General features: G+C 39.5%; 376 protein-coding genes, 6 tRNA genes, 9 rRNA genes and 18 pseudogenes (2 of these 409 only partly in view). 139 read left to right on the top strand and 270 right to left on the bottom strand.

Annotated features, from left to right (window positions below):
* The 6 genes from AC0VZ4_RS02610 to AC0VZ4_RS02585 form a co-directional block, all read left to right on the top strand.
* Positions 1-1,034: the 3' portion of a FecR family protein gene (locus tag AC0VZ4_RS02610; protein ID WP_306725119.1), read on the top strand. Its footprint begins 118 nt before the window's first position; 1,034 of the gene's 1,152 nt are visible here — the last part of the coding sequence; its start codon lies off the left edge, out of view; its stop codon occupies positions 1,032-1,034.
* Between the two features lie 40 nt (positions 1,035-1,074).
* On the top strand, positions 1,075-6,681 hold the full coding sequence (locus AC0VZ4_RS02605; protein WP_475440817.1) for an Ig-like domain-containing protein: 5,607 nt from the start codon (positions 1,075-1,077) through the stop codon (positions 6,679-6,681).
* 36 nt (positions 6,682-6,717) lie between these two features.
* A complete protein-coding gene (locus AC0VZ4_RS02600) occupies positions 6,718-7,518 on the top strand; it encodes an MBL fold metallo-hydrolase (protein ID WP_008136291.1) in 801 nt (266 codons plus the stop codon).
* Between the two features lie 137 nt (positions 7,519-7,655).
* A complete protein-coding gene (locus AC0VZ4_RS02595) occupies positions 7,656-9,758 on the top strand; it encodes a CHASE2 domain-containing protein (protein WP_306725121.1) in 2,103 nt (700 codons plus the stop codon).
* On the top strand, positions 9,730-11,391 hold the full coding sequence (locus AC0VZ4_RS02590; RefSeq protein ID WP_475440816.1) for an HD-GYP domain-containing protein: 1,662 nt from the start codon (positions 9,730-9,732) through the stop codon (positions 11,389-11,391). The genes AC0VZ4_RS02595 and AC0VZ4_RS02590 overlap by 29 nt, the downstream gene beginning before the upstream one ends.
* A 248-nt stretch (positions 11,392-11,639) precedes the next feature.
* Complete coding sequence (locus AC0VZ4_RS02585; protein ID WP_475439755.1) at positions 11,640-12,737, top strand: ISAs1-like element ISPsesp1 family transposase; 1,098 nt, start codon at positions 11,640-11,642, stop codon at positions 12,735-12,737.
* Between the two features lie 47 nt (positions 12,738-12,784).
* Here the strand turns inward: AC0VZ4_RS02585 and AC0VZ4_RS02580 are convergent, their stop codons facing one another.
* From AC0VZ4_RS02580 to AC0VZ4_RS02530, 11 genes are all read right to left on the bottom strand, one after another.
* The gene (locus tag AC0VZ4_RS02580) at positions 12,785-13,102 is read right to left on the bottom strand and encodes a hypothetical protein (RefSeq protein ID WP_475440815.1); all 318 of its coding nucleotides are present in this window, start codon (positions 13,100-13,102) and stop codon (positions 12,785-12,787) included.
* A gap of 44 nt (positions 13,103-13,146) precedes the next feature.
* Complete coding sequence (locus tag AC0VZ4_RS02575; protein ID WP_475440814.1) at positions 13,147-14,574, bottom strand: NAD-dependent succinate-semialdehyde dehydrogenase; 1,428 nt, start codon at positions 14,572-14,574, stop codon at positions 13,147-13,149.
* Positions 14,575-15,308: 734 nt separating this feature from the next.
* Entirely contained in the window at positions 15,309-15,647 is a 339-nt protein-coding gene (gene fdx, locus AC0VZ4_RS02570) for an ISC system 2Fe-2S type ferredoxin (RefSeq protein ID WP_007377671.1), read from the bottom strand.
* A gap of 11 nt (positions 15,648-15,658) precedes the next feature.
* Positions 15,659-17,521: a Fe-S protein assembly chaperone HscA gene (hscA, locus tag AC0VZ4_RS02565; protein WP_475440813.1), complete on the bottom strand. Its 1,863-nt coding sequence runs from the start codon at positions 17,519-17,521 to the stop codon at positions 15,659-15,661.
* Positions 17,522-17,562: 41 nt separating this feature from the next.
* Positions 17,563-18,090: a co-chaperone HscB gene (gene hscB / locus AC0VZ4_RS02560; protein WP_475440812.1), complete on the bottom strand. Its 528-nt coding sequence runs from the start codon at positions 18,088-18,090 to the stop codon at positions 17,563-17,565.
* A 95-nt stretch (positions 18,091-18,185) separates the two neighbouring features.
* The gene (iscA, locus tag AC0VZ4_RS02555; protein WP_007377674.1) at positions 18,186-18,509 is read right to left on the bottom strand and encodes an iron-sulfur cluster assembly protein IscA; all 324 of its coding nucleotides are present in this window, start codon (positions 18,507-18,509) and stop codon (positions 18,186-18,188) included.
* A 12-nt stretch (positions 18,510-18,521) separates the two neighbouring features.
* Entirely contained in the window at positions 18,522-18,905 is a 384-nt protein-coding gene (gene iscU, locus AC0VZ4_RS02550; RefSeq protein WP_007377675.1) for a Fe-S cluster assembly scaffold IscU, read from the bottom strand.
* Positions 18,906-18,946: 41 nt separating this feature from the next.
* Positions 18,947-20,164 (bottom strand): IscS subfamily cysteine desulfurase, encoded by a 1,218-nt coding sequence (locus AC0VZ4_RS02545; protein WP_002958425.1) that lies wholly within the window; start codon positions 20,162-20,164, stop codon positions 18,947-18,949.
* Between the two features lie 24 nt (positions 20,165-20,188).
* On the bottom strand, positions 20,189-20,680 hold the full coding sequence (gene iscR / locus AC0VZ4_RS02540; RefSeq protein ID WP_002958424.1) for a Fe-S cluster assembly transcriptional regulator IscR: 492 nt from the start codon (positions 20,678-20,680) through the stop codon (positions 20,189-20,191).
* A gap of 256 nt (positions 20,681-20,936) precedes the next feature.
* Positions 20,937-21,662 carry a tRNA (cytosine(32)/uridine(32)-2'-O)-methyltransferase TrmJ gene (gene trmJ / locus AC0VZ4_RS02535; RefSeq protein ID WP_007377676.1) on the bottom strand — a complete coding sequence of 242 codons (726 nt, stop codon included), beginning with the start codon at positions 21,660-21,662 and terminating at the stop codon, positions 20,937-20,939.
* A gap of 344 nt (positions 21,663-22,006) precedes the next feature.
* Positions 22,007-22,768 (bottom strand): IS5 family transposase, encoded by a 762-nt coding sequence (locus tag AC0VZ4_RS02530; protein WP_475439610.1) that lies wholly within the window; start codon positions 22,766-22,768, stop codon positions 22,007-22,009.
* Positions 22,769-23,215: 447 nt separating this feature from the next.
* Between AC0VZ4_RS02530 and AC0VZ4_RS02525 the strand changes: the two genes are divergently transcribed.
* Complete coding sequence (locus AC0VZ4_RS02525) at positions 23,216-24,211, top strand: LacI family DNA-binding transcriptional regulator (protein ID WP_008136301.1); 996 nt, start codon at positions 23,216-23,218, stop codon at positions 24,209-24,211.
* Here the strand turns inward: AC0VZ4_RS02525 and AC0VZ4_RS02520 are convergent.
* The 3 genes and pseudogenes from AC0VZ4_RS02520 to AC0VZ4_RS02510 all read right to left on the bottom strand — a co-directional run.
* Positions 24,183-25,397: an oligosaccharide MFS transporter gene (locus AC0VZ4_RS02520; RefSeq protein WP_342866146.1), complete on the bottom strand. Its 1,215-nt coding sequence runs from the start codon at positions 25,395-25,397 to the stop codon at positions 24,183-24,185. The genes AC0VZ4_RS02525 and AC0VZ4_RS02520 overlap by 29 nt on opposite strands.
* Before the next feature lie 61 nt (positions 25,398-25,458).
* Positions 25,459-27,471, bottom strand: coding sequence for a glycoside hydrolase family 32 protein (locus tag AC0VZ4_RS02515; RefSeq protein ID WP_342864800.1), 2,013 nt, complete (start codon positions 27,469-27,471; stop codon positions 25,459-25,461).
* Positions 27,458-28,267: pseudogene (locus AC0VZ4_RS02510) on the bottom strand (MFS transporter); the annotation flags it as partial. The pseudogene AC0VZ4_RS02510 and the gene AC0VZ4_RS02515, both read right to left, overlap by 14 nt.
* 77 nt (positions 28,268-28,344) lie before the next feature.
* Here AC0VZ4_RS02510 and AC0VZ4_RS02505 point away from each other — a divergent pair.
* Positions 28,345-29,442, top strand: coding sequence for an ISAs1-like element ISPsesp1 family transposase (locus AC0VZ4_RS02505; RefSeq protein ID WP_475439755.1), 1,098 nt, complete (start codon positions 28,345-28,347; stop codon positions 29,440-29,442).
* Here the strand turns inward: AC0VZ4_RS02505 and AC0VZ4_RS02500 are convergent.
* The 7 genes and pseudogenes from AC0VZ4_RS02500 to AC0VZ4_RS02470 form a co-directional block, all read right to left on the bottom strand.
* Positions 29,432-30,007 (bottom strand): annotated as a pseudogene (locus tag AC0VZ4_RS02500) (MFS transporter); the annotation flags it as partial. The gene AC0VZ4_RS02505 and the pseudogene AC0VZ4_RS02500 overlap by 11 nt on opposite strands.
* Before the next feature lie 50 nt (positions 30,008-30,057).
* Positions 30,058-31,767, bottom strand: a complete 1,710-nt coding sequence (locus AC0VZ4_RS02495) for a RagB/SusD family nutrient uptake outer membrane protein (RefSeq protein WP_475440811.1) — start codon at positions 31,765-31,767, stop codon at positions 30,058-30,060.
* Positions 31,768-31,800: 33 nt separating this feature from the next.
* Positions 31,801-34,254, bottom strand: a pseudogene (locus AC0VZ4_RS02490) (SusC/RagA family TonB-linked outer membrane protein); the annotation flags it as partial.
* Between the two features lie 421 nt (positions 34,255-34,675).
* A complete protein-coding gene (locus AC0VZ4_RS02485) occupies positions 34,676-35,710 on the bottom strand; it encodes an IS110 family RNA-guided transposase (protein ID WP_033031807.1) in 1,035 nt (344 codons plus the stop codon).
* Positions 35,711-35,800: 90 nt separating this feature from the next.
* Positions 35,801-36,274 (bottom strand): annotated as a pseudogene (locus AC0VZ4_RS02480) (TonB-dependent receptor plug domain-containing protein); the annotation flags it as partial.
* A 369-nt stretch (positions 36,275-36,643) separates the two neighbouring features.
* A complete protein-coding gene (locus AC0VZ4_RS02475; RefSeq protein WP_475440810.1) occupies positions 36,644-37,399 on the bottom strand; it encodes a class I SAM-dependent methyltransferase in 756 nt (251 codons plus the stop codon).
* A gap of 57 nt (positions 37,400-37,456) precedes the next feature.
* Positions 37,457-38,638, bottom strand: a complete 1,182-nt coding sequence (locus tag AC0VZ4_RS02470; protein ID WP_475440809.1) for a response regulator transcription factor — start codon at positions 38,636-38,638, stop codon at positions 37,457-37,459.
* Between the two features lie 297 nt (positions 38,639-38,935).
* On the opposite strand from AC0VZ4_RS02470, the gene AC0VZ4_RS02465 reads away from it, so the two are divergent.
* Entirely contained in the window at positions 38,936-40,114 is a 1,179-nt protein-coding gene (locus AC0VZ4_RS02465) for an IS4 family transposase (protein WP_475440808.1), read from the top strand.
* 220 nt (positions 40,115-40,334) lie between these two features.
* Here AC0VZ4_RS02465 and prlC read toward each other — a convergent pair whose 3' ends face one another.
* Both prlC and AC0VZ4_RS02455 read right to left on the bottom strand, forming a co-directional pair.
* Positions 40,335-42,374 (bottom strand): oligopeptidase A, encoded by a 2,040-nt coding sequence (gene prlC / locus AC0VZ4_RS02460; protein WP_475440807.1) that lies wholly within the window; start codon positions 42,372-42,374, stop codon positions 40,335-40,337.
* Between the two features lie 86 nt (positions 42,375-42,460).
* Positions 42,461-43,135, bottom strand: coding sequence for a DUF2461 domain-containing protein (locus AC0VZ4_RS02455; RefSeq protein ID WP_096792398.1), 675 nt, complete (start codon positions 43,133-43,135; stop codon positions 42,461-42,463).
* A gap of 78 nt (positions 43,136-43,213) precedes the next feature.
* Between AC0VZ4_RS02455 and gorA the strand changes: the two genes are divergently transcribed.
* Entirely contained in the window at positions 43,214-44,578 is a 1,365-nt protein-coding gene (gene gorA, locus AC0VZ4_RS02450) for a glutathione-disulfide reductase (protein WP_475440806.1), read from the top strand.
* A 345-nt stretch (positions 44,579-44,923) separates the two neighbouring features.
* Here gorA and AC0VZ4_RS02445 read toward each other — a convergent pair whose 3' ends face one another.
* Positions 44,924-45,235, bottom strand: coding sequence for a hypothetical protein (locus AC0VZ4_RS02445; protein ID WP_475440805.1), 312 nt, complete (start codon positions 45,233-45,235; stop codon positions 44,924-44,926).
* Between the two features lie 498 nt (positions 45,236-45,733).
* On the opposite strand from AC0VZ4_RS02445, the gene AC0VZ4_RS02440 reads away from it, so the two are divergent.
* The gene (locus tag AC0VZ4_RS02440) at positions 45,734-46,615 is read left to right on the top strand and encodes an IS982 family transposase (protein WP_475441605.1); all 882 of its coding nucleotides are present in this window, start codon (positions 45,734-45,736) and stop codon (positions 46,613-46,615) included.
* Between the two features lie 7 nt (positions 46,616-46,622).
* On the opposite strand, the gene AC0VZ4_RS02435 is transcribed toward AC0VZ4_RS02440, so the two are convergent.
* The 16 genes from AC0VZ4_RS02435 to AC0VZ4_RS02360 form a co-directional block, all read right to left on the bottom strand.
* Positions 46,623-46,850: a hypothetical protein gene (locus AC0VZ4_RS02435; protein ID WP_475440804.1), complete on the bottom strand. Its 228-nt coding sequence runs from the start codon at positions 46,848-46,850 to the stop codon at positions 46,623-46,625.
* 56 nt (positions 46,851-46,906) lie between these two features.
* Complete coding sequence (locus AC0VZ4_RS02430) at positions 46,907-47,488, bottom strand: hypothetical protein (RefSeq protein ID WP_475440803.1); 582 nt, start codon at positions 47,486-47,488, stop codon at positions 46,907-46,909.
* A gap of 23 nt (positions 47,489-47,511) precedes the next feature.
* Positions 47,512-51,348 carry a contractile injection system tape measure protein gene (locus AC0VZ4_RS02425; protein ID WP_475440802.1) on the bottom strand — a complete coding sequence of 1,279 codons (3,837 nt, stop codon included), beginning with the start codon at positions 51,346-51,348 and terminating at the stop codon, positions 47,512-47,514.
* 2 nt (positions 51,349-51,350) lie between these two features.
* Complete coding sequence (locus tag AC0VZ4_RS02420) at positions 51,351-55,973, bottom strand: hypothetical protein (RefSeq protein WP_475440801.1); 4,623 nt, start codon at positions 55,971-55,973, stop codon at positions 51,351-51,353.
* Between the two features lie 14 nt (positions 55,974-55,987).
* Entirely contained in the window at positions 55,988-58,687 is a 2,700-nt protein-coding gene (locus tag AC0VZ4_RS02415; protein WP_475440800.1) for a hypothetical protein, read from the bottom strand.
* A gap of 121 nt (positions 58,688-58,808) precedes the next feature.
* Positions 58,809-61,991, bottom strand: a complete 3,183-nt coding sequence (locus tag AC0VZ4_RS02410) for a hypothetical protein (protein ID WP_475440799.1) — start codon at positions 61,989-61,991, stop codon at positions 58,809-58,811.
* An 88-nt stretch (positions 61,992-62,079) separates the two neighbouring features.
* Positions 62,080-62,484, bottom strand: coding sequence for a GPW/gp25 family protein (locus AC0VZ4_RS02405; protein ID WP_008136319.1), 405 nt, complete (start codon positions 62,482-62,484; stop codon positions 62,080-62,082).
* A gap of 28 nt (positions 62,485-62,512) precedes the next feature.
* Positions 62,513-64,135, bottom strand: coding sequence for a phage baseplate assembly protein V (locus AC0VZ4_RS02400; protein ID WP_475440798.1), 1,623 nt, complete (start codon positions 64,133-64,135; stop codon positions 62,513-62,515).
* 1 nt (position 64,136) lies between these two features.
* On the bottom strand, positions 64,137-64,871 hold the full coding sequence (locus tag AC0VZ4_RS02395; RefSeq protein WP_007377696.1) for a CIS tube protein: 735 nt from the start codon (positions 64,869-64,871) through the stop codon (positions 64,137-64,139).
* Between the two features lie 2 nt (positions 64,872-64,873).
* A complete protein-coding gene (locus AC0VZ4_RS02390; RefSeq protein ID WP_007377697.1) occupies positions 64,874-65,077 on the bottom strand; it encodes a hypothetical protein in 204 nt (67 codons plus the stop codon).
* 24 nt (positions 65,078-65,101) lie between these two features.
* A complete protein-coding gene (locus AC0VZ4_RS02385; RefSeq protein WP_008136322.1) occupies positions 65,102-65,557 on the bottom strand; it encodes a phage tail protein in 456 nt (151 codons plus the stop codon).
* A 49-nt stretch (positions 65,558-65,606) separates the two neighbouring features.
* A complete protein-coding gene (locus tag AC0VZ4_RS02380; RefSeq protein WP_475440797.1) occupies positions 65,607-66,053 on the bottom strand; it encodes a phage tail protein in 447 nt (148 codons plus the stop codon).
* Between the two features lie 133 nt (positions 66,054-66,186).
* Entirely contained in the window at positions 66,187-67,626 is a 1,440-nt protein-coding gene (locus tag AC0VZ4_RS02375; protein WP_007377700.1) for a phage tail sheath family protein, read from the bottom strand.
* 671 nt (positions 67,627-68,297) lie between these two features.
* Positions 68,298-68,699, bottom strand: a complete 402-nt coding sequence (locus AC0VZ4_RS02370) for a 3TM-type holin (protein ID WP_007377701.1) — start codon at positions 68,697-68,699, stop codon at positions 68,298-68,300.
* Between the two features lie 63 nt (positions 68,700-68,762).
* Entirely contained in the window at positions 68,763-69,179 is a 417-nt protein-coding gene (locus AC0VZ4_RS02365; RefSeq protein ID WP_007377702.1) for a hypothetical protein, read from the bottom strand.
* A gap of 193 nt (positions 69,180-69,372) precedes the next feature.
* Positions 69,373-70,353: a transposase gene (locus AC0VZ4_RS02360; RefSeq protein WP_475440796.1), complete on the bottom strand. Its 981-nt coding sequence runs from the start codon at positions 70,351-70,353 to the stop codon at positions 69,373-69,375.
* Positions 70,354-70,557: 204 nt separating this feature from the next.
* Here AC0VZ4_RS02360 and AC0VZ4_RS02355 point away from each other — a divergent pair.
* Positions 70,558-70,737: pseudogene (locus AC0VZ4_RS02355) on the top strand (IS3 family transposase); the annotation flags it as partial.
* Between the two features lie 205 nt (positions 70,738-70,942).
* The gene (locus AC0VZ4_RS02350; protein WP_475441604.1) at positions 70,943-72,463 is read left to right on the top strand and encodes an ISNCY family transposase; all 1,521 of its coding nucleotides are present in this window, start codon (positions 70,943-70,945) and stop codon (positions 72,461-72,463) included.
* Between the two features lie 103 nt (positions 72,464-72,566).
* On the opposite strand, the gene AC0VZ4_RS02345 is transcribed toward AC0VZ4_RS02350, so the two are convergent.
* From AC0VZ4_RS02345 to AC0VZ4_RS02295, 11 genes are all read right to left on the bottom strand, one after another.
* Positions 72,567-73,565 carry a hypothetical protein gene (locus tag AC0VZ4_RS02345; RefSeq protein WP_475440795.1) on the bottom strand — a complete coding sequence of 333 codons (999 nt, stop codon included), beginning with the start codon at positions 73,563-73,565 and terminating at the stop codon, positions 72,567-72,569.
* 162 nt (positions 73,566-73,727) lie between these two features.
* The gene (locus tag AC0VZ4_RS02340) at positions 73,728-74,423 is read right to left on the bottom strand and encodes a hypothetical protein (protein WP_475440794.1); all 696 of its coding nucleotides are present in this window, start codon (positions 74,421-74,423) and stop codon (positions 73,728-73,730) included.
* Between the two features lie 312 nt (positions 74,424-74,735).
* The gene (locus AC0VZ4_RS02335) at positions 74,736-75,104 is read right to left on the bottom strand and encodes an eCIS core domain-containing protein (protein ID WP_008138021.1); all 369 of its coding nucleotides are present in this window, start codon (positions 75,102-75,104) and stop codon (positions 74,736-74,738) included.
* Positions 75,105-75,176: 72 nt separating this feature from the next.
* Positions 75,177-75,659, bottom strand: coding sequence for a hypothetical protein (locus tag AC0VZ4_RS02330; protein ID WP_337150684.1), 483 nt, complete (start codon positions 75,657-75,659; stop codon positions 75,177-75,179).
* A gap of 28 nt (positions 75,660-75,687) precedes the next feature.
* Entirely contained in the window at positions 75,688-76,182 is a 495-nt protein-coding gene (locus tag AC0VZ4_RS02325; RefSeq protein WP_337150683.1) for a hypothetical protein, read from the bottom strand.
* A 62-nt stretch (positions 76,183-76,244) separates the two neighbouring features.
* The gene (locus tag AC0VZ4_RS02320; protein ID WP_475440793.1) at positions 76,245-78,035 is read right to left on the bottom strand and encodes a hypothetical protein; all 1,791 of its coding nucleotides are present in this window, start codon (positions 78,033-78,035) and stop codon (positions 76,245-76,247) included.
* Between the two features lie 111 nt (positions 78,036-78,146).
* Positions 78,147-78,773: a Pvc16 family protein gene (locus AC0VZ4_RS02315; protein ID WP_008137318.1), complete on the bottom strand. Its 627-nt coding sequence runs from the start codon at positions 78,771-78,773 to the stop codon at positions 78,147-78,149.
* Complete coding sequence (locus AC0VZ4_RS02310; protein ID WP_475440792.1) at positions 78,751-80,736, bottom strand: ATP-binding protein; 1,986 nt, start codon at positions 80,734-80,736, stop codon at positions 78,751-78,753. The genes AC0VZ4_RS02315 and AC0VZ4_RS02310 overlap by 23 nt, the downstream gene beginning before the upstream one ends.
* 1 nt (position 80,737) lies before the next feature.
* Positions 80,738-81,169 carry a glycoside hydrolase family protein gene (locus AC0VZ4_RS02305; protein ID WP_007378997.1) on the bottom strand — a complete coding sequence of 144 codons (432 nt, stop codon included), beginning with the start codon at positions 81,167-81,169 and terminating at the stop codon, positions 80,738-80,740.
* Positions 81,170-81,171: 2 nt separating this feature from the next.
* The gene (locus AC0VZ4_RS02300; RefSeq protein WP_475440791.1) at positions 81,172-81,714 is read right to left on the bottom strand and encodes a UpxY family transcription antiterminator; all 543 of its coding nucleotides are present in this window, start codon (positions 81,712-81,714) and stop codon (positions 81,172-81,174) included.
* 164 nt (positions 81,715-81,878) lie between these two features.
* Positions 81,879-82,442, bottom strand: coding sequence for an RNA polymerase sigma factor (locus tag AC0VZ4_RS02295; protein ID WP_475441603.1), 564 nt, complete (start codon positions 82,440-82,442; stop codon positions 81,879-81,881).
* Positions 82,443-82,682: 240 nt separating this feature from the next.
* Between AC0VZ4_RS02295 and AC0VZ4_RS02290 the strand changes: the two are divergent.
* The 3 genes and pseudogenes from AC0VZ4_RS02290 (at position 82,683) to AC0VZ4_RS02280 (ending at position 86,207) form a co-directional block, all read left to right on the top strand.
* Positions 82,683-83,650: pseudogene (locus AC0VZ4_RS02290) on the top strand (IS30 family transposase).
* Positions 83,651-84,818: 1,168 nt separating this feature from the next.
* Positions 84,819-85,655 (top strand): mechanosensitive ion channel family protein, encoded by an 837-nt coding sequence (locus AC0VZ4_RS02285; RefSeq protein ID WP_007378994.1) that lies wholly within the window; start codon positions 84,819-84,821, stop codon positions 85,653-85,655.
* Positions 85,656-86,045: 390 nt separating this feature from the next.
* Positions 86,046-86,207 (top strand): hypothetical protein, encoded by a 162-nt coding sequence (locus AC0VZ4_RS02280; protein WP_475440790.1) that lies wholly within the window; start codon positions 86,046-86,048, stop codon positions 86,205-86,207.
* Positions 86,208-86,538: 331 nt separating this feature from the next.
* On the opposite strand, the gene tldD is transcribed toward AC0VZ4_RS02280, so the two are convergent.
* From tldD to AC0VZ4_RS02230, 10 genes are all read right to left on the bottom strand, one after another.
* A complete protein-coding gene (tldD, locus tag AC0VZ4_RS02275; protein WP_007378598.1) occupies positions 86,539-87,978 on the bottom strand; it encodes a metalloprotease TldD in 1,440 nt (479 codons plus the stop codon).
* Positions 87,975-88,814: a carbon-nitrogen hydrolase family protein gene (locus tag AC0VZ4_RS02270; protein WP_475440789.1), complete on the bottom strand. Its 840-nt coding sequence runs from the start codon at positions 88,812-88,814 to the stop codon at positions 87,975-87,977. The genes tldD and AC0VZ4_RS02270 overlap by 4 nt, the downstream gene beginning before the upstream one ends.
* Positions 88,811-92,668: a YhdP family protein gene (locus AC0VZ4_RS02265; protein ID WP_475440788.1), complete on the bottom strand. Its 3,858-nt coding sequence runs from the start codon at positions 92,666-92,668 to the stop codon at positions 88,811-88,813. The genes AC0VZ4_RS02270 and AC0VZ4_RS02265 overlap by 4 nt, the downstream gene beginning before the upstream one ends.
* Positions 92,668-94,140: a ribonuclease G gene (rng, locus tag AC0VZ4_RS02260; RefSeq protein WP_475440787.1), complete on the bottom strand. Its 1,473-nt coding sequence runs from the start codon at positions 94,138-94,140 to the stop codon at positions 92,668-92,670. The genes AC0VZ4_RS02265 and rng overlap by 1 nt, the downstream gene beginning before the upstream one ends.
* Position 94,141: 1 nt before the next feature.
* A complete protein-coding gene (locus tag AC0VZ4_RS02255) occupies positions 94,142-94,711 on the bottom strand; it encodes a Maf family protein (RefSeq protein WP_475440786.1) in 570 nt (189 codons plus the stop codon).
* Positions 94,712-95,191 (bottom strand): rod shape-determining protein MreD, encoded by a 480-nt coding sequence (gene mreD, locus AC0VZ4_RS02250; RefSeq protein ID WP_007378603.1) that lies wholly within the window; start codon positions 95,189-95,191, stop codon positions 94,712-94,714.
* On the bottom strand, positions 95,184-96,026 hold the full coding sequence (gene mreC, locus AC0VZ4_RS02245; protein ID WP_188085246.1) for a rod shape-determining protein MreC: 843 nt from the start codon (positions 96,024-96,026) through the stop codon (positions 95,184-95,186). The genes mreD and mreC overlap by 8 nt, the downstream gene beginning before the upstream one ends.
* Positions 96,026-97,069 (bottom strand): rod shape-determining protein, encoded by a 1,044-nt coding sequence (locus tag AC0VZ4_RS02240; RefSeq protein WP_002958401.1) that lies wholly within the window; start codon positions 97,067-97,069, stop codon positions 96,026-96,028. The genes mreC and AC0VZ4_RS02240 overlap by 1 nt, the downstream gene beginning before the upstream one ends.
* A gap of 134 nt (positions 97,070-97,203) precedes the next feature.
* Positions 97,204-99,246 carry an SUMF1/EgtB/PvdO family nonheme iron enzyme gene (locus tag AC0VZ4_RS02235; RefSeq protein WP_475440785.1) on the bottom strand — a complete coding sequence of 681 codons (2,043 nt, stop codon included), beginning with the start codon at positions 99,244-99,246 and terminating at the stop codon, positions 97,204-97,206.
* A 705-nt stretch (positions 99,247-99,951) separates the two neighbouring features.
* Positions 99,952-100,920, bottom strand: a complete 969-nt coding sequence (locus tag AC0VZ4_RS02230) for an IS30 family transposase (RefSeq protein ID WP_475441477.1) — start codon at positions 100,918-100,920, stop codon at positions 99,952-99,954.
* Positions 100,921-101,254: 334 nt separating this feature from the next.
* Between AC0VZ4_RS02230 and AC0VZ4_RS02225 the strand changes: the two genes are divergently transcribed.
* Entirely contained in the window at positions 101,255-102,163 is a 909-nt protein-coding gene (locus AC0VZ4_RS02225) for a 1-aminocyclopropane-1-carboxylate deaminase/D-cysteine desulfhydrase (RefSeq protein ID WP_475440784.1), read from the top strand.
* On the opposite strand, the gene AC0VZ4_RS02220 is transcribed toward AC0VZ4_RS02225, so the two are convergent.
* The 8 genes from AC0VZ4_RS02220 to AC0VZ4_RS02185 all read right to left on the bottom strand — a co-directional run bounded on the left by AC0VZ4_RS02220 (position 102,160) and on the right by AC0VZ4_RS02185 (position 112,846).
* Positions 102,160-103,842, bottom strand: a complete 1,683-nt coding sequence (locus tag AC0VZ4_RS02220) for an EAL domain-containing protein (protein ID WP_475441602.1) — start codon at positions 103,840-103,842, stop codon at positions 102,160-102,162. The two genes, AC0VZ4_RS02225 and AC0VZ4_RS02220, sit on opposite strands and share 4 nt — an antisense overlap.
* Before the next feature lie 460 nt (positions 103,843-104,302).
* On the bottom strand, positions 104,303-105,187 hold the full coding sequence (locus tag AC0VZ4_RS02215; RefSeq protein WP_475441601.1) for an ATP-binding protein: 885 nt from the start codon (positions 105,185-105,187) through the stop codon (positions 104,303-104,305).
* A 137-nt stretch (positions 105,188-105,324) separates the two neighbouring features.
* On the bottom strand, positions 105,325-106,584 hold the full coding sequence (locus tag AC0VZ4_RS02210) for an IS4 family transposase (protein ID WP_337119945.1): 1,260 nt from the start codon (positions 106,582-106,584) through the stop codon (positions 105,325-105,327).
* Between the two features lie 64 nt (positions 106,585-106,648).
* Entirely contained in the window at positions 106,649-108,106 is a 1,458-nt protein-coding gene (locus AC0VZ4_RS02205; protein WP_475440783.1) for a histidine kinase dimerization/phospho-acceptor domain-containing protein, read from the bottom strand.
* 246 nt (positions 108,107-108,352) lie between these two features.
* Positions 108,353-109,321: an IS30 family transposase gene (locus AC0VZ4_RS02200; RefSeq protein WP_475441477.1), complete on the bottom strand. Its 969-nt coding sequence runs from the start codon at positions 109,319-109,321 to the stop codon at positions 108,353-108,355.
* Positions 109,322-109,667: 346 nt separating this feature from the next.
* A complete protein-coding gene (locus AC0VZ4_RS02195; RefSeq protein WP_475440782.1) occupies positions 109,668-111,842 on the bottom strand; it encodes an AAA family ATPase in 2,175 nt (724 codons plus the stop codon).
* Positions 111,839-112,279, bottom strand: coding sequence for a hypothetical protein (locus tag AC0VZ4_RS02190; protein WP_475440781.1), 441 nt, complete (start codon positions 112,277-112,279; stop codon positions 111,839-111,841). The genes AC0VZ4_RS02195 and AC0VZ4_RS02190 overlap by 4 nt, the downstream gene beginning before the upstream one ends.
* Before the next feature lie 3 nt (positions 112,280-112,282).
* Positions 112,283-112,846: a recombinase family protein gene (locus AC0VZ4_RS02185; protein WP_475440780.1), complete on the bottom strand. Its 564-nt coding sequence runs from the start codon at positions 112,844-112,846 to the stop codon at positions 112,283-112,285.
* Positions 112,847-113,449: 603 nt separating this feature from the next.
* Here AC0VZ4_RS02185 and AC0VZ4_RS02180 point away from each other — a divergent pair.
* From AC0VZ4_RS02180 to AC0VZ4_RS02160, 5 genes are all read left to right on the top strand, one after another.
* Positions 113,450-113,599, top strand: coding sequence for a hypothetical protein (locus AC0VZ4_RS02180; RefSeq protein ID WP_475440779.1), 150 nt, complete (start codon positions 113,450-113,452; stop codon positions 113,597-113,599).
* A gap of 46 nt (positions 113,600-113,645) precedes the next feature.
* Positions 113,646-114,563: a hypothetical protein gene (locus tag AC0VZ4_RS02175; RefSeq protein WP_475440778.1), complete on the top strand. Its 918-nt coding sequence runs from the start codon at positions 113,646-113,648 to the stop codon at positions 114,561-114,563.
* Positions 114,526-115,668, top strand: a complete 1,143-nt coding sequence (locus AC0VZ4_RS02170) for a zinc metalloprotease (protein WP_475440777.1) — start codon at positions 114,526-114,528, stop codon at positions 115,666-115,668. The genes AC0VZ4_RS02175 and AC0VZ4_RS02170 overlap by 38 nt, the downstream gene beginning before the upstream one ends.
* Before the next feature lie 73 nt (positions 115,669-115,741).
* Positions 115,742-116,479 carry an alpha/beta hydrolase gene (locus tag AC0VZ4_RS02165; protein WP_475440776.1) on the top strand — a complete coding sequence of 246 codons (738 nt, stop codon included), beginning with the start codon at positions 115,742-115,744 and terminating at the stop codon, positions 116,477-116,479.
* Positions 116,480-116,626: 147 nt separating this feature from the next.
* Entirely contained in the window at positions 116,627-116,854 is a 228-nt protein-coding gene (locus AC0VZ4_RS02160) for a hypothetical protein (protein ID WP_475440775.1), read from the top strand.
* 27 nt (positions 116,855-116,881) lie between these two features.
* Here the strand turns inward: AC0VZ4_RS02160 and AC0VZ4_RS02155 are convergent, their stop codons facing one another.
* From AC0VZ4_RS02155 to AC0VZ4_RS02130, 6 genes are all read right to left on the bottom strand, one after another.
* On the bottom strand, positions 116,882-117,379 hold the full coding sequence (locus AC0VZ4_RS02155) for a hypothetical protein (RefSeq protein WP_475440774.1): 498 nt from the start codon (positions 117,377-117,379) through the stop codon (positions 116,882-116,884).
* A gap of 2 nt (positions 117,380-117,381) precedes the next feature.
* Complete coding sequence (locus AC0VZ4_RS02150) at positions 117,382-119,625, bottom strand: hypothetical protein (RefSeq protein WP_475440773.1); 2,244 nt, start codon at positions 119,623-119,625, stop codon at positions 117,382-117,384.
* Positions 119,618-121,225, bottom strand: coding sequence for a site-specific integrase (locus tag AC0VZ4_RS02145; protein ID WP_475440772.1), 1,608 nt, complete (start codon positions 121,223-121,225; stop codon positions 119,618-119,620). The genes AC0VZ4_RS02150 and AC0VZ4_RS02145 overlap by 8 nt, the downstream gene beginning before the upstream one ends.
* Positions 121,215-122,558, bottom strand: coding sequence for a tyrosine-type recombinase/integrase (locus AC0VZ4_RS02140; protein WP_475440771.1), 1,344 nt, complete (start codon positions 122,556-122,558; stop codon positions 121,215-121,217). Before AC0VZ4_RS02140 ends, AC0VZ4_RS02145 begins: the two co-directional genes overlap by 11 nt.
* A gap of 149 nt (positions 122,559-122,707) precedes the next feature.
* Entirely contained in the window at positions 122,708-123,418 is a 711-nt protein-coding gene (ssb, locus tag AC0VZ4_RS02135) for a single-stranded DNA-binding protein (protein ID WP_475440770.1), read from the bottom strand.
* Positions 123,419-123,438: 20 nt separating this feature from the next.
* Positions 123,439-124,806: an MFS transporter gene (locus tag AC0VZ4_RS02130; protein ID WP_475440769.1), complete on the bottom strand. Its 1,368-nt coding sequence runs from the start codon at positions 124,804-124,806 to the stop codon at positions 123,439-123,441.
* A gap of 162 nt (positions 124,807-124,968) precedes the next feature.
* Between AC0VZ4_RS02130 and uvrA the strand changes: the two genes are divergently transcribed.
* On the top strand, positions 124,969-127,788 hold the full coding sequence (gene uvrA, locus AC0VZ4_RS02125) for an excinuclease ABC subunit UvrA (protein ID WP_475440768.1): 2,820 nt from the start codon (positions 124,969-124,971) through the stop codon (positions 127,786-127,788).
* Positions 127,789-127,869: 81 nt separating this feature from the next.
* On the opposite strand, the gene AC0VZ4_RS02120 is transcribed toward uvrA, so the two are convergent.
* Positions 127,870-130,014, bottom strand: coding sequence for a winged helix-turn-helix domain-containing protein (locus AC0VZ4_RS02120; protein ID WP_475440767.1), 2,145 nt, complete (start codon positions 130,012-130,014; stop codon positions 127,870-127,872).
* Positions 130,015-130,295: 281 nt separating this feature from the next.
* Between AC0VZ4_RS02120 and AC0VZ4_RS02115 the strand changes: the two genes are divergently transcribed.
* Positions 130,296-130,661, top strand: a complete 366-nt coding sequence (locus AC0VZ4_RS02115; protein WP_475440766.1) for a hypothetical protein — start codon at positions 130,296-130,298, stop codon at positions 130,659-130,661.
* 36 nt (positions 130,662-130,697) lie between these two features.
* The gene (locus AC0VZ4_RS02110) at positions 130,698-131,618 is read left to right on the top strand and encodes a TraB/GumN family protein (protein WP_337150671.1); all 921 of its coding nucleotides are present in this window, start codon (positions 130,698-130,700) and stop codon (positions 131,616-131,618) included.
* A gap of 114 nt (positions 131,619-131,732) precedes the next feature.
* Here the strand turns inward: AC0VZ4_RS02110 and trpS are convergent, their stop codons facing one another.
* Genes trpS through rpe form a run of 3 tightly spaced genes read right to left on the bottom strand, consistent with a single transcriptional unit; the run spans position 131,733 to position 134,118 of the window.
* Positions 131,733-132,737: a tryptophan--tRNA ligase gene (gene trpS / locus AC0VZ4_RS02105; RefSeq protein ID WP_337150670.1), complete on the bottom strand. Its 1,005-nt coding sequence runs from the start codon at positions 132,735-132,737 to the stop codon at positions 131,733-131,735.
* Positions 132,738-132,769: 32 nt separating this feature from the next.
* Entirely contained in the window at positions 132,770-133,435 is a 666-nt protein-coding gene (locus AC0VZ4_RS02100) for a phosphoglycolate phosphatase (protein WP_096792373.1), read from the bottom strand.
* Complete coding sequence (gene rpe / locus AC0VZ4_RS02095; RefSeq protein WP_475440765.1) at positions 133,435-134,118, bottom strand: ribulose-phosphate 3-epimerase; 684 nt, start codon at positions 134,116-134,118, stop codon at positions 133,435-133,437. The genes AC0VZ4_RS02100 and rpe overlap by 1 nt, the downstream gene beginning before the upstream one ends.
* 216 nt (positions 134,119-134,334) lie before the next feature.
* Here rpe and AC0VZ4_RS02090 point away from each other — a divergent pair, with 216 nt between their 5' ends.
* Entirely contained in the window at positions 134,335-134,634 is a 300-nt protein-coding gene (locus tag AC0VZ4_RS02090) for a hypothetical protein (protein WP_096792371.1), read from the top strand.
* Between the two features lie 4 nt (positions 134,635-134,638).
* A complete protein-coding gene (locus AC0VZ4_RS02085; RefSeq protein WP_475440764.1) occupies positions 134,639-134,824 on the top strand; it encodes a DUF2970 domain-containing protein in 186 nt (61 codons plus the stop codon).
* Here the strand turns inward: AC0VZ4_RS02085 and AC0VZ4_RS02080 are convergent.
* The 9 genes from AC0VZ4_RS02080 to AC0VZ4_RS02040 all read right to left on the bottom strand — a co-directional run bounded on the left by AC0VZ4_RS02080 (position 134,769) and on the right by AC0VZ4_RS02040 (position 143,639).
* Complete coding sequence (locus tag AC0VZ4_RS02080; RefSeq protein WP_475440763.1) at positions 134,769-135,638, bottom strand: Dam family site-specific DNA-(adenine-N6)-methyltransferase; 870 nt, start codon at positions 135,636-135,638, stop codon at positions 134,769-134,771. The genes AC0VZ4_RS02085 and AC0VZ4_RS02080 overlap by 56 nt on opposite strands.
* Before the next feature lie 53 nt (positions 135,639-135,691).
* On the bottom strand, positions 135,692-136,990 hold the full coding sequence (locus AC0VZ4_RS02075; protein WP_475440762.1) for an AAA family ATPase: 1,299 nt from the start codon (positions 136,988-136,990) through the stop codon (positions 135,692-135,694).
* Positions 136,991-138,061: a 3-dehydroquinate synthase gene (gene aroB / locus AC0VZ4_RS02070; protein WP_475440761.1), complete on the bottom strand. Its 1,071-nt coding sequence runs from the start codon at positions 138,059-138,061 to the stop codon at positions 136,991-136,993. It abuts the gene before it with no gap.
* A 27-nt stretch (positions 138,062-138,088) separates the two neighbouring features.
* A complete protein-coding gene (aroK, locus tag AC0VZ4_RS02065; protein ID WP_006793103.1) occupies positions 138,089-138,607 on the bottom strand; it encodes a shikimate kinase AroK in 519 nt (172 codons plus the stop codon).
* Positions 138,608-138,791: 184 nt separating this feature from the next.
* Positions 138,792-140,885: a type IV pilus secretin PilQ gene (locus tag AC0VZ4_RS02060; RefSeq protein WP_475440760.1), complete on the bottom strand. Its 2,094-nt coding sequence runs from the start codon at positions 140,883-140,885 to the stop codon at positions 138,792-138,794.
* Positions 140,872-141,408 carry a pilus assembly protein PilP gene (locus AC0VZ4_RS02055; protein WP_007378658.1) on the bottom strand — a complete coding sequence of 179 codons (537 nt, stop codon included), beginning with the start codon at positions 141,406-141,408 and terminating at the stop codon, positions 140,872-140,874. The genes AC0VZ4_RS02060 and AC0VZ4_RS02055 overlap by 14 nt, the downstream gene beginning before the upstream one ends.
* Positions 141,405-142,010 carry a type IV pilus inner membrane component PilO gene (locus AC0VZ4_RS02050; RefSeq protein WP_475440759.1) on the bottom strand — a complete coding sequence of 202 codons (606 nt, stop codon included), beginning with the start codon at positions 142,008-142,010 and terminating at the stop codon, positions 141,405-141,407. The genes AC0VZ4_RS02055 and AC0VZ4_RS02050 overlap by 4 nt, the downstream gene beginning before the upstream one ends.
* Positions 142,000-142,572 (bottom strand): PilN domain-containing protein, encoded by a 573-nt coding sequence (locus tag AC0VZ4_RS02045; protein WP_475440758.1) that lies wholly within the window; start codon positions 142,570-142,572, stop codon positions 142,000-142,002. Before AC0VZ4_RS02045 ends, AC0VZ4_RS02050 begins: the two co-directional genes overlap by 11 nt.
* Positions 142,560-143,639 (bottom strand): pilus assembly protein PilM, encoded by a 1,080-nt coding sequence (locus AC0VZ4_RS02040; protein ID WP_475440757.1) that lies wholly within the window; start codon positions 143,637-143,639, stop codon positions 142,560-142,562. The genes AC0VZ4_RS02045 and AC0VZ4_RS02040 overlap by 13 nt, the downstream gene beginning before the upstream one ends.
* Positions 143,640-143,770: 131 nt before the next feature.
* Between AC0VZ4_RS02040 and AC0VZ4_RS02035 the strand changes: the two genes are divergently transcribed.
* The gene (locus AC0VZ4_RS02035) at positions 143,771-146,272 is read left to right on the top strand and encodes a penicillin-binding protein 1A (protein WP_475440756.1); all 2,502 of its coding nucleotides are present in this window, start codon (positions 143,771-143,773) and stop codon (positions 146,270-146,272) included.
* Positions 146,273-146,316: 44 nt separating this feature from the next.
* Here the strand turns inward: AC0VZ4_RS02035 and metL are convergent, their stop codons facing one another.
* Positions 146,317-148,662 carry a bifunctional aspartate kinase/homoserine dehydrogenase II gene (gene metL, locus AC0VZ4_RS02030; protein WP_475440755.1) on the bottom strand — a complete coding sequence of 782 codons (2,346 nt, stop codon included), beginning with the start codon at positions 148,660-148,662 and terminating at the stop codon, positions 146,317-146,319.
* Between the two features lie 5 nt (positions 148,663-148,667).
* The gene (gene metB, locus AC0VZ4_RS02025) at positions 148,668-149,915 is read right to left on the bottom strand and encodes a cystathionine gamma-synthase (RefSeq protein WP_475440754.1); all 1,248 of its coding nucleotides are present in this window, start codon (positions 149,913-149,915) and stop codon (positions 148,668-148,670) included.
* Between the two features lie 199 nt (positions 149,916-150,114).
* Here metB and metJ point away from each other — a divergent pair, with 199 nt between their 5' ends.
* Positions 150,115-150,435: a met regulon transcriptional regulator MetJ gene (metJ, locus tag AC0VZ4_RS02020; RefSeq protein WP_007378651.1), complete on the top strand. Its 321-nt coding sequence runs from the start codon at positions 150,115-150,117 to the stop codon at positions 150,433-150,435.
* Between the two features lie 72 nt (positions 150,436-150,507).
* Here metJ and AC0VZ4_RS02015 read toward each other — a convergent pair whose 3' ends face one another.
* A complete protein-coding gene (locus tag AC0VZ4_RS02015; protein ID WP_008137651.1) occupies positions 150,508-151,749 on the bottom strand; it encodes a malic enzyme-like NAD(P)-binding protein in 1,242 nt (413 codons plus the stop codon).
* A gap of 523 nt (positions 151,750-152,272) precedes the next feature.
* Positions 152,273-152,488: a 50S ribosomal protein L31 gene (rpmE, locus tag AC0VZ4_RS02010; RefSeq protein WP_007377245.1), complete on the bottom strand. Its 216-nt coding sequence runs from the start codon at positions 152,486-152,488 to the stop codon at positions 152,273-152,275.
* 232 nt (positions 152,489-152,720) lie between these two features.
* Here rpmE and priA point away from each other — a divergent pair, with 232 nt between their 5' ends.
* From priA to AC0VZ4_RS01985, 5 genes are all read left to right on the top strand, one after another.
* Positions 152,721-154,907 (top strand): primosomal protein N', encoded by a 2,187-nt coding sequence (gene priA, locus AC0VZ4_RS02005; RefSeq protein ID WP_475440753.1) that lies wholly within the window; start codon positions 152,721-152,723, stop codon positions 154,905-154,907.
* A 20-nt stretch (positions 154,908-154,927) separates the two neighbouring features.
* Positions 154,928-155,455 carry an SPOR domain-containing protein gene (locus AC0VZ4_RS02000; protein ID WP_007377247.1) on the top strand — a complete coding sequence of 176 codons (528 nt, stop codon included), beginning with the start codon at positions 154,928-154,930 and terminating at the stop codon, positions 155,453-155,455.
* Positions 155,456-155,534: 79 nt separating this feature from the next.
* Complete coding sequence (hslV, locus tag AC0VZ4_RS01995) at positions 155,535-156,053, top strand: ATP-dependent protease subunit HslV (RefSeq protein WP_002958366.1); 519 nt, start codon at positions 155,535-155,537, stop codon at positions 156,051-156,053.
* Positions 156,054-156,064: 11 nt separating this feature from the next.
* Positions 156,065-157,393, top strand: coding sequence for an HslU--HslV peptidase ATPase subunit (gene hslU, locus AC0VZ4_RS01990; protein ID WP_002958365.1), 1,329 nt, complete (start codon positions 156,065-156,067; stop codon positions 157,391-157,393).
* A gap of 62 nt (positions 157,394-157,455) precedes the next feature.
* Positions 157,456-157,830 carry a gamma-butyrobetaine hydroxylase family protein gene (locus AC0VZ4_RS01985; RefSeq protein WP_475440752.1) on the top strand — a complete coding sequence of 125 codons (375 nt, stop codon included), beginning with the start codon at positions 157,456-157,458 and terminating at the stop codon, positions 157,828-157,830.
* Between the two features lie 30 nt (positions 157,831-157,860).
* On the opposite strand, the gene AC0VZ4_RS01980 is transcribed toward AC0VZ4_RS01985, so the two are convergent.
* From AC0VZ4_RS01980 to AC0VZ4_RS01960, 5 genes are all read right to left on the bottom strand, one after another.
* The gene (locus AC0VZ4_RS01980) at positions 157,861-159,747 is read right to left on the bottom strand and encodes a methyl-accepting chemotaxis protein (protein WP_475441600.1); all 1,887 of its coding nucleotides are present in this window, start codon (positions 159,745-159,747) and stop codon (positions 157,861-157,863) included.
* Entirely contained in the window at positions 159,734-161,173 is a 1,440-nt protein-coding gene (gene tnpC, locus AC0VZ4_RS01975; protein ID WP_475439674.1) for an IS66 family transposase, read from the bottom strand. The genes AC0VZ4_RS01980 and tnpC (AC0VZ4_RS01975) overlap by 14 nt, the downstream gene beginning before the upstream one ends.
* Before the next feature lie 249 nt (positions 161,174-161,422).
* Positions 161,423-162,184 carry an IS5 family transposase gene (locus tag AC0VZ4_RS01970; protein ID WP_475439610.1) on the bottom strand — a complete coding sequence of 254 codons (762 nt, stop codon included), beginning with the start codon at positions 162,182-162,184 and terminating at the stop codon, positions 161,423-161,425.
* A gap of 115 nt (positions 162,185-162,299) precedes the next feature.
* Positions 162,300-163,331 carry an MJ1255/VC2487 family glycosyltransferase gene (locus AC0VZ4_RS01965; RefSeq protein WP_007377251.1) on the bottom strand — a complete coding sequence of 344 codons (1,032 nt, stop codon included), beginning with the start codon at positions 163,329-163,331 and terminating at the stop codon, positions 162,300-162,302.
* Entirely contained in the window at positions 163,328-163,867 is a 540-nt protein-coding gene (locus tag AC0VZ4_RS01960; protein ID WP_475440751.1) for a phosphatase PAP2 family protein, read from the bottom strand. The genes AC0VZ4_RS01965 and AC0VZ4_RS01960 overlap by 4 nt, the downstream gene beginning before the upstream one ends.
* A gap of 205 nt (positions 163,868-164,072) precedes the next feature.
* Here AC0VZ4_RS01960 and rraA point away from each other — a divergent pair, with 205 nt between their 5' ends.
* Positions 164,073-164,570: a ribonuclease E activity regulator RraA gene (gene rraA, locus AC0VZ4_RS01955; protein WP_007377253.1), complete on the top strand. Its 498-nt coding sequence runs from the start codon at positions 164,073-164,075 to the stop codon at positions 164,568-164,570.
* Between the two features lies 1 nt (position 164,571).
* Entirely contained in the window at positions 164,572-165,621 is a 1,050-nt protein-coding gene (locus tag AC0VZ4_RS01950) for a formimidoylglutamase (RefSeq protein WP_475440750.1), read from the top strand.
* A 41-nt stretch (positions 165,622-165,662) separates the two neighbouring features.
* On the opposite strand, the pseudogene AC0VZ4_RS01945 reads toward AC0VZ4_RS01950, so the two are convergent.
* Positions 165,663-166,751, bottom strand: a pseudogene (locus tag AC0VZ4_RS01945) (EAL domain-containing protein); the annotation flags it as partial.
* Between the two features lie 96 nt (positions 166,752-166,847).
* Between AC0VZ4_RS01945 and AC0VZ4_RS01940 the strand changes: the two are divergent.
* Positions 166,848-168,107: an IS256 family transposase gene (locus AC0VZ4_RS01940; protein ID WP_475440749.1), complete on the top strand. Its 1,260-nt coding sequence runs from the start codon at positions 166,848-166,850 to the stop codon at positions 168,105-168,107.
* Positions 168,108-168,117: 10 nt separating this feature from the next.
* Here AC0VZ4_RS01940 and AC0VZ4_RS01935 read toward each other — a convergent pair.
* Both AC0VZ4_RS01935 and hutI read right to left on the bottom strand, forming a co-directional pair.
* Positions 168,118-168,720 (bottom strand): annotated as a pseudogene (locus tag AC0VZ4_RS01935) (diguanylate cyclase domain-containing protein); the annotation flags it as partial.
* Between the two features lie 118 nt (positions 168,721-168,838).
* Positions 168,839-170,086, bottom strand: a complete 1,248-nt coding sequence (gene hutI, locus AC0VZ4_RS01930; RefSeq protein ID WP_149613925.1) for an imidazolonepropionase — start codon at positions 170,084-170,086, stop codon at positions 168,839-168,841.
* 119 nt (positions 170,087-170,205) lie between these two features.
* On the opposite strand from hutI, the gene hutC reads away from it, so the two are divergent.
* From hutC to hutH, 3 genes are all read left to right on the top strand, one after another.
* Positions 170,206-170,913, top strand: a complete 708-nt coding sequence (hutC, locus tag AC0VZ4_RS01925; protein ID WP_475440748.1) for a histidine utilization repressor — start codon at positions 170,206-170,208, stop codon at positions 170,911-170,913.
* A gap of 66 nt (positions 170,914-170,979) precedes the next feature.
* Complete coding sequence (gene hutU / locus AC0VZ4_RS01920; protein ID WP_475440747.1) at positions 170,980-172,653, top strand: urocanate hydratase; 1,674 nt, start codon at positions 170,980-170,982, stop codon at positions 172,651-172,653.
* Between the two features lie 2 nt (positions 172,654-172,655).
* Entirely contained in the window at positions 172,656-174,191 is a 1,536-nt protein-coding gene (gene hutH / locus AC0VZ4_RS01915) for a histidine ammonia-lyase (RefSeq protein ID WP_475440746.1), read from the top strand.
* On the opposite strand, the gene AC0VZ4_RS01910 is transcribed toward hutH, so the two are convergent.
* The gene (locus AC0VZ4_RS01910) at positions 174,188-174,958 is read right to left on the bottom strand and encodes a Rossmann-fold NAD(P)-binding domain-containing protein (protein ID WP_475440745.1); all 771 of its coding nucleotides are present in this window, start codon (positions 174,956-174,958) and stop codon (positions 174,188-174,190) included. The genes hutH and AC0VZ4_RS01910 overlap by 4 nt on opposite strands.
* A 567-nt stretch (positions 174,959-175,525) precedes the next feature.
* Here AC0VZ4_RS01910 and secA point away from each other — a divergent pair.
* The 3 genes from secA to AC0VZ4_RS01895 all read left to right on the top strand — a co-directional run bounded on the left by secA (position 175,526) and on the right by AC0VZ4_RS01895 (position 179,818).
* Positions 175,526-178,234, top strand: coding sequence for a preprotein translocase subunit SecA (gene secA, locus AC0VZ4_RS01905; protein ID WP_475440744.1), 2,709 nt, complete (start codon positions 175,526-175,528; stop codon positions 178,232-178,234).
* 68 nt (positions 178,235-178,302) lie between these two features.
* Positions 178,303-178,701 (top strand): 8-oxo-dGTP diphosphatase MutT, encoded by a 399-nt coding sequence (gene mutT / locus AC0VZ4_RS01900; RefSeq protein ID WP_007582062.1) that lies wholly within the window; start codon positions 178,303-178,305, stop codon positions 178,699-178,701.
* Between the two features lie 22 nt (positions 178,702-178,723).
* Positions 178,724-179,818 (top strand): phosphotransferase enzyme family protein, encoded by a 1,095-nt coding sequence (locus tag AC0VZ4_RS01895; RefSeq protein WP_475440743.1) that lies wholly within the window; start codon positions 178,724-178,726, stop codon positions 179,816-179,818.
* 41 nt (positions 179,819-179,859) lie between these two features.
* Here the strand turns inward: AC0VZ4_RS01895 and AC0VZ4_RS01890 are convergent, their stop codons facing one another.
* From AC0VZ4_RS01890 to pmbA, 3 genes are all read right to left on the bottom strand, one after another.
* A complete protein-coding gene (locus AC0VZ4_RS01890; protein WP_475440742.1) occupies positions 179,860-181,935 on the bottom strand; it encodes a M13 family metallopeptidase in 2,076 nt (691 codons plus the stop codon).
* 416 nt (positions 181,936-182,351) lie between these two features.
* The gene (locus tag AC0VZ4_RS01885) at positions 182,352-182,837 is read right to left on the bottom strand and encodes a DUF721 domain-containing protein (RefSeq protein WP_007377265.1); all 486 of its coding nucleotides are present in this window, start codon (positions 182,835-182,837) and stop codon (positions 182,352-182,354) included.
* 72 nt (positions 182,838-182,909) lie between these two features.
* Positions 182,910-184,259, bottom strand: a complete 1,350-nt coding sequence (pmbA, locus tag AC0VZ4_RS01880; RefSeq protein ID WP_475440741.1) for a metalloprotease PmbA — start codon at positions 184,257-184,259, stop codon at positions 182,910-182,912.
* Positions 184,260-184,403: 144 nt separating this feature from the next.
* On the opposite strand from pmbA, the gene yjgA reads away from it, so the two are divergent.
* Together yjgA and hemN are read left to right on the top strand one after the other, a co-directional pair.
* A complete protein-coding gene (gene yjgA, locus AC0VZ4_RS01875; RefSeq protein WP_002959930.1) occupies positions 184,404-184,937 on the top strand; it encodes a ribosome biogenesis factor YjgA in 534 nt (177 codons plus the stop codon).
* Positions 184,938-185,060: 123 nt separating this feature from the next.
* Positions 185,061-186,434, top strand: coding sequence for an oxygen-independent coproporphyrinogen III oxidase (hemN, locus tag AC0VZ4_RS01870; RefSeq protein ID WP_475440740.1), 1,374 nt, complete (start codon positions 185,061-185,063; stop codon positions 186,432-186,434).
* 53 nt (positions 186,435-186,487) lie between these two features.
* Here hemN and AC0VZ4_RS01865 read toward each other — a convergent pair whose 3' ends face one another.
* From AC0VZ4_RS01865 to AC0VZ4_RS01855, 3 genes are all read right to left on the bottom strand, one after another.
* A complete protein-coding gene (locus tag AC0VZ4_RS01865; protein ID WP_007377269.1) occupies positions 186,488-187,003 on the bottom strand; it encodes a DUF2489 domain-containing protein in 516 nt (171 codons plus the stop codon).
* A 16-nt stretch (positions 187,004-187,019) separates the two neighbouring features.
* Positions 187,020-187,613, bottom strand: coding sequence for a Der GTPase-activating protein YihI (gene yihI, locus AC0VZ4_RS01860; protein ID WP_007377270.1), 594 nt, complete (start codon positions 187,611-187,613; stop codon positions 187,020-187,022).
* 753 nt (positions 187,614-188,366) lie between these two features.
* A complete protein-coding gene (locus AC0VZ4_RS01855; RefSeq protein ID WP_475440739.1) occupies positions 188,367-188,999 on the bottom strand; it encodes a c-type cytochrome in 633 nt (210 codons plus the stop codon).
* A gap of 281 nt (positions 189,000-189,280) precedes the next feature.
* On the opposite strand from AC0VZ4_RS01855, the gene yihA reads away from it, so the two are divergent.
* Positions 189,281-189,949, top strand: coding sequence for a ribosome biogenesis GTP-binding protein YihA/YsxC (yihA, locus tag AC0VZ4_RS01850; protein WP_008137691.1), 669 nt, complete (start codon positions 189,281-189,283; stop codon positions 189,947-189,949).
* A 9-nt stretch (positions 189,950-189,958) separates the two neighbouring features.
* On the opposite strand, the gene AC0VZ4_RS01845 is transcribed toward yihA, so the two are convergent.
* The 3 genes from AC0VZ4_RS01845 to polA all read right to left on the bottom strand — a co-directional run bounded on the left by AC0VZ4_RS01845 (position 189,959) and on the right by polA (position 194,281).
* Positions 189,959-190,477 (bottom strand): DUF1285 domain-containing protein, encoded by a 519-nt coding sequence (locus AC0VZ4_RS01845; RefSeq protein WP_096792346.1) that lies wholly within the window; start codon positions 190,475-190,477, stop codon positions 189,959-189,961.
* Complete coding sequence (locus tag AC0VZ4_RS01840) at positions 190,474-191,061, bottom strand: YceI family protein (protein WP_008137693.1); 588 nt, start codon at positions 191,059-191,061, stop codon at positions 190,474-190,476. Before AC0VZ4_RS01840 ends, AC0VZ4_RS01845 begins: the two co-directional genes overlap by 4 nt.
* Positions 191,062-191,545: 484 nt before the next feature.
* Positions 191,546-194,281 (bottom strand): DNA polymerase I, encoded by a 2,736-nt coding sequence (gene polA / locus AC0VZ4_RS01835; RefSeq protein ID WP_475440738.1) that lies wholly within the window; start codon positions 194,279-194,281, stop codon positions 191,546-191,548.
* 523 nt (positions 194,282-194,804) lie between these two features.
* Between polA and elbB the strand changes: the two genes are divergently transcribed.
* On the top strand, positions 194,805-195,452 hold the full coding sequence (elbB, locus tag AC0VZ4_RS01830; RefSeq protein ID WP_149605663.1) for an isoprenoid biosynthesis glyoxalase ElbB: 648 nt from the start codon (positions 194,805-194,807) through the stop codon (positions 195,450-195,452).
* Positions 195,453-195,684: 232 nt separating this feature from the next.
* Positions 195,685-196,080, top strand: a complete 396-nt coding sequence (locus tag AC0VZ4_RS01825; RefSeq protein ID WP_475440737.1) for a c-type cytochrome — start codon at positions 195,685-195,687, stop codon at positions 196,078-196,080.
* 43 nt (positions 196,081-196,123) lie between these two features.
* Here AC0VZ4_RS01825 and AC0VZ4_RS01820 read toward each other — a convergent pair whose 3' ends face one another.
* Positions 196,124-197,449 carry an IS4 family transposase gene (locus tag AC0VZ4_RS01820; protein WP_475439637.1) on the bottom strand — a complete coding sequence of 442 codons (1,326 nt, stop codon included), beginning with the start codon at positions 197,447-197,449 and terminating at the stop codon, positions 196,124-196,126.
* A gap of 239 nt (positions 197,450-197,688) precedes the next feature.
* On the opposite strand from AC0VZ4_RS01820, the gene AC0VZ4_RS01815 reads away from it, so the two are divergent.
* The gene (locus tag AC0VZ4_RS01815) at positions 197,689-200,259 is read left to right on the top strand and encodes a bifunctional diguanylate cyclase/phosphodiesterase (protein WP_008137697.1); all 2,571 of its coding nucleotides are present in this window, start codon (positions 197,689-197,691) and stop codon (positions 200,257-200,259) included.
* A gap of 24 nt (positions 200,260-200,283) precedes the next feature.
* Here AC0VZ4_RS01815 and rep read toward each other — a convergent pair whose 3' ends face one another.
* Positions 200,284-202,305 (bottom strand): DNA helicase Rep, encoded by a 2,022-nt coding sequence (rep, locus tag AC0VZ4_RS01810; RefSeq protein ID WP_475440736.1) that lies wholly within the window; start codon positions 202,303-202,305, stop codon positions 200,284-200,286.
* A 161-nt stretch (positions 202,306-202,466) separates the two neighbouring features.
* Here rep and ubiK point away from each other — a divergent pair, with 161 nt between their 5' ends.
* Entirely contained in the window at positions 202,467-202,730 is a 264-nt protein-coding gene (gene ubiK / locus AC0VZ4_RS01805) for a ubiquinone biosynthesis accessory factor UbiK (RefSeq protein ID WP_007377280.1), read from the top strand.
* Between the two features lie 41 nt (positions 202,731-202,771).
* Here ubiK and AC0VZ4_RS01800 read toward each other — a convergent pair whose 3' ends face one another.
* From AC0VZ4_RS01800 to ilvG, 8 genes are all read right to left on the bottom strand, one after another.
* Complete coding sequence (locus AC0VZ4_RS01800; RefSeq protein WP_008137703.1) at positions 202,772-203,416, bottom strand: NAD(P)H-binding protein; 645 nt, start codon at positions 203,414-203,416, stop codon at positions 202,772-202,774.
* A gap of 4 nt (positions 203,417-203,420) precedes the next feature.
* Positions 203,421-204,083, bottom strand: coding sequence for a carbonate dehydratase (gene can / locus AC0VZ4_RS01795; RefSeq protein WP_007377282.1), 663 nt, complete (start codon positions 204,081-204,083; stop codon positions 203,421-203,423).
* A 30-nt stretch (positions 204,084-204,113) separates the two neighbouring features.
* Positions 204,114-205,289: a methyltransferase gene (locus tag AC0VZ4_RS01790; RefSeq protein ID WP_475440735.1), complete on the bottom strand. Its 1,176-nt coding sequence runs from the start codon at positions 205,287-205,289 to the stop codon at positions 204,114-204,116.
* A 62-nt stretch (positions 205,290-205,351) separates the two neighbouring features.
* Positions 205,352-206,386, bottom strand: coding sequence for an ABC transporter substrate-binding protein (locus AC0VZ4_RS01785; RefSeq protein WP_008137706.1), 1,035 nt, complete (start codon positions 206,384-206,386; stop codon positions 205,352-205,354).
* 97 nt (positions 206,387-206,483) lie between these two features.
* Positions 206,484-208,037: a threonine ammonia-lyase, biosynthetic gene (ilvA, locus tag AC0VZ4_RS01780; RefSeq protein WP_033028819.1), complete on the bottom strand. Its 1,554-nt coding sequence runs from the start codon at positions 208,035-208,037 to the stop codon at positions 206,484-206,486.
* A 2-nt stretch (positions 208,038-208,039) separates the two neighbouring features.
* Positions 208,040-209,896: a dihydroxy-acid dehydratase gene (gene ilvD / locus AC0VZ4_RS01775; RefSeq protein ID WP_475440734.1), complete on the bottom strand. Its 1,857-nt coding sequence runs from the start codon at positions 209,894-209,896 to the stop codon at positions 208,040-208,042.
* A 103-nt stretch (positions 209,897-209,999) separates the two neighbouring features.
* Positions 210,000-210,245: an acetolactate synthase 2 small subunit gene (gene ilvM / locus AC0VZ4_RS01770; protein WP_002959893.1), complete on the bottom strand. Its 246-nt coding sequence runs from the start codon at positions 210,243-210,245 to the stop codon at positions 210,000-210,002.
* A complete protein-coding gene (gene ilvG / locus AC0VZ4_RS01765) occupies positions 210,242-211,891 on the bottom strand; it encodes an acetolactate synthase 2 catalytic subunit (RefSeq protein WP_002959891.1) in 1,650 nt (549 codons plus the stop codon). The genes ilvM and ilvG overlap by 4 nt, the downstream gene beginning before the upstream one ends.
* Before the next feature lie 553 nt (positions 211,892-212,444).
* Between ilvG and AC0VZ4_RS01760 the strand changes: the two genes are divergently transcribed.
* From AC0VZ4_RS01760 to AC0VZ4_RS01735, 6 genes are all read left to right on the top strand, one after another.
* On the top strand, positions 212,445-214,115 hold the full coding sequence (locus AC0VZ4_RS01760) for a phosphoethanolamine transferase (protein WP_475440733.1): 1,671 nt from the start codon (positions 212,445-212,447) through the stop codon (positions 214,113-214,115).
* Positions 214,112-214,483, top strand: coding sequence for a diacylglycerol kinase (locus AC0VZ4_RS01755; protein ID WP_007377290.1), 372 nt, complete (start codon positions 214,112-214,114; stop codon positions 214,481-214,483). Before AC0VZ4_RS01760 ends, AC0VZ4_RS01755 begins: the two co-directional genes overlap by 4 nt.
* Complete coding sequence (locus AC0VZ4_RS01750) at positions 214,474-216,420, top strand: LTA synthase family protein (RefSeq protein WP_475440732.1); 1,947 nt, start codon at positions 214,474-214,476, stop codon at positions 216,418-216,420. The genes AC0VZ4_RS01755 and AC0VZ4_RS01750 overlap by 10 nt, the downstream gene beginning before the upstream one ends.
* Positions 216,421-216,483: 63 nt before the next feature.
* Entirely contained in the window at positions 216,484-217,158 is a 675-nt protein-coding gene (locus AC0VZ4_RS01745) for a response regulator transcription factor (protein ID WP_024591423.1), read from the top strand.
* Positions 217,139-218,575: a sensor histidine kinase gene (locus AC0VZ4_RS01740; RefSeq protein WP_475440731.1), complete on the top strand. Its 1,437-nt coding sequence runs from the start codon at positions 217,139-217,141 to the stop codon at positions 218,573-218,575. The genes AC0VZ4_RS01745 and AC0VZ4_RS01740 overlap by 20 nt, the downstream gene beginning before the upstream one ends.
* A 50-nt stretch (positions 218,576-218,625) precedes the next feature.
* Positions 218,626-219,504, top strand: coding sequence for a TraB/GumN family protein (locus tag AC0VZ4_RS01735; RefSeq protein ID WP_033028813.1), 879 nt, complete (start codon positions 218,626-218,628; stop codon positions 219,502-219,504).
* 47 nt (positions 219,505-219,551) lie between these two features.
* Here the strand turns inward: AC0VZ4_RS01735 and AC0VZ4_RS01730 are convergent, their stop codons facing one another.
* The 11 genes and pseudogenes from AC0VZ4_RS01730 to rph form a co-directional block, all read right to left on the bottom strand.
* Positions 219,552-220,961: an ATP-binding cassette domain-containing protein gene (locus tag AC0VZ4_RS01730; protein ID WP_475440730.1), complete on the bottom strand. Its 1,410-nt coding sequence runs from the start codon at positions 220,959-220,961 to the stop codon at positions 219,552-219,554.
* Positions 220,962-221,037: 76 nt separating this feature from the next.
* Positions 221,038-222,768 (bottom strand): response regulator, encoded by a 1,731-nt coding sequence (locus tag AC0VZ4_RS01725; RefSeq protein ID WP_475440729.1) that lies wholly within the window; start codon positions 222,766-222,768, stop codon positions 221,038-221,040.
* 132 nt (positions 222,769-222,900) lie between these two features.
* Positions 222,901-225,234, bottom strand: a complete 2,334-nt coding sequence (locus tag AC0VZ4_RS01720) for a fatty acid cis/trans isomerase (protein ID WP_475440728.1) — start codon at positions 225,232-225,234, stop codon at positions 222,901-222,903.
* Positions 225,231-225,593 (bottom strand): hypothetical protein, encoded by a 363-nt coding sequence (locus tag AC0VZ4_RS01715; RefSeq protein WP_457934194.1) that lies wholly within the window; start codon positions 225,591-225,593, stop codon positions 225,231-225,233. The genes AC0VZ4_RS01720 and AC0VZ4_RS01715 overlap by 4 nt, the downstream gene beginning before the upstream one ends.
* 86 nt (positions 225,594-225,679) lie before the next feature.
* Positions 225,680-226,476, bottom strand: a pseudogene (locus AC0VZ4_RS01710) (VOC family protein).
* A 518-nt stretch (positions 226,477-226,994) separates the two neighbouring features.
* A 5S ribosomal RNA gene (rrf, locus tag AC0VZ4_RS01705) occupies positions 226,995-227,109 on the bottom strand.
* Between the two features lie 150 nt (positions 227,110-227,259).
* Positions 227,260-230,150, bottom strand: a 23S ribosomal RNA gene (locus AC0VZ4_RS01700).
* Between the two features lie 297 nt (positions 230,151-230,447).
* Positions 230,448-231,983 (bottom strand): 16S ribosomal RNA (locus tag AC0VZ4_RS01695).
* Together the 16S, 23S and 5S rRNA genes form the textbook arrangement of a ribosomal RNA operon.
* Positions 231,984-232,554: 571 nt before the next feature.
* Complete coding sequence (locus tag AC0VZ4_RS01690; protein ID WP_008139662.1) at positions 232,555-232,935, bottom strand: diacylglycerol kinase; 381 nt, start codon at positions 232,933-232,935, stop codon at positions 232,555-232,557.
* Between the two features lie 56 nt (positions 232,936-232,991).
* On the bottom strand, positions 232,992-233,636 hold the full coding sequence (gene pyrE, locus AC0VZ4_RS01685; RefSeq protein ID WP_096792328.1) for an orotate phosphoribosyltransferase: 645 nt from the start codon (positions 233,634-233,636) through the stop codon (positions 232,992-232,994).
* Positions 233,637-233,654: 18 nt separating this feature from the next.
* Positions 233,655-234,368 carry a ribonuclease PH gene (rph, locus tag AC0VZ4_RS01680; protein ID WP_002958890.1) on the bottom strand — a complete coding sequence of 238 codons (714 nt, stop codon included), beginning with the start codon at positions 234,366-234,368 and terminating at the stop codon, positions 233,655-233,657.
* 179 nt (positions 234,369-234,547) lie between these two features.
* Between rph and AC0VZ4_RS01675 the strand changes: the two genes are divergently transcribed.
* From AC0VZ4_RS01675 to AC0VZ4_RS01635, 9 genes are all read left to right on the top strand, one after another.
* Positions 234,548-235,408 (top strand): YicC/YloC family endoribonuclease, encoded by an 861-nt coding sequence (locus tag AC0VZ4_RS01675; RefSeq protein ID WP_337150631.1) that lies wholly within the window; start codon positions 234,548-234,550, stop codon positions 235,406-235,408.
* Between the two features lie 182 nt (positions 235,409-235,590).
* A complete protein-coding gene (locus AC0VZ4_RS01670; RefSeq protein WP_475440727.1) occupies positions 235,591-236,841 on the top strand; it encodes a tyrosine-type recombinase/integrase in 1,251 nt (416 codons plus the stop codon).
* Entirely contained in the window at positions 236,834-237,196 is a 363-nt protein-coding gene (locus tag AC0VZ4_RS01665; RefSeq protein WP_475440726.1) for a hypothetical protein, read from the top strand. Before AC0VZ4_RS01670 ends, AC0VZ4_RS01665 begins: the two co-directional genes overlap by 8 nt.
* Positions 237,197-237,203: 7 nt before the next feature.
* Positions 237,204-237,992 (top strand): hypothetical protein, encoded by a 789-nt coding sequence (locus AC0VZ4_RS01660; RefSeq protein WP_475440725.1) that lies wholly within the window; start codon positions 237,204-237,206, stop codon positions 237,990-237,992.
* A 124-nt stretch (positions 237,993-238,116) separates the two neighbouring features.
* On the top strand, positions 238,117-238,350 hold the full coding sequence (locus tag AC0VZ4_RS01655) for a helix-turn-helix transcriptional regulator (RefSeq protein WP_475440724.1): 234 nt from the start codon (positions 238,117-238,119) through the stop codon (positions 238,348-238,350).
* Entirely contained in the window at positions 238,347-238,574 is a 228-nt protein-coding gene (locus AC0VZ4_RS01650) for a helix-turn-helix transcriptional regulator (RefSeq protein ID WP_475440723.1), read from the top strand. The genes AC0VZ4_RS01655 and AC0VZ4_RS01650 overlap by 4 nt, the downstream gene beginning before the upstream one ends.
* Before the next feature lie 196 nt (positions 238,575-238,770).
* A complete protein-coding gene (locus tag AC0VZ4_RS01645) occupies positions 238,771-239,679 on the top strand; it encodes a YagK/YfjJ domain-containing protein (protein ID WP_475440722.1) in 909 nt (302 codons plus the stop codon).
* Between the two features lie 153 nt (positions 239,680-239,832).
* Positions 239,833-240,375 (top strand): HGGxSTG domain-containing protein, encoded by a 543-nt coding sequence (locus AC0VZ4_RS01640; protein ID WP_475440721.1) that lies wholly within the window; start codon positions 239,833-239,835, stop codon positions 240,373-240,375.
* 160 nt (positions 240,376-240,535) lie between these two features.
* On the top strand, positions 240,536-240,793 hold the full coding sequence (locus AC0VZ4_RS01635; protein WP_024609406.1) for a helix-turn-helix transcriptional regulator: 258 nt from the start codon (positions 240,536-240,538) through the stop codon (positions 240,791-240,793).
* A 35-nt stretch (positions 240,794-240,828) separates the two neighbouring features.
* Here AC0VZ4_RS01635 and AC0VZ4_RS01630 read toward each other — a convergent pair.
* A protein-coding gene (locus tag AC0VZ4_RS01630; protein WP_475440720.1) for an IS3 family transposase occupies positions 240,829-241,997 on the bottom strand; the annotation gives its coding sequence in 2 pieces (ribosomal slippage) (positions 240,829-241,751 and positions 241,751-241,997; 1,170 coding nt in all).
* A 50-nt stretch (positions 241,998-242,047) separates the two neighbouring features.
* Here AC0VZ4_RS01630 and AC0VZ4_RS01625 point away from each other — a divergent pair.
* Entirely contained in the window at positions 242,048-243,292 is a 1,245-nt protein-coding gene (locus AC0VZ4_RS01625) for a type II toxin-antitoxin system HipA family toxin (protein ID WP_475441599.1), read from the top strand.
* A 133-nt stretch (positions 243,293-243,425) separates the two neighbouring features.
* Here the strand turns inward: AC0VZ4_RS01625 and AC0VZ4_RS01620 are convergent, their stop codons facing one another.
* From AC0VZ4_RS01620 to AC0VZ4_RS01585, 8 genes are all read right to left on the bottom strand, one after another.
* Positions 243,426-246,311, bottom strand: coding sequence for a type I restriction endonuclease subunit R (locus tag AC0VZ4_RS01620; RefSeq protein WP_475440719.1), 2,886 nt, complete (start codon positions 246,309-246,311; stop codon positions 243,426-243,428).
* 54 nt (positions 246,312-246,365) lie between these two features.
* Complete coding sequence (locus tag AC0VZ4_RS01615) at positions 246,366-248,360, bottom strand: ATP-binding protein (protein ID WP_475440718.1); 1,995 nt, start codon at positions 248,358-248,360, stop codon at positions 246,366-246,368.
* Between the two features lie 6 nt (positions 248,361-248,366).
* Positions 248,367-249,578 (bottom strand): restriction endonuclease subunit S, encoded by a 1,212-nt coding sequence (locus tag AC0VZ4_RS01610; protein WP_475440717.1) that lies wholly within the window; start codon positions 249,576-249,578, stop codon positions 248,367-248,369.
* Complete coding sequence (locus AC0VZ4_RS01605; RefSeq protein ID WP_475440716.1) at positions 249,575-251,146, bottom strand: type I restriction-modification system subunit M; 1,572 nt, start codon at positions 251,144-251,146, stop codon at positions 249,575-249,577. The genes AC0VZ4_RS01610 and AC0VZ4_RS01605 overlap by 4 nt, the downstream gene beginning before the upstream one ends.
* 60 nt (positions 251,147-251,206) lie before the next feature.
* Positions 251,207-252,130: a restriction endonuclease gene (locus tag AC0VZ4_RS01600; RefSeq protein ID WP_417655698.1), complete on the bottom strand. Its 924-nt coding sequence runs from the start codon at positions 252,128-252,130 to the stop codon at positions 251,207-251,209.
* Positions 252,131-252,410: 280 nt separating this feature from the next.
* Complete coding sequence (locus AC0VZ4_RS01595) at positions 252,411-252,998, bottom strand: hypothetical protein (protein ID WP_197113882.1); 588 nt, start codon at positions 252,996-252,998, stop codon at positions 252,411-252,413.
* Positions 252,998-253,609 (bottom strand): AHH domain-containing protein, encoded by a 612-nt coding sequence (locus tag AC0VZ4_RS01590; RefSeq protein ID WP_475440715.1) that lies wholly within the window; start codon positions 253,607-253,609, stop codon positions 252,998-253,000. The genes AC0VZ4_RS01595 and AC0VZ4_RS01590 overlap by 1 nt, the downstream gene beginning before the upstream one ends.
* Positions 253,587-254,846, bottom strand: a complete 1,260-nt coding sequence (locus AC0VZ4_RS01585) for an IS256 family transposase (protein ID WP_475439694.1) — start codon at positions 254,844-254,846, stop codon at positions 253,587-253,589. The genes AC0VZ4_RS01590 and AC0VZ4_RS01585 overlap by 23 nt, the downstream gene beginning before the upstream one ends.
* 664 nt (positions 254,847-255,510) lie before the next feature.
* Between AC0VZ4_RS01585 and AC0VZ4_RS01580 the strand changes: the two are divergent.
* From AC0VZ4_RS01580 to AC0VZ4_RS01545, 8 genes and pseudogenes are all read left to right on the top strand, one after another.
* A pseudogene (locus AC0VZ4_RS01580) lies at positions 255,511-256,270 on the top strand (IS5 family transposase).
* 313 nt (positions 256,271-256,583) lie between these two features.
* Positions 256,584-257,951: a GGDEF domain-containing protein gene (locus AC0VZ4_RS01575; RefSeq protein WP_475440714.1), complete on the top strand. Its 1,368-nt coding sequence runs from the start codon at positions 256,584-256,586 to the stop codon at positions 257,949-257,951.
* 114 nt (positions 257,952-258,065) lie between these two features.
* A complete protein-coding gene (gmk, locus tag AC0VZ4_RS01570) occupies positions 258,066-258,686 on the top strand; it encodes a guanylate kinase (protein ID WP_475440713.1) in 621 nt (206 codons plus the stop codon).
* Positions 258,687-258,811: 125 nt separating this feature from the next.
* Positions 258,812-259,087: a DNA-directed RNA polymerase subunit omega gene (gene rpoZ / locus AC0VZ4_RS01565; RefSeq protein ID WP_007378835.1), complete on the top strand. Its 276-nt coding sequence runs from the start codon at positions 258,812-258,814 to the stop codon at positions 259,085-259,087.
* Between the two features lie 365 nt (positions 259,088-259,452).
* Entirely contained in the window at positions 259,453-260,712 is a 1,260-nt protein-coding gene (locus AC0VZ4_RS01560) for an IS256 family transposase (RefSeq protein WP_475439694.1), read from the top strand.
* A 138-nt stretch (positions 260,713-260,850) separates the two neighbouring features.
* Positions 260,851-262,956 (top strand): bifunctional GTP diphosphokinase/guanosine-3',5'-bis pyrophosphate 3'-pyrophosphohydrolase, encoded by a 2,106-nt coding sequence (spoT, locus tag AC0VZ4_RS01555; protein WP_475440712.1) that lies wholly within the window; start codon positions 260,851-260,853, stop codon positions 262,954-262,956.
* A 12-nt stretch (positions 262,957-262,968) separates the two neighbouring features.
* Complete coding sequence (locus AC0VZ4_RS01550; protein ID WP_007378833.1) at positions 262,969-263,361, top strand: RidA family protein; 393 nt, start codon at positions 262,969-262,971, stop codon at positions 263,359-263,361.
* A gap of 144 nt (positions 263,362-263,505) precedes the next feature.
* A complete protein-coding gene (locus AC0VZ4_RS01545; protein ID WP_007378832.1) occupies positions 263,506-265,113 on the top strand; it encodes a DUF342 domain-containing protein in 1,608 nt (535 codons plus the stop codon).
* A gap of 47 nt (positions 265,114-265,160) precedes the next feature.
* Here the strand turns inward: AC0VZ4_RS01545 and asnA are convergent, their stop codons facing one another.
* Positions 265,161-266,156 carry an aspartate--ammonia ligase gene (asnA, locus tag AC0VZ4_RS01540; RefSeq protein WP_475440711.1) on the bottom strand — a complete coding sequence of 332 codons (996 nt, stop codon included), beginning with the start codon at positions 266,154-266,156 and terminating at the stop codon, positions 265,161-265,163.
* A gap of 215 nt (positions 266,157-266,371) precedes the next feature.
* On the bottom strand, positions 266,372-267,811 hold the full coding sequence (tnpC, locus tag AC0VZ4_RS01535) for an IS66 family transposase (RefSeq protein ID WP_475439674.1): 1,440 nt from the start codon (positions 267,809-267,811) through the stop codon (positions 266,372-266,374).
* Between the two features lie 90 nt (positions 267,812-267,901).
* On the opposite strand from tnpC (AC0VZ4_RS01535), the gene asnC reads away from it, so the two are divergent.
* Genes asnC through recG form a run of 3 tightly spaced genes read left to right on the top strand, consistent with a single transcriptional unit; the run spans position 267,902 to position 271,237 of the window.
* Entirely contained in the window at positions 267,902-268,369 is a 468-nt protein-coding gene (asnC, locus tag AC0VZ4_RS01530; protein WP_475440710.1) for a transcriptional regulator AsnC, read from the top strand.
* Between the two features lie 41 nt (positions 268,370-268,410).
* Complete coding sequence (gene trmH, locus AC0VZ4_RS01525) at positions 268,411-269,097, top strand: tRNA (guanosine(18)-2'-O)-methyltransferase TrmH (RefSeq protein WP_165743490.1); 687 nt, start codon at positions 268,411-268,413, stop codon at positions 269,095-269,097.
* 58 nt (positions 269,098-269,155) lie between these two features.
* Positions 269,156-271,237 carry an ATP-dependent DNA helicase RecG gene (gene recG / locus AC0VZ4_RS01520; protein WP_475440709.1) on the top strand — a complete coding sequence of 694 codons (2,082 nt, stop codon included), beginning with the start codon at positions 269,156-269,158 and terminating at the stop codon, positions 271,235-271,237.
* Positions 271,238-271,529: 292 nt separating this feature from the next.
* Here the strand turns inward: recG and rrf (AC0VZ4_RS01515) are convergent.
* The 5 genes from rrf (AC0VZ4_RS01515) to AC0VZ4_RS01495 all read right to left on the bottom strand — a co-directional run bounded on the left by rrf (AC0VZ4_RS01515) (position 271,530) and on the right by AC0VZ4_RS01495 (position 276,805).
* Positions 271,530-271,644: ribosomal RNA gene (gene rrf / locus AC0VZ4_RS01515) — 5S ribosomal RNA — on the bottom strand.
* A gap of 150 nt (positions 271,645-271,794) precedes the next feature.
* A 23S ribosomal RNA gene (locus AC0VZ4_RS01510) occupies positions 271,795-274,685 on the bottom strand.
* 305 nt (positions 274,686-274,990) lie between these two features.
* Positions 274,991-275,066: transfer RNA gene (locus AC0VZ4_RS01505), tRNA-Ala, on the bottom strand.
* Between the two features lie 50 nt (positions 275,067-275,116).
* Positions 275,117-275,193: transfer RNA gene (locus AC0VZ4_RS01500), tRNA-Ile, on the bottom strand.
* Positions 275,194-275,269: 76 nt separating this feature from the next.
* Positions 275,270-276,805, bottom strand: a 16S ribosomal RNA gene (locus AC0VZ4_RS01495).
* Positions 276,806-277,434: 629 nt separating this feature from the next.
* On the opposite strand from AC0VZ4_RS01495, the gene AC0VZ4_RS01490 reads away from it, so the two are divergent.
* Positions 277,435-277,914, top strand: a complete 480-nt coding sequence (locus AC0VZ4_RS01490; RefSeq protein WP_007378558.1) for an RNA recognition motif domain-containing protein — start codon at positions 277,435-277,437, stop codon at positions 277,912-277,914.
* Here the strand turns inward: AC0VZ4_RS01490 and murI are convergent.
* Positions 277,877-278,677, bottom strand: a complete 801-nt coding sequence (gene murI, locus AC0VZ4_RS01485; RefSeq protein ID WP_475440708.1) for a glutamate racemase — start codon at positions 278,675-278,677, stop codon at positions 277,877-277,879. The two genes, AC0VZ4_RS01490 and murI, sit on opposite strands and share 38 nt — an antisense overlap.
* 65 nt (positions 278,678-278,742) lie before the next feature.
* Complete coding sequence (locus tag AC0VZ4_RS01480; protein ID WP_475440707.1) at positions 278,743-279,882, bottom strand: DUF5610 domain-containing protein; 1,140 nt, start codon at positions 279,880-279,882, stop codon at positions 278,743-278,745.
* Between the two features lie 162 nt (positions 279,883-280,044).
* Between AC0VZ4_RS01480 and trmA the strand changes: the two genes are divergently transcribed.
* Positions 280,045-281,142, top strand: a complete 1,098-nt coding sequence (gene trmA, locus AC0VZ4_RS01475; RefSeq protein ID WP_475441598.1) for a tRNA (uridine(54)-C5)-methyltransferase TrmA — start codon at positions 280,045-280,047, stop codon at positions 281,140-281,142.
* A gap of 10 nt (positions 281,143-281,152) precedes the next feature.
* On the opposite strand, the gene AC0VZ4_RS01470 is transcribed toward trmA, so the two are convergent.
* The 5 genes from AC0VZ4_RS01470 to ccoG form a co-directional block, all read right to left on the bottom strand.
* Positions 281,153-281,605, bottom strand: a complete 453-nt coding sequence (locus tag AC0VZ4_RS01470) for a 2-thiouracil desulfurase family protein (RefSeq protein WP_475440706.1) — start codon at positions 281,603-281,605, stop codon at positions 281,153-281,155.
* A 59-nt stretch (positions 281,606-281,664) separates the two neighbouring features.
* Positions 281,665-282,303 (bottom strand): thiol:disulfide interchange protein DsbA/DsbL, encoded by a 639-nt coding sequence (locus AC0VZ4_RS01465; RefSeq protein WP_033031090.1) that lies wholly within the window; start codon positions 282,301-282,303, stop codon positions 281,665-281,667.
* A 15-nt stretch (positions 282,304-282,318) separates the two neighbouring features.
* Positions 282,319-282,942 (bottom strand): thiol:disulfide interchange protein DsbA/DsbL, encoded by a 624-nt coding sequence (locus AC0VZ4_RS01460; protein ID WP_475440705.1) that lies wholly within the window; start codon positions 282,940-282,942, stop codon positions 282,319-282,321.
* Between the two features lie 34 nt (positions 282,943-282,976).
* Positions 282,977-283,957: a serine/threonine protein kinase gene (locus AC0VZ4_RS01455; protein WP_475440704.1), complete on the bottom strand. Its 981-nt coding sequence runs from the start codon at positions 283,955-283,957 to the stop codon at positions 282,977-282,979.
* Positions 283,958-284,043: 86 nt separating this feature from the next.
* Positions 284,044-285,474 (bottom strand): cytochrome c oxidase accessory protein CcoG, encoded by a 1,431-nt coding sequence (ccoG, locus tag AC0VZ4_RS01450; protein ID WP_475440703.1) that lies wholly within the window; start codon positions 285,472-285,474, stop codon positions 284,044-284,046.
* 289 nt (positions 285,475-285,763) lie between these two features.
* Between ccoG and AC0VZ4_RS01445 the strand changes: the two genes are divergently transcribed.
* Positions 285,764-286,114: a hypothetical protein gene (locus tag AC0VZ4_RS01445; RefSeq protein ID WP_475440702.1), complete on the top strand. Its 351-nt coding sequence runs from the start codon at positions 285,764-285,766 to the stop codon at positions 286,112-286,114.
* An 8-nt stretch (positions 286,115-286,122) separates the two neighbouring features.
* On the top strand, positions 286,123-286,329 hold the full coding sequence (locus AC0VZ4_RS01440; RefSeq protein WP_475440701.1) for a hypothetical protein: 207 nt from the start codon (positions 286,123-286,125) through the stop codon (positions 286,327-286,329).
* Between the two features lie 102 nt (positions 286,330-286,431).
* Here AC0VZ4_RS01440 and AC0VZ4_RS01435 read toward each other — a convergent pair whose 3' ends face one another.
* From AC0VZ4_RS01435 to gspC, 13 genes are read right to left on the bottom strand one after another with little or no spacing between them, the layout of a single operon-like run.
* Positions 286,432-287,019 carry a UPF0149 family protein gene (locus AC0VZ4_RS01435; protein WP_475440700.1) on the bottom strand — a complete coding sequence of 196 codons (588 nt, stop codon included), beginning with the start codon at positions 287,017-287,019 and terminating at the stop codon, positions 286,432-286,434.
* Positions 287,020-287,041: 22 nt separating this feature from the next.
* Positions 287,042-287,800, bottom strand: coding sequence for a type II secretion system protein N (locus AC0VZ4_RS01430; RefSeq protein ID WP_149604926.1), 759 nt, complete (start codon positions 287,798-287,800; stop codon positions 287,042-287,044).
* A gap of 3 nt (positions 287,801-287,803) precedes the next feature.
* Entirely contained in the window at positions 287,804-288,277 is a 474-nt protein-coding gene (gene gspM, locus AC0VZ4_RS01425; RefSeq protein ID WP_007378570.1) for a type II secretion system protein GspM, read from the bottom strand.
* Positions 288,274-289,482: a type II secretion system protein GspL gene (gene gspL / locus AC0VZ4_RS01420; RefSeq protein ID WP_475440699.1), complete on the bottom strand. Its 1,209-nt coding sequence runs from the start codon at positions 289,480-289,482 to the stop codon at positions 288,274-288,276. The genes gspM and gspL overlap by 4 nt, the downstream gene beginning before the upstream one ends.
* A complete protein-coding gene (gene gspK, locus AC0VZ4_RS01415; RefSeq protein WP_475440698.1) occupies positions 289,479-290,465 on the bottom strand; it encodes a type II secretion system minor pseudopilin GspK in 987 nt (328 codons plus the stop codon). The genes gspL and gspK overlap by 4 nt, the downstream gene beginning before the upstream one ends.
* A complete protein-coding gene (gene gspJ / locus AC0VZ4_RS01410) occupies positions 290,465-291,133 on the bottom strand; it encodes a type II secretion system minor pseudopilin GspJ (protein WP_475440697.1) in 669 nt (222 codons plus the stop codon). The genes gspK and gspJ overlap by 1 nt, the downstream gene beginning before the upstream one ends.
* On the bottom strand, positions 291,134-291,508 hold the full coding sequence (gene gspI / locus AC0VZ4_RS01405) for a type II secretion system minor pseudopilin GspI (RefSeq protein ID WP_475440696.1): 375 nt from the start codon (positions 291,506-291,508) through the stop codon (positions 291,134-291,136).
* Positions 291,509-292,096, bottom strand: coding sequence for a prepilin-type N-terminal cleavage/methylation domain-containing protein (locus tag AC0VZ4_RS01400; protein WP_007378575.1), 588 nt, complete (start codon positions 292,094-292,096; stop codon positions 291,509-291,511).
* A 49-nt stretch (positions 292,097-292,145) separates the two neighbouring features.
* Positions 292,146-292,568 carry a type II secretion system major pseudopilin GspG gene (gene gspG / locus AC0VZ4_RS01395; protein ID WP_475440695.1) on the bottom strand — a complete coding sequence of 141 codons (423 nt, stop codon included), beginning with the start codon at positions 292,566-292,568 and terminating at the stop codon, positions 292,146-292,148.
* 52 nt (positions 292,569-292,620) lie between these two features.
* Positions 292,621-293,856 (bottom strand): type II secretion system inner membrane protein GspF, encoded by a 1,236-nt coding sequence (gene gspF / locus AC0VZ4_RS01390; RefSeq protein ID WP_475440694.1) that lies wholly within the window; start codon positions 293,854-293,856, stop codon positions 292,621-292,623.
* A gap of 2 nt (positions 293,857-293,858) precedes the next feature.
* Complete coding sequence (gspE, locus tag AC0VZ4_RS01385) at positions 293,859-295,424, bottom strand: type II secretion system ATPase GspE (RefSeq protein WP_475440693.1); 1,566 nt, start codon at positions 295,422-295,424, stop codon at positions 293,859-293,861.
* Positions 295,417-297,480 (bottom strand): type II secretion system secretin GspD, encoded by a 2,064-nt coding sequence (gene gspD / locus AC0VZ4_RS01380; protein ID WP_475440692.1) that lies wholly within the window; start codon positions 297,478-297,480, stop codon positions 295,417-295,419. Before gspD ends, gspE begins: the two co-directional genes overlap by 8 nt.
* Before the next feature lie 26 nt (positions 297,481-297,506).
* Positions 297,507-298,448, bottom strand: coding sequence for a type II secretion system protein GspC (gene gspC, locus AC0VZ4_RS01375; protein WP_007378581.1), 942 nt, complete (start codon positions 298,446-298,448; stop codon positions 297,507-297,509).
* 209 nt (positions 298,449-298,657) lie between these two features.
* On the opposite strand from gspC, the gene hslR reads away from it, so the two are divergent.
* The 4 genes from hslR to AC0VZ4_RS01355 all read left to right on the top strand — a co-directional run bounded on the left by hslR (position 298,658) and on the right by AC0VZ4_RS01355 (position 303,021).
* Positions 298,658-299,080, top strand: coding sequence for a ribosome-associated heat shock protein Hsp15 (gene hslR, locus AC0VZ4_RS01370; RefSeq protein WP_033031109.1), 423 nt, complete (start codon positions 298,658-298,660; stop codon positions 299,078-299,080).
* Positions 299,081-299,092: 12 nt separating this feature from the next.
* Entirely contained in the window at positions 299,093-299,938 is an 846-nt protein-coding gene (gene hslO / locus AC0VZ4_RS01365) for an Hsp33 family molecular chaperone HslO (RefSeq protein WP_002962025.1), read from the top strand.
* Positions 299,939-300,205: 267 nt separating this feature from the next.
* A complete protein-coding gene (locus tag AC0VZ4_RS01360; protein WP_475440691.1) occupies positions 300,206-301,744 on the top strand; it encodes a phosphoenolpyruvate carboxykinase in 1,539 nt (512 codons plus the stop codon).
* Between the two features lie 167 nt (positions 301,745-301,911).
* Positions 301,912-303,021, top strand: coding sequence for a PepSY-associated TM helix domain-containing protein (locus AC0VZ4_RS01355; protein WP_475440690.1), 1,110 nt, complete (start codon positions 301,912-301,914; stop codon positions 303,019-303,021).
* 607 nt (positions 303,022-303,628) lie between these two features.
* Here AC0VZ4_RS01355 and rrf (AC0VZ4_RS01350) read toward each other — a convergent pair.
* The 3 genes from rrf (AC0VZ4_RS01350) to AC0VZ4_RS01340 form a co-directional block, all read right to left on the bottom strand.
* A 5S ribosomal RNA gene (rrf, locus tag AC0VZ4_RS01350) occupies positions 303,629-303,743 on the bottom strand.
* 211 nt (positions 303,744-303,954) lie between these two features.
* Positions 303,955-306,845 (bottom strand): 23S ribosomal RNA (locus AC0VZ4_RS01345).
* A 297-nt stretch (positions 306,846-307,142) separates the two neighbouring features.
* Positions 307,143-308,678 (bottom strand): 16S ribosomal RNA (locus AC0VZ4_RS01340).
* 832 nt (positions 308,679-309,510) lie between these two features.
* Between AC0VZ4_RS01340 and tnpC (AC0VZ4_RS01335) the strand changes: the two genes are divergently transcribed.
* Positions 309,511-310,950, top strand: a complete 1,440-nt coding sequence (gene tnpC, locus AC0VZ4_RS01335) for an IS66 family transposase (RefSeq protein WP_475439950.1) — start codon at positions 309,511-309,513, stop codon at positions 310,948-310,950.
* 46 nt (positions 310,951-310,996) lie between these two features.
* On the opposite strand, the gene AC0VZ4_RS01330 is transcribed toward tnpC (AC0VZ4_RS01335), so the two are convergent.
* From AC0VZ4_RS01330 to AC0VZ4_RS01240, 19 genes are all read right to left on the bottom strand, one after another.
* Positions 310,997-311,965: an IS30 family transposase gene (locus tag AC0VZ4_RS01330; RefSeq protein ID WP_475439697.1), complete on the bottom strand. Its 969-nt coding sequence runs from the start codon at positions 311,963-311,965 to the stop codon at positions 310,997-310,999.
* Positions 311,966-312,346: 381 nt separating this feature from the next.
* Entirely contained in the window at positions 312,347-312,748 is a 402-nt protein-coding gene (gene rplQ / locus AC0VZ4_RS01325) for a 50S ribosomal protein L17 (protein WP_002959450.1), read from the bottom strand.
* A gap of 39 nt (positions 312,749-312,787) precedes the next feature.
* The gene (locus tag AC0VZ4_RS01320) at positions 312,788-313,774 is read right to left on the bottom strand and encodes a DNA-directed RNA polymerase subunit alpha (protein WP_002959452.1); all 987 of its coding nucleotides are present in this window, start codon (positions 313,772-313,774) and stop codon (positions 312,788-312,790) included.
* A 24-nt stretch (positions 313,775-313,798) separates the two neighbouring features.
* Positions 313,799-314,419 (bottom strand): 30S ribosomal protein S4, encoded by a 621-nt coding sequence (rpsD, locus tag AC0VZ4_RS01315; RefSeq protein ID WP_002959461.1) that lies wholly within the window; start codon positions 314,417-314,419, stop codon positions 313,799-313,801.
* Positions 314,420-314,440: 21 nt separating this feature from the next.
* Positions 314,441-314,827 carry a 30S ribosomal protein S11 gene (gene rpsK / locus AC0VZ4_RS01310; protein WP_002959471.1) on the bottom strand — a complete coding sequence of 129 codons (387 nt, stop codon included), beginning with the start codon at positions 314,825-314,827 and terminating at the stop codon, positions 314,441-314,443.
* A gap of 12 nt (positions 314,828-314,839) precedes the next feature.
* Positions 314,840-315,196, bottom strand: coding sequence for a 30S ribosomal protein S13 (gene rpsM / locus AC0VZ4_RS01305; protein ID WP_002959473.1), 357 nt, complete (start codon positions 315,194-315,196; stop codon positions 314,840-314,842).
* 125 nt (positions 315,197-315,321) lie between these two features.
* Positions 315,322-315,435, bottom strand: coding sequence for a 50S ribosomal protein L36 (rpmJ, locus tag AC0VZ4_RS01300; protein ID WP_002959476.1), 114 nt, complete (start codon positions 315,433-315,435; stop codon positions 315,322-315,324).
* Between the two features lie 22 nt (positions 315,436-315,457).
* Positions 315,458-316,786 (bottom strand): preprotein translocase subunit SecY, encoded by a 1,329-nt coding sequence (gene secY / locus AC0VZ4_RS01295; RefSeq protein WP_475440689.1) that lies wholly within the window; start codon positions 316,784-316,786, stop codon positions 315,458-315,460.
* Positions 316,787-316,796: 10 nt separating this feature from the next.
* The gene (rplO, locus tag AC0VZ4_RS01290) at positions 316,797-317,231 is read right to left on the bottom strand and encodes a 50S ribosomal protein L15 (protein WP_002959480.1); all 435 of its coding nucleotides are present in this window, start codon (positions 317,229-317,231) and stop codon (positions 316,797-316,799) included.
* A gap of 4 nt (positions 317,232-317,235) precedes the next feature.
* On the bottom strand, positions 317,236-317,418 hold the full coding sequence (gene rpmD / locus AC0VZ4_RS01285; protein ID WP_002959482.1) for a 50S ribosomal protein L30: 183 nt from the start codon (positions 317,416-317,418) through the stop codon (positions 317,236-317,238).
* Between the two features lie 2 nt (positions 317,419-317,420).
* Positions 317,421-317,927, bottom strand: coding sequence for a 30S ribosomal protein S5 (rpsE, locus tag AC0VZ4_RS01280; protein WP_002959485.1), 507 nt, complete (start codon positions 317,925-317,927; stop codon positions 317,421-317,423).
* A 9-nt stretch (positions 317,928-317,936) separates the two neighbouring features.
* On the bottom strand, positions 317,937-318,287 hold the full coding sequence (gene rplR, locus AC0VZ4_RS01275) for a 50S ribosomal protein L18 (protein ID WP_002959486.1): 351 nt from the start codon (positions 318,285-318,287) through the stop codon (positions 317,937-317,939).
* A gap of 9 nt (positions 318,288-318,296) precedes the next feature.
* The gene (rplF, locus tag AC0VZ4_RS01270) at positions 318,297-318,830 is read right to left on the bottom strand and encodes a 50S ribosomal protein L6 (protein WP_007376463.1); all 534 of its coding nucleotides are present in this window, start codon (positions 318,828-318,830) and stop codon (positions 318,297-318,299) included.
* A gap of 13 nt (positions 318,831-318,843) precedes the next feature.
* Positions 318,844-319,236, bottom strand: coding sequence for a 30S ribosomal protein S8 (gene rpsH / locus AC0VZ4_RS01265; RefSeq protein ID WP_007376462.1), 393 nt, complete (start codon positions 319,234-319,236; stop codon positions 318,844-318,846).
* A gap of 21 nt (positions 319,237-319,257) precedes the next feature.
* Entirely contained in the window at positions 319,258-319,563 is a 306-nt protein-coding gene (rpsN, locus tag AC0VZ4_RS01260; RefSeq protein WP_033016334.1) for a 30S ribosomal protein S14, read from the bottom strand.
* Between the two features lie 10 nt (positions 319,564-319,573).
* Positions 319,574-320,113 carry a 50S ribosomal protein L5 gene (rplE, locus tag AC0VZ4_RS01255; RefSeq protein ID WP_024610257.1) on the bottom strand — a complete coding sequence of 180 codons (540 nt, stop codon included), beginning with the start codon at positions 320,111-320,113 and terminating at the stop codon, positions 319,574-319,576.
* A gap of 16 nt (positions 320,114-320,129) precedes the next feature.
* Positions 320,130-320,444 (bottom strand): 50S ribosomal protein L24, encoded by a 315-nt coding sequence (rplX, locus tag AC0VZ4_RS01250; RefSeq protein WP_002959496.1) that lies wholly within the window; start codon positions 320,442-320,444, stop codon positions 320,130-320,132.
* A gap of 10 nt (positions 320,445-320,454) precedes the next feature.
* Positions 320,455-320,823: a 50S ribosomal protein L14 gene (rplN, locus tag AC0VZ4_RS01245; RefSeq protein WP_002959498.1), complete on the bottom strand. Its 369-nt coding sequence runs from the start codon at positions 320,821-320,823 to the stop codon at positions 320,455-320,457.
* A gap of 272 nt (positions 320,824-321,095) precedes the next feature.
* Positions 321,096-323,066 carry an AsmA family protein gene (locus tag AC0VZ4_RS01240; RefSeq protein ID WP_475440688.1) on the bottom strand — a complete coding sequence of 657 codons (1,971 nt, stop codon included), beginning with the start codon at positions 323,064-323,066 and terminating at the stop codon, positions 321,096-321,098.
* Positions 323,067-323,499: 433 nt separating this feature from the next.
* Between AC0VZ4_RS01240 and AC0VZ4_RS01235 the strand changes: the two genes are divergently transcribed.
* Both AC0VZ4_RS01235 and AC0VZ4_RS01230 read left to right on the top strand, forming a co-directional pair.
* On the top strand, positions 323,500-324,663 hold the full coding sequence (locus AC0VZ4_RS01235; RefSeq protein ID WP_475440687.1) for a hypothetical protein: 1,164 nt from the start codon (positions 323,500-323,502) through the stop codon (positions 324,661-324,663).
* 277 nt (positions 324,664-324,940) lie between these two features.
* A complete protein-coding gene (locus AC0VZ4_RS01230) occupies positions 324,941-325,627 on the top strand; it encodes a TorF family putative porin (RefSeq protein ID WP_306724723.1) in 687 nt (228 codons plus the stop codon).
* Between the two features lie 61 nt (positions 325,628-325,688).
* On the opposite strand, the gene AC0VZ4_RS01225 is transcribed toward AC0VZ4_RS01230, so the two are convergent.
* Together AC0VZ4_RS01225 and AC0VZ4_RS01220 are read right to left on the bottom strand one after the other, a co-directional pair.
* Positions 325,689-326,012: a Bor/Iss family lipoprotein gene (locus AC0VZ4_RS01225; protein ID WP_475440686.1), complete on the bottom strand. Its 324-nt coding sequence runs from the start codon at positions 326,010-326,012 to the stop codon at positions 325,689-325,691.
* Positions 326,009-326,320: pseudogene (locus tag AC0VZ4_RS01220) on the bottom strand (Bor family protein). The gene AC0VZ4_RS01225 and the pseudogene AC0VZ4_RS01220 overlap by 4 nt, the downstream one beginning before the upstream one ends.
* A gap of 149 nt (positions 326,321-326,469) precedes the next feature.
* On the opposite strand from AC0VZ4_RS01220, the gene AC0VZ4_RS01215 reads away from it, so the two are divergent.
* Positions 326,470-327,231 carry an IS5 family transposase gene (locus AC0VZ4_RS01215; RefSeq protein ID WP_475439610.1) on the top strand — a complete coding sequence of 254 codons (762 nt, stop codon included), beginning with the start codon at positions 326,470-326,472 and terminating at the stop codon, positions 327,229-327,231.
* Between the two features lie 230 nt (positions 327,232-327,461).
* Here the strand turns inward: AC0VZ4_RS01215 and AC0VZ4_RS01210 are convergent, their stop codons facing one another.
* Positions 327,462-331,037 carry an ABC transporter permease/M1 family aminopeptidase gene (locus tag AC0VZ4_RS01210; protein ID WP_475440685.1) on the bottom strand — a complete coding sequence of 1,192 codons (3,576 nt, stop codon included), beginning with the start codon at positions 331,035-331,037 and terminating at the stop codon, positions 327,462-327,464.
* Between the two features lie 11 nt (positions 331,038-331,048).
* Complete coding sequence (locus AC0VZ4_RS01205) at positions 331,049-331,927, bottom strand: ABC transporter ATP-binding protein (RefSeq protein ID WP_475440684.1); 879 nt, start codon at positions 331,925-331,927, stop codon at positions 331,049-331,051.
* A 112-nt stretch (positions 331,928-332,039) separates the two neighbouring features.
* Here AC0VZ4_RS01205 and AC0VZ4_RS01200 point away from each other — a divergent pair, with 112 nt between their 5' ends.
* The gene (locus AC0VZ4_RS01200) at positions 332,040-332,924 is read left to right on the top strand and encodes an IS982 family transposase (RefSeq protein ID WP_475441597.1); all 885 of its coding nucleotides are present in this window, start codon (positions 332,040-332,042) and stop codon (positions 332,922-332,924) included.
* Between the two features lie 183 nt (positions 332,925-333,107).
* Positions 333,108-333,785 carry a nitroreductase family protein gene (locus AC0VZ4_RS01195; protein ID WP_475440683.1) on the top strand — a complete coding sequence of 226 codons (678 nt, stop codon included), beginning with the start codon at positions 333,108-333,110 and terminating at the stop codon, positions 333,783-333,785.
* 26 nt (positions 333,786-333,811) lie between these two features.
* Here AC0VZ4_RS01195 and AC0VZ4_RS01190 read toward each other — a convergent pair whose 3' ends face one another.
* Both AC0VZ4_RS01190 and AC0VZ4_RS01185 read right to left on the bottom strand, forming a co-directional pair.
* Positions 333,812-335,194 carry a hypothetical protein gene (locus tag AC0VZ4_RS01190; protein WP_475440682.1) on the bottom strand — a complete coding sequence of 461 codons (1,383 nt, stop codon included), beginning with the start codon at positions 335,192-335,194 and terminating at the stop codon, positions 333,812-333,814.
* Positions 335,195-335,260: 66 nt separating this feature from the next.
* On the bottom strand, positions 335,261-335,431 hold the full coding sequence (locus AC0VZ4_RS01185) for a hypothetical protein (protein ID WP_475440681.1): 171 nt from the start codon (positions 335,429-335,431) through the stop codon (positions 335,261-335,263).
* A gap of 293 nt (positions 335,432-335,724) precedes the next feature.
* Between AC0VZ4_RS01185 and AC0VZ4_RS01180 the strand changes: the two are divergent.
* Positions 335,725-335,811, top strand: a pseudogene (locus AC0VZ4_RS01180) (nitroreductase family protein); the annotation flags it as partial.
* Here the strand turns inward: AC0VZ4_RS01180 and AC0VZ4_RS01175 are convergent.
* Positions 335,804-336,112 carry an ArsR/SmtB family transcription factor gene (locus tag AC0VZ4_RS01175; protein WP_096792289.1) on the bottom strand — a complete coding sequence of 103 codons (309 nt, stop codon included), beginning with the start codon at positions 336,110-336,112 and terminating at the stop codon, positions 335,804-335,806. The pseudogene AC0VZ4_RS01180 and the gene AC0VZ4_RS01175 overlap by 8 nt on opposite strands.
* 104 nt (positions 336,113-336,216) lie before the next feature.
* On the opposite strand from AC0VZ4_RS01175, the gene AC0VZ4_RS01170 reads away from it, so the two are divergent.
* Positions 336,217-336,405, top strand: a complete 189-nt coding sequence (locus AC0VZ4_RS01170; RefSeq protein WP_033023357.1) for a YgaP family membrane protein — start codon at positions 336,217-336,219, stop codon at positions 336,403-336,405.
* On the top strand, positions 336,405-336,749 hold the full coding sequence (locus tag AC0VZ4_RS01165; RefSeq protein ID WP_007376450.1) for a rhodanese-like domain-containing protein: 345 nt from the start codon (positions 336,405-336,407) through the stop codon (positions 336,747-336,749). Before AC0VZ4_RS01170 ends, AC0VZ4_RS01165 begins: the two co-directional genes overlap by 1 nt.
* A gap of 21 nt (positions 336,750-336,770) precedes the next feature.
* On the opposite strand, the gene AC0VZ4_RS01160 is transcribed toward AC0VZ4_RS01165, so the two are convergent.
* The 5 genes and pseudogenes from AC0VZ4_RS01160 to tnpC (AC0VZ4_RS01140) form a co-directional block, all read right to left on the bottom strand.
* Positions 336,771-337,166 (bottom strand): DUF1801 domain-containing protein, encoded by a 396-nt coding sequence (locus AC0VZ4_RS01160; RefSeq protein ID WP_007376449.1) that lies wholly within the window; start codon positions 337,164-337,166, stop codon positions 336,771-336,773.
* Positions 337,167-337,208: 42 nt separating this feature from the next.
* A pseudogene (locus AC0VZ4_RS01155) lies at positions 337,209-337,571 on the bottom strand (PH domain-containing protein); the annotation flags it as partial.
* 8 nt (positions 337,572-337,579) lie between these two features.
* Positions 337,580-338,329, bottom strand: a complete 750-nt coding sequence (locus AC0VZ4_RS01150) for an IS5 family transposase (protein WP_475439649.1) — start codon at positions 338,327-338,329, stop codon at positions 337,580-337,582.
* Between the two features lie 87 nt (positions 338,330-338,416).
* Positions 338,417-338,608 (bottom strand): annotated as a pseudogene (locus AC0VZ4_RS01145) (PH domain-containing protein); the annotation flags it as partial.
* Between the two features lie 106 nt (positions 338,609-338,714).
* Positions 338,715-340,154 (bottom strand): IS66 family transposase, encoded by a 1,440-nt coding sequence (gene tnpC / locus AC0VZ4_RS01140; RefSeq protein ID WP_475440680.1) that lies wholly within the window; start codon positions 340,152-340,154, stop codon positions 338,715-338,717.
* A 299-nt stretch (positions 340,155-340,453) separates the two neighbouring features.
* Between tnpC (AC0VZ4_RS01140) and AC0VZ4_RS01135 the strand changes: the two genes are divergently transcribed.
* Complete coding sequence (locus AC0VZ4_RS01135; protein WP_475440679.1) at positions 340,454-341,209, top strand: MipA/OmpV family protein; 756 nt, start codon at positions 340,454-340,456, stop codon at positions 341,207-341,209.
* 47 nt (positions 341,210-341,256) lie between these two features.
* On the opposite strand, the gene AC0VZ4_RS01130 is transcribed toward AC0VZ4_RS01135, so the two are convergent.
* Positions 341,257-345,513 (bottom strand): alpha-1,6-glucosidase domain-containing protein, encoded by a 4,257-nt coding sequence (locus AC0VZ4_RS01130; RefSeq protein WP_475440678.1) that lies wholly within the window; start codon positions 345,511-345,513, stop codon positions 341,257-341,259.
* Between the two features lie 148 nt (positions 345,514-345,661).
* Between AC0VZ4_RS01130 and tnpC (AC0VZ4_RS01125) the strand changes: the two genes are divergently transcribed.
* On the top strand, positions 345,662-347,101 hold the full coding sequence (gene tnpC, locus AC0VZ4_RS01125) for an IS66 family transposase (RefSeq protein WP_475440677.1): 1,440 nt from the start codon (positions 345,662-345,664) through the stop codon (positions 347,099-347,101).
* Positions 347,102-347,142: 41 nt separating this feature from the next.
* Here the strand turns inward: tnpC (AC0VZ4_RS01125) and AC0VZ4_RS01120 are convergent, their stop codons facing one another.
* From AC0VZ4_RS01120 to AC0VZ4_RS01110, 3 genes are all read right to left on the bottom strand, one after another.
* Positions 347,143-350,019, bottom strand: a complete 2,877-nt coding sequence (locus AC0VZ4_RS01120) for a TonB-dependent receptor (protein WP_475440676.1) — start codon at positions 350,017-350,019, stop codon at positions 347,143-347,145.
* Between the two features lie 171 nt (positions 350,020-350,190).
* A complete protein-coding gene (locus AC0VZ4_RS01115; protein ID WP_475440675.1) occupies positions 350,191-350,808 on the bottom strand; it encodes a LysE family translocator in 618 nt (205 codons plus the stop codon).
* A gap of 262 nt (positions 350,809-351,070) precedes the next feature.
* A complete protein-coding gene (locus AC0VZ4_RS01110) occupies positions 351,071-351,478 on the bottom strand; it encodes a DUF3224 domain-containing protein (protein ID WP_007376442.1) in 408 nt (135 codons plus the stop codon).
* Positions 351,479-351,566: 88 nt separating this feature from the next.
* Here AC0VZ4_RS01110 and AC0VZ4_RS01105 point away from each other — a divergent pair, with 88 nt between their 5' ends.
* A complete protein-coding gene (locus AC0VZ4_RS01105) occupies positions 351,567-353,345 on the top strand; it encodes an ABC transporter transmembrane domain-containing protein (RefSeq protein WP_475440674.1) in 1,779 nt (592 codons plus the stop codon).
* 41 nt (positions 353,346-353,386) lie between these two features.
* On the opposite strand, the gene AC0VZ4_RS01100 is transcribed toward AC0VZ4_RS01105, so the two are convergent.
* Both AC0VZ4_RS01100 and AC0VZ4_RS01095 read right to left on the bottom strand, forming a co-directional pair.
* Entirely contained in the window at positions 353,387-354,094 is a 708-nt protein-coding gene (locus tag AC0VZ4_RS01100; protein ID WP_475440673.1) for a hypothetical protein, read from the bottom strand.
* A 97-nt stretch (positions 354,095-354,191) separates the two neighbouring features.
* Complete coding sequence (locus AC0VZ4_RS01095; RefSeq protein WP_475440671.1) at positions 354,192-354,824, bottom strand: YiaD family glycine zipper/OmpA-like lipoprotein; 633 nt, start codon at positions 354,822-354,824, stop codon at positions 354,192-354,194.
* Positions 354,825-355,326: 502 nt separating this feature from the next.
* Here AC0VZ4_RS01095 and AC0VZ4_RS01090 point away from each other — a divergent pair.
* The 6 genes from AC0VZ4_RS01090 (at position 355,327) to chrA (ending at position 360,681) form a co-directional block, all read left to right on the top strand.
* Positions 355,327-356,586: an IS4 family transposase gene (locus AC0VZ4_RS01090; RefSeq protein ID WP_475440670.1), complete on the top strand. Its 1,260-nt coding sequence runs from the start codon at positions 355,327-355,329 to the stop codon at positions 356,584-356,586.
* Positions 356,587-356,645: 59 nt separating this feature from the next.
* Positions 356,646-357,146: a hypothetical protein gene (locus AC0VZ4_RS01085; protein WP_008138757.1), complete on the top strand. Its 501-nt coding sequence runs from the start codon at positions 356,646-356,648 to the stop codon at positions 357,144-357,146.
* A 192-nt stretch (positions 357,147-357,338) separates the two neighbouring features.
* Complete coding sequence (locus tag AC0VZ4_RS01080; RefSeq protein ID WP_008138756.1) at positions 357,339-357,968, top strand: DUF6058 family natural product biosynthesis protein; 630 nt, start codon at positions 357,339-357,341, stop codon at positions 357,966-357,968.
* A 320-nt stretch (positions 357,969-358,288) separates the two neighbouring features.
* Entirely contained in the window at positions 358,289-358,435 is a 147-nt protein-coding gene (locus AC0VZ4_RS01075; protein ID WP_008138754.1) for a hypothetical protein, read from the top strand.
* A 306-nt stretch (positions 358,436-358,741) separates the two neighbouring features.
* Positions 358,742-359,323 carry a hypothetical protein gene (locus AC0VZ4_RS01070; protein ID WP_475440669.1) on the top strand — a complete coding sequence of 194 codons (582 nt, stop codon included), beginning with the start codon at positions 358,742-358,744 and terminating at the stop codon, positions 359,321-359,323.
* Between the two features lie 203 nt (positions 359,324-359,526).
* Positions 359,527-360,681 (top strand): chromate efflux transporter, encoded by a 1,155-nt coding sequence (gene chrA / locus AC0VZ4_RS01065; protein ID WP_475441596.1) that lies wholly within the window; start codon positions 359,527-359,529, stop codon positions 360,679-360,681.
* On the opposite strand, the gene AC0VZ4_RS01060 is transcribed toward chrA, so the two are convergent.
* The 4 genes from AC0VZ4_RS01060 to speA all read right to left on the bottom strand — a co-directional run bounded on the left by AC0VZ4_RS01060 (position 360,638) and on the right by speA (position 365,660).
* Positions 360,638-361,897: a mechanosensitive ion channel family protein gene (locus AC0VZ4_RS01060; RefSeq protein ID WP_475440668.1), complete on the bottom strand. Its 1,260-nt coding sequence runs from the start codon at positions 361,895-361,897 to the stop codon at positions 360,638-360,640. The two genes, chrA and AC0VZ4_RS01060, sit on opposite strands and share 44 nt — an antisense overlap.
* A complete protein-coding gene (locus AC0VZ4_RS01055) occupies positions 361,894-362,814 on the bottom strand; it encodes an acetyltransferase (protein ID WP_182701648.1) in 921 nt (306 codons plus the stop codon). The genes AC0VZ4_RS01060 and AC0VZ4_RS01055 overlap by 4 nt, the downstream gene beginning before the upstream one ends.
* Before the next feature lie 25 nt (positions 362,815-362,839).
* Positions 362,840-363,718 (bottom strand): acyltransferase, encoded by an 879-nt coding sequence (locus tag AC0VZ4_RS01050; protein WP_475440667.1) that lies wholly within the window; start codon positions 363,716-363,718, stop codon positions 362,840-362,842.
* Between the two features lie 61 nt (positions 363,719-363,779).
* On the bottom strand, positions 363,780-365,660 hold the full coding sequence (gene speA, locus AC0VZ4_RS01045; RefSeq protein ID WP_306724711.1) for a biosynthetic arginine decarboxylase: 1,881 nt from the start codon (positions 365,658-365,660) through the stop codon (positions 363,780-363,782).
* Positions 365,661-365,858: 198 nt separating this feature from the next.
* Here speA and speE point away from each other — a divergent pair, with 198 nt between their 5' ends.
* Positions 365,859-366,722, top strand: a complete 864-nt coding sequence (gene speE / locus AC0VZ4_RS01040; RefSeq protein ID WP_149594691.1) for a polyamine aminopropyltransferase — start codon at positions 365,859-365,861, stop codon at positions 366,720-366,722.
* A 74-nt stretch (positions 366,723-366,796) separates the two neighbouring features.
* Here speE and AC0VZ4_RS01035 read toward each other — a convergent pair whose 3' ends face one another.
* The 3 genes from AC0VZ4_RS01035 to AC0VZ4_RS01025 form a co-directional block, all read right to left on the bottom strand.
* Positions 366,797-368,395 (bottom strand): methyl-accepting chemotaxis protein, encoded by a 1,599-nt coding sequence (locus AC0VZ4_RS01035; protein ID WP_475440666.1) that lies wholly within the window; start codon positions 368,393-368,395, stop codon positions 366,797-366,799.
* Positions 368,396-368,459: 64 nt separating this feature from the next.
* Complete coding sequence (locus AC0VZ4_RS01030) at positions 368,460-369,692, bottom strand: hypothetical protein (RefSeq protein WP_475440665.1); 1,233 nt, start codon at positions 369,690-369,692, stop codon at positions 368,460-368,462.
* Positions 369,682-370,308, bottom strand: coding sequence for a methylamine utilization protein (locus AC0VZ4_RS01025; protein WP_475440664.1), 627 nt, complete (start codon positions 370,306-370,308; stop codon positions 369,682-369,684). Before AC0VZ4_RS01025 ends, AC0VZ4_RS01030 begins: the two co-directional genes overlap by 11 nt.
* A gap of 161 nt (positions 370,309-370,469) precedes the next feature.
* Here AC0VZ4_RS01025 and AC0VZ4_RS01020 point away from each other — a divergent pair, with 161 nt between their 5' ends.
* The 3 genes from AC0VZ4_RS01020 to AC0VZ4_RS01010 all read left to right on the top strand — a co-directional run bounded on the left by AC0VZ4_RS01020 (position 370,470) and on the right by AC0VZ4_RS01010 (position 377,254).
* Complete coding sequence (locus tag AC0VZ4_RS01020; RefSeq protein ID WP_475440663.1) at positions 370,470-372,512, top strand: glycoside hydrolase family 97 protein; 2,043 nt, start codon at positions 370,470-370,472, stop codon at positions 372,510-372,512.
* A 571-nt stretch (positions 372,513-373,083) separates the two neighbouring features.
* Entirely contained in the window at positions 373,084-376,086 is a 3,003-nt protein-coding gene (locus AC0VZ4_RS01015) for a LodA/GoxA family CTQ-dependent oxidase (RefSeq protein WP_475440662.1), read from the top strand.
* Positions 376,087-376,099: 13 nt separating this feature from the next.
* On the top strand, positions 376,100-377,254 hold the full coding sequence (locus AC0VZ4_RS01010; protein WP_475440661.1) for a tryptophan 7-halogenase: 1,155 nt from the start codon (positions 376,100-376,102) through the stop codon (positions 377,252-377,254).
* A 304-nt stretch (positions 377,255-377,558) separates the two neighbouring features.
* Here the strand turns inward: AC0VZ4_RS01010 and AC0VZ4_RS01005 are convergent, their stop codons facing one another.
* From AC0VZ4_RS01005 to ompR, 3 genes are all read right to left on the bottom strand, one after another.
* Positions 377,559-378,443 carry an IS982 family transposase gene (locus tag AC0VZ4_RS01005; RefSeq protein WP_475441595.1) on the bottom strand — a complete coding sequence of 295 codons (885 nt, stop codon included), beginning with the start codon at positions 378,441-378,443 and terminating at the stop codon, positions 377,559-377,561.
* A 478-nt stretch (positions 378,444-378,921) separates the two neighbouring features.
* Positions 378,922-380,238, bottom strand: a complete 1,317-nt coding sequence (gene envZ / locus AC0VZ4_RS01000; RefSeq protein ID WP_007376426.1) for a two-component system sensor histidine kinase EnvZ — start codon at positions 380,236-380,238, stop codon at positions 378,922-378,924.
* Positions 380,239-380,243: 5 nt separating this feature from the next.
* Positions 380,244-380,963, bottom strand: a complete 720-nt coding sequence (gene ompR, locus AC0VZ4_RS00995; RefSeq protein ID WP_007376425.1) for an osmolarity response regulator transcription factor OmpR — start codon at positions 380,961-380,963, stop codon at positions 380,244-380,246.
* Between the two features lie 195 nt (positions 380,964-381,158).
* Here ompR and greB point away from each other — a divergent pair, with 195 nt between their 5' ends.
* The 4 genes from greB to AC0VZ4_RS00975 all read left to right on the top strand — a co-directional run bounded on the left by greB (position 381,159) and on the right by AC0VZ4_RS00975 (position 385,193).
* Positions 381,159-381,638 (top strand): transcription elongation factor GreB, encoded by a 480-nt coding sequence (gene greB, locus AC0VZ4_RS00990; protein ID WP_475440660.1) that lies wholly within the window; start codon positions 381,159-381,161, stop codon positions 381,636-381,638.
* Positions 381,639-381,754: 116 nt separating this feature from the next.
* On the top strand, positions 381,755-382,066 hold the full coding sequence (locus AC0VZ4_RS00985; protein ID WP_007376423.1) for a hypothetical protein: 312 nt from the start codon (positions 381,755-381,757) through the stop codon (positions 382,064-382,066).
* 50 nt (positions 382,067-382,116) lie between these two features.
* Positions 382,117-382,698 carry a CBS domain-containing protein gene (locus AC0VZ4_RS00980; protein ID WP_007376422.1) on the top strand — a complete coding sequence of 194 codons (582 nt, stop codon included), beginning with the start codon at positions 382,117-382,119 and terminating at the stop codon, positions 382,696-382,698.
* Positions 382,699-382,865: 167 nt separating this feature from the next.
* Positions 382,866-385,193, top strand: coding sequence for a Tex family protein (locus AC0VZ4_RS00975; protein WP_475440659.1), 2,328 nt, complete (start codon positions 382,866-382,868; stop codon positions 385,191-385,193).
* 72 nt (positions 385,194-385,265) lie between these two features.
* On the opposite strand, the gene AC0VZ4_RS00970 is transcribed toward AC0VZ4_RS00975, so the two are convergent.
* The 3 genes from AC0VZ4_RS00970 to bioH form a co-directional block, all read right to left on the bottom strand.
* Positions 385,266-386,111, bottom strand: coding sequence for a putative metalloprotease CJM1_0395 family protein (locus AC0VZ4_RS00970; protein WP_475440658.1), 846 nt, complete (start codon positions 386,109-386,111; stop codon positions 385,266-385,268).
* Positions 386,112-386,115: 4 nt separating this feature from the next.
* On the bottom strand, positions 386,116-386,424 hold the full coding sequence (locus AC0VZ4_RS00965; RefSeq protein ID WP_007376419.1) for a hypothetical protein: 309 nt from the start codon (positions 386,422-386,424) through the stop codon (positions 386,116-386,118).
* Between the two features lie 90 nt (positions 386,425-386,514).
* Positions 386,515-387,252, bottom strand: a complete 738-nt coding sequence (bioH, locus tag AC0VZ4_RS00960) for a pimeloyl-ACP methyl ester esterase BioH (RefSeq protein WP_475440657.1) — start codon at positions 387,250-387,252, stop codon at positions 386,515-386,517.
* A 74-nt stretch (positions 387,253-387,326) separates the two neighbouring features.
* Here bioH and AC0VZ4_RS00955 point away from each other — a divergent pair, with 74 nt between their 5' ends.
* Complete coding sequence (locus AC0VZ4_RS00955) at positions 387,327-388,004, top strand: ComF family protein (RefSeq protein ID WP_475440656.1); 678 nt, start codon at positions 387,327-387,329, stop codon at positions 388,002-388,004.
* A 9-nt stretch (positions 388,005-388,013) separates the two neighbouring features.
* Here the strand turns inward: AC0VZ4_RS00955 and AC0VZ4_RS00950 are convergent, their stop codons facing one another.
* From AC0VZ4_RS00950 to AC0VZ4_RS00935, 4 genes are all read right to left on the bottom strand, one after another.
* Complete coding sequence (locus tag AC0VZ4_RS00950) at positions 388,014-390,134, bottom strand: TonB-dependent receptor (RefSeq protein WP_475440655.1); 2,121 nt, start codon at positions 390,132-390,134, stop codon at positions 388,014-388,016.
* Between the two features lie 77 nt (positions 390,135-390,211).
* A complete protein-coding gene (locus AC0VZ4_RS00945; protein ID WP_008138725.1) occupies positions 390,212-390,517 on the bottom strand; it encodes a hypothetical protein in 306 nt (101 codons plus the stop codon).
* A gap of 143 nt (positions 390,518-390,660) precedes the next feature.
* Positions 390,661-392,028 (bottom strand): alkaline phosphatase PhoX, encoded by a 1,368-nt coding sequence (locus AC0VZ4_RS00940; protein ID WP_008138724.1) that lies wholly within the window; start codon positions 392,026-392,028, stop codon positions 390,661-390,663.
* 159 nt (positions 392,029-392,187) lie between these two features.
* Complete coding sequence (locus AC0VZ4_RS00935) at positions 392,188-394,737, bottom strand: M14 metallopeptidase family protein (RefSeq protein WP_475441594.1); 2,550 nt, start codon at positions 394,735-394,737, stop codon at positions 392,188-392,190.
* Between the two features lie 148 nt (positions 394,738-394,885).
* Here AC0VZ4_RS00935 and nfuA point away from each other — a divergent pair, with 148 nt between their 5' ends.
* Together nfuA and AC0VZ4_RS00925 are read left to right on the top strand one after the other, a co-directional pair.
* Entirely contained in the window at positions 394,886-395,461 is a 576-nt protein-coding gene (gene nfuA / locus AC0VZ4_RS00930) for a Fe-S biogenesis protein NfuA (RefSeq protein ID WP_475441593.1), read from the top strand.
* A 9-nt stretch (positions 395,462-395,470) separates the two neighbouring features.
* Complete coding sequence (locus AC0VZ4_RS00925; RefSeq protein WP_007376414.1) at positions 395,471-395,740, top strand: hypothetical protein; 270 nt, start codon at positions 395,471-395,473, stop codon at positions 395,738-395,740.
* Between the two features lie 13 nt (positions 395,741-395,753).
* On the opposite strand, the gene dinF is transcribed toward AC0VZ4_RS00925, so the two are convergent.
* A complete protein-coding gene (dinF, locus tag AC0VZ4_RS00920) occupies positions 395,754-397,088 on the bottom strand; it encodes an MATE family efflux transporter DinF (RefSeq protein ID WP_096792259.1) in 1,335 nt (444 codons plus the stop codon).
* Here dinF and AC0VZ4_RS00915 point away from each other — a divergent pair.
* Entirely contained in the window at positions 397,068-398,099 is a 1,032-nt protein-coding gene (locus tag AC0VZ4_RS00915) for a polysaccharide deacetylase family protein (protein ID WP_337119714.1), read from the top strand. The genes dinF and AC0VZ4_RS00915 overlap by 21 nt on opposite strands.
* Here the strand turns inward: AC0VZ4_RS00915 and AC0VZ4_RS00910 are convergent.
* From AC0VZ4_RS00910 to AC0VZ4_RS00850, 13 genes are all read right to left on the bottom strand, one after another.
* Positions 398,096-399,127: a protein-glutamate methylesterase/protein-glutamine glutaminase gene (locus AC0VZ4_RS00910; RefSeq protein ID WP_033030244.1), complete on the bottom strand. Its 1,032-nt coding sequence runs from the start codon at positions 399,125-399,127 to the stop codon at positions 398,096-398,098. The two genes, AC0VZ4_RS00915 and AC0VZ4_RS00910, sit on opposite strands and share 4 nt — an antisense overlap.
* An 8-nt stretch (positions 399,128-399,135) precedes the next feature.
* Positions 399,136-399,753 (bottom strand): chemoreceptor glutamine deamidase CheD, encoded by a 618-nt coding sequence (gene cheD / locus AC0VZ4_RS00905; RefSeq protein ID WP_007376410.1) that lies wholly within the window; start codon positions 399,751-399,753, stop codon positions 399,136-399,138.
* Positions 399,737-400,567 (bottom strand): CheR family methyltransferase, encoded by an 831-nt coding sequence (locus AC0VZ4_RS00900; protein WP_033030247.1) that lies wholly within the window; start codon positions 400,565-400,567, stop codon positions 399,737-399,739. Before AC0VZ4_RS00900 ends, cheD begins: the two co-directional genes overlap by 17 nt.
* Positions 400,568-400,641: 74 nt before the next feature.
* Entirely contained in the window at positions 400,642-402,948 is a 2,307-nt protein-coding gene (locus tag AC0VZ4_RS00895) for a methyl-accepting chemotaxis protein (protein WP_475440654.1), read from the bottom strand.
* Between the two features lie 55 nt (positions 402,949-403,003).
* Positions 403,004-403,489: a chemotaxis protein CheW gene (locus tag AC0VZ4_RS00890; RefSeq protein WP_007376407.1), complete on the bottom strand. Its 486-nt coding sequence runs from the start codon at positions 403,487-403,489 to the stop codon at positions 403,004-403,006.
* Entirely contained in the window at positions 403,486-405,573 is a 2,088-nt protein-coding gene (locus tag AC0VZ4_RS00885) for a chemotaxis protein CheA (RefSeq protein ID WP_475440653.1), read from the bottom strand. Before AC0VZ4_RS00885 ends, AC0VZ4_RS00890 begins: the two co-directional genes overlap by 4 nt.
* A 14-nt stretch (positions 405,574-405,587) precedes the next feature.
* Positions 405,588-405,950: a response regulator gene (locus AC0VZ4_RS00880; RefSeq protein ID WP_007376405.1), complete on the bottom strand. Its 363-nt coding sequence runs from the start codon at positions 405,948-405,950 to the stop codon at positions 405,588-405,590.
* Between the two features lie 8 nt (positions 405,951-405,958).
* Positions 405,959-406,231: an STAS domain-containing protein gene (locus AC0VZ4_RS00875; protein ID WP_007376404.1), complete on the bottom strand. Its 273-nt coding sequence runs from the start codon at positions 406,229-406,231 to the stop codon at positions 405,959-405,961.
* A gap of 165 nt (positions 406,232-406,396) precedes the next feature.
* Positions 406,397-407,014, bottom strand: coding sequence for an SCO family protein (locus AC0VZ4_RS00870; protein ID WP_007376403.1), 618 nt, complete (start codon positions 407,012-407,014; stop codon positions 406,397-406,399).
* Positions 407,011-407,940, bottom strand: a complete 930-nt coding sequence (gene cyoE / locus AC0VZ4_RS00865) for a heme o synthase (RefSeq protein WP_475440652.1) — start codon at positions 407,938-407,940, stop codon at positions 407,011-407,013. Before cyoE ends, AC0VZ4_RS00870 begins: the two co-directional genes overlap by 4 nt.
* 12 nt (positions 407,941-407,952) lie before the next feature.
* Positions 407,953-408,942 (bottom strand): COX15/CtaA family protein, encoded by a 990-nt coding sequence (locus tag AC0VZ4_RS00860; RefSeq protein WP_475440651.1) that lies wholly within the window; start codon positions 408,940-408,942, stop codon positions 407,953-407,955.
* Positions 408,943-408,970: 28 nt separating this feature from the next.
* Positions 408,971-409,465 carry a hypothetical protein gene (locus tag AC0VZ4_RS00855; protein WP_007376400.1) on the bottom strand — a complete coding sequence of 165 codons (495 nt, stop codon included), beginning with the start codon at positions 409,463-409,465 and terminating at the stop codon, positions 408,971-408,973.
* Positions 409,455-410,195 carry an SURF1 family protein gene (locus AC0VZ4_RS00850; protein WP_475440650.1) on the bottom strand — a complete coding sequence of 247 codons (741 nt, stop codon included), beginning with the start codon at positions 410,193-410,195 and terminating at the stop codon, positions 409,455-409,457. The genes AC0VZ4_RS00855 and AC0VZ4_RS00850 overlap by 11 nt, the downstream gene beginning before the upstream one ends.
* 14 nt (positions 410,196-410,209) lie before the next feature.
* On the opposite strand from AC0VZ4_RS00850, the gene AC0VZ4_RS00845 reads away from it, so the two are divergent.
* The gene (locus AC0VZ4_RS00845; RefSeq protein ID WP_475440649.1) at positions 410,210-410,518 is read left to right on the top strand and encodes a DUF2909 family protein; all 309 of its coding nucleotides are present in this window, start codon (positions 410,210-410,212) and stop codon (positions 410,516-410,518) included.
* On the opposite strand, the gene AC0VZ4_RS00840 is transcribed toward AC0VZ4_RS00845, so the two are convergent.
* From AC0VZ4_RS00840 to lexA, 5 genes are all read right to left on the bottom strand, one after another.
* Entirely contained in the window at positions 410,421-411,296 is an 876-nt protein-coding gene (locus AC0VZ4_RS00840) for a cytochrome c oxidase subunit 3 (RefSeq protein WP_002959610.1), read from the bottom strand. The two genes, AC0VZ4_RS00845 and AC0VZ4_RS00840, sit on opposite strands and share 98 nt — an antisense overlap.
* 35 nt (positions 411,297-411,331) lie before the next feature.
* Positions 411,332-411,862, bottom strand: coding sequence for a cytochrome c oxidase assembly protein (locus tag AC0VZ4_RS00835; protein ID WP_475440648.1), 531 nt, complete (start codon positions 411,860-411,862; stop codon positions 411,332-411,334).
* Positions 411,862-413,454: a cytochrome c oxidase subunit I gene (gene ctaD, locus AC0VZ4_RS00830; RefSeq protein ID WP_002959615.1), complete on the bottom strand. Its 1,593-nt coding sequence runs from the start codon at positions 413,452-413,454 to the stop codon at positions 411,862-411,864. Before ctaD ends, AC0VZ4_RS00835 begins: the two co-directional genes overlap by 1 nt.
* Positions 413,454-414,596, bottom strand: a complete 1,143-nt coding sequence (gene coxB / locus AC0VZ4_RS00825; protein ID WP_033039608.1) for a cytochrome c oxidase subunit II — start codon at positions 414,594-414,596, stop codon at positions 413,454-413,456. Before coxB ends, ctaD begins: the two co-directional genes overlap by 1 nt.
* A gap of 460 nt (positions 414,597-415,056) precedes the next feature.
* On the bottom strand, positions 415,057-415,674 hold the full coding sequence (gene lexA / locus AC0VZ4_RS00820) for a transcriptional repressor LexA (RefSeq protein WP_007376396.1): 618 nt from the start codon (positions 415,672-415,674) through the stop codon (positions 415,057-415,059).
* 263 nt (positions 415,675-415,937) lie between these two features.
* Between lexA and AC0VZ4_RS00815 the strand changes: the two genes are divergently transcribed.
* Together AC0VZ4_RS00815 and AC0VZ4_RS00810 are read left to right on the top strand one after the other, a co-directional pair.
* Positions 415,938-417,428, top strand: coding sequence for a M12 family metallo-peptidase (locus AC0VZ4_RS00815; protein WP_475440647.1), 1,491 nt, complete (start codon positions 415,938-415,940; stop codon positions 417,426-417,428).
* A gap of 234 nt (positions 417,429-417,662) precedes the next feature.
* Positions 417,663-418,103 carry a PaaI family thioesterase gene (locus AC0VZ4_RS00810; RefSeq protein WP_475440646.1) on the top strand — a complete coding sequence of 147 codons (441 nt, stop codon included), beginning with the start codon at positions 417,663-417,665 and terminating at the stop codon, positions 418,101-418,103.
* A gap of 10 nt (positions 418,104-418,113) precedes the next feature.
* Here AC0VZ4_RS00810 and AC0VZ4_RS00805 read toward each other — a convergent pair whose 3' ends face one another.
* Complete coding sequence (locus AC0VZ4_RS00805; protein WP_008138697.1) at positions 418,114-418,494, bottom strand: hypothetical protein; 381 nt, start codon at positions 418,492-418,494, stop codon at positions 418,114-418,116.
* Positions 418,495-418,917: 423 nt separating this feature from the next.
* Here AC0VZ4_RS00805 and AC0VZ4_RS00800 point away from each other — a divergent pair, with 423 nt between their 5' ends.
* Positions 418,918-421,629 carry a TonB-dependent receptor gene (locus AC0VZ4_RS00800; protein WP_475440645.1) on the top strand — a complete coding sequence of 904 codons (2,712 nt, stop codon included), beginning with the start codon at positions 418,918-418,920 and terminating at the stop codon, positions 421,627-421,629.
* A gap of 5 nt (positions 421,630-421,634) precedes the next feature.
* Here AC0VZ4_RS00800 and AC0VZ4_RS00795 read toward each other — a convergent pair whose 3' ends face one another.
* On the bottom strand, positions 421,635-421,775 hold the full coding sequence (locus AC0VZ4_RS00795) for a hypothetical protein (RefSeq protein WP_475440644.1): 141 nt from the start codon (positions 421,773-421,775) through the stop codon (positions 421,635-421,637).
* Between the two features lie 43 nt (positions 421,776-421,818).
* Here AC0VZ4_RS00795 and AC0VZ4_RS00790 point away from each other — a divergent pair, with 43 nt between their 5' ends.
* On the top strand, positions 421,819-422,472 hold the full coding sequence (locus tag AC0VZ4_RS00790) for an endonuclease (RefSeq protein ID WP_096794058.1): 654 nt from the start codon (positions 421,819-421,821) through the stop codon (positions 422,470-422,472).
* 95 nt (positions 422,473-422,567) lie between these two features.
* Here the strand turns inward: AC0VZ4_RS00790 and hmpA are convergent, their stop codons facing one another.
* Both hmpA and AC0VZ4_RS00780 read right to left on the bottom strand, forming a co-directional pair.
* Positions 422,568-423,749: an NO-inducible flavohemoprotein gene (hmpA, locus tag AC0VZ4_RS00785; protein ID WP_475440643.1), complete on the bottom strand. Its 1,182-nt coding sequence runs from the start codon at positions 423,747-423,749 to the stop codon at positions 422,568-422,570.
* Positions 423,750-423,769: 20 nt separating this feature from the next.
* Positions 423,770-425,002 (bottom strand): NnrS family protein, encoded by a 1,233-nt coding sequence (locus tag AC0VZ4_RS00780; protein WP_475440642.1) that lies wholly within the window; start codon positions 425,000-425,002, stop codon positions 423,770-423,772.
* Positions 425,003-425,281: 279 nt separating this feature from the next.
* Here AC0VZ4_RS00780 and norR point away from each other — a divergent pair, with 279 nt between their 5' ends.
* Positions 425,282-426,838: a nitric oxide reductase transcriptional regulator NorR gene (gene norR / locus AC0VZ4_RS00775; RefSeq protein WP_475440641.1), complete on the top strand. Its 1,557-nt coding sequence runs from the start codon at positions 425,282-425,284 to the stop codon at positions 426,836-426,838.
* A gap of 193 nt (positions 426,839-427,031) precedes the next feature.
* Here norR and AC0VZ4_RS00770 read toward each other — a convergent pair whose 3' ends face one another.
* The gene (locus AC0VZ4_RS00770; RefSeq protein ID WP_149613421.1) at positions 427,032-427,931 is read right to left on the bottom strand and encodes a LysR family transcriptional regulator; all 900 of its coding nucleotides are present in this window, start codon (positions 427,929-427,931) and stop codon (positions 427,032-427,034) included.
* Positions 427,932-428,050: 119 nt separating this feature from the next.
* On the opposite strand from AC0VZ4_RS00770, the gene AC0VZ4_RS00765 reads away from it, so the two are divergent.
* On the top strand, positions 428,051-428,617 hold the full coding sequence (locus AC0VZ4_RS00765; RefSeq protein WP_149613420.1) for an NADPH-dependent FMN reductase: 567 nt from the start codon (positions 428,051-428,053) through the stop codon (positions 428,615-428,617).
* 17 nt (positions 428,618-428,634) lie between these two features.
* Here AC0VZ4_RS00765 and AC0VZ4_RS00760 read toward each other — a convergent pair whose 3' ends face one another.
* Complete coding sequence (locus AC0VZ4_RS00760) at positions 428,635-429,075, bottom strand: tellurite resistance TerB family protein (RefSeq protein ID WP_475440640.1); 441 nt, start codon at positions 429,073-429,075, stop codon at positions 428,635-428,637.
* Between the two features lie 99 nt (positions 429,076-429,174).
* Here AC0VZ4_RS00760 and AC0VZ4_RS00755 point away from each other — a divergent pair, with 99 nt between their 5' ends.
* Complete coding sequence (locus tag AC0VZ4_RS00755) at positions 429,175-429,555, top strand: hypothetical protein (protein WP_475440638.1); 381 nt, start codon at positions 429,175-429,177, stop codon at positions 429,553-429,555.
* Between the two features lie 2 nt (positions 429,556-429,557).
* Here the strand turns inward: AC0VZ4_RS00755 and AC0VZ4_RS00750 are convergent, their stop codons facing one another.
* The 8 genes from AC0VZ4_RS00750 to fabR all read right to left on the bottom strand — a co-directional run bounded on the left by AC0VZ4_RS00750 (position 429,558) and on the right by fabR (position 437,838).
* Positions 429,558-430,151 (bottom strand): hypothetical protein, encoded by a 594-nt coding sequence (locus AC0VZ4_RS00750; RefSeq protein WP_475440637.1) that lies wholly within the window; start codon positions 430,149-430,151, stop codon positions 429,558-429,560.
* Positions 430,152-430,290: 139 nt separating this feature from the next.
* Positions 430,291-430,905 carry a hypothetical protein gene (locus tag AC0VZ4_RS00745; RefSeq protein ID WP_475440636.1) on the bottom strand — a complete coding sequence of 205 codons (615 nt, stop codon included), beginning with the start codon at positions 430,903-430,905 and terminating at the stop codon, positions 430,291-430,293.
* A 1-nt stretch (position 430,906) separates the two neighbouring features.
* On the bottom strand, positions 430,907-431,896 hold the full coding sequence (locus AC0VZ4_RS00740) for a hypothetical protein (RefSeq protein ID WP_475440635.1): 990 nt from the start codon (positions 431,894-431,896) through the stop codon (positions 430,907-430,909).
* Between the two features lie 228 nt (positions 431,897-432,124).
* The gene (gene leuD, locus AC0VZ4_RS00735) at positions 432,125-432,724 is read right to left on the bottom strand and encodes a 3-isopropylmalate dehydratase small subunit (protein WP_475440634.1); all 600 of its coding nucleotides are present in this window, start codon (positions 432,722-432,724) and stop codon (positions 432,125-432,127) included.
* Positions 432,724-434,124, bottom strand: a complete 1,401-nt coding sequence (gene leuC / locus AC0VZ4_RS00730) for a 3-isopropylmalate dehydratase large subunit (RefSeq protein ID WP_475440633.1) — start codon at positions 434,122-434,124, stop codon at positions 432,724-432,726. The genes leuD and leuC overlap by 1 nt, the downstream gene beginning before the upstream one ends.
* A 60-nt stretch (positions 434,125-434,184) precedes the next feature.
* Complete coding sequence (gene leuB, locus AC0VZ4_RS00725; RefSeq protein WP_007376376.1) at positions 434,185-435,261, bottom strand: 3-isopropylmalate dehydrogenase; 1,077 nt, start codon at positions 435,259-435,261, stop codon at positions 434,185-434,187.
* Complete coding sequence (gene leuA / locus AC0VZ4_RS00720) at positions 435,258-436,811, bottom strand: 2-isopropylmalate synthase (protein WP_002961090.1); 1,554 nt, start codon at positions 436,809-436,811, stop codon at positions 435,258-435,260. Before leuA ends, leuB begins: the two co-directional genes overlap by 4 nt.
* A gap of 403 nt (positions 436,812-437,214) precedes the next feature.
* Entirely contained in the window at positions 437,215-437,838 is a 624-nt protein-coding gene (fabR, locus tag AC0VZ4_RS00715) for an HTH-type transcriptional repressor FabR (protein WP_475440632.1), read from the bottom strand.
* Between the two features lie 126 nt (positions 437,839-437,964).
* Here fabR and AC0VZ4_RS00710 point away from each other — a divergent pair, with 126 nt between their 5' ends.
* Together AC0VZ4_RS00710 and sthA are read left to right on the top strand one after the other, a co-directional pair.
* Entirely contained in the window at positions 437,965-439,098 is a 1,134-nt protein-coding gene (locus tag AC0VZ4_RS00710) for an acyl-CoA desaturase (RefSeq protein WP_033030296.1), read from the top strand.
* A gap of 13 nt (positions 439,099-439,111) precedes the next feature.
* A complete protein-coding gene (gene sthA / locus AC0VZ4_RS00705) occupies positions 439,112-440,542 on the top strand; it encodes a Si-specific NAD(P)(+) transhydrogenase (protein WP_475440631.1) in 1,431 nt (476 codons plus the stop codon).
* A gap of 95 nt (positions 440,543-440,637) precedes the next feature.
* On the opposite strand, the gene hemE is transcribed toward sthA, so the two are convergent.
* Positions 440,638-441,702: a uroporphyrinogen decarboxylase gene (gene hemE / locus AC0VZ4_RS00700; RefSeq protein WP_002961084.1), complete on the bottom strand. Its 1,065-nt coding sequence runs from the start codon at positions 441,700-441,702 to the stop codon at positions 440,638-440,640.
* A 527-nt stretch (positions 441,703-442,229) separates the two neighbouring features.
* Between hemE and rsd the strand changes: the two genes are divergently transcribed.
* Positions 442,230-442,700 (top strand): sigma D regulator, encoded by a 471-nt coding sequence (gene rsd, locus AC0VZ4_RS00695; protein ID WP_475440630.1) that lies wholly within the window; start codon positions 442,230-442,232, stop codon positions 442,698-442,700.
* An 83-nt stretch (positions 442,701-442,783) separates the two neighbouring features.
* Here the strand turns inward: rsd and fkpA are convergent, their stop codons facing one another.
* Entirely contained in the window at positions 442,784-443,536 is a 753-nt protein-coding gene (gene fkpA, locus AC0VZ4_RS00690; protein ID WP_007378902.1) for an FKBP-type peptidyl-prolyl cis-trans isomerase, read from the bottom strand.
* A 214-nt stretch (positions 443,537-443,750) separates the two neighbouring features.
* On the opposite strand from fkpA, the gene AC0VZ4_RS00685 reads away from it, so the two are divergent.
* Positions 443,751-444,749, top strand: coding sequence for a WD40 repeat domain-containing protein (locus AC0VZ4_RS00685; protein ID WP_475440629.1), 999 nt, complete (start codon positions 443,751-443,753; stop codon positions 444,747-444,749).
* Positions 444,736-444,951 carry a SlyX family protein gene (locus tag AC0VZ4_RS00680; protein WP_004335946.1) on the top strand — a complete coding sequence of 72 codons (216 nt, stop codon included), beginning with the start codon at positions 444,736-444,738 and terminating at the stop codon, positions 444,949-444,951. The genes AC0VZ4_RS00685 and AC0VZ4_RS00680 overlap by 14 nt, the downstream gene beginning before the upstream one ends.
* 32 nt (positions 444,952-444,983) lie before the next feature.
* Here AC0VZ4_RS00680 and AC0VZ4_RS00675 read toward each other — a convergent pair whose 3' ends face one another.
* Positions 444,984-445,187, bottom strand: coding sequence for a YheV family putative zinc ribbon protein (locus AC0VZ4_RS00675; RefSeq protein ID WP_007378899.1), 204 nt, complete (start codon positions 445,185-445,187; stop codon positions 444,984-444,986).
* A 132-nt stretch (positions 445,188-445,319) separates the two neighbouring features.
* Here AC0VZ4_RS00675 and AC0VZ4_RS00670 point away from each other — a divergent pair, with 132 nt between their 5' ends.
* From AC0VZ4_RS00670 to AC0VZ4_RS00655, 4 genes and pseudogenes are all read left to right on the top strand, one after another.
* Positions 445,320-447,242 carry an ATP-binding cassette domain-containing protein gene (locus AC0VZ4_RS00670; protein WP_475440628.1) on the top strand — a complete coding sequence of 641 codons (1,923 nt, stop codon included), beginning with the start codon at positions 445,320-445,322 and terminating at the stop codon, positions 447,240-447,242.
* Positions 447,226-447,627: a TIGR02444 family protein gene (locus AC0VZ4_RS00665; RefSeq protein WP_475440627.1), complete on the top strand. Its 402-nt coding sequence runs from the start codon at positions 447,226-447,228 to the stop codon at positions 447,625-447,627. Before AC0VZ4_RS00670 ends, AC0VZ4_RS00665 begins: the two co-directional genes overlap by 17 nt.
* 288 nt (positions 447,628-447,915) lie before the next feature.
* Entirely contained in the window at positions 447,916-448,815 is a 900-nt protein-coding gene (locus AC0VZ4_RS00660; protein ID WP_475440626.1) for a hypothetical protein, read from the top strand.
* Positions 448,816-449,192: 377 nt separating this feature from the next.
* Positions 449,193-449,456, top strand: a pseudogene (locus tag AC0VZ4_RS00655) (transposase); the annotation flags it as partial.
* 9 nt (positions 449,457-449,465) lie between these two features.
* On the opposite strand, the gene AC0VZ4_RS00650 reads toward AC0VZ4_RS00655, so the two are convergent.
* Complete coding sequence (locus AC0VZ4_RS00650) at positions 449,466-450,146, bottom strand: IS30 family transposase (protein WP_306724683.1); 681 nt, start codon at positions 450,144-450,146, stop codon at positions 449,466-449,468.
* A 47-nt stretch (positions 450,147-450,193) separates the two neighbouring features.
* On the opposite strand from AC0VZ4_RS00650, the pseudogene AC0VZ4_RS00645 reads away from it, so the two are divergent.
* Positions 450,194-451,374, top strand: a pseudogene (locus tag AC0VZ4_RS00645) (IS3 family transposase).
* Between the two features lie 9 nt (positions 451,375-451,383).
* Here AC0VZ4_RS00645 and AC0VZ4_RS00640 read toward each other — a convergent pair.
* Positions 451,384-451,893, bottom strand: a pseudogene (locus tag AC0VZ4_RS00640) (transposase); the annotation flags it as partial.
* A 54-nt stretch (positions 451,894-451,947) separates the two neighbouring features.
* On the opposite strand from AC0VZ4_RS00640, the pseudogene AC0VZ4_RS00635 reads away from it, so the two are divergent.
* From AC0VZ4_RS00635 to AC0VZ4_RS00615, 5 genes and pseudogenes are all read left to right on the top strand, one after another.
* Positions 451,948-452,853: pseudogene (locus tag AC0VZ4_RS00635) on the top strand (IS3 family transposase); the annotation flags it as partial.
* Between the two features lie 176 nt (positions 452,854-453,029).
* The gene (locus AC0VZ4_RS00630; RefSeq protein ID WP_167368310.1) at positions 453,030-453,176 is read left to right on the top strand and encodes a hypothetical protein; all 147 of its coding nucleotides are present in this window, start codon (positions 453,030-453,032) and stop codon (positions 453,174-453,176) included.
* A gap of 110 nt (positions 453,177-453,286) precedes the next feature.
* Positions 453,287-454,279, top strand: a complete 993-nt coding sequence (locus tag AC0VZ4_RS00625; RefSeq protein ID WP_475440625.1) for a hydrolase — start codon at positions 453,287-453,289, stop codon at positions 454,277-454,279.
* The gene (locus AC0VZ4_RS00620) at positions 454,276-454,530 is read left to right on the top strand and encodes a YheU family protein (RefSeq protein ID WP_007582257.1); all 255 of its coding nucleotides are present in this window, start codon (positions 454,276-454,278) and stop codon (positions 454,528-454,530) included. The genes AC0VZ4_RS00625 and AC0VZ4_RS00620 overlap by 4 nt, the downstream gene beginning before the upstream one ends.
* A 64-nt stretch (positions 454,531-454,594) precedes the next feature.
* Complete coding sequence (locus AC0VZ4_RS00615) at positions 454,595-455,791, top strand: dipeptidase (protein WP_475440624.1); 1,197 nt, start codon at positions 454,595-454,597, stop codon at positions 455,789-455,791.
* A gap of 272 nt (positions 455,792-456,063) precedes the next feature.
* Here AC0VZ4_RS00615 and tuf read toward each other — a convergent pair whose 3' ends face one another.
* From tuf to murB, 8 genes are all read right to left on the bottom strand, one after another.
* Positions 456,064-457,248, bottom strand: coding sequence for an elongation factor Tu (gene tuf / locus AC0VZ4_RS00610; protein ID WP_149605746.1), 1,185 nt, complete (start codon positions 457,246-457,248; stop codon positions 456,064-456,066).
* A 128-nt stretch (positions 457,249-457,376) separates the two neighbouring features.
* Positions 457,377-457,452, bottom strand: a tRNA-Thr gene (locus tag AC0VZ4_RS00605).
* Positions 457,453-457,463: 11 nt separating this feature from the next.
* A tRNA-Gly gene (locus tag AC0VZ4_RS00600) sits at positions 457,464-457,538 on the bottom strand.
* Between the two features lie 44 nt (positions 457,539-457,582).
* A tRNA-Tyr gene (locus AC0VZ4_RS00595) sits at positions 457,583-457,667 on the bottom strand.
* Positions 457,668-457,707: 40 nt separating this feature from the next.
* Positions 457,708-457,783 (bottom strand) — tRNA-Thr (locus tag AC0VZ4_RS00590).
* Positions 457,784-457,909: 126 nt separating this feature from the next.
* Complete coding sequence (locus tag AC0VZ4_RS00585; RefSeq protein WP_033038557.1) at positions 457,910-458,620, bottom strand: type III pantothenate kinase; 711 nt, start codon at positions 458,618-458,620, stop codon at positions 457,910-457,912.
* A complete protein-coding gene (gene birA / locus AC0VZ4_RS00580; RefSeq protein WP_475440623.1) occupies positions 458,617-459,609 on the bottom strand; it encodes a bifunctional biotin--[acetyl-CoA-carboxylase] ligase/biotin operon repressor BirA in 993 nt (330 codons plus the stop codon). The genes AC0VZ4_RS00585 and birA overlap by 4 nt, the downstream gene beginning before the upstream one ends.
* Positions 459,606-460,616 (bottom strand): UDP-N-acetylmuramate dehydrogenase, encoded by a 1,011-nt coding sequence (murB, locus tag AC0VZ4_RS00575; protein ID WP_475440622.1) that lies wholly within the window; start codon positions 460,614-460,616, stop codon positions 459,606-459,608. The genes birA and murB overlap by 4 nt, the downstream gene beginning before the upstream one ends.
* Positions 460,617-460,758: 142 nt before the next feature.
* On the opposite strand from murB, the gene AC0VZ4_RS00570 reads away from it, so the two are divergent.
* On the top strand, positions 460,759-461,373 hold the 5' portion of the coding sequence (locus AC0VZ4_RS00570; RefSeq protein ID WP_475441592.1) for a M1 family metallopeptidase. 1,227 nt of this gene lie beyond the right edge of the window; only the first 615 of its 1,842 coding nucleotides appear in the window; the start codon lies at positions 460,759-460,761; its stop codon lies beyond the right edge, outside the window.

The following is a 461,373-nucleotide window of genomic DNA, read 5'->3' as shown; positions in this document are numbered from 1 at the left end:
ACTCCAAACAGCAAAGACAATTAAAACGCAGAGACACTGTATTTGGTGTAGATCGCATAACTACTGGTGAAAAAAGTAAGGCACAGTTTTCAATGTCTGACGGTGGCTTGATTGCGCTAAAAGAGAATTCGGTGCTCAATATTGCTAATTATGAATTTGATAGTAATACCCAACAAGGCTCTGCATCAATTGAATTACTTAAAGGTGGTTTGCGTTCGATTTCGGGAGTGATTAAAAAAAATGGTGGCTCTTATAGCGTAAAAACCCCTGTTGGATCTATTGGTATTCGCGGTACACATTTTGAAGTTCAGTTGGTCGAAGGCGATGTGTTTTTAGCTGTTTGGGACGGCGCAATAGATTTAACACTCGAAAACCAGCAAGTTGTTTCTTTAGGCAGCGATGAAGCGTTTTCCTTTGCGCAAGTAACGTCTTCTGGTGAAGTATTCACAAGTATTAGTGCGTCGCGCGTTTTTGATCAAAATATAACAAGTATCGATAGCCCAAGTGAAAGTGAGGATGAAGAAAGTGAACAACAAACGGCCACTGCCTCGCCCGATCCTGTTACTGAGATTGTAGTAGAAAGTAACTTTGATTCAGAGACAGTTATTATTGCTGATGTTTATTCTGAACAACAATATCAAACGGTTAGTGATGCATCTTTGGTTGATCAAATAGCACAACGCCAAGGCGTTTTTAACTATCAAGCGACAAGCTTTGGAGTGAATTCTAGTTTAGGTGCAGTGACTGACTTTGCAATGACCATGGCGGTTGATTTTGATAATGGTACAGTGCCCGAGGGTGAAATTAGCTTTAGCGATACTGGTGGTAATTGGTATGCAGCTTACAGCGGCCTAATAGATATAAGTAAACTTGATTTAGCTGTTACCTTTGCATCTCATGGCAATAATAAAGCGGCTGGCGATATTGAGGCGATTTTTTTGAATGGTTTAGATACGATTACCGGCAATTTTAATCTCAATGAAATAAATAATCCTAATGTAAATGCTAATGGCTCCTTTAGGTTAGAACCATAAACACATTGGACATAGCGCTTTTTATTATGGAGTATTTAAAATGATAGCAAAAAATATATTTTTGCTTGGTGTCATGGCGTTTATATTAAGCGCCTGTGGTGGCTCAGAAGACACCACTGCACCAGAAGCTTCACCAAGTTCGAGTAACGAAGCAACACCTCAGCCTATTTCAAGTAACCTCAACTTAACGGGAGTTACTGCTAGTAATCAATCGACCAAATTTAAAGTTTCAGGTGTTTCGACGTCAAGTAGAGCATTTGTTAGCGATGTAGTTGCTAATTCACAGGCTGATATTATATTTGCGCAAAAAAATGAAGTTGTTCAAGGTAATGTAACGTTTTCACTTGCGGTTTCAGATCCCGATGGTATTGCTACAGTAAGCTTGGTATTACCAAGTGTAGATAAAAGCATCGCACTTTGTTCTGAACTATGTGGCTTAAGCTTTGAACAATCAATTATCGGCTTTAACCCTTATTTTTATGGTGAAAAAGCGGGCGATCTTCGTTTAGAAATATGGATAACCGATAATTTAAATAACCAAGTACTTGCTGACGCGACTACATTTAGCTGGCAACCCCATCAAATTGAAGGCGTTACAGCGCAGCGTAATGATCAAAGTATTGATCTTTCATGGCAAGCCAATTCAGACCTCAATCGCTATAACGTTTATTTAGCAACTCAAGCTGGTGTGACTCCTGAAAATATTAATACGCTCGAAAATGGGCAACAATTTCTAAGCTTATCCAATTCAGCTTTTAGCTTTGATGGATCGCTTGTTGATAAAAGCTATCAAATACTGATCACTGGCATTGATGGCAGTGGCGAAAGTGGTTTTGCTGAAGCAATAAATATAGCCCCTATTGGTGGAGAACTAAATTTTGCCCCGAATGCGCAACCCGATCAATTTCAAATTAATGAAGATGAAAGCTTACAAGGCAATGTAGTTGCTAATGATACCGATCAATATATGGGTAAATTGCGCATAAATTTAGATGCGCTAGTGCAACCACAGCACGGTACGTTAAATATAAATGAGTCTGGTGAGTTTAACTACACGCCAACGGCCAACTTTAATGGTGAAGATGCTTTTAGCTATCAAGTGGTTAATGAGCTTGATATGACAGACATCGCTGTTGTTGAAATTGTTGTTAATCCGATAAATGATGCACCTATTGCACTTGATAACAGCTATAGCATTCCACTTGATGGTAATTTGAATATTGCATCACCTGGCTTACTTGCCAATGATAGTGATATTGATTTAGATAGCTTAACGGTTGATATCTCACCTATCACAGAGCCAAAAAGAGGACGTTTGACTTTACGCGCAGATGGTAGCTTTGAATACCTTGGTGAAGTAGATATGCGCGGGGAGGATAGCTTTCAATATCGTATTGTTGATAGTCAAGGTGAGCAAGCTATTGCCAATGTAGTTATCATCGGCGCAGCTGAAAATATGCCACCGATTGCGACTAACGATAGTTATAGTTTAAGTGAAGACAGTACATTAGTTGTTGAAGCTATTGCTGGTTTACTTAAAAATGATACAGATCCTAATAATGACAATTTTTTTGTTGATGAAAACTTTATTGTTGCACCTGTTCATGGCCAATTATTACTTGCAACTGATGGTAGCTTTACTTATATACCCGATGCTAATTTTTTTGGTGTAGATCAGTTTCAATATCAAATAATTGACTCTCAAGGTGCTACAGCTCAAGCCAGCGTAACGTTAACAATTAATAGTGAAGCTGATAATCCGATTGCCCAGAATGATGAGTATTTATTCAGACCGAATAAGTTGCTTGAAGTTAACGCTGAAAACGGCTTGCTAGTTAATGACATTAATATTGAAAGCGGTGATCTTTATGTTAATACCGTACCGGTTGTGGCTGTAAAAAATGGCGAGCTTAATCTTAATACTGATGGCTCTTTTACTTATCAACCGAATCAAAATTTTGTAGGTGTTGATAGCTTTACTTATTTAGTTTCAAATGAACAAGGCCTTGCGGCGAGTGCTCAAGTAATATTAAGTAAAAGTGGTGTGAATACTTTGCCAAGCGCAAATAATGATACCTTTACACTAAATGAAGATAGTCCAGCGACGTTACTTGATGTACTGGCTAACGATAACGACTTAGATGGCGATGTAATTAGTATATCTCGTATTGAAAACACGATTGCCCAAGCTGTTATTGTCGATAAAAAAATAGAATTTACACCACCAGTCAATTTTAATGGTGATATAACGCTAACTTATAGTATTACTGATGGAAAAACCTTAGAAAACACCAATGCTAATGATACAACAGCAACAGTAACTATCACGGTTATCCCAGTAAACGATGCGCCTATTGCGAACGCAGATACAGCAACAATGGCCGAAGATGCCGCCCCACTTCTAATTAATGTGCTCGCCAATGACACCGATATTGACGGAGATACCTTAACAATAACCTCTGCAGCTACTGACTTAGGGTCGGTATTAATTATTGGTAATCAACTTCAATATACACCTGCTATAAATAGTTATGGCGCAGCAACCGTTTTATATTCTGTAAGTGATGAAAACCAAGGCACTGCCTCGGCAAGTTTGTCGATTACAATCACACCTGTAAACGATGCGCCCATTGCAAATGCTGATACAGCAACAATGGCCGAAGATGCCGCCCCGCTATTAATTAATGTGCTCGCCAATGACACCGATATTGACGGAGATACCTTAACAATCACCTCAGCGACCGCCGACTTAGGGTCGGTATTAATTATTGGCAATCAACTTCAATATACACCTGCTGTAAATAGTAATGGCGTGGCAGCCGTTTTATATTCTGTAAGTGATGGAAACCAAGGCACTGCCTCGGCAAGTTTGTCGATTACAATCACAGCTGTAAACGATGCACCTACTGCATCAAATCAAACATTTAGTGTTAGTGAAAATTCGATAGACGGTGACGTTGTCGGCACCATTGTTGCCAGCGACATTGAAAACGAAAATTTAAGCTACACACTGGTCAGTGGCGACATAGGTTTGTTTAACATTAACAGCAGCTCAGGCCTATTAACAGCAAGCGGCCCGAGCCCTTTTAATTATGAAAATGCGACTCAGCATTTGATAACAGTAGCAGTTACCGACGATGGTACTCCTAATGAAACAACTTCTATTAATATTACTGTTAATGTAATTAATGCTGACGACTACCTTATACCTGTCGAAAGTGAAATTTTTGGACGCCCTGTGACTGGTGAGTTAGAGCTGTCTAGTGTTTTTTCAAACGGTGAATTTAACGACAGTATTGAGTTAAATAATAATCTTTATTTTGTTGGGTTTAGTCAAAACATAGACCAAGATATTGTCATTGCTTCATATACTAATAATGGTGCGGCCAACAATGCGTTCGATGAAGATGGCATAAAAATACTGGATTTAGGGCACGATGAAAAAGCAACGGCCATAATTTCAGGTGGCGGTGACTTGTTTATCGCCTTTTCTAGTTTTGATGGTACCAACACCGAAGCATGTTTATTAAAAATGAGCGTTACAGGCGTGATAAGCAACACCTCAGGTGACAATAATTCAGGTATTCACTGTACCAAAATGGCAAGTACGCTGGTTATTAATGATCTTGAATTTAGCGACAATAAAATTCAAGCTGTTGGCAAACAGTTTAATGGTAATGACGATGATAGTTTATGGATAAAATATGACATTTCGACATTAGCTTACGAAGCATCTAGCCCTAAAATTAAAGATGTAAGTGGTCAACAACGCGATGATGAAGCATTTGCCATTAAAAACTTTAATGGTTCTGATCTTATGGTTGTGGGGAGTGTTACCAGTGCAAACGGTGATAAAGATGCATTAATCCGTTACCTTATTTCAGATGGTGAAAATAACGGTAATTTTAATGATTATAATGCACTTAGCATCGATTTATCTGGGAATAACACCGACGATGAACTCTTTGCACTTGGCGGTTTAAATACAGCTGATTTTACCGCCTTTGTTGGCGGATATACCACTCGCCATTCAGGTGAAAAAGAAGCTGTTGTTCTCGCTATTGATAAAAAAGGCGATTTGGTAACGAGTATAGGTAATCATGGTATTGCCGTTTATGATATTGATGGTAATACAGGCAATGGTGGTAATACAGGCAATGGTGGTGCTGAAATTACAGGCGTAAAATATGAACCTATAAATAATCAAATTACTTTATCGGGCACAACGGGGAAAGGTGAGACTGAAAAGCTGTTTTCTACGCGTATTTTAGCAACCGATGGGGCACTTGATGACACCTACGGCATTAATATTATTTCGGATATTAACGGTAAACAAATAGCTAATACTGCAACAATAGATTTAAACGATACGCTTTGGGTATCAGGCATCAGCGATGATTCAAGTAGTCAGCCATTTATTGTAGCAATAGACAATCACGCGGCATTGTTTACTGGCTTAGCAGGATCAGGTTACCTTACATTGAGCAACTTAGGGACTGACTCTAATGATCAATCAAAGCAGGTGATACAGCTTAGCCATGGCACCCATGCTGGTAAATATATTATCGCATCAACAGCTCAGCAAGGCTCCGTAATTAAACTAGTATTAACGCGCCTGACCGGAGCCGGGCTGTTAGACACTAGCTTTAGTGAAAGTGGGCACAAGCAAATTGCAATCGACTTAAGTACATCTAATTTTGCATTAATTGAGCAAAATGATGGCAAACTTATTATCGCGGGTTCGCGTAAAACTGAAAACAATGAAGAAGGTTTTGTAGCAAGAGTAGATCAAAATGGTTATTTTGATACAGACTTTGCAACAGAAGGGATTTACGCCACTACAGCCGTAACGACGCAGAAGCTCAATCTAACTGACGCAGCACTGGATAACGATAACGATATTATTGCCGTAGGCTCGTTAACAGTGGCAGATACACCGAGCTCATTTGTTATGAAGTTAACGCCAGAAGGCTCACTGGAGAGCGACTTTGGTAACAATGGTAAAGTTATTGGAACCGCTTTCGAATCCTATAAAACTGTTTACATTGATAATAGCGATAAAATTTTTATTGGCGGAAAAGTTGTTTCGGGTTCTGATTCTCAGCTATTAGCAGTAAAGCTAAGTATTGATGGTGAACGCGAATTTAGCTATATAGACTCTGTAATGAGTTTAGATAACGACGATAGAATAGTTAAAATATTTGCTGATACCTTAAATAACCTGTATTTAATTGGTAATGAAACGAATACGCCAAACCAAGCTGTCATTGTTAAATTATCATCAGCAGGAATAAAAGAGACTAGTTTTGCTGAAGGTGGAGCTGGCCAGTACATACTGACGCAAACCGGTGACACTAAGGTAAAAGATGCCGCGCTTGATAGCATGGGTAACATTGTACTAAGTGGTATGGGTAATAATAAAGGTGTGTTAGCGCGCATTTTAAGTAATGGTGTATTAGATGGCACATTTGGCCACAACGGTGTTGGTTTTTACAAGGCCGAGCAATGTGCAAATGAACAAGTATTTACATCAATGATTTTACAAAGTGATACCCAAGTTATTGTTAGCAGCACCTGTAATAACGGTACTTCTAATAATATAAGTGCATCTAAGTTCAATTTTTATGTTGATGGAGTTACACCTTAATTTATGAGAGTTGAACTTTTTGGTGTTAGGGGCTCAATGCCCTCAACAGGAAAACATACGCACATTTTTGGTGGTAACACATCTTGCGTATATATAGAGCAGAAAAATGGCAAATCCCTTATTTTAGACTCAGGTACAGGTATTGTTGAACTAGGTAAACGTTTAGTGGTAAAAGCGGAACCTATCGCTATATTACTGACACATAATCATTGGGATCATATTCAGGGTTTCCCCTTTTTCACCCCTATTTATCAATCTAACCAAAATATAACAATAGTGGCTGGAAATGTAGATGACGAAGAAAGTAAAGATGCCATACTAAAACAAATGAGTGGCTCTCAATTTCCGGTTAAATACCAAGAGTTACCTGCAAATATTACGCTAAATACGACATTGTCGGCTAAAAAAACATTTAGCCTTAATAGTTTTTCAATTTCGACTGCGCCGCTTAATCACCCCGATGGCGGTACTGCGTATTGTGTTAACGCTGACGGCAAGAAAGTAGCATATGTTACTGATAATGAATTAAACCCCCCAGAAGATCTAAGAACCGATATCAACGAGTGGATTCACTTTATTAAAGGCGCTGATTTACTGATCCATGACGCACAATTTATAGATATCGACTTACCACTTAAGCATGGTTGGGGACACAGCACGATTAATCAAGTTGCCGATCTCGCCGTAAAGGCGAACATCAAAAACATTGTTATTATCAGCCACGACCCTGCAAGAAGCGATGATGAACTTCTTGCAATAGAAAACTCATTGCAAGCTAAATACGGTGACAAGTTACTGATAGAATGCGGCCGAGAAGGACGAGTTTTTGATTTTTAATCTATCAAGGATAAACGCCCATTAGATCTTTAAAGCCTATAATTTCCAGGCATTTTTTTATTGGTGCCGTTATAACTTTATTTATTGCATCAATAGAGTTATTTGCTACAGGAACATTAGCCAAATTAGTTAATCGTGTGGAAGGCATCATTTATGATTCTCGGCTCTTATTAACAACACCTGCAACACCTAGACATATCGACGAATCAGTAGTTATTATCGATATTGATGAAAAAAGTATGCGAGAGCAAGGTCGATTTCCTTGGAGTAGATCGAAAATAGCTGATCTTGTAACAAAACTCACCGATGCAGGTGTTATTGTTATCGCTTTTGATATATTTTTTGCCGAGCCTGAAGTAAATCCAGTTACACAAATCATTTCTGAAATACCTAACTTATCAAAGCAATATAGATTACCACTTGCCAAAATTAAACAGCAAGTAGACGCCGATACTAAGTTTGCTAACGCACTTGCTAAAAATGATACCGCCCTTGGATTTTTACTAACCGATGACCAACTTGCAGCCCACAGTCCACCAAAAAAAAGCAGCGTTTTATGGCAAAATGCTGAACATGCGAACTCACAAATAAGTGAGTTTTCGGGGGCTATTGTAAATATCCCACAATTACAAAATGCCGCTGCTGGTATTGGTTTTATAAATGCGCATAGCGACAACGATGGCTTTATCCGCAGAGCCGCTCTTATTAATAGAGTCGGTGATAAACTTTACCCCTCTTTAGCACTTGAAGTGGCTCGACTGTATGTCCTTGCTAATAAAATTGAAACGCGCTCAAATATTTTAGATGGTATTACTTTGTTTGAAGGAATTAAGTTTCAAGATAAATGGATTCAGACAGATGAGCACGGCCAAATACTCATTCCCTATAAAGGCCGAGCACATAGCTTCCCATATTATTCAGCAACCGATGTGCTGATGCAAAGAGTTGGCTCTGATGAATTAGAAGGAACAGTTGCCTTTATTGGTACTTCAGCTGTGGGCTTAGCTGACCTAAGGTCAACCCCAGTTGGTATGCAATATCCTGGTGTTGAAGTGCATGCCAATATATTTGAAGGACTGATGCACCCAGAGATACTGCCAGCCAAGCCCAACTGGTCTCTAGGTGCGAGCCTATTTATTATTGCGCTAACGGGTGTCGTTTTATCACTTTTTAGCCACGGCAGAAGTGCCCGATTTATTATTTTTCTTTCGTTAACTATTACGGTAGCTGTTATATCATTTAACGTGTATTTATGGTCAGTACAAAAAATTAGTTTGCCATTATTAATGCCACTCTTACTCATAATATTATTAGCTGGTTATTACATTATTGTTGGCTCTATCGCCGAGATGCACCACAGCCGAAAAATTAAATCTATGTTCAATCAATATGTCCCCCCTGCGCGTATTGAACAACTTATAAAACAAGGCAATGAGCTATCTCAAAGCAGTGAAAAAAGAAACATGACAGTATTATTTGCTGATATTCGCAGTTTCACCTCATTATCTGAAAACATGACTGCGCATCAATTAAGCGAGTACTTAAACCAATACCTTACTTCAATAACGCAAATAATATTTGATCATAACGGGACTATCGATAAATACGTTGGTGATATGGTGATGGCGTTTTGGAATGCTCCATTAAAAGATGAAAACCATGCACAAAACGGCGTTGAAGCAGCAATGGCTATGATTAACGGACTGACTCTCATTAATAAATTATTTGCCGAACAAAAACTACCTGCGGTCAAAATTGGTATAGGCTTAAGTACCGGTGATATGAATGTGGGCGATATGGGATCCGTTTATCGTAAAGCTTATACCGTACTAGGTGATACAGTTAATTTAGGTGCAAGGATTGAAAACTTGACCAAGTTTTACGGCGTAGCTATTCTAGTAGCTGAAGAAACAATGAATGCATGTCCACATATAACGTTTCGCTTGATAGATAAAGTGCAGGTCGTTGGAAAAACGACCGCAACGCAGCTATTTGAGCCCATTGGCTTAACAAATAAATTAGATACAAAACAATTCGCTGAAATAAAAAAATCATTTATCGCCATGACCCATTTTTATAATAAAGATTGGCCGCAAGCACTAAGTTTATTTACTGAATTACAAAGTACTACACTGTTTAGTTCGCATGTGTACGGTGTTTTTATCAAACGAATTCAAAATACTGATTTACAAGCACTCGCAAAGGATTGGAATGGTGCCTTTATTCATACCAAAAAGTAGTGGAAATATGCCGCAGCACATCAAAGATAAAATAAACCTACATCACTTTATTGATATCAGCGTTAGGTTAACAACCGAAAAAGATTCGAGTAAATTACTCGATGATATACTGCAAGTAATTATGTCTATAGCTAATTCAGATGCTGGGACTATTTATTCGATTACAGATAACAAACAACTTAAGTTTGAAACGGTTATTAATGAATCATTGGATCTGTATTTAGGCGGTCGTTTAGGTAAGCCTGTTGATTTTCCTAATATAGATCTTTTTATCGACGGAAAAGAAAATAAAACAGCGATTGTTGCTCATGCGGTTAATTCTGGGGAAGTTATTAATATTCCTGATGTTTATGCTGCACTGCCTTTTGATATGAGCGCAGCTCGCGCTATGGATGCTCGTACAGGTTATCGTACCCAGTCAATGTTAACTATTCCCTTAAAAGATCATGCTGATGATATTATTGGCGTTATCCAACTTATCAATGTAAAAGACGACGAAAATAATAATATTCCTTTTAGTGAGGAGCTTGTTACGCTAGTTCGTTCTTTCGCCTCTTTAGGTGCTATTTCGTTAACAAACTCTGCATTAATTAAAGATATGGAAGAGTTGTTTGCAACTTTTGCTGAGGCTATTGCCATGGCGATAGATGAAAAGTCACCTCATACAGGAGGTCATTGCAAACGAGTACCCGCATTAACATTGATGCTTGCCGATGCTGTTCATCTAATAGATAAAGGCCCACTTGCTACATTTAAAATGAGTGACGCAGAGCGCCATGAGTTAGATATTGCAGGATGGCTACATGATTGTGGAAAAATTGCGACTCCCGACCACGTCATGGAAAAATCAACAAAATTAGAAACTATTTTTGATCGAATCAAATTTATCGATGCAAAATTTGAAATAATTAGCAGAGATTTAAAAATAGCGTATCAGCAGAAAATAATCTCTGCGATGAAAAAAAATAAGCCAATTGAAGTACTCCAATTTGAACGATTACTTGATACCGAACTGAAACAACTCGCATTAGATCGTGCATTATTACAACGCGTGAACGTTGGCGGAGAGTTTTTAGGTGAGGAAGAACAAGCACATATCCAAAGAATATCAACCCAATATCAATTAAAAATTAATGGCGAAAAAATCCCATTACTTTCTGATAATGAAGTTGAAAACTTAATGATTCGGCGTGGTACGCTTACTCAAGGTGAACGTGACATTATGAAGCGCCACATGGATATAACTAAGAATATTTTAGATATCTTACCGTTTCCAAAGCATTTAAGTAATGTATCTGAGTATGCTCTAGGGCATCATGAAAAACTTGACGGTACAGGCTATCCTCGCGGATTAACGAAAGAACAAATGTCAGTACCTGCTAGATTAATGGCTATCGCTGATATTTTTGAAGCTCTTTCGGCTGTAGACCGACCATACAAAAAAGCAAAACCAGTAAGTGAATGTTTGCATATTTTAGGCTCTATGGTTAGTCAGAACCATCTTGATGCAGACATTTTTGCAATATTTATTGAATCCGAAGTGTATAAACATTACATCAATGAATATGCAAAGCCTGAGCAGCTAGATGAAGTCAACCTCGATAACCTTCCCGGTTACTCACCTATCCGTTGATCTATTTATTACAAAAAGCTGGTTTGTGTGATTTAAATAACACAGACCAGTTTGTAATAAAATTAAAAATCCTCACACGTTATACCAATTCGCTTATATAGGGTCTATTTAACGTTAAGAAAATCACGCTATAACTAGGCAAAAATTTATTATCCAAAGATCTGATTATTGGACAGGGCGGGATCACACTTTGTAAATAAACAAATTTTATGATCTAATACCATAAATTTCATCACCTTAAACTTATTATGTCACTCTTCTCACATTTAGAACTCGTCAAAGATAATCGTTCACATATAAATCAGCACCATAACTTAGTTGATGTGCTTTTTCTTATTATTACTGCCGTTACATCAGGGTGTGAAAACTGGCAAGACATTGAAGTCTATGGCGAAAGTAAGCTTAATTGGTTAAGAGGATTTCGTTCTTTCAAAAATGGCATACCCACTCGACATAGTATTGCTCGGATTTTTAGAACCGTTGATACTGACTCATTACTACTCGCGATGTATAGCTGGGTCAATCAAAACCGCGTTAAGTCAGCGCATCCTGTCATTGCCTTCGATGGCAAAACTATTCGCGGAGCAAGTAAACACATTGCTGATAAATTACACCTCGTCTCAGCATTTGATTGTGAGGCAGGTCTCACATTATTCCACCAAACAGTTGGCAGTAAGACGAATGAAATACCGGCAGTTCGGGATTTATTGAAAATACTCGATATCAATAACACCGTTATTACACTTGATGCTTTGCACTGCCAAAAAGAAACGCTAAAACAGCTAATTAGCAGACATGCAGATTATCTAGTGCAAGCAAAGGGTAATCAAAAGAAACTTTATAGCGCGATTCAAGATGCATTTACACACCAGTATGAATCTGAAAACTCAGAGATACTTAGTCATGTAACACAAGATGAAGGGCATGGGCGAAAAGAAGTACGCACGATAGATTGTCTTGATGCGCGTTTATTACCGAGTGAAATTAAAGAGAGCTGGCCATCAGTTAGAACAATCGTTGCGGTGCAGCGAGAGCGAACGAAGGGTAATAGAACGAGTATTGACACACATTACTACCTAACATCGTTGACAGACAATATATTGATAAGTAAAGCAATAAGACAACATTGGCTGATAGAAAATCAGCAACACTGGATACTGGATGTCGTATTTAAAGAAGATGCCTGTCAAATACATGAGCCATTAAGTGCGCAACATATGGCACTATTTAGACGCGTCGTTAGGAACATGATAAAGCAGCATACGAAAAGCAAGGGGTCAATAAGAAGTAAGTGTGTAAGAGCTTGTTATGATGATGCTTTTAGAGAAGAACTTCTTTTTGGTTAACATTTTTAACAAAGTATGCTCGCACCCTGGATTATTGGATGCTTTATTTAAAATTCTCTACCAGGTATTTTGCTAAAATTAACCTTTTTAAATTTTGAACAAAAAAATGCCACCTTACGGTGGCATTTACACACGGGGTTATTTCTACTTATAGAAATCCTTTTACTTTTTATTAGTTTTTGTCTTATTTTTTTAACAAAAAATATACTGCCAAAGGTAGCATTTAGTGCCTTGTGTGGCAACAGTAAAGGATAAAGATCATATATCTGCCACATTACTGTAATAAAAAATTGATTATAAAGATTTGCGTTTACAATCACTTGTACCCATATTGACAATATAGCTGTTAGTTTGTTTTTTGCCATAAATTAAGCGTTATAAGCAAATAAACCGCGTAAATAAGACGTTATTAAATTTTAATACACACGTACTTTTCTTCTAAGTACTCATCAAGTCCTTGATGGCCACCTTCACGCCCTAAACCTGATTGTTTAACGCCACCAAATGGCGCTACTGGATTTGATATAACACCTTCATTTACGCCAATCATACCAAATTCAAGCCCTTCACTAATTCGGTAGACTTGCTTAATGTTTTGGCTGTAAAAATAAGCTGCTAGACCAAATGGTACATCGTTGGCAAGCGCAAGCACTTCACTTTCTTCATCAAAAGGAATAACCGTTAACACTGGCCCAAATACTTCTTCGTGGTAAATATCCATGTCAGTGGTTACATTATTCACTATTAATGGGTTTTGAAAGCTGCCACCTAAGTCACTATTATCGCCAATCAGCGTCGCGCCCTTATCGAGTGCGTCTTGTACTAACTGTTGCACTTTCTCTTTGGCTTTAGGGTAAATGAGTGGACCAATATCAACATCGTCTTCAAAACCATTTGCCACTTTTAACGCTGCAACCTTAGGCGTGATTTTTGACAGTACTTTGTCGAGAATATTACGTTGTATAAAAATACGGTTTGCAGCAACACATGCCTGCCCACTATTTCTAAATTTAGCCGCCATTAGCCCTTCAACAGCTTCATCTAAATCTGCATTATCAAAAATAATAAAAGGCGCATTACCGCCAAGCTCCATCGAGGTGCGTTTAATTGTGCTTGCGCATTGCGATAGTAATTGCTTACCTACACCGGTAGAGCCAGTAAATGTAAACTTACGAACGACTTCTGAGTCGGTTAACATTTTGCCCACTGTTTTGGCTTCTTGTGATACAAGTACGTTAAATGCGCCTTTTACAAAACCAGCTTGATCGGCCAGATAAGCGAGTGCAATGGCGCAAAGCGGCGTATGTTCAGAAGGTTTAAGTATAAAGCTACAACCCGCAGCGTAAGCTGGAGCTACTTGACGAGTAACCATAGCAATAGGAAAGTTCCACGGCGTAATACCAGCTACAACACCTATAGGCTGCTTAAAGCTGGTTAAACGATGCGAGTCATCTGTTGGCGGAATTACATCTCCGTAACTACGTTTGGCTTCTTCTGCAAACCATTTGATAAAACTTGCACCGTAGTTAATTTCGCCAAGGGATTCTTTGAGCGGCTTGCCTTGCTCTTTAGTCATCAGCTCTGCAAGTGTTTGTTTGTGTTTTATAACTAGCTCATACCAGCGCATCAACGTTTCGCTTCGCTCAGTCGCATTCGTCGTTTTTAACTTAACAAAAGCCCCTTGAGCTGCGGTTATTGCGCTATTTACACCCTGCTCGTCAATATCGCTTACTTCAACAATACTTTTTTCGGTAGCGGGATCGTTAACACTAAAGCGCGTGTCAGTTTTATAAAATTCGCCGTTAATAAATGAGTCTGAGAAAGTTAAATTATTCAAAATAGATCTCCTAAAGGCTACGTATAAAAATTACAGGTACGTGTTAATTTAGTAACAAGCGAGGTGTAAAACCTCACCTACATCAACACATACGCCAAACTTGTAGGTGCGAATTTATTTCGCGCTTATGCAACATAGCGAGGTATAAAACCTCACCTACATCAATACATACGCCAAACTTGTAGGTGCGAATTTATTTCGCGCTTATGCAACATAGCGAGGTATAAAACCTCACCTACATCAATACATACGCCAAACTTGTAGGTGCGAATTTATTTCGCGCTTATGCAACATAGCGAGGTATAAAACCTCACCTACATCAATACATACACCAAACTTGTAGGTGTGAATTTATTTCGCGCTTATGCAACATAGCGAGGTATAAAACCTCACCTACATCAACACATACACCAAACTTGTAGGTGCGAATTTATTTCGCGCTTATGCAACATAGCGAGGTATAAAACCTCACCTACATCAATACATACACCAAACTTGTAGGTGTGAATTTACTTCGCGCTTATGCAACATAGCGAGGTATAAAACCTCACCTACATCAATACATACACCAAACTTGTAGGTGTGAATTTACTTCGCGCTCATGTAATTTGGTTTTAATGCAGCTTTAATGCAAAACAAAGCGAGATATAAAGCCTCACTTACAAAAATGAACGCATACAAACAAAAAAGCCGCTGTATCAAACAGCGGCTTTTAATAAATTTATCGTTAAAAACTAGTGCTCTTCATTAACGATATTGAGATTGTACTTAGGTATTTCAACCACTAGGTCTTCATCTCTTATAATTGCTTGGCAACCAAGGCGTGATTCAGGCTCTAAACCCCATGCTTTATCTAGCATGTCATCTTCTAGCTCATCACTTTCGTCAAGTGAGTCAAATCCTTCACGAATCACTAAATGACACGTAGTACATGCACACGACTTTTCACACGCATGCGCAATGCTAATACCATTTTTAAGTGCAGCGTCGAGTACCGTTTGACCTGTAGGAGCCTCAATTGCAGCGCCGTCAGGACATAATTCAGGATGTGGAAGAAAAACAATTTGTGGCATTCTAATCTCTCTTAAATGTTGTCTACTGACTGCCCTGTAAGGGCCTTTTTAATTGATGCATCCATTCTACGCGATGCAAAATCGCTACTCGCATTATCGACTTTTTCGATAGCTGCTTTAATTTCGCCAGGCTCTTGTGCATTTTCGCGCACTTTTACCAGTTCTGCAATTTCAGCGCGTAAGTTAGCAAGTTGCATATCGTCAAGTAATGCAGCATCGGCTGCAAGTGATGCATTAAGCGCTTCTATTACGCGCAGTGCTTCTACTTGTTGCTCTTTAAGCATACGTGCTTGCATGTCGCCTTTAGCGTTGCTCATTGACTCTTTTAGCATGTTAGCTACTTGGTAATCAGATAAACCAAACGAAGGCTTAACTTGAATTTCAGCTTGTACACCTGTTGATTTTTCCATAGCTGAAACACTTAATAGGCCATCTGCATCAACTTTAAAGGTTACACGAATATGCGCAGCGCCTGCCGCCATTGGTGGAATACCTTTTAAGCTAAACTTAGCAAGCGATCGACAATCATCAACAAGCTCACGCTCACCTTGCAGCACATGTAATGACATGGCTGTTTGACCGTCTTTAAACGTTGTAAACTCTTGTGCGCGTGCTACCGGAATCGTTGTATTACGCGGAATGATTTTTTCAACCAAACCACCCATAGTTTCAAGGCCCAGTGATAACGGTAATACATCAAGCAATAACATGTCAGAATCTGGCTTATTGCCAATTAACACGTCGGCTTGAAGCGCGGCACCTAAGGCTACAACACGATCAGGATCGATTGAAGTTAGCGGCTCTTTATCAAAAAAACTTTGTACTTGGCTACGTACTAATGGCATACGGGTTGAGCCGCCTACCATAATAACTTGCAGTATTTCTTCGTTTTCTATGCCAGCATCTTTTACAGCACGGCGACACGAGCGCAGCGTTTTTTTAATTAATGGCATAGCCATTTCGTCAAACGTTTCGCGCGTTACTTCTACTGTGTATTTTTGATCGTCAAACTCAAGACCCACGTTTACTTTAGCGTATTGGCTTAATGCTTCTTTACAGGCTTTTGCTTTATTGATGAATAAACGTAAAACTGAAGACGATAACGCCGACACACCAGTTTGCTGCTTAAAGTAATCAACAAGGAGTGAGTCAAAGTCATCGCCGCCGAGGCTTGAGTCGCCACCGGTTGCCATTACTTCAAACACACCTTGGTGTAATCTAAGTACTGATATATCAAATGTGCCACCGCCTAAATCGTAAACAGCAATAATACCTTCTTGACCTGAATCTAAACCATAAGCAACGGCTGCTGCTGTTGGTTCATTTAATAGACGTAGCACGTTAATACCAGCAAGCTCTGCGGCATCTTTAGTACTTTGGCGCTGTGCGTCATCAAAGTACGCTGGTACTGTAATTACAGCCCCTAAAATTTCTTGGTTGCCAAAACTTTGCTCAGCTCGTGCTTTTAATGCGGCTAAAATATGGCTTGATGCTTTAATTGGACTAATTTTACCTGCCGCAGTTTCTATTGCTAGCGCACCATTGTGCTCACAAAATTCATACGGTAGTTGGCCATAACTTTGCTCTATTTCAGCCTGAGTTTTACCTAAAAAACGCTTAACCGAAATAAGTGTATTCGCAGGGTCTTGCGTTGCAGCTTGCGCAGCTTCTGCGCCAACAGTAATACCGCCTGCTTGATAACGAACAACCGACGGTAACATAGCCGCGCCAAGATCATCAGTTAACGTGCGGGCTTCGCCACTTTGCACTGTTGCAACTAATGAATTGGTTGTACCAAGGTCAATACCAATCGCTAGTTTATGTTCGTGTGGTGCCGCGCTCTGCCCCGGCTCAGCAATTTGCAATAATGCCATAATGCTCTTTAAACTCGTGTTGCTCGCTTTGCAGCAAGTAATTAATCGTCAAATAAACTATCTTCAATACGTTCAAGTTCGTCGCGTAACTTATAAACAAACTTCAGTTTACGAATATTATCAGCGGCAAGTTGATATTGCTGCTCATCGTTACTTGCGAGTTGCTCGGCAAGTTGTGCACTGTACTGCGTGTTTAGTTGCTTAATTTGTTTTTCAAAATTTGCAATCGCAGTATCAGGATCGCTTGCTGATGTTAGCTCTTCAAGTTCTTCGCGAAGTTCCATTTGTTGCATTAAAAACATTGGATCTTGCAAGGTTTGCTGCTCTGCACGAATATCAACGCCTAGCTCGCTCAGCATATACTCGGCACGCTTTACTGGGTGCTTTAATATTTGCAACGCATCGTTAATTTCGGCGGCGCTTTGCACGGCCATTAACTTATCACGGCTACTCGCATTCGCGTGGCGATCTGGATGTACAGTACGCTGTAATTCCAAGTAGTGCTTGTTGATCGTTACTAAATCAATATTGTAGTCAACGGGTATTGCAAATAACTCAAAATAGCGCATAACTTCAACCAATAAAATTCAGAAATTAATTTCAAAAATAACAAAGCCCTACATTAACTGGCAGGGCTTATTTATACTACAAAGATATTTTAAGCTTAAACGGTAAAGCTTTCGCCACAACCACACTCATCTGCTTGATTAGGGTTTCTAAATTTAAACCCTTCATTTAAGCCTTCTTTAGTGTAATCGAGCTCTGTGCCGTCAATGTAAACTAAGCTTTTAGCGTCAACAATTAACGTGACACCTTTAGCCGCAAAAGTTTCATCGTCTTCGTTTAAATCGTCAACAAACTCAAGTACATAAGCAAGACCTGAACAGCCCGTCGTTTTAATGCCAACGCGCAGGCCTAAACCTTTGCCGCGGTTTGCTAAAAATGATTGTACGCGGTTTGCTGCCGCATCTGTCAATGTCACTGCCATGAGTTTCTCTTCTTACTTCGCTTGTTTGCTTTTGTAGTCTGCAATTGCTGCTTGAATTGCGTCTTCGGCTAAAATTGAACAGTGAATTTTCACTGGTGGTAATTCAAGCTCTGCACTGATATCAGTGTTTTTAATTGTCGCGGCTTCGTCTAGCGTTTTACCTTTAACCCACTCTGTTACAAGTGAAGATGAAGCAATTGCGCTACCACAACCGTAGGTTTTGAATTTTGCATCTTCGATAACGCCTTCGGCAGATACTTTAATTTGCAATTTCATTACGTCACCACATGCTGGTGCGCCTACCATACCCGTTGCCACTGACGGATCGTTCTTATCTAGAGTACCTACGTTACGTGGGTTTTCTACGTGGTCGATTACTTTATCACTATAAGCCATTATTCTATCCTCATTACCTGCTAGGGTATGTGCTCACACTATTAGTGGTGAGCCCATTCAACTGAATCTAAATCAATACCTTCTTGATGCATCTCCCAAAGTGGAGACATCTCACGTAGGCGACCGATAGAGTTTTTCATTAATTCGACGGTGTAATCAATCTCTTCTTCGGTAGTAAAGCGACCAATACTAAAACGAATTGAGCTATGTGCTAATTCGTCGTTACGGCCAAGTGCACGTAATACATAAGAAGGCTCTAAGCTTGCAGATGTACAGGCTGAACCTGACGATACTGCAATGTCTTTTACTGCCATAAGTAACGACTCACCTTCAACAAAGTTAAAGCTGATGTTTACAATGCCAGGTACTGATTGGTCTTGTGTGCCGTTAAAGTATACTTCGTCCATATCAGCCATAATGCCGTCGATTAAACGATTACGTAGTGCGCTGATGTGTGCGTGATCTTTTTCGAAATCTTGCTTAGCAATTTTAAACGCAGTACCCATACCCACTAATTGGTGAGTTGCTAGTGTACCAGAGCGCATACCACGTTCATGTCCGCCACCGTGCATTTGCGCTTCAAGGCGAGCACGTGGTTTACGACGAACGTAAAGTGCACCAACACCTTTAGGGCCATACACTTTATGTGCAGAGAACGACATAAAATCAACTTTAAGTTGTTGCACGTCGATTAATACTTTACCCGCGCTTTGCGCTGCATCTACGTGGAACATAATTTTACGTTCGCGACACATTTCGCCTATAGTCGCGATATCTTGAATTACACCTAGCTCGTTATTAACGTGCATGATGCTTACAAGTACTGTGTCGTCACGCATTGTGTCGGCAAGTTTTTGCAGATCAAGTAGGCCGTTTTCTTCAACGTCCATGTAAGTTACTTCAAAACCTTGGCGCTCAAGCTCACGACATGTGTCGATTACAGCTTTATGCTCAGTTTTAGCGGTAATAACGTGTTTACCTTTTTTCTTATAAAACTGTGCTGCACCTTTAATAGCTAGGTTATTTGATTCTGTTGCACCCGATGTGAAAACAATTTCACGTGGGTCTGCATTAATTAAATCAGCAATATCTGTACGTGCTTGGTCAACAGCTTCTTCTGCTTGCCAACCAAAACGATGTGAGCGTGACGCAGGATTACCAAACTTACCGTCCATTGTCAGGCACTGCATCATTTCTTTAGCAACACGTTCGTCAACAGGCGTGGTCGCTGCGTAATCTAAATAAATCGGTAACTTCATTTCTCTCTCCGCTGCAGGTCAACCTTAAAGTTGACAGCTTACTTGAATGTTTTCCAACTGCTTAATTGCATTATTGATACTGTTATCTTGGCGCGATGCTATTTCTTTCACATCTGATTTTTCCACCAATTCAGCAAGGGTAATATTATTCAAAAATTCTTCTATGCGTGCGCTTAAGTCTGACCACAAATTATGTGTTAAACAGCGCATACCACTTTGACAGCCGGTATCGGCACCTTGGCAACGTGTAGCATCGACCGATTCGTCTACGGCGCTAATAATATCGCCAACAGAGATAACGCCCGCTTCACGCCCTAGTAAATAACCACCACCAGGCCCACGAACAGAACTTACTAAGCCATTTTTACGTAAACGAGCAAATAATTGTTCAAGGTATGACAAAGAAATTTCTTGTCGCTGTGAAATATCAGCAAGGGCTACAGGACCTACACCTGTGTGCAGTGCAACATCCAGCATCGCTGTAACGGCATATCTGCCTTTTGATGTTAACTTCATAACGCCCCCTGCACAAAGAGTGCAAATTTTAATTACCAGAGTAAATTAGTCAAGTATTATCACTTGATAAAAATTTGATTTAAAACTCTTACTTATTAAATTGTAGAGTTAACAAATTTTTTAATACCTGACCTCTTTGGTCAAGTATTACAGCCATTGTAATTACCTGAGTATTTTAGTCAAGTATTAGCTAGTTATTTAACCACTGGTTTTTATAACTAATCGCTATACCTAAGTTACTTAACCTGAACTCTGGTTACTTAGGGATAGACTTATTAATTGAAGTGAGAATACCGCGTAGAATGTTCATCTCTGCATCTTCTGGACGAGCACGGTTAAATAAACGACGTAGTTTTGTCATTACAATACCTGGGTGCTGTTTTATGATGAAACCGGTGTTAAATAGTGTCTCTTCAAGGTGGTCATAAAACAACTCAGTTTGTTTTGAGCTTGGGTAAACAGTGTCATCTTCTTCAACCTTTTTAGGTTGTTGATTTAAAAACGCCATACGCGTTTCGTAACACAGAGTTTGCACAGCCATCGCTAAATTAAGCGAGCTGTATTCAGGGTTCGCAGGGATGCATACATGGTAATTACAAAGCTGTAATTCGTCGTTGCTTAAACCACTGTTTTCGCGACCAAATACTAATGCCACAGGGCCATTTACTGCTTCCGTAACTAGTTTTTCGCCACATTCACGAGGTTCAACCATAGGCCAAGAAAGCGTACGTGAACGTGCACTTGTACCAATTGTTAATGCACAATCGGCAATGGCTTCTTCAACTGTACCAACAATAACAGCATTACCTAAAACATCACTAGCACCTGCAGACAAAGCACTCGCGTGGCTGTCTATTTCACATGCAGGGTCAACTAAATACAGTTTTGATAAACCCATGGTTTTCATGGCGCGAGCCGCCGAACCAATATTGCCTGAGTGTGATGTGTTAACTAAAACAACGCGAATATCATCTAAGATCATTGCTATGCTACTTACCTATGCCAAAAAATTGCGCGAATTCTAACACGAAAGTGTAATAAGATCCTAGATTCAAAAGGCGAGATCCTAAGATCTGGCCTAATATAAGGCATCTTACGTGAGTGAATTCTTGTCGCTGAATTTATGAGATAACAACTGTGATATTAAAGAACAAATGCTTACATATACTTTAACAACCATACGATCATATAAAATAAAACGACATAGTTTACAGATCTAATGGAAATGGTTAGTAGACTCAGTACTGTAAACCAAATTCGTTAACAGCTGATTTTGAATATTTAATTTATTTTATCTAGGGGCTGTTGATCTTTGTAGTATATATATTAATCAGCCCATATTGGTAGCCACATCATAGTGAATGCTAAAGCGAGCATGGAATGATAATTCCGCTCAAGCTTTTCATACCGTGTGGCTATCCCTCTATATTGTTTGATCCGACCAAAGGCATTCTCAACTAAGTGCCTATATTTGTACATGCACCAGTCAATATCTTCATTACCCACTAAACTGTTATCCTTGCGTGGAATAACGGGTGTAGCGCTATTGTCACGAATAAACTCTCTTAGTTTTTCACTATCGTAGCCTTTATCTGCGACAACAACATTACTCGTTGGGCAATTGGCTACAAGTGACTCTGCATGGACGATATCATGCGTATTTCCACAGGATAATTCATAATAAACAGGCAATCCTCCGCTATCTACTGCAAGATGAATTTTAGTCGAATTACCACCTCGACTCTTACCGATTGATTCATTGTCAGCGGTTCTTGCACCGCAACTATGCTGGTGAGCCCTGACAATACTGCCATCAATAAAGATCCAATCCATATCAGCATAGTGGGATAACACTCGAAATAATTCATTCAAAATATCTTTTTTGGACCATAAATTAAATCGTCTATAAATAGCACTCCACGAGCCGAAATAAGACGGTAAATCTCGCCAAGGAATACCGGTACGCATCTTATAGAGTATGCCTTCGAGCGTTTTTCTATGCTCAGGCTTATTATAAATTCGACCACTTAAGTGCATTACTTTTGATAAGACATTCCATGTCGCGTCTGTTAACATTAATCTTGGCATGAGGGTTCGGTGTAACGTTTTTTAGCGAATTCAATTATACCTTATCCTTATGCTGTTTGTTTTTTATACCGCAAAGATCAACACGCCCTAGAAGTAATTTAATCGCGGTGTGAAATTTGTAAGCGAGTAGACTCGGTAACTCTGCTCCCACATCTATATAAAAAAAGGAAAATTTCCCCGAGGACGAACTCAAAGGGCTGTGTATGTTTGGCATTCATGCTGCATTATCACCTATTTGTGCGGATAGCCCACACACCATGAAAAAACCAAATATACGGCTGTAAATTTAATCTCTAAAAATGAACAAGCTCTAACAATTCCAAATATTTATTAATTCAATTTAAGTAAACTTATAGCTTATATCAAAGATAAACCTTTATAAAAACATATAAATAAAACGTAATCTGCTGTTATACTCTTTTTATTCAGAGAGGGTCTTATTCTAGTATGGTTACAATTAAACAAGTGGCTGCCCACGCTGGTGTTTCATTTAAAACAGTATCTCGTGTTGTAAATCATGATCCCACTGTCAAGGATGCTAACCGTGAAAAGATTCTTCGATCGATAAAAGAATTAGGTTATCGACCTAATCGCGCTGCAAGCTTAACACGACGTAAAAAATCAAATATTTACGCTATTATCGCAGATGAATTACTTAGTGTTCCTTATACGTTTGATATTATTCGTGGTGCCCAAGAAATTGCTTGGCAGAAAAATAAAGAACTATTGATCCTCAATGTTAACGAAACCCAAGCGAGTATAGATAGAGCGATTGAAAGTCTTTTAGAGTATCGTGTTGAAGGCGTTATATATTCAGCAATGTACCATCGCCAAGTTATTATCGCTGATGAATTAAAAAAAATACCCACTATTTTGGCCAACTGTTTTCCTGCTTCGAATAATTTCCCCTGTGTTGTACCTGATGAACAACAAGCAGGTGAAGATATTACCGACGCATTAATACGTAAAGGCTATCGTCGAATTGCTTTTTTAAACTTAAATGAGAATATAGTTGCAGCTAAAGGGCGAAAACAAGGCGTTATAAATTCATTTAAAAGGCATGGTTTACCATTAGAAGATTTGCTCATTGAATCGGTTATTATTAGCCAAGCAGACGGCAGTGAAATTTCTACCTCAAGAGAGTCAGCCGCGCGAGTGATAGACGAGTTTAAACCTGATGCAATTATATGTGGTCAAGATCCCATGGCGCTGGAAATTTACTTTGTAGTGCATGACAAAGGAATGGTCGTTGGTAAGGATATTGGTATTGCCAGTTTTGATGATTGGGGCAGTATTCCACAGTTATTACAACCGAACTTAACCACCATGGCACTTCCACATCTTGCAATGGGACGTTGGGCAATGGAGTATCTTATAGAGCAGCGCACTGATATTGTTCACCACCACTTAGCATTTAAATTGATTGCTCGCGATTCGTTTTAATAACGTCTTTTTTTAATGTGAAAAACGACAATACGATAAACACACTGATAACCAAACCCAAATACTGGTAGGCTAGCGCAAAGCCTAAATGATCATATACAACGCCTACCACGACAGCTAGAATTGACGCCATCAATTGAGTCGTAAATTGAAAGCCAATTATATAGATCATTGCTGAATAACGAGCGTCAAAATGCATGTTTATATATTTAAATAACGCAATCAGCATAAGTGGTAATTCAATTGCGTGTAACAATTTCAATACGCTAATACTGATAGAGTCACTAACAATCCCCGAGCAATATATTCGTACCGCCATCAATACTCCACTTAACAGCAACGAGTTTTTAACGCCTAAATAATTCACCCACTTTACAGCTAAATACAAAGCAGCAGCCTCAAGCATAACTTGCGCTGAAGTTAAATAGCCAAAAAACTCTCGACCTTGTTCTGGGGTGTCAAAAAAAGAAGTGTAATAAATAGCAAATTGCTGATCAAATACCGCATAAATACAACTTACACCGATCACAAATACACTTAAACGCCATAACCCCGTCGTTTTAAAAAATGACTTAAACTGTCGTGTAGAAGAAAAAGCCTGAGAAGGAACTCGCCCGTGGTTACTTTTTGCGACTTTAACAAAAACTAATAAACCAATTAAACAGAGCGCTGCAATGCTTGATAACCAGTAATTTAAGTTGGGCGCTAAATTATAAGATAAACCTGCGAAATAGCTTGCTGCAGCCCAACCTAGAGATCCCCACATTCGCGCCTTACCAAATTCAAAATACGTGATTCGACTTTGTTTATCTATATAACTCTCAATTACTCCCACTCCAGCCAAAAATGCACATGAAAAAATCCCACCACCTAAGATCGCAGCCAGGTAAAACTGCGTTTGTAGCAGTGGTGCGTATACATAACTAACAAACGGGCCAATCAACATCATAAAAAATGCAATGAAGTAAAGCAGTGTTTTTTGTAAACCAAGTCTATCTTGAAAAATGCCATAGCAAGGCATCACGAGTAAAGCCATGATGGAATTAATACTAAAGATAACCCCGACTTTAGCACTGTTGAGGCCTACCTCTTGACTAAGCCAAATCGGAAATAATGAAAAAGAAAAAGACCATGCCATAAAATAGACAAAGAAAATGACACTTAATAGCCGATAATTGCTACTCATATATCGCATAGCCTTGGAGAAAGGTTAATGACTCTATATTAATATAGAGTCATTTTTGAAGTTATTTTTCTATTGCTATATTATTTAAGCGAATGTCACTCAGTGATATGGACTGCTGAGCACTAACTTGTATTTTATCGTAAGGAGATGTTGGAAAAACAATCGAGGTCATAGAGCTAACTCCCTTATTTACAAACACTTCTATCGACGCTTTATCTACCCATATATCGACATCGTAAGATTTAAGCCCAGTCTGTAATGGCGCAGTTTGTAAAGAAGCAAAACCATCTTCAAAGTCTTTTAAACCTGATTGTCTGCGATCAAGTACAAGCTGTCCTTGAGCTGGATTTAGCTGTAACTTAGTGTACTCACCTGTTTCAGAGCTAAGCAAGATATCAATAACTTGTTCAGTATTTAATAAACTAAAGCTCACCTTAAATTGCCCAGGTTCAACAGTAAAAAACTCATCTAACTGATAGCTCTTTGCGCCAGTTAGGCTTGCCTTTTGTTGTGTCTTACTCAATAAACTATTTAGCTCTTTAATAGGTTGGGATGCCAAACGCACGCCTGTTGGCGTTTGCAATAACTTTAATTCTCTGGGAATAGTCATTGCGCTGCGCCATGCTTCTGTAGGTACTTGATTTGCATATTGCCAGTTACTCATCCACCCCATAAATAAGTGTCTACCGTCTTGAACATCAGAAAAAGTCACGCCAGCATAATTATCTGTGCCGTAGTCTAACCATATCGAAGGTTCATACTTTTCATTTGCTGCTTTATCCGAAAATACGATATCAGCAATTTTTATATGCCCCCAATCACCTCGTTCATTGTCTACCACTTTAATATAAGCTTGCTGACCTTTTAAATGACTCACGTTCCAAGAACGTTCAGTCATAGTACCTGTATTATTTCCGCTTGCGGTTTTAACTATCTCGTCATTAACTAACAGCTGTATTGCAGTACTATTGTGATGCTTTCCGCCTGCAATCTTGAAGTTAATGAAATCGTGATCGATCGCAAATGATTTTGAGGTTAACGTGCCAATTGCCTTATCCGAACCTTTAAAAGAACTAGCAATCGTATTTGACGGTTGAGCATTAACTATATGGAATGCTTCACCTGATACTTGCCAATTTTTTAAACCACTTTTGAAGTCAGAAAAATCAAGTCCATGGGGGAAAACTGCTGGCGTTGCTGTGAGCATTTTTTGATAATCGCTATCAAGTACAAATTTTTCACCGTCGAAATCGCCAACAAAGTATTGCGTACCAGAGCCGCCATTTGGAGCGCCAGGGTTTATACTCACTAATAAAACATATTTATATTCATCAGTGCCTTCAATACGCACGCGAATAAGATCTGGGCACTCCCATACACCGGCGTGACTGCCCCAATCAGCGCCAAAGTTACTTTCAAATTGCCATGTTTTCAAATCTTTTGAGCTGTAAAAGCCAATATGATCATCTTGAGCCAATACCATGATCCATTGCTGGGTACCCTCATGCCAATTTACTTTAGGATCACGAAAATCTCGGATCCCAGGGTTTTTCAATACCGGATTGTTCGCGTACTTTTTCCATGTACGACCCTTATCGATGCTATAAGCGATGCCTTGTGTTTGAAAATCAATTGCCCCCTGTGCAGCCTTTTTATCGTCATGATAGGTAAATATAGCCACTAATGGTGGATTTTCTTTACTGCCAAAACCGCTACTATTTTGCCAATCAACCACCGCACTGCCTGAGAAAATAGTACCGAGCTCATCAGGAGACAACTTAATTTCTTGGTGCTGCCAATCAACCATATCTTTACTAATCGCATGCCCCCAATGCATAGGTCCCCATACAGATGAATCAGGATTATGCTGGTAAAATAGATGATACTCACCTTGGTAATAAACCATACCGTTAGGATCATTCATCCAATGCTTTTTTGGAGTAAAATGAAAAGCAGGACGAAACGCCTCTTTACCAAGTTTATCTAAACCCTCATGGGTGGTCTTTTCAGTTTGGTTTGTCATACTACATGCTGCCAAAAATGATGAAATTAAAACTAAATTAACGGTTCGCATCTAATGCTCCATGTTTATTATTGGTATCTGATGAAATAGCTTCTAAAGAACGTCCTTTTGTTTCTGGCATGAACCACGCAACAAAAATCAACTGCCCTAACATCATTAAAGTAAAGAAAGTGAACACTTCAGTTGCACTAAAATGTTCTAAGAAAAATGGCATAAATAAAGTAATTGCAGCGGCAAAAAACCAATGCGTACCAGAGCCCAAAGACTGACCTTTAGAACGGACTTTGTTAGGAAATATTTCCGCAATGAAAACCCAAATAACGGTACCTTGACCAATGGCATGAGCGGCAATAAAAACAAAGACAAACGCAACAACCGTTAAGCCACCAGAATCTGTACCAAACGCCCACGCCACCATAGAAAGAGAAATAACGTAACCAATTGAGCCAATATACATCAGTGACCGTTGACCATACTTATCAATCAAAGATAAACCTAGCATGGTAAAACATAAGTTAACCACACCAATTCCTGCGCCTGAAAGTAATGATTGATTTACGTCCAGTCCAGCAAGTTCAAATACCCGCGGTGCATAATAAATAATAAAATTAATCCCTGATAACTGATTAAATGCAGCGAATAAAAATGCAAATAGTGCAGCCTTATTGTAACTACCTCCAAATAGTTTTGATTGACTGTTCTGTAACTTGTCCTGTTCAATTTCATTCAATACTTGGTCAGGATTTTCTTCACCTAAAGTGACTAAAATTGAACGCGCTTTCATTTTTTCATTTTTCTTTTGCACTAACCAACGAGGGCTTTCAGGTGCCTTAATAATCATTAATAAATCAGGGCGGGATCACACTTTGTAAATAAACAAATTTTATGATCTAATACCATAAATTTCATCACCTTAAACTTATTATGTCACTCTTCTCACATTTAGAACTCGTCAAAGATAATCGTTCACATATAAATCAGCACCATAACTTAGTTGATGTGCTTTTTCTTATTATTACTGCCGTTACATCAGGGTGTGAAAACTGGCAAGACATTGAAGTCTATGGCGAAAGTAAGCTTAATTGGTTAAGAGGATTTCGTTCTTTCAAAAATGGCATACCCACTCGACATAGTATTGCTCGGATTTTTAGAACCGTTGATACTGACTCATTACTACTCGCGATGTATAGCTGGGTCAATCAAAACCGCGTTAAGTCAGCGCATCCTGTCATTGCCTTCGATGGCAAAACTATTCGCGGAGCAAGTAAACACATTGCTGATAAATTACATCTCGTCTCAGCATTTGATTGTGAAGCAGGTCTCACATTATTCCACCAAACAGTTGGCAGTAAGACGAATGAAATACCGGCAGTTCGGGATTTATTGAAAATACTCGATATCAATAACACCGTCATTACACTTGATGCTTTGCACTGCCAAAAAGAAACGCTAAAACAGCTAATTAGCAGACATGCAGATTATCTAGTGCAAGCAAAGGGTAATCAAAAGAAACTTTATAGCGCGATTCAAGATGCATTTACACACCAGTATGAATCTGAAAACTCAGAGATACTTAGTCATGTAACACAAGATGAAGGGCATGGGCGAAAAGAAGTACGCACGATAGATTGTCTTGATGCGCGTTTATTACCGAGTGAAATTAAAGAGAGCTGGCCATCAGTTAGAACAATCGTTGCGGTGCAGCGAGAGCGAACGAAGGGTAATAGAACGAGTATTGACACACATTACTACCTAACATCGTTGACAGACAATATATTGATAAGTAAAGCAATAAGACAACATTGGCTGATAGAAAATCAGCAACACTGGATACTGGATGTCGTATTTAAAGAAGATGCCTGTCAAATACATGAGCCATTAAGTGCGCAACATATGGCACTATTTAGACGCGTCGTTAGGAACATGATAAAGCAGCATACGAAAAGCAAGGGGTCAATAAGAAGTAAGTGTGTAAGAGCTTGTTATGATGATGCTTTTAGAGAAGAACTTCTTTTTGGTTAACATTTTTAACAAAGTATGCTCGCGCCCTGATTAATAAATAGGCTAAGGCAGGTATTGCTTCCACACCTAACATTAAACGCCAATCAATTGCGGATGTACCAGCGATTAAAAAATTAGAAATAAACGCAACTAAAATACCAAATACAATTTGAAATTGATAAAGTGCGACCAGACGTCCTCGAAACTTAGCTGGAGCAATCTCAGAAATATAGGCTGGTACAACAATTGAAGAAATCCCCACTCCCACACCACCAATAAATCGCAATATTGCAAAGCTGTAAACTTCAGGAGCCATAGCAGAGCCAAGTGCTGAGATTAAAAATAACACCCCAACTAAAATCAATGTGGGTTTTCGACCCCACTTATCACACGGGTAATTACCTGTTAAGGCGCCAAGGAGTGTTCCCCATAAAGCCGAAGACATAATAAATAGGCCATGAAATAATGAACTCGTATTCCATAATGCTTGAATAGGTTTATCAGCACCGGATATAACTGCGGTATCAAAGCCAAATAAAAAACCAGCCACAGCAACAGTGACTGACCAGTAAATAATTTTTTTCATAATCACTCTTAAAACTTAACAATTAAAAGGTGGGCCGAAACCCACCACTATTAATAACCTGGGTTTTGTGTGTACGACCCGCCACTTAAAATCATTTGCTGGTTTGGAATAGGTAAATACTCATGCTTACCTTTAGTAAAAACAGCGTCAACTAAGTAAGGTTTACGTACAGCCTCAATTGCTAAATACTTATCAATAGTTTCTTTAGCTATCCCCCAACGAACTAAGTCAAAAAAGCGATGCCCTTCAAGTCCTAATTCTAAGCGTCGCTCAAAACGCAGTGCCTCTCTTGCTTGCTCTTTAGAATCAAAGCTTATATATGCGCCAATATTATAAATGCTGGCATTATGTAATTTATCGGTGCTTTGCTTAGCTCGTTCACGAATTCGGTTAATAATTGGCAATGCTTCGTCATACCTGTCTAACTCAATTAATGCTTCTGCTTTCCAAAGCAATACATCTGCGTAACGAATTAGCGGTGTATTTAATGAAAAAATAGGAAATGGTCCATTCTCACCGCGACAACTACAGTCTGGATGTTCAAGATCTTTCATTGCCGTAAAGTTGCCATATATGCCTGGAGCACGTGACCAACTATCACCGCCATGAATCAAGTTTTCGTCATACTTAAATGGCTTACCTTCCATTGCAACAGTATGATCTAGGCGAGGGTCAACTGAGTCAGTCGTCATGTCGTAGTTAAAATCGTTAAAAGAGTCAAATAACGGCAAGCCTTGTTGATCTGTTTTAAACGCATTAACAAAATTTTCTGTTGGAACGTGAAAACCACAACAACCAAAACCTCCAGCCATTGGTGCATTTAATGCACTAGGCCAACTACCACGACCATCTGGTGAACCGTCATTTAAAGAACGCTGAATAGCAAACACTGATTCTTTGCCATTCTCAGTTTCAAATAAAAAGTTATTTGCGTAATCATCAAACAAACCATATACATCGGCTTGTTCAATTTCATCAATGAGATTTACTACTTTTACAAGTTTATCTTTATTAATATTAATAACTTGATGTAATTCATTTTGCTCATAAGCCTGATAGAGCAATGTTTTAGCTAAATATGCCTTGGCTGATAACGCTGAAGCTCGCCCTACATCATCTTGGGTTTGTGGTAAGTTGCCTGCGGCAAACTCAAAGTCTGCTGCAATCTTATCCCATAGCTCCTGATCGCTTAGCTCACGATTAGTTGCTGTAAGTATCTGATCTTGAGTCATCGTTTCATCAATCCACGGAATATGCTTATGATGAATTTTTAAGTCAAAGTAAAAAACACTGCGAATGAAGCGCAGTTCGGATTGTTTTGCAGCACTGTTTTCAATGGCATCTGGCGCATTTGCGATTACCGCTAATGCTGAGTTTGCTCTTGAAATACCGGTGTAATTACGTACCCATTTTTTGTTGTTCAAATCAATTAAATCTGGCGGGAAAGACTCCATATCAGGCACTATTGGTTGATATAAAGACAAAGCATGATAAGCAAAGATATCACCAGGTCCATTACCGCCTTTATGGGCATCTCCTGCGCGTAAGTTTCCTGTCGGCCATAAAAAGTTAGGTGCGGTATAATGATCGTTTCCTAGATATGAGTAGGCAGCAATAATCAACGCATCTACATTTTCACTGTTAGAAACTTGTTCTTCGGTTAATACTCCTGAAGGTGCAACATCAAGATCAGAACCACCACACGATGCTAAAGAGAGAACAAATGTAGTTGCTGCAAATAGAGTTTTTATTTTTTTCATAATATGTGCTCGTATCGTTGTCGTTTTAATAAATCAAAAAGAAAGGTTCACGCCTAACGTGATACGTTTTGGAATTGGAAAGTTACTGTTTGGCGTCTCTGGATCCTGACTTAGCGTCCCGGATGGAGTAATGGTCAATAAGTTGCTTCCCTGCAAATAAATTCGCGCAGAACTAATACCGTATTGACTTAGCCACTGTTCATCAGGTGTATAACCGATAGATAAGTTACGGAGCTTTAGGTAGCTACCATCTTCCCAAAATAAGCTTGATTGACGGCCTTCGCCATTGTTATCAATTAAAGTTAATGCTGGTACATTGGTGTCAGTATTGTTAACTGACCATGCATCAAGAACTCGGTCGCCGTAGTTAGAGCCTATATTTAATGATGTGAAGTCAGTAAATCCACGCCAGCTATTACGTATTTCACCTCCCTCAACACCTTGCCAGAACATATTTAAATCCCAATTTTTGTATTTGAAATTCATGTTCAATCCATACATAAAGTCAGGATCAGTATCGGTGAAAAAGCTTTGATCGTTTTCATCAATCACGCCATTGCCGTCTAAATCTTTCCAGCGGACTCGACCTAAACCAGCCCCTGATTGCGCTGCGTGAGTATCTATTTCACCTTGATTTTGGAATAAACCATCGGCGACATAACCATAAATAGAGTTAATAGAATGACCAACAATCGTTTTATCATTGCCATTACCGCCGAATGAATTAACAACATCTTCTGGAAGTGATACAACTTTATTTTTAGCTGAAGAAATATTAAAACTAATATCGACATCAATATCACCATCTAAGCTATCAAAAGTAAGATAGTCGGCATATCCAATGAGAAACTCAAAACCAGAGTTTTCAATTGTGCCACCATTAACCCATTGCTGAGCGCCTTCGCCTAATGTTGCAAGTGGATTGGTTAAAGTTAAAATATCCTCTGTCGTTTTTTCAAACCAATCGATACTGCCGTATATGGTTTCGTAACGCATACCAAAATCAAGACCAATGTTTGTTTGCGTTGATGTTTCCCATTTTAGGTCATCATTCCCCGTCTGTGCTTTTACAAACCCAGAAGGTAGCGTGCCGCCATTAGCCCCGCCTATATCATAAGCCGTTCCTTCATCTTGCTGATCAGTGAATAAGGATTGCGTTGCATAACGACTTAAATAGGTTGTGTACGTTGCATCTGTAGGGATTTCTTGATTACCTGTTTTGCCCCAACTAGCACGAAGCTTTAGAGTAGATAAAAACTCAATATCGTAGAATGATTCGTTACTAATCACCCAACCTGCAGAAATAGCGGGGAAATTACCATAGTTATTATTACTACCAAAACGAGACGAACCGTCACGACGTATTGTCAGACCTGCTAAATATCGATCATCATAGTTATAGTCCATACGCGCAAAATAAGAATTAAGAGACCATTTATCACCATCCCCCTCCACACGAACATCACCAGTTGCTTGTGATAAATGAGCGTAATCGCGATCATCAGAAGCAAAACCAGAACCAAAACCAATAGACCCTTCATACTCGTAATCTATTTGTTCAGTACCAAGCAAAAACGTGAAATGGTTTGCATCTAAATCAAGCTTATACTCTGCGGTATTAGTCCAACTGAAACTGCTATTCCAATTTTCTGTCACTGACAGCTGATCACCATAGTTTAGTGAGCCAGCTTGAAAAGCACGGGTATAATTCCTGAAATAGTATTGTCCGTAATCTAAGCCGATAGAGCTTTTTAACGTTAAGCCCTCTATTGCTTCATATTCAACAAAAATATTCCCCATTAATTTATTGAATCTACTGACATTATCTCGATTCATTTCAATTAATCGAACTGGATTATCACGGTCAGTTACACCAGGAACCGGTCCTCCCCAGTCTCCATCTTCGTTATATACAGGAACGATAGATTGTTGCTCTATAGCCAAATTTAGAATATTACCGGCCAGATCATTAACCAAGTTTGACTCTTGGTTTGTCACTATAAAGTTCTCACCAATCTTAAGTTTATTTGTTAACTGATAATCCGAGTTAACGCGAAAACTAATTCGCTCAAATTCTGAGCCATCAACAATACCTTCTGAGCCGTAATATCCAAGTGAACTATATATCGAAGCTTTGTCTGAACCTCCTGAAACTGAAAAATTAAGATCCGTTACTTTTGCAGATCGCGTAACTTCATCAAACCAGTTTGTATCTGCAGGACGCTGCACCTGAGCAGCATCTGTGAACTCAGGTAAAACAACGTTGTTTAATTGAGGGTTATTAAAATCATTATTCCAATCATAAGTATAAAGAGAACTTGCTGCATTTGGATCTGACCTATCATTTACTGCAGCTTGCCAGACTGCTTGTGATCTTTGCTGTGTATTTAATGGATTTAACTCATAATTAAAATCATCATATGACTGATTAAAAGAAAAATTGAAGTCGAGCCCTTCATTCCCTTTTTTTGTTGTAATAACAATGACATATATGGACGCTCCCTTGAAGTCAAGACGAGCTAATGTATAAACATCAAAATTGATGCCTTTATTCTATTATCACGTATCTCATATCACAGTAATGATGCGTCACAAGCTTGCTGAAAAGCAAAGGTACTGACATATATTCGAGCTATGGTGTCATGGTTATCATGCGCCATGCTCCTAATGAGCTTCGTACCAAGGGACCTAAAAAATATTCACCCAAGCGAGATTAAATCTCGTGTCTTTATCTGGTTAACCTTGGTTAGCGTGCGCTTTTTATTTCATTATAAGTGAAGTACATACAGGATAAGTGTATGTTACGACTTAAGTGCCCAAACACCCACTCAGGTTTTAAAACCTATGTCATAACCAGGCTGTCTTAAGTCGTAAACTCGGGTGTGATTGGCGTGTAAAATACGCATAATTAAGCATCCTTCTGTGTATTTTGCACAAACTGAGGTGAGTAGAGAGTTTGCTTGGTCAGCAATATCCACATCAGTCGAGCCAATCTGTGTGCGGTGGCGACCACCACACAATTAAAGTGTTTTTTCTCGCGTAATTGATTTATCCACTGGCTTAGCGCATCTGTTTTATGGTGGCTTCTGGCGATAAGGGCGCGAGCACCGTGAATAAGTTGTTTTCGTAGGTAACTGTTGCCGCGCTTAGTAATACCAGACATTTTACTTTTATCGCCTGACGCATATTGTTTAGGTGTTAATCCTAGCCACACCCCGAGTTCTTTTGCGCTCTTAAATGCCTGACCGTTCCCGATTGATGCTGCATAAGCAGAGGCATTGAGTACACCCACGCCAGGAATGGAGTGAAGTATTTTAGCGTTTGTATCCCGTTCAACGTGTGCAGTAAGCATCGCTTCAATAGCTTTAATGCGTTTAACAAGGGTTTTGTACTCAGTGTAAATATCACTCACCATAATGCGCAGCTGAGGGCGAAGCTCAGAATCACTTTCTAACGCAATTATCCCTTGCTGAAACGCCTTAATACCGACAGGAAATACATACCCAAAATCGACCAATAAACCGCGTAATTGGTTGGTTGCAGCAATCCTGTTTTGCAGAAGTCGCTCACGTATCTTATGGAGCATGAGTATTTCTTGCTGAGCTTCGGTTTTAATAGGAACGAATTTAATATTAGGGCGTAAGCTTGCTTCATAGATAGCAAGGGCATCGTTACTATCATTTTTATTGCCGCGAACAAAGGGGGTAACGTGTTGTGCAGGAATAAGGTCAACGGTATGACCGTAAGACGTAAATACTCTCCCCCAGTAGTGGGAAGAATAACAGGCTTCCATCACCACGCGACACGGTGGGGCATTTGCCATGAAGGCGTTGAGTTTAGGTCTGTTTAAGCGTTTATTGCATTCTCTTTTGTGATGATGATTAAAGCCAGCGACTTGGAATACATTTTTTGCCAAATCAATTGATAATGTGCTAATTTTCATGATGGACGTTCCCTTTAACTGAATGTGAGTTAACCAGTTTGGCGCATTGACGCCGTTTAAGGGAGCGTCCATCTCATCACCATTACCAGAGCGAGCACCAAAAATACTTGCAGCTGCCGCATCCCTTAGTACCTGTATATCTGCAATATCGTGGCTATTTAGTTCATGCATGCCCGATTTAGTGGGTACACCATCAACAACATAAAGGGGATCGTTGTTACCTAAAGGTCCCAAACCTTGCCCCCGAATACGCACCGTTGCTGTAGAATCGGGTGAGCCACTCGTCGTAATTTGCAAACCAGGTACACGCCCTTGCAAATTTTTCATGATATTACCAGACGGCAAGTCAACGACATCTTCAAGGCTAACAGTGCTCACCGCACCTGTTAAATCTTTCTTTTTGACACTACCATAACCATATGAAACTTCTATTATTTCAATACCATCACTAGATATAGCTTTTTCTGGCAGCTGTTCAGCGGCAACAACACTGAGTGGTAACGTGCAGCCCAGTAGAATTGTATTAACACTAACTGCAAGTTTGTTTTTTCGAAATATGAGCATTGTGTGTGTCCTCATTTTAATTATTAATGTTGATTTCATCATACAAATTAACAACGTTGTCTTTTTATCGTGTGAATATATTTTCTGCACTAAAATTTTATGGTTACGCTTGGGCACAGAAAATAAACAACGTTGTCTTTTTAACATTTAAAAAACATCTAATCAATATAAATTAAAAATTATTAACGACAGCATTAATGCTTTTGAATGTTAATCTGGGATGGATAAATAATAATCAAGGTGTTATGAATTTATTGCGAAGTCAATTATCCAGCTTAAAGATAACGACTATCCTAGTGCAGGCAATTATTTTAAATTATGGTTTCAGCGACAAGACATCTATGTAGGAAGCTTATCGCGTTGTTATTTTTAAACCATTGCCGCCTTTACATACACATCAAAACGGTTCTTTTTGGTTTTAATTTGCATACTTGGGGTTTTGTCATTTAAAAATGGGGCGTAATCGGGACGTTTTACTACTACGCGCTTACTGGCGAGTGGGTAGGCGAATTCGAGTAAATCGTCAGCGTCGGTATCTGCACCAACAAGCTCTTGAAATACACGCATTTCTTTTTTTACTAATGCTGATTTTTCGCGATGCGGGAACATAGGATCTAAATAAACCACATCGGGCATGCTTTCACATTGCGATAGTAGAGTGTGGCTTGAACCAAATATAAGGCTCATGCTTTGCTTCATCCATGCGCCAATTTCAATGTCGTTATAAGCACGTTGCAAACCATCATACAATAACGCGGCGACTACGGGGTGGCGCTCATGTAATATAACGTTGCATCCAAGTGACGCAAGTACAAAACCATCACGCCCTAAGCCGGCAGTTGCATCAAGCACTACGGGCGTTGCGCCTTTATTTAAGCCAACCGCTTTGGCAATTGCTTGGCCTTTACCTCCACCAAACTTGCGCCTATGCGCCGCTGCGCCGGTTACAAAATCAACGTTGATCGCGCCTAATTTGGGTTCATCCGTTTTATATAAACTCAAGCCGCTATCGTCGTAATTCAGCCGAAAACCATTGTTTTGCTCTGCCCATTGAGCCAAACCAAAACTCGTTTCTAACTCATTTAAATAAGGGCGACACTCTTTAAAAGCACACTGAATAACCACTCTACACTCCGACGATAAAATACCTATTTAGTATATCAATCAGTACAGGTTAAAGCACTAAAATAGCTCTATATCGTTATTTTCAGTGGTATTTTGTAAGACAACTTCACTATAGTTACTACGCAAGCTAGCGAGTAGCCCATTACGAGTTTCACTAATTTGCTTAAGCTGACATTTAATAAATGCTAAATCGCTATTAGCAGAAGTAAACAACTGCATAGTTTTATCTAGCTTGGTAAAGTAAGACGTTAAATCACAAATATTATCACTCTCTTTTTGCACTTTAATTGCACTATCAAGCTCACTTAATTGCTCTATAAGCTGTTTAGCAATACTGTTTTTTGCCTGGCTCTGAGAATCTAATTGCTTCACTATGTCTTCAAGCACGATGCCTATTTGCGTGGCCTGTTCGTAGCTATTTTCATTATTTTGTATAGTGATTACTTTTTCATTGGTGATCTCCAATATGTGTGGAAACAAATCTTTGTAATGCCCAAATTTAGCGCTATCATCAACGGGCATGTTTTTTATCAGTAATGATATTTTAGGGTAATTAATAATTGTGCTGGAGCTAATATCGACAAACCGCTGTGCATGCCTATGTTGTTCTAATAACTCTTGTTCTAATGGGCACACTGCACTTTGCTGAGAATAAAATATGCCTCTACTTTCATACCAAAAAACAACAACAACATCTAAATCTAAATGTGTAAAAAATGCTAAAAAATATTCGCTTAATGATGAGAAATTATTAGCATGATAACTTTGCCCAACGTAGCGTATTATTCGGCCCATATCACCTGATTCAGTCATGGCCATTTCGGCTGTTTTATTTGCGTGCGCTACATCATATTTTAACTTTATGCCTTGCTGTCGATATTCGTAAAGCACTTTTATACGCGCCATTAATTCTTCTGCGTTAAAAGGCTTAGCTATATAGTCAGATGCACCAGCACTGTAACCTTTAACACGATCAGCCAACTCAATGTTGGATGATAAAAACATAACGGGAATATCTTTGGTTAGCTCATTTTTTTTAATCGTTTGGCAAACTTCAAAGCCTGATTTACCCGGCATTTCTATATCGAGCAAAATAATGTCTGGGTTATATTTATTAGCGAGCCTTAAACCTTCATCCCCATCTTTTGCATGAATAATTTTACAAAACCCTGCTAAAGACTCCTCTATTATATGGTGAACCAACTTATCGTCATCAATTGCCAATATTAGCTTTGCCATGCCCTAGTCCATTTTATTAGGTATGTTAAGAGCATAGCTCGGTAGACTGAATTTACTAAAAATATTAGGGAATAAGTTAAGGCGTATTGATCTTTGTGGATTGAAATTTGTTCAATCTAGGGGCGATTAAATCGCGGCGCGAGGTTTGTAACCTAGTGGGCTAAGTAAAAACCGAGCAACAAAGAGTTAATCGTCCCTAGAAAGAACCCAAAGGGCTGACGAATCCCCAAAACGTGACAGGCACAGCAATTTATGATCTTATGTAAATCACCACAACCCACATAAGTCACAACTGCTATGCCTGACACATCAGTTTGCCATAAGTACTTTAAACATGCATTAGCGCCATTCAATAATGCCAGAGTAAAAACATTACTAAGCTGCAGTAATGCATTAATTTCGGGCAATAAACTTACCTTAACTGAAATCGGCAGAAATTTGTCTGGCGCTGTGGATGTAAAACATAAAATAAAACGCGTTGATCGCTTCTTAAAAAATACTCACCTCTACAATGAAAGGGTCGCTATCTATAAAGCATTAGCTCATCCTATTATCGACTCTTTACCAATGCTTGCAATTGCCGTTGACTGGAGCGGTGCCTGCGGTCACGACTATCACTTACTGCGAGCAAGCTTACTTGTGGATGGGCGCTCTATCGTGATTTATAACATGATTGTTGAGCAGAAGAATTTTGATAGCCCAGCAACCAACAGCCTGTTTTTAGATGAACTTTATGAAGTGCTTGGACGACATCCTAGTGTCTATATTGTAACAGACGGCGGCTTTCTTACGCCTTGGTATAGTAAAGTACGCGAACTTGGTTGGCATATGATAGGTCGATTAAGAGGCTCAATGAAGTGTAAACTAGCCATGCAATCACAATGGCATACATTAAAACAACTTAGGGCTGGTGCCAGCGATATACCAAAGGCGTTAGGTCAAGCAAGACTAACTCAGTCCAGCCCGACAGCATGCGATACATTTTTACACGTATATCATGGAAAAAATAAAGGAAGAAAAGGAAAAAGCAGATTTACGAAAGATACAAAAATGTATCAAAACTTAGCGAAAGAGCCATGGTTACTCGCGACATCAGACAATACAATGACGAGTAAGCGAGTAGTTGGTTTATATAGTAAAAGAATGCAAATAGAGCAAAATTTCCGCGATGACAAAAGTTTGAGATATGGTTTTTCGTGGCGTTTTAGTAAAAGCACCGGCATAAATAGAATAGGAATATTATGCTTGATAGCCACAATAGCGAGCACTGCGTTATGGTTTATAGGGTGTGAAGCAGAAAAAAGAAAGTGGCATATAAAATTTCAAGCAAATAGTGTTAAGAATCGCCGAGTTCTTTCATTTTTAACCTTAGCCAAGCAAGTCATAAAGCTATGTAAGAGACGTATTACACAAAGCTATATAGAAAAAAGTTTAAAAAACTTTATTTTTAATTATCAAAAAGAGGCCGCTGGATAAAGTGGGGATCCCTCAGCCCAAAGGGCAGCGCATGTTTGGCATTTATGCTGCGTTATCGCCTATTTATGGGGAATAACCACACTACATAGGCTCTGCCTTGCCTAAATACCAAACAGTCTGCTGCAAATTCACCCACCAAAGATCAACACGCCCTAAAATTTAGATAATAAAAAAGCGCCATTTAGGCGCTTTACTTTGGTTTGTGCTAAATATTAGCTTTTTAAGCTGCAATACCGCTGTGGCGTAGTAACGCGTCAACATTAGGCTCACGACCACGGAACTTTTTAAATAATTCCATTGGCTCTTCACTGCCGCCTTTTTCTAAAATATTTTGCATGAAGGCTTGACCGGTTTGCGGGTTGAAAATACCTTCTTCTTCAAATTTAGAATAAGCATCAGCAGAGAGTACTTCAGCCCATTTATATGAGTAATAACCAGCGCTGTAACCGCCTGCAAAAATGTGGCTAAAGCCATGCTGAAAACGGTTAAACTCAGGTGGATTAACGACCGAGGTACGGCTACGCACATCGTTTAGTACGGCTTGAATTTGACACTCTTCACCCGCTTTATAATCATTGTGGATTTTAAAGTCGAATAACGAGAACTCAATCTGACGTAGCATTTGCATGCCTGAGTTGTAGTTTTTAGCCGCTAGTAGCTTATCAAGTAGCTCTTTAGGTAACGGCTCGCCCGTTTCATAATGGCCTGAAATAAAGCTCAATGCTTCTTCTTCATAACACCAGTTTTCTAAAAACTGACTAGGAAGCTCTACCGCATCCCACGCTACACCATTAATACCCGCAACAGGAGCAGCATCAACTTGTGTAAGCATGTGGTGAATACCATGACCAAACTCGTGGAATAAGGTTGTCACTTCGTCATGAGTAAACAATGCAGGTTTATCGCCAACCGCTTTATTAAAGTTACACACTAAATAAGCCACTGGAGTTTGTAGTTCGCCGTTAGCACGCACTTTACGACCCATACAGTCGTCCATCCACGCCCCACCGCGTTTACGGTCGCGTGCATATAAATCGAGATAAAAACGTCCACGTAAGGTATTGCTGCTATCTACAATTTCAAAAAAGCGTACATCTTTGTGATAAGTATCAAAGTCAGTAACTTCTTTTACGCTAATACCAAATAAACGGTTAACGGTTTCGAATAAGCCACTTAATACTTTATTTGCTGGGAAGTAAGGACGTAATACTTCATCTGAAATAGCGTATTTTTCTTGCTTAAGTTTTTCGCTGTAGTAACCAAAATCCCATGCCTGTAATTCAGAAATACCATGTTTTTGCTCAGCATAGGCTTTTAACTCTGCCACTTCTTGCTCTGCTTGTGGTTTTGATTTAGCAGCAAGGTCTTCTAAAAACGAGAATACTTGCGCTGGTGTTTCGGCCATTTTAGTTGCCAGTGACTTTTGAGCGTAGCTGTTGAATCCTAGTAACTGTGCAAGTTCATGGCGAAGCGCAAGCTCCTCGCTCATAATACCAGAATTATCAAATTCACCAGCGTTAGGGCCTTGATCTGACGCGCGCGTAGAAAACGCGGTGTAAGTTTCTCTGCGTAATTCGCGGTTATCTGCATAAGTCATAATTGGTAAATACGACGGAAAATCAAGGGTAAATACCCAACCGTCTAACTCTTTACTTTTTGCAGTATCAGCTGCAAGCGCTAAAGCAGATTCTGGCAAGCCAGCTAAGTCGCTTTCATCAGTAATGTGTTTGTGCCAAGCAAGTGTGGCATCCATTACGTTGTTGCCAAATTTTGAGGCTAGTTCTGATAAACGCGCGCTAATTTCGCCGTAGCGTTTTTGCTGCTTCGGTGCTAATGCAATACCCGATAATTTAAAATCACGAAGCGCATTAGTAATTGTTTTTTGTTGTGCTGTAGTCAGCGTTTTAAATTCGTCGCTGTTATAAAGCGTATTATACGCATTGTATAAACCTTGGTGCTGACCTACAAATGTTGAATATTCAGATATTAACGGTAAGCACTGCTCGTAAGCTTCACGTAATTCGTCGTTATTCATTACTGAATTTAAATGCGATACAGGGGAGAACATGCGCGATAATTTGTCGTCGGCTTCTTCAAGGGGTAATACTAAGTCATCCCACGTGTACGAACCTTTCGCTAACACGTCATCAATGGCTTTACGACAAAGCTCAATACCGTCTTTTAGTGCTGGTACTACGTACTCAGGCTTTATTTTTGAAAATGGTGGTAAGCCTTCAAGGCCAATTAGTGGGTTGCTCATAAATACTCTCTTTGCGTTAATGCATTACGTTTTAAATTGGGTCTAAAAGTAAAAAAACAACTCAGCCGCTTCTAAGTTGTTTAATTTTAATAAGGTTGCTCTAAAGCAAAGCACAAATAACCCATTAATGAGTCGGCCACTTTATAACGTTCTAACACCGTATCAACTAGGTTATTACTGCATATTTGCTTTTGAGTAAGTGGGCTAATGGCTATAAAGTCTTTTCGTTTGAGCTCATCTATTAAGGGGTGCTCTTTTTCAAAACCTCTTGGTGGGCGTTTTAGCGACTCTCCTGACATTTCAAATATAGATTTAAATTGCTCATCATAAATTGCTTTTTTATAGCTATTTGGGTTTTCATCTATGCAGGTTCTAATTGCATTAAGCGCCTTTGATTCTGGTCGCCAAATACCAGCACCTATAAAACATTCGTCATTTGCTAAGTGAAAATAAAAACCAGGGGCGTGTACGTCTTTTCCCATAAAATGGCGAAATTGAATTCCTACATTAATCTTATATGGGGTTTTATCTTTACTAAAACGCGCGTCTTTATGGATTCTCATTAAACTACCGCCGACTTTTTTATCTGATGCGACAAAATGGCTAGAAACCTCCGCAAGTGGTGCTTGCATTTGCCTAATGAAATCTAAAGCGGGCTCTCTTACGTATTCCTCATACTGTGATTTATGGTCGTTAAACCAGTCTCTATTATTGTTTTGATCAAGCTGAGCAAGAAATTCGAATGTTTTTTTACTAAACATAGGTCACCTAAACACTCTTTATTTTTAAAACTTAATGTTATGCTAATGCGCATAAAACTCAACGCCTAAGGACATAAAATGACACAACACTTTGATTATATTGCAATCGGTGGTGGCAGTGGTGGTATTGCCTCTGCAAATAGAGCGGCAATGCGTGGCGCTAAAGTAGCACTTATAGAAGCAAAACACATGGGCGGCACATGTGTAAACGTGGGTTGCGTACCTAAAAAAGTAATGTGGCACGGTGCTCAGGTTGCTGAAGCAATTAATTTATATGCCCCAGATTACGGCTTTAATGTTGAAGTTAAAGGCTTTGATTGGAGCAAGTTAGTAGAAAGCCGTGAAGCCTACATAGGCCGAATTCATAAAGGTTATGACAGTGGCCTTGCAAGCAATGGCGTTACTGTAATTAAAGGCTTTGCTAAATTTGTAGATAATAAAACAGTTGAAGTAAACAGCGAGCACTACACAGCCGACCATATATTAATTGCAGTAGGTGGTCGCCCAAGCATTCCGCATATTGAAGGCGCTGAGCACGGTATCGATTCAAATGGCTTTTTTGAACTAAAAGAGCAACCTAAGCGCGTTGCCGTTATTGGCGCAGGCTACATAGCCGTCGAACTTGCTGGTGTATTACACGGTTTAGGTACTGAAACACATTTATTTGTTCGTAAACATTCTCCACTTCGTAACTTTGACCCATACATAGTTGAAACACTTGTTGATGTTATGGCTGCTGAAGGCCCTACTCTTCATACAGAATCTGTACCTCATAAATTAGTTAAAGAAGATGATGGCTCTGTAACGCTGCATTTAGATAATGGCAAAACTCATAATGTTGACCAAGTAATTTGGGCCATTGGCCGCCAGCCAACAACAGACGCAATTAATGTAGCTGCTGCCGGCGTAGAAGTTAACAGCGATGGTTTTGTTAAAGTTGATGAGTTTCAAAATACCACAGCTAAAAACGTTTATGCTGTTGGTGATATTATCGAAAACGGTATTGAACTTACGCCTGTAGCAGTTAAAGCAGGGCGTACTTTATCAGAACGTTTATTTAATAAAGAACTACCTGATGATTTAAAAATGGATTACAGCCTAGTTCCTACTGTTGTATTTAGTCACCCACCAATTGGTACTATTGGTCTTACTGAGCAAGAAGCTATTTCTCAGTATGGCGAAGAAAACGTTAAGATTTACCAATCTGGCTTTACGGCTATGTACACAGCGGTAACTAAACATCGCCAGCCTTGTAAAATGAAGCTTGTATGTGCCGGCCCAGACGAAAAAGTAGTTGGCCTACATGGTATTGGTTTTGCGGTTGATGAAATGATTCAAGGTTTTGCAGTTGCCATGAAAATGGGTGCAACTAAAGCTGATTTTGATGCAGTTGTGGCTATTCACCCGACTGGCTCAGAAGAGTTTGTTACCATGAGGGGTTAGTGTAAAAAAGATACACATAAACGTTTTCAATATCTGAAAACGTTAAACTCCCCGCATTAATCACTTTATCAATGAGGGGAGTGATCAACTAATTTTAGACAGTAAATTAATTTTACCATCCGTAGCAGTAAGGCGAGCCGCCTATTGTGACTATGTGGCCCTCCAAGCTTTAATCTATACAGTAACAACCTATATCTTTCTCTATTTCTGAGTTATTTCGATAAACGGCTGCTGGTAACTATTCTACTTTTAAACTTCTTGATAAACGCCCTACCCTTATAATCGCCTTACGGTCTTATGTTTTGTTGAATTTGATAACTGCATGGGAACTTACTGCCAGCTTTGTTACTTCTTTCGGTTACGCTTGTTTCTACCTCCTATCAAAGCTTCTTTTATGACCATAATTAGTGCCATCACTACCGGCGATATCATTCCTACCACGGCAGTAAACGCTTGAAGCTCAAGAAAATATCCAGCAAGGCAAGTTACTAAGACTAACACTACCGTAGTGGGCATCGCCCATCGTCCTATTAACATAATGACAATATCTTGAGGCATAGTACGATTGGTAGATTGATCTATATTTGTTTGCTCAAGCTCGGGGTTAGGTTTGGTTTTTGCATCGCAGTCCGATGAACTCTCAAAATTTTTTTTCATCAAAATTACTCCTCTGATTGATAAATTTTTTGGGGAAGGAGGGGGAGGCAAAAGCCTCCTTAGTCAGTCGCTGCAATAGTCGTTATTAACAGGAGAAGGAAGGAGAGTATGGAAGAGGGTTACGTCTTTAAATAGGGCTACTTAATGAAGCCAAACTTGAGGACTAAAAAAGTGTTGTTCCGGTGAATATTCGAGTTGAGAATATAGGTGTGTTTGATTGGCATAAATATCAAAATAAAGAGTATATAAACGAAGCCATATAGTGAGCCTAGGCTGATCAGTTTGATTAATTTGTTGCAGCGTGTACGAACACATTACGCCACTAATAGGGAGTGAAAAACACTGCTGAAATTGCACTAATAATTCGTCAACATAGCCTTTAACTGATGCTTTAAATAATAAATTAACCTGAATCTCGTTTAAGAAATTGAACTAAATGCCTGTTCCGAGATCCGATCTTTCGACCAAAAACGATTGGATAAGCAAGGAACAGGCACGATTAAATTAGTTGAATTATTTTGCGATGTCGATGATTTTTGCAAAGTATTTATACCCCAATGGGAAAAACAATTACTCGAAGATGGCACCCAAAAACGTCAGCGTTCAGGACGTATGACGACCAGTGAAATTATGACTATTGTTATTAGTTTTCATATGTCACATCACCGAGATTTCAAAAATTACTACCTTGGCTATGTATCACTTATGTACAAAAGTGAATTTCCCAACTTGCTCAGTTACACACGATTTTTAGCCGTTATGCCAAGGGTAATTGTGCCGATGTGTGCCTATTTTACTTCACTTAAAGGTAAACCCACAGGCGTTGAATTCATTGACTCCACATGTATTAAAGTGTGCCATAATATTCGTATTCCAAGACACAAAACCTTTGATGGAATAGCCCAGCGTGGCAAAGGAACAATGGGATGGTTTTATGGCTTCAAGCTACATTTAATCGTTAATCACCATGGTGAAATTGTTGCTGCGAAAGTGACAACAGGAAATGTACATGATACTCAACCAGTGCGTGAGTTAGCGAGCTGCCTGACGGATAAATTATATGGTGACAAAGGGTATTTAAGTAAAGCTTTAGAAGCCGATTTACTCGATAAAGGGGTAAAGCTCATTACGACGGTTCGCAAAAATATGAAGGCAAAAGCGATGTCATTATGGGATAGAGCAATGCTTTCAAAACGCTTTATAATCGAAACAATTAATGACCAGCTCAAGAACATATCCTTCATTGAACATTCAAGACATCGGAGTATGAACGGCTTTATGTTGAATTTAGTCGCTGGATTGGTGGCTTATTGCTTGAAAGAAAAGAAGCCACACCTTAATTTAACTGACGTAGAGCTTAACGCATTAGTTATCGCTTAAGCAGAACTCAGGTTAAATTAGCAATACTTTGTTGCTGGATATTTTCTCCCTGCAACTGCAGCCATATTTCTTCACAGTAATGATGTTTAAATAGTTGGTATAGCTCAGATGAGGAGAAGCCAATGTCCTTCATGGTTTGCCAGCAGGTGAGATCCTCAATATTGACACTATAAATGTTTGCTGCTTCACGCTTTAAAGCAAAGACTTTTTCAAATGCCTGCACATAATTTGCCATTATCACTTCCTTTGTTAGAACTTCTAGGAATAACGTGCGGGCATTAGAAATGTGAATTAAATTCGACTCAAACTAGTCCTTTTTTCAATAAAAATAAGTGAAATAAAATCATCAAGGATTGATGCTAGCTCTGAATGATTCCTTAAATGCCCGTGCCACAAAGTCTTAGACTCGCCATTCGCTAGAAAGTGACTGTATCCTTCATCGTCAAAATATAAGTGTTGTATCTGACTATTTAACTGTGCTGTTTTATAACGACAAGCAATATGATTGCTGCCTGGTTGTGTGAAAAATACCATTTGACTATCACCGGAGGCTATTGTGTCGTCACTTTGTAAATTACCATTAAATTTAAATGTGACTTCATAAATAAAATCAACAACAGTGTTGCCACTCTCTAACTGAGCTGTTTTCGTTATAACTTCACTCGCGTAACCATGACTGGCCAACTCTATTTTTATATCACTTAACTGCGCTAACACTGTGTGTGAAAACAGCTCGTCAAAGTAACGCTTGCGATCGTATTCGCTAAGTAGGCGAGTGCTATCGGCTTTCGCTTTAGCAGCGTCATAAAGTGTTGATTTATGCTGATGTGTAAGAATCAACTCATGCGTGTTGGTTTCGCTATAGGTATGCATAAAAATCCTCTGTAACTTGTTTGTTAAAAACCATACTTCCATTCAATATGAAGTAACGCTTGACCTAACCAAGGCAATGTCACCATGCCAAGCCCCCAAGGCAACTTTGACATTAGAACGTCTTGCGGCATAGTCACTACGCGAATATGACAACCTGATTCTGTTTGCTCAACCGTCCCCTCTCGTGTAATAAACATCTTAGAAAACTCAATAGTTGGCATTCTTTTTAACACTTCCCAACGATTCACAAGCGCATGTAACATATGATCAATTGCCATAATTGTCTGTTCATTCAACTCAATGGGTTCCTCTATTTGGGTATCTAATGGCAGTCCCAGCAACGCATTAACGGTTAAACTAACTTCAATAAGTGGATCAATATTAGCGATATAACAAAGCACGGCATGCGCCTGCATTTGCGTGTCATCGTTTTTAAACTCCCCTTCATCCATCAGCTCAAGCCTGGTAAACAAAGTAGGTAAAAAAGGCCATAGAATAACCAAACCCACATCAAATGTGACAGGCTCACTTTGCTGTTCATTCACTTGTTGTAATTGCGCTAGCTGCGTTTTAACTTGTGAAATAGCACTTTGAACAACCCCTTTTTCGCCCTCTGAAGACGTGGTTCTGGCAAGCTTTGTTAAAAGTCTTTTACTTTGTTTAATTGCCTGTTTGAGATCAGAATTTTGCAGTGTTGATTGAACATCAGCTCGTTTTTCTATATGAGCTAATAAGTTTTGCGTTTCATCAACGCGTTCAACCGCCATTAATGCGTTAAGTAGCGTTTCTGAGCGGGTTACTACTTGGTTTCTCTCTCCTTGAGGCGAAGTTACGAGCGTCTGTGCTATCAATGCTTCTTTTGCGTCATGTTTAACTAATATTGATGAATGAGTACCTATGGTTTCCTCTGTATATGAACTCACTTTATTAAGCTTATTATTCTGTGCTGATAACGCTGAACCATGGTGTACTTCATCGTCTTTAATTGTCTCTATATCCAGCTCGACATGTGAGCTTTGAGTTTGTTTTATACCCCCCTTACTTTGACGTGTATTATTATTTTCAAACGCTATTTTTTGCATATTGAGCTTAGACACTTGCGCTGAATTATTATCGAGTGTCACTTGTGTTTTATCGACATTAACTTGATTTTCATCGCTATACTCAAACGTTTCTGAAGGTTTATGACTTATGTTCATATCGCTACTCATGTTTAACAATACGCTGTCATTGTTATCTTCATGCGTAAGTACATCTGGTAGAAAATTATTACGTAGTTTGTCATCGTCTTTAGTGGCATTTAAGGTAGCTTTAGTGAAAGACACTTGCTCGTCCTCAACCAAGGTTGATACCGCTCCATGTGTAATATGCGTATCAACTTTATGCTTTTGCAAATTACATTGCACCGCTAGAGGTTTTTCATCCACCTCATATTCTTGGGTTATGTTATGAGTAACGCTGTCAGCTCGTCGCTCATTTTTTTGTGGCTGAAAAACCGTAACTTGTTCATCATTGAAATTTGCTATGCGTGATGTATAAAGTTCCTCAATATTAAAAGGCTGCAGCCATACACTATTCATTTCTGTTAGATGTTTTGTTGCATGACTAATCAAAGGTGTGAACCAAGCATCCAAACCAACCTCGGCACGCGCTATGAGCGGTAACTTTTGAAGTAGCTCTTTTTCAATCAAACCTAACGACTGAACGTGCTGTGTAATTATTTTTTGCAGCTGCTTGCACTGCTCATCTTGCTTTATTTCACCAAAAAGTAATGAACTTAGTTCATTAGCAAGCCATACTTGCTGATTTAAAACAAAACGATAAACACGCTGTAATGATGGCTGATAGCAAAACTGTAATTTATACCCAAATTTAGCCATGTGGGTGACTCTAGCGTAACATTGCCAAGTAATAGAGCCACGGTTATTCATTGCAGTTTGCCCAGATGTTAAAGCATGTTGTTGCTCAAAACTTTGAACCATGTTTACTAAATTGCGGTTAAGTTTTTGATAAAGTTTATCTAAACACTCATGCATAGCTTTTTCACTCTGCGCACCATCAAATAACAATCCGGTTAAGTTAGCTTGAGTAGTTGATTCATCTGAAAGAGCGCGTTGACACTCTACCTGTAACTTTTCAACGATCCGATTAAGTGCATGACCACTTTCTGTACTGTGTAATTGCAACCATAAGTTCGAGTTTTTTTGAATAGGTAAGCTTTTCAATAGTTCAATAACACAAGGTAGTACTATGTGATCATAGGCATCTAGGGACATCGTTTGTTGATACTGCACCAACCAAATTTTAATCTGTTTGAGCACAGTCGATAGTTCATTATGGTTAACTTGTATAGCGAACTCATCTAATTGCTTCTTCGTCGCTATTTGCTGATATTGCTTACTCCATCTATTTACGTCATCAAACCAGCATTGTATTTCTTGTTCAGGTATACGCTTTTTTACTTGCCATTTAATCGGTCTCTCTAAGAGTAGAGCTGGCACATCAGGCAACCGACTCAACAAGCTATAGAGCCTCAACACTCCCAATTTTTGGTTATTTACGTGGCAACTAAATAGCCCTTCAGAACCTAGCTTGTCTGTTAGTTTTACTATTTTATCTACTGTATGCTGCGGTGTTTCTCTCTTTCGAAAAGTATCGCCGACCGCTTGAGTTATTTGGGTTAATTTGGAAGCTAAAGTTACGCTTAGTCGTGTTTGATTGGCGCGAATAACCTGCAGTGCGAACCAAGCTTTTAGCCTTTGCTTTGGTAAAGCATGTGAATCAGCAAGGATCTGTAATAATGTTAATACCTGTTTTAAAGTTTGTTGTTGCTTTACCCCTAAAACATTGACTTTTTTGGCTATATTTAGTTTCCTACTGTCATTGTTAACCAACTCTGTGTGCTCAACCAGCTCAATTGCTAGATCACTTTGCTTCGCAGCACTAGTAACAATACGCTGTAAATCACTCAGTAATTTTTTATTACACTGCGCTTTATTTAATACACACCACATGCTGAGCATTTGCCTATATTTAGGTGTATTAAGTACAGCAGTAGTTTGTAGTAATAATCGCTCGCTAAAAGCGCTATGGGCAACAAATAATTCATGTAGTGAGAGCAACAAAATGCACTGTTGTTCGCGCTCAGTATGCTCAGTGATACTCGTCGTAAATTCTAATAAGCGAATAAAACGATCACATTGCGCCATACTTAAGCAAGCCAACAATTTGCTAACTCTTTGCTGTTCTTGCGCATTATAAAGTGGCGCCACCAGCAACAGGAGTACCGTTTTATCTTGTTTGAATAACTGTACTAACCTTTGCCTAAGTTGCGGCCAATTTGGCTCTGCTTGGAGTTGCTGAAGCGGGTTAGAGATGGTTTTAATTGCTTCACTAATTTGCCTTTTTAACTCAAGTCTAAGCGTCGTCTTGGCCATTATTCCCTGTGGATTTTGTTTACTTAATTTTATAAGTAAACTAAGTGAAACCCTATTAAGACGAGTTGCACCTTGGCTATTTATCACAGCGAACTGAGCAGAGTTCTGTTTACGGTATTGTTTTAATGGCCTTGCTATGCTGTCGCTCAGCAGCGGATAAACATAATGTTTAAACGCTGCAAATGGGTCTAGCATTACAAATTGCCAATCAATTTCAGCCAAATCAATAACCAAATCAGGTAACTTAATCGTATCAAGCTGTAAGTCTGATTCATCTAATTCAGGCCAGTCCATTTGTGATAGACCTTGCATGATCCACTCTGAAAATTGACTTTGAACATCATCCAAGGTTATGTCTGATGCACGCAAAGCTGATTGAGGGGCCTGTATATCAGCCCTAAACTGTTTGATGGTTAGTTTCATAATTAAAAGTGATCATTGCGCCAAGGTTGAGTACCACACATCACTGGGCCATCTAAATATAATGCATGCCACCAGTAATCTTGATGTGTATGGTCATCGTGACTAATGTCTCCTCCTGCACTATAAATATGATGCCCAACACTCGCCTCCGCACGGTTACTTCGCCAATAACCCTGTGCCATCAGGTTTTGACATTTATATGCGCCACCACCGTATAGCACCGCGGTGTTAGCACGTGCAACTACTTGACAATCATCGCAATACGCAACACCTGCGCCATATTCAGAGTGACATGACGACACATCTAAAATTGACTCTCGCACACCATACACACCGCCACCTTGGCGTGTTGCTGAACAGTGTTTAATATTGCCAGCTTCGAGACCACTGACGTCAGCCTCACCGTAAATAGCCCCACCATCACCATTAACATGGTGATTTTCGATGACACAATTAAGTTTTGTGCTTTGCACATAACGTAAATGAAATGCGCCTCCATTACCTTCATACAAGCCACCATTAAGTAATGAACCATCGAAGGTAAAACCACGCATTTCAACACTTTTGATCAGCGCGTCACTTTGACCATGAATTAAAAAGCGACACCCTGCATGTTCTTTTACAATGCGCGTTTCTCGTTCATTAAAACCTATAATACTAACGTTTGAACCTATGCGTACTTGTTGTTTCAATTTGTAAACTCGGTTCATTTGTGGATGACTGGTGTGTGGCAGTAGTAAAAGAGTCACATTGCAGAGCAACTCTCGGCTCATCACTTCATCAAACTCTTGCTGATTTTGTATCAACAGTACTTTGTTACTTTTAGCCCACGACCAACAATGCGCATCTATATACGCTTTTACGGCAGCCTGTGTTGCCAGAGCTTCATCTGAAGCCATATCACCACCAAGATCAACATCAGCTGATATACAGTCAATCATTTGGGTTTCACCCAATTGGAGTGTTGATGAATTAAGTGACCCATTAACAGTGCAATCACTTTGTATGATGGCACCATCAGCAAAGCTTAAGCTATTATCCACCAGCAATGCATTGCGAACACGTACATCCCCTTCAATATCTAATTTATGGCTTGGTGTTTGCGTGCCGATACCAACATTACCTTCTGATGTTATGTGTAGGGCATCGTGGCCATTAGCTTGAATCATTAATGGAGCAGCATCTTTGCCCGACTCAACATTGATAAGATGCTCACCCTCAGTGCCAAATACCGACATAGAGGGCCCCGTTATACGGCTTCCCATTTGCAAAGTACTAAGTAAATTAACTTGACCATGCACTGTTACTGCATTATTGAACGTGGCTGCTGGTGTAACAGACACCTGTGAACCAACCTCTAATCCTTCAATGTTTATACCGCCTTGGAACGTTGCTTGCTTAGCAACTGTAAGGGTATCTCGCAATGACGTGTGATTTTGGACCGAAAGCTCATCATTGAGCCTTACCGAACCTTGGAATGTACTTTCACTTTTCACTTCAACATGGCGATTAAATGTTGAGATACCATCCACTAACAACGTATCTTTGAGATGAACATCATCACTAACAGTTAAGTCCGATCGCAGCTCAACATCGCCAAATATTTTTGCTCCATCTAAGCACTCTAATCGACCAGAGCCGTGCAACGTTCCTTTAAGCTCAACATCACCTCTAAATACTGCATTGCCGTTAACATCCAATGCTTGTGTTGGTGAGTCGGTTTGTACACCAAGCTTACCGTCTTCAATCACAACGGGTTTTGCACCTTGATGGTAAACAGCAAAAGCTTTTGCAAAATGATTTTGGTCAATAGCCACTTGTGCTATACCTGCAGGCATACCTGCTGATTCGTCATCAATAACGCTACTAAAAGGTAAACCAAAGCGCGCTTCTCCTGCGAGTTCGCTATTACCGTACACATTAATGTTACTTCTAAAGCTGGCATACTCATCAACATGTAAACTTTCATCGACCTCTAAGCGCCCTTTGATCCCAACGTCTTTTCTAAACTGACTATCTTCAGCAACATCGAGCGCATAATCGGGTCGCTCAACACCCACACCTAATCGACCGTCGTTAAATACTAAACCCGCCTGGCCTCCCTGCCTTTCAATATAAAGCCCTTGCTTTCCTTGCTCTTGAATATGTAACCGTGCGTTTGCCGGTTTATCTGATAGATTTAAGTCACCCTCTATCTCTACATCAGTATCAAATTGCGCTCCGCCTTCAACAAGTAACGCATTACCGCTTTCAGTGGGCGATATTTTCATACCATCCATAACACTCACATGGCCATTCACTGTAAGTGTATTATCGACGGTCGTTGGACCATTAGCATTGAAGTTATCAGAAAAGGTCACAGCACCATCTGTTACCGTTAAGCCATTATGAAAATCAACGGCATCTGTCACAGATAAAGTGCCCGCTAGGTGGCTAGAACCTTGCACAGCTAAGGCATCTTTTTGTTGCTGCGCGCTATTATTCGTTACGCTAAGTGATAAACCATCGTCAACTTGAGCCGTGCCATTAACACACAGCTTGTTTTTTAGTTTAGTGTCGCCTTGAACTTCAAGCGCAACCTCTTCACCCGAGTTCGCCTCACCCATGATCTGCACTTGACCAGTCACACAAGCTTGGCCAGTTAGTGCAAAATTCACATCAGATACTGGTAATGGCTGGTTAATAGCAAGTTGACCAGCAGCCATATAAGTTGCAAAACCTTCAGTGGCATGTTCCACTTTTATTGCCGCTTGTTCACTCAATTGGGTGATATGCACTTGCGAGTTGGCAGTTCTTAATAATGGACTACCGGCAACACCCACCGTTAATTGACCATGAACCTCTGTATTACCAAAAATACCAGCACCGCCATGCACACTAAGTTGTGTGGAAAAATTACTGTTCCCCATAACCACATTCATATCGTTGACGCTGAAAATGGCTTCGCCGTTATTGTTCAATACATTAATATCACTGGCAAAATCTACAGAGTGCGCAAACAGCGCATCAGCTCCTACGTGCAAGGGCTTCATTGGGTTAGATTCAAAAAGACCTAATTTATCCATCTTACTGGTGATGATAGGCGTCACTGCTTGGCCGTTAAAATGACTGATCTCAACGCCTGAAGGGTTACTTGGACTACTCAATACAGCAAGCTTTGCGTCGCACTCCCAGTTTAGTTGATCATTGTTTGAAGTAATATTAAGCTGATTATAAATCTGCGCTTGTTCAATATCAGCGTGAGTGTTCACCGTTAAACTATCAGTCGTTGTACTGCCAGCAATTAACTGGCCATTTATTGTTGCTGTATCACTATCAAGGTGCTGATTTACTGTTACGCTTTCGCCAGTGACATGTCCCTCAACGCTTAAAGCATCTTTAATTTTAGTTGCTTGGTACACCGTAATTTTTGATTCATCTAGCAACGGGGCATCTGTGACTTTGACAAACTGTGCTGCGTTCGTCGCTATATTTAATAATGGCTCTCCGGTGTTACCATTCACATCTAACTTAGCCGTAGCGTTAACTTTGCCCAATGCAAGCTTACCTGATACCGCTAAGCTTCCAGCGTCAATCGGTAATTCATTCACACCCACTGACATTGATTCAGAGACACTAACATTACCTTCAAAGTGACTTTTATCTAGCCCGTTAAGCTTCACATAATGCGCATTTCGTATATCACCAAAAAGCGCATCACTGGCCACATGAAAATCGGCAGCAACATCCGTTGTGCCCACACCAACCTTACCTTCAGAATTAATAAAAAATGGCGTGGTATCGTTGTTATAGTCATCTACTCGCAGCAAGGCATCCATATCACTACTGCGTTTTGAGATGTGCAGTTTAGCTTGCGTACTTTGCGCATCAATCCCCACACCTAATGTGTCACTTACTTCTAGATGCTTGGTAAATATCGCATTTTCACCTTCAAGCTTGTCGCTAAGTATTGTTTTACCTGTAACCACTAATGTATCGGCACTGGCATTTGCAAGTGTCGATGATACTGACACCACCAAATCTGACGCATCAATTGTATCCGTCACATTAAGTGATTTAGCTGTAACAGATTTTGTGATGTTTGCATCACCAGATATCGTGACTTTAGGTGCTGTATTTTCATCAAGCTCGGCACGTAAGATTTCTGTACTGGCGTTGTTAACCAGCAATGCATCAGTATTAAGTTGTACCGTATTCACCTGAGCAGTCGCATTGAGCATACTTGCTTGTACAGTGCCCGAAACTTGCAGCTTTTTATCGTATTTTGAAAGCGACAATACACCGTCAAACATTTCCATGCTGTCACTATCGAGATTTAGCGTTTGCGTCTCACCTTGTGTCATGCTCAATTCGTTAGCACTTAATTTCAACTTTTCATTGGTTTGTGTATCAGATGTGATAGTCAGAGGTGCAGACACTTCTAATTCACTTTTATCATCTACTTTAACCACTTGAATAGGATCATCTACTTGATTGAAACTAGAGCGGATCAACGTCTCAAAATCATTGCCTGAGGGCGTTTTTAGATCATCAAACTTCTCAATAAGTGAATCGCGGTTTTCCTTTTCAATTACTGTTGTTGCATGCGCAGGTAACGTCGCATTTTGATCATTAAGTGTAGTCATTATGTGTTCCTTAATTAAATTCGATTTGGCGTGCTGTTAGCAACGATAAATTGGTACTTCTCTGGCGAAATTGGATTAATAGCAGAAATAGACACAGGAAAAAGTGGCTTTAAATAAGCCAAAGGCGTATAGCTAATGGCGAGCCGCTGCTGACGGGATGCATGCTCTTGTAGACTAGGGCGACAGATTTCATCAATGTGATGCTGTGCTGTTAGATAAAAAATAGTATCGGCATCAAATCCATCGGGAAAGTTCGCATCGTGGCTTAGGATATTCTCATTAACCGAATCATGTATTTGATCAGCGTTTTGCCCTGTGATAATAAAATCAGTATTTGAATGTTCACTATCGTAGGTATTGAGTAGCTCCACTATGGTGGCTTTTATTGCATTCCAATTACCATGCTGCAGTGCTTGATACGTGAGTATTAAATCTGCAAGCAGCCAATGTGTGTGGCCTTTGTCATCAGTACTTTTGGGTTCAATTAAAAAAGAACTTAGTAGCTGGCTAAGTTGCTCTGTAATATTTAGCAGAGTGTCATTTTGCTCACTAAAACGAGTACGTTGAGTTTGCGCAAAATAATTCAACCAACCATAATATAAGCGTTCAAATAAACTCATCGTTTCTCTGTCTAGCCATAGACATTGCACAGGCATATGCAACGGCGTGTATTCACGGATCGTACGTTGTACAAAATCCTGAAATTCTGCTGTGGCAAAACGAGTTGTCCAATCAGGTAAAATGACGTGTAAAGTATCGCTCAGTGCTGGCGTTGTAAGTAAACTCCCTTCAACCAAGTAAAAGCTTTCTCGGTTATGGGTGGCCAATGGCATTTGACCAGGGTGCGACATGCCAAGGCGGCGCATAATACCCTTAGCCATAGAACTGCAATGCTGATACTGTAAAGTTTTAGAAAGATAATCAAAACCACGACAACGATTCTGCCCTAAATCACCAATCTCACTTAGCAAGCGGCATTTATCTATGTACTGACGCAACAATACCAAACGCTCAAGCAATGATTCATCAGGGTTAGGATCTCGTTCATCTTTTAAGCTTGGTGCATAAAGCGCAAATACCGCTTTGTATTTTAATAAATTACTATCAACAGGACGTTCAGCAAATCGTGCTAGTAAATGGTCTACGCTTTGACTTAATCGTGTCAATTGTGCAATAGAAAAGTCACTCTCAAGGCTGTGTTGCATGCCCCGCTGCCTGTAATTAAGCGATTGAGTATCTAACAAATGCTCAATTCCACTTATTTCTTCTAGCGCCTGACTTAATTGCGAATGCGGTAAAGTGCAAGCATGCTGCCAAAATACGTCAACCTGTTGAGCATTTAACGACTCACTAGCCAACATACAATCGAGTAACTTACCCAAACTTTCAAATGATTGCGGCTTTGGAAGCGAGAGAATATCGGGCAAAACATCAAGTTGTTTATGCTGATCTGCCAGTATTTGATCAAACAGATGTAAATACCCTTTAAACTGTAGTAATCGAGCCTTTTCAGTACTATCAATAGCTTCATTTAAGGTGTGCTCTGCAACAGCATACACTTGTGGAAGTTCATTCTGTAATGAACGATAGTCACTTAATCCTAAATGCCCTGCTTGCTCAAATTTAGGTAACATGACTGACTGAGTAACTTGAGGAGCTTGATTAAGCACCTGCAAACCTTGGCGTATCAGGATTTTTTCTTGTTCGGTTAGCTGATATGACTGACCATCAATCAGTAAATTTAAGTCATTAAAAAAATTATCTTCATCAAAGCCTAATTGCGCAATGTTAACGATTTGCTCGTTATCATCGCTACCAAATTGAATTTGCCAAAACTCATAACCATCTTGAGCATTGTAGTTCCCATTCGCATTATTCTGATCGGCTAAAAACCGAAACGCGTTAACGCGCTCTATGTTTTCATACCCATGTAATACACTTAAAATGTCTGAGCTAAACAAGCGCACGCTATAAGATGACTTATGTAAGTCTTCATCTAGTACAAAGCCATGATGTAATTTGGGTCCTTGATAGATTTGCCCAGTACACATGCCAAGTTGTAATAACTGCTGCGCAGAATACTTAGGGATATCAGGGGAGATCTCCCGACCGATTAACGTATACAAATCCGTTAATAAAGCCACTAAATTATCAACATGTTGTAATGACAAGGTCATGCCTATTGTCACTTTACTGACGTCATAAAATGTAATATCACCTAGTCTATGGTTCACGCATCGAGCTTGGCTAAATACACGGCTAATCAGCTGTGTTACATTTGTTTTTTTGTCGTCATTAGTTGAGTACAACAGCACATTAAAATCTAAAACAGTGGCATTTGAGTCTTCGGTTTGACGCGATATAACATGTACATTTTTAACTTCTAGTAAATCTAAAATAAGGCGTCGATAGTCATCTTCTGTCACACAGTGACTAAATAACACTTGCTCGGGCTCGTAAAATTTAACACTCCCCCCACTATGTGGTTGCGCTAATAGCTCCGGAATTGGATAGTCCAACTTATAACTGAGATCAGACAGCACATACACCAACACTTCTAGTACCGTTACACCAGGATCAAAACGGTTGTGATCGGTCCAGGTATTGGGCGCGAATTGTTGTATTCTAGCTATGCCTTGCTGACGCAGTGCCTCTAAATCTTGCCCCGTATTTCTGGGCGCAATATTTAAGATCTGCAGAACTTGATTGTCCATAACATTCCTGAATTAGTCATATGAATAACTACAAGACGCACGCATCCAAAAACTGTGAAAATTAATTTCAATTATTTTGTAAGCGGCCGTTTAATAATTAATTTAGTGGGGGAATACGGGCTTATTGAACAACAAAATCCAGTTCAATTTCCCATTTGCCAATACCTTCAAATACATCGCCTAAGGTATTAGCGAGGGCTATTTTGTGATTGCGAGCAGGCACTAAAATATCATGTGCATTATCGGCGCTAATTACGCTGTATTGTTTCTCAGTTTGACCTTTTTTAGTGGCACGGATCACTTGAATCATATCCACTGCAGGGTGGGTTTCTAGCACTTGTGCTATTGATGCTAAATAAATAGTACGCTCAAGCGGTTTATCTAATTTATTCCATGGTGTTAGTGAATCTACTACCATCTCGTTCAGGTCAATAACAGTGCTTTGAATATCGTATAATGGATCAATTTTTACGATCAATTCCAGCTGTACTTCAACATAATTTGGATCATCTATTTCAATTGTTAAGTTTGGTACAGACAACGCATTTACCTGCTCCCTAACTTGTCGCTTAAGATAACGCGGCACCTTGGGCTGCAACACCGTAACATCATAATTAAGCGGTACAACTACAAGCGATAAACCAGATGCATTAACCACAGGACTTACCGAATGCAACTGCGGGAAAGTTTGTAAAACGAAGTGCTCATAATCCCACCCGCTTAATAAGCGCTGTCGATGATGTAATCGTTCACTCACCCGACGGTCAAATTGCACTGTTTTTTCTGCTACTTTGGCATCAAAAGAAGCAAAAGGCTGCAATACTTTATCAACGTTAGGGTTGGGTAATAGCAACTTACTAATAGACTCACTGGGTAATGGTTGATCAAAATGAGAGGCGTCATTACCTTGGCTGGTTAGAGTCACCTTCATACCTTGCGCAAACACCCCTTTGAGTTTGGAGTAAATAGGAAAAGCATTAACGAAGCTACTCGGCACTTCAGTTTGACTATGATCTACCGTGGCGCGTAGCCAAAGCTTACCATCGTGATTAAATGAACCGTCTTGTGTCAGTTCAGGTAAATAAAATACCACTAACCCCGAATCGAGTAGATCATAAGTGCTGTCTCTGAGGATGCGCCCCTCACCCGCTTGACCTTGTGATTCTTCACGCTTGAAACGATGCCAAGTACCTGCGTTAAAGTACTCCCATACAAATAACGGGTTATCACCCATGTTATAACCATCAACGGGGTCAACCTGATAGTACATACGCACTTGCCCTGGCGTATTGACTTGGCTAAGCGCTATATACAAATAACCAAATTTTTCTATTCTGGGCAGTAAAGACAATAGGCTTTGCTTGTTCAATTGCTCAGTTGGTCGCCCAACAGGAGTTATATGCTCTAAAAAAATAGGATTACCCACTGTCAGCGCTGATGAAGTAATACTTTCACTCTCATAGTGCAAAGTTAAGCTATCAAGAGTTGGGGTGTAAGGTGCATTCACTAATACAGGGTTATTTGAATTAGCATTCTTATAAGCAAATAGCTCAATCACTTTGGTATAATCTTTGTGGGCAAAATCTTGCTCTGATAACTCTAAGGTATAATACTTAGGCCATTTACTAGCTGTTGGCTCATCAAGGGGTAATAACTGATAGTCACGCAATGCATTATTATCGTTATACACAAAGGTTAGTGTGTTAATAGCGATATTATTTTTTACTTCAGGCAACGCGCCCGAATCTTCATTATAAAACAACTCAAGATGCGTTGGCGCATCACTTCTCGCATCTGAGCGAGAAATATTCACCACAGTGTGTGGCCAAGTTAAGCAGTGGCAATCACTTGAAAACAGTGTTTCCACCAACAATTCAATGCCTTCACAAGGTTGATCAACACCACATGAGGCGCTGCTATCAAAATAGCGTTCATCTAGACTATGCTGTTCACTGTAATAATAACTGTAGGCACGATAATAATTATCAAAATTATCGGGTCTATCTAGCCATGCAAACTCGACATTAGCATGAGTGATATTTTTGATAACCAGTTCGGGGTGAGTAAAATGAACTTTAGACGCCAACCTTGGCGTCAGACCAAACGGCTCAAATGGCTTTGAGGTATCTAAATCTATCTCGCCATTATTCGCAACCACGCCACCTAGACCGCTCACTTGTGTAGTTAAACTCATTTGTGAGATTGTGAAACTATTAAAGCGCGTAAATACACTCGAATCATCACTATAGAACAGATAGTAATAATCATTTTTAAGTACCAAAGCAATAAAAGGCAGGGCTTTATCTTCGCCAATAGGCGTATCTTCTAATGGTGTTATGGCAGGAAACAAACTATTGAATGTTAATTGCAGATGCTGTTCAACAACGCTCAATTGAGCTGCATCGATTTCTTTTATCCCTTCACTGGTGGAAATATAGAAGTCAAACCAAGTTAACCAATTTTGTAACAGTGCTTGTTCTCCAAAACCTAAGCTGACGATACGTTCACCGCCACTTAAAAATAAATCTTGTGAGGCAATTTTAAAGCCAACCTCAACACTTGATGACACTTGTTCAGCTAGCTTTTGCCCAAAAGTAGGCTCGCTTTGCTCAAGTAATATACTCTGCTCATTATCAAGTAATACTTGCTGATTTAAACTGATTCGGTCTGAAGACTTGATTTTATTAACAGTAGCAACATAATCCACTTGCGCTTTGCTAATAGTCACTACTTCATCAGTACTGTAAATAAGAGGGGCTCCCTCTGCATCTTTACCACCATCAAATTGTGTTCCCGCAGGTAAAGTCAGCATATCAACATTATTCAACGACATTACTAAATGCGCACTGTCTGCGCTTTCTGATAACGGCTCAAAGCGCAACACTTCACCATAAAAATGATCTAAATGCCGCGCTACAAATTGATTAAACTGAGCATTACTGTGTTGTAATAAATCTATAAAGGTGAGTAATAACGCCATATCAGGACGACTGGCTAACTGTTTAATATGTTCATCCGCGTTACCATGTTCAAGTAGCTGCGCAAGACCCGCAAGCTTTTCTGGCTCGGGTAGTAGGTTTTCCCATGTGCCATTAGCTGATAATACACGCTCATCGATATAGTTTACTTGTTTGGCCAGCACAGATAAGTACTTCAACCAAGCGTCTACAGTACGCGGCTCTATGTCAAAAAAAGAACGAGATAACGCTTTAATATGCCGCCCTAGTTGACTTCGTCCCACTTCACTTGGGTTAACTGTATTAAGCGTCGCAACGGTGAGGTTGTTGTTAGACTTCAAAGTCATGATAGTACCTTGATAAGTAATAGATTTAATTAAAATGCAATAAAATAAAGCGTGCTCACAAAGATGACAGAACGTACTTTGATAGTGGCTAAACTGACTGCTCAGTCAAGTAGAATGGAAACACCATGTTGCTACGGCTGTTGGTTTGCCGTATCACGTAGTTAAGCTGAATTAACAGCACGCCGTCGTACAATTCGCTACTATCAAATTCGATGGTTTGCAGAGTAATACGAGGTTCATGATTAAGTAACACGGTGGCAATTTCTTGTCTTAGTTGCGATAAACTCTGTTCATTAGCATCAGCAAATGAATAACTCGAAAGACCAGAACCCATATTGGGCGACAAAGGCCGCTCTCCGACTAAGGTATTTAAAGTCAAATGAATCGCTTGTTTAAGTAAGGTTTCACCGCTATCCATACCAGGCCCTGTGGCGGGGTTGCTAAACTGCACGGGAAAGCTCCAGCCAGTTCCTAGAAAAGCTTGATTTAACATTGCTGCTCCTTTTAGCCTTAATTTGAGGTTATTTTACATCCACACCTTTGCCTTCTAGTGTGATGCTATCTGAAGTTTTAAAATTAATGGCTTTTGCCACCTCTAAGGTAGACTTATCTTTGCTTTCAATCATTAATGACTCCCCTGCAACCAAAGACGTCATGTCTTTTTGGGTTAGTTTTAAGCCTTCTTTAGCGTCAAAAGTGATGGTGTGATCGGCGCTACTTTGTAGTGTAAGTAGCGGCTCTTTTAAGGTGAATTGCAACGCTAATGCTTGCTCTTTAAAAAACAATCCGCGCTGCTCATTTTTATCATCATATTCAAATGGTGGCTTTGCTTTGGGGTTATGACATGCACCTAAAATCACAGGGTAACGACTATCGCCCCCAATAAATCCAACCATTACTTCTGTATCTATGTCTGGGGGCAGAAACAACCCCTCTTCAGCTCCTGAGAAAGGACTGGCTAACCGTGCCCAAAGTGGTTTTTCACCACTGGCACTGGGTAATAAAACTGGGATACGGTGTAATGCTTGTGCATCGGCTTTAAATGCAGCTACTTTCCCTATCAATATTGGGGTATAACTTGGTTTAGCATAGTCTGACCAAATACTTAGCGTTAAAGGAACACCCAGTATGAATTCACTAAACCAGCCATCACTCGACAAATGGTGATGAATTTCACCCACCACATAATCACCACTATATTCCTTTCCCACTCCAGAGAGTGTCAGTGCATCTAAATGCTTGACTTTAGTAAGCGCTTTTTGCGCAGACATATCTACACGTACATGCCCTTGGTACATATCGAGTAATCGATAATATTGCTCAGCACCGGCTTTAGCCGCCAACTCTAATTTTTCAATAGGTGCTTGTGATAGGCGTAAAGTATCAGGTAAAGCCATCGCCGTATCTGCATCACTGTGAGTTTTAAACTTAGCAGCCGGCATGACTGGATCAGCATTGTCGTAGAGTTTTTGTTCTTTTATATCCCAACTACTGTATTGCAGTTTTTTAAGATGCGAACTCACATCACAGTGCAAAGCGAAATCAACACAGCCATCCATTGCCACGTTAAATTCATGCGCAGTGGGAGTGTGTTTTGCCAAATCAACAACGTGATTTTTGCCATCGTTAAAAAATGCAAAACCATTGCACAGCACTCGGCGCATAAACACCGCCCATGGCTGTTCATCCACCACTAAAAATTGGTGATGTTCAATTTTACTGGCCGCTATAGTGCCAGGCGTTGCACCGTATGTAGTGAGTAAATCACTGAGAATATCGCCGTCTTTGGCTTTTTCATCATAGAGTTTACTCATGGCACTTTGACACAGCTTAATTGTATCGGCTCGAGCTTCAATATGCATAAATGGTTGCCGTTCAAAGCCTATACCTTGAGCAGTAATAACACCGCTAAATAGCACACTTTGTTCGCCATCACCAAAGCCGGCTTTTAGCTCTATCGCTTTACCCATAGTGAATAGCCCTTCATCAGTTTTAGCAAAGGTTTCTTTGGCCATATCACCGTCGTCAATTACTAAACTCAGATGCGCAATTTGATTAACGCCGTTTTTTACAGTTGCTTCTCGCAAGGCAAATTTATCACTGATTTTGTTGCCCTCTACGGCAATGGTATATCGCAAATCCATACTAACGCTCCAACGGAGGATAAATGATTTGCGTACCCACCTCAGCGCTACGAATAGAAGGTAGACGATTAACCATCGCCACCTGATGTACAAACTGTTGGTTGCCGTATATTTTTGCACTTTGTACAAGCACCGAACTGCCCGCCTTATGTTGAATAACATGAGTTAAGTCGGGAGAACTTTTACCTGATTTAAGTTTCATTTCTTTTTCAGATAAACACTCCACCACGCAACAATGAACTTTGGCTTTTAAACGGCGTCCTTTGTTATCTACCAGTTCAGTTTCTACTTTAGTGGTGCATAACATGCCATCAAATGTCCCACTTGGGCCATGATTAAGTACCATATTCAATGGTTGGACTGTCACATAAGTGGGTTCGTGTGTTTCACTCTGAACTGCGGTGCCATACTTCAACAAAGTTTGGATGTTTTTTTCTGTTTCGATGTTCCCTTGCAACTTTGCTAGTAATTCGGTGGGTAAATCAATAATGGTGTCATCTAGCAAAAAGGTCACCGATAGCTTTGAAGGCGAAGACTTTTGATATTGGCTTGCGCCGCTTTCGGCGCCTATCGTTTGTGATTTTTGAATACTGTTGGAATAGCTGGTTTGCAACGATTTTGCATCATACGCAAGTGTCATCTCAGCCAGCTGGTTACCAGAGCCACGCTCTATTTTACTATAAAAGGTCACTTTACATAGCGGTGACCCAGCCGCATTTGCACCAATACCTATCATTTTTATGGCCTTTTTTGTTTAGTAAATTGCTGAAATTGCTTGTCTATGTAGCGTTTTAAAGATTTTTCGATTTGTTCAACTTGGTTATTAATAGTCCCAGTATTTTCGCCTGTGCTAGTACTTTGTGATTGCGGCCTATCGCCATCAGGTTCACTTTGTCCAGATAAACGAGCTTTAACATGAATCGCATCACATTGAATTTCCATTAGCATCACCTTGTCTTTAATGTGTTAAGTAAAAGGAATTGGCACTGTCACCAAGTTTTGATAGCTAAACGTAATAGACTCAATGAGTACATCGTTACGCGTTGCATCTAGACTGTCCCACTCCCAACTTTCCATAAATGCGCGAGTGACTAGCCATGCTTTTGTGGGTAGGTTGTTATCGCTAAGTAAAGTGATCAAAATATCGTTGCGAACCGCAAACTGATTCCACTGCGGCAAACTAATAAAGTTTGTTAATTCCAAGGTGCTACCAGTGCGCAGTACACCACGTTTCAAAGTTAAGGTGCGCGATTGTTTATTACTGCCTACCGTTGCTCGATTACCGTCATACTCAATGTTGCGATTAACTTTTAGGCCACTGATTTCCTTAAAAAAAATATCTATCGGATTCGGTATGGCCGCTGATGTAATTAGCGCAGCAAAGCGGTATCCCACCATAGGTGTTGTTAGTTCTTGAATCATAGTAATGTCCAAAAAGGGCACTAACGTGCCCAAGACAAGGAGAATAAAATTAGTGGAATTCGATCTTAATATCATCGGCCATCATTTCTAACGACTCCACACTAGCTTCGTTTGAGCCACCATTAATACTTGGCGCTGTAAGCTTTTTAGGAAAAGCATTAATCACCTTCCAAGTAACCAATGGCTGTGAACGGTCTTCGTTAGTGAGTGAAATAGTAATGTCTTTTTTATCAACCAAATTTAAGCTAATTGATGAAATCCAATCATAAAACTGACTCTTTTGACGCACTAAACCTCGTTTAAGTGTGATATTCACATCGGTTGATTGCCCAGGCATGTGCTTTTTGCCGTAACCATCTTTGTAAGTAATGGTTTCAACACCAATGTCTAAGCCCGACACTTCAGAAAACGGAATGCTCTCCTCACCAAAACTAACGACAAATCGATATACCGGGATCGGGCATTCTGCTGCAATGTCTGCTGCTGTAGTAGCCATAAAAAACTCCAAAAAATAATAATTTTAGTGCCCAAGTTACAATAAAACTTAGGTAAATAAGTAAATTAAAAAGGCTGATTGAGAAAACATAAAACGTATAAATATGACCCCCAACCAACCTTAGTCGGGTTCGTTAGCCTTCTAAGCTCTTATGTGAGAAGGTTAATACAATAAACTCTGCGGGGCGTACCGCAGCTAAACCAATTTCAATATTCATTACACCATTATTGATGTCGTCTTCGGTCATGGTTTGGCCAAGGCCTACGTTTACAAAGAAGGCTTGATCTGGGGTCTCACCAAAGAAAGCACCTTGACGCCATAAATTCTCAAGGTAACTTTCAATCATGGTTTTGAGCTTTAACCAAGTGAAAGGCGTGTTTGGCTCAAACACCGCAAACTGTGTGGCTTTTTGAATTGACTCTTCCACTAAGTTAAATAAACGGCGAACCGATACATAGCGCCACTCATTGTCATTACCAGCAAGAGTACGTGCACCCCAAACCAAAGTCCCTTTACCAACAAAGGTACGAATCGCGTTGATTGATTTACCAGAAATGGCATCAACGTTAAGGCTCTCTTGCTCAGTGCTATCAATAGCAAGCGTTGGCGCAAGCACTTGCGATAAAGCTACGTTAGCAGGTGCTTTCCATACTCCGCGTTCTTTGTCGGTTTTAGCGATAATACCCGCAACGGCAGGTGACGGAGGCAATACGAGATAACTTTTTGCTAACGCCGCCTTAGCTTGATTATAAATTTGCGCGTTATAATCTGTATTTGTACTGTCATCATTACCTAGTACAGATAGCATCACATCTTTGTAAGTTATAGGGTCTGCTGTTTCATCTTCTACCACCTTAACAGTCACGTTTGCTTCATCGTAACTGCGTGCGATAGTCGTCTTTAAATATGGGTAGTAAGATGCACCATATTTTAAACCCTGCGTTACTTTGGCGCGCAAACGTTCAGAGTCATGAACAATTGCAGTAGTCCCAGCAGGCGTTTCTTGCATTTGCACATCAACTAATGCAAAACGGTCCATGCGTTTTTCTGCATGTTTAAGCGCCTTATTTTGCACCTCGTAGTGGCCAACTTCGTCTAAACCAATTGCTTCTGGAGATGAAATAAGTGTTACTTCATCAACCTTATTTAAAAGGTCAATGCCAGCACTATAAGACTCTTTTGACGCAAGTGTACCTGCCATACCAATAGAAACGACATAACACGCCCCACCACCATTAGCAAAAAAGTGACTAACTGCTTGATGAAGAAAGAACTTAGCACCTTCTAGTTTTGCAAGATCATCAGCAACAGCCGCTACATTGGTAATATCATAACCTTTAGAGCTAGGCATTAGCGTAAAGCTCTCTTTGTATGGGCCACCAAAGTTTGCTTCAAACTGCACCATGCTAGTAATACGCACTGGCATGTTTAAAAAGTTGGCAGCATCACCGGCTTCATTAAGTTGAGTGGTATGACCAATAAATGCTGGAATAGCCGTTGCCACCTCTGCGACTGACGGCGGTAGAATTGATTTTTCTCTAACGTAGACGTCAGGGGTTTTATATTGAGACATAGTATTTCCTTTAGTTAATAGAACGCATTCTTAAACGCCGAAATGGCAAGAATTAGGGATTGAGCACCAAGCAAGCCTTTTATCAATGCCTACCCACCAAATAAAATGGATAAACGCCTGGCGGATCCTACTTAGTACTCAAAAGACTTTATGGGTTAACCCACGGCTCCGCCTCATCAGTCACAACTGATGGCAAAATAATTGAAACTTACTTAGAAGAAAATTTGAGTTACCTCACAACCAGCTTCATCTGTCACGTTAAGGCCTGTTAACCTTTTAAGATTACAGCTTGTTCTATCTAGGGACGATTAATCGCGTTGCGAGGTTTATAACCTAGTGGGCTCGGTAACTGATCTTGCGTTACCCTATTGGCTTACATCCATGTAACAATAAATTGAAACCAAGCAACAAAGAGTAAATCGCCCCTAGGGCAAACCCAAAGGGCTACACATGTTTGGTTTTTTATACTGCGTTATCGCCTATTTATAGGGGATAACGCAGCATAGGCGCTGCGCTGCGTTGCCTACAAACCAAACATACCGCTGTAAATTCAACCTCGAAAGGTAAACAGCCCTAATAACAAGTTTATTTATATTGTGTTCAGAAGACGTTGTTCGATAAGAAATGTGAAAACTAATTGAAATATAATTTTGTAATGCATTATTTTATAGTTAGCGAGAAACACCTTTGAGTTTTTCAACGGTTCGTAAGCCCGCTAACCCCAACATGGCCAAAGTAAGCTCCATCATGACGTCGAGTGGTAATTGTGGAGTACCAATCTCTGGCAACAACCACTGCAATATAGGATTAATAACAAAGGCAAATAAAAAGCCAAGGCCGCACACCCACATTAAAAAAGGCCGGGCACCCGCCACAAATAAACTACGGTGAGATGCTTGCACTTGATTAATTTTTGCTTGAACTAAATTAGGTTGCTGCGCTACACGTTGTTTGAGAATATCTAAATTTAGCGTTTCTTCATCACTAGTAAATAACTCATCTAGTATTGAGCCGATTGCGTTAATAGGCTCTTGTGCTTTGGAAGAAAATAAAACCGATAACAGTCCCATCATTTATTCTCCTGCTTAAAATTAAATATGCTTTTTTGCTGATGAAGAGTAATAACGCTCCACGAACTAAACAACTGTAAGCTTTGTCTGCCCTGCATCAGTAAACTCAATAGTAATATTGATCATAGGAACGGGATCGGGTACACCTTGTGGACTTTGCGCTGGTTTTGAAATTTGTAGTAGCGCCATTATTTGCGTGTCTTTGGTGACAAGCGCTGTTTTAGACTTACCTTTAACCGTTAAATTTGGCTTACCAGAAATGACTTTACCCATCGCAATACCGCCCTTAAAAGCAGCGTTATCGTAGTTTGACTGAAATTTTTGCAACCACTGTTTTACATCATCCTCAGTGAGCACTGCTTTTTTACCTTGTGAGAATTTGTTTTTAGTCGCAGTTGGAATTTTATCACTGGTTTTTACTAGCTGCTGGGCGCCATTAACTGTAATTTTAATCGCAGCACCATCCACACATACAAGCGGCATAACCATCCCTTACTCAAATAAAATAAATTGCATACATGAACAGACGCATGAAGAGTAAAAATGTGAAATCCAACATTATCACAATAAATGAAAGTACAATCATGTAGGAAGTTTAAGGGGTCAGGAAAGAAGTCAAGGAAGCCAACGGGTCTTATAAGGAGCCAGGGTCTTAAGAGGTCAGGGTCTTAAGGGGTCAAATCGCTTGCTTCATAATACTGTCAAAAATAGCATCTAATTGTTTTGAAAATTGCTTATCTTCTCTGCGCTTTTTCCTTATTTGATGAGTAATAAAACTCACAGAGCCACTATGACCAAGGTTAAAATACTCTGCAATATTACTTAACTTTTCAGCCAAAACCTCTTGGCAAAAATACATGGCAACTTTACGTCCTTCAAATCCTTTGCTTGGCCCTTTAAGCACACTGGTAATTTTAGATAGCGGGCAAGCATAATAATCAGCAACCGCCATAACCACCTCATTCATTGTGATATTCGGTTTTAGTTGCTGTAAAACCTCAGGTTCGGGGCTATTTATAAGCTGAGTATTTTTAAGCCAACGTTTAAAACCATCACTACCCAAAACCGATGCAATATTACCTTTGTCGTAAAAGTCAGTGAGTTCATCACTGCTACCTCGTAATACATAAGCTTTGTACTGCTTAAACTTGTGACGATGACCCAGTATTTGATAAGTAAAGTCGCGCGTAAGCCATTCTGGTGGTTTTACTTTCCCGATATAAGCTGGGTAGCTCGACCAAGAATAGTGCGCTAAGTCATTCACCAGCGGCATAGTCATATCAATAGGATTACGATGGATATAGCGGCTTAATTGCAGCAAATACTCATCTTTTTCGACCAATATCGCTTTGTACCTCCCACGAAATAATGGCCCATCGGTATGCTTCAACTTATTATATCGCTGAGTATAAACCCCATTAATATGGCGCATAACACGGCCTAAATTCGCTTCGGGTGTTTCAATCAACAAATGATAATGGTTCGTCATAAGGCAATACGCATGAATAACGCAATCAAAGCGCGCTTGTGCTTCACCCAATGTGATTAAAAAGGCTTGAAAGTATAATTCGTCGTGAAAGGTATTTTTCCGTCCGCGCCCACGGTTCATAACATGATAAAAAGCATGTTCGTACTCAATTCGTTGTGGCCTTGGCATTGTGAACTACCTGTTTTAATAATACTCCTTTGAAGGTAGCCGACTTATGTCATGAAGCAAGTGATTTGACCCCTTTTTTTTGACCCCTTTTTTTCCTTGAAGGTAGTTGACTTATGTCATGAAGCAAGTGATTTGACCCCTTTTTTTCCTGGACCCCTTTTTTTCCTGCCCCCTTTTTTTCACTTAAATTGGATTTTATTGCTTGCATTCCGCAAAAAGTTGTACGATTCAATGGAAGAACTACAAAAAGATCTGGACGAATGGATGGATTACTACAACAATGATCGGACTCATCAAGGAAAGGTATGTTGCGGTCGTACACCACTTGAAACATTACTGGATGGAAAAACGGTTTGGGCAGAAAAGAATTTAGCTCAAATCTAAACTAACAGTCACCATTAGAAAAATGGGTAACTGTCAGATCAAGTCTGAGCTAGTACACTTTAGTTTGTTAACACCAAGCGATTTTGTCGTATCTTAATTACCAAGCGATTCTGTCGTAATTGCTAATTACCAAGGGAATTTGTCGGTCATTTTTTTATGTGCCTGTTAGTGTTTATTTTTTTGAATACTAGAAGGCATGTTGAGGATGATTGTGATGGACTCTAAAGCTCAACTCACTGTTGATATCATTGCTAAGGTAGTCGAAGGTAGAATAACAATTGCCAATGCTGCAAAATTACTCGGTAAGTCTCGACGCACCATTGAACGCTACGTAAAGCAATATCAGCAAGTCGGTATTCAATTCGCTATTCATGGTAATAGCGGTAAAACCCCGCCAAACAAAACGCCAGTATCAATTAAGAAAGCAGTACAGGCTTTGATTAAAGATAAGTATTTCGATTTGAACTTGTTGCACTTGGCTGAGCAGTTGGCCGAAAACGAAAACATTGTTGTGAAGCGCGAAACACTGCGAGGTTGGGCGCATGATATTCACCATGTTAAACGAGCTAAGCGCAGGCGCAGCAATGTTCGTAAACGTAGAGAGCGTATGGAAGCAGCGGGCTTAATGATGCAAATGGATGGCAGTCCGCATCGCTGGTTTGGGGATAAAAAGCACTGTTTAATTGCCATGATTGATGATGCTACCAGTGAAGTATACGCAGAGTTCTTTCTCTCAGAAACGACGGTTGGTTGTTTGAAAGTGATGCGAGATTGTATTGAAGCCAAAGGCGTTTTTAAAACGCTTTATGTGGATAGAGCCGGTATATTCGGTGGCCCTAAACGCTGCAACTTCTCACAGATGCAGAGGGCTTGCGAGGAGCTAGGCATTGAAATCATTTTTGCCAACTCACCGCAAGGCAAAGGCCGTATTGAGCGAGCATTCGATACCTTCCAAGACCGTCTTGTTCCCGAGCTTAGGTTGAACAATATCAATGATATTGCTGCCGCTAATGCCTACCTTAAACACGTCTTTATTCCGCAGTTCTGGCAAACCAAAATTCAAGTTAAATCAAAGCAAGCACCTGAATTTACGGCTCTGTCGAAACACATCAACCTTGATGATATCTGCGTCATTAAAGATCACCGTAAAATACGTAACGACCATACCTTCAGTTATGGCAACAAGTTCTATTTAATAGATTCACCGCTCAAGCACTCCATTGCCAATCAGAAAATCGAGATAAGGAACACGAGTAAAAAAGGGTTTACCGCTCACTTCGCTGGCCGCAAACTCAAGATCTCTGAAGTTAATGAACCAAGCAAACTCGCATCAGAAGACTTGGCAGTACAGAAGAAACTTGAAGTATTAGCGTTAATCGAAAAACTCGGAAGCGTCAGCGCTGCATCACGCCAAAGTGGCGTATCACGAGATACTATTCACCGGCACTTAAGACTAGTTAAGCAAGGTGGCCCTGAAGCATTAAAACGCCAAGAAACACCTAATCTACGGCACAAAAACTGTGTGGATAAGGCAATAGAAGACGCCGTTGTGCAATTCTCTATTGAACACCCTCACCTTGGTCAGCAGAAAGTCGCGATGAAGCTCAGTGAAGCCTTAGGTGTTGATATTAGCGCGGGCGGTGTGCGTAGCATGTGGCTAAGAAACAATATGAATACCACCGCATTGCGAGTCGAAAAATCTAATGCTTTAGCTGAATCGGCATAAAAGATAGCCAGTTTAGCAACTGGCTGATATGCTATTTACGACAAAGTCGCTCGGTAATTAGACCGACATAATCCCTTGGTAATCACACTAGTACACTTTAGTTCTAATATTTTATTCCACCACCCAAGTCTAGCTGATGCACTTCCTGAACCCATTTGCTACAATTACCACATGCACACTTCCTTACTCTTGCCCCACCTTTTTCGCCCGCCAAAAATTCCTTGCCAGCTAAACTATTACCTTGACTCAAACTGTGGTGGGCTGCGGCTGCTTCTCCACAATCCCAAGGATTCCAATCTTCATTTTTTGGTACTGCTTTTGTTAATTTTGAAGCTAGTGCATCATACCCATATTGTGTTGCTTCAACTTTTGTCGGATTCTGATTGTCATCATATCGGTATTGGTTCTTTAATGTACCACTTCTACCCATTTCTAGTCCTTGTAATGGGTTTGGGTCTACTACTATGGCAGCTACTTTATTTTGATCTCTGGAAGCGTATTTTTTTAGTTTACTTACAAGATCACGAGCTGGCTTAGCATCATTCCATGCTTTTATTTCTTGCTCGCTTTGTAGTTTGCCCCTAGCATCTTTAAGTTCTTTTTTTATACGTGCATCTTCAAATTCTTCAAGTTCATCTTCACGTTCTTCAGCGAACAATTTTATTTTTTCTTCATCTCCACGTGCCGTTTTTATCTTACCCTTAGCAGCTTCATCAAAAGCATAACTCCAACTTGGAAACATGTACTCATTCCCCTTACCTTTCCCACGACTTTTATCTTTATCTCTCCAGCGAGTTAAGGTATCAATAATGCTTTGTTCAGAAACATTGAATTTTTGTGCTGAGACTTTGATCTCCTCATTTTCTTCTCTAGTTGGAATATTCTTAGTATACAAACCTCCATTTATATACAGTCTTCTTTGAATGACACTTTGATTTCCTTCGCTACTTGATATCGCGCCTATTAACTTAGCTTGTAAGGGATTTGCTTTTCTGTTACCCACAAACCCAAAACCTTGCTTCACATTACTTTTCTTCTGAGCAATAGAATTAGGAACAGCCCTACTTTCATTCACTTTCGGCTTCTCTACTTGTTCATACATATCTCAAACCTTATAAATTTTCTTTAGCGCTTGTTATAGGCTTTCTTCATTGCCTATAACAATTGAGCTAAAAAGCGTTTTAATGATTTTTAGGTTTTGTTATGGGCTAGTGGTCGGGATGTTTAGAAGTTAAAATTCTATATTTTTCATAGTCATCAGTAGTTAAAAGTTCAGCATTTTTGAGGCTATTTTGCTTTCAGTATTCACTACTGTTTCTAGTTGTTTACCTTTAATTTCTACTTGTTGTAGTTTCTTTTCATCGCGTCCAGCTAAACCTATCGATATTCTCATGTCATCTGTTGACTTTAGCGCATCGCGTTTTTTTCTTATCGCTTCTTCTGCACTAGGCCACCTGCCAATGTTATTATTCGTATCTTGAGCAAATATATTATCTGCCCCACCTAGGCCACCTAAACTCTTCGCAAGCATATGGCCACAAAAGTAATACTCTGATTTACTTTGTTGAATCTCTTCAGAGCCATTGGGTATATCCACCCATTTTGTACCATCGTGATATTCCCCTTTAATTACGCCACGACCCACTGGCCATAGACCGTAATCCCCTGCATCCGCTCCCCCGGTGAAGTTAGACACTTTATCTTCATAAACAACTGTTTTGTATGTACTCCCTGCGCCCCCTTGTTCGCTAGACTTATTAACAGCTAGCTGTGTTACCGGTTTTCTCAGATTATTAAGCTCACCGCTACTCAATATTGCCCGCAGTTGCCCAGTTCCTATTGCCGCTGGCCGGTTATCCACAAACCCAAAACCCAGCTTCCCATTGCTCTTCTTTTGAACAACAGAATTAGCAGCCGCCTGACTTTTATTCTCTTTCGACTTCTCTACTTGTGCATACATAATTCAAACCTTTTTAATTTTGCCTTTGTTCGATGTTATAGGCTTTATCAATTGCCTATAACAATCCCAGATACACCACACAGTGGTGGATGTGGCGTTTATTCTGACTATCTCATTATCATTTCTGGACTTTTAACACCTATTTTGGCTGTTAAGAAAAGGTAAGAGAAGGTAAGGGGTCAAGGAAGGTAAGGGGTCAAGTCACTTGCTTCATAACACTTAACTTAAAGGAAGGTAAGGGGTCAAGTCACTTGCTTCATAACACTTAACTTAAAACAAAGCTTGTCAATTCGACATGACGCTCTAACTTAGTCACATACTCTCTGCTCTTGCCCCTATCACATCGGCTTCATGTTCTAATTTTGGATCATCATTCACCGCTTGCCCTGCAAACTGGGTAGTGGCTTGTACGCGACCTTGCATTTGCTGGCCAATGTGAGCAAGCTCATGCCCTAAATGGCGGTCTTGCCCCGGACTGATGTGTACTTCTCTGCCTTGGGCATAGGCGTGGGCATTAAGTTGCGCGGGCTTGGATGAGTTGGTATGCACAGCAACGTGGCTTAAATCGACGCCCATCATGCTGCCTACGTTGTCTTTTAAACGCGTTTCTCGGCTTATTGCTTGGCGTTGTACGGGGAGCGTGTCGTGTTCTTGCTGCTTTTGATTAAGTGACTGGTACATAAAAATTCCAAGGTATAATAATAGGTTAAATGAAGCTGCCGTATATAAGATGTCAATGAATAAAAAGCAGCATTAATGCATTTTAATAATGTAACGAATCGGTTGAATGGGGTTATCCACCAACGGTGCCAAACTAGGAGTACCGTTTAGGCCGTCGCAGGCTAAAAAGCCGTCGGGGATTTGTGCGCCGCAGTAGAGTAAAATACAGCCAATTGGCACGCTAACTTGTTGGGTATGTGCGTTAGCCGCACTGTAGTTTGATGTTTCATAAACTTGGCTGGTTGGTGTTGTGGTACTTGATGAAGGGGCACCGAGTAGCTGCCCCTCTACAATTAAATCGCCTTGAATACACACACTTTGTTGAAAAACTGCATTGTTATGATGGTGTTCTTGCAGTAAAAAGGTCAGTACTTGCCCCGCTGCAGATGACTGCTTCGTAATGCCATCATCACTTTGAATAAACGCTGCATCTAAAAACTCGGCAAACTGCGCCTGGGTTGGTTTTGCACCTGTAATGAAGTAGCGTTTTAGCTTTTCTCGAAAGGTCGTAAACATGGCTTAGTTGTACCGTATAATTACGTGATTACGCAATTACACGCTCTTGCCATATATCGTTGGAGAGGTTGAATATACTGTGTTTTTGTACTAAATCATTTTCAACTAATTTAAGTACAACAACGGCAACATCGCCTAAATATCGTTTTAAAGCAGGGTCTAGGTCGTACGTTTTAAAACCAGCTCCATCATCAAAAATGGTGATTGGATAAATACCGCGTTCAGGACCATTTTTAACCAAAAAGTAATCCCCCGTGTAAAACTCTGTTGCGCCAAACATGGCAGGCTCAATCGGGGTCATTGGTAAGTCATCACTAGCGGCGACTACACGACCAGCATAGCCAAGCACATCTGCTATATCTTCTACCCTGTGTAAGTCAGTTGTTTGCATACCTAAATATTGGTTCATATCAGCACGAACCTGATAAATAACACTATTTAATAAGTTTAGGCTTCTAGCTTTATTACTATCACGAGCACTCAGCTCTTCAAGTTTTTGGATCACGTTTACAAAATTATTCATAGGGTTTTCCTTTTAGAGGGAGGGGGTGTTTGAATTGATGACTAAATTAATAACTGGTTGCCTTAGAGAAAGAATTTGCCAGTTGAGTCATAGGAATAAAAAATGTCATTTACTTTGTATAAATCATAATAAGCATGTGAGCTGTTGAGCAATATTGTAAGGCTGGAGTTATCTGCAAATTTAAGAATAACTTGGCTGTTTGTCCCCCAAGTTCCACTAAAGTCTTGCACCCTAAAATAGGTGACTTTTTCATCAATTATAGCTGTCAATGTAGTGTCATCTGTAAGATCTAAAAAATGAATGGAATTTGCGTCAATAGTAAAGTCATTAGTGTGTACTTGAGGGTTAATATTAAGCATTTGGTTTTGAAGCTGTTGCCCAAGCGAAGTTAAGTTTTGCTTTAATAAAGCACTATCAATAACCTTATCAACTCTGCCATTAGCGAGATCATTAGCTGAAGCGAAATTTACACTGAAGCGGTTTTTACTCTGTATAAGCCCATCACCAACAGTCACTAAACTGGCTGTCATTTTCCATTGATACTCAAAATCAGCATCATTATCGTAAATAGCCCTAAGCATAAATGCTTGATCTTTATAAATGTCACCTTGAGTTATGATCACCGCATCGCCGTGAACCATGTCAACAGGTTCATAGCGGACCACAGACTGTAAAGAAAATGAGCTTGATAGTTCATTTACTTGCCATATGCGGTTTTCACTCTTATTCGTTTGGGCGTTCAATAACACCAAATCACCATCAACAAGCATATAACCATCAATTTCACTAGGAACGTTATCAATATCGATGTTTTGTGTTGTCTCAACACATGCAATCAGCAGCGGCAACAAATTGGGGCATGTAAGCGCTTCTACTTTTTGATTTAACCAGCCACCGTGTTGTGCGGTAGTCAGCTTGCTTGTATCACCCATTTGAATATCTGCAAACGTTGCAATGGGTAAACTAGTAGTTTGAATATTAGATAACCTAGCCCCATCACCAATAAATTCACCTGCTTCAATGCGCGAATCCGTCACCGTTCCCGCTTGGGTTAAGTCAATTTGCGAAGGGAGATCAATCTGAGGTAAGTTTATAAGGCCTGACCCATCACCAATAAATTCACCTGCTTTTACACTTGAATCAGTGACCAATCCACTCTGCGTTAAATCTATTTGAGGCGGTAAATGATTGTTGGCAATATTCGTGATTTGTGCGCCATCACCAATTAATTCACCCGCTTTTACACTTGAATCGATGACCAATCCACTCTGCGTTAAATCTATTTGAGGCGGTAAATGATTGTTGGCAATATTGCTTATTTTTGCCCCATCACCAATAAATTCACCTGCTTTTACACTTGAATCGGTGACCAATCCACTCTGCGTTAAATCTATTTGAGGCGGTAAATGATTGTTGGCTATATTGCTTATTTTTGCCCCATCACCAATTAATTCATCCGCTTTTACACTTGAATCGGTGACCAATCCACTCTGCGTTAAATCTATTTGAGGCGGTAAATGATTGTTGGCTATATTGCTTATTTTTGCCCCATCACCAATTAATTCACCCGCTTTTACACTTGAATCGGTGACCAACCCACTCTGCGTTAAATCTATTTGCGACGGTAAATGATTGTTGGCAATATTCGTGATTTGTGCGCCATTAGCTATAACCTCTTTCACTTTAAGCGATGAATTTTCTCCAATTTGAGTTAAATCTATCTGCTCTGGTAAACGATCATTATTGATACTGCTTGTTGCCGTATCAATTAGATCCCCAAATTCTTGTTGAGTAGGGATATCACCACGCTGAAAGTAGCTTTTTAATCGTTCATTGAGTTCTGAAGTACTCATAATATTCCTCTGTAATCTAATAAATAAATGATGATTTCAGCCGCTGAGCTGAATGCTCAACAACTGCCGATTAAATTATGGGATCTGTTAGGTAAAATAATTGAGGTTAAATTAAGCTTTGTTATCTAAGAGTTTATTAATTTCTTTTACTATTGGCAGTTGTACTGGCTCAAATACTGGCATAGGCAAAGAGAGCGTATAGAGAATGGTTGCTTTAGGCGTACTCCCGAGTGCCTGCCATACTTGCCCTGTTACTTTTTCACTGTACTCATTACCGAATATTTGGCTGCGGATACCATAAGGTGATATATCAATTTGTTGTGCGAGTAGTAACTCTTCAGGTAGAAAATCGTACCGTCCTATACCTGCAATTAAATAGCCCATAATCAAATGCTCTATCGCAGCGCTTTGCTGTGGGTTTTTACTCCAAACGGTTAGCATATAAGTCAATGACACAAATTTAGGCTCAATGAATCGTGTACGGTGAGTTTGCGTAAAATTTATTTGCGTACGAGGTGGCTCACTTTGACGACGCTGAATATCTTCAGTTATACCAACTAAATAACAATTTATTGCGGGGTCGCTGCCTAAACTAGTAGTAAATTCATTATCTGGCGCTTGAAAGCTCAATACAATAGAAGTATCTACTACATCATCGTTATTATTGAGCGATAAAACTTTGTCTTTAATAAACGAATCAAGTGCCTGTTGTACTTTATAAATTAAGGTTGCGTCCATTGTGCCCTCCCGTTAACCACGTTGATAAAGATTGCTGGGTCATAAAGCCGGCATGTTGTTTTGAGAGTTCTCTATGTAATGCATTGGCAATCTCGGCTCGACTAATCAACTTTTTGTCAGCGATCAAACTTTGCAACAATGCCATTTCGCAGATATTGATTATTTGCGCAGCACTGAGCTCAAACAATGCTGCAAGTTGGCTAATGCCTTGGCATAAATCACTATCTGCATTGGTGCTTAAATTACGCTGCCAAATATCAACGCGCTGCTGTTTATCAGGTAAAGTAAACTCAATTACCCCTTGAAAGCGACGTAAAAATGCCTCATCAAGGTTACTTTTAAAGTTAGTACTTAGTAACAACAAGCCCGTGTAGTGCTCCATACGTTGAAGTAGGTAACTTACGCCCATATTGGCGTTTTTATCATGGCTTGACTCTACCTCGCTGCGTTTTGCAAAAATCGCATCTGCTTCGTCAAACATGAGTACCGCATTATATTTCTGAGCTGAATCAAATAGCTTAGCTAAGTGCTTTTCAGTTTCACCTATCCATTTACTGGCAATATTGGCCAAATTAACTATGTACAGTGGTAGTTGCAATTCACCTGCAATGGCTTCTGCGGCCATAGATTTACCAGTGCCTGGTTTACCCCAAAATAGCGCTTTACATCCTTGATTAAAACTAGGTAGACGCTGTTGTAATGAAGCTTTAAAATTAATTCTGGCGATTAACTCCTGCAATTGCACCGTAATTTTGTCATTCAATATCATGTCGTCGAGGGTAAAGCGCGCTTGACACAATTTAGCTAGTTCATCGCAGTGTTGACTTTGCGCTGAAAAACACAGCGCTTGCAATGTTTCCCAGTAATCTTGTTGATCACTTTTATCTGCCTTAGCATTGTTTGCTAGCTGCTTCATATGAGGTAACGCTACGGGATATTTAGCCACCAACTGCTGAGCTTGGGCTTTATCTAAATGCGTATGTTGCTCGCTATTACATAACGACAACCAAGCCTCTTTTAATTGTGACAAATTTGGTACTTGTACTTTAATTTTTAATGATTGCGTAAATACCTCGTCAAACAAGGGGCTAGCTGTTGTTGTTATTAACGCCAATTTTGTACATTGCTCAACTAGAGTATTTAATTGAATTAAGTTGTGTTGTAACAAGTTACCAATTTCGGGCCAATACAATAATACTGGTTGCGTTTGAGCTATGAGCTGTAAGCAGGCAAATTCATGCGCTAAATGAGATATGTTGAAACCATTGTTTGGCTCTGCTACATAGTGTGCCAACGTGGTATCGCACCGTAATGCCAACTGCTGAGTATACCAGGCGGTTATTTCATCATTTTCACTGTCGATAATAAGTAATGATTGAGCTGCAACCTCTTCTGGTAAACTAAAACAACTATCAAATACTGGGTCCTGCGCCGTGTCTACTAAAGTAAAGAAACTAAGGTAATCACAGCTTGTAGTACCACATTGCAAAAATTCATGTAAATAAGGGGCAATATTCACTGCGCTTTGTAAACCTATACTCTCATTTGTTAGGTATATTAACCCCCATTTAAACAATGCTGATTTAGGGCCAAATTCTGCTATGGTGTTGTATTTATTTAAAGATTCGTCCACTAATGTTACTAACTTATCTAAACTCAATGTTGGCCCTTGCTCAAACCAACTTAATCCTAAAAATGGGGCTATTACGTCTGGATCTTGAACTTGAATATAAACAAGTGCTAGCAACTTAGTTTCAGAATGAGACAACGAAAATAAATCAGTAAGATGGTTAAACCGTGGCATAAAAATTAGTTTATTTAACTGCTCATGTAGCTCTTTAACAGTATCACTTAGATGTTCATCTTGTGCTTTTAGCGCACTACCAAATTGATAGAGATGATAAGCAACTCGCCGCTCTTGCTCTGAATAAGGCACTTGTAATTGAGGTATAATGGCACTCATATCACTCTCCTAGAGCCATTTTTTGTGCCAGCTCATCAGCTCTCACTCCAACCTGCTTAGCCCATCTAGAGTCAAGCATTTCAGCCGCTGCTAAAGGGTAATTTTTATCTTCCAGTGCCCTGAGCATATTTTTAAACTTACATAGCCCTGCAACCCCAAGATTAAACGCCATATCTAGCAAAATAATCTTTTTAGTTTCATTCAATAATTTGAAAACGCGAATATGCACTGCAACCTGTGCTATAACATTATTAATGTCATTGTTTAATAGGTAATCTACCTCATCCAATGACAAACCTTTATCTTCTAAGTTACGGCCAATGCCGATCGTTAATTTTCCTTCGGTACATCTATATGGTTTTAATGATAACCCCTCATAACGCAATAATTGGGCTTTCAGCGTTTGTATATTTGTTTCACTTAGATACGCCATAATTAAACCTCAACAATCGGTTTCAATAGCATTTCAGGTAAAGTTAGCATCATACTTTGCGCTAATCCCTCTACTTCAATTGCGACTAATTGTTGATTACGTCGCTCAACCAGAATGCCGCAATACCCTTGTAAACTACCGCTAACAATTTCCACTTTAGTTCCTACTAGCAAACGATTAGACAGCACTTCAACCACTTTACCTGTAGATATAAAACGTTGAATTTTTTTCATTTCTTTCTGAGAAATCACAGCTGGTAGATTATTAAATTTAATATATGAAACGAAACCTGGTAGGCGTTTTAACTGTTGAAATTCATTACCGTCAATATAAACAAATACGTATGATTTAAATAACGGTACGCTTACCACTTTGGTTCGGTCACTCCATTGGCGGGCCTGATCTATTAAAGGCAAAAATGCTTCACAATCACTTTGCAAAAGATTGACCTGTACAGCAAATTTTTTCTCACTATTGGCTTTGGTATAAACCACAAACCACTGCCTTTCATTTTTCATATTAATGCTCCAGCCAAGCTCCGCCACATCAATCCCAGCTAAGGTGATGCGAATGTTCGATTTAAATTTTGGTATCTTGGTCAGATACCCCGTTATCTGAATAACGGGGTATTCATCTGTTTGTGAAAAAGATTTTTTAAATTATTTTGTGGTTACAAGCCAAGAAAAACCGATGACCTGAACATGAGGGCTTATACATACTGTAATGCACTTAGTTTCTTACGAGCCAATTGCACACGCTTTCTTGCATTTTCTTGGCTAATTTGTAATTGGTTTGCTATTTCTGAGTACTCCATTTCATAAATAAATTTATACTGGATCACTTGCTTTAAATCATTAGGCAAATCATTAATGGCATCCATCAACTTCTGATATAGGTGAATACGTTCATACTCACTTTCCAATGTTTGTGACTGGTTCTCCGTAAAATAAAACTGTGTTGAGGAGCTGTTGGCTTGTTTCACTAAATCGCTTTCTTTACTATTTAAGCGATGTATATCCATACAGATGTTATGGGCTATCCGACAAAGCCAAGCAAACATGTTTTCTATTTGAGAGCTGTCTTGTATATAAACTTTAAGCGCTTTTTCACACGCTTGTGCCATGGCGTCTTCAACTCGATCTTGGTCGCTATATAACCATTTATAGCAACAAGCCCGCACTCGTTTTTCATAATCTGACCAAATAACCCAAAACTTTAGGTGGGGATTAGTTTCAAGCTGAACGCTTGAATGGGAACTCCTTGATAAAAACATCATCTCTCCGCTTTAAATTGAATTTACGAAGCGATGACGTAGAACCAAGAGTTATGTGAACAAAAATAAAACAAAAGAAAAACAAAAAAATAACAATATGTAGTTATTTATCATTAACCGGTGTTTTTCTTACTTGTCTGTATTTAAGGAAACCTAAATTCGGATAATAAGTGCAATTTCTCAGATTAGATGGCCAGCTGTTATAATTCGGCCATTCTCTCGCCAAAGGAAATTGCTTTAATGAAATATAAACAGCTGACACAAGCAGAAAGATACCAGATTTACGCGTTAATAAAAGCAGGAAATAACCAAAAACAGATAGCTGATGAACTCACTCGTTCACCGTCATCTATCTCTAGAGAGTTAAAACGCAATAAAGGGCTTAAAGGCTATCGACCTAACCAAGCCAATAATTTTGCAGAGCAAAGACGCAAGTCATCTTTCAAAGCAAGTAAGTTAACAGATGATGTTACTGACTGGATTAATAAATTGTTGGTGACGGACTTTCGCCAGAGCAGGTGGCAGGCCGCTTAGCTTTAGAGAAAAAGGTCGTTTTGCATCATGAAACGATTTATCAATATATTTACAGAGACAAGGCTCGTGGTGGTGAACTACATAAGACACTCACTCGTGCATGTAAAAAGTATAAAAAACGCTATGGAAGCTACGATAAACGTGGACAGATAGTTAATCGAGTCAGTATTGATGAACGCCCAAGTATTGTGGATTCAAAGTCTAGGATTGGTGATTGGGAGGGCGATACAGTGATAGGCAAAGGGCGTAAAAATGCCCTTGTTACAATGGTTGAACGTAAAACGTTATATACAGTCGTTCACAGAATTGAAAGCAAGCATGCGAAAATAACAGCCGATGCGCTGATCAAGTGTATGACACCCTATAAAGGTAAGGTTATTACCGTGACTTTAGATAATGGAAAAGAGTTTGCTCACCATGAGCATATTGCACAAAAATTAGAAGCGGATGTGTATTTCGCTCACCCATATTCATCATGGGAGCGGGGCATAAATGAGAATACCAACGGCTTACTTAGACGCTTCTTCCCCAAGGGAACTGACTTTATGTCGCTAAGTGAAGCAGAAATACAGGCGGCAGTTGATAAGCTCAACCATCGGCCAAGAAAAACAAGAGGGTATAAAACCCCTCATGAGTTATTTACGGGGCAATCAGAAGTTCTGGTGGCTGCATAATGATTGCACTTAATACTTGAATTCAAGAAATAATAGTATTACTTTTTTGATTCGTGTCTATTACAAAGCATTACAACAAAAAAGCGCCAATATATTGCAAGGTAGAGGAGTGATAAAAACTAATAATCGCTTTTATTACTGTATGTAGTTTTAATTATTAGAATAGCGTTATAAATTAAAGTCTGTGAACTTAAACCTCATCAAATAAAACTGCACTGACAAAAAATTAGCAGTTCTAGTCTCAATAGGACGGTTCAATACCTTCTAACTTATAAGTAGTTGTTTTGTTATTTCCGACTTATAAAATATGGGTTAAATGGAACTTATGAAGTAAAGGGAAAGTACTTAGTGAAATAAATTTAATGCTTGATAAGTATTCTAATTCTATATTGCGCGTACTTAAATAAAAGCCGGAAATACGTATCTAGCAGCTTGTCTTATCGATTAAAACCACAATACCCATCTTCACTTGAAATGCGTGCTTCACACTAAATTATCTATAGGATCTGGACTATTCCACCACGGTACATCTAATTTACTCTCGATAAAATACAAGCAAAGGCATTATTGATGTTAAATAGCCTTTAATACCAACTGACATAAGTACCGGTACAATTTAACGAATTACCCCTCTCATAGCGTTGTTATAATTTTTATTTAAAACAACTAGATATAAAAAATATTACCTAGTCTTTAAGTATTAAAATTTATTTAACCTAGGGCTGCACATGTTTGGTATTTATACTGCTTTATCGCCTATTGATGGGGGTAACCGCACAACATAGGCTAACCCTTACCTAAAAGATAAACAGACTCTAGTTATAGTGCAATTTACCTATCGTTAAATAGACCTCATATCTAAATAACCTGAACTCTGGATAATAAATCTATCTCAAGCAGTTGTTTTCAGCGCTAACTGCGTTTAATTTACTGAAATCTCTAGCTAGAGAGAAATAAACTCAAATATCACTATAGTTCAATATGTTAGTAAATCTCTTAACCAGAGTTCAAGTAGAGTAGGTTGGTTTAACCATTGAAAATTACTGATAAAAACGAATACTCCTTAGCATTAATTTGCTAAAGGGTTTTTATTTGCGTTAAATTAGCCCATTGGCGAAATAAATCAATAAACTGGTCGTGTTTATCAACTTTAAACCATTAGGAATTTATGACTAAAGATATATTACTGCATCCGTTTCTTCTCTCACTAATAATGTTAACAATTGCATTTGTGCTTAAGATACTTGTCGATAAGTTAGCAAAAAGTCGCGCTGAGAAAAAAGAAAAAGATATTCGCTACATCGCGCATAATATTAAGCACTTTATTAACTTTGTAATGGTGATATCACTTCTCTTTGTGTGGTCTACAGAGATTCAAAACTTTGCACTTTCTATTGCCGCCTTTGCTGTGGCGATTGTACTTGCAACGCGTGAATTTATTCAGTGTGTAATAGGCTTTTTTTACCTAGTAACAACACGCCCGTTTAGAGTGGGTGATTGGATACAAGTTGGTGATTACTTTGGTGAAGTTGCTGAAACCGATTGGATAAAAACAACCATGCATGAAATTGATATACATACTTATCAATTTTCGAGAAAAACCATATACATACCAAACAATAAGCTAATTACCAGCTCGATTAAAAACTTAAACTTTGTAAAACGCTTTGTTACACACCATTTTATTATTGTCCGAAGAGAGAGCTTTAACCCGTACCCTATTCACGACACATTGACCGAACAGGCTAAGCTGTACTGCGAAGAGTTTCAAGAAGTAGCAAGCCGCTATAATTCGATGATTGAGCGTAAACTTGATGCAAAAATATCTGGCCCAGAGCCTGTAATTCACTTTGGTACAACCGATTTAGGTGAGTTTAAAGCAAGCTTTACCTTGTTTTGTCCTACAGAAAAAGCGCTTGAGATAGAGCACAAATTAACAGAGTGCTTTTTTGCGTTATGGTATAAAGAGGCTGAAAAAACTAAAGGGGATGAGGGAGAAGTATAAACCTCACCTACACAGAGTAAAAATACAAATTGTAGGTGCGAATTTATTTCGTGCTCTATTTCTAAGCTTATATTTAAAAAGCGAGGTGTAAAACCTCACCTACACAGAGTAAAAATACAAATCGTAGGTGCGAATTTATTTCGCGCTCTATTACGTGAGCGTATATTTAAAAAGCGAGTGTAAAACCTCACCTACCCAGAGTAAAATACAAATCGTAGGTGCGAATTTATTTCGCGCTCTATTACGTGAGCGTATATTTAAAAAGCGAGTGTAAAACCTCACCTACCCAGAGTAAAAATACAAATCGTAGGTGCGAATTTATTTCGCGCTCTATTACGTGAGCGTATATTTAAAAAGCGAGGTGTAAAACTTCACCTACACTGAGTAAGAATGCAAATTGTAGGTGCGAATTTATTTCGCGCTCTATTACGTGAGCGTATATTTAAAAAGCGAGGTGTAAAACCTCACCTACCCAAAGTAAGAATGCAAATTGTAGGTGCGAATTTATTTCGCGCTCTATTACGTGAGCGTATATTTAAAAAGCGAGTGTAAAACCTCACCTACCCAGAGTAAAAATACAAATCGTAGGTGCGAATTTATTTCGCGCTCTATTACGTGAGCGTATATTTAAAAAGCGAGGTGTAAAACTTCACCTACACTGAGTAAGAATGCAAATTGTAGGTGCGAATTTATTTCGCGCTCTATTACGTGAGCGTATATTTAAAAAGCGAGGTGTAAAACCTCACCTACCCAAAGTAAGAATGCAAATTGTAGGTGCGAATTTATTTCGCGCTCTATTTCTGAGCCTATATTTAAAAAGCGAGGTGTAAAACCTCACTTTCATCAAAACGAAAGCGCGAATCCACTTCGCGCTCATGGTTTTTTATGCTGTACCACCCACTGTTAACTGATCAATTTTAAGACTTGGTTGGCCTACGCCTACCGGTACGCTTTGACCATCTTTACCACAAACACCAACACCTTTATCAAGTGCTAAGTCGTTACCAACCATAGATATTTGCTGCATTACTTCTGGGCCATTACCAATAAGCGTTGCGCCTTTAATTGGCTGAGTAATTTTACCGTTTTCGATTAAATACGCTTCTGATGCGCTAAATACAAACTTACCTGAGGTTATATCAACTTGTCCGCCGCCAAAGTTAGGCGCGAATACCCCTTTTTTAACACTACTGATAATATCGGCTTGGCTGTGCTCACCACCTAACATGTAGGTATTAGTCATGCGAGGCATTGGTAAATGTGCATACGACTCACGACGTGCGTTTCCGGTAGGATTTACACCCATTAAACGCGCGTTTAGCTTATCTTGCATATAGCCTTTTAAAATACCGTTTTCGATTAGCACGTTGTAAGCCGCTGGTGTACCTTCGTCATCTACGTTAAGTGAACCTCGACGGTCAGCCATTGTGCCATCATCAACAACAGTACACAGCTCAGATGCTACTTTTTGGCCCACTTTACCACTAAACGCAGACGCGCCTTTACGGTTAAAGTCGCCTTCAAGGCCGTGCCCTACCGCTTCGTGTAAAAGCACGCCAGGCCAACCATTACCAAGTACAACTTCCATCGTGCCTGCAGGTGCATCAATAGCTTCAAGATTTACTTTAGCTTGGCGTACCGCTTCTTCTGCAAACTCCATCCAACGCGGTTTACCATCAACAAGCTCTTTAAAATAGCCATAATCTAAACGTGCACCACCGCCTGCGCCGCCGCGTTCACGGCGACCATTTTTTTCAAGCAGTACTGAACAGTTTAAGCGAATAAGTGGGCGAATATCGGTAGCAAACGTGCCATCACTTGCCGCGATTAATACTTCTTCGTATACCGCAGACATTGAGCTAATTACTTGCTCTGCATCGGGTGCTAATTCACGAATGTAGTTTTCAAGTTCGCGTAATAAATTAACCTTGTCGGTATCGCTCATACTCGAAATTGGTTGATGCGGTGCAAACTGCTCTTTAGCTTTAACATCGCTAAATACTTTAATTGCTCTATCTTCGCCAGCATCGGCAATGCTACGCGCTGCTGTTGCCGCTTTATTTAGCGCTTCAAGGTTTATTGCATCAGAGTAAGAAAAACCTGTTTTTTCGCCGCTTACAGCACGTACACCAACACCACGTTCAACGTTATAAGAACCTTCTTTAACTAAGCCGTCTTCAAGTACCCACGATTCGTGGTGGCTTGATTGAAAATATAAGTCAGCGTAATCCACTTTATGCTGATGTATGTAAGCGAGCGTTTTTTCGAGCTCTTCTCTATTTAGCAGGCTGTCATGTAGTAAATGCTGTTCAACCGAATTCATAATAAATGCTCTCTAAATCGTTGATGAGACTGCACGGGCATATCTCGTCTAATTTTTTGTAACTGGTCTAAATCTGCGTGGCAGCTTATAAAACCGGTGCCTGTTGGCAATTCGCTCAGGGTATTACCCCAAGGTGAAATAATAATACTGTGACCATATGTTTGTCGGCCATTTTCATGTGTACCGTGTTGAGCCGCTGCAACTACATAGCATTGTGTTTCTATTGCGCGAGCTGCTAATAGCGGTTGCCAGTGTGCTTGCCCTGTAACAACTGTAAATGCACTCGGGACTAAAATAATCTCCGCGCCTTGGCGAGCTAGATCATTGAACAAGCCACTAAAGCGCAGATCATAACATACTGTTAAACCTATTTTACCAAAGGGAGAATCAACCACCACCACATCGCTACCTGCTTGGGTAAAATCTGATTCTCGATAGCTACCTGTTTTATCATCTACGTTTACATCAAATAAATGTATTTTGTTGTACGTTGCAACAAGCTCGCCTTGATTATTGAGCAAGTGCGACGCTGCATGATATTTATGTTCATTAAATGGCTCTGGCATTGTGCCTGCATTTAACCAAATATTATGGTGTTGGCACAGTCCACTAAGTTGTAGTTTGTATCTCTCAACCTGCTTAGCAACAAGTAAAGTATCGCTGCCACTTTTACTAAACACTAAAAAAGCCTCAGGCAAACAAACAAGTAATGGCCTTGTTGCTGGAAGTGTTTTAAGTGCGCGTTTTAAGTTTGCTATGTTGTCATCAGGGTTTAGCCCTGAGCACATTTGTAGAGCAACTATTGTGGGTGTGCTTATGCTTGCTGTTTTGTTCATTGCGTTGCTGTTACTTGTGCATCTTTAAGTTTTAAATCGACTGATGCTTGTGGCTGATTTTGCGCAGCTTGAGGTAGCGTAACTTCACGACTTTTTCTGTCGAGTTCTTGCACAACAGGATCGTTCATTTTACCCGTTACTTTAAAGTTGATCTCTGAGATGACGCGCGCTGAATGAATAACCTTATCAAGGGCTAACGCAGCAAGCCCCGTGACAGGGTTGACCATCCATGCAACTATAACCGGAATACTTGAGGTTACCTGTGGCGCTACAGCAAGGTCATAATCTATATCAAGCGTGTTTAAATTTGCATAACCTTTAATAGTTAAATCGGCGGGCACTCCGTCCATTTTGGTATCTTTAGTGTAAGCAATACCGTTTTCTAACTGCATAGAGCCTTGCATACTGTTATAAAAAAAGCCCTTTGAAAAGACATCTCTAAAATCAAGTTTTAGCTTACGTACTAATGAATCAAGACTCAGTAACGAAAATACGCGTGCACCACCATCGCTGATTTCAGTTAAATGACCTTCGCCTAAATCCCACTCAATTTCACCACTTAGACTCGCAACATCAAAGTCGTAAGGGGCCGCTTGCCATGCTAGGCTATAGTTAATATTTGCTTTAGAATCTTTAATAGCCGTAGTGATATCAAACTCATTGAATAAAGAACCGATGTCATCACTTTTTAACTCTCCTGAAAACTCCGTTAAGCCGTTTTCCCACTGTCCTTTAGTGCGCAGTACATGATCGCCTTTATCAACCACCAGTTCTGAAATTAAGAGTCGCTTTCCATCACCTAATAACGAAGCGCTTACCTTATCGAGTTGATAGCGTGCAATTTTACAATCACCACATTCAAACTCTATGGCCGGTACTTTTGTTAACCAACTTAAATCAGCTATGGGTAATACGTCGGCCACTTCAAACTCTGGCTTAATTTTTTCAGCAAAATTAAGCCTTAAGTAATCGGTATTAATTCGTATGGGCTGGCTCGGTTGAGAGGTTGGAATAAATACATCAGCACGCAACTCTTTAGCATTTAACTTCAAATATAAATCATTTTTAGAAGGTGCTAAACGCATTTCAAAATCATTAAATACAATATTACTCACATTGATTTTTCCAATGCTTGCTACCACTTCATTTAACGGTGGCATAATGCCAGATGATTGATTTTCAGGGTTTGATCTGGCTGCATTGGTTATTTGATCAATAAGATCAAGCCAAGGCGTTAGCTCTGTTTGCTCAAGATTGATATTTACACTTAAATCTTTTTGATTCAGCCCTAAATCCTGCCCACCTAATATCAAGTGTGCATTACTAAATTGCGGCTTACCGTTTTCTAATATGGCATTGAAATAAAATTGTTGATTGGCATTGGCTGTAATTAAATTTGAAATTTTATCGCCTTGCACAACAGCATCAAGTGCCCATATTTTATCACTCGTTTTACCATACGGTGCAGGTAAATCACTGATTAAACCAATCAGATCTGAACTAACTTGTGCACGATAATTAAAGCCTTGTTCAGTAAAATCAAGTATTACACCAATATCTACATCACTTTTCCCTTTCAGGTAATCTTTTAAAATACCTTGAGCGCTGTCGATAAGTGTTTCAGCATCTAGCTGAGCGCTTATATCTATATTTACACGATAATCTTCGTTATTACTTTTACTGTCGTAATTAATACTTAACGGCATTCCCAGCCACGTTGCAGTAGCATCTTTGAGGGTTATATCATCGTTTTTAAAGTGTAATTCACCGTTTAAATCTTTAAGGTCAATTCCTGGAGTGGCGATATAAAGTGGTAAGCCGTTTAAGCCGACCGTTCCACTCACGCTTGCACCATCTTTAAACTTAGAGCCAACTAATAACTCAATGCTTGCATTAGCTTCTCCTTTGCCTTGAACAATACTAAATATTTCAGCAAGTGGGTTGGCAATCGGAGTGGCTGTAAAAAAGTCATGCAATTTTTCCATCGCTACTTTTTTATCTATTTGCACAATAAGTTCATCGGCGTCCATTAAATCAGCAATACTAACTTGTACGCTGTTACCCAAGTCTAAATTGACTAACTTACCTTGCTGGCTATAAATATCCATACGTTCATTGGCAAAATGTAATTGTACATTCGCATTTGTCACTGAGGGCCACTGTGGATCAAACTGGTACGTTGCGTTATCTATTTGCGCAAGTACATCAAATTGCCCTAACCCATCTGTAAATGGAAAGCTTGTAAGCGGGCCTGCAAACAGCACTTGGGCCTTCGTTATTTCTCCAGCTTTAATTGCGCCATTTAAGTAACTTACAAGCTCAGGGCTCATTGCTTTTAGCGGGAAGTAATGCCCTGCAATATTGGCATCTGGTGCAAATGCTTCTGCATATAAATCTAAACGAGGCGTATCCCCGAGGCTCAGCTGCATTTCAGCAGCAAGTGTTATTTCATTATTATCAAACCAAATTTCATCACTACTGATGTGCCAACCTTCTTTTCGATTTACTAAATCTAAATCGATATTAATTTGATTATATTGGATATCATTACTAAAGTTTTCGCCAGTAACAAGCGTGCCATTTTCGCCAAATAAGCTAATACGTCCGCTTGCTTGATTTACAAGACCACTTACTCTTAACCCTTGAGCAGCCGGTACTGAATCGAGCTCTTGCCAACCAATATTGTCAGCCTCAAACCATAGCTGCCACTGCTCAACGCTTTCAAAATTTAAGTATGCTTGTTTAATCAAACCACTTGGTTCACGCTCTAAAAAAGGGGCTAAACCATTAAAATTAGTTAATCCAGCTAAATTATTTAGTAGTTCTAAATCAACTTGCTGTAACCATATTTTGTTTTGCGCATCTAGCTTTGCTTCAAACTCTAAACTTGGCCAAGCCTTGCTGTTACTAGCAAATGTTAAACCTGTACTTTTTAAGCGCCAACCATTTTGCTCTGGGTATAAATGAAATCCCCCTTCGCTTAAACTAACTTGTTGATTTTTTTCTTCATACTGCCAACGCACAAAGCTTGGTAACCATTGCACTTTTATATCGCTAAATAGCCCTTTTTCGAGCTTAAACCAAGCTTGTAAATTTATATCACTGTGTAATTGCTGCTTTTCACTTGTTATGTATTGCGCTAACCAGTTAGATACATCTACTTTATTTGCTTGCACATACATATCACCAATCACCTTTTCCAAGGTCTCACCCGATAAAGCAATGCGCGCATCAAAATTACCAACTGAGATACCAGGCAATGCCAAGCTACCACTGCCTAGGTGTTTTTTATCTTCATTTTGCCAAGTAATATTTTTAAGCATTACTTTACGCTCTTTACCATCTTCAAGTATGAAGTTGACGCTTGAATTCTCAATTGCAAAATGCCCAGTTTCACCTAAAAAAAGACCTTCAATGAGTTCTTTTTGTTCATAAGAAACTTCACCTTGCTCATTGCCATTAAATAAGTTGCCCATATTAACGCTGGTGTGAAAGCCACTAATAACAAAATAATTAGATTTTAACTGTAGCGTTTTTAAGCTTTCCCACAAATTAAGCTCTAAACTGGTTTTTGCGATGGTAAGAGAAATAGGGGCCGTTTCATTATCTTTAAAGGATAAATTTTCAAGAACCAAAGCGGGGCCACTACCCTGCCAACTTGCTGAAATAGAACCAATTGAAAGGCTGACATCAAATTTACTGTGTAAGTACGTTTCAATATCGCCTTTATAGTCATTAGCATAAGGAAGTGTATATTTTAAAATAGAAACAATAACGGCCAGTAATACCAAAATTATGGCGCAGGTTTGCCATAACTTTCTAAAACAAAAAAAACAGACCGCTTTTGCTTTCATTACATCATTACCACATCAAACTGTTCTTGGCTGTATAAACTCTCGGTTTGAATATGTACTTGCTTACCAATAAAAAGCTCAAGTTCCGCTAGGTTATGATATTCGTCATTAAGTAAAGATTCGCTCACTGCTGGGGCAGCGTACACCATAAATTTATCGGCTGCGTAAGCGCGATTAACGCGCACTATCTCGCGTAATATTTCATAGCATACTGTTTCAACTGTTTTTTGCGAACCACGGCCTGAACATGCAGGACATACATCACATAAAATATGTTCTAGACTTTCGCGCGTACGCTTACGGGTCATTTCCACTAAACCGAGTGCAGAAAGACCATTTATATTCGTTTTGGTGCAATCTTTCGATAACGCAGATTCAAGTGAATGTAATACGCGGCGTTTGTGCTCTTCGCTTACCATATCAATAAAATCGATAATAATAATGCCGCCTAAATTACGTAGTCTGAGTTGACGGGCGATAGCCGAAGTAGCTTCTACATTGGTATTAAAAATAGTTTCTTCTAAATTACGATGGCCAACAAAAGCTCCAGTGTTTACATCAACAGTGGTCATCGCTTCGGTTTGATCAATAATGATATAACCGCCCGATTTTAACGTTACTTTACGATGTAATGCTTTTTGTATTTCATTTTCGACATCAAACAAATCAAATATTGGGCGCTCACCTGGATAATACTCAAGTACTTTAGAAAGCAGTGGTACAAACTCATCAGTAAATAACTTAAGCTCTTGATAAGTCAATTTTGAGTCAACACGAATACGCTCCATGTCTTCACCTACATAATCACGAAGCGTTCTGAATGCAAGTGTTAAGTCTTCATGTAAGATGCTCGCTTTACTTGTTTTTTTTCTGCGAGATACTATTTTTTCCCATAACTTTCTTAAAAACTCAGCATCGTGCCTTAGCTCTGCTTCGATTGCACCCTCGGCTGCTGTACGCACAATAAAACTGCCATTTTCATCGCCATATTCCGCAACTATTTTTTTAAGGCGTGCACGCTCTTCTTCGGTTTCGATGCGTTGGCTAACTCCTACATGAGTAGCATCGGGCATAAATACTAAATAACGAGAAGGAATTGTTATATCTGTGGTGAGTCTTGCACCTTTAGTACCAAGCGGATCTTTAACCACTTGCACCATAATGTATTGACCTTGGCGAACTAACTCACGAATATCTTGTACTTTTTTTATCGGAGTGTCGTCAACCCCTTCTACAATTGATGCGCTGTTTACGATATCTGACGCATGCAAAAAAGCCGCTTTTTCAAGGCCTATATCAACAAAAGCAGCTTGCATTCCTGGTAATACACGACTTATTTTCCCTAAGTAAATATTACCAACAATACCGAGGTTGCCAATACGCTCAAGTTGAATTTCTTGTAATACACCGTTTTCTATTAAGGCAACACGGCTTTCGCTTGGTGTGACATTGATCAGTAATTCTGTACTCATGTTACCTTCTTAAGAATGCTTGTAATAATTGTTCGGTCTCATATAAAGGTAAGCCTACAACACAAAAATAGCTACCCGAAATATGAGTAACAAAGCGACCGCCTAAACCTTGTATTCCATAGCCACCGGCTTTATCTTGTGGTTCACCACTTAGCCAATATGCTTTTATTTCTTCATCGGTGAGGGTTTTAAACGTAACGTCAGTACTTACTACGCAACTAAGTATTTTATCTTTACTAGCAAATGCGATTGCCGTTAACACTTGATGTGTGTTACCTGATAAGCGCTTTAATGTTTGCGTAAAGTCAGCTTCATCACGAGGCTTACATAAAGACTCGTTATCAATAACAACCACTGTATCACTACCAAGCACCGGTCGGTCGGTATAGCCAAGCTCAACACCTAAGCTTGCCTTTAAACGCGCTAAACGCTCTACATAATGATGTGGCTGCTCATTAGGCAACTGGCTTTCGTCTGCATCAACACTAAATTGCGAAAACTCGATGCCTAACTGATTTAGTAATTCTTTACGGCGGGGAGAGGCTGATGCCAAATACACTGAGGTAGTCATTTACCTGATCCTAAAATGTCTGCGGTACTTACGAAGTAATGAAAATACCCAAAACCAACTCACCATACCGGTAAGCACTGGCCATAAATATTGTGGATTAAAATAAACACCGAGTAAAAAGTGATTTAACCAAAACTGCATTAAATGATAAAGCGTTAAAAACAAACCAATTAATAAGCTTTGCTGCCAAAGCGAAAAATTACGAATTTTTTGGAAATTGCTTGCAGTTACAAAAATACAAATCGAATAAGTCAGTGAATTCACACCAAGTGGCGAACCAGAAGCTAAATCAATTAATAAGCCAACCACCCATGCTGTAGCAATATTTAAACGATGCGGTAATGCAAGTGACCAATACATCAAAACAAGTAATACCCAATCAGGGCGAAATGGTTCAAACGAAAAAGGTAATGGCATTAACGCCATAACTAAGGCAAAAAATATGCTCAACCCTATTAACAATGAATAACGGCTAATCATTATTTAGACGCTCCTGCTTATTGCGCCACAAAATAACTAATAAACGAATACGATCTAGCTGAGCAATTGGCTCGGCATATACTTGAGCAAATGGCTGACCTTCATCTCGGTTAATTTCAGTTACAACAGCCACGGGGTAGCCTTCTGGGAATGTGCCGCCTAAACCTGACGTAACGAGTACATCGCCAATACGCACATCTAAGCTATGTGGCACATGCGAGAGTTTAACGACATTAATTTTACCAATGCCTTCGACCACGGTGCGCACATCATTACGTAAAATACGTACCGGCGTAGCATGCGTGGTGTCTGTCATTAGCAATACCCGTGATGTCGTCGATCCTACTTTAGTAAGTTGCCCTACCACTCCCATTTCATCAATAACGGCTTGCCCCTCACTGAGTTCATCGGTTGTACCACGATTAATTACCACTTGGTGACTATATGGATTTGAATGAACTGAAAGCACTTGCGCAATAATTTTACGATTAGACTGCTTTGCCGATGAGCCAAGTAGGGCACGTAGTTTTTGATTTTCTCTAGCTAAGAATTGATATTGCTGAAGTTGCTCACTTTGTAACATTTGCTTTTTTTTAAGCGCTTCGTTTTCAGTAAGAAGTTGATCACGTGTATGCAGGCTTTTGGCACTAAAACTAAAAAGTTCATATGGTAAATTAGCAACATAAATTAGCGGGCTAACGAGGGTATTGAGGCTAGTACGAACAACCGTACCACCTTGTGTGTATCTATCACCAATTATGAGTACGATACTCAAAAACACTGCGACAAAAAGTCGCAGTTGTAAGGAGACGGCTCGTCCAAACATTAATTTCATTAATCGTAACTAAAAACATCACCACCATGAACATCGATCATTTCCAGCGCTTTACCACCACCACGTGCAACACATGTAAGTGGATCATCGGCAACAACAACCGGAATACCCGTCTCTTCCATCAATAAACGGTCTAAATCTTTTAGCAATGCACCGCCGCCAGTCAATACCATTCCGTGCGCAGAAATATCTGACGCAAGCTCTGGTGGAGACTGTTCTAGTGCAACCATAACTGCACTTACAATACCCATTAATGGCTCTTGTAGCGCTTCTAAGATTTCGTGTGAGTTAAGTGTAAATGAGCGTGGTACACCTTCAGCTAAATTACGGCCACGTACTTCAATTTCGATTGGCTCGTCAGTTTTAAACGCAGAGCCAATTTGATGCTTAATGTTCTCAGCTGTTGCTTCACCAATTAAGCTACCAAAGTTACGGCGCACATAGTTAATAATCGCTTCGTCGAACTTATCGCCACCAATACGTACAGATGATGAGTAAACAACGCCGTTAAGTGAAATAATAGCAACTTCAGTTGTACCGCCACCAATATCAACAACCATAGAACCGGTTGCTTCTGATACTGGTAAGCCTGCGCCAATAGCGGCTGCCATTGGCTCTTCAATTAAGTAAACTTCACGAGCACCGGCACCCATTGCAGATTCACGTATTGCACGTTTTTCTACTTGAGTAGCACCACATGGAACACAAATTAGCACACGTGGACTTGGGCGCATAAAGTTATTGTTGTGCACTTGCTTGATAAAGTGCTGTAACATTTTTTCTGTTACATAAAAGTCAGCAATTACACCATCTTTCATTGGACGAATTGCTTTAATATTACCTGGCGTACGACCTAACATTTGCTTTGCTTCAGTTCCTACTGAGGCTACACTTTTAGGTCCACCAGCACGCTCTTGGCGAATAGCAACAACTGAAGGTTCGTTTAATACAATACCTTCTTCTTTTACATAAATTAGGGTATTGGCTGTACCCAAATCGATCGATAGATCGTTAGAAAAAATACCACGGAGTTTTTTAAACATGAGGCTGGATGACCTTTGAAATACGTTCTTATGTTAGCTGCCTTACTTTAACATGCTTAGTTATGTGAGCAATATAAAGCGCAGCTGCCTTTGTAAATTTGTGAAAAAAGGAAGCTAAGCTTCCTTCTTAAATTTTATCGTTCACGTACTAGACGAAAACCAATGTAATTAGATCTAAAATCAGGTGCTAAAATTAAGCGCGTTGAAGCACGAGCAAGACTTGGTGCAAAATTCCACGCCCCACCTCTTACTGCAATATCAGATTCACCTGATTCTTTATTGGTCCATTCCCATACATTACCTACAGTATCGTATAGTCCAAATGCATTCGGTGAAAAAGAACCAACTGGTGCAGCGCGCTTATTTGACCATTCACTACCACACCAACCACAGTTAGCTAAACCTTTACCAATTTCGTTACCCCAAGGGTATTCGGTTTCAGTACCGGCTCGTGCAGCATATTCCCATTCAACTTCATTAGGTAAACGAAATTGCTGCCCGGTTTGACCTGATAACCATTCCGCATACGCTTTAGCATCGTTATAGGTTAAGCATACAGCAGGAAAGCTACTATTTTGATCAAATCCTGGATTGCGCCAATTTAAGTTTGCTTCCCATACTGGTTCGCCATTTAAATAATATGCGCACCCTTTATTTTGCTCTGCTTGTGTTTTGTAACCGGTATTTGCTACAAATTTTTCATAGGCTCCAACGGTCACTTCTCGACTTTGCATCGCAAATGAATTGGCGATCACTTTTTCAACAACCGGACGCTCATTCGCTAAACCATTGCCGTTAATATCGCCCATTTTAAACTTGCCTGCTGGAATAACAACAACAGCGGTCTGAACATTTTCATTTAATACATTTATATTTTCATTAACCTGACGGGTAGTCACTTCTGTTTGCTCACGAGTGTATGTCGGTGCAGCAATCGACTCAGGCTTTTTTACTAAATTTACATGAATAGTCTGTGCTTTATTTAAATCTACACGTGCTTGGTAGGGTTTGTAACCCAACTTACGCACTTCTACATTATGAACTCCACGCGGTAAACTAGTTACTAAACGAGTGGAACCAAAACTAACACCATCAATAAAAACTTCGTCGTCGTAAACATTAGAGCGAAGCGTTAACTCTACCTGTTTATTGTTATCATTTGTGGTAATAACACGATTATTGCTAGCAACAGGTTTCATTGTGTAATTACTTACTGACGGCTCATCTAAACGAGATACCTGAACTGTTGCGCTATTATCCGCGCTATTACTGAATGTTAACTGACTATCTGAAAAAGTAGTGCCATAAGCTGGCTGATACACAGCGGTAAGTGGTGTCCCATACTCAGAACAATAATGGTTATCAACACTTAGTAAGTTACATAAACGACTGCTGTTGACTTCACCACGCATTGTGACGCTTAAATTAACGTTGTAATTACCTTGCCCACTAAAGGCGCTGCTCACTACATGACTACTTAAAATTTGTACTTGAGCGCCCGCCATATTACGTTTTGGCTCTACTAAGCGCTCTTCCGTTAAGTTGGCAAAAATTTGGTCTACAAAACGTTTTGTTGCTTTTTGTAAGCCCATTTGTTGGCCGCGTTGTTCACAAGCTGCAAGTGTTTCGGTGCGTTTACAGTTAATTGTATGATTAACTTCTAGCGTACCCTCACGCGTAAACTCATTACGTAAACGTTCAACTCGCGCTGTTGTTAGTTGCTCTTTTAAACTCTCTAAGGTGTTTAGTAACGTATGCTTAGCAACACGGATCTGTTCAATGTCTTTACGGTGGGATGCAATTGCCGCCAACTGCATAGAAATATCGTCTTTATTTTGCTTGTGATCAACCACCGCTTTTTGATAACGCGACTGAGTTGTACTGATATCTAACGTAGGATCGTCAATTAAGCGACGATACATTTCGTTCATTGCGTCAAGTGCTTGGTTTTTTTCTTTATCTAATTCAGTTGAACGAGAACGAAGTAACTCCAGTTGAGTTTGTAACTGATTTTCTTCTTTAAGATGTTTATCAAGTATTCTTGTCGAGCTATCGTATTCTGTTTGTTTAATACTAATTTCTGACTCAATTCCAGTTACAGTTGCTGTATCTTGTGCAAATGCACTACTAGCTAACAAACTAGCTGAAATTAACAGAGATAAAGGAGTAATTCGCATATATTCCAGTCCCAAAAAGCGGCAATTATTTGGTCGTTATTATTTTTTATAATTAAAGCCTTATGCTATGTACTTGCAGCACAAAATACAAGCTTTGTTCAATTATTATCTGAGTTTACAACTATTCACGTGTACCACGCCAGTAAATAACCCGATCATTTCCCTTTAAGCGGCAAAATTATAAAATAGCCACAAGTTCACTTCCCGTCTTTTCAGTATTAACATGACTTTTGTATTGCATTTAAAAATATGACTTTATAAATAACGCGACCTAACCTGAACTCTAGGTAAGGGACTTACCAGAGCCTGTTGATCTTTTAAGAATAAAACTTGTTCTATCTAGGGGCTATTTAATCGCGGCGCGAAATTTGTAACCTCGTAGGCTTAGTAACTGCTTCTGCGTTACTCTACTGATTTACATCCATGTAAGAATAAATAAAAAATAAATTGCCCCAAGGACGATCCCAAAGGACAACGCAGTTGGCATTTATGCTGCGTTACCGCATAATTTTATGCGCTATTTTACTATCGTTAAATAGACCCTATATAAGCAGGTTGGTATAACCACATAACATAGACTTTGCCTTGCCTAAAAACCAAACCTGCTGCTGAAAATTCAACCCCGAAAGGAAAATAGACCTTGGACCTTAAAACATAGAGCTATGATGATATTTAAATCTTGAATTCAAGTATTAAGTGCAATCATTATGCAGCCACCAGAACTTCTGATTGCCCCGTAAATAACTCATGAGGGGTTTTATACCCTCTTGTTTTTCTTGGCCGATGGTTGAGCTTATCAACTGCCGCCTGTATTTCTGCTTCACTTAGCGACATAAAGTCAGTTCCCTTGGGGAAGAAGCGTCTAAGTAAGCCGTTGGTATTCTCATTTATGCCCCGCTCCCATGATGAATATGGGTGAGCGAAATACACATCCGCTTCTAATTTTTGTGCAATATGCTCATGGTGAGCAAACTCTTTTCCATTATCTAAAGTCACGGTAATAACCTTACCTTTATAGGGTGTCATACACTTGATCAGCGCATCGGCTGTTATTTTCGCATGCTTGCTTTCAATTCTGTGAACGACTGTATATAACGTTTTACGTTCAACCATTGTAACAAGGGCATTTTTACGCCCTTTGCCTATCACTGTATCGCCCTCCCAATCACCAATCCTAGACTTTGAATCCACAATACTTGGGCGTTCATCAATACTGACTCGATTAACTATCTGTCCACGTTTATCGTAGCTTCCATAGCGTTTTTTATACTTTTTACATGCACGAGTGAGTGTCTTATGTAGTTCACCACCACGAGCCTTGTCTCTGTAAATATATTGATAAATCGTTTCATGATGCAAAACGACCTTTTTCTCTAAAGCTAAGCGGCCTGCCACCTGCTCTGGCGAAAGTCCGTCAACCAACAATTTATTAATCCAGTCAGTAACATCATCTGTTAACTTACTTGCTTTGAAAGATGACTTGCGTCTTTGCTCTGCAAAATTATTGGCTTGGTTAGGTCGATAGCCTTTAAGCCCTTTATTGCGTTTTAACTCTCTAGAGATAGATGACGGTGAACGAGTGAGTTCATCAGCTATCTGTTTTTGGTTATTTCCTGCTTTTATTAACGCGTAAATCTGGTATCTTTCTGCTTGTGTCAGCTGTTTATATTTCATTAAAGCAATTTCCTTTGGCGAGAGAATGGCCGAATTATAACAGCTGGCCATCTAATCTGAGAAATTGCACTTATTATCCGAATTTAGGAATCTATTATCCAACGTTCATATACCTTTATAAAAATCACGATAAGGTTTTTAATGCTTAGTTGCCCAAGCATAAACTAAGATATTTCTACATCCATGTATTGATACGCTACATGTGTAGATAACTTGCCTATGGTGCACCTTTAAAAATACAATGTAGCACTCTAAAATAATAGATTAACCCTAAGTAGGCTGCGGATTAATCATATATTTATTATCAATGCACTAAACAAAAACAGAAGATAAAATGTCTAAGCAATTAAAAATAAAAGAAAATAATTATATTCAAAAAATAGACTCTCAGCTTCTAAAAAACAAAAATATCTCTGTGAGTATTCAACGAGATGACTTAATACACCCATTAATAAGTGGTAATAAATGGCGTAAATTAAAATATAATCTAGCCAATATGCAGAAACTTGGAAAAACTGAATTACTGACTTTCGGAGGCGCCTTTTCAAATCATATTCATGCTTGTGCTGCTGCCGGAAAAGAATTTGGTTTAACTACGCACGCAATTATACGAGGCCCTGAGCTCGACAGTAATAACCCCACACTTGAATTTGCAAAGCAATGCGGAATGAAGCTGCACGTTGTTAATCGTATTGAATACCGACGACGAAACGATGATGACTACTTAAAGTCACTTCAAGCTCGCTTTCCTAATGCCTATATACTTCCTGAAGGTGGTACTAACTCCTTTGCTCTATTGGGCTGTGCTGAGTTAGCAAAAAGCCTTCCAAAGCATGACTACCTAATTTGTCCTACAGGCAGTGGCGGTACATTAGCGGGTCTCATTGAAGGCAGTGAAGAAATCACCCAAATAATAGGGATTGCTGTATTAAAACAAGCAGATTACTTAAAAAAAGAGGTAGGTAAATTAAGTGATAAAGCCGATAAGCAAAATAATTGGCAACTACTCACTGATTTTCACGATGGAGGGTATGGTAAGTTCACACCCGAACTATGGCAGTTCTGTCAAAAAATGAGTGATGAACATCAACTTCCTTTGGAGCCAATTTATAATGGTAAAATGATGTATGCACTTTGGCAATTAATTGAAAAAGATTTTTTCCCTACAGGTAGTAAAATTATGGCGATACATACAGGAGGAATGCAAGGTTTAAACGGGTTAAGGTATAGAGGTCTGATTTAATGAAATACGGCCTGAGTGAGTTCCTCTAACGGCTCTGAAAAATAAAACCCTTGAGCCCCTGCTACCCCTAATTTTGTTAGCATTAATAGCTCTTTTTGAGTTTCAACACCCACCGCAAACACAGGTAATTTTAATGTATTACTTATACTTATAATTGTTTTTATTTGATTTTGGTTTTGTGTTTTTTCATCCACTAGATGCACTAACTCATACGATAACTTTAACCCACACACCTCTTGGTGGTCAGCTAACTTCATTAAATTTTCACTACACTTTACATTATCGATAATAATTCGAGAGCCTCCTTTTTTCATTATTATAAATACGTCCTTTAAAGCCTCATGATGATTAAAAAACTCGACTTCACTTATTTCAAATTGTAACTTACTACTTAGTTTAAAATCATTAATTTGAACGCTAAACCAGCTCCAAAACTTTTTGTTTATCCAGCTGTCAGAACATAAATTAACACTTACGGTTAATTGCGAAGGCTCTGCTAATAGTAATTTTTTAACTTGAATTAAAACACCTTTATCTAATATTAAAGTATCTTGGCGGCCATACGTTTGATCGATAAAATAGCGAGCAGCAATCAAACCATGCTTACTGTGCCTAACTCTAAGCAATACTTCATGTTGTAAAATATCGCCACTTGAGAGTTCGAATAGAGGCTGAAAAAAAAGTATAAATTTATTCTTTTTAATATTATCGATAACTTGTTTACTAGAAAGTACTCGTGTTTGGCTTTGATTTAGGGGTAATCGATGACAATGCTTTAACAAGCTACGTTGAGATAAAGCTAACGCAGCTTTTGCAAGCTGATAAACAGTTGTTTGATCGGCTCTAAGCCGATAATCACATGCACCGACTTTAATGTCTTTTCTGGTGATATTTTTTTGATAGTTTCTGCATACTAAAAAAATACTTTTATGTAAGTGTTGTACATATCGTTCAAGTTCTGAAAAAGGAACTTCTGATAATGTAATCGCTAAGTTACCGCAATTTAATAACCTTACTGAAACACTACTCAATTCAGAAAAGTTTTTCACCATTAACACTTCAAAGCTGGCTTCTTTATCAATATTGTTATCAAAATGGCAATTACATTGAACCAGTACAAACAAGCTGTGACATACAGGTGCTGTTGTGTACAGCGAGCTTAATTCGAAATTTTTTAATACTTTAACAACCTGTGTATTGTGCTCTTTAACTGATGGAGTTGTGCTGGCGAGTAAGTTTTTCGAACGTGAAATATTGTTGACATGTAACGTGTTCCACCAACGATAAAACCAGCTAGCAGCTCCAAAAATAACCAAGTTAAGCAATATAAATAAATAGCTTTCTATTATCCATACAGGAGGGTGGTATAGATTTAAGCTCAGCGTTTTATAGTTAAAGACCTCTCGCTCTAACTTTATAATATGACCAAAGTGCGTAGGAGGTGAATTTGGCTTAAGCATAAACCCTTCATTTTTTACGAGGGCAGCAAGTATCTTATTATTTGAAGAAGGGGCTACTTCAAGTTCAAAAACTTGTTTAACTAATAGCTGGCCTGAGTGATGTATTTTTTCATGTAATGCATCATTCAAAATAAAATTAAAACCCAAAATTATTAATGCAAGCAGGGAAAAATAGATGACTTTAAATTGATTAAAAATCCAGAACCTTTCCTTTTGCATAGCTTGCTCACTCGTTAAATTAATAACTAAAGTGTTGTTCAAGATCCCCATTAGCACAAGTCAATAAAGCAAGTTTAAATGTTCATTACTAATTTTAAAAAAGCTCTGTATAAACGAGGAATTATGAATTTAAGCGATCTAAAGCAATGATTATCATTCCACTGACTCTCTATAGATCTCCTAAATAGAGCATTGATCAATAATCCCGCCAGGCAAACAGTATATTTAACCTGAATCGTGACTGAATCGTGACTAAATAATTTACTAACACATTGAACCATAATGTATTTAAATTTATTTTTCGTTAGCCTGCTACGGCTATCATATGCTCAGCATTTATGGGCCTAATTTGATCTATTTTAATATCACAAAATAAGACATAAACACTTAGTTTATATTAAATTGAAGTCAACAAAATTAAACGACTATATATATTTTTAGATTCCTTAAATCTCTTTAATTACTGTGTTTTATCGAAATAATCTGAGTTGCTTTTTAAACACTGCTCAATAATACGATACAGCTCAGATGCTTTGGTCGGCTTGGCCACATGTGCATTCATGCCAACGGATAAATAGTATGCAATATCATTTTCCATAACATTAGCTGTTAAAGCGATGATTGGAATATTGGCAATCGTTTTATCGCTGTCATTTCGTATCATTTTACTCGCTTCAATACCATCCATAATTGGCATATGGATATCCATTAATATCAAGTCGAATTGTTGAGATTTATGGGCTTGAATACATTCAAACCCATTATCGACTAAATGAATTACCACACCTTTTTTCTCCAACATTGCGGTAATAACTAATTTGTTAATCTCGTTATCTTCGGCTACTAACACCTTTAAACCAATTAAAGATGGATGATTAGCTGAATTTTTTGAATCTAAAATACTGGTTTGAATTGAATTGAAAGAATCTGCAATAACAATTTTCTTATTAACTTTTACTTTCACTGATGCGGTAAATTCACTGCCTAAATGTTGCGTACTTACGACAGAAATATCGCCTTCCATTAACTTACACAAACGTCTACTTATTGTTAAACCTAATCCTGTGCCGCCAAAGTTTCGGGTCGTAGAGCTATCTTCTTGCGTAAATGCATCAAATAAGTGAGATACGTTTTGAGGTGCGATACCAATGCCTGAATCTTTAACAATAAAGTGTATTAATATTGATTCATCATCGTTCAGTATTTGCTCTGCATGAATGCAAACAGACACCTTCCCGTGTGAAGTAAACTTTATTGCATTAGAGCATAAATTTAATAGCACTTGATTAATGCGAACAACATCTCCGACTAAATCAGGTGGAACATTTGACGCTACATTAACTATAAATTTAATGCCCTTGTCCTGAGCTTGGTTTTCAAACGTTGTTTTTATGTAATCTACAACAGCGTTAACCGAAAAAGGAAATTCTTCGAGGTTAGTATTTCCTGATTCAGTTTTAGAAAAGTCTCATAGCTTAGTTCTTAAGGAACACAGACCGTGTGACTTCCTATCTTAAAACGGCAAATATCATTGTTTTTCTCAATGCTTTGCCGCTTACAATTTACCGCTAGTAGCTCAAATACACGATGTATCTTATGGCTGCACCGTGTTTGTTCTATGCAATCCAGAATATCATCCAACCAAAGATAACTGCACTTACTCGCTCTAAATGTCGAGATCGCACACTTAAACATACCCGCTGCACTATGGCAGATAAAACGCTTGATAAGTGTTTGCAGTATGCTCAGCCAAACCAATGATTCGGCAATATGAGGATCTCGTGTGATGAACCCTTTAAGGTTATTCCATGACTTTAGTTCTTTGAAAAACAACTCAATTTGCCAACGAGTTGCATATATATCGAGTAGTTCGTCAAAGCTAAACTGTGCCTCTTTTAAATTAGTAACAAGGAAAACGGGGCGCTTTTCATTCGGTAAATAGATAAGCCTGTACTCGGGCCCATTTTTCTTCCAACGTACTGTTAATTCAAGTGGTTGGCTTGCGAATTTATCGAGTAACGTTTTGATTTTAATGTTCTTTTCTTTAAGTTCTATACCCGCGCAATAAGCTGATGTAACGATTGGGTTAATGTTTTTATTTGCTCTGATCAAAAAATATCCGCCATCTTGAGCTACTTGCTCAAAGTAATCTAAGTCAAAATACCCAGCATCAGCAAGTAATAACGTATCTTCAAGTGTGTGGCTACCTGGTAAAAAGGCGCGCTCAGTTTCAACATCAGGACGAATATCTATTTCGCAGGGTTGTTCATTAAATAGGTCATAGGTAACGTGCAACTCAATTGCGGCAGGACTTACAGCAGTAAAACGACCAGCAAAAACCTGCGCTAATTCATCATGTAGAGCAAATGAAGAACCATCTTGCAATAACACTCGCTGTATTCCTCGCTGGGTAAAAAAGGTTTTATCCAGCGTGTTTACAGTCAATTTAGACATCGCTTGAATAACGAGCTCACGGACAAGCTCAGTCAAGGCTGGTTTTCGAATTTGATTATGAAAGGGTTTATAACTTATCGTGCAATCAGCCTGCGTTCGCAAGTTTTGATGGATATCTGACAAGTTAGCGTCTTGCAGGCAAGATAAGCTTTTAAATACGGCTTTGAGCAGAGAAACGATCGACAGGCAACGGTGTCGAACTTGAAATCCAGAGGTTTTTGCAAGCTCAATGAGGTGTTTTTCTGAGATAAGGGCTTTTAATTGGTTTGAAACTTGGTTAATCTGCATGTGAACTCTGTTTTTAGTCATGTTTTTATTGGCGTAACTATTTGATCATTAACAGAGTTCAACTTCAAGTTTTCTTAAGATCCAACCTATGAGAAAAGTCTAAGATATCGTTTATCACGATTAACAATTGATCCGAAGAGTATTTAATTTTATCTAGGTACTGCCTTTGTTTTAGTGGCAATTCACTTTCAAGTAAGATATTGGTGAGGCCTATAACTCCATTCATTGGGGTTCTTATCTCATGACTCATATTAGCCAAAAACTCTGATTTAACCAAAGCTAAATGCTCCGCTTCATCTTTTGCTGTTAATAACTCTTTGGTTCGTTGTTCAACACGAAATTCTAGTTTTAATTTTTCGCTATCTAACTCTTTTAACAGCTGTACGCGTTTGCTATTCAAAATTAAAAAAAACATTAAAAAACTACTTAGCGTTAATATAATAATAATTGCGCTATAAATAAGCATTTTGTTTTCTTCAAAATAGGTAGGTTCGTAATAGGAAAGCATCGACCCTTGGGGTAAACGTTGAGGATCTATTTTAAACTTTTTTAATTGTCTCCAATCATAATAGTGCACACTGAGTTTTTCATCATCAATCGGTTTTAAGCTTTTATTTTCCTTAAAAAATATGATTGATTCTGCGATGCGATTACCAATGGTTTCGCCCGATAATAAGTACCCGCCAACAATACCAGAACCTAATAACGCATGCCAATAACTAAAAATAGGAGCTTGGTTATCACTTGTTAGTAATTTTACAAACTGAAAAGGACTTAACTGCTTCCCCTTATACTTTCGAAAAATAGGAGTAAACAATACAATGGCATCAGATGGGGCATTATTTATTTTATTTATTAAGGTCTCGGTTGGCACATCAAACCATTTTTCTATCCTCAAATGAGGAAAATCATTACTAATAACCGGAAGAAGATTTTGATAAAAATTACGCCCCATGTCATTCGTCGTATCTAAAATAACAATGAGTTCTTTTGGGTTTATTAAATTAACTGCATCTTGAGTTGCCTGCTTGTAGTCTAATTTAGCATTTATTGTGACCGTATTGATACTCTCAGGTACTGTAAAATTAGCGCCTGGCTCTAGATATATTTTTGGTACATCTGGAAAAAAACCATAAAATTCAGTCAATAACGCTGCAGCTGATACCGATTGAGTAACAATGATATCAATTTTTCTGTTCTGATACTTTTGCTGTAAATACAGTTTCATCACTTTTTTTTGCTGTACTTCATCAAAGCGACCAACATCCATATTTTCAACAAAGAGATCAAAGTCAAAAGCTTGTCTAGTTAATTCTGCACGTAATCCAACCTCAACACTTTTTTGCCATGGCATATCTTGATTTATAGAATTAATTAATAGAACTTGCGTAGTCTCGGATGATACTTGAGCATGCAAATTAGCACTAAAAAGCTGAAAAAATAGAAATACTGTTACGATATGAGTTTTCATATTTCCCATAGCTTCATTTAAAAAAGTCTGTAGAGGATAGATTGCAATCATTTATATATCAACTAATACAAATTACATAAAATGAGCAACTGTTACGATTGGCAAATACTTCTATAACAGAGAAGAAACAAAGTAGATAAGTTATTTAGCTCGCAAGAATGAGTCATATTTTAATAATATTGATATAAACATTAGCTTCAGTTACGTAGCTAATTGTTTAGATAATAGTGACATAGTGTTTTATAGATACACCATGTCATTTTTACATCTCTTGAATTCAAGTATTAAGTGCAATCATTATGCAGCCACCAGAACTTCTGATTGCCCCGTAAATAACTCATGAGGGGTTTTATACCCTCTTGTTTTTCTTGGCCGATGGTTGAGCTTATCAACTGCCGCCTGTATTTCTGCTTCACTTAGCGACATAAAGTCAGTTCCCTTGGGGAAGAAGCGTCTAAGTAAGCCGTTGGTATTCTCATTTATGCCCCGCTCCCATGATGAATATGGGTGAGCGAAATACACATCCGCTTCTAATTTTTGTGCAATATGCTCATGGTGAGCAAACTCTTTTCCATTATCTAAAGTCACGGTAATAACCTTACCTTTATAGGGTGTCATACACTTGATCAGCGCATCGGCTGTTATTTTCGCATGCTTGCTTTCAATTCTGTGAACGACTGTATATAACGTTTTACGTTCAACCATTGTAACAAGGGCATTTTTACGCCCTTTGCCTATCACTGTATCGCCCTCCCAATCACCAATCCTAGACTTTGAATCCACAATACTTGGGCGTTCATCAATACTGACTCGATTAACTATCTGTCCACGTTTATCGTAGCTTCCATAGCGTTTTTTATACTTTTTACATGCACGAGTGAGTGTCTTATGTAGTTCACCACCACGAGCCTTGTCTCTGTAAATATATTGATAAATCGTTTCATGATGCAAAACGACCTTTTTCTCTAAAGCTAAGCGGCCTGCCACCTGCTCTGGCGAAAGTCCGTCAACCAACAATTTATTAATCCAGTCAGTAACATCATCTGTTAACTTACTTGCTTTGAAAGATGACTTGCGTCTTTGCTCTGCAAAATTATTGGCTTGGTTAGGTCGATAGCCTTTAAGCCCTTTATTGCGTTTTAACTCTCTAGAGATAGATGACGGTGAACGAGTGAGTTCATCAGCTATCTGTTTTTGGTTATTTCCTGCTTTTATTAACGCGTAAATCTGGTATCTTTCTGCTTGTGTCAGCTGTTTATATTTCATTAAAGCAATTTCCTTTGGCGAGAGAATGGCCGAATTATAACAGCTGGCCATCTAATCTGAGAAATTGCACTTATTATCCGAATTTAGGTCTTTTTAAAAAACAAAAAACCCAGTTTTTACACTGGGTTTGGCTTAACACTTTAATTAAAAGCGATTTATATTTACACTTTAAGATTTACTGTAACTCAAAACGGTTATCCAAGACAAATTATATAAATTCAGGGTCAGTACAGCAACAAATCCTTTACTAGCAATAGACTTATCAAAGTGACCCCAATTTACTTTTAAACATTAATACACAACAATGCAGATAAACTGCGCTATTTTCCACCAATTACGGTTAAGTTTAAGCATTTTTCAACATTTCTGCCAAGGCGGTTTTGCGAGTATCAACTGCGCCTTGTTTGTGAACACCATAACGAAAATCCGTTTCCTTGCCAATAATATGCACTTTATCTTCTGCTCTTGTCACAGCCGTATACAACCAACTACGGTCAAGCAACCTTCCTCGTTCAAGCAATACAATCACATTAGGAGCTTGTGACCCCTGCAATTTATGTAAGGTTAAGCAGTAAGCAAGATCGATATATTCAAATAATTGCCAATCCACTTTCAGCACACGTTTGTTACCTTTTTCATCAAGGTCTTCAAGTTCAATTAGACAGGCATATTCATCAGTAGGTTCAGCACTCTTTATGACCCCCAATGTACCGTTCTGAACATCGTGTTTATGACTGGTTAGGGTAATGACAATCGGGTCACCTTCCCTGAAATCGTAGCTTCCTTTGGTAATTGGCATATCCGTAAGGTCAAGAAGCTTGCTATTAGGATTCACAACACCTTGCAGGATGATGTTTGCTTTTCTTACCGTATTATTGGTGGGAGCGACTATCATGGCGTTGTCATACTCAGAATACGCAGTTACTGCGTCTTGCAGAATATCACCTGTTGATTCATGGAACGTAATATCAGCGGTAGTTAATGACTCTGGCATTATGCCGTGCCTTATAGCATTGGAATATGCAGGCACACTACTATCAGCTCCCTGTCGTTTCACGACATCAAGTTCTACATGGTTTATTACACCGCTTTTAATGACATCATTTAAAATGAAACCCGCATTAATCGGTGGAAGCTGATAAGGATCACCAATTAACAAGATTCGAACCTTATCAGAAAACAAAGTAACCAAACGCCACATGGTATATGCATCCAACATAGAGGCTTCATCCACAAGCAGTACAGCCTTATCTTCATCAAGATCAGTTTCTCGTAACAGTTTTGCAATCGTCTTCGTTTCATTACCGATTAATTGTTGAAGCCTACGGGCTGCCTTCCCTGATAACGCAACGGGGTATATCGTATAACCTAATTTTTGATAAGCATTTACAATAAGCTTAGTAGTTGTTGTTTTACCTGTTCCAGCTCCTCCAGTTAGCGCAAAGACGTGACTGACTAATGCTGTCCTTACGGCACGTTCTTGTGCTTTTTCAATGGGCCAATCGGCAGGGAACGAAGTCCTGAATGCATCTTCCAACTCGCTCGACCAACGGTTGTTTGATTTTCTGAGGTTACCAAAACGCTTTGCTATCGTTTTCTCAAATATATAATTGCCTGAAACAAAATATTGGTTATTTTGTTTAACAAACCCAACGATATCGCCATCTAGCTCACTTGCCCTTGCAACTAGCCGTTGGTCTTTGTTCAACAGCTTAGAAACAGACGATTCAATATCTTGCCAATCTGCAACCGTATTGCCTTGATCGCTCCATAATCTCAATGCTTGCTCAACGATTGCTACCAGTCTGACTTCATTATCCTGTTTGATACCGAAATGTTTTTGAGCAATAGCGTCTACCTTGTTAAATCGCATCCCCAGTGAAAATAAGCGGTATGGGTTCTGTGTAAGAAAATTGATCGCATCCTGATCTGCAAATCTGAACAACTGGCGCTGGATAGGAGCTTCTATTTCCCACTCAACCAATTGAGCTGAGTGTTTTAAATTGGAATACTCTTTATAGCCATCCCATAAACCATGCACGGCTTTATCACCAAGCAGAACATTCCTAACAGCTTCAAAATTCGTTATTGACTGGTCTTGTTCGTATGGCGCATATTTATCACATTCAAGTATGTTAAATATATCGCTTCTAAATTCATTCCAAAGAAATTGTGCGCTTACCTTACCTATGCCTTCAAACGCTTTCTCAGTGCTTAAAAAGGTTACAAAGCCAAGACCATTATCAGGCATAACACATTTCAGTGTCGGCTCCATAAAGCGCCAGACATCAACATAACCACCCGTACTGACTTGTTGTTGCCTAATGCTGAAATTTTGCTCTTTGAGAATTTTCCATTGCTGCCCGACTTTCGGATCAATATTTAACTTGTCTTGAGTAGTCAGAACCTCAATACGATGAGCACCTGCTTTGTGGTTAACAAAAACAGCTCCCAACCGGACATTATCCGGGTGGTACTGGTATATTCTGGTGATCCTTACCAGATAAGCACTACTCTTCATTTCCACAAGCCCATTCCAATCAGTACATCTTTAAATTCAGATAGCTTGGCAACTTCGGCAGCCAACTTAGCGTTTTCGTTTTGTAGTCTTCGGTTTGTTCTTTTTAGGTCTCTGACTTTAGCGCTATCTTTGATGTCTTCGTCAGTTTCTTTTGATACATCAATGATCTCCTTATCGAGAGGCAGGTTTTTCTTACGTTGCTGGTATACACCTGAGGTAGCAAGTTCTTGTTTAAGTTCTTGAAACAAATCAAAGAGCTTTTTATTTCTTTTTTCCTTAAATGCAGAGGAATCAAAACCAAGCTCATCAGCAATTTTTTTGGGACTTAACGTATCGCCATGCCAATAATCCAACCAGTTAGGCGACTCTTTTGATTTCATTTCAGCCACCCAGCCAAGGAATAAGTCTCTGTTACGCTGACCTCTTTCTTTACTCATATATTAACTCCCCTCCACGATGCGTCTTATTGTCGTCCTGCTAACGCCATACTCCTTTGAGAGTTGGTTCTGTGACTTCTGTTTTGATTGCACTAACTTTCGGATCTTTTCCCTATCCGAATCAGAAATAGTCTTTGGCCTGCCCATATGCTTCCCCTGAGCAATAGCCCGTTCGCGGCCTTCAGTCGTATTTTTGATGATTAGGCTTTTGTTTAATTCGGCAAAAACGGCAATAACATGAAGAACAGCTTTTCCAAAAGGCGAATCATCCGCACTGTTAATAACTCCATCAAGCGTTGTAAGAGCAGCACCTTTTGAATGGATACCATCTATTGCAGTCATGATCCCTTTGAGGCTTCTGCCCAAACGATCAAGTTTCGTAACGCATACAACATCTCCTTCACGGATATAATCGAGAAGATCGTCAAGTTTTTTTACATTATCCAAAGAGTTACCGCTTTGCTTGCCAGAGAATATCTTCTCACAGCCATGACACTCTAATGCTGCAACTTGAGCTTCAAGATCTTGCTCTTGTGTGCTAACCCTCGCATACCCTATTAACGCCATCTCCAGCCTCTTTGCATGAACCTAAGTTATAAGTTTAGTTCATCTTTGATTATGCGTGAACTTTTTATTTATAAAAACCTTTAGTTCATGTATTAAAGTAAGGATGCTAATTTAGTAACAGACAGCAAGCAACGAGTCATTAAAATAAGTCCATAAATGATAGAGAAATGTTAGAGTTTGTTAAAGAGTCTTGACTAATTACAGAGAAAAACAAAGTTTGCTCACTTGAAACAGTACAATAAATTTAGGAATACCTCTTGCAATTTTGATTTAAAAAGCAACTTATCTTGTATATCATTTGTATCAAATAATAACGTTTTGAAGCCATCCTCATAACCATCAAGATATGCTTTCTCAGTCAATGTTAAATCTTCAGGTGCAAAATTCACGATTTAAATAAAGACAACTTAAAAATAAAAAATACACATGTTGACAACATCAAATTAACAGTGCTAGTTTAGTAGTCGCAGATTAGGTAACTACTTTACTTAATATTTAAAGGATTTAAAAAGCTGCTTTAGGATATACTCTACCGGTCAGCCTATTCCATCCTTTAAATTCAAAAGTCTGCATTTTATTAAAAAAATAAATTGGAGAATAATAATGGATTTGATTAATTCAGAAGAATGTGGTGTTAACGAAAAGAGCGCTGAAAATCTTGAAGTCATCTCGACTCATGATGTTGTAGAGTTGGAACAGCGTTTCGAATACGAAACAAATGTCACCATTTGCAATTATCAATTTTTCTTTTAAATAAGGATGTTTGTAGTGACTGGTTAACAGTCACTACTTTTAAATCATGCAAAAAACAACCAAATTAAAAGTTTTATCTAATTTTATTCGACTAGGAGTATCTTCTTCGAGTGAGGTTTATATTCATTTAAAGAAATGGCTACAATATCAAAAAAAATTGCAAGGAATTTTGGCCACTCAATCTATAGGCCAATTTAACCTAAATCCATTAGATGAAAAATCCGATATTAAAAATAGATTTTTCGTTACTGCCCACTTCGGTATGTACCCATTAATCGTTAAATACCTATCTACAATATTCCCAGAAAGAGAGATCATCTGTTTAGTAGGTAAACAAAAATCAATTAAAGGTATTATACAATTAACAAATAATTTAAATTTAAATGTTAAGTATATTGAAGTAGGTGATTCCCTGATGTTTTTTAGAAAGCTTATTAGACTTAATAAAAAGGGATCAATATTTTTATCAATGATAGATATTCCTTTAGGTGTTTCTGATAAAAATGAACAGTGGCTGCCATTCTTGAATGGAAATATTAAAGTCAAAACAGGATTGTTAAAAATCGCCAAAAAGTTAAAGCTACCTGTTCGTTTTATAATTTCAGGTCTAGATATCAAGACGAACAATGTGCCTATACACAGCTATTCAGTAAATGACGTTGAATCTATCTTTGACCTATTTAGTTCTTTTGTCGATAAACATCCCTATATGTGGGATAAAGTGATGGACATTTTTAAGTTTTATGAAAGCTCTATCGAGCAAGGATTATACATCCCTTTCAAGCTGAAAAATGAATTTTTTACGCTAGATGTATCAAGTAATCAGGTACATAAGATTAACGATATATTTTATAAAAAATTATATGATTTAAAATCTCTTGAAAAAACAAACAATGAACTATTTGAACATTATAAAAGACAGATAAATGAACAAACTAATTTCAACATTCAACGAGCAATATGACTCTTTAATAGAGTCTATTACTGAGTTGAATGGTAACTTTATCATTAGAACTATAGATGGGCGTTTTTTCAAGTTCGGTCATGAATCAATTAATTTATTAAAAGTCCTTAAAAGTAATATTGTAGTAGATGAACATCTAGAGAATAAACTTGAATTTTTCATTAATAATGTATTACTACCTAAAGGCTTATACCAATTACAAGGTACTAAAAAGAAATTTTTACCTAAAAACCCAAAATTAACATTGCATGTTGAATTATTTAGTACTTCTTTTGTGACTAAAATATGTGGCTTTTTTATGTGGATGTTTTCTCCTTTTGTCGTTTACTCTTTTGTCGCTATATCATTGTTAATAAATATTATGTATTTTGGGCAGCACGCTCATGTGTTTTCATATGAATATATACTTTCTTACACTCCCCTAGAGGTGATTTTTGTTCTCTTTTTATCTATTGTTACGTCTCTATTTCATGAGTTAGGTCATGCTACTTGTTGCAAAAAGCTATCAGGAAGAGCTGGAGATATAGGCTTTGGTATGAATTTTTTTATTCCTGTATTTTATGCCAATGTATCAAATATCCACATACTATCTAGTAACCAAAAAGCTGCGGTTGCTATATCTGGAATTTACTTCCAATTAATGCTATCCACTAGTCTTATTTTTCTAATTCCAACATTCCCTGAAATTGAGAAATACATCGTTCTTAACTTGATTGGGATATTTTTAAATTCAATTCCATTTTTTAGAAATGATGGGTACTGGCTTCTAAACGATCTACTTAATAAAGAAGACTTACTAAAAGAAACATTAATACGGTTTAAAAGTTTTAAACGTATTCAAACCATACATACTATTTATGGCTTGTTAATCGTAATGTTTTTTACAGTCGCTATATTAATAATGTTTAATTTTTCGATAAATACAGGCCCATCAATAATTATAGAAATAATGAATCAACAGCACTTTTATTTTTCCAGTTACTTAAAAGCAGCATTGATCGCACTTCATTATTTAGTGATAACAATTTCTTTATGGCTTTTGCTAAGCAATATATATAAAAAGTTAAGTAAAAAATTTACACCTACTCAAATAAAAAAGGCCTAATCAAATGAAACCTTTCATCATTTTCATTCTTATTTTTAGTATTTCGGCATGCTCTGTTACAGTTAAGGAAGACATGATTGCGTCCCCTTCAAAAGATATCAACTCCCAAAACCTTAAAACCTTATCTAAGGTATATAGCACAGTTGAACTAACCGCAAAGGATGGTTCAAAGCTATTCGCACTACAAAAATACAACTCCGATATCAAGACGACATTAGTGGTATTCCATGGCAATGCTTTAAATCTTACACTGCAACCTTGGTTTGGCGTACTAAATACGTTGAGTGAGCTAAATATTAATATTCTAGCCATTGACTATCGAGGGTATGGAGAAAGTGAGGGTAAAGCTAGCTTTACTCACATGAAAGAAGATGCGCAGTCTACACTAAATATTGTATCTAGTGATCAAAATGTTTATGTTTATGGCTTGTCGCTTGGTTCAGTCATGGCCGCTGAGGTAATGACAGATAAAAGAGTAAAAGGCGTCATCATTGAAGGTGGGATCACAAACCAAAATGAAATGATTGACCTATTCAAGTCTAGAAAAACATTTGGCTCTTTATTTACCGTAGAACTTGATAAGAGCCTTAATTTCGATATACCGAAGTCAATTCAAAGCCACCAAATACCACTACTTGTTATCCACGGTAATCAAGATGAAAATATTCCCGTAAGTATGGGGGAAACAATCTTTACTGCTTCAAACCATTCAAATAGTAGATTGTTTTTGGTCGATAACGGTGGTCATTGTGACACATTTGCTGTTGATAAGGATGAGTACTTAGAAAGGCTAAATACCTTTATCAACTAAAATTATCTAAGTATGCAGTGATATAATTGCTTATGTCACTGCCACACTAGCCATATTGAGGGTGCTTTAATGAGCAATAATAGAACCTGTGTTGTTTGTGCTTGTCTATCACTTATATTGATAGCAAGTTGCAAATCTAAACCTACAATGAATTTTCAGAAAGACCGAGATGTTGAGTACAGAGACACGTACTCAAATATCGAAGGTATGGTGCAGTACCAAAAGGATCAACTCTACTTAATGAAAAACGAAAGAAGCAATGGATGTTTGAGGAAGTTAATGGATAATTTAGTAGAGGCGCATTTACACAACTATCAAGAAGAATTAACTCTAAAAGTACAAACACTTGAGCCATGTAATTTACTTAATGAGTAAAAATTTGAACTATTTCAAGTTAATGGATTAATCTCTGTTCTTTGCTGGTAACCCACTATCAATAGTTACGGCAAGCTTATTCAAATCAACTCCATCCATCTTTTGAAGGTTATGTTGCCACCTAGCAAACCTTTCAAGCAATATGTCATTCTGGGTACTTAACCTATTGTTCTCCGAGGCAAGCCTTTCGTTCTCGTTTTCAAGTTTTTCAACTCGCTTTATAAGTTCAGCGATGGTTGCATCATCATTGTCTAAATTTTCCAAAAGTTGGCTTAATTTATCAGAGCTATCAAATAGCGACTTGGCTTCTTCAATTGCAGCAGATTTTTTAAATCTAAGCTCTTCTTTCTTTAAGTCAAATGCATGTTTGATTTCATCATGCTTTGTGTAAGTGTGCCTTGATGGGGGACGTTTTAAGCCCAATTCTGATTGAAGCCTTTCAGAAAGAAGATGATATGTAAGCTTACCTCTCCAACCATCAATGATCGCTAGAATCGTTTCTTTGTTGTCTGTTACAAAAGCCATGATTACTCCTCCATATCAGTTAACGCTAAAGCGGTAAGATCAAAAGTTGGGATTACACTCTGCTCGTCAATATTGAGTGACCGTTTAACAGGGGAAGGGTCTAATTCGTCAGGGATTCTGATAGGCGTGCCATCAGGTCTGTTCGGGTCTTCCATCATGGCAATAATGGTTTTTATCTTTGATAATCTGAAACCTAAAGCTGTTACCCAACGATCTGCACCGAAAACTTTATCTCCAGCTTTAGCGACAGCATCCTCTAGCTGCTCCTCGTAAAGCTTCTCAAGGTTTTTAAGCTCTTCTAGGGTATTAGGTAACCCTTTTAAGCATTCATGCTCACTACAGACTGCACAATCGCCATTTTTAACACATGGACTTTCCGCATAGTTGTGAACGCAGTAGCCTAACCCTGTAAACTGAGCAACACCTGACCTATTAATTCCAAGTGACTTAAGAGAAACTGGTAAACCTAAATCATGTAAAACGATTGCAGGGGGAGGAGACTCTGATGTGTATGATGATAAAAACTTATTAGCTTGAGCAACCGTCATGACACCTTCACCATTTGCAACATGGCCTATGCGCTTGGTTAACCGCGACTTCTGCTCTTGCGTTCTTCCATCGTAAGCTTTGTTTTGTTCAATATCAGCTCGACCTGACCACTTGGCAATCAACCAATCTTCTTCACCAGCCAGCTTCAACTTAGTATTCAACCAATGCCGGGGTTGGTGTGTATTCAATTGTAACCTAGTGCCATCTTCGTCTGTGATTGCCAATTCATCAAAGATTGACTCGATAGTTTCTTCTCCTGAAGGGCGATCTGAACCCATAGCATCACTCACAGCTCCATGACCGACCATTACCCAAGAAAACGGCTTAACATCAAACTCTTTGTGAAACTCATTCTCGCGAACTAAGGTAATGCAATCCCAAAGCTTCACATCACCATAATTGGGAAAGTCTTTTGTTTTATATTTTTGATCAACAACAGAGCGTAGATCTCTATAACTAGGGAATTTGATACTAATCCCTGTAGGGTTATGAGTATGTTTGGTCAGTATTTCGTTGTCCTGCGAAACTTTACACCCATTCAATAAATCCTTTTTCCAGTCTGACACATGATTGATTTGGTTTATTAAGTTACGTAACCATTTTATTGAACCATTATGTGTCCAACTCATCTGTGTTCCGTTTGAATCCAGACCAGTTTTAAAGCACATTGCTTTTGCAAATTGATTATATGTTAACGGTTTGTCTTGCGGGAAATCAGTAAGTGTAATGCACTCTTCATGCGTCATAAAAATGTTGGGATTTTCAAAAGCAAATTTCGCCGCAGCTCTAGCAGGAGCAGAAATATCAATGAGTCTGTCAAATGCCTGCTGTACGACATCCTCTAGTAGTTTAGGAACCCACTTTTTAACAGGGTCTCCTCCTTTTGCGGGATGCCACATTAGATATAAACGTCCCTTTTCACTTCTTTGTAGTGAGTTTATTGTTAAACCATTAAGTTCTGTATTTCTGCTCGGCTGGCACATCAACATTAAACATAGACTGGAGAAGTATTTTTGACGAGGTGTTTTAGCTTTATGAAAGGCATCCGCCACTTGAAGCATTTGATAGTCAGAAGGACATTTCTCCACTTCTTCTTTACGACTGTCTTCATCAAGTTTGATTCTGGAATCGGATGGACGAGGGAAAGGATTTGACCAGTCTTGTAGATCTAGTTTGAATCGCTTGTCCCTAATGAACTTCAATACTCTTTCAAATGACAGACCAATATTGCGCTTTCCTCCAGCACCTAATTTACTGTTCTTAATCTGTTCCTCAACACGATTAATAACTGTGTTATTGAGGTGCATAATATCAACATCAGATCTGTCATTTTGAGCCGCGTTTTCTTCTAGCGCATTATAGATCCACACTAAAGATGAAACCCAAGCGGTTGAGTCTTTATGATTTAGTGACTGCTCATAACGCACATAGGCTTTGGCAAAGTCAGCAAATGGCTGCTTAAATGGTGTATATTTCGAATGATTTTCGCTGTTACCAAATACGATGGTTAATTTCTTTCCTCTTGCTGTATTCCAAGACCACTTATCACATTCCCATCCCTTTTGAATTCCGCTAGGGCTTTCAAAGTCAAGATCCTCAAAAAGCGTTAAATCGTTTTTTGCGAATGCTATGAACTCCGCGTAATTTTTCTGGAAATCAAGTTTATGCTTCGGTGTAAATACCAATACATCAGACATTTAACGCTCCTTCCTTTTCCAGCTCTTGCTTTCTAACATGACACTTTTGAATAACGACTTTGATTGCATCAATACTGCGATTATGACCTTGCAATACAAACTCACTTGCACCCATCTTACGCTTGCGATCACGCTCAGTAATGACACTTTTCAGGACTTCTGTATGAGGTGCATTTAACCAAGGTTGGAATTTATTGCAGGTGTAACAATGAATTGTGCCATTAGCACAAAAGCCAAACTTTCCACAGCTTCCGACAGGATTGCCATCGTTGTTGTTGATTCGACTGCGAGGATCATTAGCTCGAATTGCGTCTTTTTCACCATCTATCAAAGTTCCTGAAAATGCTTGCGCCAATGGCGTAAGGTCCGCTGCAAGCGCTTCATCAATTCTGTCAGCCATTTCTTCGTTGAACTCTGTATAAACTTTGACTTGCTGGGTATCTGACTGGCCTAGTTCTTCGGCTATTGCATAGTCACTTGCACCTAGCATTGCCATATTGGTCGCATGGGTATAGCGGAATCTCCTTGGATTGATATGCAGGTCACCAAACCCATCATCGAGTTTAATCCGTGTTGTTTTTAGTGGGCACAACCGAGACAAACGCCTGATCATTTCACCAACAGAAGGGTTTGCTCCTTTTGTCCGTAAACACAATAAGTCAGGCGTTTTTTGTTGTAGCTGTTCAAATTCATCAAAACTAGCGAGTTTAGCCATTTCTCGTGTATTGAGGAAAATAGGAATTTGGTTCTTTTGTCTAGATGTCAATTTAATATCGAATTGTGTTTCAACAGCATTGATGGATTGATTTGCCTGTGTTTTTAGCACTAGCATTAAATCTTCACCAGAATCCTTCTTGATTTGAAAAGAGCCTCTAAAATGCTCATCACGTTTTTTGGCATTGGGAAGCTGCAAATCAAAATGTTCAACACCTTCTTCAACCCTTGTTATTAAATCTCCATAGTAGAGATACGTGAGTTGCACAGGACGAGCACCCGTTTGTTGTAGTGCCATGATAAAGGCGTAATCAGTCAACGAGATCAGCCTTTCAGTAAAGGCATCAACGTACCAGTTTATAAATGCTGTTTGTTCTTCAAATGAATAGGCACCGCTGAAAGGGCAACCTAAAGCTACGGCTTTTCCTTTTTCATTGCCAGACAGTTTAAGTGAGTTAAGCAACTCAACCGTTTTTTTATCAACTCCTTTGATTTCCTTGTCGTGCCAGTCTAATAAGAATGCACGAATGTAACCCAGCTTATACTCTGTGCTTTTGGTTAGTGTTGCCTTGTAATTTATTACATGTTCTTCATTTATTTTGCCCGTAACGCCAACAGCGAAGAACCACCGACAATATCGAAACAGATTATCTGTATAAGAAGATGAAAATTCACATGCATAATCAGCTAATGCTAACCGAAAATTACTTTCGAACTTAGGATCTAAATTTAGCGAAGCGAGCAACTCAAAATTCAACGACTTATTTGCATCTAACTGCCAAAGATCGTCATACACATCAAATTCATAGTTAGCTTTACTGTATCGCTTATCCGACTTTGTTCTAGCGCTTTTTGAGCCGTGTAATTTTTTTGCTTTAGCTACCATGATAGCCCCCGTCTGTTTTGTGCTTCATCCGCGATTGCATTCTTTGGCGTATCCTTTGCGCCTGTTTTCTTGCAGTTCGCTTGAGATAAATCTCACCTGATTTAAGAGATGAATGTCCATTTAATTTGGCTCTTATCTCCAGCTCTCGCTGCTTTGTAATCTTATTTTCGTCTGCATATTGCTTTGCAGCTTGATGCAGCCCCGCCTGTTCCAATCGTTTTACTTCTTGCCTGACAGCCCTTCTTTCCTCATCAATCTGATCTGACAGTTGATCATTAAAATAATGTCTATAAGAATGAGGTGTAATAGCCCAGAAACGCTCAGGGTTCACACCTTTAATGCTTTTAAATATATCGTTAATTGTTTGTTGAATGAGCGGTTGTCCAGACTGGTAATGTCCCTCCTTATCTTTGTGAGAAACAAAAATAAATGGGTGTGTTTTCGCTACTTTTGTATCAGCACGATGAATCTTGATATAAGTGTTTAGTAAGTCTCTAAGCTCTTTTGTAATAGAAACCGCTCTGCCGAGGGTCTTTGCTGTTGGCTCTTTTACCCTAGGATCATCCTTACTGTCATGTCTTCTAACAACTGACAATGTTGGATTGTCAATATCTGTTCCAATATCGCTAATTCGAAGCGCTAATAACTCAGCACATCTAAATCCTGTTTCATACAAAACTTGAACAATGAGATAGTTTCTAAACTTGATAACTGGGTTTTTAAACGGGTTGTAATGTGAATCAGGCTTAGCTACCTCAACAAAGTCATCAAATACATCATCTGGAATACCAGATTTATCTAAGGAAACTTTCTTCGATTTTCCTTTTGGCTTACCACTCTTAAGTCGAGTTTTCATCTTATCCAGCGCCTCCAGAAGTTCTGCGGCTGCTGGCTTATGCTTGACTCTCTCTTGCCCTATAAAGTGAAGAAACTCTGCAATGTGAGCTATACGGGATATATATTGAGATTTACCAATAGTCGGTTTGTCTTGTGATTTTGATAAATGAAACTTTCCCATATCGACCACATTACTTGCTGGTTTATCTTTAACCACTTTAGCCTGATATGAGCAATGCTCTTTAAGTTTATTAATATCATCAAGGTTAGGTACTTTACCGTTATATATTTCCTCAAGCAGATCCCTACCGTTAATCTCCTCCCAGCGTTTCAAATGTTTAATGTCTTTCAGGTATTGCTCAATTGATGTTGCAGCTTTAGTCATTCGCAGTTTTTGCGTAACAAAATGAGTGACCCAAAAATCGGGAACGCCATCTTCTCCTAATAAAAAGGCGTAGCGCTCTCCACTTTTAAATTTCTTTACAGCAACTTTCATGAACACTCACTAATAAACATTTATATTTGTTATAAAGTAATATAGTGAATATTTTCAACTTTTCAACATTAATTTTCTAATAAAACTAAAAAAGCCGCTAAAAAGCGGCTTTTAAGATTATTTTTCAACATTTGATGTTTTGTCTTTGTCTAGAACGGAATATCGTCATCAAAATCAATGGTTGGTTCCATTGGGTTTGATGCGCCACCTTGCGGAGCACTTTGTGGTTTAGGAGCGAAACCACCTTGTTGCTGCGGTGCACTATTTTGTTGTGGTGCAAAGCCGCCTTGCGGTTGTTGGTATTGATTATTTTGTTGTGGTGCTGGCGCTGACTGAGGTTGCGCTGCAGGTGCTGCTTGCTGTTGTGGAGCATAACCACCTTGTTGCTGATTATTTTGGCCGTAACCACCACTTTGTTGAGCACTTTGCGCTTGATTACCTTGGTAACCACCACCTTGTTGTCCACCTTGCGGCTGATTACCTTGGTAACCACCACTTTGTTGATCGCCACCACGTGCGCCTAACATTTGCATTTGACCAGTAAAGCCATCTACAACTATTTCTGTAGTGTATTTTTCTTGGCCTTGTTGATCGGTCCACTTACGTGTTTGAAGTTTACCTTCAACATAAATTTGTGAACCTTTACGACAATATTCACCAACAATTTCAGCTAACTTGCCAAAGAATACAACACGGTGCCACTCAGTTTTATCAACCATTTGGCCAGTGTTTTTATCTTTATAGCTATCTGAAGTTGCTAAGGTAATATTTGCTACACCGTTGCCGTTAGGCATATAACGAACTTCAGGATCTTGCCCTAAATTACCAACCAAAATTACTTTGTTCACACCGCGTGCCATGGAACCATCTCCTATAAATGTTAGATTAAACCAGCTACTTTACGCGCTTGGTCTAGGTCAAATTCTTTATCATTAATCTTTAAATAGCTGCGACTTTCATCGCGAACCACAGTTGCTTCTATTACGCCTGGTAAAGCAACTAACTGAGAAGCAAGTGTTTGAGCATGCTCTTCAGAATCTAATTTGGTCATTAAACTAATAACTTTACTTTTGGGTGGGACTTGCATTTTCCACGCAATAATAAGCCATATTAACCCAACAAGTGCCGCTGCCGCAAACACAGCTTGCGTCGTTGTAGTTTGTGCTACATAACCACCTAACATACCGCCTAAAAAGGCGCCTAAAAACTGACTAGATGAGTAGCCACCCATTGCTGAACCTTTTTGGCTTGCAGGTGCTATTCGCGATACAAGCGCAGGCATAGTGGCTTCTAAAAAGTTAAACGCCACAAAATAAAGCAGCATACACACAGCAATGCCTACTACACTATTAACCCATACCGACATTGCTAACATACTAATAGTTAACAAGGCTACTGAGCCAATAAACGCTTGTTTTTCTTTTTCTTTTTTGATGGCCACAATCATTATTGGTACCATTAATAAAAAGGCTAAAAATAGCACTGGAATATACAAATACCAGTGATGGTCGGCAACCAAGCCATCTTTAATTAATTGACTCGGCAGTACCACAAAAATTGTGGTTAGCGTTAAATGCAATAACAATACACCTGCATTTAATCGTGCTAACTGAGGGTGTTTAATTAATTTTTTAATGTCGTTGAAGCTTGCTAATGTATCGCCTTTGGGTGCTTTATTTACCGCCTTTGGCACTAGCATGGTCACTATAAATATACCAAAGACAGCTAAAATAGCAGTCAACCAAAATACACCCGCAATACCCCACGAAGCGGCGACAATTGGCCCAAGTAACATAGCAAAGGCAAAGCTCATGCCTATGCTCATACCAATAACGGCCATTACTTTTGGTCGTTGCTCATCACGGCTTAAATCTGAAGCAAACGCGAGTAGCGCACTGGCTATTGCGCCCATGCCTTGTAGAGCGCGGCCTACGGTAACCATTTGGATAGAGTCAGCTAATGCAGCAACTACAGAGCCAATAGCAAATACAACTAAGCCACCAACAATAACCTTTTTACGGCCAATCTTATCGGATAATCGACCCATAGGTATTTGTAATACAGCTTGCGTTAAACCGTACGCACCAATGGCAAAACCAATCCAAATAGGCGAAAAGCCTTCAAGCGATTGTCCATAAATAGCCAATACAGGCATCAGCATAAACAAGCCGAGCATTCTAAATGCAAACACACTCGCCAGTGATACAGCGGCGCGTTTTTCTCGTGAATTAAGTGAAGATGCGGTCATTATCTGCGTGATCTTACTCTATGAAAAATTGAGGTTGGGATTCTACCATAAGCTTGGCAATAATTAATCGCCTATAAGTAAGGATTTTTCATTGATCAAGGATTAATATTGCTTCGTATTATGCGATACTGAGTAAATAATTTTGGTAATAAACGAGATAGCATGGAAAACATTGAAGTCCGAGGCGCCCGAACGCACAATTTAAAAGACATCAGCCTAACCATCCCACGTGATAAACTAATAGTTATTACTGGTCTATCTGGTTCGGGGAAGTCATCACTTGCATTTGATACACTTTATGCAGAAGGGCAGCGCCGGTATGTTGAATCACTCTCTGCGTATGCAAGACAATTTTTATCGCTTATGGAAAAGCCTGATGTAGATCACATTGAAGGCCTCTCTCCTGCCATTTCTATTGAGCAAAAGTCAACGTCTCATAACCCGCGTTCAACCGTAGGTACTATTACCGAAATTTACGATTACTTACGACTCATGTTTGCCCGCGTTGGCGAACCACGATGTCCTACACATGATTTACCACTTGCTGCGCAAACAGTGAGCCAAATGGTAGATACTGTTTTAGGTCTACCTGAGGGCAGTAAATTAATGCTGCTTGCGCCAATAGTAAAAGAGCGTAAAGGTGAGCATGTTAAGTTATTAGAACAGCTATCTAGCCAAGGTTATATTCGCGCCCGTATAGACGGTGAAGTATGTGACTTGTCTGATCCACCAACACTTGAGCTTCATAAAAAACATACAATAGAAGTTGTTGTAGACAGATTTAAAGTAAAAGATGGCTTACAACAACGCTTAGCAGAATCGTTCGAAACTGCACTAGAAATGTCTAATGGCGTTGCACATGTAGCATATATGGATGATAGCAGCGCTGAAGAGATTCTATTTTCAGCAAATTTTGCCTGCCCTACTTGTGGCTATGCAATGACTGAACTTGAGCCGCGTTTGTTTTCGTTTAATAACCCAGCTGGTGCGTGTCAAACCTGTGATGGTTTAGGTATACGTCAATATTTTGATCCTAATCGCGTAGTGCATAACCCAGAGTTAAGCCTTGCTGGCGGTGCAATTAAAGGATGGGATAAACGCAGCTTTTATTACTATCAAATGCTGCAAGCGGTTGCGGATCATTACAATTTTGATTTAGATGTGCCTTATCAAGATTTAGACAGCGACTCGAAAAAAATTATATTAGACGGCTCTGGTAGCACTAAAATTGCGTTTAATTACCGTAACGACCGTGGCGATTTAATTACGCGTAACCATGAGTTTGAAGGCGTTTTAAATAACATGAATCGCCGCTACCGCGAGACAGAGTCAAACTCTGTACGCGAAGAACTTGCTAAATACCAAACAAGCCAAGCCTGTCCTAGCTGTCATGGCTCGCGCTTACGCGAAGAATCTCGAAATGTATTTATTGGACAAACCAACTTACCTGCAATCACATGCATGAGTATTGGTGAAGCCATGGAATTTTTTGAAGGTTTAGAGTTAACCGGACAAAAAGGCCAAATAGCTGAAAAAATATTAAAAGAAATTCGCGACCGCTTATCGTTTTTAATTAACGTTGGCCTCAATTATTTATCACTTGAACGTAGCGCCGATACATTATCAGGTGGTGAAGCTCAGCGTATCCGCTTAGCCAGTCAAATTGGTGCTGGCCTTGTAGGTGTAATGTATGTACTAGATGAGCCATCTATTGGGCTGCATCAACGCGATAACGACCGCTTACTACAAACACTAATCCATTTACGCGACTTAGGTAACACCGTTATTGTGGTAGAGCACGATGAAGATGCTATTCGTGCGGCAGATCATATTATTGATATTGGTCCAGGTGCGGGTGTTCATGGTGGGCATATTATTGCTCAAGGTACGCGCGACGATATTTTAGCAAGCAAAGAGTCTGTTACGGGCCAATTTTTATCAGGCGTACGTAAAATAGAAATACCAAAAGAGCGTCACCCAACGAACGACAAATGGCTAGAGCTATTTGGCGCAACGGGTAATAATCTTAAAAATGTGGATTTAAAAATCCCATTTGGTTTAATGACCTGTGTGACAGGTGTATCGGGCTCAGGTAAATCAACGTTAATAAACGATACTTTATTTAAACTTGCTCATACAGAGCTAAATGGCGCAACCACTGCCGAAGCTGCACCGTATAAATCAATTAGCGGTTTAGATCATTTTGATAAAGTGATCGATATTGATCAAAGCCCAATTGGTCGTACTCCTCGTTCAAATCCGGCAACCTACACAGGTATATTTACCGGTATTCGTGAATTATTTGCAGGTACACAAGAAGCGCGCTCACGTGGCTACAAAGTAGGTCGCTTTAGCTTTAACGTTAAAGGCGGACGCTGTGAAGCGTGCCAAGGTGACGGCTTAATAAAAGTTGAAATGCACTTTTTACCTGATGTGTATGTACCGTGTGATGTGTGTAAGAGCAAACGCTATAACCGCGAAACGCTCGAAGTACAATACAAAGGTAAAAACATACACCAAGTACTTGAGATGACTGTTGAAGACGCTCATGATTACTTTGATAAAATACCGGCTATTGCGCGTAAACTTAAAACGCTAATGGACGTTGGTTTATCGTATGTTCGCTTAGGACAAGCAGCTACTACGCTCTCTGGTGGTGAAGCTCAGCGTGTAAAACTTGCCCGCGAGCTATCAAAGCGTGATACCGGTAAAACACTCTACATATTAGATGAGCCAACAACAGGCTTACACTTTGCTGATATTGAGCAGCTGCTTGTTGTACTTCATCGCTTGCGCGACCACGGAAATACAATTGTGGTTATTGAGCACAACCTCGATGTTATTAAAACAGCAGATTGGGTGATCGATTTAGGACCTGAAGGCGGAGCTGGCGGTGGTGAAATACTCATTGCAGGTACGCCAGAAGAAGTAGCTGAGTGTGAGTGTTCACATACTGGGCATTACCTAAAGCCATTGCTTTAATACCAATAAAAAACACCAAGTAGTTTAACTACTTGGTGTTTTTTATATTTAGCTCCCGACTGTTAGTCCTTGATAAACTTTTTATTCATCCCAACTAATTTGTATAATTTGCATATCTTTGTATTTAGCACCCGTGAATAAAATTTCATTATCTGAACTCACTTCAAAACCAATAGGTCGAAAGTCCACGTGTATATCTTGTATAGTTTGATCGCGTAAATTTAGTCTAGCGACTCTAGAAATAGAATCTGAATAATAGAAATACTCTTTGCTAACTCCATACGCAACTGACTTTTTGGCGTTTTTAGGTAATTCCCAGCTTTGCCTATCTGAAAGGCGAATTAGCTGATTATCATTGGTTACGTACCCGTTACCTTTACTATCTGAAATGAGTTTATTAGCTTTTATACCTTCTATTACACGTGTATCACGTGTTACTAAATTAAATTCTGCCAATATATTTTTTGAACCAAGTCGCTTAACATAAATAATGCTGTCGTTATTTTTTGACCAAATATAGCTTACTATTTTATGCTTATTAAATTCTTCAAATGGATAAAATTTTTGAGCGTTTACGTCATAAAGTGAAAAACCTTTATTTTTCATGAATATCATGCGTTGCTTATTAGGAGAGGCTCTTAGTCCTCCTAATACAAAAGTTGATGGGCCATCATCGTAATTAAAAAAGCTAAGTTGCTTTGTAAGACCATTTTGAGAGAGCCACAATTGACTGCTGCCAGAACGCTCTGATACAAAAACATGTGCTGTCCCTTCCTTATTAATTATTTCAGCAATGTTGTACTCGTCTTTATCACTTTTATAAAGTGCTTCATACTCAGGATTATCACCAAAAGGGTCTGTAGCTTTAATAAGCGAGTATGCCTGTGTCATATTTTCCGAGTAAAATAGGCTGTTATCAGAGTGAACTGCAATATAATAAGGTGAAATTGCTGGGGTAACCGTTAGTGTGCGTTTAATAATATTATTTTCATCAAACACAATGGTTGAAAGGTCAGAGTCTTCAAAAACAATCACGCCTTTATCGTCTGCAAGCCAGTCAAATGCGAAGCTAATTATGCTTTTCTTTGCTTTAAATAACCGCTTGGTTTCATGGGTCTCAAAGTTGTAGCTAAATACAGAAAAAGGCTTACCCTTTTGACTAAGTACATATGCTATTTTACTACCAGAATGAGATAAACGAGGCATGATTACGCCATACATGACGCCTGGTGGTGGGATCACTATGAATTCTTTTTTAAGTTCTAAATCATATTTATATAAACCTGAACCCTCATGCTCATTTTTATATTCGGTGTAATAAATATGCTCACCACTTTCGTCTACTTGCGCATAACCTGTGTATCTAAGGTCGCACTTTTTAATTAAAGTAGCCTCTCCTATAACAGGAAACTGGCTTAAATCAACCAGTACCATTTCACACTTTTGCTGCTTTAAGTTGGTCGCTTGTAACAACACAGAGTGCTGATTTAACTGCCACGATAAAATAGATACTTGAAAGCCAGGATAGGTAATTTCAACTTCCCTTTGATCAGATAGTCGCTTTACAAATGCATGCATTATGTCATTTTCAGGTTCAACATTTGTATAAGCTAAATATTGTTTATCTGAGGACATCTCAGGGTGAACCTCACTGCCTATATTCCACGTGCTTGCTACCTTATTAACCGTGATCTGTTTAATCTTTTCGCTAGAAAGTGCATTAATAAAAAACAACCCAAACCATACTAAAGAGCACAGGCAAATAATGACGAGTAAAGAATAAATCAAAAACTTTTTACTATTCTTTTTTTGAACTGGTTGAGAAGTAGTTGCAGTAGCTATCTCTTCATTTTTGGCAGAAATACCCGGTGAGTCAGGCAAAATGTTTGCAGACTCTTTGGAGACGTTTGCTTGCGTTAAACGCTCAGGTATTACTGTTAGGCTATATCCTTTACGGTAATGCGTTTTTAAAAGCGGCGCTTTTTCAATTGGGTGGGCAAGCTGCTTTCTTAACTCTGAGATTGCACGGTTAATCGCATTATCATCAACAAAGCTCTGTTGCCATACACTCTCAATAAGCTCTTGGCGGGAAACGATTTGTTGAGGCTTGTCTATAAAGTGGAGTAATAACTTTACTAAAAGTGGATCTAACTCTCTTTCTAAATGGTTTGAAGTAATCACACAGCGATTACTAATAAATTGCCAAGGTCCGATTTGATAATTCATAGTCTTTACATATTTTTATTTTTATAAACCGTATCACATCTACACTTTATTTTATAGAAAAAGCATTTTAAACCTTATATTAGCATTATAAGGTTTAAATCTAACATACTAAATTTAAACAATTATTTAGTTTTAAAACCTTATCTATTAATTGCTCACAACTAGATAAGCGACTCTCAATAAATTCAGCGATATTCTTTAAACCGTCATCAACAAGCAGCTTAGTAAAAAATCATTTGTGATTCTAAATTGGCTGCAATTAAAAATATAAAGGTTTAATTATGAATAGCACAATGAAAAAAGTACTACCGGCTTTACTACTAGCAACTGCTTTTAATACAACTTCAGTTATTGCAGCTGACGCTAAACAACACACCGTTCAAAGTAATTTTGAGCAATACATGATTGGTAAAAGTATAGAGGCGATTAACCCTGTTAATCAAAAGCTGCAAAAAGCAAACAAAATAGACGCTTCTGAGTCTTTAAAAAGTAATATTGATACGCAAACGTTACTCTCTTTAATGGATGAAAAAATATCAGCTGAGCTTGACTCTTCAATGAGCAAAATAAACACGCAAATTGATAAAAGCCTTTCAAAGGTAACATCGTCAATCACTGCATATTTCAGTAATGTGTTATCGAACTAAAAACAATAAAATTAAAAGTTATATTAAGGAATTATCATGAAAAAATTCACAAAAAAATTAGTATCTGCCAGCGTATTACTTAGTTGTAGCTTTTTAGCAAATACAGCACAGGCTCAAAGCTCTGTATGGCAAGTAAGTAATGGCAATGACTCACTATTTATTGGCGGTACAGTTCACATACTACCTAAAGCTGAAATGCCACTGCCCGCTGAGTTTAACCATGCTTATGAACAAGCAGATACAATTATTTTAGAAGCACCGTTACCTGACCCAGCCGACACCAATGCACAAATGCAAATGTTAGGCGCGCTATCGTATAAAAATAACGAAACGTTAAGTCAAAAGCTAGAACCCCAGATTAAAGCTTCACTTGAAAATAAGCTTAGCGAGTTTGGCGCTAACCTAGCTAAGTTAGATGGTTATCGCCCTGCTATGGTTAGTATTGTTTTAATGTCGATGGAGCTTCAAAAACAAAATATAATGGGTGAAGGGGTTGATGCTTACTTTACTAAAAAAGCGACTGAAGATAACAAAACAAAAAATTACTTAGAAACAATGGAATTTCAGTTAGAGCTTTTTAAAGCAATGGGTCAAGGCAACGAAAACGATTTCATTAAACGTAACTTAGCCGAGCTTCACAACTATAGCGATATGTTTAAAGGGCTTTTAGCTGCATGGCGCAAAGGTGATACAGACACCCTAAATAAAGTGGCACTTGAAGATATGCAGAAAAATGATCCGAATAGCTATAAACAGCTTATTACAGATAGAAATAATGATTGGTTACCAAAAGTAGAAGCCATGTTTAATAACGATAAAAATGAGTTTGTACTCGTTGGAGTTGCCCATCTTGCAGGCCAAGATAGCTTACTCACATTACTTGAAAACAAAGGCTATAGCGTTTCTTTAGTCAGTGTTGATAGCACAGCAGATATAACAGTAAGAAGAGCTGAGTAATGGATAAAACAGACAAACTAGCGATATCGCTGCTGTTTCTATTTGGCTCTATCATGTTGATATGTGCTATATAAAAAATGCCGCTAACAAGCGGCATTTTTTATTTTAATAAACTTACCCGCGCGGAATAAAACCAAGTGCATCGTAAACTGATTTAAGTGTTTTCTCAGCACGTACGCTGGCTTTTTCAGCACCTGATTTCATTATGCCATCAAGTAGATTTTGATCATCTCTGATCTCTTTAAAGCGTGCTTGAATAGGCTCAATCATATTTACAACTGCATCTGCTGTATCTTTTTTCAAGTGGCCATACATTTTATCTTCATATTCAGGAACTAGGTCTTCAATTGAGCGCTTAGTTGCAACACTCAATAAAGTAAGCAAGTTTGATACGCCAGGCTTTTCTGTGCGATCAAAATAAATACGTGCTTGTTCATCTGAATCAGTTACTGCTTTTTTAAGCTTTTTCACAATTTGCTTAGGCTCATCTAATAACATGATGTAACCATTTGGGTTTTCGTCAGACTTAGACATTTTTTTAAGTGGGTCTTGCAAGCTCATTACGCGTGCACCAAACTCAGGAATGTACGGCTCTGGTAATTTAAATACGTCGCCGTATAAATTATTAAAGCGTGTGGCTATATCGCGAGTCAGCTCTAAGTGTTGCTTTTGATCATCCCCTACTGGTACTTGATCAGCTTGGTATAATAAAATATCCGCAGCTTGCAATACTGGATATGAAAATAAGCCCACGTTTACGTTATTTGCGTGCTTAGATGACTTGTCTTTAAACTGAGTCATTCGATTAAGCTCACCCATTTGCGCGTAACAATTTAATACCCACGCTAATTGTGCGTGCTCAGGTACTTGCGATTGTACAAATAACGCAGATTTTTCAGGATCAATGCCACATGCCGCGTAAAGAGCAATACCATCTAACACTCGAGAGCGCAGTAATTCAGGCTCTTGGCGAACCGTAATAGCGTGTAAGTCTACTAACATAAAGAAACTTTCGTGGTCTTCCTGTAACTTTAGCCACTGGTTAATAGCGCCAACATAGTTGCCTATTGTCATACCACCGGTTGGCTGAATGCCGCTTAAAACTACTGGTTTACTCATGATTTTCCTTTATTTTGCTTAATGAATAATATTTAACGCTGCGTTAGAACAGGTATTATATCTAAGAAGTTATCGCATAGGTACTGCGGATTATAATCCTCAAGACTTTCACCTTGGTTATAGCCATAACTAAGTGCAATTACGTCTATATTAGCGGCTTTAGCTGCAAGTATATCGCTTTTAGAATCACCTATCATTATTGCTTTATTAGGCTCCGCATTTAGTTTTTTGCAGGCAAATAGCAATGGTTCTGGCGATGGTTTTTTTGCCATGTCGTCACCGCATACAACCACATCAAAATGACTCGTTAGGGCCAATTTTTCGAGTAGTTTCTCTGTAAAAATTCGAGACTTATTAGTGATTAGCGCTTTTGGCATACCACGAAGTGCTGCAAGCCCAGTTTCCACGTGTTGGTACAGCACACTATACTCACCAACTTGTTGCTCATAGTGCTTATAAAACCGTGATATTGCTTTATCACTAAGTGACTCGTCTAAATGTTCACTCACTTGCATATCGCCACTCAAAGCACGCTTAACGAGTACTTCTATGCCATTACCTACCCAGCTTTCAACTAAGCGTTGGCTAACGATAGGAAAAGCGAGGTCACTCAAGGTTAGGTTAATAGCAATATACAAGTCGTAAACGCTATCAACCAAAGTACCATCTAAATCAAATAAGGCGACGTCGTACTTCATTATTTTACACTTCCAAGCTGCTCACGCATTTGATCAATCACCACTTTGTAATCAGGTTGGTTGAAAATAGCGGAGCCTGCCACAAACATATCTGCACCCGCTCGAGCCGCTGCTGCAATATTATCGACTTTAATACCGCCATCTACCTCTAAGCGAATATCACGACCCGATGCAACTATACGTTGCTTAGCTTGTCGTAGCTTTTCAAGCGTATGAGAGATAAAACTTTGTCCGCCAAACCCAGGGTTTACCGACATTAGTAAAATGGTATCTAGCTTATCAATAACATGATCTAAGTAACTTAGACTCGTTGCAGGGTTAAACACTAAGCCTGCTTTACAGCCATGATCTTTAATTAACTGTATTGTACGATCAACGTGTTCACTGGCTTCTGGATGAAAAGTAATAATTGATGCGCCAGCCTCTGCAAACAGTGGAATAAGGCCATCTACAGGTTTAACCATTAAATGTACGTCGATAAGTGCTGTTATACCGTAATCTCTGAGTGCTTTACACACCATTGGGCCAATTGTGAGATTAGGTACATAGTGATTATCCATCACATCAAAATGAACCACGTCAGCACCCGCATCGAGTACTTTATCAACATCTTCGCCTAGTTTTGCAAAATCAGCAGACAAAATAGAAGGGGCAATTAAATATTTTTGCTCTGGGTTAAACATGATTAACTCCATCAATAAATAGTATATTTCGTTAATGTAACTTAATTAATGAAGTTACCCAAGAACGGATAAAAGATAATGATGGATCCCTAAAATTAAAAAGAATAGTTAAGTTATTATTTTTTATAATTATTCACTATTATCTTAAATATTTAAGTTTGTTATTTAACCAACCTTTGGTATGATTAAAAAAGTAACAAATAATTAGGCCTACATATGCGAGCTTTTAAAACAGGGATATTAATTGCATCGGCATTATTGTTTATTGGGGCGTTTAGTTTCTCTCCAAATTCTGAGCCCGAAATTAGCTCAGTAAATAATTGCCATTATCAAAATCTATCTGTGGTTTCTAAAAATACTGCAGAAGTGTGTATTAAGATAGAAGAGGATTCGTCTTGGGTTTCGTGGATTACTGGTGATAGTAGAAGTGCGCAGTTTCATTATTTAGATTTATTAGAACTACTTACCAGCTCAGATGATTCGAAAAAAGCGCCATCTTTAAAACCTCTATTTTAATATAATGCTGCAATTTTTTAGCGCGTTACAAAGTGTGCTAGCAGCATTTTTTGGCGTTCAATCAGAAAGCAAACGCAATTCAGACTTCAAAAAACACTCTCCATATTCAATAATTATAATTGCGATTATGCTTTTTATAGTTTTTGTATTTTCGATTTACGCGATTGTTGCTTTAGTGGTAAATACATAGCCATTAACTCATCTACTTTATTACGAGAACCGCCTTTAGGGCTAATAGTCCGCTTTACTTGAATTTGATCCAATGATGCCTTGCTATAAATCTTTCGTGTCCATACTGTATCGTGGTTAGATATAAGTACTGGTGTATTATTTTCAAATGCTGCCCGCTCTGCCAAATTAGCTAAGTTAGCCTGATCATCTAAATTAAAGCCACCCTTTGCATAAGAGGTGAATGATGCAGTTTTACTTAAGGGTACATATGGCGGGTCGCAATAGATAACTGCATTCTCAGGTACCAATTTAAATACATCATCGTAATCTAAACAGGTGAAAGTTGCTTGCTGAGCTTTCGCGGCAAAAAAATACATTTCTTTTTCAGGAAAATAAGGCTTTTTATATTTACCGAAAGGCACATTAAAAATACCTTTTAAGTTGTATCTACACAACCCGTTATAACCATAACGGTTCATGTACAAAAATAATATTGATCGCTCATATACATCGCGGCTTTGATTAAACTGTACACGATACTCATAGTAAGCGTCAGGATGGTTATTCAAATCAACAAATAGCTTTTTTGCATCACTAATAAACTCATCTGGTGAATTTCTTAGTTCTTTGTATAAGTTTATTAAATCTGCATTTATATCATTAAGAATATAATGTTTAAAATTACTATTTAAAAACACCGATCCAGCACCAACAAAAGGTTCAACCAAAGTGTCTGCATGCTTGCTTGCTTGGTTTAGTCGCGCGTTAATATCATCAACGAGGCTGTATTTTCCGCCAGCCCATTTAAGGAAGGCTCTACTCTTTTGCTGCATTGGCTCTTTACTTCAATCTGGTGTTACGCGATTTTACACTAAAGCGATTTAATTTACTGATCAACTAGTGCTATTTCTTGTTTTATTTTGCTAATTTTTTTATAAAAAGGTTTATTTTTCAAAATGTCAGAAGGCAATGTTTTCATTGCCAATTTTGCATCCTCTAAACTCGCAAAATTACCAAACGTAACTACCCACCAAATTTTGTTGTTTCTTTTAGTTTGATAAGTATAGGCCTCACCTTCCAGTTCATATTTAGCCATAAACTCAATACTAATTTGCTGCTGTGTTACGGCTAATAACTGAATTACAATGTGGTGAGTAGGTTGTTGTAAGTACCAATTCTTTTCAATATCTGATTGTTCATTCTTCATTTGCGATTTAGGGTGCTCTTCAGCTATTTTTATATTTGTAGCTAACCGTTCCGTTTCTACGCTCGCTTTTTTTAAGCTTTGCATAATTGCGGGCACATCATTCTGGTGCTCTTTAAGCTTCGTCTCGTTTATTACATCTGGAAGTATTTGGGGGATAGGCGCTTCATTAGGAGACATGAGTCGATTACTTACTTCGCTCACTGGAATGGCTAACGTTAGCAACTCAGGTTGCTCCTGCTGGTGATATTGCTGCCACCATTGCGTCATATTTGATTTATACAATAAACCTATAATTAAGAACATTATTATCAACAGTAAAGTTAATAAGTGTAATCGCCACGATACTTTGTCTTTGACTGTAAAATCTGCGATATGTTCAGTGGGTTGCCATGCTAACAATAAGCTAGGATTCCCTCGAGCTTCAGACAAAAAAGTCTGGAAAACAGGGTCCTCGTCATAAGGAAGAGCAGTGAAGTACCAACTCATAAGCTGCTTACTTTCTCGCAGACTTAAAGGCTCTAAATAAATTTCAACAACATCATTCAAAAACAGTTTTGATTGTGAAGCGACCATAATATACAAGGTACTTGGACTCATTTTAGCCAATGACTCAAGCTCAATGAGTATTTCTTCTGAGAGATGTCTACCACCGTCAAACACCCACAAACAAGGCCCACATGTTTGCTGTTGAAGCAATTGATAATAGTTTTCGGATAAGCTTAAGTTATGATCCACCAAAGGAGCATTAAAGCTTTGTTCTAATAACTGACTCATAAGCTGAGTATCAGTCATTTTTCCTGTTACTTGTACAAAAGCTTTATTGAAATCATTATATTTATCGGTAATGAAGGTTTCGAGCATATAACTTTTACCTAGCCCTGATGTGCCAAGTAAAACGATAAGGTTTTGCCCGTATTCAAATTGCAATGCGATTCTATCCACCAAAGCCGCACGGCTTGGTAAAATTTGTGACTGCATTTATTGCTCGATTAAGGCTCGAACTTGGTCGTCAGATACATCATCAACTAATGCGCATTGACCAAATTGGGTTGGTAAAATAAACCGGATTGTACCTTTTTTATTCTTTTTGTCTTTACGCATATGCGTTAAAAACTGATCGCTTGTCATTTCTGTAGGTATTTTGGTTGGTAAGTTATACTGCGCAATAACATCAATAATACGTGCCACTTCATCAGCACTCAAGTCTTTGCGCGTATGAGCAAGTTGTGCGGCAAGCACTATTCCTGTTGCAACAGCTTCACCATGTAGCCAAATACCGTAGCCCATTTGCGCTTCAATCGCATGGGCAAATGTATGACCCAGATTTAAAAGTGCCCTAAGGCCTTGCTCTTTTTCATCTTGAGCAACAATTAAAGCTTTAATTTCACAACATCTAAAAATAATATGCTGTAAACACGCTTCATTTAATTGCTGTAAGTCTTTTACGTTTTTTTCTAAATAACTAAATAATTCAGTATCATAAATCAATCCATATTTTATAACCTCAGCCATACCGGCAGCAAACTCTCTTGCTGGTAGCGTATGCAAAGATTTGGTATCAATAAAAACCGCTTGTGGCTGATAAAATGCCCCAATCATATTTTTACCTAAAGGATGATTTACAGCCGTTTTACCACCAACTGATGAGTCTACTTGCGATAACAATGTGGTTGGTATTTGAATAAATGGCACACCGCGTTGGTAACATGCAGCTACAAACCCAGTTAAGTCACCTATAACACCACCACCTAATGCAATTAAGCACGTATCACGACCGCAGTTATTTTGGAGTAAAAAAGCAGATGTTTTTTCAAACCATTCTAGTGATTTGTATTGCTCACCGTCAGGTATTACAAAAGAGAGTGGTTTTAGCTCAGCTAACGAATCAAGTAGCCCTTGTAGATATAAAGGTGCAACTGTGTCATTAGTAATGATGATAGGCCGACAATCACCAATGTAGTGAATTAGGCGGCCATTATCTTGAAGTGCAGATTGACCAATATATATAGGATAACTTCGCTCGTCCAAATTAACAGTTAATTCAAGCATGCTCAGTCTTCCTTTATTATTAGTTTTTTAAAAATCTAATTTCTCGATGATTTGGTTAGCAACAACTTTAGCGCTTTGCTCATCAGTGCGTACAACAAAATCAGCCACTTCTTTATATAACGGTTCGCGTTCTTCTGCTAAGCGCTCTAGTACATCACGAGGTGCTTCTTCAGTTTGCAGCAATGGGCGACGCTTGTCGCGTTGTGTGCGTGCAACTTGCTTTTCTATAGGTGTCTCTAGGTATACTACTATACCGCGAGCAGAAAGCTTGTTTCGAACTTCTTTACTCATTACTGAACCACCACCAGTTGCAAGTACAATACCTTGCATCTCAGTTAAGTCGCCAATAACAGATTCTTCACGAAGTCTAAAGCCTTCTTCACCTTCAAGATCAAACACCCAGGCAATATCTGCACCGGTACGGCGTTCGATTTCTTGATCAGAATCAACAAATTCAAGGTGTAATTGATCGGCAATGTGACGACCAATTGTGCTTTTTCCAGCCCCCATGGGGCCAATTAGAAATATATTACGTTTCTCAGCCATATCTTTTAGTACAAACGAACTCTAAAATTTGAAATAAAACCCCGCCTAACGACCTGGCCCCAAAATTAAGGAGGGGATTATCTCAGTAATTGCTGGGGTATTTCAAGTCAATTAGAATAAAAAGCCATATAACGAGCAATTAATCTGAATAATCGCCCATTGGTTAACAAAAATACGCCTAATTTTAGTCTATTTGTATTTTTGGTGTTACAAAAATAAGTAATTCTCTCTTTTCGTTAAACTCACTTGTACTCTTAAACAGCCTTCCTAAGTACGGAATATCACCAAGTAGAGGTACTTTTTTAGTCGAATTTATGATTTGCTGCTGAAAAATACCGCCGAGCACGATTGTTTGCCCATTTTCCACTAGCACTTGTGTCTGAATTTGCTGAGTATCAATTGCAACAGCTGGCCCAGTTCCTGTTTGAACTGTATCTCCTCGCGTATCTTGAGTAATAATTAAATCCAAAATAACTTTATTATCAGGAGTTATATGAGGTGTTACTTGTAAACTCAGTACTGCTTTTTTAAAGCTAACCGTTGTCGCACCACTAGAAGCTGACTCAACATAAGGTATTTCAGTACCTTGCTCTATTCGTGCTTGTTGTTGGTTTGCAGTAGTAATACGAGGGCTCGCAATAATCTCACCTTTGTTTTCTTCCTCAAGAGCTGTTAACTCTAAATCAATCAAAGTACCGTTAGCTAACTTGGCGATATGCATGCCGATACTTGCTGATGGATTTGTCACGGGTAAATTCACGTTTAAACGATCAGAGATATCAGGAATGATACCATTTGATATTGTATTAGCGCCTTCAAGTGTACCTGATATGCCATCACTGCCCTGCTGGTCGCTAAACCCCCAACGCACACCTAAATCTTCGGTTACATTATCACGCACGGTTACCATACGTGATTCGATTACAACCTGTCTAACCGCTATATCAAGTGTTTCGACCATGCGTCGCACGCTCTCAATACTTTTGGCCGTATCTTTGAGTAATAATGTATTAGTACGCTTATCAACAGATACGCTACCACGTTGAGTGATAATACTATTTGTATCTGTTTTTAATAAATCAGCAAACTCTTCTGCTTTTGCGTAGTTTAAACGAATGTATTCACTGTAAAGCGGCTCTAAGTTTTCTACGTTCTGCTTTGCTTGTAAATCTTTAGCTTCACGTGCTGCAAGCTCTTCTGATGGGGCAACCATCAAAATAGAACCATCCATACGCTTGTCCAAGCCTTTAATTTTAAGTACAACATCAAGCGCCTGATCCCAAGGCACGCCATCTAAGCGTAATGTAATATTGCCTGTCACCGAGTCACTAGTGACTAAATTAAAGTCATTATAGCCCGCTATGATTTGTAACACTGCACGAACGGAAATATCTTGAAAATTTAATGTCATTAGGCGGCCTTGGTAATCTTTACCACCATCTAAATATGCATTTTGCGTTTCGTCTTTTTCCACCGTTAAAGTAAGAATATTATCTATTTGTTGGTAGGTAAAAGTAAAAGCGGCATTTGGTTCAATAACAACGCGGCTTAATCCATCTTCTTTAAAAGTTTCAATGCTGCTTACTACGGTGCCAAAATCGAGTACATCTAACTCATACAGTAAGTCATCTAAAATATCTGTATGATGAAAATCAGCAATAATTTTACCACCACTTTCATGCACTTCTATTGCGGCTTGAGTATCTTGTAAGAACACCAGTATTTTTGCCTCGCCCTTCTCCCCCCGACGAAAGTCAATAGACTGAATCCGATTGATATAATTTCCAGACACTACATCAGAGTTAGTTGCTTCATCATCAACGTCTTGCTCTGTTAATGGGTTATCAGAAACACGTAAAGACACTAAATTATTATTAACTTCCGTCTCATAGATTTTCAAACGAGTAAGATTTATTGTTACTTTTAATCCCTTATCAGTAAGTACATTAGTAACATTATTAATGCCAGCTTGGTTTACCTGTACATTTTCAAGACCTTGCTCTAATTGTGCCGAATCAAACATCATTTCAATTCGTGCCGGGCTATTAAATACTTGTATTTTTGGTTCTTGCGTTAACTTTTCATCAAATACCAGCTGCAACTCGGTTTCACCCTTGAGTAATGGGTTATAACGAATATCATAGAGCAACGGCGCTGCAATAGCTGAATTGGCTATAACCAGAGCTAAAGTTGCAAATAGAGCTCGTTGAATACGGTTGTGCCAAAGTACACCCTTATGCATTTTGTTCTTACCTTTTTTGTTATTAACCTGCGCCATTGGTTGCCGCCTCTAACATTTCTAATTTAGTCAGGCGCTCTTTCCAACAACCAGACCCATCTGGGATTAATTCTATTAACTCAATATAATCATTATTTACTGATTGTACTTTGCCATCATAGCTACCTAAATAATTACCGACTGTAATACGATGTAAAGTATCGTCTGTAGCTGTAATGAGCGCCCAAGCTTGTCCACTTGATCCGATTGTTCCTTTCATAGATAAATTATCCAATGGGTATTTTTCTAAGGTTTCACGTTGGCGTTCAGGATCCGGATGTAAACAATTTTTAACTTGAGTTAATTTGTTTTGGATTATTTCAGGCTGCGGGGCCACAAAAGGACTCCTTAGCTGCCCAGCGTTATATTCAAAATGCTCGAACTTTGTTAATTCAGGAATTGCTTCAACTCTAGCAGTCGTACTCGCTTTAACTTGATCTATAAACTCTTTTTGTTCTGAGGTATCGTCGTTACAACCACTTAGCAGGAGAGCAACTATAGGAATAAAGGAAAAATGCTTCACTTTACCTCCCCTTCTTCATAGCGATAAGTTTTTGCCACCACACTAAATGTTAACTGCTTTTCGCCTGAGGATGAAATAGAAAAGTCGTGTAAGCTCACAATACGCGGCAATTGAGCCACTTTTCCCACAAATTCACCAAACTCATGATAAGTACCTACAACCTCTATTTTAATAGGTAGCTCAGTATAAAATTCTTTTTCAACTTCTGGCAGCCAGCCAATCTTTAAAAAAGTTAAACCACTTGTAGTTCCCACATAAGATAAATCATCTAATAAACCAGGGGTTTCATTTGAGGTTGGTAAACGCTTTAATAATTGAGAAAATTTCTCCTCCATTTTAAGCATTTGTTTACGATAAATATCAAGCCTGCTGGCTACAGCATATTTGGTACGATATGTTGTTCGTAATTCAACTTCTTTTGTAACAGCATTATGGTAACTATCAATTTCATCAGATACCAATAAGCTATAACTAAAAAATAGCACTAAAGCAGCAACAAATGTAGCGAAAATAACCTTAACAGCAATTGGCCATTCGCCAATATTATCAAGTTCAATTTCATTCCAATCAATATCACTAAACGCTTTTAAATCAAGGTTCATTTGGAACCTCACCAATTTTATCAAATGGTTTAACGTAAAACTCCATATTGAAATCACTAAGTAAACGAGAAGATTGATTGCCAGCAACAATGCCTTGCATTGTTGGGCGCTCTAATAAATATGAGTTTTGTACTTCTCTAAGCATGTTGGAGAGGCGGTTATTTGATTCACTGCGCCCTAATACATGAATTCTATTGCCTCGACGTTCTAACTTAGTTAAATAAACACCAGCGGGGACTATTTTAGCAACTTCATCCATTATTTGAGTGCCTAAGTTACGACTGCTCTGCAATTCTTCAATTAGATGCATACGTTGTTGTAAGTTTTCTTTCCTATAATCTAAATCTCTAATATCACTAATTTTCTTATCTAATAGACTAATTTCTGAACTGAGGTAGTTATTTTTTAAATTCTGTCCATCCTTTAAAGCAGTATAGAACGAGTTCAATACATACATACTTGCAAAACAAACAATAACAACAGCAATTAAAATAGTAACAAATTTCTTTTTTGACTCTTGGCGTTGCAATTCACGCCAAGGTAATAAATTTATATGTGGCATGATGAAAAATTCCTTAATGCCAGTCCTGTCGCAATAGCAAACTGTGTTCTATGGCGTTGCATTACATTACGGTCTACCTTGGGAGAAATCTCCATATTAGTAAACGGTTCTACAACAATGGAGTGGATACCAAGTTCTTCTATTAATAAACGATCTAGCCCATTTATCATGGCAGTTCCACCGGTTAGAACAATATAATCAATTTGGTCTTTACCGCTGGTAGTCAAAAACATCTGTACCGCTCGACGTACTTGTTGAAGTAATGATGTTTGAAAAGGAGCAAGTACTTCAAAAGTGTAATTTGGTGGAAGGTCACCCGATGTTTTTCCAATTTCAGCTTCATCGAACCCTTTATTATAGTAAGCAACAATACTATTGGTATATTGATCGCCGCCAAAAACTTGATCGCGGGTATATATTGTTTCACCGGCTTGTACAACACTCACCAACATCAACACAGCACCAATATCAACTACAGCAACACACTTATTAAAGGCATCGCTTGGTAACTGCTTGTAATAAACATCCATCGAACGGCTCAATGCATAGCTTTCTACATCAACAACTTCCGCTTCTAAATTTGCAACTTCTAAAGCGCCAACTCGCGCTTCGACACTTTCTGTGCGGGCAGCAGAAAGTAACACATTCATTTTACTTGGATCGGCTTCATTTGTTGATAATTTTTCAAAATCCAAGCTAACTTCATCAAGGGGGTATGGAATAAGGCTATCAGCCTCAATTTCAATTTGTGATTCAAGTTCAGCGTCAGTTAATGACACATCCATAAAAATAACTTTAGTAATAACTGTTTGGCCAGAGACGGCTACAGCAGCAGATTTTAGTGATTTTGGTAACTTTCTTTTTAGTTTTGATATTACATTACCAATTGCTTCAATATCTTGAATAATACGTTCGCTCATTGCGCCCTTAGGCATTGGTTCAATCGCTAATGCTTCAAGACGAAATCCAGTTTCAATTTCACTTAAAAGTACCGCCTTGATAGAGTGCGATCCAATATCAATTCCTACCATCATTTTTGACGGCTTTTGAAATAGTTGACTTAGCATGTTTGAAACTTGGCCTTTGTTTTAATAATAAACAAGTTATAATTTTTATCTTAAAAAATATTATTCATTTTTTAATCAATATATACTAGCAGTCTCCATACATAATTGGGAGTCCATTTAGGGAAATATAAGTGATTTTATTAAAACGAACTTTACAATTTTTTATCATTTGCACATTACTTGGACTGATTACTTTAATCAGTCTTTATTACTACGTTAAACCTGATATTCCAAGTGTGCAAGTTTTAAAAGATGTGCAATTACAAACTCCAATGCAAGTATTCACTAAAGATGGCCTTCTGATAAATCAATTTGGTGAAAAAAGACGGATCCCCGTAACGATTGACGAAATACCAAAACCTTTAATAAATGCATTTTTAGCAACTGAAGATAACCGTTTTTATGACCATGTGGGAATAGACCCTATTGGTATTGTTCGTTCTGCATTGGTTTTGATTTCAACAGGCACGAAAAAGCAAGGTGCAAGTACAATAACAATGCAACTAGCTCGAAACTTCTTCTTAACTCGTGAAAAAGCTTATATTCGTAAAGTTAAAGAAATTTTTATAGCGCTTCATATAGAAAATTTACTAACGAAAGACGAAATTCTTGAACTCTATTTAAACAAAATAGAACTAGGTAACCGTGCTTTTGGTATTGGCGCTGCTGCACAGGTATATTACGGAAAAGAATTAAAAGATCTTACACTTGCCCAAATGGCGATGATTGCCGGCTTACCCAAAGCGCCATCAGCTTTAAACCCGATCCGTAACCCAACTCGTGCAAAATCTCGTCGCAATGTTGTTCTTGGCCGCATGTTAACAGAAAACTACATAACACAAACACAATACAACGATGCCATCAGCCAACCTATTACAGCTTATTTTCACGGTGCAGAAATTGATCTGTATGCTCCTTATATTTCTGAAATGGTGCGTGCAGAAATGGTGGCACGTTACGGAATAGATAAAGCCTATAACTCAGGTTATAAAATATTTACTACTGTTGAGTCACAAGTTCAAAAAGCGGCACAAACAGCACTCATCAATAATTTACACAATTATGATATGCGCCATGGTTATAGAGGCCCTGTTAAAACGTTGTGGGATCCAGAAACACAGCCTGTATTTAGCAAGTCTCAAATACTCAGTGAGCTAAAATCTGTAAATGAGTTTGGCCAACTAAAAGCGGCCGTTGTAATCGCAGTGAATGACAAAACAGCTGATGCATTACTTAAAAGTGGCGAGCAAACCACACTAACTTGGGATAACCTAAAGTGGGCTCGTAAATACATTACGCGTTATCGCCAAGGCTTTGCACCTAAAGCAGCCAATGAAATACTCGCACCCGGCGAACAAATTTGGTTACGTAAAAATACCAACGGTAGCTATTTACTTAGCCAAATTCCTGAAGCATCTAGTGCCATCGTTTCTCTTGACCCACAAAATGGGCGCATTAAAGCGATTGTGGGTGGTTATAGTTTCGAACAAAGTCAATATAACCGAGCAGTACAAGCTAAGCGCCAAGTAGGCTCTAATATAAAACCTTTTATTTACTCTGCTGCACTGGAAAAAGGCTACACCTTAGCCTCAATATTAAACGATGCACCAATTAACCAATGGGATAAAAGCCAAGGTGTTGCATGGCGACCAAAAAACAGCCCCGCTGTTTATAATGGACCTATTCGTATTCGTCGTGCTTTAGCACAATCTAAAAACGTTATTTCGGTGCGCTTGTTACGCGGAGTTGGCCTACAGCGTACGGCAGAGCACCTACTAAAATTTGGCTTCAAAAATTCAGATATTAATCGCAGTGAATCACTTGCGCTTGGTAGCGCTTCTATTACGCCGCTTGAACTTGCACGCGGTATGAGTACTTTTGCAAATGGCGGGCATTTAATAGAACCCTACTTCATTTCTGAAATTCAAGATGCTTATGGTGACGTGTTATTTAAAACAAATCCAACAGAAGCTTGTGACGATAGCGATAGTACGTTAAGCGTATTGAACAACGATGTAACAATGCAGAATTTCGAAACTGAAAAGCAACAAGAAAAAAAATGCGCACCACGGATTATCTCTAAACAGAATGCATTTTTAATTGCTGATGCAATGCATAGTGGTATTTGGGGCGGTGGTAGTTGGGCACATAAAACAGGCTGGAGCGGAACAGGCTGGCGTGCTCAAGCATTAAAGAGACGTGATCTCTCAGGTAAAACAGGCACGACTAATGACTCTGTAGATACTTGGTTTAGTGGCTTTAATCGTAATGTACTAACGTCTGTATGGGTTGGGTTTGATAACCCCGGTAACTCGTTAGGCCGCTCAACATATAATAACAACCTTGATAGCAGTCAAATCTCAGGGGCAGAGTCAGGGGCTAAAACGGCGCAACCAGCATGGATTGAGTTTATGAAAGTGGCACTTGAAGATGCACCAGAAGCGCCTATAGAACCACCCGAAGACTTAGTCTCTATTCGTATTGATTTAGCAACAGGTTTACTGAGCCACAAAAACGATTACACAAGCCGCTTTGAATATTTTGGCAAAGGTACAGCCCCAACTAAGTATGTACTTTCCCAACCTACCGATATATTTGAGGAAGATACAAAAACAGAAGAAGAGCTATTTTAAATAGCTTTAAATTAAAACGGCAGCCACTTTAGGCTGCCGTAATGCTAACTTAAATTTTGGACCAGCCAATACAAATCAGAATGTACACCCGCTGCAGTGACCTCTTTACCAGCACCAGGGCCTTGGATAACGAGCGCGTTATCGCTATACCACTTACTATTTATAACAAAAATATTATCTCCTGGCGTTAAACTAGCCAAAACATCACTTTGTAATACATACGCGATACCGACTTTCGCTATTACTTCATTTTCTGCGATTTCGAGCAAGCCTGTATAACGAAGCACCGAATTTTGTGCCTTAGCTCTCTTTGCATGCTCTTGAATAAAGCTATCTAACTGGGATTTTTTACTTAAAAAATCATCCCAACTCCCTTGCGCAAGCTCATCAGGCATCAATGCCGAAAGACTAATATCCTCAAGATTTAATTCAACCCCCAACTCTCTGGCTAAAATAAGCAGTTTTCGCTGCATATCACGCCCAGATAAATCCTCGCGAGGATCGGGCTCCGTAAAACCCATTTTTTGCGCTTCAAGCACTAAATCTGAAAATATAATCGAACCATCATACTTACTACACAACCACGATAACGTCCCAGAAAACACGCCTTCAATACGTGTTATTTTATCGCCACTATTTTGTAAATCAGCAAGCGCAAAATTAATGGGTAAACCAGCCCCCACACTGGTGTTATAACGCCAATGTAAGTTACGTTCAGAGATACATATACGTAGTGCTTTATACCAATTAGTAGGAGCTGTACCTGCATACTTATTAGCACTTATTAAATGACAATCCATTTCTACAAAATCAGGATATAACCGGCTAAACTTTTCACTCGCTGTTATATCTACAATCACTTTATGTTCGTAATCAAGTTCATCAATTGCATTTAATAATGTTTGATTTTGATAATCAGACGCTTCAAGTTGAAACTGGGTTTTCCATTGCGATACACCAATCCCATTAGGATTAAAGAGCATTTTTTGAGAGCGCACTAAGCCAACAAGCTTAATACTAAAGTCATCTGATAAGCGCTCAACTTGAGTAGATAACTGTTCAATAAACACCTCACCTACATTACCAAGTCCAGCGACTATTAAAGCAATTTCCTGCCCTTTGTTAATCAGCTTATCGTGTAATATGCTAAGTATATCGCTATCAATCACTTGATCGGTAAGTAATAAAATATAGCCGCTATCTTGGTGTGCAAATCGTGGTTCAATCGCATGTACATTTAATAAATTAATCGCCAATAAGTGCAATTTACTAATATCTTGCTCTGGCGCTATCACAGCACACCCGTGTAAGCTCGATTCGTTAATATTAGCTCGACCTTCAAAATAGCTAATAACCTGATGCGTCGAAATAGCTGGCACAACTAAGTACGTCTCACCATTTTGACTAAAGTGATGTAAGCTATGCTGAATAAGCTGACTCACATGCGTAATATCTCCTTCACTTAAGTTTTCAACTATCAATAAATCAATATTTTGTAACGTTGTAATAAAACGCTTTTGTTTGGCACTACCTTCTTTAACGATGTCAGTAGAGCTAGCTTGTACATCAAAGCTACTTCGTACTGATAATTTTATATCCGTATTTTTAAGAGGAGATAATGTTTTAGCATGTAATACGGGGTTACCTAGCCGTGCTAATAAATTGGCCTGTCCACGACACACCTTCGCGTATTTAATCGCTTTACTAACTTTACGAGGGTCGGTACTAAATACACCTTGTGTGTCAGTCCAAATACAGACTTGTTTTGCATGACAATAATTAGCGAGTAAGGTCGCACTATAATCACTTCCATTACGACCAAGCGTTACAGTATCCCCAGTTGTATTGGCTGCAATAAATCCAGTTACAACGTTAATTTTATTATGCGCAATTAAGTTTGCGCACTGTTGAGTATTTTGTTCATGTAATAACTGCCCATCATTTAATGCAAATAAAACGCGCGCATCGTGAACACACGCATCAACATTAAGCTCCTGCAGGTAAGCAGCGAGTACGCGTGCTGACCATAACTCTCCATGAGCAAGCAATTGGGCTTCTTGTAGCTGCCCTGTTTGCGCTAACAGCGTTATTGTTGATAACTCTTCATTCAATATTTTTAGAGCGTTATGCTTTGTATTAGCTTGTAATAACTGCTCTATTAAATCTATTTGATGATTATTTAACTGTAATAAAATATCAGCAATTACATGTGTATCTTGCTGTTGATAACTTTGCCATAACTTAACTAGTGTATCGGTTGTTTTCCCAGCTGCTGATACCACAACGCAATCACCAGGTTGTGTGTGCTCTAATATAATACCCGCAACAATTTTGTAACGCTGTGCTGAACTTAAACTCGAACCGCCAAATTTATGTATGTTTTTAGTCATTTTAGTTACCAGAGCGCGGGGTAAGCGGCACTTAACTTAGCATCACCGCTCGATGTTCCCGCACCTTTAGTTAATCGATTTGTATGGTTTTTTCTGCCAGGTTTTACAAGTGTAAATACACGTTCAAGATCTGTTAATAAATCTTCAATGTCTTCTATTCCGACAGAAACACGAATAAGCGTATCACCAACGCCGGCTTCTAAGCGCGCTGTTGCATCCATCCCTGCATGCGTCATGGTCGCAGGGTGGCATATTAAGCTCTCAACGCCGCCTAGAGACTCAGCTAAACTAAAGTTATGTAGACTAGTTAAAAATGCCGCAGCATCGCTTATGTCGCCTTTAATATCAAAGCTAACCATGCCACCAAAACCAAGCTGCTGTGCTTTAGCTAATTCATGTTGAGGGTGCGACTCAAGCCCAGGGTAATAAACTTGGCTAACGAACTCAGATTCTTCGAGATACTTAGCTATTGCTAATGCATTTTCTTGATGCTGCCTTAAGCGCACATTTAAAGTACGTAAACCACGAAGCGTTAAATAGCTATCAAAAGGTGCCCCAGTGATACCAATGTTATTAGCCCACCAAGCAAGCTCGTCACCGATCTCTTGTGTTGCAGCAATAACAGCGCCGCCCACTACATCTGAATGTCCGTTAATATATTTAGTGGTTGAATGCACCACAATATCTACACCAAACTTAATCGGATTTTGTAAAGCAGGCGATAAAAATGTATTGTCAGCGGCCACCAGTGCACCACACTGCTTAGCAATATCAGTAACCGCTTTAATATCAGTTAAACGTAGTACAGGGTTACTTGGTGTTTCAATCCAAATGAGTTTTGGTTTAATTACTAATATTTTTTGAAGACTTTCTGGTTTTGTTAAATCTAAAACCTCAAGCTTTAGCAAGCCACGCTTTTGCAGGGACGTAAATAAACGGTAGCTTCCACCGTAGCAGTCGTGTGGGATCACTAACGTGTCGTCGTAATTAAGCAGCTGAGTTGCTAAATGCACAGCCGCCATGCCTGTGGCTGTAATTATGCCGCGTACTCCACCTTCGAGTTCAGCAAGGGTCTCGGCTAAGATATCGCGGTTAGGATTACCGCTGCGGCCATAATCATATTGGCGTTTAGTATCAAAATCGGCAAACGAATAAGTAGTCGATAAATAGATTGGCGCGACCACTGCACCGTGGTGTTTATCGGCTTCAACGCCACTACGGACCGCAATGGTTGCTTTGTTTTTTTCGCTCATATTCGTCACCTGATTAGCTTGGATGTTTAGACGTCTAAAAGAGTAGTTTATTCAATTTGAGAAGTCAAAACATTTAAACAGCTAGATGGCCAAACAACTAGTATTTGACTATCTTTTTTAAATCGATAGAATTTCACGCATATTCACACGCATTTTAGCGCATGTGAGCAATTAATAATCTGAGGCAACGATACATCTTATGGCTAAATGGAATGGTGAGTATATTCACCCATACGCAGAACACGGGAAAAAATCAGAACAAGTTAAGAAGATCACCGTTTCGATCCCACTGAATGTATTAAAGGTATTAACTGACGAACGTACTCGTCGTCAAATTAATAACCTGCGTCACGCAACAAACAGTGAGCTACTATGTGAAGCGTTTTTACATGCATTTACAGGTCAACCTTTACCTAATGACGATGACTTACGTAAAGATAACGCTGAAAAAGTACCAGAAGAAGTGAAAAAAATAATGCAAGAAATGGGGTTAGAAGTCCCTGTTTTAGATGACGAATAAATAGATAAAGTAAAATAAAAAAACCTCAGTAATTACTGAGGTTTTTTTATGATTAAATTTTACGGTATAGATTTACTGCATATAGCTTTCTGGCAAATCAATTTGTGCCACACCCGACTCAACAGCAGCAAGAGCAACCGCTCTTGCTATACGTGGTAATAAACGTGGATCCATCGGTTTTGGAATAATATATTGAGCACCAAATTCCAGCTTATCAACACCGGCAGCTTTTAAGACCTCAGCTGGTACAGGCTCTTTTGCAATGCTACGAATCGCTTCTACTGCTGCTATTTTCATTTCATCGTTAATTGCACTTGCGCGCACATCTAGTGCACCACGAAAAATAAACGGGAAACACAAAACATTATTCACTTGGTTTGGATAATCAGAACGCCCTGTCGCCATAATTAAATCGTTGCGTGCGCTGTGAGCAAGTGCGGGGTCAATTTCAGGGTCGGGGTTTGAGCACGCAAACACAACCGGCTTATCAGCCATCAGTTTTAAATCATCGGCTGCTAACAAATTAGGCCCAGATACACCAACAAATACATCAGCATCAGCAATAACATCTTGCAACGTACGCTTATCCGTATTGTTAGCGAATAGTTGTTTGTACTCGTTTAAATCATCACGACGAGTATGAATAACGCCTTTACGGTCAAGCATGTAAATGTGTTCACGCAGTGCACCACACTTAATTAACAGTTCCATACAGGCAACTGCAGCCGCACCAGCACCTAAACATACTATAATAGCCTCTTCTATCGATTTCTCTTGCACTTCAAGTGCATTCAACATACCAGCGGCTGTTACAATTGCAGTGCCGTGTTGATCGTCATGAAAAACCGGAATACTACAGCGCTCAATCAATGCCTTTTCAATTTCAAAACACTCTGGGGCTTTAATATCTTCAAGATTAATACCACCAAATGTATCGGCAATATTAGCAACCGTGTTAATAAAGTCTTCTGTTGTTTTATGCTTCACTTCGATATCAATAGAATCAAGGCCTGCAAAGCGCTTAAATAACAGCGCCTTGCCTTCCATTACAGGCTTTGATGCCAAAGGGCCTAAATTACCCAAGCCCAAAATTGCAGTACCATTAGTGATAACTGCAACCATATTACCTTTACCGGTATATTTATAAGCATTTGCAGGATCAGCAGCAATTTCACGCACAGGTTCAGCAACACCTGGGCTATATGCTAAAGCTAAATCTTGAACCGTTTCGGCAGGCTTGGTTAGCTCAATGCTGATTTTTCCTGGAACGGGATGAGAATGGTAATGTAGTGCTTGTTCACGAAAGTCTGACATAACGCGATTGTATCCTGCAATTTAAGTTAAAGTGAGAGGTGTTGTCTGGGTTACGATACCCTTATTATTTTTAAATTCCAAGCAATATCAGGTCTATCCTGTCATATGCTAGATTCATTAATTTTAAGAGGTTTTTCAGTAACTTTGCGAAGATATAGCGACATTTCATAAATAGAAATTCATATAAAAAGCATTTTTAGAGGTACTTTTAGCCGCGAGCCATTTTCTCTAAAAACGACTATCAAATTTTTAGTATAAATAACTATAAACAGCTTAATAGTCTACTTTAAAAACATTTATCTTCACGTTAGCTACATTTAACAACTTAGTTAAAAAATGAACACTTCAAAATATAGAGACTATTACGTACTTTGTCTGCAAAGGTTTATGCATACTCAGAATAAGAACAAGAAATAGTTATGCAAAGGAGATAACGTATAAATAGGCAGGAAAAGCACGTAAAGATAAATTTCAGGCACAAAAAAAGCACCCTAAGGTGCTTCTTTTAACTAAATAGCAAAAATTACTTCTTGCTACCAAGTGCACCGAAACGCTTGTTGAAACGATCAACACGTCCGCCAGTGTCTAAAACTTTTTGCTTACCAGTGTAAAACGGGTGACACGCAGAACATACGTCTAAGTGAATGTTTTTACAAAGAGTAGAGCTTGTTTCGAATTCATTTCCGCATGAACATGTTGCTGAAATTACTTCGTACTTAGGGTGAATACCTTCTTTCATAGAAACCTCTAGTTAAGGCCGCATCGCTCTCCAAACCCGTAGTTTGGTACCATACGTCGTTAAAACAAATTTGTTGGTGGCGGATTTTATCCAACAACTACCGAGCACACAAGGTTTAATTATAATTTTTTGCTAAAAAAGTAACCAAATAATAAAATGACTATAATTTGCTAGTAGGTTTTTAACTGTATATTTAGTACATTACACCATTAATTTTATTGGTTGAGTTGTTATGCGTTTTGTTGAAGTTGCTATTAAAGTCCCATTACCGCGCACCTTTGATTATAAATTAGATGAACAGCTCCCAGGCTTGGTTTCTGATCTGAAGCCCGGAATGCGCGTTTTGGTACCCTTTGGTAATCAGCGTAAAGTGGCTATTATATTAGCAGTAAAAAAGAGTACTGAAGTACCCGAGAGTAAAATTAAAAGCATTTTTGAAGTTATCGACGATACCCCAATATTATCTAGCGAACATTTAGATCTCCTTAGTTTTACAGCGCGTTATTATTGTTACCCACTCGGCGAAACGATTCATATAGCTCTGCCTAGTGCACTACGCCAAGGTGAATCACCAGACAAAACAAGCATTAACATGGTAATGCTTACCGAAAAAGGCGCTAAAGTACCGTCATTAAAAGCTAAAACTCAACTCAACTTATTAAAGCAGTTATCACAATCAGGTAAGTCATCGTTAACCGAACTAAAAGCACTTGGCTTTAGTAAAAAAACAATAGATAGCCTCATTGATAAAGGACTTATCACACAAACTATCGAACACGATAACCAATGGCAAAGCGTTGCGCCAACCGTCGGTAGTAAACCGGTACTTAATAAAGAACAAGCAGTGGCCTGTACAGCAATCAATCAAAGTACCGGTTTTAGCAGCTTTTTATTAGAAGGCGTAACGGGCAGTGGTAAAACTGAAGTGTATTTACAGTGCTTAGAAGAAGTATTAAAACGTGGCGAGCAAGCCCTCGTACTCGTGCCCGAAATCGGCCTAACACCGCAAACGGTAAACCGTTTTCGTCGCCGCTTCCCAGATACACCTGTTATGCTTTGGCACTCAGCACTTACCGACAACGAACGCCTACAAACATGGCGATTTTGTGAAAAAGGCAGTTGTGCGATAGTTATTGGCACACGTTCGAGTATTTTTCTGCCATTTTTAAAACTCGGTATGATTGTTGTTGATGAAGAACACGACTCGTCATTTAAACAACAAGATACCCTTCGTTACCATGCTCGTGATTTAGCCGCTTATAGAGCTTTTCAGCATAAAATTCCGCTTATATTAGGCAGCGCCACACCAGCTTTGGAAACGCTCCACAAAGCACTTAATAACAAATATCAGTTATTAAGCTTAACCGAGCGCGCGCAAACAGCGACTGACAACCAGTTTAAGTTACTCGATATGAAAGGCCAACCCGACCAAGCAGGTATTGCACATGCAAGCCTTGCCACTATGCGACAGCATTTAAACCGCGGTAAACAGGTTATGGTGTTTTTAAATCGTCGAGGTTTCTCACCCACTCTTATTTGCCATGAGTGTGGCTGGCTAAGTGAATGTAAACGCTGCAGTACCAGCGCCACTTTTCACAAAGCGATTGGGCAAATGATCTGCCATCACTGTGGCGACCAGTACCCTGTTCCTCACCAATGCCCTGATTGTGGCAGCACGCAAATATTTCCTAACGGCAAAGGCACAGAGCAAATTGAAGAATTTTTATCAACCGAATTCCCTGATACACCCGTTACTCGTATAGACCGCGATTCAACTCGCCGTAAAGGTAGCCTTGAAAAAGCACTTGATGAAATAAACCTAGGCGGTGCACGCATTCTAGTAGGCACACAAATGCTTGCCAAAGGCCATCACTTTGCAGATGTAAGCCTTGTTATAATTTTAGATGTAGATAGCGGCTTATACTCATGCGACTTTAGAGCGACAGAACACTTAGCGCAATTAGTCACCCAAGTAGCGGGGCGTGCTGGACGTTCAGGAGAGCCTGGCCAAGTGTTATTACAAACACACTTTCCAGAGCACCCACTTTTACAAGACTTAGTTAATAACGGTTATCAGGATTTTGCCCGTTTTGCTCTCAGTGAGCGCGATGATGCGGACTTACCGCCCATTACAAATATGGCCATTGTGCGTGCACAAGGACATAGTATTAAACTAGTCGTCGATTTTTTGACGGATTTGGTTCCTGTGAATGGGGTATCTGGTATACAATTGCTCGGTCCGATCCCTGCCCCACTTGAAAGAGTCGCAGGTATGTATCGTTTTCAATTGCATATTCAAGCGCAAGATCGTCGCATATTACATCAGTACCTTGCGCAAATGGTTGATTATTTAAGCTCAAGCAAACTTGCACAAAAAGTGCGTTGGAGCTTAGACGTAGACCCTATAGACATGATTTAGGTTAAGGCCAAAATAACGCTATGGCACAGCACGATTACATTAACAAAAAACCAGCAAATAGAAAAAACACTAAAAAAGCACCCACTAAAAAACCATTTCCAATTTTTTTAGTGAGCATTGCTATTTTACTTGTAGGTGGTTTCGTTTACGGATTATGGTTTATTAAAAGTAATGCCGATCCAAAACTTGTCGAAAAGCAAGCTCACCCAACTGCGCCTGAAAAAGTAGAAGTTGTTATTCCACGTACACCGGAATTTATTAAAGAAATTAGAAACCACGAGATTCAAGTTGAAGTAAAAGAACTTGAGCAAAAAGGTCCTTATGTTATGCAATGCGGTTCGTTCAGAACTCATGCACAAGCTGAATCGTTAAAAGCTAAAATCGCATTTGCAGGGCTCATTTCTGAGATAAAACAGGCTGAAGGCAGCAATGGTACTTGGTATAAAGTACGTTTAGGCCCTTATAAAACCAAACGCCAAGCCGAAAGCGATAAAAACAAACTTAAACGTGTAAAAATAGTCGGCTGCGGAATTTGGGGCTGGACTTGAAAATAAACCATTCACCCATATAACCTCATCATAATCGTTTTTTACGAGTTGCCTCTGCAGCTCGATGATGAGGAATAACATGACTACTATCGTAAGTGTTCGCCGCGGCGACAAAGTTGTAATTGGCGGCGATGGCCAAGTGTCTCTTGGTAACACCGTAATGAAGGGCAACGCCCGCAAAGTTCGACGCCTTTATAATGGCAAAGTAATCGCTGGTTTTGCCGGCGGTACTGCTGATGCCTTCACTCTTTTCGAACGCTTTGAAAGCAAATTAGAAATGCACCAAGGAAACCTAACTAAAGCCGCAGTAGAAATGGCTAAAGATTGGCGAAGTGACCGTGCACTTCGAAAACTCGAAGCGCTGCTCGCTGTAGCAGACGAAACAGCCTCTTTAATTATTACCGGTAACGGTGATGTGGTTCAGCCAGAAAACGACCTAATTGCAATTGGCAGTGGTGGTAACTTTGCCCAATCAGCAGCAACAGCCTTATTAGAAAATACCGACTTAAGCGCTCGTGAAATAGTAGAAAAAAGTTTAACTATTGCAGGCAACATCTGCGTATTTACTAATAACTTCCAAACAATCGAAGAATTATAATAGGAACTATTATGTCTGATATGACCCCAAGAGAAATTGTTCACGAGCTAGATCAGCACATTATAGGTCAGGCTAAAGCAAAAAAAGCAGTGGCTATCGCACTTCGTAACCGCTGGCGCCGCATGCAACTCAAAGAAGATTTACGCAGCGAAGTAACACCAAAAAACATTTTAATGATTGGTCCAACCGGTGTAGGTAAAACAGAAATTGCCCGCCGATTAGCAAAACTTGCTAACGCACCCTTTATTAAAGTAGAAGCGACTAAGTTCACTGAAGTTGGCTATGTTGGTAAAGAAGTTGAGACTATCATCCGCGATTTAGTCGATGTATCAATTAAAATGACTCGCGAACAGCAGACTAAGAAATTTAAACATCGCGCCGAAGAAGCTGCAGAAGAGCGCATTTTAGATGCCCTTTTACCACCAGCGAAAGATCAATACGGCGAAACGCAGCGTGATGATAACTCATCAACTCGCCAAGCGTTCCGTAAAAAGCTACGTGAAGGTCAGCTAGATGATAAAGAAATTGAAATCGATTTAGCACAAGCACAACCAAACGTAGAAATTATGGCGCCTCCTGGTATGGAAGATATGACCAACCAGCTACAAAGCATGTTTCAAAACATGGGCGGCGATAAGCGTACTAAACGTAAACTAAAAATCAAAGAAGCCTTCAAACTATTAACGGAAGAAGAAGCCGCTAAATTAGTAAATCCTGAAGAGCTAAAAGAACAAGCTATTTTTGCAGTAGAGCAAAACGGTATTGTGTTTATTGATGAAATAGACAAAATTTGTAAGCGCGGCGATTCTTCAGGCCCTGATGTGAGCCGAGAAGGTGTTCAGCGCGACTTGCTACCGCTAATTGAAGGCTCAACAGTAAACACTAAACACGGCATGGTTAAAACTGACCATATGTTGTTTATTGCCTCTGGTGCGTTTCAGATGGCAAAGCCATCAGATATGATCCCAGAGCTACAAGGTCGCTTACCGATTCGAGTAGAACTTGAAGCACTCACTGCAGATGACTTTAAACGCATCCTTACAGAGCCTCATGCATCGCTTACTGAGCAACAACGCGAGCTACTTAAAACTGAACAGGTATCAATTGAGTTTAGTGATGATGCAATTGAGCGTATTGCTAAAGCCGCTTGGCAAGTTAACGAAAAAACCGAAAACATCGGTGCTCGTCGTCTTCATACTGTAATGGAAAGATTGATGGAAGAGATTTCATACGATGCTTCTGAAAAAGCAGGTTCGTCTTTAGTAATCGATGCCGCTTATGTTGAAAAACACTTAGGTGCACTTGTTGAAGATGAAGACTTAAGCCGCTTTATTCTATAAAACGAATATAAACGTTATACTAAAAGCCTCCATATTGGAGGCTTTTTAATGGGATATATTAAATGAAACACGTAACAAAAGTGCATTACCACAGTGTGAGTAAAAACCTAGATGTTTACTTTGATGATGACAGCCAAGCCGTCTTTAGCTGTGAATTCTTACGTGTTCACTCCCCTTCTGCTGAAGTGCAAGGCCATGGCTCTGGTCCAATGAAGCTAGTACTTAATAAGCAAGATGTAGGAATAAAAAGTATTGTACCTGTTGGACACTATGCCTTGCGCTTAGATTTTGATGATGGCCATAATAGCGGGTTATTTAGCTGGCACTATTTTGTAAAACTGCAAGAGCAGCACGATACATTGTGGGCTGAATATTTAGAGCGTGTAATTGAGCTCAAGCAAAGTAAAGACAGTGTACCAATAAAGTTTATTCCTTAAACTTTATTGGTTATTTTTTACAAGCTTTATTTATACCTTAAACTTATCAATCGCGCTAAATAACACACGAGCCTGCTCAGATACTTCTTCACTTGTTTGTGCATTGTTCGCGGCATGCCCTGATGCATCTTGAGCAATATCACGAATACGCACTACATTTTTATTAACCTCTGACGCCACTTGGCTTTGCTCGTCAATTGCGACGGCTATTTGAGTACTCATTTCCATTATAGTTTGTACATCTTCCGTAATTGCACCTAATAATTCTCCAGCCTTAATCGCTTGCGAGGCACTTTCATCGCCTTGTGAACGACACTGATGCATAATACTCACAACTTCTTGAGTGCGCTGTTGTAATGTATTAATAATCCCTTCAATCTCGCTAGTAGACTCTTGTGTACGTTGTGCAAGTGAGCGGACTTCATCTGCTACTACGGCAAAACCACGACCATACTCACCAGCTCGAGCAGCTTCAATTGCAGCATTAAGTGCGAGTAAATTTGTTTGCTCAGCAATACCACGGATCACATCAAGCACAGAACCAATTGTCTCCCCATCTTTTTCGAGCTGTGATACCACACTCGATGCATTCCCAAGGGATTCAGATAGGTCTCTAATATGCTTAACCGTTGAATCCACTTCATTACGCCCTTGCTGTGCACTTAAGTTGGTCGATTCCGCTTTTTTGGCTGCTGCTTCGGTATTATGAGAAATATCTTGAATAGTCGCCTGCATTTCAGTTGCCGCGGTTGCTACCATATCTGCTTCATGAAGTTGCTCTTGCATACCTGAACTTGTTGCTGCAGTGCTTTCTGATAAATGCTCAGTGGCTACATTAAGCGTATTTAAAGCCGTGTTGACTTCATTTATTAAGTTTCTAAAGTCACCAATGAGGCTATTAAAATCGATTGTCATGGTGGTAATTTCATCTTTACCTGTTTGCTCTATCATCACACTTAAATCATTATTACGACGAATGTCGTTAATGGTGTGATAAACACGCTCTATAGGGACAATGATTGAGTGACTGGTAAAGTAAACAAGCGCTAGAACAATCACACCTGCAATTACAAAAACCAAAATGGCTAAAAATTGTGCTTGCTCTACACTCTTTTCAACTTGTAGTTTTGTTTCTTTAACAATTTGAGTAACAATTACATCGCTTTTATTGACGCTTTCTCGCATCACACCTAACGCACCAGAATCAAGGTCTAAGCCTAATACTGTTTGCGCTTGTACAAGTGTTTCAAACTCATTTTGATACATATCAATCAAAGGGGTTATTTTTGCTTTGTAGCTGCTTAGCAGATCAGTCGATGCTATCTGTTGCTTAAACGTATTTATGCCTTCATTAAATCGCTCTAAGTATTTAATATCAAATCTCAGCATAAAATCTTTTTCTGAGCGCCTAAGTTGCAACATAGATGATAAAAGCTTGTAGTTTTGCTGCTCTTTCAGCAGTACTTCGACTTCATGCACAGCAGCTCTGAGCTTACCATATAAGCCATCTTTAGGATTCAGCCCAATCTCTTTTTGTAATTTAACAACAGTATTAAAATCATTGTTATAACTATTAATTAGTTGCTCAAAATGCTCAACCTGAGCAGCAGAAATACCTTGTTGGCTCATTGATTGCTTTAATTTTGTAATTTTACTACTTAACTGTTTAAAATCAGTTTCAAATTCAGTTAACGCTTCTTCGTGCTTATAAAATAGAAAATTTTTCTCATGTTTACGCAGTGCTAGTGCATGTACATTAAGCTCTTCTGCTAATTGAATAGTCTTATTTAAATTTAAGGTTGTACGTGATTCAAAAATGATCACACATAAAAGAATCACCATAGCTAAACCAACAACGACTGCGTTTAATTGCAAACGTCGTTTAATAGTTAAATTTTGGTAACTATTCAGCCACATTTTCAATAAATATATCAGGTAACTGATTTTTGAAGAGTAATTCAAGGGCTAGGCTTGCTGATACATGCTGTTTTCTGCAAGTCGAGAGGTAGCTTCTGATTAAACAAAACATCTCTGCACCTTGCATGCTTCTGAAGCACCCAGATATCTTTTGATGAACCTTGGTCATCCTAATATCATTCTCACCCTGGTTGTTGCTAAAAGGCACCGCCGTTTCCGTCATGAACCGTAAGACATCATCTTGATAATCTCTTAACCGCTCTAACAACGCTCTAGACTTTGTTCGTTTCAATCTGCCTCGCTGGCCTTTTACTCGGCTGTTTCTATCCGGTGGAGGGCATTTAATGTCACCTTGAGCCAATATTTGTTGATATTTCTCTATATAGTGAGCTTTTGTGTCTGCATCTAGCTCGGGGTTATCTATTTGATGTTTATTGATTTCAGTCAGTAGGGTTTGCAAATCCTTTGCCCATTGCATACCGTCTTGCTCCCATGCCCTTTCTAACTCTCGGATATGATGTGCATTACACAAGGCATGTTGGCACTGTGTATATTGATAATACGGTTTCCAGTGGTCGTGGCATAGTACCCCAGTAAAGTGAGGTAAAATATCGGCGTCATCCATCGCTATTTTCCCTCTTTTCTCATGCGGGTAAAAATACGTCCACCACGTCGTTGATGCACCATGAAGCCATCGTCGTTTACCACCTATATTAATCCCCGTTTCATCAACGTGTAAGGCTTGATAAGTCGTTTTCAGGGCTTTCTTGAGCGCGGCTTCTGCGCCGGAGGACTTTACCAAGGCCGCTGCTTGTTCATTAAAGTTAAATAAACTACCCGCACTGATTGGAATACCGAGTTGATCACAAAAATATTCTTCAATGCGGTTGTAAGGGAGTAATTGATATTGGGATAGGTAAACTGCATGGGCTTTTACACCAACCCCATATTGAATAGGACTGTTAACGTCTTCTGGAAATTCACCAATAAAACGCTTACCTTGCTCATTTTCCAGAATTTGTGCTTGGTATTCAGTGACCACTTTCCTGATATCTATATCGACAACCTGTCGTTTTTGAAAGCCAATTTCACGGTAGTGACCTTTCGGTAAAAAATCACGTTCAACTAGGATGATTTTGATCTCATCAGGCGTCTGTGTTTGGGTTAGTGTTTTACCTGCACGGCCTTTTTGACCACCCGCTGACTTGGCTGATTTCTCTTTGTTTTGTTTTTTTCGGTTGATGTCTTTTGATGGCGGGATACTGCTATTGTTACTGTTAAGTCCTAATTTACTTGCTAACATAACAACGACAACCAGAATGAGTTCAATAGACATCTTCAGCGCAGGCGTGAGAGTTTTACCTTCTTGTAATTGAGCTTTGGTTTTCTCAACGATTTCGTCGATGTTGATGCTGTTTAAATTCATTGAAGCTAGGGCTATTAGGTCATAGCCCTAGCTTGGCATACTGGCGGGATCGGTCAATAGTTAAAAAAGATCCTTTGAAAATAATTTACCATGGTGAATAGTTACAAATTTTGTAAAAAAATCATCGCAAACGCCTTTATTAAATATGCTTTAATATTATAGCTTATTGAGTCAAAGCAACTAATTAAATTAATAAATTTTTTATTTTATATAGTTGTTTAGGGGCTGTTGATCTTTGTAGTATATATATTAATCAGCCCATATTGGTAGCCACATCATAGTGAATGCTAAAGCGAGCATGGAATGATAATTCCGCTCAAGCTTTTCATACCGTGTGGCTATCCCTCTATATTGTTTGATCCGACCAAAGGCATTCTCAACTAAGTGCCTATATTTGTACATGCACCAGTCAATATCTTCATTACCCACTAAACTGTTATCCTTGCGTGGAATAACGGGTGTAGCGCTATTGTCACGAATAAACTCTCTTAGTTTTTCACTATCGTAGCCTTTATCTGCGACAACAACATTACTCGTTGGGCAATTGGCTACAAGTGACTCTGCATGGACGATATCATGCGTATTTCCACAGGATAATTCATAATAAACAGGCAATCCTCCGCTATCTACTGCAAGATGAATTTTAGTCGAATTACCACCTCGACTCTTACCGATTGATTCATTGTCAGCGGTTCTTGCACCGCAACTATGCTGGTGAGCCCTGACAATACTGCCATCAATAAAGATCCAATCCATATCAGCATAGTGGGATAACACTCGAAATAATTCATTCAAAATATCTTTTTTGGACCATAAATTAAATCGTCTATAAATAGCACTCCACGAGCCGAAATAAGACGGTAAATCTCGCCAAGGAATACCGGTACGCATCTTATAGAGTATGCCTTCGAGCGTTTTTCTATGCTCAGGCTTATTATAAATTCGACCACTTAAGTGCATTACTTTTGATAAGACATTCCATGTCGCGTCTGTTAACATTAATCTTGGCATGAGGGTTCGGTGTAACGTTTTTTAGCGAATTCAATTATACCTTATCCTTATGCTGTTTGTTTTTTATACCGCAAAGATCAACACGCCCTAGTATTGTTAATTTTAGTTTCCATCATTATAAATTCACACTTCCCCATAAACCTTTATGTAATGAGTGTGTATTATTCCATTGTTTTTTAAGCAGCCAAAAAATTAAAGGTGCGGGATCACTGGGGTAATTAATCTGTTTATTTTGTGGCGCAGTATTCCAATCATCAAGCGCTTGGGGATTTAAATAACTCATTACATGTGCCATACCCATTGCAAGTAGCGTTTGTGCGTTAGCGCCTTGCTCAAACTGTCCGTCTAAAGGTTTTAATAATAATTTTTTTCCTAATTTTAATGCTTCACTAGCAAGTTCAAATCCTGCATTTCCTATTACGCCACTTGTATTTGCTAAATCATTTAAAAAGCCAGTGCGTGAAGGCGAGCGCAAATGTATATGTCCAATGGATTGATTACAGGCGTGCGGGTGATAACAATAAAACTCTTTTTCGGGGAAGTCTTTTAAATAATCTATAATGCTATCTAAATTTTCGAAAGGTAAATACACCAATACTTTATTCATAACCGCCACTGGATTGCCATGTTGATGATTAGCGATAAAAGGGGGAATAATATTATGCGCGAAAGGCTGCCAATGAACACCTAAATACGTATTGGCTGGTGCGTAGTATTTAATAAGTGACTTACGTAAAATCCCGCGACTAAACATAGGCACACTACTGGACAAAAATGCGGCCTGATGGCTAATTCCAACAACCGGAATTCCAGCCCTTTTTGCAGCCCATGCAGAAACTGGCTCAAAGTCATTGAGTACAAAATCATACTGTTTTACATCGAGCGACTTTATATCTGCAAGCAATTTACAAGGGCGCGCGTTGCTAACTGTTCGATAGCTTTTTACTTGACCATTTTCTGTATCAAAAGATAACCCCCGAAAACTTTTATACTGCCCAAACTCTTGCATATCAAAGTAATCTTTTTTAGCACGTCCTGAAAAAATATAATCAACATCAATTCCTAATTCCTTAAAACCACTTGCCATGACCCGAGCGCGAGTAATATGACCATTCCCAGTACCTTGAATACCATATAATATTTTCATTCAGGCACCACTAATGCTAAAGAAAATATCGCACATGAACTACCGACCACAGCACCTAGAATAATGTCTGCGGGAAAATGAACCCCGAGTACAACTCGAGAAATTGCCACTCCCGAAGCCCAGCCAAATAGTAGCCAAGTATATTCAGGAAAAAAATGGCTTAAGATCATCGCGACTAAAAATGCAGCTGCACTGTGTCCTGAAGGTAAACTAAATTTATCACTAGGTACTATGTAAGCGTTTGTAACTAAACAATCGCACGGCCGAACCCGAGCAAAACGATTTTTAGCTAAAAAGTAGATAGGTCTTTCTATCGTAAATCCGAGTAGCAAAGTTACTGGTAATAACTGATATGGTTCATTGTTACTTAACCACCATACTGCCCCACATATGAGTAGATAAAGGCCGCCATCACCACTTTTTGATAGTCCAAATGCAATTACTTTCAGCCATGTAGGCGATTTACAATTAAACAGTGTTAAAAATAATTGCTCATCTATTTGAGCTATTTTTTTAAGCATATTATTACCATCCATCACTTACTCCTAGCTGCATAATATATGAACACTGTTTTAGCTTAGGTGTTGTAAATAACAATTGCGTGACGCTTTTAAGACACTATTGTTGCTTTTATTGATTCCCTTCTTATTTTGCCTAAATTTACTGCGATTAAGTCGTTGTTATTGCTTATGAGGAGGGTATACTGAGGTATAAATTAATGTACCTTTTGAGGATAAAATAATGGATTACAGCACTTCTGATTTATGCGACCACTTTGCTGATGTGGTTGACGTGCTAGAACCAATGTTCATCAACTTTGGTGGTCGCCACAGTTTTGGTGGTCGCATTAAAACGGTTAAATGTTTTGAAAACAATGAACTGATCCGCGAATTACTTTCTCAAGATGGTACTGGCTTAGTGCTTCTTATTGATGGCGGTGGTTCAACTCGTCGTGCGCTTATCGACATCGAAATAGCCGAACTTGCACTCGAAAACAACTGGAATGGCATTGTTGTATACGGCGCAGTACGTCATGTCGATGAGCTTGAAGAACTTGATTTAGGTATTCAAGCAATTGCCTCAATACCGGTTGCTGCCGACAGCGAAGGTGCTGGCGAAGACGCAATAGGCGTTAACTTTGCTGGTGTATCATTTTTTGATGACGACTTTATTTATGCTGACAGTACTGGCATTGTTTTATCTGCTGAAGAACTAGAATTGGAAATCGTAGAAGCATAACGTGACTAATCATTTAAAGGTATATGATGAAAGCGCGGTTAAAGCGATTTGCTCTATCCGCGCAAACGAAAAAAAAGCTTGGCAAGCAATGGCCTTGCTCGATACTCAAGTTAATGTGCAACAAGCACTTATTGATGCCGCACAGTTTGGTATTCGCTATGTATTACTCGGTATTTGCGAAGATATTGGCCCCAAAGCAAACCTAGGAAATGGCGGTGCAGACGAAGCGTGGCCGGCTTTTTTAAAGCGTTTTTTAAACCAACCTCATAATCAATTTATTGCTACACAAAAAGTACTTTTATTAGGTGAAGTCAATGTTGATGATCTAATGGCAAAAAGTAAGCAGCTTGATAATCAACAGCCTAAACAGTTAAATCAATTACGAAACTTATGCCAGCAACTCGATGAACGAGTAGAAAATGTATTATCCCTTGTATTTAAAGCAGGTCTTGAGCCAATTATTATTGGCGGGGGGCATAATAACTGTTTAGGTATTATTCGTGCTTTAAGTAAATATAAAAATACACCGGTTAATGCCATAAATTTTGATCCTCATGCCGACTTTAGAAACTGTGAAGGCCGTCACAGTGGCAACGGTTTCCGGTATGCGTACAACGAACAACTCTTAAATAATTATCACGTGATTGGTTTGCACGAACTGAAAAACAATCAAGCTATTCTTGAAGCTATGGCTAACGCTAGTTTTAAATTTAATAGCTACCAATCGATAAAAGTGAGACGGGATATTACACTCACTCAAGCCGTTAATAATGCACTAAATAGCTTTGATAACTTACCACTTGGAGTTGAAGTAGATTTAGACAGCATTTCTTACATGCCAGTAAGTGCCTATACGTGCAGTGGATTTAACGTGGACGACAGTGAGCACTTTGTGCATTTAGCCGCTAAAAACCGCCAGTCTCAGTATTTACATTTATGTGAAGCTGCACCAAATCAGCATCCAAATGACGTTGCGAATGGCATGCAACACTGTGGGCAAGTAATTAGCGCGCTAGTGAATACCTATTTACAAGCTAAAGAAGGTCTTTAGTAAACGCCTTACTTTTATTGAAATAAAATTAATACTGCTATTTACCGTGAAGTAGGAGGTATATATTCCCCTTGTGTTAACTGCCACTGCTTTAGCCAGCTCATTAAACCAATACTACTCAATGGATGACCAAAGTAATAACCTTGTGCAGCATAAGCATTTAAACTTTTAACAAATCTCAGTTGCTCAAACGTTTCTACGCCTTCAAAAATAACTTTAGTCTTTTGCTGGTTATGCATTTCAACCATGCCACTGATTAAACTGCGTATATTATTTTGATTGCTAAAATCAGCAGTTAACGACGGTGCAACTTTAATATACTCAACAGCTAAATTGGGTAATTTAGACAGTAGTACTGGATTATCACCGAGCCCATCAACACAGACTTTTAATCCAATGTTATTGAGCCTAGCAATCATCGCCCTGCCTTTATTATCTAAATTGGTAAAAATGTGTAACGGGCATTCAACAATTAAATCTCCAGCCTCTAGTTGATGTTCACTTGTGATGCGGTCAACAAACTCAACAAACTCTTCATTAAGCATTTCAGGACCAAATACATTAATACTAAGCGGTATTGCTATCCCTTCTATACGCAATGCCATTGCGAGTTCTGCCGCACGCTCTATCACAAAAGTAGCTAATGGATAAGCCAATCCTGCAATTCTAATATCATCAATAAATCTATTTGCAGATAAAATACCTTGCTTTGGATGCTGCCAACGTAACAACAGTTCTAAAAATTCTATTTTTCCATCATCATTACGAATAACGGGTTGAAAATAGAGCTCTAGTTCACTTGAAAAGTCGATATTAGCTAACTCTTTTAAGCGTGCTTGTTGCTCAAGTTGCTCTACCATCATTTGCTGATGATACGGGACAATCTTTCGTTGAGGGTGACTATCAAGCGCTAAATATGCGTAGGAGATTAAATCATCAAAATTATTTTCTTGTGCCCCGCAATCCACATAACTTGCTCGTGCGTTAACCTCTACGGTACAGTTTGCAACGTTGAAAGGTTTTAATGTTGCACCAAGAATGTGCTCTATAACGTGCTCATGAAGATGATTTTGAGTCGCCAAACTACAAATAAAGGCAAAGTTAAGTCCACCTAAATGCGCCAGTTTTTGAGCTATAGTCGTTTCTGGTGTATGAGAAAAAGTCATTGCGATGTAATCTGTTAATTGATCTTGACCAGATCAACAATTAACCAGAGAGACATCGCAATGACTGAAAATGATAATGTTATTTCCATTGAAAAACCAGACAATCCGTTAGAGCAGTTGCTTAAAAGCGGGGCGCAGCAGTTGTTAGCTCAAGCGATTGAGGCTGAGTTGGCTGTTTTATTGGCTCAATACCAGCATGAGACCGTCGAGGGACTTCAGCGGATCGTCAAAAATGGTCACCAGCCTGAGCGTACGATCCAAACAGGCCTTGGTGATATTGAGGTCAAAATACCTAAAGTCAGGGATCGAAAAAAGGAAGGCATTAAATTCAATAGTGCCTTGATCCCGCCTTATCTGAAACGGACAAAAAATATCGAAGAGCTGATCCCATGGCTCTATTTACGAGGAATTTCGACGGGTGATATGCAGCCCGCTTTAGTGTCTCTTTTAGGCGAGCAAGCCAAAGGTTTGTCGGCCAATAGTGTCTCTCGGTTGAAATCCACCTGGGAAACGGAGTATCAGCAGTGGTCTAAACGTTCCTTGGCTAAACGTCGATATGTGTATATCTGGGCCGATGGGATTTACAGTAAAATTCGAATGGATGATAAGCTGTGCTTACTGGTAATTATGGGGGTAGATGAAACGGGCAGAAAGGAGCTATTGGCGGTGCTTGACGGGGTTCGTGAGTCTGAGCAGAGCTGGACTGAAGTGTTAAATCAGTTGCGCTCACAGGGTCTAACAATACCACCAAAATTGGCCATAGGGGATGGTGCGCTGGGGTTTTGGAATGCCCTCACCAAAGTATGGCCAACAACCCAACATCAACGTTGCTGGGTGCATAAAATCGCGAATGTGCTAAACAAAGTGCCGAAATCAATGCAACCTAAAATCAAAGCGAATTTACAAGATATCTGGATGGCAGAGAGTCGAGCTTCTGCTTATAAAGCGTATGATTTATTTGTTAAAAATTACTCAGTCAAATACCCAAAAGCGACGGATTGCTTGATGAAGGATAAAGATGAAATGCTGGCATTTTATGATTATCCTGCTGAGCATTGGATGCACATAAGAACGAGTAATCCGATAGAGTCAACGTTTGCGACGGTAAGGCTGAGAACGCATAAAGTGAAGAGTTGTGGCAGCCGGACAACCACCTTAATGATGGTTTTTAAACTCGCGCAGTCGGCAGAGAAAAAATGGTACCGCTTGCGAGGGTTTAAGCTACTGGCTGAAGTAATTACAGGGGTAAAATTTAAAGACGGCGAAAGAATAACTCAAGATCAAACAGAGCATCAAGATGAGCTCATACACCAGATTTGACAATAACTCCCAGTTTTTCTTGTGACCCTAAATCAACAATCTCATCGTTTTCTAATAGTTTTTTTATTCTATTTGCTGATTGAGTCAGTAATAAGTCACCGAAATCTCGCCCTATTTGCTGGTTAACTTGTTCAAAGCCCTCTAGGCGAATAATGACTAGTGCTGCCTTTATGGGTGTATCATCACACCAGGCATAATAGCCTTCTCGTAACTTTTTTCTGTCTGCAAAGCTAGAAAGTGGTGAATTTTCAATAAATATTTCTTGCGCTTTATCTTCGACAATCACTTCCTCAGCCAATTCATCTTCACTGATAAAACCGGCAACAGCTAAGAATAAAATAGCGATAACAATCCAAAATAAAGGGATTGCTAATAATAAATGTGCAGAAAAAAGTACAACAAATAACAAACTAGCAAACGAGCTGATGATGATCATAGTCCAATTACTACGCTCAAACGCCTGCCACAAATGAAAACAAAGCCCAAAGGCAAGTAAAATAGCTAACCAAGCAGTACCCAGACTTAAAATTGCTAAACCAACAACAGCAATACATAGGTAGCTAAACTTCATACCGCTATTTTTTATAGTAAATAAGGACGCGATCATCGCCATTAACAAGGCACCACTAAAAAATATCGGGAAGTTACTGTCGGTTAAAAAACTCAAATTAGCACCACTTGTACTCACTAAAAATTCAATAAAAGCATGTTTATTATGGACGAAATTAATACTAACTAAGTTTACCCAAAATCCATAAGTTTAACAGCCTATTTACGCCAAATTGGTAACTTAATTGTGACGGATGATTTATTTGCCAATGCGCAATGTCAGCTCTTGCGCCAACCTTTAAAACACCACGCTCATCTAACCCTAGAGCCTTAGCTGCATTTCGAGTAACACCAGCTAATGCTTGCTCAGGTGTTAATCTAAATAATGTGCACGCCATGTTCATCATCAAGTGCACTGAACATAGGGGAGATGTACCTGGGTTAAAATCACTAGCAATAGCTATCGGTACTTTATATTGATTAAGTAATTCAATAGGTGGGAATTTAGTTTCTCTTAAAAAATAAAAAGCGCCTGGCAATAACACCGCTACCGTCCCAACGTCTGCCATAGCTTTTACACCCTCTTCGTCAAGATGCTCTATATGATCCGCCGAAAGGCCATTGAACTGCGCCACCAGCTCAGCACCATGTTGATTAGATAACTGTTCAGCATGGCATTTTACTGGGAGGTTATGCTTTTTAGCTGCCTGGAAAACACGCTTGGTTTGCGAATAACTAAAGCCTACATTTTCACAAAATACATCGACTGCATCAGCAAGATTATTAGCCACTACCTGATCAAGCATGTCAGTACATACCAAATCAATATATTCATCAGCACGGCCTTTGTATTCAGGCGGTAGAGCATGCGCCCCTAAAAAAGTAGTTTTAATATCAATAGGGTGATGTTCACCTAATAAACGAGCGACTTCTAATATTTTTATCTCGTTTTCAGTATCTAGTCCATAGCCTGATTTTATTTCAACGGTTGTTACACCTTCTTTTAACAACGTATTTAAGCGATCTTTTGCATCAACAAATAGCTGTTCACGATCGGCTGCTCTTGTGGCTTTAACCGTACTTGCTATGCCACCGCCTTGTGCTGCGATTTGCTCATAACTTACACCCTGCAAGCGCTGTTCAAACTCTTGCGATCTTGAACCTGCAAATACTAAGTGCGTATGACAGTCTATTAGGCCTGGCGTTAACCATTGTCCTTTTACACTCAATGTCGGCGTTGCAAACACATCAAAACTAGGCAATATTGATTGCTCTCCAATCCACGCAATTTTACCATTTTTAATGGCTATAGCAGCATTTTCAATTGCGCCATAAGGGGCATTTATATTGCTATCCATAGTGGCAATATTGGCATCAGTTAAAAGTAAGTCGATTTCTTCTAACTCATAATTTTGTGTTGTGCTTTGCATATTGCAGCCCTTTTTACACCGTGAATAATGAAAATATAGTCTAACAATCCATCTTGTATATACAAGATAATTGTGTCATCTTATTTATATAGTTTATTTTTAATGTAACCATAAATTTAATGACGACACCTAAATTTGCGCAAATAAAACAATTCATTGTCGATAAAATTCGCAGCGGTACGTGGCAAGAAAACCAACGTGTTCCCTCTGAAAACGAACTAAGTAGTCAATTTAGTGTAAGCAGGATGACAGCCCGCAGAGCACTAAGCGAATTAACCGAGGCTGGTATTTTAACCCGCAGCCAAGGGTTAGGTACATTTGTAGCTACATTTAAATCGCAGTCATCGTTACTTGAAATAAAAAATATTGCTGATGAAGTAAAAGAGCGTAACGGCAACTACACCTGTAGCGTACTCATACTCGAATCAATAAATGCAGTCGCACCTATTGCTATTGCACTTGGTGTTGAGGTTGACAGTGTTGTATATCGAAGTGTACTTGTGCATAACGAAAACGGCAGCCCTTTGCAGCTAGAAGAGCGTTTTGTAAACCCTGCCCTTGCGACTGGCTACTTACAACAAGACTTTAGCACAATTACACCTCATGAATATTTATCTAGTGTTGCCCCACTTACCCAAGCAAGGCATACAGTAGAGGCCATTATGCCAAACAGCGAAATGTGCCAATGGTTAAACTTATATAATGAAGAGCCATGCTTACAAGTGATCCGACGCACCTGGTCTGTTAAAGGCATTGTAAGCTTTGCGCGCCTTGTATCACCAGGCAGTAAATATCGCTTAGGTGGCCACTTAACATTTAAAAAATAACAAACAATAGCGCTTACTGCGCTTTTTTTATAACAAATCACCTTGTATATACAACAGGAGCAAAACATGAACAACCGACTCGACACAAGTCGCGTAATACGTGCACCTCATGGAGATAAAATAAGTGCTAAAAGCTGGCAAACAGAAGCTGCTAAGCGCATGCTAATGAATAACTTAGACCCTGAAGTTGCAGAGCATCCTCATGCACTTGTTGTATATGGTGGTATTGGCCGAGCAGCTCGTGATTGGCCAAGTTATGACAAAATTATAGAAACCCTCGATAGGCTCGAAAGCGACGAAACCCTGCTTGTACAATCAGGAAAACCCGTTGGTGTATTTAAAACCCACAGTAATGCTCCTCGCGTGCTTATTGCTAACTCAAATCTTGTTCCACACTGGGCAAATTGGGAGCACTTTAACGAGCTCGATAAAAAAGGCTTGATGATGTACGGGCAAATGACGGCGGGTTCTTGGATCTATATTGGCTCGCAAGGCATAGTACAAGGAACTTACGAAACCTTTGTAGCTATGGCAAAGCAACATTTTGCAGGTAGCGCTAGTGGTAAATGGGTATTAACAGGTGGTCTTGGTGGTATGGGCGGTGCGCAACCACTTGCAGCTACAATGGCTGGGTTTAGTGCACTGGTTGTTGAATGTGATGAAAGCCGTATCGATTTTCGTATAAAAACAGGCTACGTTGATGTAAAAGCAACAAGTCTTGAACACGCACTGCAATTAGTAACCAATGCATGTGTAAAAGGTAAAGCCCTCTCAGTGGGTTTACTAGGTAACGCTGCCGATGTATTTAGTACACTGGTTAAAACAGGCATTACCCCTGATGTAGTCACAGATCAAACATCTGCTCACGATCCATTAAATGGTTACTTACCACAAGGCTGGACAATGGAGTACGCAGCAAAAATGCGTGAGCAAGATCCAAAAGCCGTAGTAAAAGCCGCTAAACAATCAATGGCAGTCCAAGTTAAAGCTATGCTGGCACTACAAAAAGCCGGTGCCGCCACTACTGATTACGGTAATAATATTCGTCAAATGGCGTTTGATGAGGGTGTTACCAACGCGTTTGATTTTCCTGGATTTGTGCCTGCATATATTCGCCCTTTATTTTGTGAAGGTATTGGACCATTTAGATGGGTAGCATTATCAGGCGACCCTGAAGATATATATAAAACCGACGCTAAAGTAAAAGAGCTTATTCCTGATGATGCACATTTGCATAACTGGCTTGATATGGCGCGGGAACGCATACAATTTCAAGGTTTACCTGCACGTATTTGCTGGGTTGGACTTAAAGATAGAGCGCGCCTTGCACTGGCCTTTAATGAAATGGTTAAAAATGGCGAACTTAAAGCCCCTATAGTTATTGGTCGCGATCACCTCGACTCTGGCTCAGTTGCCAGCCCTAACCGCGAAACAGAGAGCATGAAAGATGGCTCAGATGCAGTATCAGATTGGCCATTACTCAACGCACTGCTTAATACCGCAAGTGGCGCTACTTGGGTGTCGCTTCATCATGGTGGCGGTGTAGGCATGGGATTTAGTCAGCACTCTGGTGTAGTTATTGTTGCCGATGGTACTGATGAAGCTAAAGAGCGTATTGCTCGCGTACTGTGGAACGACCCTGCTACGGGTGTAATACGCCATGCTGATGCCGGATACGACATAGCAAAAAACTGCGCTAAAGAACAAAATTTAGACCTACCTATGTTAAACGAGGAATGATCATGTTCGAACTTACTCTCACACCCGGATCACTTGATTTAAACACACTAAGAAAAATTAATAATTCACCGGTAAAGTTAAGCCTTGCAAAGCATGCCGAGTCGCAAATAGCAGCAAGCGCGCAAACCGTTCAAAACGTTATTAATGAACACCGCACTGTATACGGAATTAACACCGGCTTTGGATTATTAGCCAATACCAAAATTGCCGACGACGAACTTGAATTATTACAGCGTTCCATTGTACTTTCACACGCTGCGGGTATTGGCGAATACATGGATGACAGCACTGTAAGGTTAATGATCACCTTAAAAGTAAACTCGCTTTCACGTGGCTATTCGGGCATTCGCCTGCAAGTAATCCAATTTTTTATGCAGCTGCTTAGTAGCGAAGTATATCCATGCGTGCCTAAAAAAGGTTCCGTGGGGGCATCGGGAGATTTAGCCCCTCTTGCGCATATGTGTCTACCTTTATTAGCCGAAGGTCAAATGCGACATAAAGGAGAAATAATTAGCGCAGCACAAGGGTTAAAAATAGCGGGACTTGAACCCCTAACACTTGCAGCCAAAGAAGGCTTAGCATTATTAAATGGCACACAAGCGTCAACTGCGTTTGCACTACAAGGCCTATTTAGAAGCGAGAACTTATATGCACAAAGCTGCGTTATCGGATCAATAAGCATAGAAGCTGCAATGGGCAGTCGCGCGCCATTTGATGCACGTATTCATGGAATTCGCGGCCAACGTGGTCAAATAGACACCGCTCAAGTATTTAGAGAGCTACTCGATACGCACTCTCAAATTAGTGATTCCCATGTCAATTGTGAAAAAGTACAAGATCCATACTGCCTTCGCTGCCAACCTCAAGTGCTAGGTGCTTGCCTAACTCAAATACGCCAAGCCGCAGAAGTATTGTTATGCGAGTCAAACGGTGTAACCGATAATCCGCTAGTTTTTGCCGATGTAGGCGACATAATATCGGGAGGTAACTTTCATGCAGAGCCAGTTGCAATGGCCGCCGATAACTTAGCTATCGCAATTGCCGAAATTGGTGCATTAGCAGAAAGGCGAATTGCATTACTTATCGATTCAAACCTATCCAAATTACCGCCATTTTTAGTTGAAAACGGCGGGGTAAATTCAGGTTTTATGATTGCTCAAGTTACCGCTGCAGCGCTTGCGTCAGAAAACAAATCATTAGCACATCCGGCTTCGGTCGATAGCTTGCCTACATCTGCAAATCAAGAAGATCATGTTTCTATGGCAACCTTTGCAGCAAGGCGCTTAGATGAAATGGCCAATAATACCCAAGGTGTTTTGGCAATAGAATGGTTAGCATCGGTTCAAGGGCTAGAATTTAGAAAGCCGCTTGAACCATCAAATAAAGTGCAAAGCGCTAAAGCGTTATTACGCGAGCATGTGAGTTATTATGATAAAGACCGCTACTTTGCTCCCGATATCGAAGCTGCTAATACATTACTAAGTGAAGGTAAGCTATGCGACTTCATAGAGAGCAGTCCCCTGCCTTCAGCATATTAAATACCATATTGGTAAGTAAAGCCTAGCGCTTCAATAGCTGAGCCAATAACTTTGCGCTCAGCTTTATCATCACTGGTAAAGCGTGGTAACTCGCCACCATGTTCTGCACACTTCACTGCGTAGTATTCAGCTTTTGTTGGGTGCGCAGGATTAACAACATTATAAATATTTTGCCCTACTTGCCAGTGCTCTATCACCGCAAAAACAGCATTAATTACATCTTGTTGATGCACCATATTTACTACTTGCTCACTTGATGTATTAAGCTCTTTGCCTGCCACAAAACGACCCGGTTCTCTATTAGGCCCTAGTAATCCAGCTAAACGCAGCACTTTCCCGTCTTGCTCAAGTACTTGCTCTTCTGCCTCATAGAGCTTTATTTGGCGCTCGTTTGTGCATGAAATATCGCAACTTTCGCTATATACACCAGGCTCTTGATCGTATACGCCGGTTGACGAGCATAATAAAAAGCCCTTTGCGTTTAACTCCTTTGAGAGCTTAAGCGCTGCGGTGAGGGTTTCAGGATAATTACTTTCACTGTCTCTGCTACGTGGTGGAATAGCACATACCCAATAAGCATTTTGTAAATCAACTTGATGTCTTAATTGCCCATATTCAAGTGTAAACTGACGCTCAAAATCAAACTCGTGTATATCTGTTCTATGCGTTCCTTGTACTTGCCAATCAGCTTTTTGCGCACTTACGCATAAAGCATGTCCTAACCAACCTGCACCTAATACTACCAATTTATTGCTTTTATTTTTCATTTTCACCTAAACCTTTATTTTATAAGGAAAACAAGTGTAAAACCCTACCTTTAATTCAAATTAAAACTAGATATGATTATAACCACTCTACTAAATCAAAAGCGTATGTGCACTGATGTAAAAAGTTATTTTACAAAAACCAATCAATCATTTTTGAAGTATTGTTGTTGGTTAATCAAATAGATTAGGTGCAAAAATAGCGCGTTTAGAATTCATATCCATGCGTTAAATTTAAGCATGAATGCCCCCCTTGTTTTTAATTTATTTAGCACCATATCTTTACAGTTCGCTACTATTTTTACTGTAATTGGGTAATACAAAGTTATTTTTACGAACCAGATCAAATTTTTCGATTTTATATACAGATCTTTTTATTGAGATAGTTTGTTGTTTAGCAGAGTCTGGTATAGTAGCGCACGTAATAAACAGTGCTTTTTGAGCGGTTTAATACAAAATTGCTAATTAATATGTTCTAAGTGTTACTTAAAAGCATATATTAATTACCAATTATTAAAAATGGGTTAGCCGATAATCGGCTGACAAAGAATACATTGTAACGGTTTTATCATGATATCTAATTTATTTACCAAGCTTTTTGGTAGTCGCAATGACCGCACTATTAAAAACTTTAGAAAGACGGTCGCGCTAATTAATGCGCTAGAAACGCAACTTGAAGCGCTTTCTGATGAAGATTTAAAAGCTAAAACAGCCGAGTTTAGAGAACGTTACGATAACGGGCAAAGTCTAGACGATATTTTACCTGAAGCCTTTGGCGTGGTGCGTGAAGCGTCAAAACGCGTTAATGGCATGCGCCATTTTGACGTACAGCTATTAGGCGGCATGGTTTTACATGAAGGCCGCATCGCAGAAATGCGTACTGGTGAAGGTAAAACACTTACAGCGACTTTACCTGCTTATTTAAATGGTTTAACCGGTAAAGGCGTTCACGTAATTACCGTGAATGACTATCTTGCTAAGCGTGATGCCGAAACAAACCGTGCGTTGTTTGAATTTTTAGGCCTTACTGTAGGCTGTAACGTACCTGGTATGATGCCACAGCAGAAAAAGTTAGCGTACACCGCTGATATTACTTACGGTACAAATAACGAATTTGGTTTTGACTATCTTCGTGACAACATGGCTTTTAGCATTGATGAACGCGTACAGCGTCCATTATTCTATGCTGTAGTCGATGAAGTGGATTCAATCTTAATTGATGAAGCACGTACCCCCCTTATTATTTCAGGCCCAGCTGAGGATAGCTCTGAGCTATACACTGAAATAAACACCATCGTGCCTTTACTTGAGCTTCAAGAGAAAGAAGACGAAGAAGGCATTGAAGGTGACGGCGATTACACGATTGATGAAAAGTCTAAACAAGTTCATTTAACAGAACGTGGTCAAATTAAAGTAGAAGAGCTACTTACTGAGCGCGGCTTAATTGAAGAAGGCGATTCGCTTTATTCAGCAGCAAGCATTACGCTACTAAGCCATGTTTATGCCGCCCTTCGTGCTCATAAGCTATACCAAAAAGATGTTGATTACGTTGTAAAAGAAAACGAAGTAATCATTATCGATGAGCATACGGGTCGTTCAATGGAAGGTCAACGTTGGTCAGAAGGTTTACACCAAGCTGTTGAAGCTAAAGAAGGTGTGAAAATTCAAAATGAAAACCAAACGCTTGCCTCTATTACGTTCCAAAACTACTTCCGTTTATACGAAACATTAGCAGGTATGACAGGTACTGCCGATACTGAAGCATTTGAATTTCAGTCAATCTACGGCCTTGATACCGTTGTTATGCCAACGAATAAGCCGATGGTTCGTGACGATCGCGCCGATTTAGTTTACCTAACGCAAGAAGAAAAGTACGAAGCTATTTTAATTGATATTAAAGATTGCCAAGAGCGCGGACAACCTGTGCTAGTTGGTACTATTTCAATTGAAAGCTCTGAGTATCTATCGCAGTTTTTACGCAAAGAAAAAATTAAGCACAACGTACTTAATGCTAAATTTCATGCGCAAGAAGCAGATATCGTTTCAGACGCTGGCCTACCAGGTACAGTAACAATTGCAACAAACATGGCCGGTCGTGGTACCGATATCGTGTTAGGTGGTAACTGGAACAGTGAAGTTGAAAAACTTGAAAACCCGACTGATGAACAAATAGCTGAAATTAAAGCCGCTTGGAAAATTCGCCATGATGCAGTAATTGATGCCGGCGGTTTACATATCATTGGTACTGAACGTCACGAATCTCGTCGTATCGATAATCAGTTACGTGGTCGTTCTGGTCGTCAAGGTGATGCTGGTTCAAGCCGTTTTTACTTATCGATGGACGATGCGCTAATGCGTATATTTGCCGGTGAGCGCATGACGAACATGATGCGTAAACTCGGTATGCAACGCGGTGAAGCAATTGAACATCCATGGGTTAACCGTGCAATTGAAAATGCACAGCGTAAAGTAGAAGCACGTAACTTTGATGTACGTAAGCAACTACTTGAGTATGATGATGTAGCAAACGATCAACGTCGTGTTGTTTACTCTCAGCGTAACGAACTACTTGAAGAAGGTGATATTTCAGAAACTATTACTGCAATTCGTGGTGACGTACTTAGCAATACAATTGATCAGTACATTGCACCGCAAAGCCTTGCTGAAATGTGGGATATTCCTGGCCTTGAAGAGCGTTTAAAACAAGACTTCTTAATTGAGTTACCTATTACTCAGTGGTTAGCAGATGACAATAAACTATACGAAGAAAAACTTCGTGAGCGTATTGAGCAGGCGGTTGAGCAGTCATACAAGCAAAAAGAAGAGCAAGTTGGCGATTCTGTTTTACGTCAATTCGAAAAAGCGATTATGCTACAAAGTCTTGATCAGCACTGGAAAGATCACCTGGCTGCTATGGATCATTTACGCCAAGGTATTCATTTACGTGGTTACGCGCAAAAGAATCCTAAGCAAGAGTACAAGCGTGAATCGTTTGAGCTGTTCTCCGAAATGCTTGAAAACTTGAAAGTAGATGTTGTAAGCATTCTAAGTAAAGTACAAGTACGCGCAGAAGAAGATGTTGAGAAAGTAGAAGAGCAACACCGTAAAAGTGAAAATGCTCCTCGCGAATACCAACATGAAGAAGCTGAGCACGTAGGTGGCGAAGCGCCAGAAACAGCGACAGTAATGGCTCGTACAGAACCAAAAGTAGGTCGTAATGACCCTTGTCCTTGTAAATCAGGTCAAAAATTCAAACAGTGTTGCGGTAAATTAAAATAACCCAATATTGTCAGTAGCTTATTAAAAAGCGGCGCTAGCGTCGCTTTTTTTTATGGAGTTTTAAAGTAATGACTATAGAAATTGTACATGTAGCTGTTGGTGTTATTAAGAAAAATAACGCTATATTCATTTGTAAACGCGCAGATGAACAACATCAAGGCGGTTTATGGGAATTTCCTGGTGGCAAAGTAGAAGCTGGAGAAAGTGTGTTTGTTGCACTTAAACGCGAGCTTATTGAAGAAGTTGGATTAACTATTCACAGCTCTAGCCAACTGATGGTGATTGAACATGACTACGGCGATAAATGCGTTAAATTAGATGTACACGTAGTAAGTAACTTTAGCGGTGAGGCACATGGCGCTGAAGGGCAACCTAGCGAATGGGTAGCAATTAGTGAATTAGAAAATTATGATTTTCCTGAAGCGAATGCTGAAATTATCGAAAAAATAGTTGCCCGATACGCATAAAAAAAGGGCATAAGTGAGCACAATGAATATCTCAATACAAAATAAGCTAAGCGAACTGTTAGCACTGCCCCCTGAGTTAACTCAAGTTAGTGCGATTGGTAGCGGTCATATAAATAGTACATGGCTACTTAAAAGTATTGATAAACAATTTATTGTGCAAAAACTTAATACCGAGGTATTTAAAAACCCTGCTCAGTTAGTGAATAATGCAAAACTGATTGAGCAGCATTTAAATGCTAAACAACTGCAAAATAATTACCCTCTTGAAATAATCAAACATATAACTACACAAAACGACGAACACTTAATAAAAATTGATAATGCGTATTATCGCGTCCTTAACTATATTAGCGGTAGCTACAGCGAAGACGTTGTTAAAAATCCCCAGCAGAGCGAGCAAGCGGCTTACGCCTTTGGCGTATTTGCTCATGCATTACAAGATTTTGATGCGCAACAGTTACACACTGTAATCCCTGATTTTCATAACTTAGCGATGCGCTTTGAGCAATTAAATACCGCAATCACAAATAACTCTGTAAATAGAGTAAAGCACTGCGCTGACGTAATAGAGTATTGCTTAACGCAGCAGCATTTAATTACTGAGCTTAGTAGTATAGCTAAGCAAATACCGCTTAGAGTGTGTCATAACGATACAAAAATAAATAATATGCTGTTTTGTAATACAACTCACAATGCAAAAGCAGTGATTGATTTAGATACCTGCATGGCGGGATTTAGGCTTTATGATTTTGGCGACATGGTACGCACTTTCTGCTCCCCCGAAGCCGAGGATTCAACAAACTTACACAACGTCGTTATTCGAAAAGATATATTTTCAGCCATTGTTAAAGGCTATGTAACGCCATTAAAAAGTAGCATGAGTATACTAGAGCAAGAAAGCTTATTATTAGGCGCTAAAATTATGCCACTTATGTTAAGTGTGCGTTTTTTAACTGATTACTTAAATAACGATGTGTACTTTAAAGTATCTCATGCAGAGCATAATTTAGAGCGAGCACAAAACCAACTCGCGCTTTATAAAAACATACTGAGTAACGAAGAATGGATGCACGCGTGCTTAGTCGATGAACAAATTCAAGATACAAAAAACCAGTAAGCTAAAAACTTACTGGTTTTTTGTTATTTATAGTAATGCAATTACCAGATTTTTACGCGATCTTCTGGTTTGATATACATTTTATCACCTTCTTTTACGTCAAACGCTTCGTAAAACTCAGCCATGTTCGACAAGATACCGATTACACGGTAGTGGCTTGGTGAATGAGGGTCTGTTAATAAACGATTACGTAACTCTTCATCGCGGTAGTTACGACGCCAGATTTGTGACCAACCCATAAAGAAACGTTGATCGCCTGTGTAACCATCTATCACGGGTGCTTTTTTATCACCTAAAGATAGCATATACGCTTTATGCGCAACGGTTAACCCACCTAAGTCACCAATGTTTTCGCCAAGCGTTAGCTCACCATTAACACTTGCATCTTCAAATGGTTTATATTCGTTATACTGTGCAACTAAAGCCGCTGTACGCTCTTCAAATTGCTTAAGGTCAGTCTCACTCCACCAGTTACGTAAGTTGCCATCACCGTCGTATTTAGCACCTTGGTCGTCAAAACCATGACCAAGCTCATGCCCAATTACTGCACCAATTGCGCCGTAGTTTACAGCATCATCCGCTTCTAAATTAAAGAATGGCGGTTGTAAAATAGCGGCTGGAAATACAATTTCGTTGTTTACTGGATTGTAATACGCATTGACTGTTTGCGGAGTCATGTGCCACTCAGAGCGATCAACAGGTTTACCCAATTTAGCAATCATGTCAGCGTATGCCCATTCGCTATAACGAATGTAATTACCTACTAGCTCATCTGAGTTAATCTCTAGCTCTGAGTAATCTTTCCACGTGTCTGGGTAACCAATCTTAGGCGTAAATTTGTCTAATTTTTCTTTCGCTGCAAGCTTTGTTTCAGGGCTCATCCACTCAAGATTTTCAATAGCGACGCCATAACCTTTAATTACGTTATCAACTAACTCTTCCATGCGTGCTTTAGCTTCTGACGGGAAGTTATCTTTAACGTATACCTTACCTAAAATTTCACCAAGTACACTGTTAGATGCATCAACCGCTTGCTTCCAAAGAGGTGCTTGTTCTTCTACGCCACGAAGTGTTGTGCTGTAAAAGTCAAAGTTAAGGTTAACTAAATCTTCACTAAGTAGCTCTGCATAACCACTTACAAAATGAAATTTTAAGTAGTTTTTCCACGTTGCTAAATCAGTGTCTTTGTAAATAGTAGCAAGTGCTTCTAAGTAGCTTGGTTGACGTACAATAATATCACTTGCACTCACACCTGCATCTTTAAAGAATGCAGCTAAATCAAGCTCCCCCATCAACTTGCTTGCGTCTGCTACTGTCATCTTGTTATAAGATTTAGTTGCATCACGGCTTTGCACACGGCTCCACTGAGCATCAGCTAGTGTTTTTTCAAATGCAAGTACGCTCTTGGCAGCTTCTGCTGCATTTTTAACGCCTGATTTTGCTAAAACATCTGTGATATATTGCTCGTAAGAAGCACGAATTTTAGTGAATTTTTCGTCATCATTTAAGTAATAATCACGATCTGGTAAACCAAGACCCGACTGAGATAAATACAATGCATACTCGCTCGAGTTTTTAGCATCGTTATTTACAAACCAACCAAACGGTAAAGTACCGCCTTGTTTTTGAATTTTAGCCATTAAACCCACTAAGTCAGCTTTAGATTTAACGCTATCAATTGTATCTAATGACGGTTGTAATGGCGTAATACCTAGCTCATTACGCGCAGATTGATTCATGTAGCTTTTATAAAATGCGCCAATTTTATACTCATCACTGCCTTTTTTAGCGGCCTTATTCGCGGCTGCGTTTTCAAGGGCAATTTTCATCGCTTTTTGTGACTCATCATATAGCTGCGAAAAAGAACCGTAGTTAGACTTATCACCTGGTATTTCAGTTTTTGCTAACCACTGTCCATTTACATGATAATAAAAATCGTCTTGTGCGCGTACTGAACTATCCATATTCGCTAGTTCAATACCAAGCTCTAGTGGCTTTTCAGCGGGTGCTGTTACTACAGGAGTATCGGTTACTTTAGCTTCTTGTTGTTTTTCACCACAACCTACTAGACCAAGTGCAAGCGCTATGCTCGCAGCGGCCATTGTTACTTTATTCATAATGATTCCGTTTGTTAGTTAGAATTAAATCATACCAATCTGCTTATGTATGGGGTCTATTTAACGTTAAGAAAATTACGCTAGAACTAGGCAAAATTTTTTGTATCTAGTTGTTCTAAATAAAAAATTTTTAACGACGTTATAGTGCAATTTAATTCGTTAAATTGATCAAAGATTTATGCAGGTTGGTATCACATACCAACTCCATTAAATTCTTGAATATAGCAGGAGTAAAAATAGCACTGCCTGTACGCTTTTACTTAATGGAATGGGTATCAAGGGAGCTTTAAATAATAAAGCACACCACGCAGTATCATAAACCTCATTAGACCAACAATAAAATGGAATATGTAACAAAGTATTTTGAATGCGGTGAGCTGCCAAATTAGCCCCACCAATAACAAGATAGTGGGTAGTTAAGGCTTGCTTTTATTTTTTCCGTGAAGCGCTAAACGCTCTAGTTTTTCTTTTAATGAAGGGGGCGCAGACGATGCTATCGCGTTTAAGTAATCCGCTGTTTGCTCACTCATTTTACGTGAGTTTGTAACTGCAGGACTGCCCGACTTATTCGCTGTACTTAATCTTTGAGTTGCTTGAGGGTTTGCAGTTATTTTTATTTGTCCGAGCTCTGCCATTCCAGCTGCTCTAAAGTGTGAAAGCATATCCATTTTTAAATAATTAAGCCTAAGCGCGATAGGTGCAGATACCGCCTCTATCATTAGCGTGCCGTCTCGGTAATTACTGACTCGGCATTTATCACCCAATTTAGGACCTAAAAAATCTTTAAGTAGTGTTTGCTGTGTATCAAGTGCTTGGCTTTTGCCTGCATAAGCCGATAAACGATTATTTAACCCCGCCATAATATCGGTTAGCGGTTTTGGTGCATATCTATCTTTAGCCATTTTACACCTCGTAAAAGCTCACTTAGACCCAGAGATAATACTCTGGGTCTAAGTATACACTGCGTATTAATACTACGCGCCAGCTATTTGCATTTGCTCTATTAATACTGAGCCAGTTTGAATACCACCACGACGCTCTATGTCACCACCAATAGCAGATATGCCTTTAAACATATCTTTTAAATTACCAGCAATGGTAATTTCACTTACAGGATATTGGATTTCACCATTTTCAACCCAAAAACCAGCAGCACCACGAGAGTAGTCACCCGTTACGGTATTTACGCCCTGCCCCATTAGCTCTGTAACTAATAAGCCAGTGCCCATCGTTTTTAATAGTGCAGTTAAATCGTTATGAGTTTGCTCAACAAGCCAGTTATGTATACCGCCAGCATGTCCTGTTGGCGTCATGTTCATTTTACGCGCGGCATAACTTGCTAATAAATACGTTTGTAACTCGCCGCCTTGAATAATTTCTCTATCGAATGTTTTAACACCTTCGCTATCAAACGGTGACGATGCCAACCCTTTTAAAATATGTGGGCGCTCAGCAATATTCACACAATTACTAAATACCTGAGTGCCTAAGCTATCAAGTAAAAAACTTGATTTACGATAAAGTGCGCCACCACCAATTGCCGACACCAAGTGACCAAACAATGAATTTGCAATATCGGCTCTAAAAATAACAGGCACTTTCATTGTGCCTAACTTTTGGCTGTTTAATTTAGCCAAAGTTTCAGCTGCCGCTTCAAGACCCACTGCCGCCGCATCATTTAAACCAGCCTGATCGCGTGCAACCGTATAAGCAGAGTCGCGCTGCATATGCTCGCCATCTTGACCTATTACCATAGTACTAATACTGTGACGAGTACGTGGAAAGCCTGCAATTAAACCGTGGCTGTTACCATAAACACGTAATCCCTGATGCGATGAAAAACTCGCACCATCAGAGTTAACAATGCGCTCGTCTGCATTTAATGCAGCTTGCTCAGCAGCATGACAAAGCTCAATACCTTCCTCAGGGCTTACATCCCAAGGATGGTATAAATCTAAATCTTTAGGGTTAAATTCAAGTAACTCTTTATCAGCAACGCCGTTGAATGGATCATCCGATGTAAATTTGGCTATATCAATCGCTTTTTCGACTACCATGCGCAATGTTTTTGGATTTAAATCAGCCGTTGACGCCGAACCTTTATTGTTACCAACATATACACTAATGCCTAAGCCGCCATCTTGGTTAAACTCAATGGTTTCTACTTCACCCATTCGTGTGCTAACCGATAAACCAGACGTGCTAGACATAGCAGCTTCTGCAGCTGTAGCGCCTAATTTTTTAGCATGTTCGAGTACTTCTGCTACCGCATCTTTAACTTGCGATATTTGAGAATAAATTGGATCGTTTTGTTGGCTTTTCATAAATTAAGTCCTGAGCCTTAGAGGCATAATGCACACATTTCTTATATTTAAATGCTAACACACTCAATGCATCACATCAGCTAATATTCCTAAGTATCATATTCATGTATAATGGTAAAAGTTATTTTTATTTAAGAGCACCCCATGGCAAAGAAAAAAGGCAAGCCTGCTGAAATTGAAGAAGAAATTGAATATGTATCAAGAACGGAGCTTAAACGCGAAGCGCAAGAGTTTCATCAGTTAGGTACTGAAATTGCCAAAATGGGTAAAAAACAGCGCGAACGCCTGCCATTAAATGACGATTTAAAAGAAGCGATGGTTGTTGCTGATAAAATAAGTAACAAAAGCGACGCGTACCGCCGCCACTTAAACTACATCGCTAAAACACTGCGTACTGTAGAAAACATTGATGATATTAAAGCGATTATCGATGTGATGCTTAATAAAAATAACCAAGCTGAAGTATTGGTCAAAAAAATTGAGCAATTACGTTCAGATTTAATTGAGCAAGGTGATGACCTTATCAATGAGACTATTGAGCAGTTTCCATCTCTTGATCGTCAACAAATGCGCCAATTAGTTCGTAATGCAGCAAAAGAAGCGAAAGCTGAAAAGCCAGGTAAAGGTTATAAAGAATTATTTCAATACCTTAAAGATGCTCATACTATTACGTATTAATTAGGTCGTATTAAGTTATATTTTATTAAAAAAGGTGCTTCGGCACCTTTTTTGTTATAGATCAAACCGCCTTCCTGAGTACTTTTTTATAATCCCCCCTAAATAAATACTTAGGTGCGCGTGATGATTAAACTTCCACAATGGGATGAAACCCTAATAAACAAATATAATGTGTCTGGTCCGCGTTATACCTCTTATCCCACGGCTTTATCACTGCGTGACGGGTACCAGCAACAAGACCTACTAAGCGCTATAGAATCGTCAACAAGTCGCTCTCTTTCTTTATATATTCACATCCCGTTTTGTAGTCAGCTGTGCTACTACTGTGGCTGTAATAAAATAATTACCCGCCATCAATCTAAGGCAGATACGTATCTCGACTTTTTAGCAAAAGAAATTACTGCCCAAGCGCCTTTATTTAAGAACTACACGGTTGAGCAATTACATTTAGGTGGTGGTACTCCTACCTTTTTAACCGCAAAACAAATGACCCGTTTAATTAAGCTTTTAGAACAACACTTTAATTTTACACGCACAACAGAGCGCGGCATTGAAATAGACCCACGCTCACTTTCCGATAATATGCTTGTTGATTTAAGGATGCTTGGCTTTAACCGCGTCTCGTTTGGTATTCAAGACTTTAACGATGACGTACAACTTGCTGTTAATCGCCCGCAAAATGCAGATACGGTCAAGCAATTAATTACACAAGCTCGTGAGTTGGGGTTTCAATCTATTAATGCAGATATGATTTACGGGCTCCCTCTGCAAACACCAGAGAGCTTTAGGCAAACTATAGAGCAACTTATTGAGCTAAGCCCTGACAGAGTATCAGTGTTTAACTATGCGCATTTACCTGAGCGCTTTGCCGCACAGCGTAAGATTAAAGATGCAGATTTACCCAGTGCACATAATAAGCTCACCATGTTTAAAAATACGCTGGAGCAGATGACGCAAGCAGGCTATCAATTTATTGGTATGGACCATTTTGCAAAAACTGATAATGAACTAGCTGTTGCGCAAAATGAAGGCAAGTTACATCGTAACTTTCAAGGTTATACAACACATGGAAATTGTGATTTATTAGGCTTAGGCGTGTCATCAATTTCGCAAATTGGCACCGCCATTTTACAAAATCAAAAAGAATTAAAACATTATTACCACAGCATCGAAACACAAAGCGGCTGCGCACTTAATAAAGGAATGCACTTAACACATGATGATGTAATTCGTGCTGATGCAATTAAGCAGCTCATTTGCCAGTTTGAATTAAATATACAAGACTTTAGCGAAAAGCACGCGCTTATATTTAATGACTACTTTGAGGATGCATTAGTAGCGCTTGCGCCACTTATAAAAGATGAACTAGTCACTATAATTGATAATAAAATTAGCGTAACACCACGCGGAAACTTATTCATTCGTATTATTTGTATGTGCTTCGATGCTCACTTACAAAAACAAATAAATGCGACGCGTTTCTCACGGGTAATTTAACCATAAATTGTTGTGCATAAAAAAGCAGACCAAGGTCTGCTTTCTCTGAGCAGCTAGTTAAAAACTACTTTATCACTGCCTGAGGCCGCTTTAAATTCAATGATAATTTTAGCGCAATCGGCTTTAACTTCATCTTTAAGTGTTTCTTCTGCGTGCCAGCGAGCCTTATCTAACTTAAAAATCTCTTTTTTAGAGTATTTTTTACGTGCATCGTGCGTCGGCATTTCTTTAACTACCTGGTACATTTGATGAATGCCAGGATACAGCGCCGTTAAATCACGCTCGCTCTCAAAGCCATATTGAGACATAAGTACCCAAATACGTAAACAGCCTTCAGAAAACTCACACTGCTCTTCATTCATTGCACGCGCAATTAAATGAATACTATCGGCTAGCTTTGCATTTCGCTCTAAGCGAGACTTTTCAAGCTTTTGCTTTTTCTCAGTCTGCGCCTTCGCAATTAACTTTTTTTGCGCATTTAACTTATACAATAACTGACCTGCATAAAATGCCAAGCCAGCTATAATAGCAGCGCCTAAAAGTAAGGCTAAAATTACCGCGGTACTCATTAATTACCCTTATTAATTACTTGTCTTCTTCATCATCTAGCCATTCATTTGCTAGATCATTTGATAAATACTGATCAAAGTCAGAATTTGACTTGTCTTCATCACTAAAGTCATCTTCAAGCTCTGGTTCATCTTCGTCTTCAAGACCTAACAATTCACATAAAACTTGATGACGAGCAATGCGGCTATTAAAATATTTAGCATCTTTGCCTGTTAGTAATTCACCACCTTCATGGCGCTCAACTAATTTAAGTAAACGCACATCGTTCTCAAGCGCTTCAAGCTCTTGCTCTGGTGTAAACTCTGGCTGTACAACTTTTTTAAGCTCAATAGTTGGCTTCAGGTTACGTTTCATTTCTACTTTTGGTTCAACAGCAGTTGCAACCAATGGCACTGGTTTTTTACTACCAATACGCTTATCTCTAGAACCTGATTGTGAATTTTGGCTATCACCATTTAATGCATCCGGTGCATTACGCGAACCAGGCTTAGCGCCTTTGGTTTTTTTAACTCGTTGCTCTTTTAACGCACGCATCTCTTTAAGCTTATCTTGGCTTAAACGTACAGGTCCATTTGCTGGGCTTTTGCGTGACTTTTTCGTTCTACTCATATCTTGATCGTCTCACTTAAGAGGTTTTGAGCGAGGCGCAAATTAATGGGCATCGCAATGCTGGCATAGCCAGAAGAATTCAGTTTGCGCTTCAGAGGTTGGGCTTCTCTGTGTTATAGCGCCTAAACTAGCTTACTGCTAGTTATTAAACGGTGGGTATTGTAACAGGACAAATAAAAAGGCGGTAGAGAAAACATCTCTACCGCCTGCTAATCTGAGCGCCATTATCTGGACACTTCTCCCTTCGACTTTTTTTAGTCTTTATTATTTTTATTATTATCAGTCCGTATTGTTATTATTTTTACGTTCCTTGTAGCATTCCATTTTGTTTTTATTATTAAACTTCCATGAGTTTTTATTATTATCGGTCTTCCTGACTCTTTTTTATTATTTCCTTTAGTAGCACCAATCTTGTGCTATGTAGTCGTGCCGCGCTACTTTCCTTATAGCTATTTCCGTTTTTTTATTGTTTTTTTGCGACAGGGGTTAATCTACTCGTTAATAATTTTGTTACAACTAATTTATATCTTTTTTCTTACACTACATACATTAACAAATTTAACTTATTTTAAATTACAATGAGTTAATGAAAAAAAATATTTAAAATAAGACTTTTCTCACACCACTGCATGGTCAATGTCTTACAAAGCATAACGGTAATATCGCTAATTTCGGACACAAAAAAAGCAGCTTAAGCTGCTTTTTTATACATATTGTAGTCTATTCATTAATTAAAAATAAATAAATACGACTTTAGTGTAAACCACCTAAGTACTGAGAAAGTACTTCAATGTCTTTATCTGTTAATTTTTTTGCAATATCGCCCATCATGCCATTTAGGTCATTATGACGAGTACCATCACGGAATTTTTCAAGTTGAGACTTGATGTATCCTGGATGCTGAAAAGAAATTTTTGGAAACTTAGCAAGTGACGAACCGTTACCACGTGGACCATGACATGCTGCACATGATGGAATCCCACGCTCTGCATCGCCTGCTTTAAAAAGCATTTCGCCAACATCAACGACATCTTTAGGTGTAGCACCTTCGGTCATGTTCATTGAAGAAAAATAAGCTGCTAGATCTTTCATGTCTTGCTCGCTAAGTGGCATAGCCATAGCGCTCATTACTGGATCCATACGCCCTTCTTTGCCGCCTGACGTCATACCTAATTTTAAATCCTGAAGTTGCTTAAGGATATAATCTGGATGTTGACCTGCAATTTTAGGGTAAATATTAACCGGCGCATTACCGTCTGGGCCGTGACAAGCCGCACACGTTGCTGATTTTTCTTTACCTACGTTTACATCGCCATCAAATGCTGTTGCGTTGCTTGCTGACAACGCACCAAGCAATATTGTTAAAGATAGTGCTATTTTTTTCATGGTGAATTCTCTGTTTCCGACCCTGTATCATCTACAATCGTGATGCTGTAATACATATATTCTACACGATAATAAATTCTCTGGCACGTTTTCTACACATATTAAGCTTATAATTTACAGGGTTTTGACTTAGATTAAGCTTTAACATGTTTTAAATGTACCATAGGTACTGTTTTTAGGTGGTTAAATACGCTTTTTAATACATCCTTTATAGTATAAAATACGTGCCCTGAGTGAATTTGGTTTACTCAACGTTATTTTTTTAAGTTTTAGGAGAGCCTGTGCTCAAATCTCGTATCAAATATAATACTGCGTCTTTCGTAACAAGCGCTCCCGACATTACTAAATTACCTGCTGATACGGGAATTGAAGTTGCGTTTGCCGGTCGTTCCAATGCAGGTAAGTCGAGTGCATTAAATGCATTAACCGATCAAAAGCTAGCACGTACAAGTAAAACACCTGGGCGTACCCAGCTAATCAATACATTCGATTTAGCGGATGTTGACGATATGCGCCTTATCGATTTGCCAGGCTATGGCTTTGCTAAAGTACCAATCGAAATGAAAAAGAAATGGCAAAAGTCGTTAGGCGAATACCTACAAAAGCGTCAAAGCTTAAAAGGTATTGTTATTTTAATGGATATTCGTCATCCATTAAAAGACTTAGACCGTGATTTAATTAATTGGGCAATTGGTAGTGAAATTCCAGTATTAGCACTATTAACTAAAGCCGACAAACTAAAGCAAGGCCCTCGTAAATCACAAGTACTGCAAGTTCGCCGTGAATTAAGCACGCTTGATGGGGATATTACAGTTCATGCATTTTCATCATTAAAAGGCACGGGTTTACCAGAAGTAGCTAAAAAGCTAGATGAATGGTTTTTAGGACCTGTGATTGCTATACCACCTACTGATGAAGTAGTCACTGACGAAACTAACCCAGAAGCTTAAGATCTGGTGTTAGGATAAATAAAACTGCTCTTTGGCAGATTTAATAAAATAGCCGAGCTTATCAGACTCGGCTTTTTCAGCCCACTGATAAAATACACTGCGTGAAACTCGCGCACTACACCCATACGGTAGCTTTAAATAAGGCACCTTTGAACCTTTGTAGTCTTTTATATGCAAGGGCTGCTGAGCGCTCACCAGCCACTGCCTAGCTAGATTATCAATACAACACAACACCTGTCCTTGCGCTGTATTTTCAAAACGCCAATCAACAATAATAAACGGCGCATCATCAACCGTTATTGTTATTTTTTCGACAGGTGTTTTTAAATAAAATTGCTCACCTTCTTTACACAATACAGAAGCAAACAACTTCACCATGGCTGGGCGTGTTATTTCGCTGCCATCGTAAAACCATTTCCCCTCATGATTAATAACAATTGGCAGCTCCCCACAATGGTTAGGCTGCCAACTATCAAAAGGTTTGCTTGGCTCGCTTAATTGCTTGCTAAGTTCACTTAAAGAAATCATTGTTTTTTAAGTGTAATTGCAAACGTAACAGGTACTGCTGTTGCAATTGAAGGTAAACCCGCTAATTTTTGCAGTTGTTTAACGCCTTCAGTTACACCAAAATCACTACTATTAATAATAATAGGTGTTAATGATGATACGGTTAAATCGCCACTTTGCGTGCTATTAACGAGTACATCAATAGCCAATGATTTTTTATTACCATGAAAATCAAGTTCCGCTTCAATACCTTTCAATACATATTGACCAGATTTTTTAAGATTACTCAGCTCTTTAGTTAAATTTGCAGTTAAAACAGCATTGGGGAATTTAGCTGCTTCAAATAATATTGCTGTTAAACGCTCATTACGAATAGGAATTAGAGTTTCGGCTGATGTTAAATCAACATTAACGCTAAACTCACCTTTATCAGAAAGCATACCTTCAAGGTTAGTAAAATGGTGAGCTTCAGCAATCGAATCTTTTTTAATTGAAACAAAGCTTAGTTGGCTTTTATCATTCACTAGCTGCCAATCGGCCTGAGCAACATTAGAAATAACTAAACTTGATAAAGAAAAACCTGCAATAGCTAATGCTTTAAACATAACGCACTCCTTAGTAATAAAATGAAAATAATAATATTACTTTGATGGTATCACCTGCGATGTACCCAAACCACCTCGAAATGACGAATGAATAATACAATTGGTATAGCGCAATAAATAATTTTTTAGATAGGATTTTCAGGTGTAAAACAAAAAACGGCCCACCAAACAAGTTGGTAGGCCGGTATAGCAAACTGGGGAGAAGCTATCAATTTGTTGCACCCTTTCAGATGCATCATCAACAGGATGTCCTACAGGATAGGACAGGCGGGACTTTAACAAAAGCACGCATTAAAATACAATCATATTCCTGTAAAACAGCTCGAATTGACGAACATATAACGATTTAATACAAATAGTTGCTTAAATTAACCTTATTTTAACTAAAGCTTGCACATAGCTAATTGAATCGCTGTTATTCGCCCTTTTACTTAAACATAAAAAAAGCGCCAAAAGGCGCTTTAATTAAAATGCTCAAATTGCATTAATGGGCTTGTTCCCAGTTGTCACCTTCGTCGGCTTCAACAATAAGTGGCACATCAAGCGCTGCAGCTTGCGACATCAGTTCACAAATATGTTTTGTATATTCTGGTGCGCAGTCTGTTTTAATTTCAAATACTAATTCATCGTGTACTTGCATTAGTAGCTTAATCGTATTTGGCGCCTGTTCGTGTACCCAACGGTTAACACTCAGCATTGCTTTTTTAATAATATCGGCGGCAGTACCTTGCATTGGTGCGTTTATAGCAGCACGTTCGGCTCCTTTCCTGCGCGCGCCATTACGTGCGTTTATTTCTGGTAAATGTAGGCGGCGACCAAATATTGTTTCAACATAGCCATTTTCAGCTGCTTTTTCGCGTGTTGTTTCCATGTACTCTAATACACTTGGAAAACGCTCAAAGTATTTATCTATGTAATGCTGCGCTTCATGGCGTGGCACATCTAGTTGACGTGCTAAACCAAATGCCGACATACCATAAATTAAGCCAAAGTTTACTGCTTTCGCCTTGCGGCGCATATCGGTAGTTACATCATCAAGCTCTACACCAAATACTTCAGCGGCAGTTGCACTGTGTACATCTAAGCCGTTAGCAAATGCATTTAATAAACCTTTGTCTTGTGAAAGGTGCGCCATAATGCGCAGCTCAATTTGACTATAATCGGCAGCGACAATTTTATAACCATCTGCAGCTATAAACGCTTCACGAATTCGACGCCCTTCTTCTGAACGAATAGGAATATTTTGTAAATTAGGATCGGTTGAACTCAAGCGCCCCGTTGCAGTAATTGCCTGATGATAAGACGTATGTACACGCTGGGTTTTCTCATTCACCATTAATGGTAATTTATCGGTGTAAGTTGATTTAAGCTTTGATAAACCACGATGCTCTATAATTACTTTAGGTAGTGGATAATCATGAGCAAGCTCTTGCAATACTTCTTCTGCGGTAGAAGGTGCACCTTTAGGTGTTTTTTTGATGATAGGCAGGCCAAGCTTTTCAAACAACAATACTTGTAGTTGCTTAGGAGAGCTTAAATTAAATGGTTCGCCTGCTATTTCAAATGCTTCTTTTTCAAGTTCAATTAAACGCTCGCCTAATCGTTGGCTGTGCGCTGCAAGCATATTGCTATCTATTGCTACACCGGTTCGTTCAATATCAGAAATCACACTAACAAGTGGCATTTCTATATCTTCGAATACAGATTTTAGCTTTTCATCAGCCGCTATTTTTGGCCAAAGCACTTCATGTAGGCGCAAAGTAATATCGGCATCTTCTGCAGCATAAGGCGCAGCTTTTTCAAGTTCAATTTGGTTGAAGGTAAGTTGCTTTTTACCTTTGCCAGCAATATCTTCAAAGCTAATATTTTTATGGCCTAGATATTTAAGTGCTAGCGAGTCCATATCATGGCGTGTACCCACACTATTAAATACGTATGACTCAAGCATGGTGTCAAACTTAATACCATTTAGCGCAAAACCTGCATTCGCTAATACACTTTTGTCGTATTTAAGGTTTTGCCCTACTTTAGCTTTGTTTTCATCGGCCAAAATTGGACCTAGCTTTTGCATTACAAATTCAAGGCTTAGTTGATCAGGCGCACCTGGGTAGTCATGCGCTAGAGGTAAATACACAGCTTCACCCGCTTTTACGGCAAAACTCATACCCACTAATTGCGCTTTCATGTAATCAAGGCTGGTAGTTTCTGTATCAAATGCAAATAACTCGGCACTATTTAATTGCTCTATTAACGTATCAAATTGCGCTTGCGTTAAAATAGTTTCGTAATGAGCATCTTCTACTTTTGGTAATTCAGTGGCTTCGGTAGGTACAGCTAGATGTGTTTCTGCATCTTTAGGGTTATCTAGCAACTCAGCTAACCAACGACGGAATTCGCACTCACCATATAGTGCAATTAATTCGTCTTTATTTGGCTCTTGTAGTTTGAACGTATCAAGATCTGATTCGACTTCAACATCGCACTTAATTGTTGCAAGCTCGTAGCTTAAAGGCAGATGATCGAGAGCTGCAGCTAACTTTTCACCTATTTTACCCTTGATCTCACTTGCGTGATCCATTACACCTTGCAACGAGCCATATTTTTCTAACCACTTAACCGCCGTTTTAGGCCCACAACCTTCAACACCAGGGATGTTATCGACCTTATCGCCCATTAATGCTAAGTAATCAATAATAAGTTCAGGACCTACACCAAACTTTTCAACCACAGTAAGGGGATCTGAAATACTGTCGGTCATCGTGTTTATGAGCGTAACGTGTTCATTTACAAGTTGCGCCATATCTTTATCACCAGTGGAGACGAGTACATGTCGTTTTTGCTCTGATGCTATACGTGCAAATGTGCCAATAACATCATCGGCTTCAACACCTTCGATGCTAATTAGCGGAAAACCCATCGCTTTGATAATACTGTGTATTGGTGCTATTTGTGTGCGTAAGTCATCCGGCATAGGCGGACGATTTGCCTTATACTCGCTATACATGTCGTTACGGAATGTTTTGCCTTTTGCATCAAATATAACCACCATGTGTGAGGGATCATATTGTCTGATCAAGCTTTTAAGCATGTTGATCACGCCGTAAATAGCGCCCGTAGCCTCACCTTTAGAATTAGTTAAATGCGGCGGAGAATGATAAGCACGAAATAAATATGACGAGCCATCAACTAAAATAAGTGGGTTTTCGGGGATCTGAGCCATGGTGAATTTGGATCCTAAATGCAAAAAATTAAGGTGATTGTAAGCATGCCATAAGGTAGGAAATAAAACGACTGTGAATTATCAATCATTGTCTCATTTCAACTTGAGCAAGCTGTGGATAAGTATGTAGATAACAGCCACAAAAAATTCTTCCAAAGCATAATACAATGCCTAGAAAATACTTTAACTACATGTTTTTATTTAAAAAAGATAATACGAGGTTCTTTTTTTATTCTTTTAGACCAATGTGGAAAAAGGTTTTTTAACGACTACATCCGCTGTTACTCACTTCGATTATAGTCATCCAACCCAATAACCGGACGAGTATTCTAGCATAATGGATCAAAGATCATAGCGATCCTTTATACTTTTTTTCATTAGCTATAATCACCAAAAGATATATACCGCATTACAACTTACCTAGCGTACAATTTTCACACTGAAATTAATTTAAATAGACAATTTAGTACATGTTAAACTTCAAACTATAAGCTTAATAAATTTAATTAAGGAATATAAAAGCATGAAAAAAGTAGCTGTAATATTAGCAGGAAGTGGCGTATACGATGGCAGTGAAATTAATGAAGTAGTTTTAACGCTATTACACATAGCCAAAAATGGCGGGGCTTATCAATGTTTTGCACCTGATATTGAGCAACTTCATACCATTAACCACTTAACAGGCGATGTTATGCCTGATAAACGCAATGTATTAACAGAAGCTGCTCGTATTGCACGGGGCGACATAAAATCCCTGATTGACCTAGATGTAGCTCAATTTGATGCGTTAATTGTACCTGGTGGTTTTGGTGCGGCTAAAAACTTATGCGACTTTGCAATTAAGGGCACAAAAGCAAATATCAATCAGGACGTACTTAATACTTGTAAAGCATTTGCTAAAGCAAAAAAACCTGCTGGGTATATGTGTATTGCACCCGCTTTGATCCCATTTATTTACGATAATGCCCAACTCACTATTGGTAACGATGTAGATACAGCACAAGCACTAAGCACATTAGGCGCCAAACATATTAACTGCGCAGTGGATGATGTAGTGATCGATGAAGCAAATAAGCTAGTTACCACTCCTGCTTACATGTTGGCACAATCGATTCTTGATGCGGATGTGGGGATCGCAAAACTAGTTACTAGCGTATTAACAATGAATTAATTTTGATCTTAAGATCTAAGAAGTTAATTATATGACTGATTACGCTTATTAAATTGCTCAACAAAAAACAATAAATAATTAAATTTTATTGCGTTAACGCAAAAAGTAGTCAGTTTTATTAATAAAAACGTCTCTTAGCATTTTATAAATTGGCTCAGAGAGTTATAATCGGTTTAATTTCCGTCATCTATATCGTGATTGATCACGTTCAAATCGAAGTGAGCAAGGCAAAATGAAAAAATTAACAGCTGCTGCATTATTAATGCTAGCAACCACCGCATACGCACAGCCATATGATAACTCTATGACTGAAGATGCAATTAAAAAACGTCTCGCGCCGGTTGGTGCTGTGTATCTTGAAGGTGATAAAGCAGCTGTTGCTGCAGTACCTACAGGCCCACGTTCTGGTGAGCAAGTATATCAGGGTGCATGTTTTGCATGTCATGGCACTGGTGCACTAGGCGCGCCAAAGTCAGCTGACGATTGGGCTCCACGCATAGCTAAAGGTAAAGACACTTTACTTGGGCATGCAATTAATGGTTTTAATGCAATGCCGCCAAAAGGCACTTGTATGGATTGTTCTGATGATGAGATAAGCGCTGCAATCGATTTTATGACATCTAAATAAGTATTTGTAAAATAAAAAAGGTTTACCTATGGGTTAATGCCAGTCAGTTAACAGCTGACTGGCGTTTTTTATTGGGGTATTTACTGGGTTTTGGTTTCACACATCTCGGATACGCCCGCTCCTGTTTTATCGGTAATATGTGATGTTCAACTTGAGCTTGTAATTGCTCTATTGATTTAGGTATCCGTCCTGCATTTTCTATAAACATTGTATGAATAAGGTTAATAATACTAATAGCACACGTCGTAAAACTCAGGTGTTTTGCATATATTCCAGACTTTTTCTGCGCCATTTTCACCATCTGATATCGGAGCAAGTTATAGCTCAACATTACGCCCCATAATTCTTGCGCTATCATCTCAGGTTTCTTGCTGCGTAGCGTGAAGTGACTATTCAGTAACGTTTGTTTCATTTCTCGATAACCAAGTTCAATTTCCCACCGTTCACTATAGAGGTCAACAATGTCAGCCTTAGGGAAACGCATTGGATCAGTCAGTGAAGTGAGTATATTCACCTCTTTCCCCTTAACCGTTTTTGTGACTAGCCTGACTTCAATGCTCTGTGGTAAATCGTCGAACTTTTTTCTCGCTTGTGCTGTTGCTTTTAGCTTGATAAGTTTGTCTTGACGACCTAAAGAGCGAACAATTTCATATTGCGTGCCTTTTCTCATCGGTTGAAGCCAATGCCTATTTTCCCCAGCATGATGCCAACGATTGAGTAAGCCTAGAGAATAGAAGCCTCTATCAAATAACGTCAGTGAGTTATCGGGTGTTGCCTCGATTAAGTCTTCAGCCAACACCATTTCACTAGTACGACAACTATCAAAGGCGCTCCCCATTAATAAATGGCTAGTTAACTCCATCAAACACACCATGCGAACCTGAGGGAAAGCCGTGTCACCATGCTGATTTTTCCACACGGAGAATGCATGTTGATTTTCAGCAGTATCCGGTGTGCGCCAAATAACACCATCAACACCCAGTAGTGATAGCCCGCACCATGTGGGATGGTTCGCATCAGCATTCCACATTTGCTGACTTTTCTCAAAAACCTGTTTAACGGCATCAGCCCCAAGCCGCTGCCTAGCCTGTACAACCGCACTGGGTGCAACGAGTTCTTTTTTACCTGGTAAAGCGAGCCCTAATTTACTGACAATACTCCACAGTGGGTCTTCACGATAAAACGACATACAAATGACTGTCCAAACGGACATCTCAACAGGAAGCCTTCTTTTCCTTATCGTCGCGACACCAGCGGTTTCAGCGCATTGTTTGATAAAGTCAGGACATAAAAAATCACTCAGTTGACCTAAGCCTTCTGAATTGGGTGCGTAGCTATTGGCAAGAGAAAGTGCGGTAGTGAGTTGCAAAATAAAAGGCTCCTGAATAAATTCAGAAGCCTTTATAAACTAACCAGAAGATCGGTCAATGGATCGTCAAATATTTCTTAACTGATCGGCATTAACCTATTAACCTATGGGTAAGCCTTTTTTAATACCTTTTTAACGCTTTTAGCGCCTTAATTAAGGTAATATCCACTTGACGATCGCCGCTAAAAATGAAATTATAAGGCTAATAACTATACAATAATAATAGTCGGTTAACGTCATTGGAAGATAAACTCTCAGCATCGAGTAAGTTAGCGTATCAAAACAAGCGCCTTAAAGTGCTACTCGAAAAGTACAAACAATCCCATCACCTACAAAATGCGCTGATCCAACTATCAGAGCAAGCTAGTACTGTTGCTGAGTTAACTCTGTTATATCCCGCTATCCATGACATTTTACAAAAATATGTGCCTAGTAAAAGTTTTTATGTCGTTTTATCGAATCAAGACACACAATCATTAGAGCTTTCTTACTTTTCAGATGAAAAAGATGGAATTGCAGTTGCACTCAACCAAACAAACAGCTTTGATGAAGGCGCGACTGGCTATGTATTTAAACAAGGCAAAACAACCTGTTTTACTAAGCAGCAAATGCAAGACGCAGCTGCAAAAGGTTTATTTAAAGCATTAGGCACCCCCGCCGAGCATTGGGTTGGCGTACCTGTTTATCAGGAAAGAAATATCATTGGTGTGCTCGCTGCACAAAGTTACGATACTCGAAAAGGTTACAGTGACCAGCAAATACAATTGCTTGAGGTTATGTCACTTTACTTAGCAACAGCAATAGAGCGTGTTAAAAAACGAGAGCTATTAGAATCAGAAGTTAAAATTCGTACCCGTGCACTCACTCAGAGTAATGACGCATTAAACCTAGAAATAGAGCAACGAAAACGCGCACTTCAACGTCAACAAATTCTATTTAAAATTTCAGAATTAGCGACTCAAGCTAAAAACCTTAACGATGCTTACGTTAAAATACATGAAATAATAAAAACAATTACCTATGCAGAAAATTTATATATTGCACTTTATGATAAAGAATCTGGCTGGATCAGCTTTCCTTATTGTGTTGATGAATTTAAAGATAATACGCAACCCCGACGCTTTGCTAAAGGCTATAGTGAGCTAGTTATAAGCACCGAAGAAACACAACTTATACATCCGTGCAGAGCAAAAAAATTAATAGAGAAAGGCGTAGTACAACGAGCTAAACCAGTGAAAAAAGAGCAAATGGCCACCAGTTGGTTGGGTGCTCCACTAAAGACCTCGCAAGGAGTTATGGGTTTAATTGTTTGCCAAGCCTATTACAACAAACATATTTTTAACCAAGATGATTGCGAACTTATCACCTTTGTATCGCATCAAATTGCAGCTGTATTGCAAACCAAACTAGCTAACCAAGCAATAAAAAAAAGCCACCAAGAGCTAGAGTTTCGGGTGAGCGAAAAAACGAAAGAGTTACGTCAAACTAATTTACATTTACAAATGCAAATGGAAGAGCGAAAAAAAATAGAACAGCAGCTTTATCATGATGCACATCATGACTCTCTCACTAGTTTGCCTAATCGTAGTTTATTTCTAACACAACTAGAAAAAACGCTACAACATTTTCAACGCTTTCCTGAACATCATTTTGCTGTGTTATTTATAGATTTAGACAAATTTAAAGATATAAACGACCAGTTAGGACATCATGCCGGTGATCAATTTTTAATTAGTGTCGCAGAGCTATTTTCTCAGTGCATACGCGAGCACGATTTACTTGCTCGCTTAGGCGGGGATGAATTTGTTATTTTATTAACGCATTTAACCGAGCCACAGCAAGCGGAAGACGTTGCAAATCGTATTATTGATTTAATGAAGAAACCATTTAGTTTAAAAGGTACCTCTCTTCAAAGCGGCGCGAGTATAGGAATAACCTACTCAAAGCACGACTATACACACACAGACGAAATTATTCGCGATGCTGATGCAGCTATGTATTATGCAAAAAATTCGGGCCGAAATCGCTACGAGTTATTTCATCCACTCTTGTCACAATCAGTATCACAGCAAGAATTACATATATTGCATCATTTAGATGCATTACCAATGAGCTTTAGAAGCTCAGAAATTATTACCTTAGATGAGCAACATCAATCTGAATCATTATTTGAAGCATTTGGTGAACACCCAATACTTGGTTTTACTAGCTTTGATATTTTGAAAAAGTTTGCATCCGACAAAGAACAGCATCTTGAGGTAGAATTACAGCTACTACAACGAGCTTATGCACAAGCGCTTGAAGCTAATGTAAGTATGGCACTTGTGCCCTGCTCTTGCCTGTTATTAGAGCCTCATGAATTTACTTTATTCACCGAAGTACTGAGCAAACAAATTGGCCAAAGCCAGCTTTGTCTATTATTTGATGAGCAAGAAATTCGCCATGCATGTGCTACACAACTCGAAAATCTAAAAAAACTTCCCCAGCTTGGCTACTCCATTGGATTAAACAATTTTGCTAGAGATAGATGTGAACTTAATTTATTAACCGACGTTAACTTCGACTATTTATTACTAAGTTCAACATTTAGCAAGCGTATTCTACAGCAGGAAAGCTATGATTTTCAGTTACAAGGCGTATTAGCAATAACTAAACTTAAAACAATAAAGGTAATAGCCAAGGGCCCATCAATACTCAACTTTAGAACATTATTAGATAAACACGGTTTAGCTTTTTTTGTCGGTAAACAACATTCTCTTGTTTGCGCTGAGCAATCTCCAACAAGCACAACGCAATCACAGCTCAGCTAAGAAATTACCCTTTATAGTAGTTAATTACTCAGATTTTTTATTAAACATAGCCCGTAAATTAGCGACTCTTGCTTGGCCTTTTTCCATGCGCTCTGCTTGCGTATTTGGCGCCTTTTTGTTTTCGAACGCGAGATCGTCCTGCGGTAACTCTTGTACAAATCGGCTTAACTCAGTTTGTGAGGTTTCACCAAATTGACGACGAATTTTTGCATAAGTAAGTGTTAACTCCTGCTGTGCGCGAGTAATACCAACATAAGCTAAGCGGCGCTCTTCATCTACGTTGTCCTCATCAATACTGACCTGATGCGGAAGTAAGCCCTCTTCCATACCCACCATAAATACGTATGGGTACTCTAAGCCCTTTGATGCATGTAGTGTTGATAAGTGCACTGCATCAGTTTCATCTTCTTCTTCGTTACGCTCAAGCATATCGCGAAGGGTTAGCTTACTAACAACCTCAGCCAATGTCATTGGTTCGTTATCGGCATCACCGGTCAACATATCGGTGATCCAGCGATATAGCTCGGATACATTTTTCATGCGCATTTCAGCGGCTTTTGCGCTAGGGGACGACTCGTACAAATACGCCTCGTAGTTAATATTACGCACCAAGTCTTTAACTGCTTCAAGCGTGTCGCTTCGTACCGCGTTATCAGATAGCTCAACAACCCAACGAGCAAATCCAGCAAGCGCATTAAAGCCACGCCCTTTTAGTCTGTAGCCTAAATCGTTATCAAAGCAAGTAGCAAACAAGCTCGCATGTTTTTCGTTAGCTAATGTGCCAAGTTTTTCAAGGGTAACCGTACCTATTTCACGTCGTGGTGTATTTACGATACGTAAAAATGCATTGTCATCATCTTGATTAACTAGCAAACGTAAATACGCCATAATATCTTTAATTTCTGAGCGAGCAAAAAACGACATACCGCCACTAATTTTATAAGGGATACGGTTACTCATTAGTGATTTTTCAAAGCCACGCGCTTGATGATTACCACGATACAAAATAGCGTAGTCTTTATAGCTTGTGCGCTTCATAAACTTATGCGAGATTATTTCAGCAACTACGCGCTCAGATTCATGCTCTTCATCGCGACACCCTATTACTTTTATCGGTTCACCGTAACCTAGCTCACTAAATAGCTTTTTCTCTATATCGTGAGGGTTATTGGCAATTAAAATGTTAGCCGCTTTTAGTATTCGCCCTGCACTTCGATAATTTTGCTCAAGCTTTATTAGCCTAAGCCCTGGGTAGTCTTTACCTAATAACACTAAGTTTTGCGGACGTGCACCACGCCAAGAATAAATTGATTGGTCGTCATCACCTACCACGGTAAAACGGGCACGCTCGCCTACTAGCAATTTAACAAGTTGATATTGGCTCGTGTTGGTATCTTGATACTCATCCACCAACAAATATTTAAAGCGTTGCTGCCAACGCTCACGCGAAGTGGCATTATTAGTGAGTAACAAAGTAGGGATCATAATTAAATCATCAAAATCCAGTGCGTTATATGCACGTAGCTGATTTTGATAGCGAGCATAAAGCTGTGCAAACAAGGCTTTTTGCGCATCGCGCGCTTCACGTATTGCTTGCTCTGGCAGTACTAATTCGTTTTTCCAACTACCAATTTCCATTTTAAGTAGTTTGAGTAGGTCTTTGTCTTTTTTTAGTTCGTCTTCGGTGAGCTCACTAAGAAGCTGATTAGTATCTTGATCATCAAATAACGAAAAGCCAGGTTTAAACCCCAATGTGCTTAATTCTTTTTTTATTATTTCTAAACCGAGTGTATGAAACGTTGATACCCATAAACCTTTAGCATCTTGCTTACCGAGCGTTTGCAGTACTCGCTCACGCATTTCTTTAGCTGCTTTATTGGTAAAAGTAACGGCGGCTATATTTCGTGCTTTGTACTCACATTTTTTCACTAAATAAGCGATTTTATTCGTAATAACACGGGTTTTACCAGAGCCTGCGCCTGCGAGTACTAAGCATGGACCACTAATATATTTTACGGCTTCATCTTGTTTAGGATTGAGTTTCATAACGACCAAAGAAATTTAAAAGACGCGCAATTTTAACGTAACCATTACTGCGAGCATAGCAATTGCCTTAATTAATTAAGGTAAAGATGATCATGTGTTAAATACCGTGGGTATAAGGTAATATTAGTTATTATCATTTAGGCAATGCCGAAGGGACAAATATGATCAACCCAGCAAAACTTGAAGAAATTGCTAAGCAAATTACTAGCAATATGCCACAAGGTGTAAAAAACCTAGCAGACACACTCGAAGGTAAAACAAAGCAAGTTTTACAAAACAAGCTTGCTGAGATGGACTTTGTGAGCCGTGAAGAATTTGATGTGCAAAGCCAAGTACTTATTCGTACTCGCGAAAAGTTAACCGAACTTGAAGCTAAAGTTGCATTGCTTGAGCAACAACTTAGCACTGAGACTGATACTGAATAATTACAAAGGCAGCTTAGGCTGCCTTTTGCGTTTTACTAAGTTTATTCAAATAGCTCATCAAGTACGTAATAAAATAACTTAGTCTGTTGCTCTAAACTCACACTCAGCATTTTTTGCGCAACTTGCTCGCCAGTTATTGGTTTGTAACGCTTTAAAAATGGAAGTCGTGTAATAACAGGAAAAATAATACTGCCTATTTTTTCTGCCACTCTAAATTGCTCACGATCACCTAACAATAAAGACGGTTGAAAAATGCTGACTTTATCAAAAGCGAGTGCTTTTATATGCTGCTCAAGCTCACCCTTCATTTTTAAATAAGGGCTATTGCTGTGCGTGTTCGCCCCGCTTGATGACACTAAACAATAATGCGTAACGCCATTACATGCCGCTAACTGCGCCGCTATAAACTGATAATCAAAATCAACTTTACGCTGAGCTTGTATCGATCCAGCTTGCTTACGGGTGGTGCCCAAACACGAAAACAATACGTCACCTTTAAACAGCTCAACGTATTGAGTTAATTTTTCAAAATCAATAACATGATTAACTAGCTTTGCGTGTAAAATAGGCAAAGCCCGACGGCTCAACGTAACCACTTTAGTATAATGCTCGCTATTAAGTAGCTTATGGAGCAACTCATTACCGACCAAACCTGTAGCACCAATTAATACCGCCGTTTTAGTCATGAATTTATTTACTCTCACCCACTTTATTAAGTACGTGTTGTACTGCTCTTTTATAGCTTTGCGTTTCTTCGCTCGCGCACGTCACTACAGATTCTAGATCATGAAGATGCCCGTTTTCTAAACCATACACCCAACCATGAACGCTTAGCTCTTGGCCACGCTCCCACGCATCTTGCACTATATTAGTACGGCATACATTACGTACTTGCTCTATTACATTTAGCTCAATAAGGCGGCTTAATCGTTCGCTTTCTGGCATTGCGTCAAGTTGTTCAAGGTGCTTTTCTTTTACATCCCCTACATGGCGTAGCCAGTTGTCAATAAAGCCAAATTTTGCATTGCTTAAAACGGCTTGTACGCCACCACAACCGTAATGCCCCACAACCATGATATGTTTTACTTTTAAAACCTCTACAGCGTACTGCATAACCGATAAACAGTTATGATCGGTATGTACAACCACGTTAGCAACGTTACGATGTACAAATAATTCGCCTGGTAGTAAATCAACTATTTGATTAGCAGGTACACGAGAGTCTGAGCAACCAATCCATAAATATTCAGGATTTTGTTGCATAGATAAAATTTTAAAAAACTCAGGGTCTGCTTCACTTGTACGAGCAGCCCAACGTTTATTGTTATCGAATAAATTTTTTAACTTTCTCATTGCATCTCTTATTAAGTCGAGGGCGGAAATTTAGTGGATATTAGCAAGAATCAAAATATTGCGAGGCGTTAACTGCTTTTCACAAAACGTTTTAACGCTTACTTGATAGCCTTGCTGTTGCAAATATAAAGCACGATCGAGCACAAGCCAAACCTCAATTGCCCTTCTGAACACATGTCGAACCAGTTCAACGCGATCTGTTATTTTTTTTCGAGCCTGCCCAATAGATAAATATTTATTGTAATCAGTATCTTGAGGTATGTTTAGTGTCTTTTTTTCTGCTGCCCATCCGCAAAATGATTTAAACGAATCTGAGAATATAGCTTTATTAACCGAAGGAACACTTACGTAGTGTTGTTCGCCAGTAATCGACTTTCTTAGTGCATCAAAACCGAGTCGCCATTCTAGTTCTGTTTTGCGCACTTTTTCTAAACGAGAAGGCGCAGTAACAGTTCCTTGTAAAGCGAGCTTTAAATCGCGGTGTGTTAGGTTTAGTCCACTTTGTTTTGCAACCTCACTCATTGCAAGGTATTCATTAGCCGTAAATAAATGATAACAACAAGGTGAAAAACTAATTTTTTGTACTTTTGCTAAACTTGCTTGGCGCATAAATGTTTGGTGTAAACCTCCACATGCGTGAAGTGCTACAGCATGCATATCTGTATTAAAAAATTGAGTGATATCGTCTTTTAATACATTTGCTTGGCTAAAGTGCATTACCAAGCCTTGTTGCTGTACACTTTTTTGTCCTTGCTCGCATAAGCTTTGTTGCAGTTCAATACTATGCACATTACTTGCGCCATTAAACGCAAGCATTCGCCCTAAGTGCCCTTTACCGGCGCACCATTCTAAAACTGGTTGCTTAGTATTAGGTAGTGCAGATACAAAATCTTTTAACTGCTCAAATTTACGGCCTTTAATGCCGTTACTCAGCCAAAAAGGATAATCAACTTTCGCGTGTGCGGTGCTAGGTAATTCGCATAAATTAGCGAGCTCATCAAGTTGGTTTATATGATTGCTAAAAAATTGATATAGTTTATCTTGATCATTATCAAGTGCGATTACTTGATCATCCGTTAGATTATTGAGTGTGTCTTGCAGATCTCCCCAAGGAATCGCGTCAAAATCAAACGCAGTGCACTGCCAATAATGACGATTACGCATGAGTAATGAATCAAGTGCAAAAAATTGTTCCGCTAAAGTCATAACTGCTCAAAGTATAAAAAAGACAATTAATTATACCAGCTCGATGAACTCTCATTAAGTGGTTATTTTTTGCTGAATATTAAACGTAAATACAGAGGAATAGAAACAATACTAATAATCATCGCAGCAATTAACATCCACGATAACTGCACTTTTTCGGGTTCTTGATATTTATATATAAAATTCGCTTTCACCTCATCAAATTCATTTTGCTCAATTGCATATAGATCAGCAATTAAACGCCATTTTGCTATCGACATATGCCCTAAACTGGTCGTGGGTGGCGTTATATAATCCCTTAGTACTTCGGCCTCAAAAGCGAGCTGATGAAAACTCTTACTCGGTGCATATCTTTGCTGGGTTACCGCAATAGCTTCATCCATATTCATCATTGCATAGCGCCAGCCTTTTAGGCTTGCTTGATAAAACTTTTCCACCGTTTGCGGATTTTTTTTAAGCATACTTTCGCTGGTAAATAAAATATCTCCATATACATCCATACCATAACGCTGTGGGCATATAAGCCGGTGAGATACGCCTTGCTGAGTCATGTAGTACGGCTGGTTAGTAACATACACTTGCATAGCATCTAGCTTGTTTTCAATCCAAGCCTGATCTGGATTTTCGCCATCGTAAAGTTTGAGTTTACCGACATCAACGCCACTGCGTTTAAGCATAATAAGTAGTTCGGTGCCATCATTTTTGCTCACCGCAGTGATACGTTTATTAACAAAGTCACGTGGATGAAAAATATCAGACGTGTCTTTAACCATCCAGCAGTAAGGTGAAAACTGTAATAAGGCAGCCATAGCAACAAGAGGTTGTCCATTAATACGTTGCTGTAAAATGCCTGAATGTCCGACACCAAACTGTGCTTCTCCATTGGCAACAGGACCAAAAGTATCAGGCATCATTGGATTAGCTGGTTTTATAGTTACATCAAGGCCTGCTTCATTATAAAAGCCTTTTTGCTCTGCCATATAATAACCGGCAAACTGAAACTGATGCGTCCATTTTAGCTGTAATGTAACTGATTCTTGCGCCACTATGTGACTACAAAAAAAACACAATACAAAAATTAATCCTTTTAATAGCAACCAAGTGCCCTCAAAAAGTATGACGATTACCTGTAACTATATGTAAAATTTGCGATAAAGCAAGCACCCTAGTTAGGTGCCTGCCTTTAAAGAAGGACTATACTGAGGCGAGTTTTTCGGCTTTTTCTGCTTGCGGCTTTGATGTTAAAAATTGGCTAAAGCACGGATTTTGTGTTTCATCTTGTACACTGTAACCTAAGCGGTTTAAGTGCTCGTTAAACATCTCATACTGACTTGGCTCAATAGCAAAACCTGCCAGTACATTCCCCATAGAACCACCGTGATTACGATAATGAAATAAGGTAATGTTCCAATTACTACCTAAAGTATCTAAAAAGCGTGCAAGCGCACCTGGATACTCTGGAAATTCAAAGCGAAGTAAGCGCTCATGTAATTGCTCTGGTGCTTTTCCGCCAACCATATAGCGCACATGTAATTTAGCGAGTTCGTTATCCGACAGGTCGCAAAATTGGTAATCATTATTTGTTAAGTCTTGCTTTAGCTCATTAAGCTCTTGCTCGCCTTGGCGCAGGGCAATACCTACAAATATTTGTGCTTCACCAGGTCCTGCATAACGGTAGTTAAACTCAGTAATAGCACGGCCACCTAAAGAAGCACAAAACTGTTTAAAACTGCCTTTTTCTTCTTTAATAGTAACCGCTAATAACGCTTCGTTTTTTTCACCCAGCGCAGTGCGCTCTGCAACATAACGCAGGCGATCAAAGTTTAAATTAGCACCCGAAAGCACAGCCGCTAAATGTAACCCTTTTAACCCTGACTGTTGGCTCCACTTTTTAAGCCCTGCCGTTGCAAGTGCACCTGAAGGCTCTGCAATTGCACGGGTAGATACAAAAATATCCTGCATGGCAGCACATATTTCGTCGCTGGTAACGGTTATAACTTCATCACAAAACTTTTGCGCTAAGCGAAATGTTTCAGTGCCAATAATTTTAACCGCTACGCCATCGGCAAAACTGCCAACGCGATCAAGCTCTACTGGCTTGCCGGCTTCAAGTGCTGCTTGTAAACACGCACTTTCGTCGGCCTCTACACCAATTACTTTTATATCTGGACGCAGCGATTTAATATAAACCGCCATCCCAGCAAGTAAACCGCCGCCGCCAACAGGAATAAACACCGCATCGAGCTCGTTTAATTGCTGCATTAGCTCGCGTGCTACAGTGCCTTGACCAACAATGACATCCGGATCATCAAATGGTGGGACAAATATACCATTGCGTTGCTCTGTAAGCTCAAGCGCATATGCTTTTGCTGCATCAAAATGATGCCCATGTAGCACAACTTCACCGCCAAGTGCACGCACTGCGCTGACTTTTATTTCAGGCGTTGTTACTGGCATTACAATTGTAGCTTGATGCCCTAAGTGAGAAGCACTTAGTGCAACCCCTTGAGCATGATTACCCGCAGAAGCAGTAATCACTACTGAGCCTTTAGGTAATTTATTTAATTTGTTATACGCACCGCGTAATTTAAATGAATACACGGGCTGTTGGTCTTCACGCTTTAACCAAACATGGTTACCTAATTTAGCACCAAGCTCAGCCATTTCGCTGACCTCGGTAACTTTAGCCAAAGGCTCCATGTTTGCTTGAATAATAGCGCGAAAATAATCGAGCTCTTGAGAGACCATAATTAACTAAGCGCCTCCAATTTAGCTAAGTCACGCACTGCGCCTTTATCAGCACTTGTTGCAAGTAATGCATAAGCCTTTAAAGCAGACGATACATAGCGCTCACGATCGACTGGTTTGTACGCCAGTTTTTCGCGTGCTAATTGTTTTTGTTTACGTGCTTCAAGCTCTTCATCACTTAACGCTAACGTAATTTCACGGGTTGCGATATCAATAATGATTTTGTCGCCATTTTCAACATAAGCAATTGCACCACCACTTGCAGCCTCTGGTGATACATGACCAATTGATAAACCCGAAGTACCACCCGAAAAGCGACCATCAGTAATAAGTGCACATTTTTCAGCTAGGCCTTTTGATTTTAAGTAGCTAGTTGGGTATAGCATTTCTTGCATACCTGGGCCGCCTCTAGGGCCTTCGTAACGAATAACCACGATATCACCGGCTTTTACTTCATCGTTTAAAATACCTTCTACAGAATCATCTTGTGACTCGTACACGACTGCAGTACCTTCAAAATGTAGCATTTCATCAACAACGCCAGCGCTTTTAACAATACAGCCATCAACTGCTAAATTCCCCGAAAGTACAGCTAAGCCACCATCTTGACGAAAAGCGTGTTCGACACTTCGGATACACCCATTAACACGGTCGTTATCGCCCTCGTCCCAACGACACTCTTGGCTCATTGCTTTAGTGGTACGAATGCCCGCAGGGCCAGCACGGTAAAATTTGCGCGCCGCTTCGTTAGTAGGATCTGTTGCATCCCATTTTTTAACGAGCTCAGCCATAGTTGACCCAGCAACATGATTCACTGACATATCAACTAAGCCTGCTTTGCCAAGTTCACGTACGATTGCCATCATGCCGCCTGCGCGGTGCACATCTTCAATGTGATATTCAGGTGTTGCTGGTGCGACTTTACATAAAAATGGTGTTTTACGAGAGAGCGCATCAATGTGCGACATATCAAAATCAACGCCCGCTTCTTGCGCTGCAGCAAGTAAATGTAATACCGTATTTGACGAGCCACCCATTGCAATATCAACAACCATTGCATTCATAAAGGCTGTTTTGTTAGCAATAGCACGTGGCAATACATCTTGATTATCTTTTTGGTAATATTCTCGGCACAAATCAACAATACGAGCCCCCGCTTCAACATAAAGTTGTTTACGGTCTTTATGAGTAGCAAGCGTCGTGCCGTTACCTGGCAATGCTAAACCTATTGCTTCTAGCAGACAGTTCATTGAGTTTGCAGTAAACATGCCTGAACACGAACCACATGTTGGACATGCAGAGCGCTCAACTTGTTCTGAATCTGCATCACTTACCGATTCATCAGCGCCTTTAACCATGGCATCGACTAAATCAAGTTTAATGTCGATGTTAGCAAGTTTAGTTTTACCCGCTTCCATTGGGCCGCCCGATACAAATATTACCGGTATGTTTAAACGTAGCGCTGCAAGCATCATCCCAGGAGTAATTTTGTCGCAGTTTGAAATACAAATCATCGCATCAGCACAATGACCATTTACCATATACTCAACTGAGTCAGCAATTAAGTCGCGCGAAGGCAGCGAATAAAGCATGCCGCCGTGACCCATTGCAATACCATCATCAATCGCAATAGTATTAAATTCTTTAGGGACGCCACCGGCTTGTGTAATGGTTTCAGCCATAAGTTCACTTAACTGATTAAGGTGAACATGCCCTGGTACAAATTGTGTAAACGAGTTAACTACGGCAATAATCGGCTTACCAAAATCAGTGTCGGTCATACCTGTTGCGCGCCATAATGCACGAGCGCCTGCGCGTTTACGCCCTTCAGTTGTTGTTGCACTTCTTAATTTAGCCATAGTTACCTCAGTTTTTGCCGCAAAATAAGCGGGCATTCCTCATTCTAAAATTGGTGAGTAACCGAGTGATTCAGTTACTCGTAAATTGTTTTTCAGTTCGTAATTATACAGCCTGTTGTTGCTGTAAATTTTGTAAAGTGACTTCTTTGACATCCACCAGCTTATTTAACTGGCTGGTTAATAGGTGAATTGGTTTATCACTATCTACCGTCATGTCTACATTATAAAAACCATCGTCCATATTGAGCTGAAAATGCGTAAGGTCAAAACCACGATGACGCACCACTCGTAAAAAGCGCTCTACCGCTATACTTTGGCTTTTTAATGCAATAGTTAGGCTATGTTTCATTTTGCTTTCTCCGTCATCATTTCGTCGTTCGCAGCCCCAGGTGGTACAAGTGGCCAAACATTTTCTTTATCATCAATACAGGCATGTACTATGTACGGGCCTTTACTATTAACTAATGCTGTTATCGCATCATCAACTTGGTTAGCGTGAGTAATTGTTTGCCCTGGGATACCAAATACAGCAGCTAATTGCACAAAGTCTGGGTTATCCGACAGGTTAGTTTCAGAATAACGCCCTTCAAAAAATAGTTCTTGCCATTGGCGAACCATCCCTAAACGCTGGTTATCTAAAATTAATATTTTTACAGGTAAATTGTTACGACGAATAGTGGCCAATTCTTGAATATTCATCATTATTGAACCATCGCCCGATACAGTAATAACAAAGTCATCAGGGCGTGCTACTTGCGCGCCAATAGCCGCAGGTAGACCAAAGCCCATTGTGCCTGCACCACCACTGCTTAAATGATTACTCGGATGAGTAAACTTCATGTGTTGTGCTACCCACATTTGGTGCTGACCTACATCGCAGCACACAACCCCTGTTTTTGGCATGCGTTGGCTTAGTTGGTTTAATAAGTACGGTGCAAAAACCTTCTCACCTGGGTAGTCGTAACGCCACGCGTGTTTAATATTCATTTCTTTATTTGTGTCACACCAAGCTTTAGGTGTTACAAAGCACTCAAGTGCGGGTAACGACGTTTTTAAATCAGCAATTAATGAAGCTTTAGCAGGTTTTCGCTTACCGACTTCCGCAGCATCGATATCTAAATGGATTACTTTAGCTTTAGCTGCAAATTTAGCCAAGTTGCCAGTTACGCGGTCATCAAAGCGCGCCCCTATACATACAAGTACATCACATTCTTGCACTGCGATATTAGCAGCTTGACCACCATGCATACCCAACATACCTAAGTAATGTTCGTAATCTGGTAATACACTGCCCAGCGCTTTAAGTGTTGATACAGCTGGCATCTGCGTTTTATTTAAAAATTGCATTAGCTCGTCTTGCGCATCAGCGGCTTGTACACCACCACCTACATACGCTACAGGCTGTTTAGCCTCACTCAACAATTGATTAGCAATAGCAACTTGCTTTAAATCTAACTCTGGTAAGTATTCATCAGCTGCTAGCCAAGGTTTAAAAGGGACTTGAGCCATTTGAATATCTTTTGGGATATCGACAAGTACAGGACCAGGGCGGCCGCTTTGCGCTAAATGAATTGCTTCTTGTAATATCTCTGCTAAGTCTTCCGCTCGTTCTACCATGTAGCTATGCTTAGTACACGAAAGCGACATACCTAGTACATCTATTTCTTGAAACGCATCTGAACCAATAGCTGCAGTAGGCACTTGGCCGGTGATCGCCAATAATGGCACTGAGTCCATCATCGCATCAGCAAGGGCAGTTATTAAATTAGTTGCACCTGGGCCCGATGTTGCAAAACACACACCTAATTTACGTGTGCTACGAGCATAACCAACAGCTGCAAACCCTGCACCTTGCTCATGGCGAGTTAGGTAGTGTTTGACTGGCGCGCCATACAGCGCATCGTAAATTGGCATAATAGCTCCGCCTGGGTAGCCAAATACTTCATTTACGCCGTGTTTGGCCAATAAGTCGATTGTTAGTTCTGCGCCTGTCATTAATAAACCCTCATTCCTCAGTGACAACCCAATTACATTTTTACGCTACAAACTTTACCCTTAAAACTAAAAAGCCCTCCGAACGGTTAAGTGCGGAGGGCTTTTTTAATGCTTAAGTTTTTAAAGCACTACGAAGCCCCCGCGGGAATAATCACCACGATAATAATCAGGACTAGGTTAAGTGCGTTTGTAAGCATGTAATTAATACCAAATTTTGTTCAATTATCGCGAAGGTTATTCCTTCGCTCTCTTTTTATATTAGTACCGCGCTAGGGCCTTTAAGTCAACACCAAAGTTAATCTAACAAAAAGACTAAAATGCAATTTATCAGGTTTTAAAATTCACTATATAAGTTAGTAGTGGTTTTTTTATGCTCTAATTTTAATATCAGAAATTCACTATTCTTATATCCCTTATTTAAGGTTTGATTAATTTTTGAGAATATTTTTATAAATAAAATTATTCATCACCTTCAGGTAATGCGTAGGTTCTCTTAAGCGACTCTTAAGTGTTGTGGCATAGCATGGCGTTGTTATTTTAAACGAGCCTAAATATGAACGTAACAAGCCAAACACCAGCACAAAAAAAGCCAAATCGTAGTAAGCGGTTTTACATTCACTGTAGTGCAAATGCCTTTGTAGTGATGATTGCCTGTTATTACTGTTTAGTTATAAACATTCCTTTTATTCAAGGTTCGTTTAGCGCCATCACCTCTCTTGCATCTTTTTCATGGCTATTTTTACTTTCAGTCCCGCTACTTTTGTTATGCCTTTTAATAATTTTCTTTTCAATAGTGTCGGTTCGGTGGTTATTAAAACCAATTAACTACCTTTTACTGATAATTTCGAGTGCCGTACTTTACGGCTCATTAAATTACGGCGTCGTGTTTGACTATTCAATGATTCAAAACACGTTCGAAACTGATTCAAGCGAAGCGCTGAGCTATTTAAATCCGCAGCTCATAGGCTTTCTACTGCTGTTTTGTGCGCTACCTGTTTTTATATTAAGCAAAGTAAAAATACACTTTACCCGCCCCCACCAAGAAGCGATTAGTCGTATAAAACTTATTGTAGCGTGCTGCTCACTAATTGCTTTAGTGGTCGTAAACTTTTACGCCGACTACGCAGCCACTGGCCGCAATAACCGCATTTTGAAAAAAGAACTCATCCCATTTCAGTATCTCTCTAGCGGTTATAAATATATGCGCGATCAGCTGCTGTATACCAATATGGAATTTAAAAATATAGATGCAACACCCACTCTTATTGCGCCTAACACCACCAGCGTAACAGTTATGGTTGTTGGTGAAACCGCACGAGCAGAAAACTTTGCTTATCAAGGTTATAAGCGCAACACCACCCCTTATACACAAAAGCATAATGTAACGTATTTTAATAATGTGGCGTCTTGTGGCACCGCTACGACTGTGTCTGTGCCGTGTATGTTTTCACTGCAAACACAAAATAACTTTGATCGATTAGCAGCCGACAACCAACAAAACCTGGTTGACTTAGCACAACAAGCTGGCAGCGACGTACTGTGGGTTGATAACAACAGTGGCTGTAAAAACGTATGCACCCGTGTTGTTAATATTGATATCCCAACCACCCCATCAGCGCTTTGCGATGGGAAATATTGTTTTGATGAAGCACTCCTTGCTCCACTTAAACGCAAACTCGCTAATTTAAGCCAAGCTAACACCGTTATTGTCCTACATATGATGGGCTCACACGGGCCAACCTACTTTAAACGCTACCCAGAAAAATTTAAGCAATTTACGCCCACGTGCGACAGAAGCGACATTCAAAACTGCTCACTCGATGAATTAGTTAATACCTACGACAACACAATTGCGTACAGCGACTTTGTTAACGCCCAGGTAATTGAGCAATTAAAAGCACTGCCAAACAACATAGATAAACAGTTTTTATATGTCTCCGATCATGGCGAATCACTTGGCGAAGGTGGGGCTTATTTACATGGTTTTCCGTATAGCTTTGCACCTAGCACACAAACGCATGTTCCTCTTTATATGTGGGCTGATGAGCATAATCAGCGCATTACCAATACCTGCTTGGCTAATTTAGACACCACTGCTGCACGCTCACACAACAATATTTTTCACACCCTTTTAAATTTAATTGGCATTAAAAGCAAAACGTATCAGGCATCACTTGATTTACTTGCTAGCTGCCAAACAACACCAAGCGAAATAAAACTATGAGTAATAAAACCGTTATAAAACGCCAAGGCTTAATGCGCCTTATTTTTACCTTAAGCCATTCTTTTAACGGCTTAAAATGGATGAGTCGATTTGAAGCGGCGTTCCAACAAGAGCTAGCACTGTTTTCGTTACTCGGTGTGTTTGTGTGGCTACAAGAAATTGCACTAAAGGATAAATTACTGCTTATAGCCAGCCTGCTTTTTGTATTGTTTGCTGAGCTGGTAAATACAGCAGTTGAGGTTGTAGTTGATAGAATTGGCAGTGAATACCATGAGCTTTCGGGGCTAGCTAAAGATATTGCCTCTGCAAGCGTGTTTATAGCTATGCTAATTGCCGCTCTTATTTGGTGGGCTGTGTTATGGGCATAAAGCTAACTTTTATACCTAAAATACAAAATGCACTTGGCCCTGTATGGATTTTTGTTGTATTTACTGTTTTGGCACTTAGCTTTTTAACACTTGCTCGCTTTGGATTAAGTGTATGGCAAGGGGAGCGTGTATTTGGATCGCATGCGTGGTTGTCTATATTTATAGGTGGGTTAAGAGTTGATATAGCAACTCTAAGCTACATTATTATGCCCGCATTACTACTTACTTTAATGATGCAAAGCGTAGGTTGGCAAAATAAAGTACGCGGCCTCATTAAAATTTATTTAGTGACGATGTCTGCTTTACTTGTTTTTTTTGAAGTGATTACGCCTACGTTTATAAACGAGTACGATTTACGCCCAAACCGCTTATTTATAGAATATTTAATTTACCCTAAAGAAGTCTCAAAAATGATTTTTTCAGGCTATAAGTTAGAAGTATTTATTGCTGTTATAGCACTTGTTTTAAGCTGTAAATTTGCAAGTAAAGTATTTAGCAATCAATGGCAAAGCAAGTCATCACTAACAGGCTTAAACCAATCAATTTTAGCGCTCGTTTTAGTATGCTTAACTATTTTGGGCGCGCGTAATTCATTAGGGCACAGACCACTTAACCCCGCCATGGTCTCGTTTTCTACTGATCACTTACTTAACGACTTAACCCTTAACTCACTTTATAGCGTCGCGTTTGCAGTTAAGCAACTTTCTAATGAGCAATCAAGCCAAGACTATTACGGTAAAATGCCCACCGATGAATTACTTAGTATTGTGCGTAGTAACATGCAAAATACGCAAGGCACATTTAGTGACGTAACCGCCCCTACAAAAACGTTTCATGGCGCAAGTAATACAGGTAAACCCAAAAATTTAGTCATTATTTTACAAGAAAGTTTAGGTGCTCGTTATGTAGGCACGCTTGGCGGTTTACCACTTACACCTAATATAGACGCCCTTTATAAACAAGGCTGGGGATTTGATAATTTATACGCCACGGGTACACGTTCAGTGCGTGGAATTGAGGCGGTAATTACAGGGTTTACACCAACGCCTTCGCGTGCGGTTGTTAAGCTTGATAAATCACAACGCGACTTTTTTACCATTGCTGATTTTTTAGCGAAGCAAAATTACAACACGCAGTTCATTTATGGTGGCGAAAGCCATTTTGATAACATGCGCAGCTTCTTTTTAGGCAACGGTTTTAAAAGTATCGTAGATACAAATAACTTTAAAAAAATAGACTTTAATGGCTCGTGGGGCGCATCAGACGAAGACTTGTACGACCAAGCCAATATAGAACTTACTAAGCTTAAAAATCAAAACAAACCCTTTTTTAGCCTTATATTTTCAAGCTCTAATCATAGCCCGTATGACTTTCCTGACGATAAAATAACGCTGTACGATAAACAAAAACAAACTCGTAATAATGCTGCCAAGTATGCCGATTACGCACTAGGCACCTTTATCGAAAAAGCTAAAAAATCGAGCTACTGGGACGATACCGTGTTTATAGTTATTGCCGATCACGACTCACGCGTATCTGGGGCAAGTTTAGTACCGGTTGATCACTTTAAAATTCCGGCCGTTATTTTTGGTAAAGGTATTACTCATAAACGAGATAGCCAACTAGCCAGCCAGATCGATATTCCTGTGACTCTACTGTCTTTAATTGGCGCAAGTGGTAAGCACCCTATGATAGGCCATGATTTATCAAAGCCAATTAGCGACAACAAACAACGCGCAATGATGCAATACGACAAAAACTTTGCCTACATGCACGATAATAAAGTGGTGGTGTTACAACCACAAAAACCAGCAACCACCTATACGTATAGCAATAACCAGCTTGTGCCATGTGAAAACGATGAGCAATTAGTTAAAAAAGCCCTAGCCCACGCGAACTTAGGTAATTTAGCCTACACAAATGGTTGGTATCATTAACCAAGTGACTTGATAATAAAGCCTTGTTAAAGTAACAAGGCTATTTTTATAAACCGAGTAAACATGAAAATCCTCGTTATTGAAGACTCTGAAGCACTAAGACGCAGCTTGCAAGTTGGCCTTAGCAACCTTGGTTTTACCGTAGATGAAACAGGTGATGGCTCAGAAGGGTTGAGTATGGCACTGAGTGGAAACTACGACCTCCTCGTACTTGATTTAATGCTACCGAGCGTTGATGGCATGAGTATTTTACAAGCACTGCGCAGCAGCAATAGCCAAAGCCGTGTGCTAATTTTATCGGCACGAAGTGAGCCTCAAGATAAAATTAGCGGCCTTATGAAAGGCGCTGACGATTATTTAACTAAGCCATTTTCGTTTGAAGAACTCCATGCTCGCGTCCTTGCATTACTTCGTCGCGGTTCACTGCAAAACCAACAAAATACCCTTACCGTAGGTGATTGCGTATTAGATCTGTCACTTAAAACTCTTCATTACAAGCAACATGCCATTGAGCTCACGCGTAATGAATACAAAATAATAGAATGCTTATTTAACGCTCCAGAGCGAGTATTAGGGCTCGAGCTTATAAGTGAAGCCGTGGTAGGTCAGTTTGATATGCTCTCTAAAAATGCGCTTGAAGCACACATCTCAACCATACGTAAAAAAGTAAGACAGTTTGATGGCGAGCTCCCGATAAAAAACAAACGTGGATTTGGTTATGTCGCAACAACAAAATAAAAGTCACTCAATAAAACGTAAACTCGTTAATAATATTAGCGCTGTGATCTCGGTTATTTTATTCACCATATTTTTAACCGTTGATTTAAGTGTTGATACTTGGGTGGAAGATCAGTTCAATCAGTCTTTAACTAACAAAGCTAACTACTTAAAAACCTTAGTTGAAGATGACAACAACGTGGTTGAATTTGATTTTGCTGGTGAGTTTATGTCGGAGTATGAAGCAGCCGATGCCACGGAGTTTTACCAGTTATGGCATGGCCGTGATGTGTTTGAGCGCTCGGACTCATTAGCGCTTTATGAAAATGCTAACCTGCCTTTTTTAGAAATGCCGATAAACGAATCTAAAATTATAGATTACGAGCTTCCTAACGGGCGTGATGGCCGCGCACTTATAAGTCACTTTGTAGCCCAAAAAGATGATAGAAATCCCACTCACTCTGCTGTTTTTAATACCATGACGCTTGCAATCGCAGCGCCCACCTCCGAACTTAATAAAGTACTGATTATTATTGATGTAGTCTTTATTTTAACCTGTGTGCTTGGTGTGTTTGGTGTGCGCTATTTAGTGACACGTATTGTAAATAAAGGCCTGCACCCTCTACACAATTTAAACGACCAAATTAAGTTACTCGATATTACCGGTGTTGCGCAAACAATAGAAAGCGACTTTAAAGTAGAAGAAATAGAACCTATACGTAACGAGCTAAATAAGTTTATTACCGTTAATCAGCAACTCTATAGTAATGAAAAACGCCTAACAAGCGACATTGCACACGAGCTTAAAACCCCAATAGCTGAACTCATAAGCCTCTCAGAGGTGGCTATTCGCTACCCTGACGATAAACGCATTAGCGACACCTATACCAGTGATGTACTTAATATTTCACAGCGTATGAAAACGATTGTTAGCAACCTCTTATTATTGCAGCGCTCAAGTAGCAGTACAATGCAATTGGATGCACAAAATATCATTCTAAATAACTTAGTAAATCAAATTATTGATGAGCTGACCTTTAAGCATCCAAGTATTAAAACGCGTTTAAATAACGAAATAAGTGACGAGATTACACTTAATGTTGACGAATTTAGTTTAAATACCATTTTATGTAACTTAATCGATAACGGACTATTTTATGGACTCCCTGAGGCGCCAATTAAATTAACTGCCGTAAATAACAGCACAAACATGAGCATCTCTGTTAGTAACAAAGTAAATAAACCACTAAGTAGTGAACAGCTCACTGCTATTTTTGACCCGCTCTATCAGCTAGATTCATCTAGAACTAATAACCAGCGCCATGGTTTAGGATTATCAATTGTACAGAGCTTATGTAACTTAAATGGCTTTACTATTACGGCCAGTAATACCGAAAACAATACGCTAACGTTTATATTAACGTTACCTCTGAAGTAAATTTAGGTTAGTATTTACACTACTAACCTTCGAGATTTTAAGGACAAACCATGAATGCTCTTACCCGTGTTAGCCACTTTTTTATTGTGGCATTACTTATAACATTTAGCTTTAACAGTTATGCAGCTCCTGCCTTATATAAAATAGAAAAAAATGGCGTCAGCTCTTACCTATTTGGCACTGTACACGTTGGTGATACCAGCATGAAAGGCTTACCTAAAAATGTAACCGATGCAATTAGTGCAAGCAAAGAAGTGGTTGTTGAAGTTGATATAAGCAAACTTACTCCACTTGAAATGCAGCAGCGTTCAATGCCATTTATGATGCTAAGTGACGGTAAAACATTACAAACTGAGCTTTCAAAGCAAAATTATACCAAGCTAAAAGATTACTTTGCTAAAAAGTCGATTGATATTGCTATGTTTAATGGCTTAAAGCCTTGGGCTGTTATGGTGACTATGATGCAAATTGAATTTCAAAATGCAGGATATTCAGATAAAACCGGCATAGACAAGCAAGTACTTGCTTACGCTAAAGAACATAAAATAAAAATTGGTGAGCTTGAAACTCTAGAGCAACAACTACAAATGTTTGATGGTATGGCGCTATTAAGCAATGAAATGATTGAAGAAACCTTTGAGCAACTAGCCGATATTAATACTTACTTTATCAAGTTAGTTAATGCATGGAAAAGCGGTGACATGGACACACTAACCGATTACTACAACATGAGTTTTGATGACAGTAATTACGGTGAAATTAGCGAGCAAGTAATGCTAACTAACCGCAATAATAATTGGGTTAAACAACTCACACCGCGTTTAGCAAACGAGCAGCTATTTATTGCTGTAGGCGCTCTGCATTTACCTGAAAAACACGGGTTACTTAAACAGCTTCGAGATAAAGGCTTTAGCGTTACTCGTCTTTAAAATAAAAATGGGTTGAGTGAATTCTCGCTCAACCTTTCTGTGAGCTTTTAATGAAAGTCTTCCATTTTTAAGTAATTCTCTATTCCTTTAATTTTGTCTGCCGCATGATGATTTACATAAATCACAGTACTTGTATTGGCAGCACAAATTTTCTCTATTAGTAGCAGTACACGCTGCCTGTTTGCCTCATCTAAGCCTAAGCAAGGTTCATCTAAAATAAGTAACGTTGGATGCTTTACCATAGCTCGCACAATTAAAAGCATACGTTGATCGCCGTACGAAAGCTGGGTGAATGAGGTGTTTTGCTTGTCACTTAAACCAATAAATGCCAGCCACTGCTTAGCAATATTAATTTGTGCGTCGCTCGGCTTTTGAAATAAACCTATGCTGTCGTAAAATCCTGAAATAACAGTATTTAAAGCCGATATACTTACGCGGTAATCCATATGTAGCGCGTTAGATATAAAACCAATATGCTGTTTTATATCCCAAATACTCTCCCCGGTTCCGCGTTTAAAACCGAACACTTCAATGTCATTGTTATAACACTGTGGGTTATCACCTGTTATTAAATTTAATAGGCATGTTTTACCTGAACCGTTCGCTCCAGTAAGCTGCCAATGCTGATGCTTTTTTATAGTCCAATTGAGATTTTTGAATATGCTTACGTCACTATAACTAACTTTAGCATTACTCAATTTAACTAAGGTATTACCAGTGAATGTCTTTTGCTCTTGCTCGGTATCAGGAGATGGCACATCCAATAAGGTATGTTCTAAATGAAGTAGTTTTAGTAAATCACTCAATTGCTCCTTGTCTGGCTTTGCCAAAGTATGTAACAAGCAACCTTGGTTTACATAGCCATAATGAGTAATGAATGAAGGGATTTCGTCTAGGCGGTTTAGTACAAAAACAAAAGTAATTGTTTGGCTAAGCTCTATGAGTATTTTATTAAGTTGCTGGCACGATTGTACGTCGAGCCCATCAAAAGGCTCGTCAAGCACGACTAACTTACTATGGGAGCTGAGTGCTTTTATAAGTAGGAGTTTACGAGTTTCACCCGTTGAAAGGTCTCTAAAATGCCTATTTAGTAATGAGCTAAATTTAAATAATTCTATTAGCTGCGCTAATAATTCATCATTATTACTATGCCCTGTAAAAATAAGGTCTTTAACGAGGGTGTGCTTTTCATGCTCTAATTCTTGAGCTAGTAACTGTTTATGTGAATCTGAAGACACGAGCATAAGCTTATTAATACTACTTATACGCTTACCACTTTCGCACTTAGCCTCACCGATTAACGCAGCTGTCAGAGCAGATTTACCAGCTCCATTAGCACCTAAAAGTAACCAATGTTCTCCTAGGTTTACTTGCCAATCTAGGTTGCATATATCGTAACGGCTTTTACCTTGCCCTTGTAAGTAACCATTAAATTGCTCAAGCGTAATTGACTGCACTAACTTTTCCTAATAAACCTTAAAACAGCAAGTTAACGTATATTAAAAGTGCTTAGCAAGCTTGTTATCTGCAAAATTAATTTATTTCACTAACAACGCTAATACTATTTAATGCGTCTTTAATTGCTTGCTGGCTTATTGGCTTATGAATATGGAGGTTAGCTCCGTATTCATAAACTCGCTCTATATCATTTTGTGAGGTATTTGCTGTTATAACAATAATTGGCATTACTTTATTAAGATCGGAACGTATTTTTTTAATCGCCTCAAACCCATCCATTACTGGCATGTTTAGGTCCATAAAAACAATATCGTACTGATTTTCACTCACCATATCACACGCGACTTTACCATTTTCTGCGCAATCATAGCTTAAACCTAAAAAGCTAAGTATGCGGGTTAATAACATAATGTTTAATGGGTTATCTTCAACGATTAAACACGTTAGCTTGTCGTTTACTTTAAGAGGTGTTGGGAGGGCTTTACTTATTGTCACTGGTAAATACAAAGACACCAAAGCACCATGAGTTTTATTATTTGTAAAAGTAATTTCACCATGCAGTGCTTTTACAACGTATTGAACCCGGGTTAGGCCTGTTCTTAACCCTTGAAAGTGATTGGTTTGTTTAAATGAGTCAAATTCAAGACTGGTAATCTTCTTCGAAAAGCCACTGCCAGTGTCACTCACTGTTAAATGAAATTCATCATTTAAAAGCTTAGCTGAAACAGTAATTTCACCTTTTTGTGTAAACTTAATTGCATTACTAATTAATTCTGTAAGTGTGTGCTGCAAACGTTGATGATCCAATTTACATACACAATTTAACGATTCATCTAAAGAGCTAACTAGTTTTAGGCCTTTTTTCTTACACGCATGCTTGTAAGCTATTATTACTTTATTACACGACTCTAGAAGGTTTTCATCATTTAAATGCGGTACCCATTTACCTGCACTTAAAGCCTGCAAGTCTTGTAATTCATCTAATATGGCTATTAACCTAAGCGCGCAATAGTTAGCTTGGGTTTTAACGCTTTGCTGTTTATCAGAAACGTCTAGCTCCTCAATAGACATAATAAGTCCCTGCAAAGGTGTTCTAAATTCGTGACTAGCTCTGGCAATAAAATGTTCTTTATTTTGACTTGTTTGATAAACAAAATCTTTTTGTTTTTGTAGCTCTAAAAGCGTGTCTGAAACCTCTTTTTCCATTGGTATAAAAACAAATCTTAACTCAATAAGTAATAATGTCATTGCCAATAACCAGCATAGTATCTCTAGGTTGGCGACCCAATTTACTTTTTTAACAGCTTGAGATTCAAATAAGCTCACTGCCTTATCAAGCCTTGATAATAACGTTTCAACATGCTTTATAGAAAATACTGAGTGGTTTATCTCTCCTTGCTGATACAAAAGCCGCTCTGTTTGTTCTATATAGTCAAATACCGCTTTATCTAACCCAATCGTTTCACCAAAATATAAGTCTACTAACGCTGGATTTAAGTAAATGTATTCGTCATCAGAGTTTTTAGTTAATAATATTTGATGGGACTTTTTAAATGTATTAAGGGACTTCTCGAGTGACTCAGTATGAGCGGGCGAGTAATTACTGATGTTAAGCATAGCATTACTGTGCCAAGCAATTTTCTGTGAGAGCATACGCTGGCTACCAGCGATGTTAATAATTTTTGCATCAAACTTTTGAACAGAAAAACTATGCTGCATTAATAAAGCAGAGCCACTTATTAATAGCGCTATTGCAATTAGTGCCCATCGGTAACGTGTTCTCACGCTTTTAATAATATTGAACATGTATAAACCAATTTTTTTATATAAGTGTAGACTAATTTTTTAAAACGAAGAATCAGTCAAAATAATTAAGCGAATTATTAATACCCAATAAAAAAGCCCAGCATCAAGCTGGGCCATAGTAGTAAAATTATATTAGCGATTCTCTAATCGATTATAATCGAACATTCCATATTCTATCCCACGATACTTTTTAGCCGTGTCGTGCAAAATATCACTGTATTGCCAAAATTGTGGATGAGTCCGTCGGATACCAAACTTAGATTTTAGTGTTCTATAATCAGCTTCTATTTGCATCATAGGCAATTGCTCGACAAAAGCATTTACTTGCTGATCGTTATTTAAATACCAAATAGCTGCTGGATAATCACCTATAAAGCCAGGAACAATCGTTGCGGTATCTTCATCATAAGCACGCTGCCCATCTTCGTTTAATAAACTAGATATATTGTAGTGCGCATTATGATGGATAATCGTGTACGCCTTATGGCTACCATCAGTTTGCTTAACTAATACAAAAGATAATTGCGGTAATAAGTTAACAGCTTTTGCTGGCATAGAATTAATTACACTTAGATCTTTAGGAACTTGAGTATAATCATATTGCTCATTTAACACAGGTGCTAATGCTTCTTTCATTAACTCATAAAGCTCGTGTTGAGGATCATCCGTTTTATACTCAATACCACTAGGTTGACTAAATTCGCGATTATTTTTAAAAAACTTAGCTAAGCTTGGCGGCGATTTTCGGTACCAGTATTTTTTAATTTGATTGCGTTTATTTTCAGGTAATAAAGCTAAAAAGTTTTGCTCTCCCTCTAAACGTAAAAAGTCCATATACAAACGCGTCACTAATTGATGGCCTATATTACCGTACACATCAAAACCAGCGACCAGTAAGTAATGAATACGCTCAAACAAAGCATAATCAAGTACCCACGTTGTTTTTGGCTCTTGTCCAATAAAACCTTTTACAACAGTCGCACTGTCAAAATGACGAAAAATAGTCAGTGCCGCATTTTTATTATGCCCGTCGCCTTTCCACAATAAATCAGTTGTTAGATGTTCCCCCCCCTTAAACAGATCATTAGCCAGATCGACTTTAGCTTGTAAATATTTTTGCTCTAGTGCTGAATATTTTACCCAGTTAGAAATGGGTAATGCGTTACTTTCCTCAGCAGCTGGTAGCTCTAATGCTTCTTCGTGGCGCATCAGCATTTGACCAACAGCTGGCGTGGCCACTTTAGCTGGATCAGCAAATGCAACCCAAAAGTGGTCATTAATTACATTCAAGGCAATTTGACCACGACACACAGGTCCTTTAATAAACCCCATGATGATCAGCTCTGCTTCATCAAGCATAAATTGATATTTAGAATTAATAGGGATTACTTCAAATGTTTTAAATGGATTAGATGCAGACTCAGCCTTATAACTTGGCATTTGCGCAACGGTATAATCTGGCGCAATAAACTGCTCATATAAACGCAGTAATTTAGCTTCATTAAGCTCAAGAGGTAAATGTGTTTTAGAAAGTATGGTTGTACGCTCTTGCATAAAACGATAATAAACACGGCTAACTTTAGGGTCATCGTATGGGCGGCGCGTGTTAATTAACTTTATTTCCTCACCAGGAGGCGTACTTGAGCGAACTAGTTTGAAAAAGCTTTGTGGGTTTTCTGAAGTAAAATAAATATGTGCTAAAAACCAATGCTCATAAATATACCGTGCTGATAACTGATACTTTAAGCTATCTTGGTTTAAAAATGCTTCCCAACCCTTTATTTTATTTTGCTCGAATTTACTTGGCGGCGCAATATGCGACATTTTACCACCCGTTTTGAGCCATTGCTGTAAATGATTGAATTCATCCCGTGATACACCAGGCAAACCATAAGGCATGCCGCCATGAGGCTGCTCATCTGCTAATCGGTCAAACTCTCCCATGGTTGCGCAGGTTTGAGCGCGATTTAAAGAAAAGTCGAATTCATCATCTAGTACCTCATTTGTTGGTAGTTCATGGCTTTGCTTTAACACCAAGCTATTAAATAAAACACTTCCGGCTAAATTAGCTTCTTCAGTTTGCGCACGTTCATTAAGTACTGGGGTAAAGTTTTTTTCTCGCCATTGCTGAGTATTAGTTGCATCAAATAATAAGCGACTTGGAGTCGTTGCTAATAATCGAGTTCCATCATAAACCAGTTCTTTACTCAGCCCTCGGTCAATACCTTCTGGAGATGAAAGCTTAAGCTGGCAAGGTGCGTCATAACAACCATGGCAAACGACGCAGCGGGTATCGAGTACTGGTTTTACGTTTTGTAAAAAATCAGCGCCAGCTAAGGTAGAGTGCGGAACAATACGCTCTTGCGCTTGCTCAGGCCCAAATAAATCATCGTAATGTGCATTACCTAAGTAAGCACAACCACTGAGAATAATTAGTACGAATATGCTTATTATTATTTTTTTCATTCGTCCTCGTCACCTAAATCGAAGGTGGGCATCATATCCATTTGAGGAGAAACGAATGTCTTTTGACCTTCAGTATTCAAAACAATACTTAAAAGAGGCCCATGCGTTAATGTTATTTGCGCATCATGTTCTTGGCTCAATATGTTTAAATACAAAGGGGCAGTAATAAGTAATTCATAACTATCAATGGTAATAGCTACACTGCTATCTTCACTTGGATTTTGGCAAATTTGAGCAAGTAACTCATCATCAAGTCCAATTGATATTTCAAAATCAGGCTGCTCTAAATCTCTATCACTTAATGATTCATCTAATAGAAATAAAGGGAGGGTTAAATTGCTATCTTGTTCAAATTCCATTGCGTTCTCTGCACTTTCTGACGATTTAATTGGCGAGTATTATAACAAACTAGCGAGTAAATTAACGCTAAAGCTAATGTGACTATTTAAACGTCATCCATAACAGATTCGATCACAGAAAATACAGCACCTTGAGGGTCGCATATAACACTAAAGCGACCAACATCGGGGATGTCTGTTGCAGGAACACATACTTGCCCGCCTAAGTTAGCTGCTTTACTAACAATTACATCGCAACTCTCTACTGCAAAATAAATCATCCAATGAGCAGCGGTATCATCAGGCCATTCACTTGTCATTTCAAGCATACCGCAATTGGTTGTCCATCGACTAAAAATAAAATGTAGTCCATCCCTTCCATAGGCTTTATCTCGCTTTCCCAGCCTAGTAAAGCACAGTAAAAGTCTCGACTTACTTTACTATCTCTTGTTGCTAACTCATGCCAATAAGGCGTATTTAATTCACCTAAGCGCTTACAACCTTTATGCTCATTCCCCTGCCATAGTGCAACAGTTGCGCCTACTGGATCTTTTAGCATAAGCATGCGACCTGCATTCATAACATCATGAGGACCGGCAATAATTTCAGCACCTAGCTCTTTCGCTTTTAGCGCACAATCATCAACATTATCGACGGCAATGTAAGCCAACCAATGACTTGGGATACTACCTGCACTAATTTGCTCTTTAGGCATTTCGTATATTGCAGCGATATCATCACCTTGCTTTTGTAGCATGGTGTAGTATATGTTCTCTCCAATAGGTTGATCGTCATACCCCCTATCAAATAATGATGTATAAAACGCCTTACCGTCTTTCCAATTGTGCGTACAAAGCTCTGATCAACAAAAAATACCATGCGGATGATTTTCAACTTCACTCATTATTAAGCCCTTATTATTCTAATTTCACCTAAACAAGTTCTGTCACATTTTTATAAACGACATAATTAAGCAGATCATAAATTAAGATTAGAGCAACAACTAAGCAGAGTCGATAAAATTAAGACACAACTCTAAAGTTAAAGTAATGAATTTAAAAAAGAGATATTGAGGGCTTTGTTGTGATTCTAGCGTCGGGAGTCGCTACGCTCGCCCGACCTACGTGATGGGTGTTGGTGTGAGCGAGTGTTAATTACGCGCATTTCACTTTTCTGAAGACGTAAAAAAGCCCGACTATTTCTAGTCGGGCTCTCTACAATTTGGAACCTGGTGATGTCGTAGTGCCCACAGCGGTGGAGAATCACATAGCCAATGCTACACTATCTTTGTGTCGGGAGTCGCTGCGCTCGCCCGACCTACGTGATGGTGTTGATGTGAGTGTATATTAATTACGCACATTTCACTTTTCTGCAGACGTAAAAAAGCCCGAATCGTTAGATTCGGGCTCTCTACAATTTGAAGCCTGGTAATGTCCTACTTTCACATAGCAAATGCTACACTATCATCGGCGCTGTTTCGTTTCACTACTGAGTTCGGCATGGAGTCAGGTGGGTCCAAAACGCTATTGTCACCAAGCAAATTTGGGCGTTAATACGTATTTCTGCGCACTAACTTAATTTGGAAAATATCTGATAATATTTTTTAAGTCTTTCTAAGTAATATCTACTTTAGTTATATTAACTTCTTCGCTTGCTTCACTATCACATAAAACGCGTTTGGCGTTGTATGGTTAAGCCTCACGGGTAATTAGTACAAGTTAGCTTAATGGCTCACACCACTTCCACATCTTGCCTATCAACGTTGTAGTCTTCAACGGCCCTTCAGAGACTTTAAAAGTCTAGTGAGAACTCATCTCGAGGCCTGCTTCGCGCTTAGATGCTTTCAGCGCTTATCAGTTCCGAACGTAGCTACCGGGCAATGCCATTGGCATGACAACCCGAACACCAGCGGTTCGTTCACTCCGGTCCTCTCGTACTAGGAGCAACCCCTCTCAATTCTCAAACGCCCACGGCAGATAGGGACCGAACTGTCTCACGACGTTCTAAACCCAGCTCGCGTACCACTTTAAATGGCGAACAGCCATACCCTTGGGACCGACTTCAGCCCCAGGATGTGATGAGCCGACATCGAGGTGCCAAACACCGCCGTCGATATGAACTCTTGGGCGGTATCAGCCTGTTATCCCCGGAGTACCTTTTATCCGTTGAGCGATGGCCCTTCCATTCAGAACCACCGGATCACTATGACCTACTTTCGTACCTGCTCGACGTGTCTGTCTCGCAGTTAAGCTGGCTTCTACCATTACACTAACCGTACGATGTCCGACCGTACTTAGCCAACCTTCGTGCTCCTCCGTTACTCTTTAGGAGGAGACCGCCCCAGTCAAACTACCCACCAGGCACTGTCCGTAACCCCGATTCAGGGGCCAACGTTAGAACATCAAAACTACAAGGGTGGTATTTCAAGGTTGACTCCACAACAACTAGCGTCGCTGCTTCAAAGTCTCCCACCTATCCTACACATGTAGGTTCAATGTTCAGTGCCAAGCTGTAGTAAAGGTTCACGGGGTCTTTCCGTCTAGCCGCGGGTACACAGCATCTTCACTGCGATTTCAATTTCACTGAGTCTCGGGTGGAGACAGCGTGGCCATGGTTACACCATTCGTGCAGGTCGGAACTTACCCGACAAGGAATTTCGCTACCTTAGGACCGTTATAGTTACGGCCGCCGTTTACCGGGGCTTCGATCAAGAGCTTCTCCCTAAGGATAACCCCATCAATTAACCTTCCGGCACCGGGCAGGTGTCACACCGTATACGTCATCTTGCGATTTTGCACAGTGCTGTGTTTTTAATAAACAGTCCCAGCCACCTGGTCACTGCGGCTCCCGTCCGCTTAGAGAGCAAGTCTCATCACAGATAGGAGCGTACCTTCTCCCGAAGTTACGGTACGATTTTGCCTAGTTCCTTCACCCGAGTTCTCTCAAGCGCCTTAGTATTCTCTACCTGACCACCTGTGTCGGTTTGGGGTACGATTCCATATAATCTGAAGCTTAGAGGCTTTTCCTGGAAGTATGGCATCAGCAACTTCATCACCGTAGTGACTCGTCTCGTGTCTCAGGTTTAGTGTTCGTCCGGATTTACCTAAACAAACGCCCTACTCACTTTCACATAGACTACCAACGCTATGCTTGCTTAGCCTGCTCCGTCCCCCCATCGCAATTATATCGAGTACAGAAATATTAATCTGTTTCCCATCGACTACGCCTTTCGGCCTCGCCTTAGGGGTTGACTTACCCTACCCTGATTAACATGGGATAGGAACCCTTGGTCTTCCGGCGTGGGAGTTTTTCACTCCCATTATCGTTACTCATGTCAGCATTCGCACTTCTGATACGTCCAGCATACCTCCCGGTACACCTTCAACCGCTTACAGAACGCTCCCCTACCACTCAGAATAAATTCTGAATCCGCAGCTTCGGTGCATAGTTTAGCCCCGTTACATCTTCCGCGCAGACCGACTCGACCAGTGAGCTATTACGCTTTCTTTAAAGGATGGCTGCTTCTAAGCCAACCTCCTGGCTGTCTGGGCCTTTCCACATCGTTTCCCACTTAACTATGACTTTGGGACCTTAGCTGGCGGTCTGGGTTGTTTCCCTCTTCACGACGGACGTTAGCACCCGCCGTGTGTCTCCCGGATATTACTTTACGGTATTCGGAGTTTGCAAAGGGTTGGTAAGTCGGGATGACCCCCTAGCCTTAACAGTGCTCTACCCCCGTAAGTATTCGTCCGAGGCTCTACCTAAATAGATTTCGGGGAGAACCAGCTATCTCCCGGTTTGATTAGCCTTTCACTCCTAGCCACAGGTCATCCCCTAACTTTTCAACGTTAGTGGGTTCGGTCCTCCAGTTGATGTTACTCAACCTTCAACCTGCCCATGGCTAGATCACCGGGTTTCGGGTCTATACCTTGCAACTAGTCGCCCAGTTAAGACTCGGTTTCCCTACGGCTACCCTATTCGGTTAACCTCGCTACAAAATATAAGTCGCTGACCCATTATACAAAAGGTACGCAGTCACCCAACAAGTGGGCTCCTACTGCTTGTACGTACACGGTTTCAGGTTCTATTTCACTCCCCTCACAGGGGTTCTTTTCGCCTTTCCCTCACGGTACTGGTTCACTATCGGTCAGTTGGGAGTATTTAGCCTTAGATGATGGTCCACCTATATTCAGTCAAAGTTTCACGTGCTCCGACCTACTCGATTTCACTTAAAATGTCTTTTCATGTACGGGACTATCACCCTGTATCGTGGCGCTTTCCAGCAGCCTTCCATTAACACATAATGAGCTTAAGGGCTGTTCCGATTTCGCTCGCCGCTACTTTCGGAATCTCGGTTGATTTCTTTTCCTACGGGTACTTAGATGTTTCAGTTCTCCGCGTTCGCCTCGTTAACCTATGTATTCAGTTAACGATACCTGCAAGCAGGTGGGTTTCCCCATTCGGAAATCCTAGTCTCAAGCGCTTTTTACTAGCTTGACTAGGCTTATCGCAAGTTAATACGTCCTTCATCGCCTCCAACTGCCAAGGCATCCACCGTGTACGCTTAGTCACTTAACCATACAACCCAAACGGGTCTTTGTTTCGTGACAGTTTAACTTCGCCAGAAGTCAATATTGAATACTAAAGTAGATACCAATCAATCAACTCATAAGAGTTAACTAAATGGCACTCAATGGTACTGCTACCATTGTTTTTTACTTTTGAAAACTCTTGATAAATACAATGTATCTATCAGAATTTTATTATCAGCTTTTCCAAATTTTTAAAGAGCATATTAATTAGTTATTCCGAAGAACAAGCACTAATTAACAATCATCTGTGTGGACACTACGAACAAATAAGTTCTAAATCGTATAAGGAGGTGATCCAGCCCCAGGTTCCCCTAGGGCTACCTTGTTACGACTTCACCCCAGTCATGAATCACTCCGTGGTAAACGTCCTCCCGAGGGTTAGACTATCTACTTCTGGAGCAACCCACTCCCATGGTGTGACGGGCGGTGTGTACAAGGCCCGGGAACGTATTCACCGCGTCATTCTGATACGCGATTACTAGCGATTCCGACTTCATGGAGTCGAGTTGCAGACTCCAATCCGGACTACGACGCACTTTAAGTGATTCGCTTACCTTCGCAGGTTCGCAGCACTCTGTATGCGCCATTGTAGCACGTGTGTAGCCCTACACGTAAGGGCCATGATGACTTGACGTCGTCCCCACCTTCCTCCGGTTTATCACCGGCAGTCTCCTTAGAGTTCTCAGCATTACCTGCTAGCAACTAAGGATAGGGGTTGCGCTCGTTGCGGGACTTAACCCAACATCTCACAACACGAGCTGACGACAGCCATGCAGCACCTGTATCAGAGTTCCCGAAGGCACCAAACCATCTCTGGTAAGTTCTCTGTATGTCAAGTGTAGGTAAGGTTCTTCGCGTTGCATCGAATTAAACCACATGCTCCACCGCTTGTGCGGGCCCCCGTCAATTCATTTGAGTTTTAACCTTGCGGCCGTACTCCCCAGGCGGTCTACTTAATGCGTTAGCTTTGAAAAACAGAACCGAGGCTCCGAGCTTCTAGTAGACATCGTTTACGGCGTGGACTACCGGGGTATCTAATCCCGTTTGCTCCCCACGCTTTCGTACATGAGCGTCAGTGTTGACCCAGGTGGCTGCCTTCGCCATCGGTATTCCTTCAGATCTCTACGCATTTCACCGCTACACCTGAAATTCTACCACCCTCTATCACACTCTAGTTTGCCAGTTCGAAATGCAGTTCCCAGGTTGAGCCCGGGGCTTTCACATCTCGCTTAACAAACCGCCTGCGTACGCTTTACGCCCAGTAATTCCGATTAACGCTCGCACCCTCCGTATTACCGCGGCTGCTGGCACGGAGTTAGCCGGTGCTTCTTCTGTCAGTAACGTCACAGCTAACGGGTATTAACCGTTAACCTTTCCTCCTGACTGAAAGTGCTTTACAACCCGAAGGCCTTCTTCACACACGCGGCATGGCTGCATCAGGCTTGCGCCCATTGTGCAATATTCCCCACTGCTGCCTCCCGTAGGAGTCTGGGCCGTGTCTCAGTCCCAGTGTGGCTGATCATCCTCTCAAACCAGCTAGGGATCGTCGCCTTGGTGAGCCATTACCTCACCAACTAGCTAATCCCACTTGGGCCAATCTAAAGGCGAGAGCCGAAGCCCCCTTTGGTCCGTAGACATTATGCGGTATTAGCAGTCGTTTCCAACTGTTGTCCCCCACCTCAAGGCATGTTCCCAAGCATTACTCACCCGTCCGCCGCTCGTCAGCAAAGTAGCAAGCTACTTTCTGTTACCGCTCGACTTGCATGTGTTAGGCCTGCCGCCAGCGTTCAATCTGAGCCATGATCAAACTCTTCAATTAAAAAGTTTTATGTCTTTCGACAGCTCAATGAATTCTGAATTTTTAATATCTTTCGATATTGAATTGACTGTGCCGAATAATTACCTAAATAACTATTCTGTTGGTCACTCAGTTTTCAATTGAGACTCTAATTTGTTTGCCTCGCTAATTACCCATAAAGAGTAAGTAGTTTGGCTGTTAGAACTCAATCTGTACGAGTGCCCACACAGATGATTGCTTTATATTGTTAAAGAACGTTTTGAGTCGCTTTAGCGCCTCAAGGGATGCGAATAATACACCCTTTATTTTTCGAGTCAATACTTTGTTTTAAACTTTCTTTTTAGAAGATTTAAAACCGAAGTTTTATTTAACTCTCTGATTAGTTCGTGCCTCGCTATGCGTTGGCCTTTCCCGTCTCAGTGGGGTCGCATTATAGGGAGATCCGAAAACAGATCAACCCTTTTTTGAAGAAAACTTGAAATAATGTGCTGTTCGCTGACTATTTGAGCTAAACAGGTTAAAAACACAACATAACTAGCAAAACATTAACAAAAAAAGGCACTTTCAGTTTTCTTATTGTCTAAAAATGCGCTTAAGCGATCTTCATATAAAGGCTTACACCCCAAATGATCAACACGATCGTTAATGAAAGTGTTACGGCTGCAGATCCCATATCTTTGGCTCTGCCTGACAATACATGTAATTCTGTACTTACTCGATCAGTTAATGCTTCGATGGCAGAATTTAGTAATTCAACTATTAGTATAATAAGCAATGAGCTTACTAGGACTGCCCAATGTAATAATGATGAGGCAAGCCAAAATGAGATAGGGAATAATATAAGGCTTAGGAGTAGCTCTTGTCTAAATGCTGCTTCTTCTTTGAATGCAGCTTTAAAGCCAAGGTAGGAGCAATAACTTGCTTTAAAAACACGCTTAAGGCCTAAGCCATTTGGTTTTAATACATCTTTCATTAATAAACTCTATGAATGAAGGTCAAAATAAAGCCCCGCACTGCGAGGCTTTTTATTTACGCTACGCCGTATTGATCACGGTAAGCTTTAACTGAAGCTAAATGCTCATCCATCGTTCCTTGGTTTTCAAGGTAACTAATAAGATCAGCTAATTTTACAATAGAGATCACTTGGGTATTAAAGTCGCGTTCAACTTCTTGAATAGCAGATAACTCGGCTTTACCTTTTTCTTGGCGATCTAATGCTATTAATACACCGCTAAGATCTGCGCCATTTTGTGCAATAATTTCCATTGACTCACGAATAGCAGTACCTGCGGTTATTACATCGTCCACCAGCATTATTTTGCCGTTGAGTTCTGAGCCTACTAATGTACCGCCTTCACCATGTGCTTTTTTCTCTTTACGATTAAAACAGTAAGGTACATCTTTATCATGGTGATCTGCTAATGCAACCGCTGTCGTTGTCGCTATTGGGATACCTTTATACGCGGGACCAAATAGTACATCATACTCTATCGCTGAATCTTCTAATGCTGATGCATAAAAACGACCTAAGCGTGCTAAGTCACGACCTGTATTAAACAAACCGGCATTAAAAAAGTACGGACTTGTACGGCCTGACTTTAAAGTAAACTCACCAAATTTTAATACCTGCTTCTCTAGAGCAAATTCTATAAACTCTTTTTGATAATCTTTCATATCGAGTGGCCTACCTATTTATGCTAATGCTTGCTTTTGTACGTCAATGATTTCACGAATAGAATGTTTAGCTAAAGTAAGTAACTCATCTAGCTCATCAAACGAGAAAGGTTCGCCTTCGGCTGTACCTTGAATTTCTATAATTTTACCTGTTTCGGTTAAAATTACATTCATATCAGTCTCAGCAGCTGAATCTTCAATGTATTCTAAATCGCTAATTGCTTGGCCTTTATATATACCAACTGAAATAGCTGCAATCATATGTTTAAGTGGGTTTGAATTAATCATACCTTTTGCACGCATATGCGTTAACGCATCAACAAGTGCAACACATGCACCACTTATAGAAGCAGTACGTGTACCGCCGTCAGCTTGAATAACGTCACAGTCAATGGTAATTGTGTTTTCGCCAAGCGCTTTTAAGTCAACAGCCGCACGAAGTGCACGTGCAATTAAGCGTTGAATTTCCATAGTACGGCCGCCCTGCTTACCACGTGCAGCTTCACGAGCATTACGCGTATGCGTTGCTCGCGGTAACATACCGTATTCAGCATTGATCCAACCTTTACCCTGACCTTTCATGAAACGAGGAACGCCCGATTCGACAGTAGCTGTACAAAGTACTTTGGTGTTACCAAACTCAACAAGTACTGAGCCTTCAGCATGCAAAGTATAATTACGTGTAAATGTAACAGGTCTAATTTGGTTAGGTGTTCTTTCGCTTGGACGCATTGACGATCCCCTTAATTCAGAATTTGCGACATTATAAGTGTATGTGGGTATAGATACCATGCTGATTTAAATAAATAGCTGTATGCAAAATATTCAGTGTATTAAATTTTCCCTAGAGCTTAAGCAGTGTTACGGTATAATCATCATAATATTGTATTTATAAATTTAGGAAAATATCCATGATCCACAGTATGACAGCTTATGCGCGTCGCGAAATAAAAGGCGATTGGGGAACTGGCACTTGGGAAGTTCGTTCAGTGAACCAGCGTTACCTTGAAACATTTATTCGTGCACCAGAGCAATTTCGTGGCATGGAACCGGTTATTCGTGAGCGTTTACGCAAACACTTACAACGCGGTAAAGTTGAAGTTTTTTTAAAATTTGTTGCAAACCCTGCCCACGTTGGCGAGCTATCAATTAACCAAGCGCTTGCCGAGCAACTAATAAATAGTGCCAAATGGGTTCAACAACAAAGTAATGGCGATATTAACCCTGTTGATATATTGCGTTGGCCTGGTGTTATGGAAGCACAAGAGCTTGATATGGATAGCGTTAATACAGCACTAATTGTTGGCCTTGATCAAGTAATAGAAGATTTTAAATCGGCGCGTGGCGATGAAGGTGCAAACCTTGAAGAAATGATAGCAACCCGTCTTGATGCGATTTTAGAGCAAGTAGAAATTGTAGAAACGCATATGCCAGAAATTGCTAAATGGCAGCGTGAAAAACTGGCTCAAAAGCTAGAAGACTTAACAGCAAACATTGACGAGTCGCGCCTTGAACAAGAACTTATTTACCTTGCGCAAAAACAAGACGTGGCTGAAGAGTTAGATCGCTTAAAGTCTCACGTTAAAGAAACTAAAAAAATCCTTAAAAAAGGAGGCGCATGTGGCCGCCGCTTAGATTTTATGATGCAAGAATTTAATCGTGAAGCTAACACGCTAGCATCTAAATCTATTAATAGCGATATTACTACTGCAGCCGTAGAGCTAAAAGTGTTGATAGAACAAATGCGAGAACAGATCCAGAACATAGAATAGTGTTTTGGCCTATTTCAACTTGTTTATAACCAATTAAAAAGCCTAGATTTTTCTAGGCTTTTTGTTTTCTACCGTTCATACTAACCCCCTATTGTACGTGTCCAAGTGGTTACCAAAGTGGTTACCAAACCGCTTGGTAACCACTTTCTATAATCCTTGGTAACCATTTTTGATGTAACTCAATGAATGTAAAAGAAATCAAAGCAAATATTAAGAGCTGTAAAACGCTTAGGTTTAGTGTTGGTGACAGCCTTTATATAAAGCCTAGCAAAGATAAAAAAAGCGGTGCTTGGGAGCTTCGATACACTATCAATAATAAACGCCACTTTATGACTCTAAAAGGTAGCAACTTTCCAGACAAGACATTATCTGACGCTCGAATTGAAGCAGCCTTAATAAATAAGAAAATTAAGAATGGTATAGACCCACTTGCCGAAAGAGTAAGACAGGGACAAGAAACTATCATAACAATGAACGATCTATTTAATGACTGGTTTAAAGATAAAAGTAAGGAAGTAAAAAATCCTCACTTGCTCGAAAGACAGTATACTAAAGATATAAAACCATACATTGGTAAGCTCAAAATTGATGATGTAAATGCACGTGATATTAGGGCTATCATAAAAGAAGTTGTAAATGATGGCCGTCCCTCTATATCTACAAAGTGCTTAAACCTATGTAAAAATCTATTTAAACATGCACAAAAACTTGATCTCACAAAGTCAAACCCTGCTGCAGCTTTTAGTCAGAATGACGCTGGGGGGCAAACCAAAAGTAGAAAAAGAGCATTAAGCCTGCAAGAAATTGAAAGTACATTTGATGTACTCAGAGAGAATTCGACTGTTTTTACCAGAGATAACTATTTAGCAATGGTATTACTTCTTGTATTTGGTAACCGTAAAACAGAGGTTACTCAAGCAAAGTGGGAAGAATTTGATTTTAATGAAAAGATTTGGAATTTAGGCACAAGAAATAAAAAAGAAGTTTATATTCAGATTCCTATTGCTGACGAAGTCATACCCATATTTGAAGAGTTAAAAATAAAATCGTGTGGCTCCGAATACGTATTCCCAGCAAGAAAAGTTAGCAAAGATGGTCATATGTGCGAAAACACTTTAAATCATGCCTTAGCTAAAATGTTTGGCAAAAGTATTAGCAAAAAATCATACCCTAACCTACTTGAGCCTAGAGGCATTAAGCACTTTACTATCCATGATTTAAGACGAACATGTCGTAGCTTATTCGCTGAACTTGGTTATGAAGGAAACGATGTAACACGTTATCTAAATCATACTATTAGTGGTGTTGCAGGTATTTATAACAGATATGATTACTTAGATGAACGAAGAAAACTTGCAAGTATAATGGCAAATCAAATACTTCCTAGAGCCAAAATATTAATGACATCTAAAGGAATTAATTTAAGTGAATAAATTTGAATTATTTCCAAAATGTACACCGCGAGAAGGTTTAAAAATTCAATCACACCCATTTTTGGTACATGCTCAAGAGCTTGGAGGGATTGATGAGGATGATATTAATTATGCTCAGTTAGAAGAAATAGCTTCACCTGTAGGTATTGAATACTTTGTAATTCACGATCTAAGGCGGTCATGCCGTAGTCTTTTGGTGCAATTAGGAGTTTCTGATAATGTAGCCGAGCGCTGTTTGAATCATAAGATTAAAGGGGTTGAAGGGGTATATAACCGATACGATTACTTTGATGAGCGACAAAAAGCGCTAAATGAATTAGCAAACGTTGTTATACCTTTAATTCAAGATAATTGAGCTTATTATGACTGCTTCAAAAACAGCTCCTATTACTGGCGTTACAAATAATGGTAAAAAGCAGCAGATTGAAAATCTAAAGAATATGGTTTTTCCTGAAATGCTTTTTAATCAGTTAAACAGTGACGCCCTAAAGCAAGATAATCATTTAAAAGTGGCCTTAGAATCTTTGTACTCAGGCATTGAGCTTCTTAAGTTAATCAAGTACCGAGTTGAAAAGCTAAAGACTAATAAAGAGCTATTTCCTAAAGATGAGCACACAATGCTTAGAGAAGTTGATAACGAGCTGAAAAATATTTCTAATACTCTGAGTTCATCTTACAACTCTAGCGAACATCAGCTAAGTGATGCTTTAACCAGTGCGCTTCTTATCGGCTATCATGCTGGTGCTCATGATATGAGAGTTAATCTGGAAAAGCATGCTGAAAGAGGTTTCCAAAAAGGTGTACTTGATACGCAAGCTGGTGGAATAAAAACAGCAGCAAAGACTGACTCACTCAAATCGCTTATATTGGAAATGGCTAATTACCTAGATTCAGTCGGAGATTACGGTAAGCTATCTAAAAAGATTCTAGCTCAAGCGATACATCCTGTTATTTACGATTTCTATATTAAAAATAAGGAGCTGGAGTGTTTTCATATATTCAAAAGATGTGAAGATACTGAAGCATATATCAAAAATCACTTGCCTAAGCCTAAGCTGATAAGTGAAAAGGGTAAGGCATATCCCATAAAACTCAGCCAGTTGCTAAAGAAAAAATACAACACTGCAGAAATTAGAAATAAATTAAAATAATTTATTCTTAAATTTCAGTTGATAACAGTAAAAAAAAGCCCTACCCACTTAGTGAGTAGGGCTTTTCTATCCTTATATTCTTTCATAATTCTCCCATCAACAATGATGAACCGGAGAAACCAATATGAACCAACTAACAGCACCAACAACACAATTCACTGACCGCCTAGTGAGAGAAGCCGAGCGCGTAAAAATCACATCAGTTTCACGAACAAGCGCATGGGCTTTAGAGAAAAAAGGCCTTTTTCCAAAAAGAAGAAAGCTTCATGCCGATAGCGATAGAGTTTGTTGGTTATTAAGCGAGCTTTTAGACTTTGTAAAATCTCGCGAAATAATAAATATGGAGCGACCTCAATGAACGAGAAAAAGCTACCAGATCTTGCTATGTATATTGACGATGCTCGAATGATTAAAAAGCCTGAATTGCAAAAGCTTCTTAACATCAGCAGATCAACACTTGGGCGTTGGATAAATTCAGGCCACTTTCCTCCACCAGCCCATGTAATAAATGGGCGATCCATGTGGCATTTTCAAGATTATAAAAATTGGCTAGCTAAAAATCACTCAAAAGCAGGTAAATAACCTGCTTTTTTTTGCCTGCTGATGACGCACTTTGAAGCAAATTGATCAGTAAAAACACGCAATCCAACAATCAATAAATACATCTTACTTATTATTTTAAAAGAGCTTTTATTTATAAAACGCTTATCCCTTCGCAGCGGATATTAAATAATATAAGAAAGATACTTACTAATAACTAAACCAAATAGATATAACAATGACCTTTAAAATAACGACAGCAAACTCAGTAAATTTTATATACAAAGATCATAGCTATCGTGTATTGCGTAGTAAAAAAGCACCACAACAAGACTTTAAAGCATTAACTAAAGTGTTTAAGCATTGTGAATGCATGCTTTCTCACTACTCTAAAGTGTTAGTAGTAAGAATAGATTTAAGTACTAAATCCTATTCTATTAATAATCAAGCATTCTTAAAGTTTATTAAAAAACAGTTATCGATACTCACAAAACAATATAGCTGCAAAGTAACCTTCATATGCGCTAGAGAAAAGGACACATCATCAAATCAACATTATCACTTAGCTGTATTACTAAGTGGGCATAAAATAAAGCATAGCAGTAAGCTAACCTACCAATTAAAGCATGCTTGGGAATCTGAAGGCCTAGGTTCGGCCTCATTCGTTAAACATCCATACTACCTAATGCAAAGGGGTAATAAGCTTAGTATAGAACCAGCTTTATACCGTTTAAGTTATTTAACTAAACGTGCCACAAAGGAAGCGAATATTAAGGCGCATAATTACTTATTTAGTAAACTTGAATACTCTAAGGAGCACGTTGGCAGACGCTTAAACGATACAATGTTTGTAAACCCAGCTATTACATATCAGCAAAATAAAGAGGCGAAACTAATAAGGTCAAATAACTCAAAAGCTGGTGGTATAGAGTCACTAAAAAAATGGTCTGGTATTAATGGTTCACAATTAATACAAACTAAACTCCATCACTTATTACAGCACAGCGATCACCCTAGTCAAGTTAATAACGATCACCTACTCTTGCAGCACTCTATGAACCGAAGCATACACATACAAGGTGATCGATCACCTTACGCGAACAGACAACATAAAACTCTATTAAGTGATCGCTTTACGTGGCATTAAAATAATATAACCCGTTGATTTATATGTTTACCCCCATGGTGGTAAGCATATAAACATTCGATTTTAGAAACTTTAAAGAAAATAAATTTTTCTAAAATCAAAGCCCATGAACCGAAAAACAACCGAACATGATCGATCATAAAAAGGCAAAAAATGAGTAAATTTGATTTAGAAAGTCTACCCAAGTGCGGGGCTAAAACACGTTCAGGCAATCCCTGTAAGCGCTTAGGCAACAAGCGTAATGGTCGATGTAAATTGCATGGTGGTCGCTCTACAGGTGCAAAAACAACTGAAGGCAAACGTGCCGTACGTACTAACCCTATCAAAAATGGAGCTGGTTGGAACGTCATACAAGGCTATGATCCAGAGTTAAGTGAATACTCTATCGAAGCATATCTTCAGTTGTTCGATATGGCTAAACTAAACGATACAGATAGCAGCGAGTTAAACGCATTAATAGCGCAACACAGAGTTGCATTAGAATGCTTTAAATATCGCGTTCTTGAGTGCTATGGCGTGGATAGCTTTATTATTATCCAATCGGCTCTTGATGCATATTACAAAGATACTGATAGTCAACACCTCCATTTTCATATCCACACGAAGGTAGTAAAAGCTCCCTATTTCCACCAGCATATGAGTGAAGCAAGAAAGCAATTTTTACTTATTAATAAAGCCTTTAAGTTTAATTGGTAGTAACCGTCAACGGTTGACGGTTTGGTTTTTTAAGCTAAACCGTCTTATATAAATAATGCAATGCCTATGAAATATTGATAATTTTTATTAGCTATATAGCTAACATTGGAGTTATATACTAATATACTAGCCATATAGCTAACATTCAATAAGTGAATATATGTCGAGTAGAGCAGATATTGGCAAACAAATAAGTACTAGCAGGAAAGCTTTAGGCTACACACAACAAAAACTATCAGAGATCGCGGGAATTAATAAAACAACGATTTCCGAGATTGAGAACGGTCGCTTTACTGGTTCATTCGATATATTTGAACGACTGCTTGATGCAGTTGATTTACAATTTGAAGTTACTTCAAAACAACACTCTCTACCAGACTGGGATACCATTGAAGATATATTCTCGGAGGATGACTAATGAGTGACGTGGTCAACTAAATTCAGTCACCCTAGTTAAGAAACCATATCTAATGTTTCGATTCGTTCTTCAAAGTCATTTGGGCTTTGATAATTTAAGTGCGAATGTAAGCGACGACTGTTGTACCACATACAGATGTAATTCATTACATCCTGTTGAGCCTCATAACGCGTTGGGTAGTTTTTCCAATGCACGCGCTCTTGCTTCAAACTACCGAAGAAGCTTTCTGCAACAGCATTATCCCAGCAACAGCCTTTCTTACTCATGCTACCAATGAAGTCATTTGACTTGAGCAATTTACGATATTGGTGGCTTGCATATTGAACCCCTTGATCTGAATGGATAATTAACCCTGTTTTGGGCTGGCGTTGCCACATCGCCATAGTCAGTGCGTCACAGACAAGCTGCGCTTTCATTCGTGAGCCCATGCTCCAACCAACGACTTTTCGCGAATATAAATCAATCACTACCGCCAGATACAACCAACCTTCTGCAGTCCAAACATAAGTGATATCTTGTACCCAGGCTTGATCAGCTGCTTCAACGTTGAAGTTTTGCTCAAGTACATTGGGATAAATAGGCTTATTATGCTCACTATTCGTTGTCACTTTGTATCTCTTTTTATAACGCACCCAGACATTTGCCTCTTTCATTAGCTGTGCTGTTTTGTAACGACTCACCGGAAAACCGAGTGCATTTAAGACTTTCTGAATACGCCTTTCACCGTAAGTATTATCACTGAAGTGCGCTATGTCCTTGACACAATCAATCATTTCTTGATGTGTTGGATCCTCTGATTTAGTTGAGAATCGCTTTTGATAACTATAGTAATTGTTACTTTTTACACCCAGTATTCGGCACATTGTCGCCACAGGCCAGGTCTTCTTGTATTGGGTTATGAACGAATATTTCACTTCGTTTCTTTGGCAAAGAAGACCGTCGCTTTTTTTAATATTTCACGCTCCATTTCTAGGCGTTTCACTTGCGCTTTTAGCTCTCTGATCTCTTCTTGCTCAGGGGTTAAATTACCGTTCCCTCTAAAAGCATGCCCATCATCATTTTCAGCTTCTTTTATCCAGCGACCAAGCATGTTGGGATTTACCCCTAAATTTCTAGAGGCTTCTGCTTGTGAGTAGTTTTGCTCAACAACTAATGCGATAGCATCAAGTTTAAATTCTTTGGAATACTTTTTACGTTTTGTCATTATCGATCTCCAGTTAAGTTGATTATCTCTTAACTGGGGTAGTCGAATCCATTAAACCACGTCAGAGTGTCACACCACAGCTTCCAAATAAAATTACAAATATAACAGTATGCACTGACTATACTGAAGTTGGCGTACTAACACATGGCTCAGTACATCACTACCAGCCAACACAAGAAAACCTACACGTGTCACTTACTATGACTAAAAAAGGCATGGATGGTTACTCATCGGGTTCTCTTCACCCTATATTTTCACAAAACTTACCAGAGGGCTTTAACCGTCGATTCATTGCAGAAAAACTAGCGAGATACGCCAAAGTAAACGACATGTATTTACTTGCCTTACAGAGCACACAAGGCATTGGCATGCTTTCATATAAAAGTGAGCTTACCTTACCAGAGGCTGAGCCTGTATCTTTGAGCGATATTTTGACTTATAACAGCAATGCACCACTTTTCCCTCAGTTATTAGAAAAGTACTACCTACAAAACTCGTTGGCAGGCGTACAACCTAAAGTAAGCATACCTAATGCCTCAACCATTAAAACCGATAGAACAATTCCGCAGAAAGATTTAATAGTGAAGTCATTCGATACCGAGTTTCCATTACTTACGGTAAACGAGTTTGTATGTATGGAGGCCGCTCGCCATTGCGGCCTTGAGCCACCAAAGACATACTTGTCTGAAAATTTAGAAACGTTCGTTGTTGAACGCTTTGATAAAACAAGTGACGGAACTAAGCTCGGTTATGAAGATTTCACAACCTTACTAAAAAAAACTAACGACCCCGACGCTAAATACACTGGCAGCTACGAAACCTTACTCAAAGCTACTTATATATATACAAACAGCCAAGCCGAAGTAGAAAGGATGTACAAGTACATTGTATTTACCTGCTTAATTGGTAACGGCGATGCCCATCTAAAAAACTTTGCCTTGCAATATACACCTGATATGAAAAACATATATCTCTCACCACCGTTTGATATAACACACACAAAAATATACGAAACCATCGATAATAAAATGGCACTCAAATTGGCTAACAGCAAAGAGTTTCCAGACGTGTCTTATTTACTAAAGTTGGCTGAGGGCACTCACTTTAAAATTAGAAAAGCCAAAGAGATAATAGAATCTCTCAGCGACGGTATTATTGACTACCTTAAACACTCTAACGAAGTACAGCTACTTGATGGATTACGTGCATCAATTGAAAGCTCAGTATCAAATACAATGACGCCTAGCTATTCAACTAAAAGCTACCGCCACGACAGAATTAAAAAGTTTGAGTAGCTGCGTAGCTGCAGTGCTCTTTAATTACTTTACGCAGCATCAATAAACATGAGTAAGGTTTGTGTAGATACATAAACCGTCAACCGTCAACCGTCAACCGTTGACGGCTTACACAAAACACGACTACAGCCCTTTAAAACCCTGTCATAAACGTATCTACAAAGCGTTTAAATTTATCGGTAATAATGGGCAGTACTTTTTTGCGTTGTAATAAGCTGGGTTTGGTTTCTAGTACGTCAGCGAAGTCATCCCTTAATGGCATTTCGTCACTTAGCTCATAACGGGTTACTAACTTTTCTAAGCGTTCTTGGTTTAGCTTTTGCTCTTGGGCAAACTTCTCAAGCTCTAGGCGCTTTTCTTTTTCCCAATATAGCTCAAACTCTTCATCAACGTCAGCGCTGGCGGGTATGCCTTGTAGGTGCTCGTCCATAAACTTATCTATTAGTGCTTTTTTACTTAATAAGGTTGGGTCTGTGGCTATTAGGTTTGCTATTACTTGGCGTTTACGGGCTTTTTCGTCCGTACTTTCTTCACCGTGTAACTCTCGTAATAACTGCAAAATATAGGTTACGTTTACTATATCGCTGTGTAGTAGCTCTAGTTCAAAATCAACGTCATCTAAAACCGATACTTTTTCTTTACTTGAATTCTCACGTAGCTGCCTGCCAAGGTCGGCATACTTACTCGTATAATCCTGAAACTCTTGCTCGCCCATGGAGGTTGAGTCCATATCAAAGTCAGCAAAGTTGCTTAACATATTCTTTAAGCGCATAAGCTCACGAAACTGCCTCACAAACAACGCCTGAGCCTCTTCGTCAGGTAAAGCATCTACTGAATCAACGGTAGGCGTAATTGCCATTAGCGCTTCATAGGCGCTGTTAAAATCAGTAAGCAGCTCATTATACGAAGGTGTTTCTATGTATTCTTTAGGCTGCTTGTTCGAAAATAGCGTAAAAGCCGTGTCGGCAGCTTTTTTAAGGTTTCTGAAGCACACTACGTTACCATGCGATTTAGTCTCGCCCAATAAACGGTTAGTGCGCGAAAACGCTTGTACCAAACCATGATATTTAAGGTTTTTATCGACATATAAAGTATTGAGTTTAGGAGCATCAAAGCCTGTTAAAAACATATTCACCACCAGCAATATATCAATCTCTTTGGCTTTAACGCGCTTAGATATATTTTTGTAGTAGTCTTCAAATAACTTACTGTCTTTGGTGGAGTAGCTTGTACCAAACATTGTGTTGTAGTCGTTGATGAATGAGTCTAACTTATCGCGGCTATGTAGTTTAACGGCTTGTCCTTCGTTTAAATACTTGGCTGATATTTCTTTAATTTGCGCATCATCATTACCTAATTCATACTCTTCCTCTTCATTGGCCTCGTAGCTAAATATGGTGGCAATTTTAAGGTTGTGTTTGCCTTGTGCTTTTTTACTCGCAAACAACTCATAGTATTGAATAAGCTCTGCAACACTTGATACGCAAAACATAGCGTTATATTCACGGCTATGCGTTTTACGGTTATGTTGGGCAATAATGTAATCGGTTATTTTATCTAAGCGCGCAGGCGAGGTTAAAAGCTCTTTTGTGTCAATGTCTTCAACTTCAATATCTAGGTTGTTGTTAGAGCCATCTTTGTACTGATAACGCCCAACGTACTCAATAGCAAACTTAAGCACGTTAGCGTCGCGTATTGCATCCACAATTACATACGGATGTAAGCATTCACCAAACAAATCTTTAGTGGTGCGTTTAACTGAGTTTTTAGCAACGGCGTTGTCGGCAAATATAGGCGTACCCGTAAAACCAAACAACTGCGCGTTATTAAAAAATTCGGTAATATTTTTATGCGTATCGCCAAATTGACTGCGGTGGCACTCGTCAAATATAAACACAATGCGCTTATCCTGCAGGTTTTGCATTTCTTTTAAATAGCGCTGTCTAGTCACCACGTTATTAAGTTTTTGCAGCGTCGTGACCACCAGCTTAGTATTACGGCTTTGGTTGACCTTTTTGCCTTTCATTGGCTTATCTAACAGCTGGTGGAATAACATACTGGTGTTGTCGGTGCTGTCTACAGAGCCTTTTACAAACGCATTAAACTCAAGCGCAGTTTGGTAATCTAGGTCTTTACGGTCTACCACAAATACTACTTTATCAACCTCACTCAGCGAGGTCATAATTTGCGCCGCTTTAAACGAGGTTAATGTTTTACCCGATCCCGTTGTATGCCAAATATAGCCGTTATCGGTTGTGGTTTTAACTTGCTCTACAATCGCCTCTACTGCATAAAACTGGTACGGTCTAAGCACCATTAAGTACTTACCTGTTTCATTAAGCACTATGTACTTGGTGAGCATATGCGTTAAGTGCGAAGGCGTTAAAAATGCTTCGGTAAAGTCATGTAACTGGCTTATTTTATTATTTTCATTATCAGTCCAGTCAAAGGTTTGCTTAGCCGACATTTCACTGTTGTTAGAAAAGTACTGGCTATTAACCCCATTCGACATTACAAACAGCTGCACATAGTTAAACAAACCATGGTTGGCATGAAACGAATGCTTTTGATAACGTTTAATTTGGTTAAACGCTTCTTTTAGTTCAATACCACGGCGTTTTAGCTCTATTTGTATCAGCGGCAAGCCATTAACCAATAGCGTTACATCGTATCGGTTAGTGTAGGTGCCCTTTACTGTAATTTGTTGCGCCACCTGAAAGCTATTTAGCTGCGGCTCATCAAACAACAACGTTAAGTGTCTGCTGTCGCCGTTATCAAGTGTTACATCAAGCTGGTCGCGCAGTGTTTTGGCTTTTGCAAATATATTACCTTTACCAAGCTTACCCAATATTTGCGTAAACTCAGTATCGCTTAACGTGCAGCCATTCACTTTTTCAAGCTGCTGCTTAAGATTGACCTCAAGTGCGGCATTGTCCTTTAAAATAACGCGCGTAAAGCCTTGCTCGCTAAGCTGTGCAATTAAGTTATCTTCTAATTGTTGTTCACTTTGATAATTCATTTATACCTACAATTCCTTGGTGCTAGCCTTGTGTAATACATTCATAGCTTGTTGCTAATCTTTATGTAACTTATAACCCTGCTCAGGGTGATTCGGTATTGTTGGATAGGCCAAAAATAATACCTGCTCTTTAACCATTTTACTTAAGTAGTTACGCCTTAGCGTATCGGGCTTCATTCCTAGCAGCTGCGCTATATCACCCAACCTTAAACAGTGCGGCTGTGCTTCTTCACATAGGGCTATTATTGCTTGTTCTACCTCAGACTTCTGTTTTCTACTTGAGGCTGCTCGTACTTGCTCACCTATAACCCATAGTGAACTCCATAACTCATCAGCTGCAGCTGTCTCTACTTCTGTATTGTCTTGGTCCGGAGTATTTAAAGCTAGGTCCGGACCTTCATTGCTTAACTCCGGACCTTCAGTATCTAGGTCCGGACCTTCGCTATTTAACTCCGGACCTTCAAACAGTGAAAGCTGATCTAACTTCGCAGAGGCTACAAATGTAATACTCTTACCTGCATCATTATCAGGTGTAGGGATTTGTATCCCTTTTAAGTGATATATCTTGCCTCTATGCTGACCTGCCGACTCTAAGTACCCAGCATTAACTAACTGACTTAACGCAAGTGTCACTTCTCTCGTATGCTCTGAGGTCAACGAACAAATACGCTCGTGATTAAACCATGACTCAGTAATGGCGGTAATCAAAATAGTCCGTTTAAGCTCGCTCAGCTTCTTATAACCACTACCAAAGGTATCTGTAAGGCGCTTATCAAGCTCAGGCGATACAATATTAACCATACGCAACTCTAAAAAGGTTTGATTCAGCTCATCCTTTTCGTACATATGCGGTGGCTGCCAGTTTTGCGCTTTACAGTTACTGTATATTTTAGGAATACCCGACCCTGCTTTTTCGCTTAAACCAATATTTAAAAACATTTGATGAATAGCAGGGTTTCGGCACTGGCTATTACCCCCCGCCTTAGCCTCATGCACAGGTATACGCATTAAGCCTGCGTTTCTAAAGCCGATAAAGTCAGGGTGTTTTTCAATTAAAATATTACTTTCGGTATTAAATTCTGCATGTGCGAGTGTATTAACGAGTGCTTCACGAATAGCCTCATGCGCAGGAGTGGTATCTTGTCGTTGGCCGTCATCGGTTAAACTAAAGCCTACTTTTAAATCTGCCGTAAGCTTACGATAAACCTTACGATAAAAATCAAAAGCATTTCCCGACCAAGAGCCATCAGTATAAATTCGGTCTATCCAGCGGTGTGTGCTGTCGTCTTTTTCTTGATAATCGAGTGCAAAACTAGGCAACGCATCTTGAATAGCATCCCACTTACCAAACATCACTAAGCCAGCAAGAGTTAAACCCGCTTTGCCTGTTGCGCGGTCTTGTTGCCAGCCACGTATTGAGCGCAAAAACTCTTGGTCGCTCAATTCTAAAAAAGGGTGTTGTGGCTTGGCATCAACAAACATTTGCCTGTAAATGCGCAGGCTCTCGGGGTCTATGTCATCAAGAGTAAAATGCTCTAAAATACGGTTGTCGCGCACTTCTTCTTGCTCTGCCAGCATTTTATTTACTGCCGGTGGCAAACACTTTTGATCGGCCTCGTAACGGCGCTGATAGGTCCCATTAAGCGGGTTTGCATTAATAAATACAGGGCGGCTTTCGCGCGGGGCGCGTGGTACAGTAATCGCAATAACTGACTTGCCTTCTAGTGTTTCAATGCGCACGTCGCTTTCGCTGAGCAAATTAATACTCACTTTATTGGGATTATTAACAATATCCCAAATATTCTTAATAAGGGGCGCAGGGTTTATTATACCCTCAACTGCAAACGTGCCTTTTTTTTCTTTAATGCCCAATAAAATTAAGCCACCACGGGTATTGGCAAACGCGCTATAGGTTTCCCACATATCATTAGGCACTGCACCATGGCCATCTCGGCCACCAGCCTGCTTGCACTCAACCTCTACGCTTTCTTGCAAAGTTTGAATATCAATAATGTTCGCTATTGGGTTATCGTTAATTTTATTAGTCATTATTTCTCACACAAACATTTGCTGTAGTAAGCCTTTTTTAAATAGCTTAGTCTGTTCAATTTGCTCGTTAACAGCGTCTATTTTTTTATCGAGTGATTGTAAAAATTGCGCTATTTTTTGTTGTTCTTCTATACATGGGAAAGGAACTCTAACCTGATAAAAGTCTTTCTCACCAATATTTAATAGCCCATCCATACGAGCAGATGATGAAATTAATCTTCTTAGTTGTTTATCCAAATATTTCATCGTAAATAATTGAGCAAAAAAACCTTCTACACCGTTATATAATTTAAAGCTTCGGTATACAAAAGGAATCAATGCCTCCTCAGCTTCTAACTTATAAATACAGCCATAGGTATAACTTTTAGAGTTGCCACGATTATATGCAAACTCCCCTCGTTTTAAATGAATGTATTTATTTAAGCTAGTACCTGCAATAACTTGACTAAACCTGTCATTTTGGTGAAGAAACCCTCTACCTGCAGAAATAGTCATAACATTATCAATTACTCTGTCTGTTTTACGCTTTATTGGTTCAGCAATATCAATCAACTTAAGCATATTCCAATCCGGAAAAGCTTTTCCCTCATCGTCTTTAAAGCATATTTTCTGACTGAAAATTTGTTGTATTACGCCTTTTTTATAGTTTTTTAATAGTCGATGCTTTTCAGTGAGCTGGCTAATTTTAGTATCTACAGAAGTAAGGGAGTCAGCAATCTTAGTTTGTTCAATAATATTTGAAGGCAATACCACTGGTAGGCTTTTAACCAACCCAGCGCTTAAATTTTTTTGCCCTCCTTCATTTGCTAGATTTCGGATGTTTTCATACTGAGATTGTAAATAGTAAAAAGTGAATTTTGTATTTACATCTTCTGACTGCAAAAGAATGGCCGCGCATGCTTGGTTCGTTGTAGCTTCTATTTCTAAAACAGAGACTCTACCTCTGGTTATCCCCTGTCCATATAATGCAAGTAGTATGGTTCCCTTTGGAAATAATTTTGCAGAACTATTTTTTAAGCCTAAATCTGTAATGTACTCATCTGCCGCTGTAATATCTTTAAAATTTATTTGTGAAGTTGTGACCCAAGGAATATGACCATTCCAATAATCAGCTTTCGCCCTGCTAGGTGTGCCGCCGGAAGTAACTTTTGCGATTTCATCAATAATTTTAGGTAAATACTCAGATTTAAATTTGCTAAACCTTAATGCCGGTATCATTCACACACCTCAAATGGCACTTCAATACCTAATTCATCACAAAAACCTGCAATTGTTTTATCTGTTTCAAGCATCGCTTTATCATTTGCAAGCAACTGCTTTGCAACTTCACTCAAATCAATAAGCTCTTCATCTTCAAAGGTATCTACGTAGCGCGGAATATTAAGGTTGTAGTCGTTTTCAGCTAAATCGACTTGCGTAGCGGTAAAAGCATATTTATCAATGACACCGCGTTTACTTACGGCATCTAAAATACGCTGTAAGTCTTCTTCACTCATTACGTTGTTATTAGTGCCTTTTTCAAAATGGTTACTGGCGTCTATAAACAATACGTTATCGTCGGCTTTACGGTGTTTATTTAGCACCAATACACAGGTAGGAATTGACGTGCCAAAAAATATGTTAGCGGGTAAGCCAATTACCATATCAAGGTAGTTTTTTTCTTTAATAAGGTGTTTGCGTATATGTCCTTCGGCAGAACCACGAAACAACACGCCGTGCGGTAGCACCACCGCCATTGTGCCGTTGTCGTCAAGCTGGTGGATCATGTGTTGTACAAAAGCAAAGTCGGCCTTGCCTTTTGGTGCCAGCTTACCGTAGTCGGCAAAGCGCTCGTTATTCATGTGTAGCGGGTTGGCAGACCAATCAGCCGAAAATGGCGGGTTAGCTACTACGGCGCTAAAGCGTTGCTCAAGGTGTGCAGGAACTTCTAGCGTGTCGTCGTTTTGAATGTCGAACTTAGTGTAATGCACGTCGTGCATAATCATGTTCATACGCGCTAGGTTATACGTACTTGGATTTTGCTCTTGCCCGTAAAATTTTAAATCGAGGTTGTTAGCCTCTTTAGCAACACGTAACAACAATGATCCAGAGCCACAGGTAGGGTCGTAAACCGATTTTATGTGCGGGTTATTTAAGGTGACTAATTTTGCCAGTAACTTTGACACCATTTGCGGCGTATAAAACTCGCCAGCTTTTTTACCCGCGCCACTGGCAAACATACCAATAAGGTATTCGTAAGCGTCGCCAAGTATGTCTATTTCGCTACTTTCTAGGTGAAAATCGATATTATCAAGGTGCTCTAATACTTTGGCTATTAACTTGTTACGCGCATCCGGTGTTTTCCCTAACTTGTTAGAGGTTAGATCTAGCTCGTCAAACAAGCCATTAAAATCGTCGGCGCTGTCTGCGCCCATGGTGCTTTGTTCAATATGGTTAAGTACGTTGGTTACATCGTCTAAAATAAACTTATCGTTAGCACCACGCTCAGCAAGTACATGAAACAGCTCTGCTGGCTTTAAAAAGTAGCCTAACTTATCAAGCGCCTCTTCTTTTACTGCCTCTAAATACTCTTGGCCTTCTGCTGTTGTTTCGTCAATTTTAGCAAATACAATACCGTCTTCACTTAGTAGCTGATCGGCATAGGTATTGAGCTTATCAGACAGGTATTTATAAAAAATAAGCCCAAGTATGTAATCGCGAAAGTCATCAGCCGACATATTGCCACGTAAGCTGTTAGCAATATTCCAAAGCTGTTTTTTTAATTCTTGTTGGTGTTGTTGAACCATTGTTGAGTGTTCTCTTAATAGGTTGCGTAGAGGTTCCTACTAGCACGCCGAGCGTACTTATTAATCTTCAATAAAGTAGTCGCTATCAAGCGCTTTTACTTCAAATACCTGTTTGGTGCTAACGCCTAAGTTATGGGTAAGCATTAACTCTGTAAGTTGTTTGCCATCTACCAGCACTATGCGCTTTTCTATTAAGCCTACATATTCCAGTGCATCTTTACTAAAGCCGCTGGTGGTAATGAATACGCCCTTTTTAGCGCGGTGCATATCAAGCGCACCCGCAAAGGCTTGTATGTCTGGTCTACCCACTGTTTTATTGGTATAGCGTTTAGCCTGTAAATATATCATTTCAAGACCGAGTTTATCTTCTTTTATTACGCCATCAATGCCACCATCTTGAGTATACTGCGTAGCTTGCCCAGCATCTTTACGTGATCCGCCGTAACCCATAGCTAGCATTAAATCGACTACAAGGTTTTCAAAAAACGCAGGCGAGGCCGAAAGCACTGCCTGTAGTATTTCGTCGCTCAAGTTAGTATTGAGTGTATCTACTGCGGCTTCTATAAGCTCTTCTGGTGTTTTGTGTGAGTTGCTATTTACTAAGCTGGTAGTGTTTTCATCTAGTGAGTCGCTAGTGTCTTTAGTGCGGGTTTTAAAGTCTAAAAACTCAGGGTATTGGCTTAAGTACTGGTTATTGATTAGTTCGCCCGTTGCTAATGCTGATAACCCTTTTTGTGTAATGTTACAAAAGGCTCTTTTAGGCTGCTCAATTAAACCCGCTTTAACAAGGTAAGTTTTAGCCCAACTTAAGCGGTGGTAGGCATAAGTTTGCTTGCCGCTAGGAATACGCAGTTTAAGCTGCTCAGCCGATAAGCTTAGGCTTTGATAAACATTTGCTTCAATCTCTTTAAGCTTTACGGTTTTGCCATTAGCTAAGCATTGCAGTAATGGGGTCATGAATGATTGGTAATCTGGTAACGACATACTATTTCCTGCCAGCCGTATTAGTTAGTAACTAAACAGCTAATCCATTGTTCTTATTAGTTGAGATAATATACAAATTAAGATTATGGGGCAAAGGTTATGTAAGCAGCTTTACTGTGCTTTATAAATAATTAACCCCTCGCAGGGCGCTGAGCTTACGGGTAGCGGGAGGGGTATTGTTAAATAAACTATAAACTTTTAGTAAAAAGTCTGAAAGTATTGTATTCACAATTAATGATTCTTTGGCTACTTAATATATTCGCCTTTGTGTTGAGCGATACTAAACAAACGGGTCTAATAAGTCTTCGTCAAATACTAAACCTTTAAGGTTGTTACTTTGGATAATATTTTTAAACTCATCAGTACAATAAACTTTTTGAGCACCTTCCAGCTTAGATTTAAATAGCAGTTTATTTTGTATATCGTCTTGCTCAAAGGTAAGTAACTCTAAACCGTCTTCGAAGCCATCTTCGTATTTGGTTAAACACATGTCTTTTTGCTCTTGCCCGAAGGTAAGCAAGTTAAACAATATCATGTTGTTGCCTTCAGCTTTAACGGGTAAAAACTCTCCAAAATTTGCTAAGCGCTCTTTTAACAACTCATATACTGGCATCTTCATTATTAAAAAATGACCTAGCCGCGATATGTCATAGTCTTGCTTTTTAGCTTTACCAAAATAGTCAAAATTTAACCCTTGAGGCCATAGATGACTAAATTCGATATTATGGCGTGCGGCCGACATAAACATCGTTAATATAGTGTCTGGCTCAAGGCCACTATGCTTTGAAAGTATTTTTGATAGTTCAACAATATTAAAGTCGATTACGTCGTATGTGTAAGCTTCGTTTTTGATTTGATATACAGTCATTATAAAGCCTTCCAGTTTTCATTTTTTGGTTCAAGTAAACCTGCAGGTACAGTACCCGTTTTTATTTTAACTTTAACGGTTCTCAATCTATTCAAAAATAAAGCTTTAGGCGTAGCCGCATTACCAAAGTTAGTATTAATCCATGTCTCATAGTTATATCTGTGTAGCTTTCGATGAGGTGGCGAAGCTGGGCTATCCCAATTTTGCTCTTTATTTTTTTCAAAATTAATTAACCATACACCGTTGATTGGATCGTTAATACCAACTCCATGTAGATGAAGGTTAAGCCTTGTTTGTAACATATTCGCTGATTGGTATTGCCCTGTGCCACAAATAATATGATGAGCCTCGTGCAGCTTAGTTGGTTTAGGCTCCCCTATTGCAGCCAAGTGACGAGCAAGCTTTTGTGTTGGATGATGCTTTTCTTGTTTTAATTGCGTGACTGTAGAGCTTGCACTCAGCTCTCGGTATTCTTTTAAATCTGTTTGTAAGCGAGCGTGAGCTGTAATTCTCTCTTTCTCTTTTTGCAAATGATTAAAATCACGAGCCATCTTATTTTTAAGATCTTCACTCGCTTTCGAGTTATTGTCAAATCTGGTGTATGAGCTCATCTTGATGCTCTGTTTGATCTTGAGTTATTCTTTCGCCGTCTTTAAATTTTACCCCTGTAATTACTTCAGCCAGTAACTTAAACCCTCGCAAGCGGTACCATTTTTTCTCTGCCGACTGCGCGAGTTTAAAAACCATCATTAAGGTGGTTGTCCGGCTGCCACAACTCTTCACTTTATGCGTTCTCAGCCTTACCGTCGCAAACGTTGACTCTATCGGATTACTCGTTCTTATGTGCATCCAATGCTCAGCAGGATAATCATAAAATGCCAGCATTTCATCTTTATCCTTCATCAAGCAATCCGTCGCTTTTGGGTATTTGACTGAGTAATTTTTAACAAATAAATCATACGCTTTATAAGCAGAAGCTCGACTCTCTGCCATCCAGATATCTTGTAAATTCGCTTTGATTTTAGGTTGCATTGATTTCGGCACTTTGTTTAGCACATTCGCGATTTTATGCACCCAGCAACGTTGATGTTGGGTTGTTGGCCATACTTTGGTGAGGGCATTCCAAAACCCCAGCGCACCATCCCCTATGGCCAATTTTGGTGGTATTGTTAGACCCTGTGAGCGCAACTGATTTAACACTTCAGTCCAGCTCTGCTCAGACTCACGAACCCCGTCAACCACCGCCAATAGCTCCTTTCTGCCCGTTTCATCTACCCCCATAATTACCAGTAAGCACAGCTTATCATCCATTCGAATTTTACTGTAAATCCCATCGGCCCAGATATACACATATCGACGTTTAGCCAAGGAACGTTTAGACCACTGCTGATACTCCGTTTCCCAGGTGGATTTCAACCGAGAGACACTATTGGCCGACAAACCTTTGGCTTGCTCGCCTAAAAGAGACACTAAAGCGGGCTGCATATCACCCGTCGAAATTCCTCGTAAATAGAGCCATGGGATCAGCTCTTCGATATTTTTTGTCCGTTTCAGATAAGGCGGGATCAAGGCACTATTGAATTTAATGCCTTCCTTTTTTCGATCCCTGACTTTAGGTATTTTGACCTCAATATCACCAAGGCCTGTTTGGATCGTACGCTCAGGCTGGTGACCATTTTTGACGATCCGCTGAAGTCCCTCGACGGTCTCATGCTGGTATTGAGCCAATAAAACAGCCAACTCAGCCTCAATCGCTTGAGCTAACAACTGCTGCGCCCCGCTTTTAAGCAACTGCTCTAACGGATTGTCTGGTTTTTCAATGGAAATAACATTATCATTTTCAGTCATTGCGATGTCTCTCTGGTTAATTGTTGATCCGGTCAAGATCAATTAACAGATTACATCGCAATGACTTTTTCTCATACACCAGAAACGACTATAGCTCCTCGCTTTCCCTTTTTGAGCTATTCGCTTGTTATGGAACTCTTTAGCTTTTAACTCATAGTTATAAATAGCCATTTCTAAGGGTGAAGGATTTTGAGCTCTCTCGGGATGGGGATACGCGTGCAGCGGTTTCATAAAACACTCTTCCTTGATTATTTGATTATGTTTGGGTGTATAATACAAAACTAAACAGTTTATCAATTTTTATGTATGTTATTCGGTACTGACTTACGCTTGCTTCTTCTTTTAGTAAAATAATCTCTATGTACCAGAAAGCGATTCCAAGTGGTTACCATGGCGGTTACTAAAAGTAAAAGGCAGGAAGTAAATACATATTAACTTATTGATAATTATAAAATTAAAAAGCATGTTCTATATTCAGATTCAAAACATAGAATAGCGTTTTAGCCTGTTTTAACTTGTTTATAACTCATTAATAAGCCTAGATTTTTCTAGGCTTTTTGTTTTCTACCGTTCTAGGGGCTGTTGATCTTTCAAGTATACTTTTTAAACAGCATCGTGAGCGGGTATAATTTACTTCGCCAAAAACAAAAAATAGCGACTCTCTATGCTAAGACTAATGTTAACAGATGAACGTTGGGAAATCCTTTACAAAGCAATGCTAAGTTCGGGGAGAATTTATGATAAGCCTGCGCATCGAGTAACCATGGAAGGAATACTCTATCGAATGCGAACAGGTTTACCATAGCGTGATTTACCAAAAGAATTTGGATGCGCTGGAGTAAGGTTTCTCGCCGATTTAACCTATGGTCAAGTAAGGGGGTCTTATCTCATGCTTTCAATATATTGGTGGATTCTGAAGACGTCGAATGGCTCTTTATCGATGGGAGTATTATCAGTGCTCATCAACATGGAACGGGTGCAGCTTCTTCAGCGACCGAAGATATAGGGAAGAGCCGAGGAGGCAACTCAACCAAGATCCATTTAGCGTAGATAGCGGCGGCTTACCTGTTTACTTTGAGTTTTCACAAGGACAAGTAAACGATATCGTTCATGCAAAAAGTTTGGTAAAAAACTCGCCGAAAGCTGAACATGTTGTCGCAGATAAGGGCTATGATAGCGACACTTTTCGTGAAAAAATAGAAAAAATGGGAGCAGATTCAACAATCCCAAGAAGGAAGAACCAGAAGAAAGGTAATAAGGATGTTGATTGGTGCTTATATAGATACAGACATTTGGTTGAGAATGCATTCGGTAGAATTAAAAATTATCGAGCAATAGCAACAAAATACGATAAATTATCGCGTAATTATTCAAGTATGATTACGCTTAGTTTTTTGATGATGTGGCTGCCAATGCATGCATGAACAATTTATATACAGCAAAGTTCAACAGATCCTAGGGCAAGGGTAATAGCATGAAAAAAAGCGGACTACTTGTAAATTTTAGTGATAAGCACGCTGGAGTTAATCTTAAACAGACTGAGAAACACTCAAAATCTAGATCGCTTTTGTTGATTCCATTTTGAGCTACTCTTACCATTCATGTCCTTGCCCTGTCAAACCATCAAAGTGTATTATGTAGGTGCTAAGCTATACCCTAAATAGTTACCATAACTAAATAAATAAATAAAACTATAATTAACTATGCAACGATCAAATATGTAGGATACATAGAACTATGTCTAAATTTCCAAGTCTATCTACTGTTAGCCGAATAAGAGGTTTGTCTGCTTTATTGCTATTTTTTTTATTGATCGTAATTTTATATTCTCTAAGTACTTTGCAAACCATTGAAAAGGAAATGCATGAGTTAACTAAAGTTGATATTCCATTAAATGAAAAGATTAATGAAATAGAAATATTGCAAATTAAGCATCATTTATTGATGGAGGTCTCTGAAAGTAAATACTTTAAAAACACTGAAATTCAAAAACATTTAGGGCTTAAAAACAATATAAAAGAAAGTATTGAACATCAGATTGTACGAATTAGATTAGCTTTAAAAATCATTGAACAGGGTATAGCAAACGAACACATTGCTGTTGTCCAAACAGCACACATTTCTGCTATTGATTCAATAAAAAGATTAGATCAACTATATTCTGATTATAAAAATTACCTAGCAATTTTACCATTAAAAAACAAAAACTTAAGTATAGAACAATGGAAACATACCAAACAGTTAAACACGCAACTTGATAATGAGGTTGAGGCCCTTTTATTAAAGTTAGAAGAAGTTACAAAGGAAGTCTCTATTTATACCAATAAACACCTTCAACAATTTGTTATTATTAATTTTATTTTAGGACTGTGTGCTCTAATAATTGGTTCTATTATGACTCACTACATTATTAGCTCTTTCAGAAAGACATTCTCTCGAATTCATGACCATTTAGAGACAATTCGTGGTTCGCTAGCCGACTCTGATGTTGAAGATGATGATGTGCCTGTTCAAGATGAAGCCAAAAAAGATGAGCTTAGATACCTAGAAAAAAACTTACAAACACTTTCCGAAAATTTATCTCAAGAGCTAATAAATAGAAAAGACGCTGAAAATAAATTACTAGAACTTGCAACAAAAGATAGATTAACAGGGGCTTATAATAGACATCGTTGGGAAGAGCAGCTTACTCATGAGTTAAAAATAGCATCTAGAGGCGGATTACTCGGTGTACTTGTACTAGACGTAGACCATTTCAAAAAAGTTAATGATAGTTATGGACATGATGTTGGCGACAAAGTTCTTATAAAATTAGCCCGTGAAATTACTAATGAACTCAGAGAAACAGATCTACTTTATAGACTCGGTGGTGAAGAGTTTGCTGTATTAATTCGCGGGCAAAGCAAAGAACAGTTACTCCATTGCGCTGAGCAATTAAAAGCTTATATAAGCAATATTAATTTCCCTAAAATAGATCATATAACGCTAAGTATTGGAATTACGAGTTATAAGCCAGATGATACTGAGAACACTTTTTTTAAGCGTGCTGATATTGCTCTTTACGAAGCAAAAGCTGATGGACGAAATAAAGTAAAATTTGCTTAACCCAAACCCATTTTGACCTAGTTGAGTACCATTCACTAAATACAGTACAATGCGGGTATTAAAGGCTTAGTTTACTCGTAATCCAAGCCTGTTTATTTTTAAATAGAGAATGTAATGGTAAAATCGCGCGGAAACCTATTTATTTTATCAGCGCCTTCTGGTGCTGGTAAATCAAGCTTAATCAATGCGTTATTAAAAAAGCATACTGATATGAAAGTATCGGTCTCGCACACGACTCGCTCTCCTCGCCCCGGTGAAGAAAATGGCGTGCATTATCATTTTGTCTCTACAGATGAGTTTAAAGCGCTGATTGAAAAAAATGACTTTTTTGAATGGGCTCAAGTATTTGATAATTACTATGGCACATCAAAGCAAGCTATTGAGTCGCAACTTGATGCGGGTATTGATGTGTTTTTAGATATTGATTGGCAAGGCGCGCAGCAAGTGCGCAAAATTATGCCAAGCGTACAAACCATTTTTATTCTACCTCCTTCAAAAAAAGAGCTAGAACAGCGTTTAAATAACCGTGGCCAAGATTCGGCTGACGTTATTGCCTCTCGTATGGCAAAAGCTCAGTCAGAAACGTCGCATTATAACGAGTATGATTTTGTGATTGTGAATGATGACTTTGAGAGCGCGCTTGCTGATATAGAAATAATTGTAATGGCGCAGCGCTTAACACTAAAAGCACAAGAAAATCGTCATCAAGTTTTACTAAATAGTCTGCTTAAATAATTTAAGCCTATTTAAATTAGGCTTAGGCAAGTAAAACTGATAAAAATTGAACACTGGCTATTGGCGAATGTGGCTCCTTGGAGTAAACTACGCCTTTGCTTTTAAATTATTTTTGGAGTGCTGTGATGGCCCGCGTAACAGTTGAAGATGCAGTAGATGCAGTTGGTAATCGTTTTGACTTAATTTTAGTTGCGGCTCGTCGTGCCCGCCAAATTGCTGTTGGTGGTAAAACGCCACTAGTAGATCCTGAAAACGATAAACCAACGGTTGTTGCTTTACGTGAAATTGAATTAGGTTTAGTTGATAGCGCTTCAATGGACTTAATTGACCGTGAAGAACAACAACACCAAGAAGCGGCAGAACTAGCTGCTGTTGCTGCCATTGTTGGTGGCAATCAATAATCGACCTCCCGGTCTGATTTAGTCAACGGCGCAGTATTTCTACTATAGCCGTTGGCAATCCTCTGTTTTCATCGTATATTCGTAACTTACCTAATTTACTTCACTAGGGCCTGTTTATCTTTCGAGGTTAAATTTGCAGCAGCATGCTTGGTATTTAGGCAAGGCAAAGCCTATGTAGTGTGGTTATTCCCCATAAATAGGCGATAAAGCAGCATAAATGCCAAACATACGCTGCCCGAAGGGTTCTGCCTAGGGGCAATTTACTCTTGAGCTATAGTCGTTTCTGGTGTATGAGAAAAAGTCATTGCGATGTAATCTGTTAATTGATCTTGACCAGATCAACAATTAACCAGAGAGACATCGCAATGACTGAAAATGATAATGTTATTTCCATTGAAAAACCAGACAATCCGTTAGAGCAGTTGCTTAAAAGCGGGGCGCAGCAGTTGTTAGCTCAAGCGATTGAGGCTGAGTTGGCTGTTTTATTGGCTCAATACCAGCATGAGACCGTCGAGGGACTTCAGCGGATCGTCAAAAATGGTCACCAGCCTGAGCGTACGATCCAAACAGGCCTTGGTGATATTGAGGTCAAAATACCTAAAGTCAGGGATCGAAAAAAGGAAGGCATTAAATTCAATAGTGCCTTGATCCCGCCTTATCTGAAACGGACAAAAAATATCGAAGAGCTGATCCCATGGCTCTATTTACGAGGAATTTCGACGGGTGATATGCAGCCCGCTTTAGTGTCTCTTTTAGGCGAGCAAGCCAAAGGTTTGTCGGCCAATAGTGTCTCTCGGTTGAAATCCACCTGGGAAACGGAGTATCAGCAGTGGTCTAAACGTTCCTTGGCTAAACGTCGATATGTGTATATCTGGGCCGATGGGATTTACAGTAAAATTCGAATGGATGATAAGCTGTGCTTACTGGTAATTATGGGGGTAGATGAAACGGGCAGAAAGGAGCTATTGGCGGTGGTTGACGGGGTTCGTGAGTCTGAGCAGAGCTGGACTGAAGTGTTAAATCAGTTGCGCTCACAGGGTCTAACAATACCACCAAAATTGGCCATAGGGGATGGTGCGCTGGGGTTTTGGAATGCCCTCACCAAAGTATGGCCAACAACCCAACATCAACGTTGCTGGGTGCATAAAATCGCGAATGTGCTAAACAAAGTGCCGAAATCAATGCAACCTAAAATCAAAGCGAATTTACAAGATATCTGGATGGCAGAGAGTCGAGCTTCTGCTTATAAAGCGTATGATTTATTTGTTAAAAATTACTCAGTCAAATACCCAAAAGCGACGGATTGCTTGATGAAGGATAAAGATGAAATGCTGGCATTTTATGATTATCCTGCTGAGCATTGGATGCACATAAGAACGAGTAATCCGATAGAGTCAACGTTTGCGACGGTAAGGCTGAGAACGCATAAAGTGAAGAGTTGTGGCAGCCGGACAACCACCTTAATGATGGTTTTTAAACTCGCGCAGTCGGCAGAGAAAAAATGGTACCGCTTGCGAGGGTTTAAGTTACTGGCTGAAGTAATTACAGGGGTAAAATTTAAAGACGGCGAAAGAATAACTCAAGATCAAACAGAGCATCAAGATGAGCTCATACACCAGATTTGACAATAACTCTTTACTCTTTGTTGCTCGGTTTTTACTTAGCCCGCTAGGCTAAAAACCTCGCGCCGAGATTAAATCGCCCCTAGATTGAACGAATTTTAATCCTGAAAGGTCAACGGGCCCTAGAACATTGGAGTGTAAATGTATCTTTTTGAAGGTCTTAAAAAGAAAATTTCTGAATACTTGCCTGCTGCAGATGTAGAGCTGGTACAAAAATCTTACGTGGTAGCCCGAGAGGCCCACGAAGGACAAACTCGCTCAAGTGGCGAACCTTATATTACTCACCCTGTTGAAGTAACTCAAATTCTTGCCGGCATGCATCTTGACCATGAAACGCTCATGGCCGCGTTAATGCACGATGTAATTGAAGATACTGATTTTAGCCAACAAGATTTAGCCGAAATTTTTGGTGTAACGGTTGCAGAACTGGTTGAAGGTGTAAGTAAGCTCGATAAGCTCAGCTTTAAAGATAAAAAAGAATTCCAAGCTGAAAACTACCGTAAAATGATTATGGCTATGACTCAAGACATACGAGTTATTTTAATCAAGCTTGCTGATAGAACGCATAATATGCGTACATTGGGTGCTCTTCGCCCCGATAAACGCCGCCGTATAGCACGCGAAACACTAGAAATATACGCGCCGATAGCAAACCGCTTAGGTATTCACGACATTAAAAATGAGCTTGAAGATTTAGGTTTTCAAGCTCTATATCCTATGCGCCATCGTGCACTTAAATCTGAAGTTGCAAAAGCACGTGGTAATCGAAAAGAAGTTATTTCAAATATTCAAAACGAAATTGAAGCACGCCTTGAAGAGTCAGGCATCAAAGCGACGGTATCGGGCCGCGAAAAGCACCTTTATAGTATTTATAAAAAAATGCTTAATAAAGAACTGTTATTTAACGAAGTCATGGATATTTACGCGTTTAGAATTGCAGTTGACTCTATGGATACGTGTTATCGCGTATTAGGTGTTGCTCACAGCCTTTATAAGCCTATTGAAACGCGCTTTAAAGACTATATTGCAGTACCTAAAACCAATGGCTATCAGTCACTTCATACTTCTTTAGTTGGCCCACACGGCATACCTGTTGAGATTCAAATTCGTACTCACGACATGGATCATATGGCAGACAAAGGCGTGGCCGCACACTGGATGTATAAAAAATCAGGTGATGGCGCGGGCAATACGTCACAACAACGTGCTCGCCAATGGATGCAAAGTTTATTAGAGCTTCAGCAAAGTGCTGGCTCATCATTTGAATTTATAGAAAATGTAAAAACTGAGCTATTCCCTGAAGAAATTTACGTATTTACACCGGATGGCCGAATTGTTGAATTACCAATGGGCGCAACAGCTGTTGATTTTGCATACGCTGTACATACTGACGTTGGAAATACGTGCGTAGGGGCAAGAGTAAATCGCAAACCTTACCCTTTGAGTAAGGCGCTTGATACCGGCCAAACAGTAGAAGTAATTACTAGCTCTGGGGCTCACCCGAATGCAACTTGGCTAAACTTTATTGTTACCGGTAAAGCACGGTTAGGCATTCGTAACTACCTTAAGAGTCAGCATCACGAGGAAGCGCTGTTATTGGGTAGGCGTTTACTCGACTCCGCACTTGGTGAAAATAAGTTCGACAGTATTCCTGATGAGAATATAACGCGAGTACTTGAAGAGCATGAACTTTCTACACTACTTGAGTTACTAGTAGCAATAGGCTCTGGTAATCTGATGAGCATGTTAATTGCTAAACGCTTATTACAAAACGAAAACGATGATTTAACAGACATTACCAACCAAGTCAAAGCAACCATTATTGGCACCGAAGGTATGTTAGTTAATTACTCTAAGTGTTGCCGCCCTGTACCTGGGGATGCAATAACTGCACATATAAGCCAAGGCAAAGGATTAACTGTTCATCGCCAGGAATGTAAAAATATTCGCGGCTGGGAAAGTGAGCGCTCTAAATACTTAGTTGTAAAGTGGGACGATAATCCAGAGAAAGAATATATCGCAGCCCTTAGAGTCGAGATTATTAATCATCAAGGGGCGCTTGCAAAGTTAACCAATGTTGTTGCGACTACCCAAGCCAATATTGTGGAAATAGCCACTGATGAAAAAGAAAGTAATTTATACGTGATAGATTTAGGGGTTACCGTTAAAAACCGTATCCACGTTGCTAACATTATGCGACGCATTCGCGTTATGCCTGATGTACAAAAAGTCTATCGTAAAAAATAAAATAGGAAACACATGAATAAAGCATTTATTTCTACCGACAAAGCGCCTGCAGCAATAGGCACATATAGCCAAGCCGTTAAAGTAGGAACGGCTGTCTACTTATCGGGTCAAATACCATTAGTGCCTGAGACTATGGAAGTTATTTCGGAAGACTTTGGCGAACAAACACATCAAGTATTTAAAAACATTGCTGCTGTATGTGAAGAAGCTGGGGGTCAGATACACGACCTAGTTAAGGTGAATATTTACCTTACTGATTTATCTAACTTTGCTATTGTTAACGAAGTAATGAGCCAATACTTCAAACAACCATACCCTGCTCGTGCCGCAATTGGTGTGCGTGCGCTGCCAAAAGGTGTGCAAGTTGAGATAGATGGAATAATGGAACTACCTTCAACTAATTAGTATTACCTACGAGCTATGGTCCCAGCTATAGCTCTATTTCTCCATAACCTCGTTTTGTTTTCTTGACTCAAAAGTAAATTTCTAGCAATCTGCTATTATGTAATATACTCAAACTTAACTTAAGTAGTAGAGAAGGATTAACTAGTGTTTAAGCTTGCTCATAATGGAAATATTTTACTTGATGTAAGTAAGCACGCTCCGCCGAGTGCTGCGTTCGTGATTGAAGCTCTCGAAATGTCAACTTTTTGTGACTGTAAAATCGATCATGAAGCCATAAACAACTTCTTCAAGAATAAAAATACTGAGTCAGTTTTAGTTGTTGCAACTAAGTACGATGCCGCAATCAAGATAGAAATTAGCGATGATAAAATGCTAGCTATAGGCGAGCTCACTCTCGCTCAGGGCGGTAAGCAGCTAAGCCTAGATGATGCGAAAAAACACCTTGTTAAAGCTGGAATAGTTCGTGGCTACAAGCAAGTATTTTTAGAACAATTACTAGAAAAACAAGCCGAGCTATCACCTGGGACAATCGTTAAAGGCACTCTCGCCAAAGGGCGGCTTCCAAGTGATGGATTAGCGACAAAATTAGTAACAGTGGTAGAAACCCTAAAAGATCGTTTAAACGCACCAAAATTAAAAGAAGATGGTAGCGTTGATATGCGTGACTTTGGAAAACTCGCAAGTGTAGAACCTGGTACAGTACTTATTCGACAGCACCCCGCAACCCCTGGTAAAGAGGGCTTCACAGTAGTCGGTGATATACTTACCGCTAAACCTGGTGAAAATAAACAACTGGTCGCAGGTGAAGGCACTGAAATATCAAAATTAAACCCTATGGAATTAGTCTCTACTATTGCCGGCGTTCCTGTAGAAATTAATAACGGAATGCGTGTAGATGATATTTTTACAATATCTGATGTAAATGTGAAAAGTGGCCATATCGACTTTGAAGGCAGTGTGATTGTTACACGAAACATCGATCCTGGTATGAAAATAAACGCAAAAGGCGATATTACTATCTTAGGTACTGTCGAATCAGGGGAGCTTACTGCTGGCGGTAATATCACTGTGAAACAAGGTGTAATTGGCCATCAAAAGCCTGAGGATAAATCGTTATCCTGCAAATTAGTTTGTGCTGGAGATGTCCATGTTTCTCATTCACAGTATTGTTATATAGAAGCAGCTAACATATTTATTGATCGCCAAACTAGCCACTGCGTTATGAAAGCGAAAAAATTACTACAAGTTGGTCAAACAGACTTACCTAAAGGTAAAATTTTTGGTGGTGAAATACTGGATGCTACAACGCTCATTGCTGGTGAAATAGGAAACGAATCAGGCGCAAAAATGGCAATAAATTTAGCAGCTTCAGGCGCTGAAATAACTGCTGACACAGACAATTGCTTTAAAGATTTAGCAAATACAGATCAACAATTAGATACTCTTCAAGCTGCTCTCGAAAAAGCTGATTTAGTTAAAGATATTGATAAAAAGAATCAGCTAATTGCCAAAATTGGCGCTACACAACTGCATTATTGCCAACAGGCTGAACAATTAGAAAAACGCCTTTCGAGCTTAGATCATGAGTTACATGATTTGCTTAGTGATGCAAACCTTGCTGTTAACACTGTTTTGCATTCTGGAGTAGAAATTCATATTTTTAATAAAGTACTCAAAACAATCCGCAATTACCCACCATGCAATGTAAAGTTGTTGAATAATAAAGTAGAAATCGAGTTTAAAACACACTAGAAATGAGTGCAAATACAGGCACTCAAATCAATAGCTCCTCATATACCCTAAAGTAAATCACTTACTGTATCGTAAGTTTTATTTGGCCACACACTAACCTGTACTTGTCCAATATGTTGCTTTTGCAGTAGTAACATAGCCAAGCGCGACTGCCCTATTCCACCGCCAATTGTTTGCGGAAATTTACTTTGTAATAGCGCTTTATGCCAATCAAACTCTAAGCGGTCTTCATCTCCTGTTGTACTTAACTGCGCTTTTAAAACCTCAGGGCTTACACGTATACCCATTGATGAAATTTCAAATGCATCTTCAAGTACTGGATTCCATACTAAAATATCACCATTTAAACCCATGTATTGATCGCATGTTGGCGTAGACCAATCATCGTAATCTGGGGCTCTTACATCGTGAATTTTGCCATCTCCGAGTGCGCCACCAATACCAATTAAAAATACAGCACCATATTCTTGTGCAATGGCTTTTTCGCGTTGCTTAGCACTAAAGCCAGGATACATTTTACGTAGCTCTTCACTGTGCACAAACTTAATGTCGCTCGGTAAAAAAGGCGTTAAACCATAAGACTCACTTACAAAAGCCTCTGTCTCTTTTATCCCTTTATAAATAGATTGAACAGTTTGCTTTAGTGTTGCCAGCGAACGCTCTGTCGTTTTGTTAATTACTTTTTCCCAATCCCACTGATCAACATATACAGAATGAATAGGACTTAATGAATCTTCATCTGGGCGCAAAGCTTTCATTTGAGTGTAAATACCCTCACCAACACCAAAGCCATAAGTTGCGAGTGTTTTACGTTTCCACTTAGCCAGTGAATGCACCACTTCGTAGCGGCTATCTGTAATCGCTTTCACATTTACAGCAACTGCGTTTTCATGGCCGCTTAAGTTATCTTGCGTGCCGTCGCCAACCTTAGCCAAAATTGGGGCTTGAACCTCAACCAGCCCAAGTTGGGTTTCTAGTTGTTGTGAAAAAAATTGCTTAACTTTACTTATTTGCTGCTGTTGCTGCACATAGTGTGAACTCATAATAATTGGCCTCATTCCCAGTTATTGTTACTTGCTTAATTGATAAAAAACGCTCTAATGAGCGCCTTTAATGAAGTTAATTTAACGATTTAAAGGATTAATTCAATATCCCATAACAAAAATAGCTTTAATATACAAAAACCATTAACTAAGTGGTATAAAAACCATATATTCGATAATTTTATGACAAATATATAATGGAAAATTATTTGTAACTATTCAGCCACATTTTCAATAAATATATCAGGTAACTGATTTTTGAAGAGTAATTCAAGGGCTAGGCTTGCTGATACATGCTGTTTTCTGCAAGTCGAGAGGTAGCTTCTGATTAAACAAAACATCTCTGCACCTTGCATGCTTCTGAAGCACCCAGATATCTTTTGATGAACCTTGGTCATCCTAATATCATTCTCACCTTGGTTGTTGCTAAAAGGCACCGCTGTTTCCGTCATGAACCGTAAGACATCATCTTGATAATCTCTTAACCGCTCTAACAACGCTCTAGACTTTGTTCGTTTCAATCTGCCTCGCTGGCCTTTTACTCGGCTGTTTCTATCCGGTGGAGGGCATTTAATGTCACCTTGAGCCAATATTTGTTGATATTTCTCTATATAGTGAGCTTTTGTGTCTGCATCTAGCTCGGGGTTATCTATTTGATGTTTATTGATTTCAGTCAGTAGGGTTTGCAAATCCTTTGCCCATTGCATACCGTCTTGCTCCCATGCCCTTTCTAACTCTCGGATATGATGTGCATTACACAAGGCATGTTGGCACTGTGTATATTGATAATACGGTTTCCAGTGGTCGTGGCATAGTACCCCAGTAAAGTGAGGTAAAATATCGGCGTCATCCATCGCTATTTTCCCTCTTTTCTCATGCGGGTAAAAATACGTCCACCACGTCGTTGATGCACCATGAAGCCATCGTCGTTTACCACCTATATTAATCCCCGTTTCATCAACGTGTAAGGCTTGATAAGTCGTTTTCAGGGCTTTCTTGAGCGCGGCTTCTGCGCCGGAGGACTTTACCAAGGCCGCTGCTTGTTCATTAAAGTTAAATAAACTACCCGCACTGATTGGAATACCGAGTTGATCACAAAAATATTCTTCAATGCGGTTGTAAGGGAGTAATTGATATTGGGATAGGTAAACTGCATGGGCTTTTACACCAACCCCATATTGAATAGGACTGTTAACGTCTTCTGGAAATTCACCAATAAAACGCTTACCTTGCTCATTTTCCAGAATTTGTGCTTGGTATTCAGTGACCACTTTCCTGATATCTATATCGACAACCTGTCGTTTTTGAAAGCCAATTTCACGGTAGTGACCTTTCGGTAAAAAATCACGTTCAACTAGGATGATTTTGATCTCATCAGGCGTCTGTGTTTGGGTTAGTGTTTTACCTGCACGGCCTTTTTGACCACCCGCTGACTTGGCTGATTTCTCTTTGTTTTGTTTTTTTCGGTTGATGTCTTTTGATGGCGGGATACTGCTATTGTTACTGTTAAGTCCTAATTTACTTGCTAACATAACAACGACAACCAGAATGAGTTCAATAGACATCTTCAGCGCAGGCGTGAGAGTTTTACCTTCTTGTAATTGAGCTTTGGTTTTCTCAACGATTTCGTCGATGTTGATGCTGTTTAAATTCATTGAAGCTAGGGCTATTAGGTCATAGCCCTAGCTTGGCATACTGGCGGGATCGGTCAATAGTTAAAAAAGATCCTTTGAAAATAATTTACCATGGTGAATAGTTACAATTATTTAATCGATAATCTCGATAAACAGATACTTCATGCATTAATGAAAAATGCCCGTACTGCGTACGCCGAATTAGCAAAAAGATTTAATGTAAGCGCTGGGACAATTCACGTAAGAATTGAAAAAATGAAGCAAGCAGGGATCATTACAGGCACCCAATTAACGATTAATACTAAACAGCTGGGCTACGATGTGTGCTGCTTTATAGGCATTAATTTAAATAACGCACGTGATTACCCGCAAACGCTTATAAAGCTAGAAGCATTAGAGGAAGTGGTAGAGGCTTATTACACAACAGGTAACTACAGTATATTTATAAAGGTAATGACAAAGTCCATTGATCACTTACAAGATGTGCTGATTAATAAAATACAGGCAATAGAAGCCATTCAATCAACAGAAACACTTATTTCTCTACAAAATCCAATTAGCCGCACAGTAATGCCTTAACTGCAAAAATCTCGTATAATTGCCGAAAAAAGAGGATAACCATGCAGCAAACTCGCTATCAAAGAATCGAAGACGTACTTTCGCGCCGTCAAACAGACCTAACCGTGTGTTTAGAAGACGTGCACAAACACCATAACTTATCTGCAATAGTACGAAGTGCTGATGCGGTTGGTTGCCATCACGTACATGCTGTATGGCCTGAAAAGCAAAAATGGCTAACTAATAACACCTCAGGTGGCAGTAAAAACTGGCTAGAGACGCACTTACATAGAAATATTGATGATGCTGTTACTGCAATGCGTGAACGCAATCCAGAAATACAAATATTAGCGACTCACTTATCAGAAGATGCCGTTGATTTTAGAGAAGTAGATTACACCAAGCCAACGGCTATTATTGTTGGACAAGAAAAAACAGGGATCTCAGAAAAAGCCCTAGAATATGCCGATCAAAATATTATTATTCCAATGCAAGGCATGGTGCAATCGCTAAATGTTTCAGTTGCTGCTGCGCTAATATTGTTTGAAGCACAGCGCCAACGTGAGCTGGCTGGTTTATATAATAGAGATATGTTGAGCGCCGAAGTTAAACATCCACTCTACTTTGAAGGCTGCCACCCTATTATCGCAAGACAGTGTAAACAAAAAAAATTACCTTATCCTGTACTTGATGAAAACGGCGAAATAGTCGCTGACGAGCAATTTTGGCAAGCTTTAAAACATACTTGATGCACTTACACTCTGTAAGTACACTTAACTTATTCACAAATAATAAGATTGATATAATTTGTCTAAACCTAGCTTAAATCAATACCCAATTACAGAGCTCAAAGGGGTCGGCCCAAAAATGGCTGAGCGTTTGTTAAAGCTAGGTATTTTAACTGTGCAAGATATGCTTTTTCATTTGCCACTTCGCTATGAAGATCGCACTCGCTTATACGCGATTAATGAGTTGTCACTGCACAGCCACGTGAGTGTTGAAGCAACAATTGAAACAAGCCAAATCACGTTTGGAAAAAGGCGCATGCTTGTTTGCCAAATCAATGATGGTACTGGCAGGCTAACACTACGATTTTTTAATTTTACCGCCGCACAAAAAAACGCATTTAGCGCTGGTAAAATAATACGTTGTTTTGGTGAAGTGCGCCGTGGCCGTGTTGGCTTTGAAATGAGTCATCCTGAATACAGCATCAGCGATACCTCTAACGAGCAGCCAGTAGCGACAACATTAACGCCCGTTTATTCAACAACCGAAGGCTTAAAGCAGCTATCGATTAGAGCTTTAAGCGAACAGGCTATTGATTTACTAAATAAATACTCAGTAGAAGAACTACTGCCTTCACAGTGGCAGCCATCAAATATGCCGCTAAGTGACGCCTTATTATTACTGCACCGCCCACCAAATGATGTTGATGTAACCGCATTAGAGCAAGGTACTCACCCTGCTCAACAGCGCCTTGTATTTGAGGAGTTACTTGCTCAAAACCTCAGCTTGTTAAAAGTACGAGAGCAAGGGCAACAAGTTAAAGCCGTGGCATTAAATCCGGTAAACACATTAGAAAGCCAATTTTTAGATCAACTTCCTTTTGCACCCACAAATGCGCAAAGCCGCGTAGTTGCTGAAATTAAAGATGACATGCAACACGCGTATCCAATGATGCGTTTAGTACAAGGCGATGTAGGCTCTGGTAAAACCCTAGTAGCAGCACTGAGTGCACTAACAGCCATTGCGCAGGGCTTTCAAGTCGCTTTAATGGCTCCTACTGAAATTTTATCAGAGCAACATGGTGTTAATTTTACAACGTGGTTTAATCAACTAGGTATAACCGTTGCTTGGCTTGGCGGTAAAACAAAAGGCAAAGAGCGCGTAGCAACACTTGAAAAAATAGCCTCTGGTGAAGCGCAAATGATTGTAGGTACTCACGCTTTATTTCAAGATGAAGTTAAGTTCAATAACTTAGTGCTTATCGTTATTGATGAACAACACCGCTTTGGTGTTCATCAGCGTTTATCACTGCGTGAAAAAGGTAAGTTTGGTGATTGCTATCCCCATCAACTGGTCATGACTGCAACACCCATCCCACGCACACTCACTATGACAGCGTATGCCGACTTAGAAACCTCTGTAATTGATGAGCTACCACCAGGGCGTACGCCAATTACAACAGTGGCACTTCCTGATACTCGCAGAGACGATATTATTGCCCGCGTTAAATTAGCGTGTAACGAGCAAGGCCGCCAAGTTTACTGGGTGTGTACACTTATTGATGAATCAGAAGTCCTGCAATGCCAGGCAGCCGAAGACAGTGCACTGCAGTTAAAAGAAGCATTACCAGAGCTAAACGTAGGCTTAGTACATGGGCGAATGAAATCAGCTGAAAAACAAGCCATTATGAGCGAGTTTAAGGCAGGTAATATACATGTTTTAGTTGCCACTACGGTTATTGAAGTTGGTGTAGATGTCCCTAATGCGAGCTTAATCATTATAGAAAACCCTGAGCGCTTAGGCTTAGCACAGCTGCATCAGTTACGCGGGCGAGTTGGCCGCGGCGCTACGGCATCGCATTGTGTGCTTTTATATCACGCACCACTGTCTCATACCGCTCAAAAGCGATTAGGTGTACTACGCGATAGTAACGATGGCTTTGTGATAGCAGAGCGCGATTTAGAAATTCGTGGCCCGGGTGAAGTTCTCGGCACAAAGCAAACTGGTTTAGCAGAATTCAAAATTGCAGACTTAACGCGCGACAAACAAACACTTAATCAAGTAAGACCTATCGCGCAGCAAATGCTAAAACAATACCCTCAACATGTGGATCCTCTGATTCATAGATGGCTTGGCAATAAGTCAAACTACGCACAAGCATAACCCTCATTGAAATATATTTTCACTTTTCTGCAGACGTAAAAAAGCCCGAATCGTTAGATTCGGGCTCTCTACAATTTGAAGCCTGGTAATGTCGTAGTGCCCACAGCGGTGAAGAGTCACATAGCAAATGTAAACTATCATTGTGTCGGGGCGGCCTTCCGTAGGGCTCGCCTTCGAGCTGTTTGGTTTCACTACTGAGTTCGGTATGGGCTCTGGCTACCGCTTTTATTTTCACTTTTCTGCAGACGTAAAAAAGCCCGACTATTTCTAGTCGGGCTCTCTACAATTTGAAGCCTGGTAATGTCCTACTTTCACATAGCAAATGCTACACTATCATCGGCGCTGTTTCGTTTCACTACTGAGTTCGGCATGGAGTCAGGTGGGTCCAAAACGCTATTGTCACCAAGCAAATTTGGGCGTTAATACGTATTTCTGCGCACTAACTTAATTTGGAAAATATCTGATAATATTTTTTAAGTCTTTCTAAGTAATATCTACTTTAGTTATATTAACTTCTTCGCTTGCTTCACTATCACATAAAACGCGTTTGGCGTTGTATGGTTAAGCCTCACGGGTAATTAGTACAAGTTAGCTTAATGGCTCACACCACTTCCACATCTTGCCTATCAACGTTGTAGTCTTCAACGGCCCTTCAGAGACTTTAAAAGTCTAGTGAGAACTCATCTCGAGGCCTGCTTCGCGCTTAGATGCTTTCAGCGCTTATCAGTTCCGAACGTAGCTACCGGGCAATGCCATTGGCATGACAACCCGAACACCAGCGGTTCGTTCACTCCGGTCCTCTCGTACTAGGAGCAACCCCTCTCAATTCTCAAACGCCCACGGCAGATAGGGACCGAACTGTCTCACGACGTTCTAAACCCAGCTCGCGTACCACTTTAAATGGCGAACAGCCATACCCTTGGGACCGACTTCAGCCCCAGGATGTGATGAGCCGACATCGAGGTGCCAAACACCGCCGTCGATATGAACTCTTGGGCGGTATCAGCCTGTTATCCCCGGAGTACCTTTTATCCGTTGAGCGATGGCCCTTCCATTCAGAACCACCGGATCACTATGACCTACTTTCGTACCTGCTCGACGTGTCTGTCTCGCAGTTAAGCTGGCTTCTACCATTACACTAACCGTACGATGTCCGACCGTACTTAGCCAACCTTCGTGCTCCTCCGTTACTCTTTAGGAGGAGACCGCCCCAGTCAAACTACCCACCAGGCACTGTCCGTAACCCCGATTCAGGGGCCAACGTTAGAACATCAAAACTACAAGGGTGGTATTTCAAGGTTGACTCCACAACAACTAGCGTCGCTGCTTCAAAGTCTCCCACCTATCCTACACATGTAGGTTCAATGTTCAGTGCCAAGCTGTAGTAAAGGTTCACGGGGTCTTTCCGTCTAGCCGCGGGTACACAGCATCTTCACTGCGATTTCAATTTCACTGAGTCTCGGGTGGAGACAGCGTGGCCATGGTTACACCATTCGTGCAGGTCGGAACTTACCCGACAAGGAATTTCGCTACCTTAGGACCGTTATAGTTACGGCCGCCGTTTACCGGGGCTTCGATCAAGAGCTTCTCCCTAAGGATAACCCCATCAATTAACCTTCCGGCACCGGGCAGGTGTCACACCGTATACGTCATCTTGCGATTTTGCACAGTGCTGTGTTTTTAATAAACAGTCCCAGCCACCTGGTCACTGCGGCTCCCGTCCGCTTAGAGAGCAAGTCTCATCACAGATAGGAGCGTACCTTCTCCCGAAGTTACGGTACGATTTTGCCTAGTTCCTTCACCCGAGTTCTCTCAAGCGCCTTAGTATTCTCTACCTGACCACCTGTGTCGGTTTGGGGTACGATTCCATATAATCTGAAGCTTAGAGGCTTTTCCTGGAAGTATGGCATCAGCAACTTCATCACCGTAGTGACTCGTCTCGTGTCTCAGGTTTAGTGTTCGTCCGGATTTACCTAAACAAACGCCCTACTCACTTTCACATAGACTACCAACGCCATGCTTGCTTAGCCTGCTCCGTCCCCCCATCGCAATTATATCGAGTACAGAAATATTAATCTGTTTCCCATCGACTACGCCTTTCGGCCTCGCCTTAGGGGTCAACTTACCCTACCCTGATTAACATGGGATAGGAACCCTTGGTCTTCCGGCGTGGGAGTTTTTCACTCCCATTATCGTTACTCATGTCAGCATTCGCACTTCTGATACGTCCAGCATACCTCCCGGTACACCTTCAACCGCTTACAGAACGCTCCCCTACCACTCAGAATAAATTCTGAATCCGCAGCTTCGGTGCATAGTTTAGCCCCGTTACATCTTCCGCGCAGACCGACTCGACCAGTGAGCTATTACGCTTTCTTTAAAGGATGGCTGCTTCTAAGCCAACCTCCTGGCTGTCTGGGCCTTTCCACATCGTTTCCCACTTAACTATGACTTTGGGACCTTAGCTGGCGGTCTGGGTTGTTTCCCTCTTCACGACGGACGTTAGCACCCGCCGTGTGTCTCCCGGATATTACTTTACGGTATTCGGAGTTTGCAAAGGGTTGGTAAGTCGGGATGACCCCCTAGCCTTAACAGTGCTCTACCCCCGTAAGTATTCGTCCGAGGCTCTACCTAAATAGATTTCGGGGAGAACCAGCTATCTCCCGGTTTGATTAGCCTTTCACTCCTAGCCACAGGTCATCCCCTAACTTTTCAACGTTAGTGGGTTCGGTCCTCCAGTTGATGTTACTCAACCTTCAACCTGCCCATGGCTAGATCACCGGGTTTCGGGTCTATACCTTGCAACTAGTCGCCCAGTTAAGACTCGGTTTCCCTACGGCTACCCTATTCGGTTAACCTCGCTACAAAATATAAGTCGCTGACCCATTATACAAAAGGTACGCAGTCACCCAACAAGTGGGCTCCTACTGCTTGTACGTACACGGTTTCAGGTTCTATTTCACTCCCCTCACAGGGGTTCTTTTCGCCTTTCCCTCACGGTACTGGTTCACTATCGGTCAGTTGGGAGTATTTAGCCTTAGATGATGGTCCACCTATATTCAGTCAAAGTTTCACGTGCTCCGACCTACTCGATTTCACTTAAAATGTCTTTTCATGTACGGGACTATCACCCTGTATCGTGGCGCTTTCCAGCAGCCTTCCATTAACACATAATGAGCTTAAGGGCTGTTCCGATTTCGCTCGCCGCTACTTTCGGAATCTCGGTTGATTTCTTTTCCTACGGGTACTTAGATGTTTCAGTTCTCCGCGTTCGCCTCGTTAACCTATGTATTCAGTTAACGATACCTGCAAGCAGGTGGGTTTCCCCATTCGGAAATCCTAGTCTCAAGCGCTTTTTACTAGCTTGACTAGGCTTATCGCAAGTTAATACGTCCTTCATCGCCTCCAACTGCCAAGGCATCCACCGTGTACGCTTAGTCACTTAACCATACAACCCAAACGGGTCTTTGTTTCGTGACAGTTTAACTTCGCCAGAAGTCAATATTGAATACTAAAGTAGATACCAATCAATCAACTCATAAGAGTTAACTAAATGGCACTCAATGGTACTGCTACCATTGTTTTTTACTTTTGAAAACTCTTGATAAATACAATGTATCTATCAGAATTTTATTATCAGCTTTTCCAAATTTTTAAAGAGCAAGAGATACAAAAACCTCTCAAAATTAAACACACTCTATTCTCAGGCTGTTAATGGCCCGATAAAGAATATTTATTTTTAAGAAGTAAAAGTGGTGGAGCTAAGCAGGATCGAACTGCTGACCTCCTGCGTGCAAGGCAGGCGCTCTCCCAGCTGAGCTATAGCCCCACATATGCTGGTACTTACTGTTTTAACCATCTTCTTGATTAGACAAGAAGTGGTGGGTCTGAGTAGATTTGAACTACCGACCTCACCCTTATCAGGGGTGCGCTCTAACCAGCTGAGCTACAGACCCAAAACAATAAGTGTTGTTCTCTTTACAATAACAATCATCTGTGTGGACACTACGAACAAATAAGTTCTAAATCGTATAAGGAGGTGATCCAGCCCCAGGTTCCCCTAGGGCTACCTTGTTACGACTTCACCCCAGTCATGAATCACTCCGTGGTAAACGTCCTCCCGAGGGTTAGACTATCTACTTCTGGAGCAACCCACTCCCATGGTGTGACGGGCGGTGTGTACAAGGCCCGGGAACGTATTCACCGCGTCATTCTGATACGCGATTACTAGCGATTCCGACTTCATGGAGTCGAGTTGCAGACTCCAATCCGGACTACGACGCACTTTAAGTGATTCGCTTACCTTCGCAGGTTCGCAGCACTCTGTATGCGCCATTGTAGCACGTGTGTAGCCCTACACGTAAGGGCCATGATGACTTGACGTCGTCCCCACCTTCCTCCGGTTTATCACCGGCAGTCTCCTTAGAGTTCTCAGCATTACCTGCTAGCAACTAAGTATAGGGGTTGCGCTCGTTGCGGGACTTAACCCAACATCTCACAACACGAGCTGACGACAGCCATGCAGCACCTGTATCAGAGTTCCCGAAGGCACCAAACCATCTCTGGTAAGTTCTCTGTATGTCAAGTGTAGGTAAGGTTCTTCGCGTTGCATCGAATTAAACCACATGCTCCACCGCTTGTGCGGGCCCCCGTCAATTCATTTGAGTTTTAACCTTGCGGCCGTACTCCCCAGGCGGTCTACTTAATGCGTTAGCTTTGAAAAACAGAACCGAGGCTCCGAGCTTCTAGTAGACATCGTTTACGGCGTGGACTACCGGGGTATCTAATCCCGTTTGCTCCCCACGCTTTCGTACATGAGCGTCAGTGTTGACCCAGGTGGCTGCCTTCGCCATCGGTATTCCTTCAGATCTCTACGCATTTCACCGCTACACCTGAAATTCTACCACCCTCTATCACACTCTAGTTTGCCAGTTCGAAATGCAGTTCCCAGGTTGAGCCCGGGGCTTTCACATCTCGCTTAACAAACCGCCTGCGTACGCTTTACGCCCAGTAATTCCGATTAACGCTCGCACCCTCCGTATTACCGCGGCTGCTGGCACGGAGTTAGCCGGTGCTTCTTCTGTCAGTAACGTCACAGCTAACGGGTATTAACCGTTAACCTTTCCTCCTGACTGAAAGTGCTTTACAACCCGAAGGCCTTCTTCACACACGCGGCATGGCTGCATCAGGCTTGCGCCCATTGTGCAATATTCCCCACTGCTGCCTCCCGTAGGAGTCTGGGCCGTGTCTCAGTCCCAGTGTGGCTGATCATCCTCTCAAACCAGCTAGGGATCGTCGCCTTGGTGAGCCATTACCTCACCAACTAGCTAATCCCACTTGGGCCAATCTAAAGGCGAGAGCCGAAGCCCCCTTTGGTCCGTAGACATTATGCGGTATTAGCAGTCGTTTCCAACTGTTGTCCCCCACCTCAAGGCATGTTCCCAAGCATTACTCACCCGTCCGCCGCTCGTCAGCAAAGTAGCAAGCTACTCTCTGTTACCGCTCGACTTGCATGTGTTAGGCCTGCCGCCAGCGTTCAATCTGAGCCATGATCAAACTCTTCAATTAAAAAGTTTTATGTCTTTCGACAGCTCAATGAATTCTGAATTTTTTAATATCTTTCGATATTGAATTGACTGTGCCGAATAATTACCGAAATAACTATTCTGTTGGTCACTCAGTTTTCAATTGAGACTCTAATTTGTTTGCCTCGCTACCTAAGTAGTTTGGCTGTTAGAACTCAATCTGTACGAGTGCCCACACAGATGATTGCTTTACATTGTTAAAGAACGTTTTGAGTCGCTTTAGCGTCTCAAGGGATGCGAATATTACACCCTTTATTTTTCGAGTCAACACTTAGTTTTAAACTTTCTTTTTAGAAGATTTAAAACCGAAGTTTTATTTAACTCTCTGAGTAGTTCGTGCCTCGCTATGCTTCGGCGTTTCCCGTCTCAGTGGGGTCGCATTATAGGGAGATCCGAAAACAGATCAACCCTTTTTTTAGATCTTTTTACTGTTCGAACAAAAATAGAACAGAACCGAGTGAAATCATATTAAAACCTTAGTAAAACGATGTTTTTTTGTGCTCTTCTTTATTATTTAATACAAATATCATTGCTATGTTCAATTAAGACGTTAAGATAGCAAGTTCACAATGTTAAATTAATGTTTATTTCCTGTTTATTGGTAGATCTAAAATGAAATTACCCGATCAAAAAGCTTTTATCTTCTCTGTTATTCTTGCTGTAGTTGGTTTTGTTGTTGTTAAGTTTGCTTTAGCAAGCCTGGCACTAGACCCTGCGCTTCTATTTGGTGTTGGTTTGTTAGTAGGCGCACTTGTTATTGCAGCAATGTCGTCTGATGTAACTGAAGAAGCCGAAGTAAAAACAAAGACTCTCTATGTTGGTAACCTTCCTTACCGCGCAAATGAAGGTGTTGTTCGTGCATTATTTGAAGAACAAGGCAAAGTATTCAATGTTCGTTTATTAAAGGATAAAAATACTGGCAAGCGTCGTGGTTTTGGTTTTGTTGAAATGGCGCAAGCTGATGCAGACAATGCAATTGCTAACTTGAACGATAGCGAGTTCCAACAACGTACTTTAAAAGTACGTGAAGCAAAACAAAAACAAGAAGACGATTCTAATGCTCTACGTACTGAGACAGATCAGTCAGTGTAACTAGCTTTACCGCTAGCTTATTGCTAAACACATCAGCCGTTGCATAATATTGCAGCGGCTTTTTTATGTCTGTTCGCTTATTCACACATAGGTTAAGTTGGTTAAGTAGGTAGTTGACTCTGTTTGCTATCGCTACACCTGAATCAAGTAATTTTACATTCCCTTCAAAATACTGACTAATCGGCTCTACTAATATCGGAAAGTGCGTACACCCTAGTACAAGTACATCTATAGCTTTATCTATATTTAGGCCATCAAGCACTTGGTGCAACTTGTTTGTATCTAAATAGTCTGTAAAAAAGTGTTGCTCAGCTAATGTCACTAACTCCACACTGCTATATAGATTAACGATTACATTACGTGCATGTTCAGCAATTAATGTTTTAGTGTATGAACTGGCGACCGTGGCTGGTGTGGCTAATAAGCCAATATGATTTGAGCGTGTTAATTCTGCGGCAGGCTTTATTGCTGGCACAACACCTACTATAGGAATATCTGTCACTTGGCGAACAGCACTAAGTGCAGATGTAGAAGCCGTATTACACGCTATTACTATTAAATCAACGTCAAGCGTGTTGGCTTTGATGAAATGAATAAGTGAGCACAATCGGTTGATTATTGTTTGTTGGGATTGAGCACCATAAGGTAGGAATGCATTATCCATAAAATAGCTGTACTGAGCATTGGGGATACTTTGCTTGATATGTTCAAGTACGGTAGTTCCACCAATACCTGAATCAAAGACCATTATATGCGCTGACAAACTACCGTTCCCACTTTACTTTAAGAACGGCAGTTTGCCATGAGGTATTTATAAAAGAAAGTAGTTTAGCTTTGTGTGGTTTCTAAATCGGCAAGATCATCGGCCGCTGAATTTAATTGATTAAGGTTTTCGAACATAGACTTTGTGTAATCTACTAACTTATCTATTTGTTCCTGATCTTGATTTAACCATTGTAGAATGCCAGCTAGTTGATTTTGTAATCCAAGTTCACCCGCTTTTTCAAAAGCACTTTTAAGGTCGTCATTAAAAGGGGCTAAACCTTCTGCTACTTGTTTTTCTGGTTCTGGTTTATATTCTTCATAGCTTTTAACTGTGGCTATTGTTTTTGTTTGGCGTAAATCCATAGAAAAAGCCACCAGCTGATCGCTGCCTAAACTCAGCTCTTGTGCTTGTTCAAATGCTTCATCTAAATCACCACCAAAAAAGGTTTTACTTAAATCTTGTAAGTCTTCCATCATCGCATTAATCGCTTCTTGCTCTTGCTCATTTAAGTCACCATTAACCGACATCGAAAATGATACCTGTCGAGATTGCGATGATGAGCTTGCAAACGATTCACTATCACTGTTTCTCTGATAGCCACTCGCCGATTGAGATTCAAATGCATCCGCAAAGCTAATACTTACCTCATCGCCTTCTGCGGTAGTGAATTTATACTCTGCATTGCTAGTCATACTGACATATTGAGCCTGACTTATATTTACGCTGGCAGGTTGTGGATTAAATAGCGACTCTTCAAATTTATCAAACCCATTGTAAATTCCCTCTTTGGACTTATTGATGCCCTCTTCCATTTCGTCATTAAATACACCTGTTCCTTTGAGTTCATCAACAGCGTCGTCAATCCCTATTTGAACTCCTTTGCGCGCATCGCCTAACATGTCTTTAAGCTTTTCATCATTAGCGCCATTAGCTTTTGCTTTATTTACAGCGCCGCTGACAAAATCGAGTACGTTTTTTACGATTTCATCAAAATCAAATAGTGGTTTGTCTGCTTTTTTTTCTGCGATAGGCAATCCAAGCTGCTCAGCCATTTTATCGCCAAGCACTTTTGCAGCTAATTCTTTGCCACGTTGCTGGTAACTATCTTGGGGAGATTGAATAGTAGGTTGCTGTATATCTGCTTTATTATTGAATTTATTAATGTTGTTGTTTGGCGTGAAGCCATAGTTACCTATTTTCATGTTACATCTCCTGAGCGTGCGTAATTTATTATCGGCTATAACAATAAAAACTAAAGTACAATGCGCAATAAAACAGCATAAATGCTAGCCAAAACTAGACAAATACGCAGCGCTCCCTACAATAGCGCCGATAAACAGATCTTAGATAAGGTAGTAGCGTTAATGGCAGTTATTAAAATAGATACCACACAGTACCAAGCGCAGTTAAGTGAAAAAGAGCAGCGTATTAGTGCGCAGTTTCAACGTTTTGGTGTGGAGCAACTAGAAGTATTTAGCTCAGAGCCAACTAACTACCGCCAACGTGCTGAATTTAGAGTATGGCACGACGGTGACGATCTGTTTCACATTATGTTTGATCAACAAACAAAAGAAAAAATCCGTGTTGATACATTTGATCCAGCCGCGCCTCTAGTAGGTGAAATAATGCAGGTGATGATTGAAAGCCTCAAGCCTTGTGAAATATTACGCCGTAAGTTATTTCAAATCGATTACCTATCAACGCTAAGCGGTGAAATTTTAGTAAGCTTGCTTTATCACAAACCACTGGATGATGAATGGTTAAGTGAAATTAAAGCACTTAAAGAAAAGCTTAGCAGTAAATACAAAATTGACTTTATAGGCCGTGCTCGCAAACAAAAAGAAGTACTAGGTGATGACTTTGTAACTGAACGTTTAACAGTCAATGGTCAAGAGCTTATATATCAACAAGTAGAAAATAGCTTTACTCAGCCTAATGCAAAAGTAAATATTAATATGCTGGAGTGGGCGCAAGATTTATGTAAACCACTTAAAAATGATTTATTAGAACTGTATTGCGGTAACGGTAACTTTTCAATTGCGTTAGCGGGCTGTTTTAATAAAGTATTAGCAACAGAAATATCAAAATCATCTGTTCATTCTGCTCAATACAATATTACTAAAAATAACCTAGAGAACTTAGATATTATTCGTATGTCGAGTGAAGAGTTTACTCAAGCAATGAATGGCGAGCGTACTTTCTCTCGTTTAGATGGTATTGACCTTAAAAGCTATGACTGCCAAACCATATTAGTTGATCCACCGCGCGCGGGCATGGATGAATTAACGTGTGACTTAGTGGCTAACTACGAAAGCATAATTTATATATCGTGTAATCCTGAAACCCTTGAGCGTGATCTTGATCACTTAACACATACGCACAACGTTAAGCGCTTTGCTATATTTGATCAGTTCCCATATACACATCACATTGAGTCGGGCGTTTTCTTACAACGCAAATAACCAGCCAAAATTAAAGTGCCAGTACTTTTATAAGTGCTGGTATTTGCTCCTCACTAAATACTTGAATACCATTTTTCATTAATAATGCTGTAGTTAAACCTAGACCTTCGATTTTTACTCCGCGATGCTTTCCATCATATATTGTATTTCGTCCGCAAGAAGGACTCGATTCTTTAAGTAGAGCAAAACGCACTTGATTCTTTTTACAGAGTTCTAGCGCTATATTAGCTCCAGTTTGAAACTGCTCTGTTACATCTTCTCCTAAATTAGTAACTACACTCCCCTGTATTATTTCAGCAGGAGATCTAGGTATAGGAAGCCCACCAGCGACCTCAGGACAAAACACAATTAATCTATTTTGTTTTTGCCACAAATTAAGCTGTGGATGCAAAATTGCGTGTCCTCTACCATCGTAGCGAACAGGTTGCCCTAGCAAACAACTCGATACTAATATTTTTTCCATCGCTATATCCTTATAAATAAAAAAAGCTCTTTAAGGAGCTTTTTTTATTTTGGCTAAATTTATTTATTAGCTAGGTAATTAATTAATTTTCCAATATCTTCTGGTTCAGTAATACCCGACTCACGACCTAGGTTTAATTTGTACTTACCATTTACAATAAAGGTAGGTACGCCACGTAGTGCGCCTTTTTCTTTAAAGTAGTCTTGATCGCGTTTCATTTTAGAGCTCAGCGTACGTACCGAGAAGCTTTTAAACAGCTTATCAAACTTATCACCATCAACGCCCTGCGCTACAAATATATCTTTTACATCTGCAAGCTCATTAAATTTAGCGCGCTTTGTATGGATATGATTAAAGATTGCAGAAATAATCTGATCTTTTTGTGGGAGTACTTCAGCTGTCGCAAGTGCTTGGCTCATCATCTGTTGGTTTTCTGGGTCACGTACACCCACAAAATCAACATGACTCTTTTTAAATTTAACATTTTTATCAAGCTTAGGCTTAAACTCACCAATTAGTGCCTCCATGTTATTACATGCAGGGCAGTAAAATGAGAAAAACTCTTTAACTTCTGGCTTTTTAGTTGCACGCTCAGAAACAACGTCGTAATGCACGCCTTCTTCATACGTTGCTGCAAAGCTTGCTGCCGCCATAGGAAGTAATACTGCAAGCAAACCTGCTTTAACTAATTTAATCATTATTATGCTCCGAAATTATAAGGCTAATAAAAACGCAACTAGTTCATCAAACTGTTGTTGGCTTTTAATTGTATTAATATTAATTTTATATTTATCGTTAACAATAAAAGTAGGTACACCTGTAAGTGCGCCTAATTTTGAATATTTGTTTTGATTACCTTGTAATGCACGCTCAGCTGAAATAATAGGCATGCTTGCCATATCTTTATCAAACGTTTCGCTATCAATGCCATTAACTTCTAAAAGTTTTTTCAAATCTTTCATCTCAGTCAATGGTGCACGTTGAACATGAATACTTTTAAATATTTGCTCTGTGATAGCATCTTCTTGCCCATGTTTTTTGGCGATCAGATAAGCAAAGCTCAGATTGGTTTGCGCCTGTGGTGAAACACCACCTAAAAAGTTAACATGATTTTTAATAAACGTTGCACCTGTTGGTAAGCTTTTTTCTATTGCCTGAGCAACAGGTTCAAACTTAAAGCAATGCGGGCAATAATATGAAAAAAATTCCGTCACTTGTGGTGTTTTACTTTTCTCTGCATTAATAATTGTATATTGATTATCAGCTTCAAATTGTGCAGCAAATGCCGCAAATGGTAAACAAAGAAGTAGTAGGCCTAGTTTTAATTTTTTAAGCATTTGTATCTCGTTGTACTTGTCTTTAAATAAAATATTACGGCAATAACTTTAACGGCGCTTCTTGCAGTGCTGCAAGTTGCTCCTTCAGTGCTAAAATTTGTTGCTCCCAGTATTTGTCATCAGCAAACCATGTAAAGTTCCGCACAAAGGCAGGATCGCTCCATCGTTTAGCTACCCATCCCATATAATGGATAATACGCATTGCTCGCAGCGGTTCAATTAATTTGAGTTGAGAGTGATCAAAATCACAAAACTCTTCATACGCATTTACAAGGGTGTCTAACTGTAACAGTTGCGTCGCTCTATCGCCACTGAGCATCATCCATAAATCTTGGATTGCAGGACCTTGGCGGCTGTCATCTAAATCAACAAACATTAGCGCATCACCAGCCCACAAAATATTACCAACGTGGCAGTCACCATGTAAGCGAATACTTTGCACATCTTTATACTGTTTTTGCGCCTGCTCTATCACTAAATCTAAAATAGTATAAAAGGCAGTATTTATTCCCATAGGCACTAAGTTACTTTTTTGAAGATGAACTTTGGCTGTATGCAAATACTCATCGCAGGTAACTGTTGGCCTGTAAGTAAAAGGTTTTGTTTTAGCTACTTGGTGCATACGGCCAATTAATCGCCCCATTACATCAAGCTGATCTAAGTTATCAACCTCAAATAAACGCCCGCCTACACTTGGAAACAACACAAACAAATACCCTTCGTGTTCAAACAGGCTTTGCCCATTATATAAAATAGGGGCAACAACGGGTACTTCTGCTTCTGCTTCTGCTAGTTCAAATGCAAAGTCATGCTCTTCTTGAATTTGTTCTTTACTCCAGCGCTCTGGGCGATAAAACTTCACTACGTAACGCAGGCCATCATCGGCTTTAAATTGGTACACTCTGTTTTCATAGCTATTGAGCGCCAATAAACCAGATTCGGCGTACACACCTACGCTTTCTATTGCATCGAGTATTAGGTCAGGTGTTAAGTCAATAAAACTAAATTTACTCATACTCTTCTTATATAAAATAAAAAGCGGGTTATATACCCGCTTTTGTTAATTGCTATATCAACTTACCTATTTAAGGTAGGTTGTGATTATCGCGCTTTAAAAAAGTTACTCGACTGCGATATTGTCTCATCCGGCGCATCTACCGGTGAAAGCACAAAGTTAAACTCTGTCATCGGCGCCTTCAAATCATAAGGATCCATTACAAGCGACAATGGCACATTATGAGATTGCCCTGCCTGCACTGTAAATGACTGCTTACCAATATATTTAAAGTTATCTAACCCTTGTACTTTAATATTAAAGGTTTGCTCGTACTGCGCCTTGTTAATTACCTTTAATGTATAGGTGTTCTCTACTAAACCATCAAAATCGACACGATATAATTGGTTTCGGTCACGAATGATATCAAAGTCCATTGTTTTACGCAGTGCGATATTAGCTACAAGTGCCCCCGTAAGCACAACAAGTATAACTGTGTAACCAATGATTTTAGCGCGTAGTGGATTAGTTTTATTTTCAGGTGTTTCGAGGTTTCGCTCTGTCGTATATGAAATAAGCCCACGCGGATATTCCATTTTATCCATTACGCCATCACACGCATCAATACACGCGCCACAGTTTATACATTCAGCTTGTAGCCCATTTCTAATATCAATACCCGTTGGGCATACTTGAACACATAAATTACAGTCTATACAGTCGCCTAGTTCTAAATCTTTATGGTCTACTTTACGTGAACGAGGACCACGGCTTTCACCTCGGCTTTCATCGTACGTTACTGTGTATGTGTCTTTATCAAACATAGCTGATTGAAAACGTGAGTAAGGACAAATGTGTAAACACATAATTTCTCGCATCCAACCGGCATTGCCATAGGTACACACAGCAAAGAATATAATGCTTACTAATGCATAACCGCCTACGTTAAACGTTACAAAATTAGGGAGTAACTCTCTTATCGGCGTAAAGTAACCGACAAAGGAAATAGCGGTATATAACGAAAATAATACCCAACTAGTATGTTTTGCCGTTTTACGCCAAAACTTATCAAAATTCATGGGCCGTTGATCGAGTTTTTTACGTTGATTAGCAGTACCTTCAAACTTCTCTTCGAACCAAATAAAAATAAAGGTCCAAACAGTTTGTGGACATGTGTAGCCACACCACACTCGCCCATAGAAGGTGGTCACTAAAAACAGCGCAAATGCTGCCAACATAAAAATGAACGCGAGTATGGTGAAATCTTGTGGCCACAACGTTAAACCAAAAATATTATATTTTTGCCCGATTAAATCAAACAGCACAGCTTGTTGGTCGTTAAAATTAATCCATGGTAGTGCCATAAATGCAAGCAAACCTAAAAAACCAATACGCTGCCTTAATAATTGATGAAGACCTTTCACTGCTCGCACATAAATACGATTTCGGGGATTAAACCTGTCATCTTGACGGCTTAAATCCGGTTTTTGGATTTTTACCTCCACAGGAATGTTCTTTACTTTAATTTGTTTGTCCATCGAAGTTCCTCAACGCCGCTTGGAAATAAAAGTTTAGCAATATTCAAATGCCCTATACAGTAAAGTGTAGCAAGTTACTTGCTAGGCATGATCAGTTTAATAAATCATCATTTGAATACTTTCAGATATTTCAGAAACATCTGATTGCTATTAAGCATTATACCAATATTGATTAAAATTACTGGCATAGATCGCTAATAATTTATTCATCTCAGTTACTTGCTTTTAAAATGCATTTTATTACACTGCATGGTAATTCAACCTCATTCAGATCAAGGTTTACGTGCTCATGAAAAAATTTATAATACTAGTGTTAGTGATCCTTGCTTTTTTTACGATTGATCATCCACTTATAAAAGAGCCTCGAGAGAAATTACTAGGTGAAGGTATTAGTTTTTTAAGCGAGACAACTAAAGTTAATCGCAGCCCCGCTGCTAATATGACTAAAAGCCGTATAAAATCACAATTAAGACTGTCAGATTCAGGGCAGGAGTACGTAGAGAAAACCTTCACAACAGACGAGTCTGTGCAGTTGTTTAATTTACGTTATTGTCGTGAGCGTGAGTTAAACTTATATTTTTACGATGAGCGTTTAAATACTGTATGTAAGATAATATCTGAAGCGTTAGAACAAAGGTGAGCAAAGTAATGGATTTTTCAAAATTAAATAAGAAAGCCAGTGACTCGTTCCATAAACAGCGCAACATGCTTAAAAAACTAGCGCAGGGAAAAACACTAAAGTGCGAGAAATGCAATGGTGTTTTAACGCTAAACCTAGCAACCACCGAAGCTGGTAAAGGAGTAGTAAGGTGTAAGCAAGGTTGTACTGATATTATTCTGGAATTAGGTACTTAATCTGAATTTTGGATAATAAACCAATCCCAAGCCGCTATTTAACGTTGAATTTACTTGCAATAGGCCCGCGTAATAAAAAGAACCTGAGCACTAAAAGTACACCTAGTAGTCCCAGCCTTCGTCTGTATATAAGCCACTATTAAGCGCTACAATCTCAACAAGTTCAGCAAAACCTAAAGCAAAATCGCCCATTAGCTCATATTGTTGTAAACAGAGTAACTGCTCATCTATTAAATTTTGTGCTGCAATTTGGCTAATAATTTGCTCATCGAGTGCAAAAAAGCTCAGTGTTGCTTGAGCGCTCTCTAGTGCTTCTTTATATTGTACTTCTAATTGTGGGGCATCTAGCAGTTTTTGAGTGTACATTGTGGTTGCTTGTAAAAAACCTTCACTCCAGCTTTTACAAAAATAAATATCATAATTAGCAGGCAATTTATAACCAGCTTCAAACACCTGTTCGCTAATTTGATGATATAGCGCCATAAACGAAAACAATGTCTCTTCGTCTAAATCATTGGCTTTATTTGATAATATTGTATCGAGCCATTCATGCACATCAAGTGGTTCAGGAGAGCAAATTACGCCAAACAAATAACCTTGGCTTTGTAATAATGTCATTGCTTGGGGCTGGGTATCTAAAAATGTGCTGAGCTGCTTCGCGTGCAGCTCAGTAAATTGAGGTAATTGCATTAAAACTCTTTATTAGTAAACATTAAAAATTGAGCGGGTAACGACCTTGACTATCTGGACGACCCAAAAACTTAACCGCATCATGTACATCTTTTGGAAGACTGGCATCAGGTTTAACATAGCCCGCGACTCTGAAGTCAAAATTAGCTTTAAGTGTGGCATCAGCCTCAAGGCCTAACGTATTATCTGGATCAATTAATATAGCAATATCGCCCGACTTACAGCTTAATTTACCAGCCAGAGGGCCAATATTAAACCACCCATTTAAGCCTTGTACGTCAATATTAGGACTCGCTATTTCACCCTTTAATGAATCACAATAAGGTGCACCGGTGCTGTATTCATCAATTTCCAAAATTACACGCCCTTTAGCGGTTACAGGCAGAGGAAGTCGCACTCGTTGCATTGCACGCTCTACTGTCGAACGAACAAGTCCATCAGTCACTATAACTTCCTTATTAAAAAGCCCATAGCTTACATCCGCATAACCCGAAATATCACTGCGCTCACGTGCATTACCAAATTTTACATTAGTATTTAGTTTACCTATAAATAACTGCCAGCCAGCAATATCCCAACGGACATTATTTAACTGCTCGTCATCAAAACGGACCTGCATCATTTGACCTTGCCAGACAGTACCTACAGTTTGCCCTATTTCTAATTGTTTTGGTAAATACGGCTTTGCGATATCAAGCGCAATAGCTGCCGGTAATTTCATAATACAAAACACGATAAAACTAAGTAAAAAGACAATCGATAACGTTATTATTTTTTTCATTAATTAATTCTCTAATACCAAACGACTTACACGAACGTAGCCCGATTTATCATCACGACTTAAATCTAAATTTTCGACACGTAAACCATGCTGATTCACCAATTCGTCAAGCCATTCTATTAACTGGTTAAACTCTACTGAATCAAGTGTTAAACGTAATGAACTATCACTTGGCTGCATTTTACTAATACTGATATTATAACGACTACGCGTTGAGTTAACTATCTGGCTTAAGTTTTGGTTGCTTTCTATTCGCGTATTACCTGCGGCTTTAAGCTTAACAATACTTTCATCGACCCAAACTAATAACTCTTGCTGCTTAATTTGTGATTTTTCAGCTCGCTCAATTGCATTATTTAATGGTCTAAAAATTCCCATTACTAATACAAAAATAATAAACACACCACCAGCACCAACAACTAATTGTTGCTCTTGTTCTTTTAGCGAACGCCAATATTGTATTAACTGCTTTTTCATACTGCACCTCGCAGTTTTATTTCACCTACAACAAAGTCACCATCATTGTTTAGTGATCCCTGTTCTACGGTCAAGCCCTGCTTTTCAAGAATACTTTTAACTTTACCAAAAGTTTGAAAGTCTTTAGCTCGGGCACGAATGCGTAACTCATTACGACGTTTATCGTAGCGAAGCGTTTCGGGGGTAAATTCACTCACTTGCGAAAAAACATCTACTAACTGAGCTGTTAAATCTAAAAACCCAGCATCACTTGCACCTTGTACTTTTTTTAGTGCACCATTAATTTGGCTCTTAATTAGCTGTGGGCGTACTTTAGTACCTGGAAATGCATTTTGATAGCGTTCTACAACTTGTGCTTTTGCTATATCAACTTTGGTATTTAATTGATGCAACTCTAACGCCTTTATTGCGATTGTTGACGCTAAAGCAACGCCGGCAATAATTGCCGCACTTTGCCAGTATCCCCACCACAATGTACTTTTCTTTTTAAGCTGATACGTCCCTTGGCGCAGATTAAATTTAACCTGTCCAAGCTGCTTTGCAAATAATGCCAACGGTAAATCGTAATCACTCGTTTGTGCTTGCAAATTTACACTCTCAGGAAAGTGATTAGCAGGGCTAAAATGTTTGATTTCAGGATTACCCATGGCTGATAAGTAACCGTTTAACCAACTGGTTTCTACAGCACTGATATGCCATTGGCCTTGCTTAAATAACCACTGATTATTAAGCTCTATTGCAGTGACTATATCGTCATCAGCAAAAGGGAGTAATAGGGCATCAGGAATAATTGTATACACCGCTAAGTGATGTTCGTTAAATAGTGCTAACCATTGCTCAAACCATTCTCTGTCAGTCATTGCAATTCGAACTGCGTGCTGTTCGCCAACCATTGTTGACTCACCAACAGCAATAAATAACTCATCGACATCACACGCTATATCTTCTTCAAGCATATAGGGTAAAGCTTGTTCTAATTTGCGATTCCACTTTGTTGGCAAAATGACTGTTTTCAGTTGCACCTGATCGCAAGGAAGCAATACGATCACTTCCCGACTTTGTGCTTTCTCGCTCAGCTCACTTAAGTGACTCGCATTTAATAGTTCACCACTTGCTATTATTTCTTGTTCTTGCGGTGAATAAATTAACCAATTAAGGCTATCTTGTTCAGTTTGACCCGTGCGGATCAACAGTATCTCTGTCACTGTACGCCTCCAAATTTTCGCGCCAGTATCGTTACGTCGCCATTTTCGGCGTACAGTAAGGTGGTCATCGAAAAACGCAGGTCAACGAAATTTGCCTGCGTTTGTAATTTAAAATAACTACTCTTAATATCAAATAAGTTTTCAACAGCTTTGACGTTTTTTCCGCCTTGTTGCTGAACCACTTCAAAAAACTCATCTTTACTATCAAAGCCCGCCTGCGGACGCGCGGCAATAACCGCTTCAGCTCCTGATAAACTAAGCTCATCAATTAATGCGCTAAGTATAAGTGCTTGCTCTGGTGCTAATGTATTTACGTTAATAGAAAGCAGCTTGCTGCCAGGAATAACACATATATAAGGTAATACCTTTTCCATTACTAAAGGATTAAACCCTTTAACTAAACGCAACTCTGATGTAGAAGCGAATAAACTATTTGCAGTCATATATGGGAATTCACGTGATAAGTACTCGTCTTCTTCAGCGCCAGAGCGATAGGTTATGCTATCGCTATCAAGCCAATCAAATACACTATCGGCCATCGCCTCTTCTGATTCATTCGCTGGTAAATCATCTATATTTTCAAGAAGAGCAAACAAAGCTTTGTGCGCTGGATTTGTTTTTTCTGCGCTGTTTGGATCGGGCTCTACGGCTAACGCATTCAAATTTAAGCATGCTTGTAAATCAGTGATTTTTCCACTCAACGTACCGTTATCTACAGGGTAAGGCACATCTCCTTGTGTTGCCCATACTTGCTCTAGCGTGGTTTTTTCTGCATCATCTTTTTTACTTTGAATAAGGGCTTTAATGGCAAGTTCTTCTGCGCCATAGGCATACCATTTAGCTTGCTGATGCCCTTGTAAATTGGTACTTTTTTGGACTTGCACCATTAAGTTTGCACTCATTTCTACAGCTAGAATTGCAGCCAAAGCAACAATAAATAATACAATGACTAAAGCGGCTCCACGCGAAGAGTGCTTATCCATTAAGGAGTCCCTCCGCTTGTTCTGTTTGAGGTTGTATTAGTAGAGTTCGTACTTGGTGGTACTACTATTTTTCCTTGCCCCGGTACTAAAAACACACGACGAATAGATTCTGCGTCAACTTGCTGTAGAGTAACCGCAACGGCTTTAGGCAACGCTTTAATTTCCCATTTATCTTGCCATTCATTTTTATCATCTAAAAATTCAAACTTTAATTCTTCAATCCCTTCTAAAATAACTTGTACCCGTGGCTCCATGTTATCAAGCTGATCGACATAAACACGGTACACGCGCTCTAAGTTATCATCCATAACCCTATATCCAACGGCTTGAAGTTCAGAGCGTGGTAGTAAATTAATCGGGTTTATCCAACCATCGCGTACAAAAGCAATCCCATCATATTGACTATCAAGAACATATCGTCCGGCCAATAAATACAGCTCTTGCACATCACCAGATTCATTACGCACCGCTCGCTTTGTCATTTGGCTAAAATCTTGATCCATCAGTCTAAATGTAGTTTGTAGTCCATTAAGCTCGGCTATTTTTTCATCTGAGGCATCTTTCGCTCTCGTGGTGGTATCTAATATTTGGTGCGTAGCAATAATTACAAAAGCTAAGATCCCCAATGCCACCATAACTTCGAGTAATGTAAATCCACGTTGCTTCACTTACTTCTTACCTTTATTTAAATAGGTTGTAAGCTCATAAGTAGATTGCTCATACTTTTCATCGCTAAATACATTAATGGTCAGTTTTACAAAATTTTTATCTGCAGTAGGAATTACTTCTTGCTGCCAAAACCACTCTATCCCTGCCATTACTTCACTGCCTCGTGCGCCATTTTTACCTTGCCACTGCTCACCTTTAGTGCGCTGTTCTATTAAAACATTCTCAGCAACCCATGAAGCGTAAGTTTGCTCTTCAATCGTCGATAGATGGTGAATATGCTCGCCTGTTGCTTGCATAGCGGCAATACCTGCCATGGCACAAATACTCAATGCAACGAGCACTTCAAGTAAGGTGAAACCTTTATGGTTATACATTTATTCTGGTTCTCGACGTAAATTAACTGGGGCTGTAAATTCACCTTCAATATAATAGACAGGCTCACTTTGCTCTTTTAATTCAAGTATTAGCTGAAATGCACTAACCTCTCCTGATGATAAAATAAGTACTTCTGGAATTTTAAGTTTTTTAAGTTCCAGCAAACTATCTTCGTCACCACCACTCATTAACTCACGCCAGTTAGCTTGCTCAAGCAAGTTATCTTGTGCCCAAGCTAAATCTTCAAGATTAAGTGTTACTTTAAAACGCTCATCAAACTCCGTTGGTTTAAACAAGTCTTCTCTATCGAAGGTTATCCATTTTTCGCCATCAAAAACTAAAAACTCAAACACATTGTCATCTAAGTGAAAACCAAGCTCTACCTGATTTAAAATAGCAAACTCTGACGCCATATTAATGGTGGTATGCAGCCTAAGTGCCTGAGTATCTAGCTCATCCTCAGCTCCGCCTTCTAAGCTGTATACCACCATTTTTGTGGCAAAAGCGATAATCACTAATACCACTAAAATTTCGATCAAACTAAAACCACGCGTTTTTGCGTTTATACGCGTAGAGCTTACTTGCATAGTAAGCTCTCGTTATTTACGTATAAAAACAATGTACTCTTAATTTGCATTATTGTTTTTCTTCATCCCAGTTCCCAATATCATCATCGGTTCCGGGTTCACCATCTGGGCCAAAAGAGAAAATATCAAACTTACCAACTTCTCCAGGGCTAATTAACTGATAAGTATTACCCCAAGGATCCTCTGGTAGTTCACTGATAAACCCACCATCTGGAAAGCGTTTAGGAACAGGCTCAATACTTGTTTTATTAACAAGGGCTTCTAAACCTTGCTCTGTGCTTGGATAATTTTTATTTTTAAGCTTGTATAGGCTCATTGCATCTTCAAGCTGCTGAATATCTAAATGCGCTTTATCAATAGCAGCCTCTTCTTGTTGACCCATAATATTTGGTGCCACAATTGACATGATCATTCCGATGATAACAAGTACCACCATTACCTCTAGTAAAGAAAAACCTGATTGTTTGTTCACGTAATTACCTCATTATTCTAAAAATACTAATATATTAAAAAGTTATTTTAGGTTAAAGCCCAACGGCTTTATTCATTGCCATAATTGGCTGTAAAATTGCCATAACGATAAAAAGTACAATAACGGCCATTGACGCTATCATCGCGGGTTCTAATAACTTAAGCGACACATTAACCATACTTTCAAATTCACGATCTTGGTTATTTGCAGCACGTTCTAACATTTGCTCCAACTCTCCAGATTTTTCACCGCTGGCTATCATATGCAGCATCATGGGTGGGAATAATTTTGTTTGCTGAAGCGCTGCCCTTAGACTCGCTCCCTCACTTACTCTATCAGAAGCGTCAGCAACTGCTTTCTTAATTTTTTCGTTAACTAACACACCTCCTGATATTCGCATCCCTTCAAGTAGAGGTACCGAACTTGATGATAAAATACTTAGCGTGCGTGCAAAACGAGCGGTATTAACACCACGTGCAACTTTGCCAATTCCTGGCATATGCAGCACCCTATCGTCCCACCAAAAACGTATTTTTGGCTGTTTCAATGCATGCTTAATACCAATAGCTATGCCTGTAATAGCAATTAAGCTAATAAACCAATAATTTTGCACAAAATGACTGCCGGCCATTACCCATTCTGTTGTCCAAGGTAATACTTGCTTGGTCTTTTCAAAGGTTTTTAATATTTTAGGTACAACTGTACCTAATAAAACCGACACAATACCAATTGCAAACACCACTAAAATAATAGGATAAACCATTGCTTGAGTAATTTGGCTTCGCATATGTTGACGCTGCTCGGTGTAATCAGCTAAGCGGTTAAGTACTTGGTCAAGGTGGCCCGACTTTTCACCTGCGGCAACCATTGCACGGTATAAATCGTCAAATACATGGGGGAACTCGCTCATACCATCAGCAAGCGTATAGCCTTCAACAACTTTTGAGCGTACTGACATAAGCATGCGCTTTAAACGCGGCCTTTCACACTGCTCAGCTACAGCCATTACCGCACCTTCAACTGGCAGTGCTGATTGAATCAGCGTTGCTAGCTGACGAGTAATAAGTGCCAGATCAGATGTTGATATAGTGGGTTTAAAAAAGCTACCAAATAAAGGGGCTTTTTCACCTTTAACTTGTTTATCACTTTGCGCTGCTGGAACCACTTCGAGCGGCGTTAGCTTTTGATCACGTAAAACTTGACGTATTTGTCTAGCCGTATCAGCTTCTAAAATACCTTTTTTTTCTTTACCTCTAACATCGAGAGCACGATACTCAAACGCCGCCATAATTAACCTTCCTCACGGGTAACACGTAATACTTCTTCAAGTGTTGTTTTACCTGCGAGTACACGGCTACAGCCATCTTGGCGAATACTAGGGCTACGCTTACGAATGTATTTTTCTACGCTTTGCTCACCTTTACCGTTGTGAATCATTTCGCGTATTGTTTCATCAACTACAAGTAACTCATGAATACCCGTACGACCACGGTAACCGTTAAAGTTACACTCTTCACATCCGACCGCTCGGTAAATTGTCGGTTGGCTTTCAAAAGGAGTCCCTAGCAACTGGCATTCATGCTCATCAGCCGTGTGACCTTCTTTACAGGTATTACATAACGTACGTACTAAGCGTTGCGACAACACACCGAGTAACGACGATGAAAGTAAGAATGGTTCAACACCCATATCTTCCATACGTGTAATTGCACCCGATGCGGTATTTGTATGCAGAGTAGACATAACAAGGTGACCGGTAAGTGACGCTTGAACACCAATTTGCGCCGTTTCAAGATCGCGTATTTCACCCACCATTACTACATCAGGATCTTGACGTAATATTGCACGTAAACCACGCGCAAAGGTCATATCAACTTTAGCGTTAACCTGTGTTTGACCAATACCCGGAATCTCATACTCGATTGGATCTTCAACTGTCAGAATGTTGCGATCGCGTGAATTGATTTGACTCATACCAGCATACAACGTAGTACTTTTACCAGAACCCGTTGGCCCTGTGACTAAGATAATGCCATGCGGTTTACTGATTAAATCAGAAAACAATGCACGATTTTCTGCGGTCATACCTAAATCTTCTAGATTTAAACGTGCGTTATTTTTGTCAAGTAAACGCAGTACTACACGCTCACCAAAGCTTGATGGCATTGTAGATACACGTACATCAACTGCACGCCCAGCAATACGCAAACTAATACGGCCATCTTGAGGAATACGTTTTTCGGCTATATCAAGCTTGGCCATTACTTTAATACGCGATACAAGTAACGATGCGAGTTTACGATTAGGCTTAAGGACTTCTTTAAGTACACCATCTACCCTAAAGCGAATAACAAGCTCTTGCTCGAAGGTTTCGATATGAATATCAGATGCCCCTTCCTTTATCGCTTCACTGAGCATGGCGTTAATAAGTTTGATGATTGGTGCATCATCATCACCGGCGAGCAAATCTTCTGTTTGTGGAAGTTCATCGGCGAGTGAGAACAAATCAACCTCATTCCCTATATCTTCCATCATTTGTTGCGTTTCAGAGCTATCACGTTGATAAGATGCTTCCAATAACAACTCAAACTTATCGTCAGCCAACTGCTCTAATGTAAAACCATTACCTGCAATACGGCGCACTTCTAAAAGTACTTCTACGTCAAGCTCACCACGATAATATACAATACGATTATCTTTATTTTTACTTAGCAATACACCTGCGCGCCTTGCATAAGAAAATGGTAAACGTTTAGCTGGTAACTCTATTAATACATCATCCGCTAATAGCGTATCCTGATGATGCGTATTAGGATGAACCACATCTTGGTTTATCACTTGTATCGCATTAGTCATCTTTACGCTCTTGTGCATTTTGCTTACGTAAATGTTCTTCATACGTTGGTGGAAGTACTAATTCATCGTTCCATTCAGGCAATATTGGCGAATCAGTCGCTGGCATTAAATCAATCCCATCTTCGCGCTGTTTAAATTGCTCACCACGGATAAAGTTATACTTATTAAAACTTAGCTTATTCATGCTTACACCATCACGAATAATGGTTGGGCGAATAAATACAATAAGATTACGCTTACGACGTGTTGTATTGGTTGATCTAAACAAGTGACCTAAAATAGGAATGTCACCTAATAATGGTACCTTCGATACACTTTCTTGCACGTCTTCATCTATCAAGCCGCCAAGCACAACCATACCGCCATCATCAGCCATAACAGTTGTTTTAATTGAACGCTTATTTACTGAAATATCAACTGCCGTTGCACCACTTACACTTGATACTTCTTGTTCAATAGTAAGTTGTACCGCAGAGCCATCATTAATCTGCGGGGTAACAATTAGTTTAATACCTACTTCTTGACGTTCAACCGTTTGAAATGGGTTAGCATTATTACTGCCGGTTTGTGATCCAGTAATAATAGGTACTTCTTGACCGACTAAAATAGATGCTTCTTCGTTATCCATTGTAGTAATAGACGGTGTAGCCAAAATATTCGAGTTTGTATCGGTAGCTACTGCTTGAATGATTGCACCCCAGTCATTTTTAACAACACCCAGCGCTAGACCATTAATGCCACTAAGTAAGGAAGCTAATGGACCATAATCACCTTCGGTTGTTTCCGTATAGGGCGTTACAGTACCAGATTCTGTTCCTATAATATTTTTGGTAACCGTTACATCTTGTGCTTGCTCCGCCGCAACAGCTAATGAGCCAACGGGAACCGTAGTGCCGTTGTTAAACTGTAACATACCGCCCTGCTCAGAAATCCACTGCAGGCCTAAGTTAACCCCGTCGCCTTCCATTACTTCAATAATAATTGCTTCAACTAATACTTGTGCACGACGAATATCGAGACGCTCAATTACCGACTCTAGTGAGCGCATTGTGTCTGGCTGCGCGGTAATAATTAATGAATTTGAATCTGAATGAGCTTCTATACTGCTTTCATTGCTGTTTCTGCTACGAGTTTTAGTTGTGCCGCCTTGCGCGTCATCAACAAGTGACTTACTCACACCTTGCAATACTTTTACTAAATCTTCAGCTTTAGCATAATTGAGGTAAAACACCTTGGTGTTACCTTGGCTTTCTAATTCACCATCTAAGCGTTTAATAAGTTCTATAGCACGCGTACGTGCTTGGCCTTCGCCACTTACAATAACGCTATTAGTTCGGCCATCGGCAACCACTTTAGGAATTAAAAATTCAGGAACACTGCCTTTACCACTGTCTTTATAAATGTTATCGACGACCGATACTACATCATCAGCAGTTGCATACTTAAGCTTTACTATATCTACACGCTTGTCACCCGCCTGATCAACAGAGCGAATAATCTCAACTAAGCGATTAACCGATGCTGCATGACCCGTTAGCATCATAACGTTAGCCGCATTAAAGTTGGCAACGTGGCCACCATCTTTTTGATCGCTAAATTGACGAACTAATGGACCTAGCTCTTGTACGCTTACGTTTTTAACGCGCACAACGCGTGTAATCATCATGTCGCCACTAGCTTCATTACCCTCTGTAATAAGTGGGACATTTGATTTTTTAGCGTCTGAACTTTTTTCAACCTTAATAATGTCATTGTCCATTTCAACAGCTGAGTAGCCATAAACTTCTAATACATTTAAAAAGAACTGATAATAAAGTGCTTCATCCATCAACTCATAACTGCGCACATTCACTTTGCCGCGTACATTTGGGTCAATAATCACTGTTTTATTAAGATTTTTACCAACAATGTTAATAAACTCGTTGATATCTGTGCCTTTAAAGTTAGCTGCATACTCAACAGCAGAAACAGACAAAGAAATACTTGCTGCTAAAAAAAGTGCTGCATACTTAGCTAACCCTTTTTTAATTTTTTTGAGGTGTAGCACCTGAACCATTATATTAAAACTCCAAAGCTAAGTTATTACAGGCTAAATTGCACATCTATTTGCTCGCCATCACGTTCTATAGTGATATTAGCATCTGTGCTATTGCGCAGCTCATTAATAGCTGACATTGCCTGTTTTAAATCTGTTAATTGATAGCCATTAATCGCAATAGCTAAATCGTTATTTTGTAATCCCATTTGCTTAAATAGCTCAGGTTCTTTTCCTGGACTTAAGCGATAACCTATAAGTACTCCATCACTCATCGCTTGTGAGACACGTATATAGTCAAATAATTTACCTGGTTCTTCGAGTAACTCTTCACGTGTTTCTATTAAGGTTTCTCTTACTTGTGGATCTGCGGTTGCATTTATTTTTTGATCCCTTGATGCTATTTGCATCTGTGGTCCCATTTCTGAATCGTCTCGGGCAGCAAGAACAGGCATTGATACTTTTTTTGTGAAATCTAGACCATCAAGCATTAATGTTTCAAAGCCACCACTTACGCTTAAAATCACACGATCTGGTAATATTTGTGCGACTTTCGCACGCGTGCCTTGTATAACTTCTTCCGCTAAGTAACTTATTTGTTTTCCTTGTGATTCTATAATAGCCACACCTGCTTTATCATCATGGCTTACCGCCACTATGCCTGTTAAATTTATACTTAAGCGCGTTTCAGGTGCATTGTTAATAACTTGTGATTGCCGCGTAGTATTATTATTTGTTGCAACTTTTTTACCAAACAAAAATTGCTCCACTATATGCTGCGTAGAGCGATTACCAGCGACACCCTTGGTTTGATTAGCGTAGTGCATTGGAGTAAGTGGAGATACAACCGGATTTGGCCACATAAGCCAAACCAATTTTGATAATAAAAAAGCAAGATAAACAACAACTAATAGAGTCACTAATGCACTTAATTTTGCATGTGGTAAACGAATTAAAAATTGTTTAAGTTGCTGTATTTGCTGTTCCATAAATAATATTCTTATTTTAATTTACTGCGTAAGCGCGTACCCATAGTACCCTTTCATATTTCATTCAACAAGCACGCTAATATTAAACTTTGTAAACAGAATGAGTTGACTCACTCTCTCAAGGCAAAACAGACTGCGATTATAATACCTTCAGCCTACAATGATTTCATGATAAATTTTAAGTTATAATACACTGGATTAAATGCCTTATGAGTAAAAAAAGTAACAGCCACGTAAGTTCAGACCATAAAGATGAGTTAAAAGTTCGATTAGATAAGTGGTTATGGGCCGCTCGCTTTTATAAGACTCGTGCGACTGCACGTGAAATGGTACAAGGCGGCAAAGTGCATTATAATGGACAGCGTACAAAAGCGAGTAAAATAGTAGAAGTTGGCGCAAACATAAAACTTGCACAAGGAGTAGATGAAAAGCTGATAACTATACTCTCAGTGCTTGAAAAACGCCAAAGCGCCCCCATTGCACAGACCATGTATCAAGAATCTGATGCCAGTATTGCTAAACGCGAACAGAACAGCATCGCACGCAAAAATAACAGCTTTTTTGCCCCCCATCCGGATAAAAAACCGGATAAAAAGCAAAGACGCGAACTTTTAAAAATGAAATCAAGTTAGGTATAGCCGCTCATGCAACAAGATTTACTTCACCGTTATTTATTCAACGAACTAGATGTTCGTGGCGAACTCGTACAAATCGAGAGTGCTTATAATGAAATGATTGCCGACCATAATTACCCAGATCCTGTTAAAGCATTACTTGGTGAGTTACTCGTTGCAACCTGTTTACTTACTGCTACCTTAAAGTTTGAAGGTGAAATTGCTGTACAGCTTCAAGGTGATGGCCCAGTTAAATATGCAGTTATAAATGGTGATGACAAACAAAACATGCGTGGTATTGCGCGCCTGCAAAGCGAAATTACGGGCACAACTGTAAAAGAGCTTATTGGCCAAGGCTATATGGTAATCACTATTACCCCTGAAAAAGGTGAACGCTACCAGGGTATAGTGCCGCTAGAGCATGATACTCTTAGTGAATGTATCGAAAGTTACTTTGAGCAGTCAGAGCAGCTAAAAACACGCCTTTGGTTTGCAACCGACACAACAGAAGGTAGCGCAAAAGCATGTGGTCTATTTTTACAAGTACTCCCAGTTGATAAACAAAAATCAATTGAAGACTTTGCACACCTAGAAGCATTAAGTAACACGATTAAAAATGAAGAGTTGTTACACTTAGATGCGAACACTGTTCTTACACGTCTTTATCACGAAGATAATCCTCGCGTATTTGAACCTCAAGCGATTAAATTCAAATGTGGTTGCAGTCGTGATAAAACAATTACTGCACTTGTTAATATTGGACAAGAAGAACTACTCAAAGATGTAGCTGAGAAAGGGACTGTTAACATTAACTGCCATTACTGTTTAAAAGAGTATGTTTTTAACGAACAAGACATAAAAAGCATTTTCAACTAAATGTTCAGCTTCATCTATATATAGTAATTAAAGCCGCAAAATATGCGGTTTTATATTATAAAAAGATGATACCGGTGTCATATTTTCTGCTAATTTCATGACACCGGTATCATTGAAATTATTCATGTTTTTTCTTAAATATATGTGTTTTTAGGGGCTTTGCGGGCTCGAATATCTTAAAACCTTCTGTTACTATAATTTCAGTTTAAGGGCACTGATAACCCCAGAGCTATCCGTTCAAACTCTCACACATAGTTAGGTATAAACATGACTACAGGCGCTACACGTTTTGTCGATTTAACCGCAGCTGAACTTGTCGAGCATGCGATCCGCCGTGGCGAAGGTACTTTAGCCGCAAATGGTGCTTTTGTTGCAATTACAGGAAAACGAACTGGCCGTTCACCAAAAGATCGTTTTATTGTACAAGAAGCGACAACTCAAGATGACATTCAATGGGGCAACGTTAACCGCCCATTTAATGCAGAAAAATTTGACGCATTATGGGCTCGCGTAGAAGCACATGTTCAAAGTAATGACCACTTCACCTCTCACCTAGAAGTTGGCGCTGACCCTGAGCATTATTTACCTGTAGTCGTAACTACAGAAACAGCGTGGCACCATATTTTTGCCAAAAACATGTTTATCGAACCACAAAACTATAACGCCTCAAACTTACCACAATGGCAAGTAATGAACGTTCCTTCGTTTGTATGTGAGCCGGAACGTGATGGCACAAATAGCGATGGCACCGTTATTATTAACTTTGCACAGCGTAAAGTATTACTAGCAGGTATGCGCTACGCCGGTGAAATGAAAAAATCGATGTTTTCTGTACAAAACTTCCTACTACCAGCAAAAGGTGTATTACCAATGCACTGTTCTGCTAACGTTGGTGAAGCAGGCGATACAGCATTATTCTTCGGTTTATCTGGTACGGGCAAAACAACTCTTTCAGCAGATCCTACTCGCTTTTTAATTGGTGATGACGAACACGGTTGGGCACCTGGAAGCGTGTTTAATATTGAAGGCGGTTGCTATGCTAAATGTATCGACCTGTCACAAAAGAACGAATCTGTGATTTGGAATGCAATTCGCTTTGGTACTATTTTAGAGAATGTAGTGCTAGATGAGAAGGGCGTTCCTGATTTTCACGATACAAGCCTTACTCAAAACAGCCGTGCAGCATACCCACTTGAACACGTTGAAAAACGTAAAGTAGAAAACCGCGCAGGCGAACCAAAAGCAGTTGTATTTTTAACCTGTGATGTAAGCGGTGTATTACCACCGGTATCTGTTCTTAGCGAAGAAGCGGCTGCTTTTCACTTCTTAAGTGGATACACAGCTAAAGTTGGCTCAACTGAGATTGGCTCTACTAGCGATATTGAATCAACATTCTCAACCTGTTTTGGTGCACCATTTTTCCCACGCCCTGCTGGTGTTTACGCTGAGCTTCTTATGAAGCGTGTACGCGAGTTTGGCGCTAAAGTGTACCTTGTGAATACAGGTTGGACTGGCGGCCCTTACGGTACAGGCAAGCGCTTTGATATTCCAACTACTCGCGCAGTAGTTGATGCTATTGTATCTGGTAAATTAACAGGCGTTGAAACTCAACATATTGATGTTTTAAACCTAGATGTGCCAGTTGCCGTTCCGGGTGTAGATACAAACTTACTTAACCCTATTAATACGTGGGAAGATAAAGCTAAATACAATGAATATGCAGCAAAACTTGCCGTAGACTTCACTGAGAACTTTGCTAAGTACGACGTATCAGATGATATAAAAAATGCAGGACCTAAAGCTTAAATAAACTTTAAGATTGTATTTTAACGCCAGCCTTGAGCTGGCGTTTTATTTTTTAAATATGCATTGTAAGAAGTGCGACAAAATGTCGCACTTTTCTTCTCTAAAACACTATAAAATACCTAATAATTATTGTTTAAGTACACTCACTTATTACGGCTACTTTATTCATGCTTCCAAAGCTTTCTTGGCAAAAGATATTTAGACGATTACACCTTTATTTAGGTTTATCAATAGGGTTTTTATTCACTGTTATTGCATTCTCTGGCTCAGTATTAATATATTACCCACAAATAGATTCACAACTGAACCTCACTAAAGTAAATATAAAGCATACAGACAAAGTCAACTGGGATTTGGCATACAAAAACTTAAAAACGGCTTTTCCAGATAAGTATGGGCCCTGGCGGCTTGAGGTAACAGATGACAATTCAATCATACCGGCTCGTTACTATAACCCTGTAGAAACACAAAATCGTGAATTTGCAACCTTAATGATTTGGCTCTCAAATGATAAATATAAAGTAATTCGAAAAGATTACTGGGGCGATTATTTTGTTACATGGTTATATAACCTGCACTTTTCATTACTCACAGGAAGTACCGGTATTATAATTGTGGGGTATATAGGCATTGCCACATTAATCCTTCTCATATCTGGGTTATTAGCGTGGTGGCCAAAAAAAGGTCAATCGATAAAATCGTTAAAATTTAAACGTCGCAGTTCTAAAATAGGCCTACTTTATGACTGGCATAAATTAATTGGTTTAAGCTTGTGCATCCCATTATTAGCTCTAACGATTACAGGGATTATGCTTGCTATTCCAAAGCAGACAGATCCTATATTAACCGCTTTAGTTAGCGATATAAACTCCCCTTCAAAAACACAAATACAACCGAGTAAACAATCTAATATTCCTTTATCGCAAGCGATACTAATAGCTAAAAAAGCATTACCGGGTGCGCGTTTAGCTTGGATTGAAACACCATCAAACTTAAATGCGATTTACAGATTTAGATTTCAAACTGTAAACGATCCTTCTTATCGCTTTCCACATAGCTATATAGAGGTTAATGCTCTTACAGGGAAGTTAGGGAGCATGTTTAATATAGATAAACAAAGTACGGCTAGTAAAATTAAAAAATGGATACACCCTCTACATGACGGCAGCATTGGCGGTAACATTTTAAAAGTCATTTGGATGTTGAGTGGCTTCGGATCTGCAGCATTGTTCTTTATTGGCATATATAGATGGTTAATTAGAACCAGGAGAGTATAAAATAAACTTTAGTTTAAGGAGTACACAAAACACTTTTTAGTAAGTCTTGTCGATAGTTTTTAATATAAAGTATATGGCCTTAGTTAATCTTAGGGTTAAAAATTAATAACGCTCAGTACATATGAAATTAAAGCAGCCCCTAACCGCCTATCTGGCTATAAAACAATTAATGAAGGGTAGTTAATACTGCAAGTTTAGATAGGCACTCCATGAACACTATTATTTAAAAACCTCATGCCCATTAGATTTAAGTTCTATGCGTAAACCTCTGTATCAACCTCTGCCTAACTATTTTTATTCTCTTCAGTAACCTACCCAAAGCGTATATAAAGGCTTAAAGGTCATGTTCAATACTTATCATAAGGCCAGATAATTAACGCTTTTATATTAGGCCAGATGTTAAACCAATTGGTATTATTTACCCACAGTACAAATGCTACCACTCATTGTCGAGCGGAGGTTTTTATGCTTTTGACGTCGGGGGTCGCTGCGCTCGCCCGACCTACGTGATGGTGTTGATGTGAGTGTATATTAATTACGCGTATTTTACTTTTCTGCAGACGTAAAAAAACCCGACTATTTCTAGTCGGGCTCTCTACAATTTGAAGCCTGGTAATGTCCTACTTTCACATAGCAAATGCTACACTATCATCGGCGCTGTTTCGTTTCACTACTGAGTTCGGCATGGAGTCAGGTGGGTCCAAAACGCTATTGTCACCAAGCAAATATGGTGCAAAGAATTAATGACAAGCACGTAGTACTACCATTTTCTTTGCGCAAGGTGCCTCAATGTTAACGCTACGCGCTAAGAGTCACCTCTTGAATTTGGAAAATATCTGATAATATTTTTTAAGTCTTTCTAAGTAATTTCTACTTTAGTCATATTAACTTCTTCGCTTGTTTCACTATCACATAAAACGCGTTTGGCGTTGTATGGTTAAGCCTCACGGGTAATTAGTACAAGTTAGCTTAATGGCTCACACCACTTCCACATCTTGCCTATCAACGTTGTAGTCTTCAACGGCCCTTCAGAGACTTTAAAAGTCTAGTGAGAACTCATCTCGAGGCCTGCTTCGCGCTTAGATGCTTTCAGCGCTTATCAGTTCCGAACGTAGCTACCGGGCAATGCCATTGGCATGACAACCCGAACACCAGCGGTTCGTTCACTCCGGTCCTCTCGTACTAGGAGCAACCCCTCTCAATTCTCAAACGCCCACGGCAGATAGGGACCGAACTGTCTCACGACGTTCTAAACCCAGCTCGCGTACCACTTTAAATGGCGAACAGCCATACCCTTGGGACCGACTTCAGCCCCAGGATGTGATGAGCCGACATCGAGGTGCCAAACACCGCCGTCGATATGAACTCTTGGGCGGTATCAGCCTGTTATCCCCGGAGTACCTTTTATCCGTTGAGCGATGGCCCTTCCATTCAGAACCACCGGATCACTATGACCTACTTTCGTACCTGCTCGACGTGTCTGTCTCGCAGTTAAGCTGGCTTCTACCATTACACTAACCGTACGATGTCCGACCGTACTTAGCCAACCTTCGTGCTCCTCCGTTACTCTTTAGGAGGAGACCGCCCCAGTCAAACTACCCACCAGGCACTGTCCGTAACCCCGATTCAGGGGCCAACGTTAGAACATCAAAACTACAAGGGTGGTATTTCAAGGTTGACTCCACAACAACTAGCGTCGCTGCTTCAAAGTCTCCCACCTATCCTACACATGTAGGTTCAATGTTCAGTGCCAAGCTGTAGTAAAGGTTCACGGGGTCTTTCCGTCTAGCCGCGGGTACACAGCATCTTCACTGCGATTTCAATTTCACTGAGTCTCGGGTGGAGACAGCGTGGCCATGGTTACACCATTCGTGCAGGTCGGAACTTACCCGACAAGGAATTTCGCTACCTTAGGACCGTTATAGTTACGGCCGCCGTTTACCGGGGCTTCGATCAAGAGCTTCTCCCTAAGGATAACCCCATCAATTAACCTTCCGGCACCGGGCAGGTGTCACACCGTATACGTCATCTTGCGATTTTGCACAGTGCTGTGTTTTTAATAAACAGTCCCAGCCACCTGGTCACTGCGGCTCCCGTCCGCTTAGAGAGCAAGTCTCATCACAGATAGGAGCGTACCTTCTCCCGAAGTTACGGTACGATTTTGCCTAGTTCCTTCACCCGAGTTCTCTCAAGCGCCTTAGTATTCTCTACCTGACCACCTGTGTCGGTTTGGGGTACGATTCCATATAATCTGAAGCTTAGAGGCTTTTCCTGGAAGTATGGCATCAGCAACTTCATCACCGTAGTGACTCGTCTCGTGTCTCAGGTTTAGTGTTCGTCCGGATTTACCTAAACAAACGCCCTACTCACTTTCACATAGACTACCAACGCTATGCTTGCTTAGCCTGCTCCGTCCCCCCATCGCAATTATATCGAGTACAGAAATATTAATCTGTTTCCCATCGACTACGCCTTTCGGCCTCGCCTTAGGGGTTGACTTACCCTACCCTGATTAACATGGGATAGGAACCCTTGGTCTTCCGGCGTGGGAGTTTTTCACTCCCATTATCGTTACTCATGTCAGCATTCGCACTTCTGATACGTCCAGCATACCTCCCGGTACACCTTCAACCGCTTACAGAACGCTCCCCTACCACTCAGAATAAATTCTGAATCCGCAGCTTCGGTGCATAGTTTAGCCCCGTTACATCTTCCGCGCAGACCGACTCGACCAGTGAGCTATTACGCTTTCTTTAAAGGATGGCTGCTTCTAAGCCAACCTCCTGGCTGTCTGGGCCTTTCCACATCGTTTCCCACTTAACTATGACTTTGGGACCTTAGCTGGCGGTCTGGGTTGTTTCCCTCTTCACGACGGACGTTAGCACCCGCCGTGTGTCTCCCGGATATTACTTTACGGTATTCGGAGTTTGCAAAGGGTTGGTAAGTCGGGATGACCCCCTAGCCTTAACAGTGCTCTACCCCCGTAAGTATTCGTCCGAGGCTCTACCTAAATAGATTTCGGGGAGAACCAGCTATCTCCCGGTTTGATTAGCCTTTCACTCCTAGCCACAGGTCATCCCCTAACTTTTCAACGTTAGTGGGTTCGGTCCTCCAGTTGATGTTACTCAACCTTCAACCTGCCCATGGCTAGATCACCGGGTTTCGGGTCTATACCTTGCAACTAGTCGCCCAGTTAAGACTCGGTTTCCCTACGGCTACCCTATTCGGTTAACCTCGCTACAAAATATAAGTCGCTGACCCATTATACAAAAGGTACGCAGTCACCCAACAAGTGGGCTCCTACTGCTTGTACGTACACGGTTTCAGGTTCTATTTCACTCCCCTCACAGGGGTTCTTTTCGCCTTTCCCTCACGGTACTGGTTCACTATCGGTCAGTTGGGAGTATTTAGCCTTAGATGATGGTCCACCTATATTCAGTCAAAGTTTCACGTGCTCCGACCTACTCGATTTCACTTAAAATGTCTTTTCATGTACGGGACTATCACCCTGTATCGTGGCGCTTTCCAGCAGCCTTCCATTAACACATAATGAGCTTAAGGGCTGTTCCGATTTCGCTCGCCGCTACTTTCGGAATCTCGGTTGATTTCTTTTCCTACGGGTACTTAGATGTTTCAGTTCTCCGCGTTCGCCTCGTTAACCTATGTATTCAGTTAACGATACCTGCAAGCAGGTGGGTTTCCCCATTCGGAAATCCTAGTCTCAAGCGCTTTTTACTAGCTTGACTAGGCTTATCGCAAGTTAATACGTCCTTCATCGCCTCCAACTGCCAAGGCATCCACCGTGTACGCTTAGTCACTTAACCATACAACCCAAACGGGTCTTTGTTTCGTGACAGTTTAACTTCGCCAGAAGTCAATATTGAATACTAAAGTAGATACCAATCAATCAACTCATAAGAGTTAACTAAATGGCACTCAATGGTACTGCTACCATTGTTTTTTACTTTTGAAAACTCTTGATAAATACAATGTATCTATCAGAATTTTATTATCAGCTTTTCCAAATTTTTAAAGAGCATATTAATTAGTTATTCCGAAGAACAAGCACTAATTAACAATCATCTGTGTGGACACTACGAACAAATAAGTTCTAAATCGTATAAGGAGGTGATCCAGCCCCAGGTTCCCCTAGGGCTACCTTGTTACGACTTCACCCCAGTCATGAATCACTCCGTGGTAAACGTCCTCCCGAGGGTTAGACTATCTACTTCTGGAGCAACCCACTCCCATGGTGTGACGGGCGGTGTGTACAAGGCCCGGGAACGTATTCACCGCGTCATTCTGATACGCGATTACTAGCGATTCCGACTTCATGGAGTCGAGTTGCAGACTCCAATCCGGACTACGACGCACTTTAAGTGATTCGCTTACCTTCGCAGGTTCGCAGCACTCTGTATGCGCCATTGTAGCACGTGTGTAGCCCTACACGTAAGGGCCATGATGACTTGACGTCGTCCCCACCTTCCTCCGGTTTATCACCGGCAGTCTCCTTAGAGTTCTCAGCATTACCTGCTAGCAACTAAGGATAGGGGTTGCGCTCGTTGCGGGACTTAACCCAACATCTCACAACACGAGCTGACGACAGCCATGCAGCACCTGTATCAGAGTTCCCGAAGGCACCAAACCATCTCTGGTAAGTTCTCTGTATGTCAAGTGTAGGTAAGGTTCTTCGCGTTGCATCGAATTAAACCACATGCTCCACCGCTTGTGCGGGCCCCCGTCAATTCATTTGAGTTTTAACCTTGCGGCCGTACTCCCCAGGCGGTCTACTTAATGCGTTAGCTTTGAAAAACAGAACCGAGGCTCCGAGCTTCTAGTAGACATCGTTTACGGCGTGGACTACCGGGGTATCTAATCCCGTTTGCTCCCCACGCTTTCGTACATGAGCGTCAGTGTTGACCCAGGTGGCTGCCTTCGCCATCGGTATTCCTTCAGATCTCTACGCATTTCACCGCTACACCTGAAATTCTACCACCCTCTATCACACTCTAGTTTGCCAGTTCGAAATGCAGTTCCCAGGTTGAGCCCGGGGCTTTCACATCTCGCTTAACAAACCGCCTGCGTACGCTTTACGCCCAGTAATTCCGATTAACGCTCGCACCCTCCGTATTACCGCGGCTGCTGGCACGGAGTTAGCCGGTGCTTCTTCTGTCAGTAACGTCACAGCTAACGGGTATTAACCGTTAACCTTTCCTCCTGACTGAAAGTGCTTTACAACCCGAAGGCCTTCTTCACACACGCGGCATGGCTGCATCAGGCTTGCGCCCATTGTGCAATATTCCCCACTGCTGCCTCCCGTAGGAGTCTGGGCCGTGTCTCAGTCCCAGTGTGGCTGATCATCCTCTCAAACCAGCTAGGGATCGTCGCCTTGGTGAGCCATTACCTCACCAACTAGCTAATCCCACTTGGGCCAATCTAAAGGCGAGAGCCGAAGCCCCCTTTGGTCCGTAGACATTATGCGGTATTAGCAGTCGTTTCCAACTGTTGTCCCCCACCTCAAGGCATGTTCCCAAGCATTACTCACCCGTCCGCCGCTCGTCAGCAAAGTAGCAAGCTACTTTCTGTTACCGCTCGACTTGCATGTGTTAGGCCTGCCGCCAGCGTTCAATCTGAGCCATGATCAAACTCTTCAATTAAAAAGTTTTATGTCTTTCGACAGCTCAATGAATTCTGAATTTTTAATATCTTTCGATATTGAATTGACTGTGCCGAATAATTACCTAAATAACTATTCTGTTGGTCACTCAGTTTTCAATTGAGACTCTAATTTGTTTGCCTCGCTAATTACCCATAAAGAGTAAGTAGTTTGGCTGTTAGAACTCAATCTGTACGAGTGCCCACACAGATGATTGCTTTATATTGTTAAAGAACGTTTTGAGTCGCTTTAGCGCCTCAAGGGATGCGAATAATACACCCTTTATTTTTCGAGTCAATACTTTGTTTTAAACTTTCTTTTTAGAAGATTTAAAACCGAAGTTTTATTTAACTCTCTGATTAGTTCGTGCCTCGCTATGCGTTGGCCTTTCCCGTCTCAGTGGGGTCGCATTATAGGGAGATCCGAAAACAGATCAACCCTTTTTTGAAGAAAACTTGAAATAATGTGCTGTTCGCTGAGTATTTGAGCTAAACGCTCAAAAACACAACTAAACCATCTCTACTCAGCGGTTTATAAAGCTATTTAAAATTAAAGTTATGGCAACCACCTATGGGTATAGATATATTTGCATCATCTATGCTGAAAAAGCTAGCCAATAGAGCAAGAGTCGTATAACTAAAATCACTTAAATTAGTCAAAAGCTGAAAATTGAATTGACTGGGCTATGTTTAACCATAGTTTTACATATTTAATAAGTAAGTTTACTTGTAACTATTCACCATGGTAAATTATTTTCAAAGGATCTTTTTTAACTATTGACCGATCCCGCCAGTATGCCAAGCTAGGGCTATGACCTAATAGCCCTAGCTTCAATGAATTTAAACAGCATCAACATCGACGAAATCGTTGAGAAAACCAAAGCTCAATTACAAGAAGGTAAAACTCTCACGCCTGCGCTGAAGATGTCTATTGAACTCATTCTGGTTGTCGTTGTTATGTTAGCAAGTAAATTAGGACTTAACAGTAACAATAGCAGTATCCCGCCATCAAAAGACATCAACCGAAAAAAACAAAACAAAGAGAAATCAGCCAAGTCAGCGGGTGGTCAAAAAGGCCGTGCAGGTAAAACACTAACCCAAACACAGACGCCTGATGAGATCAAAATCATCCTAGTTGAACGTGATTTTTTACCGAAAGGTCACTACCGTGAAATTGGCTTTCAAAAACGACAGGTTGTCGATATAGATATCAGGAAAGTGGTCACTGAATACCAAGCACAAATTCTGGAAAATGAGCAAGGTAAGCGTTTTATTGGTGAATTTCCAGAAGACGTTAACAGTCCTATTCAATATGGGGTTGGTGTAAAAGCCCATGCAGTTTACCTATCCCAATATCAATTACTCCCTTACAACCGCATTGAAGAATATTTTTGTGATCAACTCGGTATTCCAATCAGTGCGGGTAGTTTATTTAACTTTAATGAACAAGCAGCGGCCTTGGTAAAGTCCTCCGGCGCAGAAGCCGCGCTCAAGAAAGCCCTGAAAACGACTTATCAAGCCTTACACGTTGATGAAACGGGGATTAATATAGGTGGTAAACGACGATGGCTTCATGGTGCATCAACGACGTGGTGGACGTATTTTTACCCGCATGAGAAAAGAGGGAAAATAGCGATGGATGACGCCGATATTTTACCTCACTTTACTGGGGTACTATGCCACGACCACTGGAAACCGTATTATCAATATACACAGTGCCAACATGCCTTGTGTAATGCACATCATATCCGAGAGTTAGAAAGGGCATGGGAGCAAGACGGTATGCAATGGGCAAAGGATTTGCAAACCCTACTGACTGAAATCAATAAACATCAAATAGATAACCCCGAGCTAGATGCAGACACAAAAGCTCACTATATAGAGAAATATCAACAAATATTGGCTCAAGGTGACATTAAATGCCCTCCACCGGATAGAAACAGCCGAGTAAAAGGCCAGCGAGGCAGATTGAAACGAACAAAGTCTAGAGCGTTGTTAGAGCGGTTAAGAGGTTATCAAGATGATGTCTTACGGTTCATGACGGAAACGGCGGTGCCTTTTAGCAACAACCAAGGTGAGAATGATATTAGGATGACCAAGGTTCATCAAAAGATATCTGGGTGCTTCAGAAGCATGCAAGGTGCAGAGATGTTTTGTTTAATCAGAAGCTACCTCTCGACTTGCAGAAAACAGCATGTATCAGCAAGCCTAGCCCTTGAATTACTCTTCAAAAATCAGTTACCTGATATATTTATTGAAAATGTGGCTGAATAGTTACGTTTACTTAACCTTACTTGAATTCAAGTATTAAGTGCAATCATTATGCAGCCACCAGAACTTCTGATTGCCCCGTAAATAACTCATGAGGGGTTTTATACCCTCTTGTTTTTCTTGGCCGATGGTTGAGCTTATCAACTGCCGCCTGTATTTCTGCTTCACTTAGCGACATAAAGTCAGTTCCCTTGGGGAAGAAGCGTCTAAGTAAGCCGTTGGTATTCTCATTTATGCCCCGCTCCCATGATGAATATGGGTGAGCGAAATACACATCCGCTTCTAATTTTTGTGCAACATGCTCATGGTGAGCAAACTCTTTTCCATTATCTAAAGTCACGGTAATAACCTTACCTTTATAGGGTGTCATACACTTGATCAGCGCATCGGCTGTTATTTTCGCATGCTTGCTTTCAATTCTGTGAACGACTGTATATAACGTTTTACGTTCAACCATTGTAACAAGGGCATTTTTACGCCCTTTGCCTATCACTGTATCGCCCTCCCAATCACCAATCCTAGACTTTGAATCCACAATACTTGGGCGTTCATCAATACTGACTCGATTAACTATCTGTCCACGTTTATCGTAGCTTCCATAGCGTTTTTTATACTTTTTACATGCACGAGTGAGTGTCTTATGTAGTTCACCACCACGAGCCTTGTCTCTGTAAATATATTGATAAATCGTTTCATGATGCAAAACGACCTTTTTCTCTAAAGCTAAGCGGCCTGCCACCTGCTCTGGCGAAAGTCCGTCAACCAACAATTTATTAATCCAGTCAGTAACATCATCTGTTAACTTACTTGCTTTGAAAGATGACTTGCGTCTTTGCTCTGCAAAATTATTGGCTTGGTTAGGTCGATAGCCTTTAAGCCCTTTATTGCGTTTTAACTCTCTAGAGATAGATGACGGTGAACGAGTGAGTTCATCAGCTATCTGTTTTTGGTTATTTCCTGCTTTTATTAACGCGTAAATCTGGTATCTTTCTGCTTGTGTCAGCTGTTTATATTTCATTAAAGCAATTTCCTTTGGCGAGAGAATGGCCGAATTATAACAGCTGGCCATCTAATCTGAGAAATTGCACTTATTATCCGAATTTAGGTTACGATGAAGTTCATAGTATCGGTATAGATTAGAAAGAATACGTTATGTCTTATAATCACTCCTATAAATAGTGGAAATGATCTTTAGCTAGAATCTAATAGGCTATTTTGTATGAATGATAAGTGAAGAGTAACTAGGTAGAGCTATTAAAGCAGCTGTCAAAACAACTTATCGATTCAGAATCTATGAGTCGATACCCATAATAGAAGATAATTACTGATTCATATAGGTTGACAAATTTTAGGCAAGAAAAAGCCGAGCATAAGCTCGGCTTTTAGGTTTCTTTAAGACTTACTCTGCAGACTGTGCGTCTTCTTGAACTGCTTCGCTAGTCGCTGGGCGACCAACTAGTTCAATATAAGCCATTGGTGCATTATCACCAGTACGGAAGCCACACTTAAGAATACGAGTGTAACCACCTGGACGATCTGCATTACGCGGACCGATTTCACTGAATAATTTACCAACAACTTCATTATCACGCGTGCGAGCAAACGCTAAACGGCGATTTGCTACACTGTCAGTCTTAGCCAGTGTGATTAAAGGTTCAATTACACGACGTAACTCTTTCGCTTTAGGCAAAGTAGTTTTGATGATTTCATGTTTCACCAAAGAACCTGCCATATTGCTAAACATCGCTTTACGATGGCTACTGTTACGGTTTAATTGACGACCACTCTTACGATGGCGCATGACCCTATCCTTCTAACTAAACTAATATAGTGATTTAGATTATTCAGCTAAACTTGCAGGCGGCCAATTTTCTAGGCGCATGCCCAGAGAAAGACCACGTGAAGCTAGCACGTCTTTAATTTCAGTTAGAGACTTCTTACCTAGATTAGGCGTTTTAAGAAGCTCAACTTCAGTGCGCTGAACTAAATCACCAATATATTGAATTTGCTCGGCTTTCAAACAATTTGCTGAGCGTACTGTTAGTTCAAGATCATCAACTGGACGAAGTAGAATAGGATCGAATTCTGGCTTCTCTTCTTTCTCTTCTGGCTCAGTTACATCACGTAAATCTACGAATGCATCTAATTGCTCAGCTAAGATAGTAGACGCACGGCGGATCGCTTCTTCTGGATCTAAAGTGCCGTTTGTTTCCATATCAATGATTAATTTGTCTAAATCTGTACGTTGCTCAACTCGAGCTGATTCAACCGAGTACGCAATACGTTCAACTGGGCTAAATGATGCATCAAGCAACAATCTACCAATTGGACGCTCATCGTCATCAGAGGATAAACGACTAGATGCCGGCACATAACCACGACCACGTTCAACACGAATACGCATGCTGATCTCGCTGTTATTTGTAGTTAAATTACAAATAACGTGATCTGGATTAGCAATTGTTACATCGCCATCGTGCTGAATATCAGCCGCAGTAACAGGGCCTACACCAGATTTAGTCAGGGTCAGAAAAACTTCATCTTTGCCTTCTAACGTTACTGCTAAACCTTTAAGGTTTAATAGTATTTCAATGATGTCTTCTTGAACGCCTTCTTTCGCGCTGTACTCATGTAATACACCGTCGATTTCAACTTCAGTTACTGCACATCCAGGCATAGATGAAAGTAATATACGGCGTAAAGCATTACCCAGAGTATGGCCAAAGCCTCGCTCTAATGGTTCTAAAACTATTTTAGAACGCGTTGGGTTGATAGCGTCGATGTCAACTAACCTTGGTTTTAGAAATTCTGTAACAGAACCCTGCATTTTATCCTCTCTTAACTCTTAACTTTACTTAGAGTAAAGTTCGACGATTAGTTGTTCATTAATGTCCGCAGACAGGTCTGAACGCTCAGGTAGACGCTTAAAGCTGCCTTCCAATTTCTTACCGTCAACTTCAACCCAAGTCGGCTTTTCACGTTGCTCAGCCAACTCTAGAGCAGCGATGATACGTGCTTGTGTCTTAGACTTCTCACGGATTACAACAGTATCTTCTGGTGTAATTACGTATGAAGGAATGTTCACAACACGACCATTAACTAAAATCGCTTTATGGCTTACTAACTGACGTGCTTCTGCACGTGTGCTAGCAAAACCCATGCGATATACAACATTGTCTAAACGTTGCTCTAAAAGCTGTAACAAGTTTTCACCTGTGTTGCCTTTAAGGCGAGCAGCTTCTTTGTAGTAGTTACGGAATTGCTTTTCTAATACACCGTAGATACGACGTACTTTTTGCTTTTCACGTAATTGTAAACCGTAATCAGATAAGCGACCTTTACGAGCGCCGTGCTGACCAGGTGCAGTCTCAAGTTTACACTTAGAGTCGATAGCTCTTACGCCGCTCTTAAGGAACAGGTCAGTACCTTCACGACGACTCAGCTTGAGCTTAGGGCCCAAATATCTTGCCATGTTATTTCTCCTAACCTATTGTTAAACGCGACGTTTCTTCGGTGGACGACAACCATTATGTGGTATTGGCGTCACGTCAGTAATGTTGGTAATACGGTAACCAGCAGCATTCAAAGCACGTACAGCAGATTCACGACCTGGACCTGGACCTTTGATGAAAACTTCTAGATTCTTTAAACCGTATTCTTGAGCAGCAGTACCTGCACGCTCTGCAGCAACCTGAGCAGCAAATGGTGTAGATTTACGTGAACCACGGAAACCTGAACCACCGGCAGTAGCCCATGATAATGCATTACCTTGACGGTCGGTAATCGTTACAATAGTGTTGTTGAAAGACGCATGAACATGAGCCATACCATCAGCAACTTGTTTTTTAACCTTTTTACGACGAATTGGTGTCTTAGCCATAATACTATCCCCTTATCGCTTAATAGGCTTACGAGGACCCTTGCGGGTGCGCGCGTTAGTCTTAGTTCTTTGACCACGTAGTGGTAAAGAGCGACGGTGACGTAGGCCACGATAACAACCAAGGTCCATTAGGCGCTTGATATTTAAAGTAACTTCACGACGAAGATCACCTTCAACAGTGTACTTGCCAACTGCATCACGCAGTACGTCAAGAATTTCGTCTGAAAGTTCACCGATTTTTGTGGTTTCGGCGATACCAGTCGCTTCTAAGATAGCCTTAGAGCGAGTCTTACCTATGCCATAAATAGCTGTTAAACCAATAACTGCATGTTTATGATCAGGGACGTTAATGCCAGCAATACGGGCCACTAACACATCTCCTATATTCGAATTTGGTAATCATAAGTTTGAAAAGCCCGTAAGGATACTCAAACGAAGACCAAATTACTACTAAAAACACAGGCCGAGAAAACTCAGCCTGCACGACTGTTTACTTAGCCTTGCCTTTGCTTATGCTTAGGCTCACTGCAAATTACGCGTACTACACCAGCACGTTTAATAACTTTACAGTTACGGCATATTTTCTTAACGGAAGCACGTACTTTCATTGCTCAACTCCGTAAACTGACCTTATCGACCGTAGCCTTTAAGGTTCGCTTTTTTCAGCACAGAATCATACTGATGAGACATCAGGTGAGTCTGTACTTGTGCCATAAAGTCCATGATTACAACAACGATAATCAAAATTGATGTACCGCCGAAATAGAATGGCGTTTGCCATGCCATAGTCATGAATTCAGGCACCAGACAGATAAAGGTTATATACAAAGCACCTGCCAATGTCAGGCGTGTCATCACTTTATCAATGTATTTAGATGTCTGCTCACCTGGTCGAATACCTGGGATAAATGCGCCAGATTTCTTAAGGTTGTCTGCAGTTTCACGGGGGTTAAACACCAACGCTGTATAGAAAAAGCAGAAGAAGATAATAGCCGCAGCTAAAACAAGTGAGTACAACGGTTGACCTGGAGTCAGCGTAGTAGCAACAGCTTGTAATACATCAGCGACCGGACCTTCACCTTGGCCGAACCAGCTTGCAATTGTACCAGGGAACAGAATTATACTGCTAGCGAAGATTGGTGGAATAACACCCGCCATATTTACTTTTAGTGGTAAATGCGTGCTTTGAGCAGCAAATACTTGACGACCTTGTTGGCGCTTTGCGTAGTTAACAACAATACGACGTTGTCCACGTTCAAAAAACACTACAAGATAAGTAACAGCGAATACGATTACCGCAACCATCAACAGTACAAAAACATTCAAATCACCTTGGCGCGCCATTTCGACTGTCGAACCAATAGCAGACGGCAAGTTAGCTACAATACCAACAAATATTAGAACAGAAATACCGTTGCCGATACCACGTTCTGTTATCTGTTCACCCAACCACATAAGGAACATAGTACCAGTTACTAAACTCACCACTGCGGTGAAATAGAAACCTATACCAGGGTTAACTACTAACCCCTCCATCATGCCCGGTAAGCTAGTAGCAATACCGATTGATTGAATAGTAGCTAGCACAAGCGTGCCATAGCGTGTGTACTGGCTAATTTTTTTACGCCCTTGTTCACCTTCTTTCTTAAGCTCTATAAACGGAGGATACATATGCGTTAATAGTTGCGTAATAATCGAAGCCGAAATATACGGCATAATACCCAGTGCTAACACTGAAGCTCGCTCAAGTGCACCACCACTGAACATGTTGAACATTTCAACAATGGTGCCCTTTTGTTGCTCGAAGAAATCGGCAAGTACAGCGGCGTCAATCCCAGGGATCGGCACAAATGAACCTAGACGGTAAATTATGATAGCACCCAATACGAAGAGTAATCGGCGCTTCAATTCCGAAAGTCCACTTTGTGCACTTTGTGTATCTTGACCTGGTTTAGCCATTAGTACTTCCTTAGTCTTCTACCTTGCCTCCGGCAGCTTCAATTGCTTCGCGAGCACCTTTAGAGGCTTTAAGGCCTTTAACGGTAACAGCGCGTGAAACTTCGCCAGATTTAACAACTTTAACGAAAAGAACGTTCTTTTTAACTAGACCAGCTGCTTGTAACGCGCTTAGGTCTACCACATCGCCTTCTACTTTAGCGATTTCAAAAAGGTTTATTTCTGCAGATACTAAAGATTTGCGAGAAGTGAAACCAAATTTTGGTAGACGACGTTGCATAGGCATTTGACCGCCTTCAAAACCAACGCGTACTTTACCGCCAGAACGTGACTTTTGACCTTTGTGACCACGACCACCAGTCTTACCTAGACCAGAACCGATACCACGACCAACACGTTTTGGAGCAGTTTTTGAACCTGCAGCAGGTGAAAGTGTATTCAAATGCATCGAATTAACCCTCTACCTTAACCATGTAAGAAACCTTGTTTATCATACCACGTACACATGCTGTGTCTTCTAACTCAACAGTGTGGTTGATACGACGTAAACCAAGACCGCGTAATGTAGCTTTATGTTTCGGTAAACGACCGATAGAGCTTTTTACTTGTGTTACTTTTACAGTTTGATTTGCCATGGTTACCCCAGAATTTCGTCTACGCGAAGGCCACGTTTTGCAGCGATAGACTGTGGAGAATTCATATTCTCAAGAGCCGAAATCGTTGCACGTACCACGTTGATCGGGTTAGTAGAACCGTAACATTTAGAAAGTACGTTCTGCACACCAGTAACTTCTAGTACTGCACGCATAGCACCACCTGCGATGATACCAGTACCTTCAGATGCTGGTTTCATGAACACTAGTGAGCCAGCATGACGTCCCTTAACAGGATGCTGTAATGTATTGCCATTTAGGTCTACGTTAATCATGTTGCGACGTGCCTTTTCCATTGCTTTTTGAATAGCAGCTGGAACTTCACGTGCTTTACCATAACCAAAACCTACTTTACCTGCGCCGTCACCAACTACAGTTAGTGCAGTAAAGCTAAAGATACGACCACCTTTAACTACTTTAGACACACGGTTTACCGCGATTAGCTTTTCAGCTAGATCAGGCTGTTGTTGCTTTGCTTCTACGTTAGCCATTGTCTACTCCTAGAATTGCAAACCGGCTTCACGCGCAGCATCAGCTAGCGCCTTCACACGGCCGTGATATTTAAAGCCACTGCGATCAAAAGCAATCTTTTCGATGCCTTTGTCAGCCGCACGTTCAGCAACCGCTTTGCCAACTGCTTGCGCAGCTTCAACGTTACCGGTGCCTTTAACTGTTTCGCTAATAGCCTTTTCAACAGTAGAAGCAGCAGCCAGTACATTACCCTCAGCATTTACTACTTGAGCATATATGTGACGTGGCGTGCGGTGGATAACAAGACGCGTTGTGCCTTGTTCAATATAATTTCTACGAGTGCGTTTAGCACGACGTAGACGAGCTGTTTTTTTATCCATCGTCTTACCTTACTTCTTCTTAGCCTCTTTACGGCGTACATTCTCATCTGAATAACGAACACCCTTACCTTTATAAGGCTCAGGTTTACGGTATGCACGAATGTTAGCAGCTGTTTGACCAACTAACTGCTTATCTACGCCCTTAACTAGAACTTCTGTTTGGCTTGGAGTTTCAATCGTAATTCCTTCAGGAACTGCGAAATTAACTGGGTGTGAGAAACCAAGTGTTAAGTCTAAAACTTTACCCTTAGCTGCTGCACGGTAACCAACGCCTACTAACTGAAGTTTCTTCTCGTAACCTTCATGCGTACCAACAACCATGTTGTTGATTAGAGCACGAGCAGTACCTGCTTGAGCCCATGCATTAGCTACGCCATCACGAGGTAAAGTTGTAATAACGTTGTCATTAACTTGTACTTCAACAGCGTTGTTGATAGTACGAGTTAGTTCACCGTTTTTGCCTTTAACTGTGATTTCCTGGCCTTTTAATGTAACTTCTACACCGGCAGGAACAGTAATTGGTGCCTTTGCTATGCGAGACATAGTTCCCCTCCGATTAAGCTACAAAACCAATGATTTCACCACCAACACCAGCACTACGTGCTGTGCGGTCTGTCATTAGGCCTTTAGAAGTTGATACGATAGCGATACCAAGACCACCCATTACCTTAGGTAATTGGTCACGTTTCTTATAGATACGTAAACCAGGGCGACTTACACGCTGGATATTTTCAATTACAGCTTTGCCTTCGAAGTACTTTAACTCGATAGAAAGCTCAGGTTTCGCTTCACTGTTAACAGCGAAATCTACGATATAACCTTCGTCTTTTAGTACTTTAGCTAATGCTACTTTCAGCTTTGAAGTTGGCATCGTTACAGATACTTTCTTCGCTGATTGACCATTACGGATACGTGTAAACAAATCCGCGATAGGATCTTGCAAGCTCATAGTCTTACTCCCATGATTCTATTACCAGCTAGCCTTTTTAAGGCCAGGAATTTCACCGCGCATAGCTGCTTCGCGAACTTTAATACGGCTCATGCCGAATTTGCGAAGGTAACCATGTGGGCGGCCCGTAATGTTACAACGATTACGTTGACGTACAGGGCTAGAATCACGAGGTAAAGCTTGTAGCTTAAGAACCGCGTCCCAACGATCATCTTCAGACGTGTTAACATCTGTGATGATAGCTTTTAGTGCTGTACGCTTTTCAGCGAATTGAGCAACTAGTTTTGTGCGCTTAGCTTCGCGCGCTTTCATAGAATTCTTTGCCATAACCCTACCCTTATTTCTTAAATGGGAAGTTAAACGCTTCTAACAACGCACGGCCTTCCTCATCAGATTTCGCAGAAGTAGTGATAGTAATATCCATACCGCGTACACGGTCTACTTTATCGTAATCGATTTCTGGGAAGATGATTTGTTCACGTACGCCCATGCTGTAGTTACCACGTCCATCAAAAGACTTAGCACTTACGCCACGGAAGTCACGAATACGTGGGATAGCGATTGATACCAAACGCTCAAAAAAGTCCCACATACGCTCGCCGCGTAGGGTTACTTTACAACCAATTGGGTAACCTTCACGCACTTTGAAGCCAGCAACAGATTTGCGTGCTTTAGTGATTAGAGGTTTCTGACCAGAGATTGCTGCAAGATCAGCTACTGCGTGATCTAAAATCTTCTTGTCAGCTAGGGCTTCGCCCACGCCCATATTCAATGTGATCTTTTCGATCTGAGGGACTTGCATGACAGAGCTGAAACCAAACTTCTCTTGAAGTTCAGCTACTACTTTGTCTTTATATACTTCATGCAGTTTCGCCATCATTCTACTCCAACTATTAGATAGTTTTACCAGTAGATTTAAAGATACGTAATTTCTTACCATCTTCAATCTTGAAACCTACACGATCAGCTTTACTCGTTTCCGAGTTGAAGATCGCAACGTTTGATGCATCCATAGATGCTTCTTTCTCAACAATACCGCCAGCTTGGTTCAATTGTGGAACCGGCTTTTGGTGTTTCTTGATCAAGTTTATGCCTTCGACAAAGATTCGACCAGATTCAGTAACAACTGAAAGCACTTTTCCGCGCTTACCTTTGTCTTTACCTGCTAGTACGATTACTTCGTCATCACGACGTATTTTTGCTGCCATGATTGGCTCCTTACAGTACTTCTGGGGCTAGTGAAACGATTTTCATGAACTTATCATTACGAAGTTCGCGAGTCACAGGGCCGAAAATACGTGTACCAATTGGCTGTAAGTTATCATTTAAGATAACAGCAGCGTTGCTGTCAAAACGGATCAGAGAACCATCTGGACGGCGAACACCTTTTCTGGTACGCACAACTACCGCGTTTTTAACATCACCTTTCTTCACTTTACCGCGAGGAATAGCTTCTTTAACAGAAACTTTAATGATGTCGCCAATCGCTGCGTAGCGACGGTGTGAACCACCAAGGACTTTTATACACTGCACTTTGCGAGCGCCGCTGTTATCAGCAACTTCCAGCTGAGTTTGCATTTGGATCATGTTAATGACCTCCGGTGTAGTAATTACAACGTGTCTTAAATTTGTTTAAAATCAAGACATTTCGATTAAATCCCACTCAAAAACAAACGAGTTGTCTCTTAAGGGCGGGCAATTGTACCAGCATTGAGGGGGTAGCGATAGGTTATTTTTTAATTAATTTGGAGTGATGGGAAATTAAAGCTGAGCAATTCCGGCTATGTAGCTATTTTACAGGTGGTTACAAAACAAACAAGGCACCTGTAATGTGCCTTGTTTGTTTAGAGCGCAATAAATTAACCAAATAAACCTTTTAATTTATCTTTAATCTTATCTTTTGCTTTTTCTTTTGCCTTTTCTTTTACCTCATCGACCTTTTGCTTAGCTTCATCTTTGAGCGCACTGCCAACGTCAAGCTTTATACCTACATCGTGGAAAGGGCCTTTTATGCGCAGTGGTATTTTAAAGCCTGTACTGTCATCAGTCGTTCCCTGTCCTTCAATCGATCCAACTATGCCTGTAACCAAACGGTAGTTAACCGTTGTTTGGGGTAAATCAACATCGCCTTCACCTGATATTCTAATAAGTGGGCTGATAAGTGATAGGTCGGTATTTTTGCCAACACCATTAGTAAAGTTGAAGCTTCCCGTTAGTGCAGAGAAATCTGTTTGCTCTGATTCTTCAAACCCAGTATCTAACCCTTCAGATGCTGCACCAAAGTTTCCTGAAATAAGCTCCTTACCTTTACGTACCATTTCAGCTATATTCGCGCCTTTTACAGCGCCATCAGCAAACTCAAATCCAAGTTTTCCGTTAAGCGCACCAATAAACGACTTTTGACTTTGGCCAGTTGTGCTTAGGTTCCAATTTAAAGAACCCTTACCCATTAGCTTGTCAAAACCTGCCGCATCCGTTAATAAAGGCTGTGCATCTATACCAGCTAAGTCAAAGTTAGTTGATATTTTATAAGGCACTTGTTGTACGTTTACATTGATAACGCCTTTACCTGACCCTTCATAAGCAGAAAAGCTATCTAGGCTTAGTTTTGCAACGCTATTTTTTAAAGCAACAGTAAATTGATTTGCGCCCAACTTAATATCATTAGCTTTTAATCCACTTGAACGAATTACTACATTCGCATCTAGTGAATTTAAAGCACTTAGATCAATTTTAGTGTCATCCCATACTATTTTCTCTGCAGGTTTATCTTCTTGCTCTACTGACTCTTCCTGTTTTGCTACTGCTTCAGGTAGGTACGGGTTTAAATCAAGCATACCTAAATCAATATCAGCATTTACAGCTAAACGCTTACCTAGGTTAAGCTCGCTCTTACCTTTTATTTCCAATGCGTCTAACGTCGCAGCTAAATCTTCTAAATTAAATTTCTCACCTGCTAGATGCATTTTACCGTTTACACTAAATGCATTAAAAGCATTGTCTTTAGCGTCTAACTCTACACCTTGCCATTTCGCAATACTTTTAACAGACTCACCGCTTAGTGCTAACTGACCTTTAATATCTTTGCCTTGCTTAGCGATGCTCCCTGCGAACGTTAAATCAACTAAACGAGAATCTAAGGTTTGTTTAACATTAAAAGTAGCACCTTCAATTGCTTTAGCTGGAGTATCTAATTTTATATCAAGCTCAAAACGCTCCTGCATATAAGTAATACCCCCTTTTACTTCTAATGTTTTACGAAGTGATGGAAGTAAAATAGCGAGTTCTAAATCACTAATTTGTTGCTTAGTACCTGTTTGACCATCTAGATAAGTAAATGTACCGCCATAAATAGCAACCTCACCTAGCTCAATATCAAAGTTATCTGGAAGCTTTATTGCTTCACCTGATTGGCTTTGCTCTTTAGGTTGCTCTGCAACTGCATCAAACAACTGCCAATTAGCTTTACCATTTTTGTCGGTTTCTAATAGGATATTTGGTTCGTTTATAACAAACTTATCTAATTTAAACTCACCACCAAATAATGAAAACCAAGGTATATGTACAGCAAGCTGTTTCATACTCGCCATGTCGGCGCGCGAACCTGATCCCATATTTGCAAAATGCACGTCGTTAAGTTCTAACTTTAATGCAGGGAATACGCTAAGTGTTTTATCACCTTTAATAGTAAGAGTGCGCCCAGTTGTTTGCTCTACCTGGTGCGACACTTTATTAAAAATAGTATCAGTAGGAATTAAAAACGGTGCGGCAATAATTAGTGCTATACATAATAAAAGTATTACACCTACAATTTTAAGTAAGGTTTTCATGATCGCCCTTTCAAACGTGCAAATAATGTTCTTATCATAGCGAGTGTTAGCTTTAAAATCATTGCTGAAGTTGTAAAAATGCTATTTAGTTTAACTTATTTGGCATGATATGAATCCGTGCTGAAAATTTCAGCATAAAAAACATATAGTAGAGTACTAATGAAATGGTTAATGCTATAAAAAAGCATTAACTAAATAATTCAATTTAGTGTTATTGAAATTAAACATTGTAAATTTAATGACAATATCTCACAAAAACCTCAAATCAAAATAACTAATATTTACCTATAATTTAATCTTGATACATTGAAAAGTATAGATATTTATCCCCTGTCACTATTAAGCATTGAGGACAGCGCTGTTGTTATTGATGTAATTGCGCTAAAATAGACCAGCAAAAAAATATATATCTAATCCGGAGATTCTACAAGGCATGAAAAAACTGCTAATTTCACCGTCAAAAATGACGCTAGGCGAACAAGAAAATCAAATCTATCAGAACATTCTGAAGCAATCTTCAGAGTTAAGCCTTAACCTTATGGCCGTGAAAGTAGAAAACCACCCTGATGATTTTTTACCTTGGTGTTACGAACTATTAAATGCAAGTAGAGATCGTATGAACTACGATTTACTAGAGCCGCAACAATTACCTATACTTAAGAAGCTACACGATCAGCTTATTTCAGCTATCAGCTTTTTACAGGTTAAAACTTTACGTATTGCTCCGTGGCCTGTTGTAAGTGTATTTGTAGAACAACACAAAGACGCTATTGCTCTTGATGAACAGCTTCGCTTAGTAGACTACATTAAAAGCATTCGTGAACAATCTCTTAAAGATATGATTCCTGAAGATTTACTTGCGTTTAGCGGTAAGCATATGGCGTCACTTGATCCAAGCACATACAACTTTGATGTTGAATGGTTTGCCTCAACTAAGAGTGCAAAAAGCTTTCATCAAATGCTTAGCGATTTACCAGGTGATTTTGATGCAGCTCTAGCAAACATCCCACTTGAAGGTGATATAACTCAATATGAATACCAGCAATTTGTTGCTGCTTACTCAAAAGTGTTTACCGACAACAATGAAAAACCAACGCTAGCCCCTGCAACTCGCTTGCTAGCAATGCGCCGCCCTGATTTATTTACTCCGATTACAAATAATCGATTAGATGCATTATGTGGCGCTCTTGGAGTTCCAAAACTTAAAAATAGTGATTTTGAGCGTTACTGGCAAGATATCGTTAAAGGTATTCAAGCTATGTCGTGGTATAAAATGGCTAATGCAAGTAACGAACTAGAGGAACAGTTAGTTTCTATTAAAGCACTGATCCCATGTTTCTTTTATTATGCAGACACTAAAACACCTGACAGTTCAAACTACATCAAGTTACTTAGCAAGCCTAAGCGTAGTACAACAACGACAGGTAAAACTCAACGTAGAGGCAAAGAGTCTGCAGAAATTTTAGTAGACCGTGCTCTTGCTGCTGACGATATTCCTGAGCATATTCGCAGCAAACGAGACTCGATCATTAATGAAGTACAAAAAGGTCGAGGCGTTAACGAAACAATTAGTCTAATGCGTACTATTTTCGGCTAAATAAATCTAACCTAGCTGTACTTTAATGGTGCGGCTAGGTTAATTTATGCACCAGCAGCGTGCGAACACTTATTAAAATCACCTCAATAAAAAACACTACTCCTTTGTAAGTCATTATTTTTAAAATATAAAAATACATTTTAAAATAAATAAAACCAAGCTGGCACACACAGTGCACTATCTCCCCAGTTAAACAATAAAAATGCATCCAGTTAAAAGGTTAAAGCAATACATAATAAAACCTTGGCATGCAAAAATCATATAACGGGAAATGGACATGCTCAAACTAAAAAAAACAATTGCGATTAGCACCATCGCATTAATGGCTGCAACATCGGTAGTCTCAACATCGGTTCAAGCTGAAGTAACAGCAAATGCGGCAGCAACATCAAATTACTTATGGCGCGGCCAAGAGCAAACGGGTGGTGATGCGGCAATATCCGGTGGTATTGACTACGCTAATGAGTCTGGTTTTTATGCCGGCACTTGGGCTTCAAATGCATCTTGGGCTGACGAAATGACCTACGAGCTTGACTTATACGCAGGCTTTGGTGGCGACATTAACGAAAGTGTTAGTTACGATGTTGGTTATATTTATTACGCTTACCCAGACGCAGCTTCTGGAGCTGACGCAGATTTCTCTGAAATTTACGGTAGTATTAGTGTTGAAGGCTTCACATTTGGCGCTTCTGTACTTGCAACATCAGCTGCAAGTGGTGACGGTACAGACTTTGGCGACTCACTTTACCTAACTGCTGATTATGGCTTTGCTGTCGGTAGTAACGGTACTGAAATGGCACTACATTTAGGTCATTACTCTGGTGATTTTATTGGTGACGACAATATCTTAGATTACGGTATATCTATTTCAAAAGACGGTTTTACTTTTGGTTTGTCTGATACAGATATAGATGATTCAGATATTAAAGCCTACGTAGCTTACTCTGTAGACTTTAACTTATAAAAAAGAATGTGTTACTTGCTGCAACACGAAGGGCCTTTTGGCCCTTTTCTCGTTTATAATATTATTTGAATGGCATCTTAGTACAACTCACTTCAACTGTTTTAGGGTACCAAGCCGGAGTAATTTGATTAACAGCCACCTCTGCCAAACCATTAGTAAACGATTTATACGTATAGACACTTTGCCATTCACCTTGTGGGCAATGAGTACTTAAATCTAACGGCTTAGATCCTTCATATAATGCAAGAGCAAAATTATGATGCCATTGTGAACTATCTTGAGTTTTATTGCTCACGTTGTCTTGTACACCATTATCAAAGTAAATGTTCGTACATCCCGTTAATATAATCAGCATACAACTTGTTATAAGTAACTTAATACTCATAATGCCTCTCCTACTATTTCATCTTCGCACCATACTTTAATAGTGTGTGGTGCATATATACCAAGTGTAATTAAACTAAGTGCTCCATCACTAAACGTTTGTTGTGACTGCATTTGAGTTACTGATTTATCTACACATACTTTTTTCACATCAACGCGCTCTTCTCCAACCAATCCCCATAAAAAGAACGGTCAACTATCTTCATAACTCGCTTTGCTTGTTATTTTGGCTGCTTGCTGTGGCTGAATTGTCACCGCAGAGCAAGCAGTTAGACTTAGTACTAAAACGCTTATCATTAGCTGCTTCATTCTTATCCCTTGTTGTTTACTCTTAATGACAGCAGTGTACAAAAAAACTAAAGTTAAGTTAGGGCGTGTTGATCTTTGCGGTATAAAAAACAAACAGCATAAGGATAAGGTATAATTGAATTCGCTAAAAAACGTTACACCGAACCCTCATGCCAAGATTAATGTTAACAGACGCGACATGGAATGTCTTATCAAAAGTAATGCACTTAAGTGGTCGAATTTATAATAAGCCTGAGCATAGAAAAACGCTCGAAGGCATACTCTATAAGATGCGTACCGGTATTCCTTGGCGAGATTTACCGTCTTATTTCGGCTCGTGGAGTGCTATTTATAGACGATTTAATTTATGGTCCAAAAAAGATATTTTGAATGAATTATTTCGAGTGTTATCCCACTATGCTGATATGGATTGGATCTTTATTGATGGCAGTATTGTCAGGGCTCACCAGCATAGTTGCGGTGCAAGAACCGCTGACAATGAATCAATCGGTAAGAGTCGAGGTGGTAATTCGACTAAAATTCATCTTGCAGTAGATAGCGGAGGATTGCCTGTTTATTATGAATTATCCTGTGGAAATACGCATGATATCGTCCATGCAGAGTCACTTGTAGCCAATTGCCCAACGAGTAATGTTGTTGTCGCAGATAAAGGCTACGATAGTGAAAAACTAAGAGAGTTTATTCGTGACAATAGCGCTACACCCGTTATTCCACGCAAGGATAACAGTTTAGTGGGTAATGAAGATATTGACTGGTGCATGTACAAATATAGGCACTTAGTTGAGAATGCCTTTGGTCGGATCAAACAATATAGAGGGATAGCCACACGGTATGAAAAGCTTGAGCGGAATTATCATTCCATGCTCGCTTTAGCATTCACTATGATGTGGCTACCAATATGGGCTGATTAATATACATACTACAAAGATCAACAGCCCCTAGTAAGAAGGTGTGGGGAAAATGTAGTGGTTTATACAAAAATTTATACAATTTTCTACAAAGTTTAGGATGAGGGCTACTTACTAAATGAGTTTAGATATAGTAAAAATAACTTTACTGTTAGCTATCAATAACCTCTTTCAATAGCTATAAAAATGCCAGTCAGTAAAACAACTGGCATTTTTTATACTGCACTTAAAAGCTACAGTGCTTTAATATTATCGCCACTTTTCTTGTCAATTAACTTAATAAAAGGATCCACACCTGCAAATTTAGGTAATTCAGTTACCTTTAGTATAATGGTATTTACACCCGTTTTTATCTCGTGCTTTTGCATATAGATCACAGCACTTTCACTATGTATCTCATTCGGATCTGCGCTGAATAAAGCAACATCTATCATTTGCGCTAGCGGTACATCTTCTTCACTACCTTCGCCATCGGCATGTTTTTTCGCTGCAGCAATAGTCAATGTAATGATATGTTCCCCATCAGCAGATTCAGCCTCTTGCACATCAACATCACTGATTTTTAAATCATATAACGTAATGGCATTAAATTGATCTTCAATGAATGCTTGTTCTTGCTCACTCGCTCCTCGCTTTAGATAGGCAATAAAGTCTAACGTAGTTGGGTAAAACTCTTGCGCATATTGGTAATCTCGCAAAAACGCTCGCAAAGCGGCATTTACGCGCTGCTCACCTAACAAATCATGTATGGCCATCATTACCACGGCACCTTTGTTATAGTGGATATACTGCTGCCCTGCGGCGCGTGCAAGTGTACGTTCCTCATAAAGCTCTGTCGTGCGTCCTAATAAGTAACGATCAAGTTCATACTTTAAGAATTTACGAAGGTTGTTTTCACCATACTTTTCTTTCATCACCATGATAGCTGCATATTGCGATAGCATTTCAGATAAAATATTAGAGCCTTCGACATTCGCGCCAATCACTTGGTGCGCCCACCACTGGTGCGCCAATTCATGCGATGTTACATAGTAAGGAAAATTAATATTATCTGGGTCACGTGTATCTGTAATAAACCCCATATTTTCAGAATACGGTACTGTATTAGCAAAACTCTGCGCAAAACTACGATAGCGAGGAAACTCAATAATACGCATTTGCTTATGCTGATAAGGACCAAACTCTTTAGAGAAGTAATCTAAAGAATCTTTAGTCAACTGAATCATTACATCTACATTCCAAGCATGATCTTTATGATGGTACACTTCAATGTTTACGCCATGATGCTGCTCTTTTTTCACCTCAAGTTCCATTGAGAGTAAAGTGTAAAAGTGCAACATAGGTGCATCCATTTCGTATACAAACGTGGTTCGGCCATTTTTAGTACTTTGTGATTGCAAGTAACCTGGAACCATCGCAATTTGCGACTCATCAGTGGAAATTGTGGCAGCAAAACTTACATAGTTATCTGCAAACAAAGGTTGATTATGATACTGCGTTTCTTCAATTTTATTGCCGCGTTTTAACTCTGGCAAACCCCTTTGACGACGCTCACTTTTATCTTGTATTTGCTTACCAAAGGAATAACCAAAACTCGGGAACAGTGCCGTGTTGTCAATAAAAGTACCGTTATACACAAGTCGCTCATCGCTTCCTCTATCTTCAAACCCTTCGGTATAACGCTCTACGCTCATTGTAATTTCGCGGCTTTCGTTTGGTTGCATGGGTTTAGTAAAATCTAACCAAGCATGACGATACTGCTCATTTAACTCCCCAAGTTGCGCGCCATCCACCTCAACACTCCATTTATGAGTATTATCAGGCTTATTTACTAATATTCGCGTAATCGGTTGTTGCGATTTATTCTCTATCTGCATTATCACGGTAGCTGTAATACGACGTTCTTGAGGGTAGATATCAGCAGTAACAACAACATCTGTTGGAATAGGTAAAGCCGCATCTACAAACTGACCGAACTCACGCTCATACTGCTCTTGTAAGTCTTCATACTGTTCACTGGTTATAAATTGATTGAGAACCGTTGTGTTGTAGTAAATAAAACTTCCTACACCACCAAAAATAAGGGCACCACATACAATAATCGCTTTACCTGAATTGCCTAGCTGATAGCCTAACAACTGAACGCGTGCTTTTAAATTTTGCCCAGCTCCACGAGGCCAAAGCGCATAGCTAAGTGCAGCAATGATCATACTAAAACCTAGCCAGTATAAATTATACCAATGCACCGCAGTTAAAAAGTGGCCATAACCATTAATATCTGAATAAGGCGCCTCTGGTGTCCGACCTATTACAAACATATTATGCTCAAAACCATAGTTACTCATCACCAAAGTAGCGATAAAATACAGCACATATAATCCCATACCTACGTATTTATTTGGGCTAATTACTTGTAGTAAAAAAGCAAAACCACCTTGAAAGATAAGCCCGAGTACAAATAAATAACCGAGTCTAATTACATATTGTGCAATATCAAAGTTCGCCATGCCCATCATCATTTGATAAAACAATGTCACCACGGAGCCAAATGCGCATAACAATAATAAAACAGCACTCAGCGCTACATATTTAGAGCCCCAGAACACCCAATTCGCAACAGGGTACGCATCGATAATGTCGGCCATTCTGGATTCACGATCATGCCATACAAGTTCACCACAATAGTAAACAAGTACTATCATCATCAATATGCCAAAGCTACCTTGAATAAGCTCAACCATTCTAAATGTGACTGGCCAAACATCAGTTCCGTATGGACCCATTGAGCCTACCAACGCTGGAATTAATGTCGCTAAAGATAAAATAAGTAAAATACCAAACGAATAGCTTTTTATAACTTGTTTGACTTCAAAAACAGTACGCGTTAAAAATTGCGACCACGCATTATTTCCCGTCGCTTTTGCCGTTATATTAAACTTAAGTGCAGCTGCAAAATTAGTATTATTATTTTTACTCGCCTTGCCTTTCACTTTTTGCTTTTGAGCCAAATGATGAGATGTATTGAGTGCTGCAATTGCCAATGCTAGTAAGGCAACACCGACCCAAATTAACCTATTATGTAATAACTGATCAGTTAACGTAATTTCCATTACATTACGCTCTGCTATTGTCCAGTATTCCATCTGCATTCTCATTGCCGACATACCAAACATATCTAGGTAAGCTGAGATTTCACGATATTGGATATCAGAGAAAATATTAGATCCAACCAAATAGCTAATAAGTAGGGCAACAGCAACTAGATAGAGCGTTACCATGCTACGAAAGCGCATTGCCACAGCATTAATGAGCGATGAGACAACAAACAAAGAAGGAACTGCAATATAAAAGAAAGGCACTAAATAATAACTTAGTTGGTTTTCACCTATCATTTCACTGTCTAACCAACCCATTAAGCTGCCAAAACCACTGCCAACCCACACACCCAACATAGTGCTTGAAAACACTAATAGCGTGACTAAATAAGCCCCAATGAATCTCCCAGCTTTATACTGAACTATGTTCAGTGGCTTGCTCAAAACTAATTCGTTGAGTTTACTCACGTCATCACGAATAGCTGAGCTTCCAACAAAGTTGACCACTAAAAAAATAGCAAACACCGACATAATCGCAATAACTTGCAAAATTGCGTAAGGAGAATTTATATTTACATTGCTGCTTCCCCCTATTTGCACCGAGTCAGAAACCGATGCCATAAAAGTAAGAAAAAACAAGATAAGTGACGTGATATAGAAAGAGGGCTGACGCATAAAATAGCGCAGCTCAAATTGCATCATTTTAAACAACATAATCAGTATCCTTATGCTGCTTTATTGCGGTGTTGGTGTAATGTTGAAAAATAGACGTCTTCTAAATCAGCAGGCTTAGACTCAAACCCTTCTGGCGCATCGTCAGCAAACACACTGAGTAATGTTTGTCCTGCAAACAAACGCTTCGCTATTACCGGTAATGATTGCTCCAGCTCTGCAGCTTCGGCTTGACTCATTGCTTTGTACCAAATTTTTCCCTGTAACGTATTCGTAAGCTCAATTGGGTTACCTTCAAGTAAAATTTGACCATTAGCTAATACGGCCATATTTGGGCAAAGCTCAGACACATCTTCAACTATATGCGTTGATAAAATCACCACTTTACTTTCACCTAAACCCACTAACAAATTATGAAAACGATTTCGCTCTTCAGGATCTAGACCTGCTGTTGGCTCATCTACAATGAGTAAATCAGGGTCGCCTAATAAAGCTTGTGCAATACCAAAACGTTGGCGCATACCGCCCGAGAAACCACTTACCGCATTTTTTCGATGATCATATAAATTGGTTTGCGCTAACAACCCTTCAACGGCCTCTTTACGTTCAGCCTTATTACTTAAACCTTTTAAAATAGCCATATGATCAAGTAAATCATAAGCACTAACACGCTGATAAACACCAAAGTCTTGCGGTAAATAACCTAAACGCTCACGCAAGCTTTTAGGGTGTGTTAACACATCAACACCATCAAATACAACGCTGCCACTATCGGCTGATTGCAGTGTAGCGATCGTTCGCATTAATGAAGATTTACCCGCACCATTAGGACCCAGTAAACCAAACATCCCTTTAGGGATATTTAAATCAACACCTTGTAGTGCATGTACGCCGTTATCGTAGGTTTTTGATAACCCTGTTATTGATAGCATTTTTACTTCCTTGAATATAAGTAACCTGAATCTCGTTTAAGAAATTGAACTAAATGCCTGTTCCGAGATCCGATCTTTCGACCAAAAACGATTGGATAAGCAAGGAACAGGCATGATTAAATTAGTTGAATTATTTTGCGATGTCGATGATTTGTGCAAAGTATTTATACCCCAATGGGAAAAACAATTACTCGAAGATGGCACCCAAAAACGTCAGCGTTCAGGACGTATGACGACCAGTGAAATTATGACTATTGTTATTAGTTTTCATATGTCACATCACCGAGATTTCAAAAATTACTACCTTGGCTATGTATCACTTATGTACAAAAGTGAATTTCCCAACTTGCTCAGTTACACACGATTTTTAGCCGTTATGCCAAGGGTAATTGTGCCGATGTGTGCCTATTTTACTTCACTTAAAGGTAAACCCACAGGCGTTGAATTCATTGACTCCACATGTATTAAAGTGTGCCATAATATTCGTATTCCAAGACACAAAACCTTTGATGGAATAGCCCAGCGTGGCAAAGGAACAATGGGATGGTTTTATGGCTTCAAGCTACATTTAATCGTTAATCACCATGGTGAAATTGTTGCTGCGAAAGTGACAACAGGAAATGTACATGATACTCAACCAGTGCGTGAGTTAGCGAGCTGCCTGACGGATAAATTATATGGTGACAAAGGGTATTTAAGTAAAGCTTTAGAAGCCGATTTACTCGATAAAGGGGTAAAGCTCATTACGACGGTTCGCAAAAATATGAAGGCAAAAGCGATGTCATTATGGGATAGAGCAATGCTTTCAAAACGCTTTATAATCGAAACAATTAATGACCAGCTCAAGAACATATCCTTCATTGAACATTCAAGACATCGGAGTATGAACGGCTTTATGTTGAATTTAGTCGCTGGATTGGTGGCTTATTGCTTGAAAGAAAAGAAGCCACACCTTAATTTAACTGACGTAGAGCTTAACGCATTAGTTATCGCTTAAGCAGAACTCAGGTTAAGTAATTATTTTTATAATGTTTTATACCACAAGAAAAATAGGAACATAAGTTACTTGCTGGTTAAATTTGTAACAACAAATAAACATAGTTTAAACTCATAATACTTGCTTGCACTGTATTCACTCGGTATAAAAACCACATATACTTTTTATAAGAAGCGAAAAGCCATGCAAGATCACCAAAGCCAGCCATTAAACGACTTTATAGAATACCCACACGACGAAATGCTAAATCGCGCTAACGAGTTTTTAACCACTAGCCAACGCCGCCATAGCATTCGCAGCTTTAGCGATCGCCCAGTACCAAAAAATATTATTGAAGCATGTATAAAAGCAGCTGGCACAGCACCAAGTGGAGCGAATCATCAGCCTTGGCATTTTGTGGCTATAAACAGCAGTGATGTAAAAAAACAAATAAGAGAAGCCGCCGAAAAACTAGAGCGATCTTTTTACGAAGGCAGAGCAGGTGAAGAGTGGTTAGATGCGCTAAAACCGTTAGGCACCGACGCCAATAAGCCTTATTTAGAGCATGCACCTTGGCTTATAGCTGTATTTAGTCAAAAAAAGGGGGGCGTAAGCACCGATGATAAAAATACTAATTACTACGTACACGAATCGGTTGGTCTAGCTACCGGCTTTTTAATTCAGGCTTTGCATCGCAGTGGTTTGGCAACCCTTACTCATACTCCAAAGCCAATGAGTTTTTTAACCGACATATGTGGCCGCGATAGGGATAACGAACGCCCGTATATGCTACTTATTGCAGGCTACCCAAGTGATGATGCAACAGTACCTGCTCATGCACTGGATAAAAAATCTATCGATGAAATAGCTACGTTTATCTAATAATGTATATTATACCTACTAAAGAACTAGAAAAAGTTATTTAGTAGGTTCTGAATAGTATCAGCTACATAGATTTTCATCTGGGGTTCAATCATTCCTATAGACTTATACATTAATAATAAAGCACAACTCATGATTACTACACCTATTACTTTTTGCTTCTTAAAACCAAAAACTATACGCCAAAAATCATTGTAAAAGCGACTCTCTTTAAATAAGTCACTGCATACAAAGAAAAAACCAAGAAAAACTGATGCCATTATTCCAAAGAAAGATATGGGATGGCTAATTAAAAACTGTATTAACTCGAAATATGTACTCAAAGAATCACGTGAAAGTTCAGTAACTAAATGTTTACCTCCAACCAGTTTATTACTATAAATCATGACCATTGACGAAAAAGCAAAACATAAAGCTAGAAACGATATTGGCAAAGATACAATACTCGGAAGCATTCCAATAAAACTTTTCTTTCTATCTCTCTCTGCTGATATACAACTACTTTTAGCCTCTATCGAACCTGATAAAAACGTATCGTCTTCGGAATGAAAGTTATTAACTGATATTTTCCTCTTAGAAGCAATATTCCTAAAGCTTTTTAGATAGCATAAAATACCTTTCATGCTGTAGAAGTCTTTAATACTATCAGATCTTCTTTTCTTAAGAATTAGACGATATAAAGACTTAAAAACTTTAATTGAGAGCTCTTCATATACTCGATTTAGCTCTCGACCGTCAACTTTAGCTAATGGTAGTAAGTTATCTGTTTTAGAGTCATGATGTTGATGCTGATGACAAACATCTTTTATAAAATAGTAAGTTTGATGGATGGATTCTTCAACGAATTGATTAAAACCATCCTGGACTGAAGAAGTCCACAGAAGGTTTTCACGCTGTATTTTTCGTACATATAAATTACTTAACTCGCAAAAACCGTCTCTATCTATTCTTATTTTTGTGACAACTAATGAACGATCAAGGATAGACTGTATGCCACTTATGTTCATAGACTTCAATAATCTTTGACTACATAGTACTTCTTTACAGTCTTGGCTTGGTAATTTTGCATTGGGCTCTATAATCACATATCCAGTTAAATATGCATTGTACTCAAGCTCATCTGGTTCTAAGTAATAAAAAGAAAACTTAAAATCTCCAGAGTGATAACTTAATTTTTCAATTGTTTTATTAAACTTTGACAGTAACCGAAACGGGGATAGCTTACACTCGAATAAAATTTTTCTTAAGAGGCGAGGTAAAGCGCTATCATTTAACTTACGGTTAGATTGTGAAACTAAACTATGATGGAATTCTTTTGTTTTTTCATAGGGGTATGGCTTTGTACTGGAGCCTATCGTATCAAACGATAAACGACCTCTTAAATTTGGAATCCATCCAATAAACTTCATGAACTAATCCTGAGGATAATAAAAAAGCCACATCATGTGGCTTAAAGAACTTTAATAAATTTAAAGTCATGCAGACTTTATCGCTTCTCTAGAAAGTTGACTACAAGACACTAGCTCTCCATTTCTCAGATCTATAGTAAAGCCTTTTGAGATATCTTCAGGAGAACTAGCAAAGGCATGATTTATATCGCCTTGGAGTGCGTTTCTTACACTACCCGTTAGCTTGTGATTATGCATATACTCACTTTTAGGTTTAATAAAGACCCTAAAGCCTAAGACTAAAAATAGAACTGACAATGATAATAAAACCATACCTAAAATAAGCATATACCGACCCTCAACTAATCCATTAGAGACTGATAATTTGATTGCGCATTTTACACACAACAGAAAAAATATCAAATTTATTAAATTTAACTTATATATAACAATTGCAGTAAATGATCGCTCTGTCAATTATTATTAATTAATATACCACTTCAATTTAAATACAAAATGAATGCAACTTACATAAAAATACTACGAATACTATACAAGGCTACCCAAGTGGTGATGCAACAGTACCTGCTCATGCACTGGATAAAAAATCTATTGATGAAATAGCTACTTTTATTTAGTGTTTTCTGCTCGGCAAAACCACTCATATAGCAAAGCAATGATCGACTCAACTTTTGGGTCGGTCAATGAGTAATAAATAGTGTGTCCATCTCGGCGGGTCATAACCATATCCGCCTTGCGTAAACTGGCTAAATGTTGAGATAGTGCAGATTGAGCCAAGGGCACATTTTTATTTAATTCACCAACACTTTGCTCACCTTGTAGCAAACTGCATAAAATCATTAAACGATTTTTATTAGCCATTAATTTTAAAAACTGTTCGGCTTGTTCTGCATTCACAGCGAGTTGTTCAATATTCATTTAATCACATCATTTATAAATATGCTTTTAAGTATAGACTTTTACATTAGATAACTCTAATATAAATTAACATTAGGTATTACTAATATAAAATTGAGATTATAATGAAAATAAGCGATGCGATACTTTTAATCGGCGGTAGTGCAGTAACAATATCAGTACTTTTAAGCTATTTTGTACATAGTAATTTCCAGTTTCTAACATTATTCATAGGTATTAACTTAGTGCAGTCAGCTTTCACAAAGTGGTGCCCATTAATGTCTTTTTTACGCAAAAGAGGATTCACAGACTAATGCTTACTTCAATTCCTGACTTACTAAAAGTTATCACACCTAACCAGCGGCGTATTGACGCAGCGCAAGCAAAAATAGAGCTCGAACAAAATAAAGGCCTACTTATTGATGTGCGAGAACCCGCAGAGCACGCTACAAAAGCCGCGATAGGAGCAATAAACATTCCGCGTGGGTTACTCGAAATGAAATTAATGGAAATAGAAAAAGATGCTGCACGGCCAATATACTTACACTGTGCAAGTGGTGCTCGCGCAACATTGGGAGCAGAAGCGTTAACGCGTGTTGGTTATGAAAACGTTAGCGTTATTACCTGTGATGCAAATCAAATTTGTAGCGTATTTTAAGCATCAACTAAGTACTTATAATTATGCGCCTAACAAAGGTAGGCGTTTAACTTTTTGATAAGTCAGTGCTAATTTAATACACTCTTTAACTGGGTGTTCTGGTAATGGCTTTTCACTATTTAATACAATTGCCCGGTTACCTTCAAAAGTGAGACTGTGGGAATACAACTCTCTAAATGTGCTGACTAGCTTTGATTGGCAATGAAAAAACAAATAACACGATGAGCCCTTAAAGCCTATGCGAATGGGGCTGCCATTTATTACGTTATAACTTGGCTCTCCCCACTTTAAAGACTCTTCAACAGCTCCTAAGTTTTGCTCTTGTGCTACGGTATAAATTAACTCTCGTAATTTTATAAGCTTACTTTTTGCTGTCTCAGGATAATTATTAAATATATTTTTTATATCCGTATTCATAAAAATATCCTTGTAAGCGCTCTACCTATACTTAAAGATAAATTACTTTTGTTGTTTTTCATCCAGTAAAACAAGTAGCATTTGTTCTATATTTTTTACACTATAAGTCAGCGCTCTTAGTAGCTCTTTCTCACTTTGCTCTGTCAACTGCTGCGACGTTTTACCTTGATTAGCCAATACATCTTTTTGTTCAAGTATCGCCTCTCTAAACTCACTCGCATTAACTACACCGAGCAAAGATACTAAAGCGCCGTGTCCTGATTGCCCTGCCGTTTCAAAACTTAAACGATATAACCCAAAGAGCCGCATTAACGGGCCTTGGCTCAACCCAACATCAGTTATTTTTTCAAGCGGTATCGACTTTTCCTCTTTAAATAATACCCCACGTTTAACTACTAGGGGCTGTTGATCTTTCACATTGGTAGCCAAATCATTGCACATGCCAGCGCTAACATACTCTCAAACTGTAATTTCAATTTATCGTACCTTGTCGCTATAGCACGGAAGTGCTTTAGCCTTGCAAAGGCATTTTCAACTAAATGCCTATATTTATATAAGCACCAATCAATATCACCATTACCTGTTTTTGAGTTTTTCTTTCTAGGGATCACTGGGCTTGAGTTTCTCTCTCGAACCTTATTTCTAATGACTTCACTATCATAGCCTTTGTCTGCGATAACAAAATCGCCTTGGGGCAATAATTCAATCAGTTCATTTGCCACTTTACTATCATGAACATCGCCGCCTGTAATAATAAATTCAATTGGTAAGCCATAACTATCAACAGCTAAATGAATTTTACTTGTATTACCGCCACGACTTAATGCTATCGCTTGTTCTTGTTGAGACGCAGCACCTGTACTGTGTTGATGTGCTTTAACATAACTGCCATCAATGAATTCCCACTCAGTGTCACTATTGGCGGATAATGATTTGAACAACCTTATTAATATTCCTTTTTTAGACCAAAGTAGAAATCGGCGGTAAATAGTATTCCATAAACCAAAACACTCAGGGAGGTCACGCCATGGGCAACCAACACGTAAGCGATATAAAATTCCTTCCATCGTTTGTCTGTGTTCAAGCTTGTTATAAACTCTATCTTCAAGCAAAATTGATTTTAGCTTCGACCACAACTTATCAGTGAGCATTAATCGGGGCATGGTAATCTCGTAAGGTTTGTTTTTGGCGAAGTAAATTATACGAGATTACCGCTTACGCACAAAATTCAAACAAAGATCAACAGCCCCTAGCTTTTGTGGTAATAGTTCAGCAGACATCGCAGCTAATATTCGCCCAGCCGCCAACCACACTATAAATAAAATCAAAGGGATGAGTGGAATAGTAACCAACGCTAAAAAACTAATGAGTGATGCAGTAACCATCCAGTATTGTTTTACTTTAAAATCGAATGATGCACTTTTTAAAATAATTTCAGCCATAATCATATTATTTCTAATCACCATAAAAATTCAAAGTACTCCATTACAAAATTGAATGCAATTTCATCAAATATAAAAATATAAAGTTATTCTAAAAATATGGTAACTATTCAGCCACATTTTCAATAAATATATCAGGTAACTGATTTTTGAAGAGTAATTCAAGGGCTAGGCTTGCTGATACATGCTGTTTTCTGCAAGTCGAGAGGTAGCTTCTGATTAAACAAAACATCTCTGCACCTTGCATGCTTCTGAAGCACCCAGATATCTTTTGATGAACCTTGGTCGTCCTAATATCATTCTCACCTTGGTTGTTGCTAAAAGGCACCGCTGTTTCCGTCATGAACCGTAAGACATCATCTTGATAATCTCTTAACCGCTCTAACAACGCTCTAGACTTTGTTCGTTTCAATCTGCCTCGCTGGCCTTTTACTCGGCTGTTTCTATCCGGTGGAGGGCATTTAATGTCACCTTGAGCCAATATTTGTTGATATTTCTCTATATAGTGAGCTTTTGTGTCTGCATCTAGCTCGGGGTTATCTATTTGATGTTTATTGATTTCAGTCAGTAGGGTTTGCAAATCCTTTGCCCATTGCATACCGTCTTGCTCCCATGCCCTTTCTAACTCTCGGATATGATGTGCATTACACAAGGCATGTTGGCACTGTGTATATTGATAATACGGTTTCCAGTGGTCGTGGCATAGTACCCCAGTAAAGTGAGGTAAAATATCGGCGTCATCCATCGCTATTTTCCCTCTTTTCTCATGCGGGTAAAAATACGTCCACCACGTCGTTGATGCACCATGAAGCCATCGTCGTTTACCACCTATATTAATCCCCGTTTCATCAACGTGTAAGGCTTGATAAGTCGTTTTCAGGGCTTTCTTGAGCGCGGCTTCTGCGCCGGAGGACTTTACCAAGGCCGCTGCTTGTTCATTAAAGTTAAATAAACTACCCGCACTGATTGGAATACCGAGTTGATCACAAAAATATTCTTCAATGCGGTTGTAAGGGAGTAATTGATATTGGGATAGGTAAACTGCATGGGCTTTTACACCAACCCCATATTGAATAGGACTGTTAACGTCTTCTGGAAATTCACCAATAAAACGCTTACCTTGCTCATTTTCCAGAATTTGTGCTTGGTATTCAGTGACCACTTTCCTGATATCTATATCGACAACCTGTCGTTTTTGAAAGCCAATTTCACGGTAGTGACCTTTCGGTAAAAAATCACGTTCAACTAGGATGATTTTGATCTCATCAGGCGTCTGTGTTTGGGTTAGTGTTTTACCTGCACGGCCTTTTTGACCACCCGCTGACTTGGCTGATTTCTCTTTGTTTTGTTTTTTTCGGTTGATGTCTTTTGATGGCGGGATACTGCTATTGTTACTGTTAAGTCCTAATTTACTTGCTAACATAACAACGACAACCAGAATGAGTTCAATAGACATCTTCAGCGCAGGCGTGAGAGTTTTACCTTCTTGTAATTGAGCTTTGGTTTTCTCAACGATTTCGTCGATGTTGATGCTGTTTAAATTCATTGAAGCTAGGGCTATTAGGTCATAGCCCTAGCTTGGCATACTGGCGGGATCGGTCAATAGTTAAAAAAGATCCTTTGAAAATAATTTACCATGGTGAATAGTTACAAAATATGTTACTTATATTTCGTAATACATATAAAAAATTGCAATCCAAAAAACCACTAAACACTTTACTTCAGCTGCTTACATATATTTAAAATTTTACACACTAACTTACAACTCAAAATACTTATAACCGTTACACTCACTGCGTCAAACCAATAACGAATCTTATAACTACATTAATAGCGAAGGTAATCATGAATACTTATGTGAAAAAGAGTTTGCAACTGTTACTTAGCACATTAGCCTTATCAAGCCTAATGGCTCAAGCGCAAGATAAATCTCCGTGGTCGGTTGGTGCTGGGCTTATTTCAACTGAATCTCCCTATGCGGGCACAGATAATAGAACATTGCTCTTACCTATGATCAACTATGAAGGTGAAAAATTAACCTTTAGAGGCTTTGCACTCGATTACAAATTAGTTGAAAATAAGGGGTTTAATTGGTCAGTAATACTGGAACCCGGTCAATTTTTTGATTCGTCTGATTCTGATCTCGCCGAGATTAAAGCACTCGACGATCGCAAAATATCTCTCTATGCAGGTTCTAAAGTAAGTTATACCACAGGGTATGGTAGTTTAAGTGCCAGTGCGTCACACGATATATTGGGCCATGGCGATGGCGCAAAATTAAAAGCTCGCTATAGCTACCCATTCAAACTTTCTAAACAAATTATGTTAATACCTTCATTTGGAGTTGAGCTAAGCAGTAGCAAAGTATCAAATTATTATTACGGTGTTACAAAGGGCGAATCAAACACTTTTGATGTATACGAATTAGGCTCTACAGTGAATTATAATGCCGGTATGCTACTCAGTTACCAGCTTAATAAAAAATGGAATGTGAGTGCTATGATTAACTACACACAACTAGACTCTGATATTGAAGACTCGCCAATTATAGATACGTCGAGTATCTCAACTGCCATGATGTCGGTTAGCTATCAGTTCTAATTTAAAACATAGAAGCCGAGCATATAGTAATGCTCGGCCTCTAAATGCTATTGTTGATTAATTATTACCTTTATATTATTTCTATCAGGGCCAATAACGCTAAATGTATAATTACCCTGCTCAGCAACGCTCAAAGCTATATTAGTACCCACCGCTTCCAGTAAAGTCAGTTCACCTATATTTACAATTGGGGATTCACCTACACCACCGTAATCAACGGTACTCCAATCCTCAGAAGCCACTTTAAACTCATAATCACCCGCTTCTAAAGCTAATGACGTTGTATAAGTAGCATTACCCTGATAAATAAGTGGGTTATCCGTACTCCATTCATTTAAATTGCCTCGAATAAATACTTGCGTATCAGCAAACATTTCCGCATTTAAAATGATTAATGTAACGGCGCTTAAATCGCTCGCATCCAATACAAATTGATATTCGCCATCATTAGCAATATCTATAGTCATATTTGCGCCACCAAGTGCTAATAGTTTAGCTTTGTCTATAGTTGCACTAATATCGCTATCAGCAGAGCCATAATCAACCGAACTCCAGTCTTCAGAGGCAACTTTAAATTCGTAACTCCCTGCAGCGAGAGTATTAGTAAAAGTATAAATACCCTTTCCTTTGTAAATCAGTTCGTCTGTGACTCCCCAATTATTTAATGTACCTCGCACAAAAATGGCATTACCAACAAATGGCTCCTCGTTATAAATTTTAAGTGTTGGGCTCTCCTTATCGCTAGCATCAAATACAAACACATAAGTGGCATCAATAGCGGCAGTAAAAGTCATGTTAGACCCACTAGCTGTTAGGGGCTCACTTTGACTTTCAATTACTTCTTTATCAGCATCTGATAGCGCACCAAAATCGACAGTAGACCAATCTTCTGAGGCTATTTTAAATTCATAGTCACCCGCACTAAGCGTAACAGCTAAGCGGTACTCTCCATTACCAACATATTCAAGTACATCACGAGTACCCCAATCATTTAACGAGCCGCGCACATAAACGGTAGTACTTGCAAAAGGTACTACATCGGGGGCGCCTACCGTCGCATTAGCACTTAACCCTACACCTTGGCCATCGTCTTGCGGCTTAACAAATACCGCCATTGTGTATGCTGGTACGTTAAAGCTACCTTCACCATCTCCTTGAGTAAAAGAAGCTGCAGCCATCATTGGATCAACACTATCTTTAATTATACTGTGTAACTCAAAGCCATTCGCCGTTGGTATGCTATGAGTAAGCAACTGCTCGGTGCTATTAATAACCACAACGAGCGCATCGTTGTTTGCATCAATGTCGGTTAATCCTTCGCCATCATCAATACTCATAACAATTAAGCCATGTTGCTGGTTTTTGCCCACATTATGAAAACCAACACGTTCTATTACATCTTGCTCTGTGGTTAATCTAAATAATGGGCTAGCACTGCGAATAGCTAAAAACTCTTGAAAAACACCACCAGCATAAGCAATATTTTGCGGTTGTGCAGCAGCTTGAGGGTTACCCGAAATAGGCATTATTTCAGACCATTTCTCTTGGTTTTTCTCAGCATTAGGTAAGCCAATATTCCAATTATTATTTTGCTTAGTTAAATCAACTGCATTAAACCAATCTCCGGCATTGTAACTATCACGATCCATTGACTTTGAACGCAGTAAATCAGCGCCCAGTTGCATAAATGGTATGCCTTGGCTTACAAGCGGCATAGCGAGCGCCATATTGTGAGCACGTACACGCTCTTCAATATTCATACTAGCAGCATGTTTATATTGTAATTGATCCCATAGCGTTTCGTTGTCATGTTTAGAGACGTAGTTAATGCTATCGGCAGGGTCAAGTGCATATGCTGTTGGCTGAGTATTCCACGTAAAGCTATTGCCCTTGGCTGAATTACCTTTAAAGTCTTTTAGAATATAATTTTGTAAATTCCCAGCAAGCGATAAACGCAATGTATCTTGCTCAGCTAAATTGCCATCGGTTGGGTTATTGCTAAACAATGCTCCACCTCGAATAGCCTCGCGGATACGGTCGTTAAAGGTACCCACCTCTGAACCCGCCATATCGGCTTGTTTTGCTTGCGTAAATAAACGGTTATTAGCTACTTCACCAAAGTCCCAACCTTCGCCATAAAAATAGTTATCTGCATCGATTGCTTGAACCGCTTCACGCGCTGCTAAAATAGATGACTTAGGCATATGCCCCATCACATCAAAGCGAAAACTATCATAACCAAAGTCACGGGCTAAAATCACTAATGAATCAGTGACAAACTTATCCATCATGACATGCTCAGTGGCGGTGTTTTCACAACATGTTGATTGCTCAATGCCACCACTCACTTCGTTGTACCTGTGATAATAGCCGGGTACTAATTTATCAAATACCGACTTATCCCAAATACCTGATGCTGTTGTATGGTTATAAACAACATCCAGCACGACTCTTAATCCAATTTCGTGTAGCGACTGCACCATAGCGCGCGTTTCAACTACGCGAGCAATACCCTCAGCCGTTGAGGCATAAGACCCTTCAGAGGCAATAAAATGATGCGGATCGTAACCCCAGTTAAAACCATCTAGGTCACGCATAGCACTGGCAAGTGCTTGGGCATCGTCAGAGCCTGGTAAATAACTTTGCAGCAACTGGACAATAGTGCTGTTCTTGTCTTCTGTTTTACAAGCGTCTGCTTCATCATTTATACGTTCACATAACTTACCTAACGTATCGGTTATTTCAACTCGCTCTGCGGCATTTTCTTCAATAGTGCCAATGTCTGTCACTGGTAGTAAATGAAAGTGAGTTAACCCCTTCTCAGCCAACTGCTTAAGATGCTGCATTGGCACGCTTTCGCGCTCTGTAAATGCAAGGTATTTACCGCGATTTGGTGCACTAACACTGGTATCGCGCACACTAAAGTCACGTACATGCCCTTCATAAATAATTGCATCTTCTGGATTGGTAACGGTCGGTATACTGCGTTCATCCCAGCCCTGTGGTTTGGTGTCATCGTCATTTAGGTTGATTAGCTGCGAATACAAACCATTGCTTGATACATTGAGTGAATAGGGGTCTGTACTCCATAAACTTTCAATCGCTTTAGTGATTGGGTGATATACATCAAACGCAAAACGGTAGTAATGGCGATCGTATTTAGTATCTAAGCTGATAGACCAAATGCCAGTATTACTATCAAATAACATTGCACTGCTATGCACTTGTGCTTTATCGGCATCAAACACATTAAGTATCATATTATTGGCCGTAGGTGCCCACACTGATACATCAATTGCATTGTTATTGTAATTAACGCCTAGTAGCGCCTCGTTAGCATCATTTTCATTTTGCGTATAAAGCGCATCTAATGCTTTTGCTGTTTGAACGTAACTTGCTTCAAGAAGTTTGCCATCAACATCAAAACCCGCCACTAGCAGTTGTTGTTTAATTAATTGCTTAGCGGCCTCTGCATCCCAGTTACCTTGATAAGCGGTCCAATCACTCAAGTGCGGTACTTTTAGTGCTTGCTCATCGGTTAAGTTGGTTTGTATCAACTCAATACTTTGACCATTTAATCCAGTCTCTTCATCAACCTTTAAATCTGCGCTTGCAGAGCTATATAATTTAATGATTTGACTCAGTTCATTACTCGGTTTGTACAATACTGTATTTAAATCTATCCAATGTGCAGAAGCCCCTGCAATAGCAACCGGACGCTCACCTAAATTTAAAATAGGAAACTCAAAAACAGACGGCTCACCATGTAAAGTAAAGTTCATACGCTGAAATTTTTCGTCGTCTTGCATTAATGGCATTGTTAAATCAACATCACCAAATGCCTTACCATCACCTTCTGTGCCTATATGAATAATAAAATTAGCGCACTCGTTGTAATCGGCTTTGAGCTTTATAATCCAATAAGCACCATAATTCGGATCTATCCCATCATGCACATGGCCGTTTTCCCAATCGCTCGTATCAAAAGGCGGTGCAAAAGCATCGCACACATCGTTATTCCACGAATGCAATCGGTAACCTTCATAGTTAGCGTCTGTTACGCGGTTATAAAATAAAATTGCCTCATTATCGCCAGGAAATACAACAGGATCAGGTAACGTTGGATCAGCGCCAACAATACAGCTTTCATTTTTTTCGTCGGGAACCGTTGGCGCTGCGCATTCAATCGGCTCAGGATCGACACACTGTGTGCCAGTTTCGTTTGGTACTTGAGGTACATTACAAGTGAGTAACACTTGCCCCGATTTCACATCATCACCACTGCCACATCCAACTAATAGCATTAAGTTTAAGGCGACTAAGAAGTAACTATATTTTTTAATTTTTGTAACTATTCACCATGGTAAATTATTTTCAAAGGATCTTTTTTAACTATTGACCGATCCCGCCAGTATGCCAAGCTAGGGCTATGACCTAATAGCCCTAGCTTCAATGAATTTAAACAGCATCAACATCAACGAAATCGTTGAGAAAACCAAAGCTCAATTACAAGAAGGTAAAACTCTCACGCCTGCGCTGAAGATGTCTATTGAACTCATTCTGGTTGTCGTTGTTATGTTAGCAAGTAAATTAGGACTTAACAGTAACAATAGCAGTATCCCGCCATCAAAAGACATCAACCGAAAAAAACAAAACAAAGAGAAATCAGCCAAGTCAGCGGGTGGTCAAAAAGGCCGTGCAGGTAAAACACTAACCCAAACACAGACGCCTGATGAGATCAAAATCATCCTAGTTGAACGTGATTTTTTACCGAAAGGTCACTACCGTGAAATTGGCTTTCAAAAACGACAGGTTGTCGATATAGATATCAGGAAAGTGGTCACTGAATACCAAGCACAAATTCTGGAAAATGAGCAAGGTAAGCGTTTTATTGGTGAATTTCCAGAAGACGTTAACAGTCCTATTCAATATGGGGTTGGTGTAAAAGCCCATGCAGTTTACCTATCCCAATATCAATTACTCCCTTACAACCGCATTGAAGAATATTTTTGTGATCAACTCGGTATTCCAATCAGTGCGGGTAGTTTATTTAACTTTAATGAACAAGCAGCGGCCTTGGTAAAGTCCTCCGGCGCAGAAGCCGCGCTCAAGAAAGCCCTGAAAACGACTTATCAAGCCTTACACGTTGATGAAACGGGGATTAATATAGGTGGTAAACGACGATGGCTTCATGGTGCATCAACGACGTGGTGGACGTATTTTTACCCGCATGAGAAAAGAGGGAAAATAGCGATGGATGACGCCGATATTTTACCTCACTTTACTGGGGTACTATGCCACGACCACTGGAAACCGTATTATCAATATACACAGTGCCAACATGCCTTGTGTAATGCACATCATATCCGAGAGTTAGAAAGGGCATGGGAGCAAGACGGTATGCAATGGGCAAAGGATTTGCAAACCCTACTGACTGAAATCAATAAACATCAAATAGATAACCCCGAGCTAGATGCAGACACAAAAGCTCACTATATAGAGAAATATCAACAAATATTGGCTCAAGGTGACATTAAATGCCCTCCACCGGATAGAAACAGCCGAGTAAAAGGCCAGCGAGGCAGATTGAAACGAACAAAGTCTAGAGCGTTGTTAGAGCGGTTAAGAGATTATCAAGATGATGTCTTACGGTTCATGACGGAAACAGCGGTGCCTTTTAGCAACAACCAAGGTGAGAATGATATTAGGATGACCAAGGTTCATCAAAAGATATCTGGGTGCTTCAGAAGCATGCAAGGTGCAGAGATGTTTTGTTTAATCAGAAGCTACCTATCGACTTGCAGAAAACAGCATGTATCAGCAAGCCTAGCCCTTGAATTACTCTTCAAAAATCAGTTACCTGATATATTTATTGAAAATGTGGCTGAATAGTTACTAATTTTTTTCATTTTTAAACGCTCCAACTTGCTAAATTAATGACTATAAGTAAAACCAAGATAAAGCTGACGACCAAAGTACTGAGTCGTACCGGTGCGTTGCTTTGTGCCAAAGTAGCTTTGGGTCGGTTCGTCTGTCAGGTTATTAACTTGCAAAAGCATTGTTAGGGAATCAGTAAGTTTGTATGACGTTTGAAAATCTATCACCGTTTCAGAGTCAAAATTAACAACTTGTTCGTTGATAGCAACTTGCTCAGATACAAATTCATCACGATAACGTGCATTTAAACGTGTTTCGAAGTTGTTATTTGAATAAAACAAAGTCGCGTTAACTACATTATTCGAAAGCCCAGGTAAAGATTGCGATACGGTATCGCCTCCTAAACTGGTAATAGACGAGATTTCGCTCTCGGTGTAAGAGTAACTACCGTTGATCCCTAACCCATTAAATGGCTCGGGTAAAAACGTAAATACATGGGTATAAGCTAACTCTAACCCTCTAATATAACCGCCCTTGCCATTGTTAACGGCGGTGGTGTAAATCCCATTGGTTGTGGCAACTTGTTCACCACTTATTGGGTCTTCAATAAAATCAGGTACGTTAAAACCATTGCCTTTAAAGTCGAAGTTTTCGATTGATAAGGTTTCAACAAACGAGTCTATGTTTTTATAAAATAGGGCTGCGGCTACAGACCCGTTACTCTCTTCAAAATAATATTCGTAAGATAAGTCATATTGGTCAGCATAAAATGGCTTTAAAAATGGGTTGTTATTGCTCGAACCATTAATGACCCCATCATCACTTACGTTAGCACTGGCATCACCGGCAAGGCGGTTTATTGGTGCTCGCGACATCACTTTAGCGGCAGCAAACCGCAATTGAGAATTGTCATTCAATTGCAGGTTTAAATTAAGTGATGGTAAATAATCGGTGTACTTTGTCCCTAGTACATTGGGTGCATAAAGGTCGTTAATAATCCCGTTTTCGTCAACAATATTTTGTGCTCCCAAGCGGGCATCACCATTTACGTTTTCAAGTACGGTTGCCGACTGGTCTGTCTCAATTCGACGTACACCCACGTTACCTAACAACGCTAAACCAGCAACTTCAGTATTTATATTCACCATCACGTAAGCGGCCAATACATCTTCAAACACTGAACCACTTTGCAATAATGTCCAGGAGTAATTACTAGTATATCCTTGGGCGTCATCAACACCGTCTGCATTACCCCATGTTTGCACTGGTTGTGGTGTACCATCTGGAAACCATGCGTTTAGCGCTTTGTCTAAATCAATGGCTAAATAAGAGGGAAAATAACTAAACTCACCTTGCCAATCAACAATTGAGGTCATCTCGTCTGTTAAACGCATTGGAGGCTGTGTTGATGAAAATGCGCCATCATTTCCGTATTCAAATACCGAACGCTTACGGCTATATTCTCTATCAGAATAGCGTGCACCAAACTCAACAGAGCTAAATATATCGTTTTCTAATTCGTATTTAAAGTCGAGCCTAAATGCGGTTACTTCATCTTCGGTTTGATCCGGGTAAATACCGTATTTACTAACCATAACGCGGTTTATATCGCTAAATGCAGCGGCTTGATTAAAGCCAACATCGGGTAAACTTAGGCCATTTAATTGATAGTTAATCGCAACGTTCGTATCAAACACAGGGGCTTCTGCGTTGGCATCTTCAGCTACTAAGCTCCATAACAAACCATTTCTAAAGTTACTTTTAGCGCGTGATAATGACACATCTGCATTAACGCTTAAACGATCATTCACTTGCCAATCAGCGTTAACACCAAAGCTATCTACTTCGTCAAAGTCTTGGTTATCATCATTTACTATTTCAACGCGAGTATAGCTTTGTGAAGTTCGATTTACAGCAGCGCCAATAACTGTATTTCCATCAAGCTGAGGATTTGCATATGCTGCAGAAGGGCCACCTAACTTCACCCTAAAACCACGAGCAAATGACTTTTTATCAAATCGAGATAAAAACGCATCCCCTTTAAGTCTAAAGTTATCAACAGGTGCCCACTCTATTGCGGCTAAATAACCATTTCGAGTTTCTTCTCCACCTGAGTGCTGTAGTTCAAAGCCTTCACTTATGTATTCGTTTGCTGGATTTTGCGTTGGCCCATTAGTGTCGTTAGCGAGCCCATCAACATTTTTAGTATCATTGTAAGCAAGGCCAATAAACTGAGTTGCGACGCTTGGCTGAAATAATCGCGCATAACCAAGTGCTACGCCAAGTGTGTCATCGAGGTATTTACCTTGATATGAAAAACTAATCCGGTCGCCAAACTCCGTTGCATCAAATACCTCTGACGCACGGTCGTTATACATGCCTCGCACATTGGCTACAAATTTATGCTGTTGTGAATTATTTAATGGGCTTGCTGTTTCAAGTTCAACAGTGCCCGCTACACCGCCTTCAATTAAGGATGCTTTGGGTGATTTATATACCGCAGCAGAACTAATAAGTTCAGAAGGGTATTGGTCAAACTCAATACTACGACTACCACTGGTCGATACTTGCTCGCGACCATTTAATGTCGAAAAAACAAAGCCGCCCGAAAGCCCACGGATGTTAATTTGTGCAGCTTGGCCGCCGGTTCTTACCGCCGATATACCAGGTAAACGCGTCAGTGCATCAGCCATTGATATATCAGGTAAAGCACCTAAGTCATCCGCTGATATTTGCTCCGATACCGTATCGCTAAAGCGCTTTTGATTCAAAGACTGTATTAAGCTGCGGCTAAAGCCGCTCACTTCAATTACTTCTAAGTCTGCTTGAACTTTTTCAGGTTTACTTTCGTCCTTAGTTTGGCTTTCATTCGCTATTGCGCTATTTGCAGCAAATAATGCCAGCATTAGCGCGCTTAATTTGAATTTTTTCATGTGTGCGTACCTTTTAGTTATTGTTATGCGTTATGTCAGTCAGTGCAGTTAAAACATAACCAACAAAGTGTAACTAAAAGGTAATCAAATTGTGATGAATACGTATGCATCATAGAGGGCTTTGGCTGTAGCTATTTTGTACAAATAATTCAGCAACAACCAATTATAAAACTACAAACCAATTACCACCCTTATGGCTAGGGCAATAAACACAACACCCAGTATTTTGTCTAACCACGGATTTTGCTTAGTAAAACCAAAACGGTTTTTAGACACCTCAGTTAGTACTGCAACTAATAAATACCAACCAGTATCAATTACAAACACGGTTAAGCACATAATAATACCAATGCTTAAAGTGAGATTTTGCGGATCTATAAATTGTGAGAACAACGCTAAAAAGAAAATCGCGAGTTTAGGGTTTAAAAAAGCAATCGCAAATCCATCTTGTAGCGCTTTACTCGCACTTACTTCACTCTTTTGTACTTGCAGCTCGTTATTACTTGGTTTTGCTAGCAATATTTTTAAACCTAAATAGGCTAAATACGCAGCGCCTAAATACACCAATATTTGGTATAGTGTTGGAAGTTGGGCCATTAATGCACCTAAGCCAAGTAATGAGGCTGCAGCATAAAGCCCAACGCCAATACCATGGCTGAGCGCGGCAAGCATACCGTTTTTCATGCCACCACTAAGCGTGTGCTTTAACACCACTGCAAGGCTTGGCCCTGGTGACATTGCACCCATCATGCATACCAATGCTAAACTCAACCAAACAGATAAAGCCATTTATATCCCTTATAACTTATGGTTTTCAATAACTAATCCGCATAAGTACTTACCTATGCTTTTTTATTTAACCTGAACTCTGGTTAAGAGATTTACTAACGTATTGAATCATAATGATATTTAAATTTATTTTCTCTAGCCAGAGATTCTCAGTGAAAACAAGGCGAATTTACGCGTCAATAGCGGGCCTATTGCAAGTAAATTCAACGCAGTTAGCGCTGAAAATAGCTGCTCAAGATAGATTTATTATCCAGAATTCAGGTTATTTACTATCTAAAGTGTATTCAAAGTCATAGTAATGAATACCTTGCTCTATACGAATTTTCATACTGCCGCTTAAGCCTTCAAGTTCGCCAGTGCCTGAGTCGGGAATTACATTTAAAATTAGGCTGTCTTGGCCTTTATCCATAGTGCCAAAATGCTGTAATACAAAACTGCCTTTTTTGCCGTCAAGCTCACCTAACACTTGCTCTATGGCAACATAACCGGCACTGCCTTGCGTAGGCGTCATGGCGCTAAGCATTTCGCCTTGGCTGGTGGCATTTAAGCTACCTTTAAATGTTTTATCTATCGACATGCGTCCTAAGTTAATGCCTTGCTGCCCTTTGGCATAACCTTCAATGGGCGCTAAAGTGACTGTAAATTCACCGTTTATTATATTTGTAGTCATAACGAATCCTTATTGATGATATTTAATACTATTGATTTTTAATTCGATGATGCCATATCTATACCTTAACCTTCAAAAAGAATCCACTATGTCAAAAGAAACATCTATAGCCGAAAAAGCTGCATTTAGCAGTTTATTACCTGTTTTTGCGTTTATTAAACCGTACAAATGGATGGTAGTAGCCGCCCTAGCTGCGTTATTAGTTACCGCAGGCGTTAACTTGTCATTAGGGCAAGGTGTTAAATTTGTTATTGATCATGGCTTTATTGCAGGATCAAAGGCCCAATTACAGCAGGCCGTATTAGTACTTATTGGTTTAATCAGCTTATTAGCAGTAGGCACTTTTAGCCGTTTTTATTTAATGTCGTGGATTGGCGAACGAGTCAGTAACGATATTCGAAAAGCCGTGTTTAATCGTATTGTAACGCTACACCCTAGCTACTTTGAAGAAAACCGCAGTGGCGAGCTTATGTCGCGTTTAACCACCGACACCACATTACTACAATCAATTATTGGCTCATCATTTTCAATGGCGTTGCGCAGTGTACTTATGCTGATTGGTGGGCTTGCTATGCTGTTGTTTACTAATTTAAAACTTACTTTAGTAGTTGTAGCGTGTGTACCGCTAGTACTTGTCCCAATGATGGTATTTGGCCGCAAGGTACGTAAGCTTGCAAGCTCAAGCCAAGATGCTATTGCCGACATAAGTACCTATGCAGGCGAAATCATACAAAATATTAAAGTAGTGCAAAGCTATAGCCACGAAGAACAAGAGCAACATGCCTTTGCACTCGAGACCGAAAAAGCCTTTAACGTGGCTAAAAAACGTATCAAACAACGTTCGTTTTTAATAGCCGTAGTGATTTTTTTAACCTTTAGTGCCATTAGCGCAATGCTTTGGGTGGGTGGTAACGATGTACTTGCGGGTACTATGACCGGCGGCGAGTTAGGTGCATTTGTGTTTTACGCTATTATGGTGGCAATGTCGGTGGCTACCGTTGCTGAAGTGTATGGCGAACTACAACGAGCAGCAGGCGCGGCTGCAAGATTACTTGAGTTACTTGCTGTTAAAAGTGAAATAGAAAACCCGTTAAACCCACAAGATAGTAATTTACTGCAAGAAAGTAGCAGCCCTGCAATTGCGCTTGAAAACATTAGCTTTAACTATCCTTCTCGCCCCGACGTAAGTGCTCTTAATAAAATAAGCCTAAATATCGAGCAAGGCCAAACTGTGGCTATTGTTGGCCCTTCCGGCGCTGGTAAAACTACATTATTTGAATTACTACAACGTTTTTACGATCCGGCCAGTGGAGCTATTAAGTTTAAAGATATAAATATTAAAGACCTATCACTTAATACTCTGCGCAATAAAATGGGCATGGTAGCGCAAAACCCTATTTTATTTAGCTCCGATGTTATGCATAACATCCGCTACGGCAACCCAAATGCAACCGATAAGCAAGTGTATGCCGCTGCAAAACACGCCCACGCCGATGAGTTTATAAAACAGTTGCCACAAGGGTATCACAGCTTTTTAGGCGAGCAAGGCGTTAGGTTATCTGGTGGGCAAAAGCAACGTATTGTGCTTGCCCGCGCTATATTAAAAGACCCAGAAATACTCCTTCTTGATGAAGCCACCAGCGCACTAGATGCACAAAGTGAGCACCACGTACAAGCGGCACTTGAACACCTAATGCAAAACAGAACAACGTTAATAATTGCCCATAGGCTGGCCACGGTAAAACATGCTGATGTGATTGTGGTAATGGAAAATGGGGAAATAATAGCAACGGGTTCTCACCAAGCGTTATTAGCCAGCAATCCGCTGTATCAAAAACTATGTGAATTACAGTTTAATAAAGATTGAGCTGGTACAAGTAATTAATTAAAGTAGCAGCGGCTTTGCTGCTACTTTTTGCTAAACCATTTGTTCATAGCCGCATCATAAGCCTCTGTTAACTTAGTTTTACCGCACAATTGCCCTGCGGTTAAATAACTATCTGGTAAGTCATTCTTTGGCATAACGCCTGCGCCAATAAACACCTTTTTAAAACAAGTATCACCTTTGCGATAGGTAGTAAATTGCATACTTTGCTGCTCTATTTGTAATAGTGGTTTTACCGTTGCAGAGTGTACTTTTGGAACTGTGATCCTCTTTACCGTTGCGTATTCATCAGCTGTTGTACCAGTAGAGGTTGTACTAGCAGGTAAAGATCCTATTTGTTGCTGTAAAATGCTATTAAGGCCTTTTTGTAAGTCGATTTTTTTATATGGCGTTAATGCTGCAGAGTGGGCATTTATTTTGGTCGAGCTTGTTATAGTGGAGTTTACCGGTTCAGCCGTTTTTTCTGCTTTTTTACTAGAAGAGCTTACTGATTTTAATACTGTTTTATTTACCGGCTCACTTGGCTTTTTTTCTATGCGCACACTTTTATTAACACTCTGTTGAAGCGCTTGCTGTGTTGCTTTAATTTTGGCTGGCACACTTACCATATAGGCTTTAATTGGCGGTGATTGCGGCTGCTTTATTTCAGGTACCTTTAAAGTTGCTAAAAAAAACAACAATAATCCATGTAAAAGTATTGATAAAATAATTGTCGAACGCCACTTTGCCATAAATATGTCCCTATGAAAGAACTAGTTATGACAGCTAACCGGTTTAAAAGTGCCATTAAATAAACAAATAAACCGCGCATGAGCGCGGTTTTTGCTATTAAGCTTGTGTATTAGGCACTATTTGAATTTCTACACGACGATTTTGAGCACGACCATTTGCACTATCGTTAGTCGCAATTGGACGTGTTTCGCCATAGCCTTTAGTGCTAATTCGTGCAGCCATAATTTGTTGATTCACTAAATAGTCTTTTACACTTTGTGCACGCTCGCGCGACAAGTTCATGTTGTAGCTATCTTTACCTGTGCTATCAGTATGCCCTTCTACACTAAGGTAAGTTTTTTCGTACTTGTTCATTACTTTTGCAATCGCGTTTAACGTGTCGTTAAAACCTGATGAAATATAAGATTGATCCGTCGCAAAGGTAATATTTGATGGCATAACCAAACGTAAGTTGTCGCCTTCACGCACAACTTCAACCCCAGAGCCTGCAAGTTCATCACGAAATGCTTCTTCTTGTTTATCCATGTAATCGCCAACAGCAGCGCCCGCAAGTGCCCCTATTGCTGCACCAATAAAAAAGCGTTTATCTTTATGGTTACTCGTAGCTTTACCTAATACGCCACCTGCGGCAGCGCCAATTGCTGCGCCTTTACCTGCGTTATTCATTTCACAACCTGAAAGCAATACAGCTAATACGGTTACGCTTAAAAGTGATTTAGTTAAAGTCATGATGTTACCTATTCAATAAGAATTTAGCAGGAGTATGCAAATACACGTATGAACAAACTATGAAGAGAGTGTTAAAATGTAGCAGCTCATACCAAGGCTTACAGTCATTAGGACTTGGTTTAAAGTTCATCTGATAGGCGACCATGAGCTATAAGCGAACATTGGTATTGTCAAAATATAATAACTAATTGAATAGTCAAACTGTTGCTTACATATTCACAAAATGAACGAGGCGCGCATATTGCTTCATTTAGTTTTGCCCAAAGACAATAGAAAACTTAGTAATAGTAATAGTAATAGTAATAGTAATAGTAATAGTAATAGTAATAGTAATATCTTAGGTAATTTGTTAAAATTAAAATAAGCGTTTTATCGGCACAAATATGCGCGATGAGTGAACTATTAATTGTTCATAGGTTGGATCTTAAGAAAACTTGAAGTTGAACTCTGTTAATGATCAAATAGTTACGCCAATAAAAACATGACTAAAAACAGAGTTCACATGCAGATTAACCAAGTTTCAAACCAATTAAAAGCCCTTATCTCAGAAAAACACCTCATTGAGCTTGCAAAAACCTCTGGATTTCAAGTTCGACACCGTTGCCTGTCGATCGTTTCTCTGCTCAAAGCCGTATTTAAAAGCTTATCTTGCCTGCAAGACGCTAACTTGTCAGATATCCATCAAAACTTGCGAACGCAGGCTGATTGCACGATAAGTTATAAACCCTTTCATAATCAAATTCGAAAACCAGCCTTGACTGAGCTTGTCCGTGAGCTCGTTATTCAAGCGATGTCTAAATTGACTGTAAACACGCTGGATAGAACCTTTTTTACCCAGCGAGGAATACAGCGAGTGTTATTGCAAGATGGTTCTTCATTTGCTCTACATGATGAATTAGCGCAGGTTTTTGCTGGTCGTTTTACTGCTGTAAGTCCTGCCGCAATTGAGTTGCACGTTACCTATGACCTATTTAATGAACAACCCTGCGAAATAGATATTCGTCCTGATGTTGAAACTGAGCGCGCCTTTTTACCAGGTAGCCACACACTTGAAGATACGTTATTACTTGCTGATGCTGGGTATTTTGACTTAGATTACTTTGAGCAAGTAGCTCAAGATGGCGGATATTTTTTGATCAGAGCAAATAAAAACATTAACCCAATCGTTACATCAGCTTATTGCGCGGGTATAGAACTTAAAAAAAAGAACATTAAAATCAAAACGTTACTCGATAAATTCGCAAGCCAACCACTTGAATTAACAGTACGTTGGAAGAAAAATGGGCCCGAGTACAGGCTTATCTATTTACCGAATGAAAAGCGCCCCGTTTTCCTTGTTACTAATTTAAAAGAGGCACAGTTTAGCTTTGACGAGCTACTCGATATATATGCAACTCGTTGGCAAATTGAGTTGTTTTTCAAAGAACTAAAGTCATGGAATAACCTTAAAGGGTTCATCACACGAGATCCTCATATTGCCGAATCATTGGTTTGGCTGAGTATACTGCAAACACTTATCAAGCGTTTTATCTGCCATAGTGCAGCGGGTATGTTTAAGTGTGCGATCTCGACATTTAGAGCGAGTAAGTGCAGTTATCTTTGGTTGGATGATATTCTGGATTGCATAGAACAAACACGGTGCAGCCATAAGATACATCGTGTATTTGAGCTACTAGCGGTAAATTGTAAGCGGCAAAGCATTGAGAAAAACAATGATATTTGCCGTTTTAAGATAGGAAGTCACACGGTCTGTGTTCCTTAAGAACTAAGCTATGATTAATTGTTAGGCTTACAATATTAAAATCAAACTAGGGAGTTATAATGAATTTTAGGTTAATCGGTACTTTTCTTGGGTTATCTTTTTTAGCAACAAATGCTCTAGCGGAAGACAATTCAGTTGTAAGTATGGCAAAAGAGAAAGGTGTTAAACGCTGTATTCCTCAAATAGAACACATATCTAACTTTATCATAGATAAAAAAGCACATGGTTCTCATGCTACATGGAATAAAGACGCTGCTGATAACAGAATGTACTCTTCACTTTCTTCAAAAGGATATACAGATGGCGATTCTCATGTATCAGTAATTGCAAGCATTAACTCTGACGGTAAATGTGACACTTACTATGTTGAAACCTTTGCACTAGCAAAGTCTTGCTTAATGGCAAGAGAAAAAACATATAAAGATATGGAGTTTGTGGGTACACTAAATGACAAAACTATAGTTTTAAAAAATGCTGGCGGTGCTAATTATTACCTATCCCCACAAGGCACGGCTAATAATATTTGTTTGGTTTCAAAAAGAGAAACTATCTACCAATAAGCCTAATCGGGTTGCCAAAGGTCTCTAACCTCCAGCCCCATCATGCGTTTTTATTAGCGAGAACTGCAATGGGCGGTTCATCTCCCGTAATGAATAGAAAATAAACTAGACAGCCACTCTAATTGGTTCGTTTATAAATAAAAACGCGTTAATTCACAAGCTTGTTAGAGCTTTCAAGGAGTATCCTCGTAAATGGATCTTATCAATTACCTAAATGAAAACTATTATACTAAACAACAATTACTTAATTTAACCAAAATTAGTGAAGCTGAGCTTTCTTATTTTCAAGAAAAAAAAGTAATGCCAACCTGTTCATATAAATTATCGTTAAATTATTCTAGCGATTCATTCTTTGGTGAATTTAATAACCAAAACGAAATTGAATATTATGCTAAAGGATATTTATCATGGATTGGTATGCTTAAGGTAACCGCTAATCTTCAAGATGTTTTCCCTATTTTTACCCAAAGATATTCCAAGTCAATATCAGAGTTAAAAGAAGCTGGGTTTGCTTCTAATAATGCAAAAGTTAATTCAAAGCTTGAATTACATATTGAAGAAGAATGGGGCCATTTTTTAAACGGCATTTATGGCTTATGTACAAAGTCTGGACTTCCTGAAGATATAGCAGGTAAAGAGTTAGCTGTATTGCAAATTAGTGAAACTCTAGAACTAAATAAAGAAAAAATAGATCTTGAACAATTAACTAAAGCGGTTAATTTATTAGATAAATCTAGCTCTATGTTTGCACCACATGAGCGACTTAAGAGCTCTAGGCATCGTTTAATTGATGAAGTTCGACGTGAATATAAACTGAAATGAATTAAACTAGACAGCCACTTTAATTGTACAAATAATATTGTGCTGTTAATTTGCTTTTTAAGCTAAAAGTTCATCTCCTTTTACATTTTTACCCAAGCATCACTCATTAAACAAAATTTAGTATAGATGTCCGTGTAATTGTGTTTTCTGTTTAATTGATATGTTCTGTTTAATTAGTAATCCGGTGAATCAGTAAGCTTGTTGAGGTTTATGAGCGTTCAGACTATAAGAATAGGAAAAACAAATTGAATATTACAACTGAGGTTAACTAAATGAATGAAAAAGAAGCAATGTAAATATTAAAAGATAATATTGAATCTATGCGCGAGCAAAGCGAAATACATAAAAAATCCGAGAAAGCTTTAGATAAAGAGCATCCAAAAGATTCATGTGTGATTGGCCCTAAAACAGAAGATGATTATCAAGATATGTTAAATGATATTAAGGAGTCTGGTGAAGATAAATAGCTGTGTGGTTCGGTCAAACAACTAATCGGGTAGCCGAAGGTCTCTAACCTCCACACCACTCATCATGCGTTTTTATTAGCGAGAACTGCAATGGGCGGTTCATCTCCCGTAATAAGTATTGCTCCAAATACCTCTTAATGACACAAACCTTATAAAGCTAAGTAGGCATTGCCTAGCGCAATATGTTAATCCCTTTTGTTTTTGAGCTTCTACATATTGAACTGCTTAAAGGTATTGGTGGCGAACTACAAAGTGGTGACTTCCCAATACATGACGAAATTTCAAACATAGTACTAAGGTAATTTAATGGAAAATTTTGATAAAATCTACGCTGTTAGCGTTAATGCAGGTGAATATCTACTTTTACAAGAAACGATGTTTGAGCAATCTATGCAGTTAACAAACAACGATATTTTTACTTTCGACGGTACGCCAAAAAATGATAATTGGCGTCCTGTAGATGTTAATTGGTTGGTAGTTGAAGGTGAAACCCCGACTAACAAACCAGATATAGCTGCATGGGGGACTATGTCGCTCGCTATACCTATTGCTTTACAAAAAGTATTTGAGCTTACGTTAAAGGATTATTGTGAATTTTTACCATTAAGCTTGAATGGTGAGAGTTGGTTTGCATTAAATATCTTAGGTCAGCAAGTAGCTATTAATGAAGAGCATACAGAGTTAAATTTTAAAAATGGCCGTGTTAACAGGGTAAGGCGCTTTAAAAAGTTAGTCCTCAGTAAAGGTGCTATACAACAGGGTGGATTATTCAAAGTTAAGGGAGCCGGTATTTTCACCTTTTGTACAGATCAAAAGGACGGTCTATATGACTTGGTGAAACAGTATAACCTGAAAGGCTTAAAATTTACTGAGGTAAATGCGGTTTAATGTATTAGCATTCGTTATTTGATCTCTGAATTAGAGGTGTATGCATAAAGAGCACTTTTAGCAATGTCTGACAAATAAAAATAGACTTATTTAATTTAAAGCAGCGCACTTTAAGTTATATACGCTAACTAATGTGCCATTTTAATAAAAATGTCATACTCCCTTGTGACAATTTAATGAATTTTACAAAGGATATGAGCGCAATGTTAATTGCTATTTTTAGACAGTTTTTTTTACTGGGGTGCATGAGCTTTGGTGGCCCAGCTGCGCATTTAGGCTATTTTAAGCGCCACTTTGTAGACTCGTTAAATTGGTTAACTAACACGCGTTACGCACAACTTATTAGCTTAAGCCAAGCATTACCAGGGCCAGGCTCTAGCCAAGTTAGTTTTGCGATTGGTGTTGAGCGGGCTGGGGTACTTGGTGGTATAGCTGCTTTTTTAGGCTTTACTCTGCCTTCGTTTTTAATAATGGTGCTGCTTGCGGTTAGTGCCCATCAGTTTGATGCTGTTTACTTTGCTATTATTGCAGGCTTAAAGTTATTTGCCGTTGTTATAGTCGCTGATGCAACACTTAGTATGGCTAAAAGCTTTTGTACAAGTGCTGCGCTTAAGTTACTTGCGGTAATGAGTACACTTGCTTTGGTGTTATTTCCAATGATGGGAACTCAAATAGCAATTTTAATCACCGCTGCCACAATAGGTGCTATATGGCCTTTATTAAAACTTGGCACAGTAGCAAAAGATGCTAGCAGTACAAAAAGTAATATTAATTGGATTGCACTGGGGTTATTTGCGCTCTTACTTGGTGTTAGCTTTATTCCACTAGGGCATGAGTTTGCTTTGTTTACCCCTTTTTACCAAGCGGGTGCAATGGTGTTTGGCGGCGGACATGTAGTACTGCCGGTACTTCAAGCTGGCGTACCAGCATTGAGTGGTGATCAGTTTTTAAGTGCTTACGCGAGCGCGCAGGCAGTGCCCGGGCCTATGTTTACTATTGCTACTTACTTAGGCGCACAACTTACTACTGAGCAACCTTTAGTGGGTGCCCTTATAGCTACACTGCTTATATTTATGCCTGGTTTTTTACTTATACTGGCGTTTCAGAAGAGTTGGATTAGTTTGGCAAGTAAGCCACGTTTTGCAAGCTCAATAGCGGCGCTTAATGCCGCGGTAGTCGGTTTTTTAGCGGCTGCACTGTATTCGCCAATTTGGACATCGGCTGTGCATAACTTTTGGCAGGTTGCGTTAGTAATAATTACATTTGCATGGCTGCGATTTAAAAAGCCACCTATTTGGTGGCTCCTAGCTTTATTTATTGCTGTGGGTCTTTTACAACACTATTTGCCATCACTCTAAATGTTGGCTTATCTGTTTGTTGCTCGTTAGGTGGGCTTAATTGTCCACTTACACTTTGATACGCTCTAAGCCCAAACACGGGTAATACCGCAAGTAAATGATCCATTATTTCGGCTTGTAAATGCTCGTACGAAATCCAGCGTTTGTCTTCACTAAAGCAATAAAACTCAATAGGTAAACCATGGTTTAGTGGTTGCAGCTCCCGTACCATTAACGTAAGCGACGTATTAATTTTACTGTGCTGTTTTAAATAGCCTTCAGCATAGCGACGAAACAGCCCTAAATTAGAAACTTGCGCAGGTAGTGTCGTTACTCGGATATAGTCATGTAGCGGAATAGCCGCATCAATTTGCTTTCTAAACTCATCACTTACTAAACAAATACTGTGCATATCTATATTAAGTGAACGTTTAATACGCCTACCGCCCGACTCTTGCATCCCGCGCCAGTTTTTAAACGAGCCCGCCACCAACATATAAGTTGGAATAGTTGTGATGGTATTATCCCAGTTACGTACTTTTACTGTGTTTAAACCCAAATCAATCACTTCGCCATCGGCGCCATAATTTTCTACTTGGATCCAATCACCATACGTTACTAAACGATTTGCAGCTATTTGAATGCTCGCTACAAAGCCTAATATGGTGTCTTTAAATACTAATAACGTAACAGCAGCAATAGCACCAAAACCAGAGAGAATATAAGTGGGGGATTTTTCCAGCACTATGCTCACAATTAAAATGCCACATACAATAAAGGTAACCAGTTTAACAACCTGAATTAAGCCCTGAATGGGGACTTCACGAGCAAATTCAAGTTGGTTATAAATAGCGCCAGCAATACTCACTATGCTGCTTATAATAAAGCCGACGTAGATAATTAATAAGGCCTGCCCCACCGTTTTTAATATTTCGGCGGCCAATTCGTTAACCGGATAAACACTGTCGAAGGTCGCTAAAAATAAAACACAACAAAGCAACCCTGCAATACGTTTGTTGAGCTTGGTTAACATTGGAGAAAGTGCACCAATCCGCTCGGGAGAAAGCTTAGTTACTATTTTTTGAATGCCTGGCAACATTAAACGACGCGTAAATAAATACAGTACTAATAGAGAACATACGCCAATCGCAGTAGCTGTAATTGAGCTCAGGAAATCTGCATCGGGTACTTTTTCAAACCAAGGAGCAATTAACTCCTGCAGGTGTGTGTTGGTCATAGTGTTTCAATTTCCTTACTGATTTTTGGCTCTGGTAAGTCTTGTTGCGCATAGATATCGGCAAGTTGCTGATCTTTAGTAACCCATAATTCATTCACATAATGTTGAAAATTGGCTTTAAATACGTCATCACTTTGATAACTGCCCTGCATTTTCTCATCAATAGGGATAACCTCAATCGACACATAAATAGAATCCAATTCACCTTTTAACAAGTTACGGCAAACGTGATCTGTTTTACCGCTGTAAACTAAACTTGTATTGAGCATGGCATCAAATTGATCGGCTAACACTTCAAGCGCAAAAGCAATACCGCCAGCTTTAGGCTTTAGCAAATGTTTAAAGGGACTTTGTTGCAAGCTATGCTTAGCTGGCGTGTAGCGTGTACCCTCTACAAAATTAATGATAGTTGTTGGGTGATGACGAAAGTTACGACAGCTATGCTTGGTACGCTCTACATCCAGCCCTTTGAGCTTAGGGTTTTTAGCAAGTTGTGCTTTGCTTACCCGCTTCATAAACGGCATACCCATAGCCCACGCACCAGTGCCTATAAAGGGCACGTATTTGAGTTCATCTTTTAAAAAAAACTTAGGAGCTGGCAATGCATGTAATGAGCTAAGTACGGTTATATCTAACCAGCTTGCGTGATTACAAATCAGTAAATACCAGCTTTTTGAGTTTAAATCGCCACTAATATCAACCACAATATTCGGACAACCTAACCAAAGCCCTAAACGATTGCCGTTACACCAACCACGATAAGCGCTATGCAATATAGAATTAACAATAGATAAAGGAAGCAATAATTTAATAAGGCCCAGCATTAATACCAGCGAGCCAAAAAGTATGACATTAGAAAACAATACACAGCCTACAATTAAGCCGTTAAGCCAGTTTGGTAACCATTTTTTTAGCATAACCGTAAGCTCATATTTTTACCTTTTATTTAGGGATGTTTTCAAGCGATTGTAATGTTTGCTCTTTGTCTTCCCATAAACGATTTAACTCACTTTGAAAGCGAATTCTAAATTCAGAATCACCGGTGTAGTCACCAATAAGCTCTTCGCTTACCGGCCTTACTTCCACGTGTACGTTGATATTTTTTACCTTACCACCAGCAAAATCCATAAAAGTAGGGATGCCATCGGGGTAATGAATTGTGACGTTAACCACTTTAGTAATTTGCTCGCCCATTGCTTGCATTACAAAAGCAATACCGCCCGCTTTTGGTTTTAATAAATGTGGGAACGGGCTATTTTGGCGCGCATGCTTTTGCGTAGTAAAACGAGTGCCTTCAACAAAATTAACCACACTTACTGGCATCTCTTTGAATTTTTCGCAGGCTTTACGCGTAGTTTCTAAATCTTTACCACGCAGCTTTGGATTCTTTTTTAATTGGCTTTTACTCGTGCGCGTCATAAACGGGAAATCAAGCGCCCACCAACACAAGCCTAAAATGGGCACATAAATAAGCTCCTTTTTTAAAAAGAAGTTTAAAAATGGAATTTTACGATTAAACACGCGCTGTAATACTAAAATATCGACCCAGCTTTGGTGATTTGCTATTACTAGGTACCAATCTTTTAGTTTTAGGTCTTCAAGGCCAGTTACGTTAAGTTTTGTTGGCGTAAATAACATTTGATTTAAGCTATTAAAAGTGACCCAAATAGTTGCACATTGTTTAGCAACCCAGCTCATTAATTTTTGCAGTGGCTTAATAGGGATAAGCTTTATAAGCCCACAAATAAAAATAGGCACAAACCAAAAGAGTGTGTTTATTGCGTACAAAATAATACTAAGTACACCGCGAATAACTGACATTACTTCTACTTCCTTTAAACATGGCGCAGCAACTAATACTGCGCTTTCAGTTGCTTACAAATTAATCTTCAAAATAGGTATAACCTTCAAGGCCTGCATTAAGCTCAGCTAAATAACCTTGTTTACACTGCGTCGATACATCAAGTTTATTAACTTGGTACGCAAAGTTGTCAGCTAAAATAGCGCTATCATAGTCAACAAACTTTAATACATCCTTAACGCTATCACCTTTTATGGCATTGGTTAACACATAACCTTCGTCGTTAAGTTCTACGTGCACCGAATCGGTATCACCAAATAGGTTATGTAAATCACCTAAAATCTCTTGATATGCGCCCACCATAAACATCGCAATATGGTATTGCTCGCCATGTTTATATTCTGGAATGGGTAAGCTAGTTTCGATACCAGCACCTTCAACGTATTCACGGATTTGCCCATCAGAGTCACAGGTAATATCTTGAATAATCGCGCGCTGAGTCAATGGTTGAGTTAAGTTCTCGATTGGCATCACCGGAAACAACTGCTGAATACCCCATACATCAGGCAATGACTGAAATAATGAAAAGTTAACAAAGAGTTTATCTGCAAGCTTTTCGTTTAAATCGTCGAGCACTTCACGGTGTGCGCGCGCATTGTTACTAAGCGATGCACGTACACGGTGTAAAATAGTAAAATAAAGCTGCTCTATTTTTGCCCACTCTAACATGCTTACTAAGCCATGCACGTACTGATCGTGCGCTTCGCTAAATAAGTGCATCGCGTCGTGATAAATCTCAAGTGCCATACGCGGGTTTAAACGCTGTAAACACTGCCACATTTCATCAAGCACTAATGCGCTATTTTCAAGCGGTGGCTCTGGATTTAAATGATTTGGCGCTTTTTCTACGTCAATTACATCGGTAATTAATACCGCATGGTGAGCGGTTAAAGCACGCCCAGATTCGGTGATAATAGCCGGATGCGTAAGGTTATGTTGGTCGCACACCTCTGCAAATGCATTCACTACATTACGCGCGTACTCTTCTACTGTGTAGTTCATTGAACACGCACTGCGCGAGCCAGAGCCCTCGTAATCAACGCCTAAGCCGCCGCCCACATCAACGGTATTTAACGGTACATTTAATTGTGTAAGCTCAGCAAAATGGCGTGCGCATTCACGTAAAGCACGGTGAATATCACGAATGTTGGCAATTTGAGAGCCTATATGAAAATGCACCATTTGCATTAAGTGCAGCTTATTATGCTTTTTCAGTACTTCAACAGCGCTTAATACTTGGCCTGCCGTTAAACCAAACTTGCCTTTTTCGCCACCGGTGTTTTGCCACTTGCCTTTGCCTACTGAGTTTAGGCGAATGCGAATACCAATAGCCGGTTCAATGCCTAGGTTGTCTATTTCTTCAAGTAGTGTGGTCAGTTCTGAAAGCTTTTCTACCACAATTTTTACGCTGTGGCCCATTGCTTGACCAATACACGCTAGGCGTAAAAACTCACTGTCTTTATAGCCGTTACACACTATTGTGATTGGCTCTTTTGCTACACCCAAAATAGCCATAAGTTCTGGCTTTGAGCCTGCTTCTAAGCCAACAAGTCCGCTTGGGTGCGCTAATAGTTTACTGACTACAGAACGCTGCTGATTTACTTTAATTGGATAAACACAGGTGTATTTACCGTTATATTCACGATTTGCTCGCGCTTGCGTAAACGCGTTAGTAAGTGTGTCTACACGATTTTGTAAAATATCGGTAAAGCGTACTAAAACCGGCAACGTTAACCCTTGTTGCTTAAACTGCTCAGTTAATTGCGTTAAAGAAATGGCCGGTTTTGCTTGGTCGCCATCTGGGTAAGCCACCAGTTCGCCTTGTGCGTTAATATCAAAATAACCATCACTCCAATGAGCAACGTTATAAGTGGCGCGTGCTGTTTCTAAACCCCAGGTCATGGCAACTCTTCTTTAGTCAATTAGGTATAAAGCCGCATTTTAATACGTCACTATCCACTAGGCTAACAAAAATTGAACTTTCACTCACTCCTAACTAACTTTATTCGTTAAATCAGTTAAAATGTCATTGAGCAAAACGCCAAGCACTGGCAGAATTGCCCCTTTTTCATACTCAACCTAAAAAGTGTAATAGTAACTATGGCAAATTTAGATCAAAGTAAGTGGTTTACTGAAATTAGCGACCGCGATGGCAGCGCATTTTCATTACGTATTAATAAAAAGTTAGATGAAAAACAGTCTCCTTTTCAAAAGGTAGAAATGTTTGAAACCACAGACTTTGGTAATTTAATGATCATCGACGGGTGTACTATGGTAACAACCCGCGAAAACTTCTTTTACCATGAGATGATCAGCCACCCTGCACTTTTAGCGCACCCAAACCCTAAAAACGTCGTTATTATTGGCGGCGGCGACTGCGGTACTTTACGCGAAGTATTAAAACACCCAGGCGTAGAAACTGTAACGCAAATAGACATAGACGAAGTAGTAACGCAAATGTCGTTAAAATACTTCCCAGAGCTTTGTGAATCTAACAACGACGCCCGTGCAACGGTTATGTTTGACGACGGTATTAAATACATGCGCGAAGCCGCTGGCGAATCTATCGACGTGGTTATTGTTGATGGCACCGATCCGGTGGGTCCAGGTGAGGGCTTATTTAACCATGCGTTTTACACAAGCTGTTTAGATGCACTGCGCCCAGGTGGTATTTTAGTACAACAAAGTGAATCGCCACTTATGCACATGCCATTGTTAGTTGAAATGCGCGAAGCAATGCTAAGCGTAGGCTTTAACGATTTACAAACACTGCCATTCCCACAACCAATTTACCCAAGTGGTTTATGGTCGGTAACACTTGCACGTAAATCACAAGCATTTAACGGTTTCAGAGAAGACGGCGCAGCACAAATAGCTGAGCAAAGTGAATACTACAACAGCGGTATTCACCATGGTGCACTCGCTACACCTAACTACATGAAACGCGCATTCGATAAAAAATAGTCCCATTCACTTAGATATAAATTGCATTAAAAAGGGGCCCTAATAGGCCCCTGATTGTTTTAATAGCTCACTGTTTAAACTTTAAAACGATGCACTAAACGATTTAACTCATCGGTTAATTGTTCCATTTTTTTAGATACATCTTCAGTTGTTCGTGCAAGTACAACACCTTCAACAGTTTGATCATTTAGTGATGATAGATTTTGACTTATTTCGTCGGCGACCGTAGTTTGCTCTTCTGTGGCCTGCGCTGTTTGCATTGCCATATCGTTCACTTTAGTTGACGAGCTTTGCATTGCATTAAGTACATCATTAGTTTGAGTAAATGACCCCACAGCATCATCAGCAAACTGCTTTCCTTCATCAATTGCTTTTATAGATTGCTCAACACTTGTCGCAAAGTGCTCAATCATTTGTTGAATATCGTTAGTGCTTACCTGTGTACGTGTTGCAAGCGTTCTGACTTCATCAGCAACAACAGCAAAACCTCGGCCATATTCGCCAGCACGTGCTGCTTCAATTGCCGCGTTTAATGCTAATAGATTGGTTTGCTCCGCAATAGCACGAATAACCTCTAATACTTTGGCTATGTTATCTGAACTTTGTTGTAGTTCAGTTGAGCGCGCCATCGCCTGATCCATATTTTGTGAAAGAGAAACAATACGAGCGCTCGAATTAGCAACGGCAGTTAAACCTTGTTGCGCCAAATTTAAAGAGTTATCAGCCTCACTCGAAGATTGTTGAGCAACTCCTGCAACTTCTCTACTTGCCACACTCATTTCATGTACAGCACTGACTATAGATTCAGAAGCCTGACCTAAAGCTTGGTTTACACTGTTATTTTGATTCGCAACCTTACTTAGATCTGCACCTAACGTATTTAGTTCTTTTGATTGCTCTAAAATATCGCGAACAAGCTGCTGTAAATTGTCTAAAAAGCTATTAAAACCGGTAGCAAGATCTGCAAACTCATCTTGAGATGTTACTTGTATACGCCCCGTTAAATCACCATCCCCCGATGCAATATCATTAATACGTTCTGTAACATAATTAATTTGTTGCGTTAACTGTTTAGGTATTATGTAGCTAAACCAAACGGCTATTAATAAAATAATTATAACGAAAACTAACATCATCAACTTAGTCGACTCTATTTTTTCGGATAATTTATTAATTTCTTGTTCGGAAGTTTTTTCAGCTAACTCTCCAGCGTGGTTAAGCCTTGCTCTTAAATCAGCAAATGTCTGTTCCGATTCAAACTGTTTTGCCTCACTCTTATCAGCCATATAATCGTTAGAAGCATTAAACCAAGCGTTAAAAGTAGCATCAAAACTTCTAAATTCATTTTTTATTTCAGGAAAATCAGTGAGAAGTTCCAGATATTGCTTTAATCTTTGCATTACTTGCGCAGCATTTTCTTTGTGGTCTGCCTTATATTTTTCAATATCATTAGTATGCGAAACAAGGTTTAACTCTGCGAGCTTAGCTTGATATAAGTCACGATCCGCATTTAATGCGAGTGAAGTTGCCTTAATAAATTTTTCAGATTGCATATCCAATGCATTTTTTTGTAGATTAATTAAATGAGTAAAGCCAAAAATTAACGACAATACTGCAATTCCTAAAATCACTATAGGAAAAGAAACTTTAACGCGAATACTATGCAAATTCATTTATCACTCCTGACGGGATTACACATTATAACTAAGTTTAAAAAAGGCAACACATGCATTAAATTTATAGTTTCCATTGCATATTAAGCATCACTTGCTGTTGTGAAATAGACTGTTTAAAGCCAATTTCAGCTCTATTTTCAACTACACTTTTAAGAGTAGCCCCTTCAACACCTACTTGTAACTTTTCACTCAACTGATAACGCCATGTTGCTGTTAGACCTTCACCATGGCTGCCATTAGGGTCAAATACAGTGGTATCGTTATCTGTAACTTTAAAATAATCATAACGCAACGATACTCTGTGCTTACCTTCTTTGTGACTCATCATTAAATAATGACTATAGTATGTATTGTCTATTAACGCATTATATCCCATTTCAGTTTTACCACTTAACACTTGCGCAATGAGGCGTGTTTTTTTATTTAACTTATAGAGCCATGCGGCGCTGGTAAACCGAGTATCCCACGCATATTGTCCTGAGCTAATATTAAGTTTGGTCGGATCGCCATTGTTATCATAATAATAAATTCGAAATTGTGATTGTTTTAAGTAATCCCAGTGCATACCCACATAATAACCAAAGCGACCATCCACCTCTTCAAACGGTAATACTTGGTTAGCTTGCCAACGTAATTGGGATTCATTTAATGCTGCTATAGGTGCAAACCTGACGCCTTCGTTAAATGTTGTTTGCCTGTCATGTAATGCAAAACCACGCCATGCGAGCAATGTACCTGCAGGGTCATTTCCTTTAAATGTAGCTCCTATGACACTAAAGCCATGTGCACTATTAAAACGCTTTGCAGGTCGTTTTACAGTAACCTCAACTCCGACAGTACGTAGTTCTTCACCAATCCAACTATTAATTGCTGAGTTTGTATAATTATATGGCGACGTCCAGCCAATATCTGGGTTTTCTAAAGACATTAATGGATAAAAGCCACCTACACGTACATGCCATTTATAGTTACTGTTAGATAACGGTTGGTACTTTATGTAAGCTTGCGTTAAACCTAAAGCCACATCAGGGTCTTGATTGATATTAAGTACACCATGAGCCGACCAACTAGATGCTAAATCAACATTAAAATCTATAATACCTTGTGATAAAATAAGCTCATCGCTTTTAGCATCATGCCGATACAATCCAATACCGCCCTCTTGAAAGCTAAGCGTATCATCGCCTTGCACTGCTCTAACTTGTATTAAGGCTTTTACCTGTGCACTTAACGCACCACTAAAAAATACAATACAACACAGCAGTGTCAGCTTTAGTAAGTTATTAGTAATCATCGAATTCGTCCGTGGCAAAATCAATTTGTTCGGTTATAGTTTGCTTAATGTTATAAGTAAGTGGAGCCGAATTTACAATTACCGTCTCTGATTCAACATTACTAATATCACCAAATCCTGAATGCCATACATTGAGAGTGTATTCTCCTAAAGGTGCTGCTAAATCAACCTTTCCTGTTATATCGGTAATAGCAAAAATAGTGCTATCAACCACAACGATATAACCCAGCATCCAATCATGAATATTACACCCAAGCTCTACAACACCGGTTTGCTCAAACACCAAGGGCGCTTTAGGTTGTTCTTTATATAGCTTTAATTCGAATGTTTTAGCCTTAGAAAACGAATACACATGATGCATAATAGAATCTGCATTTGGAAACTCCACTTTAGCGTTTTGCGGTACAACTAAAATGCGTGGTGTAAACTCTCTGTTTTTTTGACTCATTGCATAAGGCGCATCCGGTGCAATGATTACTTCTGAAGTGTTTTTTGCAGTTAGCCACACGACGGCATTCGCCATTGGTTCATCTTTTGTATTTTTAATTGTTATTTGAATTGCCGCTGCTTGCCAACTTAAAACCATTGATATTATAAAAATTAAATACTTAACCATCCGCTTACCATTCTTATTTTCAACTTATTTATATTATAGACCGGTTAGATTACTTGTTTCTTTCTATTTTTTATAACATTGAATACGTATGTAGAAGTTCGTATTCCTTAATAACTGCCTTTATGCTGGTTAATTCATACTGGCATACCAAGGATCTCATAATGAGAACATCAACACTTTTATTTTTAGCTTTTTCGAGCAGTTGTTTTGCTCAAACAGAGACGTTGCAATCTCCTAATGGCAATATAAAAATAACTATATCAGACGAACTAAATACTCCAACATATTCTATTGATTTTAAAAACAGACCAGTAATAACTAGCTCCGCTCTAGGGTTTGAATTTAAACAACAAGCACCTTTTAGCGAAGGTTTTAAAATAGCAAAAACCCAAAAACAAACCGTTAATACTCAATGGCAGCTGCCTTGGGGTGAGCGCCAAACAGTGACTGATAAGCATAATGAAGTTGCCGTAACATTTAATAAATCACAGCCTCAAGGTGATACTTTCACCGTAAAATTTAGAGCCTTTAATAATGGTATTGGCTTTAGGTACGAAGTGCCTGAACAAATAGGTTTCGAAAAAACAGAAATAACCAAAGAGCTTACCGAGTTTGCAATAGCCGACAGTAACAATGCAACAGCATGGTGGATACCTGCTCGCGGTTGGAATCGTTATGAGTATGTTTATAACACCACCCCGCTTAATGACGCAGCTTTAGTGCACACTCCATTTACCTTTAAAAATAAAGATGGCATACATTTAAGTATTCACGAAGCGGCACTTGTTGATTACGCCGCCATGGTGCTTAATCAGCGTCGCCCTGGTACATTTCAGGCAGATTTAACACCTTGGTCAGACGGTATTGCAGTTAAAAAACAAGGCGCATTCAATACCCCGTGGCGTACAATCCAAATGGGCGAACATGCTGTTGATTTAGTTAATTCGGATATTATTTTAAATTTAAACGAGCCAAATAAGCTCGACGATGTATCGTGGATTAAACCTGGTAAATACGTCGGTATTTGGTGGGGAATGCACATAGAAACACAAACGTGGGGGAGCGGCGAAAAACACGGAGCAACCACAAAAACAACTAAATACTATATGGATTTTGCAGCACAATACGGTTTTGATGGCGTATTAGTTGAAGGCTGGAATATTGGCTGGGATGGTGATTGGTATTTTAATGGCGATGTATTTAATTTTACAAAACCTTATGACGATTTTGATATTGCAACACTTGCACAATATGCCAAAGAGAAAGGCGTTCAGCTCATTGGTCATCACGAAACGTCAGGTAATGTGAGCAACTATCGTGATCAAATGGAAGACGCCTTTGCTCTTTACGAAAAATCAAACGTAAGCCAGGTAAAAACAGGTTACGTAGCTGATGGCGGGAATATTAAACGCATAGATGAAAACGGCATAGCTCGTCATGAATGGCACGATGGCCAGTTTATGGTTAACGAGTATCTTTACAACATAAAACTTGCCGCAAAGCATAAAATTAGTATAAATACCCACGAGCCGATTAAAGATACGGGCCTGCGCCGTACCTACCCCAATTGGATTGCGCGTGAAGGCGCACGTGGACAAGAGTTTAACGCATGGGGCTCCCCGCCTAACCCACCTGAACACATACCAATGCTTGCCTTTACCCGCATGCTTGCAGGCCCAATGGACTTTACACCTGGTATTTTTGATATGAGCTTTAATGGCTTAGGTGATGACACAAATCGCCCACAAACTACACTTGCCAAACAGCTGGCGCTTTATGTTGTTTTGTATAGCCCAATTCAAATGGCGGCCGACTTACCTAAAAATTACTTAGCGAAGCCCGACGCATTTCAATTTATCCAAGATGTTCCCACCGATTGGCAGCAAAGTATTGCCCTAGATGGCGAAGTGGGCGACTTTATTGTATTTGCCCGCAAAGAGCGTAAAAGTGGTAAATACTCAGGAAACGATTGGTACTTGGGTGCCGTTACCGATGAAAAAGCCCGTACGATTAAAGTAAAACTCGATTTTTTAGAGCAAGGCAAAAAATTTGAAGCACAAATTTATAAAGACGGTGAAAATGCCGAGTGGAAAAATAACCCATACGATTTAACTATCGAGAAACGTATTGTAACTGCAAACGATAAGCTTACTTTAAAACTAGCAACAAGTGGTGGTACAGCAATTCGCTTTAAAGCACTTTAAATAACACAAAAAATATACCGAGTAACCTGGGCTATTGGCTTTTCAAGATTGAAATTCAACCCAGGTGCTATTTAATCGCGGTGCGAAGCTTGTAACTTAAATGGCAGCGTGCACTTACTTGGTATTTATGAGGGATAACCATATACATTAGGCACAGCCTTGCCTACAAACCAAACACACACTTTTTAAATAACCCTTTGTCAGCCTCACCTATTCTTTTTTAGATATGCTATTTGCTGTAATACTCTGTAATAGATTTCTTTAGCTGCATCATCTACCTTTATCAATAATTCCACATAAAAAAATTAGTATGTGAATAACAATAATTCTAAGTTGCACCTAAAACGAAGAAAAACATAAAAAGTGGTTACTCATACAGCTTAGGCATTTAATACCTATTTCTTGCAATCTCGATTGCCAATCTCACAACATTCCGAATGCAATATTGAAAACAAATAACAACGGTAGTTTTATCCTTTTTTCGTAAAAATCACGCAGCTGAAATTAATAAAAATACAATATTTGCTCAAAACCAATTTATATCTCAATAGCTTTAAAAGGAACACTTACAATGGCTAAAAAAGAAAACCCAACAAAACCATCAGCTAACAACATACCTTGTTGGTCAGATAATGAAAGTGTTGAACAAGCCTGTAGACGTTTAACTGAGATGTTTGTTGGCCTCGGCCAAGTTCCACGTATTGATAAAGGTCAACAACCTGCGCAACGTGCCGTTTTTAGAAAGCAACATGGCATCGCATACGGTAAGTTTAAAATTAATCCAGACATAGACCCGCAATTCAAAATTGGTATTTTTTCTAAAAGTGAATATGAATGCGCCATACGTTTTTCGAGTGATACCACTCCTTCCTCCCCCGATTTACACAGCACACTTGGTTTAGCAATGAAGTTGTTTGCGGTCAATGGAGATAAATTAATTGGTGAAAGCAATACCGCTGATTTTATTTTTCAAAATATGGATCGTTTTTTCACTAAAAATGCGCAACAGATGTGCCAATTTACAACAGCTGGTGTGATTGATAAAGATTATGATGCTTACCTAAATGACCCTAAAAATAGTGACGTTGCTAACATCCTAAACGACATGCAAAAAGTTGAATCGAGCTGCTTAAGTGCCAAATATTGGGCTATTTTGCCATTCAAGCTAGGTGATCAACAAATTGTTAAATATCGCTTAGTTCCTGAAGAGAGTGAAGTCGGCGCGCCATGCGTTGATAACAATTACCTTGCTTTAGATTTACAGCGACGATTACGAGAAGGGAGTGCTAAATTTCGATTTGAGGTACAACTACGTACAAGTCCAGAAACAATGCCACTCGATGACGCTCAAGCAGTATGGAGCACTCAACAAAGTCCTTATGTGTGTATTGCTCGTCTACATCTAGCACAACAAAATATTACAGCAATTGGCCAAGCCGAACTTGGTAGTAACTTGGCATTTAATATTTGGCGTACTTTAGCCGCCCATGAACCACTTGGCAGTATCGCACTTGCACGAAAGTCAGCCTATGCAGCCAGCGCAAAAGCACGTCACACAGCTAACGGACAACAGCTACAAGAGCCTACTAAATTAACTAACTTCAATCCAGAACAAGCACAAGAAGCGGATTCTGAATGTATTGTTTATGCCGGAATTTACCCTCCTATTGGCTTAATGCGCGTTGGCAACAGCAAGGACGATTATTTTATTGGTCCGCAGCAACCTCAACCAGTTCCCAATAGTGACGAATATGCGTATCGCGATAAAAGTGGTGCACTCAAACGCCAAGCTGCAGAGTTTAGAATTTATGGTTTTAACGCTGCAGGTAAGGCTATAAAAGAGCTTACACTAGATAATGCAGATATCACATGGCACGCCCAACTCGCCAATCAAAAATCATCTTGGTACGAGTTTCAAATTGCTTTAGATATTCCTGAAGCCGCAGACGCTCCACCTTCGCTACTGCGTAATAATAATGTAGCAGACCGAGATAAACTTCATATTAATGGTGGTCAGCGCAAGCTAAGTGGTAAAAACGTAAATAGCAAAAACGAACATAACTTTATTGGCAAGTTTATGGACGAAGATGTCTACTTAGGCGAGATGCGTAGCGATAACCACGGTCGATTAATAATGTTAGGAGGACATGGTGTTGCCCGTAATTTAAAAGGCGATATTGCGGTAACTTTCGCCAACAACGAAGGTTGGTATGACGATATATCCGATGGCCCAATTACTGCCGAGGTTGTTTATAATGGTGTTGCATTAAGAGTTGAACCAGCTTGGGTCATTTGTGCGCCGCCTGATTATGCGCCTATGCAAAAATCAGTTCGTACTATGTGGGATTTAATGCGCGATGTTGCTGTTAATAGTAGCATGCTAGCACGGCCACAACGCCCATCTTTCACAGAGGATATTCAACCTCTATTTTCTAGGATGACCAATTTACAGTGGGTTAATAGCGGCTTTGCTGGTGCATTCGGCTGGGGTGGTCAATTTGATTATACAACCCCAGAATGGTTGGCAAAACTTAGTGACCCATCACCTGCATATCAAGAGCTCCGCCGGACTTTATCTAATAACTTTCGTCGAACTGATGTATCAGGTGCACAAGCACCTCAACTATGGCCTTGGTTATATGGTGACGCAATTAGCATCCCTCCAACAGGCTCAGTACGCCAGCATGCGACTTTGTCTAATTTACAATTGTCGTTTTTAGACCAGTGGGTAAAAGGTGATTTCATTAATGATTACAAACCACAATCACGCTGCCCTGTGCCAACTCAGCCACCAACTATTGATGACTACCCTGTTGCCGAACAGCCTGAACAGCTAACGCGTGGTGCAATGGAGTTTTGCCTTGCTGATGCATTTCATCCAGGCTGTGAGATGACTTGGCCAATGCGAACGGCCGGAATGTATATGTCTCCATTTCGACTAAAACATGCATTACCTGATACACAAAGTGATCATTGTTATTATGGGCCTATTATGAATCATGATATTTATACTTTAGCAAAAGGCCCTTTGTTTGGTGGCCAAGTAGCAGGAGGGATCACACGTTGGATGGCTATTCCATGGCAAACTGACACGGCCAGTTGTCGCGATGGCTATAGCTCTGAGTATGACCCATTTTTACCCACATTTTGGCCAGCTCGTGTTCCCAATCAAATAATGAATCAACGACGCTATCAACAGGTTCTTGATACATCATTATCTGATAGTACCCGCCAGCAAGCGTTTGCATATAGAACAGATTGGCTTGATGACTTGCCCCTACATGGTAACCCTGCAACCTATACCAACCAAATAAATAGTATGGTTGAGCACTTTGCAGAACTTGCTATTGTACAAACACATACTGGTGCTATTAACGACGAACAATTCCCCAACACTATGCAGGTAGGCATGCTACCTCATAATAAAGCAGGCGAAGGTTTAGTTAACTTAGCCAGTAAAGCAATACAACATAGTAACGTTACTCTCTCTGTAGATTTGACTCATAATCGAAGCAAAGTAGATTTAGGCGTGACCGAAAAAGCCAACCGTTTTCATCGCATCAAAGGACGTTGAAATCGCTATGCCAATGATTAAAAATGAGGACGCAAAAAACAGTGTTGTGATCATTGGTGCTGGCGTGGCTGGATGTATTGCCGCGCTTGCTTTGTGCGATTCTTATAAGGTGACGCTTATCGATAAATCAGCATCTCCTGAAGAACGTATTGGAGAGTGCTTAGCACCCGCAGCAAGACGAATTTTAAAACAACTCAACTTACTAACTGAATTTGAAAGCCGATTAGAAACGGATATTGCACTTCCTCATCATTTGCCTAATGCCGGAATGCAAATAAGTTGGGGTCAAGAAGCCCTGCACATTGCAGATAACCTCAATAACCCTGATGGTTTCGGCTGGCGACTAGACCGAAAAAGGTTTGAGTTGTTTTTACGTGAAAAAGCCCAACAGCGAGGCGTGGAATGCATTTGGCCCGCTAAATTAATTAACAGTCAATACAAAGAAAACTCTTGGCATATTACACTTATAAATTCAGACTTAAATGAAGATCAGGAAGTAAGCATAGTATGTCCATTCGTTATTGATGCAACTGGTCGCCAAGCACATTTTGCCAAAAAGTATACCGATCGCCAGCAAAGTGATCGCCTCATATCATGCTGGGCAACTTTAGATGACAATAGCGAAAATAAACTGGGCAATATTCACTCAACTAATAATGGTTGGTGGTACAGTGCTCCACTTCCAAACCAGCGGCGTGTTTTAGCCTTCCAAACTGATTCAGACCTAATGCCTAAGGGGCTGCATCGCGATCCAGCATACTTTATTAAGTATGCTCAACAACACTCATCACTCGCAAAATTACTAAATGACAATCAAAAAACGCTAAATTTACAGGGCATTGTAAGTGCTAACTCAACACGTTTGAACAACTTTTCAGGTCAACAATGGGCCGCATTAGGTGATGCAGCTATAAGCTTTGATCCCTTGTCATCACAAGGAATTTTTAACGCAATGGCAAATGCGATGCAACTCGCATTACTGCTTAAAAAATCAAATATACTAAAAATTATCGACAATGATATACAACAGCACTTTAATAAAATTTACCAACAGCAAATAGAGCAAATATGGCGTCATTATTTACACCATCAACATTTCTTTTATAACCAAGAACAGCGCTGGTCTAAAATGCCTTTTTGGCAACGCAGACATCAATATAAAGCATAACCATGATTATTTTTACGCTAGAGTGTTGATCTTTCATGACTAAAGCTACTTTAGCTAGGGGTGATTTAGTTATCGCAGGAAGTTTGCAACCTAGTGGGCTAAGTAAGAGTAAACCGTCTCTAGGGCAAACCCAAAGGGCTGAGCATGTTTGGCATTTATGGGGAGTAAAAATATATATTAGCTATCCAATGCTAATAATTTTTCTAACTACTCGAATAATTACAAATCAAGTAGCTATAAAAAGTAAGGTCACTACTTAATCTTCGTAATACCAATCTGCTTAATTAAGTAACCTGAGTTCTGCTTAAGCGATAACTAATGCGTTAAGCTCTACGTCAGTTAAATTAAGGTGTGGCTTCTTTTCTTTCAAGCAATAAGCCACCAATCCAGCGACTAAATTCAACATAAAGCCGTTCATACTCCGATGTCTTGAATGTTCAATGAAGGATATGTTCTTGAGCTGGTCATTAATTGTTTCGATTATAAAGCGTTTTGAAAGCATTGCTCTATCCCATAATGACATCGCTTTTGCCTTCATATTTTTGCGAACCGTCGTAATGAGCTTTACCCCTTTATCGAGTAAATCGGCTTCTAAAGCTTTACTTAAATACCCTTTGTCACCATATAATTTATCCGTCAGGCAGCTCGCTAACTCACGCACTGGTTGAGTATCATGTACATTTCCTGTTGTCACTTTCGCAGCAACAATTTCACCATGGTGATTAACGATTAAATGTAGCTTGAAGCCATAAAACCATCCCATTGTTCCTTTGCCACGCTGGGCTATTCCATCAAAGGTTTTGTGTCTTGGAATACGAATATTATGGCACACTTTAATACATGTGGAGTCAATGAATTCAACGCCTGTGGGTTTACCTTTAAGTGAAGTAAAATAGGCACACATCGGCACAATTACCCTTGGCATAACGGCTAAAAATCGTGTGTAACTGAGCAAGTTGGGAAATTCACTTTTGTACATAAGTGATACATAGCCAAGGTAGTAATTTTTGAAATCTCGGTGATGTGACATATGAAAACTAATAACAATAGTCATAATTTCACTGGTCGTCATACGTCCTGAACGCTGACGTTTTTGGGTGCCATCTTCGAGTAATTGTTTTTCCCATTGGGGTATAAATACTTTGCAAAAATCATCGACATCGCAAAATAATTCAACTAATTTAATCATGCCTGTTCCTTGCTTATCCAATCGTTTTTGGTCGAAAGATCGGATCTCGGAACAGGCATTTAGTTCAATTTCTTAAACGAGATTCAGGTTAAGTAAGCTATTTTGAGGTAAGAAAACAGTGTCGATAATAAGGCAAAAATTCGTTATTTAGTTGTTCTATATAAGAAATATTTAACACAGTTAGCGTCAAGTTTAAGCTCTCAAATTGCTCAAAGATTATTACGAATTGGTATTAATGTATTAATGATGTAACAGCTCAAAAGCATACTAAGAAGCGATACAAACACTCTATTTTGCTCCATTATAAAAAACACTACGAAAAAGCTGTATACAATACCCTAATAAAAACGATTAATGCCTGACCGTACATAGCACATGTATTTTGAAATATGTGGAGGTAATCATATGGCTTATACCTTGTAAGTCTATTTGGTATTAAACACTTAGTTTACAGTTAGTAACTACACAGCTATTCGCTTTAAACAGCTTGGTTAGTTACTTTTATAGGCAAGTATATTTGCGCACTTAGCCCGCCTTCGGGACGATTTTCAAGCATCACTTTTCCATCGTGCATATCTACTATACGCTTGATAATTGCCAGCCCTAAACCACTGCCTTCGCTCCCTCGAGCAGCATCACCTTGCTTAAATGGTTCGAACACGGACTCTAACTCACTTTCAGGAATGCCGGGGCCATTATCGTTTACTGCAATAACGACATATTTTTTATTTGGACTAAAATAACTAAGTACTTCTATATCATCTTGTGAATAACGCAGCGCATTACCAATCATGTTTGTTATTACACGCTTAATAGCCACAGAGCTTAGCGGTATATTGCCAATACTTGGGTTCTCTTTAAACGTAATTACACGTTGATGCTTTAGCTCCGAATGAATAACTTCAGCCACCAGTGCATTTATATTTTCACAGGTTAGTTCTTCACGCTTATGATGGCGTAAGTACTCGATAAACTGGTCGATAATACCGTTCATGTCTTCAATATCGTAAATAATACCTTCGCGTAAGTACTCATCAGCTTCAGCCATCATTTCAGTCGCTAAACGAATGCGTGTAAGCGGCGTGCGTAAATCATGTGACACACCAGCCATTAATAAACGGCGGTCATTCTCTAGTGCAGCAATACCCCGCGACATCTGATTAAACGCGCGCGTTACTTCTATCACTTCTGTTGAACCTTCCTCTGCTAACTTAGTAGTAAAATCACCTTTACCAACTTTTATTGCAGCTTGCTGTAACGCTTTAAGCGGCCTATTGAGGTGCCTTGCAAACAACCACCCACCTAACACACTTAAAAATCCGATGCTTGATAAATAAAAAGTTAAAAACTCTAAATTATTCTCTTGGAAACCAGTTAACGGTACTTTAACCCAGTAACCTGGAGCTTGGGGGGCTTCGACCCAATATATGAGTGGACCAGTTTGGCTAATGCGCACACGCGAGAAGCCATTTAACTGTTTCGTCATACTGCGCGATAATCCTGAATACTCACGAGTTTGCCCTAACCCATTACGCATTGCCTCACGTTGAGTCATTACTTCAATTCCAGTGATTTCAAAAAACTTTTCTGAAACCTCGTCGTTTATCTCAATGCCGTCTTCCCAATCTATAAATACGGTTTTTATTTGCTTTGCGAGCATTAAATTTACTTGCTCAATTGTAGGCTTTACAACATATAAGCTTACTGTGACGTAAGACACTATTTGGTTTATTAGTAATAATGCGGCTACCAAAAAAACCGTTTGTCCAAACGCACTACGCGGAAAAAATCCCATATAAATTACTTTTCACCATCAGGAACAAATACATACCCCAAACCCCATACGGTTTGAATATAACGCGGATTGGCAGCATCAATTTCAATCATGCGTCGAAGTCGCGACACTTGCACATCAATACTTCGCTCAAGCGCACTGTAATCACGCCCACGCGCTAAGTTCATTAGCTTATCGCGGCTAAGTGGCTCTCGTGGATGCGAAACAAGCGCTTTAAGCACGGCAAACTCACCACTGGTAAGCGATATTGTTTTGTCCCCTTCACTCATTTCGCGCGTTGCTAAATTAAGCGTAAATTTACCAAAAGCGATCAAGTTTTCTTCAGCAGCTGGAGCACCTGGCACTTCTTTTGCGCGGCGGCGCAAAATTGCTTTTATGCGAGCAAGTAGCTCACGTGGATTAAATGGTTTTGGAATGTAATCGTCAGCACCGAGCTCTAAACCTATAATTCGATCTACTTCATCGCCTTTAGCGGTGAGCATAACAATAGGGATTTCGTTTTCTTTTTGGCGTAACCTGCGACAAATTGACAATCCATCTTCACCTGGAAGCATTAAATCGAGAACCATTAAGTGAAAGTTTTCACGTTCAAGGAGTCTGTCCATTTGCTCCGAATTTCCTGCGGTTCTAACAATAAAGCCTTGCTCTACTAAGTAACGTTCGAGCAAACTGCGTAAGCGCATATCGTCATCAACAACTAATACTTTTGTGGTCTCGTGTCCCATAATCTCTTTCTTATTTTTATATCCAATTATTAGTTAATATAAATGAAAAACTGAATAATCAAAAACTAATTACTTGCTTAGATTGTTACTGAACATTTCAAAGCTTACTTGCTCGTACTTTATTACATTTTACGCTCGACAAGTTTTGGCAAATTTAATAACGTGCACACCATTAGAGTTAATAAAGAATTCACCATGAAAACAAATTTAGTTACCCGCGAAGGTTACTTACAATTACAACAAGAACACGACCAACTATGGAACGTTAAACGCCCAGAAGTAACAAAAATAGTCAGCTGGGCGGCCAGTCTCGGAGATCGCTCTGAGAACGCTGACTATCAATATAACAAGCGTTTGCTTCGCCAAATTGACCGTCGTATACGCTATTTACGCAAACGCATACCTGATTTAAAAATCATCGACTACTCTCCCGTTCAAGATGGAAAAGTGTTTTTTGGTGCATGGGTCGAAATTGAAAACGAAGAAGGTGAAGCTAAAAAATTCAGAATTGTCGGACCTGATGAAATTTACGACCGAAAAGATTACATATCAATAGACTCACCTATGGCGCGTGCATTGATTAAAAAGCAAGTAGATGACGACTTTGAAGTACCTACTCCTCAGGGTAAAAAGCAATGGTATGTAAACAGTATTGATTACCAAAAAAAGAAATAAAAAGTTTTGATTCAGATCATGTTAACTTTTGATTGTGTAAATTAGGTCAATAAGCTATAAATGAATTATTCAAGTTGATTTGTTTAATTTGAAAGAAGTTAATTAAGGTCGTGGGTATGTCAAACATAGTACAGCGCATATTAAATAATGCCGTATTGTTTGCACTTTTAATGAGTGTAAGTTTGACGCTGCATGCCAATAACACTGAAGTAAACCTTGATAACGCTAAACTATCTAATCACTTTATTGCTTGTGATATTCCTGACCAGGCAAACCTCGATTTTGACGTAGACTCTCACGTTAATACTATTACCTTTAGGTCGCCTCAACCACTTCCTAATGTCGTAGATTCTTTTTATAAGAGCACCAATCTAAACAGACCTTTTAGCACTGCGTACCAACGCGGACCACCTAGCTATTTAATTTAATTCATTATTTTACAACTTAATTAAATTTTATAACGACTAAGGTGACTACTATGTCTAACTTTAAAGAATTACGTACTCAAAGCATTTCTCACGGCGTTATTGCAAGCACATTTGCAGATGACCAACCATTAATTGATTTAGCCTCTCCGGCATTAAAAGTGGTAAATAATTTCACTCAAAAAACACCTGTCCGCGCCCAGTATGAAACAACAATTGAAGCAGCACTAAAACAGATTAGCGCTCAACAATCTGATTTTGTCTTAGTAACGGACGACAACCAAAAATTAATTGGAATAGTTTCAAGTGCTGATTTACAAAGCTCAAAAATCACGATTATTGCCCAGCGTTTAAATACACCGCGTAATGAAGTTAGCTTACGCCACATAATGACACCAATAAGTCAGTTAATGAGTGTAAGTATGCAAAGCTTAAGCTACGCATGTATTGGTGATGCGTTGCAAACAATGGAGCATCAAGGGGTGATGTTTTTATTAGTGACTACAACTGACAATGAAATTTGCGGTTTAATCTCAGCACGTCAAATTACTAAAGCGCTACATATCCCTCTGCATATTACCCCCATAGCTAATTCATTCAGTGAAGTATTAGAAAACATAGAGCACCCTCACTAGGGGCTCTTTTAACGCTATAATTACCCAATCAAGCCAACCATCTTAAAGCAAGGAAAATAGCTTGCTTTAAGAGCTTTTTATTACAACCTCGTGTGATATTATTCAAGCAATTAGTCGTATCAGTTAACTTACTAACTGGTCTTATTTTTGTTTAAAAAGGTTTTTGCATGAGCGATATCTCTGCACGTTTAGCCGGTGAGCTAAATGCACAACAACAGCAAGTTGTTGCTGCAACAAAGTTACTTGATGAAGGTGCAACTGTGCCTTTTATTGCTCGTTATAGAAAGGAAGTAACCGGTGGCTTAGATGACACCCAATTACGACTTTTAGAACAGCGTTTATCATATTTACGTGAACTAGAAGAACGCCGCAGCTTTATTTTATCAACCATCGAATCTCAAAATAAATTAACAGCAGAGTTAAAGGCAGATATTAATACTGCGCAAAGCAAAACTGAACTTGAAGATTTATATCTCCCGTATAAAGCGAAGCGCCGTACTAAAGGCCAAATAGCAATTGAGGCCGGATTAGAGCCACTTGCTGATGCACTGTTTAAAAATGCTAACCTTGATCCTGAACAACAAGCTGAACAATTTATAAATATCGAAAAAGGCTTTGCTGATATAAAGGCAGTGCTTGAAGGTGCTAAGTTTATTTTAATGGAGCGCTTTGCTGAAGACGCAAAACTACTTGCTAAATTTAGAAGCCACATTAGCCAAAATGGCGCAATTCAAAGTACCGTTATTAAAGGCCAAGAACAAGCTGGCACTAAATACCGTGATTACTTTGAACACCAAGAGCTTCTAAAAAAAGTACCTTCGCATCGCGCACTTGCAATGCTGAGAGCTCGAAATGAAGGTGTACTTCAGTTAAATGTTAACCCTGAGCCTAGTGCTGAAAATTCAGCGCAACTTTGTGCCAACATGATTGCTGAGCATTACCGTTTAGATATTAAATATAAAGCGGCAAGTCCTTGGTTATTAAACGTTGTGCAATGGGCGTGGAAAATTAAATTAGGGCTGCATTTAGAAAACGAATTTTTTGCAGCCATGCGCGAAAAAGCAGAAGCTGGTGCAATCGACGTATTTGCTAAAAACTTAAAAGATTTATTAATGGCAGCACCTGCAGGCCCTCGTACTACTTTAGGTCTTGATCCAGGCCTTCGTACTGGCTGTAAGATTGCCGTTGTTGATAGCACAGGTAAATTACTAGCTACACAAACTATTTTCCCTCATGCACCACAAAATCATTGGGATAAATCAGTGCGTACGTTAGAGCAACTTTGTCGTCAGCATAAAGTTGAGCTAATTGCGATTGGTAACGGTACTGCATCACGCGAATCAGATAAGTTAGTTGCTGAACTTATCAAAGCAAACAACGAACTTAAACTTAGTAAAATTATGGTTAGCGAAGCGGGTGCATCGGTTTACTCAGCTTCTGAATTTGCAGCTAATGAATTTCCAGATTTAGATGTTTCTATACGCGGCGCTGTTTCTATTGCGCGCCGCCTACAAGATCCTCTTGCTGAACTTGTTAAAATTGAGCCAAAATCAATTGGTGTTGGCCAATACCAACACGATGTATCGCAAAGCCAATTAGGCCAAAGCCTTATTTCAGTAGTTGAAGACTGTGTAAACTCAGTAGGCGTAGATTTAAACATGGCATCGGTACCGCTACTTACACGCGTATCTGGTTTGAACAAAACATTAGCGCAAAATATCGTTAATTATCGCGATGCTAACGGCACATTTACTAAACGTAGTGAGCTTAAAAAGGTTGAGCGTTTAGGGCCAAAAGCATTTGAACAAGCGGCTGGTTTTTTACGTATTAACAATGGTAGCGATCCGCTAGATAACTCATCAGTTCACCCTGAAGCTTATCCTGTTGTTAAACGTATTTGTGAATGCAATAGCGTCGATGTCAGTAACCTAATTGGTAACAGCGACTTTTTAACTAAACTTGCTGCTAACGATTACACTGACGAAAAATTTGGCTTACCAACCGTTACCGACATTATTACTGAGCTTGATAAACCAGGTCGAGATCCTCGCCCTGAATTTAAAACGGCTGAATTTAAAGCCGGTGTTGAAAAAATTAGTGATTTAAAACCAGGTATGATTTTAGAAGGCGTGGTTTCAAACGTTGCTAATTTTGGTGCGTTTGTTGATGTAGGTGTTCACCAAGATGGTTTAGTGCATATTTCAGCAATCACGAATAAATTTATATCAGATCCGCGTGAAGTTGTTAAAGCTGGTGATATTGTAAAAGTGAAAGTCGTAGAAGTCGATGCAGCGCGTAAACGTATAAGCTTTACTATGCGCTTAGATGACGACATTGACACAAGTAATAAGTCAGCAGCTCCAGCTACGCAAAAGCCACAAGCACGTGCTAATAATTCGCAACCTCGTGCTGCAAAGCCTAAACGTGACAACGGTAATGCGTTAATGGGTAATGCATTTGCCGATGCGTTCGCTAATGCTAAAGTGAAAAAATAATAGTTGTACAGCTAAGCTAAAACGAAAAAAACCGCGTAAGCGGTTTTTTTGTGGTTACGTTTTGCTCAATTATTAACTTAGCGCTGAAAAAGCACTTTGGCTCGCCGGAGATGTTGCCATTTGATAAAAATTAGCAATACGCCCTGCACGTGCTTCAACATCGGCATCACGTGTTGGCTCATCTATTTTAGCCTCGTCGCTTTCATCGCTAGAGAATGAAGCTTCAACTTTACTTTGTGCATCTTCGTCATCTTCGCTTTTAGGCTGAGCAAGCTCTGCTTGAGCTGCTGCTAACTTTTGCGTAGCGTCAGCGGCAATAGAGCGGTCAGCTCCCGAAGGCTCAGCAGGTGCTAATGCAGCAGCGCGCACCGTTTGCATTTTATCAATCGTCGCTTGTGGGTCGCTGGGTATTTCTGATACATCAATTTGTACTTCTCCGCCAACTGCGTAATTAGTACCATCGGGCCCGCGTTGATATTCATAACTTGGCGAACCTGCATGTTGTCCACCTACAGAGGCATGCGCTTGTTCGTGTATTCTGACTTCGGTATCTCGAGCCTTTAGCTCTTTAATTTGTAGCTGTTCTTGCTCTAATTGCAGCTCTTCTTGCTCTAATTCTTGTTGCTCACTTGCTTCGTTTTCTTGTTCAGAGCCTTCAGGGTTTTCTGAGTTTTCATCGCGTTGTTGAACTGATTTTTCGTCTGTTGTTTTTCCCGTTGCATCATATGTTACGCTATCACTTCCACCTGGCAACTTCGCTTTTTCAGCGTCACTTTGGGCTTTAGTTTCGGTATTACTTGCGCTACTTGATGCTGGTGCAGGAATGACTTCGCGTAGTTGGTTGTCACGTCGTGCAGTTTCCGTATAAACATTTGCTGTGTTTATATTAATAGATGGAAATGGCGTGACAATATTCATAATATTAAACTTTAATATCGATTAACGTGCCAAGTACATCATCGGCGGTTTGGATTGACTGCGTGTTTGCCTTAGCGTTAAACTCTTCAACTTTTAAATTAACAAGTGCTTCATCAACACGGGCTGGTTGTGCTACTGGTGCTGTAATAGCTTCTTCAGGGCGTGCTGCCGTAAGCTGACGTTGCTGCGCTAACTGCGCGTCGTCTTGCTGTTCAATATTGGCACGATTAATCTCAGCACTGGCCTTTTCGATACCTTGGCTAGCACGATTAAATCCTTCAACACCGTTATTAAATACAGATCCGATTGGCATATTAAAACCTCCACCAAATTAACATTGCTTAATTATCGCTCAGGTTATGCATAAAATAAAGCTTTAAACTGCGCTATTTTCAGCTCAATTTTAAAGCATTGATTTAACGACAGATAAAAACTCTCTCTTATGAGAAATAAATGGGGCGTGCGATGCTTTATCAAGCACTTCATATTCAAACTCAGTATTTAGTGCTGATATTTCCGCAATCGCTTTATAAGGTACAAGTGCATCTAAACGCCCGAATATACCTTTAATAGAGACCGGGCAACGAGTAAATAACTCACGCAGGTCTTCGTTTTTTAAAATATCCAAACCTGCCATAAGCGCTTCAGTATTTGGTGCGCTGTACTGATTTAGTAATAGTTTAAGTTGCTTTATATCATCCCTTGCCGACTCACTTCCCATCGCTTGAATTGCTAAAAATCGCTCTATCGTTTTTTCTCTATGATTAACTAGTTGGTCTTTAAATTGTTCTAATACTTTGGAATTAATACCAGGCCAATCTATTTGCTCTGCAAAAAATGGCGTTGATGCAACCAATATTACTTTTGACACTTTTTCAGGCCAATGCTTAGCAATATACAGTGCAAATAAGCCACCTAATGACCAGCCCATTAAAATTGATTGTGGTTGTAGTTGTTCACTCAAAAGTGCGGCTGCATCATGAAGTGTATAAGGGCTTGGGCAAGCAATACTATTACCAAACCCAGGTAGGTCAAGGCTGCGTACATTCCCTGAATATAAAAATTCAAGCTCTGGCTGAACCAACTGCCATACCCCCTGATTCATTCCCCAACCATGTAATAACACTAATTCGTTTTGCATATTTGCCTAACCTTTACCAAACTTAAGCTCATAATAACGATTAAAGAGATGATTGCAATGTACGGTTCAAATCAATGAATAAAGTCATTTTTGACTGGTTATTTCCTGCTTACTGCGTTCAGTGTCAGTGTATTATTAACGCATCATTAGGACTGTGTGAACATTGTTTAGAAGACTTGCCATTGTTTAATTTAAACGAGCATACCAATTTACTTCATCGCCCCGATATTGTTGAAATGTTTCCCAATTGTGAGTTTGATATGTTATTTGCATGCGCATTTTATCAACCTCCATTTGAGCACTGGCTTAAACAACTTAAATTTAATAACCAAATTCATTATAAAAAGGCATTGCAGCAAGTCATTAAAAAACAGCTTGTACAACTGTTTGCTCAGAGCCAAAACTTACCTGATGCTTTTGTTATTTTACCACTGCATAAAAATCGTTTTTTGGACCGTGGATTTAATCAAGTCAGCCAAGTATGGTATCCATGTTTAACTAATTACTTACCATTGAGTAACGTACTTATTCGCGACAAAAAAACACAGGCTCAGTCAAAACTATCAAAAACAAAGCGTATTAAAAACTTAAAAAATGCCTTTATTTGTACAGAGGATATGAGCGGAAAAACCGTCGCTATTATTGATGATGTGATGACGACAGGTGCAACACTTAATGCAGCTACATACGCCTTAAAGCAAGCCGGCGCTAAACACGTTTGGGCTTTTACAACGTGTTTAACACCTATTTAGTTTTAACGATTAAAAACGAGCTCTTATACCTAGGCTAACTGAACGACCAGGTAGAGGTGCTTCATCTTTTAAGTATGACGAATGCACTCGACCTTCTTGGTCCGTTAAGTTATCGCCTTTAATATAAATTGTCATATCGACATCACCTAAATCAAGGTAATAATTAGCTGAGGCAGATAGCATTGTATAGCCATCTGTTTGCGTTTCGTTCTCGGCTACTTTGTCTTGCTTAGCGTTACGAATAACTTCGACTTCGGTATGCCAATTTCCATACTCGTAGTGAACAGATGATCCAAATCTCATTGGTGGCATTCTTGGTACATTACCGCCTGAATCTAATTTAGCGCGGGTATAATCAGTAAATACCTCTAAGCGCCAGTCATCGTTTAAATGCCAATCAACTTGTGCTTCGTAGCCATATAAACGCGCGTTTTGCTGTGAAAACAAAACGACTGGCAAGCCGTCACTTTCTTCATCCGACCCTCCTGATATAGCAACTTGATCCTCAAAATCAGCTGATGTAATAAAAGCCCCATCGCTGATAACTAAATCGGTAAAATCTTCAAAAATATAGTTATCTACTTCATTATTAAATACGCTAACACTCACATTCCATGTATCCGCGTTATAACGATAAGTAATATCTATATTGTTTGAGATCTCTTTTTCTACGCTTTCATCAGTTTGAACAACATTATATTGCCCATTGTCGTCGTCAAGCTCAAAACCACCGCCAATTTCATAAGTGCCCGACCCAATATGAGGGCCGTATGCGTATATCTCTGAAGCCGATGGTGCACGCTGTGAATACGCGTAATTAAAAGCTAAAGAGTTTCTATCATCAATACTCCAAACAACCCCAGCTGACCCTGATACCGCAGTGTAATCTTTGTTATCAAACGAAACACTATTTGAACCGCTTAATCCTGTGAAAAAGTCATTATTTACATCATGCGTTAATTGCTCAACACGTGCACCAAATTGCCATAAAAGTGGACCAACTTCTTTTTCTTCCATTAAAAATGCAGCAATACTGTCTGTCTTAGTAGGCGGGGTAAATGCTTCTTCACCAATCGCTTCAAAATCACTTTTATTATAATGTAAGCCAGCAACACCCTTCCAGCCATATACAGGTGCATGCTCAGCCCATAATCTCGATTCTATGCTTTCGTTTTTAAACGTAGTGCCAATTTCAACACCTTCAATTTCAGAATGCTCATAATCTGTATAGGCATTTTGCCAATGCACGGCTTTTATAAAGCCATCCAAATTATTCCAGTCAACTACGCCTTGGTAGCGATCTTGGTTTAGCTTTATAAATACGCCTTCTTCGCCCGGTAAACCGTATTCAGAGTCCATATGACCATACGAAAAAGCAACTCGCGTATCATCTGTTATCCAACCCGCACCAAAGTTATAGCCACTGGCATCAATGTCTGAGTTTGCAAGAGTTGTACTACCGCCCTCTTCATCTATATTTGCGGGTACCGGAATTTTATAATCGTCGGTTTTACGAGTATATCCATCAACATGGAAAGCAAAGTCACCTGAGCCTGCATTTAAATCTGTTGAAACAGTTTTAGCATCTGCAACATTATCGTACTGTGCAAATACTTCACCACTTACGCCTTCTTGCCTTTGTGAGGGTAAGCGGTTATCAACCACATTTACCACTCCACCAATAGCGCCGCTTCCGTAGAGAAGTGTAGCTGGGCCTCTTAATACCTCAATTTGAGTGGCGGTAGAGGTCTCGGTTGAAACTTGATGATCAGGCCCTACACGCGAAGCATCAGAAGCACCTAAACCGTTTTGGACAACTTTGACTCGTGGCCCGTCTAAGCCACGGATTATTGGGCTACTCGCAACCGGTCCAAAATAAGAGCTATGTACGCCGGGTACATTTTTCAAAGTATCGCCTAACGTTGCAGCTTGATTTTGATCTAACTCTTCGCCACTTAAAATTGTTACAGGGGTGCTTGACTCAAGCACCGTACGCTTTATTGGCGACGCTGTAATTAAGACTCTTTCTATATCGGTTTCATCTTTTTGAAGGTTTTTGTCGGCTGCATACGCGGTGCTGCTCATTGCCGTTAATAAGGCTAGCACTAAAGGTGAATAGTTATTTTTCATGTTGTTATCTCTAAAAATACACAATAAAACTCACTCACTATTGTTAAATAACGAGCGTTTAAAATACGTTTAACTGATTAATTAAAAATAACGAACGGTGGATCTCTATTACCTGTAATAGCAACAAACACGCTGTGAAAGTGCTGGCTATTTAATTTTATTGAAGAAAAAGAATGAAAGTCTGACTCAAACAGAGTCACTTTAGCAGGTATTGAATGCTCTAAATCAATAGAGCTTAAACAGAGTTCACATTCTTGATCTGTCTTTAATACGTGAGAAGTATCGTGCCAAGCAGAAAAAACACTGAATAGCACAACAAGCACTAATGCATATTTTATTAGTGTTGTTTGATTTCGAAGTGAATGTAATGTAAATCTTGGCATAATAGATATACTATAACGTTACAGGTGTTTGTGTCGATAAATTAATTTGCTTTTTATCTATCATGTACATTAAACCTGTTAATCGATTCTAAAATTATCAACTTAACAGGTTTAACCTTTTAACCTTTTATCCTTTTATCCTTTTATCCTTTAAAGCTATTCCACGGGCCCGTTATTGCTAATGTTTTAGTTGGTGAATATACGTTTACAAATAGTGTATTACCATCAGGAGAGAAACACGCGCCTGCAAGCTCTGTTTGTTCGGTTAAGCGAGCAAATGTATAAACATCTCCGTTTGGCGTTACTCCACGCAAATGGTTATCAACAATATCGGTATACTGATCTTCACAAACAATAAGATGGCCATTCGGTGCGACTGTTAAATTATCACCAAAATTAAATAATGATTCATCTTCACTTTCTACAAACAACTCTATCTTACCTGGGGCAGAGCCTTCACTTTCTCTACCCTCAAACTCTGATGGCTGGTATTTCATAACTTGACCAAGCTGTTCTTTACCACCATTCGTGCAGCAAAAATAAAGCTCGTTTTCGCCCCAGTGTACACCTTCGCCACGAGCAAACAGTGCAGCCCCTTGTTTATAACCTCTAATTCTTAAATCATCTTTTGGGCTCTGTGGCTCATCTAAGTCAATCCATTCAACATCCATCGGTGTATGTTTAAGCATTGTTGATTCACTCCAATTGCGGGTATCAAATTGCGAGTGTTTTTTAATAACCATTGCTTGTAGCTTGCCACCTTTACTAAGCTTGCCAAATTCATTGGGAATAAATCGATAAAATAAGCTATCGCCTCTATCCTCAGTAAGATAAACAATGCCTGTGCGTGGATCTATTGCAGCTGCTTCATGGTTAAATCGTCCCATTGCAACAAGTGGTTCTGGTTTTACCAAACCTTTTGCAGTAGCGGGTATTTCGAATATATAGCCGTGAGATTTACCTAATCCATCAGCCTGATTAGCCACGGTTTCTTCACAGGTAAGCCAGCTTCCCCATGGTGTAATACCACCAGAGCAATTTCTTATTGTTCCGCAGAGCGATAGAAATTCTTGTTCTTTTTTATGCTCTTTAATGTTGTAAATTATGTGACTTGTACCACCTGGGAGCGCTACGCCATCATCAAATATATCGTAAGCTAAAGGCGTTTTATGCAACTTAATGCTCGTTGCTGCGTGCTTAATATTTTTAGGTGAAAGTTCATGGTTACGAACTAACGCTACAGTGTCGCCGTCAAGTGCAATACAGCCCATGCCGTCGGCTTTATCCGGTACATTTAAACCATCATCCATAGTATCGCCCAATTGAGAAATAACCTTGTAGCTAAAACCAGCAGGTAAATCGAGTAGTTTTTTTGTATCAGGAATTAAACCACCGTATGCATATACGCTATCTGCTAAGTTAGCTAAAGTAACTTTACCAAATGCGCTTTTAGAAAGGCCGATAAATGCGAGCGTACCTGCACTTAAAAGAAACTGTCTTCTGGAAACCATAATTAAACCTATAGCGATAATGCTTTTAAAAGAGGGTAGATAGTAAATTAAAATGACGAACTAAAATGCGCCTGCATTGTAAATTCATGCAAATGTCATATTAAAAAGCGCGTACTTTAAAACAGGTCTTAACAGCCTGTTTTAAAGTACAAAATAATTTTACCCACCATTCACTCTAAAGGTATGACCAAAAAATAAAGCGTTACTAAGTAAACGACTAGTACCATACCAGTAACCTCTAAATACAGGATCGTCGGTCATACCTATCACTGTACCTCGCCCGTATGAGTGTGCAATTAAACCGGCGCCGCCGGCAACTTGATCAACATTAACGGCATCAGTAAAACCTGCCAATAATGGTTTTTTAGTGTAGGTAAGTACATTTACGAACGGCGCATCGGAAGCTTCAAGTAACCATGTGCTGTTTTTAAATACCGGTAATGTATTACGATTAAGTGAAAAACTAAGTGGGTGAGTTAAATCTACATGGGTATTAAAAATGGCACCTGCAATGCGCTGACGTCCAGCTAAATGATCTTTGTCGCCATAACTTAAACCTGTCGTATTAAATGCGCTCGCTACATCTTGTCGTGATAGATAACTTGCTTTAAGAATTTGCTGATCAACTAAAAATTTAGCGCCGCCTTTGTGACCCCAAATAACACCACCTTTTCTTACCCAGCTTTTAATTGCCACTTTATCAGTGTCAGATAAGCTATTGTAATTGCCATGAGCAAGTACAATATGGCTGTAATCACTTAGCTCAAGTGAGCTAAAGCGGTTCATTTCAACAATTGTTGGCGCTGCGCCAACAAAGCGATCTAGGTAATACCACACTTCGCCTACTTCGTACTGGCTCGCGCCCTGCCCACCAATAAGCAGTACCTTTGGCGCACTAACAACGGCCATTGATCGTGAACCTAAATCAGCGCCTTTACTTGTTAAACCTGATGTAATTGGTTTAATTGCAATACCAAATTCACTTTGTGCTTTACTAAGCTGGGCAACCCAATCGATATTTGTTTGTAGGCCAGCTGGAATAATAATACTACCTGGTTCGAAGTTTACCTCCCCCGATGTTGATTTAGCAGTTAATGAGCTCAATGCAACGCGTGCTTTAATACCTTGTTTAAGTAAAGTATTGAGCATTTTAGGGGCTAAATAATCGTCCCATGCAAAACCAAAGGCATAACCATTTTTTAAATCGGAAAAAGATGTTTTTACCGCTTTATTCCAAGCAGTATCTGCAACATCTAAGCCCCAATTGCTTTTAACTTTTGCAAACGGTAAATTAAAAGCATGCGCTAGAGTCCAACCCGAAACATCATAGAATGTATTATCAGCAAAGTTTTTTTGCTCACTAAAAATAGCTTTTACTAAACGGTATTGCGGTTGCGCTAATGGCACAAAATAACTATGAGTACTAAAACTTTTTCCATTTGCTTTTAATGGTTTAGTAAGTGGGTAAGCGTTAATTTGATGCTGTTTTAGTAATTCTAAAAAGTGCTTAGTACGGGTGTTGTCGCTCGCGCCTTCAACAACATAACCTTCAAAGCTCTCGTCACTGGCTAAATCAGCTGCCTGATTATAAAACTTCGCTTGGTAATCTAGTAACGCCTGGCGATTATCAATGGCTGCTTTAAAGGTTGATAAGCTCGTTAATAGCTGATTTTTAATAGTAAATGCAAAGCTTAAAGGTCCGTTTATAGTTTCTTGAATATGCCCACGAGAACTCGCTTGCTCGAATAAAATGCCTACACCACCATTTACGTCGGGATAAGTTGAGCCTTTTCCGTAATAAAAATCGTCAAAACTTTCTTCTGTAAAATAAAGTGCGTTATTTTCATCTAAAGTTTTTGCATGATAGTTGGCAATCGCTTTCGTTAAAGTTACATTTTCATCTGGTGTTATTGGGTGTTTACGACTTGGGATACCTGGCTGAAAAAAGTAACTGCTATTTGGCCCCATTTCATGAAAGTCAGTTAAAATATTTGGTTTCCACTGATGAAATTTGGCAATTCGCGCGCGCGATTCAGGATGCTGTAGTAATAACCAGTCACGATTTAAATCAAACCAATAATGGTTAGTACGGCTACTTGGCCAATTTTCAACATGTTCACGGGTCTTAGGATCAGACGATAAGTTCATACCTCGGTTACTGTTGGCCCAATTAGCAAAACGAGCAAGCCCATCAGGATTAAGTGAAGGGTCGAGTAAAATAACCGTATTATTTAATAGCTCATCTATTTCAGCACCTTGAGCAGCTGCTAAATAATAGGCTACCAATAATGAAGCGTTGCTGCCCGATGATTCATTGCCGTGTACACTATAACCCATCCAGACAACAGCAGGTTGGTCTTTAGTTTTGTCACTGTTGTTACTTAAACGCGCCAAATGAGCTTGCCGAGTTTGCTCTATGTTTGGCAACTTGTCGGCGGCAGTAATTGTTAGCATCACAAGCGGGCGTTGCTCATGTGTACGGCCAATAATTTCAAAGTTTATGCGGTCACTTTTTTTCGCAAGTACTTCCATATAGCGCACTAACTGGTCGTGTCTTACATGCCACTCCCCCACTTGATAACCTAGCACTGCTTCAGGGGTGGGAATGGTAGGGTCAAATTGAACATCTTGCTCAAAATAATAAGATAGTGGCTTTGCCATACTTGAAAAACTCAGTAGTACCACCATTATTGTTAACATGAACCGCATATAAATCACTCTAAAAATGTTTGTTAATTGCACGCTACCATTGCTTAAAATAGATGCCAACTTTTTACGCTCAACACTAGCCGCAACACGATGAGCGGAGTATGATATGCAGTATCCGAGTAATTTAGTCAGGTATAAAGCCGTTTTTATGATTTCTATTTCCGAAACAGCGCAAGCGCATTTTGCTAAACTATTAGCAGATCAATCACAACAAACCAATATTCGTGTTTTTGTTGTAAACCCTGGTTCATCACAAGCGGAATGTGGTGTGTCTTATTGTCCAGAAGACGCTGTTGAAGCCAGCGATATTCGTCTAAATTTCAATGGTTTTGATGCTGTTGTAGATGCAGAAAGTGCGCCATTTTTAGAAGAAGCCGAGATCGATTTTGTTACTGACAAAATGGGCACTCAATTAACGCTAAAAGCGCCGAATGCTAAAGCTCGTAAAATTGGTGATGATGCATCATTAAATGAACGCGTGCAGCACATGCTTGAAACTGAAGTAAACCCGCAACTAGCAAACCATGGCGGCCAAGTAAGCCTAGTAGAAATAACAGCTGCAGGCATTGCTATACTTCAGTTTGGTGGTGGTTGTAATGGTTGCTCTATGATCGATGTAACGCTAAAAGAAGGCATCGAGAAAGAAATGATCGCTAAATTTGAAGAAGTCACCGGTGTTGCTGATATCACAGAGCACGAAGCGGGCGATCACTCTTACTATTAATTATTATAAATGCTAAAGCCACTTATCTATCGTTTAGGGAGTAACCCTAAACTTAGCTTAAAGCGATTTTTTCGCGGCTTAGCACTATTTGTGCTAGCCGTGGTATTCATCTCCCTTGGGTATTACACTCATTACAGTTTGCAAATAATTGGCGTTGCAATTTTAGTCCCTGCACTGTTTTTTGCAGCTTGGGGTTATTGCGGGATTTTTGCTAACCGCTTTTCACAAGTCATTAAAGGCATTGGCCCAAAAAATCACGATCCCGATTTATGGAAATAAATAATCATCGCACTTAATCTAATAGCTTGTTATTTTCTTTAAGCCTTTGGTATTTAATAATCAAAGTCACGCCCCGCATTAACATAAAACAGCTCATAGCTAACCATAGTCCATTATTTTGTAATTCGTTAAATATCCAAAACACCCCAAAAAATCCAACTGTAGCCGAAAAAAGCATACTATTACGCATATCTTTTGCACGTGTTAAACCCACAAAAACACCATCAAATAAAAAACAACTCATAGCAAGTAATGGAAGTGCAATAACCCAAGGTAAATAAAGCGTCGCCTCATTAATAACCTCTGGCACATTGGTTAAAAGCATAATAATTTGAGCACCAAAAACGGCAAAAAACAGGCTATACAACAATCCAAACATCATTCCCCAAAATACACTGATTTTTACCCATAACTCTATATTACTTACACTTTTTTGGCCTTTTGCTTGCCCTACTTTTGCCTCACTAGCATATGCAATACCATCTAAAGCAAAACTAACTAACATTAAAAAGTTAAGTAGCACGGCGTTAGCAGCGAGTGTCGTTTCGCCAATACGTGCACCATAAAATGTCATAAAGCTAAAACATAATTGCAGTATTAAAGAGCGAATAAAAATATCGCGATTCAAACTCAATAATTCAGCCATTTTGCTAATACTCAACCAATTCGGTACATTGAGCTCAATATCTTGTTTTTTAGCTAGTTTAACCACTAAAAAAAGTGCAAAAATTAGTGCGGTATAGTCAGCAATAAGTGACGCCCATGCAGCACCAGCAACCGCCCAATCAAGGTAAACAACAAAGTAAATATCGAGTACTATATTGACTATGTTTGTTACTAATAATAAATAAAATGGCCCTCGCCCGTAATGTACACCAAGCATCCAACCCAGTAACACTAAATTACACAATGCTGCTGGAGCACTAAAAATGCGAATACTAAAATACTGATATGCTTGTGCGAGTACATCGCTATTAGCAGCAGATAAAAATGCAATAGCATGTTTTATCAAAGGAGATAAAGCGATAAGTAGTACAGCAACAAGACTTGCAAGTAATAAGCTACGTTTAAGTAAGGCGGCTAATTGAGTTAAATCATTTTCTCCGTAAGCCTGAGCGACCATGCCAGTCGTACTCATTCTTAAAAATCCCGCTAGCCAAAATAAAATAGAAATAACAGCAGAACCAAGCGCAATACCCGCTAAATAGTGAGCGCTCCCTAAGTGCCCAATGACAGCAGTATCAACAATTCCTAACAGTGGTACTGTGATATTTGATAGTATCATCGGACCGGCTAACAACAACAAGCTTTTATGGTGTGCTTTATTATGTATAAGAAATTGTTTCATTTAGTATTATTTTCTCTCATTAGTGTATCTCTACGCGTTCAAGCTGCTGTTATTTTACAATACCATCATGTTAGTGAAAGCCTTCCTGCCGTAACGAGTGTTAGCGCGAATACATTCACTAAACATTTAAGCTATTTGAAAGAGCATAACTTTAACGTTATTCCTCTTAATGAACTAATAAATGCACTTCAGCAAGGTAAAACATTACCTGAGAAAACCATCGCAATCACTTTTGATGACGGTTACAACAACAATTACGACGAAGCAGCGCCAATTTTAGAGAAATTTAATTATCCATATACTATTTTTGTAAATCCAAAATTAATTGATGAAGGCCAAAGTTATGTAATGGGCTGGGATAAACTCAAAGAGCTTAGCAAAAAGGGCGCGCTTATAAGCAACCACAGTGCTCAACATGATTACTTGCATATTAAACTTGATAACGAAACGGATGCCCAGTGGAAAATACGTATCAAACAAGATATTTTGTATTCACAACAACGTATAAAAGAAGAGGTTGGCCAAGACTACAAATATTTAGCCTACCCGTATGGTGAATTTAATAACGAATTACAAGCTCTTGTGACTGATCTTGGCTTTATAGGTATTGGTCAACACTCTGGGGCGGTGAATAAAAACTCAAACTTCAGTCGCTTGCCGCGTTTCCCAGCTTCTGGGTTTTACAGTAAACTAGATACGTTAATCACAAAACTAAATTCTCATGCTTTTAATATTACAAAGTTAACGTATCAAGATAGCGTGACAACACAAAACCCACCAACACTAACCATAGAGTTTGAAATGGGAGATTTTCATAAAACACAGTTTGCCTGCTATGTCTCAAATATTGGCCAAGCAAGCTTAAATTGGATAAGTAAAAATACGGTTGAAGTCACTTCTCCAAAAGAGCTAAATAATGGCCGTTCTCGCTTTAATTGCACTGCGCCTTCGATTAAAAACCCGAGTGACTATTATTGGTTCTCACAGCCGTGGGTTATTGAAAATAATTAAACTTTAATAGCCTGATTCAATAGCCGCTCAGTTACCTTATCCAACGCAACAACTTCGTTTGCTGCGTTTAACTCCACAGCAGCTTTTGGCATTCCCCAAACCACAGACGAAAATTCGTCCTGAGCTAGTGTGTACGCGCCACCTTCCCTTAAAGCGAGCAATCCTTTTGCGCCATCACTCCCCATTCCGGTTAACAACGCTGCCACAACATTCTTAGCGTTAATTTCTACTAATGAATTAAACAATACATCCACTGCTGGTTTATGCCGATTTACAGGCTCATTATCATCAAGTTCACAATATAAGTGTCCCCCATATTTTTTAATGGTTAAATGCAAACCACCAGGAGCAATATAAGCGCAACCTGCGACTAGCTTATCACCCTGCTCTGCTTCTTTAACACTAATGATACATGTACGATCCATCCTTAAAGCGAACGAAGTACTAAATACAGGGGGAATATGTTGAGTAATAACAATCGGCGGGCAATTAATAGGCATTTTTATTAATACTTCTTTTATCGCTTCAGTACCCCCGGTTGATGCGCCTATAGCAATAACTTTATTTAATAAAAACTGAGCATTGATAGGTAAAGGATCACTCGATGGTAACGCTTTTTTATAACTTCTAACTCTTGCACCAGCGGCTACTCGTACCTTTTGCTGAACTAAATACGCATATTGGCTTATTTTATCTTTTATATTAGCCGTTGGTTTAGCTATAAAATCAATCGCACCGAGCTCTAGTGCCTCTAATGTAATTGGTGAACCTTTTTGTGTTAATGTAGAAATCATCACTACAGGCATTGGCCTTAGGCGCATTAGATTTTTTAAAAAGCTAATACCGTCCATTTTTGGCATCTCTACATCCAATGTAAGTACATCAGGGTTAAGTTGTTTAATCATTTCTCGTGCTTTATATGGATCCTCAGCACTACCTACAACTGTAATATCTTCAGCTTGCTGTAAAACGTCAGTGAGTAATCGCCTAATTAAAGGAGAGTCATCTATTATGAGTACTTTAATCATAAACACACCTAAAACAGTTCAATATCCGTAACTACATCTTGTTTTTTAAGGCTTTGTAAATAACGAACTTCACGCTTCTCAATAGTATTGTTATGTAGGTTTTTCAACTTTTTCATATGAACTTTACCAGTGTGGGGATGAAAAAATATTTTCCTTGGCCAAGGGCCTCCCATATCATGCGCCACTAAATTAAGGGCTTCCTCTTGAACATAAGCGGTAGCAAAACTAATATTACCCAAACCGATATCAGTCATCGCGCTAATAATTTTCCCCCCACCAAACAGCTTAATTTTTAAGTTTCGACGTGAAGCTCCATTTTTTAGCACTTCGTTTATTAAATATTCCATAGCCCAGTTACCGTAACGACAACTTAAGCTATGTGCATTATTAAGCTCCACTCCTTTTTGAATTGGCAGCATAAAATGGTTCATCCCGCCAATTCCTAGTACTTCGTCATAAACGCAAGCCGCAATACACGAACCGAGTACTGTTGAGATAAGTTCATTGTTTTTTGACACATAGAACTCACCAGGGAGCACTTTGGCAACAACGCTCTGCCGACCTGAATCCCAATACCGCTTAATATGCTCAAAGCTAGGTAATACTGTTCTAAATTCCGCGTGCATTACTGCCCTTTTGATACATCGTTTTACCTAAGTTTTTATATTGAGAATGCTCTTTACCCATACTTTCTGAGTGACCTAAGAACAAATGCCCTTGCTCACTCAATATATTAGCGTAGCGTTCAAAAAGCTGATCTTTCGTTTCTTTATCAAAGTAAATAACTACATTACGACATAAAATAAGATCAAAAGGGCCCTTCATTGGCCACTCTTGTAATAAGTTTAAACGTTTAAACGCTATACATTCCTGCAATTTTGGCTTTACTTTATATGCCTCACCATCCTTACTTTTTAAAAACCAACGCTTGAGCTGCTGCTCACTGAGTCCATTAACATTTGCAGCGGTATACATGCCACTTTGCGCTTTTGCTAACACGTTTGAATCTAAATCTGTGGCTAAGATCTTCACATCCCAATCACTCGGAAATGCAGCATTTAATGTCATTGCTAAACTGTAAGGCTCCTCCCCAGTTGAGCAACCAGCAGACCAAAATCTCACGCGTTTGCTGTGCTTATTTGTTTTTAAAAGGACAGGGATAAGTTCAGATTTAATAAATTCAAAATGATGAATTTCACGGAAAAAAGATGTTAAGTTCGTTGTTATAGCATTAATAAAGGCATCGAACTCTTGATCTTTATTCTTTTTCAAGAAAGCTAAATATGATTTAAAATCAACAAGGTTTCGCTCTCTAATACGTCTTGCTAAACGCGAATAAACCATTTCTCGTTTATGTTCACCTAATACAATTCCGCATGCGTTATAAACAAGATCGGCAATCTCTTTAAAATCTCGGTCGGTAAATAAAAACTCTTTCATTATTCACTCTCAATCAAGCCAACAAGCAATGCCTCAATGTAATTACATAACAACGAGGCCGAGAAGGTGAGTTGTTAAAACTCTTCCCATTCATCTGCCGAGTCAACAAAATTATCTCCTCGCGTTTTACTGCGAATATAATTATTCTGCGGCCTTTGAGATAGCGCTGGCGTTCGCATCGTAGGTGAAATCATCGCTGTATCTTGCTGACCTAAAGAGAAAAAGTTGAGTAACCGCCGCATTTCATTTGCCTGCTCAGCCATAGACTCGCCAGCGGCAGAGGCTTGCTCTACTAAAGCAGCATTTTGTTGAGTCATTTCATCCATTTGTGAAATAGCTTTATTTACCTGTTCAATACCGGCGCTTTGCTCTTCGGATGCTTCTGTAATATCAGAAATCATTTGTGTGACTCGTTGTACTGAAACAACAATTTCTTTCAGTGTAGCGCCTGATTCATTAACTAATTGAGAACCATCAGCGACCTTACCTACACTGTCTCTTATTAATTCTTTAATTTCTTTAGCTGCGCCCGCTGAGCGCTGAGCTAAGTTACGAACTTCCCCTGCAACAACCGCAAAGCCTCGCCCTTGTTCACCAGCTCTAGCAGCCTCTACAGCAGCATTAAGCGCCAATAAATTGGTCTGAAATGCTATTTCGTCAATGACCCCAATAATGTCAGCAATTTTTTTGCTTGATTCATTAATCGCCGACATACTCGTGACAGCTCTGTTAACGACTTCGCCGCCCTGTATTGCTTTTTCACAGGTTTCTTCTGCCAAATCATTTGCTACTTTTGCGTTATCAGCATTTTGGCGAACGGTACTGGTCATCTCTTCCATGCTTGATGCTGTTTCTTCAAGTGACGAGGCTTGCTCTTCTGTTCGCTGACTCAAATCAGCATTGCCTTGAGATATCTCTTCAGCGCCACTTGCAACTAACGTAGCCGATGAATTTATCCGATTTATAACTTCGGTGAGCTTATCTGCTGTCGTGTTTGCATCACGTTTGAGTTTATCAAATGAGCCTTTATATTCTTTCTCGATTCGTTTTGACAAATCACCATTTGCCATAGCATCAAGCATATCTCCAGTATCGGCGACAGCATCATCAACAATTTTAACTAAACTATTTAGCCCTTGAGCTAAACGTAAGAAAAATCCTTCTTTTCCATTTTCAATAACTCTTGTATCTAAATCGCCTTTACCTGCTGCACTAATGAGCGTCGCAATTTCTTTTTCTATAGCAACTTCAGCAGTCCTATCTTCCCATTCCACAATTGTGCCTAACTTTTTACCTTCTTGACTAATCCAAGGTGAAGCTATTAAGGTAAAAGTAACACCTGCTAAAAGTAATTCAGCTTTATGTGGTTTATCCAAATTTTTTAGTAACTCACGTTGGTGCGCAGGGTGCTTATGAAAGTCATCAACGCAGGTACCTATAAGACTATCTACAGAAAAGTTTGGTAATACTGTTTGCAGTTCTTTTTCTCGTATTTTAAGCATTTTTTGAACGCAATCGTTCACAAAAATAATATTAAGATCTTCATCGGCAATCATTACATTTGCCTGGCAAACTTTTAGGGCATTAGCTAAATCGGCTGCCTTTCTAGAAGCTTTTTCAAGCTCTTTTTGCACTGTAATATTTGTAGCGTACTTAATAACCTTAAAAGGCTTACCATTCATATCATAGATTGGGTTATAAGAGGCTTGTATCCAAATTTCTTGGCCTTGCTTTCCTATTCGTAAATACTCACCTGAATCAAACTCGCCTCGACCAAGTTTAGTCCAAAACTCTTTGTATTCATTGCTATTTGCATATTCCGGTGCGACAAATAATCTATGATGCTGACCTTTAATTTCATCGAGCTGATAACCAAGAGCATTTAAAAAATTATCATTAGCGCTAATAATACTGCCATCTAAACTAAATTCGATAACCGCTTGGGATTTACTAATTGCACTAATTTGTCCGGCAGCATTTGCCGATACCAACTTTTGATCTGTGATATCTGTAGCAAGTTTAACGACTTTGAGTACTTGGCCCTCAGAATTAATAATTGGATTGTAAGTAGCCTGAATCCAAACCTCTTTACCACTTTTAGCAAAACGCTTAAATTCATCGGAAATAAACTCGCCATTGCGAAGACGCTGCCAAAAATTTTTGTAGTCATTACTTTTAGCATAATCATAATCTACAAATAAAGAATGGTGTTGTCCTTGTACGTCTTCTAATTGGTATTCCATTACGCTAAGAAAGTTAGCATTTGCGGTAATTATTATCCCGCTTGGCTCAAACTCAATCACAGCTAATGACTTGTTTAATGCGCTTACAATTAAATCATTACTTGATTCTGACTGTTTTGGATTACTAAACCATCCCATGCCCATCACCACCTTTAAGTTTATTTTTTATTACTTTATTTAGTTATTTTATAAACTAAATATTCATTGTTTTTTGTAAGTCGATCAACGCCACCATTTTATCGCCCACATTGACCAACCCAGCAACGTACTCACAATTATTTGATTCAGATAAACTAGGAACAGCTTTAGCATCTTGCTCTACAATACTGTAAACATCTGAGACTGCATCTACTGCAATACCTATAATTTTACTGCCCTGTTCAAACTCTATTTTTATAACAATAACCACTGTCAATGGTCCATAATCAGTACTTGGTAAGCCAAACCGTAAACGTAAATCAATAATTGGCACAATTGTACCCCGCAAGTTAATTACGCCTTTTACAAACTCAGGTGCGTTAGGTAGTACTGTAATTTCCTCCCAGCTACGAATTTCTTGTACTGTTAGAATATCAACGCCGTACTCTTCATCAGCCATAATAAAAGTTAAAAATTGCTTCACTCCTTGTTGCTGCTGAAGGTTTAATTGGTTACTGAGCTGGCTTTGCTCTGAGTTCATAACGCCTCCAAAGTAGCTTGCGTTTCAATGGTTAGTTCTTGACTGCCTGGTTTTTTTAAACCTGAGAGCTTTATTAAGCCACTAATGTCCACAATCAGCGATACGCGCCCATCTCCTAAAATAGTGGCACCCGATACGCCATCAACTTTGTGATAGTTAGCTTCTAAACTTTTAATCACAACCTGTTGCTGAGACAATAAATCATCAACTAAAAGTCCTACTTTTTGGTTATCAGTTTCAACTACTACGAGTAATGTTTTATCTAAAGACTCAATCGCATTTTGATGATTAAAAATAGCGTATAGACGTAAAATAGGAATATATTCATCTCGAAGTCTGAGTACATCAAGGTCTTTACCCACTCGACTTACTTTTGTGATATCAATTTGTAATGACTCAACAATCGAAATGAGCGGTATAATATAGGTATGTTGAGCGACTTTAACGAGCTGACCATCTAAAATAGCTAGCGTAAGCGGTAATCGAATTGTGAATGTTGAACCAATACCAGGGGCCGATGTTACTTCAACTGAACCATTTAAAGATTGAATGTTACGCTTAACAACATCCATGCCTACACCTCGACCCGATAGCTCACTCACTTCATCCATAGTAGAGAAGCCAGGCATAAAAATTAGTTCATTGATTTCATTGTCCGTTAAATTACTATCGGCTGTAATTAACTCATTTGCGATTGCTTTTTCTTTAATTTTTTTGGTATTAAGGCCTTGACCATCATCCATTATCTCAATAACAATATTACCGCCTTGATGAAATGCATTTAACGTGACAATTCCCACTGGATTTTTTCCTGCAAGCACTCTTTGATCTACGGTTTCTAACCCATGATCAAGCGAGTTTCTAAGCAAGTGCACCATAGGATCTGAAATTTTTTCCATTACGGTTTTATCAAGTTCGGTTTGCTCACCAATCAACTTAAGCTCGACTTTCTTATTTAGCTTTTGTGCTATGTCGCGTACCAATCGAGGAAAGCGACTAAATACAAAATTAATTGGTAACATACGAATACGCATTACGTTTTCTTGTAAGTCACGTGTATTGTGTGCAAGTTGCGCTAAACCCTCTTTCAACGACGTAATCGTAGTTGATGTTATTTCCTGTTCACTTAGCTGATTCAGCATAGCTTGAGTAATTACCAGTTCACCAACCATGTTTATTAATGAGTCAACCTTATCAATGCCAACACGGATTGAGGTTGACTCTGGCGCACTAGCGACTTTTTTATCTTTATTGCTACTTGGTTTTGATTTGGCGGGTAAGGTTGTTATTTTTTCTAATTTTTCAGGTTGATCTGAGAGAGCTAAATCATGGTTATGATCTGAGATACTAGCTGGTTGTTCATCATCAAATGAGCTTACACATAATTCAACTGTAATATCTGCATCATCTTCTACCCATTCAAAGACTTCTTTTATCGCCTTTTCGTCATGGCTTGTATTTAAAAAAAAGCGCCAGTGTAAAAAACATTCATCATAACTTAACTCCGTAATATCAGGCACTGAATCATAAAAAACGGTTGTTTTTAATTCACCTAACTCAGCAAGTTCACTGATCATGTACAGCGGCTCATTTCCTGTTTTAAATAAGTGATGATGAGGCTTAAAGTTAATTTGATATGTGTTGCTAGTCGATAGCACAGCTTCGTTTTGTGGCTTACTCTCCAATACGTTGTCTTTTTTCTCTAACACATGTTCAAATTGCATCCGCAAAGCATTAGCTTCAGTTAAATCAGACGCTTGATCTGCTTGAAGCGCGGCAAGTAAACCTCGCAAGCAATCAACTGCTTTGAGTAATAAATTAACGTGTTCAGTGCTAAGCTCTCGCTCTCCTTGGCGGATCTGGTCTAATAGTGTTTCAAGTACATGGGTAAAATCAGCAACAGAACTAAAACCAAAAGTACCACTTCCCCCTTTAATTGAGTGAGCAGCTCTAAAAATAGTGTTGATAGTTTCTAAGTCTTCCTCACCTGGCACTAAGTTTAAAAGCTCAGCCTCCATAGTATCTAGGCCTTCAAAACTCTCTTCAAAGAAAACTTCAAAAAATTGACTCAAATCTATACTCACACAATACTCCTTCGCTAGCGAATAACCTTTTTAATAACGGCTAATAGCTGTTCTGGGTTAAACGGTTTAACTATCCAACCTGTTGCGCCAGCGGCTTTACCTTCTACTTTTTTTTCTAAGCCCGACTCCGTAGTGAGCATAAGTAATGGTGTGAATTTATAATTAGGTAAACCTCGCAGCTCTCTAATCAACGTAATACCATCCATTATTGGCATGTTTACATCCGAAATTACGACATCAAAATCTTGTTGTTTAGCGATAGCTAACGCTTCACTTCCATCTTTTGCTTCAATTACATCAAACCCTGCTGTTTTTAGAGTAAAACTTACCATTTGACGCATTGATGCTGAGTCATCAACCGCTAAAATTTTTTTCATATTAATTCCTAACCTTTACTTTCAAGTATTAAGTAATGACTTAAACCGAGTTGCTCAATTGAATGTGTTAATGCTTCACTCGCCCCTACCCAAATTATTTTATGCTTAATGATAAGCAGATGTTTTTGCAAAGCACATAAAAGTTGAATTGAGGCAGTATCGGCAGACATTACATCGCTAATATCAAGACAAATATCATTATTACTATTGAGTTCTTTTAGTAAATCTTGATGCAGTGTTTCAGCTTGCATAATGACAAGTTCACGTGGAAGTTTTAACATTTAGTAAGTGCATTCCTTGTCAATTTATTTCATAACAAAAGCTTAGACCTAGTTATTAAAAATGCCATAAAAGGGCCTAAAAAAATTAAATTAATTTTTGTAACAGGAATGAAAAACAAAAAAAAGGAGCACAAAGCTCCTTTAAAATACATGAAAAGTTAAAAACTAGTTTTTATAGTAATCTGCTATTTTTTTAAATTCTTCAGTTAAAGTCGTCGCATTAATTAATGGCACACTACCTTGTTTAAATTCGGGTTTAAAAATAGCTCTTACGGCTCCATTTTGATCAACCATAGCGACCGAAGCACTATGATCAACTGCATATTCTGATTCACTACTATCGCTAATGGCGTAAATTAAGCCAAGCTCTCGAACAACTGGAAAAAGGTGTTTATGTTCCCCTGATACAGCTAAAAAATCAGGGTTAAAGTAATCTATATATTGCTTTCGTTTAGCTGGTGTATCGCGTTTTGGATCAACCGATAAAAACCAAACTTGTAGCGGATAATCTGCCTGTAAGTTTTTATAAACAGCATTTAACTTAGCTAGTGTTAATGGACAAATATCTGGGCAGCTTGTGTAGCCTAAAAATACTAAATTCCACTGTCCTAAAAATTGTTGCTTAGTCACTAATTCGCCGCGCTGATCGTTTAACGTAAAATCAGACAGTGGCTTTGCATTTTCGTAAACTAATGCATCTACATCTGGTGGACTATTTTCATTTGAACATGCTGATAAAAACAAAACTAAAACAACAATTAATCCAAGCCATAACTGCTTCATAAAGGGAGCCATTTATCTATAAATAAGATTACAAAGAGTACCATTAAATGAATAATCGAAAAACGAAATAAGTCCATTGCAGTCTCATCATTTCCAGCAATTTTTAATTTGACCGCCTTATATATAAACACTGCATTTAATACACATGCGCCTATTAAATAAATTACTCCAGACATACCGATTAAATAAGGCAATACGCAAACAACAGCGAGTAAAACAGAATAAGCAACAACGCAGGTTTTACAAAAATCGATACCATGGGTTACTGGTAACATAGGGATTTTAGCGCGTTCATAATCACTTTTTCGTGCTATAGCCAGCGCCCAAAAGTGTGGCGGAGTCCAGGTAAATATTATCATTACAAGTAACCAAGGGGCTGCTGCCATTTGGTTTGTTTCTGACACCCAACCTAATAATGGAGGCATTGCGCCAGCCAACCCACCTATAACAATATTTTGCGGTGTAGCACGCTTTAAAAATGATGTATAAACAAATGCATAACCTACCAATGCAAATAACGTTAATATAGCGGTTAAGGTATTGGCCCACACCGTTAGCATAATAAAACCAGCAATCCCAATAACAGCTGCAAAACTAAGCGCATGTGTTTTACTTAAACGCCCTTTAGCCACAGGACGATGACGAGTCCTTGCCATTTTTGAGTCTATCTCACTATCAACCACGTGATTAATAACCGCTGCAGCAGCAGAAAGTAGCCCTATACCTAACAAGCTAATAAACTGTACAGCCATACCACGTCCTACATCGGGAGCCAGCGCTAAACCAACCCAAGCTGTTAGTACCAGCATGGCTACCACTTTAAATTTACTAATTGCTAAGTAGTCTTGCAGCAAACTATGAGTACGCGAAATTAGCGATTGAGTATTAACGGGTAGCAGTATTTTTTTATCAATTATAAGTGCCATTATATTTCCCCTTTATGTGCGTGATTTTAGGTAATAACACAACCTAACCATGCTTAATAACAGTATGGCAGCCATCAAATTATGCGCCAGTGCAACTCCCAACGGAATATACAAATGTACTAAAATAAGCCCTAAGCTAATTTGGCAAAGCAGGACAAGTAATACGCTCACAACGCAATTTTTAATTTTTTTAGAGTACGCTTGGCTGTATATTTTCCACATAATTAGCGCCAGAACGATGCAAGTAACCAGTGCCCAAATACGATGTAATAAATGAATAGACATACGCGCTTGCTGCGATAACACACCAAACTCATAATTACTGTGCTCAAGTGGTAATTGAAATACGCTACTTAATGAAAACGGTTGTGCGTAATTACACAATGGCAAACCACTACAATGTGGAGCGGCGTAATTTGCAGCCAGCCAACCACCAAGTGCAATTTGGATAATTAATACACTGAGCGCTACTAAACTTAAACCGAAATAGCGTTTTGCGCCGCTATCGCCACCCATAATGGGTTTTGCGGTTAGCCTTAAATATAAAAGCGTTATAAGTGACAAAATACTAAAGCCACCTAATAAGTGGCCCATTACAATAAGCGGCTGAAGGTTCATGGTTACTGTCCACATACCAAGGGCAGCCTGAAACACCACGAGTAGAAGTAAAGCCAAAAGCAATTTAACTGGCGTAGTTGGATATTGGCGCTTTAAAAAAGCCAACACAAATAAACCTAAAATAAGTAAACCTAAAGCACCTGCAAAGTAGCGATGAATCATTTCTTTCCACGCTTTTGCGGTTTCGAACATCATATCGGGGTAGCTTTGAGTTGCTAAGGCTATGTCAGCCTCATGCTTAGGCACCGTTAAAAAGCCGTAACAGCCAGGCCAATCGGGGCAGCCTAAACCTGCATCACTTAAGCGTGTATACGCACCTAAAGCAACCACAATTAAAGCGAGTAACCCTGTTATTAATACTAAGTTTTTATAATTTTTATACATCAGATACTCCAACTTAAGCTCAACTTAATTAGCTAGAACGAGAATAGTTAAGTAATTTTTTTAGATCTTTTAATAACCCTTTTTGTACTAAACGGTTTTCTTGTGGCTCAGCCTTAAAGGGATATTCAAGTACCACTAACCCCATATGATCAATTAAATACAAACTTGCAGGATTTAAACTCTGTTGCTCGGTAATAATTTTCCATGGTAGATTTTTATTGTTGGGACTTCCCATTACAGCCATATCAACCTTGCCTTGGTTTTTACCAAGTGCCACATATAAGTTATTCAGTGCATTGAGTTGTTCGCTGCATGGGGTGTTACATTCGTTTGAATAATTAAGTGCGATAGTCCATTGCTTGGGATTATTTTTCGGCCAATTTTTAAGTTTTATTTCTTGGCTTAAAAACTCGCCATTATTAGTAATTGCAGTAGGCAACCAATCAAACTTTAATGCGCCATATGCCAAAATTAATGGGATAGCGCAGCAACCCACAAACAACAAAAGGGGATTATTTTTCATTATGTGTCCTTTTTTTACTCGCAAAAATAGCCACAACAGCACATGCAATAGCAATTAAAAACCATTGCACAGCGTAGGCATTATGCTTTTGAGGGCTCATAACAACGGCCTCATAATGAGGTGCTGCAATCTCATCACCAGTACCTTGTCTGTAAGCCATAAAATTAATTAATGATTGCTGGCTTTGAGTGCTCAACATATCCAAGTCGATAGATTGGATTCTTGTAGGTAAGTCGTTATTTGTAGTTTTATCTTCAAGCGTAAAGCTACTTAAGTTATTTTCTTTTATTTGCGCTTTAAGAACAAAAATACCTGTAGGCAGAGTAACCTTTGGCAGTGCATCTCTAGATATAGGCGCTTTTACCCATCCTAAATTAACTAAAATCACTTTTTCTTCGCTGTCTGGCTTTAGTAAAGCAAGTAAGTCGTACCCTACTTGCCCGTTATAAACTTGATTATCTAAAAGCCAATATTGGTTTTGCACAAATCGCCCTTTTAACTCAACCAATACACCAGTTTTGTTCCAGCTATCAGGCAGGTTAAGTAATTGAGACCAGCTCATCACACCTCGAGTCTGTTGCTTAGCAATAGCGGTTAGTTGTTGCTGCTTTTGCTCACCTCGTTCCAACTGCCAAAACCCTAATCGCACACACACAAGTACAACAACCACAACCATACAAAGTGTGATTAGTGAGCTAAGCTTTTGTTTGTGCCATAAAACTAACTGCATAAAGGGTCAACTCAGTGATTATTAAAATTATTATCGTACTGTTGTTAATATTTATACTTTTTAACTTATTTAGAGCATTGTTTATTATGGTGTCAGGGAAAACTGAGGGACGACCTATGTCTCACTTTTTAGGTCGTCGCGTATTGTTTTCGGTCGTTGTTTTAGTTGTTGTTATTGCAGCGCTTAAACTTGGTTTTATTAAAGCAAATAATTCGCCAATAAACGCTACAGCACATATACAAATACAAACAAACACAGCCACACCACATCAACAAAGTGCCAATACCAAGCAGCTGCTTGAAAAGCAAAGTGCTTATCTTTAGTAAAGTGCCCTTTTAATATCCGTAAAAATATTACAAATAAAAGTACGGTTCCTAGCGTTACATGCATGCCATGAAAACCAGTCAATAAAAAGAACGTATTACCGTAAATACCCGCATCTAGCGTTAGGTTAAGATCATTATATGCATGCATGTACTCCTCAACTTGCAGCCCTAAAAAGCAAACACCCAATAAAATAGTAGCGCCTAAAAAAACCTTAAGTGGAGTACGTTTATTGTTTTCCATCGCTACGTGGGCAAAATGTAAAGTAACTGAGGAAGTAAGCAGTATTAAGGTATTTATAAGTGGTAAGCCTTGCCAGCCCATAGCTTGAGTAGTTTCGCCAGCAGGTGTTGAAACTAGCGGCCAAACGGCTTCAAAAGTAGGCCATAATACCTCGTTAGTCATTGCATTATTGCCTGCACCTCCAAGCCAAGGTACCGACAATACGCGTGCATAAAAAAGCGCACCAAAAAAGGCCATAAAAAACATAACTTCAGAAAAAATAAACCAGCTCATACCTTGTCTAAAAGAGCGATCCATTTGTGCTGAGTACAAACCTTGGTCTGACTCACTAATTACATTTTTAAACCAGCTAAACAACATATACACAAGTACAGCAATACCGGCATAAAGCAGATAAACCCCGCTACCACCTTCTTTACCTACACTCATAACAGTCAAGCCCGCCCCTACTGCAATAAAAAACAATGCAACAGCACCTACAATAGGCCACGGGCTTTGCTCAGGTACGTAATAATGCTCATATTCTTGATTCATTTTATTTACTCCTAGTTTCACACTAGTTTAAAAAGCTAGTTATTACTTGCCACCAGCTGTTCACTAATATCAAATACGGTATAAGATAAAGTTAATTCTTCAATGTCGCTTGGCAGTGCGGTATCAACATAAAAAAGCAATTTAAATTCAAGTTCTTCCCCTGCTTTTAGAGGTTGCTGATCAAAGCAAAAACAGGCTATTTTATGTAAATACTTTGCCGCTTTACCTGGTGAGACTGATGGTACAGCCTGCATTACTTTATCTAGGTTGCTGTTATTTTTTGCACTAAACATTACTTCACGCATTGCACCGAGTTTTACCACTACACTGTATTCTTTTGATTTAACTTCAAACGGTGCACCACTTTGTGCGTGAGTAGTAAAGCTAACGCCGACTTCTCGGTTTTGTACTATTTGTGTACTTTGCTCTGCTTGCTCAAACGAAGGCTTTCCATTAAGCCCTGTTACATCACAAAACACGTCATACAAAGGTACTAAAGCAAAGGCAAAGGCAAACATGCCTATGCAAATAAGTACCAAACGTTTGAGTAGCGGTGCGTGTGTCATTACTTAATAACCGGCGGCGTAGAAAAAGTATGATATGGCGCTGGAGAGTCAACTTCCCACTCAAGCCCTTCTGCCCCTTCCCATACTTTTGCAGGCACTTTATCACCGCCACGCGCGCATTTAATTACCACAGCTACAAACAACAATTGCGATAAACCAAAGGCAAACCCACCAATACTTATGATTGCATTAAAGTCGGCAAATTGAAGAGCGTAATCGGGAATCCGACGCGGCATACCGGCAAGCCCTACAAAATGCATAGGAAAAAACAGTACGTTCACGCTCACCAGCGATAGCCAAAAATGCCATTTAGCTAGCGTGATATTAAACATATTGCCTGTCCACTTGGGCAGCCAGTAATAGGCCCCCGCCATTATCGAAAATACAGCCCCTGTTACTAGTACATAATGAAAGTGCGCCACTACAAAATAAGTATCGTGATATTGAAAGTCAGCAGGTGTAATTGCCAGCATCAATCCCGAAAAACCACCCAAGGTAAACAGCACAATAAACGCAATACTAAAAAGCATTGGCACTTCAAAAGTTATTGAGCCTTTCCACATTGTGGCAACCCAATTAAATACTTTTACTCCTGTAGGTACCGATATAAGCATGGTCGCGTACATAAAAAACAACTCGCCAGCGACCGGCATCCCAGTAGTAAACATATGATGAGCCCATACAATAAAGCTCAATAGTGCTATGGAGGATGTGGCGTATACCATTGAGGCATAGCCAAAAAGTTTTTTACGAGAAAAGGTAGGTACTATTGTAGATATAATGCCAAAGGCAGGAAGAATCATTATGTATACTTCGGGGTGACCAAAAAACCAAAAGATGTGCTGAAACATCACCGGATCGCCACCGCCTGCAGCATCAAAAAAGCTGGTCGCAAAATACTTATCGGTAAGTACCATAGTGACAGCCCCTGCAAGTACTGGCATTACCGCTATTAATAAAAAGGCAGTAATTAACCACGTCCATACAAATAAGGGCAACTTCATCCATGTCATGCCGGGGGCACGTAAGTTCACTATGGTTACAATCACATTGATTGCGCCCATTATTGAGCTAATTCCCATAATATGTACGGCAAATACAAACAATGCAGTATTATCATTACTGTATGTTGTGGACAGTGGTGCATAAAAAGTCCAACCAAATGCAGGCCCCCCACCAGGCATAAATAACGATGCCAATAGGATTAAAAACGCAAACGGCAAAATCCAAAAGCTCCAGTTATTCATTCTTGGCAATGCCATATCTGGCGCGCCAATCATGAGTGGTATCATCCAGTTAGCAAGGCCTGTAAAGGCGGGCATAACCGCACCAAACACCATAATTAAACCATGCACTGTGGTCATTTGATTAAAAAAGTGAGGATCGACCAACTGTAAGCCTGGTTGAAATAATTCAGCCCTGATCACCATAGCCATTGCGCCACCAATTAAGAACATGGTCAGCGAAAAAATTAAATATAAACTACCTATATCTTTATGATTAGTTGTGTAAAGCCAGCGTTTAAAACCTTTAGCTGGGTGATGAGCATGATGAGCTTCATTGGCGTTAGGTTGTTCTACTATGCTACTCATTAGTTCGCCTCCACTTTGGCATCAAGTGCTGTCTGTATTTGACTCGGTTGAATAACATCACCCGTATCATTACCCCACGCATTACGTTTATAAGTAATAACCGCAGCTAATTGCTTTATAGATAACTGCTTGGCAAAAGCTTGCATTGCCGTACCGGGTCGTCCATGGATAACTACATCAATGTGATCTTTTATATCGCCAAGCACTATCGGGCTGCCTTTAAGTGCAGGAAATACACCCGGTAACCCCATGCCCGTAGGCTGATGGCACGCTGCACAATTAGCCATATATACTTGTTCGCCTAAAGTCATTAACTCTTCTTTTGGGAGGGTTTTATCAAGTAATGCGGCATCTGCCAGCGCAGCTTTCTGCTTCGCCTGCTTTGCATCTGCAAGCCATGTTTTAAAATCAGCCTCAGATTTAGCGACCACCACAACGGGCATAAAGCCATGGTCTTTACCACACAACTCAGCACATTGGCCTCGGTAAGTACCTTCTTCGTTTATGTTCGTCCATGTTTCGTTTATAAAGCCGGGGTTCGCATCTTTTTTAACTGCAAAATCAGGTACCCACCAAGAGTGAATAACATCATCAGAAGTCATTAAAAATCGTACTTTTTGATTTATTGGCAGTACAAGAGGCTTATCAACCTCAAGTAAGTAGTTAGGGTTTTTATCTGCAAGATTCGCTATTTCATCTTGCGGGGTAGATAAAATAGAGTAGAACTCTACATCTTCGCCCATATATTCATAATGCCATTTCCATTGCGAACCCGTAATTTTAATAGTGAGATCAGCTTTGCTGGCATCTTCCATTGCAATAAGGGTTTTAGTGGCTGGTACTGCCATAGCAATTAAAATAACAAACGGAATTGCAGTCCAAAGTATTTCTACTTTAGTGCTTTCGTGAAATTGGGCAGGTACAGCCCCTTTAGATTTACGGTGATGAATAAGTGCCCAAAACATAATTGCGAACACTATCACCCCAATCACACAACATATTATAAATATGGTCATGTGCAGCTGATATACATTATTGCTTATATCGGTTACGCCTTTGCGCATATTGTATTGGCTGTTCGCCAAAACTGAGTGCGAAAAAACACATAATATAAGCCACAAGGTAGAGGTCAGTTTACCCATGTGACGGCTCCTTTGATGCTATTGCGAATGCAAAGCGAAGAGGCATACGGCTTAAACGCCAATTCGTTATTTTTATTTTTTTAGCCAATCTTATTTAATATTGATTGGTTTTGCTGCGCCAACAACGAGTTTGTGTATATTGTGTGTTCTCAAAACTAAAAAGCTGTGAGTTATTATTAGCTCAGCACATTAATAATTAGCTAAAAAACGAACAACAAGCAAGTTTTAGTATAAAAAACAATCAGGTGATATTGAGTAATTAATAAAAAGTCAGTAGTCAACAGAAAGTTCAAAATATGAGCAAAACAAAGGGGTTTAACGCATTCGGAGGGGGAAAATATAAGTGCAAAAAAATTTACAGCTAAAATAATTAGTTGGCTGTTTACGTCCTATTTTTAGTGCTAATGTTAAAACAAAAATGCGTGCTAAAAAGCACGCATTCATAAAAATAAATTAAAAGCTACATCCAATCAGCGTTACGAATAACTCCAACGGCTAAACCTTCTATATTAAAAGATTCATTTTCTAGATCAACTTCAATTGGCGAAAAGTCGTCATTCTCAGCATGCAATAATACTTTTCGGCCTGCTTTTTCAAACCGCTTTACGGTAACATCATCATCAACACGAGCAACTACAACTTGTCCATTTTCTGCAACTTGAGTTTTATGCACAGCTAACAAATCACCATCCATAATACCTATATCTTTCATACTCATACCGTTAACGCGCAATAAAAAATCAGCAGCAGGTTTAAACATTAATGGATCAATTTTACAATGACTCTCAACGTGCTCTTGCGCCAAAATAGGCTCTCCCGCTGCGACTCGCCCGATAAGAGGTAAACCTAACTGTTCAGGCTCTTCTTCCTCAACAAGTTGAATACCTCGGCTTGCACCTGGTTTCATCTTAATAGCACCTTTTTTAGCAAGCGCTTTTAAATGCTCTTCAGCAGCATTGGCACTTTTAAAGCCTAATGTTTGTGCAATTTCAGCACGTGTAGGAGGCATACCAGTGTCTTTAATAAAAACTTTAACTAATTCGAGAATTTGAGCTTGGCGCTTCGTTAATGGTCGCATACAACTGGTTTTCCATACAGTACATTTAACTGTGAGTATATACAGTTAAATAAAAATCGCAAATTTAAATTACATTGATTGCTTGCTGTTAATAAATCACTTTTACACTTATGTAGAAACAACGAATGCTTACATAAAATAAACATTCGTATCTTTATATTTACGATTAAGGGCTAATTTGATGACAGCCACATGTTAATAAATTGAAAACAACTTATTAGCATGTGCACTTTATGTGTACAAACACTTAAAAGGATTATCAAATGAAAAAATATTCACCATTGTTTATTGGCTTATTGTTTAGCGGCTATGCGTATGCCCAAGTCCCACTTTTCGAAGTGCAGCACTCTAACTTTACGCAAAACATTAATAAAGAAGGTAATGCTCAATCTCAATTTGGGCAACCGCTTTTCGAACTAAGCGCAAAAACCAATGCATTCTTTTTACCTGTTCAGGGAAGTGACATTGAATTTATCAAAAGTACAGCAAGTACATCAGCAACTGGTAACTTAATCTGGGTAGGTAAAAGCTTAGATGGTGACGAAGTAACACTGATAAAATCTACAAAGGGGATTTCTGGTACGATAAAGGTAAATGAACATGTTTATAAATTGCAACCGAATAAACATTCTGGTCATAATTTTATTGAATTAGATCCTGCCAAGCAACCTGCTGAGCATGCACCCGATTATCAACAATCTAATAACACTATTTCAATCAGTGAACAAATTTTAACAGAACAAAGCTTCCAAACAGCTATGGCAACTAACGCGCAAAGCAATATTAGCTTACTCGTTTTATACACCCCAGCCGCAGAACAAAAATCTAGTGATATTAATAGCTTGATTGATCTTGCAATAGTAGAGACTAATCAGGGTTACCAAAACTCAGGTGTCAATGCAGTTGTTAGTTTGGCCCATGTAAGCCGAGTTAATTATACTGAAGCTACAAATTCAGGTACGGATTTAAATCGTTTAGCTGCCAAAAACGATGGTTATATGGATGAAGCGCACACACTACGAGATCAATACGGTGCTGATGTAGTCATATTAATAAACGACGTTAACGGCTACTGTGGCCAAGCCAAAGCAATTGGTGCAAATGCTAACAGCGCATTTGCGATGGTTGATTATGACTGTGCAACCGGCTATTACTCTTTCGGTCATGAAATTGGTCATTTACAAGGTGCTCGTCATAACCCTGAAAACGATCCATCAACATCTCCTTATTCGTTCGGCCATGGTTATCAGCAACCTCAATCACAATGGCGTTCAGTAATGGCTTATAACTGCACAAATAACTGCACAAGAATCAATTACTGGTCAAATCCAAACAAATCATACAGCGGAAGTGTTATGGGAACTCCATCAAAACACGATAACGCTAGAGCCTTAAATTTAACAAACCCCACAATTGCAAATTTTAGATCTGCATCTAGCCCACCGGTAAATAACAATACACTGCAAAATAACCAATCTATCGTTGTTAGTGGTGATCGAAACAGTGAGCAATTGTTTACTTTTACAGTGCCAAGTGAAGCTGAGCAAGTCACATTTTCGACCTCTAATGGCACTGGGGATGTTGACCTACATGTAAAATATAATGCAATTGCAACGAGCAGTAACTACGATTGCCGACCGTATAAAAACGGAAATAATGAAAGCTGTAGCGACACCCGCACTGGTAATTACTCTATTATGATTAAAGGCTACAGTGCTTTTAGTAATGTCGAGTTAATAGCTAGTTACCAATAAAAGATCTGGCTCAGTATAAGCAAGTAACATTATGCTGCTTGCTTATATTTAGCCTAGGGGGATTTCTTCTTTACTGCTCGATTGTATCAATAAACTACGATATCCCTATTATTACTTCTTACTATCCGCCTCACGCTATCTGGCTATAAATTTAGATCCACTTTTTTATTTTCATTATCTTAACTTTATGAAAATATAAGCCATATTTTTACTACTATTTTAAAAGGTAAGCTTATGAGTATTTGGTATCAACCTGTTACTTTAGAGTTTTGCAAACAGCTAGATGAGGGTATAAACGGCCAAGGTACACTAATGAAAACCATGGGAATTGAAATTACCGAAATTGGTGATGATTACCTCGTAGCAACTATGCCTGCCATACCAGCGCATCATAATCCAATGGGCATGGTGCATGGAGGAGCCAACGTAGCGCTTGCCGAAACAGTAGCAAGTTATGCAGCTAACTTCGTAGTCGACTTCACTCAGTTTTATTGTGTCGGACAAGAAATTAGCGCCAGTCACTTAAAAGCATCTCGTAATGGTACTTTAACAGCCACCGCAAAAGCGTTTCATATTGGTAAGCGTAGTTCAGTCTGGGAAATAAAAATTACTAATAGTCGAAACGAGCTTTGCTGCGTATCAAGAATGACCGCAGCCGTAGTAGAGCGAAGATAATTACTTACTGTTACTTTTCGATTGGGTAAATTGTAATTTCCATACCCGCACCAATAGCAGATATACGTAATAATGTATCTGCATCTAAAGCTTGGTTAAAACACTTAGGCGATGTGCCTGATTCAAAACCAATATCAAACGTTCTACGTGAACAGCTTAACCATTGCTTTAGCGCGTTGCGCGAACACGATTCAATAAGCTCACATATATGGTTTATTGCTTTGTCAGGCGTGTTTACTACACCTGTTGCTTCAATGCGGGCTAATTGACGGTATTCGTCTTTGTCATAATGTAAAATCGTCGCGACTTTTTTCAAGTCTGCCACTAGCAAACTAATATCTTGCTTTGATTCAAGCTCAAGATCTACATTTAAAAATTGAATTTCCGACATTGTTTAGTATTTATCCTCTAATGATTACACCGCAAACTTTAACGCAGTTTTACTTTTATACCAAATCAACTATGTAATATAAGCTGTTTTATATGGTAAATAGATAGTTTTACGCATTTATAGTCCATTATTTAATATTTATCATTTTTAAGTACAAACAATACTTTTTTATAAACTCCATGGCCTGTTGACCTTTGAGGATTAAAATTAAGTGAATTATTGTTTAAAAAAGTATAAAAAATAACCTTGACTTTCACATGCCACCGGTGGCATTTTAAATGTGCGGGTTAAATACACTGTTTAAATAGGTGTATTTAAATAAAGCCAAACACACCTCACTCATATTTACGCTTACTTATAACACAAAAAATAAGTGCAAAATCTGAACTGAGTGGCATTACCTAAATTCAGCAGGAACACACAATGAAAACGTCAAAAAAATTCACTCTCAGGCCACTTAATTACATTATTAGTGCATTATTAATTAGCACGACAGCTCAAATCAGTGCTGAAGAAGCCGAACAAACAAATATAAAAAAGAAAAGTGAAATTGAGTTAATCGAAGTTACAGGTTTCAGATCATCTCTTAATAAATCACTGGCTACCAAAAGATTTGAAGTAAATACCACGGAATCAATTGCAGCCGAAGACATTGGTAAATTTCCAGATTTAAATATCGCAGAGTCACTACAGCGGATCCCTGGTGTCGCAATTTCGCGAGAAGGAGGCGAAGGACGTCAAATTACTCTACGTGGTTTAGGCCCGTCTTTTACTCGGTCAACCCTTAATGGCATGGAAGTTCCTGCTAGTACAGATGGGACTGATTCGGGTGGTGGTGTAAATGGCGGCAGAGCATTTGACTTTAACGTCTTTGCATCAGAGCTATTCAATCGCGTTGATATTCAAAAATCACCAACAGCTGCAACCGAAGAAGGAGGTATTGCAGGTACTGTCGATATGTATTCAGCAAAACCTTTTGATTCCCCCGGTCTTCATGTAGCTGCGTCGGCACAGGCAGGCTATAACGATTTAACAGAAGAGACAGACCCTAGAATGGTATTTATGATCAGTAATACATTTGCTGACGATACCTTTGGGGCTTTATTCTCTGTCGCCAAATCAGAGCGCACAGTTCGCCAAGAAGGTTTTGGTACTGTTCGTTGGACAACCCCTGTCAAAGATGGCGGCGGTGTCTATGCTGACACATCAAATACTGACGTTATTGGCACTACTGATGTGGGAAATTGTGAATTTGAAGGTGAGCAAGTTGATGATGTAAATTGCCTATGGACTCCTCGACTTCCCCGCCCTGATTTTTTTGGTAATGAACAAGATAGATTAGGTTTTACAGGCTCATTACAGTATGCGCCTAACGATGACTTAGTAATTACCTTCGATACCTTGCATTCTACCCTCGACAACAGTCGTACGATGTATAATTTCTTCGAAATGTTCAGAAATACATTTAGCGAGATCACTCCAGACTCTATTACAGTTGCCGAAAATGGAAAACAAATTCAGGCAGGTACATTTAGTGGAGTAAAGTCCCGTGCAGAAAGCCGTCAACAGGTATCTAAAACAAAATTTAAACAGTATGTGTTATCTGGTAAATACCACCTATCTGACTACTTAAAATTAGATGCAATGATCGGCACCGCTGAGTCAAATGCTCGCTCTGAGCAATATCGTTATAATATGACCAGCAATACACCTCATACCGTCTCAATTGATTTTGGAAATAGCGCAAATACTGCAGTGATGGATTATGGCTATGATAATTTAGATGCAAGTTCATTTAATTTAACAGACGGTCAACTTCGTGCTACGGATGTACTCAGAAAAAATGATACTGCCAAATTAGATTTAACTTACGAAACAGACTTTATGAGCATCAAAGGTGGGGTTGCTTATAACGATAGAACAGTAAACTATGATGAATCGCAAATTAATGGATTTCCGGATCAAGAGTCATCCGTCGGCTTTTCACAATTAATGCCTTTCGATGATTATGGCTCAGGCTATGATGGTACGTTGCCGCAATTTATTGTGGCCGATTTTGATGCAATTGAATCACAACTACTCAATAAAGAGTGGACGGCGCGAAGTGCACAAAGCTGGGAAGTTGAAGAGGAAACCATCGCTGCTTATATTCAATCAGATTTTGAATATGAAATATCTGATATGCTCCTACGAACAAATGTAGGCTTACGTTATGTAAAAACAGAAACAACATCAACGGGCTTTATTCAAAGCGATCCTGTTGAAATTGAAAATAGTTATGATAATGTTTTACCTGTTTTAAATTTAGCACTGGATGCAACGCAAGATGTTGTTGTACGTTTAGGGTTATCCAAAACCATGACTCGTCCAAGCCTTGGCTCACTAAACCCAGGTAACCCATCATTCTCCTATTTAAATGGAACAGTCAGTGCAGGTAATCCATTTTTAGACCCATTCACCTCAACAAATACTGATTTAGGTATCGAATGGTATTTTGATGAAGAGTCGCTACTTGCTTTAACTGGTTTTTATAAAGATATAGGTACTTTCATCACCAGCTCAACTGAAGAAAAATTAGTTGACCCTGCATACTTACCTTTCATTGATAACGATCCGCAATACGATCCATCAAGTGCACTTGACCCAAGAACAACACCCTACACCCATTACGTACCTGTAAATGGCAAGGGAACTGTTGTTAAAGGTATTGAGCTAATATATCAACAGCCATTTAGCTTTTTACCGGGGTTATTAAAAAATACCGGTATTGTTTCTAACTACACTCACGTATCCGCAGGAGAAATAACGGGGCTTTCTAAAAATTCATATAATTTCACACTTTATTACGAAGAAGAAAATTATGGCGCTCGCGTTTCAATGAATAAACGCGATAACTACATTACTGATTATACTGGCAGTAATGGTAATGCTGAAGAAGCAACAACAGGTCCAGCACATTATGACCTTTCTGCTTTTTATAACCTCAATGACAATGTAACCGTAACATTTGAAGCTATTAACTTAACCGATGAATACGAGCGTTTGTATACCACTGGTGACGGAACTCTTAATTTACCACGAGAGTATAATCATACTGGTAGGCAATTCTTTTTAGGTATTCGCTATAGTATGTAAGTATCTTAACCAAAGCTCAGGTTAAATAGCTTATACAAAGCTGATAGTTTCCCCGCACTATCAGCTTTTTTTATAAAAATAAAAAGAGCAAGTACCAGTAACCATTTCAAGCTAAATTCTAAGTCTTCTTTATCTTTTTTAATCAACAGCTTAAACTAGCCATTCCTGTAGTTCACATATGTGATGGATATGACTCGATTTATTCTGGCCTTATTGGCTTGTTTTTTGTGTGTTTCGGTATCGGCGGAGCAGTTCACCCGTTTTTCTACTGCAAAAAAACACCTTATTAAAACCCTACCTGACAACGCTAAAAGCATCTACTGCGGCTGCGACATTAAAAAAGAAGGTAAAAAACTCGTTCCAGATCCCGCAAACTGTGGTTACGTTCCGAGAAATACGCTTACACGCTCAGGTAAGATAAACGTGCGAGCACTACGCATTGAGTGGGAACACATTGTTCCGGCGTGGGAATTTGGTCATCAACTACAATGTTGGCAAGATGGCGGGCGAAAAAATTGTAGAAAAGTAAGTGCTAAATTTAGAAAAATGGAAGCCGATATAAACAACTTAGCGCCAGCTATTGGCGAAATTAATGCCGATCGCTCCAATTATCGATTTGGCATGCTTAACGAAAACGCCACACAGTATGGCCGCTGCGAAGTAAAAGTAAACTTTAAACAACGTGTAGTTGAACCGCCTGTTTATGCGCGAAAACGTATAGCCGACACCTATGCTTATATGCAAAAAACCTACGGTTTAAAGATATCAGATAAGCAACAAAAGCTCTTTAATGCATGGCAAAAACAAACGTTTGCAGCGCAAAGTGATACTAAAAAGCTATAATTTAATTGGTTGCGCACTATTGAGTAAACCTTATAGTGCGCGATTAAGTTAGTAGGCTAAATACTTATCTAAAATATGCCCACTTTTAAACGATATTATAAGTCTTGATGCGGGCCAAATATTTCGTAATGAATATGCTCACTTTTAACACCGAGCCCAAGTAATTGGTTTTTTATAAATACCATGAACCCCGCAGGGCCACACAAGTAAAAGTCGCCATTACTCAATGGTAGCTGTGCTTGTACTGCGTTTAAGCTCATCAACCCTGTAAAATCAGCGCCCTCTGTCGCTTGATTAAACCACGTTATTGTTTGCAAGTGGTTATTCTGCGCTGTTAGATCATTTAAATATTTTGAAAACGAGTGCTGCTGAGTATTTTCGCAGGCATGTAAATACATAATCTCTTGATTAAAATCATCACTTAATAACGTTTCAAGCATAGCCAGCATTGGCGTTTGCCCAACACCTGCTGAAATGAGTACCGCTGGGTTTGTGTTATTGCGTAAAAAGAAGTCTCCTGCCGGCGGGTATAACTCAACAATAGTGCCTTGCTCTAATGAGTGTAAATAATTAGACACCATACCAGGCTTTGGCTGTAGCTCTTTTTTAACACTAATACGGTAGTTTTTAGCGTTACTTTTTTGTGAAATAGAATACTGGCGAATTTCTTCATATTCAGCGCCCTCTGGCTTAACTTTAATACCTAAATACTGCCCTGGTTTATGTGTAATAACAGCTTCGCCATCAACTGGCGTAAGTGTAAAACTCGTTACGAGTGCTGATTCAGCCTGTTTGTTGGTTATTTTAAATTGGCGAGTTCCCGCCCAACCACCGTGTTTATTTTTACTGTGCTCATACAAAGCAGCTTCTTCGGTTATACAAATATCAGCAAGTACGCCGTAAGCTTCGCGCCAAGCGTATTCAACATCGGGAGTAAATTGCTCAGGAATAAGCTCTTTTAATGTACCAATTAAATGCGCACCTACAATAGGATAATGCTCAGGTAAAATATTCAAGCTTGTATGCTTATGATTAATACGTGTTAGCGCTTCTTTTAATACGGCTAAATTATCAATATTTTGTGCATACGCAGCCAATACATTAAAAAGTGCAAATTGCTGACGACCTGTATCTTGATTCGCCATATTAAAAATATTTTTAAGCTCAGGATTATGGCTAAATAAACGCTTATAAAAATGATCGGTAACAACCTTACCCGCCTGCGCTAATAACGGAACTGTGCTTTTTACAATCTCAATGGTTTTATCAGATAACATATGTGTTTCCTATGGATGAACTAACCACGACGCCCATCAACACGACGCCGCGTTAATATAGGTGTGCAGTGAATTAAAAATAATGAAAAAGCCACTAGCCACAGCAAAGCACTTATTTGCCAAGCAAGGTGAGGCCCAATAATAAAAGGGAGTAATGAACGAGTAATAGCGGCTACTAACACAAATGCAAAAGCAACAGCCATGTAATGAGGAATAGCGAGTGTACGCCCTGTATGACCATGTGATACACGCGTCATCATTGCTAAAATCATCATACCTATTGTGCCAATAGTGATTAAGTGCAGCGCATCTTTAAATTGTATTGCACTGCTATAAAAGCTTATTGCCACCAGCATCAAACCAACACCTAGAGCAAGGTAGGAAAAATGTAAAGACCATAACAACGGCACTCTCAATACCTTGCTATCCCACCAAAAACCAGCCCTGACCAGATGAAGCACAGCAACCGTTGCAACAACCAACGCAGGATTAATCGTGTTCAAAAACAACTTGTTGATGAAAAATAAAGTGATAGCCAAAATAGATAAATACATCACCGCTTTATCTATTTTAGGAGTGCGAACTTGTGCGGTTAAACCTAGACCTTTAGCGGTAAAAAATGGTAGAACGCGACCCGCAACAATGCCAACTAGTAAAGTAATTACCAGTACTGCGGTATCAACCACACCAAGTGCAAGCTGCATGTTTTGTTTTAAAACAAGTATTAAATACAATACATTGAGCCCACAAAGCACAGCTAAAATAGCTAAAAACGGATAGTTACTTTTACTATTGGCTTTTAATAACATATTAGCCAACGCGGCTATGGCGCCTAGCCACCAAATAACTTGTAATGTAAGTGCAGCATATAAATTAAAATGAGCAATATCAGGCAATATCACAAAAAAGGCTAAGCGCGCTGCAAGCCATATAAACGTAAGCCACATAAGGGCTTTGCCACTTATGCTCGGTACGCCTGTCCATGTTTGTGCAGCGGTAAGTAAAAAGCCAACAGCTACAACTCCTGCAAAGCCAAACAGCATTTCGTGCGCGTGCCATAATGTCGCAGGTATCGATGAGTGCCAACTTGCATGGCCTGTTAAAATAAGTAGCCAATACCCCACCGACAAAAATGCCAATAAGCCACCGCCTAAAAAGAAAGGTCTAAAAGCAAGCATCCATAACGGCCATTGAGATACTTGATGAATAGCAACGCGTGCTGGCATTGGCTCAGTTAAGTTTATAGGGCGCATTATTTTATTTCCTGCGCTAAACCATACTGATCAAAAAAGTTCTCAGCGCACGCTAGTGCCTCATACAGTGAACTAAACTGTGTTTGATTATTTAAATTATTCAGCATTAGAGTGTTCATGGCGATCTCTGTAACTAACTACGTTACTTAGCTATTACACATACTGTGCCAACAACTTTATTCATTTAAATTCAATAAGTTAAATTAAATCACTTTACACTATGAGTCTTTATGACCTACTATAAATTAACTCATAAAAACACAAACAGGTCATTTTGACATGAACCAGCAATTCAACCTTACCCAAGTTGCTCTAGAGCTTGCTCAAAGTACACTGCACGAGCATAGTTTTGATCAATTACTAGCAACGGTTGAGCGGGTGATTCCTAGTGATGCAAGTGCGTTATTAGCGCTTCAGGGCGAGCAATTAAAACCACTGGCAATTAAAGGATTAATGCCCGACAGTTTAGGCAGACGATTTAAAATAGCAGAGCACCCTCGCCTAGAAGCTATTTGCAAAAGCACACTTGCGCTGCAATTTGCGCACGACTGCCCACTACCCGATCCATACGACGGATTACTATTAGCTAAAACCGGCGACATACCGGTACATGCATGTTTAGGTTTACCTCTTTATGATAAAAACGCGCTACTTGGCGTACTTACGTTTGATAGCCTTAACGCCAATGCATTTAACAGCATAAGCGCTGATACACTCAATACTTTACAAACGCTGTGTAGTGCGCACTTTAAAACGGCCTTAGAACTTGCCCATTACAAACAGCATGCACAGCACTCAAGTGCATTAGTACAAGAACTAAATCGTGAAGCATTAACACGGGACGGCGGTGAAATTATTGGTCAAAGCCCGCTAATGCAAACACTTAAAAACGACATTAAACTCGTTGCAGCATCTAACTTTAGCGTGCTGATATTAGGTGAAACAGGGGTAGGGAAAGAACTTGTTGCGCGTAACATTCACTTAAATTCAGCTCGAAAAGATCAACCGCTTATACACTTAAATTGTGCATCACTTCCCGAAAACCTTGCCGAAAGTGAATTTTTTGGTCATGCAAAAGGGGCTTTTACAGGCGCACAAAATGCGCGCCAAGGTAAATTTCAATTAGCTGATGGCGGCACGTTATTTTTAGATGAAATAGGCGAACTACCCCTTGCCATGCAAAGTAAACTATTACGAGTGCTACAAAGTGGCGAAATACAAACGGTAGGAGAAGACACGCCAAAATACGTAGATGTACGCGTTGTTGCTGCCACTAACAGAAATTTAAAAGAAGAAGTAGCTCAAGGTCGCTTTAGAGCCGATTTATACCATCACCTCAGTGTCTACCCTATTACTGTGCCACCACTTAGTAAACGCGAGCACGACATAACACTCTTAGCTGGTTATTTTATTGAGCAAACAGCCCGTAAATTAGGGATAAAACAATTAAAACTAAGCCCCGAAGCGCAAGCATTACTTAATCAGTACAGCTGGCCAGGTAACGTGCGCGAGCTTGAACATGTCATTAGCCGCAGCGCCCTAAAAGCAAAACAAAGCCAATGGCAAAATCCAATAATAACCATTACAAGCGAGCACTGTGATTTAACCCCAAGTGCGCCGCAAAACTCTCTAGTAGCAAGCCAAAGTACAACCAACACCTTAATCAACCAACCTTTAAAGCAAGCTGTAGAATCGTTGCAATACAACGTAATTACTGAGCAATTAAAGAAGCATAACTACAACTGGTCAGCAGCAGCAAGAGTGCTTGAATTAGATAGGGCTAACTTAGTACGCTTGGCTAAACGCCTAGGGATAGAAGTAAAAAAAACACTATAATCATTTAAAATACAGCTAAAATGCGGCTAATACCAATCTGCTTATATATGGGGTCTATTTAACGTTAAGAAAATTACGCTAGAACTAGGCAAAAATTTTTGTATCTAGTTGTTCTAAATAAAAAATTTCAACGACGTCATAGTGAAATTTAATTCGTTAAATTGATCAAAGATTTATGCAGGTTGGTATAAAACTATTGATTAGCAGCTAACTTACTAAAATGTGTTTTTAGCAACCCTGCAAAAGCTTGTACTTTAGCAGTGCGATGCACTAAGTGATGCGTGACTAACCATACATCGGTAGGCCAGCTTAACTCACTGTGTAATATAGGCACTAAATCAGGATATTGCGCCGCTACGTCATGCTGCAATCCGCCAATACCTAGCCCTTTAATTATTGCACGAGTCGCTTCTGCGGTTTCAGATACTCGCAGCTTTATTTGCGATGCGGGAATATGTTCATCAGCCCACGCAAAATAAGGCACGCGGGCATTAAAACCTGCCACACCCGATACAAAATTATGCTGTTGTAAATCACTTAATAATTTAGGCATGCCGTATTTATTAATATAACGTTTATTAGCGTATAAGCCCGATGAAAGCTGCGCCAAATGTTGAGCAATATAATCGCCTTCATCAGGCCTTGGGCCTGCACGCACAGCAATATGTGCTTGCCCGTGATCGAGCCTTAGCCTTTTTTGTTCTAAAATAACTTCTAACTGCACCTGCGGGTGTAACGCTTGAAACTGCTCACACACATCCCCAAGTATATCCATAAAACCGCTTACCGTCGTTAGCAACAAACTCCCTCTAAGTGTACTGTCTGCCGAAGCAATATCGTTATGAAGCTGCTCTAACGAACTATGAATAGTTTGCGCCGTTGCGAATAACTTAGTGCCAATTTCAGTTACTTTATAACCACGGGCATGGCGATGAAAAAGTCGTGCATTTAAGTTTTTTTCTAGATTATTAATTCGTCTAAGCACTGTGCTGTGGTGCACATTAAGCTCTTCTGCTGCCGCTGTTAGCGTGCCTAAACGTGCTACTTCAAACGCTACTTTAACGTCTTGCCAATCTTCAAACTTTATCGCCATGCTGCCTACCTTTCACTTATGTGCATATACGCACATAAGTGTTGCGTTTATTGGGGTTTTCTACAAGCAAAATTTTGCTACATTAGCCATGAAACTTAAAACATTAAAAGGCCACTACCATGTCAGCACCAAAAATTATCGCTCTAGCAGGAAGCCTTCGCCAAGAAAGCTTTAATCAAAAAATTATTAATGAAGCAGCACGTTTTGCTCTACAAACAGGTGCTGAAGTAGAAGTAATAAAACTAAACGAATTAAACATCCCACTATTTAACGAAGATATAGAAGCGCAAGGCACACCAAGCGATGTACAGCTTTTGAAAGACAAGCTACGTAAAGCCGACGGTATTTTACTAGCAAGCCCAGAGTACAACGGCTCTATAACCGCAGCACTAAAAAACGCCATTGATTGGGCATCGCGCACAGAACAAGGTGCTGTTCCTGCTTTTCGTAATAAAGTGGTCGCTTTGTTTGCAGCATCGCCAGGTGGGCTTGGTGGATTACGAGGTTTAAATCATGTGCGTGATATATTAAGCGGCATTGGTTCATTAGTGCTTGCCGATCAGCTTGCTGTACCCGCTGTACACACTTTGTTTGATGAAAATGGGCAAATAAATGAACCTGTAACGGCTGAAAAAGTATCAGCCCTTGCTCATCAATTAGTAAGCGTTGCAAGTAAGTTAAAATAACTTGCACGCCCGCCTACTTACTTTGTCGCCGCTATTTTTGCGGCGATAAAATCGGTATGCGTTACATATAAAAGCCCTGCGACTTTACGTATTACGTAGTCTTCTTGGGGATCTATTTCTCCATCGGCATACGCTAAGCGCCATAATAGTTCTATTATTTCTATTCGCTGTACCGCGCTGCAATGCTCATTAATCTGTTTTGAAAACTGAAAGTAATCTATCGCACCATCCAAACTACTCGCCGCATTAGTGGTGAGCTCATCAACTTCAATATCTGTTAAATTAAAGTACTTTTTTAAGGTTACAGTCAGGGTTTGTTGTTCATCATGTTCAAGCTTGGCATCAGCGCGCATAACTTCAATAAGCAATGCAGCCACAGCTGTTTTTAAATCGTGTGGCTCTATACTTGGCTCTTGATCATCGAATACTGCAAAAAGCTGTTTTATTTGTTTGAACATCACGTTATCCCTTTTTGGGTGTTAGACTGAATATAAAGAAATCGAACTTGTATAAGTAATTAATGGGTATAAAGTTCGCAAATTAAAGGATACATTTTTATGAAAGGATTAAACTCCCCACGCTTCACTATAGGCGCGATACTGGTGGCCCTTTCGAGCGCAAATACAGCCTTTGCTGAAAAAGCCGAAACAGAAAAACTCTACGACTTTGACAACAAAGTGCATTACTACCAAACAAAAATTGGCGAAGACAATTATAAAATAAAAATTAAGTCTGACGATTACAAACACTTTTCCAGCCAAAGCGTATTTTTATTACGCCATGCTGAGCGCTTATGTCGTGGCAACACCTTTATGTTGAAAGTGCTTGAAGGCGTGCAAGAATACGAACGTTTTCCAACTAAACCACGCGCCTATCAACCAGATTTAAGTGTTTTACTACAATGCGAAACTAAAGAAGATACAAGCAAGGGCAAGTAACCTTAGTCTTTATAACCCCAAGGTGCTGATGGTGGAGTAATCTGTTTCGTTAAATCAAAATCCACCTTAAACTCACGTCCTTGGCGAATTAATCGATAAGTAAATACTTCCGGGTAAATATACATTTGCCATGTATTACCTACAGACTGTGCAATGCCTTGTTTTACGAATAACTCTTTAGAGTATTGGTCTGCTTGAAACGACTGCATTTGCGCAAACCCTGCATCAAGCGTATGGCCACCATACATAGTTGATGCATCGTCTGTTCCATCTTTATGACGATGATCGTGTTTTAAACTCAAGCCACTGCCTGTTTTAGTAATGATCCACGTACGTGAGGCGTCATCACCCACATGAAACGGCACTTGTAGCTCAGTGTCGGTACACTTGCGCACATGCATAACTAATTTTTTATCGGCAAATGAACTCGGCCCGGTGGCATTATCAACCGTTACTTTACCCTCAAAAGCTTTACCGCAATGTACTGCTATGTTGTTAAAAAAGCCATCATGGCTTGGAATTGAGACTAAAGGCGCTGGGCGCGCTATTGCAGCGGTTGATGCAAGCATTAGTGCTGCAGCTGTTAATAATTTCATAATGTATCCCCTAAATAAAATTTTAGCTTAGGCTAATGGTTTAATGGACATAAAGAAAACAATTACGATAAGCTGCTATACGGCGAGTAAGAATAAATCTAACCATAATGATTAGTTTCGTTAAAGCTGCTCTAAATTGTTAAAACTCACTTTTATTCTTTGGTTCATCTTTTACGTCTCCAACTTCACTTGTAAATTCAGTCTTCTCTTCATGTATCTTTTCCGTTAGGTAATAAAGACCAAAAAAAGTTGTTAACATAATCAATGAAATAGAATATACATAAACAAATAAAAACAAATACTTAAGTATATTTAAGTAGATAGAATTAAAAGAATTTAAAAGTAGTTCGATATTGCTTCCTGCACTAATAACTATTTTGCTAAAAAATACCAATAGGAAGCTAACAAATGATAGAAAACCAAACATGTATGATAAAAACTGTCTTCGACTTAACACTTTATCATCAAGTTTTAAAGGTATGCCATCAGTTGGTGAATCTATGTTGGGGTTTGGAAAAGTAGCTATTGCGCCGAGGGCTGCAATGTAAAAACCGGTCAACACTTGCAGAAAACCACTCACTGAGTGAATCATTCCTTTATCACCCAATACAGCAATCGGCCTTGGTAGGAAATAAAATATTAGACAGGTTAAAATTGCTATAATAATTGGAATCACAAAGTCAACTAACCTTTTCTGCCTATTACTAATCTTCAAATAGCGCATTGGGGCAAGTAACTTGCATATTATATCCATTTTATTTTATAGCCTTTTCAAGCATCTTCTTCATATTATTTGCGAGCTCTTGGTGTATATTATTTTCACATTGACCTATTTCATTATTTAATTCAATTAGTTCTGACTTAGTAAAAAGTAAGTTCGCAATGTCAGCTTCTTTGGAATTGAAAGGCATAGTTCGTTGTTTCTTTACTTGCCTAGTCTTTTTCTCACCTTTTTCATTCGTTGTTACCTCTTCGGATACGACCTCAGAATACTGCACCCTCACTTCGTCGTAATTTTTTTTCTTACCAAAACTTGTAGCTTTTTTGATCAACTCCAATGCTTTGCTTCCTGTTGGCTTCCCTGAAACTCTCAACTTGATAGCTTGTTCTGACATTCTCAGTTCTTTATTATCATCAATAAAATTGCCATCATTATTATTTAATAAAGTTATCCCTTGCAAAGAGCTATGTTTTAGAGAGTTCTGCAATGTAGAGCTAGCGTGGCCATTAAAAGAAGCCATAGGCCTACAGATATTCCCTTCCTTGCTTTTACTGCCTGGCTTTTTATAGGTTGACTTACAACTTATCTGAAAGAGGCGAGTTAAGAACTGTTCAATTGTAGACTTTGGTAAACCTGTAACTTCCTCAATTACAGAGAGGTGCCAACCTTTCTTCTCCTTTATACAATCAAGACTAAATAAAACATGACAGGCTGCGCCAATACCTTCAAATTTTTTCTTGACTTCAACTCTAACGGCACCAGTTTGAGTGTTCGAAAATGCTGGATCAGTAGCTTTGACATCAGATGCATGCAGTAAAAGCATCACAAATCCATCTATTCTTTTGAAATCTTTGACTCTTATAGTTATTTCATTTTTTCTATATTGATGTACAGCTTTTCCATTTTTCCAAATATGCTCAACTTTATCTAACACTTCAACAAAATCGAATTGAGGGGCATCATCAGGGTAAGACCTCAAATGAAAATCATAAAAATAAACCCAGCGTCGTTCAGTTGATTGCATATTTTACATCCTTTGTTATTGATAGAGTTAAGTATTAAAATTATCCTAAGAAAAGCAGTAATGAAGTGATAAATTGCTAGAGGCTTTCCCTTTACTTAATGAAAAGAGTACACCTTAATATGTTTAACGTAAACTGATTAGAAATATAGTTTCAACTGAAAATTTTAGGTTTTCATACAAATAAAAACACGGCTTTCGCCGCGTTTAGGTTCACATAGAAAAATCAGGTTATTGCCAAGGACGCTCAGCGGCAAGTTTTGCTTCAAACGCATCAATTTGCGGATTTAAGGTCTCGGTTACACCAATAAAGTCTAAACCACTCAATAAACGCTCTTTCACGTCTTTGCGAATATCAAAGCTGATTGGCGCAAATTTATTGCTGCGCAATTGCTGGTTTTCTAAATCCACATCAATGTAAATATCGTCATGCTGCTCACTTAACACAAATAAGTCTTCTAATATTTGCGCTGGCAGTGCAATGGCAAGCATTTGGTTATTGCCACAGTTATTAAAGAAAATATCAGCAAAGCTTTCAGCTAAAATTACTTCAAAACCGTATTGTTTAAGCGCCCATGGTGCGTGTTCGCGAGATGAGCCACAACCAAAGTTGTCGCGCGTTAATAATATTTGCGCGCCTTGGTAGCATGGGCGATTTAAAATAAAGTCAGGGTTTGGCTCACCGTTATCTAGGTAACGCCAATCATAAAACAATGCAGCATCAAAACCTTCACGGCTAGTTGATGTTAAAAACTGCTTAGGAATAATTTGGTCAGTATCAACATTGTTTTTATCAAGTGGGGCCATTAAGCCACTAAAAAACACGCTCATTAGGCTTCTCCTCTAATATCAACAAAGTGACCATGTATTGCAGCTGCTGCTGCCATTGCAGGGCTTACTAAATGCGTGCGCCCGCCACGACCTTGGCGGCCTTCAAAGTTACGATTAGAAGTAGATGCACAGCGCTTGCCCGCTTCTAAGCGGTCATCGTTCATCGCTAAACACATAGAGCAACCTGGTTCCCGCCACTCAAAGCCTGCGGCTTTAAAAATATCGGCTAAGCCTTCGTCTTCAGCTTGTTTTTTAACTAAGCCAGAGCCCGGTACAATTAACGCCTCTATGCCGACAACAACATGTTTGCCTTCAACAATTTTTGCAGCAGCGCGCAAGTCTTCAATGCGGCTATTAGTACATGAGCCAATAAATACCGTGTCTACTTTCGCGCTTGATAATTTATCGCCCGCTTTTAAATCCATGTATTTAAGCGCGCTGCGAATAGCATCGGCTTTAATTAAATCTGGTTCTTTATCTGGATCGGGTATGCACTCATCAACACCAATTACTTGCTCTGGGCTTGTGCCCCAAGTAATTTGTGGCTGAATGTCGTCGGCATTTAGCTCAACAACTAAATCAAAGTGTGCGCCTTCATCCGTTTTTAAAGTTTCCCAATATTCAACGGCTGCATCAAAATCTGCGCCTTTAGGTGCAAACGGACGACCTTTTAGGTAATCATAGGTAATTTGGTCAGATGCAATCAAACCCGCTTTTGCACCCATTTCTATGCTCATATTACATAGCGTCATACGGGCTTCCATTGAAAGCGCTTCAATGCCTGCACCACAAAACTCAGCTACATAACCTGTGCCACCAGCGGTACCTAACTTGCCAATAACCGCCATAATTAAATCTTTAGCCGTAACCGTTGGACGCAATACACCGTTAATTTGAATTTTTAACGATTTCGCCTTTTTTTGCTGTAGCGTTTGCGTTGCTAATACGTGCTCAACCTCAGACGTACCAATACCATGCGCTAATGCACCAAACGCACCATGTGTAGAGGTATGGCTATCGCCACATACAATGGTTGTGCCTGGCAAGGTAATACCTTGCTCTGGGCCCATTACGTGCACAATGCCTTGGTTAATCGAGTTTAAATCGTAAAGTACAATACCAAACTCTTTACAGTTTTTATCAAGCGCCATTAATTGGTTTTTAGATACTTCGCTTGCCGCATCAAGTGAACGGCTCTTAGTCGATACGTTGTGATCCATCGTTGCAAAAGTTTTTTCTGGGCAACGTACAGTACGGTTTTTTTCACGTAGACCTGCAAAAGCCTGCGGAGAAGTAACTTCATGCACTAAATGGCGGTCAATATAAAGTAAGTCGGTTTGCTCGTTTATGCTGGCAACGGTATGTGCTTGCCAAATTTTGTCGTATAACGTTTGGGCCACTTGCTAATTCCCTAATCTGTTTGAGTTGCAGCATAACGGTGCTGCAACTTTAATATGTTATTAAATGCGTGAAACGATGGCTGCTGCCACATCGCTTGTGCTGTAACCTGCATTTGGATATATATCTGGTGTGCCAACGCCTGCTTCTACGGCTTCTGCTACTGCTTTTTCAATGGTGCGTGCAGCTTCGTCTTGCCCTAGCGAGTAACGTAGCATTAATGCGGCACTTAAAATTTGTGCTATTGGGTTTGCAACGCCTTTACCTGCAATATCTGGTGCTGAACCGCCTGCTGGCTCGTACAATCCAAAACCCGATTGATTCAAGCTTGCCGATGGTAATAAGCCCATTGAGCCTGTGATCATGGCGCACTCATCTGACAAAATATCGCCAAATAAGTTATCGCAAAGTAGTACATCAAACTGGCTAGGCTGTTTAACTAACTGCATAGCGGCGTTATCTACGTAAATGTAATCTAGGCTTACTTCTGGGTAGTCTTTGCTTACTTCGGTTACTACTTCGCGCCATAATACACTTGATGCAAGTACGTTTGCTTTATCAACAGAGGTAACATGGTTACTACGTAATTTTGCAGCTTCAAAAGCAAAGCGTGCAATACGTTCAATTTCTTTTCGTGAGTATGTTTGCGTATCAAATGCAAACTCTTCTGCGCCTTCACCACTGCGGCCTTTTTCGCCAAAGTAAATGCCGCCAGTAAGCTCGCGCACACATAAAATATCAAACCCTTTTTCACTAATATCAGCGCGAAGTGGCGACGCTGCACTTAATGCAGGTAATAACTGTGCAGGGCGTAAATTACAAAACAAACCAAAGTGCTTACGAAGCGGCAATAACGATGCGCGCTCAGGCTGCTCGTTTGGTGGTAGGTTTTCCCATTTAGGACCGCCTACCGAACCAAATAAAATAGCATCAGCGTTTTCACACGCTGCAAGTGTGCTCTCTGGTAATGCTTTACCAAATTCGTCAATGGCTGCGCCACCAATTGCATAATGCTCACGGTTCAGGGTAAAACCAAACTTATTGCTCACAGCATCAAGTACTTGTTCTGCTGCTGCCATCACTTCTGGACCAATACCGTCGCCAGCTAATACGGCAACGCTGTAGTTTGTTTTACTCATCCTGCTTTCCTTTGTTGTTTTAAATCAGACACTTTTTGTGCACGATAAATTAAGTTATAAACACGGATCATGGCGCGTACCGACGCTTCAACCACATCCGCTGCAATGCCCGCACCGTGGTAAGGTCGGCCATCGTATTTAGCTATAATATTTACTTGGCCTAATGAGCTTGCACCTTGACCTGTCGCTTCTAAGTTATATTCAATCATTTCAACGCTCATACCAGTTAAGCGTTCAATGGCTGCAAACGAGGCTTCTACTGGACCATTACCTGTCGCGGCTTCTTGTTTAGCTTCGCCATCAATGCGCATTCCAATGGTAGAGCTTGCTACCGATTGTGAGTTAGAGGCTGAGTTAACAAATTCTAATTGGTATTTTTCGTCTTTGTCGTTAATTTGATTAAAGTAAATCATCGCCTCAAGGTCGTAATCGTATACGGTGCCTTTTTGGTCAGCCAATTCGATAAAGCTTTTATATAAGCCATCCATATCGTAATCAGATTTTTGATAGCCTAACTCTTCTAGCCGATGCTCAATAACATGACGACCCGAACGCGAAGTCATATTTAATTGGTTGCTTGGCACACCAACGCTTTCTGGCGACATAATCTCATAAGTATTTTGCGCTTTTAATACACCGTCTTGGTGAATGCCTGAGCTATGTGCAAAGGCGTTTTCGCCAACAATCGCTTTATTTGGTTGTACTGGCATATTACAAATTTTAGCCACTTGACGAGATGCGCGGTAAATTTCTTCACTTTTAATATCTGTGTATACTTTTAAGTGGTCTTTGCGCATTTTCATGATCATCGCCACTTCTTCAAGCGAGCAGTTACCAGCACGCTCACCAATGCCATTAATAGTACACTCAATTTGGCGTGCGCCGGCTTGCACTGCAGCCACCGAGTTTGCTACTGCTAAACCTAAATCGTTGTGGCAATGCACACTCAAACGCGCTTTATCAATATTTGGCACGTTATTCATTAAATGGCGGATCATCGCTGCGTATTCGTCTGGCGTTACAAAACCAACGGTATCTGGCAAGTTAATAGTTGAAGCTCCGGCGTTAATTGCCTGCTCAACAATTTTGCATAAATCCCAATGCGGCGTACGACCGGCATCTTCACACGAAAATTCAACATCATCAGTATAGTTACGCGCCAATTTAATTGATTTAACAGCCATTGCCGTTGCATCGTCTAGGCTCATACGTAATTTATGTTCAAGGTGCAAAGGGCTTGTAGCAATAAAAGTATGAATACGGCTTTGTTGTGCTGTGCGAAGTGCTTCGCCACAGGCTTCAATGTCTTTGGCAACAGAGCGTGCTAAACCACAAATAATCGGGCCTTTTACCTCGGTTGCAATACGTTGCACCGAGCGAAAATCAGCAGGGCTCGAAACCGGAAAACCCACTTCCATCACATCCACATTCAAGCGGCTAATTGTATGCGCTAATTGAATTTTATCATCTTCAGTAAGGCTTGCTTTAAGTGCCTGCTCACCATCACGTAAGGTGGTATCAAAAATCCATACTTTATCTTGCTCTTGCATAACTGCCCCTCATTCCTATGTTACCCAAATTTCAATTAATCCCAGCCGCGAGATAAAAAAAACCCCGCAATTGCGGGGTTTTTAGTGTTCAACTCGATGCAAACACACTAATCCCCGCTCACTTGCCATAGCAGTAAGAGGTTAAGTTTTAGTGTAATTAAACGAATAATATGCATCTTGTTTTCTTGTGTGTGTTCAGTGAAGCCTATTTTTAACATTACAAAGCGATGGAAGCAAGCATAAAAATTCCACAAAACAGATTTAAAAATGATTCAATTGGGTTTTTTAATTCAAACCAGATGCTTATTGAGAATTAAAATAACGAATACGCGACTAGTGACGCTTAAATTAATAAGCACTACAATATACCGTGCTTATATTAACTTTTTGCAATTTTTTTAAGCTATGCTTCTTTACTCGTTTCTCTTACGTAATGCCCAGCTCCACGAGTAATATAACGCAGCTGCCAAATAACGCGCTCAATTAATTCGTCGCGTTGCAATCCTTCTATATCGAGCGCTTCTGCACCCGCATTAAATACGAGCGTTACCATAGATTCCGCCTGAATATAGGCGTGAATGGCATTACACTTTGTTTCGCTTTCTAGATAGTGAGCCAACTCTAAAATAAAATGTTTTACCTCGCGGGCTACAGCGGCTCTAAATGCTTTAGAAGTCCCAGATCGTTCTCGCAGCAACAACCTAAATTGGTTACTTGAGTTATCAATAAACTCCATAAAAGTAACCACTGAGGTATTTATAACACTGCCGCCATCGTTCGCTATTCGTCTACGAGCTTGGCGCATAAGTTGGCGAAGGGTTAAGCCGGCTTCGTCTACCATGGTTAAACCTAGCTCATCCATGTCTTTAAAATGACGATAAAAAGACGTTGGGGCAATACCGGCTTCTCGTGCTACTTCGCGTAAACTTAAATTCGAAAAACTATGATCAGCACTCAGCTGATTAAATGCCGCTTGAATTAACGCCTGTCGTGTTTTTTGTTTCTGTTGCGCTCTAACACCCGACATCAACAGCTCCCTGAATTATTTTATATGAATATTTAGTGATATTAGCTCAATTGTACAGTCTAATACTTGACGACAAGAGTTTGAAATACTATTTTAGCTTACAGTTGTACGCTGAGATTGAGAATTATGAATAAACCACCGATTATTTGGACAAACGTCCTATTTTTTAGCCTAACCTTTTTGGCGGCTGCCACACTTGTACCTTGGTACGCCATTAGCTACGGATTTACCAGCGCGCATTGGATTGCTTTTGTAGGCTGCATGTTTTATGCAGGCTTATCAATTACTGCCGGCTACCATCGATTATGGGCACATAAAACCTATAACGCACACCCTGCAGTTGAATTTATTTTTGCGCTTGGCGGTGCTTTTGCACTGCAAAACAGTGCATTGCATTGGAGTAGCGATCACCGTATACACCACGGTCAAGTTGACGACCCAATAAAAGACCCTTACGCGGCGACCAATGGTTTTTGGTATAGCCATATCGGGTGGATGTTACGTGACTACCAAGGCGATAGCTACGGTGATTATAGTAATTGTCGTGATTTACAGCGCAATAAAATAGTTATGTGGCAACATAAACATTACTTAAAGCTTGTGATTGCTATGAACGTAGGCTTGCCTCTTATACTTGGTTTATTGGTTGGTGATGTGTGGGGGATGTTAATTCTTGCAGGTTTACTACGCTTAGTACTGAGTCAACACTTTACCTTTTTTATAAATTCGGTTGCACATATTTGGGGCTCTCGCCCATACACCGAAAAAAATACGGCACGTGATAACGGCTTTTTAGCGTTATTTACTTATGGCGAGGGGTATCACAACTTCCACCATATTTTTGCAAGCGACTACCGTAACGGTATTAAATGGTTTCATTACGATCCAACAAAATGGATGATCCGCTCTTTAGCAGCTGTGGGTTTAGCCAATAAGTTAAAGCGTACTCCTGTTGAGCGTATAGAAAAAGCGAAGGCCGAAACGCTCATGAGTAAAACGCAAACGCGTCTTGCAAAATTGCCTTTAGCACAAGATAAGATTACATTATTACAACAAGAGTACGATTTACTGCTGAAAAAACTGCAAAATTATTGTTCACTACAAAAACAAGTGTTAGAAGTTAAAAAAAATAACATGGCAAAGCAGTGTGAACGCTCAGCATTAATGGCACAATACCATGAGTTGGAAGCCGCCTGGGAAAATCAAAAACAGGCATGGCTAGCACTTAATGCGAGGTTATTAAAAGCCTCTTTTAATTAATTTAGGAGTGGCTGTGGCCAAACAACCAGAACAAAAAAAAGTACCCGTGACATACCAATATGACGCAATTATTATTGGCACGGGTCCTGGCGGTGAAGGTACCGCCATGAACCTTTCAAAAAACGACAAAAAAGTAGCGGTTATTGAACGCCAAGAATCTGTTGGTGGCGGTTGTGTACATTGGGGCACAATTCCTTCAAAAGCGCTTCGCCACTCTGTTAGTCGTTATATTGAATATAAAGCAAACCCGTTATTTAATTTTGGCGAGCGCCCTAGCCGCTTAACATTTCCTGATATTTTACGTCACGCCAGTTCGGTTATTTCTAAGCAATCTAATTTACGCAGTAGCTTTTACGATCGCAACCGCATTCATATGTTTCAAGGTGATGCGAGCTTTGTAGATAAGCACACTATTGAAATAAAACGAAATGACGGCTCAACCGAACGACTGACTGCTAAAACGATTGTTATAGCAACGGGTTCGCGCCCTTATCGCCCGCCAGAGGTGGATTTTACGCATTCTCGTATTTACGAAAGTGACACAATACTTGGCCTTGAGCATGACCCTCATCGCGTACTGATTTATGGTGCAGGTGTTATTGGTTGTGAGTACGCGTCAATATTTAAAGGTTTAGGCGCTAAAGTTGATTTAGTTAATACACGCGACCGACTACTTGCCTTTATGGATGCAGAAATATCTGACGCGCTTAGCTATCACTTTTGGAATAGCGGTATTGTTATACGTCACAACGAAGAGTTTGACCGAATTGAAACGCGTGATGATTGCGTTATTATGCATTTAAAATCAGGTAAACGTGTAAAAGCTGACTGTATTTTATTTGCTAATGGCCGTACTGGTAACACTGATACACTAAATCTTGAAGCCATTGGCTTAAAAGCCGATAGCCGTGGCCAATTAAAAGTTAACGAAACATACCAAACAGAAATTGATAACGTCTACGCTGTAGGTGATGTAATTGGCTATCCAAGCCTTGCAAGTGCTGCGTTTGACCAAGGTCGTATAGCTGCTGATGCAATTGCATGTGGTAACTGCGATGACAGACTGATTGTTGATATTCCGGCTGGTATTTATACCATTCCAGAAATGAGCTCAGTAGGTAAAACCGAGCAAGAGCTTACAGCCGCTAAAGTACCATATGAAGTTGGCCGTGCTCAGTTTAAGCATTTGGCACGTGCTCAAATTGCTGGTACTGAAGTAGGTAGTTTAAAAATATTATTCCACACCGAAACCAAAGAAGTACTTGGCGTACATTGTTTTGGCGAGCGTGCCTCTGAAATTGTTCACATTGGCCAAGCCATTATGGAACAAAAAAATGGTGGCAATAATATCGACTACTTTGTGAATACCACATTTAACTACCCGACCATGGCTGAAGCCTACCGTGTTGCAGCATTAAATGGTTTAAATCGCTTATTTAAATAAGTAGTTTTAAATGCCTTTATAAATAGGTAACAAAAAACCCGCAACTTAGCGGGTTTTTTACTTTTAAACAGTTTTAAAGCTTGTTTAAGTGACTATTACTTATGATACTTAGCACTTAGCTCATGTACTGCATTAATGAATACGCCAGCATTTTCAGGGTCTACATCTGGTGTAATACCGTGGCCTAGGTTAAACACGTGGCCATTACCTGTACCGAAGTCTTCTAAAATAGTGCCTACTTCTTGGCGAATACGCTCTGGTGTACCATGTAACATAGATGGGTCCATATTACCTTGTAGAGCTACTTTATCACCCACACGGCGTTTAGCGTCGCTAATATTAATAGTCCAATCAAGGCCGATTGCATCACAACCTGTTGCTGCAATAGCTTCAATCCATTGACCACCATTTTTAGTGAACAAAGTAACCGGTACTTTACGACCATCGTATTCACGAATTAAGCCATCTACAATTTTATGCATATATTGCAGTGAAAACTCGTTGTAATCGCGCGGGCTTAATACACCACCCCATGAGTCAAATACCATTAGCGATTGCGCGCCAGCTTTAATTTGAGCATTTAAATAATCAATAACTGAGTCAGCTAACTTATCGAGTAATAAATGAAGTGTTTGCGGTTCTGCAAACGCCATTTTTTTGATTTTACCAAATACTTTGCTGCTACCGCCTTCAACCATATAAGTTGCTAGCGTCCAAGGTGAACCAGAAAAACCAATAAGCGGTACTTCACCTTTAAGTTCACGACGAATAGTGCTTACCGCGTTCATTACGTAGCCAAGCTCGTCAGTTGGATCAAGTTTTGGAATTTTTTTAACATCAGCAAGTGATGAAATAGGACGTTCGAACTTAGGACCTTCGCCAGTTTCAAAGTACAGACCTAAACCCATCGCATCTGGAATCGTTAAAATATCACTAAATAAAATAGCAGCATCTAACGGGTAGCGACGTAGTGGCTGCAGTGTAACTTCACATGCAAGCTCAGCATTACGGCACAGGCTCATAAAATCGCCCGCTTGTGCACGTGTAGCGCGATACTCTGGTAAATAGCGTCCTGCTTGGCGCATCATCCATACCGGAGTTACATCAACAGGTTGTTTTGCAAGTGCACGTAAATAACGGTCGTTTTTTAATTCGCTCATGGCGTAAATGATCCTAAGACTTGTATAAATTGTGCAAGATTGTACCACCATATTCTCCGACCCTCTATTGCTTAGGGACGAAAACAGCCTTACCTAGAGGCAGATCAATATAATCTACGGTTTCAACCTATTTTGACTATAAAACAAGCAAACAAACCATAACATTTAAAACTTTTTATTAATATGTTTGCAACATCGAAAAAAGCTTGTTATTGTTTGTCCCGCGTTAACAAAAACAATAATAAAAATCTTAAAATAATAAAAATAAAAGTTTTAAAATAACAACAATAAAAATTATCTCATAAAAATAAGAAAGCTTGTTATAACAAGCCAATGAAAGAAATTAGACCACCTTAACCGGTGGTTTTTTCTTGCCTACAATAAATCTCACTATTTACCATTCAATAAATTACATCGCTTTTAGAACATCTGTTTTACTTGTTGATATACACGCAAATTAAATATATCTTGATGTATATAAACTTATTATACTTAATTTAAAGACCAACCCAGCTAGGAGAACAGTTATGCTGACGCGTGTAGAAAAAGCTCAACAGAAATGGGGTGGTAGCCACACAGTAATCGATAAATGGTTAAATGAACGCCAAGAGCTTATTGTGCTCTTTTGTAAAATGGCTGGTTTTTCTCCATATGATAAAAAGGATCATGCTTTACCAGAGCCTGATCAAATTGAATCTTTTTGCCAAATTCTGATGGATTACTTGTCTGCTGGTCATTTTGAAATTTATGATGACATTGCTAAAGCTTGTGAAAAGAAAGGCCCAAAAAGCCAAGAACTTGCCAATGCAATTTACCCGCGCATTTCTAGTACAACTGATATTGCACTGGATTTTAACGATAAATACGCAGAAGTAGATAAAGAAGACTTATTAAAAGATTTTGATAACGATTTATCTGTTATCGGTGAAGCGCTAGAAGCACGATTTGCGTTAGAAGATGAGCTTATTGATAACTTGTTTTCTAATCACACAAATTAATACGTTACTTACACGTATTAAAAAAGGGACCTAAGGTCCCTTTTTACATTTATAAGCTAAATAACTTTTAGTTTATATGATGATTATTTTGCAGGAGCTGCGTCTTCATCGTTTTGAATTTCAAGTAATTCAACATCAAAAATAAGTGTTGAGTTAGCAGGAATTTTACCTAAATCGCGGTCGCCGTAAGCAAGTTCTGAAGGAATAGTAAACTTGTACTTAGAACCCACTGACATAAGCTGTAAACCTTCAGTCCAACCCGCAATTACACGGTTAAGAGGAAAAGTTGTAGGTTCGTTGCGTGCATATGAGCTATCAAACTCAGTACCGTCTAATAAAGTCCCTTTGTAGTGTACTTTAACTACATCAGTTGCTACTGGCTTTTCGCCATCACCTTCACTAAGCACTTCGTACTGCAGGCCAGACTCCGTTACTGTAACGCCTTCTTTTTTAGCGTTATCAGCTAAGTATTTAACACCCGCTTCTTTGCTTTTTTCAGACTCAACTTTTGCTGTTTCTTCTTGCTTAGTACGTACTGATGTATCTAATGCAGTTAACACTTCACGAATTTTTTCTTCGTCAATTTTTGCATTACCAGCAAGTGCATCTTCAAAACCACGAATTAAAAGTGCTTGGTCTAGTTCAATACCAATTTCAGTTTTGTCTGCTAGATCTTTATTTAAAAAGTTACCTACAGATGCACCAATACCGTATGCTTGTTGCTGTTCAACAGTGTCTAGCTTAACTTCTGCTTGCTCTTTTTTTGCTTCTTGATTACAAGCTGTAAGCGCTAAAACTGACGCTGCAATCAATGACAATTTAATCGTCTTTTTCATTTTAAATCTCCGACACACTTTGCAGTTGTCATTTATTGTATTATTACTAGTTAAAGATTAACGGCCTACATGATAGGCTGCTTGTTTAATGACTAAATTTCACATTGTTAGCTAAACTAAAAACATATCCAGTGATTAGACAAACAACCTAGGCATTCAACGCGTCCTAGTCTAACCTCTCAGTCACTAAGAGTTAAGAGGAAATACCTGTAACATGTCGATATTTCGTACTTATTTAATCGTATTAAGCTGTTTTTTAGCTACAGCTTGTACCGATAAAAAACAACAGGCTGTAGCAAGCTACGAACATGCTGCGCAAGGTGCATTTTCATCAACGCTATCGAACGATGGTAAATACAGCTTGATCTCCTCCATTAACCATGGGGTCGCCCTGTGGGATAATCAACAGCAAGTGCTAAAATACCAGTGGTTTCAGCAACAATCACAAGATAGCCTAGTGTATGCAGTAGCCATTGCTTTTGATAACAGCGTGGCCGTTACCGCCGAAAAAACCACGTTTGCGGTGTGGGATATAACCACAGGCAAAAATAAAGGTTATTACAAAATACAAAAAACCAGTATTCGCGATATTGCCATTAGCAATCAAGGCCGTAGTGTTTTATACGGCCGTAGCGACGGCGTAGTTGTATTCATAAACCTTGAAACCGGCAGACGTATCGAATTTTTAGGCCACCAAGATAAAGTTAACACCGTTGATTTATCGCCCAACGGACGCTTTGCTTTAAGCGGCTCTAACGATTATGTTGCTTACTTTTGGGATACACGTACAGGGCAAGTAATTCATCGTTTTAATCACCCAACGCGTGTTACCCACGTAACGCTCGATCCACAAGGTCGCTATGCGTTTACGGCCGATAGTATGGCACAAGCAAATGTATGGAAGCTGACTACAGGTGATCTTGTGAGTAAACTGAAGTATATTGCGCGTCAGAAAATTTTTACTGCTGTGCGTTTTAACGAACAAGGCACTTTGCTTGCAACCGGCTCGCCAAATAAGCGCGTAGATTTGTGGCAAATACCAAGCGGTGAAAAAATTCAAACTTGGCAGGTTGCCCCGCGCGAAGGCAGTAAGCCTAAATCGGCGGTGGTGCTAGATGTGACATTTACAGATAACGGTAAGTCGTTGTTAACCGAAAGCTCCAGCGGTATCGCAGAGCGATTTATTATACGAGAGAATAATGAACACAATTGAACATCGCTTAATGGAACTTGAAGCCAAAGTGGCTTTTCAAGACGAAACAATTGAAGTCTTAAATGATGAAATAAAAGTGCACCAACAGCTGTTAGCAAAAATGAAACGCCAAACTGAGCTACTAGCAGAAAAAATTAAAGAGTCGCAGTCATCATCGTCTATGATGTCTGAAGTACCTGAGCCGCCTCCACCGCACTACTAAAGCCGGTAAAAATTAGGCAATAAAAAACCGGGTTAGTCGCCCGGTTTAAACACCCCAATTACTTGTTCAAATTGGCGAGTAGACGCCTGAACAGCGTTATCGGGTTGCGCCATTTTATGGCCACACTCAACACACTCTACTTTTTCAACATCATGTTCTCTGTATAGCATCATAGTATCCATGGCTTTGCAGTCAGGGCACGATGCACCAGCAATAAATCGCTTCTTTTGTCTCACAACATTTTTCCTGTGGTTTGAACTGCTGTCATTTTATCGTATAACTTCACTTGTTGATACGCTTGATAAGCGCATTAAGTTCTATGGTATGATAACGCCAACTTAACAAGGGCACAGCAAAGTAACGCATTCATGATCCAAATCTCAGAAATAGAACTACTTCGTGGCGGAAAAGCCTTATTAAAAAACGCATCAGCTACGTTATTCCCAGAGCACAAAGTAGGCCTTGTTGGCGCTAACGGCTGTGGAAAATCAACGTTATTTGGTTTACTAAAATCAGAACTACAACTAGATGCCGGTAACTGTAGTATTCCAAAAGATTGGTCTATTGCCTCTGTTAAGCAAGAGACACCTGCACTTGACATAAGCGCGATTGATTATGTACTTCAAGGCCACCCAGAATACTACGCAATGCGTATAGCACTGCGTGAGGCCGAGAAAAACAACGATGGCGACACACAAGCCAAAGTACATATTCAGCTTGAAAACATTAAAGGTTACAGCATTGAATCAACCGCAGGTGAGCTATTACACGGCTTAGGCTTTGCTAATAACCTAATAGAAAACCCTGTAAGCTCGTTTTCGGGTGGTTGGCGTATGCGTTTAAACCTTGCCCAAGCATTGATACGCGACGCCGATTTACTACTTCTTGATGAGCCAACAAACCACCTTGATTTAGATGCCGTTTATTGGCTTGAACGCTTTTTACGCGCTTACACCGGCACCCTTGTACTTATATCGCATGACCGTGAGTTTTTAGATGCAGTGGTTGATCAAATTTGGCATGTAGATAAGCAACTTATCAACGTTTACAAAGGTAACTACTCGCAGTTTGAACGCCAAAAAGCAGAGCGTTTACAACAACAACAAGCAATGTTTGATAAGCAACAAGATCAAATTGCGCACCTTGAGCAGTTTATAACGCGCTTTAAAGCAAAAGCCAGTAAAGCTAAACAAGCACAAAGCCGTGTAAAAGCACTTGAACGCATGGAAAAACTAGCGCCGGCACATGCCGACTCGCCATTTAACTTTGAGTTTGCAGATCCAAAAGCATTACCAAACCCACTAATGACAATAGATAAAGCCAAAGCGGGTTATGGTGACGTCACTATTTTAAATAATATAGAGCTAAACCTTGTACCAGGCAGCCGAATTGCTTTACTTGGCCGAAATGGCGCAGGTAAATCAACATTAATTAAACTGCTTTCTGGTGATTTAGAGCCGCAAGCTGGCGAAGTTATTCAGCATCACGGGTTAAATATTGGTTACTTTGCGCAGCATCAGCTTGAATCTCTTGATTTAAAAGCCAGTGCAATAACGCACATACAACGACTAGACCCAAAAGCCACTGAGCAATCACTACGTGACTTTTTAGGTGGTTTTGCCTTTATTGGCGATAAAGCACTTGAGCCTGTAGCCCCATTTTCGGGCGGCGAAAAAGCACGTTTAGTACTTGCCATGTTGGTATACCAAAAGCCAAACTTATTACTACTCGATGAGCCTACAAACCACCTTGATTTAGAAATGCGCCATGCACTTGTTATGGCACTGCAAGGCTTTGAAGGCGCCATGGTTACCGTATCTCACGACCGCCATATGCTTAAAAATACCGCCGATGAATTTTACTTAGTAGATGACGGCAAAGTAACCCAGTTTGGTTACGACTTAGATGCGTATTACCAGTGGTTACTCAATGCCAATAAAGAAGCGGTTAAAGCGCAGCAAAGCGACGAGCCTAAAGCAAATCCAGGTGTTAACCGCAAAGAGCAAAAACGCTTAGAGGCTGAGTTTAGAAAGGCCACTCAGCCACTTAAAAAGCAAATTGAAAAGCTTGAAAAGCAACTCGATAAATTCACCGCAGAACTAGCTGAAGTTGAAGAAGCACTCGGCGATAACGAACTCTACAACGACGATAACAAAGCCAAGCTTAAAGAGTTATTAGCTAAGCAAGCAACCCTTACGCCTAAACTTAACGACGTTGAAGAAGAGTTACTTATGGCACTTGAAGAAATGGAAGAAAAAGAACAGGCATTCGCCGATGAACTTGCTCAATAGCGACCATTTTTGGCAGTTTGCGTGCACCTTGTACGCAAAGCCTGAGCAACAAACAACCTTGCTGGCACTACAAAACCAGCAAGGAAAAAACGTTAATTTATGCTTATTACTACTTTATTTAGATTCATTAAAGTTAAGTATTAATACCCAACAGCTAAACGAGTTAACACAAGTAGTGAGTGAGTTTGATACTCACGTATTACAACCCCTGCGCGCTGCACGTAGCTATTTAAAAATTAATCAGAATACGATAAATGACTACGCCATAATACGCGAAGAACTGCTTAATGCAGAACTCAAGCTTGAAAAACAACAGCAGCATATGTTGATTGAAGCGGTAAACAAACTTGAATTAACTGCATTCCCAACACCTGCTAATAAATAGTGCGCTATATTTATGAGTAGCTATAAGTCGCCAACAATCTATAACCGAGAGAGCTAAGTGGAAATCAAGTTAAAAAGAATTTTTTCGGTAGCCTGTGCTTGACATCGATTAGTCGTTATCGCCTATTTTATGATAAATAACAGCACTAGCATGCGCTGTTTTGTTTAAAACAATAAGCATGCCACTGTAAATTCAGTAATCAATATCTATTTTCCTTAGTCAAATAGATATTGATTACCCACCCCAATAAAGGTACAATAATATCTTCTATTTTCAGGAAAATTAAATATGAATAACTTTCTCATTGCTCCACTATTAGTTTTTTTTTCAGTATCCTCTACTGCAGCTATAGCAGAAACCGAAGAACCTATATTCAAAGAATGTAGTTATTGTCAATCTTTTGAACAATTTCAAATTGCAGCTAAATCAGAAGCAAAGCTTAACCAAACTCTTGACGTTCACGTTATGAATTTAGACAAAACTATTATTAACAGATTTAAAGTAACCAAAAAGCAGTCGGGATACCGTGTCATTTCATATGATAATGAACCAGATGGCCGTGGCGGAAGAATGCGTGATAGACGTGTTCCTTATTATAGTGTAACAGCAGATAGTTATGGCGTTGAACAAAAGACTCAAAATTCATTTTATGCATTCTCAAGTGCAAGCATTCAATTAAAAGAGAGCATTTCAACTCTAGAAGCTAATGTTGTTCCAGAAAAAATAGCTAAAAGTGCCTGGGATTTAGTAGGTTTTAGTGCTGTTCAGAATGATGTTGCTAATCATTATTCCGAAAATACATCCGCAACTGATGATTTTAACACCTACGTTTCAATGGCTGGAAAACTATCAAACAAACTAAACATAGACAAAATTTTGATGGAAGTAACTTTTTCTGATAATAGCATTGCCGTTTTTTCATTAGCATACGCTAATGATAAAAGAATACAGTGGGATTTTGAGCGCGGAGCCGATGCCGACGGTAATATTATTAAACCTAGCTTAGATATAAAAACCCCTCAAACCTATCGCTTTACTGAAGGCACAGAAACCAGCTTCAGAAGCTTTTTTAGGGCAGCAGGTCGTGCCGGAGTCATTTTTTCAAGCACTACACCGTCAATAGGCGGTGGTCAAGTAACTTGTACTCCAACCAATGGAAGTAGATATACTTGTACATATAGGTTTTAATGATATTCATCTGTATTAAATAGAATATTGATGTTAGAAAGTAAGAGTTAATATCCTTTAACTCTTACTTTAATATAGATAATAAACGTCATTATCAGATATAAATATCCCTTCAAGTTAATAATTTCTGCTACTAATAACAAGCAAATTGTATATATGCATACTATACAATGCATATAACACTGCGAGAAGTTGGGTAAAGTAACAATGGCGACACATAAGCTAAAGTAAATATCCAGTTTGAAAATTAAATTTTCATACCAGTTCTCACTCCGTGAAACGCACAGCACTTAATCCAAAATAGACTAGGCTTTGACGTGGTTTAATGGATTCGACTACCCCAGTTAAGAGATAATCAACTTAACTGGAGATCGATAATGACAAAACATAAAAAGTATTCCAAAGAATTTAAACTTGATGCCATCGCATTAGTTGTTGAGCAAAACTACTCTCAAGCAGAAGCCTCTAGAAATTTAGGGGTAAATCCCAACATGCTTGGTCGGTGGATAAAAGAAGCTGAAAATGATGATGGGCAGGCTTTTAGAGGGAATGGTAATTTGACCCCTGAGCAAGAAGAGATCAGAGAGCTAAAAGCGCAAGTGAAACGCCTAGAAATGGAGCGTGAAATATTAAAAAAAGCGACGGTGATATCAAGTGGTCAGTGCAACATGGTTTTTAATCATATCATTAGGAGTTAAATAGTTTAATATTCTTCTTGGTCGATTATTTAGTTTATTAGCGATTTTATCTAAATAACGTTGGTCAAAGCCATGTAGGCTTGTCTTTTTGGGGAAGTACTGCCTTAATAGGCGATTTGTATTTTCATTTGTTCCCCTTTGCCACGGACTACTCGGGTCACAAAAGTAAACATCTGTATTCGTATTTTTAGTAAATCTTTTATGGTCTGCTGATTCCATTCCCCGATCCCACGTTAGTGTGTTTTTAAGTGCCTTTGGTAAACCATTAAATTTCAGAATAAGTGCATTTACTACATTTTTAGTATCCTTACCATTAACTTGTACCAAAGCTGTATACCGTGTTTTTCGATCAACCAATGTTGCTATATGTGAGTTGCTACTTCCTGATATTAAATCGCCCTCCCAGTGACCTAGAGTTTCTCGTGTTTCAATTTCATGAGGCCTTTCATGAATTGTTTTAGCATCAATAATACCTTTATAAATTCCCTTATTTGTTGAGCGTTTACCATGCCTCAACTTACGTTTTGAGCGAAGATGGCTAAGGACTGCTTTTTCGAAAATATAGCGTGATGGGATAAATAACGTTTTATAAATAGTCTCATGTGTAGTGGTACAGTGATTTTGGCCACCCATTAAGAAAGAAATGTTATGCTAATAAGCATACAAATTTGGGTGAAAAAATGACGAAATTAAAACGCGCAACATATTCAGCGGCAATTAAATTAGAAACGGCTCAGCTTGTAGTAGACCAAGGTTATACGCAAGAAGACGCAGCAAAAGCGATGGGGGTGGGTAAATCAACCGTAAGTAAATGGGTTACTCAATTAAAGCTAGAACGCAATGGTCAGACACCCACAGCTTCACCAATGACGCCCGAACAAATTGAAATCCGCGAACTTAAAAAGCAAATCCAACGCATTGAATTAGAAAAGGATATATTAAAAAAGGCTACCGCTCTCTTGATGTCCGACTCCCTGAACAATTCTCTTTAATCGAGAAGTTAAATCAACGAGAGCGTTATCCAATTAGTCTGCTGTGTCGCGTATTCAATGTGCATCGCAGCAGCTATAAGTATTGGGCCATACGGGACACAACGCCGACACCTTAGCAAGCAAGGTTAGAGGCTGAAGTAAAAGCAATACATGCGATGAGTGGTGGTTCAGCAGGGGCACGGACAATCGCAGCGATAGCAACGAACAATGATTTTGAATTGAGCCGTTATCGTGCAGCTAAGCTAATGGTTAAATTAAAGCTCGAAAGCTGCCAAGTACCTCAACATTCATATAAACGTGGTGGTAATGAACACCTTGAAATCCCAAACCTGCTTGATAGACAGTTTGATGTTGTTGAGCCGGATACCGTGTGGTGCGGTGATGTGACGTATATTTGGACAGGCAATCGCTGGGCTTATTTAGCCGTGGTTATTGATTTATTTGCACGCAAAGTGGTTGGCTGGGCAATGTCGTTGTCACCAGATACTAATTTAACGCTAAAAGCGCTTGAACTCGCATATGAAAGCAGAGGGAAACCGACAGGACTCATGTTCCATTCAGACCAAGGTAGCCATTATACAAGTTTAAAATATCGCCAACGTTTATGGCGCTATAAAATCACACAAAGTATGAGTAGACGTGGAAATTGTTGGGATAATGCGCCAATGGAGCGATTTTTTAGAAGCTTTAAGACGGAATGGATGCCAAAGAGTGGATATGGAAACTTTATAGACGCTAAATATAGCGTAAGTGATTACATAAATGGATATTACAACAATGTTAGGCCGCATCATTATAATGCCGGTTTAGCACCAAATGAATCTGAGGTTAGATATCAAGATTCTAAAACTGTGGCCAAAATTAGTTGACCACTACACATGTGAGATATGCATTTCAGATGATGCTGGGTGTTTTATTTTTAACCAGCCAGAAATTTGCTCTGGTGACCAGTCATCTAGTAGCTTAGATTCAACCAAATCGCTAAGTGGATTACCTTTTTGCAATTTACATTGCTTTGGCCTTAATGCTCGCTCTAGCGCATTTTTATCAGCCGTAACTGCACGGTATTTGGCAATACCACCATTGCGTTTGATTTCACGGCTTACTGTTGACGCTGCCTTTTCTACATTACGAGCTATTGCCCTGATAGATAAGCCTGAAGCTAAACCTCTTGATATATCTTCTCGCTCTTCTAAAGAAAGAAACGATAATCAACGTTTTCGTTGCACTGGCGATATTCCACCTTTTAATTTAAGTACACCGAATATAGAACCAGCATGCCTATCAAGCGTCAAGCCTATTTCGCTAAGCGTTTTACCTTCACGCCATAAGAATCATGCTTTCAGCTTTTCAATATCACTTAAACCACGTTTTGATAAGTCAGTCATAACAACCTAATTAATAATCAATTATAAGGTGTTGCATTGACCTATTGAATTCACCACGGTCTTCTTTGCCAAAGAAACGAAGTGAAATACTCGTTCATAACCCAATACAAGAAGACCTGGCCTGTGGCGGTAATGTGCCGAATACTGGGTGTAAAAAGTAACAATTACTATAGTTATCAAAAGCGATATTCAACTAAATCAGAGGATCCAACACATCAAGAAATGATTGATTGGGTCAAGGACATAGCGCACTTCAGTGATAATACTTACGGTGAAAGGCGTATTCAGAAAGTCTTAAATGCACTCGGTTTTCCGGTGAGCCGTCACAAAACAGCACAGTTAATGAAAGAGGCAAATGTCTGGGTGCGTTATAAAAAGAAATACAAAGTAACAACGAATAGTGACCATAACAAGCCTATTTATCCCAGTGTACTTGAGCAAAACTTCAACGTTGAAGCCGCTGATCAAGCTTGAGTACAAGATATCACTTATGTTTGGACTGCAGAAGGTTGGTTATATCTGGCGGTAGTGATTGATTTATATTCGCGTAAAGTCGTTGGTTGGAGCATGGGCTCACGAATGAAAGCGCAGCTTGTCTGTGACGCACTGACTATGGCGATGTGGCAACGCCAACCCAAAGCAGGATTAATTATCCATTCAGATCAAGGGGTTCAATATGCAAGCCACCAATATCGTAGATTGCCCAAGTCAAACGACTTCATTGGTAGCATGAGTAAGAAAGGTTGTTGCTGGGCTAACGCTGTTGCAGAAAGCTTCTTCGGTAGTTTGAAGCAAGAGCGCGTACATTGGAAAAATTACCCAACGCGTTATGAAGCTCAACAGGATGTAATGAATTACATCTGCATGTGGTACAACAGTCGTCGCTTACATTCGTACTTAAATTATCAAAGCCCAAATGACTTTGAAGAACGAACCGAAACATTAGATATGGTTTCTTAACTAGGGTGACTGAATTTAGTTGACCACGTCACTTTTATTCACGCCAGCTCAAAGCATGATCTAAATCAACTTTACTTCGCTCCCACATCCGCTTAATAAAATAACTTGATCTCGATCACGTTACACCATACAAACAGCGCTTATGATTAACCCATCAACAACGAGGGGAACAACTCATGAACGTATTCTTTAGAGACTTTTTTACAGATCCAGTTTTATTTTTGTCTTTTGGATTTTTAGCCATTGTTGTTTCTCTTTGTATCTTTTTTGCTTTTTTCTTTCTTAAAAAGATACATGATGCAGAAGTTCCTGAACAAAATTAAGCACGACGCACAAAGCGCCTAATTTATCACTGATTAGGCGCTTTTTATTTTTAACCGCTAAAAATTTGATACACTAGCTTTTCGTTTAATACAAAGTGCGTAGTACAAACATGATCTCTCAGTTCAAACCAGCATGGTGGATGACCAATCGTCACGTTCAAACCATAATGCCGCGTTTTTTCCGCCCATTTCACCACACTCGCTACGAACTTGAGCAACTTGATACACCTGATGGTGACTTTATTGAGCTCGCATGGTCATTTCCACATAACGAAACCGCTCCACTTGCCGTTGTTTTACATGGCCTTGAAGGCAATATAAATAGCTTTTATGCCAAAGGCATGATGAAGGCGTTAAAAAAGCAAGGTTATGCAGTGGTGCTTATGCACTTTAGAAATTGCTCAACTGAAGTCAATCGCCTACCTCGCGCTTATCACAGCGGTGACACCGCCGATTTAGCCTTTTTTATAAATCACTTAAAGCTGCAGTTTCCTGGGCGCACTATGGTCGCTGTAGGTTTTTCGTTAGGCGGTAACGTACTGGCCAAATACTTAGGTGAACAATCACAAGCATGCCCACTAAGTGCTGCAGCGGTGGTATCTGCGCCTTATGATTTGTCGTCATCAAGCGATGTTATTCGTAAAAGCTTAGGTAAAATTTACCAAAAATATCTGCTCGATCGCATGAAAAAATCAATGCAGCGAAAGCTGCCACAAATTAAGCAGCAAATTTCATTAACGCCAAAACAGTTAATGAAAATTGACGATTTATTAGAGTTTGATAATCAATTAACAGCCCCCCTGCATGGTTTTGAAAACGCACACGATTACTATCGCAAAGCCAGTGCAATGCCGTACTTAAAAGATATCGCTATACCTACACTTATTATTCATGCCAAAGACGACCCAATGCTCTCAATTAAGGCTGTACCAAGTAAGCAAGACGTAAGCGAGCATGTTACGCTGCGCATCTCTGACAAAGGCGGACACGTTGGTTTTATTAGCGGTAAAAATCCGTTTAAGCCTATATTTTGGTTAGAAAAAGCCGTGCCATGCTATTTTGGGCAACATGTTTTAGGCAACGCAAACAAAGAGCAATTATGATTATCCCTTTTGAACAACTCGATAAAGATACACTATACAACCTAATAGAAAGCTATGTACTGCGCGAAGGCACCGATTATGGCGAAGTAGAAGCAAGCATCGAATCTAAAGTTAACCAAGTTAAGCTACAGCTTAAAAATGGCGAAGCAATGGTGTTTTTCTCTGAATTACATGAGTCAGTTACTATTATTTCTAAGGGCGAATTTAAAGCGCTGCAAAGTGAAGAGCATCAAGCAGAGGCGTTTGATTAAGGTGTAGTACTTGTAACTTTTGAATTGAACGTACACAATGGCTTTTTACCCAAAGAGCCAAAACATGATAAAACTCAGCACTCTAGTGGTAGCCATATCACTAGCTTTAACTAGCCAAGCCCAAGCAGAACAAACAATAACAGCATCTGACAAGGCAATTAAACTCGCTAAAGACACCATTTTAATTGATACCCATATCGACGTACCTTATCGAATTCACGAAAATTGGGTTGATGTAACTAAAGCAACAACTGATGGCGATTTTGACTACCCTCGCGCTGTAAAAGGCGGTTTAAACGCACCGTTTATGTCAATTTATATTCCTGCGCATTTGGAATTTGAAGGTAAAGGAAAAAGCTACCAGCTAGCCAATCAAATGATTGATAGTATGGAAGCCATAGCCCAGCGCGCACCCGATAAGTTTGCTATTGCTAGCTCAAGCACTGATATAGAAGAGCAATTTAAACAAGGCAAGCTTTCTATAGCGATGGGTATGGAAAACGGCTCTCCAATCGAAGGGGACATGAAAAACCTTCAGCACTTTTACGACCGTGGTATTCGCTACATCACGCTAGCGCACTCGCAAAGCAACCATATTTCGGATTCATCTTACGATATACGCCGTAAATGGAAAGGCTTAAGCCCATTTGGTAAAAAGCTTGTCACTGAAATGAATAATATTGGTATGCTAATCGATGTATCGCATATTTCTGATGATGCGTTTTATCAGGTTATGGATCTATCTAAAACACCCGTAATTGCCTCACATTCATCACTTCGTAAATACACGCCTGGCTTTGAGCGTAATATGAATGACGATATGCTATTGGCACTTAAAGAAAATGGCGGCGTTATTCAAATTAACTTTGGTTCAAGCTTTGTTACCGCTAAAGCAGGCAGTTGGGGCAAGCAGTTAAAAAGCACAAAAGAGTCAGTTAAAAAAGACGGCACTAAATTAAGCAAAGATTTTGATGCTGCATACCGTGCTAAAAACCCGTATCCATTTGCAAGCCTTGAGCAAGTGCTTGACCATATTGATCATGTGGTTGAGCTAATTGGTATTGATTATGTAGGTATTGGCTCTGATTATGATGGAGTTGGCGATTCACTGCCAATTGGCTTAAAAGATGTATCTAGCTACCCTAACCTTGTTCAAGGTTTAATGGACAGAGATTACAGCGACAAAGATATTAAAAAGATTCTTAGCGGTAATTTATTAAGAGTTTTAAAACAAGCTGAAAAGTACGCTAAGAAACACTAGCGTGTCAGTTGTCAGTTGTCAGTTGTCAGTTGTCAGTTGTCAGTTGTCAGTTGTCAGTTGTCAAAGAGTTTAATGAATAGCACGGCTTGAAGTCGTGCTTTTTATACTTTAATTATATTTAAATTACTTAAACTTAAACACAAACGTAGCCCTCTAAATTTAATTCCGAGCTACTGATAGCTGATAGCTGAAAACTAATCACTTTTCTTCAGACATTAAAAAACCCGAGACTAAGCTCGGGTTTTTTTAGTATTAATTAGCTAGGCTAATTATTACGCTACGATAGTTGCTACAACACCAGCACCTACAGTACGGCCACCTTCACGGATAGCAAAACGAAGACCTTCATCCATCGCGATTGGTGCGATTAGAGTTACTGTCATCTTGATGTTATCACCAGGCATTACCATTTCTACGCCTTCTGGTAACTGTACGTCACCAGTTACGTCAGTTGTACGGAAGTAGAACTGTGGACGGTAACCTTTGAAGAATGGAGTATGACGACCACCTTCATCTTTAGAAAGTACGTATACTTCTGAAGTGAATGTAGTATGTGGGTTGATTGAACCAGGCTTAGCTAGTACTTGACCACGTTCAACGTCTTCACGCTTAGTACCACGTAGAAGTGCACCAATGTTCTCACCAGCACGACCTTCGTCAAGAAGCTTACGGAACATTTCAACACCAGTACAAGTAGACTTAGTAGTCTCTTTGATACCAACGATTTCAACTTCGTCATTTACGTTGATGATACCAGCTTCAACACGACCAGTTACAACAGTACCACGGCCTTGGATTGAGAAAACGTCTTCGATAGGCATGATGAAAGGCTTATCGATGTCACGCTCTGGCTCTGGGATGTAAGAATCAAGTGCGTTTGCAAGCTCAACAATCTTATCTTCCCACTCTTTCTCGCCTTCTAACGCTTTAAGCGCAGAACCAGCGATTAGAGGTAAGTCATCACCTGGGAAATCGTATTCTGAAAGAAGTTCACGAACTTCCATTTCTACTAGTTCAAGTAGCTCTTCGTCATCAACCATGTCACATTTGTTCATGAACACGATGATGTAAGGAACGCCAACTTGACGAGAAAGAAGGATGTGCTCACGTGTTTGTGGCATAGGGCCATCTGTCGCAGCAACTACTAAGATCGCGCCGTCCATTTGAGCAGCACCAGTGATCATGTTTTTAACATAATCGGCGTGACCAGGACAATCTACGTGTGCGTAGTGACGTGAAGGAGTATCGTATTCAACGTGAGACGTTGAAATAGTGATACCACGTTCGCGCTCTTCAGGAGCGTTGTCGATTGATGCGAAATCTTTAGCAACACCGCCGTATACTTTTGCAAGTACGTTAGTGATTGCTGCAGTTAGTGTAGTTTTACCGTGGTCAACGTGGCCGATTGTACCAACGTTTACGTGCGGTTTTACGCGTTCAAACTTTTCTTTTGCCATGACGGAACCTATCAGTTTTGTGTATCTAAATTACATATGAAAATAATCCACCAGAGGTAGATTAAGTTAATTTTTTCAAATAGTATTTTCTGACAGATAAAGGAAGTAATCAAGGAGATTCTTAGGACTGGTGCTGATAGGCAGAGTCGAACTGCCGACCTCACCCTTACCAAGGGTGCGCTCTACCAACTGAGCTATATCAGCAACACAAGAACTGGAGCGGGCAGCGGGAATCGAACCCGCATCATCAGCTTGGAAGGCTGAGGTAATAGCCATTATACGATGCCCGCATAAAAATCTGTTCTTAAACTACCTCTAACCGTCAAGAATAAAGTGGTGGAGGGAGCTGGATTCGAACCAGCGAAGGCTGAGCCGTCAGATTTACAGTCTGATCCCTTTGGCCGCTCGGGAACCCCTCCACGATAATTCTCTACTAATTCACTTCCGGTAAAAGGAAAGTGGTGCCGACTAACCGAGTCGAACGGTTGACCTACTGATTACAAGTCAGTTGCTCTACCAGCTGAGCTAAGTCGGCACTGCTTTAGTACGGGGCGAGATATTAGAGTAAGGTTTATTGGGATGCAACTATAAAATTAAAAAAAGTGTAAATTTTTAGTTTAAATGCTCAATATTCACGCGAAAACACGTTTTTTGCACTTTTTTATGTTGTTTTACTTAGTTCGCGCCAATAATGTAACCCCCTCATTACTAGCAATGAATCAAAAATACTTCCTGCAAATTGCTGTTGTAAAAGCAAGCCATAGCCACCAGCAAAAATTATTTGTACTTTTTGCTCTGTTTTTTTATCCGTTAAGTGCAACTTAGCTTGCTCAATTGCTCCAATGGTTGCGACTAAAGCACCGTTTTTTAAACCATTAGGCGTATTTTTACCCAGTTCATTGGTGAATGGAGTTTTACCATCATCAAAAACACGTTGAGTATTTTGTGTAAGTGATGAGGTCATTAAATCAAGCCCGGGTAAAATCCAGCCTCCTAAATGTAACCCTTCACTATTGAGCACATCAATTGTTGTCGCAGTACCTGCATCAACAACAATGCATGCTGTGTTTGGATATAACGTAAAGCCTGCAATAAGCGCAAGCCACCTGTCTATGCCTAAGTTAGCTACATGCTCGTAAGCGCATACAAGATTTCCAAGCGTTTTGGTTACCTTGGCTTCAAAACAAATAATATTATTGCTAGCCGCTTGCGCGAGAATATCGTTTAGTAAATCACTGCGCCCTACACATGCATAAATCACTTCGGTTATTTGTAACCAAGGCAAGTTATTTATATCTGCCGGTTGTGCTTGCTCGTTATGCCACAACACAGCTTTTAATGATGTATTTCCTACGTCGATCAATAATCTCATAATTGCGCCTTTCTAAGGGAGACTTCCCCACCGTAATAACTTTTTACTTCCCCGTCTTGGCGAATTCGTATTCCACCTTGTGCGTCAATTCCTTCACATATTCCACGCCAGCTTCTGTGCCCTGTGTTTAGTTCAACATATTCACCAGCAAACGCATTGAGCGAATTCCATTGCTCATACATTCCTTGCAAGCCCGTTTGACGATAAAGCGACAAACGCTGCTCTAAATAATAAGTAAGTGATGCCACCAGTGAATTTTTATCAAGTTGTTGAGTATGTTGACTTAGGTCGGTCCATGCTTGATCTATATTTTTACTAAAACTTTCTGGCATTTGTAAATTAATACCGATACCAATCACTAACTGACAAGGTCCTTGCGGTTGTCCATCTAATTCAACTAATACACCTGCAAGTTTTTGCTTATTTATATAAATATCGTTAGGCCACTTAAGTTCTACGTCAACTTGGTATAACGCTTTAATAGCATCATAAACAGCAAGACCTACTGCAATTGATACGCCCATTGCAGCTTGTAAGCCTTCATCTAAACGCCAAAAGTAACTGTAATACAAATTAGCGCCGAATGGGGATTGCCAAACACGGCCGCGTCTACCACGTCCTGCTTGCTGCATTTCAGCAACAATAACAGTGCCAGACTCAAGCGTTGTTTTGGCCTGTATACGGCGCATAAGCTCGCTGTTGGTCGAATCAATAATAGGGTGTACTTCTACATCGGCAGTATTTGCACCTAGCGCTTTGTAGCGCTGATCAATTTGCGTTTTATTTAAAAGGCCCACCTGACCATTCAAACAATAGCCTTTGCCAGTCACTTTAAAAATATCCAAGCCCATTTCTTGTAACGTTTTAATATGTTTACTTACCGCAGCTCGGCTAATGCCAAGCTGTTCACCCAGCACTTGGCCAGATACAAAAACACCTTGCTTTAAAGCATTTAAAATAGCGAGTTTGTTTCCATCAGGTGCTTTCATTGCTTAGGCTCCGCGTTAATATGGCATTCGCGGCGTGCATCCATTAAACGTACTTCATGCTCTAACATAATGTTGTAACGCGTATAAACCACTTGCTGAATGTGTTTAATTATTTTTATTAGGTCGCTGCCTTTACTATTTCCGTGATTAACAAGTACTAGTGCTTGTTGTTGATGCACTTCAATACCTGCCTCGCGGTGCCCTTTTAAACCACTTTGATCGATTAACCAACCTGCCGCGACCTTGTGATGACTTTGCCCATATTCGTAATGAGGTAAATCAGCAAATTGCTTTAATAGCTCAGCTAACTGCTGGTTGGTTATTATAGGGTTTTTAAAAAAGCTACCCGCATTGGCAAGTGTATATGGGTTAGGTAATTTGCTATTGCGAGTTTGTATTACTTGATCGAACACAGCCTGCGGCGTAACAACCTTAAGTTGCTGCAAAGGGCCATAACTCAATACTGGTTGCCATTTTTTTGGGAGCGCTAAATGTACTTGCGTGATCACCGCTTTATTTTTAAGGGCATGTTTAAATATTGAGTCTCTGTAAGCAAATTCACATTGCTCGTTATTTAATGAATGCATAGTGTTAGTGGTTATATCAAAGTACTCTACCAACTCAACAAACTTAGCTATTTCAACGCCATAAGCACCAATATTTTGTACCGGCGATGCGCCAACAGTCCCTGGTATAAGTGCTAGATTTTCAAGCCCTGGTATATTTTTCTCTAATAAATAGCTAACTAGTTGATGCCAGTTTTCGCCTGCGGCAATACTTATTAGTGTGTCGCTCTCACGATCGGTAATTTTAATTCCTTTTAAGGCTATCTTTATAACCGTACCCATGTAGTCATTTAAAAATACGGTATTACTGCCCTCGCCTAGCAAACAAAACGGCGCGCTAAAACTTTGCGTTTTAAGTTGTTCAAGCTGAGTAATTTCAACAAAATTTTGGCATTGGCTGTTTAATGCGAATGTATGTAAGGAGTGTAATGAATGCGCCACAAAGCTCTCTAAAAATACCGGTAACTAATCGCAATAGTTTACCTCATCGTCGCAAATGTGGCACTAGATTGTAAAAATCACTCAACCCGCCGTGTCAATCGTGATATAAAACCTGCACTTTTTATTTGTGTTCAGAGTAATGATGAAAATTAAACCTCTTTTTTTAAGCCTCGCTATGGCGGGTATGTGTTCGCAAGCAATGGCTAATGCGATTGACCAAAACTCGTATGCTAACCTTGATGATGTTGTTACTACTCACTTAAACCTTGATTTAGATGTTGACTTTGCCGACAAGCAGTTAGAAGGTTTTGTAGAGCATACTCTTCAGTGGAACAACAGCAAAAGTAGAACTCTCGTACTTGATACCCGCGACTTAGACATTGATAAAGTAATGTACAAAGATCAAAGCGGTAACTGGAAAAAAGCGACTTTTGATTTAGCTAAGCGAGATGACGTTAAAGGCTCAAAGCTTACTATTGTGTTTAAAAACCAAGCTGAGGTAGTTCGTATTTACTACAACAGTCGTCCAGAAGCTTCAGGCCTGCAATGGTTAACATCAGAGCAAACGGCAAGTAAAACGCATCCATTTATGTACAGCCAATCGCAAGCAATTCATGCACGTAGTTGGATCCCAGTGCAAGATACACCCGCAATGCGTGTAACTTACTCTGCACGAATTCATACACCAAAAGATATACGTGCTGTAATGAGTGCCGACAACAAAGATGCGCTTTATAAAGATGGCGACTACATTTTT

This window comes from Pseudoalteromonas sp. QJM3NY_22 (assembly GCF_056173065.1).
The sequence above is the reverse complement of the archived record's forward strand: the minus strand, read 5'-3'. Positions and strand labels throughout refer to the sequence as shown.

What these genes read in the sequence shown, in the direction of transcription:
- AC0VZ4_RS02605 (WP_475440817.1), top strand. Translation starts at nt 1,075, where the DNA reads ATGATAGCAAAAAATATATTTTTGCTTGGTGTCATGGCGTTTATATTA.
- AC0VZ4_RS02600 (WP_008136291.1), top strand. Translation starts at nt 6,718, where the DNA reads ATGCCCTCAACAGGAAAACATACGCACATTTTTGGTGGTAACACATCT.
- AC0VZ4_RS02590 (WP_475440816.1), top strand. Translation starts at nt 9,730, where the DNA reads ATGGTGCCTTTATTCATACCAAAAAGTAGTGGAAATATGCCGCAGCAC.
- AC0VZ4_RS02585 (WP_475439755.1), top strand. Translation starts at nt 11,640, where the DNA reads ATGTCACTCTTCTCACATTTAGAACTCGTCAAAGATAATCGTTCACAT.
- AC0VZ4_RS02580 (WP_475440815.1), bottom strand. Translation starts at nt 13,102, where the DNA reads ATGGCAAAAAACAAACTAACAGCTATATTGTCAATATGGGTACAAGTG.
- fdx (WP_007377671.1), bottom strand. Translation starts at nt 15,647, where the DNA reads ATGCCACAAATTGTTTTTCTTCCACATCCTGAATTATGTCCTGACGGC.
- hscA (WP_475440813.1), bottom strand. Translation starts at nt 17,521, where the DNA reads ATGGCATTATTGCAAATTGCTGAGCCGGGGCAGAGCGCGGCACCACAC.
- hscB (WP_475440812.1), bottom strand. Translation starts at nt 18,090, where the DNA reads ATGCGCTATTTTGAGTTATTTGCAATACCCGTTGACTACAATATTGAT.
- iscA (WP_007377674.1), bottom strand. Translation starts at nt 18,509, where the DNA reads ATGGCAGTGACATTGACAGATGCGGCAGCAAACCGCGTACAATCATTT.
- iscU (WP_007377675.1), bottom strand. Translation starts at nt 18,905, where the DNA reads ATGGCTTATAGTGATAAAGTAATCGACCACGTAGAAAACCCACGTAAC.
- AC0VZ4_RS02545 (WP_002958425.1), bottom strand. Translation starts at nt 20,164, where the DNA reads ATGAAGTTACCGATTTATTTAGATTACGCAGCGACCACGCCTGTTGAC.
- iscR (WP_002958424.1), bottom strand. Translation starts at nt 20,680, where the DNA reads ATGAAGTTAACATCAAAAGGCAGATATGCCGTTACAGCGATGCTGGAT.
- trmJ (WP_007377676.1), bottom strand. Translation starts at nt 21,662, where the DNA reads ATGATCTTAGATGATATTCGCGTTGTTTTAGTTAACACATCACACTCA.
- AC0VZ4_RS02530 (WP_475439610.1), bottom strand. Translation starts at nt 22,768, where the DNA reads ATGCCAAGATTAATGTTAACAGACGCGACATGGAATGTCTTATCAAAA.
- AC0VZ4_RS02525 (WP_008136301.1), top strand. Translation starts at nt 23,216, where the DNA reads ATGGTTACAATTAAACAAGTGGCTGCCCACGCTGGTGTTTCATTTAAA.
- AC0VZ4_RS02520 (WP_342866146.1), bottom strand. Translation starts at nt 25,397, where the DNA reads ATGAGTAGCAATTATCGGCTATTAAGTGTCATTTTCTTTGTCTATTTT.
- AC0VZ4_RS02515 (WP_342864800.1), bottom strand. Translation starts at nt 27,471, where the DNA reads ATGCGAACCGTTAATTTAGTTTTAATTTCATCATTTTTGGCAGCATGT.
- AC0VZ4_RS02505 (WP_475439755.1), top strand. Translation starts at nt 28,345, where the DNA reads ATGTCACTCTTCTCACATTTAGAACTCGTCAAAGATAATCGTTCACAT.
- AC0VZ4_RS02495 (WP_475440811.1), bottom strand. Translation starts at nt 31,767, where the DNA reads ATGAAAAAAATAAAAACTCTATTTGCAGCAACTACATTTGTTCTCTCT.
- AC0VZ4_RS02485 (WP_033031807.1), bottom strand. Translation starts at nt 35,710, where the DNA reads ATGAAAATTAGCACATTATCAATTGATTTGGCAAAAAATGTATTCCAA.
- AC0VZ4_RS02470 (WP_475440809.1), bottom strand. Translation starts at nt 38,638, where the DNA reads ATGGCAAAGCTAATATTGGCAATTGATGACGATAAGTTGGTTCACCAT.
- AC0VZ4_RS02465 (WP_475440808.1), top strand. Translation starts at nt 38,936, where the DNA reads ATGCCTGACACATCAGTTTGCCATAAGTACTTTAAACATGCATTAGCG.
- prlC (WP_475440807.1), bottom strand. Translation starts at nt 42,374, where the DNA reads ATGAGCAACCCACTAATTGGCCTTGAAGGCTTACCACCATTTTCAAAA.
- AC0VZ4_RS02455 (WP_096792398.1), bottom strand. Translation starts at nt 43,135, where the DNA reads ATGTTTAGTAAAAAAACATTCGAATTTCTTGCTCAGCTTGATCAAAAC.
- gorA (WP_475440806.1), top strand. Translation starts at nt 43,214, where the DNA reads ATGACACAACACTTTGATTATATTGCAATCGGTGGTGGCAGTGGTGGT.
- AC0VZ4_RS02445 (WP_475440805.1), bottom strand. Translation starts at nt 45,235, where the DNA reads ATGAAAAAAAATTTTGAGAGTTCATCGGACTGCGATGCAAAAACCAAA.
- AC0VZ4_RS02435 (WP_475440804.1), bottom strand. Translation starts at nt 46,850, where the DNA reads ATGGCAAATTATGTGCAGGCATTTGAAAAAGTCTTTGCTTTAAAGCGT.
- AC0VZ4_RS02430 (WP_475440803.1), bottom strand. Translation starts at nt 47,488, where the DNA reads ATGCATACCTATAGCGAAACCAACACGCATGAGTTGATTCTTACACAT.
- AC0VZ4_RS02425 (WP_475440802.1), bottom strand. Translation starts at nt 51,348, where the DNA reads ATGAAACTAACCATCAAACAGTTTAGGGCTGATATACAGGCCCCTCAA.
- AC0VZ4_RS02420 (WP_475440801.1), bottom strand. Translation starts at nt 55,973, where the DNA reads ATGACTACACTTAATGATCAAAATGCGACGTTACCTGCGCATGCAACA.
- AC0VZ4_RS02415 (WP_475440800.1), bottom strand. Translation starts at nt 58,687, where the DNA reads ATGGACAATCAAGTTCTGCAGATCTTAAATATTGCGCCCAGAAATACG.
- AC0VZ4_RS02410 (WP_475440799.1), bottom strand. Translation starts at nt 61,991, where the DNA reads ATGACTTTGAAGTCTAACAACAACCTCACCGTTGCGACGCTTAATACA.
- AC0VZ4_RS02405 (WP_008136319.1), bottom strand. Translation starts at nt 62,484, where the DNA reads ATGTTAAATCAAGCTTTTCTAGGAACTGGCTGGAGCTTTCCCGTGCAG.
- AC0VZ4_RS02400 (WP_475440798.1), bottom strand. Translation starts at nt 64,135, where the DNA reads ATGGATTTGCGATATACCATTGCCGTAGAGGGCAACAAAATCAGTGAT.
- AC0VZ4_RS02395 (WP_007377696.1), bottom strand. Translation starts at nt 64,871, where the DNA reads ATGATAGGTATTGGTGCAAATGCGGCTGGGTCACCGCTATGTAAAGTG.
- AC0VZ4_RS02390 (WP_007377697.1), bottom strand. Translation starts at nt 65,077, where the DNA reads ATGGAAATTCAATGTGATGCGATTCATGTTAAAGCTCGTTTATCTGGA.
- AC0VZ4_RS02385 (WP_008136322.1), bottom strand. Translation starts at nt 65,557, where the DNA reads ATGATTCAAGAACTAACAACACCTATGGTGGGATACCGCTTTGCTGCG.
- AC0VZ4_RS02380 (WP_475440797.1), bottom strand. Translation starts at nt 66,053, where the DNA reads ATGGCTACTACAGCAGCAGACATTGCAGCAGAATGCCCGATCCCGGTA.
- AC0VZ4_RS02375 (WP_007377700.1), bottom strand. Translation starts at nt 67,626, where the DNA reads ATGTCTCAATATAAAACCCCTGACGTCTACGTTAGAGAAAAATCAATT.
- AC0VZ4_RS02370 (WP_007377701.1), bottom strand. Translation starts at nt 68,699, where the DNA reads ATGATGGGACTGTTATCGGTTTTATTTTCTTCCAAAGCACAAGAGCCT.
- AC0VZ4_RS02365 (WP_007377702.1), bottom strand. Translation starts at nt 69,179, where the DNA reads ATGCCGCTTGTATGTGTGGATGGTGCTGCGATTAAAATTACAGTTAAT.
- AC0VZ4_RS02360 (WP_475440796.1), bottom strand. Translation starts at nt 70,353, where the DNA reads ATGCCAAGGCCACAACGAATTGAGTACGAACATGCTTTTTATCATGTT.
- AC0VZ4_RS02350 (WP_475441604.1), top strand. Translation starts at nt 70,943, where the DNA reads ATGATTGTGATGGACTCTAAAGCTCAACTCACTGTTGATATCATTGCT.
- AC0VZ4_RS02345 (WP_475440795.1), bottom strand. Translation starts at nt 73,565, where the DNA reads ATGTATGAACAAGTAGAGAAGCCGAAAGTGAATGAAAGTAGGGCTGTT.
- AC0VZ4_RS02340 (WP_475440794.1), bottom strand. Translation starts at nt 74,423, where the DNA reads ATGTATGCACAAGTAGAGAAGTCGAAAGAGAATAAAAGTCAGGCGGCT.
- AC0VZ4_RS02335 (WP_008138021.1), bottom strand. Translation starts at nt 75,104, where the DNA reads ATGTACCAGTCACTTAATCAAAAGCAGCAAGAACACGACACGCTCCCC.
- AC0VZ4_RS02330 (WP_337150684.1), bottom strand. Translation starts at nt 75,659, where the DNA reads ATGTTTACGACCTTTCGAGAAAAGCTAAAACGCTACTTCATTACAGGT.
- AC0VZ4_RS02325 (WP_337150683.1), bottom strand. Translation starts at nt 76,182, where the DNA reads ATGAATAATTTTGTAAACGTGATCCAAAAACTTGAAGAGCTGAGTGCT.
- AC0VZ4_RS02320 (WP_475440793.1), bottom strand. Translation starts at nt 78,035, where the DNA reads ATGAGTACTTCAGAACTCAATGAACGATTAAAAAGCTACTTTCAGCGT.
- AC0VZ4_RS02315 (WP_008137318.1), bottom strand. Translation starts at nt 78,773, where the DNA reads ATGGACGCAACCTTAATTTATAAAGTACAACAGGCACTTGATTCGTTT.
- AC0VZ4_RS02310 (WP_475440792.1), bottom strand. Translation starts at nt 80,736, where the DNA reads ATGAGTGCCATTATACCTCAATTACAAGTGCCTTATTCAGAGCAAGAG.
- AC0VZ4_RS02305 (WP_007378997.1), bottom strand. Translation starts at nt 81,169, where the DNA reads ATGGCGTATCTAAGTGAAACAAATATACAAACGCTGAAAGCCCAATTA.
- AC0VZ4_RS02295 (WP_475441603.1), bottom strand. Translation starts at nt 82,442, where the DNA reads ATGTTTTTATCAAGGAGTTCCCATTCAAGCGTTCAGCTTGAAACTAAT.
- AC0VZ4_RS02285 (WP_007378994.1), top strand. Translation starts at nt 84,819, where the DNA reads ATGACTAAAGATATATTACTGCATCCGTTTCTTCTCTCACTAATAATG.
- AC0VZ4_RS02280 (WP_475440790.1), top strand. Translation starts at nt 86,046, where the DNA reads ATGCAAATTGTAGGTGCGAATTTATTTCGCGCTCTATTACGTGAGCGT.
- tldD (WP_007378598.1), bottom strand. Translation starts at nt 87,978, where the DNA reads ATGAATTCGGTTGAACAGCATTTACTACATGACAGCCTGCTAAATAGA.
- AC0VZ4_RS02270 (WP_475440789.1), bottom strand. Translation starts at nt 88,814, where the DNA reads ATGAACAAAACAGCAAGCATAAGCACACCCACAATAGTTGCTCTACAA.
- AC0VZ4_RS02265 (WP_475440788.1), bottom strand. Translation starts at nt 92,668, where the DNA reads ATGAAAGCAAAAGCGGTCTGTTTTTTTTGTTTTAGAAAGTTATGGCAA.
- rng (WP_475440787.1), bottom strand. Translation starts at nt 94,140, where the DNA reads ATGAGTACAGAATTACTGATCAATGTCACACCAAGCGAAAGCCGTGTT.
- AC0VZ4_RS02255 (WP_475440786.1), bottom strand. Translation starts at nt 94,711, where the DNA reads ATGACTACCTCAGTGTATTTGGCATCAGCCTCTCCCCGCCGTAAAGAA.
- mreD (WP_007378603.1), bottom strand. Translation starts at nt 95,191, where the DNA reads ATGATTAGCCGTTATTCATTGTTAATAGGGTTGAGCATATTTTTTGCC.
- mreC (WP_188085246.1), bottom strand. Translation starts at nt 96,026, where the DNA reads ATGAAATTAATGTTTGGACGAGCCGTCTCCTTACAACTGCGACTTTTT.
- AC0VZ4_RS02240 (WP_002958401.1), bottom strand. Translation starts at nt 97,069, where the DNA reads ATGTTTAAAAAACTCCGTGGTATTTTTTCTAACGATCTATCGATCGAT.
- AC0VZ4_RS02235 (WP_475440785.1), bottom strand. Translation starts at nt 99,246, where the DNA reads ATGCGAATTACTCCTTTATCTCTGTTAATTTCAGCTAGTTTGTTAGCT.
- AC0VZ4_RS02230 (WP_475441477.1), bottom strand. Translation starts at nt 100,920, where the DNA reads ATGAAATATAAACAGCTGACACAAGCAGAAAGATACCAGATTTACGCG.
- AC0VZ4_RS02225 (WP_475440784.1), top strand. Translation starts at nt 101,255, where the DNA reads ATGTCTAAGCAATTAAAAATAAAAGAAAATAATTATATTCAAAAAATA.
- AC0VZ4_RS02220 (WP_475441602.1), bottom strand. Translation starts at nt 103,842, where the DNA reads ATGCAAAAGGAAAGGTTCTGGATTTTTAATCAATTTAAAGTCATCTAT.
- AC0VZ4_RS02210 (WP_337119945.1), bottom strand. Translation starts at nt 106,584, where the DNA reads ATGCAGATTAACCAAGTTTCAAACCAATTAAAAGCCCTTATCTCAGAA.
- AC0VZ4_RS02205 (WP_475440783.1), bottom strand. Translation starts at nt 108,106, where the DNA reads ATGATTGCAATCTATCCTCTACAGACTTTTTTAAATGAAGCTATGGGA.
- AC0VZ4_RS02200 (WP_475441477.1), bottom strand. Translation starts at nt 109,321, where the DNA reads ATGAAATATAAACAGCTGACACAAGCAGAAAGATACCAGATTTACGCG.
- AC0VZ4_RS02195 (WP_475440782.1), bottom strand. Translation starts at nt 111,842, where the DNA reads ATGAAGAGTAGTGCTTATCTGGTAAGGATCACCAGAATATACCAGTAC.
- AC0VZ4_RS02190 (WP_475440781.1), bottom strand. Translation starts at nt 112,279, where the DNA reads ATGAGTAAAGAAAGAGGTCAGCGTAACAGAGACTTATTCCTTGGCTGG.
- AC0VZ4_RS02185 (WP_475440780.1), bottom strand. Translation starts at nt 112,846, where the DNA reads ATGGCGTTAATAGGGTATGCGAGGGTTAGCACACAAGAGCAAGATCTT.
- AC0VZ4_RS02180 (WP_475440779.1), top strand. Translation starts at nt 113,450, where the DNA reads ATGGATTTGATTAATTCAGAAGAATGTGGTGTTAACGAAAAGAGCGCT.
- AC0VZ4_RS02175 (WP_475440778.1), top strand. Translation starts at nt 113,646, where the DNA reads ATGCAAAAAACAACCAAATTAAAAGTTTTATCTAATTTTATTCGACTA.
- AC0VZ4_RS02170 (WP_475440777.1), top strand. Translation starts at nt 114,526, where the DNA reads ATGAACAAACTAATTTCAACATTCAACGAGCAATATGACTCTTTAATA.
- AC0VZ4_RS02165 (WP_475440776.1), top strand. Translation starts at nt 115,742, where the DNA reads ATGATTGCGTCCCCTTCAAAAGATATCAACTCCCAAAACCTTAAAACC.
- AC0VZ4_RS02160 (WP_475440775.1), top strand. Translation starts at nt 116,627, where the DNA reads ATGAATTTTCAGAAAGACCGAGATGTTGAGTACAGAGACACGTACTCA.
- AC0VZ4_RS02155 (WP_475440774.1), bottom strand. Translation starts at nt 117,379, where the DNA reads ATGGCTTTTGTAACAGACAACAAAGAAACGATTCTAGCGATCATTGAT.
- AC0VZ4_RS02150 (WP_475440773.1), bottom strand. Translation starts at nt 119,625, where the DNA reads ATGTCTGATGTATTGGTATTTACACCGAAGCATAAACTTGATTTCCAG.
- AC0VZ4_RS02145 (WP_475440772.1), bottom strand. Translation starts at nt 121,225, where the DNA reads ATGGTAGCTAAAGCAAAAAAATTACACGGCTCAAAAAGCGCTAGAACA.
- AC0VZ4_RS02140 (WP_475440771.1), bottom strand. Translation starts at nt 122,558, where the DNA reads ATGAAAGTTGCTGTAAAGAAATTTAAAAGTGGAGAGCGCTACGCCTTT.
- ssb (WP_475440770.1), bottom strand. Translation starts at nt 123,418, where the DNA reads ATGGCACGCGGTGTGAACAAAGTAATTTTGGTTGGTAATTTAGGGCAA.
- AC0VZ4_RS02130 (WP_475440769.1), bottom strand. Translation starts at nt 124,806, where the DNA reads ATGACCGCATCTTCACTTAATTCACGAGAAAAACGCGCCGCTGTATCA.
- uvrA (WP_475440768.1), top strand. Translation starts at nt 124,969, where the DNA reads ATGGAAAACATTGAAGTCCGAGGCGCCCGAACGCACAATTTAAAAGAC.
- AC0VZ4_RS02120 (WP_475440767.1), bottom strand. Translation starts at nt 130,014, where the DNA reads ATGAATTATCAAATCGGACCTTGGCAATTTATTAGTAATCGCTGTGTG.
- AC0VZ4_RS02115 (WP_475440766.1), top strand. Translation starts at nt 130,296, where the DNA reads ATGAATAGCACAATGAAAAAAGTACTACCGGCTTTACTACTAGCAACT.
- AC0VZ4_RS02110 (WP_337150671.1), top strand. Translation starts at nt 130,698, where the DNA reads ATGAAAAAATTCACAAAAAAATTAGTATCTGCCAGCGTATTACTTAGT.
- trpS (WP_337150670.1), bottom strand. Translation starts at nt 132,737, where the DNA reads ATGAGTAAACCAGTAGTTTTAAGCGGCATTCAGCCAACCGGTGGTATG.
- AC0VZ4_RS02100 (WP_096792373.1), bottom strand. Translation starts at nt 133,435, where the DNA reads ATGAAGTACGACGTCGCCTTATTTGATTTAGATGGTACTTTGGTTGAT.
- rpe (WP_475440765.1), bottom strand. Translation starts at nt 134,118, where the DNA reads ATGTTTAACCCAGAGCAAAAATATTTAATTGCCCCTTCTATTTTGTCT.
- AC0VZ4_RS02090 (WP_096792371.1), top strand. Translation starts at nt 134,335, where the DNA reads ATGCGAGCTTTTAAAACAGGGATATTAATTGCATCGGCATTATTGTTT.
- AC0VZ4_RS02085 (WP_475440764.1), top strand. Translation starts at nt 134,639, where the DNA reads ATGCTGCAATTTTTTAGCGCGTTACAAAGTGTGCTAGCAGCATTTTTT.
- AC0VZ4_RS02080 (WP_475440763.1), bottom strand. Translation starts at nt 135,638, where the DNA reads ATGCAGCAAAAGAGTAGAGCCTTCCTTAAATGGGCTGGCGGAAAATAC.
- AC0VZ4_RS02075 (WP_475440762.1), bottom strand. Translation starts at nt 136,990, where the DNA reads ATGCAGTCACAAATTTTACCAAGCCGTGCGGCTTTGGTGGATAGAATC.
- aroB (WP_475440761.1), bottom strand. Translation starts at nt 138,061, where the DNA reads ATGCTTGAATTAACTGTTAATTTGGACGAGCGAAGTTATCCTATATAT.
- aroK (WP_006793103.1), bottom strand. Translation starts at nt 138,607, where the DNA reads ATGGCTGAGAAACGTAATATATTTCTAATTGGCCCCATGGGGGCTGGA.
- AC0VZ4_RS02060 (WP_475440760.1), bottom strand. Translation starts at nt 140,885, where the DNA reads ATGGCGCAGGTTAATAACAAAAAAGGTAAGAACAAAATGCATAAGGGT.
- AC0VZ4_RS02050 (WP_475440759.1), bottom strand. Translation starts at nt 142,010, where the DNA reads ATGAACCTTGATTTAAAAGCGTTTAGTGATATTGATTGGAATGAAATT.
- AC0VZ4_RS02045 (WP_475440758.1), bottom strand. Translation starts at nt 142,572, where the DNA reads ATGCCACATATAAATTTATTACCTTGGCGTGAATTGCAACGCCAAGAG.
- AC0VZ4_RS02040 (WP_475440757.1), bottom strand. Translation starts at nt 143,639, where the DNA reads ATGCTAAGTCAACTATTTCAAAAGCCGTCAAAAATGATGGTAGGAATT.
- metL (WP_475440755.1), bottom strand. Translation starts at nt 148,662, where the DNA reads ATGACTAAAAACATACATAAATTTGGCGGTTCGAGTTTAAGTTCAGCA.
- metB (WP_475440754.1), bottom strand. Translation starts at nt 149,915, where the DNA reads ATGAGCGAAAAAAACAAAGCAACCATTGCGGTCCGTAGTGGCGTTGAA.
- metJ (WP_007378651.1), top strand. Translation starts at nt 150,115, where the DNA reads ATGGCTAAATGGAATGGTGAGTATATTCACCCATACGCAGAACACGGG.
- AC0VZ4_RS02015 (WP_008137651.1), bottom strand. Translation starts at nt 151,749, where the DNA reads ATGTCAGACTTTCGTGAACAAGCACTACATTACCATTCTCATCCCGTT.
- rpmE (WP_007377245.1), bottom strand. Translation starts at nt 152,488, where the DNA reads ATGAAAGAAGGTATTCACCCTAAGTACGAAGTAATTTCAGCAACATGT.
- priA (WP_475440753.1), top strand. Translation starts at nt 152,721, where the DNA reads ATGCGTTTTGTTGAAGTTGCTATTAAAGTCCCATTACCGCGCACCTTT.
- AC0VZ4_RS02000 (WP_007377247.1), top strand. Translation starts at nt 154,928, where the DNA reads ATGGCACAGCACGATTACATTAACAAAAAACCAGCAAATAGAAAAAAC.
- hslV (WP_002958366.1), top strand. Translation starts at nt 155,535, where the DNA reads ATGACTACTATCGTAAGTGTTCGCCGCGGCGACAAAGTTGTAATTGGC.
- hslU (WP_002958365.1), top strand. Translation starts at nt 156,065, where the DNA reads ATGTCTGATATGACCCCAAGAGAAATTGTTCACGAGCTAGATCAGCAC.
- AC0VZ4_RS01985 (WP_475440752.1), top strand. Translation starts at nt 157,456, where the DNA reads ATGAAACACGTAACAAAAGTGCATTACCACAGTGTGAGTAAAAACCTA.
- AC0VZ4_RS01980 (WP_475441600.1), bottom strand. Translation starts at nt 159,747, where the DNA reads ATGTGGCTGAATAGTTACCAAAATTTAACTATTAAACGACGTTTGCAA.
- tnpC (WP_475439674.1), bottom strand. Translation starts at nt 161,173, where the DNA reads ATGAATTTAAACAGCATCAACATCGACGAAATCGTTGAGAAAACCAAA.
- AC0VZ4_RS01970 (WP_475439610.1), bottom strand. Translation starts at nt 162,184, where the DNA reads ATGCCAAGATTAATGTTAACAGACGCGACATGGAATGTCTTATCAAAA.
- AC0VZ4_RS01965 (WP_007377251.1), bottom strand. Translation starts at nt 163,331, where the DNA reads ATGAAAATATTATATGGTATTCAAGGTACTGGGAATGGTCATATTACT.
- AC0VZ4_RS01960 (WP_475440751.1), bottom strand. Translation starts at nt 163,867, where the DNA reads ATGGATGGTAATAATATGCTTAAAAAAATAGCTCAAATAGATGAGCAA.
- rraA (WP_007377253.1), top strand. Translation starts at nt 164,073, where the DNA reads ATGGATTACAGCACTTCTGATTTATGCGACCACTTTGCTGATGTGGTT.
- AC0VZ4_RS01940 (WP_475440749.1), top strand. Translation starts at nt 166,848, where the DNA reads ATGACTGAAAATGATAATGTTATTTCCATTGAAAAACCAGACAATCCG.
- hutI (WP_149613925.1), bottom strand. Translation starts at nt 170,086, where the DNA reads ATGCAAAGCACAACACAAAATTATGAGTTAGAAGAAATCGACTTACTT.
- hutC (WP_475440748.1), top strand. Translation starts at nt 170,206, where the DNA reads ATGACGACACCTAAATTTGCGCAAATAAAACAATTCATTGTCGATAAA.
- hutU (WP_475440747.1), top strand. Translation starts at nt 170,980, where the DNA reads ATGAACAACCGACTCGACACAAGTCGCGTAATACGTGCACCTCATGGA.
- hutH (WP_475440746.1), top strand. Translation starts at nt 172,656, where the DNA reads ATGTTCGAACTTACTCTCACACCCGGATCACTTGATTTAAACACACTA.
- AC0VZ4_RS01910 (WP_475440745.1), bottom strand. Translation starts at nt 174,958, where the DNA reads ATGAAAAATAAAAGCAATAAATTGGTAGTATTAGGTGCAGGTTGGTTA.
- secA (WP_475440744.1), top strand. Translation starts at nt 175,526, where the DNA reads ATGATATCTAATTTATTTACCAAGCTTTTTGGTAGTCGCAATGACCGC.
- mutT (WP_007582062.1), top strand. Translation starts at nt 178,303, where the DNA reads ATGACTATAGAAATTGTACATGTAGCTGTTGGTGTTATTAAGAAAAAT.
- AC0VZ4_RS01895 (WP_475440743.1), top strand. Translation starts at nt 178,724, where the DNA reads ATGAATATCTCAATACAAAATAAGCTAAGCGAACTGTTAGCACTGCCC.
- AC0VZ4_RS01890 (WP_475440742.1), bottom strand. Translation starts at nt 181,935, where the DNA reads ATGAATAAAGTAACAATGGCCGCTGCGAGCATAGCGCTTGCACTTGGT.
- AC0VZ4_RS01885 (WP_007377265.1), bottom strand. Translation starts at nt 182,837, where the DNA reads ATGGCTAAAGATAGATATGCACCAAAACCGCTAACCGATATTATGGCG.
- pmbA (WP_475440741.1), bottom strand. Translation starts at nt 184,259, where the DNA reads ATGAAAAGCCAACAAAACGATCCAATTTATTCTCAAATATCGCAAGTT.
- yjgA (WP_002959930.1), top strand. Translation starts at nt 184,404, where the DNA reads ATGGCAAAGAAAAAAGGCAAGCCTGCTGAAATTGAAGAAGAAATTGAA.
- hemN (WP_475440740.1), top strand. Translation starts at nt 185,061, where the DNA reads ATGATTAAACTTCCACAATGGGATGAAACCCTAATAAACAAATATAAT.
- AC0VZ4_RS01865 (WP_007377269.1), bottom strand. Translation starts at nt 187,003, where the DNA reads ATGAGTACCGCGGTAATTTTAGCCTTACTTTTAGGCGCTGCTATTATA.
- yihI (WP_007377270.1), bottom strand. Translation starts at nt 187,613, where the DNA reads ATGAGTAGAACGAAAAAGTCACGCAAAAGCCCAGCAAATGGACCTGTA.
- AC0VZ4_RS01855 (WP_475440739.1), bottom strand. Translation starts at nt 188,999, where the DNA reads ATGAAAAAAATAGCACTATCTTTAACAATATTGCTTGGTGCGTTGTCA.
- AC0VZ4_RS01845 (WP_096792346.1), bottom strand. Translation starts at nt 190,477, where the DNA reads ATGATTTCTTTAAGTGAACTTAGCAAGCAATTAAGCGAGCCAAGCAAA.
- AC0VZ4_RS01840 (WP_008137693.1), bottom strand. Translation starts at nt 191,061, where the DNA reads ATGTTTAAAGCATTAGCTATTGCAGGTTTTTCTTTATCAAGTTTAGTT.
- polA (WP_475440738.1), bottom strand. Translation starts at nt 194,281, where the DNA reads ATGGCTCAGATCCCCGAAAACCCACTTATTTTAGTTGATGGCTCGTCA.
- elbB (WP_149605663.1), top strand. Translation starts at nt 194,805, where the DNA reads ATGAAAAAAGTAGCTGTAATATTAGCAGGAAGTGGCGTATACGATGGC.
- AC0VZ4_RS01825 (WP_475440737.1), top strand. Translation starts at nt 195,685, where the DNA reads ATGAAAAAATTAACAGCTGCTGCATTATTAATGCTAGCAACCACCGCA.
- rep (WP_475440736.1), bottom strand. Translation starts at nt 202,305, where the DNA reads ATGAAACTCAATCCTAAACAAGATGAAGCCGTAAAATATATTAGTGGT.
- ubiK (WP_007377280.1), top strand. Translation starts at nt 202,467, where the DNA reads ATGATCAACCCAGCAAAACTTGAAGAAATTGCTAAGCAAATTACTAGC.
- AC0VZ4_RS01800 (WP_008137703.1), bottom strand. Translation starts at nt 203,416, where the DNA reads ATGACTAAAACGGCGGTATTAATTGGTGCTACAGGTTTGGTCGGTAAT.
- can (WP_007377282.1), bottom strand. Translation starts at nt 204,083, where the DNA reads ATGAGAAAGTTAAAAAATTTATTCGATAACAATAAACGTTGGGCTGCT.
- AC0VZ4_RS01790 (WP_475440735.1), bottom strand. Translation starts at nt 205,289, where the DNA reads ATGACTTTAGCGGAACAATTTTTTGCACTTGATTCATTACTCATGCGT.
- ilvA (WP_033028819.1), bottom strand. Translation starts at nt 208,037, where the DNA reads ATGGTCTCTCAAGAGCTCGATTATTTTCGCGCTATTATTCAAGCAAAC.
- ilvD (WP_475440734.1), bottom strand. Translation starts at nt 209,896, where the DNA reads ATGGCTAAATTAAGAAGTGCAACAACAACTGAAGGGCGTAAACGCGCA.
- ilvM (WP_002959893.1), bottom strand. Translation starts at nt 210,245, where the DNA reads ATGAAACATAGCCTAACTATTGCATTAAAAAGCCAAAGTATAGCGGTA.
- ilvG (WP_002959891.1), bottom strand. Translation starts at nt 211,891, where the DNA reads ATGACAGGCGCAGAACTAACAATCGACTTATTGGCCAAACACGGCGTA.
- AC0VZ4_RS01760 (WP_475440733.1), top strand. Translation starts at nt 212,445, where the DNA reads ATGAACGTAACAAGCCAAACACCAGCACAAAAAAAGCCAAATCGTAGT.
- AC0VZ4_RS01755 (WP_007377290.1), top strand. Translation starts at nt 214,112, where the DNA reads ATGAGTAATAAAACCGTTATAAAACGCCAAGGCTTAATGCGCCTTATT.
- AC0VZ4_RS01750 (WP_475440732.1), top strand. Translation starts at nt 214,474, where the DNA reads ATGGGCATAAAGCTAACTTTTATACCTAAAATACAAAATGCACTTGGC.
- AC0VZ4_RS01745 (WP_024591423.1), top strand. Translation starts at nt 216,484, where the DNA reads ATGAAAATCCTCGTTATTGAAGACTCTGAAGCACTAAGACGCAGCTTG.
- AC0VZ4_RS01740 (WP_475440731.1), top strand. Translation starts at nt 217,139, where the DNA reads ATGTCGCAACAACAAAATAAAAGTCACTCAATAAAACGTAAACTCGTT.
- AC0VZ4_RS01735 (WP_033028813.1), top strand. Translation starts at nt 218,626, where the DNA reads ATGAATGCTCTTACCCGTGTTAGCCACTTTTTTATTGTGGCATTACTT.
- AC0VZ4_RS01725 (WP_475440729.1), bottom strand. Translation starts at nt 222,768, where the DNA reads ATGTTCAATATTATTAAAAGCGTGAGAACACGTTACCGATGGGCACTA.
- AC0VZ4_RS01720 (WP_475440728.1), bottom strand. Translation starts at nt 225,234, where the DNA reads ATGAAAAAAATAATAATAAGCATATTCGTACTAATTATTCTCAGTGGT.
- AC0VZ4_RS01715 (WP_457934194.1), bottom strand. Translation starts at nt 225,593, where the DNA reads ATGGAATTTGAACAAGATAGCAATTTAACCCTCCCTTTATTTCTATTA.
- AC0VZ4_RS01690 (WP_008139662.1), bottom strand. Translation starts at nt 232,935, where the DNA reads ATGAAAGATGTATTAAAACCAAATGGCTTAGGCCTTAAGCGTGTTTTT.
- pyrE (WP_096792328.1), bottom strand. Translation starts at nt 233,636, where the DNA reads ATGAAAGATTATCAAAAAGAGTTTATAGAATTTGCTCTAGAGAAGCAG.
- rph (WP_002958890.1), bottom strand. Translation starts at nt 234,368, where the DNA reads ATGCGTCCAAGCGAAAGAACACCTAACCAAATTAGACCTGTTACATTT.
- AC0VZ4_RS01675 (WP_337150631.1), top strand. Translation starts at nt 234,548, where the DNA reads ATGATCCACAGTATGACAGCTTATGCGCGTCGCGAAATAAAAGGCGAT.
- AC0VZ4_RS01670 (WP_475440727.1), top strand. Translation starts at nt 235,591, where the DNA reads ATGAATGTAAAAGAAATCAAAGCAAATATTAAGAGCTGTAAAACGCTT.
- AC0VZ4_RS01660 (WP_475440725.1), top strand. Translation starts at nt 237,204, where the DNA reads ATGACTGCTTCAAAAACAGCTCCTATTACTGGCGTTACAAATAATGGT.
- AC0VZ4_RS01655 (WP_475440724.1), top strand. Translation starts at nt 238,117, where the DNA reads ATGAACCAACTAACAGCACCAACAACACAATTCACTGACCGCCTAGTG.
- AC0VZ4_RS01650 (WP_475440723.1), top strand. Translation starts at nt 238,347, where the DNA reads ATGAACGAGAAAAAGCTACCAGATCTTGCTATGTATATTGACGATGCT.
- AC0VZ4_RS01645 (WP_475440722.1), top strand. Translation starts at nt 238,771, where the DNA reads ATGACCTTTAAAATAACGACAGCAAACTCAGTAAATTTTATATACAAA.
- AC0VZ4_RS01640 (WP_475440721.1), top strand. Translation starts at nt 239,833, where the DNA reads ATGAGTAAATTTGATTTAGAAAGTCTACCCAAGTGCGGGGCTAAAACA.
- AC0VZ4_RS01635 (WP_024609406.1), top strand. Translation starts at nt 240,536, where the DNA reads ATGTCGAGTAGAGCAGATATTGGCAAACAAATAAGTACTAGCAGGAAA.
- AC0VZ4_RS01620 (WP_475440719.1), bottom strand. Translation starts at nt 246,311, where the DNA reads ATGAATTATCAAAGTGAACAACAATTAGAAGATAACTTAATTGCACAG.
- AC0VZ4_RS01615 (WP_475440718.1), bottom strand. Translation starts at nt 248,360, where the DNA reads ATGACTAATAAAATTAACGATAACCCAATAGCGAACATTATTGATATT.
- AC0VZ4_RS01610 (WP_475440717.1), bottom strand. Translation starts at nt 249,578, where the DNA reads ATGATACCGGCATTAAGGTTTAGCAAATTTAAATCTGAGTATTTACCT.
- AC0VZ4_RS01605 (WP_475440716.1), bottom strand. Translation starts at nt 251,146, where the DNA reads ATGGTTCAACAACACCAACAAGAATTAAAAAAACAGCTTTGGAATATT.
- AC0VZ4_RS01600 (WP_417655698.1), bottom strand. Translation starts at nt 252,130, where the DNA reads ATGTCGTTACCAGATTACCAATCATTCATGACCCCATTACTGCAATGC.
- AC0VZ4_RS01595 (WP_197113882.1), bottom strand. Translation starts at nt 252,998, where the DNA reads ATGACTGTATATCAAATCAAAAACGAAGCTTACACATACGACGTAATC.
- AC0VZ4_RS01590 (WP_475440715.1), bottom strand. Translation starts at nt 253,609, where the DNA reads ATGAGCTCATACACCAGATTTGACAATAACTCGAAAGCGAGTGAAGAT.
- AC0VZ4_RS01585 (WP_475439694.1), bottom strand. Translation starts at nt 254,846, where the DNA reads ATGACTGAAAATGATAATGTTATTTCCATTGAAAAACCAGACAATCCG.
- AC0VZ4_RS01575 (WP_475440714.1), top strand. Translation starts at nt 256,584, where the DNA reads ATGTCTAAATTTCCAAGTCTATCTACTGTTAGCCGAATAAGAGGTTTG.
- gmk (WP_475440713.1), top strand. Translation starts at nt 258,066, where the DNA reads ATGGTAAAATCGCGCGGAAACCTATTTATTTTATCAGCGCCTTCTGGT.
- rpoZ (WP_007378835.1), top strand. Translation starts at nt 258,812, where the DNA reads ATGGCCCGCGTAACAGTTGAAGATGCAGTAGATGCAGTTGGTAATCGT.
- AC0VZ4_RS01560 (WP_475439694.1), top strand. Translation starts at nt 259,453, where the DNA reads ATGACTGAAAATGATAATGTTATTTCCATTGAAAAACCAGACAATCCG.
- spoT (WP_475440712.1), top strand. Translation starts at nt 260,851, where the DNA reads ATGTATCTTTTTGAAGGTCTTAAAAAGAAAATTTCTGAATACTTGCCT.
- AC0VZ4_RS01550 (WP_007378833.1), top strand. Translation starts at nt 262,969, where the DNA reads ATGAATAAAGCATTTATTTCTACCGACAAAGCGCCTGCAGCAATAGGC.
- asnA (WP_475440711.1), bottom strand. Translation starts at nt 266,156, where the DNA reads ATGAGTTCACACTATGTGCAGCAACAGCAGCAAATAAGTAAAGTTAAG.
- tnpC (WP_475439674.1), bottom strand. Translation starts at nt 267,811, where the DNA reads ATGAATTTAAACAGCATCAACATCGACGAAATCGTTGAGAAAACCAAA.
- asnC (WP_475440710.1), top strand. Translation starts at nt 267,902, where the DNA reads ATGGTGAATAGTTACAATTATTTAATCGATAATCTCGATAAACAGATA.
- trmH (WP_165743490.1), top strand. Translation starts at nt 268,411, where the DNA reads ATGCAGCAAACTCGCTATCAAAGAATCGAAGACGTACTTTCGCGCCGT.
- AC0VZ4_RS01490 (WP_007378558.1), top strand. Translation starts at nt 277,435, where the DNA reads ATGAAATTACCCGATCAAAAAGCTTTTATCTTCTCTGTTATTCTTGCT.
- AC0VZ4_RS01480 (WP_475440707.1), bottom strand. Translation starts at nt 279,882, where the DNA reads ATGAAAATAGGTAACTATGGCTTCACGCCAAACAACAACATTAATAAA.
- trmA (WP_475441598.1), top strand. Translation starts at nt 280,045, where the DNA reads ATGGCAGTTATTAAAATAGATACCACACAGTACCAAGCGCAGTTAAGT.
- AC0VZ4_RS01470 (WP_475440706.1), bottom strand. Translation starts at nt 281,605, where the DNA reads ATGGAAAAAATATTAGTATCGAGTTGTTTGCTAGGGCAACCTGTTCGC.
- AC0VZ4_RS01465 (WP_033031090.1), bottom strand. Translation starts at nt 282,303, where the DNA reads ATGATTAAATTAGTTAAAGCAGGTTTGCTTGCAGTATTACTTCCTATG.
- AC0VZ4_RS01460 (WP_475440705.1), bottom strand. Translation starts at nt 282,942, where the DNA reads ATGCTTAAAAAATTAAAACTAGGCCTACTACTTCTTTGTTTACCATTT.
- AC0VZ4_RS01455 (WP_475440704.1), bottom strand. Translation starts at nt 283,957, where the DNA reads ATGAGTAAATTTAGTTTTATTGACTTAACACCTGACCTAATACTCGAT.
- ccoG (WP_475440703.1), bottom strand. Translation starts at nt 285,474, where the DNA reads ATGGACAAACAAATTAAAGTAAAGAACATTCCTGTGGAGGTAAAAATC.
- AC0VZ4_RS01445 (WP_475440702.1), top strand. Translation starts at nt 285,764, where the DNA reads ATGAAAAAATTTATAATACTAGTGTTAGTGATCCTTGCTTTTTTTACG.
- AC0VZ4_RS01440 (WP_475440701.1), top strand. Translation starts at nt 286,123, where the DNA reads ATGGATTTTTCAAAATTAAATAAGAAAGCCAGTGACTCGTTCCATAAA.
- AC0VZ4_RS01435 (WP_475440700.1), bottom strand. Translation starts at nt 287,019, where the DNA reads ATGCAATTACCTCAATTTACTGAGCTGCACGCGAAGCAGCTCAGCACA.
- AC0VZ4_RS01430 (WP_149604926.1), bottom strand. Translation starts at nt 287,800, where the DNA reads ATGAAAAAAATAATAACGTTATCGATTGTCTTTTTACTTAGTTTTATC.
- gspM (WP_007378570.1), bottom strand. Translation starts at nt 288,277, where the DNA reads ATGAAAAAGCAGTTAATACAATATTGGCGTTCGCTAAAAGAACAAGAG.
- gspK (WP_475440698.1), bottom strand. Translation starts at nt 290,465, where the DNA reads ATGGATAAGCACTCTTCGCGTGGAGCCGCTTTAGTCATTGTATTATTT.
- gspI (WP_475440696.1), bottom strand. Translation starts at nt 291,508, where the DNA reads ATGTATAACCATAAAGGTTTCACCTTACTTGAAGTGCTCGTTGCATTG.
- AC0VZ4_RS01400 (WP_007378575.1), bottom strand. Translation starts at nt 292,096, where the DNA reads ATGCAAGTAAGCTCTACGCGTATAAACGCAAAAACGCGTGGTTTTAGT.
- gspF (WP_475440694.1), bottom strand. Translation starts at nt 293,856, where the DNA reads ATGGCGGCGTTTGAGTATCGTGCTCTCGATGTTAGAGGTAAAGAAAAA.
- gspE (WP_475440693.1), bottom strand. Translation starts at nt 295,424, where the DNA reads ATGACTAATGCGATACAAGTGATAAACCAAGATGTGGTTCATCCTAAT.
- gspD (WP_475440692.1), bottom strand. Translation starts at nt 297,480, where the DNA reads ATGGTTCAGGTGCTACACCTCAAAAAAATTAAAAAAGGGTTAGCTAAG.
- gspC (WP_007378581.1), bottom strand. Translation starts at nt 298,448, where the DNA reads ATGGAACAGCAAATACAGCAACTTAAACAATTTTTAATTCGTTTACCA.
- hslR (WP_033031109.1), top strand. Translation starts at nt 298,658, where the DNA reads ATGAGTAAAAAAAGTAACAGCCACGTAAGTTCAGACCATAAAGATGAG.
- hslO (WP_002962025.1), top strand. Translation starts at nt 299,093, where the DNA reads ATGCAACAAGATTTACTTCACCGTTATTTATTCAACGAACTAGATGTT.
- AC0VZ4_RS01360 (WP_475440691.1), top strand. Translation starts at nt 300,206, where the DNA reads ATGACTACAGGCGCTACACGTTTTGTCGATTTAACCGCAGCTGAACTT.
- AC0VZ4_RS01355 (WP_475440690.1), top strand. Translation starts at nt 301,912, where the DNA reads ATGCTTCCAAAGCTTTCTTGGCAAAAGATATTTAGACGATTACACCTT.
- tnpC (WP_475439950.1), top strand. Translation starts at nt 309,511, where the DNA reads ATGAATTTAAACAGCATCAACATCGACGAAATCGTTGAGAAAACCAAA.
- AC0VZ4_RS01330 (WP_475439697.1), bottom strand. Translation starts at nt 311,965, where the DNA reads ATGAAATATAAACAGCTGACACAAGCAGAAAGATACCAGATTTACGCG.
- rplQ (WP_002959450.1), bottom strand. Translation starts at nt 312,748, where the DNA reads ATGCGCCATCGTAAGAGTGGTCGTCAATTAAACCGTAACAGTAGCCAT.
- AC0VZ4_RS01320 (WP_002959452.1), bottom strand. Translation starts at nt 313,774, where the DNA reads ATGCAGGGTTCTGTTACAGAATTTCTAAAACCAAGGTTAGTTGACATC.
- rpsD (WP_002959461.1), bottom strand. Translation starts at nt 314,419, where the DNA reads ATGGCAAGATATTTGGGCCCTAAGCTCAAGCTGAGTCGTCGTGAAGGT.
- rpsK (WP_002959471.1), bottom strand. Translation starts at nt 314,827, where the DNA reads ATGGCTAAGACACCAATTCGTCGTAAAAAGGTTAAAAAACAAGTTGCT.
- rpmJ (WP_002959476.1), bottom strand. Translation starts at nt 315,435, where the DNA reads ATGAAAGTACGTGCTTCCGTTAAGAAAATATGCCGTAACTGTAAAGTT.
- secY (WP_475440689.1), bottom strand. Translation starts at nt 316,786, where the DNA reads ATGGCTAAACCAGGTCAAGATACACAAAGTGCACAAAGTGGACTTTCG.
- rplO (WP_002959480.1), bottom strand. Translation starts at nt 317,231, where the DNA reads ATGCATTTGAATACACTTTCACCTGCTGCAGGTTCAAAAACTGCTCCA.
- rpmD (WP_002959482.1), bottom strand. Translation starts at nt 317,418, where the DNA reads ATGGCAAATCAAACTGTAAAAGTAACACAAGTAAAAAGCTCTATCGGT.
- rpsE (WP_002959485.1), bottom strand. Translation starts at nt 317,927, where the DNA reads ATGGCTAACGTAGAAGCAAAGCAACAACAGCCTGATCTAGCTGAAAAG.
- rplR (WP_002959486.1), bottom strand. Translation starts at nt 318,287, where the DNA reads ATGGATAAAAAAACAGCTCGTCTACGTCGTGCTAAACGCACTCGTAGA.
- rplF (WP_007376463.1), bottom strand. Translation starts at nt 318,830, where the DNA reads ATGTCTCGCATAGCAAAGGCACCAATTACTGTTCCTGCCGGTGTAGAA.
- rpsH (WP_007376462.1), bottom strand. Translation starts at nt 319,236, where the DNA reads ATGAGCTTGCAAGATCCTATCGCGGATTTGTTTACACGTATCCGTAAT.
- rpsN (WP_033016334.1), bottom strand. Translation starts at nt 319,563, where the DNA reads ATGGCAAAGAATTCTATGAAAGCGCGCGAAGCTAAGCGCACAAAACTA.
- rplE (WP_024610257.1), bottom strand. Translation starts at nt 320,113, where the DNA reads ATGGCGAAACTGCATGAAGTATATAAAGACAAAGTAGTAGCTGAACTT.
- rplX (WP_002959496.1), bottom strand. Translation starts at nt 320,444, where the DNA reads ATGGCAGCAAAAATACGTCGTGATGACGAAGTAATCGTACTAGCAGGT.
- rplN (WP_002959498.1), bottom strand. Translation starts at nt 320,823, where the DNA reads ATGATCCAAATGCAAACTCAGCTGGAAGTTGCTGATAACAGCGGCGCT.
- AC0VZ4_RS01240 (WP_475440688.1), bottom strand. Translation starts at nt 323,066, where the DNA reads ATGAAAACCTTACTTAAAATTGTAGGTGTAATACTTTTATTATGTATA.
- AC0VZ4_RS01235 (WP_475440687.1), top strand. Translation starts at nt 323,500, where the DNA reads ATGAAAAAACTGCTAATTTCACCGTCAAAAATGACGCTAGGCGAACAA.
- AC0VZ4_RS01230 (WP_306724723.1), top strand. Translation starts at nt 324,941, where the DNA reads ATGCTCAAACTAAAAAAAACAATTGCGATTAGCACCATCGCATTAATG.
- AC0VZ4_RS01225 (WP_475440686.1), bottom strand. Translation starts at nt 326,012, where the DNA reads ATGAGTATTAAGTTACTTATAACAAGTTGTATGCTGATTATATTAACG.
- AC0VZ4_RS01215 (WP_475439610.1), top strand. Translation starts at nt 326,470, where the DNA reads ATGCCAAGATTAATGTTAACAGACGCGACATGGAATGTCTTATCAAAA.
- AC0VZ4_RS01210 (WP_475440685.1), bottom strand. Translation starts at nt 331,037, where the DNA reads ATGTTGTTTAAAATGATGCAATTTGAGCTGCGCTATTTTATGCGTCAG.
- AC0VZ4_RS01205 (WP_475440684.1), bottom strand. Translation starts at nt 331,927, where the DNA reads ATGCTATCAATAACAGGGTTATCAAAAACCTACGATAACGGCGTACAT.
- AC0VZ4_RS01200 (WP_475441597.1), top strand. Translation starts at nt 332,040, where the DNA reads ATGATTAAATTAGTTGAATTATTTTGCGATGTCGATGATTTGTGCAAA.
- AC0VZ4_RS01195 (WP_475440683.1), top strand. Translation starts at nt 333,108, where the DNA reads ATGCAAGATCACCAAAGCCAGCCATTAAACGACTTTATAGAATACCCA.
- AC0VZ4_RS01190 (WP_475440682.1), bottom strand. Translation starts at nt 335,194, where the DNA reads ATGAAGTTTATTGGATGGATTCCAAATTTAAGAGGTCGTTTATCGTTT.
- AC0VZ4_RS01185 (WP_475440681.1), bottom strand. Translation starts at nt 335,431, where the DNA reads ATGCATAATCACAAGCTAACGGGTAGTGTAAGAAACGCACTCCAAGGC.
- AC0VZ4_RS01175 (WP_096792289.1), bottom strand. Translation starts at nt 336,112, where the DNA reads ATGAATATTGAACAACTCGCTGTGAATGCAGAACAAGCCGAACAGTTT.
- AC0VZ4_RS01170 (WP_033023357.1), top strand. Translation starts at nt 336,217, where the DNA reads ATGAAAATAAGCGATGCGATACTTTTAATCGGCGGTAGTGCAGTAACA.
- AC0VZ4_RS01165 (WP_007376450.1), top strand. Translation starts at nt 336,405, where the DNA reads ATGCTTACTTCAATTCCTGACTTACTAAAAGTTATCACACCTAACCAG.
- AC0VZ4_RS01160 (WP_007376449.1), bottom strand. Translation starts at nt 337,166, where the DNA reads ATGAATACGGATATAAAAAATATATTTAATAATTATCCTGAGACAGCA.
- AC0VZ4_RS01150 (WP_475439649.1), bottom strand. Translation starts at nt 338,329, where the DNA reads ATGCCCCGATTAATGCTCACTGATAAGTTGTGGTCGAAGCTAAAATCA.
- tnpC (WP_475440680.1), bottom strand. Translation starts at nt 340,154, where the DNA reads ATGAATTTAAACAGCATCAACATCGACGAAATCGTTGAGAAAACCAAA.
- AC0VZ4_RS01135 (WP_475440679.1), top strand. Translation starts at nt 340,454, where the DNA reads ATGAATACTTATGTGAAAAAGAGTTTGCAACTGTTACTTAGCACATTA.
- AC0VZ4_RS01130 (WP_475440678.1), bottom strand. Translation starts at nt 345,513, where the DNA reads ATGCTATTAGTTGGATGTGGCAGTGGTGATGATGTGAAATCGGGGCAA.
- tnpC (WP_475440677.1), top strand. Translation starts at nt 345,662, where the DNA reads ATGAATTTAAACAGCATCAACATCAACGAAATCGTTGAGAAAACCAAA.
- AC0VZ4_RS01120 (WP_475440676.1), bottom strand. Translation starts at nt 350,019, where the DNA reads ATGAAAAAATTCAAATTAAGCGCGCTAATGCTGGCATTATTTGCTGCA.
- AC0VZ4_RS01115 (WP_475440675.1), bottom strand. Translation starts at nt 350,808, where the DNA reads ATGGCTTTATCTGTTTGGTTGAGTTTAGCATTGGTATGCATGATGGGT.
- AC0VZ4_RS01110 (WP_007376442.1), bottom strand. Translation starts at nt 351,478, where the DNA reads ATGACTACAAATATAATAAACGGTGAATTTACAGTCACTTTAGCGCCC.
- AC0VZ4_RS01105 (WP_475440674.1), top strand. Translation starts at nt 351,567, where the DNA reads ATGTCAAAAGAAACATCTATAGCCGAAAAAGCTGCATTTAGCAGTTTA.
- AC0VZ4_RS01100 (WP_475440673.1), bottom strand. Translation starts at nt 354,094, where the DNA reads ATGGCAAAGTGGCGTTCGACAATTATTTTATCAATACTTTTACATGGA.
- AC0VZ4_RS01095 (WP_475440671.1), bottom strand. Translation starts at nt 354,824, where the DNA reads ATGACTTTAACTAAATCACTTTTAAGCGTAACCGTATTAGCTGTATTG.
- AC0VZ4_RS01090 (WP_475440670.1), top strand. Translation starts at nt 355,327, where the DNA reads ATGCAGATTAACCAAGTTTCAAACCAATTAAAAGCCCTTATCTCAGAA.
- AC0VZ4_RS01085 (WP_008138757.1), top strand. Translation starts at nt 356,646, where the DNA reads ATGAATTTTAGGTTAATCGGTACTTTTCTTGGGTTATCTTTTTTAGCA.
- AC0VZ4_RS01080 (WP_008138756.1), top strand. Translation starts at nt 357,339, where the DNA reads ATGGATCTTATCAATTACCTAAATGAAAACTATTATACTAAACAACAA.
- AC0VZ4_RS01075 (WP_008138754.1), top strand. Translation starts at nt 358,289, where the DNA reads ATGCGCGAGCAAAGCGAAATACATAAAAAATCCGAGAAAGCTTTAGAT.
- AC0VZ4_RS01070 (WP_475440669.1), top strand. Translation starts at nt 358,742, where the DNA reads ATGGAAAATTTTGATAAAATCTACGCTGTTAGCGTTAATGCAGGTGAA.
- chrA (WP_475441596.1), top strand. Translation starts at nt 359,527, where the DNA reads ATGTTAATTGCTATTTTTAGACAGTTTTTTTTACTGGGGTGCATGAGC.
- AC0VZ4_RS01060 (WP_475440668.1), bottom strand. Translation starts at nt 361,897, where the DNA reads ATGACCAACACACACCTGCAGGAGTTAATTGCTCCTTGGTTTGAAAAA.
- AC0VZ4_RS01055 (WP_182701648.1), bottom strand. Translation starts at nt 362,814, where the DNA reads ATGCTAAAAAAATGGTTACCAAACTGGCTTAACGGCTTAATTGTAGGC.
- AC0VZ4_RS01050 (WP_475440667.1), bottom strand. Translation starts at nt 363,718, where the DNA reads ATGTCAGTTATTCGCGGTGTACTTAGTATTATTTTGTACGCAATAAAC.
- speA (WP_306724711.1), bottom strand. Translation starts at nt 365,660, where the DNA reads ATGACCTGGGGTTTAGAAACAGCACGCGCCACTTATAACGTTGCTCAT.
- speE (WP_149594691.1), top strand. Translation starts at nt 365,859, where the DNA reads ATGGCAAATTTAGATCAAAGTAAGTGGTTTACTGAAATTAGCGACCGC.
- AC0VZ4_RS01035 (WP_475440666.1), bottom strand. Translation starts at nt 368,395, where the DNA reads ATGAATTTGCATAGTATTCGCGTTAAAGTTTCTTTTCCTATAGTGATT.
- AC0VZ4_RS01030 (WP_475440665.1), bottom strand. Translation starts at nt 369,692, where the DNA reads ATGATTACTAATAACTTACTAAAGCTGACACTGCTGTGTTGTATTGTA.
- AC0VZ4_RS01025 (WP_475440664.1), bottom strand. Translation starts at nt 370,308, where the DNA reads ATGGTTAAGTATTTAATTTTTATAATATCAATGGTTTTAAGTTGGCAA.
- AC0VZ4_RS01020 (WP_475440663.1), top strand. Translation starts at nt 370,470, where the DNA reads ATGAGAACATCAACACTTTTATTTTTAGCTTTTTCGAGCAGTTGTTTT.
- AC0VZ4_RS01015 (WP_475440662.1), top strand. Translation starts at nt 373,084, where the DNA reads ATGGCTAAAAAAGAAAACCCAACAAAACCATCAGCTAACAACATACCT.
- AC0VZ4_RS01010 (WP_475440661.1), top strand. Translation starts at nt 376,100, where the DNA reads ATGATTAAAAATGAGGACGCAAAAAACAGTGTTGTGATCATTGGTGCT.
- AC0VZ4_RS01005 (WP_475441595.1), bottom strand. Translation starts at nt 378,443, where the DNA reads ATGATTAAATTAGTTGAATTATTTTGCGATGTCGATGATTTTTGCAAA.
- envZ (WP_007376426.1), bottom strand. Translation starts at nt 380,238, where the DNA reads ATGGGATTTTTTCCGCGTAGTGCGTTTGGACAAACGGTTTTTTTGGTA.
- ompR (WP_007376425.1), bottom strand. Translation starts at nt 380,963, where the DNA reads ATGGGACACGAGACCACAAAAGTATTAGTTGTTGATGACGATATGCGC.
- greB (WP_475440660.1), top strand. Translation starts at nt 381,159, where the DNA reads ATGAAAACAAATTTAGTTACCCGCGAAGGTTACTTACAATTACAACAA.
- AC0VZ4_RS00985 (WP_007376423.1), top strand. Translation starts at nt 381,755, where the DNA reads ATGTCAAACATAGTACAGCGCATATTAAATAATGCCGTATTGTTTGCA.
- AC0VZ4_RS00980 (WP_007376422.1), top strand. Translation starts at nt 382,117, where the DNA reads ATGTCTAACTTTAAAGAATTACGTACTCAAAGCATTTCTCACGGCGTT.
- AC0VZ4_RS00975 (WP_475440659.1), top strand. Translation starts at nt 382,866, where the DNA reads ATGAGCGATATCTCTGCACGTTTAGCCGGTGAGCTAAATGCACAACAA.
- AC0VZ4_RS00970 (WP_475440658.1), bottom strand. Translation starts at nt 386,111, where the DNA reads ATGAATATTGTCACGCCATTTCCATCTATTAATATAAACACAGCAAAT.
- AC0VZ4_RS00965 (WP_007376419.1), bottom strand. Translation starts at nt 386,424, where the DNA reads ATGCCAATCGGATCTGTATTTAATAACGGTGTTGAAGGATTTAATCGT.
- bioH (WP_475440657.1), bottom strand. Translation starts at nt 387,252, where the DNA reads ATGCAAAACGAATTAGTGTTATTACATGGTTGGGGAATGAATCAGGGG.
- AC0VZ4_RS00955 (WP_475440656.1), top strand. Translation starts at nt 387,327, where the DNA reads ATGAATAAAGTCATTTTTGACTGGTTATTTCCTGCTTACTGCGTTCAG.
- AC0VZ4_RS00950 (WP_475440655.1), bottom strand. Translation starts at nt 390,134, where the DNA reads ATGAAAAATAACTATTCACCTTTAGTGCTAGCCTTATTAACGGCAATG.
- AC0VZ4_RS00945 (WP_008138725.1), bottom strand. Translation starts at nt 390,517, where the DNA reads ATGCCAAGATTTACATTACATTCACTTCGAAATCAAACAACACTAATA.
- AC0VZ4_RS00940 (WP_008138724.1), bottom strand. Translation starts at nt 392,028, where the DNA reads ATGGTTTCCAGAAGACAGTTTCTTTTAAGTGCAGGTACGCTCGCATTT.
- AC0VZ4_RS00935 (WP_475441594.1), bottom strand. Translation starts at nt 394,737, where the DNA reads ATGCGGTTCATGTTAACAATAATGGTGGTACTACTGAGTTTTTCAAGT.
- nfuA (WP_475441593.1), top strand. Translation starts at nt 394,886, where the DNA reads ATGATTTCTATTTCCGAAACAGCGCAAGCGCATTTTGCTAAACTATTA.
- AC0VZ4_RS00925 (WP_007376414.1), top strand. Translation starts at nt 395,471, where the DNA reads ATGCTAAAGCCACTTATCTATCGTTTAGGGAGTAACCCTAAACTTAGC.
- AC0VZ4_RS00915 (WP_337119714.1), top strand. Translation starts at nt 397,068, where the DNA reads ATGTATAAGAAATTGTTTCATTTAGTATTATTTTCTCTCATTAGTGTA.
- dinF (WP_096792259.1), bottom strand. Translation starts at nt 397,088, where the DNA reads ATGAAACAATTTCTTATACATAATAAAGCACACCATAAAAGCTTGTTG.
- AC0VZ4_RS00910 (WP_033030244.1), bottom strand. Translation starts at nt 399,127, where the DNA reads ATGATTAAAGTACTCATAATAGATGACTCTCCTTTAATTAGGCGATTA.
- cheD (WP_007376410.1), bottom strand. Translation starts at nt 399,753, where the DNA reads ATGCACGCGGAATTTAGAACAGTATTACCTAGCTTTGAGCATATTAAG.
- AC0VZ4_RS00900 (WP_033030247.1), bottom strand. Translation starts at nt 400,567, where the DNA reads ATGAAAGAGTTTTTATTTACCGACCGAGATTTTAAAGAGATTGCCGAT.
- AC0VZ4_RS00895 (WP_475440654.1), bottom strand. Translation starts at nt 402,948, where the DNA reads ATGGGATGGTTTAGTAATCCAAAACAGTCAGAATCAAGTAATGATTTA.
- AC0VZ4_RS00890 (WP_007376407.1), bottom strand. Translation starts at nt 403,489, where the DNA reads ATGAACTCAGAGCAAAGCCAGCTCAGTAACCAATTAAACCTTCAGCAG.
- AC0VZ4_RS00880 (WP_007376405.1), bottom strand. Translation starts at nt 405,950, where the DNA reads ATGAAAAAAATTTTAGCGGTTGATGACTCAGCATCAATGCGTCAAATG.
- AC0VZ4_RS00875 (WP_007376404.1), bottom strand. Translation starts at nt 406,231, where the DNA reads ATGTTAAAACTTCCACGTGAACTTGTCATTATGCAAGCTGAAACACTG.
- AC0VZ4_RS00870 (WP_007376403.1), bottom strand. Translation starts at nt 407,014, where the DNA reads ATGAAGCAGTTATGGCTTGGATTAATTGTTGTTTTAGTTTTGTTTTTA.
- cyoE (WP_475440652.1), bottom strand. Translation starts at nt 407,940, where the DNA reads ATGGCACTTATAATTGATAAAAAAATACTGCTACCCGTTAATACTCAA.
- AC0VZ4_RS00860 (WP_475440651.1), bottom strand. Translation starts at nt 408,942, where the DNA reads ATGTATAAAAATTATAAAAACTTAGTATTAATAACAGGGTTACTCGCT.
- AC0VZ4_RS00855 (WP_007376400.1), bottom strand. Translation starts at nt 409,465, where the DNA reads ATGAAAAATAATCCCCTTTTGTTGTTTGTGGGTTGCTGCGCTATCCCA.
- AC0VZ4_RS00850 (WP_475440650.1), bottom strand. Translation starts at nt 410,195, where the DNA reads ATGCAGTTAGTTTTATGGCACAAACAAAAGCTTAGCTCACTAATCACA.
- AC0VZ4_RS00840 (WP_002959610.1), bottom strand. Translation starts at nt 411,296, where the DNA reads ATGAATCAAGAATATGAGCATTATTACGTACCTGAGCAAAGCCCGTGG.
- AC0VZ4_RS00835 (WP_475440648.1), bottom strand. Translation starts at nt 411,862, where the DNA reads ATGACACACGCACCGCTACTCAAACGTTTGGTACTTATTTGCATAGGC.
- ctaD (WP_002959615.1), bottom strand. Translation starts at nt 413,454, where the DNA reads ATGAGTAGCATAGTAGAACAACCTAACGCCAATGAAGCTCATCATGCT.
- coxB (WP_033039608.1), bottom strand. Translation starts at nt 414,596, where the DNA reads ATGGGTAAACTGACCTCTACCTTGTGGCTTATATTATGTGTTTTTTCG.
- lexA (WP_007376396.1), bottom strand. Translation starts at nt 415,674, where the DNA reads ATGCGACCATTAACGAAGCGCCAAGCTCAAATTCTCGAATTAGTTAAA.
- AC0VZ4_RS00815 (WP_475440647.1), top strand. Translation starts at nt 415,938, where the DNA reads ATGAAAAAATATTCACCATTGTTTATTGGCTTATTGTTTAGCGGCTAT.
- AC0VZ4_RS00810 (WP_475440646.1), top strand. Translation starts at nt 417,663, where the DNA reads ATGAGTATTTGGTATCAACCTGTTACTTTAGAGTTTTGCAAACAGCTA.
- AC0VZ4_RS00805 (WP_008138697.1), bottom strand. Translation starts at nt 418,494, where the DNA reads ATGTCGGAAATTCAATTTTTAAATGTAGATCTTGAGCTTGAATCAAAG.
- AC0VZ4_RS00800 (WP_475440645.1), top strand. Translation starts at nt 418,918, where the DNA reads ATGAAAACGTCAAAAAAATTCACTCTCAGGCCACTTAATTACATTATT.
- AC0VZ4_RS00790 (WP_096794058.1), top strand. Translation starts at nt 421,819, where the DNA reads ATGACTCGATTTATTCTGGCCTTATTGGCTTGTTTTTTGTGTGTTTCG.
- hmpA (WP_475440643.1), bottom strand. Translation starts at nt 423,749, where the DNA reads ATGTTATCTGATAAAACCATTGAGATTGTAAAAAGCACAGTTCCGTTA.
- AC0VZ4_RS00780 (WP_475440642.1), bottom strand. Translation starts at nt 425,002, where the DNA reads ATGCGCCCTATAAACTTAACTGAGCCAATGCCAGCACGCGTTGCTATT.
- norR (WP_475440641.1), top strand. Translation starts at nt 425,282, where the DNA reads ATGAACCAGCAATTCAACCTTACCCAAGTTGCTCTAGAGCTTGCTCAA.
- AC0VZ4_RS00770 (WP_149613421.1), bottom strand. Translation starts at nt 427,931, where the DNA reads ATGGCGATAAAGTTTGAAGATTGGCAAGACGTTAAAGTAGCGTTTGAA.
- AC0VZ4_RS00765 (WP_149613420.1), top strand. Translation starts at nt 428,051, where the DNA reads ATGTCAGCACCAAAAATTATCGCTCTAGCAGGAAGCCTTCGCCAAGAA.
- AC0VZ4_RS00760 (WP_475440640.1), bottom strand. Translation starts at nt 429,075, where the DNA reads ATGTTCAAACAAATAAAACAGCTTTTTGCAGTATTCGATGATCAAGAG.
- AC0VZ4_RS00755 (WP_475440638.1), top strand. Translation starts at nt 429,175, where the DNA reads ATGAAAGGATTAAACTCCCCACGCTTCACTATAGGCGCGATACTGGTG.
- AC0VZ4_RS00750 (WP_475440637.1), bottom strand. Translation starts at nt 430,151, where the DNA reads ATGAAATTATTAACAGCTGCAGCACTAATGCTTGCATCAACCGCTGCA.
- AC0VZ4_RS00745 (WP_475440636.1), bottom strand. Translation starts at nt 430,905, where the DNA reads ATGGATATAATATGCAAGTTACTTGCCCCAATGCGCTATTTGAAGATT.
- AC0VZ4_RS00740 (WP_475440635.1), bottom strand. Translation starts at nt 431,896, where the DNA reads ATGCAATCAACTGAACGACGCTGGGTTTATTTTTATGATTTTCATTTG.
- leuD (WP_475440634.1), bottom strand. Translation starts at nt 432,724, where the DNA reads ATGAGCGTGTTTTTTAGTGGCTTAATGGCCCCACTTGATAAAAACAAT.
- leuB (WP_007376376.1), bottom strand. Translation starts at nt 435,261, where the DNA reads ATGAGTAAAACAAACTACAGCGTTGCCGTATTAGCTGGCGACGGTATT.
- leuA (WP_002961090.1), bottom strand. Translation starts at nt 436,811, where the DNA reads ATGCAAGAGCAAGATAAAGTATGGATTTTTGATACCACCTTACGTGAT.
- fabR (WP_475440632.1), bottom strand. Translation starts at nt 437,838, where the DNA reads ATGTCGGGTGTTAGAGCGCAACAGAAACAAAAAACACGACAGGCGTTA.
- AC0VZ4_RS00710 (WP_033030296.1), top strand. Translation starts at nt 437,965, where the DNA reads ATGAATAAACCACCGATTATTTGGACAAACGTCCTATTTTTTAGCCTA.
- hemE (WP_002961084.1), bottom strand. Translation starts at nt 441,702, where the DNA reads ATGAGCGAATTAAAAAACGACCGTTATTTACGTGCACTTGCAAAACAA.
- rsd (WP_475440630.1), top strand. Translation starts at nt 442,230, where the DNA reads ATGCTGACGCGTGTAGAAAAAGCTCAACAGAAATGGGGTGGTAGCCAC.
- fkpA (WP_007378902.1), bottom strand. Translation starts at nt 443,536, where the DNA reads ATGAAAAAGACGATTAAATTGTCATTGATTGCAGCGTCAGTTTTAGCG.
- AC0VZ4_RS00685 (WP_475440629.1), top strand. Translation starts at nt 443,751, where the DNA reads ATGTCGATATTTCGTACTTATTTAATCGTATTAAGCTGTTTTTTAGCT.
- AC0VZ4_RS00680 (WP_004335946.1), top strand. Translation starts at nt 444,736, where the DNA reads ATGAACACAATTGAACATCGCTTAATGGAACTTGAAGCCAAAGTGGCT.
- AC0VZ4_RS00670 (WP_475440628.1), top strand. Translation starts at nt 445,320, where the DNA reads ATGATCCAAATCTCAGAAATAGAACTACTTCGTGGCGGAAAAGCCTTA.
- AC0VZ4_RS00665 (WP_475440627.1), top strand. Translation starts at nt 447,226, where the DNA reads ATGAACTTGCTCAATAGCGACCATTTTTGGCAGTTTGCGTGCACCTTG.
- AC0VZ4_RS00660 (WP_475440626.1), top strand. Translation starts at nt 447,916, where the DNA reads ATGAATAACTTTCTCATTGCTCCACTATTAGTTTTTTTTTCAGTATCC.
- AC0VZ4_RS00650 (WP_306724683.1), bottom strand. Translation starts at nt 450,146, where the DNA reads ATGGGTGGCCAAAATCACTGTACCACTACACATGAGACTATTTATAAA.
- AC0VZ4_RS00630 (WP_167368310.1), top strand. Translation starts at nt 453,030, where the DNA reads ATGAACGTATTCTTTAGAGACTTTTTTACAGATCCAGTTTTATTTTTG.
- AC0VZ4_RS00625 (WP_475440625.1), top strand. Translation starts at nt 453,287, where the DNA reads ATGATCTCTCAGTTCAAACCAGCATGGTGGATGACCAATCGTCACGTT.
- AC0VZ4_RS00620 (WP_007582257.1), top strand. Translation starts at nt 454,276, where the DNA reads ATGATTATCCCTTTTGAACAACTCGATAAAGATACACTATACAACCTA.
- AC0VZ4_RS00615 (WP_475440624.1), top strand. Translation starts at nt 454,595, where the DNA reads ATGATAAAACTCAGCACTCTAGTGGTAGCCATATCACTAGCTTTAACT.
- tuf (WP_149605746.1), bottom strand. Translation starts at nt 457,248, where the DNA reads ATGGCAAAAGAAAAGTTTGAACGCGTAAAACCGCACGTAAACGTTGGT.
- AC0VZ4_RS00585 (WP_033038557.1), bottom strand. Translation starts at nt 458,620, where the DNA reads ATGAGATTATTGATCGACGTAGGAAATACATCATTAAAAGCTGTGTTG.
- birA (WP_475440623.1), bottom strand. Translation starts at nt 459,609, where the DNA reads ATGAAAGCACCTGATGGAAACAAACTCGCTATTTTAAATGCTTTAAAG.